Consider the following 461,373-nt stretch of genomic DNA (forward strand, 5'->3'; position numbering starts at 1 on the left):
AACAAGTTAGATTTCTTGCAAGTTTGAAGGGAATGTCTGCAAAGACAACAAGAATTGAACTACTCAAGTGGATGGAGAAGCTTGAGGTCAAGGGCAAAATTGATGATAAAATAAAAAGTTTATCTAAAGGGAATCAACAGAAAATACAATTAATATGTACTTTAATTCATCAGCCAATGTTAATTATCCTAGATGAACCCTTTAGTGGGTTGGATCCTGTTAATACGGATTTGTTAAAAGAAGTTATTTTGGCTGAAAAAAAACGAGGAGCAACAATTATCTTTTCTGACCATGATATGACAAATGTAGAGGAACTTTGTGACAAATTGGTAATGATTAGTGATGGTCAAGTTGTTTTGAACGGTGAAATTCAGGCATTACGCCTTAGTTTTGGAAGTACTAGGATTTTTGTGCAAACTGAGATGACACAAGAAGAGCTGCAAAGCTTGGCCCATGTGACTGCAGTTGAAAAGACCAAATATGGAACATACCGGCTAGACATAGAAGAAGAAAAATATGGTAAAGAGATCTTTGATGAGGTTACAGGGGGACATTACGTGAAAACTTTTGACCAACAACCACCAACATTAAATGAAATCTTTAAGATGAAGGCAGGTAAATAAGATGAAACAAATTTTATTAGTTCTTATGGAAACATATAGAAGACAAGTTAAGAGCTGGAGTTTCATTTTACTTGTTATCTCCCCTTTTATCTTTATTTTCATTTCGTTTGGTTTTGGATATTTGAGTAGTACACTTGGCGGAGATAGCAGTGATCAGATTGCAATTGTTTCAACCAATAAGGGATTAGCTAAACAATTAAGATATGACAAGGATGAAATGACGCTCAAATATCACTCGCAAAAGAGTGCACAGCAAGCCTTGAAGAAAGAAAAGATAAAGGGATATCTAGTGGCTGAGCAAAAAAACAGTCAATTAGTTGCCAAATATGTTGGAAAAACAAGACTTAGTACCACACAAAAAACACAGTTCCAGCAAGTATTGCAAGCAAATCAACAGAGTTTAAATGTACAAAAAGCACAGTTAACACAAGCACAGCTAAAGGCACTTGCAGTGCAACCAGTTTTGGAACAGCAAGTGTCGAAAAAAGGGGCATCTGATGAAACAATAAAGACAATTTCTTTCATGATTACTATTTTCCTGATGTATTTTATTTTGATCACTTATACAACTACAGTCGCACAAGATATTGCATCAGAAAAAGGTACGAAGATTATGGAAATGATATTTTCCAGCATGCCGGCTAAGAAGTACTTTTATGGAAAAATTCTTGGGACTTTTGGAGTAATTGCAACGCATCTTTTAATTTATTTGATTGGAGGCGGTGCAGTATACTTAATTTTACCAAAGTTAGAATTGTCAAAAGAAATATTTGCAGAATATAATACGACGATTGGAAAAGTTGCGGGTAATCTGTTATCAATTAATCTAATCTATATTTTGTTAGGAGTTGTCATTTTTACAATTCTTGCAGCTTTATGTGGGGCACTTGTTGTTCGCCCAGAAGATACGTCAAAGGCAGTTCAACCTGTAATTTATATTGTTTTAGTAGGCTTTATTGGTTCGCTGGTATTTGGTGAGAATGCAAACAATCTTATTGTAAAGATAGCGTCTTACGTTCCGTTTATTTCTTCGTTCTTTATGCCAATGCGCTTGATATATAGTGAGGTTAGTCCTGTCCAAGTTGGACTATCATTGCTGTTATTGATTGGAGCGACATTTGGTTTGGCAATGTATGTCGGTAGAATGTATGCAGGATTAATTTTACAGACTGATGATTTGGGAATCATAAATAGTTTCAAAAGAGCAAGTAAAATTAGATAATTATTAGGCTTATTGCCATAAAAAGCAGGACATACTTAAATGTCCTGTTTTTTTTCCGATTTAACAGTGTAACTAAAATCTTGGAGGATAGTACAAAATGACGAAGAAGAGAACAAAGAGTATTGGGCGCGTGTACGCCACTGTTTTAATTTTTGCTGCGATTACCCCTATCGTAATTATGTTGGTGAGTTCATATATTAATACATATGATTTGTTAATTGATAGGAATAATTCTAGTAAGATTGGTGCGGTTAGTACCGCTGTCAGTAATCGAAAGGAATTAAGGGAACAGGCTAGTGAGGCACTAGATGGAATTGCAAAGCAAGATGTTTTTAAAGAAAAGTTCAATTTGAAAGCTATTAAAAAAAGTATTAGAAATGCAGAAAATGGTAATAAGATAGTTGAAGATGCTATCTTCTCAAAGAAGAATGGTGATTTTGTAGCTAATAGCAATAAGTTAGTTAGTAATTTTGATCCGACAGTTCGTCCTTGGTTTAAGGGAGCTGTCTCAAAAGACGGGTCGACTTTTTTTTCCAAGCCTTTTTTAAGTGTTACTACAAACCAATATACAATAAGTGTATCCAAAGTCATAAAAAATAAATATGGACAAGCTGGAGTACTGTCCTTTAATGTTTCCTACAGTATTGTCCAGAGTGGCATAGAAAACCTGAAGATTGGGCGCACTGGAAATGTCATGTTAGTTTCAGATGATGGAATTGTAATTGCTTCAAAAAATAAAAAATTGATTGGTAAAAGTATTAAAAAGACTTCGCTATATAAAGCGGTTGTTGGCTCTTCCAAAACAAAGGGAAGTGTGATTCCTAAGGGATCATCTAAGGTACAAGCTGCTTATTTTGATAAGGGGGGGAGTAACCAAACTTTTGCTGTTGCACAGACAAAAGCAAACGAACTGAATTTAGAATTAGGATCTCTTGTAAGAAATTCAATCGTAATCTCACTGATTATGATTATTATAGTTATCGCTATATCAATCTTGACTACAAAGATACTTAAGCAGATTTTCGGGGTGTTAAAGGCTTACTTTGAAAAGGCTGGAAATGGAGAACTTGAATTAATAGAAGATAAGAAGTTAGATAATGCTAATTTATTTAGAACTACTAAAACTATGGTAAAAGCAGATGATTCTGGAAACGAGATTCAAGTATTGAGTGCGAGCTTTAATAAGATGGCTAAATCAATCTCTGAATTAGTTACAAAAATACAACATGAAGGAGATAATGTTGCTAAAAAATCAGATACATTGTTTACACTTGCTCAGCAAACGGATACGGCAACTGAAGAAGTAGCAAAAACAATTACAGGAATTGCAGAAGTAACAAGTGTTCAGGCACAGGAAACTGAAAAGAGTGTGGAACAAGTAAAAGACTTGTCTAAGGTTGTGCAAGAATTACGAGAGAATATAACCGAAATGACTAAAAAGTCAACGGAAGCATCTAACTTGAATGGCGAAAATATTCAAATTGCTGGTAATGTTGATAGCAATTGGAACCAAGAATTAGTAAGAATGGAAAAACTAAATAATTCAATGAATGAATTAAACAATAATGTTAAGAATATTAACAAAATAGTAAATGTAATTAATGGAATTTCGCAACAAACTAATTTATTGGCGCTAAATGCGTCCATTGAAGCTGCGAGTGCTGGTGAAGCTGGTAAAGGATTCTCTGTTGTTGCTAGTGAAATTAGGAAACTTTCAGAACAAACCAAAGAATCGACAAATGAAATTGAAAAGATAATCGAAATAATTACTGAGCAGTCTGCAGAAATGGCACAACAAACTAATGAATCATTATTGGGCGGAGAAAAACAATCTGCATTAATAAAAGAAGCAATTGATTCATCAACCGAAATCTTTAACAAAAATAAGGATGTTGCTAAAAAGATTAGTGATGTTGAAAATGCAAGTAAGAGTATCGAAAAGATTCAAACTCGTGTTTTATCTAATTTAGAAAGTGTGTCTGCTTCAACTGAAGAAAACGCTGCGGGAACTGAAGAAGTCTCAGCCAATTCAGAGGAAGTCCTGGCAACAATGGAAGAGTTTACAGGAAATGTTGCAGAGCTACGTAATATTTCAAAGAAGCTAAAAAAGGATTTGGCTGAGAAGTTTAAAGTAATCGAATAGAGTTTAATGAAGAAGGTTTGTCACAAAGTAATTATTTTGTGGCAAGCTTTTTTTATTTGACTAATAGGCTAGCCGGTGATATGGTTAGTTACATAAGTGATTAACCAATTAACAAGATGGGGGATATAAAAATGCAAGATACAATTATCGAGGTCAATAATCTGAGAAAAATATATGGAAAGAGAAATGAAAAACAATATGAAGCACTAAAATCAATTAATTTTAATGTGGAGAATGGTGAATTCGTTGGAATTATGGGGGCATCTGGTTCGGGAAAAACAACATTGTTAAATATGCTTGCCACTTTTGATAAACCAACTAGTGGCTCTGTCAGGATTAAGGGTGAGGAAGTAGCAAAATTAAAGGGGAATGCACTCGCTGATTTTCGTGCTAGTAAAATTGGCTTTATCTTCCAGGACTTTAATCTACTGGAAAATTTGACTGCTGCAGAGAACATTGGCTTACCACTGTCTTTGCAGGGAGTTTCGGCAAAAAAAATTGATTCTATTATAGTAAAAGTTGCTAGTGAACTTGGTATTTTTGAACTATTGAAAAAATATCCAAGTGAACTTTCTGGTGGGCAAAAGCAAAGAGTTGCTTGTGCACGTGCATTAGTTCATAATCCAGCAATTTTATTTGGTGATGAACCGACAGGGGCACTTGATTCGAAGTCTGCACGTGAATTATTAGAACTAATGTCAGAAGTTAATGAAAATATGGGAACTTCAATTTTAATGGTTACACATGATGCTTTTTCAGCAAGTTTTTGTAAGAAAATTATTTTTATCAAAGATGGCAGAATTGAACGCGAATTAGTTAGGACAGAAAATCAGAATCGAAGCAATTTTTATCAAGAAATTTTAGATCTTTTAGGAACATTTGAACAATAGAAAGGAGGGAAATTGATGTTACGGAAGTTAGCAATAAACGGCATTAAAAATCGCTGGAAGGATTATTTAGTGCTTTTTTCAGGATTAGTAATTTCAAGTTCTATTTTCTATTTGTTTGAGACGCTCTCGACAAATGAAAAATATCTGAAAGAAAATGGCGCATTAGTCAGTATGATAGGATATATTTTTACCTTTGGTTCGATTTTATTAATGTTAATTACGCTGGTATATATTAATTATGCAAATAATTTCTTGTTAAGTATGCGTCAAAGAGATTATGGCTTGTTCATGATGCTGGGGGCACGCAAAAGAAAAATCGGGCAACTGATTTGGATAGAAACAATGCTGGTCGGATTTTTATCAACTTTTGTTGGAGTTATTGTAGGAATTATATTGAGTACAGGCATGCAAAACATTGTTATTAAGTCTTTAGGATTGACTGCAAAGTACTATACGCCAATTTGGTGGAAGGCAATTGTTTGGACATTTATCCTTTATCTAGGTCTTTTCTTTTTGGCAGCAATTTACAATGCTTTCTTGATGACTAAAAAACCCGCACTCAAATTATTAAAGAGTCAACAAAAAGCCGCAAAGAAACAACTTTCTATCTGGATTCAGATTGTTCAAGCAATAATTGGAGTTACTTTGCTTGTGATTGGATATGGGGTAATTTTGAATGCTGTTAAGTATGGTAACAAAACGATTCCCATTAGTTTGTTTACAATTACTTTTGGAACATTTTTTGTCTTCAACTCAGTTGTGACAGTTGGAATTAACCTCTTACGTAAAACAACACTGGCAAAGAAAAAACTAAATGGTTTTACTTTAGGGCAACTTGAGTTTCGAGTACATGATTACACTAAAATTTTAACGTTGGTTACAATGCTTTTGGCACTGGCACTTGGTGCAATAACAACGGGGATTGGTTTTAACAATATTACGGATAAGACTTCACAGGCACAATCTGCTTATACATTAAGTTTATTTCAACCAACTTCAAAGCAGAAGAACTTAATCAAAAAATTAGATATTGAGCACCAATCGAATTATTCATATAAGGTTGCTGGAGATGCTGTTTATTTTGAAGAGGCAAAGTTTAAAAGTCAGCCTTTTCAAACTGTAAAGTTCAATAAGAAGAACTTTACGACAAGCTATACTAAGATAAATGTGAATGCACTCAAGAAAGACAGTTATCCTATTCAACACTTTACAGCAAGTATTCAACCTAACAAAAAGATTTTGTTTGTAGATGAGCAAAAATTTGCCGCACTTCAAGGTCAGACACAGACTGCATTATTTTTCAGAGCGAAAGATACGTATAGTGCGCAGAGCGTTCTGGCACAAATCTCAAATCTTGAATATGCAAAGAGTAAACAAAAGGATAGAACAAATGCAATTCAGGGAAATTATGATGCAAAAATTTATATCATAAAACCGCTGTATTCAGGATTGGAATTTATGGGGATTTTCCTTGGAATTGCTTTTCTTGCAATGCTTGCGAGTTGCTTAATGTTCAAGATCCTCTCGGGTGCGTTTACCGATGTTACGAGATATTCGATGCTAGCAAAATTAGGTGTACGTAAGTCTTTATTGCGCGGAGCAATTGCTAAAGAAATTGGAATATTGTTTGTTTTGCCCGCGATTGTGGGTGTTGTTCATGTTTTAATTGGCTTAAATCTATTTAAAGGAATATTAATTAATCCATATTATGGGATTTGGCTTCCATTTACGATATTTGCAGTGCTGTATCTGTTATACTACTTAATAGTATTCTTTATGTACCAGAAGATTGTACTAAAAAATAAAATTTGACAACTAACAAATAAAGTTAGAATCCTTGATTTTGTGTTTTATGGATGATGAGGTGAAAAAAGATGCATTTTAATTTTAACAGCACAGAACCAATCTATTTGCAGGTTGCAAGCCAAATTGAGGAAGCAATTTTTACTAGAAACTATGCTGAAGAAGAACAGATCCCATCAACTACGGAGATTTCGCGTGATTTTCATATTAATCCTGCAACAGTCTTGAAGGGGATTAACTTACTGGTAAGTGATGGCTTAGTTGAAAAAAAACGTGGAATTGGAATGTTTGTTGCTCAAGGTGCATATGAAAAACTCGTGAAAAAACGGCGAGAATTATTTTATCAAGATAAGGTTGTTCAAGTTGTCGCCGAGGCAAAAAGGTTACAGATATCAGAAGAAGAATTATTAGACTTAATCAAACGGGGGTTTTGATTGATATGGGAATTGAAGTTAAGAATATCCAAAAAAGTTTTAGTAAAAAGAAAATCTTATCCGATATTAGTTTTGAATTGGAACCTGGAAAGATATATGGTCTTCTAGGGCGAAATGGTGCCGGAAAAAGTACTTTGCTGAGCATTATGGCCAATCGAATATTCTCGGATTCTGGTGAAGTATTGTTGGATGGAAAAAGTGTCTTTGATTTTGATGAAGCATTAGGACAAATTTACTTGATGAGTGAACGTAATCTGTATCCTGAAGGAATAAAGATTGAGAAAATCTTTAAGTTGACTGAGCTTTTTTATGGTTCATTTGATTATGATTATGCTAATGAATTAGCTGATAAATTCGGGCTAGATTTAAAGCAAAAGTTTGGTAAATTATCAACTGGTTTTCGAAGTATCTTTAAGCTGATTATTGCGTTGTCAGTTCCAGCAAAATATGTTTTCTTAGATGAACCAATTTTAGGGTTGGATGCCAACCATCGTGAATTATTTTATCGTGAGTTACTTGATAATTATGTTAAAACGCAAAAAACCTTTGTGATTTCAACACACCTTATTGAAGAAATCGCAAATATGCTTGAACACGTCTTTATTATTTGTCATGGTGAGATTGTAATTGATGGTGATGTTGAAGATGTTTTAAAGAAAGCATATCTGATAGCTGGGCCCCAAAATGATGTTGATAAATATTGTCGCGGACTTAACATCATAGGTAAAGAAACTTTGGGAAGTATCCATGGAAACTACATCTATGGCAAGTTAGACGATGAACGGATTTTGCCAGATACAGTCTCTGTTGAACGGATGGATTTGCAGAAACTCTTTGTTAATCTTACAAATTTGGAGGAGGGGACTAAAAAATGATGACTAAAAAAGAAATTAGTGTTACCAATTACTTTTTTAAAAATACAGTTAAACAACTCGGCTATATATTGATTTGGATAGTCTTCGCATCTTTATTTTTTCCTTGGCTATTTAGTGGCTTTAATTTTAGCAGCTTGTCTGTAAAGAATGTTTTAACGGATACAAATTTGGGACCGACTCTCTCCATTTTAATTTCAGGAATTGCACTTTTTCCATATAACGATTTTAAATTATTAATTCAAAATGGAATATCACGTAAGACATTCTGGAAAGCAAGAGTTTTGTCTTTTTTGGCTGTTAGTATCCTAGGCCAACTCATTGGAATCATTTTCGCTCTTTTAAATCCGTATACGCAACATTCATGGCAGGAAAGTTCAATGTACATGCAAGTTTATGGCAAGTATTTTGGTAGCACTGCAATGAACTCTTTTATGGGATTATGTTTTATTCTACTTTCAACTTCAGTTGTTACGATTGGGGCAATCATGGTGGGCAGTATTTTTAGTTTATTTACTAAAAAAGCTAAAGTATATATTTTCATAGGACTTTTTGCGATGATCGTTGTCCTTATCAATTGGATTTCTGCGGCTGTACAAAATGATTACATGTTGCATGTTATTCAAGGGACTAATTCTTTTATTCATTTTATTATCGGGTACAGTGGAGCTAGTTCTCATGCAGGCGCATGGAATCCAACAATGCCATTTATTGTATCTATACTTACTGGTGTAATTTGTTTAATTGGAAGTTATGCTACCATGAAACTTTTTAAAATCAAGAATGAGTAGATATTGTTTTTAATCTGATCTTTTGAGTTATACTAAGAGTTAGATTTTAGATAACTTTAAAAGGTTGGTGTTTTACGGTGATTGAATCAGGGCAGACATATAGAAGAAGTGAAAAGAAAAGATATTCCAACGAACCGGGGCGAAGTGTGAGCAGATACTTAGCATTTTTCATCGCGATAGCATTAATGATGGTTGCTGGAACATATGCATTAAAAAATACAATATTGAATGTCAAAGTGGCCGTTGCTGAAGTTACTAAAACGGTTTATGTCAAACAAGCTACAAGCACTTTAAATAGTGTTGTGGCTGCTTTGGCGTCTCAAAATAATATTCCTACCTCATTAACGGCCAATCTAGTCACTAAGGAACAGGTGAAAACAGACTTAGCAACAGTTACACGTAATATTTACGCCGGAAAAAGTGAAATTATTGATAGTTCATTAATTAAGAAACAAATAGAGAAAAACTTGACTAAAAAAGCTACAAATGTGGGGATCGCTACTGATAATGTGGTGTATCAATCTGCACAAAATACATTTTTAAGTGGAATGAGTACCTATATTACTACCAAGATAAACGCAACGCCGGCAGCAAAATTGCCTAAAGTGATTGTTAATGTCAAGAAGACGACTAATTTAATCTTTATCATTGGAATTATTGCATTTGTTGTTTTGTCGCTGTTATTAATAATCCATGACCGAAGTATTTTTAGATTATCATACTACTGGGGAATTTCAGCTATCTGGGGCGGAATTGTATTGGCAGCAAGTGCTTTTTTGATTGGAAATTCAGAGATTCCAAATAAGGTTGCAAGTGCAGCAGATCAAGCCAGTGGGTTAATTGGTACACTACTACAAACCACATTTGAACAAATCCAAAGCTATGGATTAATATTGTTGGGAGTAGGTGTAGTACTCTTTGTTTTAGGTTTGCTAAGAAGGATAATGAGATAGGAATTTGAATTATGGAATATACATGGATAAATAGTGAAAGTGATCAAACCATCAAAAAGATTTTATTAGCTAATGGCATAAGCCAGCGCCTTTTGAGCCAAATTCGACGTGGCGAAGGTGATCTATTAGTTGGAGAGAAATATCGCAAATTGACAACGATGGTAGCTCATGGTCAGGCAGTAACACTAAGGCTACCAGATGAAAACAATGAAGAAATTGCAATCGCTCATGGAACTCTTACGATATTATACGAAGATTCGAATTGGTTAATTGTTGATAAAAAAGCGGGTATGACGACAGTCCCTGGACCGAGTAATCGAGAGACAACACTTGTTAATTATGTAAAAGGATACCTTTTTGATTCTGGTGCAACTGACTTAGTACCACATATTATTACTAGACTTGATCGTTTTACGAGTGGAATTGTTTTAATTGCTAAGAATAGGATTGCTCAAGGGATGATTGAAAAGGTTGAATATAAGAATTTCGAAAAATATTATTTAGCAGTCGTTGAGGGTGATCTGCCATCAGAGCATGCGCTTATTAATAAACCGATTGGGAAAAGAGACGCAAATATCCGTAGAGAAGTTATGGCCACAGGGCAATCAGCAGTTACGGAATATTGGGTAAAGAAACGATTAGGCAATAATTCATTAGTACTGGTTAAACTTCATACTGGAAGAACTCACCAGATTAGGGTGCATTTTAGTGAAATCGGATTTCCTTTGCTTGGGGATAAGTTGTATGACGGTAATATAGAAAAAATAGCAAGACAGGCGTTGCATGCATTTAAATTAAAATTTTTAGATCCTTTCACAAAAAAATATATTGAAGTTGAATGTGGTTTACCTGAAGATATGCAGTGTCTTTTAGAAAAATAGTTGAATCAAGCAAAAGGATAGTTATATTATTTTGGCAGAGCAATTTTTTTTTGCTATAATATAATGCGAGTGTACTAAATATTGAAGGTGCTAAAGGAGTGGAACTGTTTGACACCAAAAAAAGAAGACTATTTGAAAATCATTTTTGAATTGGGTGGAACACAAAAGAAAGTCTCAAACAAGCAGATTTCATTAAGCCTGAATGTTGCGGCTGGATCTGTCACCGAAATGGTGGCAAAGTTAGTTAAAGACGGCCTAGCTGTGCATACGCCTTATGCAGGAATTTCTTTAACCAAAGAAGGAATTAAAGTTGCAGAGGAACTAGTCAGAAGACATCGACTATGGGAGACTTTTCTTGTCTCTGCGTTAGGTTACAAATTGCAAGATGTTCATAGTGATGCCGAGGTTCTCGAACATATTGCAAGTGAAAACTTGATGGAACATTTGGATGAATTTCTAAATCATCCTACACACTGCCCACATGGTGGGGTAATTCCAAATAAAAATGGCGATTATCAAGAAGATGGTCATAATGTTTTAGCTGATGCAAAAGATGGCGAAGTGGTAAAAGTTGACCGTTTCATTGATAATCACGATTTATTAACTTACTTAGATGATATCGAATTGCAAATTGGCGATGAACTTAAAATAATAGGTCATTCTCCTTTTGAAGGGCCTATTAAAATTATGATTAAAGAAACAGGCCAAGAGATGAGTGTGAGTTTTAAAGCAGCACACTACATTTTTGTAAAATAGTAGGTGAAGAACACTATCTTTTTTTAGGATGCCATGGTATACTAAGGGTGTATTTTTGTATGGGTTACCGTGGTTAGAATGTTTCAAATAACTTTCCCCATTTGTGCCGATCAAGAATTACAACTATTATTAGATAGTGCCAGATAGGCACAAGGAGGAGTTTATTCATGGAACAAGGTACAGTAAAGTGGTTTAATGCAGACAAAGGTTTTGGTTTTATTACTCGCGAAGATGGTAGCGATGTATTCGTTCATTTTTCAGCTATCCAAGGCGACGGTTTCAAAACTTTAGATGAAGGCCAACATGTAACTTTCGACGTTGAAGAAAGCGACCGTGGACCACAAGCAGTTAACGTTACAAAAGACTAATTTAAAGTCAAAAAACGACCGAAGTGAGACAGCTGTCTCGCTTCGGCTTTTTTTATTAGGAGAGAGATGAAAAAATTAAAATTAAGATGGCTACTAGTAGGAAACTTGATTTCAAGTACTGGAACGAGTTTTATTTGGCCACTCACAACCGTATATATGCATGACTATTTAGGGAAATCATTAGCACTTGCAGGAACTGTCTTATTTATAGAGTCATTAATTATGATTGGCGGAAGTTATATTGGTGGTTATCTCTACGACCAAGGCAGTGGGCGAAAATGGATGTTACTCGCAATCGCAATTTCAATTACTGCACTGTTGTTATTGGTCTTTTTTAATAAATGGCCAGCATATCCAATATTATTAATCATTAACGGATTTGCCGGAGCAATTGCCAATACAATTATTAATGCTTTGGCAGCATCTATTAAGAACCACGAAGCGAGTTATGTATTTAACATGATGTATTTTATGGCGAACATAGGGGTTGTGTTAGGAACATTAATTGTAGGACTTGTTGTCAAATTAGATATTAGGTATATATTTGTGGTTACTTTTTTGTTATACGTAATCTTTTTTATAATTGCTTTGACAAAATATGTATTTGAAAATGTGCAGACAAAAAAGAATGAAACACATATAAAAAAAGAAATACTTCAAAAGACGACAAAAAGTAGTATTTTCATAATTAGTGGAATTTTACTAACATATTTAATGATTCAGATGGGTTATGCGCAGTGGCAGTCGAATCTTTCTGTTTATATGCAGTCGCTAGGAATAGGATTAAACAAATATAGCTATTTATGGACGATTAATGGAATTATCGTGGTAGTTGGTCAGCCAATTATTAGTTTTCTTGACAGGCGATATGGGATAAACAATGTTAAAAAAGTGTATGTAGGCTATGCACTGTTCGTAGTTGCTTTTGCATCTCTGATTTTTGCCAAAGACTACGAACATTTTATGATTTCAATGATAATAGTAACATTTGGTGAAGTAATTGCATTTCCAGTTATCCCAGCAATTGTAGCCAACTTGAGTAGTGATTCTGAAAGAGGTAAATACCAAGGCTTTGTCAGTATAGCGGCTTCTATGGGGCATGCGGTTGGACCTTTACTAGGAGGAGTGGTAGTTGAGCTTTTTTCATATGAACTATTATTTGAGATGATAGTTTTATTGGTATTAACTACTACAATTATTAGTTTAATAATTACGCGGTTTAATTTAAAAAAATAATTGCAATTATCAAAATACTGATGGATAATTTTTCAAAAAAGGTTGTGAGATTTATGACTAAAAACGATCTTATTATTGAAACGATTTTAATGGCAGGGAAGATTATGATTGAAAATGGAGCGGATATGGCTCGGGTGGATGACACGCTAACACGGATAGCGCGCAACGCTGGCATTAATAATCCTAAAATATTCGAAACGACAACTGGGATTTTAATGTCAATTCCAGAACAATCTTCTGCACAAGTTGAGCCTATTCAAAAAAGAACCATTGATTTGGAAAAAGTTTCCTTGGTCAATGAGAACTCGAGGGCTTTTCAAGATGGACAAATTTCATTGGAAGAATTTCGAAATAATTTGGTGAAGTTAAATATATCAACACCTTTTTTTTCTTTTTGGTTACAACTAATAGCTGCGGTGGTTGTAAGTGTGACTTTGATGATTATGTATGGGGGAGTCTGGCAGGATATAATTGCGACCGCTTTTGCAGGCGGATTGGGATATAGTTGTTATTATTTAATTAATAATCGACTTAAAATTAGATTTGTTAGTGAATTTTTAGCATCGTTTCTGATAGGTGTAATAGCAGTTTTCTTTGTACGGTTACAATGGGGGACGCAGATTGGAATGATTACAATTGGTGGTGTAATGCCATTAGTTCCAGGAGTACCAATTACTAACGCTGTCCGTGATGTTTTTGCGGGCCATTTTCTTAGCGGAATGGCACGTGCGATGGAAGCTCTTTTGAGTGCTTGTGCGATTGGTATGGGAATTGCATTTGTTTTTCGTTTTTTGTGAGAAGGTGCAAAATAATGATGATAGTACAGATAATTTGTAGTTATTTAGCAACAATTGGTTTTGGCATTATTGTTAATATTCCACATAGGGCACTTAATGCATGTGGTTGGGTAGGTGTCTTGGGGTGGATGACTTACTTGGTGGTTAAAACGGCTGATGGTGGGACGATGCTAGCAAATGCTTTAGCTGCTTTGGCAATTGGGCTTAGTTCGATCTTCATGGCTCGGAGGTTGAAAATGCCAATGATTTTGTTTAATATTCCAAGTCTTGTTCCCCTCGTTCCAGGAGGACAGGCGTACAAAGCGGTTCGTAGCTTTGCTGTTGGCAATGATTTGGCGGCAATTGGGAATCTGGTACAAGTTGCAATGATTGCAGGCGCAATTGCGATGGGTTTTTTCATTTCAGAGTTGGTAGCTAGAACATATTTTAGAATTACGATGAAACACTAAATAATAATCTACAGATGGCTGATTCAAAAGTTAAATTTTGATTTGGTCTTTTTTATTTTGTAAAGGAAGTTCATGATATTAACAAATTTAATAGAAGCTTTTATCGGAAAATATTCTAAAATTATTCATAACTTCCAACTAATATTAATGAGGTACAGAAGAATGACTTCTGAGGCAACCTATGAATAATAGATAAAAAATGGAGGAAGTTACAGGAATACTAATTATTTAATGGAACTTTAAACATGGAGGCGAAAGAATGAATTTTATCAAACGAGCTTTTCTCAACATTAAGGAGAAAAAAGGCAGATCAATATTACTTCTGTTAGTAATGTCAGCAATATTATTATTTGTGCTATCTGGAATCATTATTCAAAATGCCGCAAAGAGTGCAATCGCAACGGCAAAGGAAAGTTCAAATGCTACAGTTACCTTGACTGCTAATAGAGAGCAAGCGTTTAAGAATATTAGAAAGAGCAAGTCTAAGTCGACGACGTTGAGCTTGCCAAGCGTCAGCATTGCTACGGCTAAAAAAATAGCCAAATCTAGCTATGTTAAGAGTTACAATGTCACAAACAGTACGACTGTGAATGCCAAATCATTTACAGCGATAAAAACATCCTCAAGTAGTCAATCAGGACCATCAATGGGTGGAAATAATAAATCACAGAGTTCCAGCGGGGATATTACCCTTTCTGGTGTTTCAAGTACTTCAACAGTTTTATCAAGCAGCAGTGCTAAGTTAGTTTCTGGACGAGGATTAACAGTTAGTGATGCGAACACTAACAACGTCGTTATCGAAAAAGAGTTAGCTAAGGATAATAGTTTAAAGGTTGGTTCAACAATTAAGGTTAAAGATACAGATGACAAAGTTCGTACTTTGAAAGTTGTCGGAATATATAAGGCATCTAGTACTGCAAGTTCTGGTGGAATGGGACAATCTGATCCAGGGAACACAATTTATACATCTGCACAATATGTTAACAAAGTTAAGGGAACAACTGGAAAAGCTGAATCAGTAACATTTATCATGAATAATCCTGCAAAGGCAAGTGCATTCATCAAGCAAGCTAAAAAATTGATCAGTACAAGTAAGTTTTCTTTGACAACTGATGACAGCACATATCAGTCATTATTGACACCTTTGAACAATGTTAAATCATTTGCTAACAAGATTGTTTGGTTAGTAACCATTGCAGGTACAATTATTCTTGCATTGATTGTTATTTTGATGATTCGTGAGCGAAGATATGAAATCGGCGTTTTGCTTTCAATGGGTGAAAAAAGATGGAAGGTTATTTCTCAATTCTTTACTGAAATGTTTGTTGTATTAATTTTCTCAACAATTATTGCAGTAATTGGTGGCGGTTTTGTTGGGAATTACATGTCCAAGGAACTTGTTTCACAATCATCATCTACTACTACAAGCACGATGACTGTTAGCAGCGGTCAAAGCCAAGGTGGAGCACCAACTCAAGGTGGAATGCCAAATGGTGGTGGAGCTACACAACAAGGACAAAATACTGGAAGTCAGCAAAGTAGTTTGTCTAACTTAGAAGTATCAGTTGACCTAATGTCAATACTTGAATTATTCGGCTTTGGATTAGTGATTATCCTGATTGCTATTTTAGCTGGAACAGTTAATGTCTTGCGATTAGAGCCAAAGAAAATTTTGATATTATAAGGAGGCAGAATATGATTACAACTAAAAACCTAACATATTGGTATGACGATGTTAATGAAAAACTTTTTGAAGATATTAATTTACAATTTGATGCAGGTAACTTATATGCGATAATCGGAAAGAGTGGTTCCGGTAAAACGACCTTCTTGTCATTGATAGCAGGATTAGACACGCCAAAAAGCGGAACAATTGAATTTGAAGGCGAAACACTTAAGAAGATTGGGTTGATGAATTATCGGAAGAAATGTGTGTCAATGGTGTTTCAATCGTATAATTTGTTAACGTATATGTCGGCATTAGACAATCTACTGTGTGCAATGGCGATTACCGAGGCAAAACATGCTGGTGACAAGAAGTATGCTTTGGACTTGTTGGATAAGATTGGCATTGATGAGGATAATGCGAAACGAAAAGTGACAAAGTTATCAGGTGGTCAGCAACAAAGAGTCGCGATTGCTCGTACAATGTGTTGTGATTCGAAGTTCGTAGTAGCAGATGAACCAACAGGAAACCTCGATGAGAATAGTACAAATGATGTGTTGGACTTGTTCAAACAAATTGCGCATGAACAAAACAAATGTGTAGTTATAGTAACTCATGAATTTGATGTTGCCCAAAAATGTGACTCAATTATCGAGCTTCGTCAAAAGAAGTTTGAACAAGTTTAGAGTTTTCTTTATGAAACACGCTTATTTACAATAACAAAAGGACTGAATCAAAATTTATTTTGACTCGGTCCTTTTGTTTTGAGCTAAACATATGTTACAAGCAAGAATTTTGGTATCTGATTTCAAATTTTAGCGACTTGTGACACATTTTCTTTGGTAATGGTTTCTTATTTTTCAGTTGTATTTATACTACTTGAATTTAACAAAGTATTGCCGGTAGTTGCAGATTCAAGATTCAATGAAGAACGAATTAAATTTGTAATTCGCTGTTTTTCAGTTGCTGGAACTGACTCAAAGGAGATACCGGATATTAAGTCGGCTTCGCCTTGTAAGTGATCTGAGGTCATATTGCGTGTTGTCCCACGATACTTGAGGGCTAGTAGCAGCATATCGTTGAATGTAATATCTGTTTTTAGTTGTTTTTTAATTTCCTTGAAGAAACGTTCTGTCATAAGAGATTTTAATTTTGTTCCATTCTGGGCAACTTTTGTTAAGACTTGACGCTGCCTTTGTTGTCGGCCGTAATCTCCTAATGGGTCGGAGTGACGCATTCTGACATATGCAAGGGCAGTACTTCCATTCATCTTGGTTGTTTTGTTTTTAACGAATGAATGCCCACCATATGAAAATGTTAAAAGAGGTTTGACTGTGATACCGCCAACGGCATTAACCATGTTTTCAAGGCCACCCATGTTAATGGTTGCATAAAAATCAATTGGAATATTTAAGTAATTTTGTACAGTCTTAATGGTTGTGCCGGAACCACCATAATCGTATGCCGAATTTAATTTACTAGGATAGTACTTTTTATAACCAGTTACCGCAACAAGTGCATCTCTGGGAAGACTTACAATTGTCATTTTATTTTTTTGGGGATTCAATGTTAGCACAATCATCGTATCGGTTCGCCCCTTGAAGTTTCGTCCGACCGCTCCAGTATCTGTACCCATTAACAGAATAGAGATTGGTTTACCTGCTTTGAGTAAGCTTTGCGTATCACGAGCTTTTGTGATATTGCTGGAACTGTATATCTTGGTTGTCATTTTCTGTGCATCTCTATAAATATGTCCTAAATATAAAAAGAAGGTTCCGAGCAACACGACAATTACGAATATAAGTGCTGTGAAATATTTATGCTTTCGTGGCTTAGCAACCTGATTTTTTCTGTTTTTTATTTCTGAGCGCTTAAATTCTGGCTCTTTTACCACAATATTTCATCTCCTCTGATGAATTAACAGTTATAATTTTAACAGAAAATAGTAATTATGACTAATTAAGAAAACTATAAATAAGATATGTTAATGTTATAGAAATCTAGACAGATGTTAGAAGTAATTAATTGTTGATAAAATAAAGTGTAGTTTGTCGAATGTCCCTAGCTATTATGATGTATCTTTAATAAAATTAAAAAAATAAATACTGTATAATAATATTAGATGAAAAAATACGAAATAACTGAAATAGTTATCGTGTGCGTAAAAAAGGTAAGGTGACCAATTAATGAATTGTCAACGTTGTGGATTTAGTATTAAGGAAAGTGAGCAATATTGTGACCATTGTGGAATGAAACAGGAAATTTTTACAGAAGGATTTGAAGCTAAAAAATGTAAATTTTGTCAAAAGAATATCCCAGTCAATGCAAACTATTGTCAATACTGTGGAAAAGATCAAGCTTTTATTGATGTTGAAAGCTTTTCAGAAAAAGTAACAGTGGCTGAAAAAACCGATATGGATAACTTGGATGAAAGTAAGAAAAAGGAACTGTTACTGAATGAAAGTGCAAAGCCCGGAATTTTTACTTCTACAAAATTAATGCTTAAAGATATGTTTGTGCTGCAAAAAAGAATGGGACGAGCTGATTTTTGGTGGTCGATTGCAGGAATCTTTTTACTATCGCTGATCTTTGGTATGGTAATGGGGGAGACATTAGTGGTAGTAAATGGATTTAGTCCGTCATCTGTAGAGATAGTTGAGAGAATTGCGATAAGCATGTGGATGACTTTGGTTTATATTTCAATTACAACTGCTCAGATAAGGAGACTTCATGACTGTAGCTTACCGGGAATTTTGATACTTATAAAGTTCTTATTTGGATTTGGAGACTTTTTGTTATTTTTACTGCTCATTTTACCCCAATCAAAGCGTGATATGAGTTATACTTTTAACAAGAAGCAATAGATAAACTATATCCAGTATTGGGGAATTAGGGATGATTAAGGGAAAGCAAATATTATTGCGTCATGTTCAATTTAGTGATATCAATGATCTATATGAGTATAGTTCTCAAAAAGACGTTGCACGGTCCGCGGGATTTATTCAGAGTGGTAATTATCTGTCAGCTAAGGATTTCTATGCTGAATTAGATAATGAGTTGGCATGGGTAATAGCTCTTGAAAATGGTAAGGTTATCGGAAATGTTTGTTTATATGAACAAGAATTTGATGATGCAGAGCAAATTGAAAAACGGGTTGCTGTAGGCTATGCGCTCAATAATAAATATTGGAATAAGGGTTATATGTCTGAGGCGTTAAGAAGATTGATAGAATGGATCAAAAAAAATCATAAATCAATAGAGGTCATTGAAGGATATGTTTCCGTTCAAAATATTGCATCACAACGCGTATTGGAAAAAGCAGGATTTGTAGTTTCAGCAATTATGGAAATTCCTTACTTTGACGAACAACTTATGAAGAAAAAAGTAATAGCTTATGAAAAAAAATTAAGAGAGGAAGAAATTGAAGATGCAACTAACTAAAGGATTTGAGCAGGCAGCATGTATTATTGCGCTTTTAGCGACTCAAAAAAGAGATGTGCCATTATCGTCACAGATGATTCATGAGAGGATTAAAGGTTCCCAGACTTATTTGCAAAAGATAATGCGTAAGTTAGTAGTTGCTGGATTAATAACGTCTGTTTCAGGCAATAGCGGTGGCTTTTCTCTGGCAAAGGATCCAAAGGAAATAACTTTTCTTCAAATTATAAATGCAACAGAAGGAGACATAAAAACTTACCCCGATTTAGGTTTTCTTGACTTGGTGTTTAAAGATTTTTTACCAATCTCACATGAAGCAACACATGTAATTGGTGAACTTTTTCAAGAAGCTGATAAACGTTGGTGTGAGTATTTAAGTAAGAAGACTGTTCATGACATAATTCGTGAGACTTTTGGAAATCGTCAAGTTAAGTTAGTAGACTGGAATAATCCAGATGTTACAAAAAATCAAGAAATGACCGACTTGTTAAAGGATATTAAGTATTGAGAAAAAAACTATTGAGTGGCTTTTTTGCAAAGTTACCCCTTTAACAAAGCAAACTTTTTTTAATCTATTCAATTCTCTAATTACAAGTAATTGCTTACATAGATGATAATTATTTTGTTCACAAGAAAAAAACAAGCTAGTATTTAATAGTTCTCAATGCTATCATAATCCTTGAATTTACAAGCATCATTTATTGAATGATGCAGATGAGCTAGTCTGATTTGATTAAAAAGGAGTTTTGCTACAATGGAAGACAAGGAAAAATATTATGGAGCTGACGCATTGATCGATAGTCTTGCAAACCACGATGTTGAATATGTATTCGGTATCCCTGGTGCAAAAATTGATCGTGTATTTGAAAAATTGGAACATCCGACTAATCCCAAAGCACCTAAATTGATTTTGACACGTCATGAACAAAACGCTGCATTTATGGCCGCAGGTATTGGACGAATTACAGGTAAACCGGGTGTTGTTTTGACAACTTCGGGACCTGGTGCAAGTAATCTTGCAACTGGGCTTGTTACAGCGACCGCTGAAGGAGATCCAGTGTTGGCTATTTCTGGGCAGGTTCAAAGAACTGACTTGCTTCGTTTAACACATCAAAGTATGGATAATGCTGCTTTATTTGCACCAATCACAAAATATAGTGCTGAAGTACAAGATCCCGATAATATTTCAGAAGTTGTCGCCAATGCTTATCGTGAAGCAGAAGCTGGTAAGCAAGGAGCAGGTTTTGTTTCTGTACCGCAAGATGTTGTTGATGCTAAGGTAAATACAAAGGTAATCAAACCATTAATTGCACCAAAATTAGGGCCAGCAAGTCCGGTTGAATCGACATTATTGGCACAAAGAATTAAAGCTGCTCAAATGCCAGTATTACTTGTTGGGATGCGTGCATCTTCCCCTGAAGCAACAAAAGCTATTCGTGCATTAATTTCAGAGACTCATTTGCCAGTTGTTGAAACATTCCAAGGAGCCGGAATTATTCCGCGCGATATGGAGGACGACTTTTTTGGACGTGTTGGATTATTCCGTAATCAACCAGGAGATCAATTGCTTAAAAAGAGTGACTTAGTTATTGCAATTGGCTATGATCCTATTGAGTATGAACCAAGAAACTGGAATGCCACGGGAGATGCAAATATTGTTGTTATTGATACAATTGAATCTCAAATAGATAAGAACTTTCAGCCTGAGCGTGAATTAATTGGTAATATTGAGCAGACATTAGATTTCTTATTGCCATATATGAAGGGATATAAGGTTCCTGAGACGTCCCATGAATATCTCTCAGATTTACATGTCAAATTGGAGGAACGTGACGAAGCTCCTGCAGTTAAAGAAGATCAAATCTTAAATCACCCGTTGAGTGTTATTCGTGAAATGCAAAGTCACATAACTGATGATATGACGGTTACTGTTGATGTTGGAAGCTTCTATATCTGGATGGCTCGTCATTTTAGAAGTTATGCACCGCGTCATCTATTGTTCAGTAATGGGATGCAGACATTGGGTGTTGCTTTGCCATGGGCAATCGCAGCAGCGTTGGTTCGACCAAATGCACAAATTGTTTCCGTTTCTGGTGACGGTGGTTTTCTATTTTCTAGTCAGGACTTGGAAACAGCGGTTCGCCTTAATTTGAATATCGTACACATCATTTGGAATGATGGTAATTTCGACATGGTTAAATTCCAAGAGGAACTTAAGTATGGACAAGATGCCGGTGTTAAATTTGGTCCAGTTGATTTTGCTAAGTATGCTGAAAGTTTTGGTGCTACGGGAATGAAAGTTACCAAGGCAAGTGAACTTAAAGCGGTACTTGACAAGGCTTTTGCAACTAAAGGGCCTGTTGTTGTTGATATTCCAGTCGATTATAGTTTTAATCATGAACTGGGGACACAGATTTTGGAAGATCAGATTCATTAATTATAAGTTGGAAAGACAGGACTTATTTATAGGTGTTGTCTTTTACTTTAGACAGCGTATAATTGAGACATATCGAAAAGAGGTTGCAAATGATATTAGTAGCTGCTATGAAATGTTAAGGCATTGGTGACTTGCAGTGAAAGGAGATTTTGCCGAAATGACTAGTTGCTTTAACAACTAGTTGTTGGGATTCAGCTTAAGAGGCTGGGGACTGTCGTACAGATTTGTACGGAGAGCTATCGAGTATGACTTTTTATTAAATTATGGATTATAAAAGTCTTACTGCTGCTAGCGGTATGACTTTTTTATTTTATATTATTATCCACGTGTAAAAGGTTCGTTAACTGAAACACATGCTTGGTTGCCTCTTGAGAACTTAGGAGGAAGAATGGAAGCAAAAAGAGTTACAAGAAAAGTTAGTAGAACGCTAAAGACAAGGCATTTGTCAATGATTGCTCTTGGTGGAAGTATTGGAACAGGGTTATTTGTTGCAAGTGGTTCCGCAATTAGTACTGCAGGGCCTGGTGGTGCATTGGCAGCTTATATAGGAATAGGAATCATGGTCTATTTTTTGATGACTAGTCTAGGCGAGATGGCGACATATCTGCCGGTTACCGGATCTTTTGCGACTTATTCCAGTCGATTTGTCGATCCTGCTTTTGGGTTTGCAATGGGGTGGAATTATTGGTTCAACTGGGCAATCACTCTGGCGGTTGATGTTAGTACCGTTGCACTGGTAATGAAGTTTTGGTTTCCTCATGTACCAACATGGATATTTAGTATGGTAGCACTGATAATTATTTTTGCCATCAATGCCTTTTCGGTTTTGTCATTTGGTGAAGCTGAATACTGGATGTCACTAATTAAGGTAGTTACAGTCATTATTTTCTTAATAGTTGGTTTCCTGACAATCATTGGTATTATGGGAGGACATGCAGTAGGACTTGAGAATTTTGTTTATCACAAGGCACCATTTGTTGGTGGAGTTCCAACTTTACTGAGTGTTTTTGTAGTAGCAGGTTTTTCATTCCAAGGAACAGAGTTGATTGGAATTACAGCTGGTGAGTCTGCTACACCGGAAAAAAGTATTCCTAGAGCAATTAAACAAGTATTTTGGAGAATTTTGTTATTTTATATTCTGTCTATCTTTGTAATTGCTTGTTTAATTCCATATACAAGCTCTAACTTGTTAGGTTCAAGTGCAAGTGATATTGCAATTAGTCCGTTCACACTTGTTTTTAAAAGGGCAGGGTTAGCATCTGCTGCCAGTGTGATGAATGCAGTGATTTTAACTTCAGTAATTTCTGCCGCAAACTCAGGGATGTACGCTTCCACAAGAATGCTTTTTTCATTAGCACATCATGGAAATGCACCACGGATATTTAGCAGATTGAATACGAGAGGTGTTCCTTTTTATGCATTGTTAGGAACGACTGCGGTTGGATTATTGACCTTCTTTGCCAGTATATATGGTACTAGAATATACTCATTTTTATTAAGTGCCAGTGGACTGACTGGATTTATTGCTTGGCTTGGAATTGCAGTCTCACATTATCGTTTTAGAAAAGCATTTAAGGTACAGGGAAAATCATTGGATGATCTGAGATATCATGCAAAATGGTTCCCATTTGGTCCAATTCTCTCTTTCGTTTTGTGTGTATTGGTAATTATAGGGCAGGACTTGAAGTCGTTTGCTAACTGGGATTGGCAGGCGATAGGTGTTAGTTACATGAGTATTCCACTATTTTTAATTTTATTTTTCTACTATAAGTTCAAGTATCATACAAAAATGATCCCGTTGGAAAAAGTCGATTTGACACCCCATGATATTGCTAGTAAAAAAATAGATTAAGAGTTGCAATTTTATTGAAAAAATATTACTATTAATCATAGATGATATATCAGAAAACACTAGAGTACGCCTTAAGTAGACTTTCAGAGACATGATGGTTGGTGCGAATCATGAAGTCGAAATTCCAGCGTTCGTTATGTGGGCAGGTAATGCTGCACGGGAGACCGTTATTTTAGTTGAGTGCGATTTTATTAAAATCGAACTTGGGTGGTACCGCGAATGAAGTCTTTTCGTCCCAATTGAGGGATGAGAAGGCTTTTTTAATTTAGAAAAATTAGGAGGAATGTGGAGATGTTAGATATTAAGATGATCCGTCTTAATGAGGATGAAGTTAAGACAAGGTTGGCAACGCGTAATGTTAAACCTGAAACAATTGATGAGTTGCTTGAACAAGATAAAATTCGGCGTGAATTGGTTGTTAAAACAGAAACTCTGAAACAAAAAAGAAATGAAGCATCTCAAGCAATTGCACAAGCAAAGAGAAATAAGGAAGATGCAGCAAAAGCGATTGCTGAGATGAAAGAAGTCGGCAATGAGATTAAAAAACTTGATGAACAACTTAATGTTGTGAATGACAAGGTTCTTGATAAGGCAGCAAGATTGCCTAATTTACCTAATCCAACTATCCCCGTTGGTCCGGATGAGGAATCGAATGTAGAGATCAAAGTTGTTGGAACTCCTCGCAAATTCGCTTTCGAACCTAAGGCACATTGGGAGATAGGTGAGAAACTTGGAATTTTAGATTTCGAACGTGGTGCGAAGGTTTCAGGCAGTCGTTTTCTATATTACAAAGGCTGGGGTGCGCGCTTAGAGCGTGCTATCTATAACTTTATGTTAGATGAGCATTCTAAAGAAGGTTATACAGAAGTTTTACCACCCTATATGGTAAATGGTGCTTCAATGTTTGGCACAGGTCAATTTCCTAAGTTTAAAGAAGATGTTTTTCAAATTGAAGGGCAGGATTTAACTTTAATTCCTACGGCAGAGGTACCTTTAACAAATTATTATCGGGATGAAGTTATTCCAGATGAAGATTTACCAGTATATTTTACAGCTTTATCACCGTCTTTTAGATCGGAAGCTGGCAGTGCAGGTAGAGATACAAGAGGACTAATAAGATTACATCAATTTAACAAGGTAGAGATGGTTAAGTATTGTAAACAAGAGACATCTTATGACGAATTAGAGAAAATGACGCTAAATGCTGGCAATATCCTTGATAAGTTAGGACTTCCTTACCATGTTATTACGCTTTCAACCGGTGATATGGGCTTTTCTGCAGCTATGACTCACGATGTTGAAGTTTGGATGCCATCACAACATGTCTATCGTGAAATTTCAAGTTGTTCTAATTGCGAAGATTTTCAAGCACGAAGAGCACACATTCAGTATCGTGATCAAGATGGCAAATTGAAGTTTGTGCATACATTGAATGGTTCTGGTCTTGCTGTTGGAAGAACTGTAGCGGCAATTATTGAGAATTACCAAAACGAGGATGGAACGATTGCTGTTCCAGAAGTGCTTCAACCATATTTAAATGGATTAGAGATCATTGAATAAACAAACATTTAATCACAATAGTAATTAAATGAGAGGGTAACGCTTATCAACTAGGCGTTACTTTTTTTGTACAAATAAGGTGTATTATTTGACAATATAAATTATTAAGAACAAAAAATAAAAAAAGTTGTTGACGCAATAAAAAATAGTTGGTATGATATTCATTGTTGTCAAGGAGATTGATTGCTTTTTTCTTCTTGGAAGGACATACATAATGAGGTTGTTTTAATGAATTGTTGGTTTTGAAAATCCATGATAAAGTAAAAAAAATGTGTTGACAATTCAGCAGCTGATGTGTATAATAATTTCTTGTGTCATGTCTAAAAGTAGACCTTTGAAAACTGAACAAAGTTTCGACAAATCAAATGTGTAGGGTCTCTTGTTTAGTACAAGAGCAAACATTTGCGAAGTCAATTCGCTAGTAAATAAGTAATTAAAGAGTCACAAACTTTTAAAATGAGAGTTTGATCCTGGCTCAGGACGAACGCTGGCGGCGTGCCTAATACATGCAAGTCGAACGAAAAACTTTCACCGAATGCTTGCATTCACGAAAGTTTTGAGTGGCGAACGGGTGAGTAACACGTGGGTAACCTGCCCAGAAGAGGGGGATAACACTTGGAAACAGGTGCTAATACCGCATAATAACAAAAACCGCATGGTTTTTGTTTGAAAGATGGTTTTGCTATCACTTCTGGATGGACCCGCGGCGTATTAGCTAGTTGGTAAGGTAAAGGCTTACCAAGGCAATGATACGTAGCCGAACTGAGAGGTTGATCGGCCACATTGGGACTGAGACACGGCCCAAACTCCTACGGGAGGCAGCAGTAGGGAATCTTCCACAATGGACGAAAGTCTGATGGAGCAACGCCGCGTGAGTGAAGAAGGTTTTCGGATCGTAAAACTCTGTTGTTAGAGAAGAACGTGTGTGAGAGTAACTGCTCATGCAGTGACGGTATCTAACCAGAAAGCCACGGCTAACTACGTGCCAGCAGCCGCGGTAATACGTAGGTGGCAAGCGTTGTCCGGATTTATTGGGCGTAAAGGGAACGCAGGCGGTTTTTTAAGTCTGATGTGAAAGCCTTCGGCTTAACCGAAGTCATGCATTGGAAACTGAAAGACTTGAGTGCAGAAGAGGAGAGTGGAACTCCATGTGTAGCGGTGAAATGCGTAGATATATGGAAGAACACCAGTGGCGAAAGCGGCTCTCTGGTCTGTAACTGACGCTGAGGTTCGAAAGTGTGGGTAGCAAACAGGATTAGATACCCTGGTAGTCCACACCGTAAACGATGAATGCTAAGTGTTGGAGGGTTTCCGCCCTTCGGTGCTGCAGCTAACGCATTAAGCATTCCGCCTGGGGAGTACGACCGCAAGGTTGAAACTCAAAGGAATTGACGGGGGCCCGCACAAGCGGTGGAGCATGTGGTTTAATTCGAAGCAACGCGAAGAACCTTACCAGGTCTTGACATCTTCTGACAACCTAAGAGATTAGGTGTTCCCTTCGGGGACAGAATGACAGGTGGTGCATGGTTGTCGTCAGCTCGTGTCGTGAGATGTTGGGTTAAGTCCCGCAACGAGCGCAACCCTTATTACTAGTTGCCAGCATTTAGTTGGGCACTCTAGTGAGACTGCCGGTGACAAACCGGAGGAAGGTGGGGATGACGTCAAATCATCATGCCCCTTATGACCTGGGCTACACACGTGCTACAATGGACGGTACAACGAGTCGCGAAACCGCGAGGTTTAGCTAATCTCTTAAAGCCGTTCTCAGTTCGGATTGTAGGCTGCAACTCGCCTACATAAAGTCGGAATCGCTAGTAATCGCGGATCAGCATGCCGCGGTGAATACGTTCCCGGGCCTTGTACACACCGCCCGTCACACCATGAGAGTTTGTAACACCCAAAGCCGGTGAGGTAACCATTTATGGAGCCAGCCGTCTAAGGTGGGACAGATGATTGGGGTGAAGTCGTAACAAGGTAGCCGTAGGAGAACCTGCGGCTGGATCACCTCCTTTCTAAGGATATAACGGAAACCTACACACGATTGTTGAAACTTTGTTTAGTTTTGAGAGGCCTACTTCTCTATTTGAGGATGTTATGGGCCTATAGCTCAGCTGGTTTAGAGCGCACGCCTGATAAGCGTGAGGTCGATGGTTCAAGTCCATTTAGGCCCATCCTTTTTATATTTTTTATGGGGCCTTAGCTCAGCTGGGAGAGCGCCTGCTTTGCACGCAGGAGGTCATCGGTTCGATCCCGTTAGGCTCCATTGACAAGATAATTGTCAAATTTGTTCTTTGAAAACTAGATAATATTTTTCTAAAATAATTAACAAACCGAGAACACCGCGTTTTAAAGAGTTTAAAACAAGAAAAATCTTGAACGCTAAACTCATAACCGCTTTACCGTAGGTAAAGATAGGTTAAGTTATTAAGGGCGCATGGTGAATGCCTTGGCACTAGGAGCCGATGAAGGACGGGACTAACTCCGATATGCTCCGGGGAGCTGTAAGTAAGCTATGATCCGGAGATTTCCGAATGGGGAAACCCAATAGTTTTTATCGACTATTACTACTGGTTGAATACATAGACCAGTTAGAGGAAGACGCAGGGAACTGAAACATCTAAGTACCTGCAGGAAGAGAAAGAAAAATCGATTCCCTAAGTAGCGGCGAGCGAACGGGGAACAGCCCAAACCAAGAAGCTTGCTTTTTGGGGTTGTAGGACTGAATATTTGAGTTACCAAAGAATGTTATAATCGAATGATTTGGGAAGATCAGCGAAAAAAGGTGAAAGCCCTGTAGATGAAATGACATTCTCTCAATTCAGTATCCTGAGTACGGCGGAACACGTGAAATTCCGTCGGAATCCGGGAGGACCATCTCCCAAGGCTAAATACTCCCTAGTGACCGATAGTGAACCAGTACCGTGAGGGAAAGGTGAAAAGCACCCCGGAAGGGGAGTGAAATAGTTCCTGAAACCATGTGCCTACAAGTAGTTAGAGCCCGTTAATGGGTGATAGCGTGCCTTTTGTAGAATGAACCGGCGAGTTACGTTTGCATGCAAGGTTAAGTCGGAAATGACGGAGCCGTAGCGAAAGCGAGTCTGAATAGGGCGTATCAGTATGTAGACGTAGACCCGAAACCAAGTGACCTACCCATGTCCAGGTTGAAGGTGCGGTAAAACGCACTGGAGGACCGAACTCATGTATGTTGAAAAATGCTGAGATGAGGTGTGGGTAGCGGAGAAATTCCAAACGAACTTGGAGATAGCTGGTTCTCTCCGAAATAGCTTTAGGGCTAGCCTCGGAAAGAAAGGATCGTGGAGGTAGAGCACTGTTTGGACTAGGGGCCCATCTAGGGTTACTGAATTCAGATAAACTCCGAATGCCATCGATCTATATCCGGGAGTCAGACTGCGAGTGATAAGATCCGTAGTCGAAAGGGAAACAGCCCAGACCACCAATTAAGGTCCCTAAATATATGTTAAGTGGAAAAGGATGTGGAGTTGCATAGACAACTAGGATGTTGGCTCAGAAGCAGCCACCATTTAAAGAGTGCGTAATAGCTCACTAGTCGAGTGACCCTGCGCCGAAAATGTACCGGGGCTAAACATATTACCGAAATTGTGGATGCAACCGTAAGGTTGCGTGGTAGGAGAGCGTTCTAAGGGCGAAGAAGCTAGACCGGAAGGACTGGTGGAGCGCTTAGAAGTGAGAATGCCGGTATGAGTAGCGAAAGACAGGTGAGAATCCTGTCCACCGAATGACTAAGGTTTCCTGGGGAAGGCTCGTCCTCCCAGGGTTAGTCGGGACCTAAGCTGAGGCCGAGAGGCGTAGGCGATGGATAACAGGTAGAGATTCCTGTACTAGTTATTATTGTTTGAACGATGGAGGGACGCAGGAGGCTAAGTATGCACACTGATGGATATGTGTGTCCAAGCAACGAGTTTGTAAGTGAGTCAAATGCTTACTTATAAGGACGAGTTGTGATGGGAAGCGAAATTATAGTAGCGAAGATACTGATGTCACACTGCCGAGAAAAGCTTCTAGTTAGATAATAACTACCCGTACCGCAAACCGACACAGGTAGTCGAGGAGAGAATCCTAAGGTGAGCGAGAGAACTCTCGTTAAGGAACTCGGCAAAATGACCCCGTAACTTCGGGAGAAGGGGTGCTGAACGCAAGTTCAGCCGCAGTGAATAGGCCCAAACGACTGTTTATCAAAAACACAGGTTTCTGCAAAATCGTAAGATGACGTATAGGGGCTGACGCCTGCCCGGTGCTGGAAGGTTAAGAGGATGGGTTAGCTTCGGCGAAGCTCAGAATTGAAGCCCCAGTAAACGGCGGCCGTAACTATAACGGTCCTAAGGTAGCGAAATTCCTTGTCGGGTAAGTTCCGACCCGCACGAAAGGCGTAACGATTTGGGCACTGTCTCAACGAGAGACTCGGTGAAATTATATTACCCGTGAAGATGCGGGTTACCCGCGACAGGACGGAAAGACCCCATGGAGCTTTACTGTAGCTTGATATTGGGTGTTTGTACAACTTGTACAGGATAGGTAGGAGCCATAGAAATCGGGACGCTAGTCTCGATGGAGGCATTGGTGGGATACTACCCTCGTTGTATGAACACTCTAACCCTCACCAATAAACGTGGTGGGAGACAGTGTCAGGTGGGCAGTTTGACTGGGGCGGTCGCCTCCTAAAAGGTAACGGAGGCGCCCAAAGGTTCCCTCAGAATGGTTGGAAATCATTCGCAGAGTGTAAAGGCACAAGGGAGCTTGACTGCGAGACCTACAAGTCGAGCAGGGACGAAAGTCGGGCTTAGTGATCCGGTGGTTCCGCATGGAAGGGCCATCGCTCAACGGATAAAAGCTACCCTGGGGATAACAGGCTTATCTCCCCCAAGAGTCCACATCGACGGGGAGGTTTGGCACCTCGATGTCGGCTCATCGCATCCTGGGGCTGTAGTCGGTCCCAAGGGTTGGGCTGTTCGCCCATTAAAGCGGTACGCGAGCTGGGTTCAGAACGTCGTGAGACAGTTCGGTCCCTATCCGTCGCGGGCGTAGGAAATTTGAGAGGATCTGTCCTTAGTACGAGAGGACCGGGATGGACACACCGCTGGTGTACCAGTTGTTCCGCCAGGAGCATCGCTGGGTAGCTATGTGTGGATGAGATAAACGCTGAAAGCATCTAAGTGCGAAACTCACCTCGAGATAAGATTTCCCATTCCTTCGGGAAGTAAGACCCCTGAGAGAAGATCAGGTAGATAGGTTGGAAGTGGAAGTACAGTGATGTATGGAGCGGACCAAAACTAATCGGTCGAGGACTTAACCAAAGAAAGAAATGCGGACGGTAGTTGATTAAGGAAGAGAAATATTAGCTAGTTTTGAGAGAACAAAGTTTTCTCAAGTAAAAGAGTGCGGTGATGATGGCAAGAAGGATACACCTGTTCCCATGTCGAACACAGAAGTTAAGCTTCTTAGCGCCGATAGTAGTTGGGGGATCGCCCCCTGCGAGGATAGGTCGTTGCCGTGCAAATATGGAGGATTAGCTCAGTTGGGAGAGCGTCTGCCTTACAAGCAGAGGGTCACAGGTTCGAGCCCTGTATCCTCCATCTTGAGTCGTTAGCTCAGTCGGTAGAGCATCTGACTTTTAATCAGAGGGTCGACAGTTCGAGCCTGTCACGACTCATTTCTTTTTTATTTTTATATTTGCGGGTGTGGCGGAATTGGCAGACGCACTAGATTTAGGTTCTAGCGTCGAAAGACGTGGGGGTTCAAATCCCTTCACCCGCACCATTTTTGCCGACTTAGCTCAGTTGGTAGAGCATCTGATTTGTAATCAGAGGGTCGGGCGTTCGAATCGTCTAGTCGGCATTTATATTTTTTTGCGGAAGTAGTTCAGTGGTAGAACATCACCTTGCCAAGGTGGGGGTCGCGGGTTCGAATCCCGTCTTCCGCTTGTTTGTTTTTTGCCGGGGTGGCGGAACTGGCAGACGCACAGGACTTAAAATCCTGCGGTAAGTGATTACCGTACCGGTTCGATTCCGGTCCTCGGCATTAAGTTTTATTATTATGCACCCATAGCGCAATTGGATAGAGTGTCTGACTACGAATCAGAAGGTTGTAGGTTCGACTCCTACTGGGTGCATTAATCGGGAAGTAGCTCAGCTTGGTAGAGCACCTGGTTTGGGACCAGGGGGTCGCAGGTTCGAATCCTGTCTTCCCGATTTGAGAGTTGATTGACTTATTTCTTTGGATTTATTAATCGGGAAGTAGCTCAGTTTGGTAGAGCACTACGTTCGGGACGTAGGGGTCGCAAGTTCAAATCTTGTTTTCCCGATTTGAGAGCATGTATATGATGAAGTTATGGGATATTACCATAACTTTTTTTGTGTCTGCAATCTTTTTTAATATTTAGGTTGATAAAAAAGATTTTTGTGGTTTAATCTTTAACAAAGAATATAATATTTTGCCAGTATGTCATTAACTTTGCAATTGCAATTTTTTTCCGTATAATAAAAGTCAATATTAGTCAAATTAAAAAGGATGATTGCATGCAAAGCCAAAATATTTCAGATATTATTGAGAAATACTTAAAGAGTATTTTAGCTGATTCACAACAAGTTGAAATCAAGCGCTCCGAAATAGCTGATCTTTTCAACTGTGTACCATCACAGATTAATTATGTCATTAATACTAGATTCACCATTCAAAACGGATATGTTGTAAAAAGCAAACGTGGTGGAGGAGGCTACATCAGAATTGTCAAAGTCAATTTATTAGATGATTCAGACGTTATAGATGATTTGATTAGTATAGTAGGAGATGAAATTGATTTTAATAAGGCATTTCAGATCATTCAAAGTTTGTATCAGGAAGGAATGCTGACAAGAAGAGAATCTAACTTGATTATTTCTAGTATTGATAAGCGAACTCTTGCTTTTCAAAATAACCAAATCGAAAAGATAGTTAGGGCAAGAATCTTGATTAATATATTGAATCGTTTAAGATACGACGACTAGAAAGTGAGGGGTTACAATGGATAATTTATTTACACCAAGCGCGAAAAAGGTTTTAGTTTTGGCACAGGAACAGGCTAAATATTTTCGCCATCAAGCAATTGGAACTGAACATTTATTACTTGCTTTAACCCTCGAAGAACAAGGTATAGCAGCTAAAGTTTTAAAACAATTTATAATTACAGAAACAGATGTTAGAGAAGAAATCGAAAGAATTGCTGGATATGGCACACTGAAAAAAACTGACAGTGTTGGATATCTTCCATATTCACCCCGTGCAAAAGAAATATTGGCGTTAGCTGGAGATGAAGCTAAACGAACAAATGCACAAAAAATTGGGACTGAACATCTTTTACTTGCTTTGTTAAGAAATAATGATATTCTTTCTTCACGTATTTTACAGGCACTTAATGTTGACACTAGGAGAATGTACCAATCAATAGTGCATAAATTGGGCTTGAGTGAAGCTCAAATGAAAAAGTATGATAAAAAAACAACTAAGACAAATGGGACACCAACACTTAACTCATTAGCTAGGGATCTTACTGATTTAGCTCAAAATAAAAAAATAGATCCTGTAATTGGACGGGAAAAAGAAGTTAAACGTCTTATTCAGGTTTTGAGTAGAAGAACAAAGAATAATCCTGTTTTGCTAGGTGAACCAGGTGTTGGTAAGACAGCCGTAGCAGAAGGCCTTGCAGAAGCTATTATTGCGGGAAGTGTTCCTGATTCTTTGCAGAATAAGCGTGTAATGATGCTTGATATGGGTTCATTAGTAGCTGGAACCAAGTATCGTGGAGAATTTGAAGACCGTGTTAAGAAAATAATTGATGAGATATATGCTGATGGAAATGTCATTTTATTTATTGATGAGTTGCATACGTTAATTGGAGCTGGTGGTGCAGAAGGAGCAATTGATGCTTCAAATATTTTAAAACCAGCTTTGGCTAGAGGAGAAGTTCAAGTTGTTGGAGCAACTACGCTTGATGAATTCCAAAAATATATCGAATCTGATTCTGCGCTAGAACGACGGTTTGCTAAGGTATTAGTTGAAGAACCTTCGAGCGAGGATACAATTGCTATTCTTAAGGGCTTACGCTCTCGCTATGAGGATCATCATCAAGTCGAAATAACGGATGATGCAATTGAAAGTGCTGTACAATTAAGTGTTCGTTACATTGCAGACCGTTTCTTACCAGACAAGGCAATTGATTTAATGGACGAAGCAGCGGCACGTGTACGTATTGAAAATAGCAACGGAGTTAATAAGATTGCCGAAAAGAAGAATCAATTAAAAACATTGGCTGAGCAAAAAGTTGTAGCGTTAGGTTCAGGAGAATTTGAGGAAGTAGCTGAAATTCGAGTAAAAGAATTAAAAATTAAGAAACAAATTGATAGATTGATAAAAGCAAGTACTGATCACGCAAAATATACTCTGAGTGTAGAATCGGAAGATATTGCAAAGATTGTTTCTGAATGGACAGGTGTACCAGTCACGCAGATGCAAAAGAAGGAAACAAATCGCTTGATTGATCTTGAAAAGGTTCTGCACAAACGTGTTATTGGACAAGATGAAGCAGTCTCGGCAGTTTCTCGTGCTATTAGGCGTGCACGCAGTGGATTGAAAGATCCTAACCGTCCAATTGGTTCATTTATGTTTCTTGGCCCTACAGGTGTTGGGAAAACAGAACTTGCCAAGAGTCTTGCAGAAGTAATCTTTGGTTCAGAAGATTCAATGATTCGGATAGATATGAGTGAATATATGGAAAAATATGCAACTAGTCGGCTCATTGGGTCACCCCCAGGATATGTTGGTTATGAAGAGGGTGGACAGTTAACAGAAAAAGTGAGACAACATCCGTATTCAGTTATTCTTTTTGATGAAGTGGAAAAGGCCCACCCAGATGTCTTTAATATTTTGTTACAAGTTTTAGATGATGGATATTTGTCAGATTCAAAGGGAAGAAAAGTTGACTTCAAAAATACAATCATTATAATGACCTCTAATCTTGGAGCAACAGCACTCAGAGATGAAAAAGAAGTTGGATTTGGTAGTACTGATTCAGCTAGTGATTTTACTAAAATGTCAGCTAAAATTCATGAAGTCTTGAAAAAATCATTTAGACCAGAATTTCTTAATAGAGTTGATGAAACGATTGTTTTCCACTCACTTCAAAAAGAGGAATTGCACAAGATTGTTAAACTTATGGCGAATGAATTACTAAATCGTGTAAGGAAACAAAATGTTTCAATTAAAATTACACCTGCAGCTATTGATGTAATCACAAAGAATGGTTTTGATCCTGAGTATGGTGCAAGACCAATTAGAAGGGCTTTGCAAACCGAAGTTGAAGATAGATTGAGTGAACTATTGATTACTGGTCAAGTTAAAATCGGAAGCAAAGTAACAATTGGAGCAACTAAGGGTAAGATTAATATCGTTGTTACTGAAGATGAAAATAAAAAAGAACTGACAAAGCAGTAATACTGTATTTCAAAGAAAAAATTTTAGAAGTGACTGAGTCAAAGGTCAAATTTTCTCGACTGATGGCACATTCACATATGGAAGGGTCATAACAAATAGTTATTTTGTTGTGGCCCCTTTATTTTGAATTAAGATTAAAAAATTAATTCTTGACATAATATAATTATATTGGTATCATAAATAATTGCGAAACTGTGAAATGGGGAGACTGTGATCTATTGTCCATAGAATCCCTTTATAGAAGCAAAAATGGTGTTAATTCGTTAGACGATGTGACCTGTTTTTGGTTTTTTTTTGCCAAAAAAATGTTTTTCTAGTAATTTGTAACACAAATGTAATATTTCGTTGGCTGTCACAGAAAAATTTTGAGAGGTGAACAACTTGGCAGGACATATAGTAAAATACGGTAAACACCGTACACGTAGAAGTTATGCTCGAATTAAAGAAGTGCTGGACTTGCCTAACTTGATTGAGATTCAAAGCGACTCCTACAATTGGTTTTTGGATGAAGGTCTTCGTGAAATGTTTGAAGATATTATGCCAATCGAGGACTTTGCAGGTAACCTATCACTTGAATTTGTCGACTATCAGTTGCTTGAACCTAAGTATACTGTGGAAGAAGCAAGACAACATGATGCAAACTATTCAGCTCCACTTCATGTAACGCTTAACTTGATTAACCATGAAACTGGTGAAATTAAGGCACAAGATGTCTTCTTTGGTGATTTTCCATTAATGACTGAACAGGGGACATTTATTATTAATGGTGCTGAACGTGTAATTGTTTCTCAATTAGTGCGTTCACCAGGAGTTTACTATAATTCAGAACTAGATAAAAATGGGCGTGAGAATTATGGAACAACTGTAATTCCTAACCGTGGTGCATGGTTAGAATACGAAACAGATGCAAAAAATATTGCATATGTTCGAATTGATCGTACTCGTAAGATACCATTGACAGAATTGATTCGCGCTCTGGGCTACAGTTCAGATGACGAAATCATCCAAATTCTTGGTAACACAGATAGCTTGATGTTGACTCTTGAAAAGGATGTTCACAAAAATGCAGATGATTCACGTGTCGTTGAATCACTGAAAGACATTTATGAAAGACTACGTCCAGGAGAACCTAAAACTGCAGATAGTTCACGAAGTTTACTGACTGCACGTTTCTTTGATCCAAAACGTTATGATTTAGCTCCTGTTGGTCGTTATAAGATTAATAAAAAACTTGATTTGAAAACAAGATTACTTAATTTAACTCTTGCTGAAACTTTAGCAGATCCTGAAACTGGTGAAATTATTGTTAACAAGGATACGGTGTTAGACAAGCACGTTATGGAGAAGTTAACACCATATCTTGAAAAAAATGACTTTAAAACAGTTGTTTTCCATCCATCAGATGAAGGGGTTGTGACTGACCCTACGACACTTCAAATTATTAAAGTTTATTCTCCAAAGGATCCAGAAAAGATTGTCAATATGATTGGTAATGGCAACATTGATTTGAAGTATAAACATATTTTACCCGCAGATATCATTGCTTCTATGAATTATTTCTTCAATTTGCAAGAAGGAATCGGTTTTGTTGATGATATTGATCATTTGGGTAATCGTCGTATTCGTTCAGTTGGTGAGTTATTACAGAACCAATTTAGAATTGGACTTTCACGTATGGAACGTGTTGTTCGTGAAAGGATGTCAATTCAAGATATCTCAACTGTTACACCACAACAATTGATTAATATTCGCCCTGTAGTTGCTTCTATTAAAGAATTCTTTGGTAGTTCACAACTTTCACAATTTATGGACCAGACTAATCCGCTTGGTGAACTAACACATAAGCGTCGTCTATCAGCCTTAGGACCTGGTGGATTGACTCGTGATCGTGCAGGATATGAAGTTCGAGATGTTCATTATACTCATTATGGTCGGATGTGCCCGATTGAAACACCTGAAGGACCTAATATCGGTTTGATTAATAGTCTTTCTTCTTATGCACGAGTAAACCGTTATGGATTTATTGAAACACCGTATCGTCGCGTTTCATGGACCACACATATGGTTACAGATAAGATTGATTATTTAACTGCTGACGAAGAAGATAATTATGTTATTGCACAAGCAAACTCACCATTGAATGAAGATGGGTCATTTGTTGATAATGTCGTTATGGCTCGTAATAAGAGTGAGAACATCGAAATAACCGTTGACAAAGTCGATTATATGGATGTTTCGCCTAAACAAGTTGTTGCGGTCGCAACTGCATGTATTCCTTTCTTGGAAAATGATGATTCTAACCGTGCGTTGATGGGTGCTAATATGCAGCGTCAGGCTGTGCCATTACTTGATCCACATGCACCACTTGTTGGAACAGGGATTGAATATAAGACTGCACATGATTCAGGGGTAGCTTTAATTAGTAAGAGTGAAGGAACTGTCGAATATGTAGATGCACGCGAAATTCGTGTTCGTCGTGCTGATGGTTCACTTGATAAATATAAATTAATGAAATTCCGTCGTTCTAACGGTGGTAAGAACTATAATCAAAGACCGATTGTTCGTGTTGGAGACCATGTTGATTATGATGAAGTTCTAGCTGACGGTCCATCAATGGAAAGCGGTGAATTGGCATTAGGACAAAACCCATTGATTGCCTTTATGACTTGGGATGGTTATAACTTTGAAGATGCCATTGCTATTAACGAACGTTTAGTCAAGGAAGATGTGTATACTTCTATTCATATTGAAGAACACGAATCAGAAGCACGTGATACCAAGTTAGGGCCTGAAGAAATGACGCGCGAAATCCCTAATGTTGGTGAAGATACATTACGTGATCTGGATGAATTTGGAATTGTCCGTATTGGTGCTGAAGTTCATGATGGTGATATTTTAGTTGGTAAGGTTACTCCTAAGGGTGTGACAGAATTATCTGCTGAGGAACGCTTATTGCACGCAATCTTTGGAGAAAAAGCACGCGAAGTTCGTGATACTTCATTGCGTGTACCTCATGGTGGCGGCGGAATTGTACAAGATGTAAAAATCTTTACACGCGAAGCTGGGGATGAATTATCTCCAGGGGTCAACATGATGGTCCGTGTATATATTGCACAAAAACGTAAGATCCAAGTTGGTGACAAGATGGCCGGACGTCATGGAAACAAAGGAACGGTTTCGATTGTTATTCCTGAAGAGGATATGCCATTTATGCCAGACGGTACTCCAATTGATATTATGCTTAGCCCAATGGGTGTGCCATCGCGTATGAACATCGGACAGGTTCTTGATCTTCATCTTGGAATGGCCGCACGTAAACTTGGTATTCATGTTGCTTCACCTGTTTTTGATGGTGCTCGTGATAGTGATATCTGGGATGCATTAAAAGAAGCTGGCATGTCAACTGATGGTAAGACAGTTCTTTACGATGGCCGTACAGGTGATGCATTTGATAATCGTATTGCTGTAGGGGTTATGTATTATATGAAGCTTGCACATATGGTTGATGATAAGATTCATGCTCGTTCAATCGGGCCATACTCACTTGTTACGCAACAGCCTTTGGGTGGTAAAGCACAATTTGGTGGACAGCGTTTTGGTGAAATGGAAGTTTGGGCACTTGAAGCTTATGGTGCTGCATATACTCTGCAAGAAATACTGACATACAAATCTGATGATGTTGTTGGACGTGTTAAGACCTATGAAGCAATTGTCAAAGGCGAACCAATTCCAAAACCAGGTGTTCCTGAATCATTCCGCGTTCTTGTAAAAGAATTGCAATCATTAGGACTTGATATGAAGGTCTTAGATACAGCTAAAAATGAGATTGAATTACGTGATATGGATGATGAAGATGATGAGGTCGTAAATGTTGATGCTTTAAGTAAGGTAGCAAAAGAACAGGCTGAAAAGAAAGAACAAGAAGAGGAAGTCAATGCTGAAAAGGCTGAATCTAAAACTGAGAACTAATGTAATTAATCAGTCAGTTACTCTAAATCATCCAAATAAGAAAAGGAGGTCGATCTCTTGATCGATGTCAATAAATTCGATAGCATGCAGATTGGTTTGGCTTCTTCAGATAAGATCCGTAGCTGGTCTTATGGTGAGGTAAAGAAACCAGAAACAATCAACTATCGTACCCTTAAACCAGAAAAAGACGGTTTGTTTGACGAAAGAATTTTCGGGCCAACAAAAGATTGGGAATGTGCATGTGGTAAGTACAAGCGTATCCGCTATAAAGGAATAGTTTGTGATCGCTGTGGCGTTGAAGTTACGCGTTCTAAAGTTCGTCGTGAGCGTATGGGACATATTGAACTTGCCGCACCAGTCACACATATCTGGTATTTTAAAGGAATTCCTAGTCGTATGGGACTAGTTCTTGATATGAGTCCTCGTGCACTTGAAGAAGTCATTTATTTTGCTTCATATGTGGTTACAGAACCTGGAAATACACCACTTGAAAAGAAACAGCTTTTGACAGAACGTGAATTCCGTGAGAAACGTGAACAATATGGTCAAGAATTTAGAGCTGGAATGGGTGCAGAAGCAATTCGTACTTTGTTACAAGATGTTGAACTTGAAAAAGAATGTGCAGAATTAAAAGAAGAACTAAAGGAAGCAACTGGACAAAAGAGAACTCGTGCAGTTCGCCGTCTTGATATTCTTGAAGCGTTCTTACAATCAGGCAACGAACCTAGCTGGATGGTAATGGATGCAATTCCTGTTATCCCACCAGACCTTCGACCAATGGTACAACTTGAAGGTGGACGATTTGCTACCTCAGACTTGAACGATTTGTATCGTCGTGTAATTAATCGTAACAATCGTTTGAAGAGATTGCTTGATTTGAATGCACCAGGAATTATCGTTCAAAATGAAAAACGTATGTTACAAGAAGCAGTGGATGCTTTGATTGATAATGGTCGTCGTGGTCGTCCTGTAACTGGACCTGGTAATCGTCCTTTGAAATCATTGTCACATATGCTTAAAGGTAAGCAGGGACGTTTCCGTCAAAACCTACTTGGGAAACGTGTTGATTATTCCGGTCGTTCTGTTATTGATGTTGGACCTAAGTTGAAGATGAACCAAATGGGAATTCCTCATGAAATGGCACTTGAATTGTTTAAACCTTTCATGATGAAAGAACTTGTTCAACGTGAAATGGCTTCTAATATCAAGAATGCTAAGAGAAAGATTGATCGCCGAGATGAAGATATCTGGGATGTATTGGAAGAAGTTATTAAAGAACATCCTGTTCTTCTTAACCGAGCACCTACACTTCACCGTTTGGGTATCCAAGCCTTTGAACCTACATTAGTAAATGGTAAAGCTATGCGCTTGCATCCATTGGCTTGTGAAGCTTACAATGCTGATTTTGATGGAGATCAAATGGCTATTCATGTCCCATTATCTGCAGAAGCACAAGCAGAAGCACGTTTGCTGATGCTTGCTGCTCATCATATCTTGGCACCGAAAGATGGTAAACCAATTGTTACACCATCACAGGATATGGTTATCGGTAACTACTATATGACAGTTGAAGAAGCAGGCCGTGAAGGCGAAGGGATGATCTTCAAGGATGTCAATGAAGCACGTACTGCATATCTAAACAACTATGTTCATTTGCACACACGAATTGGTTTGCAGACAACATCGCTTGCTAAAATTGGTAAGCCATTCAGTGATTGGCAAAAAGAACGGATTATGGTTACAACTGTTGGTAAAGCAATCTTTAACGAGATTCTTCCACCAGAATTTCCATATCTAAATGAACCATCAGAAGAAAATCTTACAGGATTGACACCTGACAAATTCTTTATTGAACCAGGGGCAGATATTCATCAATATTTGGCTGATCATGAACTAGTGCTATCATTTAAGGCAGGGTTCTTAAGTGATATTGTTGCCGAAGTTTATAAGAAATTCAAGGTTACGGAGACATCTAAACTGCTTGATAGAATGAAGGATGTTGGGTATTATCAATCCACTAAATCTGGCTTGACAGTTGGGATCTCTGATGTTACTGATTTGAAGGAGAAACCAGCTATCATTGATGAAGCACATAAGGAAGTTGCAAATGTTGCAAAGCAATTCCGTCGAGGCTTGATTACTGAAGATGAACGTTATGAACGAGTTATTGCAATTTGGAATGATGCAAAAGATCAAATTCAAGAAAAACTTATTCAAAATATGAATCCTAAGAACCCAATTCAAATGATGTCAGATTCTGGTGCACGTGGTAACATCTCTAACTTTACACAGTTAGCTGGAATGCGTGGTTTAATGGCTGCTCCTAATGGTAAGACAATGGAATTGCCAATTATCGCGAACTTCCGTGAAGGCTTATCTGTTATGGAAATGTTTATTTCTACTCATGGGGCCCGTAAAGGTATGACTGATACGGCTCTTAAGACTGCTGACTCAGGTTATCTTACACGTCGTTTAGTGGATGTTGCACAAGATGTAATTATTCGCGAGAAAGACTGTGGAACTGATCGTGGACTTGATGTGACAGCAATTCGCGAAGGAAATGAACTGATTGAACCGTTATATGATCGTATTTTAGGTCGTTATACGATGAAAGAAGTTAAGAATCCAAAAACTGGTAAAGTTATTGTGCCAGCAAATGTAATGATGGTTGAAGACATTGCTGCTGAAATTATTAATGCTGGGGTTGAAAAGGTTACAATTCGCTCAGCATTTACATGTAATACTCGTCATGGTGTATGTGAACATTGTTATGGTCGCAATATGGCTACAGGTGATGAGGTTGAAGTTGGTGAAGCTGTCGGAACTGTCGCTGCTCAATCAATTGGTGAACCAGGTACTCAGCTTACGATGCGTACTTTCCATACTGGTGGTGTTGCTGGGGATGATATTACTCAAGGACTTCCTCGTGTTCAAGAAATTTTTGAAGCACGTAATCCTAAAGGTCGTGCTGAGATTACTGAAGTTACAGGTGTTATTGAGGCAATTGAAGAAAATCCTGCTGAACGTACGAAGGAAGTTACAGTTAAAGGTGAAACTGATACAAGAACCTATAGTCTGCCATTTACTTCAGTACTAAAAGTTGCTGAAGGAGATCAGATTCATCGTGGAGATGCACTGACTGTTGGTTCAATTGATCCTAAACAACTTATTCAGGTACGTGATGTATTATCAACTGAAAACTATATTCTAAGAGAAGTCCAAAAAGTTTATCGTATGCAAGGTGTAGAAATCTCCGATAAGCATATTGAAGTTATGTCTCGTCAGATGTTACGTAAAATCAGAGTGATGGATCCAGGTGATACGGAGCTCTTACCAGGTACATTGATGGATATCTTCGACTTTAAGGATCAAAACTATAAGACCTTGATTAAAGGTGGAATTCCTGCAACTGCAAGACCGGTCTTACTTGGAATCACGAAAGCATCACTTGAAACAAATAGTTTCTTGTCTGCTGCTTCATTCCAGGAAACAACACGTGTCTTAACAGATGCTGCAATTCGTGGTAAAAATGATCCACTTATTGGTTTGAAAGAAAATGTTATCATTGGTAAGATTATTCCTGCTGGTACAGGTATGCCTGATTATCGTGGAATCAAGCCTAAAGAAGTTGGAACTGTTTCTGAAAATGTCTATTCTATTTCTGATTTAGAGAAGAAAATGAAAGAAGAAGAGGCTGCTACACAAAGCACACCTTCTAATGACTAAATAAATCTGAAACGATAAAAAGAGTGGGATATAAGTCGAATAATTTGGACTTTTGGAACACATTTATATGAAACAAATAGAGAAGTTGGATCAAAAGATATCTTTTGACCCAACTTCTTTTTTGTAGTGACTAAGGTTATATTATATTGTTGTTTTTTATTATTATGTGAAAATGGGATATAAATCTGAATTTGCTGACAAAATTAAAAAACAGTGAAATTGTGTACTTACATTCAAAAATAAGAAGTTCAACATAGTGGATGAGCAACGGTGATAATAATTAGTCCGAGAGCTTGAAATGGTAAAAAGGGGATTTTTTTAAAATGTGTGACTAAGAAGAATAGCATACAAAAAATTGTTGCAATAAATAATAACCACAAGGTGTGTTGATAACCGATTACAAAATAAGAAGTAGTTGTGTAAATTACATCAGCCCAACCAAACATTTTCTTAATTGAAAAATAAATGAGGATAGCAAATAGTAAAGCAAATTGAAAAAAATAAGAGAATGAAAATTTTAAGATTATGATACTTACTATTAAGAATATGGAGAAACCAGAATATAAAAGTGTACTTGAGGCTGCATATAACTTATAATCTTGGAGCCCAAGACAAAGACTCCATAGAATGAAAGAAAATAAAATAAAAAAATAGGAATGAGGGTAAGTATAATAACAAAATACGGCAAGACTTCCACCTAATAATTCAATGAAAGTGCTTAAAGGGGGAATTCTTGAAGCACAAAAGAAACAACGTCCGCGCTGCAAAAGAAAACCAAGAATTGGAATTAATTGCCAGGCCTTTAGGTTATGGTGGCATTTTTCACAGAAAGAACGATGTTGTAATTGAGAGATGTTATTAACGTATCTCCAGCTGTAGCACACGATGAACGAACTTGAAGCTGAGCCAAATAAAAAAAGTAAAACATAATACATTCAAATTACCACCTTTTGTCCATTTCAAGATAATTACGCAATTAAAATAAAAATGGAAAATATTGAAAAAAGATTGACAGATGTCTAAATGGGATGTTATTATACTCAAGGTGCTTTATGTGGACAGTTTCTCTCGTTGTCGGGACATGCTGACTGTGTTACGTTAGCATACATCGTTTCATCTAGGTCTTTTTTATTTTTTTGCAAAATAATGAACCACCTGGATGTGTGTACTTAAAAAATGTAAATTTAGGAAGGAGGAAGCTTTAGATGCCAACAATTAATCAATTAATTCGTAAAGGTCGTAAATCTAAAGGTTCAAAATCTGATTCCCCAGCTTTAAACTTTGGGTATAACAGTTATAAGAAAGTTCAAACAAACAATCCTGCTCCTCAAAAACGTGGGGTTGCAACTCGTGTTGGTACAATGACACCTAAGAAGCCTAACTCAGCTTTACGTAAGTATGCTCGTGTTCGTTTGTCCAACTTGATTGAAGTTACAGCGTACATTCCAGGTATCGGTCATAACTTACAAGAACATAGTGTTGTTTTGATTCGTGGAGGTCGTGTAAAGGATCTTCCTGGTGTTCGTTACCATATCGTTCGTGGTGCTTTGGATACAGCCGGTGTCACTGACCGTAAGCAGAGTCGCTCGAAGTATGGTACTAAGAGACCTAAGAAATAATAATAGATCGGTTTAAGGAGGTTATTTAGATGCCAAGAAAAGGTGCTGTTACAAAACGCGAAGTGTTCCCAGATCCAATTTACAAATCTAAATTGGTTACTCGTTTGATTAACCGTTTGATGGTTGATGGCAAGCGTGGAACTGCTTCAAGAATTTTATACGAAGCTTTTGATTCAATTAAAGAAGAAACAGGTAATGAACCATTAGAAGTGTTTGAAGAAGCAATGAAGAACATCATGCCTGTACTTGAGGTTAAGGCTCGCCGTGTTGGTGGTTCTAACTATCAGGTTCCTATTGAAGTTCGTCCAGATCGTCGTACTACATTAGGTTTGAGATGGTTAGTTAACTATTCTCGCTTACGTGGTGAACATACAATGCCAGAACGTTTGGCAAAAGAAATTATTGATGCTGCCAATAATACTGGTGCATCTGTTAAAAAACGTGAAGATACACATAAAATGGCAGATGCAAACCGTGCATTTGCACATTATCGCTGGTAAATTTGGAAAATGGCTATTATATGATTTCCGTAATCCTATAGTAGTCATTTTTTTGAAATTGTTTAAAACGTTCATAATCTTAATTAGATTTGGAAGGAGAAATCTCTCAAATGGCTAACAAACGTGAATTTCCGTTAGAAAAAACACGTAATATCGGAATCGTTGCTCATATTGATGCTGGTAAAACGACAACGACAGAACGTATCTTGTATTACACTGGTAAAATCCATAAAATTGGTGAAACCCATGAAGGGGCATCACAAATGGATTGGATGGAACAAGAGCAAGAACGTGGGATTACAATTACATCTGCTGCTACAACTGCTCAATGGAAAGATCATCGGATCAATATCATTGATACCCCAGGACACGTTGATTTCACAGTTGAAGTTGAACGATCATTACGTGTTCTTGATGGTGCTGTAGTTGTTCTTGATGCACAATCAGGTGTTGAACCACAAACAGAAAATGTTTGGCGTCAAGCTACAACATATGCTGTTCCTAGAATTGTTTTTGCTAACAAAATGGATAAAATTGGCGCTAACTTTGACTACTCTGTAGGTACAATCAAAGATCGCCTTCAGGCAAATGCCGTAGCTATTCAGATGCCTATTGGTGCTGAAGATGCATTCCAAGGTGTTATCGATTTAATTGAAATGAAGGCCGACATCTACGACGAAGATGAGCTTGGTTCAAAATGGGATACAGTTGATATTCCTGATGATTACAAAGAAGAAGCACAGAATCGTAGAGATGCAATGATTGAAGCAATTGCTGATGTTGATGAAGGTGTTATGGAAAAATACCTTGAAGGTGAAGAAATTTCTGTTGAAGAATTGAAGGCTGCTATTCGTAAGGCAACATTGAACTTAGAATTATTCCCAGTATTAGCTGGTTCTGCTTTCAAAAATAAGGGTGTCCAAATGATGCTTGATGCAGTTAATGATTACTTACCTTCACCTTTGGATGTTAAACCATACAAGGCAACTGATCCTGATACAGATGAAGAAGTTGAATTAGTTGCAGGCGATGATAAACCATTTGCTGGTTTAGCATTTAAGATTGCAACAGACCCATTCGTTGGTCGTTTAACTTTCTTCCGTGTATATGCAGGAACACTTGAAGCTGGTTCTTATGTATTAAATGCTACTAAGGACAAACGCGAACGTGTTGGTCGCTTGTTGCAAATGCATTCAAATCATCGTAAGGAAATTGCTGAAGTATTCTCAGGTGATATTGCTGCTGCAATCGGTTTGAAAGATACAACAACAGGTGATTCTTTAACTGATATCAAACATCCATTAATTCTTGAATCAATGGAATTCCCTGATCCAGTTATCCAAGTTTCAATTGAACCAAATACAAAAGCTGACCAAGATAAGATGGATGTTGCTTTACAAAAACTTGCTGAAGAAGATCCAACTTTCAAAGCAGAAACTAACCCTGAAACTGGCGAAACATTAATTGCTGGGATGGGTGAACTTCATCTGGATATTATCGTTGATCGTATGAAACGTGAATTCAAGGTTGAAGCTAAAGTTGGTGCACCTCAAGTTGCTTATCGTGAAACATTTACAAAGCAAGTATCTGCACAAGGTAAATTTGTTCGCCAGTCTGGTGGTAAAGGTCAATATGGTGATGTTTGGGTTGAATTTACACCAAACGAAGAAGGTAAAGGCTTTGAATTTGAAAATGCTATCGTTGGTGGGGTTGTTCCTCGTGAGTATATTCCTTCAGTAGAACAAGGTCTACGTGAGTCAATGAAGAATGGTGTTCTTGCAGGATATCCATTGATTGATGTTAAGGCTAAGTTATATGATGGTAGTTATCATGATGTCGATTCTAGTGAAGCTGCATTTAAGGTTGCTGCATCATTGGCATTGCGCAATGCCTCAAAGAAGGCAGGTGCCGCAATTCTTGAACCAATCATGCGTGTTGAAATCGTTGCTCCTGAAGATTATTTAGGTGATGTTATGGGACACGTTAATGCTCGTCGTGGTCGTGTTGAAGGTATGGAAGCTCGTGGAAATGCACAAGTTGTTAAAGCTTTTGTTCCACTTGCAGAAATGTTTGGCTATGCTACAACGTTGCGTTCAGCAACACAGGGTCGTGGAACATTCACAATGACAATGGATCATTACGAACCAGTTCCAAAGACTATCCAAGAAGAAATTATTAAGAAAAATGGCGGTAGCGCCGAATAATTAAAAAAGACGGAAGCAAAGTTAACTTTGCTTCCGCTTTTTTTATACAGCAATTGTAGCTTAATTGGACAATTATGGTCAAAAGTGGATATTGTAGAGTTCAAGATAATTGAAGTTTAAATAATTGTAGCTCCAAGACTTTTTTTAAAATGTTCAAGTGCCCATTCATGTCCAACTTGATTAAAGCTGGCCACAGCTTTTTGAGGAATGATAATTTTAAAGTTCTTATTATATGCATCAATGGCTGTATGAAGTACACAGATATCAGTGCAGACACCGGTAAGGTAAAGTTCTTCAATATGGTGTGTACGTAAGAAATTTTCAAGATTTGTATTTACGAAAGAGGAGTATCTATTCTTGGCAAAAAAATAAACTTTATCATCATTTTGATGAAGATTAAACCAACTACCAACATTTCCAAAAAGCTCACGACCCCAAGTGTTTTCAAGGTTATGTGGAGGGAAAAGTTTAGTTTCAGGATGATAGGGATCATTTTCTTTATGCAAGTCTGTGGGAAAAATAACATAATCGTGATTAGTTAGAAAGTCAGTTGCTAATTTTGTGATTTCAGTGTCAATAGCTTGTCCAGAAGCACCACAGGTTAGTGAACCTTCATCAGCAACAAAATCATTTGTATAATCAATTATTAAGAGTGCTTTTTTCATTGGAATCGACTCCTTCTAGAAGTGTTTACAAAAAGAATAAGCATTTTTTTGAAAAAAAGCAAATTAAATTAAAAAAAGCCTTGCGTTGAAGATGCATCCAAGGTATTATAGAAAGGTACTTGTCCAAGGGATGAGTGCGCGCATTAAAAAGAAGTTTGAGCTGTGATGTTGAAGGTTGCGACACACCCGGGAGCTTTGCCATGGGGTGGTTGGGAATTTCGACGGAGCTAGTCTTGTTTTTAAAATAGACGAAGGAGGGAACACAATGGCAAAACAAAAAATTCGTATTCGTTTAAAGGCATACGAACATCGCATTTTAGATCAGTCTGCTGATAAGATTGTTGAAACAGCAAAGAGAACTGGTGCAGCAATCGCAGGTCCTATTCCATTACCAACGGAACGTACACTTTATACGGTTATCCGTTCACCACATAAGTATAAGGACTCACGTGAGCAATTTGAAATGCGCACACACAAGCGTTTGATTGATATTGTTAATCCAACACCAAAAACAGTTGATTCATTAATGAAATTGGATCTACCAAGTGGCGTTGATATTGAAATCAAATTATAATTCAGTAATTACTAAAGCAATAGTAAAATAAATTAATTGGAGGTGTACTCATGACCACTAAAGGAATCTTAGGGAAAAAAGTAGGGATGACACAAGTTTTCACTGATAATGGCGAATTAGTTCCTGTAACTGTCGTTGAAGTTGGTGCTAACGTAGTAATGCAAGTCAAGACTGTTGAAAATGATGGTTACGAAGCTGTTCAGTTAGGCTTTGATGATTTGCGTGAAGTGTTGTCAAATAAACCTGCTAAAGGTCATGCAGCAAAAGCAAAAACTGCTCCTAAGCGCTTCATTCGTGAAATTAAAGATGTTGAGCTTGGAGATTACAAAGTCGGAGATGAAGTTAAGGTAGATATCTTTGAAACAGGCGACATCGTTAATGTCACTGGTACATCAAAGGGCCATGGCTTCCAAGGAAACATCAAACGTTGGGGACAATCACGTGGACCTATGGCTCACGGTTCTCGTTACCATCGTCGTCCTGGTTCAATGGGTGCGGTTATCAACCGTGTATTCAAAGGTAAACTTCTTCCAGGTCGTATGGGTGGAGATCGCGTTACGATTAAGAATCTTGAAATTGTAAAAGCTGATGTAGAAAATAACGTACTTTTAATTAAAGGTAATGTGCCAGGTGCTAACAAGTCATTGGTTACTATCCTTGGTACAGTTAAAACAAAATAACTCGAGGAAGGGAGGACAATTAAATGCCAAAAGTTACATTATTCAAACAAGATGGTAGCAAAAATGGTGAAGTTGAGTTAAACGAAAGCATTTTTGGTATCGAACCAAATAATAATGTCGTCTTTGATGCGGTAATTATGCAACGCGCATCATTACGCCAAGGAACACATGCTGTTAAGAACAGAAGTGCAGTTTCTGGTGGTGGTAAGAAACCATGGCGTCAAAAGGGAACAGGTCGTGCTCGTCAGGGTTCTATCCGTTCACCACAATGGGTTGGTGGTGGAACAGTCTTCGGACCAACACCACGTTCATATAGCTACAAACTTCCAAAGAAGGTTCGCCGTTTAGCAATTAAGTCAGTACTTTCACAAAAAGTTGTGGATGAGAGTTTACTGATTGTTGACAAATTAAGTTTTGATCAACCAAAAACAAAGGCTTTCGCAGAAGTTTTGAATAGCTTAGATGTTAAGACAAAAGTTTTAGTAGTTCTTGAAGATGGCAATGACTTAGCTGCTCTTTCAGCTCGTAATTTACCAAATGTTACGGTCGTTGGTGCTAAAGGCGTTAATGTATTAGACGTCATTAACAGCGACAAGTTAGTCATGACTCAAGAAGCTCTTTCTCAAGTAGAGGAGGTTCTTGCATAAAATGGAAGCACGTAAAATTATCTTAAAACCAGTTATCACAGAAGCTTCAACTGAAGGATTAGATGCAAAGCGTTATACATTTGATGTTGACACTCGTGCAACTAAGATTGAAGTTAAAAAAGCTGTTGAAGAAATTTTTGACGTTAAGGTTGTTAAAGTTAACATCATGAACGTTAAAGGTAAATTAAAGCGTATGGGTCGTTATGCTGGCTACACAAAAAAGCGTAGAAAAGCAATCGTAACATTAAGCGCTGATTCAAAAGAAATCAAATTATTTGAAGAATAAAAATTTGTAATAGGAGGGAATACACGTGGGGATCAAAAAATTTAAACCAACCTCTAACGGACGTCGTAATATGACTGGTTCAGATTTTTCTGAAATTACAAAAACAACTCCAGAAAAATCATTGCTTGAATCACAAAGCAAGACAGCTGGCCGTAATAGTTATGGCCGTATTACTGTCCGTCATCGTGGTGGTGGTCACAAACGCCAATACCGTTTAATTGATTTTAAACGTATTAAAGATGATGTACCTGCAACAGTTAAGGCAATCGAATATGATCCAAACCGTTCAGCAAATATCGCATTACTTGTTTATGCTGATGGTATTAAGTCATACATCCTTGCTCCTAAAGGTCTTGAAGTAGGCCAAACTGTTCAATCAGGAAAGGAAGCAGATATCAAGGTAGGTAATACTTTGGCATTAGCAGATATTCCTGTTGGTACAGTTATTCATAATATCGAACTTAAGCCTGGAAAAGGTGGACAATTAGTTCGTTCAGCTGGAACATCAGCACAATTACTAGGTAAGGAAGGCAAATATGTTTTAGTTCGTTTGACTTCTGGTGAGGTTCGTATGATTCTTTCAACTTGCCGTGCAACAATTGGTGCAGTTGGTAATGAACAACATGAACTTATCAAAATCGGTAAAGCTGGTCGTTCACGTTGGGCTGGCAAACGTCCTACAGTTCGTGGATCTGTAATGAACCCTAACGATCATCCACACGGTGGTGGTGAAGGTAAAGCTCCTGTCGGTCGTCCAAGTCCTATGTCACCATGGGGTAAGAAAACGATGGGTTACAAGACACGTTCTAAGAAGGCACAATCTGACAAATTTATCGTGCGTAAACGTAACAAGTAGCCAAAGGGTTGCTTAAGGATTAGATGATCCGAAAGGAGGATTCACATTGAGTCGTAGTTTGAAAAAAGGACCATTTGCTGATGCTCATTTGATGAAGAAAATCGAAGCTCAAGCAGATCAAGAAAAGAAATCTGTAATAAAAACATGGTCACGTCGTTCAACAATTTTCCCAAGTTTCATTGGTTATACAATCGCTGTGTATGATGGTCGTAAGCATGTACCAGTTTATATTCAAGAAGATATGGTTGGCCATAAGTTGGGTGAATTTGTACCAACACGTACGTTCCGTGGTCATGGTAGTGGCGATAAAAAAACAGGTGTTAAGTAAGGGAGGGTAATAAAATGGCTGAACAAGTTACATCAGCAAAAGCAACTGCCAAAACAGTTCGAATCCCTGCACGTAAAGCACGTCTAGTGATCGATCTCATCCGTGGCAAAAGCGTAGCTGAAGCATTAGGGATTTTAAAGTTCACACCAAGAGCTGGCTCTCTAATCATCGAAAAAGTATTAAAATCAGCAATTGCAAATGCAGAAAATAATTTTGACTTGGATGTTGAAGATTTAATAGTAAGTGAAGCTTTTGTTAACGAAGGACCAACTTTAAAACGTTTCCGTCCTCGTGCAAAAGGTTCTGCTTCTCCAATCAACAAACGTACTAGTCATGTTACTGTAGTTGTATCTGTAAAATAAGGAGGGATAATGCGTGGGTCAAAAAGTAAATCCAACGGGATTACGTGTAGGAATCATTCGTGATTGGGATGCAAAATGGTATGCAGAAAAAGATTTTGCTGACAATTTACATGAAGATTTACACATCCGTGAATACATTCAAAAAAAATTAGCCGATGCATCTGTCTCTACCGTTGAAATTGAACGTGCTGCAAAGCGTGTTAATGTTTCAATCCATACTGCAAAACCAGGTATGGTTATCGGTAAAGGTGGAGCAGAAGTTGAAAAGCTTCGTAAAGAATTAAATGAATTAACAGGTAAGAGAGTTCATATCAATATTGTTGAAATCAAACGACCTGATTTAGATGCTTTATTAGTAGGCGAAAGCATTGCCGTTCAATTGGAGAACCGTGTTGCATTCCGTCGTGCTATGAAGCAAGGTATCCAACGTACAATGCGCTCAGGTGCTAAAGGAATTAAAGTTCAAGTTGCAGGCCGTCTTAATGGTGCTGATATGTCACGTGTTGAACATTTCTCAGAAGGAACTGTTCCTTTGCACACATTGCGTGCTGATATTGATTACGCATGGACAGAAGCACAAACAACTTATGGTAAGTTAGGAATTAAAGTATGGATTTACCGTGGGGAAGTTTTACCTGCTAAGAAAGATAATCGTAAAGGAGGGAAATAACCTATGTTAGTACCAAAACGTACAAAACATCGCCGCGAATTTCGTGGTAAGATGCGTGGCGAAGCAAAGGGTGGCAAGACTGTTGCTTTTGGAGAATATGGCTTACAAGCTGTTGATTCACATTGGATTACGAACCGCCAGATTGAGGCTGCTCGTGTTGCAATGACACGTTATATGAAACGTGGTGGGAAAGTTTGGATTAAAATTTTCCCTCATAAATCATATACTGCTAAAGCTATTGGTGTTCGTATGGGTTCTGGGAAAGGTGCTCCTGAAGGTTGGGTAGCTCCAGTAAAACGTGGCAAGATTCTTTTTGAAATTGCCGATGTTCCAGAAGAAGTTGCTCGTGAAGCATTGCGTTTAGCTTCCCACAAGCTCCCAGTGAAGACTAAGTTTGTAAAACGTGAGGAAGTAGGTGGCGAATCAAATGAAGGCTAAAGAAATTAATGAATTAACCACTGCTGAAATGCTCGATAAAGAAAAGCAATTCAAAGAGGAATTATTTAACTTGCGCTTCCAATTAGCTACCGGTCAATTGGAAAATACAGCTCGTTTAAAAGAAGTTCGTAAGACGATTGCACGTATCAAGACTGCATTACGTCAACAAGAATTAAACAAATAGAATACGAAGAGGAGGAAACTAAAGTATGACTGAAGCTCGTAACCAACGTAAAGTCTATCAAGGACGTGTTGTTTCGGACAAAATGGATAAGACAATTGCTGTTGTTATTGAAACTTATAAGAACCATAAAGTTTATAACAAACGTGTTAAGTACTCCAAAAAGTATAAGGCACATGATGAAAACAACGAAGCAAGAGTTGGAGACATTGTAAAGATTATGGAAACTCGTCCGTTGTCAGCAACAAAGAGATTCCGTTTAGTTGAGATCGTTGAAAAGGCAGTTATTATCTAGAGACTATTCTAGATTTAAATGTACTTTGATTCGTATTCTGATTCGTTAACGAAAGGAGGTCACATACCGTGATCCAACAAGAAAGTCGTTTAAAAGTTGCTGATAACTCTGGTGCACGTGAAATCCTTGTAATTAAGGTTTTAGGTGGCTCACGCGTTCGTACAGCAAATATTGGTGACACAATCGTTGCTACTGTTAAACAAGCAACACCAGGTGGCGTTGTCAAAAAAGGTGATGTTGTAAAAGCGGTTGTTGTTAGAACAAAGTTTGGTACACATCGTGCTGATGGTTCTTACATCAAATTTGATGAAAATGCAGCAGTTATTATTGGTGATGATAAATCACCAAAAGGTACACGTATCTTCGGGCCAGTTGCACGTGAATTACGTGATGGAAACTTCATGAAGATTGTTTCCTTAGCACCTGAAGTATTGTAATAAACCGATGTTGGCAAGGAGGTGCGAAATAAAATGTTCGTAAAAAAGAATGACAAAGTTAAGGTAATTGCCGGTAAAGATAAGGGAAAAGAAGGCGTCATTGAAAAAGTTTTTCCTAATAAAGACCGTGTGATTGTTAAAGGTGTAAATGTTATTAAGAAACACCAAAAGCCAAGTAACGCAAATCCTAATGGTGGAATTATTGAGGTTGAAGCACCCATTCATGTTTCCAACGTTATGTTGCTTGATCCATCAAACAATGAAACAACTCGTGTAGGTGTGAAAGTTGTTGATGGTAAAAAAGTTCGAGTTTCTAAAAAAACTGGTGAAACTTTAGATAAGTAGAATAGGAAAGGAGGATTACTTTCTTCATGGTTAATCGTTTAAAAGAAAAATATGATAAAGAAGTAGTTCCATCAATAATGGAAAAGTTTAGCTATACTTCAATCATGCAAGCTCCTAAAGTTGATAAAATCGTTATCAACATGGGTGTTGGTGATGCAGTTAGCAACGCTAAGAACTTGGATGAAGCTGTTGAGGAATTAACTTTAATTTCAGGTCAAAAACCTGTTATTACAAAGGCAAAAAAATCAATCGCTGGTTTCCGTTTACGTGAAGGTATGCCTATCGGAACTAAAGTTACATTACGTGGTGAACGTATGTATGATTTCTTAGACAAATTAGTATCTGTTTCATTACCTCGTGTTCGTGATTTTCATGGTGTTAGCAAACGTGCCTTTGATGGTCGTGGTAACTACACATTAGGTATCCGTGAACAGTTGATTTTCCCTGAAATTGATTTTGATGATGTTAACAAAGTTCGTGGTATGGATATTGTTATTGTTACAACTGCAAATTCAGACGAAGAATCTAAGGAATTATTGTCGCAATTAGGAATGCCATTCGCTAAATAAAGGGGGTTTCACATTGGCAAAAAAGTCGCAAATTGCAAAGAACAAACGCGAAGCTAAGTTCTCTACGCAAGAATATACACGCTGTGAACGTTGTGGTCGTCCACATTCAGTTTATCGTAAGTTTAAGTTATGCCGTGTTTGCCTAAGAGATCTTGCCCACAAAGGTCAAATTCCTGGGATGAAAAAGGCTAGCTGGTAATCCAATAAAGTAAAGGAGGGCAAATTTAATGGTCATGACTGATCCAATCGCAGACTTCTTGACACGTGTTCGCAATGCTAATATGGCAAAGCACGAATCTCTTGAAGTACCTGCTTCAAAAATTAAGCACGATATTGCAGAAATCCTCAAAAATGAAGGTTTCATTCGCAATGTTGAATATATTGATGATGACAAACAAGGAATTATCCGTGTATTCTTGAAATTCAGTAAAGATAACGAACGTGTTATTACTGGGATTAAACGTATTTCAAAACCTGGTTTACGTTCATATGTTAAAGCAGACGCTGTTCCTAAGGTTCTAAACGGCTTAGGAATCGCTATTCTCTCAACCTCAGAAGGGGTTATGACAGATAAAGACGCCCGTGCAAAGAATATTGGCGGCGAAGTATTAGCATACGTTTGGTAGAAATTTTCGAAAGTAAGGAGGTGTCACTACCGTGAGTCGTATTGGTTATAAAGAAGTTACTGTACCTGCCGGTATTGAGGTCAAGCATGATGGAAATATCGTGACTGTTAAAGGTCCTAAGGGTGAATTAACTCGTGAATTCTCTGACAAGATTTCAATGGAAATCGAAGGTAATGTTGTTAAGTTTGATCGTTCAAGCGACGATAGCAAGACAAAAGCATTACATGGGACAACAAGAGCTGTATTCCATAACATGGTATTAGGTGTTAGTGAAGGATTCAAGAAAGAATTAGAACTTCAAGGTGTTGGTTACCGTGCACAAATGAAAGGTAATACACTCGTACTGAATGTTGGTTATTCTCATCCAGTAGAGTTTGTTGCTGAAAATGGTATCAGCATTGAAGCACCTTCTGCAACTTCAATAATTGTTTCTGGTATTTCAAAAGAAGCTGTTGGAGATTTTGCTGCAAAAATTCGTTTGACACGTGCTCCAGAACCTTACAAGGGCAAGGGAATTCGTTATAAAGGTGAAATTGTTCGTCGTAAGGAAGGTAAGACTGGTAAGTAATTAGTCTAACTAAAGAAGATACAAATTAAATTAAGAGGTGAAAATTGTGATTTCAAAACCAGATAAAAATAAGACACGTCAAAAGCGTCATTTACGTGTCCGTGGTAAGATCTCTGGTACAGCTAAGTGCCCACGCTTAAATGTTTATCGTTCAAACAAAAACATCTACGCTCAAGTAATTGATGACGTAGCGGGTGTGACGCTAGTTAGTGCCTCTACATTAGATAGTGAAGTCAGTGGTAACTCTAAGACAGAACAAGCTACTTCAGTTGGTGAAGTTGTTGCAAAACGTTCTATTGAAAAGGGTATTAAAGAAGTTGTTTTTGACCGTGGTGGATACTTGTATCATGGACGTGTTGAAGCACTCGCAACTGCTGCTCGTGAAAATGGATTAGACTTTTAGGAAAGGGAGGGAAACTAATTTATGACTTTTATCGATCCTGCTCAATTAGACTTAGAAGATCGCGTTGTTGCGATTAACCGTATCACAAAAGTTGTTAAAGGTGGACGTCGCTTGCGTTTTGCTGCCTTAGTTATCGTTGGAGACCACAATGGCCATGTTGGCTTTGGTACAGGTAAGGCACAAGAAGTTCCTGATGCTATCCGTAAAGCTGTTGATGATGCTCGTAAGAACCTTATCACAGTTCCAATGGTTAACGATACGCTTCCTCATGAAGTTCTAGGTGAATATAGTGGTAGTCGTATTATGTTGAAACCAGCTACAGCCGGTTCAGGTGTTGCTGCTGGTGGTGCTGTCCGTGCCGTTATGGAATTGTCTGGCGTTGCTGATGTTACAAGTAAATCACTTGGCTCAAGTACACCAATCAATGTTGTTCGTGCAACAATGGATGGTTTAACAAAAATGAAGAGTGCTGAAGAAGTTGCCGCACTTCGCGGTGTCTCAGCTCAACACTTAGCAGAATAAAGGAGGCTCAATATTATGGCTAATTTAAAAGTTACTTTGGTTCGTAGTGTCATTGGGCGTCCTCAAAAACAACGCGATGTTGTTAAAGCACTTGGTTTAGGACGTATTAGTAGTTCAGTAGTACTTCCTGATAATGCTGCAACACGTGGTGCTGTTGCGAAAATCAACCATTTGGTTGAAGTTTCAATTGCTGAGTAATCGTTTATGACATGTTATAATTATTAATTAAGGAGGTGCCAACCTGATGGAATTGCATGAGTTAAAAGCAAGTGAAGGTTCACGTCACGTACGTAATCGTGTAGGTCGCGGAACTTCATCCGGAAATGGTAAGACAGCTGGACGTGGTCAGAAAGGCCAAAAAGCTCGTAGTAAAGTACGTTTGGGCTTTGAAGGTGGACAAATGCCATTGTTCCGTCGTATGCCAAAACGTGGTTTCCAAAATATCAATCGCAAGGAATTTGCAGTTGTTAATTTAGATACACTTAACAAATTCGATGATGGTACAGAAATTACACCAGTACTTTTAGTTGAGAATGGTGTTGTTAAAAAAGAATTGAACGGAATTAAAATTCTAGGTAATGGTGAGTTAACTAAGAAGTTAACTGTCAAAGCTAATAAATTCTCTGCTTCAGCTAAAGAAGCTATTGAAGCAGCTGGCGGTCAAGCCGAGGTGATTTAATGCTTAAAACAATGAAGAACGCCTTAGCTGTAAAAGAGATCCGTAACAAAATCTTATTTACATTAGGTGTCTTGATTGTATTTCGTTTAGGCACATATATCACAGTCCCTGGGATCAACGCTAAAGCTTTAAGTAGTGTTGCATCTTCAGGGTTAGTTAGTATCTTGAATACTTTTAGTGGTGGTGGTTTGACGAATTATTCCATCTTAGCAATGGGTGTCTCACCATATATCACTGCGCAGATTATTGTTCAACTACTTCAAATGGATATTGTTCCACGCTTTGTTGAGTGGAGTAAGCAAGGTGAAGTTGGTCGTAGGAAGCTTAATCAAGCTACAAGATATTTAACAATAGTGCTGGCGTTTGTACAGTCAATTGGAATTACAGCTGGGTTTAATGCACTGAGCAGTTTGAATTTAGTTGAAAATCCAGGCATTAAGACTTATGTAAGTATTGGAATCATTTTAACGGGTGGTTCACTGTTTACTACATGGCTTGGTGACATGATTACCGATAGAGGTTTCGGGAACGGAATTTCAATGATAATTATGGCTGGTATTATTGCAAGAATTCCAACTGGTATTCAACAGATTTACAATGATCAATTTGCTGATGCTTCATCTAGTGATTTGTGGAAGAGTATTTTATATGTTGTTGTATTGGTATTGGCTATTTTAATAATTGTTGCTTTTGTTACATATGTACAACAAGCCAGTTATAAAATCCCGATTCAGTATACTAGACGACTTGCAGGAGCAACTAATAGCTCATACCTCCCATTGAAAATCAATGTGGCAGGTGTTATTCCAGTTATTTTTGCGAGTTCCTTTATTGCAACGCCACAAACTATTTTGATGGCATTCACACAGAATTATTCTGAAGCTACATGGTATAAGGTAATGACTAATATCTTTAATATGCAGGCTACAGGTGGAATGATTCTTTATACTGTTTTGATTGTTGTATTTACTTTCTTCTATGCGTTCGTTCAGGTTAATCCTGAAAAATTATCGGAGAATTTGCAAAAACAAGGCAGTTATATTCCAAGTGTCTGGCCAGGTAAAGAAACTGAAAAATTTGTTTCACGCCTGTTAATGCGTTTAAGTTCAGTCGGTTCACTCTTCTTAGGACTTGTTGCTTTAATACCATTGATTGCCTCAAATGTTTGGGGATTAGATGAATCAATTGGTTTAGGTGGAACAAGTTTATTGATTGTTGTGGGGGTTGCACTTGAATCAATCAGACAATTAAAGGGTATGATGATGAAGCGTGAGTATGTTGGCTTCATCAGATAAGTTAGTGATGATGAGAGAAAGTTCGGCTTCGCTTTAGTGGAGCCAACTTTTTAATTTAAACCTAATTACACATTCTATGGAGGTTATTGAACAATGACAGGAATGAACTTAATGTTGATGGGCTTGCCTGGAGCAGGTAAGGGAACACAGGCTGAAAGGATTGTTGATGAATTCGATATTCCACATATTTCGACTGGTGACATTTTCCGTGCAGCTATTAAGAATAAAACACCAATGGGATTAAAAGCAAAGTCTTTTATTGATAAAGGTGAACTGGTTCCAGATGAAGTTACGAATGGCATCGTTAAGGAACGTTTAAGTGAAGCTGATACGGATAAGGGATTTTTACTTGATGGTTTTCCTAGAAATATGGCTCAAGCACAAGCTTTAGAAGAAATGGGAGTTGAACTATCAAAACCCCTAGTTGGAGTTATTAATATTCATGTTGACCCAGCTTCATTATTAGAACGATTAACTGGACGCTTTATCTGCCGTGATTGCGGAGCTACATATCACAAGATTTTCAATCCAACAAAGGTTGAGGGAACTTGTGACCGTTGTGGTGGACATAATTTTTATCAGCGAGAAGATGATAAGCCTGAAACTGTTAAAAATCGCTTAGATGTTAATATCAAGATGAATACACCGTTATTAGCTTTCTATGAAGAAAAAGGTTTATTGCATGAAGTTGATGGCAATCAGGAAATTGGAAAAGTGTTCAGTAATATCAAAGATATTTTAAAAGATTTAAAGTAGTAATGGTCGAAATAACTTGCATATAATCCTTTGAAATGATATACTGTTTCAGGTTTATCTTTTCAATAGGATTAGTCTGTCCATTTGGATGGATTAGCTTGCGTAAAGTAGTTACTCCTTGGTTTTAAGGAGTTACCGTTTTGCGTGTAAAGTTTTAAAACCATTTAAGGAGGTACTTTTGCGTGGCGAAAGATGATGTGATTGAAATTGAGGGTACAATCAAAGAAACGTTACCCAATGCGATGTTCAAGGTTGAACTCGAGAACGGACACGAGATATTAGCTCATGTATCAGGAAAAATCAGAATGCATTATATTCGCATTTTACCTGGTGATAAGGTAACTGTCGAAATGTCCCCTTACGATTTAACTAAGGGCCGCATTACCTATCGCTTTAAATAGATTGTACTTCAAATACATTTGGGAGGTATAATTCATGAAGGTAAGACCATCAGTAAAACCAATGTGCGAACACTGTAAAGTGATTAAGCGCAAGGGTCGTGTTATGGTGATTTGCTCAAATCCAAAACACAAACAACGTCAGGGATAATTAAAAATTAGGAGGTGTAATTGTTATGGCTCGTATTGCAGGTGTCGATTTACCACGTGACAAGCGTATCGTAATCGGATTAACTTACATTTATGGAATCGGTAATACTACAGCACAAAAAATCTTAGCAGAGGCAGAGGTGTCTGAGGATGTTCGTGTACGCGATTTAACTTCTGATCAAGAAGATAAGATTCGTGCTGTTGCTGATAAGTACAAAGTCGAAGGTGATCTTCGTCGTGAAGTCAGCTTAGATATCAAACGTTTATCAGAAATTGGATCATACCGAGGTCTGCGTCATCGTCGTCATTTACCAGTTCGTGGACAAAACACGAAGAATAACGCACGTACACGCAAAGGCCCAGCTACATCAATTGCTGGTAAAAAGAAATAATTAATTAAAGGAGGTTAGCTATTTCATGGCAGTTAAAAAAGGTTCACGTAAGCGTCGAGTAAAGAAAAATATTGAAGTCGGCGTAGCACATATTCACTCAACATTCAACAATACTCTTGTTATGATTACAGATGTTCACGGTAATGCTATTGCTTGGTCTTCTGCAGGCTCTCTTGGTTTCAGGGGTAGTCGTAAATCAACTCCATTTGCTGCTCAAATGGCTGCAGAAGCTGCAGCAAAGGGTTCAATGGAACATGGTATGAAGAGTGTCGAAGTTGCAGTTAAAGGCCCTGGTTCTGGTCGTGAAGCCGCTATTCGTGCTTTACAGACGACTGGTCTTGAGGTTACATCTATTCGCGATGTGACACCAGTTCCTCATAATGGATGTCGTCCTCCAAAACGCCGTCGTGTTTAATATGGTTTCGTATTCATTTTGAGGTAAATCTTCATAATGTTTTCGCCAGATTACACGTCGTGTTTTGAAAGGGGTAAAGATAAGAATGATTGAATTTGAAAAACCAAAAATTCATAAAATAGAAGAAAATCTTGATTATGGTAAATTTGTTATTGAACCGCTTGAACGTGGCTATGGTACTACTTTAGGTAATTCACTTCGTCGTATTTTGCTTTCATCACTTCCTGGTGCAGCAATTACTGATATTCAAATTGATGGTGTATTGCATGAATTCTCAACTATTAAGGGTGTTCTTGAAGATGTGACACAAATTATTTTGAATCTTAAGAAAGTTGCTTTGCGAGTTGATTCAGAAGAAAATCAAACATTGGAAATCAATGTTGCCGGTCCTCTTGAAGTAACTGCAGGTGATATTCAAGGAAGTAGTGATGTCGAGGTTCTTAATCCTGATCTGTATATCTGTACAGTTGCCGAAGGGGCATCATTCCATATTCGAATGACTGCTAACACTGGCCGTGGTTATGTTTCTGCTGATGATAACAAAGCCAGGGCTGATGATATGCCAATTGGTGTATTACCAATTGACTCAATTTATACCCCAATTGAACGTGTAAACTATCAAGTTGAGAAAGCACGTGTTGGTCAAAGAGATGATTTTGATAAGTTGACACTTGATGTTTGGACTAACGGTGCAGTTACTCCAAGTGAAGCAATCAGCTTATCTGCGAAAATTTTAACAGAGCATTTGACTTTATTTGTTGATCTTACTGATGAGGCAAAGAATGCTGAAATCATGGTAGAAAAAGAAGAAACACATAAAGAAAAAATGCTTGAGATGACGATTGAAGAGCTTGATTTATCAGTTCGTTCTTATAATTGCTTGAAACGTGCTGGAATCAACACAGTTCAAGAATTAACTAATAAGTCTGAAGCTGATATGATGAAGGTCCGCAATCTTGGACGTAAGTCATTAGAAGAAGTTAAGAATAAACTTGTTGACTTGGGTTTATCATTACGTCATGATGACTAATCTTTATTAAGGGAGGGAATACTTCATGGGTTACCGTAAATTAGGACGAACAAGTTCACATCGTAAAGCTATGTTGCGTAACTTGACGACTGACTTGCTCGTTAACGAAAAAATCATAACAACTGATGCACGTGCTAAAGAAGTGCGTAAATCAGCTGAAAAGATGATTTCATTAGGTAAGAAGGGCGACTTGGCTTCTCGTCGTCGTGCTGCAGCATTTTTGATGAATGTTGTTGCTGACGTTAAAGAAGACGGTGATAATGTTGTTGTTCAATCAGCATTACAAAAGCTTTTCTCAGAATTAGCACCACGTTTTGAAGAACGCAATGGTGGTTACACACGTATCCTCAAGATGGATGAACGTCGTGGAGATGCAGCAAAAATGGTTGTTCTTGAATTAGTTGACTAATTTGAAATAGCTATCATTTTGTCACTTTTATAACGATAACTGGGCGTTACGATGATGGGTAGTTCCTAGTCTAGTCCTAAGTACCTTAACTGGGAAACCTTCGTTATAAAAAGTGATTTTTTTGGTTCTAAAGCATTTTTATGCTTTGGAACCTTTTTTTTATTTGAGGCTGGGTGAAAAGTTAAATTTTGATTCAGTTCCTCTATTTATTCCGTATAAACGTGTTTCATAAGTCAAAATTCTCCGTCTAACTTCGAATTACTCATAGCAAAATACTCGCTATGTTCGTAATTTCAAGTTAGTACTCAAATTTTCTCGACTTTGTACTGCCTTAAAAAAGTTGGACATGTTTGTTTTAATTATTAGTTAGATACTGTTTACGATATTCGACTGGAGTTAATCCGTGACGCTTAAGTGAAATTCGCTGGTTATTATACCAAGCAACATAATGTTCCACTAATGTACTTAGTTCACTGAGCGAAGTAACCTTAATGCGCCTTAAACATTCACGTTTAAGCATACTGAAAAAGCTCTCAACTGGGGCATTGTCTAAACAATTTCCCTTACGAGACATGCTTTGAATGAAATGATGATGTCTTAGTTTAGCTTGATAATTGGTCATTTGATATTGCCATCCTTGATCAGAGTGTAGAATTGGTTTAGTTGTTGCGGGAATCTTTTTAATGACTGTCTCAAGGGTTTGATCGATTAAAACACGATTGGGTGTTGAACTAACTTTAGCGGCTAAAACTTCATTACTAGCCTCATCAATAACTGTCGAAATATAACCCCATTTTCCACACGTAAGTTTAAACTGACTGACGTCAGTATGCAAAACAGTATATGGTTTATGGGCCTTGAATTGTTGCTTGAGCAAGTTAGGTACCACCTGTCCAACATGACCATGATATGAGTTGTACCGCCCAGAATGTTTTGAAAAAAGAGTAACTTTCAGACCCATAGAAAACATAATTTTACGAACAGTTTCTAGACAAAGTTTAACATGATGCTGTTTTAAAACAAATCTCATGCGACGATAACCATAAGTTTGATGAGAGCGGGCAAATTCTTGCCGAATAATTTGTTTAACCTGACGATATTTATCAGGCCGGTTTAGACAAGCTAAATGATAGTAATACGTCGAACGCGCAAGTCCCGCAACTTTTAAGAGCGTAATAAAGGGATAATCACGCCGCAATTCGTTAATTGTTTTAACTTTTAGTGCTGTTTTTTGTTTCGAATTACGGCATCCAATTTTTTTAGATAAACATTCTCAATTTTAGTATAGGAAAGTTCCTGTTCTAAATGTCTGATTTGTTTTTGTTGTCTCTCTATTAACTGTTGTTCGGTCTTTTTCTTGGATGTTTCTTTCTTTTTCTTAACCATCTTGGGTCGTCCTATCTTAGATGAAATTACGGCTTTAATTCCAAATTGCCGCATTAATTTAAGCCAATTATAAACGACTGTGTGGCTGATATCAAAGTGGATGGCTGTTTTTTGAATACTGGTAGAATGGTTCAAGTAATAGGTAATAACCGCTACCTTGAAATCATTAGAATAGTGCCGGCGTTTAAGCTGTTTAAGTCCGGTAGGACCAAAAGCTTTATAACGCGACACCCAAATTACTAATGGAGTATCACTCGGCATCTTATATTTCAGACACAGTGTGTGGAGTGAATTTTCACCATTTAAATATTCTTTAACTACTTTCAACTTAAAGCTGTAGGTATAATTACGTGTCAAAAAAGCACCTCCAAAACTTGATTTACATGTCCAAGTTTTGTAAGGCACTTCATTTATGTCACACTCTCTTTTTTTAATTTAACATGTTTTTCTCTCTTGATTTTGTCTAATGATTCGAATGTTAATCAGCAATTAATTATTATAAGCCAACTCTTTTTTAATAAGCTGAGTATGGTATGATAAATGTTATAATATTCTAGCTGGGGAGTGTACAGAATAGTGAATATAGTTGAAATCAAGAAGCTTACTTTTAAGTATCCGCAACAAGAAGCATATAATTTCAATAATTTCGACTTGAAAATCAAAAAAGGTGAATGGCTCGCAATTATTGGACATAATGGTAGTGGTAAGAGCACATTAGTACGTTTGATAGATGGTTTACTTGCTCCTGAAAGTGGTGAAATTACAGTAAGCGGAATAAAACTTACTCCTGAGACAGTGTGGGATGTACGCAGCAAAATCGGTATGGTTTTCCAAAATCCTGACAATCAATTTGTAGGAGCTAATGTTGAAGATGATGTTGCTTTTGGATTAGAGAATGCTGCAATCCCACGTGATGAAATGTTAAAAAGGGTTAAAGAAGCGCTTAATCGTGTTGGAATGTGGAAGTTTGCAGATCATGAACCAGTTCGATTATCTGGTGGTCAGAAACAACGAGTTGCATTAGCGGGGATAATTGCCCTAAAACCTGAGATTGTGATTCTTGATGAAGCAACAAGTATGCTTGACCCAGAAGGAAGACGGGCAGTTTTGGAGATTATTCGTGAACTGAACCAGCATGAACACTTAACGGTTATTTCGATTACACATGATATTGATGAAGCTTCTAAGGCACAGCGTGTAGTTGTGTTGGATGATGGCAAGATTGTACAAGATGATGTTCCTGCTGAAATATTTGCACATGGGTCTAGGTTGATTAAATTGGGACTCGAGCCGCCTTTTTCTGAGAAATTAAAAAAAGAACTTGTAGAACAAGGAATTAAAGTACCTGATGAATACCTAACAAAAGAAGGAATGGTTGATTGGTTATGGCAATTATTTTCAAAGCAGTAAATTATACGTATCAACCCAATACGCCTTTTGAGCAACAGGCACTCAGTGATGTATCAGTTGAAATCCCGAGTGGTAGTTATACTGCTTTAATCGGACATACCGGTAGTGGGAAATCGACTTTTTTGCAACATTTGAATGGGTTGTTACGACCTACAAGTGGTGAAATTCAGATAGGTAAACAAGTGATTAATGCTGAAACCAAAAATAAACAGCTAGGTGAACTTCGTAAGCATGTTGGAGTTGTATTTCAATTTCCTGAAGCTCAGTTGTTTGAAGAGACTGTAATTAAAGATATAGCATTTGCACCAAAGAATTTTGGCAAAACTGAAGAAGAGGCAGAAGTAATTGCACGAAGAATGGCGCATCAAGTAGGGCTGGATGATGATTTATTAGTAAAGTCACCTTTTGAATTATCTGGTGGTCAAATGAGAAGAGTTGCAATCGCTGGTATTCTGGCAATGGAGCCCGAGGTCTTGGTATTAGATGAGCCTACCGCTGGATTGGATCCCAAAGGACGACTTGAAATGATGCGGATGTTTAAACGCTTGAAGGATGAACAAAACTTAACAGTGATTTTAGTTACTCATCAAATGGATGATGTTGCTAATTACGCTGATAATGTAATTGTTTTGGAAGAAGGAAAAATGATTGCTAATGGAACTCCTAGTGAAATTTTCTCGCAGCCAGATTGGTTAGTAGCACATCATCTTGCGCTACCCAAGGCTGGTGAATTTGCTTTAGAATTTGAGCAGAAAACCGGAATTAAATTTTCAACCTTGCCTTTGACAGAATTCTCTTTAGCACAAAAAATTGCGTCCTTGTTGCATGGGGGTGATGTGAATAATGGGTAAGATTTTGTTAGGAAGGTATGTCCCGGGTGATTCAGTTGTCCATCATATGGATTCTAGAGCAAAATTAATTCTGAGTTTCTTCTTTATCATTATTATTTTTCTAGCTAATAATTGGCAGTCATATGTTTTATTGTTTATTTTAACAATAGGAAGCATTATGGCAGCAAAGGTTAACTTTGGTTTTTTTATCAAAGGTGTTCGGCCGTTAATTTGGCTTATACTATTCACGGTTTTGTTGCAAGTCTTTTTTAGTAGTGGTGGAACTGTTTTTTGGAAATGGGGACCCTTTAATTTATCTTATTATGGCTTGGTTAATGGTGCGTATGTTTTTTGCAGATTTGTGTTAATTATTTTTATGTCAACACTACTAACATTAACGACTGCACCACTTGAAATTGCGGATGCACTTGAAAAATTAATGATGCCTTTGAAGAAAATCAAAGTTCCAGTTTATGAGATTTCTTTGATGCTATCAATTGCACTACGATTTGTCCCAACTTTGATGGATGAAACTGCCAAAATTATGAATGCTCAACGTTCACGTGGAGTGAATTTCGGTGAAGGAAGTATCATGCAACAAATCAAGTCAGTTATTCCATTACTTGTTCCGTTATTTGTTAGTTCATTCAATCGTGCTGAAGAGTTGGCAACAGCGATGGAAGCGCGTGGCTACCGCGGTGGTGAAGGAAGAACCAAGTATCGAGTTCATTATTGGCATACAGGTGATACTGTTGGGTGTGTTATTTTCGTGGCCGTCATGATTATTTTACTATTTGTGCGCCATTGGTGAGTATAAGTGAATGTGAGGAATTAGATGTCAAAAAGGTATATGATAACGTTGGCTTATGATGGAACAAACTTTGCAGGCTTTCAAAGCCAACCCAAGCAGCGAACAGTGCAAGATGTCTTAGAAAAAGCAGTTAATAAGATGAGTACAGCAAAAGAGTTTGTCCATGTTTTTGGTTCAGGGAGAACGGATGCAGGAGTCCATGCATATGGTCAGATAGTTCATTTTGATCTTGAAAATGATATTCCTGAGCAAGGAATTGTTAATGGATTAAATAGTATGTTACCGCTAGATATGCAAGTTGTAGCTGCAAAAATTGTCCCAAAAGAATTCCATGCACGCTTCACGGCACATGGAAAGCGCTACTTGTATCGCGTAAGTCGCGGACGATTTGTTGATCCATTCAAGCGGTTCTATACAGGACATTATAAGTACCCATTAAATATTGAATTAATTAAAGAAGCAATGCCAGACGTGATTGGAACGCATGATTACTCAAGTTTTGTGGCTTCAGGAAGTCAGACCAAGAGTCATGTGCGAACTATCTATGATGCAACTGTTATGGAAGACAAAGAAAATGATGAAGTAATTTTTGAGTTTTATGGCAACGGCTTTTTATATAATCAGGTGCGAATAATGGTAGCGGCCTTACTTGAAATCGGCAATGGTAAGCGGCCAGTTCATGATTTTTTGCGTTTATATGAGGTTAAAGATCGTAATGAATGTCGGGCAACTGCACCAGCAAGTGGGCTGTATTTAAAAAAGGTATATTATAACGTGGAAAATAATAAATAATTAACTGATTTTGATTGACTTTAGGCATGAAAAAAAGTATCATAATATTTGGTATTGTTTGCCCCACGGTAGGCCCCGGAAACTTATTTTGTGTCAAACAAGCATATACAAATGGAGGAAATAAACGTGCGTACAACATATATAGCAAAACCAGGCGAAATCGAACGTAAATGGTACGTAGTAGATGCAACCGATGTTCCTTTGGGACGTCTATCTTCAACTGTTGCTTCTATCTTACGTGGTAAAAATAAACCAGTATTTACACCAAATGTTGATACAGGTGACTTTGTTATTGTTATCAATGCAGAAAAGATTGCTTTAACAGGTCGTAAAGCAACAAGAAAAATTTATTATCATCATACAGACCATCCAGGTGGTTTGAAGAGCCGTACAGCTGGTGATTACCGTGAAAAAGATCCTGAGAAGTTAATTGCTTTATCCATCAAAGGAATGCTTCCAAAGGGTACACTTGGTAAAGCTCAAGCTAAGAAGTTACATGTTTATCGTGGTGCAGATCACAAGCATGAAGCTCAACAACCAGAAGTATTGGATATCACAAACTTAATCTAGGAGGAAACTTAATTGGCTCAAGTACAATATAAAGGCACTGGCCGTCGCAAGAATTCTGTTGCTCGTGTACGTTTAGTACCAGGTACAGGTAAGATTGTTATGAACGGCAAGCCTGCAGAAGAATATGTTCCATTTGCAAACTTACGCGAAGTTATGGTTCAACCATTTGACGTTACAGAAACAAAGGATTCATATGATGTTCTTGTTAACGTTGATGGTGGCGGCTTCTCTGGTCAAGCTGGTGCAACACGTCATGGTATTGCACGTGCATTGCTTGAAGTAGATCCTGATTTCCGTGGCGTCTTGAAACGTGCTGGTCTCTTGACTCGTGATGCACGTATGAAAGAACGTAAGAAACCAGGTCTTAAGAAAGCTCGTAAGGCTTCACAATTTTCAAAACGTTAATCGTTGGTATATCAATGATAAAAACACTTCTCTTTTTGGAGAGGTGTTTTTTTTATAAAAGGAGAGCTAAAAATGGAGCGCGTAAAAGAGTAAGCTACCGTGAAAAAATTTTGTGGACATATTTTCGTAAAATTAAGTACAATAACAATGAAAGTACTTTGTTTATTTTAACATTAAAAAGTAATGGATTATCCAAGGAAGTCTCGGATGAATTTTGAACAACTACTTTATGTTGAAGTTCTGGCGCAACATGATTCCATGCAAAAAGCTGCTGAGGTACTTCACATCAGCAAGTCAGGGTTAAGCCTCGCAATTAATCAATTTGAAAGAGAATTGGGTGTGCGTCTATTTGATAAATCATCAGCTGGAACTCAGTTAACACTTGAAGGAGGGCAGTTACTTTCCTCTATTTCAGATATTCTTAGTTTTAAAAATAATCTTGAAAATACAGCCGCTATTGTTGCTAATCCAAAAAGATATCAAAGGATTTCAATTCATTATATGAATACGATGTTAAAATCTTTTATAAATACTTTTATTGATAACTATGCAAGTAAATTCAAAAATGCGCAATTTGATATTAGCTGTCATGAATTTGAATCTATTGTCCGTTGTGTTCATAATCAAGAAATCGATGCGGGATTTATTGCTATTAATAACATTCAGGACGCAGCCATAAAGGGTCTGGTTTTTACGCCAGTCTGTGATAGCAAGTTAGTTTTATTATGTGCCCCAGATAATTTTTTGAATACTTTGGGTAGACCAATCACCTTAGAAAATTTAAAAAAGCAGCAATTTAGTATTTTCAATGATAAATTTCATGATGAAATTTTTGAAAAGTTACAATTTCAATGTGGCCCGTTATCCTTAATTTTAAGAATAGATGATGCATGGGCGATGAACAAAGCAATAATTAAATTAAACACAGTCTGTTTTGGCCGAATACTACAGGGTGATTTATCAAGCAATCCAAATTTTTCAAACTTAAAAACAATTGACATTGGTCATATCATTGATGATAACTTTAAACTGGGTTGGTTGACTAATCCCAATTATATGATATCTGAGAAAACACAGGAATTATTACAAGATATTACGACAGAAATTAAAAAAGATGCCCAATGAAAGGGCATCTTCTATAATCTATTTGGTCCCGTCATGAGTCACAACATCGTCCAGTTTAGTATTGGTAAGTGTCTTGAGATATTCTATCCCTGGCATAGCAAAATAGTCTGTGTTTGCAAGTAATTCAATCAAGCCAGGAGTTAAGTGAGATTTTTTAAAAGATTCTTCGTTAAACTCTAAGAAAATTTTGTCCGCCTGTCCAGTTTTAATTTTATAAGCAATTTGTGGATCAATTAAGCTTGGTCGACCTAAGCTTACAATATCTACATCATTTAAAGCATCTTCCATTTTTTCAACGGTATGAATACCACCAGCAATTAAAATAAGCGCGGGCTTTTTGACACCTTTTCCAAGTAATTGTGCGTAGTTTTTATCAGAGTCATTAGGAGTAGCTGTATAATCATTTGTCGAAAGATGCACATAATCGAATTCAAAATCCGTGGACAACTTATTAACCAATTGTTGAGATTCATGCCAAGTATAACCAATGTTGTCACCATGGACTTCTTCTGGACTAATTCGATAACCCACAATAAAGTCTTTTGGGGTATATTCTTCAACTACTCTGAAGACTTCTCGAGCAACCTCAATAGCAAAATTCATACGTTTTTCAAGATTGCCACCCCAAAAATCATTTCGAACATTTGAAAAACTGGAAAAGAACTCTTGAAGTAAATAATGATTTGCTCCATGAATTTCGACACCATCGAAACCACTATCAATGGCACGTTTGGTTGCGGTCCCAAAATCATGTACAATATCCCATACTTCCTCTTCAGTCAATTCATGTAATGGGTAATCAATCCAAGGAAAATCAATTTTTGAAGGTACCTCCACACGACCGCCAAGAGTAATTCGGTACTGTGCTTCACGACCTGAGTGAACTAACTAAAGAATTGCCTTATTTCCATCTTTTTTAAACCTTCAGCAATTTTTTTAAATCCTGGGACAAAGTTGTCATTATAAATTGCTAATTGTTCACGATTTGGGGCCCAAGAGCGTGAAGGACCACCATTTGGACTGACACTTGTATATTCAACGATAACCATACCTGCTGATTGTGAACGCATATTATAATAGTCAACTGTATCCTGCGTTATTTTTTCATCTAAACCGCTATTTGTTAGCATAGGTGATTGAGCAGTTCTAGTGGAGATTGTCGCACCATGACGAAAGGTTACTTTATCTGTTAAATTTCTCATTATAAAAATGCCTCCTTATTTTTTATAAATCAAGTATAACATTTCACAATCTTTTAGGCGTTTCGGAAATATGAATATAACGTTGAGTTTTACTGAACATAGATACATGCTAAACTATTACAAATATATAGGTCTAATTTTGGAGGCTTACCACCAAATTGTGTTTTACACCTTTCGATAACGTTTGAGCCCAATAATGTTTAGAAATGTAAAAATAACTAAGAAGATTAAGAGAATTAACCAGTCGGTGACAATAATGTTCACGCCTTGACCTTTGACCATTACAGCTGTTAGTGCATTACCAGCATAACTCAAGGGCAATAAATAACTAATGAACTTAACCCAATGAGCCATGGTATCTAGTGGGATAATCCCAGAGAAAAAGACTTGTGGCACGACAATAATTGGGATGAATTGCATCATCTGAAATTCGGAATTGGCGAATGTTGATACAAATAAGCCAATCACAAGCGCTACTAAAGCAATTAAAATATTCGTCAGCAATACTAAGAAGAGATTTCCGACAATTTCAACTTTTAGAATATAGATTGCAAATAAGACGATTAAAATGGTTTGTAAGATTCCAAAAAGACCGTACCCAGCGAGATATCCTAAGACTAGCTGACTGCGACGAATCGGAGTTGCTAAAAGACGATCGAGGGTACCAGATGTACGTTCTCTGATAAGAGCGACTCCTGAGATTAAAAAGACAAAGAAGAAGACAAAGAAGCCAATTAAAATTGGAAAGATTTTATCAAAGAATGTACTGCTTGAACTACCATAAAGATATGAGCTGCTTAATTTAAAATTTGGAGTAGCTTGTTTTTTAGGACTCTGGAGTGATAATATCTCTAAAGTTGCGGATAATTCTTTAACTTTAGAGACCAGCAATGCATTAGTAAGAAGACTCTTAATTTGTGAGCTTTTTGTAGGATCCTCATTCTCATATGTGACCGCAAGTTTATTATTCTTACGCGTAACAAAGGCATCAAGATCGTCAGCATTGATTTTTCTTGTATGATTGTGAGAATTTTGATAATGACGAATAGTAATTTTGGAATTAGGAAGTGCTTGAATAATTTTATTTGGAACATTGTCAGTAACACCGATCTTAATTTTTGCGTCATTATTCGAATTAAAAACCAAATTCATAAGTATCAAAATTAAGATGGGAGCCAATAACATTAATGCTAGGGTTCTTTTATCTCGCAATATTTCCTTAATTACTCTGATTAGAACTGCCTTGAATTGAATCATTTTGAATTCACCTCTGCTTTGAGGAAGACTTCTTCAATACTGGTAGCATTGAACTTCTTTTTTAGTTCAGTTGGTGTACCTAGTGCGAAGATCTCCCCATTAATAATTAATCCAACTACATCACATTTTTCAGCTTCATCCATTACGTGAGTTGTCACAATAATTGCTTTTTGAGCAATTGCTAAGGTGCGTAATTGCGCCCAAATATCGAGCCGCAAACTTGGATCAATCCCAACGGTTGGTTCATCTAAAATAATCAGATTCGGATTAGCTAGTAGTGCAATTGCTAAAGAAAGACGGCGCTTCATTCCACCAGAAAAATCCGCAACAATTTGATGCAACGAACTTGTAAGATTGACTAGTTCCATATTTTTGTTAATTGTTTTGTTTAGCGCCGGTCCTGTAATTCCCATCAGATTGCCAAAGAAAGTTAGATTTTCGAGTGCAGTCAAGTTCTCGTATAAAGCATCTGTTTGTCCCATGTAACCAATTTTTTCTAGGATTTGCCGATTGGGCATCTTTTTTTCAAAGATTGTAGCAGACCCAGCTTCGAGTTTTTCCATTCCCAATAAGCATTTTATAGTTGTTGTCTTACCAGAACCACTAGGTCCGATTAGGCCCATTATCTGTCCGGCATTAATTTTTATCGTAATATCATTCAATACTTTTTTTTGACCAAATCTTTTAGAAGCGTGACTGATTGACGCAATTGGATAATCAGAATTCGCCATGAATGATTCTCCTTTCTTTTTAATGTACATTGTGTTTATTATATTTATATCTGAAGTATAGGAGTTTCTACAGATTCTACAAGTGAAAAAATGTGATAATGGACAGATTGATAAAATTGGTTTTTATGTTGCAAGAGGTGGAATAAATATGAAGAAGGATTTGCGATATCAAAAGACAAAGATTGCGATTTTGAGAGCAATTGAAGTGTTGTTACAAAATAAAGACTTTGAAAAGATTTCGATTAAGGATATTTGTGAGACAGCACAAGTCAGCCGCAGTGCATTTTACCTGCATTATACAGATAAATATGATTTAGCTAAGCAGTGCCAACTCGAATTAGTTGAAACTGGAAATCGATTTATCAAAGAACGTGTTATTACAAAACGTGATAAGTTAATGTTGACGATGTTGAATCTTCTTTTGGGAGAAGGAAAGGTGATGGCATTATTAATTTCGAGTCATGGATCAAGCGAGATCCAAGAGAGTATTCGCGCTGTAATGCGGCAAAATATGCAAAAAAATATTTTACCGCTTACGAACATTAAATTTGCTAATTCGACTGAGGAACGGTACTTTCTTAGCTTTTTTAGCAATGCAATTTTTGGTGTAATTCAAGAATGGATTAATTCGGGACAAAAAGAATCACCAGAAGAAATCGTGGCGCTTGTTGATAAAAACTTTTCGTTTGAGTTTAAGTAAGGACAAGAGGTTTATTCCAAAATTAATGAAGTAGAAGGAGACTGTTAATGAACATTCATCTGACAGGTGACAGCTTGATGGCACGATATGAGGGCTGTACGCAGCCAATGATTAATGAAAAGCTTAAAGAACTAGATCGTGAACTTAGTATTACCAATACAGCACATCCAGGAGATAATACAGCAGATCTTCTTGCAAGAATAAAAATTGAGATTCTAACAGGTAAGAAAGCCGATAAGATTTTTATCTTGATTGGGACAAATGATCTAGCAATAAACAAGCAACTTACGATTGAACAATTCAAAGATAACCTAGTTGAGAGTATCAAGTTATTATGTACGGTGTACAAGTTGAATGAGATTTATTTCATCACACCACCACCTGTCGATGAACAAAAACAACGTTATCGAACGAATCAAATAGTTCAAGAATATACGCTAGTGATGAAGAAGGTAGTTAAAGAAGAGCATTGCAATGTTCTAGATTTGTATCAAGAATTCATAAATTATAGTCAATTGTCGGTCAATGAATTGTTACATGGGATGTTAGATGATGGGCTTCACTTTGGACAGGTAGGCTATCTGATATTGGCAAGAACAATTGCGGCGGTACTTTAAGAATTGCTAAGACGAAGCTAAGATGATATCATCTAAATAACTTATTAAACAGAAAAGAGGGGACTAATATTGCGCATCTAAATTTCTTGCTGAAGCTGCATTAAGACTAAACATAACGATTTGAATGTTTTGTGTGCAGATTTTCAAGAAAGTTTCAGAGATGTGCAATAGTGGTCTTTTTGTGTACACTTTTATTTTCTTGAAGATAGCTGAGTATTTAACTTGCATAGTTGCAAGCGAGAGGTAAAAGTATGACTAAAATAGAAATAAAGAACTTAGTTTTTGGATACGATTCACAAAATATATTGTTGTTTGATCATGCCAACTTAAATATTGATAATTCGTGGAAACTTGGGTTGATTGGTAGAAACGGACGTGGCAAGACAACACTGCTTAGATTACTGCAAGATCAATTGGAATATCGCGGGGAGATAATTAAACAGATAAATTTTGTCTACTTTCCGCAAAAAGTTACAGAACATAATCTGACTGTGATTGAAATGTTAAATAAACAAACTCAGTTTGAAGAGTGGCAAGTTAGAAAGGAACTTGCTTTACTAGATATTAGAGAGGATATTTTGAATTTGTCATTTGATGATCTTTCAGGTGGAGAGCAGACTAAGATATTGTTAGCATTATTATTTGCTGATAAAAATAATTTTCCGTTAATTGATGAACCAACTAATCATTTAGATATTACAGCACGAGAAATCGTGGCCAATTATCTTAGAACAAAAAAACAGGGATTTATTTTAATCAGTCATGATAGAGCATTTATTGATGCGGTAGTTGATCATGTATTGGCGATTGAGCGCAAGAAAATATTACTTTATCAGGGTAACTACCAATCATATGAGATGCAAAAAAAGTTAGCCGATGATTTACAGCAACAACAAAATGAAAAAGCTCAAAAAGAAGTTACACGATTAAAACAAACATATCGGGAGAAAGAAAAGTGGGCTAAAAGCAGGGAATCAGCGGGTAAAGGAAAAAATAAAAGAAAATTAAAAATTAGTTCACGACCAGATGATACGGTTGCAAAAAACCAGATGCGAAGAGCAAAAGCAATTGAAACAAGAATGGATAAAAAAGTGAAAGAAAAAGAGCAAGTAATTAAAAATATTGATTTTGTAGAGCAATTGAATATTAATTTTAAGAGTGATCATCATAATTCGCTAATTAAAGTCAACAAATTATCGTTGACGATTGGAAACCATAAATTATTCAAACCGATCAGTTTTGAGGTTAAAAAAAACGAACAAGTTGCAATTGCTGGTAAAAATGGTGTTGGTAAAACCTCTCTTATAAAAAGCCTGTTTGGCAAATCGAAAGTAAACTATACAGGGACAGGTGTGATTGCTAATAATATTTCAGTTAGCATTATCAGACAGAGTTTTGATGAACGAGGGACACTAACTGATTTTGCAGATAGAAATAAAATAGATTATCAGGAATTACTGAATATTTTACGCAAATTAGGCACAGAACGTGAAACATTTGTGAACCGTATTGAAGATATGAGTTTAGGACAAAAGAAAAGAATTGAAGTTGCAAGGGCTTTATTAATTCCTGCTACCCTCTATGTGTGGGATGAACCCCTCAATTACTTAGATGTCTATAACCGGCAACAGCTGGAACAACTAATAAGTGTTTATAGACCGACATTACTGCTTATTGAACATGATGAACATTTTCTCAGTAGTATCGGTGCTACGAGGATTGAATTGAGGGCAGAAGAGTAAAAAGAGAGTAAGATTTATTGGGCATATGTTCTATGTACTAGATTGTCAGCAGCATGGATAGAAATAATAATTCCACTACTATGCTTTACAAACTACCTCACCTGTGATATCTTTTTATTGCGGTAGTTAGTATTACATACTAGTGAGAAGGGAGTTCTCCACTTGAGCAAAACACAAATGCTAAAGGGTGTACTTGAAGGCTGTGTCCTACAAGTAATTTCAAAGGACGAGACCTACGGCTATCAGTTAGTCCAAAAACTGCGAATAGCTGGATTCAATGAAGTGATTGGTGGAACTATTTATCCTATTTTACAGAAATTGGAGAAAAAAAAGCTGATTATTGGTGTGATGAAACCTTCACCTGAAGGACCAAGCCGCAAGTATTTTAATATAACTCCGGCAGGTCAAGAAGAATTAGCAATTTTTATGCGTAGTTGGCAAGAAATTAACGAGAGTGTTACACGGATATTCAAATAGGGGGAAATCGGATGAGTGGTAAAGATAAGCGAGTTAAGGAAATCAGAAATAAGTTAAACGAGTTGGAGAAAGAATTAAAAGGTACAAATGCGACTTTTTTTGAAGATCTTAGAGGGTACTTAATTACGTCAAGTCTTTTTTATGAGGAACTTGATGTGACCGAACAAACTTATAATGTATGTGTCGATTTGATTGAAGCGCAAGAAAATGGTCAAACAGCCCAAGAATATTTTGGAAAAGATAGCCGCAAGTTAGCAGATAGTATGATTAAAAATTTCAAGCATGCGAGTTATAGAGAAGTTATTGAATTAATATTATTACCAGTTGGAATATATTGGGCAATAACATTTATTAGTAATTTTGCAACAAAAGGTGCATTAAAGATAAATATCCTTGAGTACCTCTTGATTGCGCTTCTTTCTGTTGGAATGATAGTAATTGTTTTTGAGGCAGTTCATAAATCAATTTACCTGAGTGAAAATAATCTGCTTAGAAAATCAAAAGTTATTCAATTTATTATTGGAACTATCTTTTTCAGTTGTATTATTGGAACATTTGTGGCAATCAGTGTATTTACACCACCAGTTTGGATAGTTAAGTTCCTATATCCTAGTGATGTAATCTTAATGTTAACGATTATCGCAATTTTTCTTGGTTGGATTATTATTGGCAAAAAGAGAGAACTATATTCTATTACGCCTTTTATCATATTGATGGCAGCAGTTGGCATAGCACAAAGAATTCCTGCGGTTTTAACAATTGTAGGTGCAAATAATATCAAGTTTTTAGCAGTTGGTGCTGCCATTATTGGTTTCTTAATCAATATTGTTTGGGGAAGAATATTGATTAAGAAAATGGCGCGCAAATAAGTTTAAGAATTTCAGAATATAAGTTTGACTTATGGCGCAAGTTTATACGAAATAAAAAAAGAGACTGGGAAAAAAGTTAAATTTTAACCCAATCTCGCTAATTATTCCGTGTAACCGCGTTCCATAAGCCAAAATTCTCCGTCTAACTTCGAATTACTCATAGCAAAGTACTCGCTATGTTCGTAATTTCGGGTTAGTACTCAAATTTTCCCGACTTATGTCACACTCCCTTTTGAAAATATGATGTGTAGCTAAGATTTATTGATAAAGTTCTTATAGTTACACAGTGCTGTATTTTTATTTATTTAGTTTTTCTTTAATTATTTTAGCAGAGTTATCTAACTGAGCTTTTTCTTCAATTGATAGTGTAATTGAATTGACTTCAACTATACCTTTTCGTCCAATAACAGCAGGATATCCAATATAATGATCATATTCTTCGAGATAAACAGAGGTGGGGCAAGCTAGGTGAGCATCTGAGAGGACAGCTTGAGTTAATTTAATTGCACAAGTGGCAATTGCATAACATGTATAATGTTTACCAGAGAAAACTAACCATCCACCCCGGCGTGCTTGTTGATCAAGTGAAGTTAAGTCAAGTCCTTTTTCTTCCGCAAGCTTAATAATAGGATGCCCTTTGACTTCAACAGTTGACCATGCGGTATATTGGGATTCTCCATGTTCGCCTAGAACATATCCACTAATATTTTTGGGATCTTCGTGAAGAGCTTGACCGACTGCCCGTTGCATTCTAGCAGTATCTAGAAAGGTACCTGTTCCGAAGACTTGGTTTTTGCTAAGCCCTGTTTGCTGTTGCAACAATGTTGTAATTACATCACAGGGATTGCTAATGTTGATGAGGACACCATTGAATCCAGAAGTTCTAAGATTTGCGGCAACTTCTTCAACAGCCTCTGCATTAAAGTTGAGTTCTCCAAAACGGTCACCATCCATTTTGATGGAATCAATGTTGCCAAATGCAGTAATAACAACATCAGCATTAGATAGTGAGTCATAATCTTGAGGAATAATTTTAGTAAATGTATCTAAGCGAGCAAGTGTGTCACGCAGATCATACTCTTCTGCTGTTGTTTTTTCATCATTAGTATCAATAATAACTAACTCATCGGCAATTCCTTTGGTAACCAAAGTATAGGCAATTGTTGCACCAACATGACCTAAACCAATTATTCCAATTTTGCGCATTTTGAATCCTCCATTATCAAAAATTTTGGTAAAACACTGTCATCAATTTAAATTTTAAATCAATGAATGTCAAGTAAAAAAAGATTTTAATCTTGACATAACCATCTTTTCAGATAGAATAACCTTGTAAACACTAAATTGAGTAACATAATGAAGAGTAGAGTATATGTATGGTCTTTTGAGAGAGCTCTCGGATGGTGCAAGGGAGTAAAGAAATACATAGAAAATGAACTTGGAATGGTGCTGGCGAATAACCAGTAACGGGTTTGTGTACGTTATTAGCACAATGCTAAATATATATTTAGCTATAGAGGTGTTATCTATGAAGATGGCATAAATCAAGGTGGTAACACGGTGACTCGTCCTTATAAAATATAAAGGGATGAGTCTTTTTTTATGGAAAATAATGCGAATTAGCAGAAAGTAGGATAACTATGAAGAAATTCAAAGTAAGTCTGTTACAGTTAGATGTAAAGTTTGGTGATCCAGAAGCTAATTACAGTAATGTTGAGAAGTATATCGAAGAAGCAGTGCAAGATAAGCCAGATGTGCTTGTGTTACCTGAAATGTGGAATACGGGATATGACTTGGAAAGATTAGAAACTATCGCAGACAAAGATGGACAAAGAACTAAGACTCTTCTCACACGACTAGCTAAACATTTTGCAGTAAATATTGTTGGTGGCTCTGTGGCAACAAAAGAGGATGGAAAGTTTTACAATACAAGTTATATTTTCGATCGTAAAGGACAGTTAATCAGCCAGTATCAAAAAGTTCATTTATTTGGTTTGATGAGCGAAGACGACTTTATTAGTGCTGGTTCAACCCTAAATCAATTCATAATAGATGGTATCAAAGCCGCTGGGGTAATCTGCTATGATATTCGTTTCCCTGAATGGGAGCGTAAGTTGATGTCAACTGGACAGCAAATCCTCTTTGTGAGTGCACAGTGGCCAACCAAACGAATTGAACAATGGAAGATGTTACTGTGCGCACGTGCAATTGAGAATCAATCATTTGTGGTGGCGGTTAACCGCGTTGGTAATGCCCCTAAGGATAGTTTTAATGGTCATTCTTTAGTGATTGATCCCTTAGGCAAGATTTTAGAAGAAGGGGCTACAGATGTAGAAGGAATTTTCACCTGCGAATTTGATTTAGATGATTTAAAAGCAGTACGTGGGAATATACCAGTCTTTGATGACCGCAGAACAGACTTATATTTTTGATGGAGAATAATTATTTAGAAGAAGGAGAAATGCATAATGTTTTTTGAAGAATCAGAGCTTTTGAAGAATTTACCAACACAATTTTTTGCAACACTTGTAGCCAAGGTCAATCAGAAAGTTGCTGCTGGAAATGATGTAATTAATCTTGGACAGGGGAATCCAGACCAACCAACATTTGACTATATTGTTAAAGAGATGCAGAAACAAGCAACACGACCAATCAATCATAAGTATTCTCAATTTAGAGGGCTGCATGAACTTAAGGTTGCTGCAGCTAAATTCTATAAGGAAAAATATGGAGTTATTTTAGATCCTGAAACAGAAGTTGCAATCTTAGGTGGATCAAAAATTGGATTAGTTGAGTTACCATGGGCATTGATGAATCCAGGTGAACTATTGTTGCTGCCAGATCCAGGTTATCCAGATTATCTATCAGGGGTAACCTTGGGAAAAGTGAACTATGAAACTTTTCCTCTAAAAAGTGAGAACAAGTTTTTGCCGAATTATCAAGATATTAATGAAGAAACTGCCAAAAAAGCGAAATTTATTTATTTGAATTATCCGAATAATCCAACAGGGGCAGTTGCAACCAAAGAATTCTATAAAAAAACAGTCGCTTTTGCACAAAAGTATAATGTAGGAGTCGTGAGTGATTTTGCATATGGTGCCCTAGGTTTTGATGGATATCACAATCCTAGTTTTTTAGAAGCTGAAGGAGCTAAAGAAGTTGGAATTGAAATGTATACATTTTCGAAGACTTTCAATATGGCGGGATGGAGAATTGCATTTGCAGTGGGCAACCCTTCAATGATAGAAGCAATTAACTTAATTCAAGATCATTTATTTGTCAGTGTCTTCCCAGCTATCCAGGAAACAGCAATAACGGCATTATTAGACCCACAAGAAGATATTGAAGTAAAGAAACTCGTCAGCAAATATGAAGAAAGACGCAATGCTTTTGTTAGTGCAGCCAAGAAAATTGGGTGGAATGCATTTATTCCAGGTGGGACTTTCTATACTTGGATGCCGGTACCAAAGGGCTATACAAGTGAAAGCTTTGCAGATCTTTTGTTAGAAAGGGCAAATGTAGCGGTAGCGCCAGGAAAAGGTTTTGGAGTTATGGGAGATGGATATGTACGAATCGGATTATTAGTTGAACCTGAGCGTTTGGTAGAAGCAGTAAAGCGTATTCAAAAGTTAAAACTTTTCTAAAGATGCTAAAGAAACTGTTCCAGTTTTGAGAGATTAATATTATTATTTGTATAAAATTAAGATAAAATGAACTACGAATTTGATGTTTTTATTTTATTTTGTTCATATTTTTTATATTGTATAACAGTTAATTCTCAGTGAATTGATTTACACCGTATTTTTTTGTTATGTTTAAATTAGTATTATTAAAAGGTATACCAATTTTTAAAAATTATAAGTTATAAGAAAAAATTTATTTTTTCAAACATTTTTAATAATATATATTGGTTAATATTAGTTCATTTTTTGAGTTCTTAGTAGTACAATAAACATGGTAGAAATTAATTTTTTTATGTAATAGTCAGTAAAAAAAGGTTGTTAGTGTTTTAAAAGCTTAATATATTATATTAAATAGGAATATTTCAGGCAGATAATTGGTCTTTTGTCTTAAAAAGAATATAATGGTAAGCAAGAATTTATATTAAGTTATGATTTTTGATGTCTTGACTTGACAGTAGGAATTAATTCTAGTATATTAAGTAAGTCTAAGTTCAATATAAATAAATTTAGCAAAAAACGGAGGAAGAATAGTGATAACTTTACAAAAATCTTTAACTAATTTAATGCAAGTATTACGGTTACACGAACATCGCCAAAACGATCCTGACTTTGAGAAATTAGGAGCAATTGATGTTTATTATCTTGAGGCAATTTATCAATTAAAAGAACCTACTATTGGTATGATTTCAAAATTGCTTGATCAATCGACACCTAACACTAACTATCATATTAAGAAGTTAATGCGACTTAATTTAATTGAGAAACGCCTAGATGATACAGATCGTCGTGTTACTCATTTGATGGTTACAGAAAAATACCTCAAGTTGCTTGAATCAGACAATGAATTCTGGCAGAGACTAGAGAATCGTTTGGAAGATGAAGTCGCACCAAAGGACTTGGCAATCTTTAAGCGCGTTTTGCGTCAAACAATTGAGATTGTATCTGATGAAAGCTTAGACGAATTTTAAATAGAATACAAAAAAGTTCTGGCAATTTTGTCAGAACTTTTTTTATATATTAATTTTCTGGGGAAGAATTTCTATTAGATGCTGCTGAAGTGGGGTAAGTGTGTGTGAATGGCGATATACAATTGAAAGAAGAAATTCTGGTTGATCTGTATCGGCAATATCCAAGACCTTAATGCCAGCTTCAGGGGGTAAGGCTAATTCTGTTAAGAAACTTATTCCCATATTTTCTTTAATCATTGCTTTTAGAATATGCACGTCATTTGAACGATGGATAATTTGTGGTCTAAATTGATTTGCATGGCACATCTTATTGAAAGCGATTGAGTGAATGAAACGATCATCTAGGATAATAAATTTTTCTTGTGCTAATTCTTTGAAGTTCACACTTTTTTGTTGTGCCAGAGGATGATTTTCACTAACTGCAATTTTAAAGTGTGTACGATCAAAAATTTTAGCATCAAGTTTGGCATCAACAATTGGCGTGATAGAACCGATTAAAGCTAAGTCAAGAGTTCCGTCAAGAATATAATTCAGCATTTCATTTGAGCCAGATTCGAAGATATCAAGTTTATCAATTAAACCTGCACGGAGTAATTCCGGGGCTACGTGTGGAAAATAATAAGTTCCAATGATAGGCGGTAAACCAAACATTACTTTTTCACTGGAAATCCTAGAGAGCTCTTTTTTCATAACATCCAGTTCATTTAATATTTGAGTAACATGCCGATCAAGTTGCTCACCACTTGGAGTTACAACTAACTGTTTGTGAGAACGGTCGCGAACAAATAACTTAACTTCAAGTTCGTTTTCTAGACGCTTGATAGCCATTGTAATTGTAGGTTGGCTTACGTTGAAAAAGGAAGCGACTTGAGAGAAGTTTTTGTATTTTACTAGTTCATGAAAATAATGAAACTCCTTAATATTCATTATAATTCCTCCTTTAAAGAAGCTAAATATTCTTCATATAAAAACATTTGATAGTACAATGCAACTTTGACTATAAATTAACACAAGTTTAACATATCGTGTGAGTTTAGCAATGCTTTTAGAGGTGAAAATAATGAGTATGTTAATTTATTTTTCAAATAAACGACTTTCCCTTTATAGGGATAATCAGATTATTCCGTAATTATACTGAATTTAACGGAACAGTTTTTCATGTAGTTTATTATTAATAATTTATGGGGGTAATAAGAAATGACAGTGTTTTTGACTTCAGTTTCTAGTGTGACAGTAATTGTCTTAATAATGGCTTTAGGATATATATTGAGGAGGACTGGATGGTTCTCGGATACATTTGGTAAGAATATTTCATCATTAATTACTAAAATTGCTTTGCCAGCTTCAATCTTCGTTGCTGTAATGAATAATTTAACACGAAGCAAATTATTCGGCTTATCAACAGGATTGATTTTCCCCGCAATTGCAGTAATATGTGGTTATATAATTGCGTGGGTAACAGTTAAGGTCTTAAAAATACCAGCAGGTCGCCGTGGTATTTTCATGAATGCTGTTGTTAATGCTAATACAATCTTTATTGGAATGCCATTGAATAATGCACTTTTTGGCCAAAAGGCAACGACTTATTTTTTAATTTATTATATTATTAATACCGTTTCTACTTGGGCTTTTGGTGTATTCTTGATTTCTAATGATGATCCAACTATTGACAAAAGTAAGAAGAAAGCACAAAAGATAAATTGGAAGAAACTTCTTCCAATGCCACTTGTTGGATTTATTGTTGCTGTTGTTTGGATGTTGATTGGTATTCCAGTTCCATCATTTGCTGAACAAACTTTGACATATGTTGGTTCACTTGTGACACCGTTATCACTGATTTATATCGGAATTGTACTTGCTGACGCTGGTTTAAGTAATATGAAACTTGACCGAGATACAGTCTTGGCTTTATTGGGTCGTTTTGTATTGTCACCAGTTGTTTTAATTATATTGATCAAACTTGGTGGATCAATGGGGTTGGGGATGCCAACTCTGATGAGCCAGACATTGATTGTGCAATCAGCAACGCCGATGCTTGCCGTGCTTCCTATTTTGGCGAACGAGGCGCATGGTGATGTGAAATATGCGACTAATGTTGTAACGATTAGTACGGTATTATTTATTGTGATTGTGCCAATTCTAATGGCAGTTATTCAATTTGTTTAATGAAAAACATATTTGATTAATCTGAATAAATAAAATTACAAAAATAAGAGGCTGGGTCATAAGTAAAAATTTGACTTAGCTTCTTTTTTGTCTAATTCAAATTTGAATTTAGTATTTAAAGTTTAATGAGTTATCTTGTGATTTTACCATATTAATTAACTGAATATTTTGTGAGTAAAATAAAGTTAGACTGTGTTATAATCGACCCTATATTAATACGAGTGGGGTTGGAGCATTTGAGTAATCATCAAAAAATACGAAGGCTGGTCTTTTTGTCTTTCTTTACAGCAATTATCATTGTCCAAAATTTGGTTCCCTTCTTAGGGTATTTACCAATCGGCCCGTTAGATCTAACTCTAATTCATATTACAGTTATTGTCGCAGCTTTTGTCCTTGGCCCAGTCGATGGGGCAATTATTGGGGGAATCTGGGGGATAATAACTTTTGTAAGGGCATTTATTTGGCCGACTAGTCCTTTGGCGACAATTGTGTTTATTAATCCTCTAATTGCGATATTGCCGCGTGTTATGATAGGTATAGTAGCTGGTGGAATATTTGCATTAGCACTTAAAAAATATAACAAACCATACAGAGTTTTACCGCTAGCTGCAATTTTAGGGGCATGCTGCAATACGCTCTTAGTATTGGGACAAATTTATTTATTTTACCAAGGAAAATCACAAATCCTGTATCATATTGATGCCAAGGCGTTATTGCCATATCTCTTGACGGTGGTGGGAACAAATGGAATTCCAGAAGCAATTCTTGCGGGAATAGTTGCACCTTTGATTAGTGTTCCATTAATAAAAAAATGGAATTTTCACGAATGAAATTGTTCAAAAATGAAAGGTTGAGTCTTTGTGCCTAGAAAAAAAAGTACAAGAACACGAATAGCCGGTAAAAGAAAAACTTCAAAAAGAAAATCAAAAGCTAAAAATAAATTTGGAATGTTTTACGTGAATGGTCATGTTCAGATTCTTAATGTTGCTGTGGCTTTATTGATTTTCGGAATCTTGAGTGTGCAAATTCTTGGATGGGCCGGTAGAGTTGGGAAACAAAACAATCAAGGTGCTCAGACAAGTCAGATAAGTGATGCAACAAAACGTAAGTTTATTACTACAATACTTCCGGTTGCACAAAAACAACAAAAACAATATAAAGTGCTAACTAGTATAACCTTAGCCCAGGCAGCCTTAGAGTCCGATTGGGGGCAGAGCCAATTAGCTGCGCAATATCATAATTTATTTGGGGTAAAGAGTAGTACAGCTAGTGCAAAAGCTTTAACAACAAAGGAATATGTGAACGGGCAATGGATTACGGTAACTGCAAATTTTGCTGTTTATGATAGTTGGACAGAGTCAATCGAGGCACATACAAGGTTGTTTGTGCAAGGAACAGCATGGGATAGTCAGCATTATCAATCAGTTTTGAATGCCAGTAATTATCAAGAGGCAGCACAGGCACTGCAAACAAAGGGATATGCTACTGATCCTGATTATGCTGCAAAATTAATTAGCTTAATTCAGACATACAAATTAAATAAGTATGATAACTTATCTGAGATAAACACGAACAAATAGTGTTGAAAAATGAGCTATCATATGGTAATCTTCAATAAGATATTGCTTATATAATGTCATAATATGGTTGGCAAGTTTCTACCTAGGGCCCAAAATCCTAGACTATAAGTAAAAAGGCTGCTATTTAGGAGGCTTCTTTTACTGTTTTTTGACCGTAGGAGAAGTTTTTTTATTTTGTAAAGGAGAGAAGAAAAGGTGAAGTTATTAGAGGATCGTATTCGTGAAGATGGACTAGTATTACCTGGAAATGTGCTCAAAGTAAATCAATTTTTAAATCATCAAATTGATCCTGACTTAATGTACAAGTTAGGGCAGGAATTTGTGAGATTATATCAGGGTGAAAAGATTACTAAGATAGTAACGATTGAAGCGTCAGGAATTGCCCCAGCAATAATGACTGGTTTAATTTTGCATGTTCCTGTTTTGTTTGCACGTAAACAAAAAAGCAGCACAATGAATACGGGACTTTATACTGCAGAAGTTTATTCATATACAAAAAAAGTGAAAAATACAGTCTCAGTGGACCAAAAATTTCTGAGTAAGGATGATCGTGTTTTAATTATTGACGATTTTTTGGCTAATGGACAAGCAGTGCAAGGATTGATAGATATCTGTAAAGCAGCACAAGCTGAATTAGTTGGTGTTGGGATTGCGATTGAGAAGTCTTTTCAAGATGGTGCAGGGCTAATTAAGGAACAAGGTATTCGGCTTGAATCACTTGCTCGAATCTCATCTTTTGCAGACAATCAGGTTCATTTTGTAGGAGATGAAGACAATGAATAGCGATGAATTCAAAGAAGTTTCGCATGGCAAGGCGGCTATCTTAGGTATCCAACATTTACTGGCAATGTATTCTGGTGCCGTAGCCGTCCCCTTGTTAATAGGTACGGCTTTGAATTTTAATAGTATCCAGATGACATATTTAGTTTCGATTGATATATTTATGTGTGGTTTGGCGACGTTGTTGCAATTATTAAGGAATCGTTACTTTGGAATTGGATTGCCTGTAGTTTTAGGATGTGCTATTCAAGCTGTTGAACCACTAAAAATGATTGGCAAGCAATTTTCAATTGGAACAATGTATGGTGCAATTATTGTAGCTGGAATTTTTGTGTTCTTAATTGGTGGGCAATTTGCCAGAATTAAGAAGTTTTTCCCGCCTGTAGTAACGGGAACATTGATTACTGTTATCGGATTGACTTTAGTACCAATTGCCGTTCAAAATATTGGTGGGGGTGATGCAACAGCCAAATCTTTTGGTAATTTACAAAGCCTCTTATTAGGAGCGATTACAATTGTGGTGATACTCTTGGTACAAGTTTGGGGAAAAGGATTCATTAGTTCAATTGCAATTTTGATTGGACTTGTGGTAGGCACAATTGCAGCGGCACTTATGGGACTCGTCTCAACTTCACCAATCACAGAAGCGACATGGTTCCATATTCCACAACCTTTTTATTTTGGTGCACCTCAATTTGAATGGTCCTCTTCGTTGACTATGATAATTATTGCCTTGGTTTCAATGGTTGAATCAACAGGTGTATTTTTTGCATTAGGCAGTGTCTTGGACAAACAAATTAAGTCAGATGATTTGAAAAGAGGATATCGAGCTGAAGGATTAGCCGTAATTCTGGGAGGAATATTCAATACTTTTCCTTATACAACTTTTTCACAAAATGTTGGCCTTTTGCAACTTTCAGGAATCAAAACAAAACGCCCAATCTACTGGTCAGCAGTTATTTTAATGATAATGGGGCTTTTGCCAAAAATTGGAGCGGTTGCGACAATTATTCCAACGCCTGTTTTGGGTGGGGCAATGTTGGTCATGTTTGCAATGATTAGCGTTCAAGGGATGCGAATGCTTCTTAAAGTTGACTTTTCAGATGAACGTAATATTTTAATTGTAGCCTTAGCCGTAGGAATGGGATTAGGGGTTTCTGTTTATCCCGGTATCTTCCAATTTTTACCAAAGACAGCTCAATTATTTTTGGGAAATGGAATTGTGGTTGCAAGTATAACGTCTGTTTTGTTAAATATTATTTTTAAGGGAAAAGACGGACTTGTTGAATAGTCAAAATAAGAACATGGAGTGCTGTTTTAAGTAAGAATTGTTGAAATAAGTTAAAAAAGGGTTGAGCCAAGTGAGAAATTTTGACTCAATCCTTTTATTTAGTACTCAAAGATTACCCAATTTTTGCTACACATACATATTTATAAAACTATTAAATTTTATTGCAACGTAATTATGGTAAAATATCAGTGAAAGAGCTATTAGGTACGTTTTTTAAAACGTCTAGGGTAATTATCCATATGGAAAGTAGTGATAAAATGGAAGAGAAGGCTTTGTTTCCAGGAAGTACAATTGGAATCATAGGAGAAAGTTCCAATGGAATTATGCTTGCGGAAGCAGCTAAAAAAATGGGATTTAAAGTCATTGCCTACAATAGTGATGAGGCTGCACCAACGATGCAAGAAGCAGATTTGGGAGTTGTTGGATCATTACATAGTAAGGCAAAGCTGCAAGATTTTGCGGAGCGCTGTGATCTTGTAACTTATGAGTCAGACAAGGTATCCTCAGATGTAATTGAAGCAATTGGACAATATACCAAAGTTCCTCAAGGAAGCGAACCATTAGAAATAACACAAGATCGCTTATTGGAACGTGCATTTTTAGAACAAATGAACATTAATATTGCACCTTATGCCACTATTGTAAGCTTGGATGATATTTATCAAGCAATTGGTTCTATCGGTTATCCATGCGTTTTAAAACCGATCCAAAAAGGATTTGGTAGAAAACGACAACAAGTGATCAATAGACAGTCGGATATTGCGAAATGCGCTGATATTATTGATTTGGGTACTTATGTATTGGAAGCATGGATTCCATATGAGAAAGAACTCTCAGTAATAATTGGAAAAGAATTCGATGGAAAGCTTAATTTCTTTCCAATTGTAGAAAATATTTATCGTGATCATCACTTGTTTCAGTCAATTACAAAAAGCCAACTTGAAGCGGATGTTCAAGCAGAAGTGCATAGAATAGCAACTGAAATTGCTACTCAACTTGACTATGTTGGTGTATTGGAGATTGCGTTCTTCTTAACTAAGAGTGGTTCACTTTATGTAAAGCGAATTGTTCCAGCACTCCATAAGGCAGGATTTGTTTTTGAGAAGGCAACTAATATTTCAATGTTCGAGTTACATCTGAGGGCTCTTTCACGGATGCCAATTCCGCAGGTAAGATTTGTCCAACCTACTGTGATGGTTGCGATTAAAAATGAAGACTTAGAACCATTGAGAACACAGTGGGTATTAAAAGATAATTGGTTTTATCGCTTTTATCGTTATCCTCAAACTAAGAGAATGGTTAATCCGGGATATCTGCTTGTTCTTGCAGAGACAACGACGGCAGCTATTCATCAAATTGAAGCAACGAATATTTGGAGTGATACAAGTACCGAAGGTGAAGAGCCAAATGAAACAGTGGATGAAGATACACAATGAAAGTAAAAGCAACGGTTTAACAGACTTTGATGAAGCTTTCAAAATTTGTTATTTATTTTCATGTCTTTCAACTTTAGAAAATATTCTTGGATTCTAACATGAATAAAATACTGCAGCGGGAAAAACTTTTCAATTTTTCGCTGTGGTATTTTGTTTTAGAAACAATGTGTAGCATGGTAAAGTATTTTTTAGCCTAAGAAGTATGAAAATCTATGTGATTGAAGTCTGATTCTTTTGTCTTTTTTTAAGAAGCATAATGTTTTTTTTGGTATAATAAAATATGATTGGATTCAAGAGAGGATTGAAAAAAGTGACGGTAGAAAGACTACTAAAAGGAATGAATGATAAGCAACAAGAGGCTGTCTTATGTACTGAGGGCCCACTATTGATTATTGCAGGAGCTGGGAGTGGGAAGACACGTGTTTTGACACATCGTGTAGCTTATCTGATTGAGGAAAAACAAGTCAATCCTTGGAATGTATTGGCAATTACATTTACGAATAAAGCTGCGGCAGAAATGCGGGAACGAATTGGTCATTTAATGAAGGAGGGTGCAAATGATGTGTGGGTTTCAACATTTCATGCACTCTGTGTAAGAATTTTACGACGTGATATTGATAAAATTGGATACAATCGAGCTTTTACAATTACGGGAACTAGTGAACAAAAGACACTTATCAAACATATATTAGCTGATTTAAATATTGATGTTAAAAAGTTTGATCCGCGCGCAATTTTAAGTGAGATTTCAAATGCAAAGAATGCTTTAAAAACACCTGCAGATTATCGGATGAATATTCAAGGACCATTCGAACAAGTTGTTGCGGATGTTTATCCAGAGTATCAAAGACAATTAGAAAATAATCAAGCAGTCGATTTTGATGATTTAATTATGCTGACACACCGGCTGTTTAAAGAAGTACCAGATGTACTTGAGTTTTATCAACGCAAGTTCCAATATATTCATGTTGATGAGTATCAGGATACTAATCAGGCTCAATATGAACTTGTTAGCTTATTGGCAAAAAAGAATCGTAATCTGTGTGTTGTGGGTGATGCAGATCAAAGTATTTATGGTTGGCGTGGAGCTAATATGGAAAACATTATGAATTTCGAGCAAGATTATCCAGATGCGACACTGGTGAAATTGGAACAAAACTACCGCTCTACAAAAACAATTTTACAAGCAGCAAATTCAGTAATTAAAAATAATACGAACCGTAAAGCCAAAGAATTATGGACACAAAATACCGAAGGAACAAAGATCAAGTATTATCGTGGACAAAATGCAAATGATGAGGCTTTTTATGTCGTGCGTAATATTCAAAAAATGATGCGTGAAAATGGTAATCAATACAATGACTTTGCAATTTTATATCGTACGAATGCACAGTCACGAACAATTGAAGAAACGTTCATAAAGGCTAATATTCCTTATAAGATTGTTGGAGCACATAAATTTTATGATCGCAAAGAAATTCGTGATGTTCTAGCATATATGCAGCTTGTGACCAATCCACAAGATTCATTGAGTTTTGAACGAATTGTTAATGAACCAAAGCGAGGAATTGGTGGAACAAGCCTTGAACGATTAAATGATTTTGCACAAAGTATGGGAATGAGTCTCTTAGATGCGGCAAGTAATGCAGTTTTGGCCAATATTTCAGGGAAAGCAAGCAATGCATTAGGAAACTTCGCCAATTTAATTAATGATTTACATGGATTACGGGACAAATTGAGTATTACAGAAATGACAGAACGTATTCTTGATAAGAGTGGCTATAAGAAAGTGTTAGAAGATTCTAAGACATTAGAAAATCAAAGCCGCCTGGAAAACTTGGAAGAATTCTTGTCTGTGACTAAACAATTTGATGATTCATGGGAACCTGAAGATGAAGATAGCGACCCATTTGTTGACTTTCTAGCAGACCTAGCATTAGTCTCAGATCAAGATAGTTTAGTTGAAGAAGCAAATGAGGTTACTTTGATGACACTACATGCGGCTAAAGGGTTGGAATTTCCAATTGTTTTCTTGATGGGAATGGAAGAAGGAATTTTCCCACTGTCACGTTCTATGATGGATGAAAATGAACTTGAAGAAGAACGCCGCCTTGCTTATGTTGGAATTACACGAGCAGAGAAGGAATTATTTTTGACAAACGCATTCTCAAGAATGCTATACGGCAGAAGACAGACTAACCCGGCCTCAAGATTTATCGAGGAAATCGACTCTGAATTGTTACAAGCAGAGAATCAACAAGTTGCAAATACAAGTATAAGACGCAATGATTCTAGAAAAGAGTATCCTTTTGGACAATCTAAGACTCACTACAAGATGCCAGCAGGAACTGTTGAACAACATAAAAGTACTGGTGCTGAAAAAGTTGGCTGGAGTGTTGGAGACAAAGTCTTACATAAGGCTTGGGGTGAAGGTACAGTTGTTAAACTCTCTGGAAGCGGGGAAAATATGGAACTTGATATTGCATTTACAGGAATGGGAATCAAACGTCTATTGGCGTCCTTTGCACCAATCAAAAAGAAATAGGTCTAATCAAGAGGAGGTCAGAAGATGATAGCTGATACTAAAAAACAGGCACAGAAAAAAATTAAGGAATTAGTTAAACAATTAAATGACTGGGCAAACCGCTATTATGTAGAAGATCAGCCAATTGTGGAAGACTATGTTTATGACAAAGCCTACCGTGAACTTATCGAATTGGAACGGGAATATCCGACATTTATTCTGGAAGATTCTCCCACACAAAGGGTCGGGGGGCAAGTTCTGAGCGGCTTTGAGAAGAAAGAACATGAAATTCCAATGCTCTCATTGGGGGATGTTTTTTCAAAACAAGAATTAGATCAATTTGATCAGCGATTGAGTAAAGCACTTGCTACGAAAGTCGATTACAGTTGTGAACTTAAAATTGATGGTTTGGCAATTTCACTTATTTATAAAGATGGAATTTTTGTACAAGGCTCAACTCGCGGTAATGGAATAATTGGCGAAGATATCACAGAAAACTTAAAGACAATTAGAGCAATTCCGCTGAGGTTGAATGAACCGGTTACGCTAGAAGTTCGGGGCGAGTGTTATATGCCGAAGAAAGCTTTCGTAGGTCTTAATAAAAAAAGAGAAGAACAGGGATTACCGATTTTTGCGAATCCGCGAAATGCCGCAGCAGGAAGTTTACGACAGCTAGACACTAAGGTAACGGCTGCAAGACAACTTAGTACTTTTATCTATTATTTGATGGAACCTGATAAATTTGACTTAAAGACCCAAACAGAGGTGCTTAAAAAACTACATGAGTGGGGATTCAAAGTCAATTTGGAATCTCAGCAATCAAGAAGTATGGAAGAAATTTTTAATTATATTGATAAATATCAAGCAAAAAGGGCAAGTCTTCCATATGAAATTGACGGAATTGTACTAAAAGCAGATGATTTAGCAACACATGCAATTGTTGGAAATACGGTCAAAGTTCCCCGTTGGGCGATTGCTTATAAGTTTCCTCCAGATGAACAAGAAACGGTTGTAAGAAAAATCGAATGGACAGTTGGCCGAACAGGGACGGTTACACCAACTGCAGTGATGGATCCAGTCCAACTTGCGGGAACAACAGTTGCAAGAGCCTCATTGCATAATCCAGACTACTTAAAAGAAAAAGATATCCATCTATTGGATACAGTAAAATTACACAAAGCTGGCGATATCATTCCCGAAGTTTCAGAAGTAGTATTGACCAAACGTCCTGTAGACTCAACGCCAATAGAAATTCCAACGAAGTGTCCAGTATGTAATGCAGAGTTAGTCCATCTTGACGGGGAAGTCGCTTTGCGTTGCATTAATCCAAAATGCCCTGCCTTAGTTAAGGAGAGTCTGGTTCACTTTGCGTCACGAAATGCAATGGATATTACGGGATTAGGTCCTAAAGTTGTTGAACAGTTATTTACAAAGCAACTAATTAGTGATGTTGCAGACTTGTATCGTCTAACTTTTGAAGATTTACTTAAATTAGACAACTTTAAAGACAAGTCTGCTAATAATTTGTTGACAGCGATTGCTAATAGTCGGCATAATTCTGTTGAGCGACTTCTTTTTGGATTAGGAATTCGACATATAGGTGCAAAAGTTGCAAAACTGTTGATGATACATTTTAAGTCTTTAATCAAATTAGTTGATGCAGACGAAGAAGAAATTGCACAATTAGATTCATTGGGACAGGTAATTGCGACAAGTATCGTTACTTATTTTGACAATGTTGAAGTCAAAAAATTGGTTGCAGAGTTAGCGGATGCTGGTGTTAATTTAGAATATAAAGGGCCTGATACAAAGATTAGTGTCAATGCAGATAATTACTTTAATGGTAAAAAAGTCGTTTTGACAGGAACATTAGATCAATTGAAGCGTTCAGAGGCAAAAGCATGGCTTGAAGCAAATGGTGCTGATGTTGTAGGCAGTGTATCCAAAAAAACAAATATCGTAATTGTCGGGCATGATGCTGGTAGTAAGTTGGCAAAGGCAGAAAGTCTTGGAATTGAAATAATGAGTGAGCAACAGTTTATTGAACAAATGGAGGCTGCAAAGTGAAAAAAGTAGGAGTCATATTAGGTGCCGCATTAAGTGTTGTACTACTTGCAGGATGTGCAAAATTGGATTCGGCCACGTCTACTGTAAAAAATGCTGCAAAGAGTGCGTCATCTTCATCAGGTTACCAAGTGACGGGAAAATCTGCAGATAGTGAATATCAAGGTGTTGTTGAAAATGGCAAGTATCTGACTAGTAAAGCACGAGGAGTAGGAATTTCACAAAATTCGGATAATTTATTGAATTTAAAGAGTTTTGAATCTGGATTGACACAAATCTCTAAGACCAAGTATTCAACCAGTAATTATGTTTTCCGTGAAGGTCAATTATTATCTTCAACAACTGTTGAGAATTGGTTGGGAAGAAAGTCCAAGAGTAATTCAACTGGATTAAATCCAGAAGATAATGGTCAAACGGATGCCGACAAACGTAATCCAATTTATATTCAACAGATTGAGGAACAAGACTATATGAAAGAAGTTGACGGAAAACTTCAACTTGCGGGAATTACTATTGGAATTGGAATGAATTCAAAAGACTACTACCAAAAAGAAGAGTATGGGGCAACTTATACTACAACCATTTCAAAGGAGAAGATGATTTCTGAGGGGCAACAAGCAGCCGCTAAGGTTTTGGAGCGCCTGCGCAAGACTAGTGGTGTGTCTGAAAATACGCCAATAATTATTGCAATGTTTCAACAGGCCACAAATGACAGCCTTGTTGGGGGGTCGTTCTATCAGTATACCTATGTAGCAAATGGGTCAACGATTAGTGATTGGAATAGCCTAAATTATAAGAGTTATGTCTTCCCTGAAACCTCAGTATCTTCAGTACCTAATGATAATGATGAAACTTCTTTTGAGAGTTTTAAGAAGCAAGTTCAGAATTTCTTTCCAAATCTTGCTGGAGTAACGGCACAGGCCGAATACAAGAATAAGACGCTTCAAGGGATGAATGTTAATATTACAACTCAATTTTATAGCTTAACTGAGATTACAAGTTTCACACAATATTTGGCGCAAGCTGCTAAGACATATCTTCCAAGTGGAATTCCGATTGATATAACGGTTAAGGGAACGGATGGGGCAGTTCAAAGTTTCCTTGCACGTAAGTCAGATGAAAGTAGTTTCTATACGCATGTTTTTGGAAGCTATTAAAAAAGGTAATTCTGTTGCGCATATCATTGTTTAGTTATGCTAAAATGATTACTGATGAAATAGGAAAAGAGGGAGTTTGAATGGCAATTAGTGCAAGTGAAGTAAAGCATGTTGCAGGTTTAGCAAAATTAGCTTTTACAGACGAAGAATTGCAGAAATTTACAGGTCAGATGGATGAGATTATCGGGATGGTCCAGCAACTCAAAGAAGTTGATACTGAAGGAATTCCTGTAACGACACATGTAACTGATGCGATAAGCGTAATGCGTGATGATATTGCAGTTAGCGGTACACCACGTGAAGAATTGATGAAGAATGTTCCTCAGCACCAAGATGGCTATATTAAGGTACCAGCAATCATTGATGAAAGTGAGGAAGCATAGTCCATGGATTACTTTAAGCACGATCTTGCAAGTTTGCATGAATTATTGGTTAACAAAGAATTAAGTGTGACTGATCTTACGCAACAGACTTTTGATAATATTGAAAAACGAGATCAAAAAATTGGTGCGTTCTTGAGTTTAAATAAAGAAGTCGCATTAAAACAAGCCGCACAACTTGATCAAGAAGGAGTTGCTGCAAATAATATTTTGGCAGGAATTCCGCTTGGAATTAAGGATAATATTGTAACGAAAGATTTAAAAACAACAGCTGCTAGCAAAATTCTTGAAAATTTTAATCCAATATATGATGCAACTGTAATGGAAAAATTAAACGCACTACAAACAATTACAGTAGGAAAAACAAATATGGATGAATTTGCAATGGGTGGTTCAACTGAGAGCTCAGCATTCAAGTTGACAAAGAATGCTTGGGACCAGAATAAGGTTCCTGGAGGTTCATCTGGTGGTTCAGCAGCTGCAGTTGCTTCTGGCGAAGTGATTGCTGCACTTGGCTCAGATACGGGAGGTTCAATTCGTCAACCAGCTGCTTATAACGGAATCGTTGGGGTAAAACCAACATATGGTCGGGTTTCAAGATATGGATTGATTGCTTTTGCTTCAAGTCTTGATCAAATTGGACCATTTACTAGGACTGTCAAAGACAATGCAATCTTGTTAAATGCAATTAGCGGTTTGGATTCACGTGACTCAACTAGTTCGAGCCATGCTATTCCAGACTTCACTTCTAAGTTGAATGGCGATATTAAAGGAATGAAAATTGCAGTTCCTAAAGAATACATGGGCGAAGGTGTTGCTGCAGAGATTCGAGAAGGAATTAAAAATGCGATTGCAGTCTTTGAAAAGTTGGGTGCAATTATTGATGAGGTAAGTCTGCCACATAGCAAGTATGGGGTACCTGTTTATTATATTATTGCTTCATCTGAAGCAAGCTCAAACCTGCAACGCTTCGATGGGATTCGTTATGGGCATCGCTCTTCTGATGTTAAGAACTTGGAAGATGTTTATGTGAAGTCTCGTTCTGAAGGCTTTGGTGATGAAGTTAAGCGTCGAATCATGCTTGGAACATTCTCCTTATCTGCTGGAACTTATGATGCATTCTTTAAAAAGGCAGCACAAGTACGGACCCTGATTTGTCAAGACTTTGCCAATGTATTTAATGACTATGATCTTGTTTTAGGGCCTACTTCTCCAACTACGGCATTTGGTATCGGTGAGGATATTAATGACCCAGTTACAATGTATATGAATGATATTTTAACAATTCCTGTAAACTTAGCGGGTCTTCCAGGAATGTCACTTCCTGCTGGTTTTGCGAATGGTCTTCCAATTGGAATGCAGTTGATTGCCAATCGCTTTGATGAAGAGACAATGTATCGAGCAGGTTATGCATTTGAACAAGCAACTGATTTTCATAAAGAGGTTCCAACGTTTGGGGGGCAAGATTAATGAATTTTGAAACAACGATAGGGCTAGAAGTCCATATTGAAATGAAAACAAAATCAAAGGCTTTCTCGCCCGCACCTGTTAAATATGGTGTAGAACAAAATACAAACACTAATGTTGTTGATTGGGGCTTCCCAGGTGTATTGCCTACTATCAATAAAGGTGCATTGGAATATGGAATGCGTGCAGCTTTAGCACTTAATTGTGAAATTACAAAAGATATTCATTTTGATCGAAAGAATTACTTCTACCCTGATAATCCTAAAGCATACCAAATTACACAAGCACAGACTCCAATTGGTCGTAATGGCTGGCTTGAAATTGAAGTAGATGGTAAAAAGAAAAAAATTGGAATTGAAGAAATGCATGTGGAAGAAGATGCAGGGAAGAATACACATAATCCAGACGGTTATTCGTATGTCGATTTGAATCGACAGGGAACACCATTAATTGAGATTGTGTCTAAACCAGATATAACTTCTGCTGATGAGGCATATGCCTACTTGGTTCGTTTGCGTCAAATTATTCAGTTTACCGGAATCTCTGATGTTAAGATGGAAGAAGGTTCCATGCGTGCAGATGTTAATGTATCGGTACGTCCAATCGGTTCTGACAAGTTTGGAACAAAGACAGAAATGAAAAACTTGAATTCATTTGAACATGTAAAAAAAGGTGCTCACTATGAATCAAAGAGGCAACAGAGAGTACTATTATCAGGTGGAAAAATTCAACAAGAAACACGTCGCTTTGATGAACCAACAGGCGAGACAATTTTAATGCGTGTCAAAGAAGGTGCGAGTGATTATCGTTACTTCCCAGAACCAGATATTCCACCAATCCATATTTCAGATGATTGGATTAAGGAAGTTCGTGAGTCAATCCCTGAAATGCCTGATAAGCGTCGTGAAAAATATGTTTCTTCATGGGGAATTCCAGAGTATGATGCAGGAGTTCTTACACAGACTAAGGAAATGTCTGACTTCTTTGAATCAACTGTTGCTGAAGGTGCAGATGCAAAGCTTGCGGCTAACTGGTTAATGGGTGAAGTTAATGCCTACATGAATGCTAATAAGTTGGAATTACTTGAGACTAAGTTAACACCAGAACACTTAGCAAGTATGATTAAGTTGATTGAAGATGGAACGATTTCATCTAAGATAGCTAAGAAGGTCTTCCAAGAGATCATTACAAATGGCAGTGAACCAAAGGCTTGGGTCGAGGCTAAGGGGCTTGTCCAGTTATCAGATCCAAAAGTTCTAGAACCATTGATCGCAACGGTTTTGGATAATAATGAAAAATCAATTGAAGATTTCAAAAACGGTAAGGGACGTGCAATTGGTTTCTTGGTTGGTCAAATCATGAAAGAAACTCATGGTAAAGCGAACCCTAAAGTTGTTAATAAGTTATTAATGGAAAGTTTGCAGAAAAGATAATGGCGTAAGGAACTGTTAACAACCTTTTTTGTGAAGATTTGAAGGAGAGGTAGCGATGAAAAAGCGTTGTCGGATTATTTACAATCCAACATCTGGGCGTGAGGCAATGCGTAATGATCTTGTTGAAATTCTTGATATTCTTGAGAATGCTGGATATGAGACAAGTGCGTATCGTACAACCGCTAAGCCAAATTCGGCACGCGATGAGGCAGAACGGGTAGCGCGAGCAGGATTTAACTTAATTGTTGCGGCTGGTGGGGATGGTACCATCAATGAAGTGGTTAATGGGATTGCACCATTGAAACACCGCCCAATGATGGGAGTTATTCCTGCAGGAACAACAAATGATTATGCAAGAGCATTGAAGATTCCACGTGAAGATCCGATAGCTGCTGCAAAGGTGATTGCTAAAGGCAAAACAGTCAGCATGGATATTGGTCAAGCTGACAAGAAGTATTTTGTAAATATCGCAGGTGGTGGATTGTTGACGGAATTGACTTATGGTGTTCCATCACAATATAAGTCACTCTTTGGTTATCTCGCTTACCTTGTTAAGGGTGCAGAAATCTTACCACGCATAAAACCAATTAATATGCATCTTGAATATGATGAAGGTGTCTTTGATGGTAAAGCGTCAATGTTTTTCTTGGCATTAACTAATTCAATTGGTGGATTTGAACAGATTGTTCCTGATGCATCACTTGATGATGGCAAATTTACATTGATTGTAGTTAAAACAAGTAATCTTGTTGAAATCTTACAGTTGATGACAATGGTTTTAAACGGTGGTCGGCATATTAAAGATCCACGTATTTTGTATGTTAAGACTTCTAAGGTGATTGCTAAACCAGTAGATGAGAAAATGATGATTAATATTGATGGTGAATATGGTGGAGATGCTCCAATGGTGTTCAAGGATTTAAAACAACATATCCAAATATTCGCTAATACGGACAAAATCCCAGATACTGCAATTACATCTTCCAAGACAACTGAAGAAATTATTGCAGAGCACTTTGTAGCAGAAGTCGAGGACCTCTCAGAAAAGGATCTTGATGGTGATGGTGTAATCGGAGTACCTAGTAAAAAATAGTTAGTAACATGTTGATAAGTTAAATAGCCGTTTGGTTTAGACAAATCAAACGGCTGTTTTGTGTGGATAAGGATTGCACTTATCAACAATTCAGTATAAAGTAAAACTATGATTCATAAAAAAGGAGAAATAAATGAGCAAACCACCAGTAACAAAAAATCAAAAATTAACGTTGACAATTAGCGATTTAACGTACCAAGGAATGGGTGTAGGAAAAGTTGATCACTATCCATTATTCATTGAAGATGCACTTCCTGATGAGGTTGTGGATATCACTGTGATGAAAGCAAGTAAGAACTATGGATTTGCAAAAGTTATCAACAGGCATAACGATAGTCCGCTTAGAACTGCAGGAATTAACAAAACTTATACACAGACAGGGATTGCACCACTGCAACATCTTAAATATGATGCTCAACTCAGCTTTAAGCGTAATCAAGTTGTGGAATTGTTAAAGAAGTCCCATTTGGAAGAAATTGAGGTCGCGCCAGTCTTGGGAATGGATGAACCAGTTCATTATCGTAATAAGGCTCAAGTGCCGGTCAGAATGGTTAAAAACCAACTTGAAACTGGTTTTTTTAAGAAGAATAGCCATAATTTTGTGCCAATGGAAGACTATCTTATTCAAGATGAACGAATTGATGAAGTTATCAAGAGTGTGCGAAACATTTTGCGTAAATATATGATTAGTGCGTATGATGAGAAGACACATAAAGGTGTAGTGCGGCACATTATTGTACGTCGTGGGTACTATTCACATGAAGTAATGGTAGTGTTAGTAACACGGGCGAAGAAAATTCCAGAATCAGATGAGATTGTGGATGAAATTCTAAAGGCTTGTCCAGATGTGCGTACGGTTGTGCAAAACGTCAATCAGGAAAAGACAAATGTTATTTTAGGAAAAACGGAAAAAATTCTTGCGGGAGACGGACGTATTACTGATAGTCTTAATGGCATTAACTTTGAGATTTCTGCACATTCATTCTATCAAGTTAACTCCATTCAGACAGAGAAAATCTATCAAAAAGTCGTTGAAGCAGCGGAATTAACCGGAAAAGAAACTGTGATTGATGCATATTGTGGAATTGGAACAATTTCTTTGAACCTTGCACAAAAAGCAGAGAAAGTCTATGGAGTTGAAATCGTTCCTGAAGCAATTGCGGATGCTAAGAAAAACGCAACTGTAAATGACATTAATAATACAACTTTTGAAGTTGGTACGGCAAGCGAATGGATGTCTAAATGGTCTGAAGATGGAATTAAGCCAGATGTTGTCGTCTTTGATCCACCACGTAAGGGGTTAGAACCAGAAGTTATCAACAGTACAGTGAAGTTATCCCCAGAAAAAATTGTTTATGTGAGTTGCAATCCAGCAACGTTGGTGCGTGATATCCAGTTATTCACAGAACAGGGTTATCAAGTAGTGAAACCAATTCAACCGGTGGATCAGTTCCCGATGACCACACACATCGAGTCAGTTACGGTTTTAAAACGGGTAGCTGGCAAGTAAAATGCAGTATGAAATGTTAGCGTGATATAAATCTTTAAAAATAAAATCGTTAATTTTAGCGAAGGAAATGAGCAACCATTCCTGATGGAACTTGTTTTCATTGCCAAAGGCGTTGACTTTTTTTATTAAGTCGGTTAACATAACCGTGATAGTATAATTAATTTTTAGTGAGGAAAACATTGATGAACATATTGAAATCAAAAACTCAATATATGTGTCTTTGTGGATTGTGTCTTAGACGATCCACCTTTTTGGCGTGATGTTTTTCTAGCTAAAAAATGGAACGGATGAGACGAAATCTTTTATTTTAAGATTTCGTTTTTTTTTGTACTTTTATATACAGTAGGAGGAAGTTTAGATGTGGGAAATTATTAGTAAAGCCTTACCTCAAATCTTGGAGGCAGGTTTTAAGTATACTGTGCCATTAACACTTATTTCTTTTTTTCTAGGGATAATATTGGCACTTGCTACAGCATTAATTAGGTTATCCAGAAGAAAAGGATTCTTTTTGATAATAAAGTTAGTTTTTAGATTTTATGTGTGGTTATTTCGTTCCACGCCATTATTAGTGCAATTATTTATTGTTTATTTTGGATTACCTTATCTAAAAATAAAAGGAATAGCTCCAGAAGGAATAAAATTAGATGCTTTTATTGCAGGAATAATAACCTTTTCACTTAATACAGGCGCATATGCTTCTGAAACAATCAGAGCTGCAATTAGTTCAGTGCCTAAAGGACAATGGGAGGCTGCATTCTCAATTGGAATGACGAGAAATCAAACATTGAAAAGAATTATATTACCGCAAGCACTGAGAGTATCTGTGCCACCATTAGCAAATAGTTTCATAGGTTTAGTTAAAGATACTTCTCTAGCTGCTTCGATTACTATTGTTGAGATGTTTGAGGTAAGTCAACAAATAGCAGCAGAAAATTATCAACCATTGTTAATGTATTCCTTGGTAGCCGCAGTTTATGCCATTTTCTGTACGATTCTTTCATGGGGACAAGGAAAACTTGAAGATAGGCTGGGTGTAAAAACTAGTAAGCCGAAAAAGGAGGTGGTAATTGATGAAGTTGAGAAAAATTAATAAATCATATGGTAATCACCTTGTTTTAAAGAATATTAACTTAGATTTTCCAGAGAAGAAAGTTACTGTTTTAGTAGGACCATCTGGTTCTGGAAAATCAACAATTTTGCGCTCATTGAATTTATTAGAAACACCAGAGAGTGGGGAATATTTGTTTGATGACTTGATAATAGACTTTACAAAGGGTGTTGATAAAAAAGAACTATCTTATGTACGACAGAAAACGGGAATGGTTTTTCAGAATTATAATTTATTTCCGCATTTTTCAGTTTTGGGAAACATAATTGAAGGACCAACTCAGGTATTGAAGATTGATAAAAAAGCTGCAATTGAAAATGCAAAAAAAATATTAAAGAAAATTGGCTTAGAGGCTAAAATTGATAATTATCCGGAAGAACTTTCTGGTGGACAGGCTCAAAGGGTAGCAATTGCACGTTCTTTAGCTATGAATCCTGAATATATCTTACTTGATGAACCTACTTCTGCATTAGATCCTGAGTTAGAGCTTGAAGTTTTACAGGTTCTTCTACAACTTGCAAAGGACGGACAATCAATGGTCATTGTTACACATAATATGTCTTTTGCACAACAAGTAGCTGACAAAATAGTCTTTGTAGAAGATGGAAATATTGTTTATGATGGTGCACCTGATCTTTTTTTCAAAGATAATAAAAATTTGAGGATAACGAAGTTCTTATCATCAATGGTACTAAGCTAAAACTAAATTAGGGAGATTTTTGACATGAGAAAACGAAACTTTATTTTAAAATTAGAATTATTGGTAGCATCAGTTGTGGTTGCTTTGGGGATTTTTACAGTTCTGCCTACGAAGACCAATGCATCCTCTTACAAAGATGATTTAATTACTAAAGATCAGTTAACAATTGGACTAGAAGGAACATATAAACCATATTCATATCGGTCAAATGGAAAATTAACGGGATTTGAAGTGGATTTGGGTAAGGCACTTGCAAAACAGCTTGGTGTGAAAGTAAAATTTGTACCAACAAAATGGGATTCATTGATTGCAGGAGTTGGTTCTTCAAAGTATGATGTGGTTTTAAATAATATAACCCAGACACCTGAACGAAAAAAAGTGTATATTTTCTCTAACCCTTATATCTATTCACGATATGCATTAATTTCTGCAAAAAATAATAAAATTAGCAGTTTGAAAGAAGTTAAGAATAAAAAGTTTGCAGAAGGTACTGGGACAAATAATGAAATTCTTGCTAAGAAATATAAAGCAAAAATTGTTTCTTCAGGAGATTTTGCAACGAGCTTGTCATTAATTCGTCAGGGAAGAGTTGCGGGAACAATTAACGCGGCAGAAGCATATTATGCATATGCTAAAACAAATAAAGTAAGTGATTTACATTTTAAAGATTTATCGAAACAAGTTAAACCAGTTGAGATTTCAGCACTTTTAAATAAGAAAAATAAAAAATTACAGGGACGTATTAATAAGGCACTAAAAACGCTTAGAAATGATGGGACTTTGAAAAAGCTCTCAAAGAAATACTTCGGTTCTGATATTACTAAACAGCCATAATTACAAATAAACATAGATACTAAAAAAACAAGCATTACGCCTTATTTAGGCCAGCTTGTTTTTTTATGTGCTTTAATAATTTTTTCGATTGGGAGTGATTGAATGATTGTTGCTATTATAATTAATGAACCACCAATAAGTGAAAATATACTCATGGGAGTGCCTAGCAAAACAACTGTTAAAATTGTCGCAACTAAGGGTTCGAAGGCACCTAACATCCCAGTAGTGCTTACAGGGATATAGCGAATGCTTGCAAGAAAGAGAAGGTAAGCACATAGCGTTCCCCCGATGATAATGTAGCCAATCAAGCACCATTCAAAAAATGCGAGAGTAGGCCATGATGTAAGCATAAAAACAGGTGAGAGGCAAATTCCACAAAATAACATTGAAACCCCGGTTAAAGGTATGGTCTGGTAATGTTTCATCAATTTGCTGGGAATTACGACTTCCATTGCAGTACAAAACGCTGCTAGTAGTCCCCAAATAAGTGCTTGTGGTGAAAGCGACAGGTGATCCAAGTGTCCATCAGTGACTAAAATAACTGTGCCTATAATTGCTACAAAAACAGAAATTAATTCTATTCGTTTTGGGAAAATTCGTTTTATCAATAACATATAGGCAATTATGAATAGTGGTGAAAGAAATTGAATGACAGTAGCCGTAGAAGCATTACTATATTGAACAGCAGTAAAATAAGTGAACTGTGAACCGCCAACACCAATAATTGAGAATGGCAATAATTCTGGCCAAGATCGTTTGTCATGTAAAAGAGTTGTTATTTCACCATGATATTTATTATGAGCCCATGCTACAAGTAATAATCCAGCACCTATTAAGCGCATAGCAACTAGCCAAGCCGATGTAATTGAAGTATGCTGATAGAGATATTGGACTGCTACACCAGACGTTCCCCAAAATGACGCTCCAGAAATAGCTAAGATGATACCGCGACGCTTATTCATAAATGAATCCTGATTTTATTATAAATTTTAGAGTAGCTGATTTGATAGATAGAAGTAAAAGGTTAAACATTTTTATTCCTCCAAATGATTTGTTGCTTAGTATATTCTATAATAAAGTCAAATGAATTTGAATATACTTTTAATTAATCTATGATTTGAATTGGTTATAATTTGATTAGCGAAAGGGTGAGGTAAAAAAATGATATACCAAGTTTCAGGGACAAATAAGATTAGTAAATTATTTAATGGTTGGAATGAAACGATTATTTGGTCTTGCCTTCAAGGTGTGATGGGGCATTTATATGCTGATTCAATTGAAAATCCACAGTCAGCAATGGCGATTTTAGGTGACTTCTGTTTTTTAGCGGGTGTTCCTAATCAAGAATTGGTTAGTTTTAAACCAGAATGGTGTATGCAGGATTTTATTATTATGTCAGCTTCATCAAATGAATGGTTCAAGGTAATTGAGGCGGTCTACGGTAAAAGATGTACGAAGGTCAGTCGCTACGCAATTAAAAAAGAGCCTAATATTTTTGACGAACGAAAATTACAGGTCTTTGCCGAAGATATACCTGATAAGATTAAATTGACAATGATCGATAAGCAAATGTTCAATTATTGTTTGCGAAATGATTGGAGTCGAGACTTTGTTTCATTATATAAAAACTATGAAGAATACGAGAAGCTTGGGATTGGAGTAGTTGCACTCAGTGATAATTTTCCTGTGGCTGGGGCGTCTTCATATAGCCGTTACAAAGATGGTATAGAGATTGAAATTGATACTAAAACTGAGTTTCGCAGACGTGGACTTGCAACTGCCAGTGCAGCTAAATTAATATTAGAATGCAAAAAGAAAAATTTGTATCCGAGTTGGGATGCGCATAATCCATGGTCAGTCGGATTAGCCGAGAAGTTAGGATATCATTTTGATAAAGAGTATCAAGTGTACGAAATTAGGGGATATTAGATAAAAGAGAACATCAAGGAAGGTGATTGCAATAAATGCGAACTTTATTCAACGAATTACACTGGATTGGAATAAAATTGCCGAAGATAGTTACACGAGAATGATATCTTCACTGCAAGGATTAGAACAACTAGATTTTAAACATGCAGTGACTTTTTTTGTGGGGGAAAATGGTAGTGGAAAATCAACACTCCTAGAGGCAATTGCAATTAGATATGGCTTTAATCCTGAAGGTGGAAGCCGCAATTATCAATTTTCAACATACGATACACATTCGGAACTTTTCAATGGAATTCGTGTGGCACATGGAGTCATTCATGCTGATTGGGGATATTTTTTACGTGCAGAAAGCTTCTATAATGTGGTTACCAAGGAATTAGAGTATTCTGATTTGAAACATCCGTCTGAAAAGTATCACGAGAAATCCCATGGGGAGAGCTTTTTAGCTCTTGCACAAAAGCAATTTAAGCCAAATGGTCTCTATATTTTGGATGAACCGGAGGCAGCATTATCACCCCAGAGACAATTAACGCTTCTAGCGGAAATTAGAAACTGTGTCGAGGCTGGATCACAATTTATTATTGTTTCGCATTCGCCGATTATTTTGGGATATCCTGATGCAGAAATATTTGTGTTTGATGATGGCAAAGTTCATAGTTGCTTGTATGAAGAAACTAAAAGTTATCAAATAACAGAGATGTTTATTAAAAATAGAGAACAAATTTTGAGAAATTTATTTGATTAGGTATTTTAGGAGGACAAGCGATGAAGAAGCAGGAAGATATAGAAAAGATGTTAGATTTGTTGAGTGTTGCATATGCGGATGAGCAAGTTAAGCAGCAAGCAGAAGCTGGTGAGATGATTTTAGCCCTCGCTAAAGAACTTGAAAAAACTGGGAATTGTGATTTAGTGGCTAGCAAACTTTCAAAAAATATTGTTTTGTATTATTGGCAACATCAAAAGGATTTTCCTAGTGCACTAATTACATTGCATAACCAGATAAAACAGCGGGCTGTCAAATATGACGCAACTGCACTTACAGCGATTATGCTGCCAATGTGGTTTTAATTATCGTTTACACTGTAGGTAGAGAATGACTTATAGGAACAAAATAAAGGGTTGGATCAAAAAATTATAATTTGATTCAACCCTTTTACTATATATTTTTTTAGTGATCAATCTTATTAAGACTTTTTACGCTTTGTCGTTGACTAATTGCGATATTTGTATAGGCATTATTTTGAGTGTTGTTAATCAGGTAAGTAGTACTCAAATATCCCATACGATAAAAATCTTGTGTAATGCTTGATAATTGTGGGCGAACTAGTTCGCAAAGGCTAGTCCCATCCGTAGTGAGAATTGACAGTTCAGCAGGAACGTTAATTTTTAAGCGGTTGCATTCGTTTAAAATCCCAATCCCAACTAAATCACTAGCTGCAATTACAGCAGTAATATCTTTTTTCAGATAATAATTTTGCAAGGCAGTAACACCAGATTCATAACTGTAATCACCAGTTTGTAGCCAATCGGATTTGAATACTATACCTGCTTCGCGAAGTGCTTTTTGGTAGCCTTTAAAACGTAATGCGCCAGTATGGGCACTATTTTCGATATTTAATCCCGCAATTCCAATATTTTTATGTCCTTGTGAAATTAAGTAGTTGGTAGCTTGATAACCGATTTCTTGATCGTCAGAAGCAATATAATTTAACATGGTATCTTTAAACGAAATTGAAATAAAGTAAAAAGGAATATTTGAAGATGTCAAAATTGCGAGATTTGACGGAAAAAGATCAACTGATAAAAGGAGTATTCCAAGGATAGGGCGTTCCAAAGCAGTTGACAAAGCAATTCTTTGTGAACGTTCATCACGGTCTCCAGCATATAGAATAATGACTCTTTTCTCAGCTTCATCGGCTTTTTTTTGGATACCATTGATTATTTGATCCGAGAAGTTTGTTTTAGTAGAGTTAACAATTACAGCTACAACATTGCTTTTTTGTGTAACTAGTTCAGTTGCAGCCATATTTTTTTTGTACCCAAGTTTTGCAGCAGTTTCATTTATAATTGCAGCAGTTTGCTGACTAAAAAATCCTGTTTTATCAGATAACACCCGTGAAACAGTTGCAACAGAAAAACCAGTTTCTTTAGCAATATCTTTAATAGTTACACTCATGAGAACTCTCCTAGTATTTTATATGTACTATTTTAGCGCAAAATCAAGATAAAAGATATCAATGCGAAATTATTAACACAAACGTTTTCTTTTTTTATAAATACCTATTGTAAACGTTTGCTCTAAGTATTATAATACTTTTTGAAAGCAGTTACATAATAAAAACAAAGGAGTGATAGTTATGGAGAGAAAAGTTACAGGTTCAGTTAAGCCAAATGTAAATGTAACCGATCACAAAAAAAGTAAAACGGTTATCACGAATTCACTTCCTAAATTGCCACTTAGTACAATTTTTGCAATGACATTCGGTTTTTTCGGTGTTAATATGGCATTTTCTTTACAGTCATCACAAATGGGACGAATTTTTCAGACAATCGGTGCAGACCCAACTAAATTAGGATTCTTTTTCATACTTCCACCTTTAGCTGGAATGATAGTACAGCCACTAGTTGGAAAGTACTCAGATCTAACGTGGTCAAACAAATATGGAAGAAGAATGCCATACTTAATATTAGGGGCACCAATTGCTGCGATAGTTATGGTGCTATTGCCAAATGCAGGTTCTTTTGGGTTTGGCTATGCCTCTATTGCAGCTTTGACTTTTGGAGCAATTGCAATTTTATTCATGGATTTATCTAGTAACGTTTGTATGCAACCGTTTAAGATGATTGTTGGAGATATGGTAAACGAGGATCAAAAGGATTTGGCTTGGTCCTGGCAGCAATCATTTAGTAATCTTGGTGGAGTTGTTGCGACAGTATTTCCATTCTTATTAACAATGTTTGGTGTTTCAAATATTGCAGAACAAGGAGTTGTTCCTTTATCTGTTAGACTTTCTTTTTACATTGGAGCTGTAATCTTATTGGCAACTTCGATATATACAGTTATGAAGGTTAAGGAATATGATCCCGCATCATATGCGGAGTATCATCATCTTGATCCTAATCATCACAAGGAGGCGCCTTCCTTGTGGACACTAATTAAGAAAGCTCCACGTGCATTTTGGGAAGTTTCGTTCGTACAGTTATTCGATTGGTTTGCATTTCAATATCTATGGACATATGCAACTGGTGCAATTGCAAAAAATGTTTGGAATACAGCAGATACGGCATCGGCGGGCTATCAAGCCGCAGGAAACTGGTATGGAATTTTAACATGTATTCAATCTGTAGCAGCGGTTATCTGGGGATTCTTAATTTTATCGAAGACGAATCCATTGAAAAGAAAGTTCTGGTTTAGAGTCGGTCTTGTGATGGGAGCAATTGGTTTTACTGGTGTTTTTATGATTCATGATAAGTATTTACTAATTTTACCATTTTGTTTAATTGGGATTTCATATCTTACAATGCAAACAGAGGCCTTTTCAATCTTCACTTCCGCGTTAGATGGTAAAAATGAAGGCGCTTATATGGGATTATTCAATTGCGGAATCTGTTTACCACAAATTATTGCATCAATTGCGAGTTTTGCAATTTTCCCATTAATCAATAAGTCGATGCCAGGTATGATCCTAGTGGCAGGAATTGCTATGTTATTAGGTGCAATAGCAGTTAGTGTCATCAAAGAGGATAAACCGCAAGAGAATATAGAATAAAATAAATAATAATTACTTGAAAGAGAGGAAAAATAAAATGAAGAAGAAATGGTGGCAAAAAGCAGTTGTATATCAAGTATATCCAAGGAGTTTTCAAGATAGTAATGATGATGGAATAGGTGATTTGGGTGGAGTTTTGAAACGACTTCCATATATTAAAAAATTAGGTGTTGATGTGATTTGGCTCAATCCGGTATATAAGTCACCAGATAAAGATAATGGATATGATATTAGTGATTATCGGTCAATTCAGCCAAAATTTGGAAATATGGAGATATTTGATAAATTATTGGCGGAGGCGCATCGACTGGGTTTAAGAATTGTAATGGACTTGGTGGTTAATCATACCTCTGATCAACACAAATGGTTTAAAGAAAGCCAAAAGAGTAAGGATAATCCATATCGAGATTTCTATATTTGGCGTGATGGCAAAGAAGGCAAGGTACCAAACAACTGGGGTTCATTCTTCGGTGGTTCTACATGGGAATATAATGAAGCTACCAAGCAATATTACTTGCACCTTTTTGCTAAGGGACAACCAGATTTGAATTGGGAAAATCCCGAGGTACGTGAACATGTCTGGGATTTAATGAAGTTTTGGCTCGATAAGGGGATTGATGGTTTTAGAATGGACGTCATTAACTTCTTGTCAAAACCAGCTGGTCTTCCAGATGCACCTAATCCTGAAAAAGCTGAATTTGGTAGCGTTGAACCAATGGTCGCGGATGGACCGAAACTCAATGAGTATTTGAGAGAAATGAACGACAAGGTACTCTCACATTATGATGTGATGAGTGTAGGTGAGATGCCTAGCTCAACTCCAGAAGATGCGATTGAATATACAGGTTTAGAAGCCAAAGAGCTAAATATGGTCTTTCAATTTGACCATGTCACTTTAACAATGAATGATGATCCAAGAATAGGTAAGTGGAACGATCAGCCAGTTAAATTAGTAGATTTGAAAAAGTCATTATCTAAGTGGCAAAAAGCCTTAGATGGCAAAGGCTGGAATAGTTTGTATTGGAACAATCATGATCGTGCACGGGTTGTTTCACGCTTTGGAAATGATTCTCCAAAATATCGAGTTAAATCAGCTGAGATGTTAGCGACAATTTTGCATATGCTTCAAGGAACACCATACGTGTACCAAGGTGAAGAATTAGGAATGACAAATGCTCATTTTGAGAATTTGGAAGACTACCAAGATATTGAGTCACTTGAGGCCTATCATCAACTGGTTGAACGTGAGCAGTTGGTTGATCATGATACAATGATGCGATATTTAGCAACAGAATCACGTGATAATGCAAGAACACCGATGCAATGGGATGATTCTGTAAATGCAGGTTTTACAAATGGCACACCTTGGATGCGATTAAATAAAAATTATCCTGAAATTAATGCAAAGAATGAACTGGAAGATCAGAATTCGATATTCTATTATTATCAGAAGTTAATTGAATTACGACACAATAGCGACTTAATTATTTATGGAAATTATGTTGAACTTGATCCAGAAGATGAAGAAGTATTTGCATACAAGCGAAATTATGAGGGGAAAACCTTGTTAGTTATCGGTAATTTCACTGATAAGAAGATTAAACGTAACTATAATATTCCAGAAGACAAGCGGATGGTAATTGGTAATTACAAAGATAGCTATAGCGAAAATGAATTAAGACCTTACGAAGTAAGAGTTTATGAGTATTAAAAGATTAAAAAATATATTTATATAATATTGCGAAAGTGGGAGCTGGGTCAAAAGTAAAATTTTGATTCAGTTCCTCTTTTTATTCCGTTTATGTCACACTCCCTATTTTGTGTTCATTTTTAACTGTGGGGTTACTTATATAGAAATTGTAACTTATAATAAGGTGATTAGTTGCATATATATTTTTCCTAGAGAAGAGGATGAAAATGAATGTGAAGGCGCTAAAAACTACTGTTGGAATTTGGTTATGTCTGATAGGAGTGTTTATAATAATCCATTTTGCATATTTATTTGCCGGAATAGATTCAGATAATCGTGTCGTTGTGGATGATGTATTATTAACAATATTGGTTTTATTTTTAAACAAGAAATATCTGAATCTTAAGTTGAATCATCAAGTAGACATTTCAGTTGGAGAAGTATTACGAGTTAATAGTTTACCAATTGTTATATACTTTTTTTATATTACAAGCTGGTTTGCAAAACTACCAAATACTAGTTTGTATCATATTGTAGATGCACTATTATTAGCCCTAGCAGTTGCAGTATTTGAGGAAACCTTTTTTCGAGGAATACTAATTAATAATATGCTACGGTATAGTGCACGCAGTTTTAGCGGCTATTTATCTGTAATTTTATGTAGCAGTATTTTATTTGGAGTAACACACATGGTTAATCTTTTTGGCCAGTCATTTTCTGCAACATTGTTACAAGCAATCAATGCTTTTTCAATTGGAGTAATGCTTGCTGCGATTTATCTGAGAACAGGTAGTTTAAAATGGACTATTCTATATCATTTTATGTTGGACTTCACAGGAATAGTTATTAATGAAGGTATAGTTATTGCAGCACCTACGCCACAGAGATGGTTTGGAGTTTTTGTGTTAGATATATTGTATATCTTTACAGGTATTTTCCTGGTAAGAAAGACACAACGAAAAAAGTTGGTTTTTTAATTAAATAAATTGATAAGTATGTATCTTGGTTAAGTATATTGGTAAAACGATATATTTTAGCAAGATACTTTTTTTAATTAGATTAAAAATATTTATCAATAATCAACTTGAAAAATAAATTATTTTAGACTAATACAAAAGAGTTACCAAACAAATGCAGAACTATTACAAATTAAATACTTATTCATAACATTAATTATATATACTACCTAGGGTGCTTATAAGAAAGCATAAAAAAGTTTTGGAGGCTATTTTCGATGAAAAAACGTAACAAATATTTGGTAACTTTAGCAGCACTTGTTGTAATGGGAACATTAAGTGCTTGTTCAAGTAATAGTGCAAGTTCTACTTCAGATAATTGGAACACAATTGTCAAGCAAGCAAAAAAAGAGGGAAAAGTTGTTTCTGTTGGGATGCCAGATACTTGGGCAAATTGGATAGGAACATGGAATGATATTAAATCGAAATTCGGAATCTCACATACAGATACAGATATGTCTAGTGCACAAGAATTGCAAAAATTTAAATCAGCAGGAAAGTCTTCTAGTGCACCTGATATAGGTGATATTGGGCTCAATGTTGCACCAACTGCAAAGAAAGAAAATTTAGTAACTGCCTATAAAACAAAATATTGGAAAGATATCCCATCATGGGCAAAAGACAAAGATGGATATTATGCGGCAGGATATACTGGATCAATTGTATTTATTACTGATACAAAAAATGTCGACTCTTCTGATGCACCAACTTCTTGGAAACAACTAGCATCAGGAAAATACAAGGTTTCTATTGGAGATGTCTCTACCGCAGCTCAGGCTCAGTATTCTGTTTTAGCAGCAGCCTTTGCAAATGGTGGTAGCGAAAAAAATATTAACCCAGGACTAAATTATTTTGCAAAACTGCAGAAACAGAATCGTTTATCAACTGTTGATACAACAATTGAAAACTTACAAAAAGGTGAAATTCAAGTTGCTGTAATGTGGGACTTTAATGCCTTAAATTATGCACACCAGATTAATTCTAAACGTTACAAGATTACTGTTCCTTCAGATGGAACCGTTGAAAGTGGATATACACAAATTATTAACAAAAATGCAGCTCATCCTTATGCCGCAAAACTCGCTAGAACTTATATCTTATCAGATGCGGGTCAGATTAATTTAGCTAAAGGTTATGCACGACCAATTCGTAAGAATGTGAAATTACCAGCAGCTGTGAAAGCAAAACTAATTCCTGAAAGTCAGTATAAAAAACAATATCATGTAAAGAACAACAATGTTTGGAATAAAGAAACATTGAAGTTAGGGCAAGAATGGAAGAATAAAGTCACAGGAGCAAATTAAAAAATGTCAACACGATTAAAAATATTTTTACCATTTGGTTTGCTTATATTCTTAGTTTTAGTAATACCTGTATGTGTGATGCTAATTTCTAGTTTACAGAGTATGAGCGGGGGATTTAGTTTAACTAATTACCAGCAAATTTTTTCCTCCCACTATTATCGTGGAGCCATTTACAACAGTATCAGTATTTCAATAGTAACATCACTAGTATCACTACTGGTAGCGATAATTGGAGCTTGGGCATTAACTAAAATATCTGTAAGCACAAAAAACATATTGATTACAGTATTCAATATGTCATCAAGTTTTGCAGGTGTCCCACTGGCATTTTCTTTAATAATTTTATTTGGAAATGCAGGCGTTTTTAAGGCAATTACTAGTACTCTTCATGTGCATGATACATTGAATATCTACTCTGTAACTGGGATGACTTTTGCTTATACATTTTTTGAGATTCCACTTGGAATTATGTTTTTCTTCCCAGTTCTTGATAGCTTAAGCAGGGAATGGTTTGAAGTGTCCAATGTTTTAGGAGCTTCAAAAATATTTTTTGTTCGTAAAGTGATCTTTCCAATCATACTTCCTAATATTGTAGAGATTTTTGTATTACTTTTTGCAAACGCAATGGGAACATATGAAACTGCGTATGCATTGATGGGGAATAACTTAGTTTCAATTCCGACGGTTATTGGAGCACTGATTAATGGCGAATTAGTTGCCAATGTTCCACTAGCATGTGCCTTTGCAACGCTCTTTACTGTTATTATGACAATAATAGTATGGTTAGGTAATAGAATTACAAATGTTAAAGGAAGGAGTGCTAGTTAAAATGGAAAAGCATACTGATAGGGTTATCGCTAAGATTGTCATTATACTTATTTCAATCCATTTAATTGCTCCAATTGTAGCAACCATTATGTACTCCTTTGCCAAATCGTGGGTAAACACCATTTTTCCAGATGGTTGGACCATTGAATGGTATCTGCAGCTTATTACTAATTCAGATTTTTTATCCGCTTTGATTAGATCCATAATTCTTGGAGTTATAACGACTATCATTGCAATGTGTTGTTTTTTACCAGTTGTATTTTATGCAAACGTATATGATGAAACTATTAAAGCGAAGCTGAGATTTATTACTGTCCTGCCATTTACAATTCCGGGGATTATCTTGGTTACTGGGTTAGTGAGAGTGTATGCAAATTTACCAATTCCACAAATGTTAGTTTTATTATTAGCAATTTCATTGTTGAGTTTACCTGTAACCTATCAAGCACTTGATAATGCGTTTATTGCACATGATTTTCGTGCAATGTTTTAACAACAGTTTACTTCTTCTTTTTAGCAATAATTTCGGTAATCATGATTACTGTTATAAAGCGTCAAGGCAGTAAAAAAGGAGAAGCAGTGGAGGATATCAAAAAATTATGAGTTCTATTTTCTTAGAGGTAAAAGACTTAGCTATTGATTTATCTGGTAATCAGGTAATCAAGAATATGAATTTTAAAATTCAAAAAAATACACTGACAACATTTCTTGGACCAAGTGGTAGTGGAAAAACAACGGTCCTTCGTGCAATTGCTGGATTGAATCAAAAAATATCTGGGCAAATTCTACTTGATGGCGAAGAAATTCAGAATTTAGCAGCTAATCAGAGAAATATTGGGATGATCTTTCAATCATATGCATTATTTCCTAATATGTCAGTCTTTGAAAATGTTGCTTATGGATTAAGGGTCAGAAAAGAAGCAGACACAGTAATCAAGAAAAAAGTTGATGCAATTCTTAAAACTGTTAATTTGCAAGATAAGGAACAAAGTTATCCTGAGAATCTTTCTGGTGGACAAAAACAGCGCGTAGCAATTGCTAGAGCAATGGTATTGGAGCCAAAAATTTTATTATTAGATGAGCCATTGAGTGCTTTAGATGCAAAAATTCGAATAGATCTTCGCAATCAGATCAGAGAATATCAGCAGCGGTTAGGTATTACCATGCTTTTTGTTACACATGATCAGGCTGAGGCTATGGCAATTTCCGATGAAATTATTGTGATGGATAATGGAAAAGTTCAACAAAAAGGGTCGCCATTAGAAATCTATACACATCCGCAGAATCTATTTATGGCTAAATTTATTGGTAATCATAATATACTTAGTGCTGAACAATTACGCGACTTGGGAGTTGAGGTTGCTGTAGATAATGAAAGTAGTTTCATTATTAGACCAGAGCTTTTTCAAGTTAACATGCCAAAAGAAAGCAATGATTATTTGGCTATTTCAGGAAAAATTAAAAGTGTTTCTATCTTGGGTGATCGTTTTGAATATAGATTTATTACAAAAGAAGGATTAGAGTTAAAAGCAGAATTTTTAAATCAACAACAAGCCTTTACGAAAGAAAAAGAAGTAGTGTTCTATGTAAAAAAAGGTGATATCAAAAAGGTAGGGATTTGAGATGTTGAACTTAGAGCAATTGAGAGAAATTCCGCGAGATATTTGGAGTGGGCACAATCATATGGAATTTTGTTCACATGGTAGTGGTGAAGATATTGAATTGTACATTCAAAAGGCAATTGCTGCAGGATTCAAGACTTATTCAATCACTGAACATTTCCCATTACCGCAAGCATTTTATGAAAATGCAGTTGGATCTGCACATTCGATATACACAGCAGCTATGAGAATTAATGAATTACCAAAGTATTTTACCAAAATGCAGAACATTAAGCTGAAATATCAAGACAAAATCAAAATATTAATCGGCTTTGAAATAGATTATATTTCTGAATTTCGGGAATGGACTCAAAAACAATTGATAAAATACGCTGATCAAATCGATGATGCAATTTTATCGGTACATTTTCTTCCAACTAAAGCAGGATTGAACGCAGTAGATGATAGTTTAATCGACTTCAAAAATGGAGTGTTAGCGGAGTATAAAACACCAGTTAATGTTGCTCAAGCATATTTAGCTACTGTGTTGGAAGCGGTCTTGTGGGATGCACAGTATAAACCCAAAAGATACGGGCACATTATGCTATACCGTAAGTGGAGAAACGAGTTTTCTTGCAATACGATTTGGGAGGATGAAGCAGTTCAGAATAAATTACACAGTATTCTAGATGTTATTGCGGATAAGAATGAATTTCTTGATTGTAATTTTTCTGGTCTTTTTAGAAGTACACAGACGGAAACTAGCCCGAATTATAATTGGATACAAGAAGCACAAAAAAGAAAAATTCCCTTAGTTTACGGGGCAGATGCTCATAAGGTTGCAAGTGTTTCTGCTGGATTTAACACATATTTGGAAAGTAAATATTATTTGTAGGAGGGATAACCATGAATTTGGAAATTACAGGTAATGGAAATTTTCGAATTTATCAATTGACAGATATTCATTTGGGTGAGTATCCTTTCAATGCAGCAAGCGATCATACTATGCAGCAGATTGACCAATTGTTAAACGAGAATGATTTTGACTTAGTTATGATTACAGGCGACCTGATTTGGGGCAAATCGGTTGATAATCCTGATAAAGTAATGCATGAATTGTATCAGATGCTTAACAAACATGATGTTCCTGTTGCGATAACTTATGGAAATCATGACAGCGAGGGATCATATTCAAGAGCAGAGTTACGAGAGTACGAACAGTTTCTTGTGCATAGGGCATCAAAGAAAAATAGTATGATTGTCAATGATCGTGAAAGCTATACTTTGGAAGTTTATCGAAACAACAAATTAAGTAATGTGCTATATGTGTGGGATAGCGGTGATTACTTAAAGGAAGAACCCGATAACTATGCTGCAATTGAACCAGAACAAATTGAATGGTTCTGGCAGCTACCCTATGAGAAGGGTAAGAATAAGCAAGACGTGGCATTCATGCATATTCCTCTCCCTGAATATAATTTAGTAGAGTCATTTCTAGAAGGACAAAAAAATGAAAAAGTTTGTTCATCACCATATAATTCAGGACTCTTTTATAGTTTAAAGAAAGCCAAAAATATAAAAGCATTGTTTGTAGGACATGACCATGATAATAATTTTGTTGCCGATTATGCAGGAATAAAGTTAGGCTATGGTAATGTAACGGGATATAATACCTATGGGTCATTAAGACGAGGTATTAGATTAATTGAGTTGACACCAACAGATATAAAAACGCAAGTTATTCCATTTGCAGAAAAGTAATATATGTAACGTGTATACTAAATTCAAACAGAGGTCTGAGTCAAAGTTTAGATTTTGATTCAGATCTTTTTTTCGTATAAATATGTTCCATAAGTTAAAATGCTCCAGCTAACTTTGAATTACTCATAGCAAATTTCTCGCTATGTTCGTAATTTCGAGATAGCATTCAAATTTTTTCGATTCATATCACATGGCTTTTATTGATATAAAGATATTTTTTAGCAATAAAGATTTTGAAGAACAACTTAGAATAGTTGTATAATAATATATAAAAATGAAAGGCTAGTATCAATATTTATTAACGAAAAAAATCGAATTAAGATAATAAAAGATGGAGGAATTAGGATTGTTTAGAAAAATCGGAATTGGTATTATTATTTTTATTGTAGGTCTTTTTTTGTACGTTAATTTGTCTAAAAAGACAACTATTACTGTTAATTTTGTAGATGAAAATGGAACAAAATTATTAGTGAACTCAGTAAAATATTATGGTGTTCCACACACATTATTGGGTAGTAAACAACTTGAAAAGAAGGTTCCAGGATATACACCAACCAAGTCTTTTATATTTTTTAATAATAAAAATCGAAAAATAACGCTGAAATTCAAATCGAAAAATTACAAAAAGGAGTTTAGTGATTTTAATAAAGCAAAGTATGTTGCGGCAACTTTTCAGCCAATGACAGTTACAGCCAAAAATGGATTTCAAAGTGATCCCTATAATACTGCACGAACTTATAATGGAAAAAAAACGGGAAAAGATAGCTTGCGGTTAATTTATTCAAATGATGGGGTTAAATGGAAAAAATTACACGTCAGTTATCCCCGATTGAATGTGCGCGACCCTAGTATCGTTAAGATCCATGGTTATTGGTACATTGTCTATACGAAAGGGTTAGTGAGAACTAAAGATTTTAAGCATTGGGAAAAAATAAAATGGCCACATTCTAAAATATTTGTTAATCATTTTGAATGGGCACCTGAATTTTTTAAAGATGCAAAAGGAAAATACCATATAATTATGGCTGGAAGATCAACAACTACAGGGAATTTCCAACTTTATGTATCTGATTTTAATAAAGAAAATGGTCATATTTTAAATAATTGGAAAAGTATAACTGGGACTAATTTGCCTAATAATATGATTGATGGAAATCTAACATATCATAATGGAAAATATGTTCTCTTTTATAAGAATGAGGATGTTGAAACGAATAAGTTAACGAGGGCCACTGCTGACAATTACTTGGGACCCTATAAATCAGAAACATTAAATGTGGATTTAAAGGGTTATGATGGATCTGAAGGGTTAGAAGCAATTCTTAGTGGCAACACTACGAGATTATACGTGGATACCTATAAGTTTAACAAAAGTGGTCAGACTATATATGACGGTGTTCATTATACGAAAGAAAATGGGCAGAAAAATACATGGACCAAATTGAGCCCGATAAAAGCTCCATTTATTGTGCGTCACTTTGGAATTTTAAGAACTAAGTAGCTGTATTTCAATTTTGTGTTTTAAGACGAAATTAAAGTTATGCAACAAGATAGCACACTGACTTGTTATTCATAAACTGGTTGATGTGCTATTTTTTTATTATATTTGTAAGATTTTACAAACATGTGCGTCTTATTAGGTAGGAGGTGAAGAAGTGACACAGTTGGAAGAGTTATACAACAAGTATTTTAAAGATGTCTATCATTTCATTTACAGTCTATCAAATGATAAAAATATTGCGGAAGATGTCACTGCTGAAACATTTTTAAAGGCATTGAAGGCCATTAAAAGTTTTAAGGGCAAGAGTGATATTAAGACTTGGCTATTTCAGATTGCTAAAAATTCATATTATTCTTATTTAAGAAAAAATAAAAATACCAAAAGTGATGCTTTAATGTCTGAAGCAAAAAGTGAACTTAGTCTAGAAAAAAATTTAGTATCAGCTGAAAAGGCAATGGAATTGCAAAAAATTATTCATAATTTACCAGAACCATATAAGGAAGTATTTTCTCTGCGAATTTTTGGAGAATTGAGCTTCAAACAAATTGGAAGTTTGTTTGGAAAAAATGATAATTGGGCATGTGTCACTTTTTATAGAGCAAAAGAAAAAATAAAAAAAGCAATGGAGGGTTAGAAATGAAAGTAACATGTAATGTCATAAGGGATCTAATTCCACTTTATGTAGAAAATATGTTAAGCGATGACTCAAGAAAGCTCATAGAGGAGCATCTCAAAAATTGTCCGGATTGCAATAGTTTTTTGAAAAATAATATAGAAGAAAGCTATACAACGGTTTCAAATACAGTTGAAGATGCACGACCGCTGGTAAAAATAAAAAAAAGACTTCAAAAGAGAAGATTACTTGCAATTATAATCTCGTTTTTAGTAACCGCTATATTTATGACTTTACTATTTTCGTATTTAACAGCCCCTGAATATTTGAAGAATAATCAAAAAAATGTGACAGTCCAAAAAATTGATAATAGTAAAATACTTTTGAAATTTGGCAGTAAGGTAAACGGATATGAAATTTTTCGGACTGGAGGAAATCAAAAATCTGGTTACATCTATAGTCTCACTGCATGGAGTACCATTTGGGATACCAAGATAAGGAAGCAAAAAGCAGGCAATGTAATTTTGAACGCAAAAGGAGAAAAGGTTAAGTCAATTTATTATTATCACGAAGATGGATCTGAGGATAAGTTAATTTATGGTAAAGAACTATATAAAGATGGAGAAAGTGTCACATTACCAAGACTCTTTTTAATGTACTACCTGTTGATTGCAATAATCCTCATAGTTATCGAAAGCATTTTATTGTTTGCTTTTCGCAAAAAAAGGCAATTATTTAGAAAAATATTATATATTTGGTTCCTACCGATTTGTTATGTTGTGGCAGACTTCATGATAAATGGATTATCACAATCTTCTTATTCAGCAGAGAAAAAATTTTTTGAAATCTTATTAATTATGATGATATTGTATCTTATTTTATTGGCAGTTATTGAGTTCTTTAAAGGACAAAAAGAAACTGTTAAATAAGGAATTTCGTTTACTCTCCAATAATCTCAAAACCGTATCCACGAATATGTTGTTTTAATAAGTCTAAGTAGTCTTTAGCGGTATCACTAAGTTCAATTTTTTTACTTTTAAGATATCCAAGGGTCATTCTATCCGGTACATCCAATGGAATTGCGACAATCTTTTCATCATTGAGCTCACTACTAATAATTCCAGAACTGATGGTGTAGCCATTGAGACCGACCATCAGATTAAAAATTGTCGCACGATCACTGATTTGAATCGCTTTTCTGTGTTGCAACGTGCTAAGAATCTCTTCTGAAAAATAAAATGAATTGGTATCACCTTGCTCATAAGAAAGGTACGTGTAATCTTCAAGGTCGGCAAGAGTAATTCTTTTTTTGTTAGTTAAAGGATTATCACGGCCAACAAAGACATGGGGATGAGCAATGAATAATGGAATGAATTCAAGATTTTTTTCAGAAATCAGCCGCATTAAGACGGTTCGGTTGAAATCATTCAGATAGATTACACCAAGTTCGCTTCTGAAAGTTTGAATATCATTTAGAACATTTTCAGTCTGTGTTTCGCGCAATGTAAAGTTATATTCATCTTTGCCAAGTTTTTTAACTAATTCAACAAAAGCGTGGACAACGAATGCATAGTGCTGACCAGAGACACTAAAAATTTGTTTACGAACAGCCTCCTTACCAAATCGTTCATTTAGCAAGTTGACTTGGTCTAGTACACTTCGTGAGTAGTTGATGAACTCGCGCCCTTCTGCAGTTAATGTGATACCAAGCTTACTACGGTAAAAAAGTTGGATTTTATATTCTTTTTCAAGTTCTTTCATTGCTTGAGAAAGAGAGGGCTGGCTAATGAAAAGTTGTTTAGCTGCTTCATTCATTGAACCTGTCTCAGCAATTTTTTCAAGATAATGTAATTGTTGGATTCTCATTGATTTTCTCCTCTAGTTATAGGTAATACCTATTATATCATTAAATGAAAAAGTATTATCTAATAACAGTTGCTTTTGTTAAACTATATTCAACGAAGAAAACGCAGGGGGAATAGAAAATGACAGTTGATAAGTTTCAGTTAGTTGGTTCATTACTACGAACACCAGAATTGCTTGAATATAAGAATAGGATTGAACATCGTGATGATATAAAGTATCCATTCTATAATGATTTACCAGGTTATAAAGAAACAGAGTCTAAGGCAATCAGCAAAATTATCCAGTCTCAGATTGAACATAACTTGAGTGTGATTACTGATGGAGAGTATTCTAAATCAATGTGGCATCTTGATTTTCTATGGGGATTCAAAGGAATTGAACGATATATTGCTGATCATGGGTATACGTTTAAGGATCATGATGATAGTACTTTTGAAACTCGTAAAGACATTGGTATCAAGATTACTGGACCTTTGTCAGGAAAAAATCATCATTTTATTGATATCTTCAAAGAAATCAAAGAACAAGCACAAGGAAGAACAGTCAAAACAACTGTATGGGGCGCAGCTCACGCAGTTACCGAATTAACAGTTTTTGATGGCCTTTTTGGAGAAGATCAAGTTTATAAAACAAAAGATGACTTAAAAGATGGTGTAATTAAAGCATACAAAGAATTTTTAGATGATTATCAAGCAGCCGGTGGAGAAATTGTTCAATTCGATGATTGTTTGTGGGAACTTTTTGCAGATGACAATGAAAGTAGCTTTTTTGCAGATGGGACACAAGGATTAGAAGACTTAGCTGATGAATTTGTTGCAATTAATAATGCAGTTGTTGATTATGGTCACAAGTTAGGCTTGAAAATCTGGACACATAATTGTCGTGGTAATTATGAGAGTCGTCATGCTGCAGGTGGTTCATATAATGCAATTGCTGAGAAATTCTTACGTGATCAACACTATGATCGTTTCTTCCTAGAATGGGACGATGATCGTGCAGGGGATATTTCGGCACTTGAAGTCTTGCGCAACAAACCAAATGTTGAAGTTGTTTTAGGGTTACTTTCAAGTAAAACTAATACATTGGATGATGAGAAACGTGTCTACCGTTTATTGGATAAGGCTAGCCAAATTATTCCAAAAGATCGATTATTTATTTCACATCAATGCGGTTTTGCATCATGTGACTCAGGTAATGAGTTGACGATTTCACAACAATGGGCCAAAATTACACAAGGTCAAGAAATTGCTAAGAACTTTTGGAGTACAGCAACAATCAACTAATATAGTGCAAAATAGGAACTCAACCATTTTTTGGGGGGAGCTCCTTTTTTTTGCTACAAATTAAGAGATGGTCTACAATTGACGAATAAATAGAAGAGTATGCATCAAAAGGGAGAGTTTAATGAAAATAATAATTATTGGAAATTGTGGGAGTGGTAAGTCCACCTTGTCTAAACAGATTGCGGCACAACTGAATTATCCATTATTACAACTTGATAATTTATGGCATCAAACAAATTACTCAACTGATGCGAAAGAATGGTTTATCCAAAAACAAATTAAATTTATGCAACAAGATAATTGGATTATAGATGGGAACTACCGCTCGACAATGAGTCTACGTCTTCAACAAGCAGATGTTATTATCTGGTTGAAGATCAGCAAGTTTAGAGCTATCTGGCGAATTATTAAACGTTCAATATTATTTAGGATAAATAAAAAAACACGACCGGAAATGCCAGAACAGTTTAAGGAGCATTTTGATCGGGAGTATTTGGAATTTTTGAAGTTTGTTTTTTCTTATGATGAGAAACAAATTTCCGAAGTAATTAAAGTTAACAGAACAGATCAAAGTAACTTAGTGATTGTTAGAAAAAAAGCAGATAAGAAAAAAATTGTGAATTTAATAGAAAACGAGTATCAAATTGTCTAATTATCATAAAAATGGAGAAAAAATGAAAAAATTATCTTGTGTTTTTTGCCAGTGGGAGCAGTTAACAATTATTTTAGAAAATGATTTGGCGGTTGGATTCAAGGATATCCGTCCCGTAAGTAAGGGACACCTTTTAATCATCCCTAAACGGCATCGAACAAACTATTTTGATTTAAGTGAAGAGGAATTATTGGCAATAAACGAATTAATACATAGTGGAAAAGAATTATTAGATAATCAATTTGCGCCTGATGGGTACAATATCGGTGTTAATGTTGGTACATATGGGGGTCAGACAGTGATGCACTGTCATTTTCATATAATACCAAGGTACATTGGAGATGATCCCCATCCTGCTGGGGGAATTAGAAAACTATTGCCAAAAGGACAAGAAAAAATATAATGTGCTTATCAGAATAGGAAAGGAGACTTAATTATGGGTAAATTTATTTTACAGCATGTTCCATTTGAAAAACCAGGTATTTTAGAGCAGCTAAATGCAAAAATCATTAAGATGTATGAAGGTGACCATTCTCTCCCAAAAGCAGCAGATGTTGAATTAATGATTGTTTTAGGAGGACCGATGGGTGTTAATGATAACTATGATTGGCTTATTGCGGAAAAAGAATTAATTGGAGAGGTTATTGCTTTACACAAACCAGTCTTAGGAATTTGTCTAGGTGCGCAATTAATTGCACAAGTATTGGGAGCAGATGTTTACCCAAATGAAAATGGTAAAGAAGTTGGTTTTAAAGAAATAAAAAGACAAGTGAATGCTTACTCTTTTTTACCAACAGAGTTAAAAGTTCTTCATTGGCATGGCGATACTTTTGATTTACCAGATAAGGCGATCAGATTATACAGTTCGGATGCTTGTTACAACCAAGCATTCATTTATCAGGAAAAAGTAATTGGATTACAGTTTCATATGGAGACTACGACAGCCACATTAAAAGGACTGGTTGAGGCTGATAGTGAGTACATTGATGGTAATGTTTTTGGTTATTCTGAGAAAGAAATCTTAAATGCTCAGATTCCAGCACAAAATGAACAAGTCTTGCTGAAGATGGTTGATTATATAATAAAATAAAAATGATTAGCATGAGTGTGTAACTTATGGAACATGTTTATTAGTGATAAATAGAGGTGCTTAATTAAAACGTGCCAACTTCGATGCAAAACAAAAAGGGTTAAATCAAAATGTTACGGTTGAATTAACCCTTTGATAAGTAGCTTAAAATAATTGACTAATTTGTAGTTGCAAAAATGGTTGAGTAACTCGAAGAACTACTTGAGCCAGAAGTGCTGTTCTCAGAGAATGCCTTATATGCAGGACTCATATTATATGTCTTACCATTATCATTAGAAGTAGCCAAACTTAAGCGATTTGTGGAGTCATCCGTATTATCATCAAGACTGGTTTCTGTTTGCCAGTTCTTTGTAATTTTTTTATTTGCGGGTGCCAAAAGAACGCTTAAATAATTGGGAGAACTTTTGGAGACGGAGTTGTGAACGTTAATTACTAGACTGCCATCAGGATGTAAAATAACTTGTTTAAAGTAATAAACTTGTGCTTGGCTTGAGTCACCAGCGACTAATGTTCCTTTTTTAAAATCTAAAGTATATGAATTAGCGTAACCTATATATTTACCAGAATATTTATTATAGCGTGAATAATTAGTAATGGTAGTTGATTGTTTGATACTGCTAGCTGTACTTGTTGAGACATGTGATTTGCTGCTCGAACTGCTTTGAGTGGTTGCTTGGCTTGAACTTGTAGAGTCCACAATATGATTGTTTGTAGACTGTTTTTGTGATTCTTTAACAATAAAGACCCCTATGGCAATGACAAGGATTCCAAGCATAACTTCAATGATAAGTGCGCGTTGGCGAATTGCCCTAACTCTTAGGTAATCCTCGCGCCATGCGGGATCATCACGCCGTTCTTTGTAGAATGCATATGTGTGTTGTGAGCGTGTACGCTTACTAGGATAAGTTTTAGGTTTCATAGTATCTGATATATTCTCCTTATGGAACAACGATTAGTTATTATGGCACCGTTAAAAGTGCATCTTTAACTTTTGTAGTAATTACTTAAGTGACTAGGTATGTATAATGTTATTCTAATATATAATGGTAGTCGTGAATAGAGATATGCAAAAATTTTAGTAATTAATAAGCTAAATATGCTTAATTAAATGAACTTTTAAGGATTTATAATGAATAATAAAAAAAGAAGGTTAGCAAAATGACTGATATTATATACATAGTTAAAGAATCAGATAAGAGAAAAGAAATAGAAATGTTTAATTACGTAATGGATCATAAGAAAAATTTAGGAAAGCGAAATAGTAATCGAAATTTATTTTTATATAGAGTTTCAAAAGATGGGATAATTAAGCCTGCAAATAGTAAGATTCAAAAAATGGTTGATTTGTTGGGAATTAATTCATTACCAATTGCTTTAACCATAAAACTGGGAAGTTTGTTCAATAATGACGAACTGGCAGCAATGTTTGATGGTGTCTCGTTTCAGCAGTTTGAAGAAAAATAGTTTAATTATCAGTTTGATTTAGCCAATCTAATTTTAAGAAGGTGATGGGATGAATATTGGCTTTTATACAAGTTCAACACCAATTACTGTTTTGTCACCTAAAAGATTTGAACGTGCTCAAAAATTCTTGAAAGAAAAAGGTGTTAAATTGATACCCGGCAGTCTTACGGGAAGGATAGACGGATATCGTTCTGGTAGTATTATTGAACGTGCACAAGAAATTAATGGACTGATTCATAATCCTGAAGTTGAGATTATCATGTCAACAATTGGAGGAACAAATACAAATGCTGTATTGCCATATATTGACTATGGCTACCTAGCAAAACATCCTAAGATTTTTGTTGGCTATTCAGATACAACAGCGTTATTGTTAGCGGTGACAACTAAGGTACCTCAGTGTCGAGTTTTGTATGGACCAGCACTTGTTTCTTCCTTTGGTGAGTGGGAACCGCTTGTTGGGGAAACATGGAATTATTTTACAGAAGTTGTTAATTTAGAAAATAATGCAAAAATTACGTTACAAGCACCTAATTATTGGACCGATGAAAAAATAAATTGGGAGAATTTTGAGCATGAAAAGGATATGACTCCCAATAAGTGGCATTATATAAAGGAGCCAGTTTTAGAAGGAAGAATTATTGGTGGCAATCTTAACACGATGTATGGTTTGATTGCCTCTGAATATTTTCCAAACTTCACTCAGAATGATATTTTATTGATTGAAGATTCCGAAAAAGATGCTTCAACAGTTGAAAAAAACTTTGTGATGCTTAAGTTAGCGGGGGTTTTTGATAATATTAAGGGAATTGTATTGGGTAAACACGCTCTTTTTGATGATGAGGGGAGTGGCAAAAAGCCAATCGATATTTTACAAGAAGTGTTGGGTAGTAAAAAATTACCAATTATTTATGATTACGATAGTTCACATACTGTTCCAATGATAACCACGCCATTGGGGACACATGTGAGAATCGATGCAGAAACAATGAGTGTGGAATTTATAAACTAATAAAACTAGCAATAAAGGAGAATGTTTATGACTGAAAAAATTTTTAAAACGGCAACCTATGGAAATAATCAACTAAAATTAATAATTGAAAAAAATTCATTGATACCCAAGACGGTAGATGTAAAAGCAAAAGTTGATCCAAAGACTGGTGAAGTTAAGTTCTTTGTTGATCCAAAAGATTTGTCAAAGATAACAAAATGAGCAAGTTGTACAAACTAAAAGGTAGTGTACCATAAGTCGGGAAAATTTGAGTACTAACTTGAAATTACGAACATAGCGAGTACTTTGATATGAGTAATTCGAAGTTAGACGGAGAATTTTGACTTATGAAACACGTTTATACGAAATAAATAGAGGAACTGAATCAATATTTTACTTTTGAAGTGCCCCATAATAGTTAGACAAAAATCTAATTATTATGGAGCGCTTTTTTATTTGTGCTCATTTAAGGTGGATATAACTCTGAGTATTGTTGCCAATCAGCCTTTCAATATAGTTGAATACTAATAATAACCAGCCAAATGAAAGCATGAAAGAAATAATTTCAAAGGCAGTTAAAGAAAAGTAGCCAATAATGCTGAAAAGAAATTCCGAGATGATCAGTAATATTCCCACTGCATAAGATAGCAGTATAAATTCTTTCGTTATTTCAGGTAGTAGCCAACGAATTCCGATAATCAAGATCAGCACAAAGTAAATCAGAAAAAGAGCCACATGATCATGCAACATGTGGAAAGAAGCATCGTTAGGAAAAACCCCAACTAAACCTAGATTAATTGCAACCATTGTTAATAAGATACGCAAAAGCCAAAGTTTCCATGTATGAGCATAAGTATCATGCAAACTTACAAATAAGTAGTCAATTAACGCTAACATCAAGAGTGCAGACAAGATAAGAGTTGCATTAAACTGCCATCCACTTGATGCTTGATTGGTTCCTAAAAAGCTGAGATTATGTTGCCACCAATAGCGTCTGTTATTGACCGCCATTGAGATGACGACTCCACTAATGATTACAAGTGTAAGGATTGTTGAGAGCATATTGCCATCAATTGTTAATGCAAAGTGAATCATAACAAGATTGATAAGAGTACAGAATACAAAAAGAATAATACTAGCTGTAAAGTTATCAAATACTGCCCCTTTAAATAAAACACCTAGTAACCACATTGCACTAACAAGGCAAAGAGCAAGGATTAGTGTGAAAGAAATAACGATAACTGGAAAATTTCGCCAGTACACATTTTTTGTAAATTCATTGTGCGGATTTTTCCGATCAATGATAAAGAAAAAAGTAAAAAGAATGGTACCAATAATTGCACCTAACATGATGATTGCAGTGGCCAATGAAGAGTTACCAGCCATTTTAATAGATTCTATATTTTGACTAATACAGTAAATATAAAAACCAATACTCGTAATTAGTGCAATAATAATTGGCCAGATAAAGGAATTTCTGACAGTATGTAATTGGTTATCTTGAAATTGGACAATTAGTTTATTATTGCGAATACTGAGTATGGCTTTATCATTGTCTTTGAGATCTAATTTCTCACTAATATCAGCAGGAATTAATAATTATAAATCTTTGTTCTTCATAGTGTCCTCCAATACATAAAGTACTGGAATATATTATACCAAATTTTTGAAGGAGACATATAAGATGAAAGTAATAAAAGAAATGTAGCATTTACTATTAAAAATTATTTATTTCTAGCTTTATTTTTACGAGAATCATGCAGAATTTTTAATGCACGTTTTCTGGTCTTGATGTTAGGGCTTTTAAGCATGCGGTAAGCTGTAGATAAATCAGTTTTAGTTGACATAAGTATCTCCTTTATTTTCTAACTTCAACGAAAAGTGCACGTTGTTTGAGGCGTGGTGAATACTTCATAAGTTTGAGAGCTTCAGGTGTATTCCGCTTATTCTTACTTGTCAGGTAGAGACGTTCCCGAGTTTCTTTACATTCTAAAATAATGTTTGTGCGCATGTTAATTCACTCATTGAATTTTAAATAGTAACTATTACTATTTGAAAGTAACATAACATTTTGGGGAAGTCAACAAGAATGGTTAGTGAATCAAAAAAGAACAAATTTCGTTATTTTAAAATGTGGTTTCTTGAAATTACATTTTAATATATTGACATTGGTGATTTTAAAGGATATAATCACCTTGTATTAGTAAGTATAGAAAGGTAAGGAAGATATGGGGAAAATAAAAAATATGATTAAAGTCGTTAGTGGTTCTCCACAATTTCGGATAAATGAAGTGCTAGATAACACTGCGCCCCTATATACTTATTATGGGCAGACAGAATTGGAAAGTGACTTAGTAAATTTACAAGTGGATACATCTGACAGTAAGCAAATACGTACTTTAGATAAGGTAAATATAGTTAATGAAGGCGATGTACTTTTTAGTTTAATATCAGGAAAAGCGACTATTGTTAGGGATATTCATCAGGGATATTTATTTACCCAAAATTATGTGAAGTTGATTTTAAATGATGAAATAGATGCAAAGTATCTTATTTATCTATTGAATGAAAATACAAGTATAAAGCGACAATTTAAAGTGGGATTGCAAGGATCAATGGTGTTGAAATATACAATTAGACAAGTAAGAGAGCTAGAGTTGCCCAAAATTGTTTCGATAGAAAAACAAAGAATTATTGGTGAAATTTATTTTAATCAATTACGATTGCAGGCATTAAAAAAGCGAGTAGTGGCATTAGAAAATACGATAGTGATAGAAAAATTAAGGGGGATTAATAACTGATGAATGAGGCGAAGTTTGAGACAGACTTGATTCAATACATTACAAGTGGAACAATTGATAAACCTAGTGGTGAAAACACAACACTTAAAGAAGAACCTGTAGATTACATAGTTAAAACAAAAAAATGGAAATATGAACCACAAATTAAAAATACTGAACAATTATGGCGTAATTTTAAACAAATTTTGGAGCAACATAATCAAAATACGTTAGAACATGAATTGAGTACTGTTGAATTTAATCAAGTTAAGAAAATTATTTCTGATATCCAAACACCATATGAAGCAGGTCAGTTTTTATATGGTTTAAATGGTGTATCACAAATTGAAATTGATTTGGATGATGGGCGTCATGTATTTTTAACTATATTTGACCAAAAACAAATTGGTGCAGGTGATACGGTTTATCAAGTAGTTAATCAAATTGAAAGACCTGCAGTGATTATTGGAAGACAAAAGCGACGGTTTGATACAACTCTTTTAATCAATGGATTACCAATTATTCAAATTGAGGAGAAGCGTGATACGCATGATGTGAACGAAGCGTTGAACCAAATGAATCAATATGCAGAGGAAAACCAGTATCGTGATATTTTCTCAACACTTCAGATTCGAGTTGCAATTACGCCGAATAATGTCAAGTATATGGCCAATACGACCCCAGATAAGTTCAACACAGACTTCGCATTTAATTGGCAGCGAAAAAGCGATAATAGTATTGTGCGTAATTGGAAGGAATTTGCAGATTCAATGCTTTCTATACCGATGGCTCATCAAATGGCGACCAATTACATGATTTTGGATGGAACTAAAAATAAGCAGATGCTTAAGGTTATGCGCCCATATCAAGTATATGCTACACAAAAAGTTATTGAGGGCTTGAAACATGTGGATTTTGAGCTTGGCATTAACAAAATTGGGTATATCTGGCACACAACAGGTTCAGGGAAAACAATTACTTCTTTTAAAACAGCCTGGCTTGCAAGCCGGATGCCAAAAATTGATAAAGTAGTCTTTGTAGTTGACCGAATTGCCTTAACTAATCAGACAAATGAGAATTACAAGGCATATGATCCGGATTCTACTGATAGTATTGATGGAAGTATTCAAAATACAAGTAATACAACTGATTTAAGTCGTAAACTGAAATCAAAAGATAATAGTATTATTGTAACTTCAGTTCAGAAGTTAGACACATTAGTTAAACGGCAATCGTTTAAAGCACCAAATAAGAATATTGTTTTTATTGTTGACGAAGCCCATCGTTCAACTGGAGGAGATTCATTCAAGAATATTCAAAAGTCTTTTAGGAAATCTGCTTGGGTTGGTTATACTGGAACACCAATGTTTGATGAAACGACGACAGGCTTGCGCACAGAAGATGTTTTTGGTCCTTTATTACATGCTTATACTATCCGAGAGGCGATTGCTGATCGTAATGTTTTAGGATTTAAAGTGGATTTTGAAACAACGATTAATGAGGAAGAAATGAAGGATAAATATCTACCAAATTTTTATCGTAATCGATACCCTAAATGGACAGAAGAAAAAATTCAAGAGAAGATTATCAATTTATCACCAGATGATATGGATGATGCCGTAGAACCAAGCTTTTATGATGAAAATCCAGATCATGTTCATGAAGTCGTTAAAGACATCTTTAAGAATTGGCGCAATCGCTCAGTTGAAGGTAAGTACAATGCCTTGCTGACAACACACGTTGGTGGAGGGAAGGCCAGTATTCCTATGGCAATAATGTACTTTGAAGAATTTCAACGAGTGAATGAACTTAATAGGACTGAAGGAAAACAAACCCTAAAAGTTGCAGTTACTTTTAGCCAAAATACATCCAATAGCAATAATATGCTTAAAACTAATAATGGACTTTTTGATGCTATAAGCAGTTATAACACCCAATTTGGTACAAACTTTGGGATGGATGATGTAACGGGATATACACAAGATGTTACTTCACGCCTAAATAAATCAGCTAGTGATGGTAATTTTCTTGACTTAGTCATTGTTGTTGACCAACTCTTGACGGGCTTTGATGCACCAGAGCTCAATACACTTTATGTTGATCGGACATTAAAAGGTGCAGGTCTGATTCAAGCATATTCACGTACAAACCGGATTGCTGATATGCAAGCAAAACCATGGGGACGGATTGTAAATTATCGTTGGCCAGCACAAAATGAAAGATTGATGAACCATGCATTAGCAATTTATGCTAATAAAGATTCAGCCATTTTATCTGATGAAGAACGAAATAAGCAAAATATAAAAGATGGGATCACAGCACCTGAGTTCAAGAATGTATTTTCAGATACGAAGGAAGTTGTTACAAACCTCTCACATCTGACAAGTGAATTTACACAGTTGCCACCTTCAGAGAAGAAAAAAGATACAATGCTTGGTTTGCTTCATGAATATAACAAAGGCATGGCTAAATTGAAACAATATAATTCTGAAGAAGTGGGTGGTGAGAATGAGGGATTTAACTACGATAATCCTGATGAGTTAATAGAGGCTTTAGGAATGACTTCTGAACAAGAAGTCATGCTGACAACTGTATTGACAAATGAGTTGAAATTGATTATTTCTAAGAATAAGAAGATTCCAATTTACCAGATTGAACTGCGGATGACACACATCAAGGACGTTAAAATCGATTATGATTACTTGACGGAATTGGTTGAAAGATTGTTGAACGAAGTACATGAAGGTAAGACAGAAGAAGCTAAGGAGACACAAAGAAAAATTAATCAATTTGCAAATGGTTTGGATGACCGAAATTACGCAACTAAGATTACTAATGCAGCAGTTGCAATTATCAAAGGTCACTTTCCTCCAAGTGACTCTGATTTTACCTATCCGGCTAAACTAAAAGATAGTGAAAGGGTTATTGAAGCTGCCAATAATGTCAGTCTGGATAGAACGCTGCTTGATTTTCGTGTGAAATGGGGAATTACGGAAATCATAACAAGTGTACAAATGCGTGAACTCTTTAGTCGTCATCGCTTTGGTTTACAGGACTTAGATGATACCGGACAAATTCGTGACATTATCGCAAAAGCAAGTGCTGAGTATAAAATGTTGGCGCATGACAAGGATATCCAAAAGTTTTCGAAGATTAAATATCGTAATGGGTTACGCGAGGCAATTTATGAGTTGGCTGATGAATTAACGGAAAGTTAAGCAACGGAATAAGTGGTCAACTGTGGTAAGGAGGGTAAATGTGGCGAGTAATATAATTTTTTATAATACGGAAGATGGGAAATCTAAAATTGAACTTCATCTGCAAGATGGAACGGTGTGGCTGTCACAATTGGAAATTGCCGAGTTATTCCAAACATCAAAACAAAATGTTAGCAAGCATATCAAGGCGATTTTTGAAGATGATGAGCTCGATGAAAAAGCAACTGTCAACTATAAGTTGACAGTTCAAAAAGAAGGAGATAGAGAAGTTTCAAGAGAAGTCTCTTTCTATAATCTTGATATGATTCTAGCAATAGGTTACCGAGTTCGTTCTGCTCGTGGTGCTCAGTTTAGAAGGTACGCATCAACTGTTTTGAAAGAGTATTTAATCACGGGGGCAGCGTTAAATACAGAAAAATTAATTGGTGATCTGACCTACTTTAAGAATTTACAAAAGCGGATTCGTGATATTCGCTCTAGTGAACGACTGTTTTATCAGCAAGTCTTGGATATTTTTGCTACCAGTGTCGATTATGATGGTTCAAGCAATCTTGCACGTGAATTTTTTCAAACTGTTCAAAATAAAATGCTGTATGCAATAACAGGACAAACAGCACCAGAACTTATTTTTACAAGATTAGATGCAAAGAAGGAAGACTTGGGACTAACTAGTTATAAAGCGAATTACCCAAGGAAGGCTGATTTGAAAATATCAAAAAACTATTTAGATGAAAAAGAATTGAACCGACTAAATCTAATAGTTTCAGGATATCTAGATACGGCGGAATATCAAGCAGAAATGCAAACAACTATGACAATGGCTGATTGGAAGGCTGAGCTCGATCGGTATCTGAACTATCAACGCGCTGATATTTTAGAAGGTAAAGGAACAATTAGTCGAAAGAATGCGAATATCAAAGTTGATAGGGAATATGAAAAATATCAAGAAAAGCATCATGAAATTGCAAGAGTGGATGAAGATTATTTCAAAGCCTTATCAAGCAATATGAAGCGCTTGAAAGGAGACAAAAATGAGTGAGAAAAAACAAATGGTTCCTAAGTTGAGGTTTCCAGGATTCACTGACGCTTGGGAACAGCGTAAGTTGGGGGATTTACTCAAAGAATTTAGTATCAAGTCTAAAATCGAAGATGAACATAAGGTCCTATCAAGTACAAACTCGGGAATGGAATTTCGTGAGGGACGTGTTTCAGGCACCTCTAATTTGGGATATAAGATCATAAAAAATGGAGATTTGGTTTTGTCTCCACAAAATCTATGGTTGGGTAATATCAACATTAATAACATAGGCAAAGGTCTAGTATCTCCTAGCTACAAAACATTTGAATTAATAAATATAGATAGCTCATTTATAAATCCACAATTACGTACGCAAAAAATGTTAGAAGAGTATAAGAACTCATCTACTCAAGGAGCGAGCGTTGTAAGACGTAATTTAGAAATAGATTCTTTCTATCAGATAAAAATATTCGTACCTACTATTTCGGAACAAGAAAAAATAGGCTCATTTTTCCAGCAGTTAGACAACACTATCGTTCTTCATCAGCGTAGGCTTACACATTTAAAAAAGTTAAAAAGTGGTCTACTTCAAAAAATATTTCCTAAAAATGGAGAAAAATTTCCAAAATTACGCTTTCCAGATTTTACTGACGTTTGGGAACAGCGTAAGTTGGGAGAAGTGGCTGAATTTTCAAAAGGAAACGGATACACAAAAGAAGATTTGACTGAAAATGGCAGCCCTATTATTCTTTATGGTCGTCTATATACCAAGTATAAAACAGTGATTAATGATGTAGATACTTTTGTAGTACCGAAAGATAGATCTGTAACTAGTAAAGGAAAGGAAGTTATTGTTCCTGCTTCCGGAGAAACCGCAGAGGATATTTCCAGAGCTTCTGTTGTTGGTAAATCAGGATTTATATTGGGTGGAGATCTAAATGTTATCAAGCCTGATGTATTAATTGATTCGTTATTTTTAGCATTAACTATTTCAAATGGCCCACAACAAAAGGAAATGGCTAAGAGAGCTCAAGGAAAATCCGTGGTTCATCTTCACAGTTCTGATTTGCAACAAATAAATTTATTATATCCAAAACTAAAAGAACAACGAAAAATTGGTGCCTTCTTTGAGCAACTTGAGGACGCTATTACCCTTCATCAGCGTAAAATAGACCATCTAAAACTACAGAAAAAGGCACTTTTACAACAAATGTTTGTTTAAATTAAGAAGATAGAAGGAGACATAAAAATGGCAGAGAACAATTTACAAACTATAACCGGCAAACTCTGGGCAATGGCGAATGAACTCCGGGGGAATATGGATGCTGCTGAATATAAGAACTACATTCTAGCATTCATGTTTTATCGTTATTTATCTGAATTCCAAGAGCATTATTTGGTTGAAAATAATGTTTTAGATATTTCAGAAGGAGAGTCAGTAAACAAAGTATATTTAAAAGAAGCAAACGGAGAAGATCTTAAAGAATATCTTGAAGATATTTCTTCAAGTCTTGGATATGCAATTGCACCACTAGATACATGGGAATCACTGATTAATAAGATTGATAATAGTATGGTTATTCCAAGTGATTACCAGACTATCTTTGATAATTTCAACAAAAATACTGAACTTAATAAAGAAGCCTCACAAGATTTTCGAGGAGTCTTCAATGACATAAATTTAGGTGATTCTCGCCTGGGCTCATCCACAAATGAACGTGCCAAGTCTTTGAATCGGATTGTAAAATTGGTTGATGACATTGATTATAAGGGTGAAGATGGGAAAGATATTTTGGGTGTTATTTATGAATATCTGATTGGACAATTTGCCGCTTCGGCGGGAAAGAAGGGCGGAGAGTTCTATACGCCGCATGAAGTATCTAAAATTCTTGCAAAGGTAGTAACTGACGATATTGAAGAGTCGGATAGAACATTTTCCGTCTATGATCCAACTTGTGGTTCAGGATCATTGCTTTTGACAGTTGGTAATGAATTACCAGGTGGAACCCATCCTGGAGCAATTAAGTATTATGGTCAGGAGAAGAATACGACAACTTATAACTTAGCACGAATGAATTTAATGATGCATGGAGTTTCTTTTAATAATATGGCACTTTCTAATGCCGATACACTTGAAAGTGATTGGCCAGATGGACTTGATGTTAAAGGAGTGGATCATCCGCGGTCTTTTGATGCGGTAGTTGCGAACCCCCCGTACTCAGCCCATTGGGATAATAGTGAAACAAAGTTAAGGGATCCACGTTTCAGTGATTATGGTAAACTTGCACCTAAGACGAAAGCAGACTATGCATTTGTTCTTCACAGCTTGTATCATCTAAATGAAGAAGGAACCATGGCGATTGTATTACCACATGGTGTGTTATTCCGTGGCGCTGCAGAAGGAGTAATTCGCAAAAACTTGATTGAACATAAGAGTGGAAATCGAATTTATGCTGTTATTGGGTTACCCGCAAACCTATTTTATGGTGTATCAATTCCAACGACTATTCTTGTGTTCAAGAAGAAACGTACTACAAAGGATATTTTATTTATTGACGCAAGTAATGAGTTTGAAAAAGGTAAGAATCAAAATAGATTGAGTAACGAAAACATTAATAAAATTGTAGAAACTTATCGAAATCGAGTAAATGTTGATAAGTATGCACACCTTGCCTCAATAGATGAAATTCGTGAGAACGAGTATAATTTGAATATTCCACGCTATGTAGATACTTTTGAAGAAGAAGAGCCAATTGACTTACAAGAGGTTAAGTCTTTGTTAGCTAAAGATAACCAAGAAATTGCAGAACTTGAAGCAAAAATTGCAGAGCAATTAAAAATTTTAGGAGTATAGCTCAATAAATTTAATTTGAAGTTAAAAAAAGAGACCAAGAAATGAAATTCTGGGTCTTTTTGCGTACGTTTGGGAACAGCGTAAGTTAGGGGAAGTTGGTAAAACACAATCTGGAATTGGTTTTCCAGATGCTGAACAAGGTGGAACAGAAGGTGTTCCATTTTACAAGGTATCGGATATGAACAAGCCTGGTAACGAGCATGAAATGGTTAACGCCAATAATTATGTCAATTACGAGCAGTTGTCACGCAAAAAATGGAAAATAATTGAGACGGTCCCAGCAGTCATGTTTGCGAAAGTTGGAGCAGCGATCATGCTCAATCGTAAACGTCTTGTGACAAGTCCATTCTTAATTGATAACAACACCATGGCGTATGTCTTTGATGGCTCTTGGAATATTGATTTCGGAAAGACTTTGTTTGAAACAATCAACTTACCTCGATATGCACAAGTTGGTGCTTTGCCTAGCTATAACGGTTCAGATATTGAATCTATCGAAGTAACTTTGCCGAACAAAGGTGAACAAGTCAAATTGGGAGCATTTTTCAAAAGCCTTGATGACACTATCACTCTTCATCAGCGTAGGTCATTCTCGTAAGGTAATAGTTAGCTACTTAAACTTGATAATGAACGCATGACTAGGTCAATGTCTTTGTTTTCAAGTTCAGAGATAATATGCAGGTAAGTTTTTTGAGTTGTTGTCATACTTGCGTGACCGAGACGACGGGCCACGCTGGCAATCGAAACTCCTGCAAACAGTAAAAGAGAGGCATGAGTGTGACGTAATCCATGAATTGAAATAATTGAAATTCCTGCATTTTTACAATGCTTTTCAAGTCGCTTGTTGGGAGTTGAGTTCCAAACTTTTCCATGGACAAAAATTGGCTTTTCTTCAGGTAGTCCTTTGATTAACTCAGTGAATTGAATAGCGGTTTGCCAATCAATTTGAATTTTTCGATTTGATGTCAGGTTTTTAGTTGGTAAAAAACCGGTGTTATTTTTATAGTCCCAAGTTTTATTGATGTTTAATGATTGATGTAAAAAGTCAAAATCACTGGGTGTTAATGCAAGTGCTTCGGAAAAGCGAATTCCAGTCTTAGCGATTAAGAGAATCATCCAATCCCAATCGAGTGTTGACCCAAGTGTTAAGTCTGCTAAAAGTTTATGAACTTCAAATTGATTTAAAAATTTTGTTTTTTTGTTGCGTGGAGTACGACCCTTGATAATTGCTTTACGCGTTGGATCATGTGTAAGCCAGCCCTCATCAACTGTGTCTAGTATTGCAGCTTTTAATTGATGGTGGAAATCCATTGTGGTTTGTCTTTCATGGAATTGTGCATAGTCATTAAGTAATTGTTGGTAGGATGTACGGGTGAGCTGACATATTTCAAGAGTCGGAATAAGTTTCATGAGCCAATGTTGTGTCATCATGTATTTTTGTAAGGTTACTTGGCGCACTGCTCCTTCTTTATAGATTTTAATCCAACGGGCATAATATTTATAAAAAAGTTCATGTTTTGTATTTTGATTATCTGCCATTTGATTATCTCCTCATTATTTATTGAGTATTTGAGAATGCCCTACGCTGATGAAGGGTGATAATATTATCAAATGGGTTTGAAACATGGTTTACTTTTTTTATGGAAACTTATAAAAATGATTCAAATATATTTTATTACAGTTTATAATTAACACAATAGTAAGTAATTTAATAAATTAGGGGAAAATTGTGAATGATAAAAAAGGTGGGTTTTTAAATCAATATATATTAAGCAACACAACAGGAATCTTATTTACCAACAAATTAGCTACGGGAATGATTAAGAGAATACCAGGTACTGTATTAATAAGTATTAATCAAAAAGTTGGCTTTCGCTTGGCAACCAAATTTGGTTCCAAAGGTCTCATTAATTTAGGCAAGATGGTCCCAGTTTTGGGTGCTGTTGTTGGAGGAGCCTTTGATACAACTTCTACCTTGGCAATTGCTTCATTGGCTAAGAAGACCTTTTTGGAAGATGGCGTAGCAATTGGGGATGGAACAGTAATTGATAAAAAAGTATTGGAAGTTGTTCCTGAAGAAAATAACTGAACATAAGTTGAAGAGAACTTTTAATAAGGCAAGCTATTTATCATTTAGAATCAAGCAAAATTTTAGATTGAAATGATAGTAAAAAAATACCAATCTCAAAAATTAGGCTTTTTAGTCTGATTTTTAGAATTGGTATTTTTTTGCTGTAATTATTAGAGTGCTATTTATTTAATATACGTATACTTATAATTCCACTGTGTTCCGGCAGTATTATGGATAATCCCCTCAACATCAGATTTCTGCAAGTAAGATGTAACTTGTTGATAAATAGGTGTTACTCCTTGATCGCCATTGAATATTTTAGCTGCAGCAACCAAGTCACTCCAACGTTTATTTGTATTATTAGCATCTTCGTTTTGTGCTTTCTCTATGAGTGCATCATATTGAGAACTTGAGTATCCACCATAATTATAAGAAGTTCCAGTTAACGGAATTTGAAGGAATGTGATTGGATCATTGAAATCACCACCCCAACCAGATAAGTACAGATCAAAATCTCCATCCTTGGCATTTTGCGAAGCATTATTGCTTGGTACACTGCGAATGTTTATTGATAGACCAGGTAAGACTTTAGCATATTGTGACTGTAGGTATTGAGAAACAACGCTACTGCTACTATCATCGTTTGAAGATAATAATGTTAGTTTTAGACTCTTAAGTCCAGTTTCTTGCAGACCTTTTTCCCAGTATTCTTTTGCTAGCTTTTCATTGTAAGTGACAGTGTTTTTAACTGTTTGTTGTTTAGCAAAATCTTCACCAGTTTTTGGATCCTTTGCTAACCCAGAAGCCACAAAACCAGTTGGAATGTAGGAACCATCCCCTAATACTTTCTTAGTAAGAACTTGACGATTAATTGCTAAAGACATTGCTAGACGAATATAACGATTATTTAATGCCTTGCGCTTATCAGTATCTTTATCATTGAAGTTATAAGCAAGATATGAGATGTAAGAATATGGATATGATTTAAACTGTGATGAATTTTTGTAATTTTTGACTTGTTGGTTAGACAAAGGTGTCAAATCCAATTTGCTTTGTTGATATAATTCATGACCAGTTGTTGGGTTTTCTACAACTGTATAGTTGATTTGATGTAGTTTGACTACGCTCTTATCCCAATAATGACTATTTTTTACGAATTTCCACTTATTGCCTGTTCCAGTCCATGACTTGATTGTGAAGGGACCAGAGTAAACCATATATTGTGAACGAGTCCCATATTTACTACCGTACTTTGCTACGACTTTTTGATTTTGTGGTCCAAATAATGGATATGCCATCAAGACTTTGAAATAAGAGATTGCTTTATCAAGTTTGATGACAACAGTTTGTTTGTCAGTGGCACTGATACCAATCTGATTAGCAGACTTTTTACCAGCGATAATGGCATTAGCGTTTTTGATACCGCTGAATAAATAAGAATATGGTGATTTCGTTTTAGGATTTATTGTTCTGCGCCATGAGTAAACAAAATCTTGTGCGGTTATGCGGTCACCATTGCTCCAATATGCTTTTCTAATTTTGAATGTCCAAGTTTTACCATCTTTGGAAACACTACTAGATTTAGCTAAACCTGCTGTTGTGGAGCCATTTTTCCCCAAGCGGTAAAAGCTTTCAAAAACATTACCAGTTTGGCCGTAACCTGTCGATTTCGAAATATCAATCGTACTTAATGGCGCAGTAGTGCTAAGGTTTAAAACCTGTTTTTGTGTACTGCTAGTCTGCTTTCCACATGCAGTAAGCAATAAAAATAAACTAGCAAAGATTGTTGTGACAGCAATTTTTCTTGAATTCATTGATCGTTCATCCCCAATTTTCTTAATAAGTACATTATTTGTAGCAATCTATTTAATTTTGCATGGCGGTACTTCCTCTAGAACTACCACGCCAGAAAACTAACCATGCACTAATCTTATGAAATCTAATTCTTGTCATAAAAGTTCCCCTTTTTACCATGATCCATTTATTTATAAATAAAAAAGTCCCCGCAACTTAATGCAGGGACGTCAAAACGTGGTACCACCCAAATTTACCACGGGTGTAATAATTCCGCAGCCTCACTAACACAATAAAGAAATATTATGTTACAGACGATATCGAGTCAAAACGTGCTAGCAGCTTGCACTTTTAGCGAAAACTCTGGATTCATCTTCATCGAATTTTAGATTCTGCTCTTTCACTATTAGCAGTCGCTGATTATCTAATCAACTCGATTACTCTTTCCTTCAACGTTCAATTATCATACTTTCTTTTTGATAGTATAAATGTTACTGAATTTTAAGTCAACTGTCAGTCCTAAAAAGCAGAAATTAAAATAATTACTATACATAATAGGTAAATAATTTATAATTTACTATTAATTCAATAATATTTTTAAAATAGACTATAATTAGTGAAAATACAGAATTAGATGGAGTTGGATGGTAAAATAAAGTAGCAAGATTTTTCATTGAAAAGTATTAAAAATAAAATCTTAAATTACAAGGAGATTTTTTTGAAGAAAGAACTGAGGAAGCTAATAGATTTACCTGAAGGCAATCTAAGTTTTAAGGATAAAACGGTTATGTATATGATGAACAATCTTGGCAATGTGGATCCGGAATTAAGAGATACATTGATTTATAGTTTGTTCGCAAGAGGTTTTGAAGAAAAGTCGTTCACAACAAAGCAACAACAAATGATTATCACTGGTTTTATAAATAATCTAGGATTGTTTACAGAAATTGGCAGAAAAAAGGATGATCGTGTCTTTTTGCGATCATTTAGTGCATTATTGGGTAGCATCCTACTGGACGCTGATGGAGAAACGCCGCTTTTTACCGATAAACAGCGAGAGCTTATTTTTAAAAGTGCAATTGATAATTTGAAAAAAGAAAGTGATTTTCGTGGATATGTTCCTGAAAAAGGATGGGCACATGCGATTGCCCATGGTAGCGATTTCTTAGGTTATTCAATCTCACACAAAAATTTTCATACAGCAGATATTAATTCTATTTTTGATGTAATGCGATGTATCATGAATAAGCTTACTGTGCCCTTTATTGATGAAGAAGAACAGCGGATTGCGTATGCCTTTTTTCAGGGGGTTTCATCAAAAAATATTAAAGAACAGGACTTAGTATCTTTCATTCAAAAATATGACAATGAGGTATGGGAAAAATATAGTGAAAGTAAAGATGAATTGTCAGCATTCTATCGTTTATCTACATGGTTTCATATTATGCAGAATTGGTATTTTATGTTTTTCGAATATCAGGATATTAAGGAAATTTTGTATTTGAGAATTAAAAAGTATTTAGAAAAGATGTTTAATTAAGAGCAATTCTTTACTAAAATAGCTTAGTTAATTAGTTTGAAAGGAACTGTAATTATGGATAAACGAAGTGTTAAAACGCAGACAAAGACTGAAAAAGCACTATTCGAATTAATGCAGCATGATAATTTTTCGGATATTTCAATCACTAATATTGCAAATCAGGCAGGAATATCAAGGATGGCATTTTATAGAAATTATAGCAGTAAAGAAGACATTCTAAATAAATTTATTCAAAAGGAATATGATCAGTTTATTAGTGATATTTCACAGCATAGCTTAGATAAATTAGAACAATTGTTAGAGGTTTATTTTGGCTATTTTAGAGATAATCCGCAGGTTTTATCAGCAATTGTGAACGCTGCAATTGAAGGATTAGCTTTAGAGAAACAAAGTAAGTATTTGAATGATTTCTTTAGACTTAAGATAAGAGATGAGCAACCTTCACAGTACGAAATAGCCTATTATTCTGGGGCAATTTTTTCAAGTTTATTGTATTGGCGAAAAACAGACTACAAGCGTCCAGCTAAGAAGTTTGCAGATCAATTAGCTAAGAAAATAAGGAAGGATCTGCAAGAAAAAAATGGGGAAACGATTATTTAAGTGATGGTTACTGTACTGCAACTAAGAAGGTCAAGTAGATAGATAAGCAAAGAGGAGTTGGTGCAAAAGTTGATTTTGTCCCAGCTCCTCTATTTGTGGATAAAGATATTTCGCAATTTAAAATTCAGCGTTAATTCCAACGATTGCCGATTGTACGTGACTTTTAAACGTATTCTTGCTTAGCTTAAAGACCTTCACCATTAGTTTTGGTCTCACGAATGTAAACAGGATCGTTAGCAGTTATTTTGGAATCATTAGTGGAACAGCAAGTATTTGATTTTTTACAGCAGTGCTCAGTTTTTAGAAGTTTATTACTACAAAAATGTCCAACAACAGCTCCAGAAACAAAAATTAAAGAAGCTACAATTAAATTATGTTTTTTCATTATTATTCCTCCTAAATTAGTTTTTCTTCCTTGAGAATTTCTTCTAAATATGTTCCTTGAATTTTTTTCAAGAAAGAATCGAGACCGACTTTTTCAATTTTATTCAACGGCAGTTCTTGAAGAGACTTTTGATCGTTTAAGTAATAAACAGAATCTAAAATTGTTCTGAGATCAAATGAAGAAGCGAATACTTCAGGGATTCCGCGATCCACATCAAGTAATTGATAGACTGCTTCCATTGCGGTTCTTACAGAATATTCAGTCGTGAAAACAGTATCTCTCGAAGTTTCAGCAAAATTACCAATGAAAGCAAGATTTTGTGAACCAGTAGGGACAACTAAGGGACGATCGCCCTCAGTTCTTGGCATAAAGTATGAGGTAATGTAAGGCATATTCACGGGAACTGAATTAGCAGACTTAGCGATACTATCAATTTGTTCTTCCGGAACACCAATATGGTATAAGAATTCTTTACAAATCTCTTCACCACTGCAGTCGGTAATTTTTTTGTGAACATAATTTCCAGGTTGATCAGAAAATAAGCCATACAGCCATACAATTAATTCATTTGATTTTTGTTGTTGAAAATGAGGTTGCCGACTGATAGAGATTCCTAAAAGCCAGTTTGAATCTTTGATTGAAACTGGACCGCTTGTTACAATTGAGCCACTGTGAGGATCTTTACCAGTAATTTTTTTAATATAGGGAATAATACGGTCATCAGTGAAAGTACAAGTAGCCGAAATTACCCAGTTCGCTTTAGGAATATTTTTATAGAATTTAGAAGGACGTCCAAATTCCGTGTCTTGATCCGCTAGTTTTTCCCAGAGATCCCAGCTTGCTCCAGCCTTGTGTTCTTGTGGAGCAGGATGAGTATTATCGCCATAAGTGGTACTTTCTGTAATTGAACCATTAGTAACGAACACTAAATCATCTGGACTAAGTGAGATACTCTCTTTTTCACCATCAACAGTTAAAACAAGTTCAGTAGCAGTCTTTTTACCATTAGAAAGGCTAACGATAATATTATCAACAGTTGTATTATATTGAAAATCAACGTTTTTATCTTTGAGGAACTTGATAAGAGGTTTGACTAAGGATTCATATTGATTGAATTTTGTGAATTTTAAAGCTGACATGTTTTGAAGAGTTCCTACATGATGAACAAAACGTAGTAAATAGCGACGCATTTCAATCGCACTAGCCCAAGGCTCAAAAGCAAACATTGTTGACCAATATAACCAGAAGTTTGATTTAAAGAATTCGCTACCAAAAACTTCATTGATTTTAACATCACCAAGTTGCTTTTCAGATGTTAGAACTAGTTTGGCAATTTCTGTAATTGCCTTACGTGAGAGGGTTAACTGTCCGTCAGTTGTAATTTGTTCACCCCGATTTTCAATGGCACGAGTTGTCGAATAACTAGGATCTTTTTTATTCAACCAGTAAAACTCATCAAGAACAGAAGTTTCTGGGTCATCTAAAGTAGGAATTGAACGAAATAAATCCCATAGTGTTTCAAAATGAGGTTCCATCTCCCGTCCACCACGAATGATATAGCCTCTTTGTTCATTCAAGATCCCATCCATACTTCCACCGGGTAATTCTAATTCTTCAAAGATATGAATGTTATTTCCTGGGACCTGTCCGTCACGAATCAAGAATGCAGCAGCAGCCAATCCAGCCAAACCAGAGCCGACAATATAAGCTGATTTATTTTCAGCATTTTCTGGCTTTTGAGGATGAGCAAAAGCTTCATAGTTACCATTACTGTAATACATGAAAATCCCTCCTTAAATAAAAACCTTCGTCAGTTTAGTTACAGATGTAACTAAACTGAGTATAGAACATGAATTATAATTTTTCAACGAAAAGACTGAGGTAAAAGGTTGTGGACAAGGCAAGTCATTTTGGGTGTACTAGCGTTAGTTCACTTTTATAAGTATGAAGAATAGATTTATTACAATATAATGAAACCGTATTCAAAAGGAGTCGATATTCAATGCCAGAAAAGAAGAATTTGGACGCAAAGGATCAAGAAATTTTGAGCCTGATTTTAAAACAAGTAACAATCCATTATCAGAATATATCTGAGAGTACTGGGTATTCTAGAAAAACAATTGCTAATCATTTAAATCACATTGAAGAATTTCTGGATGAATATAACGTCGAATTAATCAGAAAAAGGGGGAATGGCATACAAATAAAAGGTGATGTGAAGCAATTGGGGATGCTTAAGAAAATGTATTTTGAAGACGATGAAGTTACATTATCATTGTTGTCAAAATTGACATTTTCCAATCATCCATTGAAGATTCAAGAATTGGCTGATTCTTTTTTTGTAAGTCGAGCTCTAATTGAATCAAAAATTCAAAAGGTTAAACCGACACTTGATAGGTATGGAATTACAATTAAGACTCAAGGACATGAAGGTTTAATTGTTGATGGAACTTCCAAGCAAAAAAGAAAATTCGCGGCTGATTTATTATATAAGTTTTGGAATACACAAAGTGATGAAGTAATTGTCAATGAAGAAATACTGGCTAATATTATTGATAAGAATTTGTTAGAAAAAATAATCAAGATTACTGCAGACTTTATAACAAGTTCAAAATTGAATTTCACGGATTATGAAAAAGAGTCATTAATAATTCATCTTGCTATATCTTTATCTAGAATTAGTGAAAAAAGTGAATTCAAAAAGTTTAAGGCGACTGGGGTTCTTAATAAAGAAACGCTTTACTTAGTTAAAAAACTAGAAGAGGAATTCAAAATAAAAATTCCAGAAGCTGAGAAGAATTACTTGGATATCCATATTCGTTCAGTGAAAGCAGGAATGAATGAAGAAGTTGACACTAACTATAATTCTGAATTATCTGAATTTCTAGAGCAAAATATCGATGAATATGATACCAATCTTTTGAATGGATTAACGCTACATCTGACACCTGCAATTAAAAGAATTAATTTAGGGTTGAGTATTAGAAATCCCTTGAAAGACGAGATAAAACAAAATTTTGTTAGAGCTTACGAGGAGGCTCTAAAGTTAAGCAATCTAATTCACAGAAAATATACCGTTAGCTTTGATGATGATGAGGTTTCATATATTGCATTACATTTTCAGGCGTATTTTGAGAGAGAAAAGACAACTTTTAGTGTTTATCTTGTTTGTAGTTCAGGGCTAGGCACGGCACAATTGCTTAAACAACGGTTGTTACAAAATTTTTCGAATCAATTAGAAGTTTTAAGAGTGTTGTCAAATAATGAATATCAGAATTTGAGCACAGATGAAATAAGAAAAGCCGATTTAGTCATTGCAACCATTAATACGGTAGAACGAGATGTACCGCTGATTGTTGTAACACCGTTTTTAGATATTAGTGCGGTTGGAGAAATAAAAGCAAGTTTAAGAAAAGTAGCATATAGAAATAAAAAATTTGGAATGCGAAATTTAATCACATTAGACAACATTATTATAAAAAATGAACGTGTTACTTTTGAAGATGCTGTTACAGAGATAAGTAAAATTGCTGAGAAGAAAAAAATTTCAAATATAGGTTTAAAAAAGGCTATTTTAGAACGAGAAAAAATATCGTCGACTTTTTATGATGAAGTAGGTTTACCACATGCTACAAAGGAAAATGTTAAGCAATCAGCTGTTTTTGTTTTTATTTCTGAAAAGGGCATTTATAAAGGGTATGAAAAAGTAAATATTTTATTTTTCTTACTTTTGACAGATGATGCTAAACCTTTTATCAATGAATTTTATGAATCATTGAATGAGATAGTTATGAACAAAAAGAAAATCAAAAAAATTATTAAGGCTACGACAAAAGCGGAAGTTATACATGAATTGGAATCAAGAGAAAAAGAGGGTAGTGAGAATGAGTGATAATATAAGTGAATTTATTTCCGAGAAAAATATTGTTCTAGATCTAAATGCTTTAAATCAAATAGATGCGATTAAAAAACTGGCAATTCTTTTGAAGGAAAATGGATATATTGATGATGCTTTGGCATTTCAGAGCGATGTTCTAGAAAGGGAAAAAGCTTCAACAACAGGAATTGGTAATGAATTGGCCATTCCTCATGGTAAGAGTAAACATGTTATTAGAACGACAATGATGTTTGCCAGAAATGAAGAAGGAATTGAGTGGAATTCATTAGATGGTTCCAAAGTAAAGAATATTTTTTTAATGGCTGTTTCATCAGAAGATAAAGGTAATGAACATCTAAAAATGTTAGCAACGTTATCAGGTGAATTAATGGATGATGATTTTGTGGAAGCAATAAAGAAAGCCGATTCAAGAGAAAAAATATTAAAAATATTACAAAAAAGGGGAAATGAAAGATGAAAATAGTTGGAATAACAGCATGTATAGCAGGAATTGCACACACATATATGGCGGCAGCTAATTTAAAGAAGTTTGCTAAAAAAGAAAATTATGAAATTAAGATTGAGACACAAGGGGCAATGGGAATTGAGAATGAATTGACGCAAGCCGAAATTGATGAAGCAGATGTAGTTATTTTTGCGGTAGACACAACTGTACAAAATGAAGACAGATTTGTTGGGAAAAAGATTTTAGAAGTTGGGACTTCAAAGGTTGTTAAAGATGGGAAGTCAACTATAGAAGATGCTATTAAGTTAGCGAGAGGAGAATGAAGATGGGTGGATTTAAAGGAGAAATGAAAAAACTAGCAGCATATTTTCAAACTGGTGTTTCGTACATGATTCCATTAGTTACTGCTGCAGGTTTATTGACTTCAATTGCAGTTATTTTCGGTGGAAATGGTGTTTGGAATGAAACATCAACTATTTGGGGAAATATTAGATTACTTGGCCAAACCGGATTAACCTTTATCGTTCCAATGATTGCTGCATATATTGCTTTTGCAATTGCAGATCGTCCAGGATTGGCCCCAGCTTTCATAGTTGGATTGATTGCCTCAAAGATGGGAACGGGATTTTTAGGAGGGATGTTAGTAGGTATTTTAGTTGGCTATAGTGCTAAATGGTTGAAAAAAATTCCAATGCCAGCAAATTTACAGTCTGTAAAATCACTGATCATTATTCCATTTTTAGCAACTCTTATAATTGGTCTCTTGTTGATATATGTGATTGGTACGCCTATTCAGGGAATGACAACATTCTTAACTGCTTGGCTTAAGGGAATGAGTGGAGCAAATGCAGTATTAATGGCAGGAATTCTAGGTGCGATGATGGCTGTTGATATGGGTGGCCCTATCAACAAAATTGCTTATGCTTTTGGAATGGCTGCGTTCACTTCTGGAGGATATCAAGCAAGTACAGCAATGTTAATGGCGATTGGAATACCACCTCTTGGAATGTTTGTTGCTACATTATTGGGCGGCAAGAAACTTTATTCTGAGCAAGAAATTGAAAGTGGAAGATCTGCGCTAGTAATGGGAATTGTTGGTATTACAGAGGGAACAATTCCTTTTGCAGTTGCTGATCCTATTAGAGTTATTCCAAGTATCATTGTGGGAACTTCATTAGGATGTGCAATTAATGGCTTCTTTGGAACATATCAAAAGACTGCACTTTCAACAGTTATGGCAATTCCATTTTCTTCTAATTGGATACTTTATACTATCGCCATTTTGATTGGTGTTTTCACCGTTGCTATTTTGACCAATTTATTGAAAAAATTTACAAAAACAAATGCTGAAGTAGAAGAATAATAAGGAGGCAAGCAAGTGGTAAAAGCACATCTAGTAAATCATACCCACTGGGATAGAGAGTGGTATTTTACAGTAATGGATTCACAAGTTTTGGCGGATCAGGTTTTTACAGAGATACTTGAAGAACTTGAAACGCATCCAGAAGCCAATTTTTGTCTTGACGGCCAGACATCTATTCTTGATGAATATGTAAATACTCATCCTGAAAACTTAGATAGAATACGAGAATTGGTGAAAGATGAAAGATTGTTTGTAGGACCTTGGTATACTCAAACAGACGCTTTGATTCCTGATGCCGAATCTATTTTGCGAAATCTGTATATTGGTATAACTGAAGCTAATAAAAAATACGGAAAAGCAATGATGATCGGTTATTTGCCTGATACATTTGGATTTAATGCGCAAATGCCGATGTTATTAAATCAAGCTGGAATAGATAGTATTCTTTTCTGGAGAGGAACCAATTTTGATACGCAAGTCTCATCGCCTTATTTTAGATGGAATTCATTGGGGAATGATGAGGTAATCGCTGCTAACTTTCCTTTTGGTTACTTTACGGGCCAGATTGGATTAGATGCTAAAGAAAAAATGGATAGTTTTATCAGTGATAGGTATGACCCAAATATCAAATTTTTACACGAGCATGGTAATAATAATGACGTTTTGATGCCTTCAGGAATTGATCAGATGAATATTGTCCATAATATTGCAGAAACAGTAAAAAAGATTAATGCACAAAGTAGCTTTGAGACAAAAATCAGTACCTATCAAGAATTTGTAGATGTTTTGAGAACCAAAGATCTGCCAGGGTATAGCGGTGAGTTACGTCTACCGACATATTCAAGAATTCATAGAACAATTGGTTCAGTAAGACAATCAATAAAAAAACAAAATTTTAAAATCGAGCAAAAAATTTTAAAACGTGTCGAACCTTTGATGGTAATCGCTGAAAGTGCGGGAATTAAAGTTGGCAAAGGGATGCTAACTTTGTTATGGAAAAAATTGTTAGAGTCACAAGCACATGATTCACTGGGCGGAAGTGTCTCTGATAATGTTGCTGAAGATATTATGCATAGATTCAAAGAAGCAAATGAGTTAGCAGATGGAATTGAAAATCTAATCAAGAAGAAAATAGGAGATTCCTTGAAGTTAGGTGATAATGAGCTGCTTTTATTTAATACTACACCGCAGAGCTTTGATGGTTTTAAGAAAGTAAGTATTATGGCCCGTTCGAAAAATATTAAATTTGATAATGTTGAATATCAATCAGTGAAGGTCGAGAAACATTATCCTATGAGGAAACATGTTTTAAAAATGACAGAAAAGGGCAGAGAATATTTTGATGAACCTGAGTACTTTTCATTGATATGTAAGATTAAAGTACAGCTCAAGCCATTAGGTTATACAATCATAAAATTCCATGATGTACCTGCTAAAAGTGAAGAAGTTGCAAACAATACGGATAATTATATTGCAACGAATGATCTTAAATTTGAATTTACTAATGGAAAGATAAACTTTGTCAATGGCGATGAAGTTATCCTAGACTTTATTTCATTATTAGATTCTGGAAATGATGGAGATACGTATGATTATTCACCTATTCAAGGAGAAAAGGAAAGCGTCTTGCCTTTTACTGAATGCCGTGTAATACACGAAGATGAGGTGTTTGAAAAATTAATAGTTAGTGGTGAAGAATTTTTACCAGAGACACTTGAGAGCCGGTTAAGCGGAAAGAGGGACAAGAAATTTGCATATCAGCTCGTCATATCACTGAATAAGATTTCACAGGAATTTTCTTTTAAGGTAATTTTTAATAATAATATTGAATCACATCGCTTGCGTTTGCGAATAAATCCCAATAATGAAATTCTAGGGATTAAGGCAGGAATTCAGGGTGGAATAATAAATGTTACAAATAAAAAAGTTGATGAAGATTGGCAAGATAAATTTGATGAGAGACCTGTAAATATATATAATTTTGATAAGTTATTGAATGTTAACGGAAGAAATAATTCCTTTAGTTTCTTTCCAAAAGGATTAAAAGAATTTGAATTTGACAATAGATATCTATATCTAACTTTGTTAGCTACAACGGGGCAACTAGGTAAACCCAATCTGGCATGGAGGCCTGGAAGGGCATCGGGGGACACTACAAATGAAGGTCATATTATGATGCCTACTCCAATGGCACAGGAAAAAGGAAATTGGAAATTCACTATTGGAATGAAATTAAATAAAATAGATGCTGTGCACAGTTTACTGTCAAGAGAGATAAACGGAGCTTTTGATCAGAGTGTCAGTTATCAAAAACAGACATTAAATCTGTTTATAAATCGATTGGATAATAAGATTTGGCCAACAGAAGTTAGTTCACAGATTCCAAGAAGTCTATCACTGGTAGCAGTCGATCATGATGTAGTGGTATCGTCACTTTATCCATCAAGAGAGAACGAGAAGTATCTAATTAGAATTCTAAATGATTCAGATGAAATGTTAGATGTGGCAAATAAAATTAATAGTGAGATTGAGAGAGTTGATTTATTTGAAAATAAATTGAATCAGGGAACTAAGATAATGCCACATACATTTGCAACGTTCAAACTCAGAAATATGATTAATTTTTAAAGAGTATTAAAAATGGAGGCTATGTATGTTAGGCTAGTATTAATAAATAATACTAACAGGGGTATACAAACTTTGAAAAAAACAGGTACGATTAGTCATATTGAATTGTATGTGACAAATTTAAAAGAAACTCGAAAGTTTTGGGAATGGTTATTGGTAGATAAACTTAATTATCAACTTTTTCAGAAATGGGAAAAAGGAGTGAGTTATCGCTTTGAGGGAACCTATATTGTCTTTGTGCAGACAGACAAACTGGAACCAAAATATAATCGGGTTGCAGTGGGACTCAATCATTTAGCATTTTATGTTGAATCTTCCCAGATTGTTGACTTGATTCGCCAAGAAGTTCATGAACGAGGTTATCGTGAACTGTATGTAGATCGCTATCCTCATGCAAACGGAAATGATGTATATACATTGTTTTTTGAAGATCCAGATAGAATTAAAGTTGAGATTGTAAGTGATGAAAGAAGAAAATGAAATGCAAGACGAGAGAGTGGGTCATAAGTTAAGCAGCTTTGAGTACTAACTTAAGATTATGAAAAGCGGCTAATTTTACCAGAGGTAGAGGTTAGACATAAAATTTGACTTATGAAGGACATTTATTCGTAATAACAGAGAGGCTAGATCAAAAATTAATTTTGATTTAGTCTCTTTTATGTTGACAAATGTAAACTTAAACTATATTATATTGTTGAGGATTACAAACGTAAACATAAAAGAGGTGTTCTTAGTGAAAACAAGTGATGCAACAAAAATGAGTCCTGCAGAATGGGAACTTATGCGAATTATTTGGACCAAAAACGGCGCAGGTAGTTCTGAAGTAATTGAATTAATGCAACAAAAGCGTTCTTGGACCGAATCAACGATTAAGACATTATTAAGGCGACTCGTGAATAAAGAAATTCTAAAGACTGTAAAAGATGGGCGTAAGTTTATTTATTATCCAGTTATTGAAGAAAAAGTAGCGATGAATGAGAATGTTACTGAATTATTTGATCATTTATGTAATATGAAAAAAGGAAAAGTTATCATTGAGTTACTGACTAAGTTGGAATTAAGTCGCTCAGATATTGAAGAATTACAAAAAGTGTTAGAGGAAAAAAGTAAAACTGCTCCAGAAATGGTGGAGTGTGATTGTCTACCTGCAGGGATGAAGAATGAATGTTGTTAGATAGTGAAAAAGTACTGGGGGGATAAACGAATGAAGAATGGAGAGAAAAAAACTTCAATGATGGAAATGGATCATACAACAATGGAACATCATCATGATATGTCAAAAATGAACCACGAGATGAAGGATCATAGTATGGGGGCTGAACACATGCACCATATGGGTAACTTTAAGCGAAAGTTTTGGATTTCATTTGTAGTTTCCTTGCCAATCTTCGCACTCTCGTCATTTATGGGCATTGAGTTGCCTATTGATTTATCATTTCACGGTTCGGATTTGCTTGTTTTATTACTAGGAACTTTTCTATTTTTTTATGGTGGACAGCCGTTTTATACCGGAGCGTGGCAGGAAATAAAAGAAAAAAATCCAGCGATGATGACACTTATTACATTAGGAATTAGTGTAGCCTATCTTTATAGTCTGTATGCGTTTATTATGAATCATTTTATTAGTGGAATGCCACATATAATGGACTTTTTTTGGGAATTAGCAAGTCTAATTGTCATCATGTTGTTAGGACATTGGATTGAAATGAATGCGACAATGAATGCTGGAAGTGCGCTTGAGAAAATGGCGGCTTTATTACCAGGTGAAGCACATGTAATTGAAAATGGCGAGATGCACGATGTAATGTTAAGCGAGCTACAAGAAGGACAGCAAGTGAAAGTTCTAGCGGGAGAGAAAATACCAGCTGATGGCAAGGTCATTAGTGGTGCGAGTTCGGTAAATGAGTCGTTAGTAACTGGGGAGTCTAAGTCTGTCTCAAAGACAGAAAATGACAAAGTTATTGGTGGTTCGTTGAATGGAGATGGAACACTACTTGTTCTGGTTACTGGAACTGGAGAAAATGGTTATCTGGCGCAGGTTGGTAAACTTGTTAGACAAGCTCAGCAAGATAAATCAAAAGCTGAATCTATTGCTGATTGGGTATCTAAGTGGTTATTTTATGCAGCTTTGATAATTGGATTTGCAGCCTTTTTAATTTGGCTGAATCTAGTTGATATGAATACTGCTCTTAATCGAATGGTTGCTGTGTTAGTAATAGCTTGTCCACATGCACTTGGACTAGCTATCCCACTTGTTGTTTCGAGGAGTACTTCGTTAGCAGCAACACATGGATTACTGATCCGTAATCGAACAGCTTTAGAACAGGTGAAGCAATTAGATATGATCTTGATGGATAAGACTGGAACTTTGACTGAGGGTGTTTTTAAGGTAAATGAAGTTAAAAGCCTAAGAGCGAATTATTCAGATGAGGATGTTTTGAGTTTAATGGCACAACTTGAAGCAAATTCGAGTCATCCATTAGCTGCCGGTATTCTTGCAGAAGTGAAGAATAGAAAAGTAAAAATAAATTCTGCAACTGATGTTCAGACGGTCAAAGGTGTGGGACTCATTGGCAAAATTGATGACCACGAATATAGAATTGTAACTGCTAATTATTTGAAAAAAAATAATATTGATTTTGATGAAACACAGTTTACTGTTTTGGCTCAAAAAGGAAATTCCATTAGTTATTTGATGAAAGAAGATCAAGTTCTAGGCTTTGTTGCACAAGGAGATCAAATTAAGAAGGAATCAAAATTGTTTATTGCTGAGTTGCATAAACTAGGAATAAAGCCGGTTATGTTGACTGGAGATAATGACCTGGCTGCTCAAAAGGTAGCACAACAATTGGGGAAAATTAAAGTTAAATCGGAATTAAAACCAGAAGATAAAGAAAAGATTGTTAGACAGTATCAAAGTGAAGGACACCATGTGATGATGATTGGTGATGGGGTTAACGATGCTCCGAGTTTAGCGCGAGCCGACATTGGTGTGGCGATAGGTGCAGGAACAGATGTGGCAATTGATACCGCTGATGTAATTTTGGTTAAGAGTAATCCAAAAGATGTTTTGGAATTCCTATATCTTGCTAGAGCAACTAATCGCAAAATGATTGAAAATCTATGGTGGGGTGCAGGATATAATATTGTTGCACTTCCATTAGCTGCCGGTATTCTTGCAGGAATAGGATTTGTTTTGAGCCCAGCAATTGGAGCGATTGTGATGTCACTTTCAACGATTATCGTTGCTTTAAATGCAATGACATTGAAAATTGAGAGATAGGGGGGAACCTAGTGAAAAGAGAAGATTACGCAATCGATGGGATGGTGTGTGCTTCATGTTCACTGACAATTGAAAAGGCAGTTGGTAAGTTAGCGGGAGTTGCCGATGTTAGCGTGAATTTGACAACTGAAAAGATGAATGTGGCATACGATACGAGAGCGTTAGATGAACAGAAAATTATTTCAGCAGTCAGCGATGCAGGTTATGGTGCAAAACTACTTGCCGGAACTTTTTCTGAGATAGAACAGCAGACAGATAAAAAGACAAGACAATTGGACAAATTATGGCTACAATTTATTTACTCTGCTATCTTCACAATCCCACTTTTATATATTGCGATGGGATCAATGATAGGACTCTGGCTGCCAAGTTTTATACAGCCTGCTTCTAACCCCAAGGTTTTTGTAATGATTGAATTGTTGTTAGTATTGCCTGTAATTATTTTAAATCTTGACTATTTTAAAATCGGATTCAAAACCTTAATACGGGGACATCCAAACATGGATTCGCTTGTTGCACTTGGATCTGGAGCAGCATTAATTTATAGTTTCTTTGGCACAATTCAAGTTTTTATGGGTAATTATAGTTATTCTGACACACTTTACTATGAAGCGGCAGGTACTATTTTAACGTTAATTACACTGGGAAAATATTTTGAAACTGTTTCTAAGGGGAAAACTTCAACAGCAATAAAGAAGTTGTTAGATTTAACGCCTAAAACCGCAAATGTCATAATTAATGGTCAAGGAAAAGAAATTTCTTTAGCTGATGTAAAGCTTGAAAATATTGTTATTGTTCGTCCAGGACAAAAAATCCCAGTTGATGGACAAATTATTGAAGGAAATTCTACTGTTGATGAATCTTTATTAACTGGCGAAAGCATGCCCGTGACAAAGAAAATTGGAGACGATGTATTTGCGGGAAGCTTGAATCAAAGTGGAACATTCGAACTTAAGGTTACAAAGAACCAAAAAGAAACAGTCTTGGCTCAAATTATTAAATTAGTAGAAAATGCACAAGCTCAAAAAGCTCCGATTGCAAAAATCGCGGATAAGGTATCTGCAATTTTTGTCCCAGTTGTAATTACTCTAGCATTGTTAGCTGGGCTTGGTTGGTACTTTATTGGGGGTGAATCTTTTAGTTTTTCGTTGACGATTATGATTGCTGTGTTAGTAATTGCTTGTCCTTGTGCACTTGGGTTAGCGACACCAACTGCAATAATGGTTGGAACAGGAAAAGGGGCAGATAACGGGGTATTTTTTAAGAGTGGAACAGCCCTTGAATCACTTCAAAATGTTCAAACCATTGTGTTAGATAAGACGGGGACAATTACGACGGGAATTCCAAGTGTTACTGATATTGTGTCTTTTAATAACTTTACAAAACAGTCGGTATTGGAACTTGCTACAGCATTAGAGTACAATTCTGAACATCCTCTTGCAAAGGCAATTATGATGTATGCCAAGGAGTATAATGTGAATGCAATGAAAACTTCAAATTTTCAATTAGTGGAGGGAAAAGGCATTCAGGCTGTTGTGGATAGTAGTACTGCTAGTTTAGGAAATGAATCGTTGATGGAAGTAAATAAGATAAATATATTGCCACAGGTAAAGTTGCAGGTAGACAAATTAGCATTACAAGGGAAAACACCGTTACTACTAGCACTTGATACACGATTAGTCGGAATTATTGCGATTTCAGATCCCGTCAAGAATTCAAGTCGCGCTGCAATTTCTAAATTACAAGATGCAGGACTTGAAGTGATTATGATGACTGGAGATAACAAAAAAACTGCGGCAGCAATTGCTAAACAAGTTGGTATAAAAGTAGTTAAAAGTGAAGTCATGCCTGCGGATAAAGCTCAAAATATTCAGGCATTGCAAGCGTCTGGAAAACTAGTTAGCATGGTGGGAGATGGAATAAATGATGCTCCTGCATTAGCACAGGCTGATGTTGGAATTGCGATTGGTTCAGGAACAGATGTAGCAGTTGCGGCAGCCGATATTGTATTATTCAATAGCAATTTGTTGGATGTTGTGACTGCGTATAGGCTCAGTAGGGTAACTATTCGCAATATTAAGGAAAATCTCTTTTGGGCCTTTGCGTATAATATACTAGGTATTCCGGTTGCGATGGGAGGATTATTTTTATTTGGTGGTCCATTGCTTAATCCAATGATTGCGGGGGCTGCAATGAGTTTTAGTTCGGTTTCAGTTTTATTAAATGCATTGCGTCTTAGATCTTTTAAATCGTCTGAAGAAATGTAAAAACTAATAAGGAGTGAATATAATGGAAAAAACATATGATATTATAGGTATGAAGTGTGATGGGTGTGTTAAGAAGGTAAAGCGAGCCTTTACGGGAGTTGCAGGAGTAATGAAGGTTGACGTCAATCTTCATGATGGTAAGGCAGTTGTTGCTGGTAACTTCGATGAGCAAAGTTTGCAGTCTTCGTTAGCTGATACGCATTATAGTGTTAAACTATAAAAAACATATTTAAAGCTGATAATTATTGATGATCTAAAATAAAATTATAAGATTATTATTAAGAAACAGTATAAGGTTTTTCTAAAGGTCTGCATAAGTAAAAAAAGTAGGCCTTTTTTGTGTATAAATTTTGAGACAATTTAGTTTGGAAAAATAAATTGAATAATATTAATTATTTTTTGAATATTAAATCCAAATTAACTATTGAAATTTAATTTTAATGTAGTAGAATGAAAAACATCAATTACACAACTTGTTTATTTTAGAAGGAGGATTGTACTGATGACATTCAAAAAGATAGTAAGTAAGCAAATCAATATTATTAGCCTAGTCATTATTAGGATGCCGCAGTGCAATCCAGTGACATAGGCTTTTTCGTCACGATTCACATTGCGGCATGTAAAACTGCGATGTGGATAGTGAGGGGTAAATACAAACATTTTAAGAAAATGAAACCTTTCAATACTACACCGTAGTTTTATCATTGCTGATAAACTGGGGTGTTTTTTTGTGTGAGAAAGGGGAATTATCATGGTTAAAGATATACATAATTATGCAGAAAATCAGCTTAACGATTTTCTTGAGTATCTTGCAATTCCAAGTGTTTCTGCGGAGAACAAAGGAATTAAAGAAGCTAGTGATTGGTTAGTAAAAAAGTTTGAACAATTAGGAGCGAAGAAATCTGAAAAATGGGAAAAAAAGGGACAAAATCCATTTGTTTATGCAGAATTCGAGGGAAAGAGTTCAAAAACAGTTCTATTTTACAACCATTATGATGTGCAGCCCGCACAACCATTAAATGAATGGCAAACAGAGCCGTTTAAACCAACTTTTGTTGATGGAAAATTGGTTGCTAGAGGAGCAAGTGATGATAAAGGTGAACTTATGGCTCGCCTAGTAATGGTGAAGTGGTTTCAAGAAAACGGTGGTCTTCCTGTGAACTTGAAATTCTTTGTAGAAGGGGAAGAAGAGATTGGAAGCTTGCATGTTGATGAGGCAGTTAAAGAGCATGCAGAAGAATTAGAAGCCGACGCTTGTATTTGGGAAGGCGGTGGTAAAAACTCTGTTAATCGCTTTGAAGTTATTAGTGGAATGAAAGGAATTGTCAGTTTTGATATTGAAGCTGTTACTGCAGATGTTGATATGCATTCTTCGCTTGCGTGCTTTGCACCAAATGCAGCTTGGAGACTTGTCCAAGGATTAGCAACGTTAAAAGATAAAAATGGACGAGTTACTGTAGAGGGATTCTATGATGATGTTGACGAATTGACATCTGTAGAGAAAGCGGCAGTTGAACAGATGGATTTTGATGAGGAAAAAGTCAAAAGAACATTTGGGTTAAAGCGTGAATTTATAACAGATAAGCCAGCTTATGCTTTTGTAAATGAGCCAACGATGACAATAAATGGTCTCACTTCTGGTTACGAAGGAGAAGGAGTTAAGACAGTTCTTCCGAAGTATGCAAAAGCAAAATTAGATTGTCGTCTAGTACCCAAGCAAAATCCAGAGAAAATTGTAAGATTAGTCGAAGCGCATCTAAGAAAAAATGGTTTTGCAGATTTAAAAGTCACATTCAATCTTGGTGAAAATGCTTTTCGCTCAGATTCAAGTCATGCCTTTGTACAACTCGCCATGACTACTGCAAAGAAAGTTTATGGGGATGATCAAGTGAAATATGTGCCAAATGCTGCAGGTGGTGGACCAATTGAATGCTTTGGTAACGTGCTTAAACTGCCAATTGTATTAGTGGGAGTACATAATGCAGCCAGTGGAGCGCACGCACCGAATGAACATATTTTAGTTAGTGATTTTGTTCAGGGTGTCGAGTATCTTATAGAATTATTACAGAAATTTTAGGGGGATTTTAGTATGAAGTTAAGTAGAGTTTTGGCGTCAGGCGGATTAGCAGTTGTAGCAGGTCTTTTTTTACTAGGAACATCCAGTAGGAACGTTGATGCTGCGACTAAACAAGTTTTAAATTGGAGTGAACCGTCATCTCTTGAAACACTAGATCCGGATCAAGTTGATGATTCTGTTGGGGGAGAGATTCTTCGTAACAGTAATGAGGGACTTTATGTTTTGGATGGTAATAACAAGTTGAAGTTGGCAGGGGCATCGAATGTTACAGTATCTAAAGATGAAAAGACATATACCTTTACCTTAAGAAAAAATGCTAAATGGAGTAATGGTAAAGCAGTTGTTGCTGCGGATTATGTTTATGGTTGGCGCAGAATGGTAACGCCAGCAACGGCTGCACCAAACGCTTACCTTTTTGATGGTATCCAAAATGCTGAAGATATTATGAATAGTAAAAAATCACCTGATACATTGGGCGTTAAGGCTGTAGGAAAATACAAGTTAGTAGTGACATTAGATAAGACAATTCCATATTTCAAAAAATTACTTGTGATTGCAAGTTTTAATCCTTTAAACGAAAATGCAGTTAATAAATATGGGAAAAAATATGGAACCTCTTCAAAATACACATTGTATAATGGCCCCTTTGTTGTTAAGGGCTGGACAGGCACAAATGATAAGTGGAATCTACAGAAGAACAATTATTATTGGGACAAGAATCAAGTTAAGTTAGCAAAAATAAATTTCCAAGTAACAAAGAGTACAACCACGTCATATAATCTATATCAAAGTGGTAAATTAGATGAGACGCTTTTGAGTAGCGAACAAGCTCGTCAATTGAAAAACAATAAAGAGTTTAAGTCATTAGAACAAGCAAGAACGACGTATGTTGATTACAATACAACTAGGAAAGCCTTAAAAAATAAGAATATCCGCAAAGCATTGTCCTATGCTGTAAATCGTAAACAGCTTGTTAAAAAAGTTTTAGGTGATGGTTCTGTTGTATCAAAGAATTTTGTTCCAGAAGGGTTAACGAGTTATAAAGGAAAAGATTTTGCCAAAGATGCTCAAGTAAAAGAAGCATCAGAACATAGTAAAACACTAGCTAAGAAGTATTGGAAAAAGGGTTTAAAAGAACTGGGCGTTAAGAAACTGACATTAACATTTCTTAGTGACGATGATGATACGAGCAAGAATACAGGCGAATTTTTACAGAGCCAATATGAGACTACGTTGCCAGGGTTAACTGTCAATCTCTCAGATATGCCAAAGAAAAATAGAATAACTAAGATGATGAATCAAGACTTTGATCTTGTATTAACAGGTTGGGGTGCAGAATTTACTGACCCGTTGACATACTTAAACTTAATGACAAGTGATAATGTTTATAACTTCGGTAAATGGAATAATAGTGATTACGATAAGTATGTTTCAAGCGCTAAGAATGATAATGCAAGTGATGCAGCTGGCAGATGGAAAGCAATGACCAATGCTACGAACGTTCTTGACGAGGAACAACCACTTGCTTTATTATATCAACCAACGTCTGCACTTTTGTTAAAGTCAAATGTTAAGGGAGTTAAGTACAATTCAGTTGGTGGATTTGTCTGGAAGAATGCATATATAAAATAACTGAATTGAGATATGCTGGATTTTATATAGTATAAAAAGTAAATAAATCAATTTTCATAATTTTAGAAATTAATACAAATGTCTAGGGTTGATTTAGATAAAAGGATTGGCAAAGAACACTCCTTTTATCTAAGATTAGCCCTAGATTTTTTCTCAACTAACAAAATGGTAAAGATAAATACAACTATAAGATTATTGTGATAAGAGACAAAGATTGGACCAAAGGTTAAATCCTGGCCCATTTCGCTATCTATTTATGAATAAATGTAAACGTGTTTCATAAGCTAAGATTTTCTATTTTCTTTAGCATACTCAAAATTTACCAATCTAATTTTTAAAACAGAGTGATATTATTACTCTCAAGTCCAAGAAGAAATCTTTTTCGTTCCACTCCACCAGCGTAGCCACCAAGTGAACCATTAGCATTTATTACACGATGACAAGGAATGATGATTGCAATTTTATTTGCGCCATTGGCATTCCCAACCGCCTGAGATTTACCAGAACTACCAAGCAGTTCTGCAATTTTTTTGTAAGTAAGTAATTCACCGGAATGAGTGGTTTGTAAGATATCCCAGACCTGTTTTTGAAAGGGAGTACCATTAAGAAATAAAGGGATAGAAAAGGTCGTTATTTCTTTTTGAAAGTAAGCAGTAAGCTGCTTTTTTAAGGTGAGAAAGGTGCCGGTACTTTTTTCAACCAAGTCAGCTTTATACAATGCACGAACTTGCTGAATCCTCAATGAAAGTTTTTTTGAATCGGTGAATTGCAATAAATAGAGGTAACGATCATCACTAATGCTGATCATTTTACCAATGGGGGTATCTATGTAATTAACGAATAATTTCATGAATTTAAGCCCTCCTGAGAAAAAAATATTAGGGCAACGCAGTTATTCTAGATTGTAGAAACAGCGTTGTGTCCTAATGTTTAGGAATTAAAAATTATAACTAATCATCAACTTTTATGATTGGGTAGACATGGTTATCAGCTTCATCAAATAAACTTACAGGGTGTTTCTCGGTAGCATCAAGGCGTAACTGAAAACCATATTTGTCAAGAAAAGTTAATTCCTTGTCATTTAATTTTATTATTTTTCCAGGCAGTTTACGACCATCAATGAGTATGTTCAGGGTGGAACTAACCTCAAGTATGTGGCATTTTCCACTGAGATCGTCAGTAAATGACCATTTTCCCACATAGAAATTAGTCAAATAATTTGTGGCTGATTTCTTTTTAAATAAAGTGAGAGGGTTGAAACGGCTGCGCAGGTCGAATCCTGAAGTAGCATAGTGTTTGTGACTCATTGATAATTGCGCTCCTCTCATTAATCTAAAAATAGTTTTGATTGATTCAAGATATAATATAACATTTAAGTGCTAAATAGAGTAGTATTTAAACAGATTTTAACAACATTATATTCTTTTTGAAATAAGACTGTATTATATGAAAGATTTTGATAACAATTGAATTATAGTAAAGATTCTTTTGGTATAAAATGGCTAACTATTAATACTTGGATATACTCTATCTGCTTTTTTTGCTACAATAGCCTTAAGAAAGCGATTCATAAAGGAGGAGTATTCATGCTGAAGTTAGGTGTTATCGGTACAGGAGGGATTACAAAACAGTTCATTGAAGCGACACAAGAAAATGGTTCTTGGAAACTGACGAGTGTCTTTTCACGTTCTCTTGAAAAGGCAGAACAATTTGGACATGAGTTTTCAAAAAATGTTAGGGGATATCGAGATCTACACCAATTTTTTTCCGAAGGAGATTTTGATGTTGTTTATATTGCATCTCCCAATAGCTTACATTTTGAGCAAAGTAGACAGGCGATTTTAGCAGGAAAACATGTGATTGTTGAGAAGCCAGCTTGTTCAAATCCTTCTGAGATGAAAGTCTTACAAAGGTTGTTACGTAGATATAATAATGTTTATTACTTTGAAGCAGCAAGACATTTTCATGAGCCTAATTTTTTAAAGATCAAAGAAACAATTAAACAAATGGATGTTATCCAAGGTGCCACACTAACTTATATGAAGTATTCCTCAAAATATGACGATTTTCTTACAGGCAATGAACCGAATGTTTTTTCACTGAATTTTTCAGGTGGTGCATTACAAGACCTAGGAGTTTACCTTATATATGATGCTGTTAGTTGGTTTGGAATTCCCAACAGTGTAAGCTACAAAGCAACCAAATTGCGCAATGGAATTGATGGCAAAGGAGTTGCATTGTTGAATTATCAAGATTTTACTGTGACTTTGAATGTAGGTAAGACTGCCAATTCGTATTTGCCCAGTGAGGTTTACGGTCTTAAAGAAACGCTTGTCATGGATAACGCAGCAGATCTTACCGATATTCAACTAATTAATGGATCTGAAAAACAAAATTTGACACAAAAAAGTGCTGTGAATCCGATGACAGCTGAGGTTGCGGCTTTTACAAGTATTTTACAGAAGCCGTTATCACTGGATAATAAGCAAAAAATGGAAGATTGGTTAGCCGTTAGTGTACAAGTTAATCGAGTGATATATGACCTAAGATTAAGTGAAAAAATTGTTTTTAGGGCAGACAAAGAATTTAGATAGAGGGAAAAGTTGAAATATGCAATTACTAAAAAAATACAGCTTTTACCAGAGTCTGAGAAGAGGATAAAATGAATTCAATATTTGAAAATAATTTTAAAGAACACGGATTTACGAAACAAACACTGATTCAAGAACAGGTGTATGAACCGTTAAAAGAAGGAAAAAGTGTGTTAGGACTTGCACCAACAGGATCCGGTAAAACCTTGGCCTATTTATTACCTCTTTTTGAAAGAATTGATAAGGCACAAGGAGTCCAGTTGGTAATAGTTGCACCATCGCAGGAATTAGCTGCACAAATTACCGAAGTGGCACGACAATGGGCTAAACTAGTAGACTTAAAAGTCCTTTCATTAATTGGCGGTGCGAATGTAAAGCGGCAAATTGAGAAGTTGAAGAAGTCACCTGAAATTGTAATTGGAACACCAGGTAGAATGCTTGAATTAACTGAAAGTAAGAAGTTGAAGCTGCATAATGCTAAGGCGTTTGTTTTTGACGAAGCAGATGACTTATTAACCGAACAAACTTTAGTTGCATGTCGTTCATTATTGAGTCATGCTCCTGGAATTATTCAACTTGCCTTTTTCTCGGCCACTAAGTCGGATATGTTTGATAAATTACATCAATGGTTTGGAACTGAGGTTGAAGTTTTTGATGTTAGAGCAGATGATCAAACTCAAGGAAAAGTAGAACATTTCTTGGTAGAAACACCTGTTAGGAAACGAATTGATACTTTGCGTAAACTTTCAAACCTTGAAGGATTCAGTGCTCTCGTATTCTTCAAAAAAGTTACCGAAATTGAAAATGCGGCAGATAAACTCAACTACTTGGGTGTTAAAGTGGCAGTGTTGGAAGGACAACAGCGCCAGGTAGAACGTGAAAAAGCTTTACGCCAACTACGTAAAGGAGAGATTAGTCTCTTGTTAACGACAGATGTTGCAGCCCGTGGGCTTGACATTGAAGAACTTCCTGCAGTTATTAATTATGATTTACCGAAAGATAGCAATACTTACATTCACCGTGTTGGGCGAACAGGTAGAATGGGTGCAAGTGGAACTGTAATCAATCTGGGTAATGAACATGATTTGCGGAATTTTCGTCAATTAGTGCAATCTGAAAAATATGAATTGCACTTTGGAGCTGTTTATCGTGGAAGTTTGTTGCGGATAGAAGAATTACCAGAAGATGTGAAAGAAGGTCAACCGGCTAAATCACAAGTTGAGACTGTGCCCCGTAAGAAGAAAAAAATAGCAGCACCTGTTGTAACAGAGAAAAAAAGACATAAAAAAAGAAAGAGGGATCAATTGAATAAAGGAAAAAGACGTAAGAAAGAAGATTTATAAGAGTAGTGATAATGTTAGTGTGTGCTAACTAAAAGAGGTTATCCTCAACTAATTGTTAGTGCATAGTTACTAGTATAGTCGACTATTGACTTTAAGGGAGGATCTTCATATACTTATATAGTTGGTATTTTGCCTATATTGGTATGCGCTTGTAGCTCAGCAGGATAGAGCAACCGCCTCCTAAGCGGTAGGTCATCGGTTCGATTCCGATCAAGCGCATTTTTATAAAGAGTTTAAAATGGAAATAATGAATTAATGATAGTTTTAGGTTACTTAAAAGGTTAAGGAAAATTAATAAATATCATTTAATAGAGCTGTGTCAAAAGTTAAATTTCGTCCCAGCCTCGCCAATTATTTCGTGTAAATATGTTCCATAACTCAAGTCAATTGTTATGAGGTGTTGATATTCTCAGCACTTCTATTTTTTTACACTAATTACTATTTTTTTAATACATTTAATTTAAGGACTATACAAGTGCAATTAATTTTGGTAAGTTGGAATAGTTTTGAAAAAAGCATAAGTTTCATAAAGGAGAGTAAGTAATGACAAAAACAGTATACTTTGGAGCTGGTTGGTTTACTCCTGCACAAAAAAAGTCCTATAAAATAGCAATGGAATCTTTGAAAATTAATATAAGTGTTGATTTGGAGCATTCATATGTTCCATTAGAGCATCAATATAAAAATATTCGTGTAGATGAACATCCTGAATATCTTCATGATAAAGAATGGGCGATAGCAACATTCAACGGCGACATAGTGGGAATAAAAAGTTCAGATGTAGCATTATTTACATATCTCCCACTCCAAGAAGATATTGGTTGTGGGGTTGAATTAGGATATGCGAAGGCTATCAATAAATTTATTGTAGTTGCAATCCCAGATGAAGAGTGGGGTAAACCAATTAATCTTATGTCATTTGGTGCGGCCGATATTTTTATCAAGTTAAGTGATCTAAAAAAATATGATTTTACAAAACCATCATTTAATTATTATGAGGGTGCAGTTTATTGAATGTATTAAGTAATGGAAAATGTAACTAAAAAATAAATTCTATTAGCAATAAAAAATAAAAAACCCTACAATTGTTAGACAAAAAAGTTTAATAATTGTAGGGCTTTTTTTAGGATTAATTTATATTATAGTAAAATTTGTTTTTTAATTATATATTTTTGTGTGTAAAACCCAGAAAAGAGATATTGAGATTATTCAGCCCAATTACCATTTCTAAATACAGGAACACGGGTACCATCTGATCGAATACCATCAATATTCATATCAGGTGAGCCAACCATGAAATCAACATGAGTTTGGCTAATATTGAGATGTGCTTCTTTTAGCTCTGTGGTTGACATCTTGGTACCACCAATTACTGAAAACGGATAGGCTGATCCAAGAGCCAAATGGTTGCTTGCATTTTCATCAAAAAGCGTATTAAAAAAGGTTATTCCTGATTGTGAGATCGGGGAAGCATCTGGAACTAATGCAACTTCACCTAGGGAACGAGCACCTTCATCAGTTTCTAGCAAGTGCTGCAATGAATCTAAGCCATGTGCAGCTTCAGCATTGATAACCTGACCATCTTTGAATATTAGTTTAATTTTTTCAATTATTTTACCACCATAACTGAGAGGCTTTGTTGAGGATACATAGCCATTGATTCGAGTTGTATCAGCAGCACTAAAGACTTCTTCAGAAGGCATATTCGCCATAAACGAAATTCCTTGCGTATTAAGGCTGCTGGCACCTTCCCAGTGATGATTTTTTGGTAAACCAATTGTTAAATCTGTTATAGGAGAAAGGTAGTGCAAGGCAGTGAATTGTTGTTCATTTAACCAAGCTGCTTTGTTATGAAGATTATAGTCATGTTGTTGCCAAGCTTTAACGGGATCTTTTTGGTTTATCCGAGTTGTTTTAAAGATTTCTTCCCATAAGCGTTCAGTTGCAGCGGTATCTGAAAGATTAGGGAATACCGCTTTTGCCCATGCAGTATCAGCTGCTGCAACAACTGTCCAACTTAAATCATTATTTTGTGTTGCTTGTCTAACCCTTTGCAATTTTTCTCCCATTGCCTTTTGATATGCCGCAATTTTGTTGGAGTTAACGCCCGCATATGCACTTGGATCTTCTGAAATTACTGAAATTCGAGCAGCTTTGTTATCAACGATGTAATCTGCTTCAGCACCAAGATAGTTCGGGATATTGGTTAATCGGTTATCAGTTGTGTTCTCTAAGAATTCACGTTGAATAAAAGTATCGTTCCATTTGACTATGACTTCACTTGCACCAGCTTTGTATGCTTCTTTGACAAGTAAGTGGGCAAATTCTTGTTGATTAACTGAAATATACAAAACAGCAATTTGATTGATTTGTATATTTACACCAACTTTAATAATTAATTCTGCATATTTTTGAAGATTGTTTTTAAAGTTTTTTATTGTCATTTGCATGCTCCTTTTAATTGAATTAGCTTATGATATCATATCTTTGTAATAACGTTTGTCTAGAGTTACTCATTATAAGAAAAAATACTGATAGTTCCTATTAAGTTAAGCTAAACTACTTGAATTATTGTATCAGTAAGCTTTTGTTTGTAGTACAATTAAGGCATCGATAAGATAATATGAGGTGGATATTTTTTGAAAAAATTAAGAGTAATGACGGTTTTTGGAACTAGACCTGAGGCTATTAAGATGGCACCTGTGATATTAGAATTGAAAAAGCAAGAAAAGCAATTTGACGCCATAACTGTAGTGACGGCTCAACATCGTGAAATGTTGGATCAAGTAATGGCAATTTTTAATATTGTTCCAGATTATGATCTTGACATTATGAAGAAAAATCAAACATTAGGAGATATTACTGCTAATGTTTTGAAACTCTTGGATGGGGTATTAGAGAAGGAGAAGCCGGATATAGTTTTGGTGCACGGAGATACAACAACGACTTTTGCTGCAGGAATAGCAACTTTTTATCGGCAAATCCCATTAGGACATGTGGAAGCAGGTTTACGAACTTGGGATAAGTATTCTCCTTACCCAGAAGAAATGAACCGGCAGATGACTGATGTTTTAAGTGATTTGTATTTTGCTCCTACTAATCAAAGTAAAAATAATCTGCTTATGGAAAATCATAAAGACAAGCAAATATTTATAACTGGTAATACGGCGATTGATGCACTTAAAGAGACTGTGACAAATAATTATCAGCACCAAGTGTTGGATGACATAGACGAAAAAAACAAACTAATATTATTAACAATGCATCGCAGAGAAAATCTGGGGAAACCAATGGAACAGGTTTTTAAGGCTGTGCATAAGATTATTGAACAAAATCAAGATGTTGAGATAGTTTATCCAATGCATTTGAATCCGAAGGTTAGAGAAATTGCTAAACGTATTCTTGGAAACACTGCAAGAATACATTTAATTGAACCATTGAATGTCGTGGATTTTCATAATCTTTGTGCAAAAAGCTATTATATAATGACTGATTCAGGTGGTGTTCAAGAAGAGGCTCCAGCACTGCAAAAACCGGTACTAGTTTTGCGAGATACAACTGAAAGACCAGAGGGTGTTGAAGCTGGGACATTAAGGTTAGTTGGAACAAGTCAAGCTGAAGTTGAAAAAAATATGGATTTATTGTTGAATAACGAGAAAATTTATCAAGAAATGGCAAAGGCGAAAAATCCTTATGGTGATGGTCATGCAAGTGAACGAATTTTGAAGGCAATTAGCTATTACTTTGGGGAAGAGATTACACGACCAGCTGACTTTTAAGCAACAGTTGGATCTGTAGGGGGAGATATTATGGTAGAAAAGGTTGATCGCTTCGGATTTAAGAATGAAGAACAAGTATTTCATCGTTATTTTCCGGTGTACACAGTGGCTTTGCGTTATTATCCAGAGATATATTCTCTTCTTGAAAAAAGTCCAGATTTAGAGAATCCAAGAACCATTTCTTCGAATTTTAATATTATTTTTGCCATCATTAGATATCAATCAATGGTAAAAAATCTTGTTAACCTACAGGCCGTTAGTGAGATTGAGGAAGATGTTTCGCAAGAAGTTAATGAATTGCGTAAAGTAATTGATACACTTGATAAGCTTAAATATCAGATTGCGCATAATCCAGCTTCAGTGAAAAAAGCAATTTTAGTTAAAGACAAAATTTTAGATTTTAAGAATTTCAGTAAAAAAGAATAAAAATTAGTGCTGCTTTTCTATTGGAAAAGTGCGCACTAATTTTTTTATACAAACTGAGGAGAATGGATATGAATAAAGACGAAAAAATTAAAATATTGCGTGATCTGATAAAAATCAAGTCAGTGAACGGTAATGAGGCAAAAATAACAGATTATTTGGTAAAAATATTTGAAAACCAAAATATCAAAGTGCAGCCAGACTATTTTGATGAAAATAGTGCAAATTTTGTTGCGGAGATTGGTGAAGGAAAGGGGCCAGTACTCTGTTTTGAAGGTCATCAAGATACAGTAGCAATTGGCGATGAAAAACAATGGGAACATAATCCTTTTGAAGCTGAAGTAGTTGGTGATAATATTTATGGGCGAGGTGCGGCTGATATGAAGAGCGGCTTAGCTGCAGCGGTAATCGCACTGATTGAATTAAATGAAAAGGAAAGAATTCCTGGCAAAATAAAACTAATAGCAACCGCGGGTGAAGAGTTTGGTGCAAAGGGAGCATATCGGCTAGTTGAAAGCAATGTGTTGGATGAGGTCTCAGCAATGGTTGTTGGAGAACCTACTGCCGGACGGGTTGTTCATGCACACTCAGGATCATTAAATTACCGAATTAAAAGCTTTGGCAAAGCCGTTCATAGTTCAATTCCCGAAAGAGGGATCAATGCAATTACTGGATTAAATTATTTTATTAATGCTGAACAAAGAATTTTTGCAAATACCCCGCTTGATCCTGTTTTGGGAGAGTTTAAGCATAGCATTACTACAATTAAAGGGGGAAGCCAGGTCAATATAGTTCCCGATTATGCGGAATTATATGGTAATATTCGGCCAACCATGGTACTGGGTAACCAAAAGGTTAAAGAAATACTTACTAAAGTGATTAAAGAATTAAATGAAGAACATAAATTAAGGTTGGAACTTGAAATAGTTCATGATTTCTTCCCTATGAGTACACCAGCGGAGAGTATTTTTGTGAAGCAAGTGGTTAAAGCTGCAAGCGAAAATTTTGGCTCCAAAGCATCACTAGGAATTATTAATGGTGCGACAGATGCAAGTGTTTATGTAAAGAAATATTCAAAACTTCCGGTTGTTGTGCTAGGACCTGATACTTGGAAAATAGCACATCAGACAGATGAAATGACTAGTATTACAAGTTATATGAATACAATTGAAACATACAAAAAAATAGCCAGACTCTTTTTTGAATAAATATAATCTTTATTCAAGTATCAATCGTCAAAAATTATAATTCTAGTTATGATCAGTATCTAATTCGCAAAAGTGGGGTATGTTAGTATGAAATATAAATATGAGATAATATATCCTAAAGCCGAAGTAACTAAAGTAACACCAGTTGTTATGACACTGCATGGGATGGGAGCATCTTATCTTGATTTAAGACCATTGGTTTCGGTTTTTGGAAAAAATGTGATTGAGTTGCATTTACAAGGTGATCTGAATTATAGGGGTGGATATGCATACTTTACTCCTGAATTTGGGAAAAAAGCGGAGATAGACGTCATTGGCAATGTTGTAAAAAACATTCATGATCAGGTTCAGGAAATTTTGAAACAAAAAAAATTACAAAATAATCCGTTATTCAGCCTAGGCTTTAGCCAAGGGGCAATAATTAATACGGGATTAAGTATTTTTTATCCAAATTGGTTAGATGTAGTGGTGATACTTAGTGCAAGATTACCTGCATTCTATATTGAAGAGGCTGATAAAAACCTTGTAGGAAGAAAGATAAGTACGAAAATATTTATTTCTCAGGGACAAAAGGATACATTGTTTAAACCAAAAATTGGACGTGAAATTGCGACTTTCTTTAGACAATACGCAAGTAGTGTTGAATATCATGAATACCCTAGTGGACATACCGTAAACTGTAATACTCCACAGGATATAAATGATTGGGTTAATGAAGTTTACTTTGCAAAATAGAACTAGAACACGTTTATATGAAATAATTAGCACGGCGGGGTCAAAATTAACTTTTGGCACGGCCTTTTTATTTTGTAATTACTAGATATTAAATTTTAGGAAACTTTTTTATTAAGCTATTCTCATGGTATCATTAGGGTGAGTAGAATTTGATAGGGGTGTAATATATGAAAAAAGGTAAAATTATTGCAATTGTTGTTGCAGTTGCTCTTCTAGTAATAATTATTGTTAGTGGGGTATTTTTAACGATTAAAAGTCAAATACATAATACTGTTAAAGGTACGCAGACTACAGAATACATAACGCAAAAGGCACAGCAGGTGACAGCGTTGACATTGAGCGGACATATCAGTCCAAAGCAGGAACGTGATTTCACGGTTACTAGCAAAGAACTGTCTGAAATGAAAGTAAATGACGGACAACAAGTTACACAAGGGCAAGTGTTATACACTACCTATAATGAAGCGAACGCAACTGAATTAACTGAACTTAAAACAACGTTAGCTAAAGATCAACGTGATAAGAATCAAGCAACTCAGAAACTTCAGACGGCAAAAATAACTTTGAGTAAAATACAAAAAGATGATGATGGGTATAGCGATGCACAGGATGCAGTCACAAGTGCAACCAATGACTTGGATGATCTTAATGATAGTATTTCTAGTACACAAACAAAAATTAATCAACTCAGTGGCAAAGTTTCTCCTAGTATAACGGCGCCCTTTGCGGGTAATGTAACTGTAAACTATGATAATAATGGAAGTGCAAAAGTAACTGTCTCATCAACTGTGATGCAGGCAACGGCACAGGTTTCCGAATATGATTATAGTAAAGTAAAAGTGGGAGATAGTATTACAGTTAAGGCAGTTGCAACAAACAACAGTCAAAAGGCTGTAATTTCACTTGTATCACTTCACCCAGTAAGTACTAATAGTTCTGCCGGTTCAAAATATGATGTTTACGCAACAATTGAGGGATCAAATTTTATTGATGGTCAAACAATTAAAATAAGTATCCCACAGAATGGAATTGTTATTCCAAAATCAAGTCTGTTTAATGGCAAAGTCTTCGTAATTAAGAATAAAAAAGTTAGTGTTAAGAAAGTCGTTGGAACTACCAAAGATGGTAGTTTTGTAGTGACTTCTGGTTTAGACGCGGGTGAAAAAGTTGTGACTAATCCTGATAGTAAGCTCAAAGAGGGGGAGAAGTGGCCACAATGATATCGCTGAATAATATTAATAAATACTATAAACAAGGTAGTCAGCAAGTTCATATTCTCCATGATATCTCACTTGATATTGAACAGGGAGAGTTTGTTGGTATCATGGGGCAGTCAGGTTCTGGTAAATCGACTTTAATTAATATTATCGGCTTCTTAGATCGTGAATATCAAGGCAATTATATTTTTAAGGGAGAGAAGGTTAGTAATTATAGTAATAAAAAACTGACTGGCTTACGTAATAAAAATGTTGGTTTTGTTTTTCAAAATTTTAAGTTAATCAAAAATCTAACCGTTGCTGAAAATGTTGCACTGCCATTAATATATGCAGGGGTCAAGAAAAAAGAAATAACACGCAAGATTACTGAGGTACTTGAAAAGGTCGGACTTGCTGGCTATGAAAAAAGTATACCAGCACAGCTTTCTGGTGGGCAGCAGCAACGTGTTTCGATTGCACGCGCAATTATTGGTAATCCAACATTCCTGATAGCTGATGAACCAACAGGTGCACTAGATAGCAAAACATCCGAAGAAATAATGAATTTGTTCAAGGAACTGAATGTGGTTAATAACACAACCATTATTATTGTGACTCATGATCCAACTGTTGGTCAGCAGATGGATCGGTTATTGACCATTCTTGATGGACGTTTGACTTCTGATACGGGGGCAGATAATAATGAAGTATAGTGATTTACTCAAAGTAGCTTTTAAATCCTTGCTGGCTAATAAGAGACGCAGTTTTTTGACAATGATTGGAATTGTTATTGGAATTGCCTCTGTGATAACTATTATTGCATTGGGAAATGGAGTTAAACAAAAAATGATTTCGGAGTTTAAGACTAGTAGTTCAGGTGAACAAACTACCGAAATTACCTTTAATGGGAAAGAAAATTCTGATACAGGTTTTACGACGGCAGATATTAAACAAATTAAGCAGCACTTTCCCCGTCAATTGGCACAAGCAGATTTCAAAAAAGATACCAGTAATATTTCTGTAAGTGATGCTAACGTCGGTAATGCTAGCATGGCTGGAAGTTTAACACTCCTGAAAAAACCTATGCCAGCAGATAAGTTAAGATATGGTAAAAATCTTTCGCAAGCAGATCTTGACCTTAATCAGCATGTTATCTTGCTGAGCCAACAGTACGCAAAGAAGGTCTACAAGTATGCCGGTAATGCGATTGGAACAGCTGTTAATATCAACGGTGTGTCTTATCGGGTTAAAGGAGTGTTTAAATCATCAAGCTATAATAAGTATAGCGCAGATTTTCTTCTCTCAAATAAGACCTATTACGCGGGTGTAAAGTTGAGTGGAGCCAATACATTAAAATTAACAGTTTCAAAAGGCTATGGTGCATCCAGTGTTACTAAGAAAGTTGTTAAATATCTTAAGAAACATGGTGAAAATCGTCATGTGGGCAGCTATTCTTATTTTGATGAAGGAGCAATATTAAAATCAATCTCGACTGTAATGGATGTTTTAACTTACTTTATTAGTGCTATTGCAGGAATTTCATTATTCATTGCTGGGATTGGGGTTATGAATATGATGTATATCTCTGTTTCAGAAAGAACACAAGAAATTGGAATCAGATTAGCCGTTGGGGCAACACAGAAGAATATTTTATGGCAATTTTTGCTTGAATCCATAATGTTGACTGTCGGTGGAGGAATTACAGGCTTTATGATTGGTTGGATGTTATCATCGCTCATTTCTTTGTTGATTCCGTATCATATCCATGCGATTGTCACCTTTGGGAATTTTTTGCTGGCTTTTGGAGTGTCAACAGCAGTAGGAATAATTTTTGGAATGTTACCTGCAACACAAGCAGCTAAGAGAAACTTAATTGATATTTTGCGTTAGGGCCTGGAAATAATAGTTCACAAATTAATTACTTTAATGAGTATTCTATCAAAAATAAAGGAGCAGATTAAAATTCTAATCTAGCTTCTTTTTTTTGGGGATAGATTATGTTTTGTATGGCATCATATCCACGTTAGTTAGTAGTTTTTTACAATAATAAAAATGTGATGGTACCCATTAACTTGACAATCGATATGAATTTGAATTATTATTCCCATATAGTGACACGGTGTCACCGAAAAGGAGGATGTTAAGTGGTTTTAGATACGTTTGAGAATTTGAACATTGAAAAGAAAAAAAGAATATTTCAGGCAATGCTAAATGAATTTGAAAATTATCCGTTACATCAGGCACAAGTAGCAAGAATCATTGATGAGGTTAAAATTTCAAGAGGAAGTTTTTACAAATACTTTAATGATATTAAGGATGCGTATTGGTACGTATATCAGGTTGCAATGAAAGAAATTCATGAGCAAAGTGAGTCTGAAAGGCAACATAAGGTTTCGTATCAAGAAATTGTACGTAATTTTGTAGAGCAAACGACAAACAGTCAGTATTTTAAATTTATCAAAATGCATCTTTGCATGAATGAAACATTACTTAAAAATGAAGCTCAGCAAACTTTTGAAAAACAACCAGTAAATTTTAAAGAATGGTCTGTAATGGTTTTATCTCACGAAGTTATCAGGCAAGTAATGCTTAATCCAGTTAATAAAGAGAAACTGCTAGATTATTTTAATGAGGCTGTAAAAAAAATAGAGAAGGAGGACTAGAATATGTTTCTCGCATGGAAAGAAATGCGTTACGAGAAGTTGAGATATACGCTGATTATTGCAATGATTGTTTTAATAAGTTATTTAATATTCATTTTAACTAGTTTGGCGCAGGGATTGGCAAGGCAAAATACCGATGCTATTAAATCATGGGACATTCAAAGCGTTGTCTTAAATGACAATGCAAATACAAGTATGACGCAATCAATAATTACAAAGTCACAATTAGCCAGCATTAAAAATAATAAAAAAATGGCAATTGTAACTCAAGTTCCAGTTGTAGTTCGTGATGATGGGAATAGAAAGATTAGCGCACAATTTGTGGGTATAAATAATAAACAATTTATCATGAAAAATTTGAAAATTACAGATGGAAAAAAGCCAATAAAAGCTAACGAAATCGTGGTAGATAGCGCTTTGAAACAATCAGGCTATCAAATAGGTGACAAAATTAAGTTAAATTCAGGGAAAACTGACTATGTAATAAGTGGTTTTGTAAACAATGCAAAGCTTAATATTTCTCCGGTTATCTATGGGAGTAACAAGGTGGCTAAATTACTAAAAAATGCAGGAGTAACTTTTGCAGCAAGTGCTGTTGTTTCGCAAGATGGTAAGGTGAAATTCAGTAATAATAGTGGTTTAAAAAATTATACAGTGGAACAATTTATAAAAAAACTCCCAGGATATTCTGCACAGACAACTACTTTTGTTTTTATGATAGGTTTCTTAATGATAATTTCACTAGTAGTCGTAGCTGTCTTTCTTTACATTTTGACAATGCAAAAATTGGAAAACTATGCCGTGTTGCGGGCTCAAGGTGTTCCAGTAGGTATACTTGTACGTGCTACAATTTCACAATCATTATTGATTGTCATCAGCGGACTGATAATTGGAACAATCTTTACAGGAGTAACTGCCAGTTTTATACCTGCGGCAGTCCCAATGTATTTTAGTGTTCCACTATTGAGTACCGTTGCCGCTGGTTTGGTTGTGGTTGCATTGCTAGGCGTGATAATTCCGATAAGAATTGTAACACGAGTTGATCCAGTGACTGTGATTGGAGGGTAGATGATGGAAAGCATTATTCTAAAAGGTATTAATAAATATTTTGGTGAGAAGAAAAATAAGATTCAAGTTTTAAATAATATTAATTTTGCGGCACAAAAAGGTGAGCTATGTTTAGTGTTGGGACCTTCTGGATCTGGTAAAAGCACGTTTTTAACAATTGCAGGTGGAATACAGACGCCATCATCTGGAAATGTGAGTATTGATAATGTGAGTCTAGTTGGATTGAAAGAAAAACAAAAAGAAAAACTAAGGTTAGAAAAGATTGGATTCGTGTTACAAAATTATAGCTTGGTTCCGTATCTTAAGGTTGAAGAACAATTTGAGTTGGCAAAGCGTGTCAAAAAAACAGGTAACTTAAATGAATCAGACTTCGATGAGGTGATTAAGCAATTAGGAATTGGCGACTTGTTAAGTCAGTATCCACGTGAATTATCAGGTGGTCAAAGACAACGGGTCGCAATTGCACGTGCGCTCTATACAAATCCTGCAATAATTTTTGCGGATGAACCAACTGCAGCTCTGGATTCGCAAAGAGTTGTTGAAGTGGGAAGATTGTTCAGAGATTTAGCACACAAAAAGGATAAATCGATTATTATTGTGACACATGATTTGCGCCTAAAAGAATTTGCTGATCAAATTTATGAGATTATGGATGGAAATTTAAAACAAGTTTAGCTAAGATGAAAGTAACAAGATACCAATGAAGAATTTTGACTTGCGGTACATGTTTATACGAAATAAAAAAGAGAGACTAAACCAAAATTTGACTTAGCCTCTCTTTTTTATCTTACATTAATTTTTTATTTAATGACTGATCTTAATACCAGCCATTAGTTTGCCAATGTTTAACAGCATTTTGCCATGAACCATAACGGCTGATGACATAATTATTAGCAACTAGTTCTTGGTTAGCAGCAGAGTAATCACCGTTTAAATAAGAAATTGAAAGTTGGTATTTACCGTAATACTGACCATTTTGAGCTGTATAAGAGCCACCTGACTCACGAGCAGCAATCCAAGCACGTGCAGCATCTTCAGCAGATGATGAAGAACTTGTAGTAGTTGTAGCTGTTGTAGTAGTGCTTGAGCTAGCAACCGTTGTAGTGTTTGAAGAACTTACAGCAGGTGTACTTGTAGTGGTGTTACTACTTGCAGCAGGTGTACTTGAAGAAGTATTTGTGCTTGTAGTAGTAGCTGTTGCTGTGTTAGCTGTGCTACCTGTACTTGTTCCGCCAATGTTTAGGGTTTGACCGACAACAATTACGTTAGCATCTTGTAAACTGTTTTGTTGTTTAATAGCATCAATTGTAGTGTTGTATTCACTGGCTAATTCAGAAACAGTATCCCCAGCCTTAACTGTAACAGTATCAGCATTTGCTGCCACTGTACCAGCTGTCAACATACCTGTAACTGTTGCAGCTGACAATAAAATTTTCTTAATATCCATAGTTGTATATTCACTCCTGTTTTTTGTCTCGTAGCATTTGCTACACTTCTCGCGATTGATATTATCAAATCGCATCAACAGTGATTAGTATATATACTGAACATGACAGAGAAATAGCAGATCTGTTACTATAAGGATGCTTTTTGTAATATTTTATCATTATTGTAATATATCGTAATATAAAAAAAGCTTTTTTTGAATAAAAAACAATAACTAACACTAAAGCACTGGCATTTATGAGACATTTGAGTAAATGTGACAAAAACAGAGGAAAAAACTTCCAAAAAAAAGAATATTCTTGTAAAAAAAATAAAAAAAAGTTTTTTTTTTCTCAATATCTGCTTTTTTTCTGTTTTTGAGTGATTAAATTACAAATATTGCAGCTCTTTGAAACATTTTTAGAAAAGTTTGCGGATTTTGAAAAAAATAACTAGAATTATTATCATAATTATCGTAGCAATCGTAATGTTAACCCATGCAATTGAACCTTTAGCAAATGGTAGAGCAACATTCATACCATAAAAGCCTGTAATAATAGTCGGAATTGTTAGAACAAGTGACCAAACAGTTAGGAACCGCATAACGTCATTTAAATTATTGTTGAGCAAATTATTCGAGGTTGTAGATATGCGTTCGGTAACTTCTAATGCAATTTCAACTGTTTGTTCTGCTTGATGGACCTCAATGACAATATTATGCAATAGCTTTTTTTCTGTCTGCGATAATTTCCGTGAATTCTGGTTCTCGGTTATCTTTTCAAGAACCAAGAGATTTGTTTTAATACCACTGGCAAGATAAACAAGGCTACGTTCAACATTGGATAATTGAATTAGGTTCTGATTGCTTATTTTATGGAGATTACTTAAATAATAGTCACGTGTTTGGTTTAAAACGTCAATGGCATTTTGATAGTAAATAGAGATTTGGTAGAGAATCGTAAAAATCAAAGTTCTGATTGACGCGTCATAACATGTTGCTTTTGTAATAATTTTTTGAGCATCTATTTCTAAAGCTTTAGAGCGAAATGTAAAAACAGTATTTTTTTTTATTAAAAACGTAATTGGTTCCAAAACAAAGCTATTAACTGTGTCCTCTTTTTTTACTGGCAAATTATAAATTAGGATATTGATGTTTCCTTGTTGATCATAGCGAGCTCTTTCATGTTGGTCTGTTGCATATGCAATGTGTCGTGGATTGAGTTCATGATTTTCAATGAGAACATTTTTATCCGACTCATTAATGTCACAAACATCGAACCAGGTGAATGAATTTCTTTTTCCTTCTATTATATGTTTTATAATCATGGCAGTTACCTCTTAACTAGTTATTATGAAAAATCTTAGCATACTTTTTTTAATATGTACTTGATTTGGGCAAATTTTAAAGGAACGCTGAAAGAAAACGAGAAGTACGATATAATTAAAATAATAATGATGGAGGTGCTTTGATTGGGAAAGGTATTCTTGGTAAATGCAGGAAGTTCTTCAGTTAAGTGGAAATTATTTGAAGCAAGTGATGAGAGTGTTATTGCAAAGGGCCTTGTAGAACGAATAAATATGCCAGGCTCAGTGTTTGAAGTTAAATACGGTAGCGATAAATATGAGATTAAGATTAATAATTTATCTTACGAAAAAACTGCTGAGTTAATTTTTGAAAAGTTACAAGAACTTAAGATTATCAGTGATTTAGCTGAAATAGAGGCTGTTGGTCATCGGATTGTTGCTGGTGGTGAACAATTCAAGTCCGCAGTTGAGTTGACAGAGGATAATTTAAATAAGTTATCTAAAATGAAGGATTTTGCACCTTTACATAATCCGATGGAAATTAAATATGTGAAAATTATGCAGCACACACTACCAGAGATTCCACAATATGCGGTGTTTGATAGTCAATTTTTCACGGATTTACCTGAAAAAAATGCTATTTTTAGTATTCCATATAAATACACGAAAGAATTTGGAATTAGAAGATATGGTGAACACGGAATTAGCCATGAATATATTTCACATCGTGCAGCAGATTTACTGGATAAACCGCTTGAGTCGTTGAAAATGATAACACTTCATTTAGGCAGTGGGGCGTCTGTAGCAGCAGAAAAAGATGGAAAAGCGTTTGACACTTCAATGGGATTCACACCTTTGACAGGTCTGACCATGGGAACTCGTGCAGGAGATGTTGATCCTTCAATTATTCCATACTTAATGAAAAAGCTATCGTTAGATTTAGATGATATCTTGTTGATGCTGAACAAAGAATCTGGATTGTTAGGTGTCTCTGGATTATCTTCAGACATGCGGGATTTGTTGGCAAATTCTGAGCAAGAGCAGATAAAACTTGCTATTGATATTTTTATTAATCGAATAGTTAAGTATGTAGGAAGCTATTATGCTGAGTTAGGTGGCTTGGATGTACTAGTATTTGCTGGTGGAATTGGGGAAAACAATCGAGAATTACGGAAGATTATTGTTAAGAAACTCCAAGTGTTGGGATTGAAAATTAATCAAGAAGCTAATGAAGCCAATGCGGAAGGTGTAATATCAGCAAAAGATTCTGCTGCTAAAATAATGGTAGTTCCAACAAATGAAGAATTATCAATGGTTAGACAAATAACAGCCTTGCGAGATAAATAGAATTATATTTTAATCCTACTAAATAGATTTTAGAGAAGTATAGTTAGACAGAATCTAAGAATAAGCATTAAATTATAAATTGTTGGGAATAACGTGAACTTAGTTTTAAGTTAAAATTCATAATTATTTTTATGTGTTGCTATGGTATTGAAGAGATTGGGGAGCTGGGTCAAAAGTAAAATTTTGATTCAGTTCCTCTATTTATTCCGTATAAACGTGTTTTATAAGTCAAAATTGAGGATATATTCGTACCCGAAAATCTTGCCAGTTTTAATCCATAGAAACAAGCAATGAATTGAAGTATGTTATACTTTCAGATAGAGTGAACAAGCGTTCGTAAATGAGGTGAGCAAAAATGCGGTTCTTACATACAGCAGACTGGCATATTGGAAGAAAATTATACGGGTATAATTTAATAGAGGAACAAGAACACGATTTTAAGCAACTTACGAAAATTGCATTGGAGAAGAATGTTGATGCAATTGTAATTGCAGGTGATTTATATGATCGGGCTTTACCTAGTGAGGATTCAGTAAATCGTTTGAATAGAATGATTATGAAATTAAATTTAAGATTACAAAAACCAGTTTTGGCAATTAGTGGCAACCATGATTCAGCAGTTAGATTGAATACAGGTCGAGAATGGTTCAAAGCAACAAAATATTTTTTGAATACGAATCTCAAAGAAGCAATGATACCAATTGAATTTTCAGATACACAGTTTTTTTTATTACCATATTTCCAATTGTTTCAAGCTAGAAATTTTTTTGCAGATGAAACATTAACAGATTTAACTATTGCCATGCAAAAGATAATTAAAGGAATGAAAGAAAATTTTGTTTCAGGGAAAAAGCATGTACTAGTTGCACATTTCTTCGCAGCTGGTAGTATCAAAACCGACTCTGAAACGAAGATTGAAGTAGGAGGACTGAATGCTGTCCCGCTTGACTTGTTCAATGATTTTGATTATGTGGCTCTGGGCCATCTTCATGATGTTAATGCATTACATGCCGAAAGAATTCACTACAGCGGTTCTTTAGCAAAGCTTTCGGTATCAGAGGCAAAAACCAATAAGGGAGTATGGATTGTTGACACGGAACCTTTTCATACTGAATTTGTTACTATAAAACCGCTTAATGAAATTGTTTTGTTACAGGATACTTATGAGAACTTGACTTCACCCAAAGTATATACCAGGGTAGCTAATGAGGATTTTGTGGCGATTACTTTGCTAGATAAGGCAGTTATTCCTAATGTGATAAATAATTTACGGGAATTCTATCCTAAAATAATAAGTTTGAGTCGGAAAGATCAAATAGCGGAACTTCCAACGGATGAAGAAGCAGTACTTGAATTAGATCCAATGACATTGCTAGAAAATTTTTTCGAGGATATGACAGGAGAAAAAATGACAAAACAACAAAAAGAATGGGCAAATAATAGTCTTGAACGTGTGATTGATGGTGATGAAAAATGAAACCGATGCAAATAAAAATGACTAATTTTGGCCCTTATGCAAAACAAGAAATTGATTTTGTACGTTTTACCGAACAGCCTCTCTTTTTAATCAGTGGTAAGACTGGGAGTGGGAAAACAACAATTTTTGATGCGATGTGTTTTGCACTTTTTGGAAGTACTTCTGGTGATGATCGTGAGGCAGAGACAATGCGATCAGGTTTTGCAAAGGAATCTGAGTTGACCGAAGTTGAATTTGTTTTTGAACACCAAAATAAGATTTATCGTATTAAAAGACAACCTAAGCAAGTCATCGTCAAAAAAAGGGGAACAGGGACAAAAATTCAAAATATGACTGTATTGTTAAGCTATCAAAGCGATGATGGGGAGAATATCGAATTAAGTAAGGTAGGAGTTGTTAACAAGTTTATTCAAGAATTAATTCATCTTACTGCTGAGCAATTTACGCAGATAATTATGCTACCTCAAGGAAAATTTAGAAACTTTTTAGACTCAGATAGTAATGAAAAGGAAAAGCTGTTACGTGAATTATTTGCTACCAATTTATTTAAGGATTGGACAGATGAGATTCAAAAACAAGCAAAAAATACACATAGCCAGATTCAAGAAAAACAACAAGAAATTGATGCGTTAAAAAATCAAATTATGGAAATTGATACAGAGATTGATGTATCTAGCTGGTTAAAGGCTGCAAATGAAATAAATGGGATAAATAAGCGGGCTAGAAATACAGCTAAGTTAAAATTAACCGAAATTGAAGAGAAAATTATCGGAGAACAAAATAATTTATTGAAAAGTAAAATTTTATTGCGAGACTTTGAGACATTGGCTGATACTAAGAAAAAAATGATTGAATTTGAAAATGATAATTGGCTTGAAGAAAAAGAGAAATATTTGGCTGAGTTAAAGTGGTATCGCTCAAATGAACAATTAGTTGTGAAACTTGAAGAACAAGAATTAGCTTATACAGAAATACAAGCTAAAATTCAAAAAAATTTAACTGAGAAAAAAGAGGTAGAGGAAAAATTACAGAATAACGAAGAAAAAAATCAAATTTTAGGAATAAGGGAAAAAGAGAATGATCTGTTAATTGAAGAGGTAAGAAGATTAAATGATAAGAAAAATTATGTTAAGCAAGCAGAACAATTAGAAATCGAATTAACAGTTACTGAAAATCAAGAAGAAACATTTAAAAATCAAATAACTGAATTAGAGAAGATATTAATAGTAGGAAGAGAGGAAATTGAGAAACAACAAGAAATCATTAAATCTAATGAAGGAATATCTGAAAAAGAACTAAAATTCCACGAAATAAGAACTAACCTGACTAAGGCTGACGAAGTAATAGAACAAATAAAAAGAAGCACAGCTAGAATTAATAAATTAGAAGAGACTTTAGTAGAGCAAAGAAATAGTTTAGCTGAAAAAAATAGTCAAATCAAAATTGCAAAAAAAAAGCATGAAGATTTGGATAATGCACTAGCAAAAAAACAAATAATTATACTAAGCAGAAAGTTAAAAAAAGGAGAACCTTGTCCATTATGTGGTTCATTAGAACATCCACAAATAATGACATTAGATAAGAATCAAGTTGAGGTAACAGAAGATGATGTCAAAAAGGCAGCTAAAAAACAACAAGACTTGTCGCAAAGTAGTGGTGAGTTAGCAGGGAAAATTGATAGCAATGCAGAAAGAATTACTGAATTAAAGAAAAATGTTGATCAAGAACTAGAAAAATTGAGAAGTCTTTTGGATTTGCGAGAAGATAGTTTTGCAGAGATTCAGAAACTGGTTACTGAATTGAAGTTGAATTTAGATAAGGAGTTTCAAAACTTAGAAAACAGAAAACAGATTATTAAGGACACTCGAGCAGAAGTTGAACGATTAATGCATGAAAAACTAGAAGCCGAAGAAAAAATGGAATTACTGAGAAAAAAAGAACAAATGTTTAAACTTAATATTACGAAGACTGAAACAAAGTTGGCTACTATTCACGCTGAAATACCAGACAATATTTCTTCTATGAAACAGTTGGAGAAAATTATAGTAGATAAGCAGCAAAAAATTACAGCTTTTGAAACCGAAAAGCAAAAAATCTTTAGTGAAATGACTGAACTTAGTAATAACTTAACGATTCTTACTGAGCGACTTAAAGGCCTCAAGAATACGAGTGACTCCTTAGAAATCAAGTTACGGCAAGATACTGAAAAACTTACTAAAGTTATGCACAATCACGATAAAAACTTGACTTTCACTATGATGAAGACGGGAATTAAGGAAATAAAGAAGATTGAAATGGTTGAATCCAAAATTAAAGATTACCGAAATAAAATGTTTGAATTAAAAACGCAAATTACTGATTTAAAAATAAGAACAGAGGGAAAAGTTATTCCAGATATTGCAAAGTTAGATGCCTCTCTTTTACAATTAAAGAAAAATAAGGAAGAAGTTTTTGCAGAATACGAAAAAATTTCACAGAAGCATTCTGAACTATTAAAAGTGAGTCAGGCAGTTAATAAAAGATGGGACGAATATCAAGCAAAACTTAAATTAGATGCTCAGTGGAATGAACTGCTAGAAGTAATTGGTGGAAAGGGCAAGGTAAAATTAGGATTAGAACGATATGTATTACGTAGGTACTTGGAGCGGGTATTGCAAGTGGCTAACATTAAATTACTGAACTTGACAAACGAGAGATACCACTTTGAAATTGATAGAAATAATGGAACGTATGCTACAAATACTGGACTTGAGTTGAATATTTTTGATGCTGATTTAGGTAAATTTAGGAGTGTTAAAACACTTTCTGGTGGTGAAAGTTTCATTGCGGCTTTGTGTTTAGCACTCGCGATGGCAGAAGTTATTCAGAGTATTAACGGAGGAACACAGATTGATGCTTTATTTATTGATGAAGGTTTTGGAGCATTAGATGATGATTCTTTGCAAGTAGCTTTAGAAGCGCTTCAAACTTTAGAAGGAAAAAATCGTTTAATTGGGATAATTAGTCACGTAAGTGCTCTACGTGAACAATTACCAGCTCAGATTAGAATAGAATCTAAAAATGGTCGCAGTGTGGCACATTATATTTTTGATTTTGAAGAGATACCAGCTCATAGATAGACATTTTTTTATTGAAGGTATAATATTATTGTTGAGAATTATTATCATTTATAATTATTGAGGAGTGAACGTGATGGCAACGCAGGGACAAAATACTTTGCTAGTAGCTGCGAACAAGCTAAAAAACAACAAAATAAAAAATACGCCACAAAGACAGGTAATCCTGTCGTATTTAATGACATCACACGACCACCCATCGATTGAGATGATTTTCAAATATGTTAGAAAAAATGGTTTTAGTGTCAGTTTGGCAACAGTATATAATACTTTACAATTATTTGTGGATCATAATTTAATTATTGAGATTGCTGCGGATAGCGGGGGACATATGAGGTATGATTATTTCGAAATACCGCATTACCATGTTATTTGTGTCAATTGTAATAAGATTGTTGATGTTTTTGATGATTCGTATAAAAAGAACGAGAAAATTGCTACAGTTGAGACTGGCTATCAAGTTTTGAACAGTCAGTATGAGGTTTATGGAATTTGTCCAGAGTGTCAAAGGAAAATTAAAGAAAAAGAAGATAAAATATAATTGACACATTGATATGTCTAAGTTATACTTTGTCTATTAAAAAGCGATGAGATAGATAGTAGGAAGATAATCACTGTTTAAGAGACTTGATGGTATTGTGAATCAAGACAAATTATTCTTCCGAATTACACTATTGAGCTTAGCATAGACTCACCTCTTTAGCGGTGTAAGAGCTGGTCACATGTGTGACAACTTGGGTGGTAACGCGGAATTTATTTTCGTCCCTAATACTATTAATAGTATTGGGGACTTTTTTATTTTAGGAGGAAGAATAATGAACATTATTGATGAGTTAACATGGCGCGGAGCAATTAACCAAATGTCGGATGAAGAAGGATTAAGAAAAAAAGTAGAAGAAAAATCAATAGGTGTATATTGTGGTGTTGATCCAACTGGGGATAGTTTGCACATTGGACATCTTATACCTTTTATGATGCTTAAACGGTTTCAGACGGCTGGGCATCGAGCACATATCATAATTGGAGGTGGAACAGGATCAATAGGTGATCCTTCAGGAAGAAATTCTGAAAGAGTTCTGCAAACAATGGAGCAAGTTCATCATAATGAAGAAGCATTGACTGCTCAAATGAAGCACCTTTTTGGTAAAGATAATATAACTGTTGTGAACAACTATGACTGGTTATCAAAAATAGATTTACTGAGTTTCTTGCGGGATTATGGGAAATTATTTAGTATAAATACAATGTTGAATAAAGAAGTAGTTTCAAGTCGCCTAGAGAGTGGAATTTCTTTTACAGAATTTACATACCAGATCCTGCAATCAATTGATTTTCATCATTTATTAAAAGAAAATGACGTTGAACTTCAAATTGGCGGTGCGGATCAATGGGGAAATATTACTTCAGGAATTGACATGATTCATAAAATTGAGGGTTCTGAAACAGAAGCATTTGCATTAACAATTCCGCTGATGTTAAAAGCAGATGGAACTAAATTTGGTAAAACAGCAGGTGGTGCCGTTTGGCTTGATCCGGAGAAAACAACACCATACGAATTTTATCAATTTTGGTTGAACCAAGATGATCGGGATGTAATAAAATATCTGAAATACTTTACTTTTTTAGGAGAAGAAGAGATAAATGAATTGGCACAAAAAGTTGCCAACGAACCTGAAAAACGTGAGGCTCAAAGAAAATTGGCTGAAGAAGTGACAGCTTTTGTACATGGAGATGAAGCGGTAGTTCAGGCAGAACATATTTCTAGAGCATTATTTTCTGGCGATGTTAAGCTGTTAACGGCAGCTGAAATAAAACAAGGTTTTAAAAAAATGCCAACAGTTGAGATTAAAAGCGAAGTAATAAATATTATTGATTTGCTTGTTTCGACACAAATTGAAAAATCGAAACGACAGGCGCGCGAAGATGTTGCAAATGGAGCTATCTATATAAATGGTGAGAGAATTCAGGAACTTGATTATCAAATTAATCCTGCTGATTCATTTGAAGGAAAATTTGTAATTGTTCGTCGTGGGAAAAAGAAATATTTTCTTGCTGAAGTAAAATAAAAAAAGCTTTATTCTGAAAAAAATGTTAAATTCAGAATAAAGCTTTCTTTTTTTGTTGTATTTATTGAAAATTACGAATTATTTTTATTTATACATTGAAATAGTTAAGATATTCAAAAGAGAGTTTTTGAATTATTCTTTATCACTTTATTTTTTGTGAATTTTTTCTTGACGATTTGATTAGGTGAGCGTATAGTAATCAATGTTGTTGCAACAGATTCCTTTTTACTAAAAAAGAAAAAACGAATTAATTGTTGACAGCAATTGAAATGTCGTCTATAATGATATAGACAAACAAATAAATTATAATAATTAGTTTTATGAATTATTATGCATTTTGTTTGTAAGTAGACCTTTGAAAACTGAACAAAGTTTCGACAAATCAAATGTGTAGGGTCTCTTGTTTAGTACAAGAGCAAACATTTGCGAAGTCAATTCGCTAGTAAATAAGTAATTAAAGAGTCACAAACTTTTAAAATGAGAGTTTGATCCTGGCTCAGGACGAACGCTGGCGGCGTGCCTAATACATGCAAGTCGAACGCAAAACTTTCACCGAATGCTTGCATTCACGAAAGTTTTGAGTGGCGAACGGGTGAGTAACACGTGGGTAACCTGCCCAGAAGAGGGGGATAACACTTGGAAACAGGTGCTAATACCGCATAATAACAAAAACCGCATGGTTTTTGTTTGAAAGATGGTTTTGCTATCACTTCTGGATGGACCCGCGGCGTATTAGCTAGTTGGTAAGGTAAAGGCTTACCAAGGCAATGATACGTAGCCGAACTGAGAGGTTGATCGGCCACATTGGGACTGAGACACGGCCCAAACTCCTACGGGAGGCAGCAGTAGGGAATCTTCCACAATGGACGAAAGTCTGATGGAGCAACGCCGCGTGAGTGAAGAAGGTTTTCGGATCGTAAAACTCTGTTGTTAGAGAAGAACGTGTGTGAGAGTAACTGCTCATGCAGTGACGGTATCTAACCAGAAAGCCACGGCTAACTACGTGCCAGCAGCCGCGGTAATACGTAGGTGGCAAGCGTTGTCCGGATTTATTGGGCGTAAAGGGAACGCAGGCGGTTTTTTAAGTCTGATGTGAAAGCCTTCGGCTTAACCGAAGTCATGCATTGGAAACTGAAAGACTTGAGTGCAGAAGAGGAGAGTGGAACTCCATGTGTAGCGGTGAAATGCGTAGATATATGGAAGAACACCAGTGGCGAAAGCGGCTCTCTGGTCTGTAACTGACGCTGAGGTTCGAAAGTGTGGGTAGCAAACAGGATTAGATACCCTGGTAGTCCACACCGTAAACGATGAATGCTAAGTGTTGGAGGGTTTCCGCCCTTCGGTGCTGCAGCTAACGCATTAAGCATTCCGCCTGGGGAGTACGACCGCAAGGTTGAAACTCAAAGGAATTGACGGGGGCCCGCACAAGCGGTGGAGCATGTGGTTTAATTCGAAGCAACGCGAAGAACCTTACCAGGTCTTGACATCTTCTGACAACCTAAGAGATTAGGTGTTCCCTTCGGGGACAGAATGACAGGTGGTGCATGGTTGTCGTCAGCTCGTGTCGTGAGATGTTGGGTTAAGTCCCGCAACGAGCGCAACCCTTATTACTAGTTGCCAGCATTTAGTTGGGCACTCTAGTGAGACTGCCGGTGACAAACCGGAGGAAGGTGGGGATGACGTCAAATCATCATGCCCCTTATGACCTGGGCTACACACGTGCTACAATGGACGGTACAACGAGTCGCGAAACCGCGAGGTTTAGCTAATCTCTTAAAGCCGTTCTCAGTTCGGATTGTAGGCTGCAACTCGCCTACATGAAGTCGGAATCGCTAGTAATCGCGGATCAGCATGCCGCGGTGAATACGTTCCCGGGCCTTGTACACACCGCCCGTCACACCATGAGAGTTTGTAACACCCAAAGCCGGTGAGGTAACCATTTATGGAGCCAGCCGTCTAAGGTGGGACAGATGATTGGGGTGAAGTCGTAACAAGGTAGCCGTAGGAGAACCTGCGGCTGGATCACCTCCTTTCTAAGGATATAACGGAAACCTACACACGATTGTTGAAACTTTGTTTAGTTTTGAGAGGTCTACTCTCAATTTGTTCTTTGAAAACTAGATAATATTTTTCTAAAATAATTAACAAACCGAGAACACCACGTTTTAAAGAGTTTAAAACAAGAAAAATCTTGAACGCTAAACTCATAACCGCTTTACCGTAGGTAAAGATAGGTTAAGTTATTAAGGGCGCATGGTGAATGCCTTGGCACTAGGAGCCGATGAAGGACGGGACTAACTCCGATATGCTCCGGGGAGCTGTAAGTAAGCTATGATCCGGAGATTTCCGAATGGGGAAACCCAATAGTTTTTATCGACTATTACTACTGGTTGAATACATAGACCAGTTAGAGGAAGACGCAGGGAACTGAAACATCTAAGTACCTGCAGGAAGAGAAAGAAAAATCGATTCCCTAAGTAGCGGCGAGCGAACGGGGAACAGCCCAAACCAAGAAGCTTGCTTTTTGGGGTTGTAGGACTGAATATTTGAGTTACCAAAGAATGTTATAATCGAATGATTTGGGAAGATCAGCGAAAAAAGGTGAAAGCCCTGTAGATGAAATGACATTCTCTCAATTCAGTATCCTGAGTACGGCGGAACACGTGAAATTCCGTCGGAATCCGGGAGGACCATCTCCCAAGGCTAAATACTCCCTAGTGACCGATAGTGAACCAGTACCGTGAGGGAAAGGTGAAAAGCACCCCGGAAGGGGAGTGAAATAGTTCCTGAAACCATGTGCCTACAAGTAGTTAGAGCCCGTTAATGGGTGATAGCGTGCCTTTTGTAGAATGAACCGGCGAGTTACGTTTGCATGCAAGGTTAAGTCGGAAATGACGGAGCCGTAGCGAAAGCGAGTCTGAATAGGGCGTATCAGTATGTAGACGTAGACCCGAAACCAAGTGACCTACCCATGTCCAGGTTGAAGGTGCGGTAAAACGCACTGGAGGACCGAACTCATGTATGTTGAAAAATGCTGAGATGAGGTGTGGGTAGCGGAGAAATTCCAAACGAACTTGGAGATAGCTGGTTCTCTCCGAAATAGCTTTAGGGCTAGCCTCGGAAAGAAAGGATCGTGGAGGTAGAGCACTGTTTGGACTAGGGGCCCATCTAGGGTTACTGAATTCAGATAAACTCCGAATGCCATCGATCTATATCCGGGAGTCAGACTGCGAGTGATAAGATCCGTAGTCGAAAGGGAAACAGCCCAGACCACCAATTAAGGTCCCTAAATATATGTTAAGTGGAAAAGGATGTGGAGTTGCATAGACAACTAGGATGTTGGCTCAGAAGCAGCCACCATTTAAAGAGTGCGTAATAGCTCACTAGTCGAGTGACCCTGCGCCGAAAATGTACCGGGGCTAAACATATTACCGAAATTGTGGATGCAACCGTAAGGTTGCGTGGTAGGAGAGCGTTCTAAGGGCGAAGAAGCTAGACCGGAAGGACTGGTGGAGCGCTTAGAAGTGAGAATGCCGGTATGAGTAGCGAAAGACAGGTGAGAATCCTGTCCACCGAATGACTAAGGTTTCCTGGGGAAGGCTCGTCCTCCCAGGGTTAGTCGGGACCTAAGCTGAGGCCGAGAGGCGTAGGCGATGGATAACAGGTAGAGATTCCTGTACTAGTTATTATTGTTTGAACGATGGAGGGACGCAGGAGGCTAAGTATGCACACTGATGGATATGTGTGTCCAAGCAACGAGTTTGTAAGTGAGTCAAATGCTTACTTATAAGGACGAGTTGTGATGGGAAGCGAAATTATAGTAGCGAAGATACTGATGTCACACTGCCGAGAAAAGCTTCTAGTTAGATAATAACTACCCGTACCGCAAACCGACACAGGTAGTCGAGGAGAGAATCCTAAGGTGAGCGAGAGAACTCTCGTTAAGGAACTCGGCAAAATGACCCCGTAACTTCGGGAGAAGGGGTGCTGAACGCAAGTTCAGCCGCAGTGAATAGGCCCAAACGACTGTTTATCAAAAACACAGGTTTCTGCAAAATCGTAAGATGACGTATAGGGGCTGACGCCTGCCCGGTGCTGGAAGGTTAAGAGGATGGGTTAGCTTCGGCGAAGCTCAGAATTGAAGCCCCAGTAAACGGCGGCCGTAACTATAACGGTCCTAAGGTAGCGAAATTCCTTGTCGGGTAAGTTCCGACCCGCACGAAAGGCGTAACGATTTGGGCACTGTCTCAACGAGAGACTCGGTGAAATTATATTACCCGTGAAGATGCGGGTTACCCGCGACAGGACGGAAAGACCCCATGGAGCTTTACTGTAGCTTGATATTGGGTGTTTGTACAACTTGTACAGGATAGGTAGGAGCCATAGAAATCGGGACGCTAGTCTCGATGGAGGCATTGGTGGGATACTACCCTCGTTGTATGAACACTCTAACCCTCACCAATAAACGTGGTGGGAGACAGTGTCAGGTGGGCAGTTTGACTGGGGCGGTCGCCTCCTAAAAGGTAACGGAGGCGCCCAAAGGTTCCCTCAGAATGGTTGGAAATCATTCGCAGAGTGTAAAGGCACAAGGGAGCTTGACTGCGAGACCTACAAGTCGAGCAGGGACGAAAGTCGGGCTTAGTGATCCGGTGGTTCCGCATGGAAGGGCCATCGCTCAACGGATAAAAGCTACCCTGGGGATAACAGGCTTATCTCCCCCAAGAGTCCACATCGACGGGGAGGTTTGGCACCTCGATGTCGGCTCATCGCATCCTGGGGCTGTAGTCGGTCCCAAGGGTTGGGCTGTTCGCCCATTAAAGCGGTACGCGAGCTGGGTTCAGAACGTCGTGAGACAGTTCGGTCCCTATCCGTCGCGGGCGTAGGAAATTTGAGAGGATCTGTCCTTAGTACGAGAGGACCGGGATGGACACACCGCTGGTGTACCAGTTGTTCCGCCAGGAGCATCGCTGGGTAGCTATGTGTGGATGAGATAAACGCTGAAAGCATCTAAGTGCGAAACTTACCTCGAGATAAGATTTCCCATTCCTTCGGGAAGTAAGACCCCTGAGAGAAGATCAGGTAGATAGGTTGGAAGTGGAAGTACAGTGATGTATGGAGCGGACCAAAACTAATCGGTCGAGGACTTAACCAAAGAAAGAAATGCGGACGGTAGTTGATTAAGGAAGAGAAATATTAGCTAGTTTTGAGAGAACAAAGTTTTCTCAAGCAAAAGAGTGCGGTGATGATGGCAAGAAGGATACACCTGTTCCCATGTCGAACACAGAAGTTAAGCTTCTTAGCGCCGATAGTAGTTGGGGGATCGCCCCCTGCGAGGATAGGTCGTTGCCGTGCAAAGTAAAAAGAACTAGGTTGAAAGAATAATTTCAATCTAGTTCTTTTTACTTTGTGTAATTCAGAAATTAATGTGATCAAAATTACAAAAGTTCTTCGGTTAATTTATTTTTGCAACGGTTAACTGCACGATTAACCTTACTTTGAGATTCGTTAAGTAAAATTGCAATTATTTCGGGAGATTGATGTTTAAAATAGAGTAGTGAAAAAACATGGTATTCAAAGTCTGAAAGTAAGTATGGTAGCTGATTAATAGCTTCATTAATGATAATCGTATTTTCAGGTGAAATATGAGAAATTGCAGAGTTTGAATAATATTCACCTTGGGTTTCCAAAATATTTTCAAAGGATTCAGCAAAGCGATCTGCTTTACGTTTTGTAGCGCTTTCTTTACGCAAAATACTGCAAAAGCAATTTAGCAAACTTTGTTGATAAAATTTGCCGAATGTAATTTTTCCTTCGATATTGTAAGCTAAAACTGCTTGATAACAAACAATTCGTGCTTCCTGAAGTAAATCATCTATTTCATAAAACCTAAAATGATAACGGTTAATTGAGCTTAAAACAAGTGGACGATATTGGAAAAATAATTCTTGAAAATCTGCGTCACTATTAGCATTTCTAATATTTAGAATTTGTTGAATTATTTTGTCATTGCTTAAAGAATTTATCATTTATTAACGCCGCCATTCTTTTGATATATTTATTATTTAATAATATCAGGGTAAGCGTTAACAAAATGAGAAGTCCTTCTCAAAACAGAAAATAAATTTTCTAAAAAGTTAGCTATACAAATTTATGCAAAAAAAACTACATCTGATAATTAAACCAGTGTAGTCTTCTACGAATCTATAATATATAAGCCACTTACCGGATTTGAACCGGTGACCCCCACCTTACCATGGTGGTGCTCTACCTGCTGAGCTAAAGTGGCAACAAATACCAACTCAAATAGTATATTATATTGGGTTGATAAATGCAATACTCAAGTATATAAACGAGTAGGGAAATACAATATTAGGATGTTTATTAAAGTTACAACAGTATCAATAATCATTTTTGTTTAAATTTAATATTTTGTTCAATAGTAAAAAGTTCACTGGGAATAGCAGTTATTAAATTTGAAACATCTCCCGTACTAACCAAAACTAAATCATGCATTGCTCGTGAGCAAATTGTGTAAAGAATACCTCGAGTATCCTCAGAAAAACTATTTTGTGAAACCTCAAAAGCAATTACTGCATCAAATTCAAGCCCTTTTGCTAGGTAGATGGGTAAAAGGACTAATCCTGTTGGTAGGGAACGGTCACTATTGGTGATGAGCGTAGGAGCATCTTTAGATTTAAATGACCTTAACAATTTTTGACAAGTTTTAAAGTCTTTTGTAATGATAGCGACTGTCTCATTTTTATTTAGAAGTGCTTGTGTTTCTAATAAGAGTTTTGAGATAATGTCCGTTTCGTTATCATTGGTCAATACAAGTTTTGGCAGTGGACCTGAGCGTGTAAATGCTTGTATTTTTTCACCATCAGGCAGTAGAGCCTTCATGAATGAAGTGATTTCAAAAGTTGAACGATAGCTTTTATTTAGTTCAATCATTCTAGTTTTTTTAGGATTGATTGTTTGCTTAAGTGCTGTCATCAGGAATTGTGGTTCCTGAATTTCATGGAATAAGGCTTGTTCACTATCTCCCAGGAGAGTAAGGTGTGCAGTTGGAAAAGCTGTGTGTAAATAATATATCTGAGCAAGTGAATAATCTTGCATCTCATCTATAAAAAGATGTTGAATTGAATGATTCTGCCCCTCACCTGTTAGCTGGTCACGTAAGTATAAAGCAGGTGCACAGTCTTCAAGGCGAATGCGGTGATATTCTAATTCATTATTGAAATTTATGACGTCATCAGGCAATATCTTCCCCAAAAAATCGCTATATTGCCGATATATGTCTATGAAATAATTATTATAAATTGCTTCGTAGATAGGTTCAAATTTAGTACTGACAATTTTATTGCTAATGTAAGAAATCTCAGCTTCGATATCTTCAAAACGCCCACGTTTATAATCACCCAAAAGCGAATGATATTCTTCTTCTGTAAGAGCATCAATTTTTTTGAGAACCCAAGGAGCAGTCAACTCATCTTTGATTTTCCTCTTTAATTCTTTGATAAGTACATTTTTAAGCTCAAAATGACGTAAATGATGTGGTTGAGCTAACGGGAGTTTATCATACAATGATCTGATTTCAGAATTAGAAAAAATAACTTGATCAACGAGAATTAAATCATTAAAGAAGAGTTGAGAATTATCTAAGTTTTCCACGTATTCTTTGACTTTATGCATAAAAGTAGAATCTTCTTTAATAAGATTAGCACTGTTAATTGCGGAAGAGTCTTTTTGCTCGAATTTATCGAAAAGTGTTTCAACTGTTAAGCCTTCAAAGCGTTGTGCAAAGAATTCAGTAAGTGTTACTTGCCGCATATTTCGTTCACCCAAACTAGGAAGAACTTCAGAAATATAATGACTAAATAATAAGTTGGGTGAAAACAAAACAATTTGTTCTGCGTTTAAATCAGAACGGCTATGATATAAAAGAAATGCAATACGTTGTAAAATTGCTGAAGTTTTGCCACTGCCAGCAACCCCTTGAACAATTAACAGATCATGTGTTGTATCACGAATTATATCATTTTGTTCCTTTTGAATAGTGGCAACGATATTTTTCATGTACTCATCACTTTGGGCACCTAGCATTTCTTGTAGAAGTTCATCACCAACTGTTTCATTTGTGTCAAACATATTGGTAATTTTTCCATCTTTAATTCTAAATTGTCTCTTTTTTAAGAGTTGAGCCTCTTGTTTTCCCATTGGTGTTGTATAGCTAACAGTTCCGAGTGTACCGTTATAATAAATACTAGAAATGGGAGCTCGCCAATCATAGATTAAGAAGTTCCCTTGTTCGTCATTGAATGAAGAAGTTCCAATATAGAGAACCTCAGGAGAAGTTTCACCATTTTCATGGATATCTATCCGTCCAAAATATGGAGAATTTTTCAAGTTAGACAAAAGCTGAATTTGTCTCTTTAAAATTTTCTCGGTTTCCACATTTTTTGCGACCAATTGTTTTTGTTGTTGAACTTCAGCATTGGTTTCCATTTGATCATCAACTTCAAAAGTATTAATCTTAGCGTTTTGGACATAGTTTTTTTCGACTGATGATCGTTCAGTTCGTGCTTTGTAATATTCATGTTGAGCCTTTTGAAATGCATTTTTAATTTTATCAACGATTGTATTAACTCTTTCTTGTTCGGAATTTCTTTCTTTATCCAATAGAATCTCCTTTGTTGTTCTTTAGTAAGAAATAATGTTATCACAAAGTAGACAAGACAACAACGTAAGAAGCTTTGACTTTAGTAAAGACTTTGCGGTAAAATGAAATTGTTCGATGATCAGGTTAGTAGTTTGAAATTAACAGAGATGCATTGTAAGGCTGAAAAGTGCAAAATCAAACGAATTGGACTGAGAGAATATAAATTAATATTTTTTATTTAATGAGAGGCAGTCAATACTGCAAGATAGGTGGCACCGCGCTTAATTACGTCCTATTGCTATTTTTTTAGCAATGGGATTTTTTTATTTTGAAAGGGGTAAATTAACAATGAAAAAGACAATTTTAACTGGAGATCGACCAACAGGTAAACTGCATATTGGACACTACATTGGATCATTGAAGAATCGTGTTAAACTACAAAATACAGGAGACTATCAGACATTTATTATGATTGCGGATCAGCAGGCACTTACAGACAATGCTCGCGATCCGGAAAAAATACGCAAGTCATTAATTGAAGTAGCGCTTGATTACTTAGCTGTTGGCATTGATCCAGAAAAATCAACTATTTTTATTCAATCACAAATTCCTGCTTTAGCTGAACTAACAACCTACTACCTTAACTTAGTAACGGTTTCTCGTTTGGAACGTAACCCTACTGTAAAAGCAGAAATTCAACAGAAAAATTTTGAACGGTCTATTCCAGCTGGCTTCTTTGTTTATCCTGTAAGTCAAGCAGCTGATATTACCGCTTTTAAAGCTGATCTGGTACCAGTAGGCGATGATCAAGAACCGATGATTGAACAGGCACGTGAGATTGTTAGAAGCTTTAATACAATTTATGGCCAAGAGATCCTAGTTGAACCAGAAGGTGTTTTCCCTGAAAAAGGTGCAGGTAGATTACCTGGATTAGATGGTAATGCAAAGATGAGTAAGTCATTGAATAATTGTATCTATCTTTCAGATGATGCAGATACTCTAAAGAAGAAAGTTATGTCAATGTATACTGATCCTAATCATATTCATGTGGAGGATCCGGGTAAGATTGAAGGAAACATGGTATTCACATATTTAGATGTCTTTGATGAAGATAAGGAAAAGGTTGCACAATTGAAGCAGGAGTATCAAGCTGGCGGATTGGGAGATGTCAAGATAAAGCGTTACTTGAATGAAGTTCTTGAAGCAAAGTTAAAACCGATAAGAGAAAGACGTGCGGAATTTGCCAAAGATATCCCTGCTGTGTATGATATCTTAAAAGAAGGCAGTGCCCGTGCCAATGCGGTTGCAGAACAAACATTAAGTGAAGTTAGGGCAGCAATTGGTGTTAACTATTTCAAGTGATGCTGATGAATGAGAAATAAAGCTGGAGGGGATTTGATTGAAGAATTTAGTTGTTCTTGATTTTGGTTCTAATTCAGTTCGGTTATCAATTAATAAAATAAAAAATGATAGCGATCATAGATTTACTGAGGTGAAGAGGTTAAAGGAAACGACAAGGCTTGCTGAGGGAATGGGAAACATAGGTCAGAAGAAATTATCCGCGGGGGCTATTAAGAGAACCATTCAGGCAATTAAGTATTTTAAACGAATCTATCAAACCTATCCCGATTATCAGGTCCTATCAATTGCAACTGCAGCAGTTCGTGAAGCAAGCAATAGTCAAGAATTTATTGATGAAGTTTTAGCATTGACTGGTTCACGTATTCGTGTCCTGTCGGGAAGTGATGAGGCTTATTATGACTATTTAGGTGTTGTTTCAACCTTGCCGATTAGAGATTTCTTGCTTGTAGATATGGGCGGGGGTAGTGTGGAAATTGCTATTGTAAGTGAACGAGAGTTAGTGCAATCTGTTAGTCTGCCTTATGGTGCAGTGAGCTTAAGTGAGCAATTCTGTCAAAATGGTTCATTAACTGAAGAAAACCTGGAATCATTTAAGCAATTCAGCAGTAAACTATTTGATGGTTTAAGATGGTTAAATGAGGCAAAGGGTTTACCTGTTGTTTTATTAGGGGGATGTAATAGAACCGTCGCTCGAATTAAAAGAGCCCAGGAAGGATTTTTTAACTTAGATGCTATTCATGGTTATGAGTTGAAAATTGCTGATTTTAAGAAAATTTATTATGATTTGTTAGAATTCTCTACTAAGGAACGTCTGAACATCAAAGGAATGGAAGGATCACGTGCAGATATAATACTCGGTGGAATGACTCCCTTAGATGTATTGATTGAACGTTTGAATAGTAAAAAAATAATTTTTTCTGAGAGCGGGGTACGTGAAGGCCTGCTGTACGAGATGGTCAGTAAGAATAAAATATAATTCAATTTCACGTACATGCATTTTAGTTACTTCAGCTAAAGATAAGCTAGTGACTTATTTTGGACTAACTGATGAAAAGCATAAGATAGATGAGTAAGTAAAATAGGAGCTATTTCTAAGACTTAAATTAACTTCTTTATTGAATTTGTATAAAGGGGCTGTGCCATAAGTCCCTAAGTGAAAGAGCTTCACCAGAGAAAGTAATGATTTTTCGGCTCTTTGTCAACCGCTGTTGATGGGAAATTTTTAAAAGAAAATCAATTCATTTTCGAATTGGTTTTCTTTTTTTTATTCGAATCGTAAATTCAATTCTAATCCGGGTGTAAAAATGTGACCAGTTTCTATAGCCGTATGCCGTGCGTTTAATTTGTTTGATTTTGCGATTAACACCTTCTAGTGGGCCATTTGAATAGTTGCTTGCCATCATGTTTTTAATTAATGGTAGATATTTGCGATAGGTCTTTATTGTAGTTTCAAGCTGTGGGCTGACTTTGTCAGCTCGATTTAGTGTTTTAATGAACTTTAAATAATCACGCTTTCTTAAGGCATCAACTAGGGAATGCGCAACGAAGTAAGTGTGTTGGTAGGTTGAATCTAACTCAAGACCTTGCCAGACTAATTGTTCTTGGGTGAACCAGTTCTTTAAATGCGCAAACCATTGTGGTTTACGTTGATTTAAGCCAGAATAAGTTTTTAAAAATAAACGCCAGTGATGTTTGAGAACTCGATATTCTCGTGAATTTTGAGTGAATCGATGCATTAACTGTACGCGTGTCTGGTTCAGTGCTTGGAGTCCCATTTGAACTAGATGAAAGTTATCGGCGATAACTTTTGCTTCTGGAAAAATTATGTGAATTACGGATTGATACTGTGCATTGAAATCAATAACTACTTGTTTAACTTTCCTACGTTCAGCTAAGGAATAGTTACTTTCAAAGTGATTTTGGATACTTCGATTAAGGCGATTAGGTAAAACAGAAACTAGCCGATGTGTATCACCATCAATGGCAATAAAACTCATCTGATGACCAGTGGAGCGAAATTCATCAAAACACAACGTAGTTGGTAAGGTAAGCAAGGCGGTCTTAGTCTGAATCGCTAATGAATCAAGTACTCGATTAACTGCCACTGGTGAAACATTTAATTCCTCTGCAATATCAGTAATACTACGATCTTTAGTAAGCTGTAGAATAATCATCTGTTTGGTATCTTCTGAGATTTGACAGTGTGGTTTAACTAGCGACGTTTCAGCACTAAAAGTATGTTGCCCTCTTTTGCACAGATAACGTTGTTTAAGCAGTTTTAAGATAACTGGTCGTTCTTTGATAGGTGGCATCCTGACGTTGATCAAATTAGTTCCAAAACGGACTACTTGGGATTGGCCACAAAGTGGACAGCGCTTTATCGAATAAGTTAATTTGGCATGAATGACTTGTTTCTTGGGATCAGAATTGTCAATACTGATACATTTAATATTTGGGTCTTGGATTTGAAGTATATTTTCGATAGAATAGTCTTGGGACATGTTTTCTCACTTGCCTTTACTTTTACTTTGGTTGGTATGTGGTGGTGCATTTGGGAACTTGTCCTTTTATTGTACATGAAAATTGGGTGTTGATGGAAGTTCATCAACACCCAATATTTTAGAGCCGATTTTTCTGGTGAAGCTCTTTTGGTATAATTAAAAATAAAAAAGCACTGGTTGGAGCCAGTACTTTCAAAAACAATACCCCTATAGAAAGGATAATCAAAATGTACAATAATTATAACATAAATCAGACTGTACTTAGTATTAAAACTGACTGGGAGCCAAAAGAAAATCATCCTGCACGGATGATTAATCAAATAGTTGAAGACCTTAAAATTAATGATCCTTACATCTTTGGACGACCGCGTAAGTATGATCTGCGTGTACTTTTAAAATTAATTTTGTTTGCGTACACAAAAGGTATCTTTAGTAGTCGCCGTATTAATACCTTGGCAGAGGAGAATTTGGCAGCCCGTTGGCTGACACAAGAACAGGTTCCAGCCTACCGAACAATTTGTCGTTTTAGAATTTCAGATGAAGTTGAGAGCTTGATTAATCAATGTATTCTAAAACTAACCAAATATCTGAAACAAAACAATTTTATTGATGAAGTTACTTTTATTGACGGGACTAAAATTTTAGCTGATGCCAATAAATATAGTTTTGTTTGGCGTAAGAATACGATTCGTTTTGACAAGCTTAATCGCTCTGCGATTATAACCCTTCTGGAAGAATTAAATGACGCTAAGTTTAAGTGTCAGCTCCCAGCAGAGACAGATCTTACTTTAGAAATGCTTGATGAAATTACCTTGCGGTTAGAAAATGACTTGAAAGATTTGAATAAAAAGATTGAAAAAGAACATATCTCTCCAAACCCAGACAAGTCAAGGCGTCGAAAACTAAAATCTTTAAAACGAAAACTTAAGTTACGGCAAACTAAATTATTAGCTCATAAAATACAAACCAGAATTTATGGTAAAAGAAATAGTTATTCAAAAACAGATCATGATGCAACTTTCATGCGTGTTAAGGAAGATCCAATGCTCAACGGACAGCTAAAACCGGCTTATAATCTACAAATCGCCACAAGTAAACAATTTGTAACTGCCTTCGGCATTTTTCAAAATCCAGGAGATACCAAAACATTAATTCCTTTTTTACAGCAACAAAAAGCAGCTGGAACTTTAGGTAAGTATATTGTGGCTGATGCAGGATACGGTTCAGAATCAAATTATCGATATCTCGAAGATGAATTACCTGAACATACAGCGTTAATTCCATATGGGACAATGTTAAAAGAAAATAGTCGCAAATGGAAAAGTGATGACCGTAAGGTCATGAATTGGGCGTATCATCCTAAAGACGATTATTTTATTGATCTGCAGGGAGTTAGATTTAGTTTTTATGCTTACCGTAAGCGCAAAGATAAGTACGGATTTGTACGTGAATTTAAAGAGTATCAGGCAAACAAATACGATAACGATTTTAAAATTGATCACCGAGCATTCACTAAAAACGGAAATCCTCGTAAAATAAGTATTAATAGCGCATGGGAGTATTTCAAAGCTAAGGAACGCAAGTTGCTTTCAAATCACCAAACTGGTTCAATTTACGGACAACGTAAAATAGATGTTGAATCAGTTTTTGGTGGATTGAAGGCTTGTTTGGGTTTTAAAAAATTTTCGGTTAGAGGTCTTGAGAAGGTAAAAAGGGAAGCTGGAATTGCCTTGATGGCAATGAATATTAGAAAATTGGTGGCGAAAGGCACCAATTATAACTGTTTTATAAACCAAAAGAAGAGATTAGTGAAAATCAAAGAACGATTTTCACTAATCTCTTCTATTTTGAAGGACTTATGGCACAGCCCCTTTATATTAAAGTAGCTCTCGCTGAATAGAGGCTGTACCACAAGTTAACCTTTGTTTTTCTTATTTCAGATAAAAATATTCTGTAAACTAAAATTCTGTGCTAAACACCTTGTCTTCGTTATTGTTTTGTATAATCTTGTCCTAGAATGTTAAAGGATAGCTTTGCAAGAATTTGTGAGTTCTGGAGTGAAATCAAAGTTTTTTTAATGTTTGTATTTTTATTAAAATAGATGTAATAAGACTGAGCTGAAATGGGTGGATTAGTTTGATTTGTTTTTAGGTTTTCTAAGTAATCAATATTTTGGGATGCCAAATTGCTATAATCTAGTGTGCTTATAACTGCAGCCCTGGTCTTCTTAGATATAACAGAAGCAACTGCATTAGCAGCTGAGGGCTCATGTACGAGGCGAAGTTTAATATCAGAAAGAGTCAGACTTTCAGGATAATCAAGATTGCTAACAATCGCTATCTTTGCTGTTGTTACCGAAAGATTTGATAGCCCTTTATCTTTAAGCGATACCAGTTCATTAGGAATATAAAGGTATGCAAGTGAGTTCTTGAGTTCTTGATTATTCAACATTTTTTTATGTAGGCCAATAATTATAGAATATTTTTGCATGTCTTGTACTGTTGTTGTGGTAGATATTGTGTGAAATGTCACTCTTTTATTAAGCTTTTTTCCAATTGCAGTCCCCATTTTTTTGTTAAAGATTGATATTTTTTTGTTTTCACCAGAATTGGTAACAAGGGCAATCTTTAATTTTTCTTGAGTGTTAGGTTGGGTGATATGGAAATGAAATCCCCAAAAAAGTAAGAAGAGTAGACAGATAAAAAAGCTAATTATAATTGCAGAAATAGACATTTTTTTGTGCATAATAAAAAAGTTACTCCTTTGTGGTGTTGATAGATATTATTATATAATGAAAGAGTAGTTTTTGTGCAAAATATTAGGATAAAGGGAGATTGGGAATGCAAAATTATGGAAAATTTTATCAAAAGCCGTGGGAAGAACGAATAAATCTTATCAAGAAAAATGAAAAACTAACAGAAAAACAGATACAGATCTTGGAAACTGCTGCTCAAAATAAGACTCTAGGCAATACAATGATAGAAAATTACATAACGGATTATAGTTATCCTGAGGGAATTGCATTTCATTATTTAATAAACAACAAGGACTACATAGTGCCAATGGTCACAGAAGAACCCTCGGTGGTAGCAGCGAGTAGTCATGGAGCATCAATTATTGCAAAAGCAGGTGGCTTTTTTGCAAGTACCAGTGAGCGATTAATGATTGGACAAATTATTGTAGAAAATGTTGAAGATACAGAAAACTTAACTAAGAAAATCCAGAAGATAGGTAAGGAACTCTTGTTAGTAGCCGACCAAGCACATCCATCTCTTAAGCGGCGAGGTGGTGGGACACGATGGTTGAAAACACGAATACTTGCAGCAGATTTAGTGACAATTGATATTGCAATTGATGTCCAAGAGGCAATGGGAGCTAACATGATTAACACAATGTTAGAAGCCGTTGCGAAGAAATTAGAGGAGCTGTTAAATCAGCAAGTGCTAATGTCAATCTTATCGAATTATGCAACTGAGTGTGTCGCACGGGCAACTTGTGAGATCCCGGTTGAACTATTAGCTAAAAAGGGAATTTCAGGAGAAAATATTGCTAAAAAAATTTCTCAAGCCAGTCGCGTAGCACAATTAGATCCTTATAGGGCGGTAACTCACAATAAAGGGATCATGAATGGAGTAGATGCGGTTGTAATGGCAAGTGGAAATGATTGGCGAGCAATTGAGAGTGGAGCACATGCATACGCGGCTAGAAATGGGCAATACAGAGGATTAAGTACTTGGAAATTGAATAACAATTGTTTGATTGGGGAATTAGAATTACCCTTGCCTGTGGGCTTTGTAGGCGGTTCAATTGGTATTATACCCTTGGTTAAGGTAAATCAAGACTTATTGAAGATTACAAGTGCTCAAGAACTTGAATGCGTTATTGTTTCAGTAGGATTAGCACAGAACTTAGCCGCTTTATTAGCTTTAGTTTCAGAAGGAATTCAAAAAGGACATATGAGATTACAGCTCAAATCACTTGTGATTGCAGCCGGAGCTGATGCAATAGAAGAACAGACAGTAGTTGACAAAATGTTGCAGGCGGGTAAACGCGATCTTGAAAGTGCGAAAAAAATATTAAAAGAAATTCGAAAGAGGGATAAAAATGCAGGAAGTTAATTTGAATGAGCAGACAAAAGAATTGTTAAAAAAGGCGAGAATTGGATTTCCAAATGAAATCAAGATTATCTATAAGGATGAAAAAGCTGGCTTTATCAGACATGATCAAGCACAACAATATTTGAGTGGCGGAAAATTAATAATAGAAGTAGATGATGTCACTTGTCCAGATTACACGCTTACACACGAATTGTTGCATCTACTTGTTAGAATTAACAATATACCAGAGATTATTTTTAATTTGACTACTAAAAATCAGAACTTGGATAACAATTTTCTAGCAACAGGATTTGAATTGTACAATTCAATTTTACATTTTGACATATATAATATGCAGCAAGAGATGGGACTTTTCTCTGAAAAAATTCAGGAATTGTATTTAAAGGGGATTAGGGAGACACTGAAACCTGAATCAACGACTGGAATAGATGATGTGATGGTTTTAAGAATAGTACAGTTATTTGATGCACTCGTCTTTTTTGGAAAGGATAATCAAAAGATTGTGACTATCTTTGAGCAAGATTATCCACGTGCATATCATGCTGCAAAGAAATTATTTGAAGCAGCAACTAAAAAAGATTTAGTAGGAGTGCAGGGCATTCATCGTGCAGTAGTGCGGGTATTTACGCAATTTGATGAATGTCTAGATGAACTTGGGTTGATGGGGATGAATTTACGTGAATTTGTTACTTTGACACCCGTAATCAGCGAACGACAGTTAAAATTAGAAGTCCGTCAAGTTTTCAATCTTAAGAATTCGCAGATGTATGATGTTTACCAAGATAAGGCTGCATATATTGGCTTAGGAATATATAATGGGCAAAATTCGTTTGTAATTACTCCTCCAGCAACAAATTCAGATGAGTTTTTTAAAGATTTATATGGAATGAGAGTAGCAAACTTCTTTGATAAATTTGAAATTCCATATCTCAAACGTTAATTTTTAATTTTTTCAAATCGATATCATAAAATATGATATACTTGCAATAATTAACAATTAATTTAAATTGGAAAAATGAGGCATAAATACCGTAGGATTGTACGAAAGGACTTGAATTAATGGACACAAGGGAAAGTTTTTATATTACAACACCAATTTACTATCCATCAGGTAAGTTACATATTGGTAATTCTTATACAACAATTGCATGTGATGTGATGGCAAGATACAAGAGATTACAAGATTACGATGTGTTCTTCTTAACAGGAACTGATGAACATGGACTTAAAATAGAGCAAAAAGCTGAAGAACTTAAAGTTACACCTAAAGCATACGTTGATGAGATGGCTGCACAAATCAAAAAACTTTGGAAGTTACTTGAAATTTCAAATGATAAATTCATTCGAACAACCGATGATTATCATGAATTAGCAATTCAAAAGATTTTTATGAAATTATTGAAAAAAGGTGATATTTACTTAGGCGAGTACGTTGGGTGGTATTCAGTTTCTGATGAGGAATATTTTACTGAATCTCAATTAGCAGAAGTTTATCATGATGAAGCAGGAAATGTGATTGGTGGTAAGGCACCATCTGGGCATGAAGTTGAACTTGTCAAAGAAGCATGTTATTTTTTCAAGATGAGCAAATATGCTGAGCGTTTAGTAAATTATTATGATGAACATCCTGATTTTATTATTCCAGTTTCTCGTAAAAATGAAATGTTGAATAACTTTATCAAACCAGGGCTGGAAGATTTGGCAATTACGCGAACAACATTTAACTGGGGAGTAAAAGTGCCTAGTGATCCAGAACATGTTGTTTATGTTTGGATTGATGCATTGTGTAACTATATTACTGCACTTGGTTATGGAACTGATAATCAAGAGTTATTTAATAAATTTTGGCCAGCGGATATACATATGGTAGGTAAAGAAATAGTGCGTTTCCATACAATCTATTGGCCTATTATTTTGATGGCGCTTGACTTACCGTTACCAAAACATGTAATTGGTCACGGCTGGTTATTAATGAAAGATGGTAAGATGTCTAAGTCTAAGGGAAATGTTGTTTATCCAGAAATGTTAGTTGAACGATATGGCCTAGATGCACTACGCTATTATTTGATGCGTGCTGTACCGTTTGGTAATGATGGAGTGTTTACCCCAGAAGACTTTGTGAATAAAATCAATTTTGATTTGGCAAATGATCTAGGAAACTTATTGAATAGAACAGTTGCGATGATTAACAAATATGTGGATGGAAAGATACCTGATTTGAAATCTAATGTTACTTCTTTCGATGAGGACTTGGAAAAAGTTGCAGCACAAGCTATTACAAATTATCAAAAAGAAATGGATGAAGTTCATTTTTCAAATGCGCTTGCGGAAGCATGGGTACTGGTTAGTCGTACTAATAAGTATATCGATGAGACAGAGCCATGGAGCCTAGCAAAAGATCAGGCACGTAAGAATGAATTAGATAGTGTCTTAGCTCATTTGGCTGCTAGCTTGAGAGTCATCGCTATTTTATTACAACCAGTGCTAACACACGCTCCAAAAGAAATTTTTACTCAACTTGGATTAGCACATAGTAATATGGGAATCAAAGATATTTCTTATAATGATTTACCACGCGGTGCCCAAGTTGTTAAGAAGGCAACACCAATTTTTCCACGTTTAGAGGTTGAAGAAGAGGTTTCTTATATTCAATCTAAAATGACCAAGAATGAAAAGGCCAAAGGGAGAAAAGCAATGGCAGAAGCTGCGAAACAAAAGAATGAAGAGAGTGCTAATTCTGTAGAAGAGGCTGAACTAAATTTAACAAAAAAGGAAATCCGATTTGATAAATTTGACAAGGTTGAGCTCAAGTCAGCAGAAATTTTGGCGGTCTCGCATGTTGAAGGTGCAGACAAATTGCTTAAATTCAGTCTAGATGCGGGTGATAAAGCACCTAGACAAATTCTTTCGGGAATCGCTAAATGGTATCCAAACCCAGAGGAATTAGTGGGTAAGAAAGTTATAATTGTTGCTAACCTTCAACCACGCAAGATGCGTGGAGAGTTGAGTCAAGGAATGTTATTATCTGCCGAATACGGCGATAAAGTTGAACTTTTAACGGTTTCTGAAGCAATTCCTAATGGTTCATTAATTGGCTAGAAATGACAGTGAAGTCTTTTTCGCAATTTTTGTGAGAATGACTTCTTTTTGTTGATAAAGGAGAAAATATGGAGATCTTTGATTCACATACACATATAAATTCCCCACAGTTTGATAATGATATTCCAGATGTTATTGAAAGAGCTGCGGCGTTAGATGTTACTGCAATGGTAGTTGTAGGTTATGATAAAAACAGTACAGAAAAACTAAAAAAATTAGTTAGCACTTTCTCGCAAATTTATGGGGCTGTTGGATGCCATCCGGAAGACGCAGAAAAATTCGATAAGATGTATATTGAGCAAATTAAAGAAAGCCTAAGTATGGATAAAATTAACTTACTAGGTGAGATTGGACTTGATTATCATTGCACTGTTGATCATAAGTTGCAGCAAGACGTTTTTCGTGCACAGATACGCTTAGCTCATGAGTTAAGTGTTCCAGTTACGATCCATAATCGGGATGCCTTTGATGATGTTTACCACATTTTAAAGGAGGAAGATGTCACCTCAATTGGGGGGATTATGCACAGCTTTAATGGTGATGCAACTTGGGCTGAGAGATTTTTAGGACTAGGAATGAACCTCTCCTATAGTGGCGTTAGCACATTTAAAAATGCTACAGATGTTCGTGAGGCTTTTATGGTTACACCAATGGATCGAATTTTGGTGGAAACGGATGCTCCGTACTTAGCACCGGTTCCTTTTAGAGGAATGCAAAATGAACCGGGATATACAAGATATACTGTCGAATATTTGGCTCAACTAAGAGGAATTGAGCCAAGTTTGTTAGCAGAGCAAACTTATCAAAATACAATGGAGATTTTGGGTATAAAATGAAGAAAATACAAGAAGTTATAGTTGTCGAAGGTAAGGATGATACAAAACGAATTAAGTTGGCTGTCAACGCAGATACACTTGAAACACGGGGATCTGCAATTAGTGATGAAACAATTGAACAGATTGCAAAACTGCAAGAAACAAGAGGTGTAATTGTTTTTACTGATCCGGATTTTTCGGGTGAGAAGATTAGAAATATTATTACACGTGAAGTTCCAGGTGTTAAACATGCTTTTCTAAACAAAAAAGATGCAGTGCCTAGTGCCAAGGGAAGCTTGGGAGTTGAGCATGCATCTATTGAAGTGATTAAAGAAGCCTTAACTAATTTGTATACAGAAGTTCCTGATTCTGAACCATTAATCACAAGAGAGGATTTGTGGGACCTTGGATTAATGGCTGGACCAACTGCCAAAAAGAAAAGGGCTTTATTGGGAGAGACTTTAAAAATTGGATATACAAATGGCAAGCAGCTATATAATCGGCTTAATTTGTTTCAAATTACACCAGAACAGCTTAAGCATGCTCTGGACAAGATAAAGGAGGACTAAAATGAAGAATGAAAATCCTGAGATTGCCTCACCAGTCCGCACGCGTGCAATTATGGAAACCTATGGGCTTAACTTTAAGAAAAGTCTAGGTCAAAATTTCCTGACAGATATTAATATCTTGCATAAAATTGTTACTGCAGGGAATGTCTCAGAAAATGATGATGTGATTGAAGTCGGCCCTGGAATAGGAGCATTAACAGAACAACTAGCTAAGTCAGCACATAGAGTCTTAGCACTTGAAGTTGATGAACGATTGATACCAGTGCTAGCTGAGACACTAAATCCATATGATAATGTAACAGTCATTTTACAAGATATTTTAAAAGCAGATTTAAAGGAATTAATTAAGGATAACTTTGATGGAAAACATCCAATTAAAGTTGTTGCTAATTTGCCATATTATATTACCAGTCCGATTATTCTACATTTATTAGATACAAAAATTGATTTCTCAGCTATTGTAGTAATGATGCAAAAAGAAGTAGCAGATCGTTTAAGCGCACAACCTGGAACTAAAGACTATGGAGCACTAACAACAAGAATTCAGTATCAAATGGAATGCAAGACTGCTTTTATAGTTCCAAGGACGGTTTTTGTACCACAACCTAATGTTGATTCGGCAATTATTGTTTTAACCCCCCTAAAAGAGCGGCACCTAAAACCTTACTCCGAAGAACAGCTGTTTGATCTTGTTAAGGGATGCTTTGCACATCGACGTAAAAGTCTTTGGAATAACCTTCAAGGAATTTATGGGAAAGAGCCTGAGATAAAGGATAAAATGCAGCAAGTTTTAGCTGCTTTGCAAATTTCACCACAAATTAGAGCGGAGCGGCTCAGTATAGATGAATTTATTTTGCTTGCGAACAAATTATCTGAAGCTAAAATCATTGAAAAATAATGATTTTTTAATTGAAATCATTATATGTGTTGTGGTATAATTGCTTTTTTTGTGAAACTATGATATAATTTATTTCACAGGAGAGGTGAAGACAATGCCATTGACGCTAGCTACAATCAAAAGTAAGCTTGATAGTTGTATCGGAGAGAATTTAACTGTTGTTGCACAAACTGGTAGGAAAAAAACGGTAAGGCGACATGGAATATTACGTGAGACTTATCCAGCAGTCTTCGTAGTTGATCTAAATCAAGAAGAAAATGCTTTTGAAAGAGTTTCTTACAGTTATACGGACGTCCTCACAAAAAATATTGAACTTGATTTTAGTGAAGGAGTTTAATATATAACTTAAGTTTGGATTTAAGAATCAAGCCTGTGGATTATTTGCAAGGCTTTTTTTTATACAAAAAGTCTTTTCAAGATGTAATATTTTTAAGTATAATGGAATTAAAACATTTGGGTAGGTGACAAGATGGAGATAATTGAAAAGGCACCAGCCAAAATTAACTTATCTTTAGATACTCCATTTCGTAATCTTGATGGGAGTCCAGAATGGCGGATGGTTATGACTGCAGTGGATTTAGCAGATTATGTCAAGATTGAATCCGCTAATGATATAACAGGCATACAGGTAGAGACTGATGCAGGTTTCTTACCACAAGATCAACGAAACTTAGCATATCAAGCTGCTAAGAAGATGCAGCAATTGTTTGCGGGACATCAGGGCGTACGAATTAAGATAAAGAAAAATATCCCAGTTGCGGCTGGGATGGGTGGAGGTTCTGCAGATGCTGCAGCCGTTTTACGAGGCTTAAATAAGCTGTGGAAACTAAATTTAACAAGAACAAAGATGGCAAAGATAGGTTTAACAATTGACTCAGATGTTCCTTTCTGTGTATTCAGTGAAACGTCATTAGTAACCGGAAAAGGAGAGATAATAACGCCACTTGGAGAGTTGATGCCAATGTGGATTGTTATTGCTAAACCGCGTGCAAGTGTTTCAACGCCCACAATTTTGAAAAAAATATCATATTCAGAACTTTCTCATCAAAATGTTGATGAAGTTGTTGAGGCAATTAGAAAAAAAGATTCCCCAAGGCTATTTAAAGCCATGGGGAATACCTTAGAAGATCTAACTATGGCAGAACTCCCTGAAGTTGCAAAAATAAAGGCCAAGATGCTTGCTTTTGGCGCAGAAGCAGCGCAGATGACGGGAAGTGGGCCAACTGTTTTTGGTTTATGCTCAAAAAAATCAAGAGCACAACATGTTTATAATAGTCTCAGAGGATTCTGCGATGAAGTTTATTTAGTTCGTCCTTGTAATTGTAACTTAGCTTAGTAAGTAGTTTTTATTAGCTGTGAGAAGGTATAATCTGACATATTAGGCGTGATACGTAGCCTGTGAAGAGCGTAGAAGCCTTGGGAAGCAGAGGCCAAACCTGGAGTTGTAGTTAAGCCAAGTTTATAACCCGCCTGGGAAGCTAGTGAGGCCGTAGCATTGTTATAACGTCCAACAGGATAGCAAATCATATTTGTATTTTGCTTAAGATTGCTATCAAGCCAAGTTTTTGAATCAACTAGTTCTTGTTTTTGTTGCTCATCATTTAGGGTATTTAATTCTACGTGATGAACGGTATGACTTGCAATAGAGACAAGGCCGCTTTTTTTCATTGTTTCAAGATCGTGCAATGTGAGCATACCTTGATTTTGAGTGAAACTGGTGATCATATTGATTGTAATTTTTGTATGTAATTGTTTAATTACTGGATAAGCTGCAGTGTAATTATCGATGTAACCATCGTCTAAAGTCACCCACACAATTTTTTTTGATGGAACTTTGTTTGTTTTGAGGACAAGATAAGCTTCAGTTGGTGTGAGTGTGTAATAGTGATTTTGTTTTAACCACTTCATTTGATTCTCAAATTGTTCTGGTGGGACACAGAGTGAATTTCCTAGTTTATTTGAGATACTGTGATACATTAAAATAGGAATTTCCACTGGATTGGAAAGTGTTGTCCAATGTGCAGTGGGATTTGAATGTTTTACTTTCGTGTGCTTTACTTTCTTTTTTGTCGTAACCAAATGATTAGCGGTTACGGTTCTGCGACTTGAATCTCTTTTTTGAATCACGGATGCTGTGAGTACAGCAATTAACAAAATAGCAAGTGGTAATAATATAAAGTAAATCTTTTTTTTCATTTTAAATATTCCCCCAATTAATACTTCTTAATTATACATAGTTGTTTAACAAATTAAAATATTTAATAAGGACATAAAAAAAGAGGAGCTGAATCAAAAGTTAATTTTTGATTCAGCTTCTCTTTTTGTCACGAATGAATGTGTTCCGTATGTCAAAGTTCTTTAGCTAACTTCGAATTCTACTGACGTTGTACGGTTTCTTTATTGATGCGATTTATAAGGTGAGATTGAGTTTCTCTGCAGCAAGAGTAACCTGTTTTTTTACTTGTTCAAATCCAGTTCCTCCAAAGGAATTTCTGCGAGCAACAGCTTGTTTTGAGGTTAACTTGTCATAGATGTCTCGCTCAATTAATGGAGAAATTTGTTTGAGCTTTTCAAATGGAATTTCTTGCAAGGTTTTGTTAGTTTCAATTCCTTCTAAGACTAATTCACCAACAATTCCGTGTGCTTGTCGGAAGGGCATCCCTTTACTTGCTAGATAGTCTGCAAATTCTGTTGCATTTGAAAAGTCTCTTTCGGTTGCATGCAACATTTTATCTTGCCTAATCTTAAGTGTCTCAATCATTCCAGTGAAGATTTTAATGCTAGGAATAAGTGTCTTGACGGTATCAAAAACTCCTTCTTTATCCTCTTGCATATCCTTATTGTAAGCAAGAGGAAGACCTTTCATTGTTGTTAAAAGAGATTGAAGATGACCAAAAACACGTCCACTTTTTCCACGAATTAGTTCAGCCATATCAGGATTTTTTTTCTGGGGCATGATTGAACTTCCAGTGGAGTAACTGTCATCTAATTCTAAGTATCCAAACTCATAGCTGCACCAAAGAATAATTTCCTCACAAAATCTTGACAGGTGAACCATAAGAATTGAAGCATTACTTAAGAATTCTAAGACAAAGTCTCTATCAGAAACGGCATCTAATGAATTTGAGTAAAGTGTATCAAAATTCAAAAGATCAGTAGTATACGTACGATCAATTGGGAAAGTCGTTCCTGCCAGTGCAGCAGCTCCAAGTGGATTAATATCAGTATGCTTAATATTGAAATTAAAACGTTCAATATCACGCTGTAGCATCTCATAATAGGCCAATAAATAATGTGCATAAGAAATGGGCTGAGCATGTTGCAAATGTGTGTATCCTGGCATAATTGTTTCAATATTGGCAGATGCTTTTTTTACCAAGGCTACTTGTAGGTCATGGATAACAGCAATAACCTCAGGTAATCGATTTTTCAGATAAAGGTGTAAATCAGTAGCAACTTGATCGTTACGACTTCTTGCAGTGTGTAATTTACCAGCAACTGGGCCAATTTTTTTTGTTAAAATTGTTTCAATATTCATATGGATATCTTCTAGGGATGCCTTGAATTCAATTTTATTTTCATGTAAATCTGTTTGAATATCATGGAGACCAGCTATTATTTTAGCAGCATCTTCCACCGGAATAATACCAGTTTTTTGAAGCATTTGAGCATGTGCAATGGATCCTTCAAGATCCTCATGTGCCATTTCTTGGTCAAAGGTGATTGAAGCGCCAAATTCGTCTATCCAAGCAGCACTTTGATTTGAAAATCGTCCACCCCAAAGTTTACCGTTTGCCATAATTACTTAACCTCACTAGGAATTGATGGTGACTTAGTTTCTTCATTTTTTTGTTGAACTTGTGCGAACACTTGAGATGGTAGTCCCCATAATTTAATAAAACCAGCTGCAGCCTCTTGATCAAATTCATCAGCAGAAGTGTAAGTTGCAAGATTTTTATCGTAAAGAGAGTTTGGCGATTTACGTCCCATACAGATGACATTTCCTTTGAATAATTTAACCCGAACTGTTCCCGAAACATTTTTTTGTGATTCTTTCAAGAAAGAAGTTAGCGCAGGCATAATTGGTGAGAACCATAATCCATTATAGATAATTTCACTTAACTTTTGTTCAATAACTGGTTTGAAATGTGCAAGATCACGTTCTGAAGTCAAATCTTCTAAATCTTTGTGAGCTTTTAATAAAACCGTCGCAGCTGGGCATTCATAAACTTCACGAGATTTAATCCCCACAAGACGATTTTCTATATGGTCAATTCTTCCAATCCCATGTGCTCCAGCAAGCTTATCAAGATGCATGATTAATTCTGAGAGTGAATAGAATTTACCATCTAATTCAGTAGGAACACCATTTTCAAATGTAATCTCAATTGTGGTTGCAGCGTCTGGAGCATCTTCTATGGCAACAGTCCGATCGTAAGCATCTTCTGGTGCACTAGCCCAAGAATCTTCTAAAATCCCACATTCATTTGCTCTTCCCCATAAGTTTTCATCAATGGAGTAGGGACTTTTTTTATTAATTGGGACAGGAATATTATTTTCCTCAGCATACTGAATTTCTTCTTCACGAGACCAATGCCAATCTCTAATTGGATCTTCGATTTTCATTTCTGGTGCAAGCGCGTGAATTCCGACTTCAAAACGTACTTGATCATTGCCTTTTCCTGTACAACCATGAGCAATTGCAGTAGCGCCATATTCCTTAGCGACAGATACTAATTTTTTGACAATCAATGGACGAGAAAGAGCAGAAATTAATGGATACTTATTCTCATAATAAGTGTGACCCTGGAGGGCAATTAATGCATATTCTTGGGCAAATTCTTCTTTTGCATCAATTGTAATCGATTCAATTGCACCAACTTCAAATCCCTTTTGCTTAATTTTAACCAAATCTTTTCCTTCGCCAACATCAATACAGCAAGCGATGACATCATAACCTTTGTTTTTTAACCATGCAATTGCAACGGAAGTATCAAGACCACCTGAGTATGCTAAAACAACTTTTTCTTTATCCATTTTATAAGCCTCCTGAATGTTGATTATCTTTGATTGATTAAACTTTAGCACCAATATACTTAAAATGCAATAATATTTACTAAAAAACATGAAATAAAGCGTTTTATGAATATATATGCTTTAAAAACGAATATATTCATAAAATCAGTTGAGCATATTAATTTGAAAACTAAAATTCGAAAATAAAAATTAAAATAATATTTGAAAATAATGTAAAAATGGTTGACAGTTATTGATTAGTAAGCTATATTTTACTTATTCAATTTTAAGGAGATTATAATTATGTCGAATTCTAACAAATCCATACAATTGAATAGTTACTATTACTTTTATTTTTTTCACGAGTGTTTGTAACTGATTGATAAATCAGGTGCAGACACGTAGGTAGAGTGTCATGCACCTGTGAGGAAGATGAGAGTTATTTTGCTAGTAGTTTTAGCGAAGCCACACAGATGTCAATTAAAGAGTCTGTCTGGCCTGAAGTAAGAAAAAGATAATGCTGATGTATGAATCAAGCCTGCAGACTTATGAATTTAGGTCTGCAGGCTTTTAACGTTGTTTACAAATATATTGAAGATTGTCAAGGAAGGGATGTTTTAACATGGTATCACTTGTAAAAAATATGAAAAAAGAACTTGCATTATTGCAACCATCAGATATACGTTCATTTGACGAATTTGCCTCGAAAATTCCGGGGATAATCAAATTTACAATGGGGGAACCTGATTTTGCTACACCTGAACATATTAAGCAGGCGGCAATTAAAAGTATCGAAGCTAATCAAAGTCACTATGCGCCGTCTAACGGAATACCAGAACTATTAGAAGCTACATCAAAATTTCTTTCTTCGAAGTATGATCAACATTATGACCCTACAAGCGAAATTATTGTGACAAATGGCGCGACAGAAGCAATTTATACTGCACTTACATCTATTCTTAATCCTGGTGATAAGGTGATTATCCCGACACCAATTTTTCCACTATACATTGCAATTACAATCTTGAATCAAGCAACGCCAGTTTTTGTAAATACGTCAAAGACCGGTTTCAAATTAACACCCAAAGATTTAGAGGAAACTCTCAAGAAACAGGGAGACAAGGTTAAAGCTGTTGTATTAAATTATCCATCTAATCCAACTGGTGTTACATATACACAAGAGGAATTAGATGGATTAGCCGAGGTATTAAGAAATAAACCAATTTTTGCAATTTGTGATGAGATTTATAGTGAAATCAACTATAAAGGAAGTCATGCATCAATGGTGCATAGTTTGCGTGAACAAACGATTCTTTTAAATGGTGTCTCTAAGTCTCATGCAATGACCGGATGGAGAATAGGTGTTATGTGTGCGCCAAAAGAAATTACTGCTGAACTAGGTAAAGTACATCAGTTTACAATTACTACAACATCAACAATGACACAAAAAGCAGCGGCTGAGGCGTTTGCAAATGGTTTTGATGATGGCCCACTAATGAAAAAAGAGTATAAAAAACGTAGAGACTATCTTTTTGATAAGTTAACAACACTTGGATTTGAGTGTGCGCAACCTGATGGTGCCTTTTACCTCTTTGCTAAAATTCCAGATGGTCTAATTCAGGATGACAAGAAATTCATTTATGATTTAGCTGAAAAGGGAAAAGTAGCTGTTATCAGCGGGAGCAGCTTTGGACCTGGAGGTGAAGGTTATATTAGAATCAGTTATGCTGCAAGCATGGAAGACATTATAGAAGCAATGGAACGCTTGGCAGTGTATGTCAAGGAAAATAAGGAGGACTAAGTTTGAAAATTTTGATGATGAGTGTTAGAGACGATGAAGAAGCCGCTATTAAAAGTTGGTCAGAAAGAAACAATATTAAAGTTGATACCGTTGATTGGGAACTTCATCCAGACCGTGTCTCTGAACTAGGTGGTTATGATGGAATTGTTATTCAGCAACGAAGTAAAGTCGAGGGTGAAGTTTATCCAGCACTAAAAGCAGCTGGAATAAAACAAATTACGACAAGAACGGCTGGCTTTGATGTAATTGATCTTGAAGCCGCTAGGGAAAATGGTCTTACTGTTACCAATGTACCAGCCTATTCTCCACGGTCAGTAGCAGAATTAGCACTTGCGCATACGATGAGATTGATTCGTAAATTGGAAATTTTTGATGAAAGAGCCGCAAAACAAGATTTTAGATGGGCAGGATTACAGGCAGCTGAAATTCATTCACTTACAGTGGGAATTATAGGAGCAGGTAGAATTGGTGGAACGACAGCCAAAATATTTGATGCTTTGGGAGCAAAAGTAGTTGCGCATGATTTGGTTGAACGAGAAGAACTTAAGTCTTTCGTTACTTATATGAGTAAAGAAGAAGTTTTGCAAAAAGCAGATGTAATTTGTTTGCACGTTGATTTGAATCCTTCAACAATCAATTTAATAGGTAGAGATGAACTGGCGTTAATGAAACCAACAGCATATCTGGTAAATGAATGTCGCGGCCCCGTCGTGGACACAGATGCGTTAATAGAAGCACTCGAACAAAAGAAAATAGCTGGAGTGGCACTTGACACATTGACAGGTGAGGAGAAATTCTTTAATTTCAATCTGCAAAATAAGGAGTTGCCAAGTCAGCAGCTTGTTAGATTACGTGCAATGGAAAATGTAATTTTGACTCCGCATGTCGGCTTCTTTACAAATATTGCAGTCCAAAATATGGTAGATATTAGTCTAGACGATGTAGTAGCAATTCTTAATGGTGAGAAAAGTGAACACCAAGTATCTTAAAACAGAAGGTGAGTGAATAGAAAATGGAAGTGAAAATTTCTGGTAAAGAGTACACAATGAATATCTTAAATGGAATTAGTCTAGGGGTTGTCGTAGCCCTGATTCCATCTGCTTTAGTGGGACAATTAATGGCGGCTATTAAGGGATTTTTTCCATATGCAACTACCATTATTATGATGACAAGTTTTGCAATGAGTTTACTTCCAATTATTACAGGAGTATGTGTTTCACTGTATTTTAAACTCAACCCTATTCAGATTTCTGCGGTAGCAATTGCAGCGATGGTAGGTTCTGGCGCAATGCAGCCAGGTAAAGGAACATTCATTTTGGCGGGGACAGGAGATATTATTAACACGGGACTGACGATTGCACTTGCTGTTTGGATAGCGCTATTGATTGGTGATCGATTGAAAAATTTTACAATGCTATTATTACCATTGTTAGTGATTGTTATTGCTGGGGGAATTGGAATGTTTATTCTACCTTATGTAAAAATGATTGCAACGACAATTGGCTTAATTATTAGTAATATAACAAGTCTGCAACCGCTCCTTATGGGAACGTTAATGGGAATCTGTTTTGCAGTCTTAATTGTTTCACCAATTAGTTCTGTAGGAATTGCAACTGCAATCGGATTAGCAGGAATCGGTTCAGGATCAGCTAATTTAGGAATTACAGCTGGCAGCTTTATGCTGGCTGTTTATGGCAGTTCTGTGAATCCAATTGGTACAAGTTTTGCACATTTTATTGGCTCACCCAAAATTCAGATGGGAAATATGTTGAAAAAACCATTACTATTTTTACCGGTCTGTATTAATGCAGGGATTATGGGGCTCATTGGGGCAATTTTGCACATCGGAGGAAATTCGATGAGTGCAGGATTTGGATTCAGTGGCTTAATTGGACCAATGGCAGCATATGCGGGAATGGATAAAGGTATAATGAGTGTGATCATCTTAGTTATAATTTTTGTAATTCTACCAGTTTTACTAGCCTATGTTTCACGTCATATTTTTATTAATAAATTAGGATGGATTAAACCGGAAGATGTGTTGTTAGACATTAAGTAAATATTGAATTAGTAGAAATTATGTTATAAAAGAGTGAGGTGAGGTCAAAATTTAGCTTTTGGCCAACCTCTTTTTTATTTTTTTAAGCAATATATAATAAGTGGGTACAAATAAAATTTTTTTGTGGAGAATATCTCTCAAAATAGGTAAGAAGAAAAGATGACGAAAACCGAATGTTAGAAAATAATAAATAGCAACTAATTATTGTTCATATAATTAGTGAAATCTGATATTAAATGCGAACAATTTGAATAAGAATAATAAAAAAACTATTCAAATCACGTAAAATGCTTTATAATGTTGGATAGATTATTTTTAGAGTATTACTCTTTGTAAAGAAATGCAAAATAGGGGGAACCAAAAAGTGAAAACAAGAAGAAGTGATCGTTTGATTGATATGACTCGTTTTTTACTTGAACGACCACATACATTAATTTCTTTGACATATTTTGCCGAAAGGTACGAATCTGCAAAATCATCAATAAGTGAAGATTTAGCAATTGTAAAGCGAACATTTAAAAATCGCGGAATAGGTATTTTGGAAACAATTCCTGGTGCTGCTGGCGGTGCAAGGTTTATTCCATCAATCAGCGAAGAAGAATGCCGAGATTTTATCGAGTCTATGACAACTGAAATGTCAGAACAAGATCGTCTTTTACCTGGGGGTTATGTATATCTTTCTGATTTGTTAGGTAGGCCAGATGTTTTACGTCAAGTCGGTCGTGTAATTGCTAGACAATACCTTGACAAGCAAATTGATGCAGTTATGACTGTTGCAACCAAAGGTGTGCCAATTGCACAAAGTGTCTCAAGTTATTTGAACGTTCCATTTGTAATTTTAAGACGTGATTCTAAAATAACAGAGGGTTCAACAGTTTCCGTTAATTATGTGTCAGGATCCAGTGAACGAATTGAGAAAATGGAATTGTCTAAGCGAAGTTTGAAAAGAGGTTCTCATGTTTTAGTGGTTGATGATTTCATGAAGGGCGGCGGGACCGTCAATGGAATGAAGAGCATGATTGAGGAATTTGAATCTGAATTAGTCGGGATTACAGTATTTGCCGAGGCAACCTTTGAGGGGCATAGAATGATTGATGAATATACATCTTTATTGAAAGTTGATAAGGTAAATGCATTGGACAAAACAATTCATGTTAGTGCAGGTAACTATCTTGAGAAGGTTTTTGGTAACCAATAAAATAAGTTGTTTGCTATTTAGTAAGTAAGATGTAGTTCTGGTAGAAATTAGTGAAAACTTGTTTCTTCTAGAACTTTTTTTGTTACCAAAAATTTTAAATCGTATAGACATTAGTGATTTAGTGGATAAGAGTAGTTGCACGTATTATGTTATTTAGGTTATGATTATAGAGAAAATTAGGTTTAATTAGAGGAGATTTTAAGATGACTTCAAAGTTTGCAGTGATTCTTGCTGCGGGGCAAGGAACAAGAATGAAATCCAAGTTGTACAAGGTCTTACATCCAGTTTGTGGCAAAGCAATGGTTGAACATGTTTTAACGCAGGTTGAAGAAAATAAGATGGATGAGATTGTGACAATTATTGGTCATGGGGCAAAGGATGTAAAGAAAAAATTAGGCTCACGAACTGAGTATGCACTCCAAGCCGAACAGTTAGGAACGGGACATGCTGTATTACAAGCTGAAGAATTATTGAAAAACAAAGAAGGCGTTACATTAATTGTATGTGGGGACACTCCACTATTTACAGCACAAACATTTTCTGAATTATTTGAATATCATGAACAAAAAGGGGCTGTTGCCACTGTTTTGACTGCGGAGGCACCAAATCCATTTGGATATGGAAGAATTGTACGTAACGAGCTAGGAATTGTAGAAAAAATTGTTGAGCAAAAAGATGCTAATGAAAAAGAAACCGCAATTACAGAGATTAATACAGGAGTTTATTGTTTTGATAATCGACAATTATTTGAAGCATTGCATAAGATAAAGAATGATAATGTTCAAGGTGAATATTATTTGACAGATGTTATGGAAATCTTCAAAAATGCTGGTAAGGTTGTTGCAGCTTATAAGATGAAGAACTTTGATGAATCAATGGGGGTTAATGATCGTGTAGCTCTCGCTCAGGCAAATAAGGTAATGAGATTGCGTATTAATGAAGCACATATGAAAAATGGTGTGACACTAATTGATCCACTAACAACTTATATTGATGTTGATGTCGAGATTGGCAGAGATACTGTAATAGAACCCGGTGTTGTGTTGAAAGGAAAGACAGTAATCGGTGAGGATTGCTTTATTGGTGCACATTCTGAAATTCGTGATACAGTAATTGAAGATAATGTAACAGTAACGTCTTCATTATTGGAAGAGGCAGTTATGGCTGAGGGAAGCAACATTGGACCTTACAGTCACCTGAGGCCTGCCGCTAAAATTGGTAAGAATGTTCATATTGGTAATTTTGTTGAAGTTAAGAAAGCACAAATTGGTGAAAACACGAAGGTTGGACACCTAACTTATGTGGGCGACGCTACCTTAGGTAAAGATATAAATGTTGGTTGTGGAACAATTTTTGTGAATTATGATGGAGTTAATAAACATCATACAAATGTGGGCGATTATTCATTCATCGGAAGTGGCTCTAATCTAATTGCACCCCTTGAAATAGCCGATCATGCATATGTTGCTGCTGGCTCAACAATCACAGGTGATGTTGCGGCGCATGATATGGCAATTGCTCGTGGACGACAAGTCAATAAAAAGGGTTATTTTGATCGTTATCCGGTGGCAAATGCTGCAAAAAAAGCTGAGAATGAGAATGTATAAAATTAATTGATGATAAATCTCTCAATTAATCTTGATTTTAGTGCAAGAAATGAATAGTATTGTTATAGAGAAATAGAAAAATGGAGGCTATTATGTCTGAACAATATGCTGATCCAAAGCTTAAAATATTTGCTTTGAATTCTAACAAGCCATTGGCAGAAAAAATTGCTGCTGCTGTTGGTGTAACTTTAGGTAAAACATCTGTTGACCGTTTTAGTGACGGTGAGATTCGTATTAATATCGAAGAAAGTATCCGTGGAGATGAGGTTTTTATAATTCAATCGACTTCAGCTCCAGTCAATGATAACTTGATGGAATTATTAATCATGATTGATGCGCTCAAGCGAGCTAGTGCCTCGATGATTAATGTTGTAATTCCTTATTACGGTTATGCAAGACAAGATCGAAAAGCAAGACCACGTGAACCAATCACAGCCAAATTGGTTGCTGATATGTTAGTAAAAGCTGGAGCAACTCGTGTTGTTGCATTGGATTTGCATGCAGCTCAGATTCAAGGATTCTTTGATATTCCTGTAGATCATTTAATGGGAGCTCCATTGTTAGCTGATTATTTTTTGACCAAGGGTCTTGAAAAAGATGCTGTTGTTGTTTCACCAGATCATGGTGGTGTTTCAAGAGCACGTAAATTGGCAGAATTTTTGAAGGCACCAATCGCTATCATTGATAAGCGTCGCCCAAGAGCCAATGTTGCTGAAATCATGAACATTATTGGTTCAGTTGATGGTAAACGTTGTATTTTAATTGATGATATGATTGATACAGCAGGAACAATTACCTTAGCCGCACAAGCTTTAAAAGATGCTGGAGCAACTGAGGTATATGCATGTGCTACACATCCAGTACTTTCTGGACCGGCAATTGAACGTATTGAGAATTCACCAATTAAAAGATTAGTTGTTACTGATTCGATTAAATTACCTGAGGAAAAGCATATTGATAAACTAATTCAAGTTTCTGTTGGAGCCTTGATTGGGGATGCAATTACTCGCATTCATGAAAATAAATCAGTGAGTCCGTTATTTAAAAATCGATTCCATAATATTTAAAATTACTAATAAGAATAAATACTTTCATATATGAAAGTACGAAAAAAGCCAAATCAAGATTTCTTTGATTTGGCTTTTTATGATAAATGATAGTATCCAAAAGTTTTCGCGTCATGTTTTATAGAATACTATTTGGTAGCAAAGATATGGAAGAATTAAAATTCCTGATATGTTGCTGGATCTTGATTATTTGTCCGACCATCAGATTTATCAAGTGCCAATATTGAAGAAACTTCTTTTTCTGATAGTTCAAAATTAAAGAGGTCTAGATTCTCAAATTGTCGTTTCGAAGAACTGGACTTTGGAATGACACCCACACCTAGTTGGAGTTCCCAGCGTAAGATGATTTGTGCAATTGATTTGTTATGAGCTTCAGCAATTTTTTGAATTGTTTTATCTTGTAAGACAGTATTGGCGCGGCCAAGCGGACTCCAAGCTTGTGTAAAGATACCATGGTCTTTGTCAAATTGTCGTTGTTTAGCCTGAGACCAATAAGGGTGGAGTTCCACTTGATTAACAACAGGTAATACACCAGTTTCTTTTTCAAGTCTTTCCAAATGTTCAGGAAGAAAATTAGAAACACCGATTGAACGAATAAGCCCCATTTTTTGTGCTTTAATTAGGGCTTGCCAAGCTTCTACATAATGATCCTCGATTGGATTTGGCCAGTGTATTAGATAAAGATCAAAGTAGTCAAGATGCATTCTATATAAAGACTCCTGAATTGTTGCGATTGCTTCGTCAAATCTTTGATGCCGGCCAGGTAATTTAGATGTTATAAATAAATTTTCACGGCTCAAACTAGTTCTACGGATAACTTCTCCAACAGCACCTTCGTTTTCATAATTAACTGCTGAGTCAAGAGCACGATAACCGGTTGATAATGCCTGCATCATAGTGTTAACCCCAGCACCTCCAGTAAGCGTGTAGGTACCAAAACCAATTAATGGGATTTCATTCCCATCGTTTAATGTAATCTTTTCAGGTTGATTGGCAGATGGTTCAGGACCATTACTATCCTTTTTCTTAAAAAGTTCTGCTGAAAGGTATGCTTTACTAAAGTCATACTTACTTGAAATTATTTGTCCTTGATTGAATAAAACATTCTCACTCATTGGCTGACCTCCTCAATTTTATCATATTTTTATTGTAGCACTTACAAAGTATTTTGTAATAATTAAGGATTAAGCATAAAATTCATCTTTGATATCGCAATATGGAATGAAGGGTTTTACTGGTACTGGGTGGAAAGAACAATTTTTTTCCATCCAGATCATATCAAACCAAGTATCAAATTTGTACCCGACATCGTGGAAATGAGCAACTTTTTTAAATCCTTTTTTTTCGTGAAAGAGGATGCTGGTCAATGGAAGATGAGCATCTGCAGTTTTTGGAAAACTAATACATGCATTAATATTTAAAATATTTTGTGCAGCAGCTATTTTCTCAAGTTCTGCGTACAAGAGGGAACCTATTCCACGATGTTGGACATCATGAGATAGGTAAATAGAGATTTCTGCAGCCCAGATATATGCGGCTCGAGGATGAAATACGTTTAGATAGGCAAAACCAAGTATTTCCTGATCTGTATAAGCTACTAAATAAGGATATTTAAGGGAAATATTATGTATTCTTTTTTCAAACTCCTTAATAGTAGGTGTTGTATACTCAAATGTAATCGCAGTATGTTCAACATAGTATTGGTAGATATTTAAAAGTGCAGGCGCATCTGCATTTTTTACTAATCTAACTTTAATATCAGGAGTAATTATATTCATTTAATCACATTCTTTCTTTTTTGATTATTTTAAACGGATTGTTTGTAATAAACAAGAACAGTGCTAACTTCTTTGGAAAAGGGATTGAACTATTAGCGAGGATAAAGTAAGATACTCTGTGAGTGAGAATAAAATATATTTAGTGAGGTAATTACGTAAATAGTCATGGAAAAACAACCAGTTGTAAATGCTCATCAGCAAGAATTACCATTAATGATAGGGTATTTCATTTTTTCAATTATTTTAAATAGTTTCGGGAATGCACTAACTGTTTCACTGAACCTAGGAAGTGCTTTGTGGACAGCAGCTGCAGTTAACATTGCTCATACAACTCTAATTCCTCTGAGTTTCGTTCTTGTATTGGAAGGAATTTTTGCCATTATTATAAACTTAGTTCTAGTTGGAAAAATTTCGTTTAGTAGAATTATTGGATACTTACTTTTTATGTTCCCATTTGCATATCTTGTAGGAATTTTATCACGGGAGCTTATTTTGTTGGGAATTGGCAATTTACCACTAATTGTTAGAGTCGTTTTGGACTGTATTGGAATAATTTGTATTGCGACTGCAATTTCAATTTATCAGCGAGTAAACTTAATTTTGCATCCTTGTGATGATATGATGCAGATTGTCCGTTTTAAATTTTTTAGGGGAAATTCGGTTATTGCACAGTTAGCATCCTTCTTTATACCGATTACTGCTATTATTATCACAGTTATGAGTGAGAGACAGCTTTTTGCTGTTAATATTGGAACAGTATTTTCACTTTTGTTTCAGGGATATTTTGTTGGGTTAGCTGATCGAAAGGTATTGCCAACATTGAAACATCGAAAGTTGGATATTTAATTTGACAAGGGACTCTAGTTAAAGGGATTATATCAAAGAGAATATTTTTGATATAATCTTATTGGCGGAGTCTTTTTTTGTGATAACAGTCACGCATTTTTTGATAGAATTCACTTTTTCGTAAGTTATTAAATGCTTAAAATGACTTATAAATGCTTTTAAACGTTTACAAACGCTTACAGATATGTTATGATTACGAAGTAAATAAGATAAACTTAATTTTATAGTTGCTTGCATTTTTGGTATAGTCCAATTACAATGAATCTGTACCATAAAATGGAGGTAATTAAAATGAATATTATCGTTGTTAAAGATAGTTTGGCAGGCGGAAGAAAAGCAAGTGAACTTTTTTATAGTGCATATGCAAGTGGCGCAAGAGTGTTTGGACTAGCAACTGGCAGTACACCTGTAACAACTTATCAATATTTGGTTAAAAGTAAAATTGATTTTTCAAATTGTATATCCATTAATCTCGATGAATATGTAGGTTTAAAACCAACAAATGAGCAAAGCTATCGATACTATATGGAGAAGAACCTGTTTGAGTTTAAACCATTTAAGCAATCATATTTACCACAAGGAGATGCAGCAGATCCAGCAAAAGAAGTTGAACGATATGATAGGGTAATTGCTGATAATCCGATTGATTTACAATTATTGGGAATTGGTCGCAATGGACATATTGGATTCAATGAACCCGGATCAAGTTTTGATTTAACAACTCACAAAGTTGCTTTGACACCTTCAACGATTGAAGCAAATGCGCGCTTCTTTGAAGATGAAAAAGATGTTCCTAAATATGCATATTCTATGGGAATTGGATCAATAATGAAATCAAAAAGTATCATATTAGAGGCTTTTGGAGAAGATAAAGCCAATGCAATTTACGATATGGTAGAAGGGGATGTGACAGAGCAATGCCCAGCAAGCATCTTGCAAAAGCATCCAAATGTTACTGTTATTGTTGATGAGGCAGCCGCAACAAGATTGAAAAAATAAGTGATTAATGATATGGGCTATAAGCCAGTAGCTTGTGTTCAAATACTAAAGGGCAACACATTCTCCGACCCTAAAGTCAAAGAGCATAAGTATACTGCCTTATGGCCCATATTTGATTAGGTTACATGAACTTTATGCTAAAAAAGAGTATCCCAAAATTTTTTTTCTACAATCACTATTATTAGTGTGTGGAATTATAATTTTCGAGATACTTTTTTTTAGGTCAAACGTACTTTTGTAACTTCACCAGAATAAAGAATAGTCCCATCATGCAAAACAAGACGCCCTTTTTTGTCAATGTCATTAACGTAGCCAGTAATTTCTTTCATTCCTTGGGTAACGGTAACTTTTTTTCCAATGAGGTACGATTTTTCTTTATATTCAGCTATAAAATCACCAGATTGATAATTAGAGTATAGTTCAAAGAATTCATTCAGCAACTCTGCAATGAAAAAGTTACGAGATAAGTGAGCATTATCAACATATTGCTGCAAAGTTCCGATACGTGCTTGGATTTCGGGTGGAAAAATAGATAAATCAGATAGATAATTAATTCCGATACCAATAATTACCTGGTTGATAGAGCCACTTTCGATATCACTAACTGCTTCGGTTAATATTCCAACGACCTTTTTTTGATTTATTAATACATCATTCACCCATTTTATTTGAGGGGTAACCTCTAGATTTCTTTCAATTGTACGTGCCACAGCGAGAGCAGTTGCTGTTGTTAGTAAACCAGGATTCAACACTTCGGTTTGTGTTTTTAGCAAAATACTCATATAAATTCCAGTTTTACTTGGTGAAACAAAAGACCGTCCATAACGCCCATATCCACCAGTTTGTTGATCACTGATAATTATTAAGGGGTGTGAGTCAGTTTGGATTGAACTTAGTTCTTTTGCCCTAGTATTAGTGGAATTAATTGAATCATGAAGTTCAAAAGTAACGTTTTTAAGATTATCTACTAAATTCCTTTTGATAATAAATTCATTGAGTTTATTATCATCTTCATAATAATAACCAGAATGCATCTTACTCTTAATAGGGTATTCCAAATCTTGCAGATTTTTAACTATTTTCCAGACTGCTGTTCGTGAGATGCCAACTTCATTTGCAATTTTTTCACCAGATAAGTAGTTGGTTGAATCTGACAGGATCTTCAGAACTTTTTGTGTATTATTCATAAAGTGTACCGTCCTTGTTGTCTATTTAATATAATTATAAAGATTAAAGAGGGGGTTTTCAAATTGTCTTTTTTCTTTTAAGAAAATCAATTGCATCTTTCAAAAAAAAGATATGAATGGTATCTTTTATCCAAAGTAGTAAGAAAAGAGAGTACAAAATGAAAAAAAAATTTTTTTTTGAGTGCGTTATTTTGCTTTTGGGAGCGTTCTTTATTTTTGTAATATCCACACATGATGCGTTTTTGTACAAGCAGTCAATTTTACAAGTTACGCATGTTAAACAAGGAAAAACATTCAAATCCTCAGATGAATATGGAAATCATGATAAAAAGACTGATCAAACAGTTTATGGGGTACTTCTGAATGGTAAAAAAAAGGGAGCAAAGTTTAGTTTTCAAAATACATATGCAGCATCTGGGGGACTAAGCCAAAATTATCGTAAGGGGCAGCAGCTCTTTGTTACACTTAATCATGATAACGGAAAGTTTGAAGTGACTCCGACAAATTATAAACGGGATACCTATTTATTTATGATGTGTTGGATAATGGTTTGTTTGTTATTCATTGTAATGAAGATTGATGGTGTGCGAACAATCCTAAGTGTTCTAATTAATTTCATCTTGTTTTTGATAATTGTACAACTTGATGTTTCTTGGAATATTACAAACTTTTTTATAATTTTTGCGATTAGTGCAATTATTTTTACCGCAATTACACTAGCTATAATAATTGGAATTAATAGGCAATTTACAGTTACGTTTGCTGCAATTATCATTGGAACTGCAATTGCATTCCTTATTTCTACGGGGGTAATGTGGGTAACCAATGACAGTGGAATGCATTATGAGGCACTAGATTTTGCTACACAGCAACCGAAGCAATTATTTTTATCTGCAACATTAATTGGTTTATTAGGAACTGTTATGGATGCAGCAACAGATATTGTATCGACGTTATTTGAATTAAAACGTAGCCAGCCAGAAGTCTCTTTTCAGCAACTTTATCGCTCGGGAAGAGAAGTTGGCAAGGATATTATGGGGCCCTTGATTAATGTTTTGCTATTAATTTTTTTTGCTGAAACATTTACAATGGCTGTTCTATATTTTAGAACCAACAATACAATTGGCTATACTTTTTCTTGGACAATGTCGTTAGGATTAGTGCAAGCGGTGATTAGTGGAATAGGGATAGCATTGGTGATTCCGGCCGCAAGTTTTTTGGCTGCTTGGTCCTTAGAGAGGAGTAAGTCATGAATACGATAGTAATTTTGATAATTGTTTTGGCCCTTTTAATGGTTTTAAGTGGTGGAAAAAGAGGAGTCTCAGCTTTTTTTACATTAATTGTGAATTTTGGCTTGCTTTTTTTGACGGTTATTTTGATAGCGGGGGGATTTCCACCTATTTTTGTGATGATGTTTACGGGGATAACTATCCTTGCAATTATTATTTATGTGGGGAATAACAATGAGACCCAGACCAATACCGCTTTTATAGCAACGTTACTTGTTTTAGCAGTGATGCTGATTTTGATTGTTCCAATGAACTATTTAATGCAGATATACGGCTTTAGTAATGAACAATCAGAAGAAATTGAGGCTTTCAATGTTGCAATTGGTGTTAACTTTGCATCAATTGCAATTGCAACAACAATTTTAAGTACACTTGGAGCGATAGCCGAAGCAGCAATTGCGGTTGCAAGTGGAATGGAGGAAATAATTGAGCAAGGAGCGGCAAAAACAGTCCAGGAATTAAGAATAAGTGGTAGGAATATTGGATTGCAGATAATGGGGATGACATTTAATACACTATTCTTTGGTATGTTTGGAGGCAATTTAGCGTTATTTGTGTTAATCTCAAAATTAGATGCAAGTTTTGGCTATTATGCAAATTCCAAAATTTTTGCGAGTGAGACAATGTTGGTGATTTATGCTGCAATTTCAGTTGTGCTAGTTATATGGGTAACCATTGAGATAACGGTTTTTAAGACAAATAAAATGAATATTGCTAAGAAACCATAAACTAGTTGAGTACTAAATGATACTCGTCATGTTATAATTTCTGTAGGTAAAATAATATCAGTAGGGAGGCAGCCAATTATGAAAATGCGAATAAAAAAGGCCTTTTTGGGGGGAGCGCTCAGTGTGTTAGCAACTGTAGCGGTTGGATGCTCTACCAATCATAGTAGTAAGAATAGTAGTAGTAGTTCTTCGATGACAACCGAGCAGGTTAAATCACATTATACAATGGCACTAAAGTATCTTGACAAAGGAGCACCACAACAAGCATATACGGAATTAGGAAAGGTAGTTTCTCAGAATACTGGAAACAAAAAAGTTAAATCACTGTATAATAATCTTGGTGATTTATTGTCCGCTAAAAGAGCTGTAACTGAAAATAAATTAGCTAAAGCAGCAAAAAAATTGCAGCAGTTAGCTAAAGTTAAAGAACCAGCTAAACTAGTTAAACAGATTGCTGCAGTGCAAAAAGAGTATCAGGCTGTCAAACTTGCTAAACTTTATTATAACGAAACGGTAGCATACTATAATGCGGGGAAATATTCTGAAGCTGGCGGAAGTTATCAAACACTAATGGCATTATCTAGTAAATATCAGGCAGTGGCCTCTTATCAAGAAAAAGTAAAGAGTTACCAGCAGAAGATAGCGACTGCACAAAATCAAAGTGTTGCTTCACAAGCTAAAGCAACTAGTAAAACGACGACAATCAGCGGTTACACGAATGCACGAAGCTCAAAGATTGTTAGCTCAACTTATGCTAGCAAGACGGGAAGCTCAATCAGTAGTGCAACCAATAGTCAAGTTTCATCTGTAGTTGCTGAAGTGTCTGATGCACAAATTTTGACGAAGTTTCGTGAGGTAACAGGAATTCCACAAGAAGCAGGGGATCAATACTATGTTACGAAATTAGATGATGACACATATCAGATTGAGATTAGACATACTAGCCCAGATAATGTCAATGTCTCTAACCTAAAAGGAATGTATAAGTATAATTATACAACCGAAAAAGTACAAAAGGCTGATGAAATTACGGGTGAATACACAAATATTAATTAGATGGATGGAAGTAAATGGAGAGATTCAAAGGAAAATATTATTTTAAGAGCACTTTAGCTATTCAAATTATTGGGCTCTTGTTAGCAATTGTAGTCTTTATCGGCGTAGATAAAATATTAATTTCTAATATTTTGTTTATGGCAGGATTGGCTGCCATTTGTCTGACAATTATAGATGTTTTATTAGGGGCTCATTTATTGGCTGGTTGGTTCAAACACAAGAAAAAAGGCGAGACCGACGATGAATATCAGCAGGCTAAAATCAATATACGTGAAGTGGGTAGAGTTAAGAACCAACCAATTCGTGCTAGTAAATTTGGTAAAAGCACTCTGATCATAGGAATCACATACATCATATTATCTATTATAATTACCTTCTGAGTAAAAAAGAAACTGCATTGAAATTTGCGAAAAACGCATATATTTCATAGCTGGTTTCTTTTTTTTTCTTTTGCAAAAAAATAAAAAACTCTTGTTCCATAAGGTAATAGTACACTTTTATATGTGAGCATGGCATAAGTTGGGAAATTAACTCGAATTTAAAAAGATTGTGCTATGAATAATTTTAAATTAGACAGAGAATTTTGATCTCTGGAACAAAATCATTCGTGATAAATAGAGGGACTGAATCAAAACTTAATTCTTGAACCAGCCTTTTAACCTAGGAGAGAGTGTATTGAAGACGAGAAATATAAGAAATGAAGAGCATATTTTTGAACGATATTATAGTGAGTACACTATAAAGTTATGGCATTATCTTGAATTTTTTGACTTACTTGAAAATTGTCAAGATCCAGAAAATTTTAAAACAGTTTCTTCTACTTTAAATATTAAATTTGCACTGGTTAGGTATCAAAAAATTTTAAGTGATATTTCTTGCAGCGGATTAGTTACAGATAATCTGAAAAAGAAACAAAAAATCGAAGAACGAGTATTGTATCTTGAGAAAATAATTTCTGTATTAAAGATTTTTGAGAAAAAGATAAGTAAGAATCCAGATTTATGTAAACAAACAAAAATAAAAAGAACAAAAATTTTAAACATAGACAAATGTTATCTCTATAAAGTATAGATAATGGAGGAATAGTATTGATGGATTATGATTTTATTGCGGACTTCTTGGCTTTTTTAGCCATTTGTTCTGAAAATAAGCTGGAAGTTCGAGAATATCAAGTGATTGATTTCGCGACTTCAAAAGGAATTAGAATTCAGGAACTGGCAACTATAGAGTTATTACTTTTTACAGCAAAAATAACAACAAAGTGTCCTAGAAAAGTTGGCAGTAGTTTTGTAAACTTATGTCCAGGATCGCTAACTGAGGCGGGGTTAAAACTAGTAAAGCAACTGAGTGGGCAAGAAAATAAAAAATTTACAATATTATAATAAAAAAGAAGCGTGACCAAAATTTAACTTGGCCAGCTCCTTTTGTCGGTTATCAAAAAGTAATCCTCACAAAAAAATTTTTTATTTTAATAGTCAGTTTTTTTGTCAATTAACCATCCATTTTTTAAATGTCTTTGAAATTGTTCATAAATTGGTGCGAACAAATCAATTTCTCTTGAAGAGGTCAGCATTTCTCTAGGAAAGAAAAAACGTTCATCACCGGAGAACTCCCCAGTGATTGCAGCAACAAGCTTGCTTACTTTTGAAAGCTCAATTAAAGTACCATCATCTTGATATAACTCGATTTGTGTTATTTTCTTGCTTTGACTAGGTGCATAAACATCGTATGGTAAATCAAAGCTATCATTAGTTGCAGTATAGTAAGCTGCATTGTAACCAGCTGCTGAAACTAACTCGCACAATTTAGGAATTTGGTTGCTAGTAGTTGCAGAAAAGCGTGCAGACTTCAACGGCTTACGATTCAAGAAACGGCTAGCTAAATCGCTCAGTATTTTATCAGGACTCATAGACCATTGAATAAAGTAGGTATTTAAAACACCGTCATCAAGACGAATGTAGTCTTCAACTGAAAAATTATTTTCGAAAAAAGGTAACAACAGGTGAGGAGGGGTTTCTTCGGTTAATTGATTGTTTTCAAAAAGAAATTTTGCTCTTTGAAGTAACCGATTTAGAATTACTTCCATGGAACGTGATACAGGATGGAAATAAACTTGTTGATACATTTGAAAACGACTAACAATATAATCTTCAACAGCATGCATACCGCTGATATGGAAAGTAATACCATTTTTATAAGGACGCATGACCCGCAAGATTCTGCGCAAATCAAAAGTTCCATAATTAGTCCCCGTATAATAAGAATCCCTAAGCAGATAATCCATCCGATCAGCATCAATTTGACTTGAAATCATTTGAACGACCTGTGGGTTAGGATACGTTTTTTGGATTACACTGGCAACTTTTTCTGGAAAGTCGGGAGCAACTTCACGTAAAACCTTATTAACTTCTGTGGCAGGCGAGGTTAGGATTTCAACTGTTACATTTTCATGATTAGTTCCGAAAATATGTTCAAAGGTATGTGAGTAGGGACCGTGACCAATATCATGGAGTAACGCGGCACACAAAGCAACTAGACGTTCATCATCATTCCAAAGGCCATCGTCAGTACTTTGAGAAGGATAATTACGTTGAAAGTTATCACAGATTTGACGTGTAATTTCATATACACCAACTGAATGTGTAAACCGTGAATGCTCTGCGCCATGAAAGGTACTGCTGGCAGTTCCAAGCTGACGAATACGGCGTAAGCGCTGAAACTCACGGGTGTTAATAAGATCCAAAATCACTTGATGTTGAACATAAATATAGCTATGAATTGGGTCTCTCAAAACTTTTTCTCTTTTTAATTTCTTACTTGTATAAACAGTGATATCTAATCAACTCCTATATTGATATGCATAGATAAATCAATTATATTAATTATAACTTAATATAATATTTGTTGCATAGTGTACCGGGGAAATATATAGTGATTGGATTGAAGAAATGCTATAATACGATAACAAAAGGGATGGTTTTTTGAGTACTGGGACGGATATTTTAATAACTCTCCAAACTTTTACCAAGCAAGATGGTGAGATTAGTAAGTATGATCGAAAATTTGAAGGCCAATTATTTCAGATGGGAAATTCAATTTATCTTCGATATACTGAGGATGATGATAAACAAGAAAAGGCAGTTGTAACTTTTAAGATCAATAATAATGGTGGTATCCAATTGACAAGAAAGAGTAAGGAAATGCGGATGCAACTGTTTTTTGAAAATAACAAAAGAGTATCTGCTACTTATCGGACACCTTATGGTGAAATTCCGATTGAAACGGTTACGCCTTTGTTAAGTGTCAATATTAGTGATTTTCCATTGGTAGGCACAGTGAATATTGATTACTTTCTGTATAGTGGAGGAAACCTTTTAGGTGAGTACAAAATAAGATTGCAATTTAGTGTGTAAGAATGTATGATAATATTTAGACTGTAGAAGGGACGTGTACCGTTTGGAGCTAGAAAAATTCAAGGATGCTAACAAAAGTGAACTATCATTGATTGAAGTTGCACATGCGATTTTAAGTCAACGGGGGGATGTTACTCCTTTTGCCGATTTGGTGAATGCTGTACAAGAATATCTTGGCAAGAGCGATGAAGAAATCAGAGAAAGACTCTCACAGTTTTATACTGACTTAAATGTAGATGGTAGCTTTATTTCTTTGGGTGACAATCTTTGGGGCTTACGTTCATGGTATCCGTATGATTCTATTGACGAAGCAGTTGTTCATACTGAAGATGAAGAAACTGATGAGCCAAAGAGTAAGAAACGCAAGAAAGTTAATGCTTTCATGGCCGATGCAAGTGAAGACGACGATGTTATCGACTATAATGATGATGATCCAGAAGATGATGATTTAGACATTGATTATGCAAATGACGATGATAATGCTGAACTTAAAGAATACAGCAAAGATTTAAATGATATTGATGACGCAGACGAAGATGAAGAAGACCTACCAGATGGAATTGAAGGTCAATTAACTGAAATGTCAGATGATGATATCGAAGAAGATAACGAATTATAATTACTAGGTCTTGACTAGATAATTATTTTTGGGTACAATCTTTGTTGGGCACTTCATTCTTTTGTGTGGAGTCATTGGACGGTAGTTATACAAGCTCCCTATTCACCAGAATAGGGAGCTTGTTATTTTTATTTTTATATGTGTATTAATTATGTGTCTACCCTGAAAAAATATTCAAAGGAGAATTTTTAATGACCAAATATATTTTTGTGACAGGTGGCGTTGTGTCATCACTAGGAAAGGGAATTGTTGCTGCATCTCTTGGAAGACTTCTTAAAAACAGGGGACTTAAAGTTATGATTCAAAAATTTGATCCCTATATCAACGTTGATCCTGGAACTATGAGTCCTTACCAACATGGAGAGGTTTTTGTAACAGATGATGGTACTGAAACGGACTTGGATTTGGGACATTATGAGCGCTTTATTGATATTAATTTGAACAAATATTCAAATGTTACAACTGGTAAAATTTATTCAGAGGTTATCCGTAAGGAACGCAGGGGTGATTATCTGGGTGCAACTGTTCAGGTAATTCCGCATATTACTAATATGATTAAAGAAAAAGTAATGCGTGCTGGGACTACGACTAATGCCGATGTTGTAATTACAGAGGTCGGAGGAACAGTTGGCGATATTGAGTCACTTCCATTTTTAGAAGCCTTGCGACAAATGAAAGCAGAAGTTGGTAGTGAAAATGTAGTTTATATTCATACAACATTAGTTCCTTATCTTAGAGCTGCAGGTGAGATGAAAACTAAACCAACACAACATAGTGTTAAGGAACTTCGAGGATTAGGGATTCAACCGAATATTTTAGTTGTGAGAACTGAACAACATATTTCTGATAGTATGCGTAATAAAATTGCAAGCTTTTGTGATGTGGAACCGGAAGCTGTAATTGAGTCAATGGATGTTGAAACATTGTACGAAATTCCTTTGAATTTAAAAGCACAGCATATGGACGATTTTGTTTGCAAGTTGTTGCATATTGAATCGCCAGAATCAGATATGAGTGAATGGGAAGAATTAACTAATAGAGTTAAGCACCTTGAGAAGTCCGTAAAAATTGCTTTAGTGGGAAAATATGTGAAATTACCGGATGCTTATATTTCAGTTGCTGAGGCTTTAAAGCACGCAGGATATACCATAAATGCTGATATTGAAATTTCATTATTTGATTCAGAGAAATTGAATGCTGAAAATGTCGCAACTGAATTGGGATCATATGATGGAATTATTGTGCCTGGAGGATTTGGAGATCGTGGACTTGAAGGCATGATTGAATCAATTAAATATGCGCGTGAAAATAATGTTCCATTCCTAGGAATATGTTTGGGAATGCAAATGGCATGTATCGAATTTGCTCGTAATGTGGTTGGTCTTAGTGATGCAAATACGACAGAGGTTGATTCTAGGTGTGCTAACAAGATCATTGATTTGATGGCTGATCAAGAAGATGTTGAAGAAATGGGTGGCACACAAAGATTAGGTCTGTATCCATGCAAGCTAAAACAAGGTTCAGTCGCAGCAACTGCTTATAATAATCAAGAAGTTATTCAAGAACGTCATCGTCACCGTTATGAATTTAATAATGAGTATCGCAAGTCATTTACTGAAAATGGATTAACATTTGCAGGAACTTCACCTGATAATCGTTTAGTTGAAGTTATTGAGTTAAGTAAACATAAATTTTTTGTAGCTGCACAGTATCATCCTGAATTTCTTTCAAGACCACAAAGACCTGAAGGACTATTTCAAGCTTTCGTAGTTGCATGTTCTAAGTAAAGATTGAGAATTGATAATAAAAAAGCAAGAATTATTACAGATTTCTATGAAGTGAACCCACAAGTTTGGACAACTAAATTAAGCTGCTAACTGATTGGCAAGTTCTCGGTATTGTACCGGTGACTTGCCTTTTAGTTTGGTCCTGATTCTACGGTTATTATAAAATTCAATCCATTCAGTCATCGCTTGCGCGAGACTCTCTGAATTTTCGAAGTGTTCATCCATCATCTCTGCTTTCATGAGATGAAAAAATGATTCCATGGCGGCGTTATCTAAGCAGGTAGCCTTACGGGACATACTCTGAAAGGTATGATGAGTTTTAAGCGTTTTTTGCCACTGTTTATGTTGATACTGAAATCCTTGATCTGTGTGTACCGTTGTTCTATAAGGAAGCTCAGGTAATCCATCTAATGCTTCTTTTAGTGGTTTCAACGCAAATTCAAGAGTTGGGTGTGCACTAATGTTAAATGCCAAAATTTCACCCGAAAATAAATCCATGATGGGTTCTAAATAGATTCGCTCACTTTGACTCATCTGACCGTATCGAAATTCACTAACGTCGGCGACGAGTTTTTGATATGGTCGATCTGTCTTGAATCGACGGTGTAACTTATTTTTGGCTATTCTACCAACAGTTCCTTTGTATGAGTTATATTTGCGAGTTTGCTTATTAAAGGCCTGACATGTCCAGCCTTGCTCCTTCATAATTCGGAGGACGCGTTTATGATTAACTTTAAATCCCTGTTCATGCATAACTAACGTTATGCGACGGTAACCGTATTTTTGAGTATACTTGGCATCTGTTTGCCGAATTTCATCAATGGCTTGGATAACCTGGTCATTCTCATATTCTCGTCCCTGACTGTGCTTAGTGTAATAGTACGTGCTACGTGGTACCTTAACGGCTTTAAGGATAAAACTAATCGACGTTTTGAAGACCCGCCTCAGATCATCAATTAAGGTCACGGTTTCTCGTGAGCTGATTTTTCGTGATCTAAGGCATCGAGTTTTTTTAAAAATTCGTTCTCGATTCTTAACATCTTATTTTCTTGCTTGAGTTGCTTTAACTCATTTTTATCGTGGCGTGCTTGGATTTGTGCCGTTGTGGGTTTGGTCACTTTTTTATGTTTAGACATAGTCTTTGGATTTCCTCTCACTCTATTTAGTCCACTGAGCCCCTCTAAATCAAACTTTCTTTGCCATTGCCAGATAGTACTTGGTGAAGAGAGGTTGAAATGTAGTGCTGTTTCTGGAAGCGAAGCTTTGTGCTGTTGTTTCCAGTTTAATACTTCTATCTTGAATTCACTAGAGTATTCCAAATTCATAGATTTCGGTTTTAATCCTGCAATGCCAAAACGATTAAAGCGATGAACCCATAGGAGAATCGTTTCATTGTTGGCAATATGGTATTTTCTGGCCAATTGAATGGAACTAATACCCGTTAAATATTCTGTCACAATAGAAATCCGTAACTCTAAATTAAATTTAGTCATAGTAAACCCCCGAGATTGTTGTCCAATCTCGGGGGTTCACTTCACTATTTGGAATAATTTCTTGCCTTTTTTATTGTTTTAATAACTTTCAAAGCTATTTTTTTATGTTTGTAAAGTAACGAAAAATAAGCAAAGAAATCTTTTAAGAGAATTAATTATTTTTATCAACGAATATTTAAGAAGAAATTTCTTAATTTAAGCCTTTTTTAATTGAAACCTGACTGCCTATCTTGTAATATAAAAAGAGACACTTTTTGTGCCAAATGTTGGTGTACCAAAAAAGTAAGGAAACACCTAATTTGTATATTATATTGACTTGATAATCGAGTGGAGATTTTAAAAAAATGAAAAAAATGATTATTAGAGGAGGGCAAAAACTGTCAGGCAAGGTCACAATTGGCGGAGCAAAAAATAGTACAGTTGCCCTCATACCGGCTGCGATTTTAGCAGATACACCGGTTAAATTTGATTCAGTTCCAGATATTTTAGATGTTCATAACTTAATGTTAATCCTAGAATCAATGAATGTTAAATCAGTGTTTAACAAAGGCGAGTTAGAAATAGATCCTACACAAATAAAAAGCGTACCACTGCCAGGTGGAGCAATTAAAAGTTTAAGGGCCTCTTATTATTTTATGGGGGCACTCTTAGGAAAGTTTGGTGAGGCGGTTGTTGGTTTCCCAGGTGGAGATAATATAGGACCGAGGCCAATTGATCAGCATATTAAAGGATTTAAGGCACTTGGGGCACAAGTAATTGAAGAAAATGATGCCGTGAGAATTAAAACTGGAGAAAATGGATTACAAGGGACAAGAATTTTCTTCGATATTGTTTCTGTTGGAGCAACGATTAACGTTCTTTTAGCGGCTGTTAGAGCTAGTGGGACAACAATTATTGAAAATGCAGCTAAAGAACCTGAAATTGTTGATTTAGCAACTTTCTTAAACAATATGGGGGCTCAAATTCGTGGTGCAGGAACTGATGTCATCAGAATAAAGGGTGTGTCAAGTCTAAAAGCTACCAATACACATACTATTATTCCTGATAGAATTGAAGCAGGGACTTATTTGGCATTTGCTGCTGCAAATGGTGAGGGTGTGTTAGTAAAGAATGTTATTACTGAACATTTGGAACCATTTATTGCTAAGCTTGTTGAAATGGGCATCTACTTGGAGGTTAATGAGGACAGTATTTATGTGAAGGGTGGGGATAATTTAAACCCGGTCACGGTTAAAACATCACCTTTTCCAGGATTTGCCACAGACTTGCAACAACCAATAACACCTCTGTTGATGAGGGCAAATGGAGAAAGTAAGATTATTGATACATTGTATCCTGAGCGTATTAAGCACATTACTGAGATGCAAAAAATGGGTGCTGCAATCTCCAGTAGTGACGGTGTAATTACTGTCGGACATTCTGATAACTTACGTGGTGCAACTGTCAAAGCAAGTGAAATCAGAGCGGGAGTTTCGTTGTTAGGACTGGCATTAATGTCTAAGGGAGTAACAACGATTACACATGCCGATAATATTTTGCGTGGATATGAACGCATTATTGAGAAGTTAAGAAATTTGAACGTTGAAATTAAAATAGTGGATGATGAGTGTGAAAACCATTAAAGCAGTGATAGTTGAGGAGAAAAGACTACGAAAAATCTAACATTAGTTGATTTAAAAGATAAAAATCTAAAAGAAATTTACACATATGCTCGTGACTTTAAAATTCCCTATTACAGTCAAATGAATAAAAAAGAACTCTCATTAGCGATTATCAGAGCGCAAGCACAAGAACAGGGATTTTATTATATGTCGGGTGTTTTGGACATAACAACACAACAGGATGGATTTGGCTTTTTACGACCAATTAATTATGGTTCTTCACAAGAAGATATCTACATCTCGTCATCGCAGATTAGAAGATTTGGTTTACGTAATGGTGATTTGGTTGCAGGTAAAGTTCGTCAGCCAAAACCAAATGAACGTTATTATGGGATGATGCATGTTGATAGTGTCAATGGGAAACATCCTGAGGACGCAAAAGAAAGACCCCATTTCCCAGCGTTGACAGCCTTGTATCCAACAAAACAGTTGAAGCTAGAAACAACACAAACAGTTTTGTCTACAAGAATTCTAGATTTGTTTGCACCGATTGGTTTTGGGCAACGAGGTCTGATTGTTGCACCTCCCAAGGCTGGAAAAACGAGTTTATTGAAGGCGATTGCTAATGGAATTACGCAAAATTTTCCGAAAGCTAAGTTAATTGTATTGTTAATCGATGAAAGGCCAGAAGAAGTTACAGATCTCGAAAGAACAGTAGCAGGTGAGGTTGTTTATTCAACTTTTGATCAAAAACCAGAGAATCATGTTAGAGTTTCGGAACTTGTTTTAGAACGTGCGATGAGGTTAGTTGAAGATAAACAAGATGTTGTAATTTTACTAGATTCATTAACAAGATTGGCTAGAGCATATAATTTAGTTGTTCCTCCAAGTGGAAGAACACTCTCGGGTGGAATTGATCCAGCGGCTTTATTCAAACCTAAGAAATTTTTTGGGGCTGCTCGAAATATTGAAGAGGGCGGTAGTTTGACAATTTTGGCAACTTCACTTGTCGATACTGGTAGCCGGATGGATGATGTTATCTATGAAGAATTCAAGGGAACCGGTAATCAGGAAATTCAACTGGCGCGAGATTTGGCAGAACGACGCATCTTCCCTGCTGTTGATTTGAAAAAATCGGGAACTCGTAAGGAAGAATTATTACTTTCTGAGGAGAAGTTGAATTTTATGTGGAAACTGCGCAAGGACTTGAATGGTGATATTGCTAAGCAGACTGAGCGTGTTATTACAGCTTTGAAGAAAACAAAAGATAATGAGACTTTTATTAATGAGATCAATGTTAATTTACAAAAAAAGAAATAAAAAGATAATTGCTTATCTTTTTTATTCATGTTAGAATGTTTGTTGTTGTATAAAAGATTAACTCTGACACAGCAAATGGGTCAGGGCAAAGGAGAGTATAAAATGAGACCAGGAATTCATCCAGATTATCATAAAGTTGTTTTCTTAGATTCATCTACAGGATATAAGTTTATCTCAGGTTCAACTAAGAATTCAGCAGAAACGATTGAATGGGAAGATGGAAACACATATCCATTGATTCGTGTTGAAATTTCAAGTGATTCACATCCATTCTACACAGGACGTCAGAAGTTTACACAAGCAGATGGACGTGTGGATCGTTTCAACAAAAAATATGGTTTTGCAAACAAAGAAGACTAATTTTTTATTATGGAGTAGGCGAAAAGAGTGTTTTAATCTCGTTGGGGATTGTAACACTCTTTTTATATTGCTGTATTTGCTAATAAACTAAATTGGTTAGACTCGTTTTTTTAAATATAATAATTAGTTTTCCTGCAGTTAATGATTTAAAATATAAAAATAAATTCTCTTTGGGTAAAATACGAACATTATAATGCTATAACATTCGTATTTGCTTTTTTTTTACATTGTAGTATATTAATTAACGGGCTTTATATAAAATACGAATTTTAATGTTCGTGAAAAGGGGTAAGAGTTTTGAAAGAAAAAATCGAGTCTTATTTTCAAATTAATGAATTAGGATCGACTATCGTTCGTGAATTACTAGCCGGATTTACAACATTCATTTCAATGGCATACATACTTTTTGTTAATCCTAGTGTGCTTGGTGATGCGGGAATGGATAAAGGAGCTGTTTTTACAGCAACAGCTATTGCAAGTGCAATTGGTTGTATTTTAATGGGATTATACGCAAAATATCCAATTGCTACAGCACCAGCATTGGGAATTAATGCATTTTTCACTTATTCAGTTTGTATTGGAATGAAAGTGCCTTGGCAAACAGCTTTGGCTGGAGTTCTAATAGCTTCAATTATTTTTTTATTGATTACGATCTTTAAGTTACGAGAATTAATTATTGATGCGATTCCTGCTAATTTAAAATACGCAATTTCAGCTGGAATTGGACTATTTATTGCATTTATTGGTCTAGAAAATGGTGGGATTATTGTCGCAGATAAATCTACTTTGGTTGCTTTAGGCAGTTTTTCGGGAACAACTTGGTTAACTATTTTCGGGCTTGCAGTTAGTGCAATTTTATTAATACGTCGCGTTCCTGGAAATATCTTCATTGGAATGACTGCGACTGCAATTTTAGGTATAATTACAGGAATGATTAAATTGCCAGATTCTGTAATTTCTGCTGCTCCGAGCTTAAAACCGACTTTCCTAGTAGCTATACGACATATTACAGATATTAATTCAATTCAGTTAGTGGTTGTTGTGTTAACATTTTTGTTGGTTACTTTCTTCGATACGGCAGGTACCTTAGTGGGTTTAGCACAACAAGCCGGTTTTATGAAGGATAATAAGATGCCAAGAGTGGGTAAGGCGTTGTTATCTGATTCAACTGCAATGACAGCTGGGGCATTATTAGGTACATCCCCTGTGGGAGCCTATGTAGAATCATCAGCTGGAATTGCGGTTGGTGGTCGTTCAGGGTTAACAGCTGTAGTTACAGGAATTTTATTCATTTTTGGCATGTTTTTCTCACCACTTCTGAGTGTTGTTACAAACCAAGTAACTGCACCTGCTTTAATTATTGTTGGGGTGTTAATGGCTCAAAATATGAAAAAAGTCGAATGGGATAAAATGGAAATTGCAATTCCATCATTCTTAATTTTATTAGGAATGCCATTAACGTATAGTATTTCAGACGGATTGGCGCTTGGAGTGATTGCTTATCCTATTGCAATGATAGCTGCCAAAAGAGGAAAAGAAGTTCACCCAATTATGTACGCCTTGTTTTTTGTATTCTTGCTATTTTTCTGGATTTTGAATCATTAACAGGCAGTGTGATTTATGTAACATAGTTGGAGATAAATGGCGAGTCTAGGTTAAGATTTAACTTTTTACCTAACTCGTGTAGATAGAAGAATAGTTGACAAAAGGGATACCGTTTAATATCTAATTACGGTATCCCTTTTGTTTAATTTAGTTTATTTGAAAAATGATTTAAAAGACATAGTCTATCTTTCAAACTTCTTTGCATCAGCATCAAGACGTGCAAAACCAGAGCCTTCATTTTTTGCAGGATGCTTTGCGCGGTCCTCCAAAGCTTTGCGAGCCAATGCTTTTTTTTCTTCCTTACTCAACTTCTTTGACATTGTAATCGCCTCTTTTTTTTTGGAATCCACATATGGAATTTATTCCACAAATCTATTTTAGTTCAATCGAGGGCAAAATTCAAAAAAAGATATACTTATTAAGTAAACAGATCTTTTCTTTTCTTGTACGTACTATCCATGTAGAATGTATGTTAGTGAAATAAAAATATGAGGGAGCTGCAAAGTTATGATTGCCTTTTACAGAACTAATGATTTAACATCCAAAGTTTATCAAGATGCATTAGCAATTCGAAAGGAAGTATTTGTAGTAGAACAGGGAGTGCCAGAAGCATTAGAAATTGATGCTGAGGAATTAGCAATGCATTATGTTGGGTACGTAGACAACCAAGCTGTTGTCACTGCTAGAATAATTGAAGAAAATGGTGCATGGCACATTCAAAGAGTGGCTACTTTGAATAGTCAACGCCACAAAGGATATGCAAAAGAGCTGCTGAAGTGTATTGAAGAAATTGCAGTGGAAGACAAAGTCTCATACTTAACGTTAGGAGCCCAAGACCAAGCACAGGATTTTTATTCTAAATTAGGTTTTGAGGTTGTCGGAGTAGGCTTTTTGGATGCAGGAATCCCACATCATAAAATGAACAAAAAATTATAGTTGACTTTTTGTAAGAAAGGGGTAGACTTAGTCTTATGCGATGAGTCGAAGTAATCAGACGAATTTATTCGTTCCGCTGTGGCGGCTAGTGATTTTTTTCGAGAGGGACACAAATGCTGGCGGATTTCCAGCGTGTTTGTAGGTGTTCATTGTGGAATTGACCCTACTATCATTTTAATTAATGGTACCTTACCTGTAAGCCATAACAATAAAGTTATGGCTTACTTTTTTGCAAAAAAATAAAAAATTTTAAAAATGCTGAAATTTAAACCGCAAATGAAGAAAATTCTGATAAAGTCTAATAAATATTAGTAATTTGAAAATGAATTTTAATAATTTTCAAATTATAATGTAATCGGCTTTATAATGGGTAATAAATTTGCTATGATTAACTCAAGATAATTTATTGGGAGTTTTAGTTGCAACTAACAGATTGGAATAAATTATTGAAACCTACATTAATATTTTTTGTTTTTTAGAATAAAAAGTAGATGTTGTTTCAATAGTTGTCGTTGCTTAGACTTTGATTCACAATTTATAAACAGTGGAGGAATTTAAAATGGCTTGGATTATAGTTATCATCATTATTGCAGTGGTTGTTTTTGGATATATTGCTCTATATAATGGTTTGCAAACAGCGAAGGTTTATACAGAGGAGTCTTGGAGTCAAATTGATGTGCAACTTAAACGCAGGAATGATTTGATTCCAAATCTTGTTGAAACTACAAAGGGGTACGCCAAACATGAACGTGAAACTCTTGCAAAGGTTGTTGAGTTACGTAACCAAATGGTGCAATTGCCAAATGATGCACATGAGGAAAAAATGGAGTTGTCAAATCAACTTTCCGACTCTCTGAAATCAATTTTTGCATTGGCTGAAAGTTATCCTGATTTGAAGGCAAATCAGGAATTCGCAAAACTAATGGAAGAGTTGAGCAACACTGAGAACAAGATAGCATATTCTCGTCAGTTATTTAACTCTTCTGCAGCTTCGTTTAATCAGAAAATTATGACTTTTCCATCTAATTTTGTTGCAAAGGCACATGGCTTAACAAAAGTTAATTATTTGGAAGTTCCGTCTGAAGAAAAAGCTGCACCTAAGGTATCTTTTGAATAAAATTTTGTTGAAGGAGTTTTGAAGATGTTATTTCAGCAAATAGCACAGAATAAAAGGCGAACAATTTACGTTATGATCGCCTTTTTCTTATTAGTAATTCTTATTGGAGCAGCGATAGGTTATGTTTTCTTCAATAGTTCGTTGGCTGGTATTTTAATGGCTGCTGTTATTGGAATCTTTTACATGTTTTCAATGTTATCTCGTTCGACTGACATTGTGATGGGAATGAATAATGCTGTTGAGGTTAAACAAGAAAGCGACTTTCCAGAGCTTTGGCATATAATTGAAGACATGGCACTAGTAGGCAAGGTTCCTATGCCAAGGGTTTTTACCATTGATGATGAGAGCCCCAATGCATTTGCAACAGGCAGGGATCCGGAGCACTCCGCTGTAGCGGTTACCCAAGGGTTATTAACTAGGTTGAATAGAGAAGAGCTAGAAGGTGTGATTGCTCACGAGGTATCTCATATTCGTAATTATGATATCCGTTTGCAGACAACAGCACTAGCACTCGTATCTGTAATTTCGATTTTAGTAAATATTGGATATAACTCATTTTGGTGGGGCGGAGGTCGCAAAAGAGATAACGAGAGTAATGGCGGTTGGTTGATTCTTGTTTTGTCGATAGTAGTTTTGATAGTAGGACCCTTGGCTGCATCTTTGGCTCAAATGGCCTTGTCACGCAATCGAGAGTTTCTCGCTGATGCTTCTGGGGTTGAGTTAACGCGTAATCCTCAGGGCTTGATAAGTGCATTGGAGAAGATTTCAAATAGTGAGCCACTGAAATCTGCTGATCCAAGTAGTTCCTCACTTTATATATCTAATCCGTTCAAAGATAGTTCGTGGACACATTTATTTGATACTCATCCATCAACTGAAGAACGAATTAAACGATTGAAAAAAATGTAATAATTATTTTAAATAGAATAGAGGTTTGATGATGCGTAATAACCTTATATATGTGCACATCGAAAAGGTATCGCATTTAACATTAACGTATGGAATTTCAAATTTAGACTTTTTTAGGGGCGTAAAAGTTAAACCTAAGAATTTATTGTCATTAGGTAACGTAGACCCAAATCAAGAAATAGATATATATTCTGGATTTAATATGTACTTGGAAGAAGAGAGCGTGCAAAAGTTTCTTCTTCCAAATTCGAATCAAAATATTGACTGGATAGATTTTGATGAAGTTAATGATTTAGAATCACTAACCCCACACGAAGTTGCTGAATTGTTATACTTGGGACACGCGTATACACATCTTAAATCTCCATTTTATTATAAATTACAAAATAATTATGTATATTTGACTTTACCAAATGGTGCAAAAAAGGTATACTATCGTTATTTGCCACATTTTTATCAAATTCTTGCAACTTGTATAACCAATAAACTAGCTAGTACTTATCGTGAAAGAAAACCTTTTTTAAGATCACGGCATCGTTTTCAGTTACTTGATACTTCAATTATTAAGGAAATTGATTCCTTAATGGTGTTGGGAACGGTACTTGATTTTGGTGAAATTCAGATAAAAGGGCAAGAGCTAACAGTTCCTTTTTTCTTAGCACCAGATTCGGTATATCAACTAAAGTGGCATGAACCTACAATGTTGATTGAAAAATCTAAACTGGTCGGTGAATTAAAATATTATTTGAATTCGACAGAGTGGAAACTAAAAATTTTGGCACCAGAATTACTTGAGGATAGTTTAAATTTCTAACTATATTATCGTTGCATGAAATTCTTTAATACTAAGAAGACAGAATTATTTTGTTGGCAGAGTAGTGAAAGAGTACTCAAATGATGAGAGTATTAGAAACCAATAAATAAACACTGTCTTATTTTGTGTTTAGTTTAAGATATTTTATTTTTTGTGATACAATGGCATAGGACAATTTTAATGGAAGTACTGTATATTATTAACATAAAGTTGAAAATTAGCTTTTGTACAGTATGGCATGAAGGGAAGAAATTTACATGAAGATGCGATTAGCGGAAATTGCGAAAGCTCTACAAGTTGAACCGAAGGAGGAGTGGGAAGAGATTGTTGTTACTAGTGTCTCTTTTGATACTCGTTCGCTTGAACAAGGTGCACTATTTATACCGTTAGTCGCGGAACATGATGGGCATGATTATATTGAGAATGCAATCAAAAATGGGGCAGTTGCAACGTTGTGGCAAGAAGACCATGACGAGAATGCGGCATTAATCCCCAAATTGGTTGTCTCAAATAGTTTGCAGGCAATGCAGAAACTTGCACATTATTATCTTCAGAAGATAAATCCCAAAGTTGTTGCTATCACTGGGAGTAATGGTAAAACCACGACTAAGGATATGGTAGCTGCTATTCTTGGAAGACGGTTTAATGTACAAAAAACACATGATAATTTTAATAATTTTATTGGAGTTCCGATGACAGTCTTATCAATGGAACCGAATACTGAAGTTTTGGTTATCGAAATGGGAATGGACCATTTTGGTGAGTTAGATGAACTTAGCCATCTTGTTGAGCCTGACATTGCTGTTATTACTATGATTGGTGAAGCTCATATTGAGTTTTTTGGCACAAGAGACAAAATAGCTGATGCAAAAATGGAAATAACGCATGGATTAAAGGAAGACGGAGTACTCATTTATAATGGTGATGAACCCTTGCTTATTCAGAGAACAAAGGAGATAGCCCAAGAAACTAATACTTTTGGGACCTCGGATAATGTTAACTTACGTGCTCTGAATGTTGTAAGCAATGATGAAGAAACAAGTTTTAGGGTAGTACAGTGGGAAAACGAAAATTTCGTAATTCCAATGATTGGATCATATAACGTAATTAATGCTTTGGCGGCCCTGAGTGTAGGAAAGCTTTTCAGAATACCCGTTGAAGAGATGAAAAAAGCACTCAAGTCTTTTGAATTGACTAAAAATAGAACACAATGGTTGCAAGGAGCAAAAGGCGAACAGATTTTGAGTGATGTATATAATTCTAATCCGTCAGCTGCGAAGCTAGTTATAAAAGCTTTTTCTAATGCTTCAACAAAGGGAAAAAGAATGATAGTGATAGGCGATATGTTGCAGCTTGGAATCAGCTCAAAAGAGATGCATGAAAGCTTAGCTGAAGTTATTGATCCAGATAAAATTGATAGTGTGTATCTTTGTGGGGAAGAAGTAGAACCTTTAGCTACAAAATTAGTATCAAAATTTGATAAGGAACATCTTCATTTGTATAAAGCAACTGAAAAAATGGAACTGGTTGCGGATTTGCAAAGTGAAATTTCAGCTGACGACTCAGTGTTATTGAAGGGAAGTCATGGAATTCATCTGGAGAACGTATTAGAGAAGTTAGTGTAGAAGAATAGTTTTTAATAAAACAGGAGGAAATAATTTTTGAAATTTACAGAACTTGGTCTTTCAGAAAATATCTTAAAGGCAATAAACCGTAGTGGGTTTGAGGAAGCAACACCTATTCAGGCAGAAACAATTCCATTAGTTTTGAAGGGTGAGGATGTTATTGGACAAGCTCAAACTGGTACAGGGAAGACTGCCGCTTTTGGATTACCAATTTTAAATAAAATTGATACAAAGAAAAATGAAATACAAGCCGTAATTGTTTCACCTACGCGTGAATTGGCAATTCAAACACAAGAAGAGTTATATCGTTTAGGCCGCGATGAACGTGCTAAGGTACAAGTTGTATATGGTGGAGCAGATATTCGTCGACAGATTAATTCTTTAAAGAAGGCTCCACAAATTTTGGTTGGCACACCAGGACGCCTTTTGGATCATATTCGAAGAAGAACTGTTAAACTCGATTCTGTTAACGTAATGGTATTAGATGAAGCTGATGAAATGCTTGATATGGGATTCGTTGAGGATATTGAGAGTATTATTGAGGCTGTTCCAGAAAAAAGACAAACATTGTTATTTTCTGCAACGATGCCTCCAGCTATTCTGAAAATTGGCGAAAAGTTTATGCAAAAGCCAAGTGTTGTCAAAATTAAAGCAAAAGAACTAACAACTGATTTGGTAGATCAGTATTATGTTCGTTCACGTGACTTCGAGAAATTTGATGTAATGACAAGAATTCTTGATGTTCAAGCACCTGAACTTACAATTGTCTTTGGTAGAACTAAAAGACGTGTTGATGAACTCTCAAAAGGATTAGAAACTCGTGGGTATAATGCCAAGGGAATTCATGGGGATTTGTCACAACAGCGTCGTATGAGCATCTTGAAACAGTTTAAAGCAGGAAAATTAGATATTTTAGTTGCTACTGATGTGGCAGCACGTGGTCTTGATATCTCTGGTGTCACTCACGTGTATAATTATGATATTCCACAAGATCCAGAAAGTTATGTTCATCGTATTGGCCGTACAGGTCGTGCGGGACATCATGGCGTCTCGGTTACTTTTGTTACTCCAAATGAAATGGATTATTTACGCGTTATTGAGAAGTTGACAAAGAAGCGCATGAGTAATTTAAAGCCACCTACAGAACAAGAAGCATTCAATGGACAAATTACATCAGCAATTGATGACATTGATGATCTGATTAAGAAAACTGACACGCAGAAGTTTGAAAAACAAACAACTGAATTGTTAGCAAAATATGATACACAAGATCTTGTAGCAGCTTTGTTGAATGAAATGACGAAAGATGCTGCAAACGAGGTTCCTGTTAAAATAACACCTGAGCGCCCATTACCAAGGCACAAGAAGGGTTCTTCTAACCATTACGATCGTAACCGCCGAGGCAATAAGGGTGGTTATCAAAGAAGAGATAATAAATCAGGTAACCATAAGAGCAATAATGGACGTAAACCAAAAAAGGACCAAAATCGTGATAAGTTTAATCGCGACAACAAAAAAAAGAGAAAGTTTACTATCAGAACTAAAGAAGGCTAAATTATTCTGGGTATAATGGTGAATATTGACTGTGGCAATAATCGGCTCTTTGTCAACCGCTGTTGATGGGAAATTTTTAAAAGAAAATCAATTCATTTTCGAATTGGTTTTCTTTTTTTTATTCGAATCGTAAATTCAATTCTAATCCGGGTGTAAAAATGTGACCAGTTTCTATAGCCGTATGCCGTGCGTTTAATTTGTTTGATTTTGCGATTAACACCTTCTAGTGGGCCATTTGAATAGTTGCTTGCCATCATGTTTTTAATTAATGGTAGATATTTGCGATAGGTCTTTATTGTAGTTTCAAGCTGTGGGCTGACTTTGTCAGCTCGATTTAGTGTTTTAATGAACTTTAAATAATCACGCTTTCTTAAGGCATCAACTAGGGAATGCGCAACGAAGTAAGTGTGTTGGTAGGTTGAATCTAACTCAAGACCTTGCCAGACTAATTGTTCTTGGGTGAACCAGTTCTTTAAATGCGCAAACCATTGTGGTTTACGTTGATTTAAGCCAGAATAAGTTTTTAAAAATAAACGCCAGTGATGTTTGAGAACTCGATATTCTCGTGAATTTTGAGTGAATCGATGCATTAACTGTACGCGTGTCTGGTTCAGTGCTTGGAGTCCCATTTGAACTAGATGAAAGTTATCGGCGATAACTTTTGCTTCTGGAAAAATTATGTGAATTACGGATTGATACTGTGCATTGAAATCAATAACTACTTGTTTAACTTTCCTACGTTCAGCTAAGGAATAGTTACTTTCAAAGTGATTTTGGATACTTCGATTAAGGCGATTAGGTAAAACAGAAACTAGCCGATGTGTATCACCATCAATGGCAATAAAACTCATCTGATGACCAGTGGAGCGAAATTCATCAAAACACAACGTAGTTGGTAAGGTAAGCAAGGCGGTCTTAGTCTGAATCGCTAATGAATCAAGTACTCGATTAACTGCCACTGGTGAAACATTTAATTCCTCTGCAATATCAGTAATACTACGATCTTTAGTAAGCTGTAGAATAATCATCTGTTTGGTATCTTCTGAGATTTGACAGTGTGGTTTAACTAGCGACGTTTCAGCACTAAAAGTATGTTGCCCTCTTTTGCACAGATAACGTTGTTTAAGCAGTTTTAAGATAACTGGTCGTTCTTTGATAGGTGGCATCCTGACGTTGATCAAATTAGTTCCAAAACGGACTACTTGGGATTGGCCACAAAGTGGACAGCGCTTTATCGAATAAGTTAATTTGGCATGAATGACTTGTTTCTTGGGATCAGAATTGTCAATACTGATACATTTAATATTTGGGTCTTGGATTTGAAGTATATTTTCGATAGAATAGTCTTGGGACATGTTTTCTCACTTGCCTTTACTTTTACTTTGGTTGGTATGTGGTGGTGCATTTGGGAACTTGTCCTTTTATTGTACATGAAAATTGGGTGTTGATGGAAGTTCATCAACACCCAATATTTTAGAGCCCAATAATCTAATGTCACAGTTTTTTTACGTATTTGTAATTATTTTAAATTCAAGTATCCCATGAATAGTTTATAGTAGTAAAATAAAATGTGGTTATCGTGAATTTGAGTATAAACCTTCTTTTGTAAAGGCAATAGTTGTGATAAGATAATTGAAATAAAAGGTGAGAATTAATCAGGATAAATCAAAAAGGATGAGTGGTGTGATTCAAGGAATTGGAATAGACGTAACTGAGATTAAACGTATTCAAAAAGCCCAAGAACGCCATAGTAGTTTTGCTGTTAAAATTCTAACACCTGCAGAATTTGTATATTTTTCGAAGATGAGTGGGCATAGGAAAATGGAATACTTAGCTGGGCGTTTTTCCGCGAAGGAATCTTATAGTAAGGCCTATGGAACAGGAATAGGTAAAAAAGTAGGATTTCAGGAAATAGAAATTCTGAATGACGAAAAAAATGGAAGACCATTCATTACCAAACATCCACTAAAAAAAGGAAAAGCACATATATCAATTTCACATACTGATACATTGGTAATGACAGAGGTTATTTTAGAAAGTAATTAACTGTAAGGGAAGTTAGAAGAATGGTTGTAGGTATTCATCGAAAAACTTATGCCAAAATTGATCTGAATGCAATTAAGCATAATATAAAAGTTGAAAAGGCTCAAATGACAAATGAGCAAAATCTTTTTGCCGTTGTGAAGGCAAATGCATATGGACATGGGATTGTTGAAGTGGCCAAAGCGGCTCATGAAGTTGGAGTTGATGGCTATTGTGTCGCAATAATTGATGAGGCGCTAGCTTTACGTAAGGCGGGGCTTAACGAACTAATATTGGTTCTTGGAGTCAATTCATTTGAGTATGCATCCTTGATGGCAAAAAATAATATTTCGACAGCAGTTGGAGATATTGATTTTCTGAAGAAAGCCCAGGTTCTATTATGCGAACAGAAACAACGGCTGTCTGTTCATCTAGCGTTAGACACAGGTATGGGAAGAATTGGATTTAGGACACAAGAAGCGTTATGCGAAGCGGTCGATTTTATGAAACAGCATACTTCAGAATTTAATTTTGAAGGGATATTTACACATTTTTCAACTGCTGATTCAGGAAAAAAAGAAGCAGTTAATTATTATGAACAGCAGATTAATGGGTTTAATGAGCTTCTTTCTAGTATAGAAGAGCTACCTAAATATGTTCATGTGGCGAACTCAGCAGCATCAATCTGGCATAAAGAATGTGGTGGAAATACAATTCGGTTTGGAATTACAATGTATGGTTTAAATCCTTCTGGTGGTGAGTTAGATATTCCAACTGGTTTCCGCCCAGCACTTAGTCTTTTGAGTGAGGTTGTGGCCATTAAGAAAATCAAAAAGGGAAATTCAGTTGGCTATGGTAAGACTTATACAGCAAAAGAAGACGAGTGGATTGCAACTGTTCCAATTGGTTATGCAGACGGTTGGCTAAGAAGCATGCAAGGGTTTAAAATTCTTATTGCTGATAATTTTTGTGAAATTGTCGGTAGAGTATGTATGGATCAGATTATGGTTAGAGTTCCTAGCAAAGTTTTAATAGGGACAACAGTGACTTTGATAGGTAGGCAAGAACAAAAAGAGATTAAGGCACAAGATGTCGCAGATCAAGCAGGCACAATCCATTATGAGGTAATTTGTTTGATTTCAGAACGTGTTCCAAGAATTTATTAAGAATAAACTAAGTTTTTAATGTTACATTAATATGAAAATGTGGTATTATTAACTGATAAAATATAGCTGGGGGTCATAAAATGGCATATCGATTTGAAAGTATGACTGAAGAGTTAGGTAGTGATAATAATGAGAGAATTTCCGTTTATTGTGATTATTATTCCATTAATAGACGAGACTTGGAAGAAAATAATGTTGTTGCAGAATATGTAGAGGCACACCGCTATATTTTAGATGAATTGATTAGTGGATACAAGGAAATGGGACCGTTAAACAAGAAAATTTGTGACGAATTCATCGGATGTGATTGTGAAACGGAATACGAGAATAAAGATCGAGGGGTTATATGACAACTGACGAGGTTAAACGTGGTGATATTTTCTACGCAGACTTATCACCAGTGGTTGGCTCTGAACAAGGCGGAATGCGCCCAGTACTGATTGTCCAGAATAATATTGGTAATCGCTATAGTCCAACTGTTATTGTGGCTGCGATTACAGCAAAGATACAGAAACCTAAAATGCCGACACATGTAGGTCTGCTTGCTGCTGAAGTTGGAATTGAGAAAGATTCAGTGGTATTATTAGAGCAAATTAGAACAATTGACAAGCAACGACTAAAAGATAAGATAGCACATATTAGTGAACTAGAGATGAACGAGATTAATCAAGCATTAGATGTCAGTTTAGGACTGACGAATATACATAGCAAATAGTAAGTGGCAGTAGTTTATATAGCATAGCACTCACCAAAAATTAGTGAATGATACTAGTTAGTCTAAAAAGTGTAAAAACTAAAGGCTTGATCAGAATATAAGAAAGAGGCTAAATCAATTGCACCTTGATTTAGCCTCTTTCTTATATTCTTATTTAATTTAAATGCAGTAGCAAATCAAGCGTAATAAGCTATGCTTGTAAATCTTCTATCTCTGAAACTTTAAAGCTTTTTCTTTCAAGATTAGAGATTATTTTTTCTAGCTTTCCAGGGGTAACACCGGCAGGTAAAGTAAATAATGTCCTATGAACTAGTCCTTTATCCTCAACATCCAATGTGATACAACTTGCAATAGCGGTATACTTTGTAATGATTTTAGACATTTCAAGGAGATCACCACGTTCATCTGGAGAAATAACAGTTAGTACATAACTTCCAATATTGATATTCCAAGATTGAGAAAGCATGGTTAATAAGCTTGAATGTGTTAAAATACCATAAAAAAAGTTTTGTTCATCAAGAACAGCAATATAAGGTAAATCCTTGATTGAAAAGAAAATATTAAAAAATGCTGAGTCGAGTGTTACAAATTTTGTAGCATTTTTTAATAGATAAGTTACTGGTAGATTCATATCACCACCACGTGACTTATGACGATAAATGTGCATTTTGTAAATATTTCCGCGGAAAATTTGGCCTGTTTCATCTAAAATTGGGACACAACGATACCCAGAATTCTCCAAAATTTCTAATGCTTGTTCTAAAGTGACATCTTCACGGACGGTTGTTAAATCTTTTTTTGGGTGTACTAAAGACTTAAATAGCATACGATAATTCCTCCATTGATTAAAACCTTCTAATCTATATTATCATAAAATGATATTAAAAAGATGTTTTAAATGAAATTTTTACAATTTATTCAGAATTATAATATTAGTTGGGAATTATGATCAATTAGAAATAAAAGTTTAAAAATAACACAAAAAAATTGGGATTAAAATTAACATCTTAATCCCAATTTTATATATTCATAAAATATTATGCTTCGATTGTTTTAAGACCGTCTGTAAGAACTTTTTTAAGAGTTGTTGCTGAATCAGTCATCTTCTTGCTTTCTTCTTCACTAAGAGGAACTTCAAGAATTTGTGCAATACCAAGGCCATTGATAACGGCTGGTGTACCAATATAGATATCATTTAATCCGTATTGACCATCCATGTATGCTGAAACAGGAAGAACAGCATCTTCATCACGTAAGATAGCTTTAGAAATACGAGCTAAGGCAGTAGCAACACCGTAGAATGTTGCACCTTTCTTGCTGATGATCGTATAAGCTTTGTTACGAACATCATCTTCAATTTTAGCTAATTGTTCTGCAGTTACGCCATTGTTCTTAGCCCAATCTAGAACTGGAAGTCCACCAATTGTTGCTGCTGAGTAAGCTGCAAATTCAGAATCTCCATGTTCGCCCATGATATATGCATGGATTGAACGTGGATCATTAACATCAAATAATTCACCAAGAGCAACACGTAAACGTGAAGTATCAAGAGAAGTACCTGAACCAATAACTTTGTTCTTAGGAAATCCTGATAATTTCCAAGTAGCATATGTTAAGATATCAACTGGGTTAGCAGCAACAAGGAAAATACCATCAAAACCGGATTCAACGATTGGCTTAACGATACTTGAAAGAATACGCAAGTTCTTGTTAACCAAGTCTAAACGAGTTTCACCTGGTTTTTGAGGAGCACCAGCTGTGATAACAACTAAATCAGCATCTGCACAATCTGAATATTCAGCAGAATAGATTTTCTTTGGATATGACAATGCTGTTGCATCAGCCAAATCAAGAGCATCACCTTCTGTACGTTCTTTCACAACATCAACAATACCGAATTCTTCGGCAACTCCTTGAAGAGCCATTGCGTAAGCATAGCTAGAACCAACGGCGCCGTCTCCGACTAGAATAACTTTTTGATGATTTTTATTTTCTGACACTATAATGCATTCCCTTCATTAGTGAAATTATTAACGCAAACATAGTATATCACGTTTTTCTGAAAAATGTGAAGAGACTTTCAAACTTTTTTCAGAAGTACTTTATGAAATTATGGTATACTTTTAAGCGTAATAAATACTGAATTTAGCGGAACTGACCGAAGTTCCGGTTTTTTGCTGTTCTTGAAAAATTAAAATGATAATATTGAGAATGCTTACAAAAATATTTTCAAAAAGATTGATATGGAGTGTATTTATAATGAAATTAATAGTTGGATTAGGAAATGTAGGTAAAGAGTACGATGGTACAAGACATAATGTAGGTTTTATGGTTTTAGATGAATTGGCAAAAGAAGAGAATGTCTCATTTAATAAAATTAAAAATGAAGCAAGTTTAGCTGATTTTATGTTTAATGGAGAAAAGATAATTTTAGCGAAACCACTCACTTATATGAATGAGTCTGGAAGAAGTGTCCGACCTCTGCTTGATTTTTATAAAATTCCGGTTGAGAATCTCATTGTTATTCATGACGATATGGATTTACCAGTGGGACATTTGAGATTACGCCAAAAGGGGTCAGCCGGTGGGCATAATGGAATTAAAAGTTTAATTTCACATCTGGGCACACAGAAATTTAAACGCCTTAAAATAGGAATTGATCATCCTCAACGAATGAGTGTCGTAGATTGGGTTTTATCAAGATTTACTAAAGAACAACAAAATCAGCTAGATAACGGAATAAGACAGGCACTGGATGCGTTGAATAATTGGATTGAAACCGAAAATTTTATGGAAACAATGAATAAGTATAATCATAGGTAAATAATCACGGGGGATTTAAAAAAAGATGAAGTTACAAGAAATATTCACGGAGCTTCCAGAACTAAATACTTTTTTGAAGAATTTGGATGAAGGAAGAGGACAGAGAAACTTGTTGACAGGTCTGACAGCATCTGCAAAACCTTTATTTCTTGCAGAATTGGTACAAAGAAGAAAGAGAAACATACTTTTTGTGACTGATACCTTACACCATGCTCAACAACTGGAAAAAGAGTTGTTGGGTTATATAGAAAAAAATCAGGTTTTTTTGTTTGCAGTCGATGAAGCGATGGCTGCAGAAGTTGCAATTAGTTCACCTGAATATCGAGTTGAAAGAATTAAAGCACTGATGGCGTTACAAGAAAAGGGAACAGCAAAAATTGTGATTACTTCAACAAGAGGCTTGAAAAAAATTGTACCTTCGCCTAGTGTATGGAAAAAAGCACGAATTAATCTGACTGTGGGAAAGGATATTGATCAGGGACAATTAATTGATGATTTAGTTGAAATGGGATATCAACGAACTAAATTAATAGAGAAAATTGGAGACTTTGCAGTTAGAGGATCAATCATTGATATTTATCCAGCAAATGTTGTTAATCCCATTAGAGTAGATTTATTTGATACTGAGATCGATTCTTTGCGCAAATTTGATATGACTACGCAAAGAAGTACAGAGAATATAGAAAAAATAGAAATTTTGCCTGTAACAGATGTTCTAATGACGAAAAAACAAATAAATGATGCAGTGAAAAGCATAAATAATGCATTGAATAATGAAAAAAAGGTACTGAAAAATGAAGAAAGCTATGCAAAATTAGCAAATACTGTTGAAAATTTGCTGGGAAGAATTAAGAAACAGAAGCTTTTTTCAAGTGATGCTGTTTTCTTAGATAAGATAAGTGAAAAGAATCCGAATATCACAGAATATTTAGGGGAAGATGATTTACTTATCTTGGACGATTATCCACGAATTCTTGATACAGAGAAGATCCTTGAGGACGAGGATACAAATTGGAAATTAGCACAGGTTGGGATTGGGAAAATTTTTTCAGATGAATATTTGGGTGAGTCTGTTAGAAAAATTGTAAGAAAGTTTAAGCAGAAAAGTTTATTTTTATCGATTTTTGAAAAAGGAATGGGACAACTTTCTTTTAGTCAGAAACTTGACGTGAAAGTTCGAGGAATGCAAAACTTTTTTGGTCAGATGCCACTCCTTAAAGCAGAAATTGATAGGTGGACCAGTCAAAAACAGACAGTCATAATTGCAATCTCAGATAAGGATAGACTCGGAAAATTAGTGACAACTCTGGAAGATTTTGAGATAAAGGCTGTAATTACGACAGAAAATGAAATAAAAGCTGGACAAGTTCAACTGGTTCTAGCTAATTTGGCCACAGGTTTTGAACTTCCTCAAGAACGTCTTATTGTAATTACGGAAAATGAATTATTTAATAAATTACCTAAAAAAAGAATTTTCAAACGACAAACAATGGAAAATTCTGAGAGGTTAAAAAGCTATACAGAATTAAAAGAGGGAGACTATGTTGTCCACATCAACCATGGTATCGGTAAATACATTGGGATGAGAACAATGGAAGTAGAAAAAAAGCACCAAGATTACCTAACGATTGTGTATCGAGATGATGCAAAGTTATTTCTACCAGTCTCCCAAATTGATAGAATTCAAAAATATGTTTCAGGAGAGTCTAAGGTCCCCCATATCAATAAATTAGGAGGGACAGAGTGGAAAAAAACCAAAAATAGTGTTGCTTCAAAGATTGAAGATATTGCTGACGAATTAGTTGAATTATATGCTAAAAGAGAAATGGAACAAGGATTTGCTTTTTCAGCGGATAATGAATATCAAAAAGAATTTGAAGATGCTTTTCCGTATTCCGAGACACCTGATCAATTGCGCAGTAGTACAGAGATAAAAAAGGATATGGAAAGAAAAGTTCCGATGGATCGTTTATTGATCGGAGATGTTGGTTATGGGAAAACAGAAGTTGCTCTTAGAGCAGCTTTTAAAGCTGTCCAAGATCAAAAACAGGTTGCTTTTTTGGCGTCCACAACTGTCCTTGCACAACAACACTATGAAACAATGCTTAGTCGGTTTGCTGATTTTCCAGTTCAATGTGCTGTTTTATCAAGGTTTCAAACAAAAGAACAGGTAAAACAAACAGTCAATGACTTGGTACATGGAGTTGTTGATATAGTAGTCGGTACACATAGATTATTATCCAATGATGTTAAGTTTGCTGATTTGGGGTTATTGATAATTGATGAAGAACAACGCTTTGGTGTGAAACATAAAGAAAAGTTGAAACAACTGCGTTCGCAAGTTGATGTATTAACATTGACAGCAACTCCTATTCCAAGGACTTTGAATATGTCAATGTTAGGTGTGCGGGACCTATCGGTGATTGAAACTGCGCCGATGAATAGATACCCAATTCAAACTTATGTAATGGAACAAAATTATGGAACTGTAGCTGATGCCATTTCCCGGGAAATGGCTAGAGGTGGGCAAGCTTTTTATCTGCATAATCGAGTAGCTGATATTGAAAAGACTGTAGCCGAAATTAAGTCTTTCGTTCCAGAAGCACAGGTTGCTTATATTCATGGACAGATGACTGAACTGCAATTGGAGCGGATACTTGTTGACTTTATTGCGGGGGAATATGATGTATTAGTTACAACAACGATTATTGAAACGGGTGTTGATATTCCTAATGTTAATACTTTGATTGTAGAAGACGCTGATAGAATGGGTTTGTCACAACTCTACCAACTTCGAGGGCGAGTTGGGCGAAGTAATCGGGTCGCGTACGCATATTTTATGTACCAAGAAAATAAAGTACTTACCGAAGTCAGTGAAAAAAGATTAGAGGCAATTAAGGATTTTACTGAACTAGGTTCAGGTTTTAAAATTGCAATGCGTGATTTATCAATTAGAGGTGCTGGAAACCTCTTGGGCAAACAACAACATGGTTTTATAGATTCAGTAGGATATGATTTATATACGCAGATGTTGAAAGATGCAGTTGCTCGAAAAAGAGGTGTTATTGGGATTAAAAAAACAGATGCTGAGATTAAGATTAGTATTGAAGCGTATCTACCATCAACTTATATTGAGGATCAAAGACAAAAAATTGAGTTGTATAAACGAATCAGACAAATTGAAAATGAAAAAGAATTTATTGAGATTCAAGAAGATTTAATTGATCGATTTGGGGAATATCCTGGAGAGGTTGAAAATTTATTAAAACTGAGTTTAATGAAAATGTACGCTGATAGAGCACTTGTGGAATCAGTTAATTATGAAAATAAAAAAATTGTGGTCACGTTTAGTGATGAAGCATTTGAATATTACCAGGCTGCAGATTATTTAGAAGTTATTGCTAAGGTGAATTTGAAAGCTACTCTAAAAATGGAGCAGAAAAAAATGAAAATCACTATAGCATTGCAACCCACAGAGAAACTTGAAAAAAATATTGCGAATCTGACGGAACTATTCAAAAGATTAGGAGAAAAAGCAGACAAAGTTAAAAAGGTAAATGAACGTGAAAAACAAAACAGCTAATTTTGTACTCAAAGGGGCAACTACATTAACGGTAGCTGCCCTAATTGGAAAAATATTAAGTGCTATTTATCGTGTTCCTTTTCAAAATCTAGTTGGAAATAGAGGTTTCTATATATATCAGCAGATATACCCATTGTATGGAATTGCGATGACAATCGGTCTTTCTGGTTTACCCGTCTATATTTCTAAGATAATTGCAAAAGAAGAGACAGATACTAGGAAAAAAGAACAGGCAACAATTTTATTAGAGATACTATTTATATTTGGACTACTAGTTTTTGTAGTGCTTTATTTAGGAGCAACTAGAATTGCCGGTCTGATGGGAGACAGTAGACTGGATGAACTAATAAAAAGTGTTTCATGGTTGTATTTGCTTGTTCCATTGCTTTCTGTTGCAAGAGGGTATAATCAAGGAATGCAAGAGATGACGCCAACAGCTCTTTCACAATTGGTTGAGCAATTGGTTCGTATATGCGTAATTATTACTGTTGCTCTTTTGGGAATTTCTCATAAGTGGTCACTTTATCGAATTGGGAGTTCAGCTTTTTTGGGTTCTATAATTGGAGCAATCTGTGCTTTGGTCTTTTTTTTCAGCTTTTTCAAAGAAATTTTTAAATTCAAGTATCATAGAAATATGTCAGTGATACTTCAAGCGATGAAGGGCTTATTTTCAGAGGGATTGCTAATTTGTTTTTTCGCGGGAATTCTTGTTTTGCTACAACTAATTGATTCTTTTACTTTAAAAAAGGCACTACAAGCAGCTGGGTATTCAATGAAAAATGCTGAAAACCTAAAGGGAGTCTACGATCGTTCGCAAACTTTTCTCCAATTAGGCCTAGTTGTTTCGACAAGTTTTTCGACAAGTTTATTGCCGATGCTAATTAAAAATCGAATGGAACATGATAAATTGAAGTTTAAACAAAATATTCGATTGATTTATCGAATTTGTATATGGACATCAATGGCTGTGACTAGCGGATTAATAATTTTAATGCCTAGTCTTAACAAAGCTTTGTTTTCTTCGGAACAAGGTAGTATGGCGTTAAGTATTAGCATGCTGACAATCATTTTTACAGGTGTTATTTTATTAGATAATGCAATATTACAGAGTGCAAATAGTTATAAAAAAAATATTATTGTTCTAGTAGCAATAATAGCAATTAAATTTTTGACGAATTATCAATTTACATTGCATCTGGGAATTATTGGTGCGGCAGTCTCTAGTGTATTAAGTGTGGCAATCGGTACTTTCTTTTCAGGAAGGTCATTGAGAAAAATTGGGCTTAATCGTCAATTGGACCGAAAGTTTATAAAGAAAGTCATTTTGTTTTCCATTATAATGATTATAGTAGTTTCCTTGGTAATTAGTTTGACTAATCAATTTGGAAACTCACGCGTTTACAGCTTTATGCAATGTATTATTGGAGTTGTGATAGGAGCAGCTTCTTATGTTACAACAACTAGATGTGGTAATTTGTTTAGTGACAGGGAATGGAGAAGCATTCCTGGTGGAGAATATATATTGAAAATTTTCAAAAAAAGGATGGATAATTAATGAGACTAGATAAATTTTTAAAAGTTTCTCGTATTATAAAAAGAAGAACCGTGGCAAAAGAAATTGCAGATAAAGGAAGAATTACAATTGATGATAAAATAGCGAAATCATCAACTGATGTAGCAGTTGGAGACAAACTAACTATTTCTTTTGGCAATAAAACGTTGACTGTGAGAGTAATTTCTTTAAAAGAAACGGTAAAAAAAGACGAAGCAACAGAATTGTATGAAATTATTGCGGAAGATTTTAAAGAAAACTTCAAATAAGTAAATTAATAGACTTTGACGATTTAAAATTGCTATAATAATAGAGTGGTGACGCTAGGAAAGGGGTAGTTTTTGAGATGGCAACAGGTCAAAAAATAAGAACATTAAATAATTCTTTTTACCGTGCTAGTGAAGAAAAGCAAAGACAAACCGGCTATCAAAAACGAATTAGACGAGTCCATAAGAAACGTTTTATTACAATTATCCTAGCATTTTTTTTAGTAACCTTATTTTTTGGTTACCAAATTGTAAATACGAAATTATTAACGAGCAACTTGAATAAGCAGATAACTACATCACATAAGAAACTTGATAAAGTTAGAACGCAAAGAACAGATTTGAAGCAAGAAGTAAAACAGTTGAATGATAAAAATTATCTTGAGAAGATAATTAGGGAGAAATATTATTATTCAAAAGATGGGGAAACAATTTATAGTTTGCCAAATAATAGCTTAGGACAAAAATAATTTGATAGTCTTTAATCTATTGCATACCAGCTTTGGCGTGTTATACTAAGGTGTATATAGTTTAAGGAGGAGCAACATTTTTATGTCAATTGAAGTGGGAGCTAAGGTTACAGGCAAGGTTTCAGGGATAACGAATTTTGGTGCATTTGTTGATTTGGGCGATAAAAAGAACGGATTGGTCCATATCAGTGAAGTATCTGATGGGTATGTTAAAGACATTCATGATGTTTTGAGCATTGGTGATGAGGTTACAGTCAAAGTTTTATCGATTGCTGAAGATGGAAAGATTAGTCTCTCAATTAGAAAAGCAGTTGCAGTTGTCCCTCATCATGAGAAAGCACAAACGACACATACAACTCGAACAGATCGTGGCAATAACTATCATTCTGGTGGAACAGACGTGAAGACACATAATCATAGTGGACAACGTCAAGGTTATAAAAAAACAGAATATAAAAAAGTGAACGAAACCAAGAAGACAGATTTTGATTCATTGCTGTCAGGTTTTTTGAAAGATAGTGAAGTTCGTTTGACATCATTAAAAAGAAATACAGAAGGCAAGCGCGGTGGCCGTGGAGGCCGTCGTAGTTAAATCAAATAAATTCGATTGTTGTCGTAAGCAACAATCGTTTTTTTAGTGGGTTGGGTATATGAGAAATCTAAGACAAAGTTTTTTAGCAGATTTTGGAAAATATTGTTCTGATAAAAGGGTGCTAGTAGCTGTCTCAACAGGTGTGGATTCAATGGTTTTACTGAATTTATTAATTAGTTTGCCACCGAGAATTAGACCAATAATTGAAGTAGCCTACGTGGATCATAAGCTAAGATTAGAGAGTATAGAAGAAACAAAATACATCAAAGATTTTTGTGAAAACCAAAATCTCGAGCTTCATTGCTTGGAATGGAAAACTGAGGATCATCCGAAAACAGGAATTGAAGCGGCAGCAAGAAAAGTCCGTTATAATTTTTTTGCAGAAACCATGAAGAAAACAGGTATTAACACTTTATTGACAGCACACCATGCGGATGATCAGGCAGAGACATTTCTTATGAAGCTCATAAGAGGAGGCGATCTTCAGCAGCTGCAAGGAATTAGAATTGTCAGGCGATTCGCTGAAGGACGACTAATCAGACTTTTATTGAATTATTCAAAGACTGAAATCAGAGAGTATGCGCAAAAGAATAATCTTATTTATTTTGAAGATGTAACTAATAATTCTAATGATTATTTGCGAAATCGAATTAGACATTTGATTGTTCCTAAGATGAAGGCTGAAAATTCGAAATTTTTAGAGCATATTCAATCATATGAGCAGCAACTGTCTATATTATTACAGGCAACTGGAGAACAGGTTGATACTTATTTAGCAAATATGCAAGTGGGTGAGGATACTTTTTCAATTGATACATGGTCTTCTTTGAGTAAAAGTTGGCAATCTTTAGTTATAAAGAAACTTCTTGAAAGATACTCGAAAAAATTGGATGAGAAAACCTTAGAGCAGGTTGAGAATCTATTAAGCAATCGTAAAAAACCACAAGGATTTGTTGACCTTGGAACAAATGGATTTTTTATAAAAAAATATAATTTATTTTATTTTGCCAATAAATATCACGTTGAAGATGAAAAAACAATTAAGTATGAGTTAGAATTAAATAAATGGATAACTCTTAGTAAGGAAGAAAAAATAGGTGTTTTTTTCAACAGAAGACCCCCAATTTTGAAAACCGATCAAGTATTTTATTTTTCAAATCCAAAGTTATTACCTCTAATAGTTAGACATCGTAATCAAGGCGATCGGATTCATACTAAAGTTGGTACACAAAAGCTGAAAAAAATATTGATTAATGATAAAGTACCGCAAGAAGCCCGTGAAAAAGTATGGGTAATTACTACTGGAGAAAATCTAATTTTATGGGTGCCAAATGTTAGGAAATCAGATTTGTCAGAGAGTCAGGTAAATGATAAAATGCAATACATGATAATTTTTAGGAATAAAGTCTAGAAATGAGGTTGAATATGAACGAGGATATCAAAGAAGTTCTTTACAGTAAGCAACAAATAGAAGAAGTTTCTAAGAAAATTGGTGTACAATTGACTAATGATTATGCAGACAAAAAACCTTTAGTTATTTGTGTGCTAAAGGGTGCTGTTTTATTTATGGCAGATATCATTAGGAAAATTGATACATATGTTGAGATTGACTTTATGGATGTCTCAAGTTATGGGGAAGCAACTGTTTCTTCAGGAGAAGTTAAAATAATCAAGGATTTAGATGTACCGGTTGAAGGTAGAGACATCTTAATTGTTGAAGATATTATTGATACTGGAAAAACATTGCAATGCTTAGTCAACCTTTTGAAACATCGAAAAGCAGCATCGGTAAAAATTTGTACGTTGTTGGATAAACCTGAACGGAGAATGGAAGGTATTATACCAGATTATGTGGGTTTTCAGGTGCCCAATGAATTTGTGGTTGGATATGGACTTGATTACAAAGGGATGTACCGTAATCTTCCATATGTCGGTATTTTAAAATCAGAAGTTTATGAGAACAATTAATGGTCAATAATAGTCAAGTGTGTTATGATTTATGCGCTACCTGTTTGACCGTAGCAATCTGTGTAGTAAACGAGGAGGAAGCAGATGAACAATAACAAGAATGGACTTTTTAGGAATAGTCTATTTTATATTGTGATTTTCCTTGGGGTAATGGGAATGTTGTACTACTTTTTTGGTGGTAAAACCAGTTCTCAATCTCAACAAATCCAATCAAGCCAATTTATTAGTGAATTAAAGAAGGATAATGTTAAAGATTTTACAATGCAACCTTCTGGAAGTACTTATAAAATTACAGGGGACTATAAAAAAGCACGAAAAGTTAAGGAATCTACTGGGCTGGGAAGTTTTACTTCTGGGAGCAGCAAGATAACATCGTTTTCGACCAATGTGTTGACTAATGATGTCGCCGTTAAGCAAATTCAGCAATATGCTGAGAAAAATAATGTAAAGAATGGTGCAAAGGAAGAGGAATCTAGTAGCTTATGGTTACAGTTGCTTATTTACTTGTTGCCAGTGATATTCTTTGTGTTCTTCTTCTATATGATGATGGGTCAAGCAGGCCAAGGCGGCGGTAATGGACGTGTTATGAACTTTGGCAAGTCAAAGGCTAAACCTGTTGACAAAAAAGCGAATAAAGTTCGTTTTTCTGATGTCGCTGGTGCTGAAGAAGAAAAACAAGAACTTGTCGAAGTAGTTGAGTTCTTGAGGGATCCGCATAAATTCTTAGCATTGGGTGCTAGGATTCCATCAGGTGTTTTACTTGAAGGACCTCCCGGAACAGGTAAAACTTTGCTAGCAAAGGCTGTTGCCGGTGAGGCAGGAGTTCCTTTCTTCTCAATTTCGGGTTCTGATTTTGTGGAAATGTTTGTCGGTGTTGGGGCAAGCCGTGTTCGTGATTTATTTGAGAATGCTAAAAAGAATGCACCGTCAATTATCTTTATTGATGAAATTGATGCTGTTGGTCGTCAACGTGGTAATGGTATGGGTGGTGGCCATGATGAACGTGAGCAAACACTTAATCAATTACTTGTTGAGATGGATGGTTTTGAAGATGATGAGAGTGTTATTGTTATGGCTGCAACGAACCGTTCTGATGTTTTGGACCCTGCATTATTAAGACCAGGTCGTTTTGATCGTAAGATTTTAGTTGGTCGTCCAGACGTCAAGGGACGTGAAGCTATTTTGAAGGTACATGCGAAGAATAAACCGTTGGCAAATGATGTCGATCTGAAGATGGTTTCTAAGCAGACACCAGGGTTTGTTGGTGCTGATTTAGAGAACTTGCTCAACGAAGCTGCGCTTTTGGCTGCTCGTCGTGATAAAAAACAAATTGATGCTTCTGATATTGATGAAGCGGAAGACCGTGTCATTGCGGGACCTGCTAAGAGAGATCGTGTTATTAGCAAGAAAGAAAGAGACACTGTTGCATACCATGAAGCGGGTCATACTATTGTAGGTTTGATCCTTAATGAAGCACGAATTGTGCATAAAGTAACGATTGTTCCGCGTGGTCGTGCTGGCGGATATGCAATTATGCTTCCAAAAGAAGATCAAATGTTACTTTCAAAACATGATATGAAGGAGCAAATTGCTGGATTAATGGGTGGTCGTGCTGCTGAGGAAATTATTTATAATGAACAATCCTCTGGTGCATCAAATGACTTCCAGCAAGCCACACAACTCGCTAGAGCTATGGTTACTGAATATGGGATGAGTGAAAAACTTGGTCCAGTTCAATATGAAGGCCAAAGTAATATGTTTGCTGGTGGTGGAATGGCTGGTCAACCTAGTTACTCTGGACAAACAGCTAATCTGATTGATGATGAGGTTAAGGCCTTGTTAAATGAGGGAATGACTTCAGCTAAGCAAATTATTGAAGAACATCGTGAACAACATAAGATAATTGCTGAGGCTTTGCTTGAGTATGAAACACTTGATGAAAAACAAATTTTAAGCTTATTTGAAACAGGGAAAATGCCAGTGAAGCAAGACGAGGAATTCCCTAGTGAAAAAGCTGCAACATTTGAAGAATCAAAGGAAGCTCTAAAAAGAAAAGAAGAGGAAAAACAACGGGAAAACGAAAAGACAGTTGAAGAAGATTTAACTAAAACTGTGACATTTTATCCAAAAGATAAATCTTAATAGCAGTGTTTATTTTCCGTTGAAAAACAGATGATTTTATATTGAAATCATCTGTTTTTTATTGCTATTATGGAATTAACATATCACTTAGAGGAGAAAAAAGAATGGCTGATTATTTGATAAAAGTATTGGCATATAGCGGACAATTGAGAATTTATGCCGTGGATTCTACTGAAACTGTTAGAGAGGCACAGAAAATTCATGATACTTGGAGCGCTGCTACAGCTGCATTTGGGAGGGCAATTACTGCTACTAGTTTATTAAGTCAATCTTTGTTAAAGGATGACAATAAAATGACCGCAAAAATTATGGGCGATGGACCAACTGGTACAATTGTGGTTGATGGTACGGCAAAAGGCGAAATAAAAGGGTACTTGCACGAACCACATGTGCATCTACCACTAAATGATAGAAAGAAAATTGATGTCAAAGGTGCAGTCGGCAGTAATGGATTATTGGAAATTACGAAGGATCTTGGACTTAAAACACCTTTTACAGGACAAGTTCCAATCATTTCAGGAGAATTAGGTGAAGATTTTACTTACTATATGGCAAAATCAGAACAAATTCCGTCTTCAATTGGTGTTTCAGTATTTGTTAATAAGGATAATTCAGTTAAAACTGCTGGAGGATTCATGATACAGGTAATGCCAGGCGCTAGTGAAGAAGTTTTGAAAGAGATTGAACAAAAGATAGCAAAACTACCAGCAATTTCAGTAATGATGGCAGAAAATTATACTCCAGAAGATATGATTTATCGTATTTGTGGAAAAGAAAATGCACAAATTTTAAGTAAAATTAATATCAATTACAATTGTGATTGTTCTAAAGAACGTTTTGCCAAATCACTAGCAAGTATTTCACCGGCAGATCTAAGAATGATGATTGAAGAAGATCATGGAGCTGAAGCAATCTGTCAATTTTGTAAAAAGAGATATTTTTTTACAGAAGATGAGTTAAAAAAACTACTAAAAGATATTCAAAATTAAAAAATTAAAATATAATGGAATTAGATTTGCTTTTTATGTCGTAATTGGGCAATATATAAGGTGAGTAATTTTTTGGAGGGATAATTTTGGTTAAGGAACAAAATATGAATGATCAGCTGAAGGTTCGACGTGAAAAAATGGATGAGTTACGTGCGGAGGGAATTGATCCATTTGGTCATCGTTTTGAACGAACAGCAATGACTAAGGAATTGCACGATCAATATGATGTAAAAACAAAAGAAGAACTAGATAATTTGGGAATTGAGGCAACCGTTGCTGGAAGAATGATTGCAAAACGAGGAAAGGGAAAAGTTGGTTTTGCGGACATTCAAGACAAAGATGGACGCTTGCAGTTATATATCCGCAAAGATATTGTTGGTGAAGAGAAGTATCATATTTTTAAACGCTCGGATTTGGGAGATCATTTAGGTCTTACTGGAGAAATCATTAAGACTGACATGGGGGAATTGACACTAAAAGTTACGGATATCACCTTTCTGTCAAAGGCACTTCGCCCATTACCCGATAAGTTTCATGGTTTACAAAATGTGGAACAGATTTATCGACAGCGTTATTTAGATTTAATCTCAAATCGTGACAGCTTTGATCGCTTCATGAAGAGAAGTAAAATTGTAACAGCAGTTAGACGCTATCTTGACGATAATAACTTTACTGAAGTTGAGACCCCAGTCTTACACAATCAAGCAGGTGGCGCCGCAGCACGCCCCTTTAAAACACATCATAATGCATTAGATATCACACTTTATCTAAGAATTGCACTTGAATTGCATTTGAAGAGATTAATTGTTGGTGGAATGGAACGTGTTTATGAAATAGGACGAGTGTTTAGAAACGAAGGAATTGATACAAAACATAATCCTGAATTTACAATGTTAGAAACATATGCCGCTTATTTTGATTTCACAGATGTAATGGACGAAACAGAAGGAATATTTAAAGCTGCAGCGAAAGTAGTAACTGAAGATGGAACGGTTGAGTATCAGGGAGAAAAAGTGGATTTTAATAAGCCATTTAAGCGTGTTCATATGGTTGATGCAATAAAAGAAAAAACAGGTATTGATTTTTGGCAGGAAATGTCCATTGAGCAAGCTAGAAAAATCGCTGATGAAAAAGGTGTTCATTATGAAAAATATTGGAAAGTGGGCCATATTATTAATGAATTCTTTGAGACCTTCTGTGAGGATCAGATTGTAGATCCTACTTTTATCTATGGTCATCCGGTAGAGGTTTCGCCGTTAGCAAAAAAGAATGTAAAAGATGCTAGATTTACAGATCGTTTTGAAATGTTCATTCTCGGAAATGAATATGCAAATGCTTTTACAGAATTGAATGACCCAATAGACCAAAGAAATCGTTTTGAAGCGCAAGTTGAAGAACGTGAGGCTGGAAATGATGAGGCTGAGGGAATTGATGAAGACTATGTAGAAGCATTAGAATATGGAATGCCACCAACTGGAGGATTAGGGATAGGTATTGATCGTTTGGTAATGCTGATGACAGATGCGCCTTCTATTCGTGATGTATTGCTTTTCCCAACTTTACGGGTGGATGATAAGTAATTTACTATGAGTAATTCGAATTAGACGGATAATTTCGATCTACGTAACACGTTTAGCGGAATAAATAGAAAGGGGCTGTGCCATAAGTCCCTAAGTGAAAGAGCTTCACCAGAGAAAGTAATGATTTTTCTGGTGAAGCTCTTTTGGTATAATTAAAAATAAAAAAGCACTGGTTGGAGCCAGTACTTTCAAAAACAATACCCCTATAGAAAGGATAATCAAAATGTACAATAATTATAACATAAATCAGACTGTACTTAGTATTAAAACTGACTGGGAGCCAAAAGAAAATCATCCTGCACGGATGATTAATCAAATAGTTGAAGACCTTAAAATTAATGATCCTTACATCTTTGGACGACCGCGTAAGTATGATCTGCGTGTACTTTTAAAATTAATTTTGTTTGCGTACACAAAAGGTATCTTTAGTAGTCGCCGTATTAATACGTTGGCAGAAGAGAATTTGGCAGCCCGTTGGCTGACACAAGAACAGGTTCCAGCCTACCGAACAATTTGTCGTTTTAGAATTTCAGATGAAGTTGAGAGCTTGATTAATCAATGTATTCTAAAACTAACCAAATATCTGAAACAAAACAATTTTATTGATGAAGTTACTTTTATTGACGGGACTAAAATTTTAGCTGATGCCAATAAATATAGTTTTGTTTGGCGTAAGAATACGATTCGTTTTGACAAGCTTAATCGCTCTGCGATTATAACCCTTCTGGAAGAATTAAATGACGCTAAGTTTAAGTGTCAGCTCCCAGCAGAGACAGATCTTACTTTAGAAATGCTTGATGAAATTACCTTGCGGTTAGAAAATGACTTGAAAGATTTGAATAAAAAGATTGAAAAAGAACATATCTCTCCAAACCCAGACAAGTCAAGGCGTCGAAAACTAAAATCTTTAAAACGAAAACTTAAGTTACGGCAAACTAAATTATTAGCTCATAAAATACAAACCAGAATTTATGGTAAAAGAAATAGTTATTCAAAAACAGATCATGATGCAACTTTCATGCGTGTTAAGGAAGATCCAATGCTCAACGGACAGCTAAAACCGGCTTATAATCTACAAATCGCCACAAGTAAACAATTTGTAACTGCCTTCGGCATTTTTCAAAATCCAGGAGATACCAAAACATTAATTCCTTTTTTACAGCAACAAAAAGCAGCTGGAACTTTAGGTAAGTATATTGTGGCTGATGCAGGATACGGTTCAGAATCAAATTATCGATATCTCGAAGATGAATTACCTGAACATACAGCGTTAATTCCATATGGGACAATGTTAAAAGAAAATAGTCGCAAATGGAAAAGTGATGACCGTAAGGTCATGAATTGGGCGTATCATCCTAAAGACGATTATTTTATTGATCTGCAGGGAGTTAGATTTAGTTTTTATGCTTACCGTAAGCGCAAAGATAAGTACGGATTTGTACGTGAATTTAAAGAGTATCAGGCAAACAAATACGATAACGATTTTAAAATTGATCACCGAGCATTCACTAAAAACGGAAATCCTCGTAAAATAAGTATTAATAGCGCATGGGAGTATTTCAAAGCTAAGGAACGCAAGTTGCTTTCAAATCACCAAACTGGTTCAATTTACGGACAACGTAAAATAGATGTTGAATCAGTTTTTGGTGGATTGAAGGCTTGTTTGGGTTTTAAAAAATTTTCGGTTAGAGGTCTTGAGAAGGTAAAAAGGGAAGCTGGAATTGCCTTGATGGCAATGAATATTAGAAAATTGGTGGCGAAAGGCACCAATTATAACTGTTTTATAAACAAAAAGAAGAGATTAGTGAAAATCAAAGAACGATTTTCACTAATCTCTTCTATTTTGAAGGACTTATGGCACAGCCCCTTTCTATTTTATTTGAAAAAGCATTGACTAAGAGGTTAAAATGGTGTATATTATTTTTTGTTGCTTGTTTCAGAAATTATTTGGAACAACAAATTAAATAAAAAAAGTGTTTGACAGTTGTTGTTGAACATGGTATTATATAAAAGTTGCGTTAAGCGATTATGTAGACCTTTGAAAACTGAACAAAGTTTCGACAAATCAAATGTGTAGGGTCTCTTGTTTAGTACAAGAGCAAACATTTGCGAAGTCAATTCGCTAGTAAATAAGTAATTTAAAGAGTCACAAACTTTTAAAATGAGAGTTTGATCCTGGCTCAGGACGAACGCTGGCGGCGTGCCTAATACATGCAAGTCGAACGCAAAACTTTCACCGAATGCTTGCATTCACGAAAGTTTTGAGTGGCGAACGGGTGAGTAACACGTGGGTAACCTGCCCAGAAGAGGGGGATAACACTTGGAAACAGGTGCTAATACCGCATAATAACAAAAACCGCATGGTTTTTGTTTGAAAGATGGTTTTGCTATCACTTCTGGATGGACCCGCGGCGTATTAGCTAGTTGGTAAGGTAAAGGCTTACCAAGGCAATGATACGTAGCCGAACTGAGAGGTTGATCGGCCACATTGGGACTGAGACACGGCCCAAACTCCTACGGGAGGCAGCAGTAGGGAATCTTCCACAATGGACGAAAGTCTGATGGAGCAACGCCGCGTGAGTGAAGAAGGTTTTCGGATCGTAAAACTCTGTTGTTAGAGAAGAACGTGTGTGAGAGTAACTGCTCATGCAGTGACGGTATCTAACCAGAAAGCCACGGCTAACTACGTGCCAGCAGCCGCGGTAATACGTAGGTGGCAAGCGTTGTCCGGATTTATTGGGCGTAAAGGGAACGCAGGCGGTTTTTTAAGTCTGATGTGAAAGCCTTCGGCTTAACCGAAGTCATGCATTGGAAACTGAAAGACTTGAGTGCAGAAGAGGAGAGTGGAACTCCATGTGTAGCGGTGAAATGCGTAGATATATGGAAGAACACCAGTGGCGAAAGCGGCTCTCTGGTCTGTAACTGACGCTGAGGTTCGAAAGTGTGGGTAGCAAACAGGATTAGATACCCTGGTAGTCCACACCGTAAACGATGAATGCTAAGTGTTGGAGGGTTTCCGCCCTTCGGTGCTGCAGCTAACGCATTAAGCATTCCGCCTGGGGAGTACGACCGCAAGGTTGAAACTCAAAGGAATTGACGGGGGCCCGCACAAGCGGTGGAGCATGTGGTTTAATTCGAAGCAACGCGAAGAACCTTACCAGGTCTTGACATCTTCTGACAACCTAAGAGATTAGGTGTTCCCTTCGGGGACAGAATGACAGGTGGTGCATGGTTGTCGTCAGCTCGTGTCGTGAGATGTTGGGTTAAGTCCCGCAACGAGCGCAACCCTTATTACTAGTTGCCAGCATTTAGTTGGGCACTCTAGTGAGACTGCCGGTGACAAACCGGAGGAAGGTGGGGATGACGTCAAATCATCATGCCCCTTATGACCTGGGCTACACACGTGCTACAATGGACGGTACAACGAGTCGCGAAACCGCGAGGTTTAGCTAATCTCTTAAAGCCGTTCTCAGTTCGGATTGTAGGCTGCAACTCGCCTACATGAAGTCGGAATCGCTAGTAATCGCGGATCAGCATGCCGCGGTGAATACGTTCCCGGGCCTTGTACACACCGCCCGTCACACCATGAGAGTTTGTAACACCCAAAGCCGGTGAGGTAACCATTTATGGAGCCAGCCGTCTAAGGTGGGACAGATGATTGGGGTGAAGTCGTAACAAGGTAGCCGTAGGAGAACCTGCGGCTGGATCACCTCCTTTCTAAGGATATAACGGAAACCTACACACGATTGTTGAAACTTTGTTTAGTTTTGAGAGGTCTACTCTCAATTTGTTCTTTGAAAACTAGATAATATTTTTCTAAAATAATTAACAAACCGAGAACACCGCGTTTTAAAGAGTTTAAAACAAGAAAAATCTTGAACGCTAAACTCATAACCGCTTTACCGTAGGTAAAGATAGGTTAAGTTATTAAGGGCGCATGGTGAATGCCTTGGCACTAGGAGCCGATGAAGGACGGGACTAACTCCGATATGCTCCGGGGAGCTGTAAGTAAGCTATGATCCGGAGATTTCCGAATGGGGAAACCCAATAGTTTTTATCGACTATTACTACTGGTTGAATACATAGACCAGTTAGAGGAAGACGCAGGGAACTGAAACATCTAAGTACCTGCAGGAAGAGAAAGAAAAATCGATTCCCTAAGTAGCGGCGAGCGAACGGGGAACAGCCCAAACCAAGAAGCTTGCTTTTTGGGGTTGTAGGACTGAATATTTGAGTTACCAAAGGATGTCATAATCGAATGATTTGGGAAGATCAGCGAAAAAAGGTGAAAGCCCTGTAGATGAAATGACATTCTCTCAATTCAGTATCCTGAGTACGGCGGAACACGTGAAATTCCGTCGGAATCCGGGAGGACCATCTCCCAAGGCTAAATACTCCCTAGTGACCGATAGTGAACCAGTACCGTGAGGGAAAGGTGAAAAGCACCCCGGAAGGGGAGTGAAATAGTTCCTGAAACCATGTGCCTACAAGTAGTTAGAGCCCGTTAATGGGTGATAGCGTGCCTTTTGTAGAATGAACCGGCGAGTTACGTTTGCATGCAAGGTTAAGTCGGAAATGACGGAGCCGTAGCGAAAGCGAGTCTGAATAGGGCGTATCAGTATGTAGACGTAGACCCGAAACCAAGTGACCTACCCATGTCCAGGTTGAAGGTGCGGTAAAACGCACTGGAGGACCGAACTCATGTATGTTGAAAAATGCTGAGATGAGGTGTGGGTAGCGGAGAAATTCCAAACGAACTTGGAGATAGCTGGTTCTCTCCGAAATAGCTTTAGGGCTAGCCTCGGAAAGAAAGGATCGTGGAGGTAGAGCACTGTTTGGACTAGGGGCCCATCTAGGGTTACTGAATTCAGATAAACTCCGAATGCCATCGATCTATATCCGGGAGTCAGACTGCGAGTGATAAGATCCGTAGTCGAAAGGGAAACAGCCCAGACCACCAATTAAGGTCCCTAAATATATGTTAAGTGGAAAAGGATGTGGAGTTGCATAGACAACTAGGATGTTGGCTCAGAAGCAGCCACCATTTAAAGAGTGCGTAATAGCTCACTAGTCGAGTGACCCTGCGCCGAAAATGTACCGGGGCTAAACATATTACCGAAATTGTGGATGCAACCGTAAGGTTGCGTGGTAGGAGAGCGTTCTAAGGGCGAAGAAGCTAGACCGGAAGGACTGGTGGAGCGCTTAGAAGTGAGAATGCCGGTATGAGTAGCGAAAGACAGGTGAGAATCCTGTCCACCGAATGACTAAGGTTTCCTGGGGAAGGCTCGTCCTCCCAGGGTTAGTCGGGACCTAAGCTGAGGCCGAGAGGCGTAGGCGATGGATAACAGGTAGAGATTCCTGTACTAGTTATTATTGTTTGAACGATGGAGGGACGCAGGAGGCTAAGTATGCACACTGATGGATATGTGTGTCCAAGCAACGAGTTTGTAAGTGAGTCAAATGCTTACTTATAAGGACGAGTTGTGATGGGAAGCGAAATTATAGTAGCGAAGATACTGATGTCACACTGCCGAGAAAAGCTTCTAGTTAGATAATAACTACCCGTACCGCAAACCGACACAGGTAGTCGAGGAGAGAATCCTAAGGTGAGCGAGAGAACTCTCGTTAAGGAACTCGGCAAAATGACCCCGTAACTTCGGGAGAAGGGGTGCTGAACGCAAGTTCAGCCGCAGTGAATAGGCCCAAACGACTGTTTATCAAAAACACAGGTTTCTGCAAAATCGTAAGATGACGTATAGGGGCTGACGCCTGCCCGGTGCTGGAAGGTTAAGAGGATGGGTTAGCTTCGGCGAAGCTCAGAATTGAAGCCCCAGTAAACGGCGGCCGTAACTATAACGGTCCTAAGGTAGCGAAATTCCTTGTCGGGTAAGTTCCGACCCGCACGAAAGGCGTAACGATTTGGGCACTGTCTCAACGAGAGACTCGGTGAAATTATATTACCCGTGAAGATGCGGGTTACCCGCGACAGGACGGAAAGACCCCATGGAGCTTTACTGTAGCTTGATATTGGGTGTTTGTACAACTTGTACAGGATAGGTAGGAGCCATAGAAATCGGGACGCTAGTCTCGATGGAGGCATTGGTGGGATACTACCCTCGTTGTATGAACACTCTAACCCTCACCAATAAACGTGGTGGGAGACAGTGTCAGGTGGGCAGTTTGACTGGGGCGGTCGCCTCCTAAAAGGTAACGGAGGCGCCCAAAGGTTCCCTCAGAATGGTTGGAAATCATTCGCAGAGTGTAAAGGCACAAGGGAGCTTGACTGCGAGACCTACAAGTCGAGCAGGGACGAAAGTCGGGCTTAGTGATCCGGTGGTTCCGCATGGAAGGGCCATCGCTCAACGGATAAAAGCTACCCTGGGGATAACAGGCTTATCTCCCCCAAGAGTCCACATCGACGGGGAGGTTTGGCACCTCGATGTCGGCTCATCGCATCCTGGGGCTGTAGTCGGTCCCAAGGGTTGGGCTGTTCGCCCATTAAAGCGGTACGCGAGCTGGGTTCAGAACGTCGTGAGACAGTTCGGTCCCTATCCGTCGCGGGCGTAGGAAATTTGAGAGGATCTGTCCTTAGTACGAGAGGACCGGGATGGACACACCGCTGGTGTACCAGTTGTTCCGCCAGGAGCATCGCTGGGTAGCTATGTGTGGATGAGATAAACGCTGAAAGCATCTAAGTGCGAAACTCACCTCGAGATAAGATTTCCCATTCCTTCGGGAAGTAAGACCCCTGAGAGAAGATCAGGTAGATAGGTTGGAAGTGGAAGTACAGTGATGTATGGAGCGGACCAAAACTAATCGGTCGAGGACTTAACCAAAGAAAGAAATGCGGACGGTAGTTGATTAAGGAAGAGAAATATTAGCTAGTTTTGAGAGAACAAAGTTTTCTCAAGCAAAAGAGTGCGGTGATGATGGCAAGAAGGATACACCTGTTCCCATGTCGAACACAGAAGTTAAGCTTCTTAGCGCCGATAGTAGTTGGGGGATCGCCCCCTGCGAGGATAGGTCGTTGCCGTGCAGTTTACTCAGAATTTGTTGATAACCGGGTTAACTGATTATTTTCAGTTTCTGAGTTTTTTGGTAGCAAAATCGATTGTGTTTTGCTAAATGACCCGTTGGTCAAGTGGTTAAGACACCGCCCTTTCACGGCGGTAACATGGGTTCAAATCCCGTACGGGTCATCATAGAAATGCCGGCTTAGCTCAGCTGGTAGAGCATCGGTATCGTAAACCGAGGGTCACAGGTTCAAATCCTGCAGCCGGCATATATATTTTAAATATCCCTAGCCGTTTTAAATGGGACGTGTAACATAAGTTGATAAATTAAAGACTAATTCAATTGAAGTTATAGTATTTGGCTATAGATAGTTTAGAGTTAGCTGTGAATTTTGACTTATGGGACACATTTATATGGAATAATGAAAAGGCTAAGTCAAGTTAACTTTTGACCCAGCCTTTTTTTCTGTGAATCTTAATCTACTTTTTTAATTTTATGTGTAATAATATTTTTTAGTTATAAAAGACAATTAATAGTAAAAATTAGGAGGAATTTATTAATGGATAAAAAAGCGATGGACGTGACATTCTTGGGACATCCGCGGGGCTTATCCACACTCTTTTTCACAGAAATGTGGGAAAGATTTAGCTATTATGGTATGAGAGCAATCTTACTTTATTATATGTATTATGAGGTTAGTGCTGGAGGGCTTGGGTTCAGTAAACCACTTGCTTTATCTATAATGTCTATTTATGGCTCATTAGTGTACCTTTCTAGTGTTATAGGAGGATTTGTCAGTGACAGAATCTGGGGGAGTCGTAGAACAGTATTTGTGGGCGGTATTTTAATAATGTTAGGCCATATAGTGTTGGCCACTCCATTTGGAAAATTAGCACTTTTTATTTCAATTGCTTTAATTGTTATAGGAACTGGTCTTTTAAAACCAAATGTTTCAGAAATGGTCGGCGGTTTATATAAACAAGATGATCCAAGAAGGGATACAGGGTTTAATATTTTTGTTTTTGGTATTAATGCAGGTGCATTCATTGCTCCTATTGTTGTGGGATATTTAGGTCAAAAAGTTAATTTTCATTTAGGTTTCTCACTTGCTGCAATTGGAATGTTAATCGGTTTAATTCAATACTATTTTGATGGTAATAAATATTTATCAAAGGATAGTTTATATCCAAATGATCCGATTGATCCCAGTGAACTACAGGCGATTATTAAGAAAGTAATTCTTTTTGTTATTGTAATTGCTTTGATTTTAACTATTATGTCTTTATTTAATTTTCTAACAATTAGTAACATAATTCTGTTGATAACTGTTATTGCGGTATTGATTCCAATTTATTATTTTATAATAATGTTGAGTAGTAGAAAGATAACTAAAGTTGAAAAATCACGTGTATGGGCATATGTTCCATTGTTTATTGCTAGTATTTTGTTTTGGTCAATTGAGGAACAAGGTGCAGTGGTATTAGCAATATTTGCTAACGAACAAACACGCTTAGAAATCTGGGGTCACACTTTTCCATCTAGTTGGTTTCAAAGTATGAATCCGTTATTCATCATGATATATGCTCCAATCTTTGCAATAATTTGGACTGTTCTAGGGAAAAAACAACCTTCTTCCCCTGCAAAATTTTCTTATGGTCTTTTTTTTGCTGGAGTATCATTTCTTTGGATGATGTTCCCAGGAGCCCTATTTGGTACTGATACAAAAGTTGGACCGTTATGGTTGATAATGAGTTGGGCTTTGGTAATAGTTGGCGAAATGCTTGTCTCTCCGATTGGTCTCTCTGCAACAACCAAATTAGCTCCAAAGGCATTTGAGTCGCAAATGATGAGCATGTGGTTCATCAGTGATGCGGTTGCACAGGCTTTTAATTCACAACTAGTTAGATTTTATAATGCCCAAAATGAAATTGTTTATTTTGGAGTAGTTGGTGGTGTTACGATTCTCTTTGGCATTATATTATTGATCTTCTCTTCTAAAATAAAAAAATTGATGAGAGGTATTGAATAAAAATAAAAAAACACTTGCATAAAGTAGTGAAAGATAGTATTATTATTAGGTCGGATATGATGACAATGATGTTGTGGAAGGGTAGCGAAGTCTGGCTAAACGCGGCGGACTGTAAATCCGCTCCTTCGGGTTCGGTGGTTCGAATCCACTCCCTTCCACCATATTGGGCTATAGCCAAGCGGTAAGGCAACGGGTTTTGATCCCGTGACGCGCTGGTTCGAATCCAGCTAGCCCAATCAAGATAACTAGAAAGGACGAAATAATTTTGTTTCGTTCTTTTTTTGTCTGTTTTTATTTTGTCTCAACAAAGATAGAGCGAGAACGATTGACTTTTTAATTAAAAATGATACATTCAGTACATTGGTATATATCATTTTGGATAGTGGAGGTTGACAAATGAAAATTGGATTTATAGGTGTTGGGAATATGGCTAAGTCAATTATTGCGGGATGGTTGGCAAAAAAGACTTTTAGACCTGAGGATATTCTTGTACATAGTGCACATCGAAATAATTATGAAAAGTATGCAAAAGAAACGGGGGTTACTGCGTGTGACAGTAACACTGTTTTGGCTCAGGAAGCAGATATTATTTTATTGGCTGTAAAACCTTTCGTTTTAGCTAGCATAATTGATGAAATAAGTGATGTAATGAATGAAAATAAACTTATTATTTCGATGGCTAGTGGTGTTTCTTTAGCAGAAATAGAGTCACAGTTTAAAGATAAGAAAATTCCGATAATTAGAATTATGCCGAATGTAAATGTTGAAATCAATGAAGGAATGACAGCCTTTGTTAGAAATAGTTCTGTGACGGATATTGCTTATGAGCAGGCTAAAAGCTTATTTGATAGTTTGGGTCGAACATTGGAAATTCCGGAAAAGGATTTTAGTATTTTTGTGGCATTGGCAGGAAGTTCCCCCGCCTACATTTATTATTTTATAGATGCGATGGCTCGTTCTGGGGTTAAGTATGGTCTGACCAAGAAACAAGCAACAGAAATATCTGCACAGGCTGTTTTAGGAAGTGCACAAAAAGTTTTAGCAACAACAAAATCACCCATGGATATGGTTGATGATGTGTGCTCACCAGGAGGTACAACAATTGCAGGATTATTGGCGATGGAGGAAGCAGGTTTTATGACCGCAGTGGTCAAGGGGATAGATGCAACGGTTTTGAAGGATCAAGCGACTCATTGAAAAGGAGACGAAAAGATTATGACAAAGGTTTTGAAACATGCTGATATTTTTACTGGCATAGAAGAGATCAAGGATGGATATCTTCGTTTTTCTGACAAGATTGAAGCTATAGGCTCAATGGCACAATTTGTCGCTGAGGAAAACGACACGGAAGTAATTGATCTCGAGGGGAAAATAATTATTCCTGGTTTCATTGATGTTCATAGCCACGGTGGGTATAGTTTTGATGCGATGGATGGAAATCCTGCCCAAATAGATGAAATGGTAACAGACATGATTCACGAGGGTATTACGAGTTATTTTGCTACAACAATGACACAATCACATGAGAATATAGCTAAGGCTATGGTGGGCATTAGAGAAGCTGCTAGGACAAATCATGTGATTCAAGGCATCCATCTGGAAGGTCCGTTTATTTCACCTGTTTTCAAAGGTGCGCAGCCAGAAAAATATATTCAGGCACCAGATGTTGAATTATTTAACCATTGGAATGAGCTCTCAGGTCATTTAGTAAAATTAGTTACTTTTGCTCCTGAACATGAAACTTCAGCGCAGTTTGAAAACTATTGCTTGAAAAATGGAATTGTCCCATCAATCGGACATAGTAATGCTTTAAGGGAGCAACTTAAACATTCAAAAGCAAGTCACGTTACACACTTATATAACGCACAGCGTGAGTTTAAGCACCGCCAACCAGGTGTAACAGGGCATGCATTGCTTGAAGATAATATCTATTGTGAAATTATTGCTGATGGATTTCACGTTGTTCCAGATATGATCAAGTTGGCATATGAAATAAAGGGACCAAAACGTATGGAACTAGTTACTGATTCGATGAGAGCAAAAGGAATGCCAGAAGGAACATCTGAACTCGGAGGACAGAAGGTTATTGTCAAAGATCGACAAGCACGATTAGAATCTGGGAATTTAGCAGGTTCAGTATTGCAATTCCAAGAAGCATTCCGTAATATTATTGCGTATACTGGTTGTGGAATTAAAGACGCGGTCTTAATGTCATCTGTCAATCAAGCACGAGAATTTGGCTTGACTGCCAAAGGAACTCTTGAAGTTGGCAAAGATGCTGATTTGAATATTTTAACTGATAAATTAAATTTGGTAGAGACCTATAGTTATGGTAACTGCTACAAAAATTAAACATGAAAGAGGGAGTACTAATGGCATCACCTATTTATATTCAGATTCACAATGAAATTAAGCGTTCAATTGAGTCTGGGAGGTGGAGTGTAGGTGAGCGCATTCCCTCGGAACGTGAAATGGCTGTAACTTTTGGTGTTAGTCGAATGACATTACGACAAGCAGTGAAAACTCTAGTTGATGAGGGTATTCTTGAGAGACACGTTGGTTCAGGAACGTTTGTTGCTAGGCAAAAAGTTCAAGAGAAGATGTCATCAGGTGTAACTAGTTTTTCTGAATTAATGAGAGCACAAGGGAAAGCGCCCTCTAGTAAAACAATCTCTTATCATATTGCAACCCCATCTTTGAGTGAAATGGAGAAGTTAAACTTGATGGAAAAGGAACTGGTTCTTAGAATGGAGAGAATCAGATATGCTGATGAGATGCCCATCTGTTTTGAAATTGCTACAATCCCTGAAAAATTGATAAGGGAATATAGTAAAGAGGAAGTTACAAGCTCTTTATACCACGCACTCGAAGAGAGTGGTCATATAATTGGTCATGCACAGCAGACAGTTTCAGCAATGTTGGCTTCAGAACAAATCGCTGAGTATTTAGGAATTCGCAGAGGAGACGCGATTTTACGTTTACGTCAACTTACCAATTTGGAAGACGGGCAGCCATTTGAATATGTTAGAACTCAATATGTGGGGGAAAGATTCGAATTTTATTTAGAAAAATAAGATTAACATTTATATTCGAAGAATCTAAAAAGGAGGAGCTGGGTCAAAAGTAAAATTTTGATTCAGTTCCTCTATTTATTCCGTATAAACGTGTTTCATAAGTCAAAATTCTCCGTCTAACTTCGAATTACTCATAGCAAAGTATTCGCTATGTTCGTAATTTCGAGTTAGTACTCAAATTTTCCCGACTTTGTACTGCCTTAAAAAAGTTGGACATGTTTGTTTTAATTATTAGTTAGATACTGTTTACGATATTCGACTGGAGTTAATCCGTGACGCTTAAGTGAAATTCGCTGGTTATTATACCAAGCAACATAATGTTCCACTAATGTACTTAGTTCACTGAGCGAAGTAACCTTAATGCGCCTTAAACATTCACGTTTAAGCATACTGAAAAAGCTCTCAACTGGGGCATTGTCTAAACAATTTCCCTTACGAGACATGCTTTGAATGAAATGATGATGTCTTAGTTTAGCTTGATAATTGGTCATTTGATATTGCCATCCTTGATCAGAGTGTAGAATTGGTTTAGTTGTTGCGGGAATCTTTTTAATGACTGTCTCAAGGGTTTGATCGATTAAAACACGATTGGGTGTTGAACTAACTTTAGCGGCTAAAACTTCATTACTAGCCTCATCAATAACTGTCGAAATATAACCCCATTTTCCACACGTAAGTTTAAACTGACTGACGTCAGTATGCAAAACAGTATATGGTTTATGGGCCTTGAATTGTTGCTTGAGCAAGTTAGGTACCACCTGTCCAACATGACCATGATATGAGTTGTACCGACCAGAATGTTTTGAAAAAAGAGTAACTTTCAGACCCATAGAAAACATAATTTTACGAACAGTTTCTAGACAAAGTTTAACATGATGCTGTTTTAAAACAAATCTCATGCGACGATAACCATAAGTTTGATGAGAGCGGGCAAATTCTTGCCGAATAATTTGTTTAACCTGACGATATTTATCAGGCCGGTTTAGACAAGCTAAATGATAGTAATACGTCGAACGCGCAAGTCCCGCAACTTTTAAGAGCGTAATAAAGGGATAATCACGCCGCAATTCGTTAATTGTTTTAACTTTTAGTGCTATTTTTTGTTTCGAATTACGGCATCCAATTTTTTTAGATAAACATTCTCAATTTTAGTATAGGAAAGTTCCTGTTCTAAATGTCTGATTTGTTTTTGTTGTCTCTCTATTAACTGTTGTTCGGTCTTTTTCTTGGATGTTTCTTTCTTTTTCTTAACCATCTTGGGTCGTCCTATCTTAGATGAAATTACGGCTTTAATTCCAAATTGCCGCATTAATTTAAGCCAATTATAAACGACTGTGTGGCTGATATTAAAGTGGATGGCTGTTTTTTGAATACTGGTAGAATGGTTCAAGTAATATGTAATAACCGCTACCTTGAAATCATTAGAATAGTGCCGGCGTTTAAGCTGTTTAAGTCCGGTAGGACCAAAAGCTTTATAACGCGACACCCAAATTACTAATGGAGTATCACTCGGCATCTTATATTTCAGACACAGTGTGTGGAGTGAATTTTCACCATTTAAATATTCTTTAACTACTTTCAACTTAAAGCTGTAGGTATAATTACGTGTCAAAAAAGCACCTCCAAAACTTGATTTACATGTCCAAGTTTTGTAAGGCACTTCACTTATGTCACACTCCCTCTTTATCTTGTATAAACGTGTGACGTAATTCGGAATTTCTCAATTTTTGTTATTATTGTTGTATTTGAGAATTGTTAAATTAAGCTTTAAGTAACCCAAATTTTTTCAGATAAATCATGATTAAGTATTTGGGTAAAGCAAGCATTCGCCAGAACCTAGATGGTTCCTGAAATAAGCGATATAACCACTCAATATGATGTTTTTGCCAAAAAATTGGGGCACGTTTGACAGTTCCCGCTAGGACGTCAAAACTTCCACCAACACCCATCCAAATTGCAGGGGTAAGTTGTCGATACTTAGCAATGAAAAATTCTTGTTTGGGGAAACCTAATGCAACAAAAACGAAGTCGGGTTGACTGTCTTTGATTTCTGTTGCAATTTCTTGGTCATTTGTAAAATAACCATCATGGTATCCTGCAATTTTCAAAGTTGGATAATCATGATGAATTTTGTTAATTGTTTTTTTGATTGTTTCAGGTTTAGCACCTAAGAAATAAACACTTTTTTGTTCTTTGTTAGCAAATTTCAATAAAGAACCAAGTGTGTCAAAACCTGTTACTCTTTCGGGCAGAGGAGTTTTTAGGATTTTGGCTCCCTTAATAATTCCAATGCCATCAGCAGTTGTATAGTCAGCTAATTTGAGTACTGCTAGGTATTCTGGATGATCGCGGGCATACAAAACAATTTCAGGATTAGCTGTAATTACGAAACGGTTTGAATGATTTTGATTATCCAGTTTCAATTGTTCTAATAGTTCGTTATTTGTAATTTTGGTAAAATCGACACCCAAAACATTGACCTGTTCATATTTGTTTAACATAAAATACCTCTTTTTCAAAAAGACTAGCCATAGTATAACAGAAATGACGAGATTATGAAAAAGTGTTATTATAGTTCAATAGGCATTGCATAAATGGAAAGCGTTACAGCTTTTATTTTTTGTGTAAATGTGATTATAAATAAATAATATTACTCAGTTTAGCTGAGAAGAGGTAAAAAAATGGAAATGAATTATCCAGACGATAGTTATGCTCTACATACTGATGAATATCAAATCAATATGATTCAGACATATTGGCTGAAAGGAATTGATCAACGAAAAGCGGTTTTTGAACTTTATTTTAGAAAAATTCCTTTTCAAAATGGGTATGCTATTTTTGCTGGTTTAGAGCGTGTAATTGATTATCTTAATAAATTACATTTTACAAAAAGTGATCTTGAGTATCTGAGAGAATCTGGTAATTTTTCAGATGAATTTTTGAACTATTTAAAAAACTTCAAATTTTCAGCGACATTAAGAGCAGTAGTTGAAGGCGAAGTTGTTTTTAACAACGAGCCAATCTTACAAGTAGAGGGGCCCTTAGCTGATTGCCAACTTGTTGAAACGGCAATTTTAAATGTAATTAATTATCAGACACTGATTGCTACAAAGGCAGCTCGAGTGAGGTCAGTTGTTCATGAAGATGCTATTATGGAGTTTGGAACAAGAAGGGCTCAGGAGTTTGATGCAGCTATTTGGGGAACACGAGCTGCTTATATTGGAGGATTTGATGCAACCAGTAATGTGAGAGCAAGTAAAATCTTTGGAATTCCAGCTAGTGGTACGCATGCACATGCATTAGTGCAGGCTTATCGCGATGATTATGCAGCTTTTAAGGCATATGCTACTACGCACAAAGATTGTGTGTTTCTTGTTGATACCTATGATACTTTAAGAAGCGGTGTTCCTAATGCAATTAAGGTTGCAAAGGAATTGGGGAACAAAATAAATTTCTTGGGTGTCCGGATTGATTCTGGAGATATGGCATACATTTCAAAACGTGTCAGAGAACAGTTGGATGAGGCGGGATTTTCCAGTGCCAAAATATATGCTTCAAATGACCTTGATGAAAAAACAATTACAAACTTGAAGATGCAAGGGGCTAAGATTGATGTGTGGGGTGTAGGGACTAAGCTAATTACTGCATATGATCAACCTGCACTTGGAGCTGTTTACAAAATGGTAGCAATTGAAAATAGTGAAGGAATTCTAGAAGATACAATTAAATTGTCGAGTAACGCGGAAAAAGTCTCAACACCTGGGAAAAAACAGGTATGGCGTATTACTAAGAAGGCTGATGGCAAGTCTGAAGGAGATTATATTGCGTTATGGGATGAAAAACCTGCGGAAGAAAAGACTCTGTACATGTTTCATCCGCAGTATACCTATATTAATAAGAATATAACAGACTTTGATGCTCGCCCGCTTTTAAAAGATATTTTTGTGGAAGGAAAGCAAGTCTATCAAGTTCCCAGTCTGATTGAAATCAAAGAATATGCCCATGAACGGCTTGACAGTCTTTGGGAAGAATACAAGCGCGATCTTAATCCGCAAGATTACCCAGTTGATTTATCTGAGGCATGTTACAATAATAAAATGAAGATAATTAAAGAAATTCGTGAAAGTATCAATAAAAAAGCGTAAAATGATGATAGAAAACATCACATGTAATTATGTATGATACTCAAGGAGGACTTTTAGATGAGAGAGTTGCAAAGAAAGATTATCAGTGAATTATGTGTCAGTTCTGACTTTGATCCTAAAGATGAGATTCGAAAAAGTGTTGACTTTATGAAGGCATATTTAAAAAAACATGCATTCTTGAAGACTCTTGTATTAGGAATATCAGGAGGACAAGATTCAACTTTGACAGGAACATTGAGCCAGTTGGCAATTAAAGAATTGCGTGATGAAACGGGCAATAGTGAATATCAATTTATTGCTGTACGGTTACCTTATGGAAATCAGGCTGATGAACAAGATGCAATGGATGCTATCGCATTTATGAAGGCTGATAAGGTAGTGCGTGTTAACATCAAACCAGCGACAGATGCAATGGTTGAAAGCATTAAAGAAAATGGCTTGGAAGTCAGCGATTTTAACCGTGGGAATATCAAAGCTCGTGAACGTATGATTGCTCAATATGGAATTGCCTCAGCCAATAAGGGCGCTGTAGTTGGAACCGATCATGCAGCCGAAGCAGTTACAGGTTTTTATACAAAATTTGGAGATGGCGGGGCAGATATTACTCCTTTATGGCGTTTAGATAAGCGCCAAGGTAGGGCAATGCTTGAACTTCTTGGAGCTCCAGAGCACCTATACAAAAAGAAACCAACGGCAGATTTAGAAGATAATCGTCCTGCGTTACCAGATGAAGTAGCTTTAGGTGTAACCTATGAGGATATTGATAATTATTTAGAAGGACAAGATATCGATAGTGCTGCAGCTGAAAAAATTGAAGCATGGTATTTGAAGACCCAACATAAGCGTCATTCACCAATTACAGTGTATGATGAGTTTTGGAAATAAAAAATATTAGTGTGGCTAAACCATAATCTGAAATGAGCTATCAATTTGGAGGTTTAACTATGCTATTTTTTTTAAAGGAGAATGACAGTGAACAATTCAATATTAGATAAAATTGCAAAGCAGCTTAATCTGAAATATACACAAGTGCAAGCAACTGCAAAAATGTATGATGAAGGTGCAACAGTTCCCTTTATGGCACGATATCGAAAGGAAAAAACTGGCAATTTAGACGAAGTTAAAATTCGTGAAATTCTTGATAATAAGCTGCAATTAGAGAAGATCGAAAAAAGAAGAGTAGATGTTGAAAATGCAATTCAAAAACAAGAAAAGCTAACACCTCTTTTGAAGAAGAAAATTGAAGCGGCAGTTACTTTACAAGAAATAGAAGATTTGTATTTACCGTTTAAAAAGAAAAGAAGAACAAGGGCAATGATTGCCAAAGAAGCCGGAATCGAACCATTCGCTAGATGGCTGATGACGCCAGAAGCCAAAAATCCAAGGGAATACGCTACAAAATTTGTGAATCCGGCGCAAGATATTTTAGATGTAGAACAAGTTGTTGCGGGAGCCTGTGATATTCTTGCTGAAGAGATCAGTGAAAATGCGTTATATCGCACGAGAATTCGTCAAATTACCAAACAATTGGGTAAAATAATAACAAAAACCAAGAAAATAGAAGTAGATGAACAGCAAGTTTTCAAAAACTATTATGATTTTATAATACCTTACAAAAAGATTGCTAATCACCAAATTTTAGCAATTAATCGTGGTGAAAGATTGGGAATCATCAGTACAGTTATTCAAGTTGATGAAGATCAAATTTTAGACTATTTATCAGTTAGAATTGTTAAGAATAAAACAGCAGAAATCACTAAAATCTTGCGGGTGGCGATTGCTGACGGGTATAAAAGATTGATTAAACCAGCAATTGAAAGAGAACTACGGAATGAATTGACACAAAGAGCTAGTGAACATGCAATTGAAGTTTTTGGTAGCAACTTATATCATTTACTTATGCAGTCTCCTCTGAAAGGTAAATGTGTGTTAGGTTTTGATCCTGCTTATCGGACAGGTTGTAAATTAGCAGTGGTAGATGAAACTGGAAAATTTAAAAGTAAGGCGATTATTTACCCACATCAGAAAAAAAATGCGCAAAAAGATGATGATAACTGGAATAAAGCTCTTAAGCAATTTGTGGAAATTCTTGAAAATAATCGGGTAGATGTTGTTGCAATTGGTAATGGAACAGCAAGCCGTGAATCTGAGGCTTTTGTGGCTGAGGCAGTGAAGCAGACTGCGCGAACAGTCGTTTATGCTATTGTGAATGAGGCGGGTGCATCAGTTTATTCGGCCAGCAAAGTAGCGCGCGAAGAGTTTCCAGATTTCCATGTAGAAGAACGTTCTGCTGTAAGTATTGCTAGACGGTTACAAGACCCATTGGCAGAATTAGTAAAAATTGATCCACAAGCGATTGGCGTTGGTCAATATCAGCATGACTTACCTCAAAAGGAATTGGGAAGTAAGCTTGATGCAGTAATTGAAACTGCTGTTAATCAAGTCGGAATAGATTTGAATACTGCTAGTCCACAACTCTTACAAAACGTTTCAGGTCTGTCTAGTGCAACTGCAGCAAATATTGTAACTTATCGTAATGAGATAGGAACATTTAAGCAAAGAAACGAATTAAAAAAAGTACCTAGACTTGGTCCAAAGGCGTACGAGCAAGCTGCAGGTTTTTTGAGGATAGTTGAAGGCAAGAACTTCTTGGATAATACAGATATACATCCCGAGAGTTATCAGATAGCCAAAGCTCTTTTAGAAAAATTTAGGATTGCTTCTTCAGAGATTGGAAAAAGTAAGGCTACTGAAAAATTAAAAAATGTAAATATTCAACTTGTTGCTGTTGAACTTGGCGTAGGTGAAGAAACATTAACAGATATTATTGCAAGTTTGATCAAACCTGGTAGAGATATCAGATCTGATTTACCTCCAATTTTATTACGAAGTGATGTTTTGAAAATAGCTGATTTAAAGCCTGAGATGAAGCTCAAGGGCACAGTAAGAAATGTTATTGATTTTGGGGCTTTTGTTGACATTGGTGTAAAGCAAGATGGTTTAGTTCATTTATCACAGTTGAAAAGAGGATTCGTGAAAAATCCCAATGATGTTGTAGCAGTTGGAGATATTGTTGATGTTTGGGTTTTAAGTGTTGACGAACAGAGAAAGAGAATACAATTAACAATGATTTCTCCAGAGAAGAGTTGAGTTAACTTGAATAATAGGTCTTTACAGAAAATTGTTGAAAGAATCTCATTAGATTCATTTGGACAAAGCTTCGATTATAGTGCAACATTTAATAGTCGATTACGTACGACCGGTGGGAGGTATAATCTTAAGACGCACAATATTGATATAAATCCTAAGATGTTAAGTGAGCATGATGAGCTAACTTTGCAAGGTGTGATTAAGCATGAGTTATGTCACTATCATTTACACCTTAATAACATGGGGTATAGGCATAGAGATAGAGATTTTAAAAAGTTATTAGCGGAAGTGCAGGGTTTAAGGTATGCCCCTACAAATGAGTCTGTCCATGTCTATAGTTATGTTTGTACAAAATGTGACCAACTGTATGTTAGAAAACGCAGAATAGATTTGCGAAAATATGTCTGTTCGAAATGTCATAGTAGATTAAAATTGAAAAATAAATAGTGTAAAAATAAAAAAGACTTGCCCTTGAACAGAGTATTTGGTATAATTATTTCTGTTGTTGCGGGTATGGCGGAATTGGCAGACGCGTCAGACTAAGGATCTGGTGGGCGTTATAGCCCGTGATGGTTCGAATCCATTTACCCGCATCATATAGGGCCGTTCCAAAATTATATTTTGGTATGGCTTTTTTATTTATGTACAAGTAAGATATTAGTACTGCAGACTTGGATAAAGACATTGACAATTAATTGGATGATTCGATATAGGAGAATATATAAGATGCCTAGAGCCGTAAAAATAAAAGCCAGTGCACATTATGTGCCACAGCGTATAGTGACTAATGCTGAACTATCTAATTATATGGATACTTCGGATGAATGGATTCAAAAGCATACGGGAATAAAAACTCGACATTATGCTATTAATGAAAATACATCTGATCTTTGTGCAAATGTGGCTAAAAAGTTATTAGCTGAATCTGGAACAAAGGCCAGTGAAATTGACTTGATCATAGTGGCTACAATTAGTCCAGATTCAATCACACCTGCTACAGCATCGCTTGTTCAACAAAAGATTGATGCTGTAAAAGCATTTTCTTTTGATGTAAGTGTTGCCTGTGCGGGTTTTATTTTTGCATTAAGTACTGCAGAAAAATTTTTGCGACAAGGAAACTATAACAAAGCAATTGTGATTGCAGGTGAAGTGAATTCTAAAATGATGGATTTCTCTGATCGAACTTCTGCTGTTTTTTTTGGTGACGGTGCTGGAGGTGTGTTGTTGACAGCAAGTGATAATCCCGATGATGAGATGTTCATTGCTGAAAAATTGGAGACGAGTCCGGCTCCCAACGTGATTCACAGTGGGAGAATCGCACCATTAAAGGAGATTTCAAGTGACAGTTATCCCAAGATGGATGCTTTTTATCAAGATGGACGTGCAGTTTACGAATTTGTAACATCGATAGTTCCTGAGCACATAACTAATTTACTTGAGCAAAATGGTTATACAACTGCTGAATTAGAATTGGTTGTGACACATCAAGCAAATTTAAGATTAATCGAAAATATTGCACTTGGAATAAATGTACCATTAAATAAATTTGAAACAAATGTTGAGTTTTATGGAAATACTTCTTCAGCAGGAATAGCAATTGGACTGGATCGAGCACTAAAGCGTGGAGAAAGACCGCATGTTGCATTAATTTCAGGTTTTGGAGCAGGATTGTCATATGGCAGTATTCTTTTGGATTTATCGAGATTATAAAGATAGTTGATCTCGGATCAAATAAAAGAAGGGGCTGTGCCATAAGTCCTAAGTGAAAGAGCTTCACCAGAGAAAGTAATGATTTTTCTGGTGAAGCTCTTTTGGTATAATTAAAAATAAAAAAGCACCGGTTGCAGCCAGTACTTTCAAAAACAATACCCCTATAGAAAGGATAAACAAAATGTATAATAATTATAACATAAATCAGACTGTACTTAGTATCAAAACTGACTGGGAACCAAAAGAAAATCATCCTGCACGGATGATTAATCAAATAGTTGAAGACCTTAAAATTAAAGATCCCTACATCTTTGGACGTCCGCGTAAGTATGATCTGCGTGTACTTTTAAAATTAATTTTGTTTGCGTACACAAAAGGTATCTTCAGTAGTCGTCGTATTAATACCTTGGCAGAAGAGAATTTGGCAGCCCGCTGGCTGACGCAAGAACAAGTTCCAGCCTACCGAACAATTTGTCGTTTTAGAATTTCAGATGAAGTTGAGAACTTGATCAATCAATGCATTCAAAAACTAACCAAATATCTAAAGCAAAATAACTTTATTGATGAGGTTACTTTTATTGATGGAACTAAAATTTTGGCTGATGCCAATAAGTATAGTTTTGTTTGGCGTAAAAATACTGTTCGTTTTGACAAGCTTAATCGCTCTGCGATTATATCCCTTCTGGAAGAATTAAATGAAGCTAAATTTAAGTGTCAGCTCCCTGCAGAGACAGATCTTACTTTAGAAATGCTTGATGAAATTATCTTGCGGTTAGAAAATGACTTGAAAGATTTGAATAAAAAGATTGAAAAAGAACACATCTCTCCCAATCCAGACAAGTCAAGGCGTCGAAAACTAAAATCTTTAAAACGAAAACTTAAGTTACGGCAAGCTAAATTATTAGATCATAAAATGCAAACCAAAATTTATGGTAAAAGAAATAGTTATTCGAAAACAGATCATGATGCAACTTTCATGCGTATTAAGGAAGATCCAATGCTCAACGGACAGCTAAAACCGGCTTATAATCTACAAATCGCCACAAGTAAACAATTTGTAACTGCCTTTGGCATTTTTCAAAATCCAGGAGATACCAAAACATTAATTCCCTTTTTACAGCAACAGAAAGCAGCTGGAACTTTAGGTAAGTATATTGTGGCTGATGCAGGATACGGTTCAGAATCAAATTATCAATATCTTGAAGATGAACTACCTGAACATACGGCATTAATTCCATATGGTACGATGCTGAAAGAAAATAGTCGCAAATGGGAAAGTGACGACCGTAAGGTCATGAATTGGGCATATCATCCTAAAGACGATTATTTTATTGATCTGCAAGGAGTTAGATTTAGTTTTTATGCTTTCCGTAAGCGCAAAGACAAGTATGGGTTTATACGTGAATTTAAAGAGTATAAGGCAAACAAATACGATAACGATTTTCAGGTTGATAACCGAGCATTCACTAAAAGCGGAAAACCTCGTAAAATAAGTATTAATGGCACATGGGAATATTTCAAAGCTAAAGAACGCAAATTGCTTTCAAATCACCAAACTGGTTCAATTTACGGACGACGTAAAATAGACGTTGAATCAGTTTTTGGTGGATTGAAGGCTTGTTTAGGTTTTAGAAGATTTTCAGTTAGGGGGCTTGAAAAGGTAAAAAGGGAGGCTGGAATTGCCTTGATGGCAATGAATATTAGAAAATTGGTGGCGAAGAACACCAATTATAATTATTTTATAACACAAAAGAAGAGATTAGTGAAAATCAAAGAACGATTTTCACTAATCTCTTCTATTTTGAAGGACTTATGGCACAGCCCCTTCTTTTACTGTGGATAAACATTTTATAAATCAAAATTCCGTGTTCAGTTAGGAACTACATATGACAATGAACGCACCATGTGTGCAACTTTTGATTAGTAGCTAATTTTTTTACTTGACACATCATCCTACGCTTATTTTATGACTAGTAACCATAGCGGGAACGAGAGCTCGATGAGTAAGCGCCATAAGTAGAACTAGAACTTGACGAATAGGTACCATAGGTAGAACGAGAACTTGATGAAGTGGCACCATAAGTGGAACTTGAACCATAGGAACTATATATTTGACCAGCAAAAGTGGCTGTTGAAGGATTTAGTCCTAATTCGGAACGAATCTTATTGGAAATTTTTTGTTTTTCTTCTGCTGTGGCAACCTGATACGAAAGACCACCAATTGTTGCGTCTTCACCTTGGAGTACATATGATTTGATCGTTCCAGCTGCATCTTTATAATTAGTTTCAATTGTCATCATATCATTGAAAGTCAAGTCAGTTTGCATATTGTCTTTGACTGTATTTAATATTTTTTGAAAGTTAGATATAGATGTGATTGTTAGTAATTTGGAAACAATTGCTCCAATTACTTGTTTCTGGCGTTTTTGACGTCCGTAATCACCTTCTGGGTCAGTATAGCGCATCCTTGAGTACGCTAGTGCTTCATTACCGTTTAGAGTTACGGTTTTTCCCTTCGTAACATTAGCATAGCTATAGTGGAAGGTTAGAAGAGGATCAATTGAAACTCCACCGACTGCATTAACTAATTTTGATAACCCACCCATATTTACTAGTAAATAGAAGTCAATTGGAATATGAAGTGTGTTTTGCACAGTGGTAATTGCTGCAGAGGTTCCACCTATTGTATAAGCCGAGTTAATCTTATCGTAAGAATTAGACGAACCAGTAATTTTAACCTGAGTATCACGAGGAATACTTGTCAATGTTGCTCTTTTGGTTTTAGGATTAATTGTGGCTACAATTATTGTATCAGTACGGCCTTTATCAGTTCTTCCTAGGTCACCGGTATCAGTTCCTAAAAGTAAGATGGAGAAAGGTTTTTTCTTTTTCAAAACCTGAGAAACATTTCTCAGCTTTTTAACTTTTGTCTTTTGATATGTTTTATCAAGAGTTTGTTGGGCCGCCCCAAGGAGACCATGGGCATAAACTCCAGCCCCGTAAAATAAAATAAGTACTATAATAAGGCCAATTAAACTTAAAGTTCTACGTTTTTTATGAGGGGCTCTTTTGCGGTGATCGTGATTATTTTCTCTTCTCAGTGGAGACGATGCCGAAAAATCATTTTTATTATTGTTATCCATCATTAACTCCTTATCAACATTATTACAAGAATTATACTACTAAGAGTTATTAATTGAGTAGCATAACTTAAAATTAAATTTTTTTTAAACTATTTTCGATATTCAAAGAGAATAAGTTAATTAGAAAACGGAGAAAACTTTCTTATAAGTTGTGATATACTGATGAATGTTTACATAGGAAAGAATGAAGAAAGAGATGAGAATATGGAAGTTTTTGAGCACAGTATTTCTGGTGTGCTAGTAATATTAGTGATGATAGTATTAGGGTACATTTTGGCAGAACGCGGCTGGTTTGGCGAAAACTCAACTAAATTAATTGCTAGATTAGTGACGCAAATCGCATTACCATGTTATATGGTATCAACGATTACGATGAGGTTTAACGCCAATGACTTGTCTAAAATGTTGCCAGATTTGAGATTTCCAGTCATTTCAATGGTTATATTGATGGCACTCGCATTTGCAATTGTAAAGGTATTTAGGATCCGTAAAAGTCACGCGGGCCTTTTTTCATCAATGTTTTTTAATTCGAATACAGTTTTTGTGGGTTTGCCAATTAATCAGGCTCTTTTTGGTGATGATAGTATACCTTACGTATTAATCTATTATATGGCAAATACTACAATTTTTTGGACGTTGGGTACATACTTAATTCAACGAGATGGTGGATTAAAAACGCAATTAGATTGGAAAAAAACAGTAGGCAAAATTTTTTCTCCACCACTCATGGGATTTATCGTGGGTGTTATTTTGGTTTTATTAAAAGCAAAATTGCCACTATTTATAAAATCTGATTTGGATTATATTGGTAATTTAACTGTACCACTCTCAATGTTATTTATCGGAATCTCAGTCTCACATGCGGGGCTTAATCACCTTGCGCTGCACAAAGATAATCTATTGGTATTAATGGGACGTTTTTTGTGTGCACCTGCATTGATGTTCGTGCTTGTTATGCCAGCAGATATGCCCGTTTTGATGAAGCAGGTTTTTATTCTTCAATCGGCTATGCCAGTGATGACAAACGCACCAGTTGTCGCGAATTTGTATGGCGCAGATTCTGATTATGCTGCGGTGATGGTTACAGAAACAACGCTAATCTCACTTGCGGTTGTTCCGATTTTAATGTTAGTAACGCAAAGTATTTAAAAAGAAGGGTAATTGTGAAAAAAACAATAATTTATGTGTTAATATCAACTTTTATGTTCAGTTCAATGGAAATAGCATTGAAGGTTGCCGGTGCTACTTTTAATCCAATTCAATTAAATCTTATCCGCTTTTTTATAGGCGCACTGGTGTTACTGCCGTTTGCGAATAAAGCTCTGAACGCAGATCAAAGAAAATTGGGGAAGGATGATTGGTACTTATTTTTTCTCACAGGTTTTCTTTGTGTAATTGTCAGTATGTCACTTTTCCAATTGGCAGTTGTGGCAACCAAGGCTTCTACCGTTGCGGTTTTATTCAGTTGTAACCCTGTATTTGCTTTAATATTTGCATTTATTATTCTACGAGAACGTTTAGGAAGAGCAAACCTGATTGCTGTAGTGATATCTATTTTAGGATTGATTGTAATTATCGATCCACTTCATCTTACTAGACCAGTTGGAATTATTTTGGGTGTTTTAGCAGCGGTAACTTTTGGCTTTTATTCAATTGTTTCACGTTATGGATCTAAAAAAATGGGCTTAAATGGAATTGTAATGACCTGCTATACATTTATAGCAGGAACTATTGAATTATTCCTACTCTCATTAATCACGCATATACCAGTTATTGCTGATTATTTAGGGAGCGTTCCAAGTTTAAAAACCTTCAAAGATCTGCCGATTTTGCAAAATATAACAATTGGTTCTTTGCCAATGTTACTTTATCTAGGTGTTTGTGTCACAGGTGGTGGGTTTGCATTTTATTTTCTTGCAATGGAGAATTCAAATGTTTCAACCGCTTCGCTTGTATTTTTTATAAAACCTGGACTAGCTCCAATTTTGGCGGCAATCTTAATTGGGGAAAAGGTAACGGTTTTAACGATTATTGGAATTATGATTATCTTGTTAGGTTCAGTTGTAACCTTTGTAGGTAATCGTGTAAAGGAAGAAACGATAATTCCTAAGAATTAAATATCATTTATATATTTCAAAACTAGAAGGAAATTGTTACTTAAGGTGACACAGTTCCCTTCTTTTTTGTTGTGTAGAGTTAATTAAGTCCACTAAAAGAGTCGTTATATTGAGGTATAAGAATAAAAAAATTAAAAGTTATTAAAATATATGCATAAGAAGGACAGAATGCTTGTGATTGCTGTTTGTAACTTTTGAAATATTAATGTAACAAAAGTGACTATAAACGCTATTCTTGAGCTGATTTTGTAAATATAATGTAATGCTCATTATTGTTCAAGCGTGGTAGAATTATTCTTGTAGTTAAATCGTATAAAAAATTTAAAAAAATAGCATTTAATCAAATGTCAGAGGTGTATGTCAGTGGAACATAATTTAATTTCGAAAACTGTACTTGTAGTTGCTTCACTTGTAACAGTTGTTGGTTTAGGAACACATGCTTCAGCTTCAGATACTGCAACGCAAATTAGCGATGTTAATCAAAAAATTTCTGATACTCAAAAATTAGTAGATGATAGTCAGAAAAAACTTTCAAAGTTACAAGATCAGCAATATTCAGATTCAGTTGAGATTTCCTCATTGACAAAGAATATTAATGCTAGAAAATCGCATTTGGCTGAACAAGCACGTTCAGCTCAGCAAAATGATACAGGTAGCTTGATTGAATTCTTAACAGACTCAAAGAGCTTTAGTGATGCAATTGATCGTGTTGCAACTGTTGCAACCATGGTGCAAGCTAATAATCAAACTTTGCAAGATCAAAAAAATGATCAAGCAAAAGTTGCAGCTGATAAAAAGCAGGTTGATGAATCTGTCGCAGCTCAAAAAAAGACGAGTGAAAAATTACGAAATGATATGGCTGATTTGGCAGTTCAAAAGATTCAATTGAAAGTTAAAAAGGCTAACGAAGATGCTACAAAGAAACAAGCCGAAGAGGCTCTGGCAGCAGCTCAAAAAGCAGCAGCAGCAGTTAAGGCTGCTAAGAGCAACACAGAGGCTAACAATGCTTTAGCAACAGCTACAAAAGCTGTATCAACGGCTTCTACTGATAATAACAGTAATACAACCGCTACGAGCACTAATACGAATAACACTGCTTCAAATAATTCTGCAACTGTAACACAAACAGCATATACAACAACGAATTCTGCTACAACGACCTCAGCGTCCAATTCAAGTGTAGATACAAGTTCTGTTGTTGCAGCTGCAGTATCTCTGACAAAGTTGAATATTCCTTATGTTTGGGGCGGTCAATCTTTATCAGGAATGGATTGTTCAGGTTTGACAGCATATGTTTATGCTAAGTTCGGGGTATCGTTACCACATAATACAGTGTCTCAAGAAGGCTATGTTACATATGAATCTGTTTCGCAAGCACAACCAGGTGATTTATTATTCTGGGGTGGTAAAGGAAGCTCATACCATGTAGCAATTTATATTGGAAATGGACAGTACGTTCATGCACCAACAACAGGTCAAGTGGTACGTATCGGGACAATCTCAGGCTATACACCTTCGTTTGCAGGACGTTTGAAGTAATAAACTTTTTAATTAACTGACATTTGATTAATACAGAGGCTGGGTCAATATTTATTTTGACTTAGTCTTTTTGTTATATACAACTCATTCTTTGGTTTGAATTTTGAATAGTACCAACTAATTAGTCTTCCTACAAATAAACTATTCTATATTAAAAAAGTCTGATATGATAAAGACATTATGCAAGGCTGTCAGAGGAGAGAAAAACATGGTTAAATTAGTTTTACTAAGGCACGGACAAAGTACTGCAAATTTGGCAAATGAATATACTGGATGGTCTGATTCACCATTGACCTTGGAAGGAGAGCAACAGGCAATAAAGGCGGGTAACCTTCTAAATGAGGAGAGAATTATCTTTAGTGAATTGCACACATCTATTCTTACACGTGCAATTAAGACCGCAAATATTGTACTTGATTGTATTAATCAAAGTAACATTCAAATTGAAAAAACTTGGCGACTAAATGAAAGACATTATGGTGCTTTAAGAGGATTAAATAAGCAATGGACAAGGGAAGTTTATGGAAAAAAAGAAGTTGCATTGTGGCGGAGAAGTTTTACTACTGTTCCTCCAAGAATGGACAAACCTGATGAGGAGGATAGACGATATTACGCATATCCAAAGTCGATTTTACCGTTAGCTGAAAGTTTAAAGAATGCTTCTGACAGAATTATTCCATATTGGGTGGACAACATTGCTCCTAAGTTAATTCACCAAAAAAATCAAATTATTGTGGCTCATGGCAGCACATTAAGGGCATTAATCAAGTATATTGAAGAAATCAGTGATTCAGAAATAGATGGAGTTGAAGTGGAAAATGCAATTCCAATTGTTTATGAACTGGACAACAGATTAAAAGTTATTTCTAAAAGAGAACTACGATAATTTTTTTGAGGTACCTATAAGCTGATTAAGGAAAATTGAGATGCAATCAAAGAGTTAATGTGAAATTAGTATGTATTCCTAAGAGTACTTTTGAATATAAATAGAGGAGCTGAATCAAATTTCTGATTCAGCTCCTCATTGTTTACAATATTCTGTTTCAGTTAATCATGTTGCAAGTTAAGTTTTTAGTTAACCTAAGTCATAACTTTTAGATAGAAATTAATGATTTATGCTAAAGCACCCATTGGATCCCAAGGGGCAAGGACTTTTGGTTCTTCATTGAGAACTTCTTGTAATTCTTTGGAAAGAAATTTCTTATTGACTACAATCTGGTAGCAATATTCATCCATCCAGTCATTACTCATAACAAAAAATCCATTTGTACCGACTTTTTTGCCCCATGAATTTTCAACCTTCCATTTGGTTGGTTTATCATCAACAAGGTCAACACCAGTTAAAACCATGGCATGAGTCATAAGACTTTCACCATAGTCTAATCTTTCAGCCTTAGAAATACTCAAATCAATATCAAACAATTCATCCTTATGATATAGTTCAGTGTCCATGATTCCTTTTTGACGGTCAGAAGATTGACCCACATCACAACCAAACCATACACTTTCACCGCTTTGAAGTTGTTTTACAGCAACATTACGGAAAGTTTCCATATCAACATTCAAGTGACGAACCTGACGTCCGTCGACAACATTACCAAGCATTTCAACAGTGTACATGTGGTTGTAAGGTTTATCAGTTGTTGGTCCGTTAATGATTGAAACATAATCGTCTAAGTTCCAACCAACATACTTATTAAAGAAGTCAATAGGAGTAATGTTACGGTCGATATGGTAGTTCTTATCTGAGTCACGATATTCAAAGTCAAAATGAGCAGGTGGCTCACCAAAACTATAAGCAAGCATGCGATAAGCATCGTCGAGCATCTTTTCTTTAGTATCTTCAATTTCTTTTACTGGTACCTTTTCTGCAACTAATTTACGTAAGGTGACAGCATCTTTGCGTAATTTTAAGTTGAATGTGCTATTAAATTCGCGCGAAGCAGAAGAATTAAATGTTTCAGGCATGGCTGATTGAGGAACTATACCATATTTTTCAATGATAGCTACAATCATATCCCATTGACCACCATCTTGTTGAGGGGTTGTCATCAAAAAAGCAACCTTGCGATCTGATGTTGGTAAGTCAGCAGTTGCGATTACATTCTCATAGAAGTAATTAGCCTTTTCAAGTTTATCCCAGAAAAAGGTATAATTTTGTGAAAGTTCAAAGTCCTTAGGTACATTAAACTTATTCTTCATATCATGGCGCATTGTATTTAGTGCTGCAAACATCCAACAACGGCCAGATTGCTTCTGATTAGCAACATCTCCTGTATCCAAATCAATTGAAAAAACAGGTGTCATATTAACTTCAGAGCGGTAATCGGCTGAGGTTGTATAAATTCCGTTTTTGGTAACAGCACGTTCAAGTACTTTATGCTCTGGATGACTTTCAAGAGATTTTTTGAAATTTGATAATTGTTGATGCTCGATAGCTTTGCTCACTATTGTCACTCTCCTTAAAAAGATATAAGAACATTATATGATAAAAGAAGTAATGCGTAAACCTTACTATTAATTAGCGAGCTTCAAGAACTTTTGGACCACTAGGATAACCGACGATAACGGTATTGACAGTGTTTAGAAAGAGACCATGTTCAACTACACCAACTTGTGCTTTTAAATATTCAGCAAGCTTTAATGGATTCATAATTTGTTCTAAATGCAAATCAATTATATAATTATTGGAATCCGTACGCAGTTTTGTACCATCAGCAGCTAGTCTGAAAGTTGGATGAAGTCCTTTGGAGTCAAATTTTGCAAAAACTTTTTCACTACCATAGGGAATTACTTCAACTGGAAGAGGAAATTTACCCAAGTTATCCACTAACTTACTCTGATCGACAATCCAGATATTCTTTTTTGAGTTAGATGCTACTATTTTTTCGAATAAAAGTGCAGCACCACCACCCTTGATTCCCTGAAAGTCGCTACTAATTTCATCTGCTCCATCAATCGTAAGATCAATATGGTCAACTTCATCAACTGATTTCAAAGGGATTCCTAAAGAAGTTGCCTGTTTGGCTGTTTCTTCGGAAGTGACGACACCCGTAATAGATAACTTTTCTTTTTTTATTTTTTCGGCGAGCGCCTCTACCATATATTTAACTGTTGAACCAGTTCCTAAACCGACCGTCATATTATCAAAGACCCAATCAACTGCTTTTTTTCCAACGAGTGCCTTTAATTCATCTTGATTCACTATGTTCACCTCATTATTAATTTTCATCTTTCAATAGATATTGATATTCAAAATGATTTTCAAAAAACTTTTTAGTATAAGGGCAGATTGGAATAACTTTTTTTGAACTTTTATCAAGTCTTGCAAGAAAATCCTTAGTAATTTTGCCAGCTAGTCCTGTGCCACGAGCACTTTCATCGACCCAAGTATGTTCGACTAGGTATGTCTGGGAGTTGTCAAGTAATGAAAAACCAATATGTGCTACAGGTTTTTCATCAGTTTCTGAACGATAATAATCAAAGGAATTTTCTGTGAATTTAGTAATCATATTAACCACTCCTTTTTGTTTAATTATAGCATATAAGAAGGCACTGTATCTGTTTATTAATTGATGTTAGAATAGTAGAATAAATTATGGAAAGAGTGATATTTTGAAAAGAGGATTCAAGGTAGTAAAACGTTTTAATAAAGAGGAAATTAAATTACCAACGCGTGCTACAAAAAATGCGGCAGGGTACGATTTTTATGCAGCACAAGAATTTGTACTGCCATCAATATGGAAACTTAATTTTTTAAAAATTCTATGGAGTATCAGAAAAAATCAAGAAATTACAGATATTGACTATGAAAAAGCTAGTAAAGTACTTAAGCCTTTTTTAGTTCCAACAGGAATTAAGGCATATATGGGAACTGAGGAGTTTTTAATGCTCGCAAATCGCTCTAGTAATCCGTTAAAGCGAAATTTAATTTTACCAAATGGTGTGGGAATCATTGATGCTGATTATTATGGCAATGCTGATAATGACGGTGAGATTTTTTTGCAACTTCTGAATTTTGGCATCAAGGATGTGGTGATTAAGAAGAACGAACGAATTGGTCAAGGAATATTTATGCCTTTTTTAACGATTGACGTTGAAGAAGAGCCATTAAAGAAGCGAACTGGTGGCTTTGGATCATCAGGTAGGTAAAAAACTATAAAGAATGAGAGAAAGACTCTTAAAAAATTATAAACATGATATGATGAACTGAGTAAGCGAAAGAAGGCTGACAATTGGTCAAGATTAAAACACAGTATGTGTGTCAAGATTGTGGGTATTCTTCACCACGATATTTAGGACGCTGCCCCAATTGTGGCGCATGGAATACTTTGGTTGAAGAGGTTGAAAAACCAAATAAAACTAATAAAAAAACGAGAGTTAGCTTTAGTGGCAGTAGCCCCAAACCCCAATTGATTGATGAAGTAGATGTCCAAGATAATCCGCGAACAACAACTGCGTCAGTTGAACTTGATCGCGTTTTAGGTGGTGGAATTGTTCCTGGGTCCCTCATTTTAATAGGTGGTGATCCAGGAATCGGAAAGTCAACACTGCTACTTCAACTTTCGGGTCAGCTGGCCAAACAAGAATTGACTGTTTTGTATGTATCTGGTGAAGAAAGTGCAATGCAGATTAAATTGCGGGCCCAGCGCTTGGGCGTAAAGGGACAACAATTTTATTTGTATCCAGAAACTGATATGACAAGTATTCATCAGTACATTGACAAGTTAAAGCCTGATTTTGTGGTTATTGATTCAGTTCAAACTATGCAAGAACCTGAAATGTCTTCTGCAGTGGGAAGCGTTGCTCAAATCAGGGAAGTTACAGCTGAATTAATGCAGATTGCCAAGACTAATGGCATCACAATTTTTATAGTTGGACATGTGACAAAAGGTGGAGCAATTGCTGGCCCTAAAATATTAGAGCATATGGTTGATACGGTTTTATATTTTGAAGGTGATTTGCATCATGCCTATCGAATCCTTAGAGCTGTAAAAAACAGATTTGGTTCAACAAATGAAATTGGAATTTTTGAAATGAAAGAAGGGGGACTGTATGAAGTTGCAAACCCCTCTGAGATTTTCTTGGAGGAACGGCTTAATGGTGCGACTGGATCTGCAATTGTAGTCTCTTTGGAAGGAACGAGACCTATTTTGGTTGAAATTCAAGCACTTGTTACACCCACTGCATTTGGAAATGCTAAGCGAACGACAACTGGATTAGATCATAACCGAATTTCATTGATTATGGCTGTTCTTGAGAAACGCGCCGGCCTTCTTTTGCAGAACCAAGATGCATATTTGAAGGCTGCTGGTGGAGTGAAGTTAGATGAGCCTGCCATTGATCTGGCAATTGCAGTCAGTATTGTTTCGAGCTATCGTGATGCACAATCACAAGCGACTGACTGCTTTATTGGAGAACTTGGGCTAACTGGTGAAATCAGAAGGGTTAACAGAATTGAGCAAAGAGTAGCTGAGGCAGCTAAACTTGGATTTAAAAGAGTAATTTTACCTAAGAATAATTTGGCTGGATGGACTCCTCCAAGAGATATAAATGTTGTAGGTGTTTCAACTTTAAGTGAAGCATTGAAAGTAACTTTTAATTAATAAATTAGGAAGGAGAAAAAAATGAGAAAAATAATGATAAAAATTGTACTCGCTGTACTCGGAATTGGTGCAGGGTATACCTTCATGCCACCAGTTTGGTTATTGCTGGGTCTCTCAAATAATATCTGGGCCAATAACTTTGCTGTAAATATTTTAATTGGACTGGCAGTAATGCATATTGTATCACTATTTGTGACCGAACCATTGGAACGTCTAATAAAGAGATTAGAGAATAATTTGGCGCAACAAAATCCGTATGTAATAATTTCTACTAGCCTTTCGGTTGTAGTGGGATTAATGATTGCTGCATTGATATCAACACTGGTTTCGCGTTCACAGGTATTTTTATTGAATACTGTAATTCCAATCGTTTTAATGGTTATCTTTGGCTATTTGGGATATTTCGTAGGAAAGAACCATTTAGATTTCTTTAAAAAACTTATGAGCAGAAGATTGCGTGCAGAAAAAAAGGTGGAGAACGCTGAGGATGATACCGCGAGCGTTTTGGAGAGAAAAACCGGTGACAATTTTCATCGCTTAAAACTTTTGGATACAAATATCTTAATTGATGGTCGAATTTATGATTTAGTAAATACGGGGTTTATTGAAGGAACTTTAATTGTACCTAATTTTGTATTATATGAATTACAATACATTGCTGATTCTGCAGATAGTATTAAAAGAGTTCGAGGCAGACGTGGATTAGATATTCTTAATAAATTACGTGATGAAAAAAAAGTTCCCGTAGAAATGTATGAAGGTGATTTCGATGATATTCAAGAAGTCGACAGTAAACTAATTAAATTAGCGAAACTCTTGGATGCAGTAGTTGTCACAAATGATTATAATTTGAATAAGGTTAGCGAATTTCAAAATGTTGAGGTTCTAAATGTTAATGCATTGGCAAAAGCTTTAAAACCTAGAGTAGTACCTGGAGAAAAGATGACGGTAAGAGTCATTAAAAATGGTACAGAAAGACAACAAGGTGTTGCATATCTGGATGATGGAACAATGATTGTCGTTGAAGATGGGCGGTATTACTTGAACACATCAATTGAGGTAGTTGTGACAAGTGCATTACAGACAGATGCGGGGAGAATGATCTTTGCAAAACCCGTACATTCAACTAGAGGAATCAAAGAAAAAAATTAAAATAAGTAATTTTTATTTGGTTGGTTTATTTTTCTGCATATTCATTGTAAAATTGTGAATGTATCGATTGTTTTGACTATGAATATCTGGTCTAATTAATCAATTCAGAAAAAGAAAGAGGCGCTATAATTGGTAGATAAGAAGATTCGTGTGCGTTATGCTCCGAGTCCAACAGGGCATTTGCATATAGGTAATGCACGAACAGCATTATTTAATTATTTATTTGCAAGACATAATAATGGGACTATGGTTATCAGAATTGAAGATACTGATTCCAAGAGAAACATTGCAGATGGTGAGAGAAGTCAGTTAGAGAATTTAACCTGGCTGGGAATTGACTGGGATGAAGGACCTGATAAGCCAGGAAACTTTGGACCATATAGACAATCCGAAAGACAAGCAATTTATTTACCTTTGATTAAGCAATTATTAGATAAGGATCTTGCATATGAATCTTATATGACTGAAGACGAGTTAAATGCACAACGTGAAGAACAAAAGGCAAATGGTGAAGCACCACGTTATATTTATGAGTATGCTGGGATGTCTGATGAAGAAATCGCTAAAAAACAAGCAGAGGCGCGAGCAGCTGGATTAAAGCCAGTTGTAAGAATTAGGGTTCCAGAAGATAAAACCTATAAATTCAACGATATGGTTAAAGGCCAAATTAGTTTTGATTCGAATACAATTGGCGGAGACTTTGTTATTCAAAAACGTGATGGTGTACCTACATATAACTTTGCTGTTGTTGTGGATGACCACTTGATGGAAATCACACATGTTTTGCGTGGTGATGACCATATTGCCAATACACCAAAGCAATTGGTTGTATATGAAGCATTTGGCTGGGAACCACCAATATTTGGACATATGACACTGATCATTAATACTGAGACTGGTAAGAAGTTGAGTAAGCGTGACGAAAGCGTACTTCAATTCATTGAACAGTACCGTGCGTTAGGATACTTACCAGATGCAATGTTCAACTTTATCACATTGTTAGGCTGGTCTCCAGTGGGAGAAAAAGAAATTTTCAATCGTAAAGAACTTATTGGTATGTTTGATCCTAAACGATTGAGTCGCTCTCCAGCTTCGTTTGATGGCAAGAAATTGGAATGGATTAATAATCAATACGTTAAGAATGCTAAGGAAGATGGCGTGGTTGATTCTGCATTAAGACAGTTGATTAATGCAGGGAAGATTGAGAAAAATCCAGATCCTAAAACAATTGAATGGGCTCGTAAATTAATTAGCTTGTTTAAACAACAAATGTCTTATACAGGTGAAATTGTAAAATTATCAGAAATTTTCTTTGATGAACCACCAAAGTTAGATGAAGATGCATTAAAGGAACTTAGTGATGAAAGTGCAAAAACAGTACTAAACGAATTTGCAAAGAAAGTGGCTGAATTACCAATTTTTGATGCTACTGAGATTCAAAATACGATTTATTCAATTCAAAAAGAAACTGGAATTAGAGGTCGAAAACTCTACATGCCTATCAGAATTGGAACTACGCGTGAAACACATGGTCCGGAGCTTGCAGCTTCAATCGAATTGCTAGGTAAAGAAAAAGCATTGAAGCATCTTGAAAAAACTTTAGCTGAGATATAATCTGGCTTTGGTAGGTATGGTTTGAAGAAAGCTAATTAGAGAGCATGTTCATTTGTAAATTAGTGTTGGGGCTGGGTCAAATAAACTTTGACCCAGCTCTTTTCTTAACACATATAATCATGTGCAATTGTTCTTTGACTAATTTTAAATTACTAATAAGCAAAGCCGATGCGTTATTCATAATTTACGAGAGCAGCCAAGGTTTAAAGCACTGTTTTCAGACTTAATTTGGGGTGAACTACAAGAGTTTTGCGGAGTTTATATCACTTTGGTGCATAATCGTATATAATTAAGTATAAAAAAAGGAGAAGCTGTGGATGATTCAACTTTATAACACACTTACAAATAAAAAAGAAGTTTTCACCCCTCTTAGTGCGGGGAACATTACGATGTATGTATGTGGTCCAACTGTATACAACTATATCCATATTGGAAATGCGCGAAGTGCAATTGCTTTCGATACAATTCGTCGTTATTTTGAATATAGTGGATTTCGGGTTAATTATGTTTCAAATTTCACGGATGTTGATGACAAAATTATTGCTGCTAGCAAAGAACTTAAAATCACTCCACGTGAAGTTTCTGATAAATATATTAAGGCTTTTTATGAAGATACAGATGCACTCAATATTAAAAGAGCAACTTTGAATCCACGAGTTATGGATACAATGGATGACATTATTAAATTTGTTCAAGTATTAATTGATAATGGATATGCATATGAGTCTCAGGGGGATGTGTATTATCGAGCTCGTAAATTTACGAAATATGGGCAACTTTCTGGGCAATCTATTAATGAACTTGAGCAAGGTGCAAGTGAGCGACTTAATGGTGATGAAGTTCAAAAGAAGGAAGATCCTTTAGATTTTGCACTTTGGAAATCTGCAAAAAAAGGTGAAATTTTTTGGGAATCACCTTGGGGAGCTGGGCGACCAGGATGGCATATTGAGTGTTCAGTTATGGCAACAAAATTTTTAGGTGATACAATTGATATACATGCTGGCGGACAAGATTTAGAATTCCCACATCATGAAAATGAGATTGCGCAAAGCGAGGCCAAAACAGGTAAAAAATTTGCTAATTACTGGCTACATAATGGTTTTGTTACAATCGGTGAAGAAGAAGAAAAAATGAGTAAATCATTGGGAAATTTCATCACTGTTCATGATATTGTTAAAGAAATTAATCCGCAGGTTTTAAGATTCTTTATGGCAACGACTCAATATCGTCGTCCAATCAAATATAGTCAGACTAATTTGAAAGAGGCGGCTGCAAACTTAAAAAAATTACAAGGTGCATATGATAATGCTGCTTACCGCCTAAAAGATGCAGTAGAAGCACAAATTGGTGATGAAAGTAAAAAATATTTAGTGCAACAAAAAATTGACTTCAAGGCAGCAATGGATGATGACTTTAACGTTCAAAATGCAATTACGGTTGTCTACGATTTAGCCAAGAAGTTAAATATTTATAGCTCTGAAGATTATGTGCTAAAAAGCACTTTGCAGGAATTTATGGCGACATTAGTTGAGGAACTGAATATCTTTGGTGTCTTTTTAGATGCACATAAAGAAGCAGATGTTAATGAAAAAGAAATTGAAACGCTAATTGCGCAACGTAACGAAGCACGAAAGAATCACGATTTTGAAAAAAGTGATACAATTAGGGACTTGTTAAAGGAAAAAGGTATTATATTAGAAGATACAGCACAGGGAACAAGGTGGAAAAAAGATGAATGAGAAAAATAATTTCGAACAGGTAAATGGGATTGCACTAGCATATATGGGAGATGCAATTTATGAAGTATATATCCGTAAACATTTACTTGCTAAGGGACTGACGAAACCCAACCACCTTCATAAGACTGCCACTCACTATGTTTCGGCAAAGGCACAATCTTTTTTAATTGAAAAAATGTTGGAACAAAATATTTTAGACGAAACGGAATTAGAATATTTTAAGCGTGGAAGAAATGCTAAGAGCCATACCTCAGCAAAGAACACGGCAGTAATTACTTATCGTGTATCGACAGGTTTTGAAGCATTATTTGGTTACTTATTTCTAAGTAATCAAGAAGAAAGAGTTGCCAAGTTGGCTCAGTGGTGTATTGAAATGATTGAAAAGGAGAAAAAATAATTTGGACAATACAAATAAAGATACTGAGTTTGTTATTGGCCGGCATCCGGCAATTGAAACACTCAAAAGTAATCAGGACATCAATAAGGTTTTTATACAAGATGGACTGAAATCTGATGCTATCCGTGATGTTATTACAACAGCCCAGAAAAAGAAAATAATTGTCTCCAAGGTTCCCAAAAGTAAATTAGACTTGTTAGCCGATGGTCAAAACCATCAGGGGGTAATTGTTGCTGTTGCTGCATATAAGTATGCCGAAATTGATGATTTATTCGCAGCCGCTGCTAACAAGAAGGAAGATCCCTTTTTCTTAATTTTAGATGGAATCGAGGACCCTCATAATTTAGGGTCAATCATGCGAACGGCTGATGCTGCTGGGGTCCATGGAATCATTATTCCTAAAAGACGTGCTGTACAACTAACATCAACGGTAGCAAAGACATCGACAGGAGCAATTGAACATGTCCCCGTTGCACGCGTTACTAATTTGGTACAACTTGTTAAGGAACTTAAAAAGAAGAATGTTTGGATTTTTGGAACGGATATGAATGGCACTGATTTTCGCAAATGGAATGCAACTGGTGCAATTGCATTGGTTATAGGTAATGAAGGTAAAGGAATATCGCCTCTCTTGAAGAAAGAGTGTGATGAAATGTTAACAATCCCAATGGTTGGACACGTTCAAAGTCTAAATGCGAGTGTAGCCGCAAGCTTGTTAATATATCAAGGGTTTTCTTCACGGGGTAATTAAAATGAAGAAAAATATTCTAATCGTTGATGCTTATAATATGATTGGTAATTGGCCGCAATTAAATAAATTGAAATTATCAGGACACTTGGAAGAAGCACGGGATACCTTGCTGCATACCTTGTCTAATTATAAAAAGCAAAGAAACTACCATATAATTGTTGTTTTTGATGCAATGTATGTTCCTGGTTTGAGTAAAAGTTATCAGAAATATGGATTGGAAATTATCTGGACTGCAGAAGAGCAGACTGCTGATTCATACATTGAATCACTGGCAAAAGAGTTGCAGGATAGATTAACACAGGTGACAGTTGCAACAAGTGATCAAGCTGAGCAATGGACAATCTTTTCTCAAGGTGCTTTGCGCATACCCGCTTGGGAATTATATCAAGATATCTGTAGAGCTAAAAAAGATGTTAAAAAACAAGCAAAACGATACCAAGATGAGGCTGCAGTTAGGAGAGTTCCTTGGAATGAAGACCAATTAACGCGTTTAGCCGATTTACGTGATAGTATGTCTAAAGATAAAAACGATAATTGACAGAAAAAGGACTATCATGGTAGAGTTAGTCTGATAATTGATAGGAGAAACATTATGGCACAAAAGAAAATTGCTTTGGCTTGTTCGGTATGTGGTTCACGTAATTATATTATTGCCGCCAATCCAACTAGGCAGGAACGACTAGAAGTTAAGAAATTTTGTAAATATTGTAATAAACATACTTTGCATCGAGAAACACGGTAGGGAGGATTTTCAGTGAAATTTATTAAAAGTGTTTTTAAAACTATGAAGGACACTACATGGCCAACTAAGAAAGAGGCTGTTAGTGATACGGCAACAGTTATATCAACTGCCGTAATGTTTGCGGTCTTTTTTGCCATTGTTGATTTTCTTGTACAGTGGGCAGTAGGTCTTATTGCATAATAATTTTTAAAAGAGCTGCGAATAGTAGGTATTTTATAATTTTTTATGATATACTACCTTTTGTAGAGGAAACTTCGAATGTTCGAGGTTTTTTTATTTTGTGTTTTAATTAATTTAGGAGGATAATCTGATGCCAGAATCATTTGAAAAAAACTGGTATGTATTGCACACATACTCAGGATATGAGAATAAAGTAAGAACCAACTTAGAATCACGTGCACAATCAATGGGAATGGAAGACTACATTTTTAGAGTTGTAGTTCCAGAAGAAGAGGAAACGGAGACTACCAAGTCAGGTAAAGATAAGATTGAGACTAAAAAAACATTTCCAGGATATGTCCTAGTTGAAATGGTAATGACAGATCGCTCATGGTATGTCGCACGTAATACCCCCGGTGTGACGGGCTTTGTTGGATCTCATGGTGCGGGGAGCAAACCAGCACCATTACTTTCAGATGAAGTAGAGTTAATACTGCGCAGGTTAGGAATGAGTTCAAGACACCAAGACTTCGATGTTGAAGTCGGTGAATCAGTTACAATCATTGAGGGCGCATTCAAAGGCTTAGTTGGAAAAATAACTGAAGTTGATAAGGAAAAGATGAAGTTGCGTGTAAATATTGATATGTTCGGTCGAGAAACAGCAACTGAATTAAATTATGACCAAGTTGACAAATTAATTTAGACTAGTTAAAGAAAGTGATACGATGGGAAAGAAACTTAGAGAACCACTTGTTTTTATTCACGGCTATGCGGGTGGGTTTTGGTCTTTTTTTAGTATGCTGTATAAGTTAAAGAAAAGACAATTTGTTTCGAATCGAGTTATTATTACTGTCTCACGTAAGGGAATCATTAAATTCCATACAAATAAAATTCTGCAGAATTCTGGAATACAAATAATTTTCAAAGATGGAAAACTAAGCGTAGAGCAACAAGGAGCCTGGCTAGCAAAAATTTTTAGCAAATTGAAAGTAGTTTATGGGATAGATCAAATTAATATTGTTGCCCATTCTATGGGAGCAGTTAGCATTCTATACTTGTTGACGAATGTGGAAACTGTGAATTTACCAAAGATAAAGAAAATGGTAATGCTTGGGGCACCCTTTGCAGACATTGAACCTGGTATTGACTCTACAGAAGTTGAAAATATTCAATTATCTGCGCAAGGAATACCTTTGAAACAAACGAAAAGGTATAAACTGCTAAAAAAAGGTAGCAAGAATCTGGATGATGATATTGAGGTATTTAATATCATCGGTAATAGTGATTTCGGTTTTTCTGATGGAAAGGTGTCGATTTCTTCTGCGAGGTCTCTGAAATATATACTTGCGGATGTTGGACATTATCGTGAAAAAATAATAAGAAGTCGGAAAGCAACCCATCGTAAATTACATGAAAACGATACTGTTTTTAGGGAAGTTATCGATTTTTTATTAAATTAACTTGAATTGAATTAGGTAACATGATAATATGTAGTGGTATGTTTTGCATACAAGTGGGAGGCCAAATTAAGCTGGCCATCCGTACCACACACGGACTTTAAGGAGGTATGTACCGTGGCTAAAAAAGTAATTAATGTTGTTAAACTGCAAATTCCTGCTGGAAAAGCAACTCCAGCTCCACCAGTTGGACCTGCTTTAGGTCAAGCTGGTATCAATATCATGGGATTTACAAAGGAATTTAATGCACGTACAGCTGATCAAGCTGGTATGCTTATCCCTGTTGTAATCTCAGTATTCGAAGATCGTTCATTCGAATTTGTTACTAAGACACCACCAGCAGCAATTTTGTTAAAGAAGGCTGCCGGTGTTGAACATGGTTCTGGCGAGCCTAACACTAAAAAAGTTGCTACAGTTACAAAAGCACAAGTGAAAGAAATCGCTGAAACAAAAATGCAAGATCTAAACGCTGCAGACGTTGAAGCTGCAATGCGCATGATTGAAGGTACTGCACGAAGCATGGGCTTTGTTGTAGAAGACTAATTTTTCTACGGCCATGCTTCTCAGTCGGGCACTTTATGAAAGTAGATGTGCCAAGTGGGAGGTATATCCGTTACACCACATTTGCAAGGAGGAAAACACAAATGGCTAAAAAGAGTAAAAAATATATTGAAGCTTTAAAGCAAGTTGAAGATAATAAGGTTTATAGTGCTGCAGAAGCAATCGCTTTGGTAAAGAAGATTGATTTTGCAAACTTTGATGCAACAGTTGAAGTAGCTTATAACTTGAATCTTGATACAAAACAAGCTGACCAACAATTACGTGGTGCAGTTGTTTTACCAAATGGTACTGGTAAAGATCAAACAGTTATCGTTTTTGCTAAAGGCGATAAGGCTAAGGAAGCAAAGGCTGCTGGTGCAGATGTTGTCGGTGATGATGACTTGGTTCAACGTATTTCTGATGGATGGTTGGATTTTGACATCGCAATCGCAACACCTGATATGATGGCACAAGTAGGTCGTCTTGGTCGTGTCTTAGGACCTAAAGGCTTAATGCCTAACCCTAAAACAGGAACTGTTACAATGGACGTTACTAAAGCAGTTTCAGAATCTAAAGCTGGTAAGGTAACTTATCGTACAGATAAAGCTGGAAATGTTCATGTTCCTATTGGTAAGGCTTCATTTACTGAAGATGCACTTGTTGGTAACTTCAGTACAATTCAAGAAGTAATTGCAAAGGCACGTCCTGCTTCTGTTAGAGGACAGTATATCAAACATGTTTCATTTGCTTCAACATTTGGACCAAGCGTAACTGTTGATATTGCAAGTTTATAATTAATTTGTAAGTTAAGGTTGACTTTAGTCAGTTTATGCGATAAACTGATTAAGGTCAATTTTTTATAATGATTCTACCTAAGACTCAGGTGGCGAAAGCCTTAATACATTGCCTGCCGAGGAATTTAAGTGAAGCTATATTTTACTTTAAAATTTTCTCTATGTCTTGGTGGACATAGGGTTTTTTATTTTGAACCCTGACACAATGACTAGGAGGTGAATCAATTGAGTAAGGAAATTATCACTAAGAAGGCTGCTGCTGTTGCAGAGATTGTTGAAAAATTTAATGACGCTGTTTCGTGTGTGGTTGTCGATTATCGTGGTGTTACAGTTGAACAAGTAACTGAATTACGTAAGGAATTACGTGAAGCAGGCGTTGAGATGCGTGTCATTAAGAACACATATCTTAAACGTGCAGCTGATAAGGCTGGTTATGAAGGTTTAGATGATGTTTTTGCTGGTCCTACAGCTATCGCATTTTCTAAAGAAGATGTTGTTGCACCTGCTCGTATTCTTGCAAAATTTGCTAAGGATATCGATGCATTGAAAATCAAAGGTGGCATGATTGAAGGTAAGGTTGCATCTTTAGAAGAAATCAACGCACTTGCTACATTACCAAGTCGCGAAGGATTACTTTCAATGTTACTTTCAGTATTGCAAGCACCTGTGCGCAATGTTGCATACGCTGTTAAAGCAGTTGCCGAAAGCAAAGACGGCGACGCAGCTTAATTGTCAATTTTAAAAAAATAAATTAATTTAATGGAGGATATTAACAATGGCATTAGATACAGAAAAAATCATTGCTGATTTAAAAGAAGCTAGCATTCTTGAATTAAACGACTTAGTTAAAGCTATCGAAGAAGAATTTGGTGTTTCAGCAGCAGCTCCAGTTGCTGCTGCAGGTGCAGGTGCTGGTGAAGCTGCTGCAGAAAAAGATTCATTCGATGTTGAATTAACAGAATCTGGCGACCAAAAGATTAAAGCAATCAAGGTTGTTCGTGAAATTACAGGTCTTGGTTTGAAAGACGCTAAAGGTGTGGTTGATGGTGTTCCTTCAATCGTTAAAGAAGGCGTTTCTAAGGACGAAGCAGAAGAAATTAAGACTAAACTTGAAGCTGTTGGTGGCGTAGTTACTCTTAAGTAATTACAACTGCTAGAGAAGATTCACTCAGTACATGGGTGGATCTTTTTTTATTAAATTTATTAAATTTATTAAATTTATGATGTTAAAGGGGTAAATCGCGTGTAAATGTGTAATAATAATTAGAGGTTATTGAATTAGGAGTTGGGAAAATGAAAAATGGGATTTCGAAGATTATTTTTTTTCTCGAAAAACGATGGTCTTTAATTAAAGGATTGTTTGTTTTTTCAGTATTATGGTTTGTTGCCTTTGAAGTTGGGAGAATCTTTAAGGGAATTTCATGGGAGCAAGTTAAAATTAATTTAAGCTCGCAATCCTTTGGTAATATTGTTTTAATGATAATAGCAGGGTTCGTTGCTGTTTTACCGATGCTTGTATATGATTTTGTAATTGTGTCATTTCTTCCAGGACAATATTCATTACGTGAAATTTTGCGAAATGGTTGGATCACAAATACATTCACAAATATCGCTGGTTTTGGTGGTTTTTTAGGCGCTACATTGCGAGCAAATTTTTATGGAAAAAACGCTTCAAAAAAACAGGTAGTATTTGCTTTATCAAAAATTGCTTTGTTTTTACTATCTGGGTTGTCATTGTTTTGTATAGTTTCGTTAATTATGATTTTTGGTTTTGGGTATGATCATCGCTTTGATCAGTATAGTATCTGGTTAATCGGTGGAGCTTTATATTTTCCCGGTCTTATTATTTTTACAAGAATGACGGATTCGGATTTTTTCAAGGATCTTTCATGGAAAAAGGAACTAATATTAATATTAGGTTCAGTCTTTGAGTGGGGTTCAGCCGCGGGAATGTTTCTATTGATTGGTACCCTAATGGGGGTACAGGTTAATCTTGGCGAAGTTATGGTGTTATATTTCATTGCATCGATTATTGGAGTAATTTCACTAGTTCCTGGTGGTTTGGGTTCGTTTGATGTATTCATGCTGATTGGTTTGCTTAACTTAGGAGTTGTTAATGGCGAGGGTGTAGCATGGCTACTATTCTTCAGAATGTTCTATTATATATTGCCTTTTTTTGTTGGAATATTTCTCTTTGTTAGAGATGCTGGAAAACGGCTTAATCAATTTTTGGATGGAATACCAAAGTCAATTATTCAAAAGGTGGCTCATAGTCTCTTGACATTGTTCTTGTATGTATCTGGGGGATTAATATTACTTGAGTCAACGGTTCCAAATTTTGCTTTTGGTAATTCTGTATTCGTTAAATTATATCCATATACCTTTTTCTTTTTGAATCAATTATCAAGTGTTATTTTTGCCTTCTTGCTAATAGGGGTTGCTAGAGGTATTGAAGCAAAAATAAAGAAGGCATATTGGCCAACTATTTGTGTACTATTAATTGGAATTATAAATACTTTATGGCGAAGTTTTTCACTTGCTACAGCCATCTTTTTAATTTTTGTTACATTAGTAGTTGCTATTTCACGAAAAGAATTATATCGTGAGAATTTAACTTATTCGTTTAACAGGATAACAGCAGATGTTATAATATTTATCGTTGTTTTTGGTTTGTATGCCACAGTGGGAATTATGAATTCACCACAGCATCTTATGCGACATGAAGTGCCAATTGCATTACTTTTTCCATCAGAGAGGATTTGGTTTTCAGGCTTTCTCGGAATGGTCATTGCTGCAATTATATTAATTATCATTTTTAGGTACTTCACAGCTAATAAATCGCTGTTTTCAAATGTAACATTTCCAGAGGCAAAAATAAAAGAAGTTGTTGAAAAATATGGTGGGAATGAAACAAGCCATTTAGCATACTTAAAAGACAAACAATTTTATTTCTTTCAAAAAAACGAAGAGAATCAGTTGTTTTTCATGTATAAAAAAAAGGCTGATAAGATTATAGTAATGGGCGAACCAGTTGGTAATCGCGAATATCTGAGAGAGGCCGTCACAAAGTTAATGACTGATGCTGATGTACAAGGTTATCAGCTTGTCTTTTATGAAATAGGTAATGAACTAACATTATTACTGCATGATCTAGGTTTTGACTTCTTAAAAACGGGTGAAGAAGGTTTTGTTGAGTTATCATCTTTTACATTGGCTGGGAAAAAACAACGTGCCCAACGAGCATTGATGAATAAATTTGAGAGAGAGAATTATTCTTTTTCTTTTGAGATGCCACCTTTTTCAAAGAAAAAATTAGCAGAATTTAAAGAAATATCAGATGAATGGTTAGATGGTCAGGTTGAAAAAGGTTTTTCTCTAGGATTTTTTGATGAGTATTATCTTAATCAGGCACCTATTGCCGTAATACGTGATTCTGAGGGGAATGCTGTAGCATTTGCATCAATGATGCCTACTGGTGGTAAAAGAGTGCTATCAATTGATTTAATGCGTCATAAGAAAAATGCACCTTCTGGAATAATGGATAAGATCTTTATAAGTCTCTTTGAATATGGACGTGAAGAGCAATATGAGTATTTTAATTTAGGGATGGCACCCTTATCCAATGTTGGAAGATCTTCCTATAGTTTCATTGAAGAAAGGGCAGCTCATCTGATTTATGAATATGGATATCGAATATATGGATTTCAAGGATTACGTGCATATAAAGAAAAATATGTTACTGATTGGTATCCAAAATATACTGCTTATAGGCGCAGAAGTTCGGTTATGGTTACAATGGCAGAAGTGGCAAGTGTGGTAAATCAACCTCCAAAAGGAAGAAAGAGCCTTTTTGCGCGAGCAACTTTTTTTAATAAATAAATACTGCAGAAGTAGTTATGGCTCAATTCTTGTATAACTGCTAAAAAAGGTACTAAAATAGCTCTATCAGAAAGAAGATTGTTTTCTTCTCTTTGATAGAGCTATTTTATATATAATAAAATTTGAGCTGGTTATAATCCAATATTGTAATCTTCATCAGACATTGGTTCGACATCCCCTAAAAGATAGCCATTCCCAACCTGAGAAAAGAAATCATGGTTGGAAGTCGAAGTCGAAATTCCATTCATGACTACAGGATCAACATCGTCAACTGTATCAGGGAAGAGTGCATCAAACCCTAGATTCATTAATGCCTTGTTTGCATTGTATCTTAGAAAGGCTAGAACTTTTTCTGTCCAGCCAACAGCGTCATATAATTCATGAGTATATTTTTCTTCATTATCATACAAATCATATAGCAATTCGTAGACCCAAGATAATAATTTACTTTGTTGCTCTTCATCCAGTTCATTGAAACCAAGTTGGAATTTATAGCCAATGTATGTTCCGTGAACAGATTCATCGCGTAAAATCAACTTAATAATCTCACCAACATTAGCTAGTTTATTATGACCAAGCCAATAAAGAGGGGTATAGAATCCAGAATAAAAAAGAAATGTCTCAAGGAAAACTGATGCAACCTTCTTTTCCAATGGTGTACCTGTTTGATAAATGTTCGCAATCTTATTAGCTTTGTATTGCAGATACTTATTAGTGTGAGTCCAGTCGAATATGTCTTCAATTTCTCTAGGTGTATTCAAAGTAGAAAAGATAGAAGAATAGCTTTTTGCATGGACAGATTCCATAAATTGAATATTATTTAAAACAGCTCGTTCATGCTGAGTACGGATGTCTTTCATAAGAGAGTCCATACCATCTTGTGACTGAACAGTATCTAATAATGTTAAGCCTCCAAAAACATGCGCTACGACTTCTCTATTTGTATCATCAAATTTACGCCAATCAGGTAAGTCATTTGACAGCGGGATTCTTGTGTCCAACCAGAACTGTTCTGTTAATTTTTCCCAAGTGGCTTTGTCAATTTGATCTTCAAGTTTATTCCAATTAATTGCTCGATAGAAATCTTTCATTATTTATTTAGGCTCCTTAGCTATTAGATAACACAACTTTCACATTCATTTGCACCAACTTCATTTTGATCATCCGTAAATGTTCGAACATAATAAACAGATTTAATTCCCTTTGCGTGTGCGTAGTTACGTAAAATTGTCAAATCACGCGTGGTCATTTTATTTGTTTTTCCATTTTTCCATTCATACATACCTTCAGGAATTGTTGAGCGCATAAACAATGTCATACTCATACCTTGATCAATATGCTGCTGAGCAGCAGCGTACACATCAATAACTTTACGCATATCCGTGCCATATGCAGATTGGTAATATGGAATCGTATCATTTGAAAGATATGGAGCTGGATAATAAATCTTACCAATTTTGCGTTCTTGACGTTCTTCAATTCGATTAATGATTGGATGCAAGCTAGCCGTAGTGTCATTAATGTATGAGATTGAACCATTAGGAGCAACTGCAAGTCTATTCTGATGGTAAAGTCCATCTTTGATGACAGCATTTTTGAGCGCTTCCCAATCTTGTTTTGAAGGAACGAAGATATCTTTAAAGATTGCCTGAACTTTAGTGGTTTTTGGTTGGAAATCTTGTTCTAAATACTTATTGAAATACGAGCCATCAGCATAAGAACTCTTCTCGAAATCGTTGAATACAACGCCTCGTTCTTTTGCAATCTTATTTGAAGATTGCAAAGTCCAGTAGTTTAATAGCATAAAGTAAATATTTGTAAAATCAATTGATTCTTCAGAACCATAAAAAATATGATTTTTAGCAAAAAAAGCATGTAATCCCATTGCACCCAACCCAATGGTGTGTGACATTTTGTTACCATTTTGGATTGAAGGAACCACATCAATTTCTGAATGATCAGTAACATAAGTTAGTGCACGGACCATTGCATCGACAGAGTTTCCAAAGTCAGGTGATGCCATCAGATTAACAATATTAGTTGAACCTAAATTACAGCTAATATCTGTTCCAAGTTTATCAAAGTTCTGGGTATTATTGACGATTGAAGGTTTTTGAACTTGAAGAATCTCGGTGCAAAGGTTACTCATAATGATTTTGCCATTAATTGGATTGTTATGATTAGCAGTATCAATATTAATAATATAAGGATACCCAGATTCTTGCTGCAACTTACTGATTTCTGTCTCAAGATCACGTGCTAAGACCTTTTTCTTAGGAATGTTGGGATTGGCAACCAGATTATCATATTCTTTCGTAATATCAATGTATGAGAAGGGTTTACCATATTCACGTTCTACACCCCAAGGATCGAAAAGATACATTTCTTCATTGTTACGTGCCAATTCATAAAACTTATCAGGCACTACTAATCCCAAAGAAAGAGTCTTAACACGAATTTTCTCATCAGCATTTTCTTTCTTTGCAGACAAAAAGGCAACAACATCTGGATGGAAGATATTTAAGTAGACAACTCCAGCACCTTGACGTTGTCCTAATTGATTCGAGTAAGAAAAACTATCTTCAAGTAACTTCATAACGGGTACAACCCCGGAAGCAGCACCTTGAATATTTTTGATAGGGGCACCAGCACCACGCAAATTACTAAGGGTAATACCAACACCACCACCGATGCGTGATAACTGCAAAGCAGAATTTATCCCACGGCCGATAGAATTCATATCATCTGTAACTTGAATTAGGAAACAAGAAACGAGCTCACCACGTCGCTTACGTCCCGCATTTAAAAAAGAAGGAGTAGCTGGTTGGTAGCGTTGATGAACAATTTCATCGGCAAGCGTCAAAGCCAGCTGTTCATCACCGTCAGCGAAGAATAATGCATTTGCTGCAACGCGATCAATGAAGCTTTCAAGATATAATTCATTGTCATTTGTTTTAAGTGCATATTGTGCATAAAACTTATATGCAGCCATAAATGTTTTGAAAGTAAAGTTTTGTTCTACGAGAAAAGAATATAATTGCTTGATAAATTGAAAATTATATTTTTCAATGAATTCTTTTTCTAAGTAATCGTTTTCTATTAAGTAGTTAAAGCGTTCTTCCAATGAGGAAAACTTCATTGAGTTTGGTTCAATATTTTCTTTCAAGAAAGCAGCGAGTGCTTCTTTGTCTTTATTTAGAGGGATTTGACCGTTTACTGGAATATTAATTTCATTATTTAAATCATAATAAGTCACATTAGTGCTATCTAGTTGTTTTAATGTCAATTTCATTCACCACTTTCTTAAAATTTTCGACATCCTTAGGAGTACCGCTGAATTCAAATGAATATACTAAAGGTACTTGATAATCATGGGCGATATCTTTTGCGGTAAAAATAAAAAGCTCGGCAAAATTTCGATTTCCTGTGCCTGCAACTCCAAGCAGATTTTGCCGATTAACGCTATAATTTAGGAAATCTTCCACGAACTCTGTTATTTCTTTTTCATAGGTAGGAACCACAAGTATGTAAGGTTCATTTACCGCAAAGAAAGGATTTGTTGGTGTGATTTCAACATTCGAAAGATTTAGTTTACTTACGAATCTACGTGTTTGTCCGGTAACGCTAAAAAAAACAATTTTCATTGTACAGCCAAATTTCTTAAAAGATCAGGGCGAAAACCATTGATAATTGGATCATTGTTGTCTTCAATAACAGGAACAGAACGGAATCCCTTTTCCTTAAGGTAATCAATATATTGTGGCTCAGTATTTATATTGTGCTCCTCAAATGAAATATTGTGCTCACTTAAAAACTTTTTTGTCATTTTGCATTGAATGCAATTATTTTTTGTATAGATTGATAAACTCATAACTAGCACCTCGCATTAATTTGTTGTATGATTAGTATACATCATTTATCAGAATAATCAAGAAACAAATACTATATATTGTGTTTGTTTCTTTTATTAATATACGATATATAGTGATTCTATGGAATGCTAAAGCCTTAAGCTTAATAAGGTTAGGATATAAAAAATTGATAATTATTGAAAAGGCAGGAACAAATGGAAAATTATTATTACTCAAAAAACCCAGAAGTTGTTCATGAAGAAAAGAAATGGGATTTTGATATCTTAGGGAACAAAATTAATTTTGTGACAGACAATGGTGTTTTCTCAAAGACAACTGTTGATTACGGTTCAAGGGCGTTACTTGATAATGTAAAAATTGAGTCGATGCAAGAAGGCAGGGTTTTGGATCTTGGCTGTGGATATGGACCAATTGGTTTAGGAATAGCGAAGAAAAACTCAAAGTTAATTGTTGATATGGTAGATGTTAATGAATTGGCTCTTTCACTAGCAAAAAAGAATGCAGAATTAAATGAAATTGAAAATGTTAATATTTGGGAATCTAGTGTGTATAGTAAGATTGAGCGGACAGACTATAATTTGATTGTCTCTAATCCCCCAATTCGTGCAGGAAAGAAGATTGTTACACAAATTTTGGCTGAAGCAATTAATCATCTTAGTGTGGGTGGCAGACTAGTTATAGTAATCCAAAAAAAACAAGGGGCGCCGTCTGCGAAGAAAACAATGGAAGAGGCATTTAACAATTGTGAGGTAATTGCAAGAGACAAGGGTTATTTTATTTTAGAAAGTATCAAAGGTGTTTAAAGTTGGAGGTAGATTTTGATTTTAAGTGATCTTCAAAAAGAATTCTTTATGAAAGAGGCCATCTATGAAGCAAAGAAAGCAGCCACAGTTGGTGAAGTTCCAATTGGCTGTGTGATTGTGATGGGCGATAAGATTGTGGGACGAGGACACAATCTTAGAGAACATGCGCAAGATGCAACGATGCATGCTGAAATATTAGCAATTCAAGAAGCAAATGCTTTTTGTAAAAGTTGGCGTTTGCCTGAAGCTCAGCTATTTGTAACGTTGGAACCGTGTCCGATGTGCAGTGGGGCAATTCTTAATTCAAGAATTGAACGGGTTTATTATGGAGCAATGGACCCCAAGGCAGGAACGGTTGGTTCGTTAATGAATTTGTTGGACGATCATAGGTTTAACCATCAGGTGATTGTTGAAAAAGGATGCTTAGAAAATGAATGCGCACAGATGCTCAAGTCTTTTTTTAGGGATATCAGATTAAAAAAGAAGAAATCAAAACGAAAAGACTAGCATTTTTTCAGTAATTCATGTATCATAGAATATGCCGCAAGGCCTTGGGACAATGTTGTCCTTGTGAACCGTGTCAGGTCCGGAAGGAAGCAGCACTAAGCTCGGTTCGGCATGTGTCTCAAGTTAATATGACATTTATCTCCCGACTGCCTTGTGGTCGGGAGTTTTTTTAAATTGCAAAAGATAGGAGTGTTAGCATGGGATATCAGGCCCTATATCGTGTCTGGCGACCACAAAAATTTGTTGATTTAGTCGGTCAAAAGATGATAACTCAAACTTTACAAAATGCAATTATGACCAAGCAAACGAGTCATGCTTATCTTTTTACTGGGCCGCGCGGAACGGGTAAAACCTCAGCAGCAAAAATTTTTGCAAAGGTAATTAATTGTCATAATCAAAAAGATGGCGAACCTTGTAATGAATGTGCAACTTGTCAAGCAATTACTGAAGGACGATTGAATGATGTGATTGAAATTGATGCTGCATCTAATAATAGCGTGGATGAAATTCGTGACATTAGAGATAAAGTTAAGTATGCACCGACACAGGCTGACTACAAGGTATACATCATTGATGAAGTTCATATGCTTTCAACAGGCGCCTTTAATGCATTGCTGAAAACACTTGAAGAACCACCTAGTAATGTGGTCTTTATTCTGGCAACGACTGAACCACATAAAATCCCGGCGACAATAATATCGCGTACGCAAAGATTTGATTTTAAAAGAATTACTAATGATGATCTTATTGCGAGAATGCAATATATTTTGACAGAAAAAAAGTTTGAGTATGAGGAGCGAGCACTGCGAGTTGTTGCAAAAGCTTCGGCTGGTGGAATGAGAGATGCGTTAAGTATCTTAGATCAGGTGCTTTCTTTTGGCAATGATGTTGTAACACTAGAGAATGCATTATTAGTAACAGGAAGTGTGAAACATGAGCAGCTCAATCAATATCTTAAACTTATTTTTGCAGGTGATACTGCTGCTGCGTTGCAAACACTGCAAGAGGTAATGGCTGAAGGAAAAGATGCGAATCGTTTAGTAGAAGACGTTATTGATTATTGTAGAGACTTATTATTGTATCAAGCTTCGCCAAATATTGTTGAGCAAAATAGTTTATTGGACATCGATGAGAACTTTAAAACTTTAGCAGAGCAAACGGATATCAATTCATTATATAAAGCAATTGATATTTTGAATGAACAGCAGCAAAATATGCGATTCTCTACGCATGCAGATATCTATCTTGAAGTCTTGACTGTCAAATTAACACAATTAACAAAAAAAGTTGAAATCAATGCACCAACAGAATTGTCTAGTGCATCTCAAGAAGAAATCACAGAACTAAAAATGCAAGTAAAAGAATTAAAAAAAGTTGTTGATAATTTGCAGAAAAATCCAGAACAGCGAGTTGCTCCAGTCAAAGAAAAGAAAGTGCCTGTCAGAAAAAAGAACAGTACAGTAATTGATTTGAAAAAAGTATATCCGATACTTGCCGATGCAACTAGAAATGATTTGATAAAATTAAAGGATATCTGGCCAGATCTAATGAATATGTTATCTGTTACGCAACGTGCTATTATGAATGTTAGTAAGCCTGTAGCTGCTAGCGCAAAAGGTGTCATTGTAAGTTTTGATTATGATTTTTTGTTTGAAAAGGCAGATGGCAATACAGTACTTAAGGATAGTTTGACTCAAGGATTGGAACGACTAATCGGACAAGATTATAAAATGGTCTTTATGCCAAAGGAAAAATGGCCAGAAATTAGGAAAAAATATCTTACCGAACACCAAGACGTTTCTGAAAAGGATCAACAATCTGACAGCAAAGATAAAGAAGAAGTAGAAGATCCACAAATTACTGCTGCTAAGCAATTTTTTGGTGAAAATTTTAATCAAATAGTGAAAATAAAAGAAGACTAAGGAGAAGATTAATTATGATGCGTGGAATGGGAAATATGCAAGGTATGATGAAACAAATGCAAAAGATGCAAAAAAACATGAAGAAGGATCAAGAAGAACTTGAGAAGACAGAGTTTATAGGAAAATCGGCAGATGACTTAGTAGTTGTAACGTTTGATGGAAAAAAAGAAATGAAAGATATTCAAATCAAACCTGAGGCAGTCGATCCTGATGATATTGATATGCTACAAGATTTAGTAATAATGGCGGTCAATGATGGGATTACAAAGATTGAAAAGGAAACACAACAAAAAATGGGTAAATACGCACAAAATATTCCAGGATTTTAAAATACAACTTAGGCAGAGAGGAATGTTAATATGCAATATCCAGAACCAATTGCCAAATTGATTGATAGTTACTTAAAATTACCTGGAATTGGTGAGAAAACAGCAACGCGTTTAGCCTTTTTCACAATCGATATGCAAGAAGACGATGTCGCGGATTTTGCACAGTCGTTAGTTGCTGCAAAAAAAGATTTACATTATTGCAGCATTTGCGGAAATATAACCGAGAGTGATCCATGTATCATTTGTGCTGATAGACAACGGGATCAGACAAAGGTAATTGTTGTCGAACAGCCCAAAGATGTGATGTCGCTTGAAAGAATGCGTGAATATCATGGGCTATATCATGTCTTGCACGGTGTATTATCACCGATGGAAGGTAAAGGACCAGAAGATATTAATATTACGGGACTAGTTAAAAGGCTCCAAAAAAATACAGACTTGAAAGAGGTAATTATTGCAACTAATGCGACTCCAGAAGGTGAAGCAACTGCAATGTATATCTCAAGACTAATCAAGCCAGCACAAATAAAAGTTACAAGATTGGCCCATGGACTTGCAGTAGGCAGTGATATTGAATATGCAGATGAAATGACCTTATTTAAAGCTATTGAAGGACGCCAAGAAATTTGAGAGGATGATTGGGATTGTTTGGCAAGAAAAAGCAAAAGCTAAGAAAAGAATATGATGAGCACTTACTTGATACAATTGATCTAGCAGCTGCCCAATGGGAACATGCTAAACAGACTCAAAGAGCAGTTAGGGAAGAAGACAGTGAATTAATTGCTCAAACAATGCTTGAAGGTGCGAAGTATGCGTTTCTATATTTGGAAGCCCGCAGAAGAAAAGTTCATGGGCATGTCCAATCTTCGATAATTGAACATTAATTTGAGGTTAAGATTGTTAGACAGCTAAAGATTAGTAAAGTAAAATAGAACTAAGAGTAAGTTAGTGAGGTCAAATGCGTGAGTGGGAAATTTGTAACTTTTGAAGGCCCAGAAGGTTCCGGGAAAACCAGTGTCTTGAAGGGGATAGTTAGTTTATTAAGGAAATACAATAAGGAGTATCTATTAACGAGAGAACCGGGAGGTAACCGGATATCTGAAGCAATTCGCGATATTATTTTAGATACTGAATTGGTTGAGATGGATGCCCGAACGGAGGCATTGCTCTACGCGGCAGCGCGAAGACAGCATTTAATTGAGAGTGTTTTGCCGGCATTGAGACAAGAAAAGTTAGTTCTTTGTGATCGTTATGTAGATAGTTCAGTTGCTTATCAAGGAGCTGGGAGAGCCTTAGGTGAAGCAGAAGTCTTGCAAATGAATCTTTTTGCTACTGAGGGACTTACTCCAGATTTTACTTTTTATTTTGATTTATTGCCGGAGATAGGATTAAACCGCATTAAGGAACACAGACAAAATGAAATAAATAGACTTGATAAGGAGTCTTTGGATTTTCACAATAAAGTCCATGCTGCGTATCTAAAACTTGCACAGGATAATCCTGAACGAATTATTGTGATTGATGCTTCTCTTCCTCTAGAAGAAGTTATTGAACTCACAGTTAATCAAATGAAAATAAAATTACCAGATCTTTTTAAATAAGGGTTCAAAGATGGAGGGAAAAGAAAATGAAAATGATCATTGCGATTGTCCAAGATAAAGATAGTAATCGGTTAAGCAATTTGTTTATTGAATCTAATATTCGTGCAACGAAATTATCAACAACTGGTGGTTTTCTAAAATCAGGTAATACAACATTTATGATTGGGATTGAAGAAGAACGAATTGATGAGGTTCTAGAACTTATTCGTGAAACATCAAGAACACGAAAACAATTCATGACACCGCCGATTAATCTAGATGCTTCAATGGATTCCTCTGCCGCTTACCCAGTAGAGGTTCAAGTCGGGGGAGCAACAGTTTTTGTTTTACCAATTGATTCTTTCCAACAATTTTAGGTTTTTAAATTATGGACGAAATTAATGAAATTCAAAAGCAGCAACCAGTTTTAACGGATTACTTTGCTAATGTGATAATGCAAGAGCATCTAGCGCATGCATACTTGCTGACTGGCCCAAAAGGGATTGGCAAACGAACATTAGCGCTATGGGTTACCCAAGGAATCTTTTGTCAAAATAAGACTGCGGGTAGCCCTTGTTTGAATTGTGAAGAATGTCGAAGAATTGCAAGTGGCAATCATCCTGATGTTGTGCATGTTGCTCCTGATGGCTTATCAATCAAGGTTGAGCAGATTCGTTTCTTGAAGTCGGAATTTAGTAAGAGTGGGGTCGAAGGTAACCAAAAAGTTTTTATTATTGAGGACGCTGACAAAATGACAGTAAGTGCCGCTAATGGATTATTGAAGTTCTTAGAGGAGCCTAGTGGTAATGTAGTTGCCTTTTTGCTGACAGAATCAGTAAATCGAATTTTACCGACAATTGTATCACGATGTCAATTGTTTGAACTTGCGAAACCGACTAGTGCTCAGTTAACTGCGACGTTAAGAAAAACAGGAGTTACGGCAGATAAAGCAATCATTTTAGGAAACTTAGCTGATAGTTCGGATGAAGCAAAAAAAATAGCGACAAATGAAGATTTTGATAAGCTTGTTCAAAATGTGTGTGTGTGGTATTTACATGTTTTACAAGATGATGCAAGATGTTTTGTGGAAGTTCAGATGAATTTAATGCCACTTGTAAATAATAAAGATGATGAAGTTATTCTATTGAATTTAATAATCTTACTTGTTAAAAATTCAATATCTGTATATTATGGTGAAAAGGATAATATTTTTGTGAAATTTCAAGCGGACTTCACAGAATTAATAGAAAAATTGACAGCTGAAAAAGTTACGGAAGCTGTTGAATTAGTTCTAGCAACGAGAAAACGGTTAATGGTGAATGTCTCGTTCCAGAATGTTATTGAAGCATTGACGATTGATTTAAGTCAATGTTATCACTCATAGATGAAGGTGATTTTTTGAACAAGCGAGAATTATATGATGGATTCTCCGATTTGGGTGCAGAAGCTCAGAAGATGATTGAAAAAATCGAGCTCATAAAAGCAGAGATGACAAAAGTCATTGAAAAAAATGCAGAATTAGAGATTGAGAACCAGCATTTGCGAGCACATCTAAAAGAATTAGAAGAACAAAAGCAATCTGATGAACAAAGCGGATTGTCTAAATCACGCAAAAATTTAGAGATGTTATATGAAGAAGGATTCCATGTGTGCAACGTTGACAGCATGTATGGAACGAGAAGAATTAATGACGAACCATGTGTCTTTTGCCAAGATGTAATTTACGGGGAGAGACGACAATGACATTAGAAAAAATGAGCAGTTATCATCAGAAAAATCTTCAGGGGGTTCTTTATTTGGTGCCAACTCCAATTGGTAACCTGGGAGACATGACATACAGAGCTGTTGAGGTGCTTAAGCAAGTTGATTTGATTGCTGCGGAAGATACGCGCAATACTCAAAAATTATTGAATCATTTCGAGATAAAGACACCACAGATTAGTTTCCACGAACATAATACACAGGCGAGAATTCCTCAACTGATCAAGAAGTTAACCGAGGGAATTACAATCGCGCAAGTTAGTGATGCGGGAACTCCTTCAATTAGTGATCCTGGGCATGAATTGGTTGTAGCATGCATTGATGCAGGCATTCCAGTTACTCCATTGCCAGGAGCAAACGCGGGTATCAGTGCGCTGATTGCTTCAGGAATAGATCCACAACCCTTTACCTTCATTGGTTTTATTTCACGGCGAAAAAAAGAAAAAGAAGAACAGTTGAAGTCTCTGGCAAAAAAGAGAGATACATTAATTTTTTATGAGGCACCGCACCGTCTGAAGAAAACATTGGAATCCTTTCAGACTTTTTTTGGTGGTGCAAGAAAAATTGTTTTGTGCAGAGAGCTTACCAAGAGATATGAAGAATTCATTAGGGGCACGATTGCCGAGGCACTCGAGTGGGCTAAAGAAGATCAAGTTCGAGGAGAGTTCTGCATTATTATAGAAGGAAGTCTAAACGACTTAGAAGAGACAGTGGGAGAGACAGCGAGCGAAGTTCCATTAGAAGAACAAGTCTCTAACCTAATTAATGAAGAAAATTATCGACCAAATGATGCAATTAAGGAAATTGCAAAGAAAAATAATTTAAAAAAACAAGTAGTTTACAATACTTTTCATCATATTGATGTATAGGGAAAGATGGCGGTTTTTTGGGCGAGAATATTTTTAGTGAACCCCATAAGATTTTGTTTTATGAGACTGATCGTACTAGAAGGACAACAATCGGGATGCTAGTAAATATCTTGATGCTGACTTCACAAGATCAGAGCATTGAGTTGGGATTAACTGAAGAGAAGTTAAATGAAAAAGGATATGGCTGGGTAATAACACAACATATTCTGAAAATTGAAAGATTACCTGTATACGGTGAGAATATAAGGATATTTACGAGAGCGGATTCGTACAACCGATATTTTTGTTATCGTGATTTCTGGATTGAGGACGAAAAAGGAACGGTTATTGTGAAAATGCACAGTATCTTCGTTTTGATGGATCAGAAGAAAAGAAAGATTGCACGCTTACTACCAGAATTCATTGAGCCATATAAGAGTGAATATACTACTAAGATTGAGCGCGTACCTGACCCCAAGATTGATGAGACTAGCCAATTGATTTCAGAGAAAAACTATCGAGTACGGTTTATGGACATTGACTCAAATCAGCATGTTAATAATGTTCATTATTTTGATTGGATGATTGATGGGCTAGATGAGAATTTCTTATTAACACACACGCTTGTAGAAATGAATATTAAGTATAAGCGTGAGGTTCATTACGGTGAGATGGTTAATACCGAGACTAGGATGGCTGAAAATCAGTTGATAACTTATCATTTGGTTAAAGCGGGCGAAGAAGAAAGTTGCTATGCTTGCTGTACATGGGGAAAAAAGTAAAAATAAAAAAACTATAGGCTAGGTTAAAATTTAATGGCTCTTTGTCAACCGCTGTTGATGGGAAATTTTTAAAAGAAAATCAATTCATTTTCGAATTGGTTTTCTTTTTTTTATTCGAATCGTAAATTCAATTCTAATCCGGGTGTAAAAATGTGACCAGTTTCTATAGCCGTATGCCGTGCGTTTAATTTGTTTGATTTTGCGATTAACACCTTCTAGTGGGCCATTTGAATAGTTGCTTGCCATCATGTTTTTAATTAATGGTAGATATTTGCGATAGGTCTTTATTGTAGTTTCAAGCTGTGGGCTGACTTTGTCAGCTCGATTTAGTGTTTTAATGAACTTTAAATAATCACGCTTTCTTAAGGCATCAACTAGGGAATGCGCAACGAAGTAAGTGTGTTGGTAGGTTGAATCTAACTCAAGACCTTGCCAGACTAATTGTTCTTGGGTGAACCAGTTCTTTAAATGCGCAAACCATTGTGGTTTACGTTGATTTAAGCCAGAATAAGTTTTTAAAAATAAACGCCAGTGATGTTTGAGAACTCGATATTCTCGTGAATTTTGAGTGAATCGATGCATTAACTGTACGCGTGTCTGGTTCAGTGCTTGGAGTCCCATTTGAACTAGATGAAAGTTATCGGCGATAACTTTTGCTTCTGGAAAAATTATGTGAATTACGGATTGATACTGTGCATTGAAATCAATAACTACTTGTTTAACTTTCCTACGTTCAGCTAAGGAATAGTTACTTTCAAAGTGATTTTGGATACTTCGATTAAGGCGATTAGGTAAAACAGAAACTAGCCGATGTGTATCACCATCAATGGCAATAAAACTCATCTGATGACCAGTGGAGCGAAATTCATCAAAACACAACGTAGTTGGTAAGGTAAGCAAGGCGGTCTTAGTCTGAATCGCTAATGAATCAAGTACTCGATTAACTGCCACTGGTGAAACATTTAATTCCTCTGCAATATCAGTAATACTACGATCTTTAGTAAGCTGTAGAATAATCATCTGTTTGGTATCTTCTGAGATTTGACAGTGTGGTTTAACTAGCGACGTTTCAGCACTAAAAGTATGTTGCCCTCTTTTGCACAGATAACGTTGTTTAAGCAGTTTTAAGATAACTGGTCGTTCTTTGATAGGTGGCATCCTGACGTTGATCAAATTAGTTCCAAAACGGACTACTTGGGATTGGCCACAAAGTGGACAGCGCTTTATCGAATAAGTTAATTTGGCATGAATGACTTGTTTCTTGGGATCAGAATTGTCAATACTGATACATTTAATATTTGGGTCTTGGATTTGAAGTATATTTTCGATAGAATAGTCTTGGGACATGTTTTCTCACTTGCCTTTACTTTTACTTTGGTTGGTATGTGGTGGTGCATTTGGGAACTTGTCCTTTTATTGTACATGAAAATTGGGTGTTGATGGAAGTTCATCAACACCCAATATTTTAGAGCCAATTTAATTTTTGACCTAGCCTATTTATTTGCTATGAATAAATGTGATTTATAATCTGAAATTTTCCGGCTAACTTAAAATGACTATAGCAAGGTGCTTACAGTGTTTGGAATTTCGAGTTAGTACTCAAGGCTTCTTGAGATATGACATACACTTTTTATTAATCACTAATAAAAAAATAACATTTGTCACTTTATAATCAATATTAATAACCGATAAATATTAAAGGACTAGTAATTTAGTAACTGTACCTAAATAAAGCTGCAGGTAGAAGTTGAAATAAATAGGTGCAAAAAAATTAAAGCCATTATATAAGTGAAAGTAAGATAATTTTATGTAAAGCAAAGATGTTGTAACATTGTGCTTTTTTATAGAAGTACAGCAAGAAAATGATTAAATACGATGGGACGAGAAATGGGGAAAAAAAGTGAAAAAGAAAGTACTTATTAGTTTTATTGTCATGATGGGGTTGATCCTTACTGGATGCGGGAACAAGTTAAGCGGGGCATATACTGGTAAAATTACACTTCTCTTTGTTGAACAAAAAGATACAATGATTTTTGATGGCGACAAGGTCACAGAAAAGCAAAATGGCAAGGTTATTGATAAAGGTACATATAAAATCGATGGTGATGATCTCACAATCAAAATTAATGATTATCATCTGAGGGCTAAATTATCTGATAATCGCAATTCGTTTACCATTACGTCTGCCGATGGTATAGCTAACTTAGCTAAAGGTACAACATATACGAAAAAAGAATAAAGGTATCAGGAGATGTTATTAGTAATGAATAGCAGAAATAGTAGTAACCTGTCGACTAGAAGAAATAATTCACAGTTAACCTTAGGACAAAAACTACTGAAGCTAATTGGAATGATTGTTATCATGCTGTTTCTCACTACGGGTCTTGCTGCATGTGGTAGTAATCAAGCCAAGTCTCAGAAGGATAAAGCAAGCAGCGATAGTAGTGTGACAAGTCGTACGAAGAGTAGTAATGCATATCAAAACCTGACAAAGTCCAAGGCAAAACAAGTAAAAAAAGCGGATGATGCTGTTTCAAAATCCGTGCATGTTGCGATAGTGGTAAAAAAGAATAGTGATAAAAAAGTTAATAATCCTACTATAAGAGCGATAAAATCAATTAAAGAAATCAAAGGCACCGACAAGAACACAAAATTGATCCGTAAGAGCTACATGGCTATTGTTGGGGTTGTCAAAAGTCCAAGCTTAATCAATATGCAGACTGCCCGCTCATATATTGGACAAGTTAACGATTCACTACTAGCAAAAAAGATGAACAATAAATATAAGAAAAAAATGGCCAGAATAGTAGCTGCGAATACAAGCATGGATGAGAGCGAGGTACTCAATAAAACCAAACCTCTATCAAATAAAAAGTTGAAGGCAGCACAAGAAAAGGCAGAGCAAGAAAAATTAGCATCGTCTCAGAATACAAACCAAACTAATAGTCCACAAGCTAATAGCTCAACTGCATCATCAGCACAACCAACGACAGCACAAGAAATGAACTTTTCTCAAATTCAGCAAGGAGACTATGAAAGCTTATTAGGAACATGGCAAGAAGCTGCTGTTTCTGTTAATCGCCAAGATGGAACTGGAAGTCATTGGGATGTTCCTCAAGGAGATACACTGACAGTGTCTAAAGATAAACTTGTTAATGGTACTTTGTCATTACAGGGAAATATCTTGAATGATGGAACCAACAACAATGATGTAGTGTTTAGTCAGACGAATGGTTATCTAACTGCTGGCCTTGCAGATGAAAGTGTAGCGATAAATTATTCTATTTATTTCTATCCAAAAGGAATTTCAATGTCTGATTTTGATAAAAATATTCCAACGACAGTTGATAATTCAAAAAATCGAATAATTATTTGGACTAGTAATAATAGCTATACAGAAGTTTTTCAGAGTACAACTAACTGAAACTGATTACTAAGTGAAAATCCTATTAAAGGGAGTGGAAAAAATGCCCAACAAGGAATTTTGGGGGAGAACAAAATTAAGCAAACAAATTGCGTTCGTTATTACAGCAATGTTGATTACTATTGTTTTAACAGCATGTGGGAGCAATCAGACCAAGCAAGATAGTGGGCAAAGTACTGCAGCTAGTGTGAGCAGCAAAAATAACAATCCATATCAAAACTTATCTAAGTCAAAAGCTGAACAAGTGAAAAAAGCTGATGCAGCAGTAAAAAATGTCTTTAATGCTAATGATAAAGCTGAGCAAAAAGATGCCAAAACTGACCCCAATGTTGTTAATAGACGACCTGATAATTATGTTGCGCCTATCGTTAGTAAGGCCGAAGATAAAGCAGCAACGGCAATTGCTGAAATCAAAGGCAATGATACGAATACTAAAGATATTCGTAGAGCATATACAGATGTTGTTAATGTAGTAAAAGATAGTAGTTTAATTAATATGCAAACAGTTCGTTCGCATATAGCAGACTTAAAGAATTCAAAATTAGCAACTCATATGGAAAAAGAATATGAACAATCGATGGTTGTTTTAGTTGTTACTCATACAAATTATGCTGAGTCACAAGTGTTAGATATGACAAAACCATTATCGGAAAAGAAATTAAAAGTTGCACAAGCAAAAGCTGCGGTAGCTGCTGCAAGTTCATCATCGGCAAGTGCAGCTGAATCCTCAAATATGGCAAAAATGTCTTCTGAAGAAACACGATCATCATCCGCTTCCCAAGCAACTTCGGCAACACAAGCAACATCAACTACAAGAGCATCAACAAATACAAATACAACACAATCGACAACGAGTCACGCAACACAGGCATCAGCAACACCTGCAAGAAGTGCAGCAGCATCTTATCATGCGGCTGCAAGTTCAACTTATCATGCACCAGCAAAAAGTTCAACTCAAGCAAAGACACCAACAGCAAGTAGCTATCATAATAATACAGTTCCACAAACATCATCAGCATCAATTCAAAGTGGTAATATTACAGGTACAAATACGACAGCTGGACGTAGTATGGATGGTGGATGGTAAAAATAATAATAAAGCTAGTCATTATTTTTTAATAATAAAAAGTTACTTTGGAGGAAGAAAATGAATAAAGAAGAAACATTAAAGTATCTACAAGAAAAACAACAGCTTACAGTCGCAGTTCAAAATGCAAGGCATAACTTAGCTACTGCTAATGAACAACTTAACTTAGTAAATAGCCAGTTTAAAAAAAGACTATTAATAACGGTTATTGCAGGTGTTATTGTTCCTTTTATGACACTTAATAGTATGATTTTTTATGTACTTTGGTTAATAGGTTGGTGGACAGTATTTATTGGTTTATTTGTTATGAAATTTAGGCAAGGAAATGGACTTAAAATGCAAGTCCAGACAGCTAGGGAAAATCTAAATGTTGAGGAGAATAAGCAAGAGTATCTAGCCGGAGCCAATGATTTTCCTAATAAATTTTATTCTTACTGGACAATTGATCGTCTGATTAAACTTGTAAAAGATAATCGTGCCGTAACACTGCAAGATGCTTTTAACCTTGCAGAGAATCAAGATTTTCAAAATGATCAGCTTGCACTCCAACAAGAAAATCTGGCAGTTGCAAAGTCAACAAACACAATGGCTTCAATATCAGCTGCAGCAAATATTGGAACATTTCTCAATACTCGTAATAAATAGAAAAGGGGAGTGTGCAGAACGTTAAATTTCGACCCAACCACCTACTCATTTATTCCGTATAAACGTGTTCCGCAATTCAGATTTTCCTAAATGAAAAAAGGACTAAGTCAAATTTTTTGGCTAGTCCTTTTTTGTATGAATTATTTAATTTATTATTCAAGTTTCAATTTTAAAAGCAATATTAAAAAATTATGAAACAGCATCACCTAAAAAGTTAGTCAGTTCAGTAGTTGAAAGACCGGCACTGAGACCAACTAATAGCTTAATACGTGCTTTTTGACCATTTAAGCCATGGCAAAAAGTGACACCTAGATTGCTTAATTGGATTCCGCCACCATCATATGAGTACACTTCTTGGGCAATTCCGTTGAAGCATCGTGAAACTAAGACAATTGGAATTTTGCGAGCCAGCAACTTTTTTAGTGCAGGTAAAACATGAGGAGGTAGATTTCCAGCACCTAAGGCCTCAATTACAATTCCATTTGTTTCGTCGTTATCCATAAATTCCAACATCTCTGAATCCATTCCTGCATATGCCTTTACGAGATAGACATGATTTACAATATGGTCAATTGGATGATAATCATTCAGCAGCAGTTGTTCATAGAAGAAAACACGGTTTTTAGTAACTAAGCCAATTGGGCCAAATGTAGGGGTACGGAATGTTGCAACATTAGTAGTATGTGTCTTTGTGACGTAGCGGGCAGTGTGAATCTCATCATTCATCACAACCAGTACACCCTTATTTTTTGCTTCATCACTTGCTGCAGTTTGGATTGCGGTTTGGAAATTATGAAGACCATCAGAGCCAATTTCGTTTGCAGAGCGCATTGCACCTGTAATAACAACAGGGAAGTCATTGGGAACGGTTAAGTCAAGGAAATAAGCAGTTTCCTCAAGGGTATCTGTTCCGTGAGTAACAACAACACCATCAATATTTTCCGCCGCAGCCTTTAGTATTCTTTTTTGCAATAAAAGCATTTCAGCAGGCCCAATATGGGGGGAAGGTAGATTAAAGACGTCTTCTGTAATTAGATTTAATTTCCCAATAAATGGATTTTCAAAGGTATCTAAGGGATTAGCGCTACCAGGAGCAACACCGCCGTCTTCATTTTGCGACATTGCGATCGTACCGCCAGTATGTAATATGAGTATTGTTTTCATTGCTGGAGACCTCCTATAGGAATTAACTTTCTCATTATATACACTTAGTGAATTAAATGCTAGCTATAAAAAATAATTTAGTATAACTACTAGTAGACGTGTAAATCGCGCAGTGTATCTGTTAGAATTATGTTGAGAATTTCTATGGAGGCTACAAAATGCAAACTGATTTAGCAACAATTATAGTTATCGCCTCATGGCTTATTTTTATAGGCTTTGGAGGGCTATTAAGTATTAGTCTAAAGCATAATAAATTTAGATTATTGAATGGTATTTTAGGAAATACGACATTAAAGCTAAAACAAGTAAATTCTTCATACCCAATGCATTTATTAGAGAATATATCGCAATTTTGATGCAACATAGGCTATTTCATTTGTTGGCACTCTCGATTCTTCTATTATTAAATCTTGGATTAGCACTTTTGAATATTTGGCTTAAATAAAGAACTTATAAAAAATCTCCTAAAGTTTGATAAAGGCAGACTTTAGAAGGCTTTTTTGATTGATTATTAAATTACTTAATTGAAGTATTTTTTTGCTGAATTACAGGATGGGTTAAAAAGGCCGTTTCGTTATATTTCTCAATTATGAAATGCCCATTTTTTTCAACAATCTGTGACAAAGATAGGTTTGAAAGTCCACTAAGATAGCGATTATTCGTCAAGCCTTGAATACCTAATTGACTGATTGCACCATGTGAGACAACAAGAATAGTTTGATTATCATCCATTGCTTTGGCGAGTTTGTTAATTGTTTTACAGAATCTTGTTTGCGCATCCGAGAAAGATTCAATACCTAGTTGCTGGAGACGCGGATCATCGATTCTAGAAGATAACAAAGCAAATTCAGTGGGGTAGTCGTTGAGTAGTGTTTCCTTTTTTAGGCCTTCAAATGAACCAAAGGAAACCTCTAACAAGCCAGGATCAGTAACTACCTGTAATTGTGTACAAATATTTTTAGAGAGTAGCTTTGCTGTTGCATAGGCACGATTAAGCGGACTGGAGTAAACTGCTGAAAGATTGGCGAGTTTTAAATAAGCAGCGAGAGCCTTCAAATCAGCTTGGACTTCAGGAGTATCTATGAGCGGACTATCTCCGTGAGCTCCTTGCAGGCGTCCAGTTACATTCCATTGAGTTTTACCATGACGTACAAAAATAATTCTTTTATCCATTATTTTATTTTACCTACCGTATCGCCACGAAGTCCAGTTCGTAAAGTTTCTAAGGAAATTGCATCAGTGGACGCAATATTACCAAGATTAACTTGAGGACCAAATTTCAAGATTAAGTCAACTTGCTGTTTTTTTAGAGGGGCTTCAAATATGAGCTTACTAGTTCCAATTTCTGCTAAAATATCAAGCTCTTCGGAGATAATATTGCCACTTTCATCATAAATGCCAATATTTTTACCTGCTTCACGAGCCTCAATAATTACTAAGTTTGAACCTGAAGCAAGATCAGATTGAATTTGAGCTACACGTGTTTCAATACTAAGCTTGTGATCCAGTAATGGATTTTTTTTACCGGCTTCGGAAATAACAAAAAATCCTTTTTCACGAGCTAAAAAAATAACATTATCACGAATTTCTTTAGAGACAGAGGTTGAACCATCACTAACTTCAATTGCATTGAAACCCAAACGAGCTGTTTCTTGGAAGAATTGATCTAGTTTCTTTTCCTGAATTGCCACTTCTAGCAGAGTTCCACCTGGATAAGTTAGAATTTGACTATCATGATATATTTTATTTTTTTGGATTATTAAATCAGATTTGAAGGTAGCAGCTGTTCCCCAGCCAAACTTGATGAAATCAATATATGTGCCAGCACTTTGAGCTAAGTCTGTTGCAGCATTCAATCCTAATCCTTTATCCAAAATCATACTGAGTCTAGTTGATGGATTTTTTTTAGTATGTGGAACTTTATTTAAAAACTCGTAAGCGTACATGAATAAGACCACTTTTTAATTATTTAGCTGTTTAAAGTTAATGAAACTTATTTGCTGGACATTTCTTCTCAGGATGATGTCAGTAAAAGGGCCGCAACAAAACAATTGTTTTGCTACAGCCCCCAATAAAATATCTAATTAGTTCTTGTATGCTTCACCGGTAAGTTTCTCAATGGGTTTAAAGCAATCGCGGAAAGATTTCTCAATTAATTCGCCACTGTTGTTTTTCTCATAGAAGTATGCCAGTGTGAATTGTACAAAAGGAAGATAGAAGCAACCACCAATAATTCCTAAAATTGGTCCACCATAAATCATGATTGGTTCCCAGATGTAGAATCCAAAGTAGGTAACCACACTCCAGATAGCAATCCAAATAACTAATGGAATAGTTAAGCCAATCAAGACCAATAGGTATTTGAAACGTAAATTTTTGATGAAATGTTTACTAGCTTTTAGGGCATAGCGTTGTGATTGTCCCAAAAATTGTGGTTGGTTTTCACGGTAAAGGAAGATTGCTTGTGAATAGTCAATCCCCTTCCAAAGTATTACAACAAAGAATAGGAATTGCAGGATATACGTAACAAATGCTATTTTGCTAGTGAACATATTGATTATCATCAAAGGTAATAACCATAAGAACATAAATAATGACAAGTAACAAAATAAACGAAGTACTTGGTTTTTGTTTAACTGCTTAAACTTCTTGAAAACATTGGAGAAAGAAATTTTTGTAAGTTTAGTTCTGAGCGTATCTTGAACAACATATTGAATAGCAGTACGGACAAAAAAACAAAATACTGCAATTACGAAGAACAAGATAATGCTAACAATTATTTCTAAGAGATTAATGAATATCAGATAGCTTGACTGACCGTATAATAGCAGCGTGATACTTGTTGAAATAGACGAGACCCCAACTGCAAAAAGCTCGTAGTCTAGCATAAAAAGTACACTTGCCACAAAAATAAGTAAAACATACATAATACCAGCCCAAAGCCAGTTGTTTTTGAAAATTGACTTATTTTCTTGCAGGTAAGATTTTAACGAATTAGAAAGATTTTTTATCACAATATGTAACCTCATCTCATAAATATTATTGACTCATAAGATGATGTTAACACTAAATGAGGTATAAATGCATAAAGAAAGTAAATATTCGAAAAGATATTACATGAATTTCACAAAAAAAACGCTTTTCAAATTATTCAAAAATTTTGTAGCATAACATTATTAATTACATAGGTACAGTATGTTGTAAGTTAACTATGTGTAAGCATAATTTAAATTCGCAGAGTGATTTCAGAAAAAGTAAAGTTGCGTTTATCAATTAATAATTGGTTTTGAAAATTAGAAAAAGTTTTTTTGTGTATTCTGAGAAAAAGAATCACAATTAATTGAATAATTGTGATACACTGTTTTGGTACGCAAAGTACAAATTTCGGGGTAGAAAATAAAGCGTCAAGTGCTGGAAGGACGGAATGTGTCTTCTAGACGAAAGGTTAGCGCCTGCGGTTTTATTTTCGCATTCGCCGCATTTTTGTGGCAACTCCAAAGAGGAGATGTCTTATATGAATAGCAGTTTTGTTTCACGTTTGTCGGTGCGCAATATTGTGTTAATGGGCTTATTGATTGCTCTTAATATTGTTGTATCTAAGTTTTTGTCGTTTGGAATCTGGTCAGTAAGGATTAGTTTCACATTCGTCATCGTATTTTTTATGTCATATTGGTTTGGTCCTTTGTTAGGGGCAATCGGTGCGGCATGTGCAGATATTGTCGGAACTTTGATTTTTGGAGGTCTTGGAGGATATTTTGCAGGTTTCACAGTTTCTGCCTTTTTAGGAGCTTTAGTCTACGGTATTCTATTTTATAAGAAAGATATTACGCTGGTAAGAATTATCATTGCAGTATTGATTAATATTTTTCTAGTGGATGCATTGATGAATACCTATTGGATTTCTCTTTTATACCATGCGAATTTTTGGGCAATCTTCCCAATGAGGTTTATTAAGGAATTGTTAATGATTCCGGTACAGATTATTCTGTTGTATGCGATTGGAAAGAACAAGACGCTGGCAGGTTTGGTCAAACGAATTAATTGATTTGTGATAGTCAATAAATTTTAAAAATAGGATTGAGAAGCTGGTCAAAAGTAAAATTTTGATGCAGCTTTTTTAGTTATAGTGCGTACAGCTTGTTTATGTAGAAAAATAGTTTGTTTAAACATCTATAAATTAGATTTTATTAACTTGTTGCGGTATCAGTTTTTTAGATATATGTCTATATAAGAAGCAATTGATCATAGTCTAAGAATTGTTCTTAAAAAATTATTACAATGATTAAAAATTTAGCATACAAGCTTGTTTATACTATAATTGTGTTAGTATTATCCATGGAATTTAAAGATGAATTGAGGCGGTAAGTAAAATGAATATATTGGCAATTGATACCTCAAATCAACCTTTGAGTATTGCAATATTAAAAGATGAGGAACTGGTTGCAACAACCACAACAAACCAGTCAAAAAATCATAGTGTGACATTGATGCCACAGATTGCTAATTTATTGAGCAGTGTTGGGATGAAAGCAACGGACATTGATAGATTTGTAGTTGCAAAGGGACCGGGTTCATATACGGGCTTGCGTATAGGAGTTACGACTGCCAAGACCTTTGCATTTACTCTTGGAAAAGAACTTGTAGGTATTTCAAGTTTAGCAGTTTTAGCCGATGGTATTAATGTTGAAGAAACTATGATAGTTCCAATCTTCGATGCAAGACGTGACAATGTTTTTACGGGAGTATATAGCAAGGGTTCTAATGGACTTACGAATATAATTCCAGATCAACACATATCATTGGAAAATTTGCTTGAAAAAACAAAAAAATATCAGCGAATTATTTTTGTTGGAAGTGATAGTCACAAGCTTGAGAAACAGATTTTAGAAAAAATGGATGAACAGCAAGAGATAACTTTTTCAAGCATGGAGCGTGATTACCCACAAGCGTATCGCTTGGGATTGCTTGGTCTAAAGGGAAAACCAGCTGATATTCATAGTTTTGTACCGGATTACTTGAGATTAACACAGGCAGAGAGTCAATGGTTAGAAAATCATCAGGGGAGAGTAGATGAAGCACTTGTTGAGAAAATTTAACAAAATTTTGGATTATTGTTTTAATTATTTTGAAGATACTTCACTAACCTTCGATAATAAAAGAGTTGTAATCCATGATAATGAATATCTTTTATGCAGGGCCGTCGTTCCTGATGTAGCTGAAATGCTACATTTGCAAAAGATGGTTTATACTGATGACAATTCTTGGGATGCGGAAGTTTTTGAGAGTGAACTACGTAATGAGAAAAGTAAGTTGTACTTAATAATGCGACAAAACGACCAACTTGTGGCATTCATTGGTGCCTCATTCAATCAGAAAACCAGAGATGTTCATATCTCGAATGTTGCGGTACACCCAGATTTTCAAAGTCGAGGTCTAGGACAGTTTTTAATTGAAACAATGATTAATTGTGCAACGTTCAATGAATATGTATCACTTTCTCTTGAAACCCGGTTGAGCAACGTGCGTGCTCAAAAACTTTATAGTACAATTGGTTTTAAAAATATTGGTTTAAAGAAATCATATTATCAGTCTAATCATGAAGATGCTGTAGATATGCGATTATCAATAAAGAATGAGAAGGAAACAGTTAATGAGTAGTCAAAAAAGAGAGTTGATTTTAGCTTTTGAATCAAGTTGTGACGAAACGAGTGTTGCAGTTATTGAGAACGGAAATAAAATTTTGTCGAACATCGTTGCAACACAAATTAAAAGCCATAAAAGATTTGGAGGAGTTGTACCAGAAGTTGCCAGCAGACACCATATCGAACAGGTCACAATGTGTTTAGAGGATGCAATGGCAAAAGCAAATGTAACTTATGATGAACTCTCTGCAGTGGCAGTTACTTATGGTCCTGGGCTAGTTGGAGCATTACTTGTGGGTGTGGCTTGTGCTAAAGTAGTTGCATTTTCACATGATTTGCCTCTAATACCGGTTAACCATATGGCAGGACATATTTATGCTGCGAGATTTACAAATGAGATTAAATTTCCAGCAATGGCATTGCTTGTATCTGGTGGACATACTGAGTTAGTTTATCTTCCTAAAGAAAATGTGTATCAGATTATTGGTGAAACACGTGATGACGCGGCAGGTGAGGCTTACGATAAAATTGGTCGAGTTTTGGGGTTAACATATCCCGCTGGAAAACAGATTGATGAGATGGCTCATAGAGGTAGTGATACATTTTCATTTCCGCGGGCAATGTTCAAGGAAGATAACTTCGATTTTAGTTTCAGTGGACTTAAGAGTGCATTTATAAATAAAGTTCATCACGCTGATCAAGTTGGAGAAAAACTCAATGCTGATGATTTAGCAGCAAGCTTTCAACAAAGTGTAATTGATGTACTCTTGCACAGGACCGAGCATGCGCTTAATTCATTTTCAATTAAACAACTGATTTTAGCGGGCGGTGTTGCAGCTAATCAGGGACTTAGAGATGGCTTGGATCAATTATTAAGCAGGCATTCTGACGTCGAATTACTTAAAGCACCGTTAAAGTTATGCGGTGACAATGCTGCAATGATTGGCGCAGCCGGTTATGTTGCGTGGAAAAATGGTGAAGTCGCAGATTTGGCATTAAATGCAGATCCTAGTCTAGAGTTTGAATGGATTGAAAAATAGAGATAGGAATATAAGAAAAAGAGCTATTAAAATAAGAGATTACGAGTGAATGATTAAGGGCTAAATCAGAAATTAAATTTTGATTTAGCCTTTTTGCTTTTAAAAGTAGAATATTAAGTAATAGTTTTAGATAATCTACCAAGACAGCGTGATATAGGTCGGAAAAATTTGAGTTCTAATTCGAAGTTAGACGGAGAGTTTTGACTTATGGAACACGTTTATTTGTGATAATTAGGAGAACTGAATCAACATTTTTATTTTTATATCTTTATCTCAGTCGATTTTTTATGGTGCCAAGATTTTCCAAGCTTGCTATATTGCATTTTTAATGTAGGACATTGTTAAAATACAAATAAAAAAAGAAGTCAGGTCAAAGTCTAACTTTTGATCTGACATCTAATTCGCAATATAACATTAATCAAATTTTTCAAGTTCCATACTTTTTTCTTCCCAAGAATCCTCTAAGTCAGAGATTTTATCTTGGGTCTTTTTTAGTGATTCTTGTAATTCAGTGCTCTTTTGAAGATTAGAGTACACTTCAGGAAGTGTCATTTGATTTTGAATCTCTTCTTCTTTAGCATTAAGCTGTTCAAGTTGGTTCTCGATATCTTCAACTTCACGACGTAACTTTCTTTCTTGCCGCTGTTGTTCTTTAGTAAGTTGATAACTATTTTTTTCAGGTTGCTTGGACACTATTTCGCCAGTTTGCTTATTTTCTTCTTGTGCAAGCAAGAGTTGTTCTTCTTTTTTGTCGACATAGTAATCGTAATCACCTAAGTAAAGCTGACTGCCATTTTTGGATATTTCAAGGACACTGGTTGCGACTTTGTTGATGAAATAACGGTCATGTGAGATGAAGAGAACAGTTCCATTATAGTTCAAAAGTGCCTCTTCCAGTACTTCTTTACTATCAATGTCTAGGTGGTTAGTAGGTTCATCAAAAATTAGAAAATTGTCATGGTTAAATGCTAGTTTGGTCAGCAATAAGCGAGCTTTTTCACCACCTGAAAGATTGTGAACGACTTTCTTAACATCATCCCCAGAGAATAGAAAGCTTCCTAGAATAGATCTAATATCTTTTTCAGGAGTAGTAGGATGGTCGTCCCACAACTCGTTCAATACAGTCTTGTTAGCATGTAGATTCTTTAATTCTTGATCGTAGTATCCGGTATCAACATTTGTTCCAAATGAATATTCGCCACTGATTAGAGGAATTTTATTAAGGATACTTTTTAATAGGGTCGACTTACCAATACCATTACTACCTACAATTGCCATCATTTGATGCTTCCGCAGATCAATATTAATTGGACCTGATATTGGTTTATCATCATGACCAATGAAAGCATTGGCGACACTTAGGACAATATTGCCACTTTGTCTTTCTGCTGTAAATTGAAAATGTGGTTCTTGTTGACCATCTGTGGGTCGCTCTAGGCGATTGATTTTTTCAAGTTGTTTCCGGCGACTTTGTGCTCGTTTTGTTGTTGATGCACGTACAATATTGCGAGCAACGAAATCTTCAAGCTTTTCAATTTCTTCTTGTTGTTTTTCGTATTGCTTCATTTTTTGCTGGAAGCGTTTTGCTTTTTCTTGGATATAGAAGGAATAGTTTCCCTGATAATGATCAGTTCCACTAGATGTTAGCTCATAGACTTCCTTAGAGATTTTATCAAGAAAATAACGATCATGCGAGATAATTAAAAGGGCGCCAGAGTAAGATTGCAAGTAGCCTTCAAGCCAACTGAGGGTTTCAATGTCTAGATGGTTGGTAGGTTCATCAAGTATCAGTAAATCATTTTTTTCAAGTAATAGCTTTGCAAGAGCAAGTCGCGTTTTTTGACCGCCCGATAGAGTACCGATAATGGTAGAAAAGTCTTCTTCGTAGAATCTAAAGCCATGTAAAACAGCTCGAATTTCTGATTCATAACCATAACCGTTTGCTTCTTTGAAATTATGTGTTAATTGATCATAACTGCTAAGAAGTGTATCATACTTTGTTTGTGATTGAGTTAAGTGATCAAAAGTTGCAATTTCATTTTCTAGTTCATGCATTTTTATTTCCATTTTCTTTAAATCATTGAAAACAGTGAGCATTTCAGCATAGATGCTGTTTGAAGAATTCAAGCCATTATCCTGTGCCAAATATCCAATAGTCATATTTTTATTTTTAGTAATTTGTCCATTATCAGGTGATTGCAGACCAACAATCATTTTTATTAAAGTCGACTTGCCAACGCCATTGCGTCCAACAAGGGCAATTCTTGAATTTTCTTGAACATCAAGGTTAACTCTTTCAAAGAGAACATCGCTTCCAAATAACCTTTCAACATTTTGTACTTGAAGTAAAATCATAAAAAACACCTCTTGAATATTAAAATATGAATATTATATCATTTATAATTCTTGTGAAATTGAGCAAGTGAATGTGCATTCTATTGCAAGTGAATGTATTTTAGTGTAGCATGGATACGGTAAAATATAGGGTACAATATTATTGCTTGTGAAGATAGTTAAATGCGTAATTTCACAAGGAATGTGTTATACTACATAAAAAGACTGAATCATTTATTAGTGAAAGGAGCCAAAAAATGGTAACATCAAAAATTCCTCATGCGACAGCCAAAAGACTGCCAATTTATTATCGCTACTTACATTTTTTATCAGATGCAGGGAAGCAAAGAATTTCATCAACTGAACTTGCAGATGCCGTTAAGGTTGATTCTGCAACAATTAGGAGAGACTTCTCGTACTTCGGTGCGCTAGGAAAACGAGGATATGGCTATGATGTTGATAGTTTGCTCGCTTTCTTTAAAAAGACTTTGAACCAAGATCAATTAACCAATGTAGCTTTGATTGGTGTCGGTAATTTGGGACATGCCCTTTTAAATTATAACTTCCATCAGAGCAACAATGTACGTATTAGTGCAGCTTTTGATATTAACCAAGATATTACGGGAACGATTCAAAGTAGTGTGCCAGTTTATGATATGGCCGATATGAAAGAACAGTTAACTGTTCAACAAATCGAAATTGTAATTTTAACTGTTCCATCTAGCGTTGCTCAACAAGTTACAAATGAACTTGTTGAAGTTGGAATCAAAGGAATTCTTAATTTTACACCACTTAGAATTACAGTTCCTAACACCGTAAGAGTTCAAAATGTTGATTTAACAAATGAATTACAAACACTAATTTATTTTTTAAATAAGTTTGGTGATGAGGAAGAAAATCTACTAGACTAACATGAAAAAAAGCTTTGCCAAGGTTTTTGCTGATGAAGTGAACCCACAAGTTTGGACAACTAAATTAAGCTGCTAACTGATTGGCAAGTTCTCGGTATTGTACCGGTGACTTGCCTTTTAGTTTGGTCCTGATTCTACGGTTATTATAAAATTCAATCCATTCAGTCATCGCTTGCGCGAGACTCTCTGAATTTTCGAAGTGTTCATCCATCATCTCTGCTTTCATGAGATGAAAAAATGATTCCATGGCGGCGTTATCTAAGCAGGTAGCCTTACGGGACATACTCTGAAAGGTATGATGAGTTTTAAGCGTTTTTTGCCACTGTTTATGTTGATACTGAAATCCTTGATCTGTGTGTACCGTTGTTCTATAAGGAAGCTCAGGTAATCCATCTAATGCTTCTTTTAGTGGTTTCAACGCAAATTCAAGAGTTGGGTGTGCACTAATGTTAAATGCCAAAATTTCACCCGAAAATAAATCCATGATGGGTTCTAAATAGATTCGCTCACTTTGACTCATCTGACCGTATCGAAATTCACTAACGTCGGCGACGAGTTTTTGATATGGTCGATCTGTCTTGAATCGACGGTGTAACTTATTTTTGGCTATTCTACCAACAGTTCCTTTGTATGAGTTATATTTGCGAGTTTGCTTATTAAAGGCCTGACATGTCCAGCCTTGCTCCTTCATAATTCGGAGGACGCGTTTATGATTAACTTTAAATCCCTGTTCATGCATAACTAACGTTATGCGACGGTAACCGTATTTTTGAGTATACTTGGCATCTGTTTGCCGAATTTCATCAATGGCTTGGATAACCTGGTCATTCTCATATTCTCGTCCCTGACTGTGCTTAGTGTAATAGTACGTGCTACGTGGTACCTTAACGGCTTTAAGGATAAAACTAATCGACGTTTTGAAGACCCGCCTCAGATCATCAATTAAGGTCACGGTTTCTCGTGAGCTGATTTTTCGTGATCTAAGGCATCGAGTTTTTTTAAAAATTCGTTCTCGATTCTTAACATCTTATTTTCTTGCTTGAGTTGCTTTAACTCATTTTTATCGTGGCGTGCTTGGATTTGTGCCGTTGTGGGTTTGGTCACTTTTTTATGTTTAGACATAGTCTTTGGATTTCCTCTCACTCTATTTAGTCCACTGAGCCCCTCTAAATCAAACTTTCTTTGCCATTGCCAGATAGTACTTGGTGAAGAGAGGTTGAAATGTAGTGCTGTTTCTGGAAGCGAAGCTTTGTGCTGTTGTTTCCAGTTTAATACTTCTATCTTGAATTCACTAGAGTATTCCAAATTCATAGATTTCGGTTTTAATCCTGCAATGCCAAAACGATTAAAGCGATGAACCCATAGGAGAATCGTTTCATTGTTGGCAATATGGTATTTTCTGGCCAATTGAATGGAACTAATACCCGTTAAATATTCTGTCACAATAGAAATCCGTAACTCTAAATTAAATTTAGTCATAGTAAACCCCCGAGATTGTTGTCCAATCTCGGGGGTTCACTTCATGAGGTAGGCTTTTTTATTTTAATTGCAAAGCAACAATAAGAAGGTTCATGAGTATATGGGTAATTATCGGTGCTTTGATATCATGAGCCTTGTAGTATATGAAACTTAAAACTATTCCTAGACAAGCATAGGTTAAATAATGTCCGTCAGCATGGGCAATGCTGAAAAGAATACTGGAAATAAGGACAGCGCTTATAGGGTTAATGAAGGTTGCAATATTACCAAAAAAGACTTTCCGAAATATGAATTCTTCCATTACTGGCGCGGCGATTGTTACGTATATTAAATAATAAGGATAGTGAGAGACAATTGTCATTATCTGACTTGTATTTTCAGAAACCGCCGATTGATGTAGCAAATAAACTTCAGCAAACATGGAAACTTTCTGGATAATAAGAGCTAAGAAGGTTCCAACAACTCCTAACAATAGTATTGAAGTCATCGAGCTTGATTTTTCTTCAAGTCTATTTTTAAATGGCAGTTTATAATTAAGATAGAACATAAAAAATATTCCTGCGATTCCCAAGATAGTAGTTGCGATGAATAATAAAGAATTATTTTGGAATATTGCAAAAAGAATACTTGGAAATAACATAACAACAAGATATGTTACGAGTAACACTAGCGAATTTTTTCTAATATTCATGACTGACCCCATTCATTTTAATAATAAACCCAGTATAGCATACATTAATTAGCACTCTGATTGTTAGAGTGATAAAAAGCTTGCATTTTTAGGTTGAATTGATTATAGTAATAGTTGTGATTAGCACTTAGAACAGTAGAGTGCTAAAAACAAAACAATATTGGAGGGATATACAGTGCTTAAACCTTTAGGAGATCGTGTTATTTTGGAAGTTCAAAAAGATGAGGAACAAACTGTTGGCGGCATAGTAATTGCTAGCAATGCTCAAGAAAAGCCACAAACAGGAAAAGTGGTTGCTGTTGGTGCAGGCCGAGTTTTAGATAACGGTGAAAAGGTTGCTTTATCAGTTAAAGTCGGTGAAACGGTTTTGTTTGATAAATATGCTGGCACAGAAGTCAAATACGAAGAAAAAGGGTATTTGGTTGTTCATGAAAAAGATATTGTTGCAATTGTAGACTAAAATATTATTATATAAATCGACTATGAGGTGAATTATTGATGGCAAAAGAAATTAAATTTTCAGAAGATGCTCGTTCAAAAATGCTTGCAGGTGTTGACAAGTTAGCAGATACAGTTAAATCAACAATTGGACCAAAAGGAAGAAATGTTGTTTTAGAACAATCTTATGGCTCACCAACAATTACAAATGATGGTGTAACTATTGCAAAGGCAATCGAACTTGAAGATCATTTTGAAAATATGGGAGCAAAACTTGTTGCAGAAGTTGCTTCAAAAACAAATGATATTGCAGGTGATGGGACTACAACAGCTACAGTATTGACACAAGCAATTGTTACAGAAGGAATGAAAAATGTAACTGCCGGTGCAAACCCAGTTGGAATTCGTCGTGGGATTGAATTAGCAACAAAGGCTGCAGTTGATGAATTGCATGAAATGTCACACAAAGTAGAATCAAAGAGCGATATTGCTCAAGTTGCTGCAATTTCTTCAGCTAGTGAAGAGATTGGTAAGTTAATTGCAGATGCCATGGAAAAGGTTGGAAATGATGGTGTTATTACAATTGAAGAATCAAAGGGAATTGATACTTCACTGGATGTTGTAGAAGGAATGCAATTTGATCGTGGATATCTTTCACAATATATGGTAACTGATAATGATAAGATGGAAGCAGATTTAGATAATCCATATGTCTTGATTACTGATAAGAAGATTTCAAACATCCAAGAAGTTCTTAATCTCTTACAATCAATTGTAGAACAAGGTCGTCCTTTGTTAATCATTGCTGATGATGTTGATGGTGAAGCATTACCTACACTTGTTTTGAACAAGATTCGTGGAACATTCAACGTTGTTGCTGTCAAAGCTCCAGGATTTGGCGATCGTCGTAAAGAAATGTTACAAGATATTGCTACTTTAACTGGTGCAACAGTTATTACAGAAGATTTAGGGTTGCAATTGAAGGATACGACAGTTGATCAACTTGGTTCTGCAAGCAAGATTACTGTTACGAAGGAAAAGACTACTGTTGTTGAAGGCGCTGGTAACAAAGCAGAAATTGCAGAACGCGTAAACACAATCAAGAAACAAATTGCTGAAACAACTTCTGACTTTGATCGTGAAAAATTACAAGAACGTCTAGCTAAGTTGGCTGGTGGCGTAGCTGTGATTAAAGTAGGGGCTGCAACTGAAACAGAATTAAAGGAACGCAAGTACCGTATTGAAGATGCATTGAATGCTACAAGAGCTGCTGTTGAAGAAGGATTTGTTTCTGGTGGTGGTACAGCATTAGTTAATGTAATTGGTAAAGTTGCTAAATTAGAAGAAACTGGTGACGTTCAAACAGGTATCAATATTGTTAAACGTGCTTTGGAAGAACCAGTTCGTCAGATTGCTGCTAATGCAGGACTTGAAGGCTCAGTAATTGTTGAGAAGTTAAAGTCACAAGAAACAGGAATTGGTTACAACGCTGCTACAGACGAATGGGTTGATATGGTAGAAGCTGGGATTGTCGATCCAACTAAGGTAACACGTTCTGCATTACAAAATGCAGCAAGTGTATCTGCATTGTTGTTGACAACGGAAGCAGTTGTTGCTGAGGTACCAGCTCCTGAAGCACCTGCTGCTCCAGCTCCAGCACCAGGTATGGGCGGAATGATGTAATAAAGTTCTAGATTATAGAATTACAGAACGAGGGCAATGATCAAGTTGTCTTCGTTTTTTTATAGCAAATTTTAGTAATTATTAGAACTTTACAGAAGTGGAATTTAATTTTAAGGTGCAACTGAATGTAAAGTGTGATAAATTGTTTTAATAGGGAATTAGCAGACAGTAAAAAAATGCTATTTCATAGAATTTGATTATCTTATTCATCAAAGAGGGGAAATTAAATGTGGCGCTATTTAAAACGATTATTGATTGGAAAGCCTTTAAAAACAACGGATGAGGGTAATCAGCAGCTGACAAAGTTCAAAGCGTTAGCACTGTTGTCATCCGATGCCTTATCTTCAGTGGCTTATGGAACTGAGCAAATTACAGCAGTTCTAATAGTTTTATCAGCAGCAGCAACGTGGTACGCCCTACCTGCTGCTGGCATTGTTTTGGTTCTATTATTTGCAATAACGATGTCTTATAGACAAATTATTAATGCTTACCCATCTGGTGGTGGAGCATATATTGTTGCAACAAAAAACTGGGGAACACCTGTGGGGCTAGTTGCAGGCGGGTCTTTATTGGTTGATTATATGTTGACCGTTGCGGTTTCTGTAACTTCTGGGACCGAGGCGATCACATCTGCTATTCCATATTTACGAGAACATAGTATTGCAATTTCAATTATTATTGTTTTGTTTATTATGACCTTGAATTTACGTGGCATGCGGGAATCTGCCTCATTTCTAACGTTTCCTGTTTACTTGTTTATTACTATCTTAATTTCGATGCTTATATGGGGAATATTCAATATTGTTACAAATAATATTCAATATAATGCAGCTTCACCAATTGGAGGGACGGTTCCAGGGATGACCTTGATTCTGTTTCTCAAAGCATTTTCAGCCGGATCTTCTTCTTTGACTGGTGTGGAAGCTATTAGTAATGCAGTTCCAAACTTTAAAAAGCCTAAAAGAAGAAATGCAGCAAATACTCTGGCATTAATGGCTTTAATCTTGGGTGTGTTTTTTACTGGAGTAACATTCTTAAGCTACTATCTAGGTGTACTTCCTAATAATAAAGAAACTGTTTTGTCCCAAATAGGAATGGCTGTTTTCGGTAAGGGAATCTTTTATTATTTGTTACAGTTTTCAACGGCCATGATACTGGCAGTCGCTGCTAATACAGGTTTTTCTGCATTTCCAATCTTGGCTTATAATTTGGCTAAGGATAAGTTCATGCCACATATGTATATGGATAAAGGAGATCGTTTAGCATATTCAAACGGAATTATTTCACTTGCTGTTGGAGCAATTGTCTTAATTTTGATTTTCCATGGGCAAACTAACTTATTGATTCCTTTATATGCAGTTGGTGTTTTTGTTCCATTCACACTTTCTCAATCTGGAATGATTATTCATTGGTTCAGGGAGAAAGGGAAAAATTGGATTTTAAATTCACTTGTGAACTTACTAGGAGCAATTATTTCCTTTTTACTGGTAGTATTTTTATTCTTATTACATTTTCAAAACGTATGGCCATACTTAGTAATTATGCCGGTACTGCTATTTGCATTTCAAAAAATTCACAATCACTATATCATGGTTGCTTCTCAACTACGCTTAAGTGAGGAAGCATCACTTCATGATTATAATGGTTCAACGGTAATTGTTCTTGTAAGTTCGGTAACACATGTAACAACTGGGGCGATTAATTATGCACGATCAATTGGAGATTATGTAATTGCAATGCATGTCTCTTTTGATGAGAACCCTAAAAAAGAACATGAAACTGCGAAAGAATTTAAGGAATCATTTCCAGATGTACGTTTTGTTGATTTGCATTCTTCATATCGTTCAGTAGCAACCCCTGTTTTACGCTTTTGTGATGTTATCGCTAAAAACTCAGCAGAAAAAAATTATTCAATGACAGTACTAGTGCCACAGTTTGTTCCACGTAAACCATGGCAAAATATTTTACACAATCAGACAAGTTTAAGGTTACGTGCAGTTTTGAATTCGCGTGAGAACATTATTGTGTCCACATATAGTTATCATTTGAAAAAATAGGCATTATGTGCCCCTACAAAACCTATTAGAGTTTATGTTATAATAACCAAGACTGGTTATTATAACATAGTAGATAATTAAGCTCTTCTTTAATTTATTAAAGAAAAAGAAAGAGGACGGCGTATGTATATAGTTGTTACGTCTTTTTTGGCAACACTGGCATTTTCGTTTGTTTTGACACCAATTATTAGAAAATTGGCTTTCAAAATAGGCGCGGTTGATAATCCGAATGCTAGGCGTGTCAACAAAACACCAATGCCGACAATGGGGGGCCTTGCAATTTTTTTGGCCTTTAATATAACAAATATTTTCTTTTTAAGGAAAGAATATCCAAACAATCAATTTTGGCCACTCTTAGCGGCTGAGTGTGTAATCGTCTTGACGGGTGTAATTGATGATATTTTTGAACTTAAACCTAAACAGAAAATATTGGGGATAACAATTGCGGGGTTAATAATTTATTTTTTTGCAAATATCAGGATGACAACCTTAACACTTCCGTTCTTAGGTACACTTAACTTAGGAATTTTAAGTCTGCCTGTAACTTTAATATGGATTTTAGCTATTACTAATGCGGTCAACTTGATTGACGGATTAGATGGCCTTGCCACTGGGGTATCAGTAATTGCATTGTTTACGACAGGAATTACAGGATTCTTCTTCTTAACAGTTACAAGTACATACGTTTCTGTTTGGATTTTTATGTTGGTAGCGGCTTTGTTAGGCTTCTTACCATATAATTTTCATCCTGCTAAAATTTATCTTGGAGATACAGGTGCTCTTTTCATTGGTTTCATGATTTCGACTTTTTCCCTTTATGGGCTCAAAAATGCGACGTTTATTTCGATAATCATTCCAGTGATAATACTTGGTGTTCCGATTACGGATACTGTTTTTGCAATATTGCGACGTTTCTTGAACAAGAAGCCAATAGCACAGGCTGATAAGCATCATTTGCATCATAGATTAATGGAGATGGGCCTGTCTCATACTCAAACAGTTCTTGTAATATATGGGATAGCACTTATATTTTCAATGATTTCCCTACTTTATCCGATTTCTAACTTAGGGGGTTCTATCTTGTTGACTGTCGCAACCTTGTTTGGACTTGAGTTGTTTGTAGAGTCAATTGGTTTGGTTGGGCCGGAGAGAAGACCTGTATTGAATTGGATAGGAAAAGTGTTGAAGATAAAGGATCACAAGTTTTCATCTAAAAACAAAAAATAGTTAATAATTAACGCTTCACAAAAAGAGGAATCTTGGCAAAAATTTTGTCTGAGATTCCTCTTTTATTTGTCTTGCGGTATTTCAATGTATTTTGTACCACTTGGCTTAAAGATTCCTTTTCCATTTAATAAATCCCTTATTTTTGCTAAATTTGCGGACGTTTCAGTGAGATTGGTTAAAAGATAAAGTTGAATATTTTCCTGATAAGTAATTGATTCAATGACTAGTTGATTTTCTGCTGCAAAATTTTGGAGCCGTCCAAGTTGAGCATAGTCGATTGTTATTTTAGTAACGTTTTGTGGTTTTATTAAAACAATTGCATTATTCAAAGCCAAGGTTGTTACTTGACCATATGCCCGGATTAATCCGCCGGTTCCAAGTTTTATTCCACCAAAGTATCTTGTTACTACGGCAGTTGTATTGCGCACATTTTTTTTGAGAAGCACATCTAAAATAGGAACACCAGCTGTTCCTGAAGGTTCACCATTGTCACTTTGACGTTGAATATCATTTTTGCTGCCAATTAGATAAGCAAAGCAATGGTGCCTTGCTTTGGGGTGAAGACCTTTAATTTTTTCAATAAATATTTGTGCATCTTGTTCAGTAGTTGTTCGTGCAACATTGCAGACAAAAGTCGATTTTTTGACTGTCAATTCGGCAGAATTTTCTTTCGCAATAGTTAGATAACTTTCGATGTTAATCAACTCCTTAGCGTATTTATTGCATGTGAGGTGGTGAAATCATGCAAGCAAAAGAATTTTTTGGGAGATGGGTGGCACTCAGTAAAGCAGAACAGGTCGTGGTTGAAGAAGGAATGACATTAATAAAAAAAGACGCACTTGAAGTTCAAAAAAACTTGATAATCTGTAATAGATGTAAACAAAAATCTACAAAACAACGAGCATTGTTACCAAATCAGCGATATTATTGTCCTGCCTGCATATTACTTGGTCGCCTTACAACCCAACATGTATTATACACGATAAAGGAACCTAATTATTTTTTTAATATCTCAAATCCATTGACGTGGAAGGGAAAATTAACACAAAATCAATTAAGCTGTTCGAAAAAAATAGTTCAGGTTCAACAAAATAATCAAAATTATTTATTATGGGCAGTAACTGGGGCTGGAAAAACTGAAATTTTGTTTGCGGGTTTAGCGGACGCCTTTAAGAAAAATAAAAGAGTTTGTATTGCCTCGCCACGAGTTGACGTTTGTAATGAATTGTATCCAAGACTAAAAGAAGCATTTAAAAACATTACAATCATTCTTTTGCACGGTTATCAGACTGAAAAATACAAATATACTCAATTGGTAATTTGTACCACGCATCAATTATTACGATTTAGAGATGCATTTGATATGCTAATTGTTGATGAAGTGGATGCTTTCCCATTTAAAGATGATGTGATGTTGTTGAATGCAGTCAATTCAGCTAGAAAGCCGATAAGTTCGTTAATTATGTTAACGGCGACGCCAACTAGGTCTTTGATGAGGAAGGTTCGTAGAAAAAAATTAGCTGTGGGATACCTTCCTGCTAGATATCACGGATACGAGTTGCCTGTTCCAAGGATAATCATAAAAACGGATTGGGAAAAGAAGTTAAAAAAAGGGAAGATTTGTAACAGTCTCAAGAAAACGATAAATAAATGGATTAATAATGAGGAACCTTTTCTTATTTTTGTATCTCGAATTGATTCTTTAAATGATGTATATCTAGCAATTAGTAAATTTGTTGGTGACAGATGTAAAGGAGAAACTGTTTTTTCTGCTGATAAAAAGCGAATTGAAAAAGTTCAAAAAATGAGAAACGGGGTCTTCCAATATTTAGTAACTACGACTATTCTTGAACGCGGTGTGACTTTTCCTAGTTTGAATGTTTTGGTATTAGGTGCAGATGATGAATTGTTCACTAGTGCTTCTCTTATTCAAATTGCTGGAAGAGTGGGAAGAAGTGCGCAGAAACCTGATGGAAATGTAGTATTTTTGTGCAGTCAAAAGAACAGGAACATTGTTAATGCAAAAAAACAGATCATAGCACTTAATTTGAAGAAAGAAAGAATGACAGAATGAGCTGCTTAATGTGTCAAGGTAAGATTAGTGAATACTTTGATCTTTCATGGGTGCTTTCTTTCCAGCGAACGAAGAAGAAATATCTTTGTAATGATTGTCAAAGTAATTTTACTAAATTAAGTGATGCTCCGACTTGTCTTGGGTGTGGCAGAAAAATGAATGTAGAGGAGATTTGTAATGATTGCATAAAATGGAAGAAAGCATATGGTCAGTTATTAGAAAATGTTGCACTCTATGAATATAACGGAGTGATGAAGGAATATTTTGAAAGATTTAAGTTTATGGGAGACTTCTATTTTGCTAATGTCTTCAATGATGAATTGAAAGCATTTGTAAAAAAAGAATATAGTAAAGGTAAAGACTGGCTGTACGTGCCAATACCCCTTTCTGCACAAAGTTATCAGACTAGGATGTTCAACCAAGTTGAAGGGTTGTTTTCAGGCTTGGAGTTCGCGAAGTTACTCGCCGTTAAAAATGAAGAAAAAAAGCAACAATCAAAATTGAACAGGCAAGAGCGTATGAAGAGAAGTCAACCATTTATATTGAACAAAGGCAGTGAAGAAATCATTGAAGGAAGAAAAATTTTGCTACTTGACGATATCTATACAACCGGACGAACATTATACTATGCAGCAGAAATAATTAGGAGTGCAGGGGCAAAAGAAATAAAATCAATGACGCTTGCAAGATAGTAGTAATAATATTTGTTAATTATAACGTTTTCTTTTATAATATAGATAGTATATATTTACTTGTTAAGTTACTTAATAAGTAATGTTACTGAGTTGTGAAAGGAGAGGTTTGTTATGCTTAAGTACAATATTCGTGGTGAAAATATCGAAGTCACAGAGTCGATCAGAAGTTATGTTCAAAAGAAGTTGACTAAATTAGAAAAGTATTTTGAAGATACTTCTAACTCGACAGCTCATGTTAACTTAAAGGTTTATTCCGATAAGACAGCCAAGGTTGAGGTTACAATTCCTTTACCATACCTTGTGTTAAGAGCTGAGGAGACGTCACCTGACATGTATGCCAGTGTCGACTTAGTGACAGATAAGCTAGAACGTCAAATTCGCAAACATAAAACTAAAATTAATCGTAAATCACGCGAAAAGGGTTTTGAAACTGTTCAAGATAAGAATAACAGTGAAGAAAATGAGAAAGAATTTGATATTGTTCGATCCAAACATTTCTCATTAAAACCAATGGATAGTGAAGAAGCAGTTCTTCAGATGAATATGCTGGGTCATGATTTCTTTATCTATGAAGATGCAGAGACAGATGGAGTTAACATTGTTTACCGCAGAAAAGATGGTAGATATGGATTGATTGAGTCTACAGAAGGTTAATTAAAAAGACGGGCTTTTCTCTTTTAGAGACGGGCTCGTTTTTTATGAGAATTTAAAATCTACTGTAATTGTTTCAAATTAGTGTAATTGATGATAAAATACTGAGTGATATACTGTTTTTTAATAACAGAATAAATTTTTATATGGAGTTTTTTGGAAAGGAAATATGACATGGCAAATGTCCTAAGAAAATGGGTTGAGAGTGATAATAGAGAATTAAAACGCTTGGGAAAAATTGCTGATAAAGTTGAAGCATATGCTGACGACATGGCAGCCTTAAGCGATGAAGAATTACAAGCAAAGACACCAGAATTAAAGGCTAAATTTGCGGCAGGAACATCATTAGATGATTTACTGCCAGAAGCCTTTGCAGTTGTTCGTGAAGGTGCAAAAAGGGTTCTGGGTTTGTATCCATTTAGAGTTCAAATCTTTGGTGGAGTGGTTTTACATGAAGGTAACATTGCTGAAATGAAAACTGGTGAAGGTAAAACTTTAACAGCTACTATGCCGGTTTATTTAAATGCGCTTGCGGGGAAAGGTGTTCATGTTGTAACTGTTAACGAATATCTTTCGGCTCGTGATGCAAAAGAGATGGGCGAATTGTATTCTTGGCTTGGCCTTTCGGTTGGTTTGAACATCTCAAATTTATCACCAGATGAAAAGCGTAATGCCTATAAGTGTGATATTACATATTCCACTAATAGTGAATTAGGTTTTGATTATCTTCGTGATAATATGGTTGTTTATCGTGAAGATATGGTTCAAAGGCCACTTAACTTTGTAATAGTTGATGAAGTTGATTCGATTTTGATTGATGAGGCTAGAACGCCTTTGATTATTTCAGGTCAGGCTGAAAAATCAACAACTTTATACACTAGAACTGATCGCTTTGCTAAGACATTAACCGAAGAGGCGGACTTCAAGATTGATCTCGAATCAAAGACTGTTTCGTTGAATGAAGAAGGTATTAAAAAGGCCGAAAAGTATTTTGGTCTTGAAAACTTATACGATCCAGATAATACTGCATTAACACATCATTTAGACAATGCTTTGCGTGCAAACTTTATTATGTTGCGCGATAAAGATTATGTTGTTTCTGATGGTGAAGTCCTAATTGTTGACCAATTTACTGGGCGTATTATGGAAGGTCGTCGCTATTCAGATGGTCTTCATCAAGCAATTGAAGCTAAGGAACATGTTGAAATTCAACAAGAAACTAAAACAATGGCTAATATTACTTACCAGAATTTCTTTAGAATGTACAAAAAGATTGCAGGTATGACTGGTACTGCTAAGACTGAACAAGAGGAATTTCGTGAAATATATAATATGGAAGTTATTTCCATTCCTACAAATAAGCCAGTTTTACGTGAGGATCGTCCGGATTTATTGTATCCAACACTAAAGAGTAAGTTTACAGCCGTTATTGATGATATTAAAGAACGCCATGAGAAAGGACAGCCAATTCTTGTCGGGACTGTCGCAGTTGAAACTTCTGAGTTGTTATCAGAACTTCTGGATAGAGCAGGAATTGTACATGCAGTTTTGAATGCTAAAAATCATGCCAAGGAAGCTGAAATTATCATGAATGCAGGTCAGCAAGGTGCAGTGACAATTGCTACTAATATGGCTGGTCGTGGAACTGATATCAAATTAGGACCTGGTGTTCGAGAAGTTGGTGGATTGGCAGTTATTGGGACTGAGCGCCATGAATCTCGTCGTATTGATAATCAGTTGCGTGGTCGTTCTGGGCGTCAAGGAGATCCAGGCTTAACGCAATTCTATCTTTCATTAGAAGATGACTTGATGTTACGTTTTGGTTCTGAACGTGTAAAGGCAATTCTTGAACGTTTCAAAGTTGCGGACGAGAATGCTGTTATTCAAAGTAAAATGATTTCACGCCAAGTTGAATCCGCACAAAAACGTGTAGAAGGTAATAACTATGATACACGTAAACAGGTATTACAATACGATGATGTAATGCGAGAACAACGTGAAGTTATTTACGCACAAAGACAACAAGTCATTATGGAAGAAAAGTCAATTAAACCGATTATTTTGGCGATGATTAAGCGTACTGTTGAACATTTTGTACAGATGCATACGCAAGGTGAACAAAAAGATTGGAATTTACAGGCAATTCTTGATTTTGCAATTGGTGCAATGGTTAATGAAGAAAGTATTACAATTAAAGATTTGCAGGGTAAAAAGCCTGAAGAGATTGTAAATTATTTAATGGATTGTGCTAATGCTAATTATTCAATGAAGGAAAAACAACTGTATGATGCTTCGCAAATGCTGGAATTTGAGAAAGTAGTTGTTTTGCGGGTAGTTGATTCGAAATGGACAAATCATATTGATGAAATGGATCAATTACGTCAATCTATTGGGCTACGCGGTTATGGTCAGTTGAACCCACTAGTTGAATATCAAACTGATGGTTTCAGAATGTTTGAACAAATGATAGGGGACATTGAATATGATGTTACTCGCTTATTCTTAAAGGCTGAAATCAGGCAGGATATTAAGCGTTAATAATTTAGAGTGTGTTTTTAGGAGTCTTAACATCTTCGGTTTTGCTGAAATATGTTGAGACTCTTTGTTTAATAAATAAAAAGGAGTATACGGATGGAAATAAGTGATTATAAGCGTATTATTGAAAAAATGAATGAACAAGTCGCAGACTTTAGGGGGTCTCTTTGACTTAGATGCATTGGATATCAGTATCTCGGAGAATGAGGCGCAAATGGCTAATCCGAATTTCTGGAATAATCAAAATAAGGCCCAAAAACTAATTGAAGAAACAAATGAGTTAAAGGTTAAGCATGATAATTTTAAAGAATTGGCTGATGATCTTTCCGAACTTGAGGTTCTTCTAGAATTAGCTCAAATTGAACCGGATAAAGAGATAATTACTGAACTGGATGAAAAAATTGAAGTTGCACAGAAAAAAATGAATAGTTACCAGTTAACACTTTTATTGAGTGGTAAGTATGATAAGAGCAATGCAATCTTAGAAATACATCCAGGGGCAGGTGGAACTGAATCACAGGATTGGGGTTCGATGCTGCTGCGTATGTATGATCGATGGGCACAACAACACAATTTTTCAGTTGAGGTTTTAGATTATCAAGCTGGAGATGAGGCAGGAATCAAAAGTGTCTCATTAATGATTAAAGGAACAAATGCCTATGGGTATTTACGTAGTGAAAAAGGGGTTCACAGATTGGTGAGAATTTCACCTTTTGACGCGGCTGGAAGGCGTCATACTTCTTTTGCATCAATTAATGTGATGCCTGAACTTGGGGATGATGTTGAAGTTGAACTCAGACCAGAAGATATCAAGATGGAAGTATTTCGTGCCAGTGGAGCGGGTGGACAGCACATTAACAAAACTTCTTCGGCAGTGCGCTTAATTCACATTCCTACGGGAATTGTAGTCTCTAGTCAAGCGCAACGCTCGCAATTTCAAAACCGGGCAACTGCTGAGAGCATGTTGAAATCTAAATTATATCAATTAAAACTAGAGGAACAGGAAAAGAAAAAAGCTGAAATTCAAGGAGAACAACTTGAGATAGGCTGGGGCTCACAGATCAGGTCCTATGTTTTCCATCCTTATTCTTTGGTAAAAGATCATAGGACAAATTTTGAAACAGGAAATGCACAGAGTGTGATGGATGGAGACTTAGATGGATTTATAAATGCATTTTTACAGTATGAATTGCAGCTGAAGAATCCACAATAAACTAATTGAAATTAAAATGTAACGTTATTGAAATATTGCCTTTTGTATTAATGATATAATATTTGGGGTGTATCAAAATACGAGGAGGAAAATCCTTTTGATTGAATTTAAACATGTGTTTAAAAAATATCCAAACGATGTCTTAGCGGCAAATGATTTCAACGTTAAGATTCGACAAGGTGAATTTGTATATGTAATTGGTCCTAGTGGAGCTGGAAAGTCGACATTTATCAAGATGATGTATCGAGAAGAACGTCCAACCTCTGGTGAGATCAAAGTTAATGATTATGAATTGCAAAAGATTAAAAATAGTGAAATCCCGTTTTTAAGGCGTGAATTAGGGATTGTTTTCCAGGATTTTAAGTTACTACCGAAACTTACAATCTTTGAAAATATTGCTTATGCACTGCAAGTTATTGAAAAAGATTCAGAAACAGTTACAGCACGGGTAAATTATGTGTTGGATTTGGTTGGGCTAAAAGATAAAGTAAACGCATTTCCAAATGAGCTTTCTGGTGGTGAACAGCAAAGAATTTCTATCGCACGTGCTATTGCTAATAAACCTGAAGTTGTAATTGCTGATGAACCTACTGGTAATCTAGATCCAGATACTGCAGCTGGAATAATGGAAATCCTTGAGCGCATTAATGGTGAAGGAACAACTGTGGTAATGGCTACTCATAATAGTCAAATTGTCGATCAATACAAGCACCGTGTGTTGGAAATAGAAGGTGGAAAAATTGTTCGTGATCAGACCGAAGGAGGATTTTTCCAAGATGAAGATTAGTACGTTTAAAAGACATGTGGTTGAAAGTTTAAAGAGCTTAAAACGTAATGGTTGGATGTCTGTTGCTGCTCTTAGTGCGGTTACAGTAACCCTTCTTTTGGTTGGTATTTTGCTTTCAATCTTGATGAACGTCAATAAGGTTGCTTCTGATATTGAAAATGATGTTCAAGTTAGAGTTCTAATTAACCGAGGTACAACTAAGGAACAAGAAACAAAGCTCAAGCAAAAATTATCAAGTCTCGATTCTGTTAGCAAAATTAAATTTTCTAGTAAAGAACGAGAACTTAAAAACGTAATTGGCAGTTACGGAAAAGAGTTTAAACTTTTTGGTGGCGATGACAATCCCTTAAATGATGTTTTTGTTGTAAGTGCGAAGAAACCAGAGCAAACAGTCAAGATTGCAAAAGAAGCAAAAAAAATGAAGCATGTCTATGATGCAAAATATGGTGGAGCTTCCGCAAAAAAATTATTTAATATCGTTGATAATGTTCAAAAATGGGGAATTGCTATAAGTTTGTTATTGCTTTTTGTTGCTGTCTTCTTAATTTCCAACACGATTAGGATTACAATTCTTTCACGGAAAAATGAAATTGCAATTATGCGCTTAGTAGGGGCAACAAATGGCTTTATCAGGTGGCCATTTATTCTTGAAGGTGCTTGGACTGGATTAATTGGTGCAATTATTCCAATAATTATTGTTGATTTTGGGTATGTATGGCTTTATGGAATTATTTCGTCATCACTTGCTAGTACCGGATATAGTTTATTAACCCCAGGTGTCTTCTTATTCCAAATTGATACTTTGTTAATTGTAATTGGTATTGTAATTGGTGCAATTGGTTCTGGAATTTCAATGAGACGTTTCCTTAGAATTTAAGTGAATAACTTTGAAGAAAATTCAGGGTTAATAAGGAACTTTGACTTACGGAACACGTTTATACGAAATAAATAGAGAGGGTGAGTCAAAATTAAACTTTTGACCATCCTCTTTTTGTACTAATTAAAATATATTGCTATACTATAAGCTGTGGATATTAAGTAGCTTGGGAGGATGATTAAGATGGAGTTTTTGCTTTTTTTAGTGCTGCTTATTATAAATCCAGTTGTTTTATGTGGTTTACTGGTACTTTTTTTTAGCTATTTAAGAAGAATAAAAAATGAGCGAAAATATTTTAGAACGGCGATAAATAATGATTTTTTTGAGGGCCGCTACTATATTAAAAATGCACTTAAATTTGGTTTCTTGAATTCAATTATTACCATGTTGTTAGGAGTAGAACTGACAAAACAATGGATCTTTGTTTATATGGGGATTATGGCTGTTGGAATTATTTTATCGTTCTACGTAGACTTGAATTCTATCTTGTTATTAGTTTTTACTGGAGGCACTATAGGAATTGCTAGTTTGTCATTATTTGATGAAAAGATGGTTATTCCAGCGAGCTTACAGTCTTTTGCTGAAATTAAACCCGGTATCATTTTTTTAATTTTGACAGTTTTTTATTTGAACAAGTTATTCATGTTAAAGAGTTATAAACAAGATTTTTTTCAGCCTAAAATATATAATGGAAAACGTGGTAGGAGACTGATAAGATATTCTTTGAGGGACCAAACTGTTTTGCCATTAATTGTCCTTGTACCAGGAAATCTTATACACAGTCTTATTCCTGTTTGGCCGATTCTTAGTCTCGGAGGACAGTCGTTTACCTTATTTGTTTTGCCATTATGGATTTCTTGGACCCTAAAACTGTGGCGTAATTCGGTCGAAATGGAGTTACAAAAAGCCAAGGCAGATACACAACAGAAGCTGGTTATTACTATAATTGGTACCATATTAGGGTTATGGTTTCCAATCACTGGCATCTTTGTATTTATCATATTACTTTTGTTAGTTGGCTTGCGCTTTGTACAAAGGTATGCAAAGATGAAGCGAAAAGGAAAATGGTATGCTGAGACACATGATGGAATTAGAGTGGTTGCAGTTCGGCCTGAAACGCCTGCTGCGAAGATGAACCTAGAAATAGGTGACGTGATAATTATGTGTAATGGGATTCATGTTACTACAGAGTCAGAGTTCTATGAGGCTTTGCAAAAAAACTCAGCTTATTGTAAATTAAAAATAAGAACCTATGAAGGTCAGTTGAAATTGGCTGAAAGTGCAATTTTTGCAGATTCCCCTCATGAAATAGGGGTAGTATTGTTTCGTTAATTATTTGGAGGAAATGTAGTGAAAAAAATACTTGTAGTTGATGATGAAATGTCCATAGTGACACTATTGAAATATAATCTAGAGCAAGCTGGTTATGAGGTTGATACTGCACTTGACGGACAAACTGGTTTTGACAAAGGCCGTAATTTCGAATTCGATTTTATTTTGCTGGATTTGATGTTGCCAAAGATGGATGGCTTAGAAATCACAAAGAGACTGAGACAAGAAAAAGTGAAAACACCTATTATGATTTTAACGGCAAAAGGCGAAGAATATGACAAGGTCATTGGGCTTGAACTTGGAGCTGATGACTATCTAACTAAGCCATTTTCGCCAAGAGAGGTAATAGCGCGTATAAAAGCTATTGTTAGAAGAACAGATGAGGTTTCAACCAATAATCCAATTGCAAAGAATACTCCAGAAAACGAAAATGAGATAGAAGAGGTTTATCATTTTCCAGATTTTTCAGTCGATTTGGTAAATTATTCGGTCACGAAGAATGGAGAAAAAGTTAAATTAACACCTAAGGAATTTGAGTTGCTTGCATATTTTATTAAAAGAAAGCACCGTGTGTTAAGTCGCGACAAACTTTTAAATGGTGTTTGGGGATTTGATTACGTTGGTCAAACTAGGATGGTAGATATGCATGTTAGTCATTTGAGAGAAAAAATTGAGCGTGATTCAAAAAATCCATGTTATATAGAAACTGTCAGAGGATTCGGATATCGATTTGAAGGTGAAAGCGATTAAGGTAGCTAGAGCATTTATTATTGATTTTATAACAATAGTTGCAGTTATATATATATTGTTATCTCTTCTCACAACAGAGAATGGAACAAGTTTAAAAGAAATTCTAGGTGCTGGTGAAGGTGTCTTAATTATTATTTCTGCAGCTTTATTGGCAGGAACTGAGGTTGGTTTTAGATATATTAGGTATAGACGTGGAAAGCAAGAACTAGATTTACTCTCGCAGAAGCTAAATGATATTACTGAAGGTAAAAAGCCTGGTCATATTTTACTTGAGCCCAATGATCCATTATATGGAATTTCAAGAACAATTAATAGACTTGAGAATCGACAGCATGATTTTACTAAAGATTTTACGATCCAGCAAAGAGGGTACTTTTCCTTAATTGAGTACCTCACGATTGGTGTGATGATTCTTGATCAAGATAGAAAAATTTATATGAGTAATCATGCAATGAGTGATCTGATGGGTCGTGAGATGAATCTGCAGGGCCAAATTTATATCAATGAAATTAGAACATATGATTTAAGCCGCATGATTGAGGCTGCATTTTCTTCACAAGAAGATCAACATAGCGAAATTAGACTTGACTTGACTGGCAAAATTGTTGACGCTCATGTAGTTTATGTTCCTGTCAGCAAGCATCGTTTGTTGGTGATGGTATTGTTATATGATATTACTGAGCTAAAGGAAATTGAAAGAATGCAGTTGGACTTTGTAAGTAATGTCAGTCATGAGTTAAAGACACCGATTACGGCAATTACTGGTTTCAGTGAGACACTGTTACAAGGTGCAATGGAAGATAAGAAAGCTTTGGCTGAGTTTTTAGCAATCATTCATAAGGAAAGCCTAAAATTAACAGATTTAGTTGAGGATATTTTGTCTTTGGCAAGGATTGATGCTAATACAGAATTGAATTTGAAAGAAATAAATTTAAGAGAGTATCTAACCGAACTTTTAAAAACATTTAAACCACAATTGGAGAAAAAGAAAATTAAGGTTTTTTTAGAAATTACTGAGACAGCTGTGGTTAGCATGGATCAAAATAAGTTGAGACATGTTATTGATAATCTGATTCAGAATGCTATTAAATATAATAACTTTCAAGGGAAAGTCTGGGTTAGTGGAACTCTTACTGAGACTAGTTGGAGTATTAGCGTTAGAGATAACGGCTATGGAATTTCACAAGACAAGCAAGAGCGGATTTTTGAACGCTTTTACCGGATTGATACTTCGCGTTCGCGTGATAATGGAGGAACTGGATTAGGACTATCTGTTGTTAAGGAATATGTTGCAGCAATGAACGGAGAAATTTCGTTAGAGAGCCAAGTTGGTGTTGGTTCAAAATTTACGGTAAAGTTTCCGATAGGATTAAATGCACAGAAAAAAATTCTATAGGGTGATTAAGGCTGTCATTAATCCAGAGACTGTCACAAAATTATTTTTTTGTCGCAGCCTTTTTTTGTAGAATAAATTATTGGTAAGGATTGCGTATGTTTTGATAAAAGTATAGAATCTAACCTAATAATAATTAGAATATTTTCTCTGATAAGAATTATCAAGGAAAGGAGGGGCGGTATGCGTAAAACCTTTAATGATGAGTTAAAGAGATTGCATGTCAGATTTGCAGAATTGGGCATGATGGTCAATGAAGCAGTACTTCGTTCAACCAAGGCTTTTGTGAATCATGATAGAGAACTTGCAGAATCTGTGATTAAAAAAGATCTTGTAATAAATAATTGTGAGAATGATTTAGAAAAAATGACACTTGAGCTAATTGCATTATATCAACCTGTAACTGAAGACTTGAGGGATGTGATTACTATATTAAAGGCAAGTTCTGATATAGAGCGGATTGGCGATCATGCTGTGAGTATCAGCCAGGCTACCGTGAGTATGAAGGGCAGCCAAAGAATTGCTGAAATAGAGGTAGAGACTGCAAAAATGAGTGAGTATGTATGCCAAATGTTTCAGAGCGTGCTAGATGCGTATATGAAAAAAAGTGTAGAGAGAGCCCTAAAAATTGCAAGAGATGATTTATTTTTGGATGAAGAGCTTAGGAAAATCAGGAAGAGATGTGTTACGATAATGCAAGGGGATTCGGAGTTAGTTGTTAGTGGGTCCTACTATACTTCGGTTGCTACTTACTTGGAACGAATTGGTGATTACGTGACAAATGTTTGCGAATGGATTATTTTTCTCAAAAAAGGAGAGATAGTTGAATTAAATCCAAATGCTAGACAATATTAAAATTTATTTTTTATTAAATTTACGATCCTCTTTTTTACATAATTTGCTAAACATCTTGTGACACTGTAAAATTTTGTTAAAGGGTATGTTTATTTTTTCAGGAGGGAAGTAGCTATGAAATCTAATAAAAAAATGAAACGTTCAAATAATCGAATGATTTTTGGTGTATGTGGAGGAATAGCTGAATATTTCGGTATTAATTCATGGATTATCAGGGGAATTTTTATCATTCTAGCTGTTATTCCACATAGTACATTTTTGATTATAGGTATTTATTTAATGTGTACTGTCTTAATCCCGTCAGAGGAAAGCAGTTTGTTTTCAACGTTATTTAAAAAAACAACTCAAGAGTACACACAAGAAAAAAGGAAAAGTTCACGTAAGATTCTTAAGGATGTCCACGAAAAGGATATTCGCTAAATTAAAATTATGGAGGAATTATAGATGTCTTTTTGGCGCAGAGCCTTGGTTAATGCAGTAGTATTTGTTTCAGCAGCGGGTTTTTTCCCACAAGCATTTCATGTATCCAGCATTTGGATATCACTTTTGGCGGCGGTTATATTGGGGTTGCTTAACATGTTTGTGAAACCGATACTATTACTTTTTTCACTGCCAATTACTTTTATGACTCTGGGGCTGTTTTACTTTGTTATTAACGGATTTATGCTTGAACTGACTTCTTATTTAGTGGGCAGTTCGTTTGCATTTGCGAACTTTGGGGCTGCTTTTTTGTTAGCTTTGGTTCTTAGTCTAGTAAATATTGTAATAACGAATTATTTAAAACGTTAGAGAAAGCTTTTTGATTAGAAGGATTAAATTTTGGGAGGGCTTTTCAAGTGAGTGATATGGTAAGTGTTGAAAGTTTGGTCAGAGCGACAGGGATGAAGGTATTTTCAGGCGGTAAGTATCTAAGTACTAAAATGGTAACTACGAGTGATATCTCAAGACCAGGTCTTGAACTCACGGGGTATTTTGATTATTATCCAGCAGAACGAATTCAACTTTTTGGGATGACAGAAGTTTCATTTGCTAGAAAGATGGACAAGCAAAAACGTAGAGATATTATGGAACAATTGTGTGTAGAAGATGTTACACCTTGCTTTATTATCTCTCGTTATTTGCCTGTGCCAGAAGAATTGGATGAGGCTGCAAAAGCACATAATATACCAGTCTTACGTTCGAAACTACCAACAACACGTTTATCCTCTAAAGTTACAGATTTTTTAGAGACACAGTTAGCAGAGAGAAAATCATTACATGGTGTTTTAGTTGATATTTATGGCTTAGGTGTCCTAATTACAGGTGATTCTGGTGTTGGTAAGTCTGAAACTGCTTTGGATTTAATTAAGAGAGGACATCGCTTGATTGCTGACGATCGTGTGGATGTTTATCAAAAAGATGAGCAGACCATTATTGGTGAGGCTCCCAAAATCCTTAGACATTTATTAGAAATCCGTGGAATTGGAATTATTGATGTCATGAATCTCTTTGGTGCGGGCGCAGTTCGATCTGAGACAGATATTTCATTGATTGTTCATTTAGAAAATTGGGGACCAAATAAACAATTTGATCGTCTAGGAACAGGTGAGCAGAAACTAAAAGTCTTTGATGTCGATATTCCACAGATTTCAATACCAGTAAAGATTGGTCGTAACTTAGCAATTATAATTGAAGCAGCGGCAATGAATTATCGTGCAAAGACAATGGGTTATGATGCAACAAAGCTGTTTGAGAAAAATTTGAATAGTCTGATTCAAGAGAATTCAGATAAGTAAGGATGTGTCTTTTTTGTTTATTCCAGTTTTTGGGGCGTTAAATCCAGTTGCTTTTTCTCTAGGCTCACTTGAAGTTAGATGGTATGGGATTATTATTGCCAGTGCGGTAGTGATTGCAACATATCTTTCGGTGAGAGAAGGAAAAAGAAGGGGGATTGCTGAAGATAATATTTATGATTTAATTCTTTGGGGGTTACCCGTAGCAATAATCTGTGCACGAATTTACTATGTTATCTTTGAGTGGGGATATTATTCACAGAATTTAAATCAAGTCTATCGCATCTGGGATGGTGGAATTGCAATATATGGAGGCTTGATTGGTGCTGTAATAGTTTTGGTTACATTGTGCAAAAAAAGAGGTATTTCTCCATGGTTAATGCTTGATGTGGCTGCCCCCACTGTGATTATGTCACAAGGAATAGGGCGTTGGGGTAATTTTATGAATCAAGAGGCACATGGACGAGCAACAACCTTGTCTTTTTTGCAAGAACTACATTTACCAAGTTTTATAATCAGGCAGATGAATATTGCTGGGACATACTACCAACCAACTTTTTTATATGAATCCATTTGGGATTTAACAGGTTTTTTGCTGCTAATGTTATTACGGCATCAGAAACATCTGTTTAAGCGTGGAGAGGTCTTCTTTACTTATGTTATCTGGTATTCTTTTGGTAGATTCTTTATTGAAGGAATGCGCACAGACAGTTTAATGTTGGGCCCATTGAGAGTTTCACAATGGTTGTCAGTTATATTATTCTTTGGTGCTATAATTTGGTTAGCAATGCGCCGTTATTGGAGACCACTAGATTCATGGTATCTGGATGGCACAGATGAGACTTATCATAAATAGGAGTGGTTTTTTTGTGTAAAAAAGTTGCAGTCGTTGGAGCAGGTTCTTGGGGTAGTGTTCTTGCGAATATTTTAGTTATGAATGGAAAAGAAGTAAAAATTTGGTCGAGAAGACAAGCGCAAGTTGATGAACTCAATCAAGAACATACTAATAAGGCTTATCTCTCGAATGTTAGATTGTCAAAAAAATTGATCGCATCTAGCAATCTAGAGGAAGTTTTGCACGATGCCGAGTTGGTGTTGCTTGCAGTTCCAACAAAAGCCATGAGAGAAATTGCTCATAGAGTTGGTCTGTTAATTGAAGCCATGGACCTTCATCCAATTATTGTTCATGCTAGTAAGGGCTTGGAACTAGATACCCATAAACGTATTTCTGAAATTATCTCAGAAGAAATACCACAAGAATATGCTGCTGGGATTGTTGCTTTGTCTGGTCCTAGTCATGCTGAAGAAGTGGCACAACATGACTTGACATTGATTACTGCTGCATCATCCAATTTGGAAGCTGCAAAAAGTGTGCAGAGAATATTTATGAACAGTTATTTTCGTGTGTATACCAACCGTGATATTATTGGGGTAGAGCTTGGTGCTGCATTCAAGAATATTATTGCATTGGGAGCAGGGGCCTTGAATGGGCTCGGTTATGGTGATGATGCGAAAGCTGCTTTAATGACAAGAGGATTAGCTGAAATTGCTCGTTTAGGAATTGCTTTGGGTGCTGACCCTTTAACATTTATTGGTTTATCAGGTGTAGGAGATCTAATTGTTACTTGTACGAGTGTGCATTCAAGAAATTGGCGTGCTGGCAATCAGTTAGGTAAAGGAATGAAGGTCGAAGATGTTGTCAATAACATGGGAATGGTCATAGAAGGATTAACGACTGTTAAAGCAGCATATGAATTGGCAAAGGATCGGAAAATTGAAATGCCAATTACTGAAGCCATCTATCAGGTTGTTTATCAAGGAGAAGAAATTAAAACTGCGATTGCAGATTTGATGATGCGAGAGGGAAAATCTGAAGAAGAAACATTTTGATTGAATGCTTATTAAAAGTAAGCTATAATGTGAATACAATTTTGAGTGAGAGAAGGTAAAAAACTTTGACAAAAAAATATGATGTGGTTGTGATAGGTGCCGGTCCTGGAGGTATGACCGCAGCCTTATATGCTTCTCGGGCTAATTTGTCAGTATTAATGCTTGATCGTGGAATATACGGTGGACAAATGAACAACACAGCAGAAGTTGAGAATTATCCTGGTTTTAAGTCAATTTTGGGTCCAGATTTAGCCAAGGAAATGTATGAAAGTTCAACTCAATTTAATGCTGAATATGCTTATGGAACAGTTGAAAATGTTTCAGTTGCAACAGATGGACTGAAAATAATTAAAACAGATAGTGAAACATTCGAGACATATGCGTTAATAATAGCAACAGGTTCACAATATAAAAAACTGGGTGTTCCAGGAGAGCAAGAATATGGTGGACGTGGGGTTTCTTATTGCGCGGTTTGTGATGGTGCATTCTTCCGTGATCGTGATGTTGTAGTAGTTGGAGGAGGAGATTCTGCAATTGAGGAAAGCTCATATCTTTCACAGATGGTTAAAGAGGTTAATGTAGTTCATCGACGTAATGAATTACGTGCACAGAAAATTTTGCAGGATCGTGCCTTTGAGAATTCTAAGATAAAGTTTACATGGGATACAGTCTTAACAGGTATTGAAGGTGACGGCAAGAAAGTTACTGGAGTTAAGACATTAAATAAAAAAACTGGTGATGAAGCGGTTGTTTCTGTCGATGGGGTCTTTATCTACGTTGGTTTACTTCCAATGACAGAGCCCTTCGAAAATCTTGGAATAACAGATGAGCAAGGTTGGATTGTTACTAATGAGAAGATGGAAACAAAAATTCCTGGTGTATTTGCAATTGGTGATGTAAGGAAAAAGGAATTGCGTCAGATAACAACAGCTGTTGGTGATGGTGGAATTGCTGGACAAGGTGCGTATAGCTATCTAGAGACGTTAAAAGATTAGAATTCAAATAACGATTGTTAAGTTAATAATTATAGAAAAACTGTGGTAAATTTAGATAAGAAACCACAGTTTTTTTGTATTTAGATTGAATTTAGAGGTAAAATGATAAGTAGTTGTTAAAAAACGGGAAAAATAATTGAATTTTTTTGTCGTTTTTGGGAAAAAGTACTGTTAATATAGTATACTGTTTTTAGAAAAACAATGGGAGTGATTTTGTGAGTTGGAAAGAAACTTATCAAGCATGGATTAACTATCCTGAGTTAGACAAAGAGTTAGAAAAAGAACTTAAGAAAAATAAGGATAACGCTGAATTGCTTGAAGATGCATTTTACGCACCTCTAGAATTTGGTACTGCGGGAATGCGTGGAATAATCGGAGCAGGTATAAATAGAATGAATATCTATACCGTTCGTCAAGCTACTGAAGGACTTGCTTTGTTAATGGATACACTTGATGAAGCAACTAAGAAACGTGGAGTTGCGATAAGTTTTGATTCACGTCATCATTCAGAAGATTTTGCGCATGAAGCTGCACGTGTTTTAGGAGCACATGGAATTGCTAGTTTTGTTTTTGAAAGCTTACGTCCAACTCCAGAATTGTCATTCACAGTAAGACATTTAAACACCTATGCAGGAATTATGATTACAGCCAGCCATAATCCTAAGGAATACAATGGATATAAGATTTATGGTGAAGATGGTGGACAAATGCCACCAAAGGAATCAGATATGATTACAGAGTTTGTTCGTCAAGCAAAGGATTTGTTTGCGATTAAAGTGGCAGCTGAATCTGAGATTCTTGAAAACGGTTTAATGAAGATTATTGGTAGTGAAGTTGATAATGCTTATCTAGCAGAAGTGAAAAAGGTTACTATTAATCCTGAATTAGTTAAAGAAGAAGGAAAAACTCTTAAATTAATTTTTTCACCACTTCATGGAACAGGAGCAGTATTGGGTGAAAAGGCCTTGAAAGGAGCAGGTTTTTCAAACTTTACAATGGTTGCTGAACAAGCAACCCCAGATCCTGAATTTTCAACTGTCAAGAAACCTAATCCTGAGGATGCAGCGGCTTTTGATTTGGCTATTAAGCATGGTAAAAAAGAGGATGCTGATCTTTTAATTGCTGTTGATCCTGATGCAGACCGCTTAGGAGCAGCTGTTCGCCAACCATCAGGGGAGTATCAGCTGTTGACGGGTAATCAAATCGCTGCGATTATGCTTGATTATATCTTAACGGCACGGAAAAATGCAGGAACATTACCTGTAAATGCAGCTGCAGTTAAGTCTATTGTATCAAGTGAATTTGCAACAGCAATTGCTAAGAGTTATAACGTTGAGATGATTAATGTTTTGACAGGATTCAAGTTTATTGCAGAACAGATTAAACTTTTTGAAGAGACAAATAAGCATACGTTTATGTTTGGATTTGAAGAAAGTTATGGTTATTTAATTCGTCCATTTGTGAGAGATAAAGATGCAATTCAATCACTTGTAATGTTGGCTGAAGTTGCTGCTTATTATAAGAGTGAGGGCAAGAATCTTTATGATGGTTTGCAAGAACTCTTTACGAAATTTGGTTATTTTGCAGAAAAGACAGTCTCATTAACATTTGATGGTGTAGAGGGTGCAGATCAGATTAAGAGTTTGATGACTAAGTTTAGAGAAACTGCACCTGCTGATTTTGCAGGTGTTAAAGTTGCAACGATGGAAGATTTTGCTAACTCGAAAAAGACAACGGCTGCCGGTGATGTCGAAACAATTGATTTACCTAAGTCAAATGTCTTAAAGTACTTGTTGGAAGATGGATCGTGGATTGCTGTTAGACCATCAGGGACAGAACCAAAGATTAAGTTCTACATTGGAACACAGGGCACTACGCAAGAAAAATCAATACAAAAACGCCAGGCCTTTGAGAATGATATTAAGAAATTCATAGAAGAATAATTATTTAGTTTTAAACAAAAGGCTGCTGCAAAACAATTGTTTTGTTACAGCTTTTTGTTTTTTCAAACAAAAAAGCAGGTGATTATGTTGAAGAATGGTAATGTAAAAAGACGTGCTGGCGTGAGAGATGATGTATTAAATTCTGATTTGATAAGTGCAACAACTTTGGCTAAGAAATATAAGGTATCACGGCAAACAATTGTCGGAGACATTGCTTTACTCAGGGCAAAAGGTGAGCCGATCATTGCAACCGTCGGTGGTTATAAATATCAGAAAAAAGAGTCCCAGTATCATGGGTTACTGGTCTGTCAGCATACAAGTGAAGAAACGCGATTGGAGCTTGAAACGATAGTTAGTATGGGTGGAGAGATTGAAGATGTTATTGTGGATCATAAATTATATGGTCAACTAGTAGGAACACTTGGAATTTCGACATTACATGATGTTAATGATTTTATGAGTCGTGCTGAGAAAGGTGATCACCAACTGCTTTCAAGTCTGACAATGGGAATTCATTTACACAACGTCGCATGTAATAATGAAGAGCACTTTCTTGAAATTAAACAAAAGCTATCTGAATTAGGATTGCTTTATTTAGATTGAAACGGGGTGTCTTGACATCAAACTGAAAAAGAGTTATTTTTTAAATATTAACTCTGTAAGTGAAGACAAATGTAGTTAGAATAAGATAAGACAGTGAAATATAGCTAAATCTAAAGATTAATTAAATCATAAATGCAGTAAATTAATGTTATATTATGATTTGAAATTAAATAAATAGTTATTTGTGAAGCACAGTGAAATGCAGATTGAAGTCTAATAACTCTTGCTCTAATTCTGTTTGTCTTATCAAGTTGGGAGAAAAATGATGGAACAGCGAAATTTAACGTTGTTAATGGACTTATACGAATTAACAATGGCTAATGGTTTTTTTAAGGAAGCACCGGATAAGGTTGGATATTTTGATTTGTATTTCAGAAAGGTCCCAGATGAGGGGGGTCTTGTTATATATGCTGGACTTACACAAGTTATCAAATATTTACGAGAATTAAAATTTACGGATTCAGATATAAAATATTTAAAAACTCTCGGAATTTTTGCACCATCATTCTTAGAATACTTAAGTGTATTTGATTTTAAGTGTGATGTTTGGTCTGTAAAAGAAGGAACGCCAGTTTTTCCTAATGAACCATTAATAACAGTTAGAGGTCCACTTATCCAAACACAATTATTGGAAACAATGTTACTGAATATTATCAATCATGAGTCCTTAATTGCTACTAAGGCTCGTCGAATATGTATGGTTGCTAAAGGAAGACCGGTGATGGAATTTGGTTCTCGCCGTGCTCAAGGAGCTGATGCAGCCACTTTTGGAGCTCGTGCCGCTGTTATTGGGGGTTGTATTGGAACAGCAAACGTATTAAGTGCAAAGCTTTTTGGATTAACACCGCTAGGGACAATGGCACACAGTTGGATACAGTCGTTTGAGTCTGAAGAAGCCGCTTTTGAGGCATGGTATCGAATTTATCCAAATAATTGTCTATTATTGGTAGATACTTATGATGTATTGAGTTCTGGAGTACCACATGCAATTGAAATTTTTAAAAAGTTAAAAGACAAAGGGATCAATGATCACATTGGGATTAGAATTGATTCTGGAGATATTACTTTTTTGACAAAAGCTGCTAGGGAGATGTTGGATCGAGCAGGATTTGCGAATGCAACGATCACTGTTTCAAACGCGTTAGATGAAGATGTTATTCAAAATGTTTTAGAGGAAGGTGCTGCAATTGATAGTTTTGGAGTTGGAGAAAAGTTAATAACAGCTTCTTCAGATCCAGTACTAAGTGGTGTATATAAGTTAGTTGCTACACAAGTTGAAGGCAAGATTACACCGAAAATAAAATTGAGTAATACGATTGAAAAAACGACCATTCCTGGCTTTAAGAAACTTTATCGATTATATGATAGCAAGGGTAAAGCTGTAGGGGATTTAATGGGCCTGTTTGATGAAGTTAAGTTAAATGATGGTCATGTGTATAATTCAGATCCAAACAAGACACAGCAAAAAAAGAAAATTAGTAATTTTAAGTTGGAACCGTTGAGAAAAAAGATTTTTGACAATGGTAAGTTGATTTATCATGAGCCAACGACAAATGAAGTTAAGGATTTTTCAAAAACAATGATAAGAGCTTTACCAGAATCTTGTTTACGATTAAAAAATCCAGATTTATATAATGTTTTTTGGACAAAAACATTAAAAAATATGAGAACTGATATGATAGAAAAATATTCAGAAATGAATTCTTAAAAGTGTACGAAAGTATGTTCGGTGTGGTAGAATGAATGGGCGTGATGGTGGATAATGAAGACCACTATCTACGCCTTTTTCATTTATTAATTAGGGGGTAGGATGAATGATTGAACGACAAGACAATCATCAATTTGAACTAGTTTCTGCATATGAGCCCACAGGAGATCAGCCGAAAGCGATTGAAGAGCTTTCTTCGGGAATACTAGAAGGAGAAAAGGCCCAGATCCTTTTGGGAGCAACAGGAACAGGTAAAACATTCACAATATCGAATGTAATAAAAAATGTTAATAAACCTACCCTTGTTTTGGCACATAACAAGACATTAGCTGGGCAATTATATAGTGAATTCAAGGAGTTTTTTCCTAATAATGCTGTTGAATATTTCGTCAGTTATTATGATTACTATCAACCTGAAGCATATGTACCTTCAAGTGATACTTATATTGAAAAAGATTCAAGTATTAATGACGAAATTGATAAATTACGACATTCAGCAACTAGTTCTTTGTTAGAAAGAAATGATGTAATCGTTGTTGCGTCTGTTTCTTCTATTTTTGGATTAGGAGATCCCAATGAGTATCAAAAACACACACTATCTTTACGAGTAGGGCAAGAATTAGAACGTGATAGGTTATTACGACAATTAATTGATATCCAATTTGAAAGAAACGATATTGATTTTCAACGTGGCAGGTTTCGTGTTCACGGTGATATTGTAGAAATTTTTCCTGCTTCACGGGATGAGCGAGCACTGCGCATTGAGTTCTTTGGAGATGAGATTGATCGTATTCGCGAAGTTGATGCACTTACAGGCGAGATTGTTGCGGAAAGAGAACATGTCTCAATCTTCCCGGCTACTCACTTTATGACAAATGAAGATATTATGGAAAAGGCTATTGATGGAATTCAAGAAGAACTACAAATCCGTCTGGCTGAATTAAAAGATCAGAACAAATTATTAGAAGCACAGCGATTGGAACAAAGAACAACATACGATATTGAAATGTTGCGTGAGATGGGGTATTGCTCTGGAATTGAGAATTATTCGCGACACATGGATGGAAGAAAAACTGGTGAACCACCATATACTCTACTGGATTTCTTTCCAAAAGACTTTCTATTGGTAGTAGATGAATCACACGTTACAATGCCACAGGTTCGAGGAATGTATAATGGCGATCGTGCACGCAAACAGATGTTGGTTGATTATGGATTTAGACTACCTAGTGCAATTGATAATCGGCCGTTGACACTGCATGAATTTGAGCAACATGTAAATCAGATTGTTTATATGTCGGCCACACCAGGGCCTTACGAGCAAGAACAGACAAATAAAATAGTACAGCAAATCATCAGACCTACTGGACTGTTGGATCCTATAATTGAAGTCAGGCCAATTATGGGACAGATGGATGACCTGGTTGGTGAGATAAACAAGCGAATTGAACGTAATGAAAGGGTCTTTGTAACCACACTGACTAAAAAAATGGCCGAAGATTTATCGGATTATCTTAAGGAATTGCAAATTAAAGGTAAATACCTGCATTCAGATATTAAGACCTTGGAGCGGACAAAAATTGTTAGGGATTTGCGATTAGGCGTTTTTGATGTTTTGGTTGGTATTAATCTGTTAAGAGAAGGAATTGATGTTCCCGAAGTTTCACTAGTTGCGATACTTGATGCCGACAAAGAAGGCTTCTTGAGAAGCGAGCGTTCATTGGTTCAAACAATTGGACGTGCTGCACGAAATGAGAATGGCCGAGTTATCATGTATGCCGATAAGATTACAGATTCGATGCAAGCTGCGATTGATGAAACAAAAAGAAGGCGCACAATCCAACAGGAATATAATGAAGAACATCATATTACTCCGAGAACAATCAAGAAAAAGGTCCGTGATCTGATTTCCATTACTAAACCTGCAGAAGGTGGGAAGAAGAAACAATCATTTACGGAACTTGAGTTTTATGATATGGAAAAGGACGATCAAAAAGAGATGTTGCTTAAATTAGAAGAACAGATGAGAGCTGCGGCTAAGCAACTTGATTTTGAACAGGCAGCAACGTTGAGAGATACTATTATTGAATTGAAGGCGCGCATAAAATAGAAAAGAGGAAGATAGTTTGGCACAAAATAAGATTGTTATTCATGGTGCAAGAGCCCACAATCTGAAGAATATTAATGTAACGATTCCTAAGGATAAGCTAGTTGTAATCACAGGATTATCCGGCTCAGGGAAAAGTTCACTTGCATTTGATACATTGTACGCGGAAGGACAAAGACGATATGTTGAGAGTTTGTCTGCCTATGCACGTCAGTTTTTAGGACAAATGGATAAACCAGATGTTGACTCTATTGATGGTTTATCACCTGCAATTTCAATTGATCAAAAAACAACTTCAAAAAATCCGCGCTCAACGGTAGGAACTGTAACAGAAATTAATGATTATCTCCGTCTCTTATGGGCACGTGTAGGAACCCCTTATTGTCCAAATGATGGGCATGAGATTACAAGTCAATCTCCAGAACAGATGGTAGACAGAATATTATCCTTACCGGAGAGGACAAAAGTACAAATTTTATCACCAATTATTCGTGAAAAAAAAGGACAACATAAAAAAATTTTTGAGAAAATTAAGCGTGATGGTTTTGTCAGGGTCCGTGTTGATGGCGAAGTTTTAGATATTGGTGATGAATTTGATTTAGATAAAAACAAAAAACATACTATTGAGGTTGTTGTAGATCGTGTAGTCATCAAAGATGGAATCAGATCACGCTTATTTGATTCTTTTGAAGCGGCACTTCGTTTATCGGATGGCTATGCAAGTGCTGATATTGGTAGTGAAAAATTATTACAATTTTCTGAAAACTTTGCGTGTCCTTATTGTGGTTTTACGATTGGTGAATTAGAACCAAGATTATTTTCATTTAATGCTCCTTTTGGTGCTTGCCCAGAATGTGATGGACTGGGAATGAAACTTGAAGTGGACCTTGATTTAGTGATTCCTGATAGTTCCAAGACTCTTAGAGAAGGTGCAATTGAGCCTTGGAATCCAATAAGTTCACAATATTATCCAATGATGCTAGAACAAATGTGTCAGGCGTTTGACATTGCGATGGATGTGCCCTTTGATAAGTTACCTAAAAAAGATCAGGAAGTTGTGTTATATGGTGCAGGTGAAAAAACATTCCACTTTCATTACGAGAATGATTTCGGAGGAGTTAGGGATGTTGATGCTAAGTTTGAGGGTGTGATTCCAAATATTGAACGACGGTATCACGAAACAAACAGCGATTTTACCAGGGATGTCATGCGTAAGTATATGACAAGTTTAACCTGTCAGGCATGTCAAGGATATCGTTTGAATCGTAAGGCACTTGCCGTCCAAATTAACGGAAGACATATCGGACAAGTCTCTGAAGAAAATATTGAAGCTGCGTTGAAATTCTTTGAAAAGCTAGAGTTTAATGAGCAAGATACTGCAATTGCACAGCCGATTTTAAAGGAAATTAAGGATCGGTTAACTTTCTTAATTAATGTTGGTCTTGCATACTTAACACTTAGCCGTTCAGCTCGGACCCTTTCTGGGGGGGAAGCTCAACGAATTAGGTTAGCAACACAGATTGGTTCGAACTTATCTGGGGTATTGTATATTCTTGATGAACCTTCAATTGGACTACACCAAAGGGATAACGATCGCTTAATTGATTCCTTGAAGAAAATGAGAGATCTTGGAAATACTTTGATAGTTGTTGAACACGATGAAGATACAATGAGAGCTGCTGATTATTTAATTGATATTGGTCCAGGTGCAGGTAATGACGGGGGACAGGTAATGGCAGCAGGAACACCCAAACAAGTTGCTAGAACTACTAAGTCATTGACAGGTCAATATTTAGCAGGTAAAAAACATATTCCGATACCTGAGGAAAGACGTAATGGAAATGGGAAGAAAATTACAATAAAAGGTGCAAGTGAGAATAATTTAAAGAACATTGATGTCGATTTTCCTCTAGGTACATTTATTGCCGTTACAGGTGTGTCTGGTTCGGGCAAATCCACACTAGTTAATATGATCTTGAAGCGTGCTTTGGCACAAAAATTAAATAATAATTCTGAAAAACCTGGTAAATATAGAGAGATTCTCGGAGTTGAAGCACTTGAAAAAGTCATTAATATTGATCAAAGTCCGATTGGGAGAACTCCGCGTAGTAATCCTGCTACTTATACGAGTGTTTTTGACGATGTGCGTGATTTGTTTGCACAAACAAATGCTGCAAAAATGCATGGCTATAGCAAGGGTCGTTTCAGTTTTAACGTTAAGGGCGGTCGCTGTGAAGCATGTAAGGGTGACGGAATTATCAAAATTGAGATGAATTTTTTACCAGATGTATACGTTCCATGTGAAGTCTGTCATGGTGCGCGCTATAACTCTGAAACATTGGAAGTTGAATACAAGGGTAAAAATATTGCACAAGTATTAGATATGACAGTCGAGGAAGCATTAGAATTTTTTGGTGCAATCCCTAAAATTAAACGGAAGCTACAGACGATTGTTGATGTAGGACTCGGGTATGTTCAATTAGGACAGCCTGCAACAACATTATCTGGTGGTGAGGCACAAAGAATGAAGCTTGCATCGGAGCTGCATCGTAAGTCAGATGGGAAAACTTTCTATATTTTAGATGAACCGACCACTGGGTTGCATACGGATGATATTAAGAACCTATTGCGTGTTCTGGTGAGATTGGTTGATTCAGGAAATACTGTTTTAGTAATTGAGCATAATTTAGATGTTATAAAAACAGCAGACTATCTGATCGATCTTGGACCAGAAGGTGGCGAAGGTGGTGGAACAATTATTGGTACCGGTACACCAGAAGAACTTTCTAAAAATCCGGCAAGTTATACAGGCAAATATCTTAAAATTGTATTAGATAGGTTTAAAGATTAGTGGGTATTGCTTTTTGTTAGCAAAATGCTAGAGTTAAGAAGTAATCACAATTAGATTGGAGTGTTTAATGATGGCAGAAGTTGAAAGTTTTACGCTAGATCATACAGCTGTTAAAGCACCTTATGTGCGATTAATTACAGTTGAAGAAGGAAAAAAAGGTGACAAGATTTCAAATTATGATTTGCGATTGGTACAGCCAAATGAGAATGCTATTCCAACTGCGGGTCTGCATACGATTGAGCATATGCTAGCAGGATATTTACGTGACCGGATGGATGGTGTGATTGACTGTTCTCCATTTGGATGCCGGACAGGTTTTCATCTTATTGTTTGGGGTGAACAAGATACAACAGATGTTGCAAAAGCACTGAAAGGTTCACTGGAACAAATTGTCAATTCTACTTGGGATGATGTTCAAGGAACAGATATTACTAGTTGTGGAAATTACCGCGATCATTCACTTTTTTCTGCTAAGGAATGGTGCAAGAAGATTCTTGCGGAAGGAATTTCAGCAGACGCCTTTGAACGTAAGGTAGTTTAAAAAAATATTATTGAGAGGAGCTGGGTCAAAAGTTAAATTTTGATTTAGCTCCTTCTTGATATTTTCCAGCTAATCTGCGAATTACTCGTTGTAAACTAATGCAGACATAATCTTTACATTAATATTCGAATTTTATGACGTATAGTTAGCGTGGTTGTTCGGTAATGCTGGTAAAAAGTCGCTATGACATGCGTGGTATGTTATAATGGCGAAAGGTTAATTAATGGAGGTTTGAATAAAATGAAAGAGCCATTAAAACTTGTTGTAGTAACTGGGATGAGTGGTGCAGGAAAGACTGTAGCAGTGCAGAGTTTTGAAGATTTGGGATATTTTTGCATTGATAATATGCCGCCATCTTTATTACCTAAATTTTGGGAGCTAGTTCGTGAATCGGGTAAAATCAATAAGGTTGCACTTGTAATTGATTTGCGATCACGTGCATTTTATGACGAAATAATTGAACTAATAAGAAACTTAGGCAGTGATAATGTTATAGATACAAAGATTCTTTTTTTAGATGCCTCTGATGAAGAGTTAGTTGCGCGTTATAAAGAAACCAGACGTTCCCATCCGCTTGCCATGGAAGGTAGATTAATGGATGGAATCAATCTGGAAAGAGATTTATTGAAGGATATGCGGATGAAGGCTCAATTTGTGGTAGATACCAGTAAATTGACACCGAGACAGTTACGCGAGGAAATTTTTAGAAATTTTGAAACTAGCGCAGAGACAGCATTTCATATCGAGGTCATGTCATTTGGGTTCAAGTATGGAGTACCTATTGATGCAGATATCGTGATGGATGTGCGTTTTTTGCCAAATCCATATTACATTGATGATTTGAAAAAGAAGACAGGGCTTGATAAGGCTGTCTATGATTATGTAATGAATTCTGACAAAACCGAAGAATTTTATACACATTTTATTACACTACTTCAGACCATTATTCCTGGATATAAAGATGAAGGAAAAACAAGTCTGACAATCGCAATTGGATGTACAGGAGGGCAACATCGCTCGGTGGCTTTATCTAAGAGAATTGGTGAAGCCTTGAAGAAAGATTATCCTGTAAGAATTTCACATCGCGATATTGAACGACGGAAGGAGACAGTCAATCGCTCATGACGAAGCACTTATTAAGGAAACAGCGTCCAAATATTGTTGTTATTGGTGGTGGGACCGGGCTTCCAGTAATTTTAAAAGCTTTAAGAAGAAAAAATGCAGATATCACAGCGGTTGTAACTGTGGCGGATGATGGTGGTTCATCTGGAATAATCAGAGATTATATTAATGTAGTTCCACCTGGTGATATTCGTAATGTTTTGGTAGCACTATCCGATTTACCTGAAATTTATAAAAATATTTTTCAGTATAGATTTGATTCGAAGGACCAATTTTTTTCAGGTCATGCAATTGGAAATTTGATAATTGCTGCGCTATCAGAAATGAATGATAGTGGAATTTTTAATGCAGTTCAAGAACTAACCGCTATGATGAAAGTAGAGGGGCATGTATATCCAGCATCAAATTATCCATTAGTTTTAAATGCAAGATTTAAAGATGGTTCTGTGACATCTGGTGAATCAGAAATTTCGGCTGCAGGAAAAACAATTGATAAAGTTTGGGTTTCTAGATCAAATAATGAAGCTCCTGAGGCAGTTCCCGAAGTAATCGATGCCATAATGGATGCAGACCAAATCGTTTTGGGACCTGGTAGTTTATTTACCAGTATTTTACCAAATTTAATGATTTCAAATGTTGGTAAAGCTGTTTGTAAAACAAATGCAGAAGTAATATATATTTGTAATATCATGACACAAAAGGGTGAAACAGAACATTTTACAGATGCAGATCATGTGCGTGTTTTGCATCAACATTTAGGAATGAACTTTATTGATACTGTTCTTGTTAATACTGAACCTGTGCCAAATGATTATATGGATCAGCAAAAGTATGATGAATACTTGTATCAGGTTAAACATGACTTCAATGGGTTACGAAGTTTAGGATGCAGAGTTGTTTCCAATAATTTTTTGGAGCTTAGAAATCATGGTGTATTTCATAACGGTAGCCAAGTTGTAGATGAGTTACTTGGGTTAACAAGTCGACCACTATCATGGATGGATAGTGAATTGAATTAGAATATTTTAAGGGGGTGGTTGCATGTCTTATGCAAGTGATGTTAAGAAAGAATTGACAACGCTTGAGGTTCACTTTGGAAATGCAAAAGCTGAATTGATGGCACTCATTCGAATGAATGGTTCACTAAGTCTTGTAAACCATCATTTTGTGTTAAATATTCAGACTGAGAATCCAGCGATTGCGCGCAGGATATATCAGCTTCTAAAAAAGTTTTATGATGTTGAGAGTGAATTGTTAGTAAGACGAAAAATGAAATTAAAGAAAAATAATTTGTACATTGTTCGTTTGAAGACTGGTAGCGAACAAGTCTTGAAAGATCTTGACATACTTGATGGCTTTCAGTTAAAGACAGGTGTTCCACTTGACTTTTTAGAAGATGATGCAAAAATTAGATCATATTTAAGAGGGGCCTTTTTAGCAGCAGGTTCGGTTAATAACCCCGAAACAAGTCGATATCATTTAGAAATTTATTCCTTGTATGAGGAACAAAATGATGTGATTTGTGATTTAATAAATAAATATGGATTGAATGCACGAAAAACGGAAAGACGTAGTGGATATATTACTTATCTAAAAGAAGCAGAAAAAATTGCTGACTTTTTATCATTAATTGGTGCTACGAGTTCAATGCTTAAGTTTGAAGATATTAGAATTGTGCGTGATATGCGCAACTCAGTTAATCGAATTGTTAACTGCGAGAATGCGAATATGAATAAAGTTGCTGACGCAGCCAAGCATCAAATTGAAAATATTGAATTTATTGATAATAATTATGGAATTAATAAGTTACCACCTAAGATTCAAGATATTGCGCGTGCAAGGCTCACACATCCCGAAGTTAGTTTAAAAGAATTGGGTGATTTAGTTGAAAATGGACCAATTTCTAAATCGGGAGTTAATCACCGTTTACGGAAGATAAATGAATTAGCGGAGCAGTTAAGAAATGGTAATGAAATATTAAATTAGAGAAGCGTTAAACAAAAAAAGATGCTGAATCAAATTCAATTTTTGATTCAGCATCTTTTTTATTACATATAAAAGTATTCCATAATTCAAAATTCGGCTCTAAAATATTGGGTGTTGATGAACTTCCATCAACACCCAATTTTCATGTACAATAAAAGGACAAGTTCCCAAATGCACCACCACATACCAACCAAAGTAAAAGTAAAGGCAAGTGAGAAAACATGTCCCAAGACTATTCTATCGAAAATATACTTCAAATCCAAGACCCAAATATTAAATGTATCAGTATTGACAATTCTGATCCCAAGAAACAAGTCATTCATGCCAAATTAACTTATTCGATAAAGCGCTGTCCACTTTGTGGCCAATCCCAAGTAGTCCGTTTTGGAACTAATTTGATCAACGTCAGGATGCCACCTATCAAAGAACGACCAGTTATCTTAAAACTGCTTAAACAACGTTATCTGTGCAAAAGAGGGCAACATACTTTTAGTGCTGAAACGTCGCTAGTTAAACCACACTGTCAAATCTCAGAAGATACCAAACAGATGATTATTCTACAGCTTACTAAAGATCGTAGTATTACTGATATTGCAGAGGAATTAAATGTTTCACCAGTGGCAGTTAATCGAGTACTTGATTCATTAGCGATTCAGACTAAGACCGCCTTGCTTACCTTACCAACTACGTTGTGTTTTGATGAATTTCGCTCCACTGGTCATCAGATGAGTTTTATTGCCATTGATGGTGATACACATCGGCTAGTTTCTGTTTTACCTAATCGCCTTAATCGAAGTATCCAAAATCACTTTGAAAGTAACTATTCCTTAGCTGAACGTAGGAAAGTTAAACAAGTAGTTATTGATTTCAATGCACAGTATCAATCCGTAATTCACATAATTTTTCCAGAAGCAAAAGTTATCGCCGATAACTTTCATCTAGTTCAAATGGGACTCCAAGCACTGAACCAGACACGCGTACAGTTAATGCATCGATTCACTCAAAATTCACGAGAATATCGAGTTCTCAAACATCACTGGCGTTTATTTTTAAAAACTTATTCTGGCTTAAATCAACGTAAACCACAATGGTTTGCGCATTTAAAGAACTGGTTCACCCAAGAACAATTAGTCTGGCAAGGTCTTGAGTTAGATTCAACCTACCAACACACTTACTTCGTTGCGCATTCCCTAGTTGATGCCTTAAGAAAGCGTGATTATTTAAAGTTCATTAAAACACTAAATCGAGCTGACAAAGTCAGCCCACAGCTTGAAACTACAATAAAGACCTATCGCAAATATCTACCATTAATTAAAAACATGATGGCAAGCAACTATTCAAATGGCCCACTAGAAGGTGTTAATCGCAAAATCAAACAAATTAAACGCACGGCATACGGCTATAGAAACTGGTCACATTTTTACACCCGGATTAGAATTGAATTTACGATTCGAATAAAAAAAAGAAAACCAATTCGAAAATGAATTGATTTTCTTTTAAAAATTTCCCATCAACAGCGGTTGACAAAGAGCCCAAAATTCTTTGTCTAACTTTGAATTTTTTGACTTTATACTATTTAAGATTCTTTTTGTTTTCCATGATTCCATCAATTAAACCATAATCAACAGCTTGTTGAGCAGTCATGAAATTATCACGTTCAGTATCACGATTAATTGTCTTAATATCTTGACCAGAACCATCTGCCAAAATCTTGTTAATTAACTTACGTGTCTTCAAGATATGTTCAGCGGCAATATTAATATCAGTTGCCTGCCCTTGTGCACCACCAAGTGGTTGATGGATCATAATTTCTGAGTTAGGCAATGCAAAACGTTTGCCCTTTGTACCAGCAGTTGAAAGGACACTTGCCATAGAAGCAGCCATTCCCATAACGATAGTCTGAACGTCTGCTTTAACAAAGTTCATCGTATCATAAATCGCTAACCCGGCAGATACACTCCCACCTGGTGAATTGATATAAATATAAATATCTTTTTCTGAATCTTGCGCATCCAAGAATAGCAATTGTGCAATGATAGCGTTAGCCATATCATCATTAACTTCTCCAGAAAGCATAATAATACGATCTTTTAAAAGTCTGGAGTAAATATCATATGCACGTTCGCCTTGTGCTGATTGTTCAATAACAGTAGGTACTAAATTCATTGAACGACGACCCCCTCAAACTATAATTTAACATTCTAAGTGTAGCACTCAAATGTTTGTATTGCTAGTTTAACTTAATGGTCAATAAAGGTCAAATAAAAAAGACGGAGCCTAAATAATTATCGCTAATTTTTAAAATATCTTCAATATAATATGAATTATTGTCAAAAAATTGGAGCATACATAAAAAATGAAAAGTTGCTGTTTATTATGGATAATTCAGGAGTAGTTGAAAAATTTTGATTTATAGAAAGCAATTATTCAAAACAAAAAGAGGCTGTGCCAAAAAGTTGAATTTTGACCTAGCCTCGTTAATTATTCCGGATAAACATGTTCCATACGTCAAATTTTTCCAACCTATGTCACATTTTATTTTGTGTTTATTGAATTTATAATTGGTATTGCTATTACCTATATGAACAAGGAATTATTAGCAATTAATTGATACATGATAAATTAAATTAGTTCATAGAACCTAGACTAATTAAATTATGTACATGGTCAAATAGTTGTTTTGTAAGCGGTAAACACTTATAATCACTAGTAGATAAAATATGCGCCACGTGGGAGTCGAACCCACATTACAAGAACCGGAATCTTGCGTGCGATCCATTACACTAGCGGCGCAATTACTCATACTATTCTACAAGAAAGAATTCAAATTTACAAGTTGAAAAGATAGGTGAAACTTTATGCCCCACAAACAAAGTTATGGGTATGGACAAATTCAAAAACAAATTCAAAAATTTGCACTGACACAGCAGATGCAGCAGTCGATTCAAATACTGCGATATAGTACTGAAGATCTTGCGAAGTATTTAAAACAAAAACAGCTGGATAATCCTTTTATCTCTATTAAGGGGACAATGAGTTATACTGGTAAATCGACGGATATGTCAAATTTCAAAGTTGGTCAGTTTGATATGGTTACAGATAACAAGAGTCAATCGCTGTATGATTATCTGCTGTCACAGGTGCATTTAACGATGAGGAAAACAAATCTTAGGAGTTGGGTTATTTATTTAATTGGTCAACTTGATGAGAATGGTTACCTAAAAATTGATTTAAGGAAACTAATCAGAAAAACTGGCGTCGATTATATTACAATGATGGATGCCTTGACCTTATTGCAGCAACTCGATCCACCGGGTGTAGGGGCACGTTCCTTACAAGAATGTTTACTTTTGCAAATTCAAAATATTGAAGATGCCCCAATTGAGGCACAGTTAATTGTTGAAAACGAGTTTGTGAGTTTGGTTGAACAAAATTGGGAGAAAATTGCAGCTAATCTGGCTATAGATGGCAAACAGATTGAAAATGCGGTTGAATTTATTCAAAGATTGACACCGGCACCAGGAGCAGCTTTTGAACAAGAAAATATAGGATATGTTTACCCTGACTTAATAATAAAAAAAATTTCGGGAACAGCAGATTTTAGTATCAAAACGACCAAGAAGACAAAGCCACTAGTTGTCTTCAAAAAAGACTACTACGATAAGTTTTTAAGAGAAAATGAAGATGAAGTAAAAAAATTTTTGAAAGAAAAGCAAAGAGACTTTCAAGAACTTATCAGAGATATCGAATTGCGTGCAGAGACGATTGTGAGGGTGGCAGAAGTTATAATTGAGCGGCAACATGATTTTTTTGAGGATGGTAACGAGAAATTGAAGCCATTGCTATTAAGAGATGTTGCACAAAAATTGAATTTGCATGAATCTACTATTAGTCGAGCAGTTAATGGAAAATACTTACAGTGTGATTTTGGAGTGTATGAACTAAAATATTTCTTCAAGCGACCTGTGAACAGTATAGGACAAGATATTTCTGTTGATACAATCAAAGAACATATAAATGTAATTATAGCCGCTGAAAACCAGCAAAAACCTTTGTCAGACAGCAAAATAGCAACAAAATTGGAAAAAGTTGGAATAAGAATATCACGGCGGACCGTTGCAAAATATCGTGAAGAACTAAAAATAGGTAGCTCAACACAAAGAAAAAGAATTTAAATCTAAGGTTATCTTTTTTGAGAATCAAACAAAGGATTTTATTGTTCGCTACTTGGGACATATTTTTAGTTATTCGTGATTAAAATTCGGAATAACGCAATATTTAATTGAATTATTAAGGCATAAATGAGCTATTAACGACTATTATAAATAAGAACTTACTGACTTGCATTAGGCATGAAATATTGCTATAATGCAGTTGTTGATAAGGTATGAGAACAATTAAAGAGAAATTGTTGTTGTACTTTTGTTTTTTTACTTACTGGGTCGTTTAATGACACTATTGGACAATATTAGTCCCATTAGGAAGGTAACTATGATGCATCAGGAGTTTGAATGGATTGAAAAAATTGCTCCCGACATGGTTGAAACTATGGTGCAGCGGTTCCTGATCTTACGTTATATTTCTTGGATGGGACCGATTGGTAGGAGAGTTCTTTCGCAGGAGTTTGGGTTGACTGAACGAGTGCTTAGAACTGAGACTGATTTCTTGCGAGGACAAGCGCTGATTGCTTCGACTAGGTCTGGTATGATTATTACTGGAAAAGGTCAGGATGTTATTCAGGGCCTGAGAGAGTTGATGGATCAATTTGCAGACATACGGCATCAAGAAGTTGAACTTTCAAAAAGATTAGGTATTGAAAAATGCTTGATTGTAGCAGGTGATTCTGATAAGCAGCCAAGTGTTATAGAAGAGATGGGTAAACTAGTCGATGAATCCTTAGTTGATATCTTGCCAAGTGGAAGAAATGTGATTGCAGTTATGGGTGGAATTACTATGGCGGTGATTGCAAAGGCTCTCACGAAAAGAGTTGGAGAGAATCGTGATTTACTTTTTGTTCCTGCAAGAGGTGGCGTAGGCGAAGCAGTAGATATTCAAGCTAACACGGTTAGTTCGCAAATGGCAATACATACTGGCGGACAGCATCGTGCCTTGTATGTCCCTGAGCAGTTGAGTGAGGAAGCGTTTGAGCCTTTACTCAAAGAACCAGCAATTCAAAAAGTAATAGGGCTGATTCGCAATAGTGATGCTGTTATTCATAGTGTCGGTGATGCTATTCGAATGGCTGAGAGAAGAGATATGCCTACTTCTGTAATTGAGATGCTTAAAAAAAAGCATGCGGTTGGAGAGGCGTTCGGGTATTTCTTTGATGAATTAGGTAGTGTGGTGTATAAGATCCCAAGGGTTGGTTTACAATTAGAGGATCTCACCGATATGGAATGTGTGCTCGCAGTTGCTGGCGGTGCTTCAAAGGCGAAAGCAATTATTGCATACATGAAACATGCTCCTCAACAAACTTGTCTGATAACAGATGAGGGAGCAGCAAACTTGATTTTAAAAAAGTAGTGTTTAACCAACACACTTTTTAAAATAAATTTTTTATTTCCTAAAGGAGGAAATTTTAGTATGACTACTAAAGTAGGTATTAATGGTTTTGGCCGTATTGGCCGTTTGGCATTCCGCCGTATTGCTGAGACTTCAGAAAGCTTGGAAGTTGTTGCTATCAACGATTTGACATCTCCAGCTATGTTGGCACATTTATTGAAGTATGATACAGCTCATGGTCAATTCGATGCTGAAATCTCTGCTACAGACAATGCACTTGTTGTTAATGGCAAAGAAATTCCTGTATACGCAGAAGCAGACGCACGTAACATTCCTTGGGTTAAGAATGATGGTGTTGATTTAGTTCTTGAATCAACAGGTTTCTACACATCAGAAGAAAAGGCATCTGCACATATCGAAGCAGGCGCAAAACGTGTTCTTATCTCAGCACCAGCTGGTAAGATGAAGACAATCGTTTACAGTGTTAACGATGACACATTGACAAACGATGACAAGATTGTTTCTGCTGCTTCATGTACTACAAACTGTTTAGCTCCTTTAGCAAAAGCTATGAATGATGCTTTTGGTATTAAAGCTGGTACTATGACAACAATCCATGCTTACACAGCTACACAAAAATTACAAGATGGTCCAGATCGTGGTGGTAACGTTCGTAACGCTCGTGCTGCTGCTGCTAACACAATTCCTCATTCAACTGGTGCTGCTAAAGCTCTTGGCTTAGTTGTTCCTGAAGTGAACGGTAAGTTAGACGGACATGCACAACGTGTTCCAGTTATCACAGGTTCATTAACAGAATTAGTTACAACTCTTAACAAAGAAGTAACTGCTGACGAAGTTAATGCAGCTGTTAAGAAAGTTACAGAAGGTAACGAATCATTCGGTTATAATGGTGACGGAATCGTTTCATCAGATATCATCGGTACAACATTTGGTTCAGTATTTGACCCAACTCAAACACAAGTTGTTGGTTCAGGTGAAGGCCAAGTTGTTAAGACTGTTGCATGGTATGATAACGAATCTGGTTTTACAGCACAAATGATCCGTACTTTGGAAAAATTTGCTAGCATGCTTTAAGATTTAGCTGACGCTAAGTTTTTAAATGATTTAGTTCATTGAGGCGGGGGGAGGCATAACTCTCTTCGCTTTTTATTTTAAAAAAATGGAGGATTACAATTCATGGCTAAACTAACTGTTTCTGATTTAGATGTTACGGGTAAAAAAGTTTTAATTCGTGTAGACTTTAATGTTCCTATTAAAAATGGTGTTATTGGTAATGATAATCGTATCGTTGCTGCACTTCCAACAATTAAATATATTGTTGAAAATGGTGGTAAAGCTATTCTATTCTCACATCTTGGTCGTATCAAGACTGAAGAAGATAAGAAAGAATTGTCACTTCGTCCAGTTGCTGAAAAATTAGCTGATTTGGTTAAAAAACCAGTTACTTTTGTTCCAACAACTCGCGGTGCACAACTTGAAGAAGCAATTAACAAGATGAACAATGGTGACATTTTGTTAGTTGAAAATACACGTTTTGAAGACTTAGATGGTAAAAAAGAATCTAAGAATGATCCTGAATTAGGCAAGTACTGGGCATCACTCGGTGACTTGTTTGTAAACGATGCTTTTGGTACTGCTCATCGTTCACATGCTTCTAATGTAGGAATTGCAAGCAATATGGAAAAAGCTGCTGCAGGTTTCTTGCTTGAAAAAGAAATTAAATTCTTAGGTAATGCTGTTGATACTCCAGTTCATCCATTTGTTGCCATCTTAGGTGGAGCAAAGGTTTCAGATAAGATTGGTGTTATTGATCATCTTCTATCAAAAGCTGATAAGGTTATTATCGGTGGTGGTATGACTTATACATTTTATGCTGCTAAGGGTATGAGCATTGGTAACTCATTAGTTGAAGCTGATAAGATTGAACTTGCTAAAGAAATTATTGATAAAGCTGGAGACAAATTAGTATTACCAGTTGATTCAGTAGTTGCTGAAAAATTCGATAATGATGTTCCTAGCAAAGTTGTTGATGGCGATATTCCTGATGGTTACATGGCACTTGATATTGGACCTAAGTCAGTTGCTTTATTCAAGGATGTTCTTAAAGATGCTAAGACGGTTGTTTGGAATGGACCTATGGGTGTGTTCGAAATGAGTAATTATGCTGAAGGAACTCTTGAAGTTGGTAAGTTCTTAGGTACACTTAGTGATGCTACAACAATTGTTGGTGGTGGTGATTCAACAGCTGCTGTTCAACAATTAGGTGTTGCTGATCAATTGACACATATTTCAACAGGTGGTGGTGCTTCCCTTGAATATCTTGAAGGTAAGACACTTCCAGGGATTGCTGCTGTTTCAGATAAATAGTCTAAATATATAGACAAAATTGAAAGGATGATATAATTGCGTACTCCTATTATTGCAGGTAACTGGAAAATGAACATGAATCCAGAACAAACTGCTGAATTTGTTAAAGCTGTAAAAAATGACTTACCAGCTGCAAGTAAAGTTGAATCAGTTATTGCCGCACCAGCTGTTGATCTTCCAGCACTTTTGGAAGCTGCAAAAGGTTCAGAATTAAAAGTTGCTGCTGAAAATTGCTACTTTGAAGACGAAGGTGCATTCACTGGTGAAACTTCTCCAAAAGTTCTTAAGGAAATGGGCGTTGATTATGTAGTTATTGGTCATTCAGAACGTCGTGATTATTTCCATGAGACTGATGAAGATATCAATAAAAAAGCTCATGCAATCTTTAAAAATGGTCTTTTACCAATTATTTGTTGTGGTGAATCTCTTGAAACTCGTGAAGCTGGTAAAGCAGAAGAATGGGTTGAAGGACAAGTAACTGCTGCATTAAAAGATCTTTCTGCTGAACAAGTTGCAAGTTCTGTAATTGCATATGAACCAATTTGGGCTATTGGAACTGGTAAGACAGCTTCATCTGATCAAGCTGAAGAAATCTGTGCAGTTGTTCGTAAGACTGTTGCAAAGCTTTACAACGAAACAGTTGCTGATAAGGTACGTATTCAGTATGGTGGTTCTGTAAAGCCAGCAAACGTTAAGGAACTTATGAGCAAAGAAAATATTGATGGTGGACTTGTTGGCGGAGCGTCATTAGTTCCTGAATCATATCTTGCATTGGTTAACTTTAACAAATAATTGATGTTTTTTGCGGCTAACAATTGAAAGTCGTTGAAAAAACCTTTAAAATAGGTTTGGGCTAGAAACTCAAGCCAATCTAAAACTCAAAGGAGAGTATATTATGTCTAGTATTACAGAGATCTATGCACGCGAAGTCTTAGATTCACGTGGTAACCCAACAGTTGAAGCAGAAGTCTATACAGAAGCAGGTGCTTTTGGCCGTGGAATCGTTCCTTCAGGTGCATCTACTGGTGAACATGAAGCTGTTGAATTACGTGATGGTGACAAGTCGCGTTACATGGGTAAGGGTGTAGAAAAAGCTGTTGCTAATGTTAACGATATTATTGCAAAAGAAATTGTTGGTTATGAAGTTACAGACCAAGTTGCTATTGATAAGGCTATGATTGCTTTAGATGGCACACCTAACAAAGGTAAATTAGGCGCAAATGCTATTTTGGCTGTATCAATTGCTGCTGCACGTGCTGCTGCAGATGAATTACAAGTGCCTCTTTATAACTACTTAGGTGGTTTTAATGCACACGTTCTTCCAACACCAATGATGAATGTCATTAATGGTGGAGCTCATTCTGATAACAAGGTTGACTTCCAAGAATTTATGATTATGCCTGTTGGTGCAAAATCTGTTAAAGAAGCAATCCGTATGGGTTCAGAAACTTTCCATAACTTACAAAAGTTACTTGCTAAAGCTGGCAAGGTAACTTCTGTTGGTGATGAAGGTGGATTTGCTCCTGATTTTGAGAACAACGAAGAACCATTGAAGTTCTTGATCGAAGCTATTGAAGCTGCTGGTTACAAACCTGGTAGTGATGTTGCAATTGCAATTGATGTTGCTTCATCAGAACTTTGGGATGGCGAAACTGGCAAGTATAAGTTACGTTGGTCAACTGGTGAAGAATTCTCTACTGAAGAATTTATTAACTATCTTGAAGGCTTAGTTGACAAGTACCCAATCATTTCAATCGAAGATCCTATCGATGAAAACAATTGGGATGATTGGAAGACAATTACAAGCGAATTGGGCAAGAAAGTTCAACTTGTTGGTGATGACTTCTTTGTTACAAACACAGAATACTTGAAAAAGGGTATTAAGATGGGTGCTGCAAACTCAATCCTCATCAAAGTTAACCAAATTGGTACATTGACAGAAACTGTTGAAGCTATCGAAATGGCTAAAGAAGCTGGTTATACAGCTATTGTTTCTCATCGTTCAGGTGAAACTGAAGATACAACAATTTCTGATTTAGTTGTTGCTACAAATGCAGGTCAAATCAAGACTGGTTCAATGAGCCGTACAGATCGTATTGCTAAGTACAACCAATTGATGAGAATTGAAGACCAATTGAGTGAAAGTGTTGCTCAATATAAGGGTATTCAATCATTCTATAACTTGAGTGAACAAGCTCGTCAAGAGATTGAAGCAAAATAATTAATAACGTTATAATTTAAGTTAGCTAATTTTGAACTAGTAATGGTAAATTAGCATAAGGAATTTGAATATAATAACTAAATAATGTGGCTGTATTAAAAGATAACTTTTAATACAGCTTTTTTTATTTGGGAGTGTGACATAAATCAGAAAAATTTGAAGTTAGACGGATAATTTTAACTTATGGAACACGTTTATACAGAATAATTAGCGAGGCTGAGTCAAAATTTAACTTTTGGAACAGCCCTTTTTTTATTATTGGATAAACAATTTTTATGAATTAAGATAACCTATCTGACTATAAGCCTTTAAGTTGAATAATAAATAGCATCTTATACTTGTAATTTTGCCGATATTTAAATTTCCTTGATTTTAATTTTCTCTAAACGTATTAAAAAGTTGACTTTTGATTGATCTCATTATTTAATCTGTATAAGATAGTTGCCAAGTTGGTAATTTTTTATTGGCAAAAAAACTTGATTTATAAGTGATAAAACTGACTGGAAATAAAAGATTATTTATGCTACATTATAATAGATGTAGATTACCTATGGAGTAAGGGGGTATGAGCTTGTATAATTTAATTTTAACTATTTTGATGATTGTTTCTGTATTGATTATTATTGCTGTAATGATGCAACCTGCTAAGAATGATAATGCAGCTTCTGCTTTATCAGGTGGAGCAGCGGATTTATTTAGCAAGCAAAAACCTCGTGGATTTGAGGCATTTATGCAGAAGGTAACGGCCGTATTAGGAGTAATCTTCTTTATACTTTCATTGGCTTTGGTTTATATTTCATCGCATTGATAAAAAGTAAGATCTTCTGCTTAACTCTGTGCAGGGGGGTTTTACTTTTTTTTTGGATTAAGAATAGCTCGTAATAGATAATTAATTAAGTAAACGAGGAAATTAATGGAAAATAATATTATTAAAGAAAAGATACTAAGAAAATTAAGAGAATCACCAGATCGTGATTTTCAAGTTCAAGAGTTAGCTGAGGCTATTGCAATGACAACAGCAGTTCAGTTTAAATTTGTAGTGCAAGCATTAGCACAACTAGAGCATGATAAAGAAGTAACACTTAACCAAAATGGAGCATTTACAATTGCTAAGGATGATTCTCTTCCAAAGTTTGTTGGTGTTTTTCATGCAAATGATCGTGGCTTTGGTTTTGTAACAGTAGATGTCGACACACCTGATTTTTTTATTAACCCAACACAAACAATGGCGGCTTTGAATGGTGATGAAGTTGAAGTTATTGAGCTTAGAAAAGCTGATGAGAAAACTGGTAGAGGACCCGAGGGAAAAGTCGTTGGGATTGTTAAACATGCTATTGAGCAAGTCGTTGGTGAGTTTGTTATAGATAGTGAAGAGGAATATCCAGAAGGTATTATTGGGACAGTGAAATTAAAAGATCGTAAATTATCTCATTATACTTTTTTGGTTGAAGATCAGGGGTTAAACCCGGTTCCAGGCGAAGTAATTTTAGCGGATATCACTGCCTACCCTGATGCACACCTTCCAGGAATACTCAAAGGTATTGCGATAAAGGTAATTGGAAATGTCAATGATCCTGGAATTGATATTTTACAGGTTGTTTATCAACATGATATTCCAACCCATTTTCCAGAAGAAGTGATGGCAGAGGTTGAGCAGATTCCTGACCATGTAACTGATGAGGAACGTAAGGGTAGGGTGGATTTGACTGAGCAAGATTTGGTCACAATTGATAGCATTGAATCTAAGGACCTTGATGATGCGGTTACAGCATGGAAGTTAGATAATGGCAATTATCATTTAGGTGTGCATATTGCGGATGTCTCTCATTATGTAAGAGTTGGTACAGCGTTGAACGATGAAGCCTTCAGTCGAGGTACTTCAGTTTATTTGACAGATCGTGTGATTCCAATGTTGCCACATAAATTATCAAATGGAATTTGTTCGTTAAATCCCAAGGTTGAACGATTAGCAATGAGTTGTGAAATGGAGATTGATTCAGAAGGTAATGTATTGAATCATAAAATTTTCCCAAGTGTTATTAAAACAACGGAAAGAATGACTTATGTTGCGATTAATAAAATTCTTGAGTCGCGTGATGAAAAAACAATGGCACGATATGAGAATTTAGTTCCGATGTTTGAAACAATGAATGAACTCCATAAAATTTTGCTTAAAATGAGAAAAAGACGCGGAGCAATTGAATTTGAGGATACAGAGGCAAAGATTATTGTTGATGAAAAAGGGCATCCAGTTGATATTCAGTTGCGAGAGCGCGGAACTAGTGAAAGAATAGTTGAATCATTTATGCTTGCTGCTAATGAAACAGTTGCTGAACATTTCAACCATTTACGCGTTCCTTTTATTTATCGTATTCATGAAACTCCAAAAGCAGAAAAAATGCTATCATTTTTTGAAGCATTGTCTAGTTTAGGAATTGAAGCATCTGGTAGCAGTAATGATGTAAAACCTAAGATGTTACAAACAATTTTGAAGAAAGTAGCGGGTAAACCAGAGGAAGCAATGGTTTCAACGATGTTACTACGTTCAATGCAGCAAGCAAAATATTCTGACCAACCATTAGGACATTTTGGTCTTGGGGCACAAGATTACACACATTTCACATCTCCAATTAGAAGATATCCAGATCTTCTAGTTCATCGTTTAATTCGTTTTTATGAACAAAATGGGATTAATGATGAAACAAAGGAAGAATATAAGCAAGAAATCCCTGAAATAGCTCTCCATAGTTCACAAATGGAGCGGCGTGCAATTGATGCAGAACGTGATACTGATGCGATGAAGAAAGCTGAATATATGGCTGATCATGTCGGTGAAGAGTTTGATGCAGTTGTTAGTTCTGTAACAAAATTCGGGATGTTTGTTGGGCTACCTAATACGGTTGAAGGTCTTATTCACATTAGTGAAATGAAAGATGATTACTATGAGTACTTGGATAAACATATGGTTCTAGTTGGTCGTCATACCAAGAGAACTTACCGAATTGGACAACCAATAAGGGTCAAGTTAGTTAATGTTAATGTTGATCAAAAGGAAGTTGACTTCACTCTTTTAAATCCTGAAGATGCTCCTAAGACTGATTTGTTGGTCAAAGCTGGAGGAAATGATTCAAGGAGAGGCAATGGCGATAAAAAATATCAGGGAAATCGTAAGTATGATAGTAAAAAGGGTAATTCAAAAAACAGAGATAAGCAGCATGGTTATCGTCCCTTTAAAGATAAGTTAAAAAAGAGACACTGATAATTTTTTAGGAGGTGTTTATGATGGTAAAAAAGAAACATGAGAATCCTCCTTTGGCCCAAAACAAAAAAGCGAGCCATGATTATGCGATAATTGATACGGTTGAAGCTGGAATTGTTTTAACTGGAACAGAAATTAAATCAGTACGTGCACGTCGAATAAACCTTAAGGATGGTTTTGCACAAATTCGTAATAGTGAAGTCTGGCTGATGAATGTTCATATTTCGCCATATGAACAAGGAAATCAGTTTAATCACGATCCACTTAGAAATCGTAAATTATTACTTCATAAAAAACAAATTGCTGATTTAGGTAAGATGACTTCTGACAAGGGAATCACTTTAGTCCCACTAAAGGTTTATATTAAAAGTGGATTTGCTAAAGTTTTGCTTGGAGTAGGTAAAGGTAAACGTGACTATGACAAGAGGGAATCTATCAAACGTAAAGATCAAGAACGACAAATCCAGCGAACATTGAAAAACTATAGTTAGAAAATAAAATACGATGAATATTCAACAATGAATCAGCGAGAGGAGCTGGATCAAAAGTAAAATTTTGATTCAGTTCCTCTATTTATTCCGTATAAACGTGTTTTATAAGTCAAAATTCTTCGTCTAACTTCGAATTACTCATAGCAAATTACTCGCTATATTCGTAATTTCGAGTTAGTACTCAAATTTTCCCGACTTTGTACTGCCTTAAAAAAGTTGGACATGTTTGTTTTAATTATTAGTTAGATACTGTTTACGATATTCGACTGGAGTTAATCCGTGACGCTTAAGTGAAATTCGCTGGTTATTATACCAAGCAACATAATGTTCCACTAATGTACTTAGTTCACTGAGCGAAGTAACCTTAATGCGCCTTAAACATTCACGTTTAAGCATACTGAAAAAGCTCTCAACTGGGGCATTGTCTAAACAATTTCCCTTACGAGACATGCTTTGAATGAAATGATGATGTCTTAGTTTAGCTTGATAATTGGTCATTTGATATTGCCATCCTTGATCAGAGTGTAGAATTGGTTTAGTGGTTGCGGGAATTTTTTTAATGACTGTTTCAAGGGTTTGATCGATCAAAACACGATTGGGTGTTGAACTAACTTTAGCGGCTAAAACTTCATTACTAGCCTCATCAATAACTGTCGAAATATAACCCCATTTTCCACACGTAAGTTTAAACTGACTGACGTCAGTATGCAAAACAGTATATGGTTTATGGGCCTTGAATTGTTGCTTGAGCAAGTTAGGTACCACCTGTCCAACATGACCATGATATGAGTTGTACCGACCAGAATGTTTTGAAAAAAGAGTAACTTTCAGACCCATAGAAAACATAATTTTACGAACAGTTTCTAGACAAAGTTTAACATGATGCTGTTTTAAAACAAATCTCATGCGACGATAACCATAAGTTTGATGAGAGCGGGCAAATTCTTGCCGAATAATTTGTTTAACCTGACGATATTTATCAGGCCGGTTTAGACAAGCTAAATGATAGTAATACGTCGAACGCGCAAGTCCCGCAACTTTTAAGAGCGTAATAAAGGGATAATCACGCTGCAATTCGTTAATTGTTTTAACTTTTAGTGCTGTTTTTTGTTTCGAATTACGGCATCCAATTTTTTTAGATAAACATTCTCAATTTTAGTATAGGAAAGTTCCTGTTCTAAATGTCTGATTTGTTTTTGTTGTCTCTCTATTAACTGTTGTTCGGTCTTTTTCTTGGATGTTTCTTTCTTTTTCTTAACCATCTTGGGTCGTCCTATCTTAGATGAAATTACGGCTTTAATTCCAAATTGCCGCATTAATTTAAGCCAATTATAAACGACTGTGTGGCTGATATTAAAGTGGATGGCTGTTTTTTGAATACTGGTAGAATGGTTCAAGTAATATGTAATAACCGCTACCTTGAAATCATTAGAATAGTGCCGGCGTTTAAGCTGTTTAAGTCCGGTAGGACCAAAAGCTTTATAACGCGACACCCAAATTACTAATGGAGTATCACTCGGCATCTTATATTTCAGACACAGTGTGTGGAGTGAATTTTCACCATTTAAATATTCTTTAACTACTTTCAACTTAAAGCTGTAGGTATAATTACGTGTCAAAAAAGCACCTCCAAAACTTGATTTACATGTCCAAGTTTTGTAAGGCACTTCACTTATGTCACACTTCCTTATTTATTACAAATAAATGAGTTTTATAATTCAAAGCACTTCGACTAAATTTGAATTGCGTAGCAGAGCTCACGGTATGTTCGTAATTTCAAGTTAGTAATCAAGTCTTCCTGGCTTATAGTACAAGCTTCTTTTTATTTTTAGAAAAAATATTTTTCATACACATATATTGTATAAACTCATAACAAAAGTGTATTTTTTTATTACAATTCTTAAGAAAAAAGTAATAATGAAACAAATAAGTAATATTTTGTAAGATACCTGCAACCAATGGAATTAGCTGATTGCGTATAATATTCAGTGGTAAAGGGGTTAATTCTTATGAAAATAATTGGGGTCGTCACAAAATACATATTACTAATAGCATTTGTAATGACAACCATGACAAGTGGGGTTTCTGCAGATACTGTAAGTAGCTTACAAGGGCAGCAAAGTAGTGCCCAGAAAAAATTAGATACCAATAATGATCAATTATCTAAAAAGATTACGGCTGTTAATCAAGTGTACCAAGAGATACAACAGTTGAATGAAAAGAAAAAGGATACAGCCGCTAACATTACAGCTGTTAAGGAAAAACTCGAAGCTGCCAAGTCGGAAAAACAAAAGCGTGTTGCAGATGCTAAAGCTAGATTAAGAGAACTTCAATTAAGAGAAGGAACAAATGATACGCTTCAGGTTCTTGAAAATTCTAGTAATTTATCTCAATGGTTAGGTAATGTTATTGCATTAACTCGTTTACAAGCTGTTTACAATGATAGCTTAGCTGCTGTTAAACAGAGTGTTAATAAAATTTCAACCGATCGCAAGCAACTGGTAACATATCAAGCAAGTCTTGATAGTCAGGCGAAAGACTTAGCTTTGAAGAAGGATCAGATGAGTGCTTCGTTGAGTTCTCTAAAGCAGCTGGTGAAAAATAATCAAGCGGCAGTGGCAACTCTTGCTAATAAGGTTTCATGGGCAAAGGAAAGTGCAGCAAAAGAAGCAGCAGCACAGGCAAGTGCTAGTTCACTTGCTGTACAACAACAAGCACAAGCAGCAACAAGTAGTAGTTCAGCACAGTCATCAACAACAAGTTCTTCTGCAGCAGTATCTAGTCAAAGTTCCAGCTCTACAACGGCTAGTAGCAGTAGTTCTGCAAATTCTGCAATAACTACAACAGCGACCAATGTTGTATCAACAGGTAGTAGCTCAAAAACGCTTACTATGCAATCAACCGGATATTCGACTGCTCAGAGTGGTTTGAGCTCTTATAGTGCAACAGGAATTAATTTAAGTCAACACCCAAGTTGTATAGCGGTTGATCCCAGTGTCATCCCATTAGGAAGTATTGTCTGGGTTTCAGGTTATGGAGTTACAGTAGCCGGAGATACAGGTGGCGCAATAAAGGGAAACATTATTGATGTGCATTTTTCAACTGTTGCACAGGCGCAGAGTTGGGGAAGAAGATCAGTTACAGTTAAGATATTGAGTTAATCTAATAAATAACTTAAAAACTCTGCATTTTTAAATAGCTTAGAAATTGAAATTTAAACAAATTTTTGGTTAATTGATGCTGATAAATCTAAATATTAAAGTTCTAGTTACTTTGTGACCAGAGCTTTTTTAATTTGAAATTAAATAATCAATTTGAATTTGATGAGTAGAGTGAAGTATTTTTTTAAATTAAAATCCAATTAATAGTTGACCTTTTAATTAAAATAGTCTAAACTATATCTAATAAATGAAAGGAGTCCTTCATATGAGCATTCAATCAAATAATCGTGTAATTGAATTTGCCCTACTACTATGATGAAGGACTCTGACAATATGTCGAGTCCTATTTGTAGTTAGAATGGGGCTTGAGCGGCGAATGAACGTCCCATTCTTGATGAATGGGGCGTTTTTATTTACAAATATTTTTATAAATTAGGAGGATATAAGTATGAAACAAATACAATTTTTTGATACAACATTACGTGATGGCGAACAGACAATTGGTGTTAATTTTTCGATTGAGGATAAAATAAGAATAGCTAAACAATTAGTTAACTGGGGTGTAGATGTAATTGAAGCAGGTTTCCCTGTTGCATCAAAGAATGATTTTAAATCAGTTAGAAAAATTGGACAGGAAATAACAGGATGTAAGGTAACAGGACTGGCACGTTGTGTAAAAAAAGATATTGATGCAGTGAGTGCTGCCTTAGGAGACACTCCAAATGGTCAAATTCATGTGTTTATTGCAACGAGTCCTATCCATCGTGAAGCAAAGTTACATATGACCAAAGATGAAGTAATCGAAACAATTGAGAATTGTGTTAGTTATGCTCATCAAAAATTTGAGCATGTTGAATTTTCCCCAGAGGATGCAACTAGAACGGAATGGAATTTTTTGGTTAAAGCAATTCGCACAGCAATTTTTGCAGGAGCAGACGTGATTAATATTCCTGATACTACAGGCTACACTAATCCAGAAGAAATTAGTGAGTTATTTGATTATTTAAAAGACAATATTCCTGAATTTGATGAAGTAGTATTTTCGATACATTGTCATAATGACTTAGGAATGGCAACAGCCAATGCATTAGCCGCAATTCAACATGGCGCAACTAGGGTAGAAGGAACAATTAACGGTATAGGTGAACGTGCAGGGAATACAGCACTTGAAGAAATTGCAACGACATTAATGGTGCGGAAGGACTTTTATCAAGTTGAGACTAATATCTGTTTAACCAAGACTTTCGAAATAGCTAAAATGGTTAGTCAAAAATCAAAAATGCAGATTCCTAATAATAAACCTATTACAGGAACTAATGCATTTTCACATGAATCAGGAATTCATCAAGACGGCTTTTTGAAGAATCATGCAACGTATGAGATTTTAACTCCGCAAAGTGTGGGAGTTGCACATTCATCGATCCCTTTGGGAAAATTGTCGGGTTCACATGCAGTGATAGTAAAGTTAGAAGAGATGGGATATAAAATTGATAAAGAGACAACTAAGGATATTTTCATTAAATTCAAAGCGATTGCTGATAATCAGCCAATTGTTTCCGATGATGATTTAGTTCAGATAATGAACGAAATACAAGGAGTTGCAAGTAAAAAATAGGTATAAAAAAGGGGCTGTGCCATAAGTCCTAAGTGAAAGAGCTTCACCAGAGAAAGTAATGATTTTTCTGGTGAAGCTCTTTTGGTATAATTAAAAATAAAAAAGCACCGGTTGCAGCCAGTACTTTCAAAAACAATACCCCTATAGAAAGGATAAACAAAATGTATAATAATTATAACATAAATCAGACTGTACTTAGTATCAAAACTGACTGGGAACCAAAAGAAAATCATCCTGCACGGATGATTAATCAAATAGTTGAAGACCTTAAAATTAAAGATCCCTACATCTTTGGACGTCCGCGTAAGTATGATCTGCGTGTACTTTTAAAATTAATTTTGTTTGCGTACACAAAAGGTATCTTCAGTAGTCGTCGTATTAATACCTTGGCAGAAGAGAATTTGGCAGCCCGCTGGCTGACGCAAGAACAAGTTCCAGCCTACCGAACAATTTGTCGTTTTAGAATTTCAGATGAAGTTGAGAACTTGATCAATCAATGCATTCAAAAACTAACCAAATATCTAAAGCAAAATAACTTTATTGATGAGGTTACTTTTATTGATGGAACTAAAATTTTGGCTGATGCCAATAAGTATAGTTTTGTTTGGCGTAAAAATACTGTTCGTTTTGACAAGCTTAATCGCTCTGCGATTATATCCCTTCTGGAAGAATTAAATGAAGCTAAATTTAAGTGTCAGCTCCCTGCAGAGACAGATCTTACTTTAGAAATGCTTGATGAAATTATCTTGCGGTTAGAAAATGACTTGAAAGATTTGAATAAAAAGATTGAAAAAGAACACATCTCTCCCAATCCAGACAAGTCAAGGCGTCGAAAACTAAAATCTTTAAAACGAAAACTTAAGTTACGGCAAGCTAAATTATTAGATCATAAAATGCAAACCAAAATTTATGGTAAAAGAAATAGTTATTCGAAAACAGATCATGATGCAACTTTCATGCGTATTAAGGAAGATCCAATGCTCAACGGACAGCTAAAACCGGCTTATAATCTACAAATCGCCACAAGTAAACAATTTGTAACTGCCTTTGGCATTTTTCAAAATCCAGGAGATACCAAAACATTAATTCCCTTTTTACAGCAACAGAAAGCAGCTGGAACTTTAGGTAAGTATATTGTGGCTGATGCAGGATACGGTTCAGAATCAAATTATCAATATCTTGAAGATGAACTACCTGAACATACGGCATTAATTCCATATGGTACGATGCTGAAAGAAAATAGTCGCAAATGGGAAAGTGACGACCGTAAGGTCATGAATTGGGCATATCATCCTAAAGACGATTATTTTATTGATCTGCAAGGAGTTAGATTTAGTTTTTATGCTTTCCGTAAGCGCAAAGACAAGTATGGGTTTATACGTGAATTTAAAGAGTATAAGGCAAACAAATACGATAACGATTTTCAGGTTGATAACCGAGCATTCACTAAAAGCGGAAAACCTCGTAAAATAAGTATTAATGGCACATGGGAATATTTCAAAGCTAAAGAACGCAAATTGCTTTCAAATCACCAAACTGGTTCAATTTACGGACGACGTAAAATAGACGTTGAATCAGTTTTTGGTGGATTGAAGGCTTGTTTAGGTTTTAGAAGATTTTCAGTTAGGGGGCTTGAAAAGGTAAAAAGGGAGGCTGGAATTGCCTTGATGGCAATGAATATTAGAAAATTGGTGGCGAAGAACACCAATTATAATTATTTTATAACACAAAAGAAGAGATTAGTGAAAATCAAAGAACGATTTTCACTAATCTCTTCTATTTTGAAGGACTTATGGCACAGCCCCTTTTTTTACTTTACATAAGTTAGATAAGTAGTTATAGATTAATCAAATGTATTTTTTCATATACTTTTTTGCAAGTGATTATAGTTATGATCGCCTAATTTTGTTTGACCGACATTCTTAAAACCATAATTATGGTATAAAGCCTCTGCTCGTGGATTTTCCCAATCTACATTCAAACCAATCTTATTCTTATTTTGATTTGCCGCTAGATCATCAGTAGCCGTTAGTAGTTTACTCCCAATTCCATGCCCTTGATACTTAGGATTGACAGCAATTGAATTTAAATACCATTCATCTGGGTATGCCTCGGGATCAGAAAATATTACAATTGAGGGAGAGAGACCAGCATCTTGCAAGAAGGAGTGCATTAATTTGTTGATTTTCTTCTCATTTTCAAAGGGGTATCCATATAGGAATCCTACAACTTTATCATTTTCAACGGCAACGATCGTTTGAGCCCATTGTGATAAAAACTCTGGGGTTTCAAATGATTTTTGAAAGACAATATCCAATTTAGAACAATCTAATGTCCTGACAATCTCCAAATCCATCTCATCAATAATTATATTGAATAAAGAAACAATTGCCTTGGAATCTTGGTCTGTAGCTTTTCTAATTAACAATTTTGTTCTCCTTTTAAGTTTAATCATATTTAACCTGTAATTGGTAACGTGAATTTCGTTTTCTTTGGGACGAACTTGCAAAATAATCTAAAATTGCAACAATGGCTAAACAGAGCGGCTCATCATCTTTATTGTTGACAGTCAATTCTAAAAATTTACCAGAAGACAGCATCACCTCTTGTAATGACATTATCAATGTTTGCTTATGATAAATCTTATAAGTAAAATTAACGATATTGCCCACTACCATCCAATTTAGACCTTTTATGAGAATGAGATCCCTATTGCCAAAATTAATTCGTCGAAGGGAACCGACTTTTTCAGTATTAAGAAAAAGTTCAAATTTGGGGAATATTCCAAAGCCTCGCTGCTTGATTTGTGCTAATAGCTCGCCAGAGATTGCATATACTGATAAAACATCTTGATGCCTGCCCCAATTGCCAACAACAAGGTAGATTGCTTTTGAATTTTGATCTACGATTTTAGTTGCACCCTGGGTACTGAGACGATGTCGGTGGGCATACAAGTTACGCAATTTAATACCTCCTTTGAGTTCAAACCAACAAAATTATTTTTCTTTTAACACTTCTTCAATGGCTAAACCAACACCATCTTCAGTATTACTTTTAGTCAAACGCTTAGCAGTCTGCTTTACTTCAGTGATGGCGTTACCCATTGCATAACTAACACCTGCAACTTTCAACATCGACATATCATTATTGTTGTCACCAATAGCCATAACATTGTCCATAGGAATATTCATTAAATCAGCGAAAGCTTGAAGAGCCGCTCCCTTTTGTGCATTTACATGATTGATTTCAATATTAGAACTTGAGGATGAAGTAACTACAAGAGAGGCAAATTGTTTTAATTCTTCTCTGATAGGATTAAGTTTTTTGGGACCTTCGTTACTAAAGGTAACAAATTTATAAACCTTTATTGAGGGATCTTCGATTATTTTCAAATAATCATCAATATAATTAACATTCATCAGTTCAAAACGTGCAGCAGCCATAGAAACTGCTAATTTGTATGGTGTTTCTGGGCTGACTTTTGTTAATAACTCAGCAAAATTCTCAATTCGATTTGTCTTACTGTCTGAGTAAATTCCCGCAGAAGTAACAATTTCAAAATACAAACCTGTTTTCTTCAATAGATATAAAACATTGCTTGCAAGTGTGTCATTAATTGCAGCAGAACTTAGAAGGTTACCATTTTTATCAAATACTTGAGCACCATTTAAAGTAATCATTGGGCAATTAAATCCCGCTTCTTCGATAAGTGGCTTGATTTCTGTATACCCACGACCAGTCGAAACGACGAAATGGACACCTGCTTTTTGTGCAGCCTTAATGGCATCGGAATTTCTTTTTGAAATAACCATATGATCGTTTAGTAGAGTGCCATCCATATCAGAAGCAATAATTTGTATCATACTTTTTTCCTCCATTAACTTCAATTCGATTTTACACTCATTCTACCATGAATAACGATTTTTTTTTAGTGAGTTAGTTCTTCAGAAAATATAATCATTAAAAAACCAAGAAAAGTCATTATTTTTAAGAGTAAATATGATAAAATAAATGCGAGGTGTCGCAAATGAAAACGCTTATTAATAATGACTGGCAAGAAATTTTAGGACCCGAATTTGAAAAAGAATATTATTTGAATTTACATAGTTTTTTAAAAACAGAATATGCAAATCAAGAAATTCATCCAGATATGTATCATATTTTCCAAGCATTTGAATGGACTCCGTTTTCGAAAGTTAAGGTCTGTATATTAGGACAGGATCCATATCATGGACCTAAGCAGGCTCACGGTTGCAGTTTCTCAGTTCTACCTGGAGTCAAAGTTCCACCATCTCTTCAAAATATTTATAAGGAACTTGAAAGTGATTTGGGAATTAAACCGGTTGATCATGGATATCTTGAAAAATGGGCCAAACAAGGAGTCTTACTGTTGAATACAGTTTTGACTGTGAGAGATGGACAGGCTTTTTCTCATCAAGGTAAGGGATGGGAGTTATTAACTGATAAGGCTATTCGAAGTTTATCCGAAAGAAAACAACCGGTTGTTTTTATACTTTGGGGAAAAGCAGCACAAGATAAAATTCAGTTAATTGATCAGAAGAAGAATATTATTTTGGCTTCGGCTCATCCAAGTCCATTTTCTGCATATCGAGGTTTTTTTGGATCAAGGCCTTTTTCTAAAACCAATGCAGCACTTGTTGCTATGGGAGAAGATCCAATCGATTGGCAGTTACCAGAAAAAATAAATTAACAAAGTGGAGGGTTAATCATGGAATTATTTGAAAGTTTAGTCAAGAAAATCAAAGGTAAGAATAAAAAAATTGTTTTTCCTGAAGGAAATGATGTTAGGGTAGTCAAAGCAGCGGTTAGATTAGCTGAAGACAAATTAGTCAGTAGTTTAGTTTTGGGTACTGAAGATGATGTTAAACGTTTAGCTGGTATTAGCGAACTACCAGAAGGAATGTCGGTCATAGATGTGCCATCTTACCCAAAGGATAAGTTTGAAGAGATGGTGGCAGCTTTTGTTGATAGAAGAAAAGGAAAGAATACAGCAGAACAAGCAAGAAGTATGTTAAAAGATGTTAATTATTTTGGGACAATGCTTGTTTATCTTGGGGTTGCAGATGGACTTGTGTCGGGTGCTGTTCATCCAACCGGTGATACGGTTCGACCTGCCTTACAGATTATTAAGACAAAGCCAGGAACTACAAGAACAAGTGGTGCTTTTGTGATGACAAGAAATGATGAGAAATACTTATTTGCTGATTGTGCAATCAATATTAATCCAAGTGAACAGGAATTAGCAGAAATTGCAGTTGAAAGTATTCAAACTGCTAGACTCTTTGATATTGATCCCAAAGTTGCTTTATTGAGCTTTTCAACAAAAGGTTCAGCTAAATCTGATGAGGTAACAAAGGTAGCAAAAGCAACAGCCTTGGCAAAAGAGTTGGCACCAAATGAACAAATTGATGGTGAATTGCAATTTGATGCAGCATTTGTGGAATCTGTTGCGGCAAAGAAAGCACCAGACTCTAAAGTTGCAGGAAAAGCAAATGTATTTGTATTTCCAGAATTGCAGTCTGGAAATATTGGATACAAGATAGCTCAGCGTTTTGGTGGCTTTGAAGCAGTTGGTCCAATCTTACAAGGATTAAATAAGCCAATCTCTGATTTGTCACGTGGTGCGAATGAAGATGATGTATACAAGGTCGCAATTATTACTGCATTGCAAGCAACTTTATAAGAATATAAGAAGTGAGTAGAGGTAAATTCTTATGAAAATTAGTGTTAGATGCGCAGAAGAAACAATTAGATATGCTCAGCTTTTAAGCAGTCTGTTGACATCTGGAGATATTATTTTGCTAAATGGCGATTTAGGGGCAGGCAAAACAACTTTTACAAAAGGATTAGCTGCTGGGCTAGGAATTACTAAGAATGTGAAGAGCCCAACTTTTAATTTAGTTAAGGAATATCGTGATGGACAATTACCTTTGTTTCATATGGACTTATATCGTCTTGAAGGAGTTGGTGCGGGTGACTTAGGCCTTGAAGAATACTTTAACCAAAGTGGTGTAAGTGTGCTTGAATGGTCACAATTTGTTGCTGAAGACATTCCATCCGCTCACTTGGTAATTAACCTAGAAAAAGACGATGAACATGATGACTGGCGAAAAATTGAATTCGTTGCAAGTGGACAGCGCTATGAACAGTTGGTTAGCGAATTTGCTGAACTAATCAAATAAGGCTAAGATGTAATAATTTTTAAGTAGTTTCATCTAAAGATATATATATGAGTAATATGGGGCTAGGTCAAAAAATTTTGACTTGGCTCTTTTGTGTATTCTAGATAGATGCATTTCATAATTTTAAAATCTTCTTTTAACTTTGAATTGCTTACAGGAGAGGATTTGCTATATTTTAAGCTGATTGATTTATAGTAACAAGAATCACAAAGTTAAAAAACAATATGTAGTGTGCGTTCATTTCGATAACACTATTAGTTGTATTACATGTCCTATGAGGATACAATATATATATTGAATTAACCGTAGGGAGGAAAAATTTGTGAGTGTAGATGTAGAAGAAAAAAAGAACGTGAAAAAACCAACATATTTTATTAAGCGCGATGGTAGTAAGATGAGGTTTGCTTCCTACAAACTTGAAATAATATTTGACGAGATGGGTCTGCAGAAGCATAAAAAAACATTAATTAAAGAAATTTTAAAGGTGATTGGTAGGACAGATGAAGTTGATGCACATGAAGTTCATCGTGCAGTGATTAGTGCGCTCAATGAAGCTGGTTACCAAACCAAAGCTCTTGATTACATAAATGTTTATAAAAAAAATGAAGAGTATTGGCAAGATCAGACTAATCCTGCTAGTAGGTTGGAGAGACTACAAGTTAAAGATCCAGAATTAGTCCATGAAAATGCGAATAAGGATAGTAATGTTTTTAATACGCAGAGAGATTTAACTGCTGGTGCGGTTGGTAAGACACTGGGATTAAAGATGATGCCGATGCATATTGCAAAGGCACATTTACGTGGAGACATTCACTATCATGACTTAGATTATACCCCTTGGAGTCCAATGACTAACTGCTGTTTGATTGATTTTAAAGAAATGCTTACTAATGGGTTTAAAATTGGAAATGCAGAAGTTGAGAGCCCACATTCAATTCAAACAGCAACAGCTCAAATGGCTCAAATCATTGCTAATGTTGCTTCAAGTCAATACGGTGGCTGCTCAGCAAATCGAGTGGATGAATTATTAGCACCTTTTGCTAAAAGAAATTTTGAGAAGCATGTAGTTGATGCTAAGGATTACATTGATGATGAAGATAAGTTGCATGAATTTGCTAAGAAAAAGACTAAAAAAGATATTTACGATGCAATGCAGGGACTTGAATACGAAATAAATACATTATTCTCTTCGCAGGGCCAAACACCTTTTACAACGCTAGGATTTGGTTTAGGAACTTCTTGGATTGAGCGAGAGATTCAAAGGGCTATTTTACAGATTAGAATAAAAGGACTAGGGAGAGAGAAGAGAACTGCAATCTTTCCTAAACTTGTTTTTACTTTGAAGAGAGATTTGAATTTAAAACCTGAAGATCCTAATTATGATATTAAAGAATTAGCTGTAGAATGTGCGACTAAAAGAATGTATCCCGATATTTTGATGTATGACAAGATAAGGGAGCTAACGGGAAGTTTTAAAGTTCCAATGGGATGCCGTAGTTTCTTACAAGGTTGGAAAGATGAGAACGGAAAAGAAGTTAACTCTGGCAGAATGAACCTAGGAGTCGTAACACTCAATCTTCCAAGAATTGCAATTGAGTCTCGTGGTGATAAGGAATTATTTTGGAAGATTTTTAATGAAAAAATGGGAATTTGCAAAGAAGCACTTGTTTTTAAAGCGAAGAGAGTAGAGCAAGCAATTCCAGAAAATGCACCGATCCTTTATCAATATGGTGCATTTGGTAAGAGACTTAAGCCAGGTGAAAATGTTTCAACTCTTTTCAAAAATAGACGAGCAACGATTTCTCTTGGATATATAGGATTATATGAAGTTGGCACGGCATTTTATGGTCCTGATTGGGAAAAGAATAAGGAAGCACATGACTTTACAGTTGAGATTGTGAGACAATTGAAAAATAATTGTGTGGCATGGTCTGATGAATATGACTATCATTTCAGTGTGTATTCAACTCCAAGTGAATCATTGACTGACCGCTTTTGCGTACTTGATACGAAACGCTTTGGAAAAATTAAGGATATTACGGATAAGGAGTACTATACAAATAGTTTTCATTATGACGTAAGAAAACATCCATCTCCTTTTGAAAAGCTAACATTTGAGGAAGATTATCCGAAATATGCTTCTGGTGGGTTCATTCATTATTGTGAATATCCAAATTTAAGACAAAATCCTAAAGCATTGGAAGCAGTCTGGGATTGGGCATATGATAAGGTTGGTTATTTGGGGACCAATACACCAATTGATCATTGTTTTAAGTGTGGCTTTGAGGGTGAATTTAAACCTACTGCTAGAGGTTTTGAATGTCCTGACTGTGGTAATCATGATCCCAAAACATGTGATTGTGTAAAAAGAACTTGTGGGTATTTAGGAAATCCACTGCAGCGCCCGATGGTTCATGGCAGACATGCTGAAATTGCATCACGAGAGAAAAATCTTTTCGATGGGACGGGATACAATGGCTGAAAAAATAAAAAGGGAACGTCGACCTAAGAATCCTAAACCAAAAGAATGGTTAGCAAGTGATTTAAGTCAGGAATTTATTGCTGACTATAAGGCCTTTAATTTTGTTGATGGTGAAGGTGTACGTTGTAGTATATATGTGAGTGGCTGTAAGTTTGCGTGCCCAGGATGTTATAATAAAGTCGCCCAAAATTTTCATTATGGGACACGTTACACCCAAGAATTAGAAGATTTAATTATGACTGATATTGGAGCTGAATATTGTCAAGGATTGACTTTGTTAGGTGGAGAGCCCTTTGTAAATACTCAAGTTTGTTTAAAATTAGTTAAACGTCTTCGTAAGGAATATGGTAATACAAAGGATGTGTGGTCGTGGACAGGCTATACATGGGACGAGTTAATGCAAGAATCTGAGGATAAATTAGAGCTGCTATCGTTGATTGATATATTAGTTGACGGTCGTTTTGAACTTGCAAAAAAAGATTTAACACTACAATTTAGAGGTAGCTCTAATCAACGAATAATAGATGTACAAAAAAGTTTGAAAAGTAACAAAGTAGTTTTGTGGGATAAGTTACTGCGCTGATTTTTTAATGTAATTAATCCAGAATAGACGAAATGGATTGATTTAAGTAACATCTGAGAGTGAAAATAATAAAAGTGCTAGGACAAAAATTAAAATTTGTCTTGGCACTTTTATTGTTTTCGAATAAATGGAGAGTTGGGTCAAAATTTAACTTTTGATCCAACGCCTTTTTAAAATACTTATTTAGTAAGGAAAATATTATGCTTAAATTAAAAATAATCTTTTGGGTTAGCTGCTAGTGGTTGGTAATCATCCATTTCAGAATCTCGATAATCCCACCATTCTTCTGGATATCCAATAAAACCAGCTTTAATCATTGCATCATTCAAAATTTGATAATACTTTTCTTCATCAACATTTCGTTTGAAGTTACGGTGAGCCCGTTTTGAAAAGTCGTCAAAAGCACTCTGCATTTTAACCTCTTTTTTATTTGCATCGACTAGTGTTAAGTCAAAGGTTACTCCTTTTTGATGGCTAAAGTTGGGATTAGGTTCAGCCACAAAATGAGGATCAGGGTAAACTTCAAATAATTTTTTCTGTGCACTAACTGGTCGGTAAGCATCCCAAACCTTTATGAAATACCCTTTTTCTTTTACTAACTCACTTGCGATAGCTAACTTTTGTGCAGTTCCTGTACGTGCAATTGCAGTTGTGAAATCATAGACGACTTTGTTAGTGAAATTATCAGTTGTTGCATACTTTAAATCAACAATAATATCTGGGTCTAGTTTCTGAATATTTGTAAATCCCTGCTTAAATGAATTCATTTGATATCACACTTCCTTTTTAAATTTAAATGTTATGAAAAAAAAGAAAAATAGAGGTGAGCTATAAATCAATGTGCATTTTTTTGGAATAGAAACTGTTAGAGGAATCATAAGGAGTAGAAACGAAATTATGATTCGATAACCATTCTCTGTAATAAGAAATATTTGTCCAACAAGAGATAATCAGAAAATCAAAGTCATACTTGAGTGATTGACAAAGTATGAATGAACATGCTTTGTTAGGAAACTGCTGCAAGGAAGTTAAATGCATTTTTTGCTGTTTTTCATCTAAAGAAAAATGATTAAAGAAATAAGATTTCTCTTTAATTATATCAAGATTACCACTCAAAATAGAGTAATTTAAGTTAGATTTAAAAAATTTTTGTTCATTGTCGATTGTGATTAAAGCATGCTGCTGTGGATTTATTTCATCGGAGAATTGGAGAAATTTTTTTGTACTATTTTGTTTTTTAATATCTTCAACAACATAAGATGATCCGAAAGTTAAATGAAGTTTTTCCATGATAGGTCCTCCTTATAGGTAAAGTAAATATGTTATAATCAAGGCTAAAGAAAGGATGATTAGTAATGAAAGTTACGGTTTTAGGGATGTACGGGGGCTACCCATATGCAGGTAAGGGAACAAGCAGTTATTTGATTCAAACCGATGATTATAACTTGCTTTTAGATTGTGGCAGCGGAGCTTTGCTGAGCTTAGAGCAACATCTTGATCCACTAAAACTTGATGGGGTATTGCTCTCTCACTATCACAACGATCATATCGCGGATGTCGGTGTTTTACAATATTATTGGCAATTGAATAATGCAGATATCGCTGGAAAAATTTTACCAATTTACGGACATACCGAAGATGAGCAACATTTTACTGATCTTACATGGTCAGGTGCAACGACTGGAATTGCATATAATCCAGCTACTGAACTTGATTTGAAGTCATTAAAAATAACATTTCTAAAAACTAAACATCCTGTTATTGCTTATGCTATTAGAGTCGAAGAAACTAAGACAAAAAAGGTTCTCACTTATACAGCAGATACAGCAGAAATACCAGAGATGATACCTTTTGCCGAAAACTCTGATTTACTGATTACTGATACTAATTTTAGTGCGGCTAAAAAGGGAGAAAAGTGGCATATGACATCTGTTGAATCTGCAAATCTTGCGCTGAAGTCAGGGTCAAAAAAATTAATGCTCTCACATTTGCCACAAAAGATTGCAGCAAGTCAACTTGTTGAGGAGGCTGGGAAAATTATTGATGGAAAAATTGAAGTCTTTCCTGCTAAAGTTGGATTAGTGGTCAAAGTATAAAAACGATTCAAAAATTAATCATTTTAATTAAAAAATTAAAATGTAATTAGGACACTTGTTTACTATAATTCCCTGAAAAGCCCTAATAAATAATAAAACTAAACTTATCCCCACTTGTTTTTCTGAATATATTTATAATAATAATAATATTTATCTAATCGATAATAATTTGCCTATGAAAAAATTAAATATCAAAGGGCATCATATCTCTTGATGATAAGGTAACCTCACTAAAAAAATTGTTTTTGGGAATAATTTTAGAAAACTTTTTTTGAAATAAGGTATTAATTTTTTGATACAAGTGTTATAATAGCATTGTAAGCGATATTAATTTGTAAGTTGTTTTTCATGTAAAGGAGCGAAAGAATATGGTTACTTTATACACATCACCTAGTTGCACTTCTTGTCGTAAGGCACGCACATGGTTAAGGAAACACGACATTCCTTTTAAAGAACGAAATATTTTTTCTGAGCCATTGAACATCAATGAGATTAAACAAATTCTACAAATGACAGAGAATGGGACAGAAGAAATTATTTCTAAACGTTCAAAGGCTTATCAGAAGTTGAATATTGATTTGGATGAAATACCACTGAAACAGTTGTTTACTTTGATCCAGGAAAATCCTGGTCTTTTAAGAAGACCAATTATTCTTGACGAGAAACGTCTGCAAGTAGGGTACAATGAAGACGAAATTCGTAGATTCTTGCCTCGTGAGGTTCGTGCATTAGAATTAAGAAAAGCACAGGAACTTGCTGGTTTTTAAAATTTAATAAAGTTATTTAATTACTTAAGGATCTCAGCACAAGTTTATTGCTTTCGCTAAGGTCCTTTTGTACACTTATAGTATGTTTATATTATGTATTCTATTGTCGTATTTCGGAATCGAGATTTCTATATAAATTTTTTCCCACTAGTCCCATTTTTTTGTATAAAGTTCTTTACAATTCTGTTTTTTTAGTTATCATTAAGCGAGAGGATAATATCGGAAAGGTGGGTGATCTCGATGGAGATGGAGAAAATCAATGATAATACTATTAGGGTGTTACTTGAAACTGACGATTTAACCGAACGTGGAATTACGGTGCTTGATTTATTAGGTAATCGTAAAGAAATCGAGAGTTTCTTCTATAGTATTTTAGATGAAGTTGATATCGATAATGAGTTCCGTGAAAATGATGCTGTGACATTTCAGTTGTTGCCAAACAGAAATGGACTCGAGTTATTTATTAGTAAGGTAAATCCAAAAGATTTAGAAGACTATGACTATGATGATGATCAAGATGATTCAAAAGATGATGATGATGAAATCGAGAATGAAAAAAATTCAAAAGATGATGAGAAAAAAGAAAGAAATTTCACAGATGATGTTCGTTTCACTTTCTTAGAGCCTGATGGAAGTGAAGGCAGAGATATAACAGAAATGATACATGATGAATTGGTTAGAAACAGCGCTAAGGATAGAGAGCGGCAATATTTGGAAAATGATGGAGATGGAGTTTCTGAATATTTGAACAATAAAAATATAGAACGTAAGCATTACGTAATTGAATTTACCGATTTTGAAGATTTTATCAATTTGGCAAAACTTTTAAAGAGTGAAAGCCTAGCATCTAGCTTATATTTATTAGACGATAAATATTATTTGGATTTAATTTTCTTTGTAGATCAGATGAGTGACAGTCATATCAAAGATGTTTTATCCTTGGCTGTTGAATATGGTAAGCATATCAGTTTATCGCATGATATTTTAGAAGAACGTGGAAAAGGTATACTTGTATCTTCAGCTTTTGAATTAGCAAGATATTACTTTAAGTAAAATAAATTTTAATAGCAATAAGTGCCCCTAGTAGTTAGTGCGTATTTAACTACTAGGGGTGTTTTTTTGTTAAAAGCATTAGACGATGCAGGAAGATGGGTATGGGCTAACGATGCGGTAAGTATCGATAATTACTTTTGTCCAGTTTGTCATGCCAAGCTCATTATCCGAAGTGGAACACTGAAAAGAAACCATTTTGCACATCCAAAAAAAGAATGTAATAGCTTTTCTGAGGGCGAAACGCCAGAACATTTACAAGGAAAAGAAGCACTTGCAAGACTTTTTGAAAGTGCTGGATATAGGGTGGAGGTGGAGAGTTATTTTTCGAAGCTCAAACAAAGACCTGATATTGTAATTGAGAAGAATTTTCAAAAAGGTATAATTGAATTTCAATGCGCACCTTTGACAGTTTCAAAAATGAAGACCAGAAGTGCTGGATATAGGAATGAAAAATTAAATTTTTTGTGGATATTGGGACAGAAATATCTGTTAAAAAAGAAAATGACACAGCAAATTGCAAAGTTTCTCAAATGGAATAAATCACAAGGGTATTATCTGATTTATTATCTAGTGGTTAAACAAAGATTTAGAGTAATTTATAATATTCAACAAACTGATTATTTACCATTAAAATACAAAATAATTGAATTTAGCAATGTAACAGATCTAAAAAATTTTCTAACAATGAAGAAGAGGTTTGAATTTAATAAAATTTCCAAAAAAGAGCGAATAATCCAATTTAATTCATTAGAATTAGATATTTTAAGAAGTCAAGGAAAATTCAGGGATCTCCAACTTAGATGCTATTTGAGGAGACAAAAACTTACAGACTGTAAAGCATTATTATTTGCTAGCAAGTATTCACCGCCTATCTATTCTGCTATGGAACTGTATTGGAAAATTGACTTCATATATATTAAAACATTAGCTACAACTAGTGAAATGTCTTTGTATCGTCAAGCAATTTTGGAACATAGGAATTATTTATTTGCAGTACCTTTGCTGAATGTAAACGACTTAATTGATATACAAATAAAAGAAATGATTGGAATTATTAATAATTAAAATAGTTAATTGGTGATGAACCGCTCTCTTTGTGATAGTATTGCATTCCAGCTTTAACTATGTTTTGATTAATAAAGAAATATTGTTGGGAGGGAATGCAATGTCAAATGAGATTACAAAACTAAGAAACAGAAGCGAAGTACCTGAAGAGTTAAAATGGGATTTAACAAAGGTATATCAAAATGAAAATGAATTTACTGAAGATATTAACAAAATACAAGAAGAAATTAAAATAGTAGGTAAATTAAAAGGCACGCTTTTTGACAGCAGTACTGCTTTAAAAAAGATTTTGAAAACTTACTTTGCAGTTGAGAGAATGACAGTTAAAGCATATGTTTACGCTAGTATGTTGAGTGATCAGGATACAAATAATAAGAAAAATCAAGGATTATTCTCGCAAGTACAACAATTATATGCGAAAGTTGCTGCGGCTTTTGCTTGGTTTGAACCAGAACTTTTGACATTGGGACAAACAAAGTTGGATGAATATTATAGTGAAGATTCTGAATTAGTGGGATACAAGAAGTATATAGACGAAATTATGGCCAAGAAAGATCATCTATTATCTGAAAAAGAAGAAAAGCTTCTTGCAGGAGCATCCGATATCTTTGCAACTCCAGAAAATATTTTCGGGATATTGAATAATGCTGATCTTAAGTTTCCAACTGTAACGGATGAAAAGGGAAATCAGGTTGAGTTATCACACGGATTGTATGGAAAGTTATTGGAATCTGGGAATCGTGAAGTTCGAAAAAATGCATTTCAAGGATTATATAAAACGTATAAACAATTTGAAAATACTTTTGCAACTTCTCTTGCAGCACATGTGCATACACATAACTTTCAAGCAACTACCAGAAATTATCCAGATGCGATTTCAGCAGCACTAGGAGCTAATGATATTCCTGTTTCCGTTTATGATACGCTAGTTGAGCGTGTGAATAAACATCTGGATTTATTACACCGTTATGTAAAAATTCGAAAGAAATTATTGCAATTGAATTCGGTTCATATGTATGATTTGTATACACCAATTACAAAATTACCTGAAGAAGAATACACTTACCAAAATTCTAAGAAAATAGCTCTGGAATCATTAAGCGTATTTGGAGCAGATTATATTCAGATTGTAGAAGAAGCATTTAAGAGTCGCTGGATAGATGTTGTGGAGAATACTGGTAAACGTAGTGGAGCTTATTCTTCTGGAATGTTTGATACGCCACCATATATTTTACTTAACTGGCAGGATAATTTGGAGAGCCTTTTCACATTAGTGCATGAAATGGGCCACAGTATGCATTCATATTTAAGTAATCATAATCAACCATATCATTATAGTGATTATTCAATTTTTGTTGCAGAAATTGCATCGACAACTAATGAAAATATTTTGACACAATACTTACTTGATCATAGTGATGACTTGCAATTTAAGGCATATGTATTGAATCACTATTTAGATGGATTTAAAGGAACGGTGTATCGACAGACTCAATTTGCCGAGTTCGAGCGTTGGTTACATGATCAGGATAAAAAAGGATTACCTTTGACCTCACAAGAACTTAATAATAAATATGCTGATTTAAACAAGCATTATTATGGACCTGCAATTACTAATGATCCAGAGATTGCTTTAGAATGGTCAAGAATTCCTCATTTTTACTACAATTTCTATGTATATCAGTACGCAACTGGTTTTGCAGCAGCAAGTGCACTTGCAAGTAAGATCATAAAAGAAGGTCCAGATAGTTATCTTAGGTTTTTGAAATCAGGTAGCTCAGCACTTCCAATAGATGTTGTTAAAGAAGCTGGAGTTGACATGACGAAACCAGATTATTTAGATGATGCATTTGTGGTATTTGAACAGCGTCTAAATGAACTTGAAAATATTTTGGAGAAACTAAAACGATAATCTAAAAAGAAGCAATTTTAATTGTGAAAGATGATTGAATTGTTACATTAAGCTATGGAACACGTCTATACAAAATAAATAGAGAGGTTGAATCAAAAGATATCTTTTGATTCAACCTCTTCTTATTCCATTAAAATAAAACATTGCAATACAGTTTCTAAAGTGTATGGAGTGAAGTAATTGAGCCCTTATGGACTTTACTATTCTTGCACAACATTATTTCATCGTTTAATTTGCCTAAACACAATTCTTCAAGCATATCATAAGAAGAACAGTCTGTGAGAGAGACGCCAAAATCGATATTTGCAAGATTATATAAAACCATCGTTGAATGCATAGTAACGTTCATTTCAGCAGCCATCTGCTGATCTCTTTTAAATGATTCGATTGTAAATTTAGAATGACGATCACTTTCAAACATCTCACTATCAAGTCCGATGGATGTAATAATATCATGAACAACTTTGTTTGAATATTCTCTATTACTATTAAAAACCTCGTTTTGAAGGTTTAGAAGGAAACTACGGCCGTGTTTCTTACCTTGGAAAAGGGCAGCCTTGTAGTCAAGTGATGCTTGATAAATGTTGTTGAAAGTTTTGTTCCTTATATCAAGATTGTTTAGAGGCAAGTTATGCTCACTTAATACATTGGTAACGGTATTGAGATTTAAAAAAGGGATAAATCTAAAACGAATATCAGTATCAAGATTGTTTACAAGTTTTATGATATTTTTCTCTGATTGATAAGACTTTCTTCCAACCGGATTAATGAATAAATACATTTCTAACACAATTTTTCCCCCATATAAATATACGTAATCACTCTTATGATTATTGCTATCTATACTTTAACAAAAAAAAAAAATAATTCAATAATTGTGCTTGCTTTTAATTGAAAATAAGTAAGAATTTAGTCTTACTTACAATTATTACGTTTACTATGAAGATATGGTAAACTGGGAGAGATAATTTAATCTAGTTAGAGGGGATTATTTTGAAAGAAGATTGGACAGGTTTTTTATTACCTTATAAACAAACTACATCTGAGTTAAAGGCGAAATTTACAGCGTTGCGGGAGCAATTTAAATTGTCGCAGCAACATGTTCCAATCGAATTTGTAACTGCCCGAGTAAAGCCGGTAGATAGTATACTTGAAAAGATGCAGCGCCGTAATATTCTTGAAGCAAATTTAGAGAATGAAATGGAGGATATTGCGGGTGTCAGAATTATGTGCCAATTTGTTGATGATATTTATCAATTAGTAAAATTAATCAGAAAACGAAACGATTTGAGTGTTATTGAAGAAAGAGACTATATTGCAAATGAAAAAGAGAGTGGCTATCGTTCATATCATCTGATTATAAAATATCCAGTACAGTTATTAGATGGACAAAGAGATATCTTGGCTGAAATTCAAATCAGAACACTTGCAATGAATTTTTGGGCTACAATTGAACATTCTTTAAACTACAAATATAATGGGAAATTTCCAAATGAGTTGGAAGTCAGATTAAAAAGAGCAGCTGAAGCAGCTTTTCAACTAGACCAGGAAATGTCGGCAATCCGTGAAGAGATAAAGGATGCACAGCAAGAGTTTTCATATCGCAGAGGTAATGACACAAAAGAATAATGAGGTTTGTAAAATATTTTCTTTTATACTATACTCGTGCAATAATATGGAATAGTGATTAAATTAAGAACGAAATTAGAAGAGGTTGGCTATGAAAATCGCAATTTTTACAAATGATGGGCGTCAGTCATTAAAAGTAACTCAAAAACTGCAGAAAAAATTTGAGGATACGCATTTTGTTATGGATGAAAAAAATCCTGACATTGTTGTGACCATTGGTGGCGACGGGACCTTATTGGCAGCTTTTCATAAATATGAAAATATTTTAGGCACAGTGCGTTTTGTTGCGGTACATACTGGTCACTTAGGTTTTTATACAGACTGGCGTGATGATGAAATTGATGACTTAGTTATTAGCTTGCAATCAGATAATGGTCAATCGGTAAGTTATCCGCTATTAGATATCAGAGTTAAATATGAGGATGATCAAAGACCTGTCAACTTACTAGCGTTGAATGAAGCTACCTTGAAACGAAATAGTGCAACTATGGTAACTGATGTTTTTGTGGGTGGCGATTTATTTGAAAAATTCAGAGGTGATGGGCTTTGTATTTCTACGCCAACAGGATCAACTGCATATAATAAGTCGCTAGGGGGTGCCGTGATTCATCCTAACTTAAAGGTTCTACAGATGACTGAGATAAGTTCTATTAATAATAGGGTTTTTCGAACCTTAAGTTCACCTATGATAATTGCTCCCAATGATTGGGTAACATTAGTCCCTGCAAGTGAGTGTGACTATATCTTGACAGTTGATCAGGATAGTTTTCATGGTAGAAGAATTGAACAAATTAGGTTTAAAATCTCAAATAAGAGTATACAGTTTGCTAAATATCGTCATATGCAATTTTGGCAAAGAGTTCAAGATGCATTTATAGGGGCTGAGTATGCAAATTAGTTGGCTGTATGATGGAAATCAGCCAATAAGAGTAAAAACTTTTCTGAAGCAAAAAGGAGTATCGCGAAGATTATTGGCATCAATCCGTTTTGATGGTGGCAAATTACTCATAAATGGTAATGAAGGAAGAAAAATTGATAAAATGGTAAGTGGGGATTTATTAGTAATCTGTTTACCATCTGAAAAAATCAGTTCTTTTCTTGTGCCTTCGTTTGTACCAATCAGTATTTTGTATGAAGACCGAGACTATTTGATTGTCGATAAACCAGCAGGTGTGGCATCAATTCCTTCACAGTTACATAAGGAGGATTCACTGGTTGCACGGGTGTTAGGATACTATCAGATTAGGGGATATAAAGGAATTGGTCCGCACATTGCAACACGACTTGATCGTGACACTTCAGGAATTGTTTTGTTTGCCAAGCATCGATATGCACATGCAATGATTGATGAGCAACTTAAGCAACATCAAATTAAAAAATTTTATTATGCAATATTGCAAGGAAATCCAGCAACAAAACATTTACTAATAAATTTACCAATTGGTAGGATGCCGGGGTCACTTGTAAAAAGAACTGTATTGGAAAAAGGAAAATATGCGAGCACTGAGTATTGGAAGGTCTCTGAGTTTCAAAATTATGTTCTGTGTAAAATACAGTTACATACAGGAAGGACCCATCAAATTAGAGTTCATAGTGCTTTTCTAGGGATGCCTCTTGTAGGGGATACATTGTATGGTGGAAGTAATCGCTTTCCATTGCAAAGGCAGGCACTGCACTGTCAGCAAATTACTTTTTTTCATCCTTTTTTAAATAAAAAATTGACAATTACGAGTGAGATTACAAAAGACATGCAAAGGTTTATTAAAAATGAAGCTAACATCAAGGGGTGATTAATTCATGGGAGATAGAGAGAAAAGAGATTCATATCCAAAAGATCAAATTGTAGAGTTGCTTAATCAGCAACAGGCCACAAAATTTCGTGAGCAATTTTTAATGCTTCATGTGTATGAGCAGGCATTAATTTTTGTTGATTTAGATGAAAAACAACGTGCAAGGGCCTATCGTTACCTCACTCCCGCTGAGTTAGCTGATACCTTTAATGCAATTGAAGAAGAACCAGAAGATGTAGCAGAATATTTTAAAGAGATGTCTACTAAGTATGCAGCTGGAGTCATCTCTGAGATGTATACTGATAATGCGGTTGATATCTTAGCATATGTAGACAGTGTAAGTTTGAATAAGTATTTGAGATTGCTTCCACGCGAAGATGCAGCCGAAATCAAAGAGATGCTGCACTATGAGGATAAAACTGCCGGAGCAATCATGGCAACAGAGTTTGTCAAGATTATTGTCAATCAGACAGCGAGATCTGCACTGCATGTTTTAAAAAAAGCAGCAGTTGATGCAGAAACAATTTATTATTCATACGTAGTTGATGCTGATGATAAACTTATTGGAGTTGTTACATTAAGAGATCTATTAATCAGTGATGATGATTTGTTGATTGAAGAGATTATGAATGATCAGGTGATGTCTGTGAAGGTTGATGACGACCAAGAGGATGTTGCTAAAACGATCCGTGATTATAATTTTTTGGCGATTCCTGTGACAGATTATGATGAGAAAATGATTGGAATTATTACAGTTGATGATATTATCGATGTTATTGATGAAGAATCTGCTGAAGATTATTCAGGACTTGCTGGTGTTGATACAGAGGAAAGCTCAAACAATCCTTTTAAATCTGCTTCAAAAAGATTACCTTGGCTTGTAACGTTACTTTTCTTAGGAATGTCAACAGCAACACTAATTTCCCATTATGAACAATTGGTAAGTGAAGCGAGCATCTTAGCGGTGTTTATCTCATCTATCACTGGTACTGCGGGAAATGCAGGTACGCAAAGTTTGGCGGTTGCAGTTAGAAAACTTGCCTCTAAAGATGATGAAGAAGGTCTTGTTAGAACGATTATTACTGAATTGTTGACGGGTCTTATAATAGGTGTAACCACGGGATTAACAATTTTTATAATTGTTGGAATTTGGAAGAATAACTTTGTTTTAGGATTCGTAATTGGTTTAGCTATGATGTGCGCAATTGTTGTGGCGAACTTAGCTGGCAGCATTATTCCAATGGCAATGGATAAAATGGGTTTTGATCCAGCGGTTGCTTCTGGTCCATTTATTTCAACATTGAGTGATTTAACTTCTGTTTTAATTTATTTCAATATTGCAAGCCTTTTTTTGTCGTTCATTGTTGGAAAATGAATGATGTATCTTAAAATGACAGTAAATCAATGCTAATTTATAATATTTCCTCCTCTTAACTAGATCTGAAGAGTCTAGTTAAAAGGGAAAATTGTATCTTGATTTAAAATTAAAATGGGAAAAATGAAAATATATTTGGTATAGTTTATAAAAAACATTTATTGGAGACATAAGATAGTTTCCAATAAATGTTTTTTTAGTGAGCTATATCTTATTTTGAATCAATTACTAAATAATTTATAAACTTAATTGAAGCGAGTAAATGAAACACAAACACCTTCTGGAACAGGGATATCTTTTTGAAGTAGCGTAAGGGTACCATCTGTACTAGAACGTTCAAAAAGAGTAGCGTTGTCAGTATTTTGATTGGTAACGACCAAAAATTCTTCGGTAGCATCTAATGCAAAGTCACGCGGGAACTCACCTTCTGTTGCTGTATAGCCAGAATGACTGAGCGAGAAGTCAGAACCAACTTTGAATATGGCGATTGTGTTATGTCCACGATTGGAGACATAGACAAACTTACCATCAGAAGAGATACGAACTGCTGCAACTCCATTATTAGCCGTGTCAAAATTATCTGGAACAGTTGAAAGTGTTTGGAGTAATCCGAATTTACCTGTTTCACTATCATACGATAAGGTTGATATGTGGCTGCTGAGCTCGCCTACTAAATACGCAAATTTACCATTTGGGTGGAAAACAATATGACGCGGTGCAAAGCCAGGAGCTGTTACAAAGGTAGATAACAGGGTTAATTGTCCATCTGTGCTAATGTCATAGGTATGAACCTTGTCAGATCCCAAATCACAGACAACTAAGCGCTTATCCGGAGTCAAATCAGTAAAGTGGACTTTTGCTGTATCTTGTTCTGGCAATGGACCATGACCTGTTAATTTAACTTCATTTACAGTTGTTAATGTTCCAGCTGCATCAACTTTGTAGACCGTAATTGTACCTTTATGATAGTTTGCGGTAAATACTAGGCTACGTTCAATATCTGTTCCAACATAACATGGAGGGGCACCAGCAGCTGTTTGAGTGTTGACAAGTTGAGGGCTTGTTTTACCAGCAAAACTAGCAATGCCACCTAATTCATTTTCTTTAACAACAGTAAAAATTATTCCAGTAGAGGTGCTTTGCAGATAGGTAGGATTATCAATTTCAATAAATAGTTCTGGAGTGGATAACTTTTTTTTGTCTTCATGTAGAATTGCTTCATAGATTCCTTTAGAAGTCTTTTTAGTGTAAGTACCGAATAGAATTTTTTGAGTCAATGTATGTCCTCCTTTGATATACTTCTTATAATTTATAAGTATATCATATCTTATAAAAACGGTAACAATTACTTAGTATAGTTCGACTACAATGTGATACAATAGCAAATAGAGACAAACACTTAGTGGAGAAGGGGTCAGTAGTATGTTAGAGGCAAAAGTTGTTGAAATTGGACCAGAAGCTATTTCAAAGGACGATCCATTAATGATTCTTTTTGACGAAACCGCATCAGTTCAACTAAGACGTGTATCCGTAGTACAACATTTTATAGACTTAAGCAGTAAAAAAAGAAATCTTAAGAATTTAAAAAAAATAAGTATTGATAATCAAGTTTATGAAATAAAACATATTGGAGAATTGGTTCAAAGTAATATGGAAATGATTGGGCATGCTACTTTGTTTTTTGAACCAGTCCCTGAAGAACCACAACATAGTGGAATATATCTGGAACCATATAAGTTACCAGATGTTTCAGTTGGAAGTGTCATTAAGTACTATTAATTTTGATTAGTTTATATAGAGCTAAAAAGAGCTAGGTTAAATTATGTGGCAATCTCCTAAAAAGTTATTAATATAACTTCGGGAGTACTACAAAATAACCTAGCTTTTTTATTATATTTTAGAACAAAATTTATTATATTATTTAGATATTATCTCCATTGAAAATTGAATTCTTGACAATCACATAATCTACTTTTCGCAACGAATTCAATTCTCGGCCACCTGCGTAAGAGATTGATGACTGCAAATCTTCACGCATTTCACGCAACGTGTCTGCAATAGGTCCGCGATAAGGAACAAGCACTTTTTTTCCTTCAACGTTCTTGTATTGCCCTTTTTGGTATTGTGATGCAGAACCAAAATAAGTTTTAAATTTCTCACCATCTTGTTCAATGATTTCACCAGGACTCTCTTGATGTCCAGCAAATAATGATCCAATCATACACATGGAGGCCCCAAAGCGAATTGACTTTGCAATGTCGCCATTATGACGAATGCCACCATCAGCAATAATTGGTTTGCTTGCGGCCTTTGCACAGAGGCGCACTGCAGCTAGCTGCCAACCACCAGTACCAAAGCCAGTTTTAAGCTTTGTGATACAGACCTTACCAGGACCGATTCCGACTTTTGTTGCATCAGCACCAGCATTTTCAAGTTCGCGAACACCTTCAGGGGTACCAACGTTACCAGCGATTACAAAAGTTCCTGGAAGTTTCCTCTTAATATATTTAATCATTTCAATAACTGTATCAGAATGACCATGAGCAACATCAATAGTGATATATTCTGGAACAGCTCTAAGTGCAGTTAGTTCATCTATTAATTTGTATTCATTTGATTTTACACCAACTGAAATTGATGCAAAGAGCCCTTTAGAGTGCATCATCTGCACAAATCCAGTTCTTTCATTTTCTTCAAAACGATGCATAATATAAAAATAACCATTTTGTGCCAACCAAATAGCAAGTGGTTCATCAATAATTGTTTGCATATTTGCAGGGACCACGGGAATCTTGAAAGTCATTGGACCAAACTTGACGGTAGTGTCGATTTCGGATCGACTCTTAACGATACACTTATTTGGAACTAATTGAATATCTTCATAATCGAATACAGACATTTTTAAAACCTCTCATTCTTTATTGAACACATAATTCGGTGATTATGTTTATCAAAACGACAAACACATTGTAAGTTACAGCATTATGTGATAAAAGTCAAATTAAAAACAAATAAAGCACAATAAACATTCGTGTTTTGTTCTAACAAATGACTAAATTCTTGGTACGGGTTATAATTAATACGATAAATTATACTGAGGAGAGTAAAAAATGGCGAAAAAAGAGAAAATAAAAAAAACAAATGATGAAAGAATTCTTGATCAGCACCACGTAACATATGAAGAAGTTTCTTTTAATTGGTTAGAAAAGGGTGCGGATGCATTGAGTGAAGCTGAGTCGGTTGGTGTATCAGCAAAAAGCATTCTGAAAACAATTGTTTTAAAGGGAAGCGATGATGAAAATGATTATCTTGTTGTTTGTCTCCCATTGGAGTTTGAAATTGACTTGAAGTTAATTGCCAACCAATTGAATAAGAAACAGGTTCATCTTGCTGATAATAAGAAGTTGATCAATATTACAGGATATGTTCACGGAGCTAACACGCCAATTGGTATAAATATACGTAAGGGATTTCCTATTTATTTTGATGAGCGTATCAAAGAATATGATGAAATATCTGTTTCAGCTGGAAAGATTGGTCGTTCAGTTCGCCTAAAGCAAAAAGATTTAGTTGAACTTGTTGCAGGTAAGTATCTGCAAGTCCAATAGTAGGGGAAGCTAAAATTGAAAAAAATTGAAAAAAAATTAAATTTTGTTATACAAAACATAGATATGTTTAGTTGTCCTGTTTGTGGAACTCGTTTTATAGATACTAAAGCTTACAGCGTGATTTGTGAAGATGGGCATAATTTTGATTTTTCAAAAAAGGGTACATTGTATCTCTTAACACATCAGATAAAGAGTGATTACGATGATGATCGTATGTGGGATTCACGAGCGAGAATTCAAGCCGCAGGTTTTTTTGAGCCGATTGCAGAAAGGATAACTTCAATTATCGGTGTTGAAGAAAATCTGCGAATACTGGATGTAGGCTGTGGAGAGGGTTCAACTTTATCCTACATTGAAGAAAAAAGAAAAGGCATGCAAGATGCGATGATTGGTTTTGATATCTCAAAAAGGGCAATCAATTTAGCAGCCAAAAAGGAAACGGATGCTTTTTATTGTATAGCTGATCTTGCACAACTTCCCTTTAGAAATGATGTATTTGATATTATCATTGATATGTTTTCACCCTCATCATATAACGAGTTTAATCGAGTGCTTGCAAAAGGTGGTTCGTTAATCAAAATTATTCCAAATAGTGATTATTTACTTGAATTAAGGCATCTTCTTTATGATTCAGATAACAGGAATTATTCATATAGTAATCATGATGTATTAGAGTTATTCAAGGAAAATTATCCTACTGCAAGGATTGAACAACTTAAGTATTCTTTTCAATTAACACCAGAATTATTTGAAGATCTTGTTTATATGACCCCTCTTCATTGGGGGGCTGATTCTATGAAACTTGGACAAGCTCTAAGTACTGGATTAGACGAAGTAACTATTGATGTTTCGGTTTTAATTGTTTAAAGTTAATAAAAGTTAATTTTTTTGTAAGAAAACCTTGAAAACTTAATAAGGGCATGGTAATATAATTGCAAGAAATCGGTTTTTAGTGATTATCGACTTACTCGTTAGTCATTACATAATTGTACTTCATTTAACGTAGCTGTTCGCCGTGCCCACACCGAACAGTTACGCTTTTTTTATTGTAAACTTTTTGAATGGAGAGTTATCTGAAATGACAAATCATATTGTTTTATTTGAACCATTGATGCCTGCAAACACAGGAAATATTGCACGTACATGTGCTGGAACGAACACAGAATTACATTTAATTGAACCTCTTGGTTTTTCAACGGATGATAAATACCTTAAGCGAGCTGGGCTTGACTATTGGGATAAAGTTAAGATTACTTATCACAAAAATCTTCCAGCTTTCATGAATTCACTGGGGAAAAATGATGAACTATATTTAGTTTCAAAATTTGCTACTAGGTCATATGTACAAGCAGATTACTCTGATAAAACCAAGAATCACTATCTTTTACTAGGAAAAGAAACAACCGGTTTACCTGAACCTTTTATGCGTGCGAATATGGAAAAATGTATTCGAATTCCACAAAATGATAAAAATATTAGGGCACTGAATCTATCCAATAGTGCGGCAATCGTGATCTTTGAAGTTTTAAGACAACAAAATTTTCCTGAACTAGAACAAACACATTTTTATGAGAACGATAAATTAAAATAGGCAATATCTGAAAAACGTTTATGATAGAGTTGAAACAGATGTATATCGAGGTGAAAAAGATGGCACAAAGAAAAAGAAAACCAAGTGTCAAGGCTAAGAAAAAAGAGTCCAATAGAATTTGCGGAGGCTTTTTTATTTTCTTTGGTGTGTTTGGAATTTTTAAATTGGGTTTTTTAGGAATATTGTGTCTGAATTTTTTTCGCATTTTTCTAGGGGATGTTGCAGTTATTGGGTTGTCGGCACTCGTGTTATTAGGAGCCTATCTCTTGATTACGGGGACAGAACCTAAATTAAGAAAGAATTGGATTTTAGGAGTAAGCGGTCTTATATTATCTTTGCTGTTAGTGTTACACGCAATGTTGTTTGGCAAATTGGATTTGCATTCCCACTTTATTAATATCACTTGGCAATACTTGCAAAGTGATTTAGTGGCGGGGGATATTGGTTCGAGTGTTGGTGGCGGAATGCTGGGTGCTTTTCTTTATACGCCAGCCTATTTTTTACTTTCACAGATTGGAACCTATATATTTAGTGCAATTTTTGCAGTGTTTAGCATGTGTGTATGTTTTAAAGTATCCTTTGCAAAAGTTTTGCAGATTATTGGAATTGGAATTAATTATTTCATAAAAGGTTGTAGTATCGTGTTGAGTAGATTATTTGAAACTATTAAAAGCTGCTATAACAAGATAAAACAGCGTAGTAAGGTGACACACGAGCAAAAAATTGTAAAAGAACAAAGGAAACTTGCTAAACAAAAACAAAAGATTATCGAAGAAAATACTGATCAGGAACAAGAAAAAGTCCAAGAGCAAGTTAATGAAACCGAGTTTATCAAGACAAACAGTTGGAACACAGAAAAAAAAGAGAGCACTAGTGCTGCTAAATCTGCTGATAGCGGAGATACGCTTGTTACTGAAAATTCTGTGAATCTAGATTATGAGTTACCGAGTACAGCGTTATTGCAAGAAGTGGCGGCTGAAGATCAAAGTGACGAGTATAAAAAGATTGAGTATAATACCAAAGTTCTTAAAGAGACATTCAAAAGCTTTGGAGTTAATGTTGAAATTAGAAAGGCAATTTTGGGGCCTTCTGTCACTAAATATGAATTGCATCCAGCAATTGGTGTAAAGGTTAGTAAAATTGTTGGACTCACAGATGACTTGGCACTAGCCTTGGCAGCTAAAGATATTAGAATTGAAGCACCAATTCCTGGCAAGTCACTGATTGGAATTGAAGTGCCAAATCAGAAGGTATCAACTGTTTCGTTTAGAAGTATTGTTGAGGAACAAAAACGGCAACCTTCTAAATTGCTTGAAGTTCCATTAGGTCGTGATATTGCGGGAAATCTTGTTACAGCAGATTTAGGAAAGATGCCACATTTGTTGATTGCTGGTTCTACAGGGAGCGGTAAATCAGTTGCAATTAATGGAATTATTACAAGTTTGTTGATGAATTGCCCACCACACTTAGTTAAATTGATGCTGGTTGATCCCAAAAAGGTTGAATTAGGGGTCTATAATGGAATCCCACATCTACTGACACCTGTTGTAACAAATCCTAAAAAAGCTGCAAAAGCTTTAAATAAGTTAGTTGAGGAAATGGAACGTCGTTATGAACTCTTTGCAAACACGGGCCAAAGAAACATTTCCGGATATAATAAGATGGTTGAACGACAAAATAAAGATATGAAAACAGCTGAGCAATTACTTCCTTATATTGTAATTGTGGTTGATGAATTGTCAGATTTGATGATGGTTGCTTCAAATGAAGTTGAAGATGCAATTATTAGATTAGCACAAATGGCACGAGCTGCTGGAATTCATATGATTTTGGCAACACAACGTCCCTCTGTTGATGTTATTACTGGTTTGATAAAAGCAAATGTTCCTTCAAGAATGGCATTTGCTGTCTCAAGTGGAACCGATTCTCGAACAATCATTGATTCAAATGGAGCGGAAAAATTATTAGGTAGAGGAGATATGCTCTTTCTTCCAATGGGACTTAATAAACCGATCAGGGTTCAAGGGGCATTTATTTCAGACCAAGATGTTACAAATGTAGTCAACTTTGTAAAAGAACAACAACCTGCAGAGTATGATGAATCATTAATTATTTCAGACGAAGAAACACAACAAAATCAAACTGAAGATGCAGAAGATGAATTGTTTGATGGAGCGGTAAAGTTAATTGCAAGAGAACAATCATGCAGTATATCAATGCTTCAACGCAGATTTAGAATTGGCTATAATCGTGCGGCTAGACTTGTAGACGAATTAGAGGCTCACGGGATGATAGGACCATCTGAAGGAAGTAAACCGCGTAAAGTATTTGTTCCAAGAGATGATGATGGATCTTCACAAGAATAAGAGGACAGTAAGGAAAAATTAAGATAGTTTGGAAATTAGGAGCTGGTCAAAAAGTAATTTTGGCGTAGCTCCTTATTTATTCTGAATATAAGCAGTTTGCAAGTCAAAAAGCTCTGTCTATCTTTTAATCTCTTATGGAAAAGGACTTGCCATGTTCAAGATTTAGAACTAGTAAGCAATTTTACTGAGTTTGATTTATGTAATATTTTGTTTTATCAGTTTAAAAAATGAATATATTTTGAAAGTCAGATTGTTTTTTGTCTTTTTTTCGCTTATTATTAATGCTATGAATATTTAGGGGGAATAATAAGTGCGCATAAGCTTAAAATCAGGGGTTAGTTTGTCGTTAGTCTCAACCAAACAGTTTAAAACAACTAGAATAGCGGTAGACTTGATAGCTCCGCTGAAATCTGAAGCACTGACAAAACGGCTGCTATTGGCTAGTATTTTAGAAAATAGTAGTCAGAAATACCCTAATCAAAAAATATTATCGGAAGAACTTGCGCGTATGTATGGTGCGGGGTTTGGTGTTTCCACAGAGCGAAAAGGAAATATTCATGCGTTGAGTTTTAATTTTGAATGCGTCAATGAACATTTTTTAAATACTACTGATGGGTTATTAGAGCAGGGTATTAATTTTTTGAAAGAAATTATTTTTGAACCGTTGCTGGATGGTAAGCGCTTTGACCCAAAGACTTTTGAGAGACAAAAGGAAGTATTAGCAGACTATATTAATTCTGTAAGGGATGATAGACAGTTATTTGCTTCACTTGAATTGAATAATTTATTTTTTGAAGATACTGTGCAAGCACTTCCCTCCTTTGGTGATATTGAAAGCTTAGATAAAATTACCAATGAGGAACTTTATGAGTACTATATTGAATGTCTTAAGAGTAATCAAGTCGAGATAATTATTTCGGGTGACATTACAAAAGAGCAAGCAAAAGAATTAGCTGCAAATCTTAACTTTACTGCTAGACAACCAGAAAAATTATCAGTATTTTATGCACATCCCTCACAAAGCCAAGTTGTTAAAGAAAGAATTCATCATCTTGAAATCAGTCAGGCTAAGTTAAATCTTGGTTACTCATTACCAGTGTATTTTCAAGAGAATAAATATTATTCTGCCTTGGTTTTTAATGATTTATTCGGTGGACAACCGCTCTCAAAGTTATTTGTCAATGTCCGTGAAAGATCAAGTTTAGCATACTATGCAAGCAGTTCGTATGATAGTTTTCGAGGATTCTTGTCAGTTAAGACCGGAATTGAAGCTGAAAATAAGAAACAAGTCCTGCAGATTATTGAGCAACAATTATCAGAATTAAGAGCGGGTGACATCACAAAAAAAGAAATTGAAACCGCAAAAAGATCTTTAATAAATAGTTATTTAAGTCAGCTGGATCATCAAGGAGTGTTACTTAGTCGAGCATTGTTTAATGGTTTATTGAATAAAGATCTTCAAGAAAAAGAGTGGATTGAAAAAATAAAGAACGTAACACTTACAGACGTTGCTGAAATTGCCAAGATGGTACATTTAGAAGCAATCATTTTTTTAGATGGAGAAGTAAAGAATGAAAATAATTGATTATCCTAATTTTGAGGAAAAAGTCTACCAAAAAATACTAACTAATGGTTTAACTGTTAACTTGGTTCCAAAAGTGGGATTTCATAAGATATATGCAAGTTTTACTGTAGATTATGGTTCAGTAGACTCTGCATTTATGACGCTGAATGATCGTAAAGTTAAAAATAATCCTGAGGGAGTTGCTCATTTTTTAGAACATAAGTTATTTGAGAAAGCAAACTATGATGCTTTTGAATTATTTGGTCAGTTAGGTGCTGATTCGAATGCATTTACCTCATATACAAAAACAAGTTATCTTTTTTCAACAGTTGAAAATGGTAAGAAGTGTATTGAGACACTCCTTGATTTTGTCCAATCTCCGTATTTTACAACAGAATCGGTTGAGAAGGAGAAGGGAATAATTGCACAAGAAATCAAGATGTATAATGATGACTATAATTGGCGATTGTACAGTGGAATAGTTGAAAATTTGTATCCCAATAGTCCATTAAGCAAAGATATTGCAGGGACAGTTGAGTCAATCCAAAGAATTTCCGCAAAGGACTTGTATGACTGTTATCATGCTTTTTATCAGCCAAGCAACATGGTTTTATTTGTTGTGGGCGCGATTGATCCAGTTGAAACAATTAATTGGATTGAGGAAAATCAAAAACAAAAGGAATTTCCTGTGGTATCACAAATAATTCACAGTAAATCAATGATTAATGATAAATATGATATTATTCCTTATCGGATGCTTGAAGTTACTACAAGTCGAGCTAAAGTTGCAGTAGGTATTCGAGGAAACGTAGAGTTACCTGCTGGAAAAACCGGTTTGAAATATAAAATTGCTTTAAATCTAGGAATGTACTTATTAATGGGTGAATCGTCTGAAAAATACAATGAATTGTATGATGAAGGGCTAATTGATGATAGTTTTGATTATGATATTTCAGTTGGACGGGGATATCATTTCTGTGTCATAAGTGGTGAAACAAGCCATGCAGAGGAACTTACTAAGAGGATCATTGATCTTTTAAAAACTGCCAATAATCTAATCAATAGTCAGACAGCAGAATTCTTGTTAGCAAAGAAAGAATTTATTGGAAGACAAATCCAATCAATGAATTCACTTGAGGGAATTGCAAACAGATATGAAGGGAACTTATTTGCTGGTGCAATGAGTTTTGATGCGGTTGAAATTTTAGAAAAAATTGAATTAAAAGATGTACTAAAAGCAATGAATGAATTTATTGAACCTGATAATGTGAGTGTATATCAAGTTTTACCGAAAGAGGATGTTAATTGATGAAATGGGCACTGGTAGTAGGTGCGTCTGGAGATATTGGTGAGAAAATTGTGCTTGATTTAGCTAAGGCAGGTTGGTCATTATATTTGCATGCAAATACTGGAGGTAAACGAGTTAGCAAGTTAATTGATTTATTTCGTGTCGAATATCCCAAACAGGACTTTTTACAAATCTCGACAGACTTTAATGACTTAAAGCAAGTTGAGAATATTGCTAGTCAGTTATTTACACTGGATGCATTGATTTTTGCGCAAGGTACCACAAGCTATGGATTATTTAGCCAAAGTACATATGCGAATACTGCTAAAATCATGCAGATGCAGGTTCTTAGCCCGTTGCGCTTAATTCAATTATTAGAAAGTAAACTTGCTAAGAATGGTTATGGAAGAATTATTTTCTTGGGATCTGTGTATGGCGGATCAGGAAGTGCAATGGAAGTGGCATATAGTACAGCAAAAGGTGCATTATCAGCTTTTACAAATGCTTATAGCAAAGAAGTTGCCTCTCTTGGAATTACTGTTAACGTTATTGCGCCAGGTGCAGTTGATACGAAAATGAATTCAGCTTTTTCTGACAGCCAAAAATCAGCAATTGACAATCAAATTCCAATGGGAAGATTTGCTGTTCCATCTGAGATTAGTTATTGGATCAGTACTGTTTTAGATGAAAAAGCTGGATATCTTACAGGACAAACAATATATGTAACAGGTGGTTGGTTGAAATAAACAATTCTTAATTAATATATTTAGCTGTCTATGATATACTTGATATAGAATAGTTAAATTACGGATATAAGTTAATATTGGAGAGTTAAAAATGGTTGAAATTGGAAAAAGTTTACAGGCTGCAAGAATTGAAAAAGGATATACTTTAGATGATTTGCAACAAATCACAAAAATTCAAAAAAGATACTTGATAGCAATTGAGGATGAACGCTTCGATGCATTGCCAGGGGATTTTTACGTTAAAGCATTTATTAAGCAATATGCAGAGTGTGTTGATGTTGATCCGGAAGAATTTTTAAGTGCATTTGAAAGTCAAAAAAACACAACTGGTGATGCGGTTCAAGAAACGGTAAAAACACGGAGTGAAGTTACTCGTGAAAATATTCAGAAATCAAATAAAGTTAGTCATTTTTTAGGCTATCTCCCAACTATCATTGTTGTTGCGGTAGTGGTAGTGATACTTGGATCTATCTATTACGTTGCATGGAGTAATAGACAAAAAGATGCACAAACTCAACAAATTGAGAGCAGTTCAAATGTTTCGGTTTCTTCGCAACAAGATGCTAAGTCAAGTTCAACTTCAGCGACTTCAAGCAAAAGTAAGAAGTCATCTTCTGAAAGTTCACAAAAGTCATCATCTTCTAAGAGCTCAAAGAAAAAAGCTTCAAAGAAATCTAGTAGCTCAAAGTCAAAAAAGAGCAGTAAGTCAAAAATTAGTTTAGCTTCAAGCAGTGGTTCTAAGTTTGTATATACAATGACTAATGCAGCAAGTACAAATGTTGTTAAAGTTGCAATCGATGGCAGCAAAGCCTGGACTGCAGTTTCTGCGAATGGATCTCAGCAATGGCAAGGAACTTTAAGCAGTGGAGAGAGTCATGAGGTTAGTTTACCAAGCGGAACAACGGTAATTACGATTAACTTAGGAAATTCTGGGGCTACAACGTTGACGGTTAATGGTAAGAAGTTTAATTATAAAAAAGATAACAGTTCTTTAACTGTTAGGACACTTACAATTAATTTAGAGAACTAGAATTTAAAAAGAATTGAGAGGCTTATTTTCGAATGAATTTACCAAACAAACTTACGGTTATGCGTATTATTCTAATTCCAATTTTTATGTTAATCTTGTTATTACCACTTAGCTGGGGAAATATTTCTCTTGGAGGTACAGTAGTTCCCATAACACAGATTTTAGGTGCGATAATTTTTGCTGTTGCTTCACTTACAGATTTTGCCGATGGACAAATTGCTCGTAAACAACATTTAGTAACGAATTTTGGCAAATTTGCTGATCCCTTGGCTGATAAAATGCTTGTGATGACGGCTTTTATTATTTTGGTTTCAATTGGTAAGGTTCCGGCATGGGTAGCAGCAATAATTGTTTGTCGCGAACTCGCAGTTACAGGTTTACGTTTGATTGTTGTTGAGAATGATGGCAAGGTGATTGCAGCAGCAATGCCTGGGAAGATTAAAACGATGACACAAATGTTATCAATTATTTTTCTTTTTTTAAATAACATATTTTTTGCTACTGTCGGTATTCCGATAGGGGAAATTTTGTTATATATTTGTCTATTCTTCACCGTATATTCAGGAATTGAATATTTTGTAAACAGTAAAGAAATATTTGCTGATTCATTTGATAAATAATCAGGCACAACTAATCTTGTATTATTGAATATAAAGATTAGTTTTTTTTAGTTTTGCGTATATATAATTTAGTGGGAGGCATTTAATAATGCATGCAGAAATAATTGCAGTAGGTACAGAAATTCTTTTAGGTCAGATTGTTAATACTAATGCTACCTTTGTTGCAAAAAGATTGGCAGACATGGGAATAGATGTTTATTTTGAGTCCGTAGTTGGTGACAATGAAGAGCGTCTTTTGAGTGAAATTAAGAGAGCTGATTCCAGAAGTGATCTTATAATCCTTATAGGGGGACTTGGACCAACAAAAGATGACTTGACAAAGCAGACAGTTGCAAAATTTTTAGGAAAAATCCTTGTTGAAGATGCAGTGGCAATGGAAAAGATTAATCGTTATTATGCTGAGACAGGAAAAGTGATGACTGAAAACAACAAAATTCAGGCACTTTATATTCAAGATTCTATTGCTCTAAAAAATGAAACTGGATTTGCAGTTGGAAATTATTTTAAAAATGAAAATGGTACAGATTTCTTATTATTACCAGGACCTCCTAGTGAAATGAAACCAATGTTTAGTCATCAAGCACAACCGCGATTGCAGGAAACTTATTTTAATGATCATCGCTTATTTTCTAGGGTACTCCGCTTTTTTGGAATAGGTGAGTCAATGTTGGTTACTAAATTAGCTGATTTGATAGACGAGCAAACTAATCCAACAATTGCTCCTTATGCAAAAACTAGCGAAGTTACTCTAAGAATCACAGCAAGTAGTAAAACAGAAACTGAAGCTATAAAAATGTTGAATAAAATGGAGAATGAAATAAATAGCCGTGTTGGCGAATTTATGTATGGCTATGGCGACGATAATAGCTTAGTTGCAGTAGTAGTTGATCAGCTGAAAAGTAAAGGTTTAACCATTTCAGCCGCAGAAAGTCTCACTGCGGGTAAGTTCCAATCAACATTGGGAAGTGTTCCAGGTGTGTCTAGCGTCTTTTATGGTGGAGTGGTTACTTATTCAAATCAGGCTAAAGAACAATTATTAGGTGTTTCTCATGAGACATTAAAAAATGAGGGAGCTGTTAGTGAACAAACAGCAAAAGAAATGGCAAATTCAGTGAGAGAGAAGCTAGGAACTGATGTTGGAATTTCCTTTACCGGAGTTGCAGGACCCGCAGAGTTGGAAGGGCAACCTGTTGGAACCGTTTGGATCGGTTTAGCGATAAAGGGACAAAAGACAATTGCAAAACTTTATCATTTCTCAAGTAATCGTTATTTTATAAGAGAAAGGGCAGCTTTAGCAGGGTTAGATTATATAAGACGTTCGCTTTAGAATCGAACTTTTGTTCGTTTTTTCCTTGCTTTTTTTTGGATTAATCTGTATTATAAGACTGTTAAGATTTGTTTATACGGGATTATTAGGAGGAATAAATTTGGCTGATGAACGACAGGCGGCACTTGATGCTGCATTGAAAAAGATAGAGAAAAACTTTGGTAAAGGTTCAATAATGCGTATGGGTGAAAAGGCCGACACGCAAATTTCAACAGTTTCAAGTGGTTCACTTGCGCTTGATGAAGCACTTGGTGTCGGCGGATATCCTCGAGGGAGAATCGTTGAGGTGTATGGGCCAGAGAGTTCAGGTAAGACAACAGTCGCATTACATGCTGTTGCTGAGGTTCAAAGTAATGGTGGTGTTGCAGCTTATATTGATGCCGAGAATGCATTAGACCCAGCTTATGCAACGAAATTAGGGGTTAACATTGATGATTTACTCCTTTCTCAACCAGATACAGGTGAGCAAGGATTAGAAATTGCAGATGCACTTGTTTCTTCCGGAGCAATTGATATTGTAGTGATTGATTCTGTTGCTGCATTGGTCCCTCGTGCCGAAATTGAAGGTGAAATGGGTGATGCACATGTTGGTCTACAAGCAAGATTGATGTCGCAAGCTCTACGTAAACTATCTGGAACTATTAATAAAACAAAAACCATTGCTATTTTTATTAATCAAATACGTGAAAAAGTTGGAGTTATGTTTGGTAACCCTGAAACAACACCAGGTGGACGTGCCCTTAAGTTTTATTCAACTGTGCGTTTAGAAGTTAGAAGAGCTGAGCAGATAAAAGATGGAACTGACATTATAGGTAACAGAGTAAAAATAAAAGTTGTAAAAAATAAAGTTGCCCCTCCATTTAAGCGGGCAGAAGTTGACATCATGTATGGCGAAGGAATTTCAAAAACAGGTGAGCTTGTTGACATGGCAGTTGAAAAGGATATTGTTAAGAAAAGTGGTTCTTGGTATTCGTATGGTGAAGATCGAATAGGACAAGGTAGAGAAAATGCCAAACAATACTTAGCAGATAATCCAGAAACAATGCACGAAATCATGTTGAAAGTAAGACAAGCTTATGGAATTGCAGATGAGAGTGAAGTCGCTGAAGTTTCGACAGATTTACCTTTGGATGAATTAGATAAATAATAAACTAAAAATAAGTATCATAAGAAGAGAAGCTAATGAATTATTCAGTTTTGGATGAATAAAGTGTTAGTTCTCTTTTTTGCGTAGTTATATGCAAAGCAATAGTCATTATATTAAATAAATATATATTCTTATTTAATATAATGGAATATAATTTATATAAAGGGGGAGTAATATGGAAAGCCAAGGGATTTTACAGCGAGATAATTTTGGTTTAGTACTTTGCGAGCTAAAGAAAAAAGAATTATTTTCTTTAGTTGAAGAAGCGAGGTTACTTCCAATTGTGCAAAAAGCGGTTGTATTACAATATAAACGCGGTGAGAGATTGTTATTTAATAGTAATAATGATCAAAAAGTCTTTTTATTAACTCAAGGAATAGTCAACATAGATGTATATAGTTGTAATGGCGAGGCAGTAGGATCATTTTTTCTGGGGAAAAATGAATTTTTACCGTTTTCCATGATTTTAAAAAGTACTTTAAAGAATTTTAATATGTGTGCCTGTACGGATATAACGATTGTAGCGATGACAAAAACTACTTTTGAGAAATTAATTTACAATGATACTACGATAGAGCAATTTTTGGATGGTCAAAAAAGTAATATTATTGCTAATTTTTTGAAATGTAATATGATAAATTCATACGTTCAACCACAGATGAGAGTCAGTTTAATGCTACATCATATGAGTGAAAAATTTGGTACAGTAGATGAATCTTTTGAGTACATGATTCCTAAATGGTTAACGCAGTCGATACTTGCCAGACTTGCAGGAACTACAAGGGAAACTGTTGGAAAAACATATAGAATGTTGCGAAATGAAGGATCATTAGTTGGAACGGAGAGACTTACTCGTTCTTTTTCTCAGAAGTATAAAGAATATTTATAATTTTGTTTAAGATTCGAAGACCTACTCTTTTTTTGCTATAATGAAGGCAAAATGAATTTATGAGGTTGATTAATATGAAAAAAGAAGTTAGACAAGCTAAAATTGAACAATTAATCACGCAAAATGACATCGGAACTCAAGAGGAACTAATGGAAGTTCTGGCTCATGAGGGAATCAAGGCGACACAAGCAACGATTTCGAGAGATATAAGAGAAATGAGAATTATCAAAGAACCAAATGGAAATGGACGTATTCGTTATACTATTTTCAAGGGAAGTTCCCCTTCCGAAGAGGAAAAAATGTATACCACAATTTCAGAGTCGGTGATAGATGTTACACGAGTACAAACTATGAATGTTGTACATACTTTGCCTAGAACAGCTAATGTTTTGTCTGCAATTATTGATGATTTAGAAAAAAAAGAAGTAGTCGGAACAATTGCTGGATATGATACTATTTTGGTCATTAGTAAAAACGATGAAGATGCTAAAAGTATGAATGATTTGTTTAATAAATATTTAAAAATTGGAAGATCATAAAAAGTGGATCAATTTTTAATTATTTTTAACACTTGTGTTTCAAAAATGAGCATTATTTGCAAGTATGATAAAATTATGAAAATACTTGTAAAAGGATTGGATTAAAACAATGGGAAATGATTCTTTTTTTAAAAATTTGTTGAGTAAAATAAGGTATTTTTCCAACAAATTGGGCAAATGGTTAATGAAGGAAATACGAAGATATCAGTTAATTCGCTGGTTAATTATAGTTTGTCTAACATTATTTTTAATAATGAGTATTTACTTGGTTTTTATTGCTAAAACTGCAAATGTGGGTAACTTGAAAGATGAATTACAACAAACAACGGAAATATATGATTATTCTGGAAATAAAGCTGGTTATTTATATTCCCAAAAAGGTACATGGAAAAATATAGATAACATTTCTCCAAACATAACTAATGCCGTTTTATCAACTGAAGATCGAAATTTTTATCATGAATATGGGTTTTCATTTAAAGGAATTGGGCGTGCAGCATTATTGCTGTTGAAAAATAAGATATTAGGTAGAAACTATATTAGTGGTGGCGGGAGTACACTTACACAACAATTAGTAAAAAATGCTTTTTTGTCACAAGAACAAACTTTTTCTCGTAAAGCAAAAGAGATTTTTATTTCAATGCAAGTCGAGAATGAGTACAGCAAAAAAGAAATTTTAGAAATGTACTTAAATAGTGCATATTTTGGAAATGGCGTTTGGGGTGTGCAAGATGCTGCTGAGAAGTATTTTGGTGTGTCAGCGCAAGACGTTACTGTTGCACAGGCTGCTACTTTGGCAGGAATGCTTACCAATCCAACAAAGTATAATCCAATTGACCATTTAACAAATGCAACTTCTCGTCGAAATGTTGTTCTTGGATTGATGGCCGAGAATAGTAAAATTACACAGGAACAGGCAAACCAGTATAAAAAAACTGCAATGACAGTGCATGACAATTATGAATATGAATCTGGTTATAAATATCCATACTATTTCGATGCGGTTATCAATGAAGCAATTAGTAAATATGGGTTGAGTGAAACTGAGATTATGAATGGTGGATATAAGATATACACGTCATTGAATCAAACATATCAAACGAAAATGCAAAATAGTTTTGCTAACTCAACTCTTTTTCCATATAATGCTAGCGATGGGACTAAGGCACAAGGTGCTTCAATTGCGATTAACCCGAATAATGGAGGAGTACTGGCTCTTGTTGGTGGGAGAGAAGGATCTCACGTTTTTCGTGGATACAATAGGGCAACACAGCTTATTCGTTCACCTGGATCTACAATCAAACCCATTGCAGTATATGCTCCAGCATTAGAAGCTGGATATCACTATGATTCAATTTTAAAAGATAAGTTACGTTCTTATGGGACTAATAAGTATACACCACATAATATAGATAATGATTATGAGGGGAATATTATGATGTACACAGCTCTTGCTGAAAGTAAGAATGCTGCGACAGTTTGGTTATTAAATAAGATAGGTGTTCAAAACGGATATAATATGGTAAAGAAATTTGGTTTGGATGTCTCAAAGAGTGATGATAATTTAAGTATTGCTTTAGGAGGATTAACGAAAGGCGTGTCACCTTATCAAATGGCCGAAGCATATACAGCATTTGCTAATGGTGGTGTAAAAAGTTCACCGTATTTAATTACTAAGATAGTAGATGCTTCTGGTAAAACGATAGTGAATAATAAGGTATCTTCAAAACGTTTAATTAGCAAGAAAAATGCGAATGAAATGACCAGTATGATGATTGATGTTTTTAATGATGGAACTGGAGTTAATGCTAAACCTTATGGTTATACAATTGCTGGTAAAACAGGAACTACTAAAGCGGATTCTGGAACTGCTACAAGTGATAAAGATCATTGGTATATTGGATATACTCCAGATATTGTTGTGGCAACATGGGTCGGTTTTGATTCATCAAAATATAGTCTTGATAATGAGGGAATTCGGGGTGGATCGGCATTATTTAAGAATGAGATGGAAAATATACTTCCTAATACTGCGAAAACATCATTTACGGTTAAGAGTGCAGCTAAGAGGCTTGCAAACTCCAAGAACAGCAGCTCAGCTAATAGTATCTTGAATGGGCTTAAAGACGCAGGGGAAAGCGTTTCCAAATCTGCTAATAGTCTAAAAGAAAAAGCAAGTGGGTTATTTAGTGAAGGAAAAGAAAAAATTCAACAGTGGTTTGGAAATTAACTTGTTAAAATATGGAGTTCTTGGGAACTAAAATGGTACAATTAGCTTGGTTATTATATAGAGGAGGCAATGGCGATGATTAATATATATGATTCGGCAAATCAGTTAGAACAAGATCTAAGAAATACCCCAGAATATAAGGATTTAAAAGTAGCATATGAGGCAGTTAAAGCCGACGAGAGTGCTTATCAACAATTTAAAGAATTCCAAAAAGCACAAATAGATTTTCAAGGTAAACAAGTTCAGGGAAATGTTGAAGAATCAGATCTTAATAATATTAAAGCATTGGGAGAACAGGTTGAAAAAATTGAAGTAATCATGAATTTGATGAACAAGGAAAGAACATTAGCGCAACTAATTGATGAAATCAATCAAATCATGTTTAAACCAGTGAGTGAATTATATCAAAGCTGAAGATTCTTCAAAAATTTTTGCTGGCTTTGCTAAATATGATCTATATGTAATCAAAAAGAGAGCTAGGACAAAATGTAATTTTTGACCCAGCTCCTTTTTACTTGTTTGAGATAAGAGGTAATTAATATGAAGTTTATTCATTGTGCTGATTTGCATCTTGGAAGTTCTTTTGAAGGATTAAGTGGAATTAGTAAATCACAATTGAAAATTATAATAAATGCTGGAATAAATGCACTTACAAAAGTAGTTGAAGTAGCTATTGCTGAAAATGTTGATTTCATTTTACTTGCAGGTGATGTCTTTGATGGTCATCAGATTAATCTAACTTTGCAATTTAAACTTAAAAATTTGTTTGAAAAATTACAAAAGCATGATATTTTTGTGTTTATGGCATTTGGAAATCATGATTTTCAGAATTTGGACAAGGTTAATTTTTATTTCCCGGAAAATGTTTATATTTTTCCTAATCAAGTAATAACAAAAAAAATAATAACGAAAAATACAAATGAAGAAGTTGCTGTAACTGGATTTAGCTATGGGGAACGATGGGTAGAGAGTAAAATAGAAAATTATCCTCGACATCTTGATGTAAAATGGCATCTTGGAATGTTGCATGGGGCTGTATTGGAGGATGATAGATTACAAAACTATGCACCATTTAGATTGAGTGAGTTACTCAGTAAAGATTATGATTACTGGGCTTTAGGACATATCCATAATCGGCAAATGCTTAATAAGAAACCACCAATTATCTACGCTGGTTCACTTCAAGGGAGAAATAATAAAGAAGTTGGCTTAAAGGGCTTTTATATGATTAGAGAAATAGATGGACAGCTTTCTCCAGAATTTAGACCAATTGATGAACTTGAATGGATTAACATAGACAAGAAACCTTCAACAGGACAATCTTATGAGGATATAGAAAAAGAACTAATCTATGACATTGAGCATAAAATGAACAGTAATAACCAATTAACAGTAGTCAGTGTTAATCTGAAGGTAGAGGGAGAAAATACAGAATTATTGAAAAATATTCAAAATGACTATCTTTTGCGTACTTTAAGAAGGAACATAACTCAAAAGGCTTTTATTAGAAAAATAAATTATGATATAAGTACAGTGACTGAGTCTAATAAGCTGGATCAAGAAATTTTGAGTCAAGTTAAAAATGATGTTTTCAATAGAAAAACAATTGATAATTTACTAGGGAAGTTAAGAGAGCTTGAATTTATTGATGATCATTTTAATGATGAGGAGACAAACAAAGCAATTTTTGAAAAAGCAAAGTTAAATTTGATTGAGGATGTTGAAAGTTATGAAGATTTTAGAAGCTAATATTTATGGATATGGTCACTTTGTTGACAGCCATTTTGATATTTCAAGAGATTTTCAAATCATTACAGGTGAAAATGAATCTGGAAAATCTACATTCAAGTCGTTCATTAGCTCAATTTTATTTGGATTTCCAACTAAACGTGAAAAAAGTGAGAATTATGCACCTAAAAAAGGTAGTATTTATGGTGGTAATTTATTAATTACGCAACGTGGTCATAAATATGTAATTGAACGCATTAATAGCGATAAGGGTAGTAATTTATCTATTATGGATAAGCAAACAGGCGAGAAAGTTCCAGAAAGTTTATTAAAAAAATGGTTATCAGGAATTGACAAGCAATTGTTCAATGAAATTTATGCTGTAAATCAATCTAGTTTGCACGCAGTGTTAGATCTAAAACCTGATGAACTTGAAAAAAATTTTTATAGCATTGCAACTAGTGGAAGTCAGGAGATTTTTGAGACACAAAAAAAGTTTATGAAAGTAGCTGGAGAACTTTATAAACCTAATGGAAGAGTACCTGAAATTAATGTAATGCTCAAAGAGTATGATGAACAGCAAAAGCAAACACAACATTTGATTAATAAGTTAGATGAGTCAAAAGACCTTGATAAGAAAATTAGTGAATTGCAAGAACAAAATGCAACAATTTTACAAGAGAAAAAACAATACGAACAGGACTTTTTAGAGTTGCAACAGTTAAGTTCATCATGGGATGTATACCAAGATGTACTTCTTACTTCTCGAAAGGTTACAGATCCTGTGTCAAAAATTACGATAGAGACATTTGAAAGAGTACAGTTTCAGCATAATAAGATAAGTGCACTTGAAGAGAATCTCAGCAGCATAGAAAAACAAATAGAAAATATAAAATTACAATTAAAAGAAAAAGATTTCATAGAATTGAATTTCTATTTACAAAACAAAGAGGATTTTGATAACCTATTTGATTCACTGAATTCTTCAAAAAATCTAACTAGACATGAGACCGTTAATTCTGAAAGATTAAGCAGAAGAAATAAAAATTTAAGAAACAACAAAGTGAGTTTGATATTTCTTGGTATATTTGTCTTATCCTTATTAATGTTAATTTTTGTTTCTAATGTGCCATTTAAAATTAGTGGAATAATAGGTATAATTATTGGTGTTTATGGTTTCAATAAGGAATTAAAAAAGGATTCAAGTGTTGAATCTCAGCCAATTTCCGAGCAAAATAAGTTTGATTTTTGTAGAGAAAAATTAAAACTGACCAATGATTACTCAGAAAATTTGGAGAAAATATTTAATTTTCAACGTCAATTTAAAGAACAACAAAATTTTAAGAATGAGTTTGAAACAAGGAAAACTTTCCTGAATCAAGAGCGAACTGCTAAACTATCTAAATTAAGGGAAGAGCAAATTATATTTGACACTCAGTTAGAAGAGGTTGAATACGATAATTTTGACAGTTTTAGGAGCATGTATTTCCAACAACAAAATCAAATTGAAGTGGAAAGCAAATTGCAAGGGTTGAAATCACAACTCTCAAGGAATGTTATTAATAATTTAAAAAGGTTTTCGAGTAAAAGAGAAATTGAAGAAGAAAAAAATCTAATAAGCAATAAGATTAATTTGAAAAGAATTGATAGTGAGGACAAGACTGCGCAACTAATTAGTTACAAAATGCAATTAGAAAAGATTGGTAATTCAAATGAGATAGCTATTTTGCAACAAGAAGCGGCTAATCAAAGAGCACGGATTAACACAAAAATAGAAGACTGGTTATCTTTGGTGCTTTCTACTAAATGGCTGGATGAGTATTTAAGTAAATTATCAAAGGATAGATTGCCGCAAATTATCGAACTTTCAACTCGTTTTTTTGAGAAATTAACAAGAGGTCACTTTATTAGTATCGTGTTAGAAAAAACTCAATTTTTGTTTCTGACTAAAGATAATCAAGAATTTAAGGTAAATGAGCTATCAAGAGCGACGGCAGAACAATTGTATTTATCATTGAGATTAGCATTTGTAGTTACTTTTAATAAAAAAATAGGTTTACCCATTATAATAGATGATGGCTTTGTGAATTTCGATAAAAAGCGTAAGATTCAAATTATTGATTTATTACTAGAAATTAGTAGTGAGACACAAATATTATGTTTTACGGTCGATATTTCTGTAATGTGTGATAAAGTAAGTTACGAAGAAATCTTAGTTATTTAGAAGATTAAAAGGGAGGATTAAATTTGAGTCAAAACAAGATATATGACTATGCAGTAGATGAAAATATGGAATTATTCATGTTAATAAAATCTGCGGATGTTAGAATTGCAAAAAATGGTAATAAGTTTATTGCTTTTATGTTTACTGATAGTTCCGGTGAAATAAGTGCAAAATTTTGGGATGCATCTGAAGATGATATTGCTTCTTTTGTTCCAGGTAAAATTGTTTTTGTTAAGGGGAAAAGGGAAGTTTATCAAGGAAATCCGCAAGTTAAGATATTTAAAATGCGTTTGGCAACAGAACAGGAACCAAATAATGTCAATACTTTTGTAAAAAAAGCTCCGGTTTCTGTGGATGAAATGGAAGATGAATTTAACGCCGCACTTTTTGAGATTACCAATGCTAATTGGAATCGTGTAGTAAGATATCTTTTATCGGAATATCACGATCAATTTTTCAGTTATCCTGCAGCTAAAAAAAATCATCATGCATTTGCTGGAGGTCTTGCCTTCCATACGTTATCGATGTTGAGGTTAGCACATGCAATTGTAAAGGAGTATGAGGACATTAACGCACCATTACTGTATGCAGGAGCAATTTTACATGATCTAGGTAAGGTAATTGAATTATCAGGGCCGGTCGCAACACAGTATACTTTAGCTGGTAATTTAATAGGTCATATTGTACTTATTGATGAACAGATCGTTAAAGCTGCCGATAAGTTGAAGATTGATTTTGAGAATGAAGACATGATTCTACTTCGCCACATGATTTTATCACATCATGGTCTACTAGAATATGGTTCACCAGTCCAACCTCATCTTTTAGAAGCTGAAGTCTTACATCAAATTGATCAACTAGATGCCTCTATTCAAATGTTAAGGGGAACACTTGGACATACTGAACCTGGAACATTTTCTGAAAGAATTTTTGGAATGGATGGTAGAAATTTTTATCGTCCTACTGGAAGTAAAGATTAATTATAGAATTAGCCCGATAGAATAAAAAATTTTCATTTTATTTGTATGTAGTATTTCTCAACAGTTAGATTTTCGATCTTACTGTTGAGAAATACTACATTTTTAATAAGGGGTACTTTTTAATAAATGAAATTTAAATGCAGTACTTAAAATTGCAATAATATAATAGACAGAAAGAACTATAAATGTGAATTACATTGAATAACTTGAAGACATTTACTGGAAATTAAAAAAGCAAATGAACATTATAATCAAGTTCATTTGCTTTGATGAGCCGAGCAACACAATAATGATAGAGAAATAAGCTAACTTTCTCTTCTTATTATAAATATAGACTTTTTTGCAAAATAAAAAGCTTCAAAAGATAATGCACAAACGTTGCACATATAACTCTTGAAACTCTTTAAAAGGGTGTTCTTATATGCCCTCGGCAGGAGTCGAACCTGTACTTGGAAACCCAAACAGCGACCTGAACGCTGCGCGTCTGCCAATTCCGCCACGAGGGCAAATAACAATACCCGCATATTATACAACAAATTAATATTAAATAAAAGGATAAAAAAACGAAACACTTGCATACTAGTTGATTAACATTTAAAATTAAGTAAAGGAAAGCGCAAACAATTTTATCTTGAAAATTAAGATTACTTAATGAAATAGCTAGTTAAAGTAAAATTTTGGGATAAAATGTTACAATAAGCAGAGATGTTAGGGGTGATCTCAATGGAACAAAAATATCGTAGTATTCTGGTTCCGGTTGATGGTTCGAAGAATGCGGAGAAAGCCTTGAAAAAGGCAATTGAAGTCGCAAAAAGGAATAACGGAAGAGTTGAAATTCTGAACGTTATTGATACGAAACAATTTACAAATAATTTTGGTGGGCTTGTTAGTATGTCAGGAGATATTATTTATTCTACTTTTGAAGCAGTTCAGCAATATCTTGGAAAGTTAAAGGAAAATATTGCAAAAGAAGATGGATTTACTAATGTGGGCGTTCATGCAAGATTTGGTTCTCCTAAGGTAGTTATTGCTCGTGACTTTATAGAGGATTATCCAATTGATTTAATTATTCTGGGGAAAACAGGAATGTCTGCAGTTGGACGAATATTTGTAGGAGCCGTCACGGATGGCGTTGTGAGGACCGCAAAATGTGATGTGCTTGTTGTAAGCTGAAAGTGAGGTAATAAAATGTCGACATTAGAAATAATTGCTTTATTCAGTTTAATATTGTTAATGGGTTATAATATCAGATTAGGTTTAATGGTGAAGAAGTTACGTGACAAATTAAGTAAGGGTAAAGAGATTGAACTTACAGAGTCCACTAACAAAGAAATTATTGATGCAATAAAGACAAGAAAAAAATGGACAATTTTGAGTCAATGTTTATTTTGGATATCAATTGTTATGATGTTATATGGATCAATGGGATTGTTAATATATTTTCTAGATTTATATACTATTGCAGTGATTTATATAAATCTTGTAAATCGAAAAGTCTTTACTGAACTTATAAAATTGTAATTAAGGGTAATTAGGGAAGATAAAGCTGGGGTAGTTTTCTTAACCTTGGCTTTTTTACTGGAACAAATTATATATAAGATACATTTAAAGACAAGTTTTAAGAAGCATAAGATGAATTGAGGAATAATCAATGGGAAATTTTACAAAATATAGTAAGATCTTAATTAATAGTTTGGCATCATTTTTAATTTTATTAGCATTAGCACAATTAATTATTCCAACTAGTTGGAAATTGTTAGTGGATTATTATTTAATCAGTAATTTTTTATTACTAAATCCTTTCAATATGATGGGGGTCGAAGTAAAAGAAGATACTAAGATTATTACTGATTCTATGAGTAGAACAAAAAAAACGGTTGAAGAACCCGAAACTGTTGTAGAGTCAGAAACAACGGACCAAATGTTGAAAAGATCTAAGAGAAAAACATCTCAGGAAAATGATACAAGAGATATTTTATTGAACTTTTTTTTAAGTTTTACGAAGCACTGTTTTTTGTTAATTGCAGCGCCCATAATTTTTATGCAAAGAATGTTGCTAGGTAATTAAGAAAATATGTTTGTTAATAAAATTAAGACGGAGGAGCTTTATTCTTGCTTTTATTAAGAAATGATGAGTTTTTTACAGGTTAAAATTAGTCTGACGGTTGACTTCTCTAATATTCTTGATATAATTTTATTATTTATTAATTTATTGGAGGAGTTTTAATGGGAAAGTTTTTAAAAAGGTTGCTTTTGAAAGAAGATCCAAATGTTTATCAAGTTAAGGATGCACATTTATCTCAAGTGCTGACTGTCAAAGACTTTTTAGCATTAGGAGTTGGAACAATTGTTTCAACGTCTATATTTACTCTTCCTGGAGTAGTTGCTGCTACACATGCTGGGCCAGCTGTTGTTATTTCATTCTTGTTAGCGGCTGTTGTTGCTGGACTTGTAGCATTTGCTTATGCTGAAATGTCTTCTGTCATGCCCTTTGCCGGGTCGGCATATTCATGGATAAATGTTATTTTTGGTGAATTTTTTGCATGGATTGCTGGTTGGGCTCTCTTGGCAGAATATTTTATTGCAGTTGCTTTTGTTGCATCTGGAATATCGGCTAATTTTCGTGGATTAGTAGAACCACTTGGAGTTAATTTTCCAAAACAACTTGCGAATGCCTTTGGTACTGAGGGTGGAGTTATTGATTTGGTTGCTATGATTGTAGTTTTGTTAGTTGCTATTTTATTATCAAGGGGCATTTCAGGAGTAGCACGAGTTGAGAATCTTTTGGTTGTTCTTAAAGTATTAGCAATTATTTTATTTGTAATCGTTGGAATGACTGCTTTACATAAAGCTAATTATTTTCCTTTTATTCCTAAGTATCATCAAAATGCGGATGGTTCTGCTTTTGGTGGATGGCAAGGTATTTACGCAGGAATATCGGCAATTTTTCTTTCATATATTGGATTTGATTCGATTGCAGCTAATTCAGCTGAAGCAAAGGATCCTCAAAAAACAATGCCACGTGGAATTTTGGGTTCGTTGTTAATAGCCGTTGTATTGTTTGTTGTTGTATCTTTAGTAATTGTAGGAATGTTCAAGTATACTAATTACGCAAACAATGCTGAACCAATTGGCTGGGCTCTTCGCCAGAGTGGTCATCCGATTGTAGCAACGGTTGTGCAAACAATTGCGGTGGTTGGAATGTTCACAGCATTGATTGGAATGATGTTAGCAGGTTCACGTTTACTGTATTCATTTGGTAGGGATGGGATGCTTCCCAAATGGTTAGGAAAATTAAATAAAGATAAACTACCAAATAATGCTACACTTACACTTTCAACAATCGGAATTGTGATTGGTGCATTGTTCCCCTTTGCATTCTTGGCACAATTGATTTCCGCTGGAACATTGATTGCTTTTATGTTTGTTTCCATTGGAATTTATGCATTAAGATCACGTGAAGGCAAGGATTTACCAAAACCAGGTTTTAAAATGCCATTCTACCCAGTTTTACCAGCACTTGCTTTTCTTGGTGCTTTTGTAGTTTTTTGGGGACTAGGAAATGATGCTAAGATGTATGCTATACTATGGTTCTTTATTGGATTAATAATTTATTTTGCATATGGCATCAAGCATTCATATTTAGGAAAGAAAAACAAAGAAAATTAGAAAGTATAATAAGAAAAAGTATGATATAAGTCGGGAAATTTGAGTACTAGCTTGAAATTACGAATATTGCGAGTAATTTGAAGTTGGGCAGAGAATTTTGACTTATGGAACAAATAGAGGGAGTAATTCAAAGCAAACTTTGAATTACTCCCTCTATTTACCATGGATATTAAATTATTCTACAAAGAAGGTAAGTGATGACCACTTCTTTTGCCAGTTCTTATTGGTAACTCGTGTTTTAAATTGCTTTAGTAGCATCTTATCTGACTGAAAACGAGGTGTTGGGTGTATTTCAAAATTAAAAAGATGTTCCAAGGAGAATGGAGCAATGATAGCAGGTTCGGAATCATTTAGATTCACTGCAATGCTGTTGCAGGTCTCCGGTACCTTTTTCAAAGCTGACTCAATGTTTTTCCCGAATGGTTGCAATGATTTTGCATCATTTAAGCATACATTTTCAATATTCCACAAATATTTGGAATATTTTTGTGAAAAAATTGCTTTTCTTGTCAAGAATTGTTCATATGATTCACCGGCGTCAGCATAAAGAACATCAATATTTTCTAGAACTAGATTGGTCTTTTTTGATGATAAATTATTCCAAACGATTGTCCGAATTGTACCACTGCAAACATATGCAGTACTCAGGTGCTCCTTTTTTAAAATTTTAAAAATTTCAGTAAGCTCTGCATTATTAACTAATATCTCAAGTAATTCTTTTTTATAGTTCATTAACATCCTCCGTAAAAATTGCTAAAGTTAATTGTAATGTTTTTTTGAAGAGAATGAAAGCCAATATTTTTGAATAATTATTAAATCGTCAACAGTACTAGTGAAAATCAGTTAAAAATTTGGTATATTAATATTTGAAAGCGTTTCAAATATAGTGAGGGGGAATTTTTATGTCAAAAATAATTGCAATTAATGCAGGAAGTTCAAGTTTAAAATTCAAACTATTTGAAATGAGTACAGAACAAGTATTAGCACAAGGTCTCTTCGATAGAATTGGATTAGCAGAAGGTGAAATAAAAATTAAATATGGTGTTGGTGAGAAGTTTGAAACAAGGGAAGAAATAAAAAATCATTCTTATGCGGTCAAACGTTTATTGGAACTGTTACTTGATTTGGAAATTATTCATGAATTCTCTGAAATAAAAGGGGTAGGACACCGCGTAGTTGCTGGTGGAGAATATTTTAAACGATCAGTTGCTATTGACAGTAAAGTTATCAAGAAGATAAATTCTTTGGCAGAATATGCACCAATTCATAACCCTGCAAACTTGATGGGGATAAAAGCTTTTAAGAAAATTCTTCCAACTGCAGCTGCAGTTGCAGTTTTTGATACATCATTCCATCAAACAATGCCAAAAGAAAATTATATTTTTAGTGTGCCATACGAATGGTATCAAAAGTATGGTGTAAGAAGGTATGGGGCACATGGAACTAGTCATCGCTATGTTGCAGATGTTGCGGCTAAAATCTTAAATCGTCCATTAGAGAAACTCAAATTAATCAGTTGTCATTTGGGTGCAGGAGCATCAATTTGTGCCATCAAGAATGGTAAGTCTTTTGATACTTCAATGGGATTTACTCCATTGACAGGGATTACTATGGCTACACGTTCTGGAGATGCAGATGTTGCGATGTTATCGTTCATGATGCAAAAATTAGATATGCATTCCATGCCTGAAGCAATTTATGATTTGAATAAGAAATCTGGATTATTGGGAATTTCAGGAGTGTCTTCTGATATGCGTGATGTTATGGCAAAAAGTAGTACAAATCCACGTGCTAAGCTTGCTGTCGATATTTTTGTTAAGGATATTGTGAAATATATAGGTTCATATACTGCCGAAATGGGTGGGGTCGATGGAATAATATTTACAGCCGGAATTGGAGAAAACTCTGCAGAAATTAGAAGCGAGGTTTTGAAAAAATTGTCCTATATGGGAATAATGGTTGATGAAGAGAGTAATGCAGTAAGAGGAGAGAATATTGTGATTTCTACTGAAGACTCAAAAGTCAAGGCACTTGTGATTCCAACCAATGAAGAATTAATGATTGCGCGCGATGTTGCTAAGATAATGACAAAAAAGAATGTAAAAAGTGCTAAATTGGTATAGCTAATTTATCCAAAAAAAATAAATTTGTAACGAAATCGTAACATAAAACTGTTCACAAATATGACAAAAAGTGTTAGATTATTCAAGTCGATAAAACAACTAATTTGGGAGGACTTTTGTCATGGGTAACAAGCTTGATATTTTACACGATTATCAAGAAACAGTTGATAAAATTGCTGAACTTGACGAAGTTTGTACGAGGATTGGCAGCTCAAAGCGGGGACGCCATTTATTAAATGCTTACGATGAAAAGAAACGTAATGTTGAAGAAGAACGTGAACAACTTGAAATCATTTTAGAAGCAATGAATGCTGCAGAAGATTAAAAAAGTAAGCAAAAATAAAATAGAGTTAAATTAGAAAATCTGGTAACAGGTTTTCTTTTTTATACTATTAAAAGGCGAAAAAGATTTTTGTTTTTAAGATAGTTAAGGCTTTATTTTAGAATAATACGTATAAACATAAAGAAATCAACGATAAAGTTCGATTTTTGCTTTGACAATTTGTATATCCTTTGCTAAGCTAGGGTTGTATTATAGGAGGGATAACGGTGAGCAATGAAATCAGTATTATAATGGGTAGCTCCTCCGATTGGGAAACCATGAAAGAAGCTGCTAGTATAATAGAACAATTTGGGATTAGTTTTGATAAACGGGTTATTTCAGCACATAGAATGCCACAAGAAATGTTTGATTTTGCAAAAAATGCTGTAGATAATGGAACTAAAGTGATAATTGCTGGAGCGGGTGGTGCAGCACATCTTCCTGGGATGGTTGCGGCAAATACGATTTTACCAGTGATTGGTGTCCCTGTTCAAAGCCATGCTCTTAATGGGCTTGATTCGTTGTTGTCCATAGTACAAATGCCTGCTGGAATACCAGTAGCGACAACTGCAATTGGAGTTGCAGGTGCAAAGAATGCAGCTTTATTGGCATTACAGATACTTGGTATTACTGATTCGAAGATTGCGCAAAAGCTTATGGAATATCGTAAACAGTTGCATGATAAAGCAATGGAGAGTGGTGAGAAACTTGTCTAAGATGATTGCACAAGGACAAACAATCGGAATTATTGGTGGTGGGCAGTTGGGGCAGATGTTGGCATTTTCCGCTAAGTCTGCGGGATTTCGTGTATTAATTTTAGATCCCAATCCCGACTGCTCTGCAGGACAGGTTTCTGATGATCAAATTGTTGCTGAGTACGAGAATATTTCTGCAATTGAAGAACTAGCGGCACGTTCCGATGTTTTGACATATGAATTTGAAAATGTTGATTTAGAAGCATTAGAAGATGTTACAAAGGTGGTTTCTGTCCCGCAAGGAACAAAGTTATTGGCAATTACTAAGGATAGATTAAATGAGAAAAACTTTTTAGCTGATAATGAGTTAAAGGTTACGCCTTTTGCAGCAATTAATTCTCTTACAGATTTGAAAACTGAAATTAAGAAGTTTGGATATCCAGCAGTTCTAAAAACATGTCAGGGTGGCTATGATGGAAAAGCTCAACTGGTATTGCGTAATGCAACAGATATTGCCAATGCTCCAGAGTTGATTAAGCAAGGACAATGCATCTTAGAGGATTGGGTTGCATTTTCTAAAGAAATTTCAGTGATGGTTGCGAGAAATGTCGATGGAGAGGTTTCATTCTTCCCTGTGAGCGAGAATATTCATCGAAATCAAATTTTACATGAGAGCATTGTGCCAGCAAGAATCTCGGATGCTTTACAAGAAAAAGCACAGGCAATGGCTGAAAAAATTGCAATCAAAATTAATCTATGTGGTATCCTTGGTGTAGAGATGTTTGTTGGTGAAGATGGTGAACTTTATGTAAATGAACTTGCACCACGTCCACATAACTCAGGGCATTATTCGATTGAGGCATGCAATTTTTCACAGTTTGATATGCATAACCGAGCAATTTGTAATTGGCCGATGCCCAAAATAGAATTACTGAAGCCAGTTGTCATGGTTAATATTCTGGGACAGCATGTTGATGGTGCTGCAAAATTGGTTGCTGAGAAACCTCAGTGGAATTTCCATGACTATGGTAAAGGCAATGTTCGTAATGATAGGAAGATGGGACATATTACAATCTTGACGGATAATATCGAAGAAACGCTTTCTGAAATTAAAAAAACAAAAGTATGGGATTAAAGGAGCAAACTAATGATTTCAAGATATTCACGACCAGAAATGGCAGCAATTTGGGAAGATCAAAAAAAATATGAATGTTGGCTTGAAGTGGAAATTGCAGCTGACGAGGCATGGTCAAAGCTTGGACATATTCCTGCTGAAGATGTTAAGAAAATTCGTGAGAATGCTAAGTTTGATGTTAATAGAATTTTAGAAATTGAAGAGACGACACATCACGACGTAATCGCTTTTACTCGTTGTGTATCAGAATCACTTGGTGAAGAAAAAAAATGGGTTCATTACGGTCTAACTAGCACAGATGTCGTAGATACAGCTTATGGTTACCAATTAAAACAAGTTAATGAATTATTACGAAAAGACTTAGCTCATTTCAAGGATATTGTTGCTAATCAAGCCAAGAAGTATAAAGACACTGTTATGATGGGGAGAACTCATGGAGTACATGCTGAACCGACTACTTTTGGGCTAAAATTAGCAAGGTGGTATTCAGAAGTAAAGCGTGATATTGAACGCTTTGAACATGCTGCTAAGGGTGTTGAAGCGGGAAAAATAAGTGGGGCAGTAGGAACATTTGCCAATATTGACCCATTTGTAGAAAAATATGTTTGTGAAAAACTTGGTATTCGACCTCAAGAAATTTCAAGTCAGGTTTTACCACGTGATTTGCATGCTGAGTATCTTGCAGCTTTAGCTTTAATTGCAACAAGTTTAGAAAAATTCGCGACTGAGATTCGTGGTTTACAAAAATCTGAGACACGAGAAGTTGAAGAGCATTTTGCAAAGGGTCAAAAGGGCTCTTCTGCAATGCCACATAAGCGAAACCCAATTGGTTCAGAGAATATCTGTGGATTAGCTCGTGTTGTTCGAGGTCACATGGTAACAGCTTTTGAGGATGTTACATTGTGGCATGAGCGAGATATTTCACATTCTTCAGCCGAAAGAATTATTTTACCGGATACTACTATTTTGGTTGATTATATGTTGAATCGCTTCGGTAAAATTTTGGAGAATTTGACTGTTTTTCCAGAGAACATGTTGCGTAACATGGATAGAACTTTTGGCTTGATTTACAGTGGTAGAGTCTTGCTTAAGTTAATTGATACTGGTATGAGTAGAGAAGATGCATATGATCTAATTCAACCCAAAACAGCCGAATCATGGGATAAGCAAGTCCAATTTCGGCCACTGCTTGAGCAAGATGATCGAATTACTAGTCGTCTTTCAAAAGAAGAATTAGATGATGCGTTTGATTATCATTGGCATTTACGCCATGTCACTGAAATCTTTGAACGTGTTGGACTAAGTTAGGTGTAAATAAAAGGGTAATCAAGATAAGTAGCATGGTATAAGAGTTAGAAACATCATAATAAATATACGAAAAATTATGAAATATGTGTATTAAAGAGTGAATGATTTTCTTTAAAAAAGAGGAGTATCCCATAATAAGTCAGAACGAAAACTATGACTTATTGAATAGGTTTATACAGGATAAATAGGTTGGGTCAAAATTTAACTTTTGGCTTGACCTATTTTTTTAGTTTTTTTTGGTGCGTTTCTTGTGTTCAAATAAAAGACGGTAAATTTTATATGGTATGCGACCTATTGTTCGGAATAATTAAATAGATAAAGCATATTATATGCCTTATTTTGTCACATTTGTAATAAGGCAAACTAAATATTGAGTTATAGAAATTAAAGTTCGTCTTTTACATATTGACTATTTGTTTTTTTATTGTTAATCTTTAAGTGAAATAGTGATCATTTATCGCAGTAGGTATTCTTAATATTCGTCTATAGTTGAAAGGAATGAATTTGAAAGATGGAAAAATTGATTTATGCAGGAAAAGCCAAACAAATGTGGACAACTGAGGATGATGAAATTCTAAAAGTAGTTTATATGGATCAGGCAACTGCATTGAATGGTAAGAAGAAAGACCAAATTTCGGGTAAAGGAATTTTGAATAACCATATATCTTCCTTGATTTTCGAATATCTTACACAACAAGGAATTGAGAATCATTATATTAAAAGAATTTCTGATACAGAAGAACTTGTAAAGAAAGTAACCATTTTACCACTTGAAATGGTTACGAGAAATGTAGCAGCCGGACATTTTACAACTCGTTTTGGGGTTGAAGAAGGTAAAATATTCACAACACCTGTAGAGGAAACATATTTTAAAAGCGATGAATTAGATGATCCATTTATGAACAATTCTCAGATTTTTGCATTGAAAATAGCAACAAAAAGTGAGATTGAAAAGATGTGGGAAATTTCACGAAGAGTTAATCAATTATTGACAGAATTATTTAAAAAAATGAATTTGCGTTTAATCGACTTCAAATTAGAATTTGGCAGATTGAAAAATGGTGAAATCGTTTTGGCAGATGAATTTTCGCCAGATAATTGTCGCCTTTGGGATATCGATAGTAATGCACATATGGATAAAGATGTATACCGACGCGATATTGGGGATTTGACGGATGTGTATAAAGAAGTATTGAAACGACTTCAAAAAGTTCTTACGGAGGATATGTAATTATGGTGAATGTGCGAATTTTTGTGACTTACAAGCAATCAGTTTTCAATCCCCAAGGGGAAACAATTACAGATGCGATTCATAGTTTAGGTTTTTCAATGGTAAAGAAAGTAAATGTTGGTAAATTCTTTGATTTACAGCTAGAGCCTAGTGATAAATCAGTAGAAGAGATTGTTAGCCAAGTTTCAGAACAACTCTTGGTTAACTTTAATTTAGAAACTTATCGTTATGAAGTAATGGAGGAAGCATGATGAAGATTGCTGTTGTGGTTTTTCCTGGTTCAAATTGTGATATCGATCTTTTTGAAGCACTTCACACAGTCTGTGGCGCTGATGCAGAGTATGTATCTTATAAAAAAGATAACTTGAAAGGCTTTGACGCAGTCATGTTACCTGGAGGATTTTCATATGGCGATTACTTAAGGTGTGGTGCAATTGCTCGCTTTAGTAATATTATGCCTGCAATTATTGAATTTGCAGCACAGGGAAAGCCAGTCTTTGGAACTTGTAATGGCTTCCAAATTTTAACGGAAGCTGGACTTTTGCCAGGTGCCTTGAAACAAAATGATAGCTTAAAGTTTGTTTGCAAAACAGTTAATTTAATTGTTGAAAACAATCAAACTATCTTTACAACACAATACAAAGAAAAAGAAAAAATTGCTTTACCAATTGCGCATGCAGATGGTAGTTACTATGCCGATGAAGAAACTTTGGCAGAACTTGAAGAAAATCAGCAAGTTGTCTTTCGTTATGCTGAAGAAAATCCGAATGGAAGTTTGAATAATATTGCTGGTATCACCAATAAGAACGGTAATGTTTTGGGAATGATGCCACATCCTGAAAGAGCTGTTGAAGCAATGTTGGGTAACCAAGATGGATTGCGTTTATTTAAATCATTGCTTGAAAATGGGAAGGTCGCTACTGAGGAGGCTGTACGCTAATGGTTGTGAAAGTCGAAATGAGCCCGGTGGAAATAAAGAAAAATAAACCTTATCTGGAGTGGGGATTAACCGAAAAAGAATATGATTTCATTTCTAAAAATTTGTTAGGACGTTTGCCTAACTATACTGAAACTGGTCTTTTCTCAGTTATGTGGAGTGAACATTGTTCCTATAAAAAGTCAAAACCTGTCTTACGGGAATTTCCTAATAAAAATGAACGCGTACTGCAAGGCCCTGGAGAAGGTGCTGGAATTGTTGATATCGGTGATGAGCAAGCTGTTGTATTTAAGGCAGAGAGTCACAACCATCCATCTGCAGTTGAGCCTTATGAAGGTGCTGCAACAGGTGTTGGAGGAATAATTCGTGATATTTTCAGTATGGGAGCAAGACCTATTGCGATGCTTGACTCATTACACTTTGGCGAGATTGATAATGCACATACAAGATATTTAATTAATGAAGTAGTTGCTGGAATTGGTGGCTATGGCAACTGTATGGGAATTCCAACAGTTGGTGGTGAAATGACCTTTGATGAATGTTATACAGGTAATCCCTTAGTAAATGCAATGTGTGTTGGAATTATGGATCAAAAAGATATGCAAAAAGGACAGGCAAAAGGAATTGGCAATGCGGTTATGTATGTGGGTGCTAAGACGGGACGTGATGGAATTCACGGTGCCACATTTGCATCTGCAGATTTTGCAGATGACAGGGAAACACAGCGTTCAGCTGTACAAGTCGGAGATCCTTTTATGGAAAAACTCTTGATGGAGGCCTGTTTAGAATTAACTACTCAACATAAGGAATGGTTGGTTGGTATTCAAGATATGGGCGCAGCAGGGATTGTTTCTTCAAGTTGTGAAATGGCATCCAAAGCGGGCAGTGGGATGGAGCTAATATTAGATAATGTTCCACAAAGAGAAACTGAGATGTCAGCATATGAAATTATGTTAAGTGAATCGCAGGAAAGAATGTTACTGTGTGTTCGTGCGGGATTTGAAGAAAATATTAAGTCTTTGTTCAAGGAATATGGATTAGAGGCAGTTGTAATTGGACGTGTTACGGAAGGAAATGACTACGTTTTAAGGCATCATGGCGAGATTGTTACCAATATTCCTGTTTCAAGTTTAACGGATGATGTTTTAGAGGAACCTAGTGAGGAAAGAAAACCAGAAAGAATTGCACAAGCTGAGAGTGTGTCTAATTGGGTTCCAAAATTAACAGATGTCAAACAAATATTAAAACAACTATTAGCACAATCTACAATTGCTTCAAAAGAAATCTTTACGCAAACATATGATTCACAAGTTAGAACTAATACTGTTGTGGGCCCTGGTAGTGACGCAGCTGTTTTGCGTATCAGAGGAACAAAGAAAGGATTGGCAATGACTGCCGATGGCAATGGTCGCTTTGTATACCTCAATCCATTTGTCGGTGGACAAATTGCAGTTTTGGAATCTGCTGCCAATTTAATTGCAAGTGGAGCACTTCCGCTTGCAATGACTGATTGTTTGAATTATGGAGATCCTACCGATCCTGAAATTTATTGGGAGCTTCATCAATCAGTGCTTGGAATGTCAGAAACTTGTCGTGTACTAAATACTCCTGTAATTTCGGGGAATGTATCGTTGTACAATGAAAATAATGGTGAGGCAATTTATCCTACTCCAATGGTTGGAATGGTCGGTTTAGTCAAGAATATTAATAAATATCTGACCAATACTTTTAAGAATAGTGGAGCCAAGGTATTCCTAGTTGGTGAAACGCATGCTGATTTTGCAGGATCCGAGATTCAAAAAATGTTGAACGGCAAGATTTCGGGGACATTGCGATCTATTGATACCGAATTTGAGAGTAAGAAATTTTTAAAATTATTGCAAGCAATTGAAACAGGGCTAGTAGATAGTGCTCACGATTTGAGTGAAGGTGGATTGGCTGTTGGATTGGTGGAAAGTACTTTTTCAAGTAATTTGGGATTAGAAATTGAAGTAAAAACAATGGCGGCACAAGATTTGTTTAGTGAAACTCCAGGCAGATTTGTGGTGAGTGTGAATCCAAAGAATGTTGAAAAGTTTATTGAAATAATGGGAAATGATTGTATGGAAATTGGTGAGACAACCGCGGATCAGAAGGTACACTTGAAGTGTCAGAATACAGATTTTGAGATTCAAGTTGCGGAAGCTCAGAAAATTTGGGAGGAAGCAATACCATGCCTTATGAAATCAAAGGATTAAATGAAGAATGTGGTGTCTTTGGTGTTTTTGGAACACCTGAGGCAAGTCATCTGACATATTTTGGATTGCATAGTTTGCAACATCGTGGACAAGAAGGTGCTGGAATTGTTGTGAGCAATGGAGAAAAATTACAACAATTTAGAAATCGAGGACTATTGGCCGAAGTTTTTGCAAATAAGGAAAATTTGGATAATTTAGTAGGTGATGCTGCAATTGGTCATGTAAGGTATGGGACAAGCGGTAATAATATACTCGCTAATGTGCAACCATTTTTATTTCATTTTGGCGATGGCGATGTTGCACTGGCTCATAATGGTAATCTGACGAATGCTGAGACAATCAAGCATGATCTTGAAAAAGAAGGAGCAATTTTTCAATCCACTTCAGATACAGAAATCTTAATCCATCTGATTCGACAGAAGAAACATATGAATTTCATTGATGCACTCAAAGCAAGTTTGAACCAAATTCATGGAGGTTTTGCCTTTTTATTATTGCGTAATGATAGCTTAATTGCGGCCCTGGATCCAAATGGTTTTAGACCATTATCAATTGGACAACTTGCAAATGGCTCATATGTTGTTGCTAGTGAAACTTGCGCTATGGACATGGTAGGAGCAAAAATAGTACGTGATGTTCAGCCTGGTGAATTGATAATCATTGATAAAGAGGGTTTGCATATTGATCGATATACCAATGAGACTCAGCTGGCAATTTGTTCAATGGAATATATTTATTTCTCACGTCCAGATTCAATTCTTCATGGTGTGACAGTTCATAATGCGCGTAAGAAAATGGGAAGGCTGCTTGCTAAACAATCCCCGCTAGATGTCGATATGGTGGTTGGTGTACCGAATTCTTCTTTATCAGCTGCAAGTGGATATGCTGAAGAGAGTGGATTACCTTATGAAATGGGACTGATTAAAAATCAGTATATTGCAAGAACTTTCATTCAACCGACGCAAGAACTTCGTGAGCGTGGAGTTAAGATGAAGTTATCTGCTGTTCGTGGGGTTGTTGAGGGTAAGAAAGTTGCAATTATTGATGATTCAATTGTTCGTGGAACAACAAGCAAACAGATTGTTAAGTTGTTGAAGGATGCTGGTGCTAAAGAAGTTCATATGCGGATTGCTTCTCCTCCTTTGCGTTTTCCATGTTTTTATGGAATTGATATTTCAACTCGGTCTGAACTTATGGCAGCTAATTATTCTGTTGCTGAAATGTGTAGGGAAATTGGAGCGGATTCACTTGAGTTTTTGACGATTCCAAACTTAATTAAAGCAATTAGTGTTCCTGATGCAAAGGATGCTCCAAATGGAGGATTGTGTGTTGCTTACTTTGATGGCAAATACCCAACTCCTTTATATGATTATGAAAAAGGATACTTGAAATCGCTGAAACATCAGCACGAATTGGAGGTTGGTGTGAGATGAGTAGATACCAAGAAGCCGGTGTGGATGTAAATGCAGGATATGAGCTTGTGGCTAGGATCAAAGAAGAGGTAGCGAGCACTAAACAGCCTGGGGTTCTTGGAGGACTTGGAAGTTTTGGTGGATTATTTGATTTGGGAGAGTTAAATATCAAACATCCAGTCTTGGTATCAGGTACTGATGGTGTTGGAACGAAATTATTGATTGCACAAAAGGCTGATAAACATGAAACAATTGGAATTGATTGTGTTGCAATGTGCGTTAATGATATCGTTGCACAAGGAGCAAAACCGCTATTTTTTCTAGATTATATTGCAACTGGGCATAATGATCCCCAAAAAATGGCTGCAATTGTCAAAGGAGTTGCAGCCGGTTGTCGACAAGCAAAAGTTGCATTGATTGGTGGTGAAACAGCCGAAATGCCAGATATGTATTCATCTGATGAGTATGATTTGGCCGGTTATGCAACTGGTGTAGTTGAAAAGAATCAATTATTGACAAATGAAAAACCTCAAGCAGGAGATGTTCTGATAGGCTTGCCATCAAGTGGATTACATTCAAACGGGTTTTCTTTAGTAAGACAAATTCTTTTCAAGGATAATGAGTTAAGACTCTCAGACAAACCGAAAATACTAAATGGAAGCACAATTGGTCAAACTTTACTTGAGCCCACTAGAATATATGTTAAGTCTTTGTTACCATTATTAGATGCAAGAATTATTGCTGGAATTAGTCATATAACTGGTGGAGGTTTAATTGAAAACTTACCACGAATGTTTAGTGACAAATTGCAGGCTCAAATTAAATTGCATTCTTGGCCAGTACTCTCCATTTTTGATTACTTAAAAAAGCAAGGTAACTTGTCTAATGCGGATTGTTTTGAAGCATTTAATATGGGCTTAGGAATGGTTATTGCAGTTTCACCCACTAATTTAAATCGGGTAAAGGATATTTTAAGATCTGAAAAAGAAACATTCTACATTGTAGGTAAATTGGCTAATAGACCAGTTGATTCTGAAAAAATTAGTTTTAAGTGAGGCAATTGATATGAGAGTTGCAATTTTTGCATCAGGTAATGGATCGAATTTCGAAATATTTGCAGATTTATTTGAGAAAAAAGAGCTTCAGGGTGAATTAGCATTATTGTTTTGTGATCATCCAGATGCTTTAGTGGTTGAACGAGCAAAAAAACACCGAGTTGCAGTCGAGACTTTTACTGTTAAAGCAGTTGGTGGGAAAAGAATCTATGAAGAAAAAATTGCAGAAATACTTAAACAATATAAGATTGATTTCATAATTCTTGCAGGTTATCTAAGGGTTATAGGTGCCCCAATTCTTGATAATTATGAGGGGAGAATTGTTAATCTTCATCCAGCATATCTGCCAGAGTATCCTGGGCTTCATTCAATTGAGAGGGCTTTTGATGATCAGAAGAAGCAAACAGGTGTGACAGTTCATTATATTGACTCAGGACTGGACTCTGGGCCGATTATTGCACAAAAGAGAGTTCCGATTTTTGAAGATGACACGATTGAGTCTTTGGAAGCACGAATTCATGCATGTGAACATAAATTATATCCAGAAGTTGTAAAATCGATATTAAATGAATTAATTGAAAAAGGAGAATAACTAAAAATGAAGCGAGCTTTGATGAGTGTTTCTGACAAAACAGGATTGGTGTCTTTTGCACAAAAACTAATTGAAAAAAATTTTGAAATTGTTTCGACTGGTGGGACAAAAAAAGTATTGGAAGATGCTGGTATAGA

The 461,373-nt window shown here is 35.6% G+C and carries 429 protein-coding genes, 20 tRNA genes, 9 rRNA genes, 1 other RNA gene, 3 riboswitches and 3 other annotated features (2 of these 465 only partly in view); of the genes, 379 read left to right on the forward strand and 80 right to left on the reverse strand.

The window, feature by feature from the left end:
* From G6O70_RS03920 to G6O70_RS04000, 17 genes are all read left to right on the forward strand, one after another.
* A protein-coding gene (locus G6O70_RS03920) for an ABC transporter ATP-binding protein (RefSeq protein WP_057869441.1) crosses the window boundary here: on the forward strand, window positions 1–623 show its 3' portion. It extends 265 nt beyond the left edge of the window; the window shows 623 of its 888 coding nt (coding positions 266–888); the start codon falls outside the window, past its left edge; the stop codon is at window positions 621–623.
* Window position 624: 1 nt separating this feature from the next.
* Window positions 625–1,845 carry an ABC transporter permease gene (locus tag G6O70_RS03925; RefSeq protein WP_057869440.1) on the forward strand — a complete coding sequence of 407 codons (1,221 nt, stop codon included), beginning with the start codon at window positions 625–627 and terminating at the stop codon, window positions 1,843–1,845.
* Window positions 1,846–1,942: 97 nt separating this feature from the next.
* Window positions 1,943–3,988 carry a methyl-accepting chemotaxis protein gene (locus G6O70_RS03930; protein WP_057869439.1) on the forward strand — a complete coding sequence of 682 codons (2,046 nt, stop codon included), beginning with the start codon at window positions 1,943–1,945 and terminating at the stop codon, window positions 3,986–3,988.
* Window positions 3,989–4,119: 131 nt separating this feature from the next.
* Window positions 4,120–4,878, forward strand: a complete 759-nt coding sequence (locus G6O70_RS03935) for an ABC transporter ATP-binding protein (RefSeq protein WP_057869438.1) — start codon at window positions 4,120–4,122, stop codon at window positions 4,876–4,878.
* A 15-nt stretch (window positions 4,879–4,893) separates the two neighbouring features.
* A complete protein-coding gene (locus G6O70_RS03940) occupies window positions 4,894–6,690 on the forward strand; it encodes an ABC transporter permease (RefSeq protein WP_057869437.1) in 1,797 nt (598 codons plus the stop codon).
* Between the two features lie 62 nt (window positions 6,691–6,752).
* Window positions 6,753–7,115 carry a GntR family transcriptional regulator gene (locus tag G6O70_RS03945; protein ID WP_057869436.1) on the forward strand — a complete coding sequence of 121 codons (363 nt, stop codon included), beginning with the start codon at window positions 6,753–6,755 and terminating at the stop codon, window positions 7,113–7,115.
* Between the two features lie 5 nt (window positions 7,116–7,120).
* Window positions 7,121–7,990, forward strand: coding sequence for an ATP-binding cassette domain-containing protein (locus G6O70_RS03950; RefSeq protein ID WP_057869435.1), 870 nt, complete (start codon window positions 7,121–7,123; stop codon window positions 7,988–7,990).
* A complete protein-coding gene (locus G6O70_RS03955) occupies window positions 7,987–8,778 on the forward strand; it encodes a hypothetical protein (RefSeq protein WP_057869434.1) in 792 nt (263 codons plus the stop codon). Before G6O70_RS03950 ends, G6O70_RS03955 begins: the two co-directional genes overlap by 4 nt.
* Before the next feature lie 77 nt (window positions 8,779–8,855).
* Complete coding sequence (locus G6O70_RS03960) at window positions 8,856–9,731, forward strand: hypothetical protein (protein ID WP_057869433.1); 876 nt, start codon at window positions 8,856–8,858, stop codon at window positions 9,729–9,731.
* 11 nt (window positions 9,732–9,742) lie between these two features.
* A complete protein-coding gene (locus tag G6O70_RS03965; protein WP_057869432.1) occupies window positions 9,743–10,612 on the forward strand; it encodes an RluA family pseudouridine synthase in 870 nt (289 codons plus the stop codon).
* 108 nt (window positions 10,613–10,720) lie between these two features.
* A complete protein-coding gene (locus G6O70_RS03970; RefSeq protein WP_057869431.1) occupies window positions 10,721–11,368 on the forward strand; it encodes a metal-dependent transcriptional regulator in 648 nt (215 codons plus the stop codon).
* A 167-nt stretch (window positions 11,369–11,535) separates the two neighbouring features.
* Window positions 11,536–11,736, forward strand: coding sequence for a cold-shock protein (locus tag G6O70_RS03975; protein ID WP_003689193.1), 201 nt, complete (start codon window positions 11,536–11,538; stop codon window positions 11,734–11,736).
* A gap of 66 nt (window positions 11,737–11,802) precedes the next feature.
* Complete coding sequence (locus tag G6O70_RS03980; RefSeq protein WP_057869430.1) at window positions 11,803–12,972, forward strand: MDR family MFS transporter; 1,170 nt, start codon at window positions 11,803–11,805, stop codon at window positions 12,970–12,972.
* Window positions 12,973–13,025: 53 nt separating this feature from the next.
* Window positions 13,026–13,769, forward strand: coding sequence for a threonine/serine exporter family protein (locus tag G6O70_RS03985; protein WP_057869429.1), 744 nt, complete (start codon window positions 13,026–13,028; stop codon window positions 13,767–13,769).
* A gap of 14 nt (window positions 13,770–13,783) precedes the next feature.
* Window positions 13,784–14,218, forward strand: coding sequence for a threonine/serine exporter family protein (locus G6O70_RS03990; RefSeq protein WP_057869428.1), 435 nt, complete (start codon window positions 13,784–13,786; stop codon window positions 14,216–14,218).
* Window positions 14,219–14,477: 259 nt separating this feature from the next.
* The gene (locus tag G6O70_RS03995; protein ID WP_057869427.1) at window positions 14,478–15,902 is read left to right on the forward strand and encodes an ABC transporter permease; all 1,425 of its coding nucleotides are present in this window, start codon (window positions 14,478–14,480) and stop codon (window positions 15,900–15,902) included.
* An 11-nt stretch (window positions 15,903–15,913) separates the two neighbouring features.
* Window positions 15,914–16,570, forward strand: coding sequence for an ABC transporter ATP-binding protein (locus G6O70_RS04000; RefSeq protein WP_057869426.1), 657 nt, complete (start codon window positions 15,914–15,916; stop codon window positions 16,568–16,570).
* Window positions 16,571–16,737: 167 nt separating this feature from the next.
* Here the strand turns inward: G6O70_RS04000 and G6O70_RS04005 are convergent, their stop codons facing one another.
* Window positions 16,738–17,778, reverse strand: a complete 1,041-nt coding sequence (locus G6O70_RS04005) for an LCP family glycopolymer transferase (RefSeq protein ID WP_057869425.1) — start codon at window positions 17,776–17,778, stop codon at window positions 16,738–16,740.
* A gap of 292 nt (window positions 17,779–18,070) precedes the next feature.
* Here G6O70_RS04005 and G6O70_RS04010 point away from each other — a divergent pair, with 292 nt between their 5' ends.
* The 24 genes from G6O70_RS04010 (at window position 18,071) to rpoC (ending at window position 42,370) form a co-directional block, all read left to right on the forward strand.
* Window positions 18,071–18,748: a zinc-ribbon domain-containing protein gene (locus tag G6O70_RS04010; protein WP_057869424.1), complete on the forward strand. Its 678-nt coding sequence runs from the start codon at window positions 18,071–18,073 to the stop codon at window positions 18,746–18,748.
* A 31-nt stretch (window positions 18,749–18,779) separates the two neighbouring features.
* The gene (locus tag G6O70_RS04015; protein ID WP_057869423.1) at window positions 18,780–19,325 is read left to right on the forward strand and encodes a GNAT family N-acetyltransferase; all 546 of its coding nucleotides are present in this window, start codon (window positions 18,780–18,782) and stop codon (window positions 19,323–19,325) included.
* On the forward strand, window positions 19,312–19,830 hold the full coding sequence (locus G6O70_RS04020) for an Rrf2 family transcriptional regulator (protein ID WP_057869422.1): 519 nt from the start codon (window positions 19,312–19,314) through the stop codon (window positions 19,828–19,830). The genes G6O70_RS04015 and G6O70_RS04020 overlap by 14 nt, the downstream gene beginning before the upstream one ends.
* A gap of 246 nt (window positions 19,831–20,076) precedes the next feature.
* Window positions 20,077–21,759: an acetolactate synthase AlsS gene (alsS, locus tag G6O70_RS04025; RefSeq protein ID WP_057869421.1), complete on the forward strand. Its 1,683-nt coding sequence runs from the start codon at window positions 20,077–20,079 to the stop codon at window positions 21,757–21,759.
* A 69-nt stretch (window positions 21,760–21,828) separates the two neighbouring features.
* A riboswitch (Lysine riboswitch) is annotated at window positions 21,829–22,006 on the forward strand.
* Window positions 22,007–22,147: 141 nt separating this feature from the next.
* Window positions 22,148–23,611 carry an amino acid permease gene (locus G6O70_RS04030; protein ID WP_057869420.1) on the forward strand — a complete coding sequence of 488 codons (1,464 nt, stop codon included), beginning with the start codon at window positions 22,148–22,150 and terminating at the stop codon, window positions 23,609–23,611.
* A 291-nt stretch (window positions 23,612–23,902) separates the two neighbouring features.
* The gene (serS, locus tag G6O70_RS04035) at window positions 23,903–25,171 is read left to right on the forward strand and encodes a serine--tRNA ligase (RefSeq protein WP_057869419.1); all 1,269 of its coding nucleotides are present in this window, start codon (window positions 23,903–23,905) and stop codon (window positions 25,169–25,171) included.
* Window positions 25,172–25,623: 452 nt separating this feature from the next.
* Window positions 25,624–27,183, forward strand: a 16S ribosomal RNA gene (locus G6O70_RS04040).
* Window positions 27,184–27,267: 84 nt separating this feature from the next.
* Window positions 27,268–27,342, forward strand: a tRNA-Ile gene (locus G6O70_RS04045).
* 19 nt (window positions 27,343–27,361) lie between these two features.
* Window positions 27,362–27,434, forward strand: a tRNA-Ala gene (locus G6O70_RS04050).
* Window positions 27,435–27,585: 151 nt separating this feature from the next.
* Window positions 27,586–30,504, forward strand: a 23S ribosomal RNA gene (locus tag G6O70_RS04055).
* Window positions 30,505–30,587: 83 nt separating this feature from the next.
* Window positions 30,588–30,704, forward strand: a 5S ribosomal RNA gene (rrf, locus tag G6O70_RS04060).
* The 16S, 23S and 5S rRNA genes sit together here with 11 tRNA genes alongside, the layout of an rRNA operon.
* A gap of 6 nt (window positions 30,705–30,710) precedes the next feature.
* Window positions 30,711–30,783: transfer RNA gene (locus G6O70_RS04065), tRNA-Val, on the forward strand.
* Window positions 30,784–30,787: 4 nt separating this feature from the next.
* Window positions 30,788–30,860: transfer RNA gene (locus tag G6O70_RS04070), tRNA-Lys, on the forward strand.
* Window positions 30,861–30,882: 22 nt separating this feature from the next.
* Window positions 30,883–30,967, forward strand: a tRNA-Leu gene (locus tag G6O70_RS04075).
* Window positions 30,968–30,972: 5 nt separating this feature from the next.
* A tRNA-Thr gene (locus tag G6O70_RS04080) sits at window positions 30,973–31,045 on the forward strand.
* Window positions 31,046–31,058: 13 nt separating this feature from the next.
* Window positions 31,059–31,130 (forward strand) — tRNA-Gly (locus tag G6O70_RS04085).
* A 12-nt stretch (window positions 31,131–31,142) separates the two neighbouring features.
* Window positions 31,143–31,228, forward strand: a tRNA-Leu gene (locus tag G6O70_RS04090).
* Between the two features lie 17 nt (window positions 31,229–31,245).
* Window positions 31,246–31,319, forward strand: a tRNA-Arg gene (locus tag G6O70_RS04095).
* Between the two features lie 5 nt (window positions 31,320–31,324).
* Window positions 31,325–31,398, forward strand: a tRNA-Pro gene (locus G6O70_RS04100).
* Between the two features lie 39 nt (window positions 31,399–31,437).
* Window positions 31,438–31,511 (forward strand) — tRNA-Pro (locus tag G6O70_RS04105).
* 214 nt (window positions 31,512–31,725) lie between these two features.
* Window positions 31,726–32,193 (forward strand): CtsR family transcriptional regulator, encoded by a 468-nt coding sequence (locus tag G6O70_RS04110; RefSeq protein ID WP_057869805.1) that lies wholly within the window; start codon window positions 31,726–31,728, stop codon window positions 32,191–32,193.
* A 16-nt stretch (window positions 32,194–32,209) separates the two neighbouring features.
* Window positions 32,210–34,675, forward strand: a complete 2,466-nt coding sequence (locus tag G6O70_RS04115; protein WP_057869806.1) for an ATP-dependent Clp protease ATP-binding subunit — start codon at window positions 32,210–32,212, stop codon at window positions 34,673–34,675.
* A 372-nt stretch (window positions 34,676–35,047) separates the two neighbouring features.
* Window positions 35,048–38,644, forward strand: coding sequence for a DNA-directed RNA polymerase subunit beta (gene rpoB / locus G6O70_RS04120; protein ID WP_157047962.1), 3,597 nt, complete (start codon window positions 35,048–35,050; stop codon window positions 38,642–38,644).
* A 57-nt stretch (window positions 38,645–38,701) separates the two neighbouring features.
* The gene (gene rpoC, locus G6O70_RS04125; protein WP_057869808.1) at window positions 38,702–42,370 is read left to right on the forward strand and encodes a DNA-directed RNA polymerase subunit beta'; all 3,669 of its coding nucleotides are present in this window, start codon (window positions 38,702–38,704) and stop codon (window positions 42,368–42,370) included.
* A gap of 248 nt (window positions 42,371–42,618) precedes the next feature.
* Here the strand turns inward: rpoC and G6O70_RS04130 are convergent, their stop codons facing one another.
* A complete protein-coding gene (locus G6O70_RS04130) occupies window positions 42,619–43,305 on the reverse strand; it encodes a prepilin peptidase (RefSeq protein WP_083481926.1) in 687 nt (228 codons plus the stop codon).
* Window positions 43,306–43,575: 270 nt separating this feature from the next.
* Between G6O70_RS04130 and rpsL the strand changes: the two genes are divergently transcribed.
* The 3 genes from rpsL to fusA all read left to right on the forward strand — a co-directional run bounded on the left by rpsL (window position 43,576) and on the right by fusA (window position 46,693).
* The gene (rpsL, locus tag G6O70_RS04135) at window positions 43,576–43,989 is read left to right on the forward strand and encodes a 30S ribosomal protein S12 (RefSeq protein ID WP_003689453.1); all 414 of its coding nucleotides are present in this window, start codon (window positions 43,576–43,578) and stop codon (window positions 43,987–43,989) included.
* Between the two features lie 29 nt (window positions 43,990–44,018).
* On the forward strand, window positions 44,019–44,489 hold the full coding sequence (gene rpsG, locus G6O70_RS04140) for a 30S ribosomal protein S7 (protein ID WP_003689451.1): 471 nt from the start codon (window positions 44,019–44,021) through the stop codon (window positions 44,487–44,489).
* A 110-nt stretch (window positions 44,490–44,599) separates the two neighbouring features.
* A complete protein-coding gene (fusA, locus tag G6O70_RS04145) occupies window positions 44,600–46,693 on the forward strand; it encodes an elongation factor G (RefSeq protein WP_057869809.1) in 2,094 nt (697 codons plus the stop codon).
* 116 nt (window positions 46,694–46,809) lie between these two features.
* Here fusA and G6O70_RS04150 read toward each other — a convergent pair whose 3' ends face one another.
* Entirely contained in the window at window positions 46,810–47,358 is a 549-nt protein-coding gene (locus tag G6O70_RS04150) for a cysteine hydrolase family protein (RefSeq protein WP_057869810.1), read from the reverse strand.
* Window positions 47,359–47,623: 265 nt separating this feature from the next.
* Here G6O70_RS04150 and rpsJ point away from each other — a divergent pair, with 265 nt between their 5' ends.
* The 29 genes from rpsJ (at window position 47,624) to rplQ (ending at window position 61,669) form a co-directional block, all read left to right on the forward strand.
* Window positions 47,624–47,932: a 30S ribosomal protein S10 gene (gene rpsJ, locus G6O70_RS04155; RefSeq protein ID WP_054756437.1), complete on the forward strand. Its 309-nt coding sequence runs from the start codon at window positions 47,624–47,626 to the stop codon at window positions 47,930–47,932.
* Between the two features lie 50 nt (window positions 47,933–47,982).
* Window positions 47,983–48,612, forward strand: a complete 630-nt coding sequence (gene rplC / locus G6O70_RS04160; RefSeq protein WP_057869811.1) for a 50S ribosomal protein L3 — start codon at window positions 47,983–47,985, stop codon at window positions 48,610–48,612.
* A gap of 23 nt (window positions 48,613–48,635) precedes the next feature.
* A complete protein-coding gene (rplD, locus tag G6O70_RS04165; protein WP_057869812.1) occupies window positions 48,636–49,259 on the forward strand; it encodes a 50S ribosomal protein L4 in 624 nt (207 codons plus the stop codon).
* A 1-nt stretch (window position 49,260) separates the two neighbouring features.
* Complete coding sequence (rplW, locus tag G6O70_RS04170; protein ID WP_057869813.1) at window positions 49,261–49,545, forward strand: 50S ribosomal protein L23; 285 nt, start codon at window positions 49,261–49,263, stop codon at window positions 49,543–49,545.
* Window positions 49,546–49,570: 25 nt separating this feature from the next.
* A complete protein-coding gene (gene rplB / locus G6O70_RS04175) occupies window positions 49,571–50,401 on the forward strand; it encodes a 50S ribosomal protein L2 (protein ID WP_057869814.1) in 831 nt (276 codons plus the stop codon).
* A gap of 46 nt (window positions 50,402–50,447) precedes the next feature.
* On the forward strand, window positions 50,448–50,729 hold the full coding sequence (rpsS, locus tag G6O70_RS04180; protein WP_057869815.1) for a 30S ribosomal protein S19: 282 nt from the start codon (window positions 50,448–50,450) through the stop codon (window positions 50,727–50,729).
* A 14-nt stretch (window positions 50,730–50,743) separates the two neighbouring features.
* Entirely contained in the window at window positions 50,744–51,091 is a 348-nt protein-coding gene (gene rplV, locus G6O70_RS04185) for a 50S ribosomal protein L22 (protein ID WP_003689433.1), read from the forward strand.
* Between the two features lie 13 nt (window positions 51,092–51,104).
* Window positions 51,105–51,761, forward strand: coding sequence for a 30S ribosomal protein S3 (gene rpsC, locus G6O70_RS04190; protein ID WP_057869816.1), 657 nt, complete (start codon window positions 51,105–51,107; stop codon window positions 51,759–51,761).
* A gap of 3 nt (window positions 51,762–51,764) precedes the next feature.
* Entirely contained in the window at window positions 51,765–52,199 is a 435-nt protein-coding gene (rplP, locus tag G6O70_RS04195) for a 50S ribosomal protein L16 (protein ID WP_057869817.1), read from the forward strand.
* Window positions 52,189–52,383, forward strand: a complete 195-nt coding sequence (gene rpmC / locus G6O70_RS04200; protein ID WP_003689426.1) for a 50S ribosomal protein L29 — start codon at window positions 52,189–52,191, stop codon at window positions 52,381–52,383. The genes rplP and rpmC overlap by 11 nt, the downstream gene beginning before the upstream one ends.
* 25 nt (window positions 52,384–52,408) lie before the next feature.
* Complete coding sequence (rpsQ, locus tag G6O70_RS04205; RefSeq protein ID WP_057869818.1) at window positions 52,409–52,675, forward strand: 30S ribosomal protein S17; 267 nt, start codon at window positions 52,409–52,411, stop codon at window positions 52,673–52,675.
* A 68-nt stretch (window positions 52,676–52,743) separates the two neighbouring features.
* Window positions 52,744–53,112 carry a 50S ribosomal protein L14 gene (gene rplN, locus G6O70_RS04210; RefSeq protein WP_057829642.1) on the forward strand — a complete coding sequence of 123 codons (369 nt, stop codon included), beginning with the start codon at window positions 52,744–52,746 and terminating at the stop codon, window positions 53,110–53,112.
* A gap of 33 nt (window positions 53,113–53,145) precedes the next feature.
* The gene (gene rplX, locus G6O70_RS04215) at window positions 53,146–53,457 is read left to right on the forward strand and encodes a 50S ribosomal protein L24 (RefSeq protein ID WP_057869819.1); all 312 of its coding nucleotides are present in this window, start codon (window positions 53,146–53,148) and stop codon (window positions 53,455–53,457) included.
* 26 nt (window positions 53,458–53,483) lie between these two features.
* Window positions 53,484–54,026, forward strand: a complete 543-nt coding sequence (gene rplE / locus G6O70_RS04220) for a 50S ribosomal protein L5 (protein WP_057869820.1) — start codon at window positions 53,484–53,486, stop codon at window positions 54,024–54,026.
* Between the two features lie 13 nt (window positions 54,027–54,039).
* Complete coding sequence (locus tag G6O70_RS04225) at window positions 54,040–54,225, forward strand: type Z 30S ribosomal protein S14 (RefSeq protein ID WP_003689416.1); 186 nt, start codon at window positions 54,040–54,042, stop codon at window positions 54,223–54,225.
* 28 nt (window positions 54,226–54,253) lie between these two features.
* The gene (gene rpsH, locus G6O70_RS04230) at window positions 54,254–54,652 is read left to right on the forward strand and encodes a 30S ribosomal protein S8 (protein WP_057869821.1); all 399 of its coding nucleotides are present in this window, start codon (window positions 54,254–54,256) and stop codon (window positions 54,650–54,652) included.
* Window positions 54,653–54,683: 31 nt separating this feature from the next.
* Window positions 54,684–55,220 carry a 50S ribosomal protein L6 gene (gene rplF / locus G6O70_RS04235; protein WP_057869822.1) on the forward strand — a complete coding sequence of 179 codons (537 nt, stop codon included), beginning with the start codon at window positions 54,684–54,686 and terminating at the stop codon, window positions 55,218–55,220.
* Between the two features lie 46 nt (window positions 55,221–55,266).
* Window positions 55,267–55,623: a 50S ribosomal protein L18 gene (gene rplR / locus G6O70_RS04240; protein ID WP_083481928.1), complete on the forward strand. Its 357-nt coding sequence runs from the start codon at window positions 55,267–55,269 to the stop codon at window positions 55,621–55,623.
* Window positions 55,624–55,644: 21 nt separating this feature from the next.
* Window positions 55,645–56,145, forward strand: a complete 501-nt coding sequence (rpsE, locus tag G6O70_RS04245; protein WP_057869824.1) for a 30S ribosomal protein S5 — start codon at window positions 55,645–55,647, stop codon at window positions 56,143–56,145.
* Between the two features lie 15 nt (window positions 56,146–56,160).
* On the forward strand, window positions 56,161–56,343 hold the full coding sequence (rpmD, locus tag G6O70_RS04250) for a 50S ribosomal protein L30 (RefSeq protein WP_057869825.1): 183 nt from the start codon (window positions 56,161–56,163) through the stop codon (window positions 56,341–56,343).
* 46 nt (window positions 56,344–56,389) lie between these two features.
* Window positions 56,390–56,824: a 50S ribosomal protein L15 gene (rplO, locus tag G6O70_RS04255; protein WP_057869826.1), complete on the forward strand. Its 435-nt coding sequence runs from the start codon at window positions 56,390–56,392 to the stop codon at window positions 56,822–56,824.
* Window positions 56,824–58,119, forward strand: coding sequence for a preprotein translocase subunit SecY (secY, locus tag G6O70_RS04260; RefSeq protein ID WP_057869827.1), 1,296 nt, complete (start codon window positions 56,824–56,826; stop codon window positions 58,117–58,119). The genes rplO and secY overlap by 1 nt, the downstream gene beginning before the upstream one ends.
* Before the next feature lie 102 nt (window positions 58,120–58,221).
* On the forward strand, window positions 58,222–58,875 hold the full coding sequence (locus G6O70_RS04265; protein WP_057869832.1) for an adenylate kinase: 654 nt from the start codon (window positions 58,222–58,224) through the stop codon (window positions 58,873–58,875).
* A 182-nt stretch (window positions 58,876–59,057) separates the two neighbouring features.
* Window positions 59,058–59,276: a translation initiation factor IF-1 gene (infA, locus tag G6O70_RS04270; RefSeq protein WP_003689399.1), complete on the forward strand. Its 219-nt coding sequence runs from the start codon at window positions 59,058–59,060 to the stop codon at window positions 59,274–59,276.
* 34 nt (window positions 59,277–59,310) lie between these two features.
* Window positions 59,311–59,424 carry a 50S ribosomal protein L36 gene (gene rpmJ / locus G6O70_RS04275; protein ID WP_003689393.1) on the forward strand — a complete coding sequence of 38 codons (114 nt, stop codon included), beginning with the start codon at window positions 59,311–59,313 and terminating at the stop codon, window positions 59,422–59,424.
* Between the two features lie 25 nt (window positions 59,425–59,449).
* Window positions 59,450–59,815 (forward strand): 30S ribosomal protein S13, encoded by a 366-nt coding sequence (rpsM, locus tag G6O70_RS04280; protein ID WP_057869828.1) that lies wholly within the window; start codon window positions 59,450–59,452, stop codon window positions 59,813–59,815.
* 25 nt (window positions 59,816–59,840) lie between these two features.
* Entirely contained in the window at window positions 59,841–60,230 is a 390-nt protein-coding gene (gene rpsK / locus G6O70_RS04285) for a 30S ribosomal protein S11 (protein ID WP_057869829.1), read from the forward strand.
* An 85-nt stretch (window positions 60,231–60,315) separates the two neighbouring features.
* Window positions 60,316–61,260: a DNA-directed RNA polymerase subunit alpha gene (locus G6O70_RS04290; RefSeq protein ID WP_057869830.1), complete on the forward strand. Its 945-nt coding sequence runs from the start codon at window positions 60,316–60,318 to the stop codon at window positions 61,258–61,260.
* Between the two features lie 25 nt (window positions 61,261–61,285).
* On the forward strand, window positions 61,286–61,669 hold the full coding sequence (rplQ, locus tag G6O70_RS04295; protein WP_057869831.1) for a 50S ribosomal protein L17: 384 nt from the start codon (window positions 61,286–61,288) through the stop codon (window positions 61,667–61,669).
* Window positions 61,670–62,024: 355 nt separating this feature from the next.
* Here the strand turns inward: rplQ and G6O70_RS04300 are convergent, their stop codons facing one another.
* Window positions 62,025–62,867: an IS3 family transposase gene (locus G6O70_RS04300; RefSeq protein WP_219934266.1), complete on the reverse strand. Its 843-nt coding sequence runs from the start codon at window positions 62,865–62,867 to the stop codon at window positions 62,025–62,027.
* 20 nt (window positions 62,868–62,887) lie between these two features.
* A complete protein-coding gene (locus tag G6O70_RS04305) occupies window positions 62,888–63,412 on the reverse strand; it encodes a helix-turn-helix domain-containing protein (protein ID WP_219934265.1) in 525 nt (174 codons plus the stop codon).
* A 216-nt stretch (window positions 63,413–63,628) separates the two neighbouring features.
* On the opposite strand from G6O70_RS04305, the gene G6O70_RS04310 reads away from it, so the two are divergent.
* The 7 genes from G6O70_RS04310 to G6O70_RS04340 all read left to right on the forward strand — a co-directional run bounded on the left by G6O70_RS04310 (window position 63,629) and on the right by G6O70_RS04340 (window position 68,998).
* Window positions 63,629–64,465 carry an energy-coupling factor ABC transporter ATP-binding protein gene (locus G6O70_RS04310; RefSeq protein WP_057868695.1) on the forward strand — a complete coding sequence of 279 codons (837 nt, stop codon included), beginning with the start codon at window positions 63,629–63,631 and terminating at the stop codon, window positions 64,463–64,465.
* On the forward strand, window positions 64,441–65,316 hold the full coding sequence (locus G6O70_RS04315) for an energy-coupling factor ABC transporter ATP-binding protein (protein WP_057868694.1): 876 nt from the start codon (window positions 64,441–64,443) through the stop codon (window positions 65,314–65,316). Before G6O70_RS04310 ends, G6O70_RS04315 begins: the two co-directional genes overlap by 25 nt.
* Entirely contained in the window at window positions 65,309–66,106 is a 798-nt protein-coding gene (locus G6O70_RS04320; RefSeq protein ID WP_057868683.1) for an energy-coupling factor transporter transmembrane component T family protein, read from the forward strand. Before G6O70_RS04315 ends, G6O70_RS04320 begins: the two co-directional genes overlap by 8 nt.
* Before the next feature lie 24 nt (window positions 66,107–66,130).
* On the forward strand, window positions 66,131–66,898 hold the full coding sequence (truA, locus tag G6O70_RS04325) for a tRNA pseudouridine(38-40) synthase TruA (protein WP_057868682.1): 768 nt from the start codon (window positions 66,131–66,133) through the stop codon (window positions 66,896–66,898).
* A 126-nt stretch (window positions 66,899–67,024) separates the two neighbouring features.
* The gene (rplM, locus tag G6O70_RS04330) at window positions 67,025–67,468 is read left to right on the forward strand and encodes a 50S ribosomal protein L13 (RefSeq protein ID WP_057868681.1); all 444 of its coding nucleotides are present in this window, start codon (window positions 67,025–67,027) and stop codon (window positions 67,466–67,468) included.
* 12 nt (window positions 67,469–67,480) lie between these two features.
* Window positions 67,481–67,873 carry a 30S ribosomal protein S9 gene (gene rpsI / locus G6O70_RS04335; RefSeq protein ID WP_003689359.1) on the forward strand — a complete coding sequence of 131 codons (393 nt, stop codon included), beginning with the start codon at window positions 67,481–67,483 and terminating at the stop codon, window positions 67,871–67,873.
* A gap of 207 nt (window positions 67,874–68,080) precedes the next feature.
* The gene (locus G6O70_RS04340) at window positions 68,081–68,998 is read left to right on the forward strand and encodes a LysR family transcriptional regulator (protein WP_057868680.1); all 918 of its coding nucleotides are present in this window, start codon (window positions 68,081–68,083) and stop codon (window positions 68,996–68,998) included.
* A gap of 18 nt (window positions 68,999–69,016) precedes the next feature.
* Here the strand turns inward: G6O70_RS04340 and G6O70_RS04345 are convergent, their stop codons facing one another.
* The 4 genes from G6O70_RS04345 to G6O70_RS04360 all read right to left on the reverse strand — a co-directional run bounded on the left by G6O70_RS04345 (window position 69,017) and on the right by G6O70_RS04360 (window position 72,188).
* Entirely contained in the window at window positions 69,017–69,835 is an 819-nt protein-coding gene (locus G6O70_RS04345; protein ID WP_057868679.1) for an oxidoreductase, read from the reverse strand.
* 47 nt (window positions 69,836–69,882) lie between these two features.
* Window positions 69,883–70,200 (reverse strand): oxidoreductase, encoded by a 318-nt coding sequence (locus tag G6O70_RS04350; RefSeq protein WP_258236157.1) that lies wholly within the window; start codon window positions 70,198–70,200, stop codon window positions 69,883–69,885.
* Window positions 70,201–70,365: 165 nt separating this feature from the next.
* Entirely contained in the window at window positions 70,366–71,457 is a 1,092-nt protein-coding gene (locus G6O70_RS04355) for an ABC transporter permease (RefSeq protein ID WP_057868678.1), read from the reverse strand.
* Complete coding sequence (locus G6O70_RS04360; RefSeq protein WP_057868677.1) at window positions 71,454–72,188, reverse strand: ABC transporter ATP-binding protein; 735 nt, start codon at window positions 72,186–72,188, stop codon at window positions 71,454–71,456. Before G6O70_RS04360 ends, G6O70_RS04355 begins: the two co-directional genes overlap by 4 nt.
* 82 nt (window positions 72,189–72,270) lie before the next feature.
* On the opposite strand from G6O70_RS04360, the gene G6O70_RS04365 reads away from it, so the two are divergent.
* From G6O70_RS04365 to G6O70_RS04385, 5 genes are all read left to right on the forward strand, one after another.
* Complete coding sequence (locus G6O70_RS04365; RefSeq protein ID WP_233419099.1) at window positions 72,271–72,888, forward strand: TetR/AcrR family transcriptional regulator; 618 nt, start codon at window positions 72,271–72,273, stop codon at window positions 72,886–72,888.
* A gap of 47 nt (window positions 72,889–72,935) precedes the next feature.
* A complete protein-coding gene (locus tag G6O70_RS04370; RefSeq protein WP_057868676.1) occupies window positions 72,936–73,505 on the forward strand; it encodes a GDSL-type esterase/lipase family protein in 570 nt (189 codons plus the stop codon).
* A 251-nt stretch (window positions 73,506–73,756) separates the two neighbouring features.
* Window positions 73,757–75,247, forward strand: coding sequence for a ribosomal protection-like ABC-F family protein (gene abc-f / locus G6O70_RS04375; RefSeq protein ID WP_057868675.1), 1,491 nt, complete (start codon window positions 73,757–73,759; stop codon window positions 75,245–75,247).
* 162 nt (window positions 75,248–75,409) lie between these two features.
* Window positions 75,410–75,724, forward strand: a complete 315-nt coding sequence (locus G6O70_RS04380) for a PadR family transcriptional regulator (protein ID WP_057868674.1) — start codon at window positions 75,410–75,412, stop codon at window positions 75,722–75,724.
* A gap of 11 nt (window positions 75,725–75,735) precedes the next feature.
* The gene (locus tag G6O70_RS04385) at window positions 75,736–76,593 is read left to right on the forward strand and encodes a DUF1129 domain-containing protein (protein WP_057868673.1); all 858 of its coding nucleotides are present in this window, start codon (window positions 75,736–75,738) and stop codon (window positions 76,591–76,593) included.
* Window positions 76,594–76,890: 297 nt separating this feature from the next.
* On the opposite strand, the gene G6O70_RS04390 is transcribed toward G6O70_RS04385, so the two are convergent.
* Window positions 76,891–77,799 (reverse strand): L-lactate dehydrogenase, encoded by a 909-nt coding sequence (locus G6O70_RS04390; protein WP_057868672.1) that lies wholly within the window; start codon window positions 77,797–77,799, stop codon window positions 76,891–76,893.
* A gap of 141 nt (window positions 77,800–77,940) precedes the next feature.
* Window positions 77,941–78,169, forward strand: a binding site (T-box leader).
* A 64-nt stretch (window positions 78,170–78,233) separates the two neighbouring features.
* On the opposite strand from G6O70_RS04390, the gene G6O70_RS04395 reads away from it, so the two are divergent.
* From G6O70_RS04395 to G6O70_RS04405, 3 genes are all read left to right on the forward strand, one after another.
* Entirely contained in the window at window positions 78,234–79,025 is a 792-nt protein-coding gene (locus G6O70_RS04395) for a carbon-nitrogen family hydrolase (RefSeq protein WP_057868671.1), read from the forward strand.
* Window positions 79,026–79,061: 36 nt separating this feature from the next.
* Window positions 79,062–80,237, forward strand: a complete 1,176-nt coding sequence (locus tag G6O70_RS04400; RefSeq protein ID WP_057868670.1) for a pyridoxal phosphate-dependent aminotransferase — start codon at window positions 79,062–79,064, stop codon at window positions 80,235–80,237.
* Window positions 80,238–80,806: 569 nt separating this feature from the next.
* Window positions 80,807–81,244 (forward strand): MarR family winged helix-turn-helix transcriptional regulator, encoded by a 438-nt coding sequence (locus tag G6O70_RS04405; protein ID WP_057868669.1) that lies wholly within the window; start codon window positions 80,807–80,809, stop codon window positions 81,242–81,244.
* A 42-nt stretch (window positions 81,245–81,286) separates the two neighbouring features.
* Here G6O70_RS04405 and G6O70_RS04410 read toward each other — a convergent pair whose 3' ends face one another.
* Window positions 81,287–82,171, reverse strand: a complete 885-nt coding sequence (locus G6O70_RS04410; RefSeq protein ID WP_057868668.1) for a LysR family transcriptional regulator — start codon at window positions 82,169–82,171, stop codon at window positions 81,287–81,289.
* Between the two features lie 270 nt (window positions 82,172–82,441).
* On the opposite strand from G6O70_RS04410, the gene G6O70_RS04415 reads away from it, so the two are divergent.
* The 17 genes from G6O70_RS04415 to G6O70_RS04495 all read left to right on the forward strand — a co-directional run bounded on the left by G6O70_RS04415 (window position 82,442) and on the right by G6O70_RS04495 (window position 102,767).
* Complete coding sequence (locus G6O70_RS04415; RefSeq protein ID WP_057868667.1) at window positions 82,442–83,410, forward strand: AEC family transporter; 969 nt, start codon at window positions 82,442–82,444, stop codon at window positions 83,408–83,410.
* 236 nt (window positions 83,411–83,646) lie between these two features.
* Window positions 83,647–84,240, forward strand: a complete 594-nt coding sequence (locus tag G6O70_RS04420; RefSeq protein ID WP_057868666.1) for an ECF transporter S component — start codon at window positions 83,647–83,649, stop codon at window positions 84,238–84,240.
* 30 nt (window positions 84,241–84,270) lie between these two features.
* Window positions 84,271–84,990 carry a glycoside hydrolase family 73 protein gene (locus G6O70_RS04425; RefSeq protein WP_233419098.1) on the forward strand — a complete coding sequence of 240 codons (720 nt, stop codon included), beginning with the start codon at window positions 84,271–84,273 and terminating at the stop codon, window positions 84,988–84,990.
* A 26-nt stretch (window positions 84,991–85,016) separates the two neighbouring features.
* A riboswitch (purine riboswitch) is annotated at window positions 85,017–85,115 on the forward strand.
* 70 nt (window positions 85,116–85,185) lie between these two features.
* Window positions 85,186–85,773 carry a xanthine phosphoribosyltransferase gene (locus tag G6O70_RS04430; RefSeq protein WP_057868665.1) on the forward strand — a complete coding sequence of 196 codons (588 nt, stop codon included), beginning with the start codon at window positions 85,186–85,188 and terminating at the stop codon, window positions 85,771–85,773.
* Window positions 85,766–87,061, forward strand: a complete 1,296-nt coding sequence (locus G6O70_RS04435; protein WP_057868664.1) for a nucleobase:cation symporter-2 family protein — start codon at window positions 85,766–85,768, stop codon at window positions 87,059–87,061. The genes G6O70_RS04430 and G6O70_RS04435 overlap by 8 nt, the downstream gene beginning before the upstream one ends.
* A 257-nt stretch (window positions 87,062–87,318) precedes the next feature.
* Complete coding sequence (locus tag G6O70_RS04440; protein ID WP_057868691.1) at window positions 87,319–88,497, forward strand: 5-(carboxyamino)imidazole ribonucleotide synthase; 1,179 nt, start codon at window positions 87,319–87,321, stop codon at window positions 88,495–88,497.
* A 310-nt stretch (window positions 88,498–88,807) separates the two neighbouring features.
* Window positions 88,808–91,042, forward strand: coding sequence for a DNA helicase PcrA (gene pcrA / locus G6O70_RS04445; RefSeq protein WP_057868690.1), 2,235 nt, complete (start codon window positions 88,808–88,810; stop codon window positions 91,040–91,042).
* Window positions 91,043–91,066: 24 nt separating this feature from the next.
* The gene (ligA, locus tag G6O70_RS04450; RefSeq protein WP_057868663.1) at window positions 91,067–93,088 is read left to right on the forward strand and encodes an NAD-dependent DNA ligase LigA; all 2,022 of its coding nucleotides are present in this window, start codon (window positions 91,067–91,069) and stop codon (window positions 93,086–93,088) included.
* Window positions 93,085–94,242 carry a CamS family sex pheromone protein gene (locus G6O70_RS04455; protein ID WP_057868662.1) on the forward strand — a complete coding sequence of 386 codons (1,158 nt, stop codon included), beginning with the start codon at window positions 93,085–93,087 and terminating at the stop codon, window positions 94,240–94,242. Before ligA ends, G6O70_RS04455 begins: the two co-directional genes overlap by 4 nt.
* 80 nt (window positions 94,243–94,322) lie before the next feature.
* A complete protein-coding gene (gatC, locus tag G6O70_RS04460; RefSeq protein ID WP_057868661.1) occupies window positions 94,323–94,625 on the forward strand; it encodes an Asp-tRNA(Asn)/Glu-tRNA(Gln) amidotransferase subunit GatC in 303 nt (100 codons plus the stop codon).
* 3 nt (window positions 94,626–94,628) lie between these two features.
* Window positions 94,629–96,092: an Asp-tRNA(Asn)/Glu-tRNA(Gln) amidotransferase subunit GatA gene (gene gatA, locus G6O70_RS04465; RefSeq protein ID WP_057868660.1), complete on the forward strand. Its 1,464-nt coding sequence runs from the start codon at window positions 94,629–94,631 to the stop codon at window positions 96,090–96,092.
* Window positions 96,092–97,522: an Asp-tRNA(Asn)/Glu-tRNA(Gln) amidotransferase subunit GatB gene (gatB, locus tag G6O70_RS04470; protein ID WP_057868659.1), complete on the forward strand. Its 1,431-nt coding sequence runs from the start codon at window positions 96,092–96,094 to the stop codon at window positions 97,520–97,522. Before gatA ends, gatB begins: the two co-directional genes overlap by 1 nt.
* A gap of 55 nt (window positions 97,523–97,577) precedes the next feature.
* A complete protein-coding gene (locus G6O70_RS04475) occupies window positions 97,578–98,615 on the forward strand; it encodes a diacylglycerol kinase (RefSeq protein WP_057868658.1) in 1,038 nt (345 codons plus the stop codon).
* Window positions 98,616–98,748: 133 nt separating this feature from the next.
* Window positions 98,749–100,125 carry a 23S rRNA (uracil(1939)-C(5))-methyltransferase RlmD gene (gene rlmD, locus G6O70_RS04480; protein WP_057868657.1) on the forward strand — a complete coding sequence of 459 codons (1,377 nt, stop codon included), beginning with the start codon at window positions 98,749–98,751 and terminating at the stop codon, window positions 100,123–100,125.
* A gap of 358 nt (window positions 100,126–100,483) precedes the next feature.
* Window positions 100,484–101,215 carry an amino acid ABC transporter permease gene (locus tag G6O70_RS04485; RefSeq protein WP_057868656.1) on the forward strand — a complete coding sequence of 244 codons (732 nt, stop codon included), beginning with the start codon at window positions 100,484–100,486 and terminating at the stop codon, window positions 101,213–101,215.
* The gene (locus tag G6O70_RS04490; protein ID WP_057868655.1) at window positions 101,196–101,933 is read left to right on the forward strand and encodes an amino acid ABC transporter ATP-binding protein; all 738 of its coding nucleotides are present in this window, start codon (window positions 101,196–101,198) and stop codon (window positions 101,931–101,933) included. The genes G6O70_RS04485 and G6O70_RS04490 overlap by 20 nt, the downstream gene beginning before the upstream one ends.
* Window positions 101,934–101,957: 24 nt before the next feature.
* Entirely contained in the window at window positions 101,958–102,767 is an 810-nt protein-coding gene (locus tag G6O70_RS04495) for a transporter substrate-binding domain-containing protein (protein ID WP_057868654.1), read from the forward strand.
* Between the two features lie 41 nt (window positions 102,768–102,808).
* Here G6O70_RS04495 and G6O70_RS04500 read toward each other — a convergent pair whose 3' ends face one another.
* On the reverse strand, window positions 102,809–103,729 hold the full coding sequence (locus G6O70_RS04500) for a DMT family transporter (RefSeq protein WP_057868653.1): 921 nt from the start codon (window positions 103,727–103,729) through the stop codon (window positions 102,809–102,811).
* A gap of 199 nt (window positions 103,730–103,928) precedes the next feature.
* Between G6O70_RS04500 and G6O70_RS04505 the strand changes: the two genes are divergently transcribed.
* Genes G6O70_RS04505 through G6O70_RS04515 form a run of 3 tightly spaced genes read left to right on the forward strand, consistent with a single transcriptional unit; the run spans window position 103,929 to window position 105,764 of the window.
* Window positions 103,929–104,696, forward strand: coding sequence for a GNAT family N-acetyltransferase (locus G6O70_RS04505; protein WP_057868652.1), 768 nt, complete (start codon window positions 103,929–103,931; stop codon window positions 104,694–104,696).
* Window positions 104,697–104,718: 22 nt separating this feature from the next.
* The gene (locus G6O70_RS04510; RefSeq protein WP_083481850.1) at window positions 104,719–105,441 is read left to right on the forward strand and encodes an AAA family ATPase; all 723 of its coding nucleotides are present in this window, start codon (window positions 104,719–104,721) and stop codon (window positions 105,439–105,441) included.
* A gap of 20 nt (window positions 105,442–105,461) precedes the next feature.
* The gene (locus G6O70_RS04515; protein WP_057868651.1) at window positions 105,462–105,764 is read left to right on the forward strand and encodes a bacteriocin immunity protein; all 303 of its coding nucleotides are present in this window, start codon (window positions 105,462–105,464) and stop codon (window positions 105,762–105,764) included.
* 100 nt (window positions 105,765–105,864) lie between these two features.
* Here G6O70_RS04515 and G6O70_RS04520 read toward each other — a convergent pair whose 3' ends face one another.
* Entirely contained in the window at window positions 105,865–106,872 is a 1,008-nt protein-coding gene (locus G6O70_RS04520) for a LacI family DNA-binding transcriptional regulator (RefSeq protein ID WP_057868650.1), read from the reverse strand.
* 298 nt (window positions 106,873–107,170) lie between these two features.
* On the opposite strand from G6O70_RS04520, the gene G6O70_RS04525 reads away from it, so the two are divergent.
* From G6O70_RS04525 to G6O70_RS04580, 12 genes are all read left to right on the forward strand, one after another.
* Entirely contained in the window at window positions 107,171–108,466 is a 1,296-nt protein-coding gene (locus tag G6O70_RS04525) for an SLC45 family MFS transporter (protein WP_373566417.1), read from the forward strand.
* Between the two features lie 37 nt (window positions 108,467–108,503).
* Window positions 108,504–110,177, forward strand: coding sequence for a glycoside hydrolase family 13 protein (locus G6O70_RS04530; RefSeq protein ID WP_057868648.1), 1,674 nt, complete (start codon window positions 108,504–108,506; stop codon window positions 110,175–110,177).
* A 206-nt stretch (window positions 110,178–110,383) separates the two neighbouring features.
* Window positions 110,384–111,133, forward strand: a complete 750-nt coding sequence (locus G6O70_RS04535) for a CPBP family intramembrane glutamic endopeptidase (protein WP_057868647.1) — start codon at window positions 110,384–110,386, stop codon at window positions 111,131–111,133.
* Window positions 111,134–111,390: 257 nt separating this feature from the next.
* Complete coding sequence (locus tag G6O70_RS04540) at window positions 111,391–112,476, forward strand: ABC transporter substrate-binding protein (RefSeq protein WP_057868646.1); 1,086 nt, start codon at window positions 111,391–111,393, stop codon at window positions 112,474–112,476.
* Between the two features lie 3 nt (window positions 112,477–112,479).
* A complete protein-coding gene (locus tag G6O70_RS04545) occupies window positions 112,480–113,304 on the forward strand; it encodes an ABC transporter permease (protein ID WP_057868645.1) in 825 nt (274 codons plus the stop codon).
* A gap of 1 nt (window position 113,305) precedes the next feature.
* A complete protein-coding gene (locus G6O70_RS04550; protein WP_233419097.1) occupies window positions 113,306–113,797 on the forward strand; it encodes an ABC transporter permease in 492 nt (163 codons plus the stop codon).
* A 106-nt stretch (window positions 113,798–113,903) separates the two neighbouring features.
* Complete coding sequence (locus G6O70_RS04555; RefSeq protein WP_057868644.1) at window positions 113,904–114,926, forward strand: ABC transporter ATP-binding protein; 1,023 nt, start codon at window positions 113,904–113,906, stop codon at window positions 114,924–114,926.
* 1 nt (window position 114,927) lies between these two features.
* Window positions 114,928–115,800: a histidinol-phosphatase HisJ gene (hisJ, locus tag G6O70_RS04560; protein ID WP_057868643.1), complete on the forward strand. Its 873-nt coding sequence runs from the start codon at window positions 114,928–114,930 to the stop codon at window positions 115,798–115,800.
* 11 nt (window positions 115,801–115,811) lie between these two features.
* Window positions 115,812–116,666, forward strand: a complete 855-nt coding sequence (locus G6O70_RS04565; RefSeq protein WP_057868642.1) for a metallophosphoesterase family protein — start codon at window positions 115,812–115,814, stop codon at window positions 116,664–116,666.
* A gap of 346 nt (window positions 116,667–117,012) precedes the next feature.
* Window positions 117,013–118,167: a glycoside hydrolase family protein gene (locus tag G6O70_RS04570; protein WP_057868641.1), complete on the forward strand. Its 1,155-nt coding sequence runs from the start codon at window positions 117,013–117,015 to the stop codon at window positions 118,165–118,167.
* 154 nt (window positions 118,168–118,321) lie between these two features.
* A complete protein-coding gene (locus tag G6O70_RS04575; protein WP_057868640.1) occupies window positions 118,322–118,801 on the forward strand; it encodes an RNA polymerase sigma factor in 480 nt (159 codons plus the stop codon).
* Window positions 118,802–118,803: 2 nt separating this feature from the next.
* On the forward strand, window positions 118,804–119,709 hold the full coding sequence (locus tag G6O70_RS04580; protein WP_057868639.1) for a zf-HC2 domain-containing protein: 906 nt from the start codon (window positions 118,804–118,806) through the stop codon (window positions 119,707–119,709).
* A gap of 10 nt (window positions 119,710–119,719) precedes the next feature.
* Here G6O70_RS04580 and G6O70_RS04585 read toward each other — a convergent pair whose 3' ends face one another.
* Window positions 119,720–120,646 (reverse strand): LysR family transcriptional regulator, encoded by a 927-nt coding sequence (locus tag G6O70_RS04585; RefSeq protein WP_057868638.1) that lies wholly within the window; start codon window positions 120,644–120,646, stop codon window positions 119,720–119,722.
* A gap of 119 nt (window positions 120,647–120,765) precedes the next feature.
* Between G6O70_RS04585 and G6O70_RS04590 the strand changes: the two genes are divergently transcribed.
* From G6O70_RS04590 to G6O70_RS04605, 4 genes are all read left to right on the forward strand, one after another.
* Complete coding sequence (locus tag G6O70_RS04590) at window positions 120,766–121,929, forward strand: cobalamin-independent methionine synthase II family protein (RefSeq protein WP_057868637.1); 1,164 nt, start codon at window positions 120,766–120,768, stop codon at window positions 121,927–121,929.
* 121 nt (window positions 121,930–122,050) lie between these two features.
* Window positions 122,051–122,581: a P-loop NTPase family protein gene (locus G6O70_RS04595; RefSeq protein ID WP_057868636.1), complete on the forward strand. Its 531-nt coding sequence runs from the start codon at window positions 122,051–122,053 to the stop codon at window positions 122,579–122,581.
* Between the two features lie 22 nt (window positions 122,582–122,603).
* The gene (locus G6O70_RS04600) at window positions 122,604–122,984 is read left to right on the forward strand and encodes an HIT family protein (RefSeq protein ID WP_057868688.1); all 381 of its coding nucleotides are present in this window, start codon (window positions 122,604–122,606) and stop codon (window positions 122,982–122,984) included.
* A gap of 33 nt (window positions 122,985–123,017) precedes the next feature.
* The gene (locus tag G6O70_RS04605) at window positions 123,018–123,671 is read left to right on the forward strand and encodes a type 1 glutamine amidotransferase (RefSeq protein ID WP_057868635.1); all 654 of its coding nucleotides are present in this window, start codon (window positions 123,018–123,020) and stop codon (window positions 123,669–123,671) included.
* Between the two features lie 157 nt (window positions 123,672–123,828).
* Here G6O70_RS04605 and G6O70_RS04610 read toward each other — a convergent pair whose 3' ends face one another.
* Window positions 123,829–124,590: a hypothetical protein gene (locus G6O70_RS04610; RefSeq protein WP_057868634.1), complete on the reverse strand. Its 762-nt coding sequence runs from the start codon at window positions 124,588–124,590 to the stop codon at window positions 123,829–123,831.
* A 239-nt stretch (window positions 124,591–124,829) separates the two neighbouring features.
* Between G6O70_RS04610 and G6O70_RS04615 the strand changes: the two genes are divergently transcribed.
* The 3 genes from G6O70_RS04615 to G6O70_RS04625 are packed head-to-tail and all read left to right on the forward strand — an operon-like array spanning window position 124,830 to window position 126,348.
* Window positions 124,830–125,135, forward strand: a complete 306-nt coding sequence (locus tag G6O70_RS04615) for a hypothetical protein (protein ID WP_233419096.1) — start codon at window positions 124,830–124,832, stop codon at window positions 125,133–125,135.
* A 49-nt stretch (window positions 125,136–125,184) separates the two neighbouring features.
* Window positions 125,185–126,147, forward strand: coding sequence for a S66 family peptidase (locus G6O70_RS04620; RefSeq protein WP_057868633.1), 963 nt, complete (start codon window positions 125,185–125,187; stop codon window positions 126,145–126,147).
* A 27-nt stretch (window positions 126,148–126,174) separates the two neighbouring features.
* A complete protein-coding gene (locus G6O70_RS04625; RefSeq protein ID WP_164478082.1) occupies window positions 126,175–126,348 on the forward strand; it encodes a hypothetical protein in 174 nt (57 codons plus the stop codon).
* Window positions 126,349–126,588: 240 nt separating this feature from the next.
* On the opposite strand, the gene G6O70_RS04630 is transcribed toward G6O70_RS04625, so the two are convergent.
* The 3 genes from G6O70_RS04630 to rpmG (G6O70_RS04640) all read right to left on the reverse strand — a co-directional run bounded on the left by G6O70_RS04630 (window position 126,589) and on the right by rpmG (G6O70_RS04640) (window position 128,137).
* A complete protein-coding gene (locus tag G6O70_RS04630; protein WP_233419095.1) occupies window positions 126,589–127,512 on the reverse strand; it encodes a DUF998 domain-containing protein in 924 nt (307 codons plus the stop codon).
* Window positions 127,513–127,850: 338 nt separating this feature from the next.
* Window positions 127,851–127,973: a putative metal homeostasis protein gene (locus tag G6O70_RS04635; RefSeq protein ID WP_162255350.1), complete on the reverse strand. Its 123-nt coding sequence runs from the start codon at window positions 127,971–127,973 to the stop codon at window positions 127,851–127,853.
* Window positions 127,974–127,984: 11 nt separating this feature from the next.
* Complete coding sequence (gene rpmG / locus G6O70_RS04640; RefSeq protein ID WP_083481848.1) at window positions 127,985–128,137, reverse strand: 50S ribosomal protein L33; 153 nt, start codon at window positions 128,135–128,137, stop codon at window positions 127,985–127,987.
* A gap of 217 nt (window positions 128,138–128,354) precedes the next feature.
* On the opposite strand from rpmG (G6O70_RS04640), the gene G6O70_RS04645 reads away from it, so the two are divergent.
* Genes G6O70_RS04645 through G6O70_RS04670 form a run of 6 tightly spaced genes read left to right on the forward strand, consistent with a single transcriptional unit; the run spans window position 128,355 to window position 136,594 of the window.
* Window positions 128,355–128,927 carry a restriction endonuclease subunit S domain-containing protein gene (locus G6O70_RS04645; protein ID WP_057868632.1) on the forward strand — a complete coding sequence of 191 codons (573 nt, stop codon included), beginning with the start codon at window positions 128,355–128,357 and terminating at the stop codon, window positions 128,925–128,927.
* Entirely contained in the window at window positions 128,927–132,124 is a 3,198-nt protein-coding gene (locus G6O70_RS04650; protein WP_057868631.1) for a type I restriction endonuclease subunit R, read from the forward strand. The genes G6O70_RS04645 and G6O70_RS04650 overlap by 1 nt, the downstream gene beginning before the upstream one ends.
* Window positions 132,125–132,164: 40 nt before the next feature.
* Window positions 132,165–133,163: a RhuM family protein gene (gene rhuM / locus G6O70_RS04655; protein ID WP_057868630.1), complete on the forward strand. Its 999-nt coding sequence runs from the start codon at window positions 132,165–132,167 to the stop codon at window positions 133,161–133,163.
* A complete protein-coding gene (locus G6O70_RS04660; RefSeq protein WP_057868629.1) occupies window positions 133,156–134,364 on the forward strand; it encodes a restriction endonuclease subunit S in 1,209 nt (402 codons plus the stop codon). Before rhuM ends, G6O70_RS04660 begins: the two co-directional genes overlap by 8 nt.
* A 27-nt stretch (window positions 134,365–134,391) precedes the next feature.
* A complete protein-coding gene (locus G6O70_RS04665; protein WP_057868628.1) occupies window positions 134,392–135,996 on the forward strand; it encodes a type I restriction-modification system subunit M in 1,605 nt (534 codons plus the stop codon).
* 49 nt (window positions 135,997–136,045) lie between these two features.
* On the forward strand, window positions 136,046–136,594 hold the full coding sequence (locus tag G6O70_RS04670) for a restriction endonuclease subunit S (RefSeq protein ID WP_258236161.1): 549 nt from the start codon (window positions 136,046–136,048) through the stop codon (window positions 136,592–136,594).
* 8 nt (window positions 136,595–136,602) lie between these two features.
* Here the strand turns inward: G6O70_RS04670 and G6O70_RS04675 are convergent, their stop codons facing one another.
* The gene (locus G6O70_RS04675; RefSeq protein ID WP_057868626.1) at window positions 136,603–137,535 is read right to left on the reverse strand and encodes a site-specific integrase; all 933 of its coding nucleotides are present in this window, start codon (window positions 137,533–137,535) and stop codon (window positions 136,603–136,605) included.
* Between the two features lie 190 nt (window positions 137,536–137,725).
* Between G6O70_RS04675 and G6O70_RS04680 the strand changes: the two genes are divergently transcribed.
* Complete coding sequence (locus tag G6O70_RS04680) at window positions 137,726–138,085, forward strand: hypothetical protein (RefSeq protein WP_057868625.1); 360 nt, start codon at window positions 137,726–137,728, stop codon at window positions 138,083–138,085.
* 164 nt (window positions 138,086–138,249) lie between these two features.
* On the opposite strand, the gene G6O70_RS04685 is transcribed toward G6O70_RS04680, so the two are convergent.
* A complete protein-coding gene (locus G6O70_RS04685) occupies window positions 138,250–139,881 on the reverse strand; it encodes a peptide ABC transporter substrate-binding protein (RefSeq protein WP_057868624.1) in 1,632 nt (543 codons plus the stop codon).
* A gap of 698 nt (window positions 139,882–140,579) precedes the next feature.
* Here G6O70_RS04685 and G6O70_RS04690 point away from each other — a divergent pair.
* Window positions 140,580–141,401, forward strand: coding sequence for a DUF2785 domain-containing protein (locus tag G6O70_RS04690; RefSeq protein WP_057868623.1), 822 nt, complete (start codon window positions 140,580–140,582; stop codon window positions 141,399–141,401).
* Window positions 141,402–141,455: 54 nt separating this feature from the next.
* Window positions 141,456–142,001, forward strand: a complete 546-nt coding sequence (locus G6O70_RS04695; protein ID WP_057868622.1) for a TetR/AcrR family transcriptional regulator — start codon at window positions 141,456–141,458, stop codon at window positions 141,999–142,001.
* Window positions 142,002–142,185: 184 nt separating this feature from the next.
* Here G6O70_RS04695 and G6O70_RS04700 read toward each other — a convergent pair whose 3' ends face one another.
* Both G6O70_RS04700 and G6O70_RS04705 read right to left on the reverse strand, forming a co-directional pair.
* Window positions 142,186–142,386, reverse strand: a complete 201-nt coding sequence (locus tag G6O70_RS04700; RefSeq protein WP_057868621.1) for a hypothetical protein — start codon at window positions 142,384–142,386, stop codon at window positions 142,186–142,188.
* A gap of 11 nt (window positions 142,387–142,397) precedes the next feature.
* Window positions 142,398–144,167: an oleate hydratase gene (locus G6O70_RS04705; protein ID WP_057868620.1), complete on the reverse strand. Its 1,770-nt coding sequence runs from the start codon at window positions 144,165–144,167 to the stop codon at window positions 142,398–142,400.
* 221 nt (window positions 144,168–144,388) lie between these two features.
* Between G6O70_RS04705 and G6O70_RS04710 the strand changes: the two genes are divergently transcribed.
* From G6O70_RS04710 to G6O70_RS04765, 12 genes are all read left to right on the forward strand, one after another.
* The gene (locus G6O70_RS04710) at window positions 144,389–146,278 is read left to right on the forward strand and encodes a BglG family transcription antiterminator (protein ID WP_233419094.1); all 1,890 of its coding nucleotides are present in this window, start codon (window positions 144,389–144,391) and stop codon (window positions 146,276–146,278) included.
* Entirely contained in the window at window positions 146,271–146,741 is a 471-nt protein-coding gene (locus G6O70_RS04715; RefSeq protein ID WP_057868619.1) for a PTS sugar transporter subunit IIA, read from the forward strand. Before G6O70_RS04710 ends, G6O70_RS04715 begins: the two co-directional genes overlap by 8 nt.
* Window positions 146,738–147,052, forward strand: coding sequence for a PTS fructose transporter subunit IIB (locus G6O70_RS04720; RefSeq protein ID WP_057868618.1), 315 nt, complete (start codon window positions 146,738–146,740; stop codon window positions 147,050–147,052). The genes G6O70_RS04715 and G6O70_RS04720 overlap by 4 nt, the downstream gene beginning before the upstream one ends.
* A 2-nt stretch (window positions 147,053–147,054) precedes the next feature.
* Window positions 147,055–148,092 (forward strand): PTS fructose transporter subunit IIC, encoded by a 1,038-nt coding sequence (locus tag G6O70_RS04725; protein WP_057868617.1) that lies wholly within the window; start codon window positions 147,055–147,057, stop codon window positions 148,090–148,092.
* A gap of 15 nt (window positions 148,093–148,107) precedes the next feature.
* The gene (locus tag G6O70_RS04730) at window positions 148,108–150,720 is read left to right on the forward strand and encodes a glycoside hydrolase family 38 N-terminal domain-containing protein (RefSeq protein ID WP_057868616.1); all 2,613 of its coding nucleotides are present in this window, start codon (window positions 148,108–148,110) and stop codon (window positions 150,718–150,720) included.
* A gap of 72 nt (window positions 150,721–150,792) precedes the next feature.
* On the forward strand, window positions 150,793–151,200 hold the full coding sequence (locus G6O70_RS04735; protein ID WP_057868615.1) for a VOC family protein: 408 nt from the start codon (window positions 150,793–150,795) through the stop codon (window positions 151,198–151,200).
* Window positions 151,201–151,453: 253 nt separating this feature from the next.
* Window positions 151,454–151,894, forward strand: a complete 441-nt coding sequence (locus G6O70_RS04740) for a CopY/TcrY family copper transport repressor (RefSeq protein WP_157047927.1) — start codon at window positions 151,454–151,456, stop codon at window positions 151,892–151,894.
* A gap of 30 nt (window positions 151,895–151,924) precedes the next feature.
* The gene (locus tag G6O70_RS04745; protein ID WP_187327464.1) at window positions 151,925–154,003 is read left to right on the forward strand and encodes a heavy metal translocating P-type ATPase; all 2,079 of its coding nucleotides are present in this window, start codon (window positions 151,925–151,927) and stop codon (window positions 154,001–154,003) included.
* Window positions 154,004–154,014: 11 nt separating this feature from the next.
* The gene (locus G6O70_RS04750) at window positions 154,015–156,270 is read left to right on the forward strand and encodes a heavy metal translocating P-type ATPase (protein ID WP_057868614.1); all 2,256 of its coding nucleotides are present in this window, start codon (window positions 154,015–154,017) and stop codon (window positions 156,268–156,270) included.
* A gap of 22 nt (window positions 156,271–156,292) precedes the next feature.
* Entirely contained in the window at window positions 156,293–156,490 is a 198-nt protein-coding gene (locus tag G6O70_RS04755; protein WP_057868613.1) for a heavy-metal-associated domain-containing protein, read from the forward strand.
* A gap of 531 nt (window positions 156,491–157,021) precedes the next feature.
* The gene (locus G6O70_RS04760; protein WP_057868612.1) at window positions 157,022–158,347 is read left to right on the forward strand and encodes a M20/M25/M40 family metallo-hydrolase; all 1,326 of its coding nucleotides are present in this window, start codon (window positions 157,022–157,024) and stop codon (window positions 158,345–158,347) included.
* Between the two features lie 12 nt (window positions 158,348–158,359).
* Window positions 158,360–159,979 (forward strand): peptide ABC transporter substrate-binding protein, encoded by a 1,620-nt coding sequence (locus G6O70_RS04765; protein WP_057868611.1) that lies wholly within the window; start codon window positions 158,360–158,362, stop codon window positions 159,977–159,979.
* A gap of 334 nt (window positions 159,980–160,313) precedes the next feature.
* Here G6O70_RS04765 and G6O70_RS04770 read toward each other — a convergent pair whose 3' ends face one another.
* Together G6O70_RS04770 and G6O70_RS04775 are read right to left on the reverse strand one after the other, a co-directional pair.
* Entirely contained in the window at window positions 160,314–160,829 is a 516-nt protein-coding gene (locus tag G6O70_RS04770; RefSeq protein ID WP_057868610.1) for a methylated-DNA--[protein]-cysteine S-methyltransferase, read from the reverse strand.
* A gap of 100 nt (window positions 160,830–160,929) precedes the next feature.
* Window positions 160,930–161,286, reverse strand: a complete 357-nt coding sequence (locus G6O70_RS04775; protein WP_057868609.1) for a DUF4828 domain-containing protein — start codon at window positions 161,284–161,286, stop codon at window positions 160,930–160,932.
* A 279-nt stretch (window positions 161,287–161,565) separates the two neighbouring features.
* Between G6O70_RS04775 and G6O70_RS04780 the strand changes: the two genes are divergently transcribed.
* The 4 genes from G6O70_RS04780 (at window position 161,566) to G6O70_RS04795 (ending at window position 164,927) form a co-directional block, all read left to right on the forward strand.
* Entirely contained in the window at window positions 161,566–162,573 is a 1,008-nt protein-coding gene (locus G6O70_RS04780; RefSeq protein ID WP_057868608.1) for a Gfo/Idh/MocA family protein, read from the forward strand.
* A 68-nt stretch (window positions 162,574–162,641) separates the two neighbouring features.
* Complete coding sequence (locus tag G6O70_RS04785; RefSeq protein ID WP_057868607.1) at window positions 162,642–163,913, forward strand: DEAD/DEAH box helicase; 1,272 nt, start codon at window positions 162,642–162,644, stop codon at window positions 163,911–163,913.
* 145 nt (window positions 163,914–164,058) lie between these two features.
* Window positions 164,059–164,132 (forward strand) — tRNA-Arg (locus G6O70_RS04790).
* Between the two features lie 324 nt (window positions 164,133–164,456).
* Window positions 164,457–164,927, forward strand: coding sequence for a nucleoside 2-deoxyribosyltransferase (locus tag G6O70_RS04795; protein ID WP_057868606.1), 471 nt, complete (start codon window positions 164,457–164,459; stop codon window positions 164,925–164,927).
* Between the two features lie 191 nt (window positions 164,928–165,118).
* Here the strand turns inward: G6O70_RS04795 and G6O70_RS04800 are convergent, their stop codons facing one another.
* The gene (locus G6O70_RS04800; RefSeq protein ID WP_057868605.1) at window positions 165,119–166,357 is read right to left on the reverse strand and encodes an aminopeptidase; all 1,239 of its coding nucleotides are present in this window, start codon (window positions 166,355–166,357) and stop codon (window positions 165,119–165,121) included.
* A 195-nt stretch (window positions 166,358–166,552) separates the two neighbouring features.
* Here G6O70_RS04800 and wecB point away from each other — a divergent pair, with 195 nt between their 5' ends.
* The 10 genes from wecB (at window position 166,553) to G6O70_RS04850 (ending at window position 175,660) form a co-directional block, all read left to right on the forward strand.
* The gene (gene wecB / locus G6O70_RS04805) at window positions 166,553–167,692 is read left to right on the forward strand and encodes a non-hydrolyzing UDP-N-acetylglucosamine 2-epimerase (RefSeq protein ID WP_057868604.1); all 1,140 of its coding nucleotides are present in this window, start codon (window positions 166,553–166,555) and stop codon (window positions 167,690–167,692) included.
* Window positions 167,693–167,722: 30 nt separating this feature from the next.
* Window positions 167,723–168,118 carry a hypothetical protein gene (locus G6O70_RS04810; RefSeq protein WP_057868603.1) on the forward strand — a complete coding sequence of 132 codons (396 nt, stop codon included), beginning with the start codon at window positions 167,723–167,725 and terminating at the stop codon, window positions 168,116–168,118.
* Window positions 168,119–168,186: 68 nt separating this feature from the next.
* On the forward strand, window positions 168,187–169,323 hold the full coding sequence (locus tag G6O70_RS04815) for an ArgE/DapE family deacylase (RefSeq protein ID WP_057868602.1): 1,137 nt from the start codon (window positions 168,187–168,189) through the stop codon (window positions 169,321–169,323).
* 87 nt (window positions 169,324–169,410) lie between these two features.
* Window positions 169,411–170,058 carry an alpha/beta hydrolase gene (locus tag G6O70_RS04820; protein ID WP_057868601.1) on the forward strand — a complete coding sequence of 216 codons (648 nt, stop codon included), beginning with the start codon at window positions 169,411–169,413 and terminating at the stop codon, window positions 170,056–170,058.
* A 167-nt stretch (window positions 170,059–170,225) separates the two neighbouring features.
* Entirely contained in the window at window positions 170,226–171,278 is a 1,053-nt protein-coding gene (locus G6O70_RS04825) for an efflux RND transporter periplasmic adaptor subunit (RefSeq protein WP_057868600.1), read from the forward strand.
* Window positions 171,275–171,967, forward strand: coding sequence for an ABC transporter ATP-binding protein (locus tag G6O70_RS04830; protein WP_057868599.1), 693 nt, complete (start codon window positions 171,275–171,277; stop codon window positions 171,965–171,967). Before G6O70_RS04825 ends, G6O70_RS04830 begins: the two co-directional genes overlap by 4 nt.
* A complete protein-coding gene (locus G6O70_RS04835; protein ID WP_057868598.1) occupies window positions 171,957–173,144 on the forward strand; it encodes an ABC transporter permease in 1,188 nt (395 codons plus the stop codon). Before G6O70_RS04830 ends, G6O70_RS04835 begins: the two co-directional genes overlap by 11 nt.
* A gap of 254 nt (window positions 173,145–173,398) precedes the next feature.
* On the forward strand, window positions 173,399–173,917 hold the full coding sequence (locus tag G6O70_RS04840) for a TetR/AcrR family transcriptional regulator (RefSeq protein WP_057868597.1): 519 nt from the start codon (window positions 173,399–173,401) through the stop codon (window positions 173,915–173,917).
* 3 nt (window positions 173,918–173,920) lie between these two features.
* Entirely contained in the window at window positions 173,921–174,985 is a 1,065-nt protein-coding gene (locus G6O70_RS04845; RefSeq protein WP_057868596.1) for an ABC transporter permease, read from the forward strand.
* A gap of 3 nt (window positions 174,986–174,988) precedes the next feature.
* Window positions 174,989–175,660, forward strand: a complete 672-nt coding sequence (locus G6O70_RS04850; protein WP_057868595.1) for an ABC transporter ATP-binding protein — start codon at window positions 174,989–174,991, stop codon at window positions 175,658–175,660.
* Between the two features lie 142 nt (window positions 175,661–175,802).
* On the opposite strand, the gene apf is transcribed toward G6O70_RS04850, so the two are convergent.
* Together apf and G6O70_RS04860 are read right to left on the reverse strand one after the other, a co-directional pair.
* The gene (gene apf / locus G6O70_RS04855; RefSeq protein ID WP_057868594.1) at window positions 175,803–176,432 is read right to left on the reverse strand and encodes an aggregation-promoting factor; all 630 of its coding nucleotides are present in this window, start codon (window positions 176,430–176,432) and stop codon (window positions 175,803–175,805) included.
* Between the two features lie 398 nt (window positions 176,433–176,830).
* Complete coding sequence (locus G6O70_RS04860) at window positions 176,831–177,736, reverse strand: magnesium transporter CorA family protein (RefSeq protein WP_057868593.1); 906 nt, start codon at window positions 177,734–177,736, stop codon at window positions 176,831–176,833.
* A 144-nt stretch (window positions 177,737–177,880) separates the two neighbouring features.
* Between G6O70_RS04860 and G6O70_RS04865 the strand changes: the two genes are divergently transcribed.
* The 8 genes from G6O70_RS04865 (at window position 177,881) to rrf (G6O70_RS04900) (ending at window position 191,073) form a co-directional block, all read left to right on the forward strand.
* Window positions 177,881–179,062, forward strand: a complete 1,182-nt coding sequence (locus G6O70_RS04865) for an acetate/propionate family kinase (protein WP_057868592.1) — start codon at window positions 177,881–177,883, stop codon at window positions 179,060–179,062.
* 355 nt (window positions 179,063–179,417) lie between these two features.
* A complete protein-coding gene (locus tag G6O70_RS04870; RefSeq protein WP_057868591.1) occupies window positions 179,418–180,539 on the forward strand; it encodes an exonuclease SbcCD subunit D in 1,122 nt (373 codons plus the stop codon).
* Entirely contained in the window at window positions 180,536–183,658 is a 3,123-nt protein-coding gene (locus G6O70_RS04875; protein ID WP_057868590.1) for an AAA family ATPase, read from the forward strand. The genes G6O70_RS04870 and G6O70_RS04875 overlap by 4 nt, the downstream gene beginning before the upstream one ends.
* A gap of 73 nt (window positions 183,659–183,731) precedes the next feature.
* Window positions 183,732–184,196, forward strand: a complete 465-nt coding sequence (locus G6O70_RS04880) for a Fur family transcriptional regulator (protein WP_057868589.1) — start codon at window positions 183,732–183,734, stop codon at window positions 184,194–184,196.
* 37 nt (window positions 184,197–184,233) lie between these two features.
* Window positions 184,234–184,425 (forward strand) — a binding site (T-box leader).
* 45 nt (window positions 184,426–184,470) lie between these two features.
* Window positions 184,471–185,721: a tyrosine--tRNA ligase gene (tyrS, locus tag G6O70_RS04885; RefSeq protein WP_057868588.1), complete on the forward strand. Its 1,251-nt coding sequence runs from the start codon at window positions 184,471–184,473 to the stop codon at window positions 185,719–185,721.
* A gap of 473 nt (window positions 185,722–186,194) precedes the next feature.
* Window positions 186,195–187,754, forward strand: a 16S ribosomal RNA gene (locus G6O70_RS04890).
* Window positions 187,755–187,954: 200 nt separating this feature from the next.
* Window positions 187,955–190,873 (forward strand): 23S ribosomal RNA (locus G6O70_RS04895).
* Between the two features lie 83 nt (window positions 190,874–190,956).
* Window positions 190,957–191,073, forward strand: a 5S ribosomal RNA gene (gene rrf / locus G6O70_RS04900).
* An 83-nt stretch (window positions 191,074–191,156) separates the two neighbouring features.
* Here rrf (G6O70_RS04900) and G6O70_RS04905 read toward each other — a convergent pair.
* The 3 genes from G6O70_RS04905 to helD all read right to left on the reverse strand — a co-directional run bounded on the left by G6O70_RS04905 (window position 191,157) and on the right by helD (window position 194,400).
* Window positions 191,157–191,747, reverse strand: a complete 591-nt coding sequence (locus G6O70_RS04905) for a sigma-70 family RNA polymerase sigma factor (protein WP_057870422.1) — start codon at window positions 191,745–191,747, stop codon at window positions 191,157–191,159.
* A gap of 187 nt (window positions 191,748–191,934) precedes the next feature.
* Window positions 191,935–192,007 (reverse strand) — tRNA-Thr (locus G6O70_RS04910).
* A 119-nt stretch (window positions 192,008–192,126) separates the two neighbouring features.
* Window positions 192,127–194,400, reverse strand: a complete 2,274-nt coding sequence (gene helD / locus G6O70_RS04915; RefSeq protein ID WP_057870423.1) for an RNA polymerase recycling motor HelD — start codon at window positions 194,398–194,400, stop codon at window positions 192,127–192,129.
* Between the two features lie 328 nt (window positions 194,401–194,728).
* On the opposite strand from helD, the gene trpS reads away from it, so the two are divergent.
* Both trpS and G6O70_RS04925 read left to right on the forward strand, forming a co-directional pair.
* The gene (gene trpS / locus G6O70_RS04920) at window positions 194,729–195,742 is read left to right on the forward strand and encodes a tryptophan--tRNA ligase (RefSeq protein WP_057870424.1); all 1,014 of its coding nucleotides are present in this window, start codon (window positions 194,729–194,731) and stop codon (window positions 195,740–195,742) included.
* A 37-nt stretch (window positions 195,743–195,779) separates the two neighbouring features.
* On the forward strand, window positions 195,780–196,718 hold the full coding sequence (locus tag G6O70_RS04925) for a Ppx/GppA phosphatase family protein (protein WP_057870425.1): 939 nt from the start codon (window positions 195,780–195,782) through the stop codon (window positions 196,716–196,718).
* A 262-nt stretch (window positions 196,719–196,980) separates the two neighbouring features.
* On the opposite strand, the gene G6O70_RS04930 is transcribed toward G6O70_RS04925, so the two are convergent.
* Window positions 196,981–198,243: an ISL3 family transposase gene (locus tag G6O70_RS04930; RefSeq protein WP_219934280.1), complete on the reverse strand. Its 1,263-nt coding sequence runs from the start codon at window positions 198,241–198,243 to the stop codon at window positions 196,981–196,983.
* Between the two features lie 227 nt (window positions 198,244–198,470).
* Between G6O70_RS04930 and G6O70_RS04935 the strand changes: the two genes are divergently transcribed.
* Complete coding sequence (locus G6O70_RS04935; RefSeq protein ID WP_219934302.1) at window positions 198,471–200,129, forward strand: IS1182 family transposase; 1,659 nt, start codon at window positions 198,471–198,473, stop codon at window positions 200,127–200,129.
* Window positions 200,130–200,232: 103 nt separating this feature from the next.
* Here G6O70_RS04935 and G6O70_RS04940 read toward each other — a convergent pair whose 3' ends face one another.
* Complete coding sequence (locus G6O70_RS04940; protein ID WP_057869740.1) at window positions 200,233–200,988, reverse strand: hypothetical protein; 756 nt, start codon at window positions 200,986–200,988, stop codon at window positions 200,233–200,235.
* 95 nt (window positions 200,989–201,083) lie between these two features.
* Between G6O70_RS04940 and G6O70_RS04945 the strand changes: the two genes are divergently transcribed.
* The 8 genes from G6O70_RS04945 (at window position 201,084) to ispE (ending at window position 209,078) form a co-directional block, all read left to right on the forward strand.
* Window positions 201,084–202,361, forward strand: a complete 1,278-nt coding sequence (locus G6O70_RS04945; protein ID WP_057869741.1) for a hydroxymethylglutaryl-CoA reductase, degradative — start codon at window positions 201,084–201,086, stop codon at window positions 202,359–202,361.
* Window positions 202,348–203,301, forward strand: a complete 954-nt coding sequence (locus G6O70_RS04950) for a hypothetical protein (protein WP_057869742.1) — start codon at window positions 202,348–202,350, stop codon at window positions 203,299–203,301. The genes G6O70_RS04945 and G6O70_RS04950 overlap by 14 nt, the downstream gene beginning before the upstream one ends.
* A gap of 119 nt (window positions 203,302–203,420) precedes the next feature.
* Window positions 203,421–205,460 (forward strand): methionine--tRNA ligase, encoded by a 2,040-nt coding sequence (gene metG, locus G6O70_RS04955; RefSeq protein WP_057869743.1) that lies wholly within the window; start codon window positions 203,421–203,423, stop codon window positions 205,458–205,460.
* Between the two features lie 68 nt (window positions 205,461–205,528).
* Window positions 205,529–206,296 (forward strand): TatD family hydrolase, encoded by a 768-nt coding sequence (locus G6O70_RS04960; RefSeq protein ID WP_057869744.1) that lies wholly within the window; start codon window positions 205,529–205,531, stop codon window positions 206,294–206,296.
* A complete protein-coding gene (gene rnmV / locus G6O70_RS04965; protein WP_057869745.1) occupies window positions 206,293–206,844 on the forward strand; it encodes a ribonuclease M5 in 552 nt (183 codons plus the stop codon). The genes G6O70_RS04960 and rnmV overlap by 4 nt, the downstream gene beginning before the upstream one ends.
* 1 nt (window position 206,845) lies before the next feature.
* Entirely contained in the window at window positions 206,846–207,742 is an 897-nt protein-coding gene (gene rsmA / locus G6O70_RS04970) for a 16S rRNA (adenine(1518)-N(6)/adenine(1519)-N(6))-dimethyltransferase RsmA (protein WP_057869746.1), read from the forward strand.
* Between the two features lie 94 nt (window positions 207,743–207,836).
* Window positions 207,837–208,079, forward strand: coding sequence for a Veg family protein (locus G6O70_RS04975; protein ID WP_003687218.1), 243 nt, complete (start codon window positions 207,837–207,839; stop codon window positions 208,077–208,079).
* A 132-nt stretch (window positions 208,080–208,211) separates the two neighbouring features.
* Window positions 208,212–209,078 (forward strand): 4-(cytidine 5'-diphospho)-2-C-methyl-D-erythritol kinase, encoded by an 867-nt coding sequence (gene ispE / locus G6O70_RS04980; protein WP_057869747.1) that lies wholly within the window; start codon window positions 208,212–208,214, stop codon window positions 209,076–209,078.
* Here ispE and G6O70_RS04985 read toward each other — a convergent pair.
* From G6O70_RS04985 to G6O70_RS04995, 3 genes are all read right to left on the reverse strand, one after another.
* Window positions 209,075–209,938: a polysaccharide deacetylase family protein gene (locus G6O70_RS04985; RefSeq protein WP_141052791.1), complete on the reverse strand. Its 864-nt coding sequence runs from the start codon at window positions 209,936–209,938 to the stop codon at window positions 209,075–209,077. The two genes, ispE and G6O70_RS04985, sit on opposite strands and share 4 nt — an antisense overlap.
* A gap of 214 nt (window positions 209,939–210,152) precedes the next feature.
* On the reverse strand, window positions 210,153–211,541 hold the full coding sequence (gene argH / locus G6O70_RS04990) for an argininosuccinate lyase (RefSeq protein WP_057869748.1): 1,389 nt from the start codon (window positions 211,539–211,541) through the stop codon (window positions 210,153–210,155).
* Window positions 211,542–211,543: 2 nt separating this feature from the next.
* Window positions 211,544–212,779, reverse strand: coding sequence for an argininosuccinate synthase (locus G6O70_RS04995; RefSeq protein WP_057869749.1), 1,236 nt, complete (start codon window positions 212,777–212,779; stop codon window positions 211,544–211,546).
* Window positions 212,780–213,380: 601 nt separating this feature from the next.
* Between G6O70_RS04995 and G6O70_RS05000 the strand changes: the two genes are divergently transcribed.
* The 6 genes from G6O70_RS05000 to G6O70_RS05025 all read left to right on the forward strand — a co-directional run bounded on the left by G6O70_RS05000 (window position 213,381) and on the right by G6O70_RS05025 (window position 220,490).
* Entirely contained in the window at window positions 213,381–214,559 is a 1,179-nt protein-coding gene (locus G6O70_RS05000; protein WP_057869750.1) for an aminotransferase class I/II-fold pyridoxal phosphate-dependent enzyme, read from the forward strand.
* 2 nt (window positions 214,560–214,561) lie between these two features.
* The gene (locus G6O70_RS05005; RefSeq protein WP_057869751.1) at window positions 214,562–215,548 is read left to right on the forward strand and encodes a D-2-hydroxyacid dehydrogenase; all 987 of its coding nucleotides are present in this window, start codon (window positions 214,562–214,564) and stop codon (window positions 215,546–215,548) included.
* A gap of 23 nt (window positions 215,549–215,571) precedes the next feature.
* Complete coding sequence (locus G6O70_RS05010) at window positions 215,572–216,618, forward strand: PTS sugar transporter subunit IIC (RefSeq protein ID WP_057869752.1); 1,047 nt, start codon at window positions 215,572–215,574, stop codon at window positions 216,616–216,618.
* A gap of 364 nt (window positions 216,619–216,982) precedes the next feature.
* Window positions 216,983–217,816, forward strand: a complete 834-nt coding sequence (gene purR, locus G6O70_RS05015; RefSeq protein WP_057869753.1) for a pur operon repressor — start codon at window positions 216,983–216,985, stop codon at window positions 217,814–217,816.
* Window positions 217,817–218,019: 203 nt separating this feature from the next.
* Window positions 218,020–219,423: a bifunctional UDP-N-acetylglucosamine diphosphorylase/glucosamine-1-phosphate N-acetyltransferase GlmU gene (gene glmU, locus G6O70_RS05020; protein ID WP_057869754.1), complete on the forward strand. Its 1,404-nt coding sequence runs from the start codon at window positions 218,020–218,022 to the stop codon at window positions 219,421–219,423.
* 92 nt (window positions 219,424–219,515) lie between these two features.
* Window positions 219,516–220,490, forward strand: coding sequence for a ribose-phosphate diphosphokinase (locus tag G6O70_RS05025; RefSeq protein WP_057869755.1), 975 nt, complete (start codon window positions 219,516–219,518; stop codon window positions 220,488–220,490).
* Between the two features lie 155 nt (window positions 220,491–220,645).
* Here the strand turns inward: G6O70_RS05025 and G6O70_RS05030 are convergent, their stop codons facing one another.
* The gene (locus G6O70_RS05030) at window positions 220,646–221,605 is read right to left on the reverse strand and encodes an aldo/keto reductase (protein ID WP_057869756.1); all 960 of its coding nucleotides are present in this window, start codon (window positions 221,603–221,605) and stop codon (window positions 220,646–220,648) included.
* Window positions 221,606–221,674: 69 nt separating this feature from the next.
* A complete protein-coding gene (locus G6O70_RS05035; RefSeq protein WP_057869757.1) occupies window positions 221,675–222,268 on the reverse strand; it encodes a GNAT family N-acetyltransferase in 594 nt (197 codons plus the stop codon).
* Between the two features lie 165 nt (window positions 222,269–222,433).
* Between G6O70_RS05035 and G6O70_RS05040 the strand changes: the two genes are divergently transcribed.
* Both G6O70_RS05040 and G6O70_RS05045 read left to right on the forward strand, forming a co-directional pair.
* Window positions 222,434–223,114 (forward strand): hypothetical protein, encoded by a 681-nt coding sequence (locus G6O70_RS05040; RefSeq protein WP_057869758.1) that lies wholly within the window; start codon window positions 222,434–222,436, stop codon window positions 223,112–223,114.
* Between the two features lie 291 nt (window positions 223,115–223,405).
* A complete protein-coding gene (locus tag G6O70_RS05045; RefSeq protein ID WP_057869759.1) occupies window positions 223,406–224,113 on the forward strand; it encodes a glucosamine-6-phosphate deaminase in 708 nt (235 codons plus the stop codon).
* Window positions 224,114–224,331: 218 nt separating this feature from the next.
* Here G6O70_RS05045 and G6O70_RS05050 read toward each other — a convergent pair whose 3' ends face one another.
* Window positions 224,332–225,300, reverse strand: coding sequence for a biotin--[acetyl-CoA-carboxylase] ligase (locus tag G6O70_RS05050; RefSeq protein WP_057869760.1), 969 nt, complete (start codon window positions 225,298–225,300; stop codon window positions 224,332–224,334).
* Window positions 225,301–225,458: 158 nt separating this feature from the next.
* Between G6O70_RS05050 and G6O70_RS05055 the strand changes: the two genes are divergently transcribed.
* The 6 genes from G6O70_RS05055 to G6O70_RS05080 all read left to right on the forward strand — a co-directional run bounded on the left by G6O70_RS05055 (window position 225,459) and on the right by G6O70_RS05080 (window position 229,755).
* Window positions 225,459–226,553 (forward strand): YibE/F family protein, encoded by a 1,095-nt coding sequence (locus tag G6O70_RS05055; RefSeq protein ID WP_057869761.1) that lies wholly within the window; start codon window positions 225,459–225,461, stop codon window positions 226,551–226,553.
* The gene (locus G6O70_RS05060; RefSeq protein ID WP_057869762.1) at window positions 226,550–227,317 is read left to right on the forward strand and encodes a YibE/F family protein; all 768 of its coding nucleotides are present in this window, start codon (window positions 226,550–226,552) and stop codon (window positions 227,315–227,317) included. The genes G6O70_RS05055 and G6O70_RS05060 overlap by 4 nt, the downstream gene beginning before the upstream one ends.
* Before the next feature lie 78 nt (window positions 227,318–227,395).
* Window positions 227,396–228,373: a tetratricopeptide repeat protein gene (locus tag G6O70_RS05065; protein ID WP_057869763.1), complete on the forward strand. Its 978-nt coding sequence runs from the start codon at window positions 227,396–227,398 to the stop codon at window positions 228,371–228,373.
* Between the two features lie 14 nt (window positions 228,374–228,387).
* A complete protein-coding gene (locus tag G6O70_RS05070) occupies window positions 228,388–228,753 on the forward strand; it encodes a DUF3899 domain-containing protein (protein ID WP_057869764.1) in 366 nt (121 codons plus the stop codon).
* A gap of 295 nt (window positions 228,754–229,048) precedes the next feature.
* Window positions 229,049–229,444 (forward strand): hypothetical protein, encoded by a 396-nt coding sequence (locus tag G6O70_RS05075; RefSeq protein ID WP_057869765.1) that lies wholly within the window; start codon window positions 229,049–229,051, stop codon window positions 229,442–229,444.
* A 20-nt stretch (window positions 229,445–229,464) separates the two neighbouring features.
* Complete coding sequence (locus G6O70_RS05080; RefSeq protein WP_057869766.1) at window positions 229,465–229,755, forward strand: hypothetical protein; 291 nt, start codon at window positions 229,465–229,467, stop codon at window positions 229,753–229,755.
* 86 nt (window positions 229,756–229,841) lie between these two features.
* Here G6O70_RS05080 and G6O70_RS05085 read toward each other — a convergent pair whose 3' ends face one another.
* On the reverse strand, window positions 229,842–231,206 hold the full coding sequence (locus tag G6O70_RS05085) for an HD domain-containing protein (RefSeq protein ID WP_187327478.1): 1,365 nt from the start codon (window positions 231,204–231,206) through the stop codon (window positions 229,842–229,844).
* A gap of 148 nt (window positions 231,207–231,354) precedes the next feature.
* Here G6O70_RS05085 and G6O70_RS05090 point away from each other — a divergent pair, with 148 nt between their 5' ends.
* From G6O70_RS05090 to G6O70_RS05100, 3 genes are all read left to right on the forward strand, one after another.
* Window positions 231,355–231,786, forward strand: coding sequence for a YwiB family protein (locus tag G6O70_RS05090; RefSeq protein ID WP_057869768.1), 432 nt, complete (start codon window positions 231,355–231,357; stop codon window positions 231,784–231,786).
* 43 nt (window positions 231,787–231,829) lie between these two features.
* Window positions 231,830–232,405, forward strand: coding sequence for a DNA-directed RNA polymerase subunit delta (rpoE, locus tag G6O70_RS05095; RefSeq protein ID WP_057869769.1), 576 nt, complete (start codon window positions 231,830–231,832; stop codon window positions 232,403–232,405).
* A 191-nt stretch (window positions 232,406–232,596) separates the two neighbouring features.
* Window positions 232,597–234,192, forward strand: coding sequence for a CTP synthase (locus G6O70_RS05100; RefSeq protein ID WP_057869770.1), 1,596 nt, complete (start codon window positions 232,597–232,599; stop codon window positions 234,190–234,192).
* A 78-nt stretch (window positions 234,193–234,270) separates the two neighbouring features.
* On the opposite strand, the gene G6O70_RS12180 is transcribed toward G6O70_RS05100, so the two are convergent.
* Both G6O70_RS12180 and G6O70_RS12185 read right to left on the reverse strand, forming a co-directional pair.
* Window positions 234,271–235,212, reverse strand: coding sequence for an IS3 family transposase (locus tag G6O70_RS12180; RefSeq protein ID WP_309137219.1), 942 nt, complete (start codon window positions 235,210–235,212; stop codon window positions 234,271–234,273).
* Window positions 235,155–235,685, reverse strand: coding sequence for a helix-turn-helix domain-containing protein (locus G6O70_RS12185; protein ID WP_057870480.1), 531 nt, complete (start codon window positions 235,683–235,685; stop codon window positions 235,155–235,157). Before G6O70_RS12185 ends, G6O70_RS12180 begins: the two co-directional genes overlap by 58 nt.
* Before the next feature lie 344 nt (window positions 235,686–236,029).
* Here G6O70_RS12185 and G6O70_RS05110 point away from each other — a divergent pair, with 344 nt between their 5' ends.
* From G6O70_RS05110 to G6O70_RS05125, 4 genes are all read left to right on the forward strand, one after another.
* Window positions 236,030–237,307: a UDP-N-acetylglucosamine 1-carboxyvinyltransferase gene (locus G6O70_RS05110; protein WP_057870238.1), complete on the forward strand. Its 1,278-nt coding sequence runs from the start codon at window positions 236,030–236,032 to the stop codon at window positions 237,305–237,307.
* 75 nt (window positions 237,308–237,382) lie between these two features.
* Window positions 237,383–238,606 (forward strand): transcription termination factor Rho, encoded by a 1,224-nt coding sequence (rho, locus tag G6O70_RS05115; RefSeq protein WP_057870237.1) that lies wholly within the window; start codon window positions 237,383–237,385, stop codon window positions 238,604–238,606.
* A gap of 102 nt (window positions 238,607–238,708) precedes the next feature.
* On the forward strand, window positions 238,709–238,966 hold the full coding sequence (locus G6O70_RS05120; protein WP_003687273.1) for a type B 50S ribosomal protein L31: 258 nt from the start codon (window positions 238,709–238,711) through the stop codon (window positions 238,964–238,966).
* Between the two features lie 297 nt (window positions 238,967–239,263).
* Window positions 239,264–240,571, forward strand: coding sequence for an NCS2 family permease (locus G6O70_RS05125; protein ID WP_057870236.1), 1,308 nt, complete (start codon window positions 239,264–239,266; stop codon window positions 240,569–240,571).
* 182 nt (window positions 240,572–240,753) lie between these two features.
* On the opposite strand, the gene G6O70_RS05130 is transcribed toward G6O70_RS05125, so the two are convergent.
* Window positions 240,754–240,891 (reverse strand): hypothetical protein, encoded by a 138-nt coding sequence (locus G6O70_RS05130; RefSeq protein ID WP_164478091.1) that lies wholly within the window; start codon window positions 240,889–240,891, stop codon window positions 240,754–240,756.
* A 187-nt stretch (window positions 240,892–241,078) separates the two neighbouring features.
* Between G6O70_RS05130 and G6O70_RS05135 the strand changes: the two genes are divergently transcribed.
* The 6 genes from G6O70_RS05135 to G6O70_RS05160 all read left to right on the forward strand — a co-directional run bounded on the left by G6O70_RS05135 (window position 241,079) and on the right by G6O70_RS05160 (window position 247,526).
* Window positions 241,079–241,507 (forward strand): GNAT family N-acetyltransferase, encoded by a 429-nt coding sequence (locus tag G6O70_RS05135; protein ID WP_057870235.1) that lies wholly within the window; start codon window positions 241,079–241,081, stop codon window positions 241,505–241,507.
* A gap of 559 nt (window positions 241,508–242,066) precedes the next feature.
* Window positions 242,067–242,624 (forward strand): LemA family protein, encoded by a 558-nt coding sequence (locus tag G6O70_RS05140; RefSeq protein ID WP_057870234.1) that lies wholly within the window; start codon window positions 242,067–242,069, stop codon window positions 242,622–242,624.
* A 24-nt stretch (window positions 242,625–242,648) separates the two neighbouring features.
* Window positions 242,649–243,533: a zinc metalloprotease HtpX gene (htpX, locus tag G6O70_RS05145; RefSeq protein WP_057870233.1), complete on the forward strand. Its 885-nt coding sequence runs from the start codon at window positions 242,649–242,651 to the stop codon at window positions 243,531–243,533.
* 28 nt (window positions 243,534–243,561) lie between these two features.
* Window positions 243,562–244,347 carry a hypothetical protein gene (locus G6O70_RS05150; RefSeq protein ID WP_258236158.1) on the forward strand — a complete coding sequence of 262 codons (786 nt, stop codon included), beginning with the start codon at window positions 243,562–243,564 and terminating at the stop codon, window positions 244,345–244,347.
* Window positions 244,348–244,604: 257 nt separating this feature from the next.
* The gene (locus G6O70_RS05155) at window positions 244,605–245,972 is read left to right on the forward strand and encodes a UDP-N-acetylmuramoyl-tripeptide--D-alanyl-D-alanine ligase (protein WP_057870231.1); all 1,368 of its coding nucleotides are present in this window, start codon (window positions 244,605–244,607) and stop codon (window positions 245,970–245,972) included.
* A 36-nt stretch (window positions 245,973–246,008) separates the two neighbouring features.
* Window positions 246,009–247,526 (forward strand): DEAD/DEAH box helicase, encoded by a 1,518-nt coding sequence (locus tag G6O70_RS05160; RefSeq protein ID WP_057870230.1) that lies wholly within the window; start codon window positions 246,009–246,011, stop codon window positions 247,524–247,526.
* Window positions 247,527–247,618: 92 nt separating this feature from the next.
* On the opposite strand, the gene G6O70_RS05165 is transcribed toward G6O70_RS05160, so the two are convergent.
* The gene (locus tag G6O70_RS05165; protein ID WP_219934280.1) at window positions 247,619–248,881 is read right to left on the reverse strand and encodes an ISL3 family transposase; all 1,263 of its coding nucleotides are present in this window, start codon (window positions 248,879–248,881) and stop codon (window positions 247,619–247,621) included.
* Window positions 248,882–249,209: 328 nt separating this feature from the next.
* On the opposite strand from G6O70_RS05165, the gene acpS reads away from it, so the two are divergent.
* From acpS to G6O70_RS05185, 4 genes are all read left to right on the forward strand, one after another.
* On the forward strand, window positions 249,210–249,572 hold the full coding sequence (gene acpS / locus G6O70_RS05170; protein WP_057870064.1) for a holo-ACP synthase: 363 nt from the start codon (window positions 249,210–249,212) through the stop codon (window positions 249,570–249,572).
* Window positions 249,573–249,592: 20 nt separating this feature from the next.
* Window positions 249,593–250,714 (forward strand): alanine racemase, encoded by a 1,122-nt coding sequence (gene alr / locus G6O70_RS05175; protein ID WP_057870049.1) that lies wholly within the window; start codon window positions 249,593–249,595, stop codon window positions 250,712–250,714.
* 80 nt (window positions 250,715–250,794) lie between these two features.
* Complete coding sequence (locus G6O70_RS05180; protein ID WP_057870050.1) at window positions 250,795–251,064, forward strand: hypothetical protein; 270 nt, start codon at window positions 250,795–250,797, stop codon at window positions 251,062–251,064.
* The gene (locus tag G6O70_RS05185; protein ID WP_057870051.1) at window positions 251,061–251,429 is read left to right on the forward strand and encodes a type II toxin-antitoxin system PemK/MazF family toxin; all 369 of its coding nucleotides are present in this window, start codon (window positions 251,061–251,063) and stop codon (window positions 251,427–251,429) included. Before G6O70_RS05180 ends, G6O70_RS05185 begins: the two co-directional genes overlap by 4 nt.
* 190 nt (window positions 251,430–251,619) lie before the next feature.
* On the opposite strand, the gene cbpA is transcribed toward G6O70_RS05185, so the two are convergent.
* The gene (gene cbpA / locus G6O70_RS05190; protein WP_057870052.1) at window positions 251,620–252,255 is read right to left on the reverse strand and encodes a cyclic di-AMP binding protein CbpA; all 636 of its coding nucleotides are present in this window, start codon (window positions 252,253–252,255) and stop codon (window positions 251,620–251,622) included.
* Window positions 252,256–252,466: 211 nt separating this feature from the next.
* A complete protein-coding gene (locus G6O70_RS05195) occupies window positions 252,467–253,429 on the reverse strand; it encodes an L-lactate dehydrogenase (protein WP_057870053.1) in 963 nt (320 codons plus the stop codon).
* A 259-nt stretch (window positions 253,430–253,688) separates the two neighbouring features.
* Between G6O70_RS05195 and pth the strand changes: the two genes are divergently transcribed.
* The 23 genes from pth to G6O70_RS05310 all read left to right on the forward strand — a co-directional run bounded on the left by pth (window position 253,689) and on the right by G6O70_RS05310 (window position 279,511).
* Window positions 253,689–254,252: an aminoacyl-tRNA hydrolase gene (gene pth / locus G6O70_RS05200; RefSeq protein ID WP_057870054.1), complete on the forward strand. Its 564-nt coding sequence runs from the start codon at window positions 253,689–253,691 to the stop codon at window positions 254,250–254,252.
* 25 nt (window positions 254,253–254,277) lie between these two features.
* Window positions 254,278–257,835, forward strand: a complete 3,558-nt coding sequence (mfd, locus tag G6O70_RS05205) for a transcription-repair coupling factor (protein ID WP_057870055.1) — start codon at window positions 254,278–254,280, stop codon at window positions 257,833–257,835.
* Window positions 257,810–259,390, forward strand: coding sequence for a putative polysaccharide biosynthesis protein (locus G6O70_RS05210; protein ID WP_373566414.1), 1,581 nt, complete (start codon window positions 257,810–257,812; stop codon window positions 259,388–259,390). The genes mfd and G6O70_RS05210 overlap by 26 nt, the downstream gene beginning before the upstream one ends.
* The gene (locus G6O70_RS05215) at window positions 259,390–259,656 is read left to right on the forward strand and encodes an RNA-binding S4 domain-containing protein (protein WP_057870057.1); all 267 of its coding nucleotides are present in this window, start codon (window positions 259,390–259,392) and stop codon (window positions 259,654–259,656) included. The genes G6O70_RS05210 and G6O70_RS05215 overlap by 1 nt, the downstream gene beginning before the upstream one ends.
* A gap of 77 nt (window positions 259,657–259,733) precedes the next feature.
* Window positions 259,734–260,123, forward strand: coding sequence for an FtsB family cell division protein (locus tag G6O70_RS05220; protein ID WP_057870058.1), 390 nt, complete (start codon window positions 259,734–259,736; stop codon window positions 260,121–260,123).
* Between the two features lie 82 nt (window positions 260,124–260,205).
* Window positions 260,206–260,715 carry a S1 domain-containing RNA-binding protein gene (locus G6O70_RS05225; RefSeq protein WP_057870059.1) on the forward strand — a complete coding sequence of 170 codons (510 nt, stop codon included), beginning with the start codon at window positions 260,206–260,208 and terminating at the stop codon, window positions 260,713–260,715.
* Between the two features lie 58 nt (window positions 260,716–260,773).
* A complete protein-coding gene (tilS, locus tag G6O70_RS05230) occupies window positions 260,774–262,126 on the forward strand; it encodes a tRNA lysidine(34) synthetase TilS (RefSeq protein ID WP_057870060.1) in 1,353 nt (450 codons plus the stop codon).
* A gap of 14 nt (window positions 262,127–262,140) precedes the next feature.
* Window positions 262,141–262,683: a hypoxanthine phosphoribosyltransferase gene (gene hpt, locus G6O70_RS05235; protein WP_057870061.1), complete on the forward strand. Its 543-nt coding sequence runs from the start codon at window positions 262,141–262,143 to the stop codon at window positions 262,681–262,683.
* Between the two features lie 84 nt (window positions 262,684–262,767).
* On the forward strand, window positions 262,768–264,825 hold the full coding sequence (gene ftsH, locus G6O70_RS05240; protein ID WP_057870062.1) for an ATP-dependent zinc metalloprotease FtsH: 2,058 nt from the start codon (window positions 262,768–262,770) through the stop codon (window positions 264,823–264,825).
* Between the two features lie 104 nt (window positions 264,826–264,929).
* A complete protein-coding gene (gene hslO / locus G6O70_RS05245) occupies window positions 264,930–265,814 on the forward strand; it encodes an Hsp33 family molecular chaperone HslO (RefSeq protein WP_057870063.1) in 885 nt (294 codons plus the stop codon).
* Between the two features lie 104 nt (window positions 265,815–265,918).
* The gene (gene lysS, locus G6O70_RS05250; RefSeq protein WP_057870065.1) at window positions 265,919–267,394 is read left to right on the forward strand and encodes a lysine--tRNA ligase; all 1,476 of its coding nucleotides are present in this window, start codon (window positions 265,919–265,921) and stop codon (window positions 267,392–267,394) included.
* 223 nt (window positions 267,395–267,617) lie between these two features.
* A complete protein-coding gene (locus G6O70_RS05255; RefSeq protein WP_219934303.1) occupies window positions 267,618–269,288 on the forward strand; it encodes an IS1182 family transposase in 1,671 nt (556 codons plus the stop codon).
* A 263-nt stretch (window positions 269,289–269,551) separates the two neighbouring features.
* Window positions 269,552–271,111, forward strand: a 16S ribosomal RNA gene (locus G6O70_RS05260).
* Between the two features lie 200 nt (window positions 271,112–271,311).
* Window positions 271,312–274,230: ribosomal RNA gene (locus G6O70_RS05265) — 23S ribosomal RNA — on the forward strand.
* 83 nt (window positions 274,231–274,313) lie between these two features.
* Window positions 274,314–274,430 (forward strand): 5S ribosomal RNA (gene rrf / locus G6O70_RS05270).
* 91 nt (window positions 274,431–274,521) lie between these two features.
* Window positions 274,522–274,593, forward strand: a tRNA-Glu gene (locus G6O70_RS05275).
* Between the two features lie 10 nt (window positions 274,594–274,603).
* A tRNA-Thr gene (locus tag G6O70_RS05280) sits at window positions 274,604–274,676 on the forward strand.
* A gap of 306 nt (window positions 274,677–274,982) precedes the next feature.
* Window positions 274,983–276,437, forward strand: a complete 1,455-nt coding sequence (locus tag G6O70_RS05285) for a peptide MFS transporter (RefSeq protein WP_373566418.1) — start codon at window positions 274,983–274,985, stop codon at window positions 276,435–276,437.
* A gap of 75 nt (window positions 276,438–276,512) precedes the next feature.
* Window positions 276,513–276,598 (forward strand) — tRNA-Tyr (locus G6O70_RS05290).
* A 3-nt stretch (window positions 276,599–276,601) separates the two neighbouring features.
* A tRNA-Gln gene (locus tag G6O70_RS05295) sits at window positions 276,602–276,673 on the forward strand.
* A gap of 160 nt (window positions 276,674–276,833) precedes the next feature.
* Window positions 276,834–277,634, forward strand: coding sequence for a pyrroline-5-carboxylate reductase (proC, locus tag G6O70_RS05300; RefSeq protein WP_057870435.1), 801 nt, complete (start codon window positions 276,834–276,836; stop codon window positions 277,632–277,634).
* Window positions 277,635–277,652: 18 nt separating this feature from the next.
* Complete coding sequence (nagA, locus tag G6O70_RS05305; RefSeq protein ID WP_057870434.1) at window positions 277,653–278,789, forward strand: N-acetylglucosamine-6-phosphate deacetylase; 1,137 nt, start codon at window positions 277,653–277,655, stop codon at window positions 278,787–278,789.
* A gap of 20 nt (window positions 278,790–278,809) precedes the next feature.
* Window positions 278,810–279,511 (forward strand): GntR family transcriptional regulator, encoded by a 702-nt coding sequence (locus G6O70_RS05310; RefSeq protein WP_057870433.1) that lies wholly within the window; start codon window positions 278,810–278,812, stop codon window positions 279,509–279,511.
* A 224-nt stretch (window positions 279,512–279,735) separates the two neighbouring features.
* Here G6O70_RS05310 and G6O70_RS05315 read toward each other — a convergent pair whose 3' ends face one another.
* The 3 genes from G6O70_RS05315 to G6O70_RS05325 form a co-directional block, all read right to left on the reverse strand.
* Window positions 279,736–280,578 carry an IS3 family transposase gene (locus G6O70_RS05315; protein ID WP_219934266.1) on the reverse strand — a complete coding sequence of 281 codons (843 nt, stop codon included), beginning with the start codon at window positions 280,576–280,578 and terminating at the stop codon, window positions 279,736–279,738.
* Window positions 280,579–280,604: 26 nt separating this feature from the next.
* A complete protein-coding gene (locus tag G6O70_RS05320; protein ID WP_219934304.1) occupies window positions 280,605–281,123 on the reverse strand; it encodes a helix-turn-helix domain-containing protein in 519 nt (172 codons plus the stop codon).
* A gap of 148 nt (window positions 281,124–281,271) precedes the next feature.
* Entirely contained in the window at window positions 281,272–282,012 is a 741-nt protein-coding gene (locus G6O70_RS05325; protein ID WP_057870374.1) for a WecB/TagA/CpsF family glycosyltransferase, read from the reverse strand.
* Window positions 282,013–282,192: 180 nt separating this feature from the next.
* Between G6O70_RS05325 and G6O70_RS05330 the strand changes: the two genes are divergently transcribed.
* The 7 genes from G6O70_RS05330 (at window position 282,193) to G6O70_RS05360 (ending at window position 290,359) form a co-directional block, all read left to right on the forward strand.
* Window positions 282,193–283,656: a nicotinate phosphoribosyltransferase gene (locus G6O70_RS05330; protein ID WP_057870375.1), complete on the forward strand. Its 1,464-nt coding sequence runs from the start codon at window positions 282,193–282,195 to the stop codon at window positions 283,654–283,656.
* A 57-nt stretch (window positions 283,657–283,713) separates the two neighbouring features.
* Window positions 283,714–284,541, forward strand: coding sequence for an ammonia-dependent NAD(+) synthetase (gene nadE / locus G6O70_RS05335; protein ID WP_057870376.1), 828 nt, complete (start codon window positions 283,714–283,716; stop codon window positions 284,539–284,541).
* Between the two features lie 87 nt (window positions 284,542–284,628).
* Window positions 284,629–286,806 (forward strand): Tex family protein, encoded by a 2,178-nt coding sequence (locus G6O70_RS05340; RefSeq protein ID WP_057870377.1) that lies wholly within the window; start codon window positions 284,629–284,631, stop codon window positions 286,804–286,806.
* 6 nt (window positions 286,807–286,812) lie between these two features.
* Entirely contained in the window at window positions 286,813–287,253 is a 441-nt protein-coding gene (locus G6O70_RS05345) for a SprT family protein (RefSeq protein WP_057870378.1), read from the forward strand.
* 60 nt (window positions 287,254–287,313) lie between these two features.
* A tRNA-Leu gene (locus tag G6O70_RS05350) sits at window positions 287,314–287,399 on the forward strand.
* Window positions 287,400–287,532: 133 nt separating this feature from the next.
* The gene (locus G6O70_RS05355; RefSeq protein ID WP_057870379.1) at window positions 287,533–288,516 is read left to right on the forward strand and encodes a beta-ketoacyl-ACP synthase III; all 984 of its coding nucleotides are present in this window, start codon (window positions 287,533–287,535) and stop codon (window positions 288,514–288,516) included.
* A 181-nt stretch (window positions 288,517–288,697) separates the two neighbouring features.
* Window positions 288,698–290,359 carry an IS1182 family transposase gene (locus tag G6O70_RS05360; protein ID WP_219934305.1) on the forward strand — a complete coding sequence of 554 codons (1,662 nt, stop codon included), beginning with the start codon at window positions 288,698–288,700 and terminating at the stop codon, window positions 290,357–290,359.
* Between the two features lie 127 nt (window positions 290,360–290,486).
* On the opposite strand, the gene G6O70_RS05365 is transcribed toward G6O70_RS05360, so the two are convergent.
* On the reverse strand, window positions 290,487–291,659 hold the full coding sequence (locus G6O70_RS05365; protein ID WP_057869673.1) for an LCP family protein: 1,173 nt from the start codon (window positions 291,657–291,659) through the stop codon (window positions 290,487–290,489).
* A gap of 204 nt (window positions 291,660–291,863) precedes the next feature.
* On the opposite strand from G6O70_RS05365, the gene G6O70_RS05370 reads away from it, so the two are divergent.
* From G6O70_RS05370 to G6O70_RS05385, 4 genes are all read left to right on the forward strand, one after another.
* Entirely contained in the window at window positions 291,864–292,808 is a 945-nt protein-coding gene (locus G6O70_RS05370; RefSeq protein ID WP_057869674.1) for an AEC family transporter, read from the forward strand.
* A gap of 14 nt (window positions 292,809–292,822) precedes the next feature.
* A complete protein-coding gene (locus tag G6O70_RS05375; RefSeq protein WP_057869675.1) occupies window positions 292,823–293,776 on the forward strand; it encodes a DMT family transporter in 954 nt (317 codons plus the stop codon).
* Window positions 293,777–294,133: 357 nt separating this feature from the next.
* Window positions 294,134–295,315 (forward strand): C40 family peptidase, encoded by a 1,182-nt coding sequence (locus tag G6O70_RS05380; RefSeq protein WP_233419155.1) that lies wholly within the window; start codon window positions 294,134–294,136, stop codon window positions 295,313–295,315.
* Window positions 295,316–295,523: 208 nt separating this feature from the next.
* The gene (locus tag G6O70_RS05385; protein WP_057869677.1) at window positions 295,524–296,201 is read left to right on the forward strand and encodes a 2,3-bisphosphoglycerate-dependent phosphoglycerate mutase; all 678 of its coding nucleotides are present in this window, start codon (window positions 295,524–295,526) and stop codon (window positions 296,199–296,201) included.
* Between the two features lie 227 nt (window positions 296,202–296,428).
* Here G6O70_RS05385 and G6O70_RS05390 read toward each other — a convergent pair whose 3' ends face one another.
* The 3 genes from G6O70_RS05390 to G6O70_RS05400 all read right to left on the reverse strand — a co-directional run bounded on the left by G6O70_RS05390 (window position 296,429) and on the right by G6O70_RS05400 (window position 298,827).
* A complete protein-coding gene (locus G6O70_RS05390; protein ID WP_057869678.1) occupies window positions 296,429–297,763 on the reverse strand; it encodes a C1 family peptidase in 1,335 nt (444 codons plus the stop codon).
* A 73-nt stretch (window positions 297,764–297,836) separates the two neighbouring features.
* Window positions 297,837–298,520, reverse strand: coding sequence for a ribose-5-phosphate isomerase RpiA (gene rpiA / locus G6O70_RS05395; RefSeq protein WP_057869679.1), 684 nt, complete (start codon window positions 298,518–298,520; stop codon window positions 297,837–297,839).
* Window positions 298,521–298,536: 16 nt separating this feature from the next.
* On the reverse strand, window positions 298,537–298,827 hold the full coding sequence (locus G6O70_RS05400; protein WP_057869680.1) for a GNAT family N-acetyltransferase: 291 nt from the start codon (window positions 298,825–298,827) through the stop codon (window positions 298,537–298,539).
* Between the two features lie 103 nt (window positions 298,828–298,930).
* Between G6O70_RS05400 and G6O70_RS05405 the strand changes: the two genes are divergently transcribed.
* The 17 genes from G6O70_RS05405 to mprF all read left to right on the forward strand — a co-directional run bounded on the left by G6O70_RS05405 (window position 298,931) and on the right by mprF (window position 314,145).
* Window positions 298,931–299,467 carry a dCTP deaminase/dUTPase family protein gene (locus G6O70_RS05405; protein WP_057869681.1) on the forward strand — a complete coding sequence of 179 codons (537 nt, stop codon included), beginning with the start codon at window positions 298,931–298,933 and terminating at the stop codon, window positions 299,465–299,467.
* A gap of 83 nt (window positions 299,468–299,550) precedes the next feature.
* Window positions 299,551–300,921, forward strand: coding sequence for a DNA repair protein RadA (radA, locus tag G6O70_RS05410; protein ID WP_057869682.1), 1,371 nt, complete (start codon window positions 299,551–299,553; stop codon window positions 300,919–300,921).
* Window positions 300,922–300,942: 21 nt separating this feature from the next.
* Window positions 300,943–302,073: a PIN/TRAM domain-containing protein gene (locus tag G6O70_RS05415; protein ID WP_057869683.1), complete on the forward strand. Its 1,131-nt coding sequence runs from the start codon at window positions 300,943–300,945 to the stop codon at window positions 302,071–302,073.
* Between the two features lie 129 nt (window positions 302,074–302,202).
* Window positions 302,203–303,687, forward strand: coding sequence for a glutamate--tRNA ligase (gene gltX, locus G6O70_RS05420; RefSeq protein WP_057869684.1), 1,485 nt, complete (start codon window positions 302,203–302,205; stop codon window positions 303,685–303,687).
* A gap of 317 nt (window positions 303,688–304,004) precedes the next feature.
* A complete protein-coding gene (cysS, locus tag G6O70_RS05425; RefSeq protein ID WP_057869685.1) occupies window positions 304,005–305,426 on the forward strand; it encodes a cysteine--tRNA ligase in 1,422 nt (473 codons plus the stop codon).
* Window positions 305,419–305,823, forward strand: a complete 405-nt coding sequence (locus G6O70_RS05430) for a Mini-ribonuclease 3 (RefSeq protein WP_057869686.1) — start codon at window positions 305,419–305,421, stop codon at window positions 305,821–305,823. Before cysS ends, G6O70_RS05430 begins: the two co-directional genes overlap by 8 nt.
* A 1-nt stretch (window position 305,824) precedes the next feature.
* Window positions 305,825–306,574, forward strand: a complete 750-nt coding sequence (rlmB, locus tag G6O70_RS05435) for a 23S rRNA (guanosine(2251)-2'-O)-methyltransferase RlmB (RefSeq protein ID WP_057869687.1) — start codon at window positions 305,825–305,827, stop codon at window positions 306,572–306,574.
* A gap of 1 nt (window position 306,575) precedes the next feature.
* Entirely contained in the window at window positions 306,576–307,112 is a 537-nt protein-coding gene (locus G6O70_RS05440) for an NYN domain-containing protein (protein WP_057869688.1), read from the forward strand.
* A gap of 54 nt (window positions 307,113–307,166) precedes the next feature.
* Window positions 307,167–307,316, forward strand: a complete 150-nt coding sequence (rpmG, locus tag G6O70_RS05445) for a 50S ribosomal protein L33 (protein WP_057829582.1) — start codon at window positions 307,167–307,169, stop codon at window positions 307,314–307,316.
* A gap of 12 nt (window positions 307,317–307,328) precedes the next feature.
* Complete coding sequence (secE, locus tag G6O70_RS05450) at window positions 307,329–307,496, forward strand: preprotein translocase subunit SecE (RefSeq protein ID WP_057869689.1); 168 nt, start codon at window positions 307,329–307,331, stop codon at window positions 307,494–307,496.
* A gap of 130 nt (window positions 307,497–307,626) precedes the next feature.
* A complete protein-coding gene (nusG, locus tag G6O70_RS05455) occupies window positions 307,627–308,178 on the forward strand; it encodes a transcription termination/antitermination protein NusG (protein WP_057869690.1) in 552 nt (183 codons plus the stop codon).
* A gap of 22 nt (window positions 308,179–308,200) precedes the next feature.
* Window positions 308,201–308,935, forward strand: a complete 735-nt coding sequence (locus tag G6O70_RS05460; protein WP_057869691.1) for an alpha/beta hydrolase — start codon at window positions 308,201–308,203, stop codon at window positions 308,933–308,935.
* Between the two features lie 114 nt (window positions 308,936–309,049).
* Window positions 309,050–309,475, forward strand: a complete 426-nt coding sequence (gene rplK, locus G6O70_RS05465; RefSeq protein ID WP_057829578.1) for a 50S ribosomal protein L11 — start codon at window positions 309,050–309,052, stop codon at window positions 309,473–309,475.
* A 101-nt stretch (window positions 309,476–309,576) separates the two neighbouring features.
* A complete protein-coding gene (gene rplA / locus G6O70_RS05470; protein ID WP_057869692.1) occupies window positions 309,577–310,266 on the forward strand; it encodes a 50S ribosomal protein L1 in 690 nt (229 codons plus the stop codon).
* Between the two features lie 59 nt (window positions 310,267–310,325).
* Window positions 310,326–310,463, forward strand: a sequence feature (ribosomal protein L10 leader region).
* A gap of 28 nt (window positions 310,464–310,491) precedes the next feature.
* Complete coding sequence (gene rplJ / locus G6O70_RS05475; RefSeq protein WP_057869693.1) at window positions 310,492–310,995, forward strand: 50S ribosomal protein L10; 504 nt, start codon at window positions 310,492–310,494, stop codon at window positions 310,993–310,995.
* Between the two features lie 46 nt (window positions 310,996–311,041).
* Complete coding sequence (gene rplL / locus G6O70_RS05480) at window positions 311,042–311,410, forward strand: 50S ribosomal protein L7/L12 (RefSeq protein ID WP_057869694.1); 369 nt, start codon at window positions 311,042–311,044, stop codon at window positions 311,408–311,410.
* A gap of 149 nt (window positions 311,411–311,559) precedes the next feature.
* Window positions 311,560–314,145 carry a bifunctional lysylphosphatidylglycerol flippase/synthetase MprF gene (gene mprF / locus G6O70_RS05485; RefSeq protein ID WP_057869695.1) on the forward strand — a complete coding sequence of 862 codons (2,586 nt, stop codon included), beginning with the start codon at window positions 311,560–311,562 and terminating at the stop codon, window positions 314,143–314,145.
* A 131-nt stretch (window positions 314,146–314,276) separates the two neighbouring features.
* Here the strand turns inward: mprF and nrdF are convergent, their stop codons facing one another.
* Genes nrdF through nrdH form a run of 4 tightly spaced genes read right to left on the reverse strand, consistent with a single transcriptional unit; the run spans window position 314,277 to window position 318,016 of the window.
* Window positions 314,277–315,236: a class 1b ribonucleoside-diphosphate reductase subunit beta gene (gene nrdF, locus G6O70_RS05490; protein ID WP_057869696.1), complete on the reverse strand. Its 960-nt coding sequence runs from the start codon at window positions 315,234–315,236 to the stop codon at window positions 314,277–314,279.
* Between the two features lie 23 nt (window positions 315,237–315,259).
* Window positions 315,260–317,437, reverse strand: a complete 2,178-nt coding sequence (nrdE, locus tag G6O70_RS05495; RefSeq protein WP_373566415.1) for a class 1b ribonucleoside-diphosphate reductase subunit alpha — start codon at window positions 317,435–317,437, stop codon at window positions 315,260–315,262.
* Window positions 317,409–317,789 (reverse strand): class Ib ribonucleoside-diphosphate reductase assembly flavoprotein NrdI, encoded by a 381-nt coding sequence (gene nrdI / locus G6O70_RS05500; RefSeq protein WP_057869697.1) that lies wholly within the window; start codon window positions 317,787–317,789, stop codon window positions 317,409–317,411. Before nrdI ends, nrdE begins: the two co-directional genes overlap by 29 nt.
* The gene (gene nrdH / locus G6O70_RS05505; protein ID WP_057869698.1) at window positions 317,786–318,016 is read right to left on the reverse strand and encodes a glutaredoxin-like protein NrdH; all 231 of its coding nucleotides are present in this window, start codon (window positions 318,014–318,016) and stop codon (window positions 317,786–317,788) included. Before nrdH ends, nrdI begins: the two co-directional genes overlap by 4 nt.
* A gap of 195 nt (window positions 318,017–318,211) precedes the next feature.
* On the opposite strand from nrdH, the gene G6O70_RS05510 reads away from it, so the two are divergent.
* The 13 genes from G6O70_RS05510 to G6O70_RS05570 all read left to right on the forward strand — a co-directional run bounded on the left by G6O70_RS05510 (window position 318,212) and on the right by G6O70_RS05570 (window position 326,549).
* A complete protein-coding gene (locus tag G6O70_RS05510) occupies window positions 318,212–318,820 on the forward strand; it encodes a class I SAM-dependent methyltransferase (RefSeq protein WP_057869699.1) in 609 nt (202 codons plus the stop codon).
* 15 nt (window positions 318,821–318,835) lie between these two features.
* Window positions 318,836–319,327 carry a tRNA adenosine(34) deaminase TadA gene (tadA, locus tag G6O70_RS05515; RefSeq protein ID WP_219934306.1) on the forward strand — a complete coding sequence of 164 codons (492 nt, stop codon included), beginning with the start codon at window positions 318,836–318,838 and terminating at the stop codon, window positions 319,325–319,327.
* A 41-nt stretch (window positions 319,328–319,368) separates the two neighbouring features.
* An RNA gene (gene ffs, locus G6O70_RS05520) (signal recognition particle sRNA small type) lies at window positions 319,369–319,455 on the forward strand.
* Between the two features lie 69 nt (window positions 319,456–319,524).
* On the forward strand, window positions 319,525–321,249 hold the full coding sequence (gene dnaX, locus G6O70_RS05525; protein WP_057869700.1) for a DNA polymerase III subunit gamma/tau: 1,725 nt from the start codon (window positions 319,525–319,527) through the stop codon (window positions 321,247–321,249).
* 14 nt (window positions 321,250–321,263) lie between these two features.
* Window positions 321,264–321,578 (forward strand): YbaB/EbfC family nucleoid-associated protein, encoded by a 315-nt coding sequence (locus G6O70_RS05530; RefSeq protein ID WP_141052842.1) that lies wholly within the window; start codon window positions 321,264–321,266, stop codon window positions 321,576–321,578.
* Window positions 321,579–321,608: 30 nt separating this feature from the next.
* Window positions 321,609–322,208 (forward strand): recombination mediator RecR, encoded by a 600-nt coding sequence (gene recR, locus G6O70_RS05535; RefSeq protein WP_057869701.1) that lies wholly within the window; start codon window positions 321,609–321,611, stop codon window positions 322,206–322,208.
* A 14-nt stretch (window positions 322,209–322,222) separates the two neighbouring features.
* Entirely contained in the window at window positions 322,223–322,462 is a 240-nt protein-coding gene (locus tag G6O70_RS05540) for a YaaL family protein (protein ID WP_057869711.1), read from the forward strand.
* A 78-nt stretch (window positions 322,463–322,540) separates the two neighbouring features.
* Window positions 322,541–323,179 (forward strand): dTMP kinase, encoded by a 639-nt coding sequence (gene tmk / locus G6O70_RS05545; RefSeq protein ID WP_057869702.1) that lies wholly within the window; start codon window positions 322,541–322,543, stop codon window positions 323,177–323,179.
* Between the two features lie 26 nt (window positions 323,180–323,205).
* Entirely contained in the window at window positions 323,206–323,535 is a 330-nt protein-coding gene (locus G6O70_RS05550) for a cyclic-di-AMP receptor (RefSeq protein WP_057869703.1), read from the forward strand.
* Between the two features lie 11 nt (window positions 323,536–323,546).
* Window positions 323,547–324,542, forward strand: a complete 996-nt coding sequence (gene holB, locus G6O70_RS05555) for a DNA polymerase III subunit delta' (protein WP_057869704.1) — start codon at window positions 323,547–323,549, stop codon at window positions 324,540–324,542.
* A gap of 14 nt (window positions 324,543–324,556) precedes the next feature.
* Window positions 324,557–324,901, forward strand: a complete 345-nt coding sequence (locus G6O70_RS05560; RefSeq protein WP_057869705.1) for a DNA replication initiation control protein YabA — start codon at window positions 324,557–324,559, stop codon at window positions 324,899–324,901.
* On the forward strand, window positions 324,898–325,788 hold the full coding sequence (gene rsmI / locus G6O70_RS05565; RefSeq protein ID WP_057869706.1) for a 16S rRNA (cytidine(1402)-2'-O)-methyltransferase: 891 nt from the start codon (window positions 324,898–324,900) through the stop codon (window positions 325,786–325,788). Before G6O70_RS05560 ends, rsmI begins: the two co-directional genes overlap by 4 nt.
* A gap of 17 nt (window positions 325,789–325,805) precedes the next feature.
* On the forward strand, window positions 325,806–326,549 hold the full coding sequence (locus tag G6O70_RS05570; RefSeq protein ID WP_057869707.1) for an acyl-[acyl-carrier-protein] thioesterase: 744 nt from the start codon (window positions 325,806–325,808) through the stop codon (window positions 326,547–326,549).
* 84 nt (window positions 326,550–326,633) lie between these two features.
* Here the strand turns inward: G6O70_RS05570 and G6O70_RS05575 are convergent, their stop codons facing one another.
* On the reverse strand, window positions 326,634–327,896 hold the full coding sequence (locus tag G6O70_RS05575) for an ISL3 family transposase (protein WP_219934280.1): 1,263 nt from the start codon (window positions 327,894–327,896) through the stop codon (window positions 326,634–326,636).
* Window positions 327,897–328,449: 553 nt separating this feature from the next.
* Between G6O70_RS05575 and G6O70_RS05580 the strand changes: the two genes are divergently transcribed.
* From G6O70_RS05580 to G6O70_RS05595, 4 genes are read left to right on the forward strand one after another with little or no spacing between them, the layout of a single operon-like run.
* Window positions 328,450–328,788: a hypothetical protein gene (locus G6O70_RS05580; protein ID WP_057870477.1), complete on the forward strand. Its 339-nt coding sequence runs from the start codon at window positions 328,450–328,452 to the stop codon at window positions 328,786–328,788.
* A gap of 24 nt (window positions 328,789–328,812) precedes the next feature.
* The gene (locus G6O70_RS05585) at window positions 328,813–329,973 is read left to right on the forward strand and encodes a DUF6287 domain-containing protein (protein WP_057870476.1); all 1,161 of its coding nucleotides are present in this window, start codon (window positions 328,813–328,815) and stop codon (window positions 329,971–329,973) included.
* A 43-nt stretch (window positions 329,974–330,016) separates the two neighbouring features.
* A complete protein-coding gene (locus G6O70_RS05590; protein ID WP_219934307.1) occupies window positions 330,017–331,060 on the forward strand; it encodes a hypothetical protein in 1,044 nt (347 codons plus the stop codon).
* Between the two features lie 60 nt (window positions 331,061–331,120).
* Window positions 331,121–331,705 carry a hypothetical protein gene (locus G6O70_RS05595; protein ID WP_057870258.1) on the forward strand — a complete coding sequence of 195 codons (585 nt, stop codon included), beginning with the start codon at window positions 331,121–331,123 and terminating at the stop codon, window positions 331,703–331,705.
* A gap of 189 nt (window positions 331,706–331,894) precedes the next feature.
* On the opposite strand, the gene G6O70_RS05600 is transcribed toward G6O70_RS05595, so the two are convergent.
* Window positions 331,895–332,869, reverse strand: coding sequence for an asparaginase (locus tag G6O70_RS05600; protein ID WP_057870257.1), 975 nt, complete (start codon window positions 332,867–332,869; stop codon window positions 331,895–331,897).
* Between the two features lie 158 nt (window positions 332,870–333,027).
* Between G6O70_RS05600 and G6O70_RS05605 the strand changes: the two genes are divergently transcribed.
* On the forward strand, window positions 333,028–333,225 hold the full coding sequence (locus G6O70_RS05605) for a hypothetical protein (protein WP_057870256.1): 198 nt from the start codon (window positions 333,028–333,030) through the stop codon (window positions 333,223–333,225).
* A 160-nt stretch (window positions 333,226–333,385) separates the two neighbouring features.
* Here G6O70_RS05605 and G6O70_RS05610 read toward each other — a convergent pair whose 3' ends face one another.
* The 3 genes from G6O70_RS05610 to G6O70_RS05620 all read right to left on the reverse strand — a co-directional run bounded on the left by G6O70_RS05610 (window position 333,386) and on the right by G6O70_RS05620 (window position 335,883).
* Entirely contained in the window at window positions 333,386–334,042 is a 657-nt protein-coding gene (locus G6O70_RS05610; RefSeq protein ID WP_057870255.1) for a histidine phosphatase family protein, read from the reverse strand.
* Window positions 334,042–334,815 (reverse strand): phosphosulfolactate synthase, encoded by a 774-nt coding sequence (gene comA / locus G6O70_RS05615; protein ID WP_057870254.1) that lies wholly within the window; start codon window positions 334,813–334,815, stop codon window positions 334,042–334,044. The genes G6O70_RS05610 and comA overlap by 1 nt, the downstream gene beginning before the upstream one ends.
* Before the next feature lie 138 nt (window positions 334,816–334,953).
* On the reverse strand, window positions 334,954–335,883 hold the full coding sequence (locus G6O70_RS05620; protein ID WP_057870253.1) for a hypothetical protein: 930 nt from the start codon (window positions 335,881–335,883) through the stop codon (window positions 334,954–334,956).
* A gap of 369 nt (window positions 335,884–336,252) precedes the next feature.
* Window positions 336,253–336,349: riboswitch (THF riboswitch) on the forward strand.
* 34 nt (window positions 336,350–336,383) lie between these two features.
* On the opposite strand from G6O70_RS05620, the gene G6O70_RS05625 reads away from it, so the two are divergent.
* The 4 genes from G6O70_RS05625 to tsaD all read left to right on the forward strand — a co-directional run bounded on the left by G6O70_RS05625 (window position 336,384) and on the right by tsaD (window position 339,551).
* Entirely contained in the window at window positions 336,384–336,914 is a 531-nt protein-coding gene (locus tag G6O70_RS05625; protein WP_057870252.1) for a folate family ECF transporter S component, read from the forward strand.
* A 325-nt stretch (window positions 336,915–337,239) separates the two neighbouring features.
* Entirely contained in the window at window positions 337,240–337,965 is a 726-nt protein-coding gene (gene tsaB, locus G6O70_RS05630) for a tRNA (adenosine(37)-N6)-threonylcarbamoyltransferase complex dimerization subunit type 1 TsaB (RefSeq protein ID WP_057870251.1), read from the forward strand.
* Window positions 337,940–338,527 carry a ribosomal protein S18-alanine N-acetyltransferase gene (rimI, locus tag G6O70_RS05635; protein ID WP_057870250.1) on the forward strand — a complete coding sequence of 196 codons (588 nt, stop codon included), beginning with the start codon at window positions 337,940–337,942 and terminating at the stop codon, window positions 338,525–338,527. Before tsaB ends, rimI begins: the two co-directional genes overlap by 26 nt.
* A complete protein-coding gene (gene tsaD, locus G6O70_RS05640) occupies window positions 338,520–339,551 on the forward strand; it encodes a tRNA (adenosine(37)-N6)-threonylcarbamoyltransferase complex transferase subunit TsaD (RefSeq protein WP_057870249.1) in 1,032 nt (343 codons plus the stop codon). Before rimI ends, tsaD begins: the two co-directional genes overlap by 8 nt.
* Window positions 339,552–339,965: 414 nt before the next feature.
* Here the strand turns inward: tsaD and abc-f (G6O70_RS05645) are convergent, their stop codons facing one another.
* On the reverse strand, window positions 339,966–341,906 hold the full coding sequence (abc-f, locus tag G6O70_RS05645) for a ribosomal protection-like ABC-F family protein (RefSeq protein WP_057870248.1): 1,941 nt from the start codon (window positions 341,904–341,906) through the stop codon (window positions 339,966–339,968).
* A gap of 236 nt (window positions 341,907–342,142) precedes the next feature.
* Between abc-f (G6O70_RS05645) and G6O70_RS05650 the strand changes: the two genes are divergently transcribed.
* Window positions 342,143–342,796, forward strand: a complete 654-nt coding sequence (locus G6O70_RS05650) for a redox-sensing transcriptional repressor Rex (protein WP_057870247.1) — start codon at window positions 342,143–342,145, stop codon at window positions 342,794–342,796.
* A 64-nt stretch (window positions 342,797–342,860) separates the two neighbouring features.
* Here G6O70_RS05650 and G6O70_RS12190 read toward each other — a convergent pair whose 3' ends face one another.
* Genes G6O70_RS12190 through G6O70_RS05660 form a run of 3 tightly spaced genes read right to left on the reverse strand, consistent with a single transcriptional unit; the run spans window position 342,861 to window position 344,966 of the window.
* Window positions 342,861–343,802: an IS3 family transposase gene (locus tag G6O70_RS12190; RefSeq protein WP_309137219.1), complete on the reverse strand. Its 942-nt coding sequence runs from the start codon at window positions 343,800–343,802 to the stop codon at window positions 342,861–342,863.
* Window positions 343,745–344,275 carry a helix-turn-helix domain-containing protein gene (locus G6O70_RS12195; protein WP_057870480.1) on the reverse strand — a complete coding sequence of 177 codons (531 nt, stop codon included), beginning with the start codon at window positions 344,273–344,275 and terminating at the stop codon, window positions 343,745–343,747. The genes G6O70_RS12190 and G6O70_RS12195 overlap by 58 nt, the downstream gene beginning before the upstream one ends.
* 58 nt (window positions 344,276–344,333) lie before the next feature.
* Window positions 344,334–344,966, reverse strand: coding sequence for a CPBP family intramembrane glutamic endopeptidase (locus G6O70_RS05660; protein ID WP_057869615.1), 633 nt, complete (start codon window positions 344,964–344,966; stop codon window positions 344,334–344,336).
* A 175-nt stretch (window positions 344,967–345,141) separates the two neighbouring features.
* Between G6O70_RS05660 and groES the strand changes: the two genes are divergently transcribed.
* From groES to G6O70_RS05680, 4 genes are all read left to right on the forward strand, one after another.
* Window positions 345,142–345,426 carry a co-chaperone GroES gene (gene groES / locus G6O70_RS05665; protein WP_057869616.1) on the forward strand — a complete coding sequence of 95 codons (285 nt, stop codon included), beginning with the start codon at window positions 345,142–345,144 and terminating at the stop codon, window positions 345,424–345,426.
* A 38-nt stretch (window positions 345,427–345,464) separates the two neighbouring features.
* Complete coding sequence (gene groL / locus G6O70_RS05670; protein ID WP_057869617.1) at window positions 345,465–347,087, forward strand: chaperonin GroEL; 1,623 nt, start codon at window positions 345,465–345,467, stop codon at window positions 347,085–347,087.
* Window positions 347,088–347,314: 227 nt separating this feature from the next.
* The gene (locus tag G6O70_RS05675; RefSeq protein ID WP_057869618.1) at window positions 347,315–349,144 is read left to right on the forward strand and encodes an APC family permease; all 1,830 of its coding nucleotides are present in this window, start codon (window positions 347,315–347,317) and stop codon (window positions 349,142–349,144) included.
* Between the two features lie 123 nt (window positions 349,145–349,267).
* Window positions 349,268–350,371, forward strand: coding sequence for a glycosyltransferase family 4 protein (locus G6O70_RS05680; protein ID WP_057869619.1), 1,104 nt, complete (start codon window positions 349,268–349,270; stop codon window positions 350,369–350,371).
* 62 nt (window positions 350,372–350,433) lie between these two features.
* Here G6O70_RS05680 and G6O70_RS05685 read toward each other — a convergent pair whose 3' ends face one another.
* A complete protein-coding gene (locus G6O70_RS05685) occupies window positions 350,434–351,075 on the reverse strand; it encodes a YigZ family protein (protein ID WP_157047957.1) in 642 nt (213 codons plus the stop codon).
* Window positions 351,076–351,113: 38 nt separating this feature from the next.
* Here G6O70_RS05685 and G6O70_RS05690 point away from each other — a divergent pair, with 38 nt between their 5' ends.
* From G6O70_RS05690 to G6O70_RS05820, 27 genes are all read left to right on the forward strand, one after another.
* Window positions 351,114–352,445, forward strand: a complete 1,332-nt coding sequence (locus tag G6O70_RS05690) for an ATP-dependent helicase ComFA (protein ID WP_057869620.1) — start codon at window positions 351,114–351,116, stop codon at window positions 352,443–352,445.
* 8 nt (window positions 352,446–352,453) lie between these two features.
* Window positions 352,454–353,137, forward strand: a complete 684-nt coding sequence (locus G6O70_RS05695; protein ID WP_258236159.1) for a ComF family protein — start codon at window positions 352,454–352,456, stop codon at window positions 353,135–353,137.
* Between the two features lie 114 nt (window positions 353,138–353,251).
* On the forward strand, window positions 353,252–353,794 hold the full coding sequence (hpf, locus tag G6O70_RS05700; protein ID WP_057869622.1) for a ribosome hibernation-promoting factor, HPF/YfiA family: 543 nt from the start codon (window positions 353,252–353,254) through the stop codon (window positions 353,792–353,794).
* Between the two features lie 171 nt (window positions 353,795–353,965).
* Window positions 353,966–356,329, forward strand: a complete 2,364-nt coding sequence (gene secA / locus G6O70_RS05705; RefSeq protein ID WP_057869623.1) for a preprotein translocase subunit SecA — start codon at window positions 353,966–353,968, stop codon at window positions 356,327–356,329.
* Between the two features lie 93 nt (window positions 356,330–356,422).
* Window positions 356,423–357,539, forward strand: a protein-coding gene (gene prfB / locus G6O70_RS05710; protein WP_157047958.1) for a peptide chain release factor 2 whose coding sequence is annotated in 2 segments (ribosomal slippage) — window positions 356,423–356,494 and window positions 356,496–357,539 — 1,116 coding nt in all. Because the reading frame shifts where the segments join, the coding sequence is not laid out codon by codon here.
* Between the two features lie 97 nt (window positions 357,540–357,636).
* On the forward strand, window positions 357,637–358,326 hold the full coding sequence (gene ftsE / locus G6O70_RS05715; RefSeq protein WP_057869624.1) for a cell division ATP-binding protein FtsE: 690 nt from the start codon (window positions 357,637–357,639) through the stop codon (window positions 358,324–358,326).
* The gene (gene ftsX / locus G6O70_RS05720) at window positions 358,316–359,203 is read left to right on the forward strand and encodes a permease-like cell division protein FtsX (protein ID WP_057869625.1); all 888 of its coding nucleotides are present in this window, start codon (window positions 358,316–358,318) and stop codon (window positions 359,201–359,203) included. Before ftsE ends, ftsX begins: the two co-directional genes overlap by 11 nt.
* 183 nt (window positions 359,204–359,386) lie before the next feature.
* Window positions 359,387–360,535 (forward strand): PDZ domain-containing protein, encoded by a 1,149-nt coding sequence (locus tag G6O70_RS05725; RefSeq protein WP_057869626.1) that lies wholly within the window; start codon window positions 359,387–359,389, stop codon window positions 360,533–360,535.
* Between the two features lie 18 nt (window positions 360,536–360,553).
* Window positions 360,554–361,285 carry a response regulator transcription factor gene (locus G6O70_RS05730; RefSeq protein WP_057869627.1) on the forward strand — a complete coding sequence of 244 codons (732 nt, stop codon included), beginning with the start codon at window positions 360,554–360,556 and terminating at the stop codon, window positions 361,283–361,285.
* A complete protein-coding gene (pnpS, locus tag G6O70_RS05735) occupies window positions 361,272–362,681 on the forward strand; it encodes a two-component system histidine kinase PnpS (protein WP_233419151.1) in 1,410 nt (469 codons plus the stop codon). The genes G6O70_RS05730 and pnpS overlap by 14 nt, the downstream gene beginning before the upstream one ends.
* A gap of 180 nt (window positions 362,682–362,861) precedes the next feature.
* Complete coding sequence (phoU, locus tag G6O70_RS05740) at window positions 362,862–363,533, forward strand: phosphate signaling complex protein PhoU (RefSeq protein WP_057869629.1); 672 nt, start codon at window positions 362,862–362,864, stop codon at window positions 363,531–363,533.
* 114 nt (window positions 363,534–363,647) lie between these two features.
* Window positions 363,648–363,953: a PspC domain-containing protein gene (locus G6O70_RS05745; protein ID WP_057869630.1), complete on the forward strand. Its 306-nt coding sequence runs from the start codon at window positions 363,648–363,650 to the stop codon at window positions 363,951–363,953.
* A 24-nt stretch (window positions 363,954–363,977) separates the two neighbouring features.
* Window positions 363,978–364,322, forward strand: coding sequence for a phage holin family protein (locus tag G6O70_RS05750; RefSeq protein WP_057869631.1), 345 nt, complete (start codon window positions 363,978–363,980; stop codon window positions 364,320–364,322).
* 47 nt (window positions 364,323–364,369) lie between these two features.
* On the forward strand, window positions 364,370–365,308 hold the full coding sequence (gene hprK, locus G6O70_RS05755; protein WP_057869632.1) for an HPr(Ser) kinase/phosphatase: 939 nt from the start codon (window positions 364,370–364,372) through the stop codon (window positions 365,306–365,308).
* A gap of 19 nt (window positions 365,309–365,327) precedes the next feature.
* The gene (lgt, locus tag G6O70_RS05760; RefSeq protein ID WP_057869646.1) at window positions 365,328–366,161 is read left to right on the forward strand and encodes a prolipoprotein diacylglyceryl transferase; all 834 of its coding nucleotides are present in this window, start codon (window positions 365,328–365,330) and stop codon (window positions 366,159–366,161) included.
* Window positions 366,162–366,172: 11 nt separating this feature from the next.
* On the forward strand, window positions 366,173–367,195 hold the full coding sequence (locus G6O70_RS05765) for an NAD(P)H-dependent glycerol-3-phosphate dehydrogenase (protein WP_057869633.1): 1,023 nt from the start codon (window positions 366,173–366,175) through the stop codon (window positions 367,193–367,195).
* 65 nt (window positions 367,196–367,260) lie between these two features.
* The gene (trxB, locus tag G6O70_RS05770; protein WP_057869634.1) at window positions 367,261–368,190 is read left to right on the forward strand and encodes a thioredoxin-disulfide reductase; all 930 of its coding nucleotides are present in this window, start codon (window positions 367,261–367,263) and stop codon (window positions 368,188–368,190) included.
* A 215-nt stretch (window positions 368,191–368,405) separates the two neighbouring features.
* A complete protein-coding gene (locus G6O70_RS05775) occupies window positions 368,406–370,133 on the forward strand; it encodes a phospho-sugar mutase (protein ID WP_057869635.1) in 1,728 nt (575 codons plus the stop codon).
* Window positions 370,134–370,217: 84 nt separating this feature from the next.
* Window positions 370,218–370,736 carry a transcription repressor NadR gene (locus G6O70_RS05780; protein ID WP_057869636.1) on the forward strand — a complete coding sequence of 173 codons (519 nt, stop codon included), beginning with the start codon at window positions 370,218–370,220 and terminating at the stop codon, window positions 370,734–370,736.
* A gap of 265 nt (window positions 370,737–371,001) precedes the next feature.
* Window positions 371,002–372,444: a nicotinate phosphoribosyltransferase gene (locus G6O70_RS05785; RefSeq protein ID WP_057869637.1), complete on the forward strand. Its 1,443-nt coding sequence runs from the start codon at window positions 371,002–371,004 to the stop codon at window positions 372,442–372,444.
* 106 nt (window positions 372,445–372,550) lie between these two features.
* The gene (uvrB, locus tag G6O70_RS05790; RefSeq protein WP_057869638.1) at window positions 372,551–374,554 is read left to right on the forward strand and encodes an excinuclease ABC subunit UvrB; all 2,004 of its coding nucleotides are present in this window, start codon (window positions 372,551–372,553) and stop codon (window positions 374,552–374,554) included.
* Between the two features lie 16 nt (window positions 374,555–374,570).
* A complete protein-coding gene (gene uvrA, locus G6O70_RS05795) occupies window positions 374,571–377,402 on the forward strand; it encodes an excinuclease ABC subunit UvrA (protein ID WP_057869639.1) in 2,832 nt (943 codons plus the stop codon).
* A gap of 70 nt (window positions 377,403–377,472) precedes the next feature.
* On the forward strand, window positions 377,473–377,943 hold the full coding sequence (locus G6O70_RS05800) for an S-ribosylhomocysteine lyase (RefSeq protein ID WP_057869640.1): 471 nt from the start codon (window positions 377,473–377,475) through the stop codon (window positions 377,941–377,943).
* A gap of 240 nt (window positions 377,944–378,183) precedes the next feature.
* The gene (gene rapZ, locus G6O70_RS05805; protein WP_057869641.1) at window positions 378,184–379,068 is read left to right on the forward strand and encodes an RNase adapter RapZ; all 885 of its coding nucleotides are present in this window, start codon (window positions 378,184–378,186) and stop codon (window positions 379,066–379,068) included.
* Window positions 379,065–380,084: a gluconeogenesis factor YvcK family protein gene (locus tag G6O70_RS05810; protein WP_057869642.1), complete on the forward strand. Its 1,020-nt coding sequence runs from the start codon at window positions 379,065–379,067 to the stop codon at window positions 380,082–380,084. The genes rapZ and G6O70_RS05810 overlap by 4 nt, the downstream gene beginning before the upstream one ends.
* Before the next feature lie 22 nt (window positions 380,085–380,106).
* A complete protein-coding gene (gene whiA / locus G6O70_RS05815) occupies window positions 380,107–381,051 on the forward strand; it encodes a DNA-binding protein WhiA (RefSeq protein ID WP_057869643.1) in 945 nt (314 codons plus the stop codon).
* 221 nt (window positions 381,052–381,272) lie between these two features.
* Window positions 381,273–382,535 (forward strand): ISL3 family transposase, encoded by a 1,263-nt coding sequence (locus tag G6O70_RS05820; protein ID WP_219934280.1) that lies wholly within the window; start codon window positions 381,273–381,275, stop codon window positions 382,533–382,535.
* A gap of 88 nt (window positions 382,536–382,623) precedes the next feature.
* Here G6O70_RS05820 and clpP read toward each other — a convergent pair whose 3' ends face one another.
* Both clpP and G6O70_RS05830 read right to left on the reverse strand, forming a co-directional pair.
* Window positions 382,624–383,217: an ATP-dependent Clp endopeptidase proteolytic subunit ClpP gene (gene clpP / locus G6O70_RS05825; protein ID WP_057870228.1), complete on the reverse strand. Its 594-nt coding sequence runs from the start codon at window positions 383,215–383,217 to the stop codon at window positions 382,624–382,626.
* Window positions 383,218–383,772: 555 nt separating this feature from the next.
* Window positions 383,773–383,844, reverse strand: a tRNA-Arg gene (locus G6O70_RS05830).
* A 65-nt stretch (window positions 383,845–383,909) separates the two neighbouring features.
* Here G6O70_RS05830 and rpoN point away from each other — a divergent pair.
* From rpoN to smpB, 9 genes are all read left to right on the forward strand, one after another.
* On the forward strand, window positions 383,910–385,226 hold the full coding sequence (gene rpoN, locus G6O70_RS05835) for an RNA polymerase factor sigma-54 (RefSeq protein ID WP_057870227.1): 1,317 nt from the start codon (window positions 383,910–383,912) through the stop codon (window positions 385,224–385,226).
* A gap of 319 nt (window positions 385,227–385,545) precedes the next feature.
* Window positions 385,546–386,574 carry a sugar-binding transcriptional regulator gene (locus G6O70_RS05840; RefSeq protein ID WP_057870229.1) on the forward strand — a complete coding sequence of 343 codons (1,029 nt, stop codon included), beginning with the start codon at window positions 385,546–385,548 and terminating at the stop codon, window positions 386,572–386,574.
* Window positions 386,575–386,634: 60 nt separating this feature from the next.
* Window positions 386,635–387,648, forward strand: a complete 1,014-nt coding sequence (gap, locus tag G6O70_RS05845) for a type I glyceraldehyde-3-phosphate dehydrogenase (protein WP_057870226.1) — start codon at window positions 386,635–386,637, stop codon at window positions 387,646–387,648.
* A 102-nt stretch (window positions 387,649–387,750) separates the two neighbouring features.
* Window positions 387,751–388,941 (forward strand): phosphoglycerate kinase, encoded by a 1,191-nt coding sequence (locus G6O70_RS05850; protein ID WP_057870225.1) that lies wholly within the window; start codon window positions 387,751–387,753, stop codon window positions 388,939–388,941.
* Window positions 388,942–388,977: 36 nt separating this feature from the next.
* Entirely contained in the window at window positions 388,978–389,733 is a 756-nt protein-coding gene (gene tpiA / locus G6O70_RS05855) for a triose-phosphate isomerase (protein ID WP_057870224.1), read from the forward strand.
* Between the two features lie 103 nt (window positions 389,734–389,836).
* On the forward strand, window positions 389,837–391,162 hold the full coding sequence (gene eno / locus G6O70_RS05860; RefSeq protein ID WP_057870223.1) for a phosphopyruvate hydratase: 1,326 nt from the start codon (window positions 389,837–389,839) through the stop codon (window positions 391,160–391,162).
* 571 nt (window positions 391,163–391,733) lie between these two features.
* Window positions 391,734–391,970, forward strand: a complete 237-nt coding sequence (gene secG, locus G6O70_RS05865; RefSeq protein WP_003688101.1) for a preprotein translocase subunit SecG — start codon at window positions 391,734–391,736, stop codon at window positions 391,968–391,970.
* A 105-nt stretch (window positions 391,971–392,075) separates the two neighbouring features.
* A complete protein-coding gene (rnr, locus tag G6O70_RS05870) occupies window positions 392,076–394,421 on the forward strand; it encodes a ribonuclease R (RefSeq protein ID WP_057870222.1) in 2,346 nt (781 codons plus the stop codon).
* 23 nt (window positions 394,422–394,444) lie between these two features.
* Window positions 394,445–394,912, forward strand: coding sequence for an SsrA-binding protein SmpB (gene smpB, locus G6O70_RS05875; protein WP_057870221.1), 468 nt, complete (start codon window positions 394,445–394,447; stop codon window positions 394,910–394,912).
* Between the two features lie 231 nt (window positions 394,913–395,143).
* Here the strand turns inward: smpB and G6O70_RS05880 are convergent, their stop codons facing one another.
* A complete protein-coding gene (locus tag G6O70_RS05880) occupies window positions 395,144–395,986 on the reverse strand; it encodes an IS3 family transposase (protein ID WP_219934308.1) in 843 nt (280 codons plus the stop codon).
* A 20-nt stretch (window positions 395,987–396,006) separates the two neighbouring features.
* The gene (locus G6O70_RS05885; RefSeq protein WP_219934272.1) at window positions 396,007–396,531 is read right to left on the reverse strand and encodes a helix-turn-helix domain-containing protein; all 525 of its coding nucleotides are present in this window, start codon (window positions 396,529–396,531) and stop codon (window positions 396,007–396,009) included.
* Window positions 396,532–396,921: 390 nt separating this feature from the next.
* Between G6O70_RS05885 and G6O70_RS05890 the strand changes: the two genes are divergently transcribed.
* The 3 genes from G6O70_RS05890 to G6O70_RS05900 all read left to right on the forward strand — a co-directional run bounded on the left by G6O70_RS05890 (window position 396,922) and on the right by G6O70_RS05900 (window position 401,511).
* Window positions 396,922–398,073, forward strand: coding sequence for a 3D domain-containing protein (locus G6O70_RS05890; RefSeq protein WP_057870473.1), 1,152 nt, complete (start codon window positions 396,922–396,924; stop codon window positions 398,071–398,073).
* A gap of 448 nt (window positions 398,074–398,521) precedes the next feature.
* Window positions 398,522–399,688, forward strand: a complete 1,167-nt coding sequence (locus tag G6O70_RS05895; RefSeq protein ID WP_057870474.1) for a 2-isopropylmalate synthase — start codon at window positions 398,522–398,524, stop codon at window positions 399,686–399,688.
* Window positions 399,689–399,849: 161 nt separating this feature from the next.
* On the forward strand, window positions 399,850–401,511 hold the full coding sequence (locus G6O70_RS05900) for an IS1182 family transposase (RefSeq protein WP_219934309.1): 1,662 nt from the start codon (window positions 399,850–399,852) through the stop codon (window positions 401,509–401,511).
* 38 nt (window positions 401,512–401,549) lie between these two features.
* On the opposite strand, the gene G6O70_RS05905 is transcribed toward G6O70_RS05900, so the two are convergent.
* From G6O70_RS05905 to G6O70_RS05915, 3 genes are read right to left on the reverse strand one after another with little or no spacing between them, the layout of a single operon-like run.
* The gene (locus G6O70_RS05905) at window positions 401,550–402,116 is read right to left on the reverse strand and encodes a GNAT family N-acetyltransferase (RefSeq protein ID WP_057868842.1); all 567 of its coding nucleotides are present in this window, start codon (window positions 402,114–402,116) and stop codon (window positions 401,550–401,552) included.
* A 19-nt stretch (window positions 402,117–402,135) separates the two neighbouring features.
* On the reverse strand, window positions 402,136–402,651 hold the full coding sequence (locus tag G6O70_RS05910; RefSeq protein ID WP_181387772.1) for an LURP-one-related/scramblase family protein: 516 nt from the start codon (window positions 402,649–402,651) through the stop codon (window positions 402,136–402,138).
* A gap of 33 nt (window positions 402,652–402,684) precedes the next feature.
* Window positions 402,685–403,551: a Cof-type HAD-IIB family hydrolase gene (locus G6O70_RS05915; protein ID WP_057868844.1), complete on the reverse strand. Its 867-nt coding sequence runs from the start codon at window positions 403,549–403,551 to the stop codon at window positions 402,685–402,687.
* A 164-nt stretch (window positions 403,552–403,715) separates the two neighbouring features.
* Between G6O70_RS05915 and G6O70_RS05920 the strand changes: the two genes are divergently transcribed.
* From G6O70_RS05920 to nrdG, 5 genes are all read left to right on the forward strand, one after another.
* Window positions 403,716–404,399: a uracil-DNA glycosylase gene (locus G6O70_RS05920; protein WP_057868845.1), complete on the forward strand. Its 684-nt coding sequence runs from the start codon at window positions 403,716–403,718 to the stop codon at window positions 404,397–404,399.
* Between the two features lie 18 nt (window positions 404,400–404,417).
* Window positions 404,418–405,392: a phosphate acetyltransferase gene (gene pta / locus G6O70_RS05925; protein ID WP_057868846.1), complete on the forward strand. Its 975-nt coding sequence runs from the start codon at window positions 404,418–404,420 to the stop codon at window positions 405,390–405,392.
* 31 nt (window positions 405,393–405,423) lie between these two features.
* On the forward strand, window positions 405,424–405,891 hold the full coding sequence (gene tsaE / locus G6O70_RS05930) for a tRNA (adenosine(37)-N6)-threonylcarbamoyltransferase complex ATPase subunit type 1 TsaE (protein WP_057868847.1): 468 nt from the start codon (window positions 405,424–405,426) through the stop codon (window positions 405,889–405,891).
* 322 nt (window positions 405,892–406,213) lie between these two features.
* On the forward strand, window positions 406,214–408,373 hold the full coding sequence (gene nrdD / locus G6O70_RS05935) for an anaerobic ribonucleoside-triphosphate reductase (protein WP_057868848.1): 2,160 nt from the start codon (window positions 406,214–406,216) through the stop codon (window positions 408,371–408,373).
* Window positions 408,366–408,956 carry an anaerobic ribonucleoside-triphosphate reductase activating protein gene (nrdG, locus tag G6O70_RS05940; RefSeq protein WP_057868849.1) on the forward strand — a complete coding sequence of 197 codons (591 nt, stop codon included), beginning with the start codon at window positions 408,366–408,368 and terminating at the stop codon, window positions 408,954–408,956. Before nrdD ends, nrdG begins: the two co-directional genes overlap by 8 nt.
* A gap of 209 nt (window positions 408,957–409,165) precedes the next feature.
* Here nrdG and G6O70_RS05945 read toward each other — a convergent pair whose 3' ends face one another.
* Together G6O70_RS05945 and G6O70_RS05950 are read right to left on the reverse strand one after the other, a co-directional pair.
* Entirely contained in the window at window positions 409,166–409,723 is a 558-nt protein-coding gene (locus G6O70_RS05945; protein WP_057868850.1) for a M15 family metallopeptidase, read from the reverse strand.
* Between the two features lie 61 nt (window positions 409,724–409,784).
* On the reverse strand, window positions 409,785–410,246 hold the full coding sequence (locus G6O70_RS05950; RefSeq protein ID WP_057868851.1) for a hypothetical protein: 462 nt from the start codon (window positions 410,244–410,246) through the stop codon (window positions 409,785–409,787).
* A gap of 65 nt (window positions 410,247–410,311) precedes the next feature.
* Here G6O70_RS05950 and G6O70_RS05955 point away from each other — a divergent pair, with 65 nt between their 5' ends.
* The 5 genes from G6O70_RS05955 (at window position 410,312) to pepF (ending at window position 415,849) form a co-directional block, all read left to right on the forward strand.
* Window positions 410,312–411,052 (forward strand): MBL fold metallo-hydrolase, encoded by a 741-nt coding sequence (locus tag G6O70_RS05955; RefSeq protein ID WP_057868852.1) that lies wholly within the window; start codon window positions 410,312–410,314, stop codon window positions 411,050–411,052.
* Window positions 411,053–411,420: 368 nt separating this feature from the next.
* Window positions 411,421–411,819, forward strand: a complete 399-nt coding sequence (gene spxA / locus G6O70_RS05960) for a transcriptional regulator SpxA (protein ID WP_057868853.1) — start codon at window positions 411,421–411,423, stop codon at window positions 411,817–411,819.
* 240 nt (window positions 411,820–412,059) lie between these two features.
* The gene (locus G6O70_RS05965) at window positions 412,060–412,872 is read left to right on the forward strand and encodes an adaptor protein MecA (RefSeq protein ID WP_057868854.1); all 813 of its coding nucleotides are present in this window, start codon (window positions 412,060–412,062) and stop codon (window positions 412,870–412,872) included.
* A gap of 66 nt (window positions 412,873–412,938) precedes the next feature.
* Window positions 412,939–413,937 carry a competence protein CoiA gene (locus G6O70_RS05970; RefSeq protein ID WP_057868855.1) on the forward strand — a complete coding sequence of 333 codons (999 nt, stop codon included), beginning with the start codon at window positions 412,939–412,941 and terminating at the stop codon, window positions 413,935–413,937.
* Between the two features lie 100 nt (window positions 413,938–414,037).
* On the forward strand, window positions 414,038–415,849 hold the full coding sequence (pepF, locus tag G6O70_RS05975; protein WP_057868856.1) for an oligoendopeptidase F: 1,812 nt from the start codon (window positions 414,038–414,040) through the stop codon (window positions 415,847–415,849).
* 157 nt (window positions 415,850–416,006) lie between these two features.
* Here the strand turns inward: pepF and G6O70_RS05980 are convergent, their stop codons facing one another.
* The gene (locus G6O70_RS05980) at window positions 416,007–416,630 is read right to left on the reverse strand and encodes a DsbA family protein (RefSeq protein WP_223389263.1); all 624 of its coding nucleotides are present in this window, start codon (window positions 416,628–416,630) and stop codon (window positions 416,007–416,009) included.
* A gap of 212 nt (window positions 416,631–416,842) precedes the next feature.
* Here G6O70_RS05980 and G6O70_RS05985 point away from each other — a divergent pair, with 212 nt between their 5' ends.
* The 4 genes from G6O70_RS05985 to mgtE all read left to right on the forward strand — a co-directional run bounded on the left by G6O70_RS05985 (window position 416,843) and on the right by mgtE (window position 420,643).
* Entirely contained in the window at window positions 416,843–417,478 is a 636-nt protein-coding gene (locus tag G6O70_RS05985; RefSeq protein WP_057868858.1) for a GTP diphosphokinase, read from the forward strand.
* A 91-nt stretch (window positions 417,479–417,569) separates the two neighbouring features.
* Window positions 417,570–418,376 carry an NAD kinase gene (locus G6O70_RS05990; protein ID WP_057868859.1) on the forward strand — a complete coding sequence of 269 codons (807 nt, stop codon included), beginning with the start codon at window positions 417,570–417,572 and terminating at the stop codon, window positions 418,374–418,376.
* Entirely contained in the window at window positions 418,366–419,268 is a 903-nt protein-coding gene (locus G6O70_RS05995; protein ID WP_057868860.1) for an RluA family pseudouridine synthase, read from the forward strand. The genes G6O70_RS05990 and G6O70_RS05995 overlap by 11 nt, the downstream gene beginning before the upstream one ends.
* 7 nt (window positions 419,269–419,275) lie before the next feature.
* Complete coding sequence (gene mgtE / locus G6O70_RS06000) at window positions 419,276–420,643, forward strand: magnesium transporter (RefSeq protein ID WP_057868861.1); 1,368 nt, start codon at window positions 419,276–419,278, stop codon at window positions 420,641–420,643.
* A 245-nt stretch (window positions 420,644–420,888) separates the two neighbouring features.
* Here the strand turns inward: mgtE and G6O70_RS06005 are convergent, their stop codons facing one another.
* The gene (locus tag G6O70_RS06005; RefSeq protein WP_057868862.1) at window positions 420,889–421,920 is read right to left on the reverse strand and encodes a lactonase family protein; all 1,032 of its coding nucleotides are present in this window, start codon (window positions 421,918–421,920) and stop codon (window positions 420,889–420,891) included.
* A gap of 145 nt (window positions 421,921–422,065) precedes the next feature.
* Between G6O70_RS06005 and G6O70_RS06010 the strand changes: the two genes are divergently transcribed.
* Window positions 422,066–422,422: a PTS glucitol/sorbitol transporter subunit IIA gene (locus tag G6O70_RS06010; protein WP_057868863.1), complete on the forward strand. Its 357-nt coding sequence runs from the start codon at window positions 422,066–422,068 to the stop codon at window positions 422,420–422,422.
* Window positions 422,423–422,564: 142 nt separating this feature from the next.
* Here G6O70_RS06010 and G6O70_RS06015 read toward each other — a convergent pair whose 3' ends face one another.
* Window positions 422,565–423,542 (reverse strand): GMP reductase, encoded by a 978-nt coding sequence (locus G6O70_RS06015; RefSeq protein ID WP_057868864.1) that lies wholly within the window; start codon window positions 423,540–423,542, stop codon window positions 422,565–422,567.
* A gap of 211 nt (window positions 423,543–423,753) precedes the next feature.
* Here G6O70_RS06015 and G6O70_RS06020 point away from each other — a divergent pair, with 211 nt between their 5' ends.
* From G6O70_RS06020 to G6O70_RS06105, 18 genes are all read left to right on the forward strand, one after another.
* Window positions 423,754–424,251 (forward strand): aminoacyl-tRNA deacylase, encoded by a 498-nt coding sequence (locus tag G6O70_RS06020; RefSeq protein ID WP_057868865.1) that lies wholly within the window; start codon window positions 423,754–423,756, stop codon window positions 424,249–424,251.
* A 15-nt stretch (window positions 424,252–424,266) separates the two neighbouring features.
* Complete coding sequence (locus tag G6O70_RS06025; RefSeq protein WP_057868866.1) at window positions 424,267–425,118, forward strand: methyltransferase domain-containing protein; 852 nt, start codon at window positions 424,267–424,269, stop codon at window positions 425,116–425,118.
* A gap of 211 nt (window positions 425,119–425,329) precedes the next feature.
* Window positions 425,330–425,842, forward strand: a complete 513-nt coding sequence (locus G6O70_RS06030; protein ID WP_057868867.1) for a tRNA (cytidine(34)-2'-O)-methyltransferase — start codon at window positions 425,330–425,332, stop codon at window positions 425,840–425,842.
* Between the two features lie 59 nt (window positions 425,843–425,901).
* Window positions 425,902–428,208 (forward strand): DNA translocase FtsK, encoded by a 2,307-nt coding sequence (locus G6O70_RS06035; RefSeq protein WP_057868868.1) that lies wholly within the window; start codon window positions 425,902–425,904, stop codon window positions 428,206–428,208.
* Between the two features lie 310 nt (window positions 428,209–428,518).
* Window positions 428,519–429,793 (forward strand): EF-P 5-aminopentanol modification-associated protein YfmF, encoded by a 1,275-nt coding sequence (gene yfmF / locus G6O70_RS06040; RefSeq protein ID WP_057868869.1) that lies wholly within the window; start codon window positions 428,519–428,521, stop codon window positions 429,791–429,793.
* On the forward strand, window positions 429,780–431,081 hold the full coding sequence (yfmH, locus tag G6O70_RS06045) for an EF-P 5-aminopentanol modification-associated protein YfmH (RefSeq protein ID WP_057868870.1): 1,302 nt from the start codon (window positions 429,780–429,782) through the stop codon (window positions 431,079–431,081). Before yfmF ends, yfmH begins: the two co-directional genes overlap by 14 nt.
* Window positions 431,081–431,806 carry an elongation factor P 5-aminopentanone reductase gene (gene ymfI, locus G6O70_RS06050; RefSeq protein ID WP_057868871.1) on the forward strand — a complete coding sequence of 242 codons (726 nt, stop codon included), beginning with the start codon at window positions 431,081–431,083 and terminating at the stop codon, window positions 431,804–431,806. The genes yfmH and ymfI overlap by 1 nt, the downstream gene beginning before the upstream one ends.
* A 91-nt stretch (window positions 431,807–431,897) precedes the next feature.
* Entirely contained in the window at window positions 431,898–432,836 is a 939-nt protein-coding gene (locus G6O70_RS06055; protein ID WP_057868872.1) for a helix-turn-helix domain-containing protein, read from the forward strand.
* A 32-nt stretch (window positions 432,837–432,868) separates the two neighbouring features.
* Entirely contained in the window at window positions 432,869–433,456 is a 588-nt protein-coding gene (gene pgsA / locus G6O70_RS06060) for a CDP-diacylglycerol--glycerol-3-phosphate 3-phosphatidyltransferase (RefSeq protein ID WP_057868873.1), read from the forward strand.
* A gap of 88 nt (window positions 433,457–433,544) precedes the next feature.
* The gene (locus tag G6O70_RS06065; protein WP_057868874.1) at window positions 433,545–434,783 is read left to right on the forward strand and encodes a competence/damage-inducible protein A; all 1,239 of its coding nucleotides are present in this window, start codon (window positions 433,545–433,547) and stop codon (window positions 434,781–434,783) included.
* Window positions 434,784–434,883: 100 nt separating this feature from the next.
* The gene (recA, locus tag G6O70_RS06070; protein ID WP_057868875.1) at window positions 434,884–435,930 is read left to right on the forward strand and encodes a recombinase RecA; all 1,047 of its coding nucleotides are present in this window, start codon (window positions 434,884–434,886) and stop codon (window positions 435,928–435,930) included.
* A 175-nt stretch (window positions 435,931–436,105) separates the two neighbouring features.
* Window positions 436,106–436,819, forward strand: coding sequence for a Crp/Fnr family transcriptional regulator (locus G6O70_RS06075; RefSeq protein WP_057868876.1), 714 nt, complete (start codon window positions 436,106–436,108; stop codon window positions 436,817–436,819).
* Between the two features lie 74 nt (window positions 436,820–436,893).
* A complete protein-coding gene (argR, locus tag G6O70_RS06080; protein ID WP_057868877.1) occupies window positions 436,894–437,358 on the forward strand; it encodes an arginine repressor in 465 nt (154 codons plus the stop codon).
* A 109-nt stretch (window positions 437,359–437,467) separates the two neighbouring features.
* Window positions 437,468–439,588, forward strand: a complete 2,121-nt coding sequence (locus G6O70_RS06085) for a PBP1A family penicillin-binding protein (RefSeq protein WP_057868878.1) — start codon at window positions 437,468–437,470, stop codon at window positions 439,586–439,588.
* Between the two features lie 75 nt (window positions 439,589–439,663).
* Window positions 439,664–440,002 carry a YlbF family regulator gene (locus G6O70_RS06090; protein WP_057868879.1) on the forward strand — a complete coding sequence of 113 codons (339 nt, stop codon included), beginning with the start codon at window positions 439,664–439,666 and terminating at the stop codon, window positions 440,000–440,002.
* Between the two features lie 126 nt (window positions 440,003–440,128).
* Entirely contained in the window at window positions 440,129–441,337 is a 1,209-nt protein-coding gene (locus tag G6O70_RS06095; protein WP_057868880.1) for a metallophosphoesterase family protein, read from the forward strand.
* On the forward strand, window positions 441,318–443,540 hold the full coding sequence (locus tag G6O70_RS06100; protein ID WP_057868881.1) for an AAA family ATPase: 2,223 nt from the start codon (window positions 441,318–441,320) through the stop codon (window positions 443,538–443,540). Before G6O70_RS06095 ends, G6O70_RS06100 begins: the two co-directional genes overlap by 20 nt.
* A gap of 23 nt (window positions 443,541–443,563) precedes the next feature.
* Window positions 443,564–444,520: a 3'-5' exoribonuclease YhaM family protein gene (locus G6O70_RS06105; protein WP_057868882.1), complete on the forward strand. Its 957-nt coding sequence runs from the start codon at window positions 443,564–443,566 to the stop codon at window positions 444,518–444,520.
* A gap of 422 nt (window positions 444,521–444,942) precedes the next feature.
* On the opposite strand, the gene G6O70_RS06110 is transcribed toward G6O70_RS06105, so the two are convergent.
* A tRNA-Leu gene (locus G6O70_RS06110) sits at window positions 444,943–445,026 on the reverse strand.
* A gap of 217 nt (window positions 445,027–445,243) precedes the next feature.
* Between G6O70_RS06110 and G6O70_RS06115 the strand changes: the two genes are divergently transcribed.
* The 4 genes from G6O70_RS06115 (at window position 445,244) to G6O70_RS06130 (ending at window position 448,189) form a co-directional block, all read left to right on the forward strand.
* On the forward strand, window positions 445,244–445,693 hold the full coding sequence (locus tag G6O70_RS06115) for a universal stress protein (RefSeq protein WP_057868883.1): 450 nt from the start codon (window positions 445,244–445,246) through the stop codon (window positions 445,691–445,693).
* A 15-nt stretch (window positions 445,694–445,708) separates the two neighbouring features.
* Window positions 445,709–446,041, forward strand: a complete 333-nt coding sequence (locus G6O70_RS06120; protein ID WP_057868884.1) for a hypothetical protein — start codon at window positions 445,709–445,711, stop codon at window positions 446,039–446,041.
* 130 nt (window positions 446,042–446,171) lie between these two features.
* The gene (locus G6O70_RS06125) at window positions 446,172–446,588 is read left to right on the forward strand and encodes a hypothetical protein (RefSeq protein WP_057868885.1); all 417 of its coding nucleotides are present in this window, start codon (window positions 446,172–446,174) and stop codon (window positions 446,586–446,588) included.
* A gap of 158 nt (window positions 446,589–446,746) precedes the next feature.
* Window positions 446,747–448,189, forward strand: a complete 1,443-nt coding sequence (locus G6O70_RS06130) for an APC family permease (RefSeq protein WP_057868886.1) — start codon at window positions 446,747–446,749, stop codon at window positions 448,187–448,189.
* Between the two features lie 174 nt (window positions 448,190–448,363).
* On the opposite strand, the gene G6O70_RS06135 is transcribed toward G6O70_RS06130, so the two are convergent.
* Window positions 448,364–448,921, reverse strand: coding sequence for a nucleotidyltransferase family protein (locus tag G6O70_RS06135; protein WP_057868887.1), 558 nt, complete (start codon window positions 448,919–448,921; stop codon window positions 448,364–448,366).
* A 170-nt stretch (window positions 448,922–449,091) separates the two neighbouring features.
* Here G6O70_RS06135 and G6O70_RS06140 point away from each other — a divergent pair, with 170 nt between their 5' ends.
* The 13 genes from G6O70_RS06140 to purH form a co-directional block, all read left to right on the forward strand.
* Window positions 449,092–450,312 carry an acetate/propionate family kinase gene (locus tag G6O70_RS06140; protein ID WP_057868888.1) on the forward strand — a complete coding sequence of 407 codons (1,221 nt, stop codon included), beginning with the start codon at window positions 449,092–449,094 and terminating at the stop codon, window positions 450,310–450,312.
* A 121-nt stretch (window positions 450,313–450,433) separates the two neighbouring features.
* Window positions 450,434–450,637 carry a hypothetical protein gene (locus G6O70_RS06145; protein WP_057868889.1) on the forward strand — a complete coding sequence of 68 codons (204 nt, stop codon included), beginning with the start codon at window positions 450,434–450,436 and terminating at the stop codon, window positions 450,635–450,637.
* 248 nt (window positions 450,638–450,885) lie between these two features.
* Entirely contained in the window at window positions 450,886–451,350 is a 465-nt protein-coding gene (gene purE, locus G6O70_RS06150; RefSeq protein ID WP_057868957.1) for a 5-(carboxyamino)imidazole ribonucleotide mutase, read from the forward strand.
* The gene (gene purK, locus G6O70_RS06155; protein ID WP_233419112.1) at window positions 451,313–452,464 is read left to right on the forward strand and encodes a 5-(carboxyamino)imidazole ribonucleotide synthase; all 1,152 of its coding nucleotides are present in this window, start codon (window positions 451,313–451,315) and stop codon (window positions 452,462–452,464) included. The genes purE and purK overlap by 38 nt, the downstream gene beginning before the upstream one ends.
* Before the next feature lie 12 nt (window positions 452,465–452,476).
* Window positions 452,477–453,772 (forward strand): adenylosuccinate lyase, encoded by a 1,296-nt coding sequence (gene purB, locus G6O70_RS06160; RefSeq protein WP_057868891.1) that lies wholly within the window; start codon window positions 452,477–452,479, stop codon window positions 453,770–453,772.
* A gap of 511 nt (window positions 453,773–454,283) precedes the next feature.
* The gene (gene purC / locus G6O70_RS06165; RefSeq protein ID WP_057868892.1) at window positions 454,284–455,003 is read left to right on the forward strand and encodes a phosphoribosylaminoimidazolesuccinocarboxamide synthase; all 720 of its coding nucleotides are present in this window, start codon (window positions 454,284–454,286) and stop codon (window positions 455,001–455,003) included.
* Between the two features lie 2 nt (window positions 455,004–455,005).
* Window positions 455,006–455,254, forward strand: a complete 249-nt coding sequence (purS, locus tag G6O70_RS06170) for a phosphoribosylformylglycinamidine synthase subunit PurS (RefSeq protein WP_057868893.1) — start codon at window positions 455,006–455,008, stop codon at window positions 455,252–455,254.
* Entirely contained in the window at window positions 455,254–455,943 is a 690-nt protein-coding gene (purQ, locus tag G6O70_RS06175) for a phosphoribosylformylglycinamidine synthase subunit PurQ (protein WP_057868894.1), read from the forward strand. The genes purS and purQ overlap by 1 nt, the downstream gene beginning before the upstream one ends.
* Window positions 455,944–455,948: 5 nt before the next feature.
* Window positions 455,949–458,177, forward strand: a complete 2,229-nt coding sequence (purL, locus tag G6O70_RS06180; RefSeq protein ID WP_057868958.1) for a phosphoribosylformylglycinamidine synthase subunit PurL — start codon at window positions 455,949–455,951, stop codon at window positions 458,175–458,177.
* Window positions 458,153–459,610, forward strand: a complete 1,458-nt coding sequence (gene purF, locus G6O70_RS06185; RefSeq protein ID WP_057868895.1) for an amidophosphoribosyltransferase — start codon at window positions 458,153–458,155, stop codon at window positions 459,608–459,610. The genes purL and purF overlap by 25 nt, the downstream gene beginning before the upstream one ends.
* Window positions 459,607–460,644, forward strand: coding sequence for a phosphoribosylformylglycinamidine cyclo-ligase (purM, locus tag G6O70_RS06190; protein ID WP_057868896.1), 1,038 nt, complete (start codon window positions 459,607–459,609; stop codon window positions 460,642–460,644). The genes purF and purM overlap by 4 nt, the downstream gene beginning before the upstream one ends.
* 10 nt (window positions 460,645–460,654) lie before the next feature.
* The gene (gene purN / locus G6O70_RS06195) at window positions 460,655–461,236 is read left to right on the forward strand and encodes a phosphoribosylglycinamide formyltransferase (RefSeq protein WP_057868959.1); all 582 of its coding nucleotides are present in this window, start codon (window positions 460,655–460,657) and stop codon (window positions 461,234–461,236) included.
* A 6-nt stretch (window positions 461,237–461,242) separates the two neighbouring features.
* Window positions 461,243–461,373, forward strand: the 5' end (the start) of a protein-coding gene (gene purH / locus G6O70_RS06200) for a bifunctional phosphoribosylaminoimidazolecarboxamide formyltransferase/IMP cyclohydrolase (RefSeq protein ID WP_057868897.1). 1,408 nt of this gene lie beyond the right edge of the window; 131 of the gene's 1,539 nt are visible here — the first part of the coding sequence; the start codon lies at window positions 461,243–461,245; its stop codon lies off the right edge, out of view.

Source organism: Liquorilactobacillus hordei DSM 19519 (assembly GCF_019443985.1).
GTDB classification, from domain to species: domain Bacteria; phylum Bacillota; class Bacilli; order Lactobacillales; family Lactobacillaceae; genus Liquorilactobacillus; species Liquorilactobacillus hordei.

What these genes read in the sequence shown, in the direction of transcription:
- G6O70_RS03925 (WP_057869440.1), top strand. Translation starts at nt 625, where the DNA reads ATGAAACAAATTTTATTAGTTCTTATGGAAACATATAGAAGACAAGTT.
- G6O70_RS03930 (WP_057869439.1), top strand. Translation starts at nt 1,943, where the DNA reads ATGACGAAGAAGAGAACAAAGAGTATTGGGCGCGTGTACGCCACTGTT.
- G6O70_RS03935 (WP_057869438.1), top strand. Translation starts at nt 4,120, where the DNA reads ATGCAAGATACAATTATCGAGGTCAATAATCTGAGAAAAATATATGGA.
- G6O70_RS03940 (WP_057869437.1), top strand. Translation starts at nt 4,894, where the DNA reads ATGTTACGGAAGTTAGCAATAAACGGCATTAAAAATCGCTGGAAGGAT.
- G6O70_RS03945 (WP_057869436.1), top strand. Translation starts at nt 6,753, where the DNA reads ATGCATTTTAATTTTAACAGCACAGAACCAATCTATTTGCAGGTTGCA.
- G6O70_RS03950 (WP_057869435.1), top strand. Translation starts at nt 7,121, where the DNA reads ATGGGAATTGAAGTTAAGAATATCCAAAAAAGTTTTAGTAAAAAGAAA.
- G6O70_RS03955 (WP_057869434.1), top strand. Translation starts at nt 7,987, where the DNA reads ATGATGACTAAAAAAGAAATTAGTGTTACCAATTACTTTTTTAAAAAT.
- G6O70_RS03965 (WP_057869432.1), top strand. Translation starts at nt 9,743, where the DNA reads ATGGAATATACATGGATAAATAGTGAAAGTGATCAAACCATCAAAAAG.
- G6O70_RS03975 (WP_003689193.1), top strand. Translation starts at nt 11,536, where the DNA reads ATGGAACAAGGTACAGTAAAGTGGTTTAATGCAGACAAAGGTTTTGGT.
- G6O70_RS03980 (WP_057869430.1), top strand. Translation starts at nt 11,803, where the DNA reads ATGAAAAAATTAAAATTAAGATGGCTACTAGTAGGAAACTTGATTTCA.
- G6O70_RS03985 (WP_057869429.1), top strand. Translation starts at nt 13,026, where the DNA reads ATGACTAAAAACGATCTTATTATTGAAACGATTTTAATGGCAGGGAAG.
- G6O70_RS03990 (WP_057869428.1), top strand. Translation starts at nt 13,784, where the DNA reads ATGATGATAGTACAGATAATTTGTAGTTATTTAGCAACAATTGGTTTT.
- G6O70_RS03995 (WP_057869427.1), top strand. Translation starts at nt 14,478, where the DNA reads ATGAATTTTATCAAACGAGCTTTTCTCAACATTAAGGAGAAAAAAGGC.
- G6O70_RS04000 (WP_057869426.1), top strand. Translation starts at nt 15,914, where the DNA reads ATGATTACAACTAAAAACCTAACATATTGGTATGACGATGTTAATGAA.
- G6O70_RS04010 (WP_057869424.1), top strand. Translation starts at nt 18,071, where the DNA reads ATGAATTGTCAACGTTGTGGATTTAGTATTAAGGAAAGTGAGCAATAT.
- G6O70_RS04015 (WP_057869423.1), top strand. Translation starts at nt 18,780, where the DNA reads ATGATTAAGGGAAAGCAAATATTATTGCGTCATGTTCAATTTAGTGAT.
- G6O70_RS04020 (WP_057869422.1), top strand. Translation starts at nt 19,312, where the DNA reads ATGCAACTAACTAAAGGATTTGAGCAGGCAGCATGTATTATTGCGCTT.
- alsS (WP_057869421.1), top strand. Translation starts at nt 20,077, where the DNA reads ATGGAAGACAAGGAAAAATATTATGGAGCTGACGCATTGATCGATAGT.
- G6O70_RS04030 (WP_057869420.1), top strand. Translation starts at nt 22,148, where the DNA reads ATGGAAGCAAAAAGAGTTACAAGAAAAGTTAGTAGAACGCTAAAGACA.
- serS (WP_057869419.1), top strand. Translation starts at nt 23,903, where the DNA reads ATGTTAGATATTAAGATGATCCGTCTTAATGAGGATGAAGTTAAGACA.
- G6O70_RS04110 (WP_057869805.1), top strand. Translation starts at nt 31,726, where the DNA reads ATGCAAAGCCAAAATATTTCAGATATTATTGAGAAATACTTAAAGAGT.
- G6O70_RS04115 (WP_057869806.1), top strand. Translation starts at nt 32,210, where the DNA reads ATGGATAATTTATTTACACCAAGCGCGAAAAAGGTTTTAGTTTTGGCA.
- G6O70_RS04130 (WP_083481926.1), bottom strand. Translation starts at nt 43,305, where the DNA reads ATGTATTATGTTTTACTTTTTTTATTTGGCTCAGCTTCAAGTTCGTTC.
- rpsL (WP_003689453.1), top strand. Translation starts at nt 43,576, where the DNA reads ATGCCAACAATTAATCAATTAATTCGTAAAGGTCGTAAATCTAAAGGT.
- rpsG (WP_003689451.1), top strand. Translation starts at nt 44,019, where the DNA reads ATGCCAAGAAAAGGTGCTGTTACAAAACGCGAAGTGTTCCCAGATCCA.
- fusA (WP_057869809.1), top strand. Translation starts at nt 44,600, where the DNA reads ATGGCTAACAAACGTGAATTTCCGTTAGAAAAAACACGTAATATCGGA.
- G6O70_RS04150 (WP_057869810.1), bottom strand. Translation starts at nt 47,358, where the DNA reads ATGAAAAAAGCACTCTTAATAATTGATTATACAAATGATTTTGTTGCT.
- rpsJ (WP_054756437.1), top strand. Translation starts at nt 47,624, where the DNA reads ATGGCAAAACAAAAAATTCGTATTCGTTTAAAGGCATACGAACATCGC.
- rplC (WP_057869811.1), top strand. Translation starts at nt 47,983, where the DNA reads ATGACCACTAAAGGAATCTTAGGGAAAAAAGTAGGGATGACACAAGTT.
- rplD (WP_057869812.1), top strand. Translation starts at nt 48,636, where the DNA reads ATGCCAAAAGTTACATTATTCAAACAAGATGGTAGCAAAAATGGTGAA.
- rplW (WP_057869813.1), top strand. Translation starts at nt 49,261, where the DNA reads ATGGAAGCACGTAAAATTATCTTAAAACCAGTTATCACAGAAGCTTCA.
- rplV (WP_003689433.1), top strand. Translation starts at nt 50,744, where the DNA reads ATGGCTGAACAAGTTACATCAGCAAAAGCAACTGCCAAAACAGTTCGA.
- rplP (WP_057869817.1), top strand. Translation starts at nt 51,765, where the DNA reads ATGTTAGTACCAAAACGTACAAAACATCGCCGCGAATTTCGTGGTAAG.
- rpmC (WP_003689426.1), top strand. Translation starts at nt 52,189, where the DNA reads ATGAAGGCTAAAGAAATTAATGAATTAACCACTGCTGAAATGCTCGAT.
- rpsQ (WP_057869818.1), top strand. Translation starts at nt 52,409, where the DNA reads ATGACTGAAGCTCGTAACCAACGTAAAGTCTATCAAGGACGTGTTGTT.
- rplX (WP_057869819.1), top strand. Translation starts at nt 53,146, where the DNA reads ATGTTCGTAAAAAAGAATGACAAAGTTAAGGTAATTGCCGGTAAAGAT.
- rplE (WP_057869820.1), top strand. Translation starts at nt 53,484, where the DNA reads ATGGTTAATCGTTTAAAAGAAAAATATGATAAAGAAGTAGTTCCATCA.
- rpsH (WP_057869821.1), top strand. Translation starts at nt 54,254, where the DNA reads ATGGTCATGACTGATCCAATCGCAGACTTCTTGACACGTGTTCGCAAT.
- rpsE (WP_057869824.1), top strand. Translation starts at nt 55,645, where the DNA reads ATGACTTTTATCGATCCTGCTCAATTAGACTTAGAAGATCGCGTTGTT.
- rpmD (WP_057869825.1), top strand. Translation starts at nt 56,161, where the DNA reads ATGGCTAATTTAAAAGTTACTTTGGTTCGTAGTGTCATTGGGCGTCCT.
- rplO (WP_057869826.1), top strand. Translation starts at nt 56,390, where the DNA reads ATGGAATTGCATGAGTTAAAAGCAAGTGAAGGTTCACGTCACGTACGT.
- secY (WP_057869827.1), top strand. Translation starts at nt 56,824, where the DNA reads ATGCTTAAAACAATGAAGAACGCCTTAGCTGTAAAAGAGATCCGTAAC.
- G6O70_RS04265 (WP_057869832.1), top strand. Translation starts at nt 58,222, where the DNA reads ATGAACTTAATGTTGATGGGCTTGCCTGGAGCAGGTAAGGGAACACAG.
- rpmJ (WP_003689393.1), top strand. Translation starts at nt 59,311, where the DNA reads ATGAAGGTAAGACCATCAGTAAAACCAATGTGCGAACACTGTAAAGTG.
- rpsM (WP_057869828.1), top strand. Translation starts at nt 59,450, where the DNA reads ATGGCTCGTATTGCAGGTGTCGATTTACCACGTGACAAGCGTATCGTA.
- rpsK (WP_057869829.1), top strand. Translation starts at nt 59,841, where the DNA reads ATGGCAGTTAAAAAAGGTTCACGTAAGCGTCGAGTAAAGAAAAATATT.
- G6O70_RS04290 (WP_057869830.1), top strand. Translation starts at nt 60,316, where the DNA reads ATGATTGAATTTGAAAAACCAAAAATTCATAAAATAGAAGAAAATCTT.
- rplQ (WP_057869831.1), top strand. Translation starts at nt 61,286, where the DNA reads ATGGGTTACCGTAAATTAGGACGAACAAGTTCACATCGTAAAGCTATG.
- G6O70_RS04315 (WP_057868694.1), top strand. Translation starts at nt 64,441, where the DNA reads ATGGCAATTATTTTCAAAGCAGTAAATTATACGTATCAACCCAATACG.
- G6O70_RS04320 (WP_057868683.1), top strand. Translation starts at nt 65,309, where the DNA reads ATGGGTAAGATTTTGTTAGGAAGGTATGTCCCGGGTGATTCAGTTGTC.
- truA (WP_057868682.1), top strand. Translation starts at nt 66,131, where the DNA reads ATGTCAAAAAGGTATATGATAACGTTGGCTTATGATGGAACAAACTTT.
- G6O70_RS04340 (WP_057868680.1), top strand. Translation starts at nt 68,081, where the DNA reads ATGAATTTTGAACAACTACTTTATGTTGAAGTTCTGGCGCAACATGAT.
- G6O70_RS04350 (WP_258236157.1), bottom strand. Translation starts at nt 70,200, where the DNA reads ATGAGAAATTTAACAGATAAAGTAACCTTTCGTCATGGTGCGACAATC.
- G6O70_RS04355 (WP_057868678.1), bottom strand. Translation starts at nt 71,457, where the DNA reads ATGATTCAATTCAAGGCAGTTCTAATCAGAGTAATTAAGGAAATATTG.
- G6O70_RS04360 (WP_057868677.1), bottom strand. Translation starts at nt 72,188, where the DNA reads ATGGCGAATTCTGATTATCCAATTGCGTCAATCAGTCACGCTTCTAAA.
- G6O70_RS04370 (WP_057868676.1), top strand. Translation starts at nt 72,936, where the DNA reads ATGAACATTCATCTGACAGGTGACAGCTTGATGGCACGATATGAGGGC.
- abc-f (WP_057868675.1), top strand. Translation starts at nt 73,757, where the DNA reads ATGACTAAAATAGAAATAAAGAACTTAGTTTTTGGATACGATTCACAA.
- G6O70_RS04385 (WP_057868673.1), top strand. Translation starts at nt 75,736, where the DNA reads ATGAGTGGTAAAGATAAGCGAGTTAAGGAAATCAGAAATAAGTTAAAC.
- G6O70_RS04390 (WP_057868672.1), bottom strand. Translation starts at nt 77,799, where the DNA reads ATGCGCAAAATTGGAATAATTGGTTTAGGTCATGTTGGTGCAACAATT.
- G6O70_RS04395 (WP_057868671.1), top strand. Translation starts at nt 78,234, where the DNA reads ATGAAGAAATTCAAAGTAAGTCTGTTACAGTTAGATGTAAAGTTTGGT.
- G6O70_RS04400 (WP_057868670.1), top strand. Translation starts at nt 79,062, where the DNA reads ATGTTTTTTGAAGAATCAGAGCTTTTGAAGAATTTACCAACACAATTT.
- G6O70_RS04410 (WP_057868668.1), bottom strand. Translation starts at nt 82,171, where the DNA reads ATGAATATTAAGGAGTTTCATTATTTTCATGAACTAGTAAAATACAAA.
- G6O70_RS04415 (WP_057868667.1), top strand. Translation starts at nt 82,442, where the DNA reads ATGACAGTGTTTTTGACTTCAGTTTCTAGTGTGACAGTAATTGTCTTA.
- G6O70_RS04435 (WP_057868664.1), top strand. Translation starts at nt 85,766, where the DNA reads ATGAATAGCGATGAATTCAAAGAAGTTTCGCATGGCAAGGCGGCTATC.
- G6O70_RS04440 (WP_057868691.1), top strand. Translation starts at nt 87,319, where the DNA reads ATGGAAGAGAAGGCTTTGTTTCCAGGAAGTACAATTGGAATCATAGGA.
- ligA (WP_057868663.1), top strand. Translation starts at nt 91,067, where the DNA reads ATGATAGCTGATACTAAAAAACAGGCACAGAAAAAAATTAAGGAATTA.
- gatC (WP_057868661.1), top strand. Translation starts at nt 94,323, where the DNA reads ATGGCAATTAGTGCAAGTGAAGTAAAGCATGTTGCAGGTTTAGCAAAA.
- gatA (WP_057868660.1), top strand. Translation starts at nt 94,629, where the DNA reads ATGGATTACTTTAAGCACGATCTTGCAAGTTTGCATGAATTATTGGTT.
- gatB (WP_057868659.1), top strand. Translation starts at nt 96,092, where the DNA reads ATGAATTTTGAAACAACGATAGGGCTAGAAGTCCATATTGAAATGAAA.
- G6O70_RS04475 (WP_057868658.1), top strand. Translation starts at nt 97,578, where the DNA reads ATGAAAAAGCGTTGTCGGATTATTTACAATCCAACATCTGGGCGTGAG.
- rlmD (WP_057868657.1), top strand. Translation starts at nt 98,749, where the DNA reads ATGAGCAAACCACCAGTAACAAAAAATCAAAAATTAACGTTGACAATT.
- G6O70_RS04485 (WP_057868656.1), top strand. Translation starts at nt 100,484, where the DNA reads ATGTGGGAAATTATTAGTAAAGCCTTACCTCAAATCTTGGAGGCAGGT.
- G6O70_RS04490 (WP_057868655.1), top strand. Translation starts at nt 101,196, where the DNA reads ATGAAGTTGAGAAAAATTAATAAATCATATGGTAATCACCTTGTTTTA.
- G6O70_RS04495 (WP_057868654.1), top strand. Translation starts at nt 101,958, where the DNA reads ATGAGAAAACGAAACTTTATTTTAAAATTAGAATTATTGGTAGCATCA.
- G6O70_RS04500 (WP_057868653.1), bottom strand. Translation starts at nt 103,729, where the DNA reads ATGAATAAGCGTCGCGGTATCATCTTAGCTATTTCTGGAGCGTCATTT.
- G6O70_RS04505 (WP_057868652.1), top strand. Translation starts at nt 103,929, where the DNA reads ATGATATACCAAGTTTCAGGGACAAATAAGATTAGTAAATTATTTAAT.
- G6O70_RS04515 (WP_057868651.1), top strand. Translation starts at nt 105,462, where the DNA reads ATGAAGAAGCAGGAAGATATAGAAAAGATGTTAGATTTGTTGAGTGTT.
- G6O70_RS04520 (WP_057868650.1), bottom strand. Translation starts at nt 106,872, where the DNA reads ATGAGTGTAACTATTAAAGATATTGCTAAAGAAACTGGTTTTTCTGTT.
- G6O70_RS04525 (WP_373566417.1), top strand. Translation starts at nt 107,171, where the DNA reads ATGACATTCGGTTTTTTCGGTGTTAATATGGCATTTTCTTTACAGTCA.
- G6O70_RS04530 (WP_057868648.1), top strand. Translation starts at nt 108,504, where the DNA reads ATGAAGAAGAAATGGTGGCAAAAAGCAGTTGTATATCAAGTATATCCA.
- G6O70_RS04535 (WP_057868647.1), top strand. Translation starts at nt 110,384, where the DNA reads ATGAATGTGAAGGCGCTAAAAACTACTGTTGGAATTTGGTTATGTCTG.
- G6O70_RS04540 (WP_057868646.1), top strand. Translation starts at nt 111,391, where the DNA reads ATGAAAAAACGTAACAAATATTTGGTAACTTTAGCAGCACTTGTTGTA.
- G6O70_RS04545 (WP_057868645.1), top strand. Translation starts at nt 112,480, where the DNA reads ATGTCAACACGATTAAAAATATTTTTACCATTTGGTTTGCTTATATTC.
- G6O70_RS04550 (WP_233419097.1), top strand. Translation starts at nt 113,306, where the DNA reads ATGGAAAAGCATACTGATAGGGTTATCGCTAAGATTGTCATTATACTT.
- G6O70_RS04555 (WP_057868644.1), top strand. Translation starts at nt 113,904, where the DNA reads ATGAGTTCTATTTTCTTAGAGGTAAAAGACTTAGCTATTGATTTATCT.
- hisJ (WP_057868643.1), top strand. Translation starts at nt 114,928, where the DNA reads ATGTTGAACTTAGAGCAATTGAGAGAAATTCCGCGAGATATTTGGAGT.
- G6O70_RS04565 (WP_057868642.1), top strand. Translation starts at nt 115,812, where the DNA reads ATGAATTTGGAAATTACAGGTAATGGAAATTTTCGAATTTATCAATTG.
- G6O70_RS04580 (WP_057868639.1), top strand. Translation starts at nt 118,804, where the DNA reads ATGAAAGTAACATGTAATGTCATAAGGGATCTAATTCCACTTTATGTA.
- G6O70_RS04585 (WP_057868638.1), bottom strand. Translation starts at nt 120,646, where the DNA reads ATGAGAATCCAACAATTACATTATCTTGAAAAAATTGCTGAGACAGGT.
- G6O70_RS04590 (WP_057868637.1), top strand. Translation starts at nt 120,766, where the DNA reads ATGACAGTTGATAAGTTTCAGTTAGTTGGTTCATTACTACGAACACCA.
- G6O70_RS04595 (WP_057868636.1), top strand. Translation starts at nt 122,051, where the DNA reads ATGAAAATAATAATTATTGGAAATTGTGGGAGTGGTAAGTCCACCTTG.
- G6O70_RS04600 (WP_057868688.1), top strand. Translation starts at nt 122,604, where the DNA reads ATGAAAAAATTATCTTGTGTTTTTTGCCAGTGGGAGCAGTTAACAATT.
- G6O70_RS04605 (WP_057868635.1), top strand. Translation starts at nt 123,018, where the DNA reads ATGGGTAAATTTATTTTACAGCATGTTCCATTTGAAAAACCAGGTATT.
- G6O70_RS04610 (WP_057868634.1), bottom strand. Translation starts at nt 124,590, where the DNA reads ATGAAACCTAAAACTTATCCTAGTAAGCGTACACGCTCACAACACACA.
- G6O70_RS04615 (WP_233419096.1), top strand. Translation starts at nt 124,830, where the DNA reads ATGACTGATATTATATACATAGTTAAAGAATCAGATAAGAGAAAAGAA.
- G6O70_RS04620 (WP_057868633.1), top strand. Translation starts at nt 125,185, where the DNA reads ATGAATATTGGCTTTTATACAAGTTCAACACCAATTACTGTTTTGTCA.
- G6O70_RS04625 (WP_164478082.1), top strand. Translation starts at nt 126,175, where the DNA reads ATGACTGAAAAAATTTTTAAAACGGCAACCTATGGAAATAATCAACTA.
- G6O70_RS04630 (WP_233419095.1), bottom strand. Translation starts at nt 127,512, where the DNA reads ATGGCTGGTAACTCTTCATTGGCCACTGCAATCATCATGTTAGGTGCA.
- G6O70_RS04635 (WP_162255350.1), bottom strand. Translation starts at nt 127,973, where the DNA reads ATGTCAACTAAAACTGATTTATCTACAGCTTACCGCATGCTTAAAAGC.
- rpmG (WP_083481848.1), bottom strand. Translation starts at nt 128,137, where the DNA reads ATGCGCACAAACATTATTTTAGAATGTAAAGAAACTCGGGAACGTCTC.
- G6O70_RS04645 (WP_057868632.1), top strand. Translation starts at nt 128,355, where the DNA reads ATGGGGAAAATAAAAAATATGATTAAAGTCGTTAGTGGTTCTCCACAA.
- G6O70_RS04650 (WP_057868631.1), top strand. Translation starts at nt 128,927, where the DNA reads ATGAATGAGGCGAAGTTTGAGACAGACTTGATTCAATACATTACAAGT.
- G6O70_RS04660 (WP_057868629.1), top strand. Translation starts at nt 133,156, where the DNA reads ATGAGTGAGAAAAAACAAATGGTTCCTAAGTTGAGGTTTCCAGGATTC.
- G6O70_RS04665 (WP_057868628.1), top strand. Translation starts at nt 134,392, where the DNA reads ATGGCAGAGAACAATTTACAAACTATAACCGGCAAACTCTGGGCAATG.
- G6O70_RS04675 (WP_057868626.1), bottom strand. Translation starts at nt 137,535, where the DNA reads ATGGCAGATAATCAAAATACAAAACATGAACTTTTTTATAAATATTAT.
- G6O70_RS04685 (WP_057868624.1), bottom strand. Translation starts at nt 139,881, where the DNA reads ATGAATTCAAGAAAAATTGCTGTCACAACAATCTTTGCTAGTTTATTT.
- G6O70_RS04695 (WP_057868622.1), top strand. Translation starts at nt 141,456, where the DNA reads ATGGATAAACGAAGTGTTAAAACGCAGACAAAGACTGAAAAAGCACTA.
- G6O70_RS04700 (WP_057868621.1), bottom strand. Translation starts at nt 142,386, where the DNA reads ATGAAAAAACATAATTTAATTGTAGCTTCTTTAATTTTTGTTTCTGGA.
- G6O70_RS04705 (WP_057868620.1), bottom strand. Translation starts at nt 144,167, where the DNA reads ATGTATTACAGTAATGGTAACTATGAAGCTTTTGCTCATCCTCAAAAG.
- G6O70_RS04710 (WP_233419094.1), top strand. Translation starts at nt 144,389, where the DNA reads ATGCCAGAAAAGAAGAATTTGGACGCAAAGGATCAAGAAATTTTGAGC.
- G6O70_RS04715 (WP_057868619.1), top strand. Translation starts at nt 146,271, where the DNA reads ATGAGTGATAATATAAGTGAATTTATTTCCGAGAAAAATATTGTTCTA.
- G6O70_RS04720 (WP_057868618.1), top strand. Translation starts at nt 146,738, where the DNA reads ATGAAAATAGTTGGAATAACAGCATGTATAGCAGGAATTGCACACACA.
- G6O70_RS04725 (WP_057868617.1), top strand. Translation starts at nt 147,055, where the DNA reads ATGGGTGGATTTAAAGGAGAAATGAAAAAACTAGCAGCATATTTTCAA.
- G6O70_RS04745 (WP_187327464.1), top strand. Translation starts at nt 151,925, where the DNA reads ATGAAGAATGGAGAGAAAAAAACTTCAATGATGGAAATGGATCATACA.
- G6O70_RS04755 (WP_057868613.1), top strand. Translation starts at nt 156,293, where the DNA reads ATGGAAAAAACATATGATATTATAGGTATGAAGTGTGATGGGTGTGTT.
- G6O70_RS04760 (WP_057868612.1), top strand. Translation starts at nt 157,022, where the DNA reads ATGGTTAAAGATATACATAATTATGCAGAAAATCAGCTTAACGATTTT.
- G6O70_RS04765 (WP_057868611.1), top strand. Translation starts at nt 158,360, where the DNA reads ATGAAGTTAAGTAGAGTTTTGGCGTCAGGCGGATTAGCAGTTGTAGCA.
- G6O70_RS04770 (WP_057868610.1), bottom strand. Translation starts at nt 160,829, where the DNA reads ATGAAATTATTCGTTAATTACATAGATACCCCCATTGGTAAAATGATC.
- G6O70_RS04775 (WP_057868609.1), bottom strand. Translation starts at nt 161,286, where the DNA reads ATGAGTCACAAACACTATGCTACTTCAGGATTCGACCTGCGCAGCCGT.
- G6O70_RS04780 (WP_057868608.1), top strand. Translation starts at nt 161,566, where the DNA reads ATGCTGAAGTTAGGTGTTATCGGTACAGGAGGGATTACAAAACAGTTC.
- G6O70_RS04785 (WP_057868607.1), top strand. Translation starts at nt 162,642, where the DNA reads ATGAATTCAATATTTGAAAATAATTTTAAAGAACACGGATTTACGAAA.
- G6O70_RS04795 (WP_057868606.1), top strand. Translation starts at nt 164,457, where the DNA reads ATGACAAAAACAGTATACTTTGGAGCTGGTTGGTTTACTCCTGCACAA.
- G6O70_RS04800 (WP_057868605.1), bottom strand. Translation starts at nt 166,357, where the DNA reads ATGACAATAAAAAACTTTAAAAACAATCTTCAAAAATATGCAGAATTA.
- G6O70_RS04810 (WP_057868603.1), top strand. Translation starts at nt 167,723, where the DNA reads ATGGTAGAAAAGGTTGATCGCTTCGGATTTAAGAATGAAGAACAAGTA.
- G6O70_RS04815 (WP_057868602.1), top strand. Translation starts at nt 168,187, where the DNA reads ATGAATAAAGACGAAAAAATTAAAATATTGCGTGATCTGATAAAAATC.
- G6O70_RS04820 (WP_057868601.1), top strand. Translation starts at nt 169,411, where the DNA reads ATGAAATATAAATATGAGATAATATATCCTAAAGCCGAAGTAACTAAA.
- G6O70_RS04825 (WP_057868600.1), top strand. Translation starts at nt 170,226, where the DNA reads ATGAAAAAAGGTAAAATTATTGCAATTGTTGTTGCAGTTGCTCTTCTA.
- G6O70_RS04830 (WP_057868599.1), top strand. Translation starts at nt 171,275, where the DNA reads ATGATATCGCTGAATAATATTAATAAATACTATAAACAAGGTAGTCAG.
- G6O70_RS04835 (WP_057868598.1), top strand. Translation starts at nt 171,957, where the DNA reads ATGAAGTATAGTGATTTACTCAAAGTAGCTTTTAAATCCTTGCTGGCT.
- G6O70_RS04845 (WP_057868596.1), top strand. Translation starts at nt 173,921, where the DNA reads ATGTTTCTCGCATGGAAAGAAATGCGTTACGAGAAGTTGAGATATACG.
- G6O70_RS04850 (WP_057868595.1), top strand. Translation starts at nt 174,989, where the DNA reads ATGGAAAGCATTATTCTAAAAGGTATTAATAAATATTTTGGTGAGAAG.
- apf (WP_057868594.1), bottom strand. Translation starts at nt 176,432, where the DNA reads ATGGATATTAAGAAAATTTTATTGTCAGCTGCAACAGTTACAGGTATG.
- G6O70_RS04860 (WP_057868593.1), bottom strand. Translation starts at nt 177,736, where the DNA reads ATGATTATAAAACATATAATAGAAGGAAAAAGAAATTCATTCACCTGG.
- G6O70_RS04870 (WP_057868591.1), top strand. Translation starts at nt 179,418, where the DNA reads ATGCGGTTCTTACATACAGCAGACTGGCATATTGGAAGAAAATTATAC.
- G6O70_RS04875 (WP_057868590.1), top strand. Translation starts at nt 180,536, where the DNA reads ATGAAACCGATGCAAATAAAAATGACTAATTTTGGCCCTTATGCAAAA.
- G6O70_RS04880 (WP_057868589.1), top strand. Translation starts at nt 183,732, where the DNA reads ATGGCAACGCAGGGACAAAATACTTTGCTAGTAGCTGCGAACAAGCTA.
- tyrS (WP_057868588.1), top strand. Translation starts at nt 184,471, where the DNA reads ATGAACATTATTGATGAGTTAACATGGCGCGGAGCAATTAACCAAATG.
- G6O70_RS04905 (WP_057870422.1), bottom strand. Translation starts at nt 191,747, where the DNA reads ATGATAAATTCTTTAAGCAATGACAAAATAATTCAACAAATTCTAAAT.
- trpS (WP_057870424.1), top strand. Translation starts at nt 194,729, where the DNA reads ATGAAAAAGACAATTTTAACTGGAGATCGACCAACAGGTAAACTGCAT.
- G6O70_RS04930 (WP_219934280.1), bottom strand. Translation starts at nt 198,243, where the DNA reads ATGTCCCAAGACTATTCTATCGAAAATATACTTCAAATCCAAGACCCA.
- G6O70_RS04935 (WP_219934302.1), top strand. Translation starts at nt 198,471, where the DNA reads ATGTACAATAATTATAACATAAATCAGACTGTACTTAGTATTAAAACT.
- G6O70_RS04940 (WP_057869740.1), bottom strand. Translation starts at nt 200,988, where the DNA reads ATGCACAAAAAAATGTCTATTTCTGCAATTATAATTAGCTTTTTTATC.
- G6O70_RS04945 (WP_057869741.1), top strand. Translation starts at nt 201,084, where the DNA reads ATGCAAAATTATGGAAAATTTTATCAAAAGCCGTGGGAAGAACGAATA.
- G6O70_RS04950 (WP_057869742.1), top strand. Translation starts at nt 202,348, where the DNA reads ATGCAGGAAGTTAATTTGAATGAGCAGACAAAAGAATTGTTAAAAAAG.
- metG (WP_057869743.1), top strand. Translation starts at nt 203,421, where the DNA reads ATGGACACAAGGGAAAGTTTTTATATTACAACACCAATTTACTATCCA.
- G6O70_RS04960 (WP_057869744.1), top strand. Translation starts at nt 205,529, where the DNA reads ATGGAGATCTTTGATTCACATACACATATAAATTCCCCACAGTTTGAT.
- rnmV (WP_057869745.1), top strand. Translation starts at nt 206,293, where the DNA reads ATGAAGAAAATACAAGAAGTTATAGTTGTCGAAGGTAAGGATGATACA.
- rsmA (WP_057869746.1), top strand. Translation starts at nt 206,846, where the DNA reads ATGAAGAATGAAAATCCTGAGATTGCCTCACCAGTCCGCACGCGTGCA.
- G6O70_RS04975 (WP_003687218.1), top strand. Translation starts at nt 207,837, where the DNA reads ATGCCATTGACGCTAGCTACAATCAAAAGTAAGCTTGATAGTTGTATC.
- ispE (WP_057869747.1), top strand. Translation starts at nt 208,212, where the DNA reads ATGGAGATAATTGAAAAGGCACCAGCCAAAATTAACTTATCTTTAGAT.
- G6O70_RS04985 (WP_141052791.1), bottom strand. Translation starts at nt 209,938, where the DNA reads ATGAAAAAAAAGATTTACTTTATATTATTACCACTTGCTATTTTGTTA.
- argH (WP_057869748.1), bottom strand. Translation starts at nt 211,541, where the DNA reads ATGGCAAACGGTAAACTTTGGGGTGGACGATTTTCAAATCAAAGTGCT.
- G6O70_RS04995 (WP_057869749.1), bottom strand. Translation starts at nt 212,779, where the DNA reads ATGGATAAAGAAAAAGTTGTTTTAGCATACTCAGGTGGTCTTGATACT.
- G6O70_RS05000 (WP_057869750.1), top strand. Translation starts at nt 213,381, where the DNA reads ATGGTATCACTTGTAAAAAATATGAAAAAAGAACTTGCATTATTGCAA.
- G6O70_RS05010 (WP_057869752.1), top strand. Translation starts at nt 215,572, where the DNA reads ATGGAAGTGAAAATTTCTGGTAAAGAGTACACAATGAATATCTTAAAT.
- glmU (WP_057869754.1), top strand. Translation starts at nt 218,020, where the DNA reads ATGACTTCAAAGTTTGCAGTGATTCTTGCTGCGGGGCAAGGAACAAGA.
- G6O70_RS05025 (WP_057869755.1), top strand. Translation starts at nt 219,516, where the DNA reads ATGTCTGAACAATATGCTGATCCAAAGCTTAAAATATTTGCTTTGAAT.
- G6O70_RS05030 (WP_057869756.1), bottom strand. Translation starts at nt 221,605, where the DNA reads ATGAGTGAGAATGTTTTATTCAATCAAGGACAAATAATTTCAAGTAAG.
- G6O70_RS05035 (WP_057869757.1), bottom strand. Translation starts at nt 222,268, where the DNA reads ATGAATATAATTACTCCTGATATTAAAGTTAGATTAGTAAAAAATGCA.
- G6O70_RS05040 (WP_057869758.1), top strand. Translation starts at nt 222,434, where the DNA reads ATGGAAAAACAACCAGTTGTAAATGCTCATCAGCAAGAATTACCATTA.
- G6O70_RS05045 (WP_057869759.1), top strand. Translation starts at nt 223,406, where the DNA reads ATGAATATTATCGTTGTTAAAGATAGTTTGGCAGGCGGAAGAAAAGCA.
- G6O70_RS05050 (WP_057869760.1), bottom strand. Translation starts at nt 225,300, where the DNA reads ATGAATAATACACAAAAAGTTCTGAAGATCCTGTCAGATTCAACCAAC.
- G6O70_RS05055 (WP_057869761.1), top strand. Translation starts at nt 225,459, where the DNA reads ATGAAAAAAAAATTTTTTTTTGAGTGCGTTATTTTGCTTTTGGGAGCG.
- G6O70_RS05060 (WP_057869762.1), top strand. Translation starts at nt 226,550, where the DNA reads ATGAATACGATAGTAATTTTGATAATTGTTTTGGCCCTTTTAATGGTT.
- G6O70_RS05065 (WP_057869763.1), top strand. Translation starts at nt 227,396, where the DNA reads ATGAAAATGCGAATAAAAAAGGCCTTTTTGGGGGGAGCGCTCAGTGTG.
- G6O70_RS05070 (WP_057869764.1), top strand. Translation starts at nt 228,388, where the DNA reads ATGGAGAGATTCAAAGGAAAATATTATTTTAAGAGCACTTTAGCTATT.
- G6O70_RS05080 (WP_057869766.1), top strand. Translation starts at nt 229,465, where the DNA reads ATGGATTATGATTTTATTGCGGACTTCTTGGCTTTTTTAGCCATTTGT.
- G6O70_RS05100 (WP_057869770.1), top strand. Translation starts at nt 232,597, where the DNA reads ATGACCAAATATATTTTTGTGACAGGTGGCGTTGTGTCATCACTAGGA.
- G6O70_RS12185 (WP_057870480.1), bottom strand. Translation starts at nt 235,685, where the DNA reads ATGACTAAATTTAATTTAGAGTTACGGATTTCTATTGTGACAGAATAT.
- G6O70_RS05110 (WP_057870238.1), top strand. Translation starts at nt 236,030, where the DNA reads ATGAAAAAAATGATTATTAGAGGAGGGCAAAAACTGTCAGGCAAGGTC.
- G6O70_RS05120 (WP_003687273.1), top strand. Translation starts at nt 238,709, where the DNA reads ATGAGACCAGGAATTCATCCAGATTATCATAAAGTTGTTTTCTTAGAT.
- G6O70_RS05130 (WP_164478091.1), bottom strand. Translation starts at nt 240,891, where the DNA reads ATGTCAAAGAAGTTGAGTAAGGAAGAAAAAAAAGCATTGGCTCGCAAA.
- G6O70_RS05135 (WP_057870235.1), top strand. Translation starts at nt 241,079, where the DNA reads ATGATTGCCTTTTACAGAACTAATGATTTAACATCCAAAGTTTATCAA.
- G6O70_RS05140 (WP_057870234.1), top strand. Translation starts at nt 242,067, where the DNA reads ATGGCTTGGATTATAGTTATCATCATTATTGCAGTGGTTGTTTTTGGA.
- htpX (WP_057870233.1), top strand. Translation starts at nt 242,649, where the DNA reads ATGTTATTTCAGCAAATAGCACAGAATAAAAGGCGAACAATTTACGTT.
- G6O70_RS05150 (WP_258236158.1), top strand. Translation starts at nt 243,562, where the DNA reads ATGATGCGTAATAACCTTATATATGTGCACATCGAAAAGGTATCGCAT.
- G6O70_RS05155 (WP_057870231.1), top strand. Translation starts at nt 244,605, where the DNA reads ATGAAGATGCGATTAGCGGAAATTGCGAAAGCTCTACAAGTTGAACCG.
- G6O70_RS05165 (WP_219934280.1), bottom strand. Translation starts at nt 248,881, where the DNA reads ATGTCCCAAGACTATTCTATCGAAAATATACTTCAAATCCAAGACCCA.
- alr (WP_057870049.1), top strand. Translation starts at nt 249,593, where the DNA reads ATGGTTGTAGGTATTCATCGAAAAACTTATGCCAAAATTGATCTGAAT.
- G6O70_RS05180 (WP_057870050.1), top strand. Translation starts at nt 250,795, where the DNA reads ATGGCATATCGATTTGAAAGTATGACTGAAGAGTTAGGTAGTGATAAT.
- G6O70_RS05185 (WP_057870051.1), top strand. Translation starts at nt 251,061, where the DNA reads ATGACAACTGACGAGGTTAAACGTGGTGATATTTTCTACGCAGACTTA.
- cbpA (WP_057870052.1), bottom strand. Translation starts at nt 252,255, where the DNA reads ATGCTATTTAAGTCTTTAGTACACCCAAAAAAAGATTTAACAACCGTC.
- pth (WP_057870054.1), top strand. Translation starts at nt 253,689, where the DNA reads ATGAAATTAATAGTTGGATTAGGAAATGTAGGTAAAGAGTACGATGGT.
- mfd (WP_057870055.1), top strand. Translation starts at nt 254,278, where the DNA reads ATGAAGTTACAAGAAATATTCACGGAGCTTCCAGAACTAAATACTTTT.
- G6O70_RS05210 (WP_373566414.1), top strand. Translation starts at nt 257,810, where the DNA reads ATGAACGTGAAAAACAAAACAGCTAATTTTGTACTCAAAGGGGCAACT.
- G6O70_RS05215 (WP_057870057.1), top strand. Translation starts at nt 259,390, where the DNA reads ATGAGACTAGATAAATTTTTAAAAGTTTCTCGTATTATAAAAAGAAGA.
- G6O70_RS05220 (WP_057870058.1), top strand. Translation starts at nt 259,734, where the DNA reads ATGGCAACAGGTCAAAAAATAAGAACATTAAATAATTCTTTTTACCGT.
- G6O70_RS05225 (WP_057870059.1), top strand. Translation starts at nt 260,206, where the DNA reads ATGTCAATTGAAGTGGGAGCTAAGGTTACAGGCAAGGTTTCAGGGATA.
- tilS (WP_057870060.1), top strand. Translation starts at nt 260,774, where the DNA reads ATGAGAAATCTAAGACAAAGTTTTTTAGCAGATTTTGGAAAATATTGT.
- hpt (WP_057870061.1), top strand. Translation starts at nt 262,141, where the DNA reads ATGAACGAGGATATCAAAGAAGTTCTTTACAGTAAGCAACAAATAGAA.
- ftsH (WP_057870062.1), top strand. Translation starts at nt 262,768, where the DNA reads ATGAACAATAACAAGAATGGACTTTTTAGGAATAGTCTATTTTATATT.
- hslO (WP_057870063.1), top strand. Translation starts at nt 264,930, where the DNA reads ATGGCTGATTATTTGATAAAAGTATTGGCATATAGCGGACAATTGAGA.
- lysS (WP_057870065.1), top strand. Translation starts at nt 265,919, where the DNA reads ATGAATGATCAGCTGAAGGTTCGACGTGAAAAAATGGATGAGTTACGT.
- G6O70_RS05255 (WP_219934303.1), top strand. Translation starts at nt 267,618, where the DNA reads ATGTACAATAATTATAACATAAATCAGACTGTACTTAGTATTAAAACT.
- G6O70_RS05285 (WP_373566418.1), top strand. Translation starts at nt 274,983, where the DNA reads ATGGACGTGACATTCTTGGGACATCCGCGGGGCTTATCCACACTCTTT.
- proC (WP_057870435.1), top strand. Translation starts at nt 276,834, where the DNA reads ATGAAAATTGGATTTATAGGTGTTGGGAATATGGCTAAGTCAATTATT.
- nagA (WP_057870434.1), top strand. Translation starts at nt 277,653, where the DNA reads ATGACAAAGGTTTTGAAACATGCTGATATTTTTACTGGCATAGAAGAG.
- G6O70_RS05310 (WP_057870433.1), top strand. Translation starts at nt 278,810, where the DNA reads ATGGCATCACCTATTTATATTCAGATTCACAATGAAATTAAGCGTTCA.
- G6O70_RS05325 (WP_057870374.1), bottom strand. Translation starts at nt 282,012, where the DNA reads ATGTTAAACAAATATGAACAGGTCAATGTTTTGGGTGTCGATTTTACC.
- G6O70_RS05330 (WP_057870375.1), top strand. Translation starts at nt 282,193, where the DNA reads ATGGAAATGAATTATCCAGACGATAGTTATGCTCTACATACTGATGAA.
- nadE (WP_057870376.1), top strand. Translation starts at nt 283,714, where the DNA reads ATGAGAGAGTTGCAAAGAAAGATTATCAGTGAATTATGTGTCAGTTCT.
- G6O70_RS05355 (WP_057870379.1), top strand. Translation starts at nt 287,533, where the DNA reads ATGCCTAGAGCCGTAAAAATAAAAGCCAGTGCACATTATGTGCCACAG.
- G6O70_RS05360 (WP_219934305.1), top strand. Translation starts at nt 288,698, where the DNA reads ATGTATAATAATTATAACATAAATCAGACTGTACTTAGTATCAAAACT.
- G6O70_RS05365 (WP_057869673.1), bottom strand. Translation starts at nt 291,659, where the DNA reads ATGGATAACAATAATAAAAATGATTTTTCGGCATCGTCTCCACTGAGA.
- G6O70_RS05370 (WP_057869674.1), top strand. Translation starts at nt 291,864, where the DNA reads ATGGAAGTTTTTGAGCACAGTATTTCTGGTGTGCTAGTAATATTAGTG.
- G6O70_RS05380 (WP_233419155.1), top strand. Translation starts at nt 294,134, where the DNA reads ATGTCAGTGGAACATAATTTAATTTCGAAAACTGTACTTGTAGTTGCT.
- G6O70_RS05385 (WP_057869677.1), top strand. Translation starts at nt 295,524, where the DNA reads ATGGTTAAATTAGTTTTACTAAGGCACGGACAAAGTACTGCAAATTTG.
- G6O70_RS05400 (WP_057869680.1), bottom strand. Translation starts at nt 298,827, where the DNA reads ATGATTACTAAATTCACAGAAAATTCCTTTGATTATTATCGTTCAGAA.
- G6O70_RS05415 (WP_057869683.1), top strand. Translation starts at nt 300,943, where the DNA reads ATGAGAAAAATAATGATAAAAATTGTACTCGCTGTACTCGGAATTGGT.
- cysS (WP_057869685.1), top strand. Translation starts at nt 304,005, where the DNA reads ATGATTCAACTTTATAACACACTTACAAATAAAAAAGAAGTTTTCACC.
- G6O70_RS05430 (WP_057869686.1), top strand. Translation starts at nt 305,419, where the DNA reads ATGAATGAGAAAAATAATTTCGAACAGGTAAATGGGATTGCACTAGCA.
- G6O70_RS05440 (WP_057869688.1), top strand. Translation starts at nt 306,576, where the DNA reads ATGAAGAAAAATATTCTAATCGTTGATGCTTATAATATGATTGGTAAT.
- rpmG (WP_057829582.1), top strand. Translation starts at nt 307,167, where the DNA reads ATGGCACAAAAGAAAATTGCTTTGGCTTGTTCGGTATGTGGTTCACGT.
- nusG (WP_057869690.1), top strand. Translation starts at nt 307,627, where the DNA reads ATGCCAGAATCATTTGAAAAAAACTGGTATGTATTGCACACATACTCA.
- G6O70_RS05460 (WP_057869691.1), top strand. Translation starts at nt 308,201, where the DNA reads ATGGGAAAGAAACTTAGAGAACCACTTGTTTTTATTCACGGCTATGCG.
- rplA (WP_057869692.1), top strand. Translation starts at nt 309,577, where the DNA reads ATGGCTAAAAAGAGTAAAAAATATATTGAAGCTTTAAAGCAAGTTGAA.
- rplL (WP_057869694.1), top strand. Translation starts at nt 311,042, where the DNA reads ATGGCATTAGATACAGAAAAAATCATTGCTGATTTAAAAGAAGCTAGC.
- mprF (WP_057869695.1), top strand. Translation starts at nt 311,560, where the DNA reads ATGAAAAATGGGATTTCGAAGATTATTTTTTTTCTCGAAAAACGATGG.
- nrdF (WP_057869696.1), bottom strand. Translation starts at nt 315,236, where the DNA reads ATGAAAGATTTCTATCGAGCAATTAATTGGAATAAACTTGAAGATCAA.
- nrdE (WP_373566415.1), bottom strand. Translation starts at nt 317,437, where the DNA reads ATGAAATTGACATTAAAACAACTAGATAGCACTAATGTGACTTATTAT.
- nrdI (WP_057869697.1), bottom strand. Translation starts at nt 317,789, where the DNA reads ATGAAAATTGTTTTTTTTAGCGTTACCGGACAAACACGTAGATTCGTA.
- nrdH (WP_057869698.1), bottom strand. Translation starts at nt 318,016, where the DNA reads ATGAGTTTATCAATCTATACAAAAAATAATTGCATTCAATGCAAAATG.
- G6O70_RS05510 (WP_057869699.1), top strand. Translation starts at nt 318,212, where the DNA reads ATGGAAAATTATTATTACTCAAAAAACCCAGAAGTTGTTCATGAAGAA.
- dnaX (WP_057869700.1), top strand. Translation starts at nt 319,525, where the DNA reads ATGGGATATCAGGCCCTATATCGTGTCTGGCGACCACAAAAATTTGTT.
- G6O70_RS05530 (WP_141052842.1), top strand. Translation starts at nt 321,264, where the DNA reads ATGATGCGTGGAATGGGAAATATGCAAGGTATGATGAAACAAATGCAA.
- recR (WP_057869701.1), top strand. Translation starts at nt 321,609, where the DNA reads ATGCAATATCCAGAACCAATTGCCAAATTGATTGATAGTTACTTAAAA.
- G6O70_RS05550 (WP_057869703.1), top strand. Translation starts at nt 323,206, where the DNA reads ATGAAAATGATCATTGCGATTGTCCAAGATAAAGATAGTAATCGGTTA.
- holB (WP_057869704.1), top strand. Translation starts at nt 323,547, where the DNA reads ATGGACGAAATTAATGAAATTCAAAAGCAGCAACCAGTTTTAACGGAT.
- rsmI (WP_057869706.1), top strand. Translation starts at nt 324,898, where the DNA reads ATGACATTAGAAAAAATGAGCAGTTATCATCAGAAAAATCTTCAGGGG.
- G6O70_RS05575 (WP_219934280.1), bottom strand. Translation starts at nt 327,896, where the DNA reads ATGTCCCAAGACTATTCTATCGAAAATATACTTCAAATCCAAGACCCA.
- G6O70_RS05585 (WP_057870476.1), top strand. Translation starts at nt 328,813, where the DNA reads ATGAATAGCAGAAATAGTAGTAACCTGTCGACTAGAAGAAATAATTCA.
- G6O70_RS05590 (WP_219934307.1), top strand. Translation starts at nt 330,017, where the DNA reads ATGCCCAACAAGGAATTTTGGGGGAGAACAAAATTAAGCAAACAAATT.
- G6O70_RS05595 (WP_057870258.1), top strand. Translation starts at nt 331,121, where the DNA reads ATGAATAAAGAAGAAACATTAAAGTATCTACAAGAAAAACAACAGCTT.
- G6O70_RS05600 (WP_057870257.1), bottom strand. Translation starts at nt 332,869, where the DNA reads ATGAAAACAATACTCATATTACATACTGGCGGTACGATCGCAATGTCG.
- G6O70_RS05605 (WP_057870256.1), top strand. Translation starts at nt 333,028, where the DNA reads ATGCAAACTGATTTAGCAACAATTATAGTTATCGCCTCATGGCTTATT.
- G6O70_RS05610 (WP_057870255.1), bottom strand. Translation starts at nt 334,042, where the DNA reads ATGGATAAAAGAATTATTTTTGTACGTCATGGTAAAACTCAATGGAAT.
- comA (WP_057870254.1), bottom strand. Translation starts at nt 334,815, where the DNA reads ATGTACGCTTACGAGTTTTTAAATAAAGTTCCACATACTAAAAAAAAT.
- G6O70_RS05625 (WP_057870252.1), top strand. Translation starts at nt 336,384, where the DNA reads ATGAATAGCAGTTTTGTTTCACGTTTGTCGGTGCGCAATATTGTGTTA.
- tsaB (WP_057870251.1), top strand. Translation starts at nt 337,240, where the DNA reads ATGAATATATTGGCAATTGATACCTCAAATCAACCTTTGAGTATTGCA.
- rimI (WP_057870250.1), top strand. Translation starts at nt 337,940, where the DNA reads ATGAAGCACTTGTTGAGAAAATTTAACAAAATTTTGGATTATTGTTTT.
- tsaD (WP_057870249.1), top strand. Translation starts at nt 338,520, where the DNA reads ATGAGTAGTCAAAAAAGAGAGTTGATTTTAGCTTTTGAATCAAGTTGT.
- abc-f (WP_057870248.1), bottom strand. Translation starts at nt 341,906, where the DNA reads ATGATTTTACTTCAAGTACAAAATGTTGAAAGGTTATTTGGAAGCGAT.
- G6O70_RS05650 (WP_057870247.1), top strand. Translation starts at nt 342,143, where the DNA reads ATGGTAACATCAAAAATTCCTCATGCGACAGCCAAAAGACTGCCAATT.
- G6O70_RS12195 (WP_057870480.1), bottom strand. Translation starts at nt 344,275, where the DNA reads ATGACTAAATTTAATTTAGAGTTACGGATTTCTATTGTGACAGAATAT.
- G6O70_RS05660 (WP_057869615.1), bottom strand. Translation starts at nt 344,966, where the DNA reads ATGAATATTAGAAAAAATTCGCTAGTGTTACTCGTAACATATCTTGTT.
- groL (WP_057869617.1), top strand. Translation starts at nt 345,465, where the DNA reads ATGGCAAAAGAAATTAAATTTTCAGAAGATGCTCGTTCAAAAATGCTT.
- G6O70_RS05675 (WP_057869618.1), top strand. Translation starts at nt 347,315, where the DNA reads ATGTGGCGCTATTTAAAACGATTATTGATTGGAAAGCCTTTAAAAACA.
- G6O70_RS05680 (WP_057869619.1), top strand. Translation starts at nt 349,268, where the DNA reads ATGTATATAGTTGTTACGTCTTTTTTGGCAACACTGGCATTTTCGTTT.
- G6O70_RS05690 (WP_057869620.1), top strand. Translation starts at nt 351,114, where the DNA reads ATGCAAGCAAAAGAATTTTTTGGGAGATGGGTGGCACTCAGTAAAGCA.
- G6O70_RS05695 (WP_258236159.1), top strand. Translation starts at nt 352,454, where the DNA reads ATGTGTCAAGGTAAGATTAGTGAATACTTTGATCTTTCATGGGTGCTT.
- hpf (WP_057869622.1), top strand. Translation starts at nt 353,252, where the DNA reads ATGCTTAAGTACAATATTCGTGGTGAAAATATCGAAGTCACAGAGTCG.
- secA (WP_057869623.1), top strand. Translation starts at nt 353,966, where the DNA reads ATGGCAAATGTCCTAAGAAAATGGGTTGAGAGTGATAATAGAGAATTA.
- ftsX (WP_057869625.1), top strand. Translation starts at nt 358,316, where the DNA reads ATGAAGATTAGTACGTTTAAAAGACATGTGGTTGAAAGTTTAAAGAGC.
- G6O70_RS05725 (WP_057869626.1), top strand. Translation starts at nt 359,387, where the DNA reads ATGGAGTTTTTGCTTTTTTTAGTGCTGCTTATTATAAATCCAGTTGTT.
- phoU (WP_057869629.1), top strand. Translation starts at nt 362,862, where the DNA reads ATGCGTAAAACCTTTAATGATGAGTTAAAGAGATTGCATGTCAGATTT.
- G6O70_RS05745 (WP_057869630.1), top strand. Translation starts at nt 363,648, where the DNA reads ATGAAATCTAATAAAAAAATGAAACGTTCAAATAATCGAATGATTTTT.
- G6O70_RS05750 (WP_057869631.1), top strand. Translation starts at nt 363,978, where the DNA reads ATGTCTTTTTGGCGCAGAGCCTTGGTTAATGCAGTAGTATTTGTTTCA.
- G6O70_RS05780 (WP_057869636.1), top strand. Translation starts at nt 370,218, where the DNA reads ATGTTGAAGAATGGTAATGTAAAAAGACGTGCTGGCGTGAGAGATGAT.
- G6O70_RS05785 (WP_057869637.1), top strand. Translation starts at nt 371,002, where the DNA reads ATGGAACAGCGAAATTTAACGTTGTTAATGGACTTATACGAATTAACA.
- uvrB (WP_057869638.1), top strand. Translation starts at nt 372,551, where the DNA reads ATGATTGAACGACAAGACAATCATCAATTTGAACTAGTTTCTGCATAT.
- G6O70_RS05800 (WP_057869640.1), top strand. Translation starts at nt 377,473, where the DNA reads ATGGCAGAAGTTGAAAGTTTTACGCTAGATCATACAGCTGTTAAAGCA.
- rapZ (WP_057869641.1), top strand. Translation starts at nt 378,184, where the DNA reads ATGAAAGAGCCATTAAAACTTGTTGTAGTAACTGGGATGAGTGGTGCA.
- G6O70_RS05810 (WP_057869642.1), top strand. Translation starts at nt 379,065, where the DNA reads ATGACGAAGCACTTATTAAGGAAACAGCGTCCAAATATTGTTGTTATT.
- whiA (WP_057869643.1), top strand. Translation starts at nt 380,107, where the DNA reads ATGTCTTATGCAAGTGATGTTAAGAAAGAATTGACAACGCTTGAGGTT.
- G6O70_RS05820 (WP_219934280.1), top strand. Translation starts at nt 381,273, where the DNA reads ATGTCCCAAGACTATTCTATCGAAAATATACTTCAAATCCAAGACCCA.
- clpP (WP_057870228.1), bottom strand. Translation starts at nt 383,217, where the DNA reads ATGAATTTAGTACCTACTGTTATTGAACAATCAGCACAAGGCGAACGT.
- rpoN (WP_057870227.1), top strand. Translation starts at nt 383,910, where the DNA reads ATGCCCCACAAACAAAGTTATGGGTATGGACAAATTCAAAAACAAATT.
- G6O70_RS05840 (WP_057870229.1), top strand. Translation starts at nt 385,546, where the DNA reads ATGCATCAGGAGTTTGAATGGATTGAAAAAATTGCTCCCGACATGGTT.
- gap (WP_057870226.1), top strand. Translation starts at nt 386,635, where the DNA reads ATGACTACTAAAGTAGGTATTAATGGTTTTGGCCGTATTGGCCGTTTG.
- G6O70_RS05850 (WP_057870225.1), top strand. Translation starts at nt 387,751, where the DNA reads ATGGCTAAACTAACTGTTTCTGATTTAGATGTTACGGGTAAAAAAGTT.
- eno (WP_057870223.1), top strand. Translation starts at nt 389,837, where the DNA reads ATGTCTAGTATTACAGAGATCTATGCACGCGAAGTCTTAGATTCACGT.
- rnr (WP_057870222.1), top strand. Translation starts at nt 392,076, where the DNA reads ATGGAAAATAATATTATTAAAGAAAAGATACTAAGAAAATTAAGAGAA.
- smpB (WP_057870221.1), top strand. Translation starts at nt 394,445, where the DNA reads ATGGTAAAAAAGAAACATGAGAATCCTCCTTTGGCCCAAAACAAAAAA.
- G6O70_RS05890 (WP_057870473.1), top strand. Translation starts at nt 396,922, where the DNA reads ATGAAAATAATTGGGGTCGTCACAAAATACATATTACTAATAGCATTT.
- G6O70_RS05895 (WP_057870474.1), top strand. Translation starts at nt 398,522, where the DNA reads ATGAAACAAATACAATTTTTTGATACAACATTACGTGATGGCGAACAG.
- G6O70_RS05900 (WP_219934309.1), top strand. Translation starts at nt 399,850, where the DNA reads ATGTATAATAATTATAACATAAATCAGACTGTACTTAGTATCAAAACT.
- G6O70_RS05915 (WP_057868844.1), bottom strand. Translation starts at nt 403,551, where the DNA reads ATGATACAAATTATTGCTTCTGATATGGATGGCACTCTACTAAACGAT.
- G6O70_RS05920 (WP_057868845.1), top strand. Translation starts at nt 403,716, where the DNA reads ATGAAAACGCTTATTAATAATGACTGGCAAGAAATTTTAGGACCCGAA.
- pta (WP_057868846.1), top strand. Translation starts at nt 404,418, where the DNA reads ATGGAATTATTTGAAAGTTTAGTCAAGAAAATCAAAGGTAAGAATAAA.
- tsaE (WP_057868847.1), top strand. Translation starts at nt 405,424, where the DNA reads ATGAAAATTAGTGTTAGATGCGCAGAAGAAACAATTAGATATGCTCAG.
- nrdG (WP_057868849.1), top strand. Translation starts at nt 408,366, where the DNA reads ATGGCTGAAAAAATAAAAAGGGAACGTCGACCTAAGAATCCTAAACCA.
- G6O70_RS05945 (WP_057868850.1), bottom strand. Translation starts at nt 409,723, where the DNA reads ATGAATTCATTTAAGCAGGGATTTACAAATATTCAGAAACTAGACCCA.
- G6O70_RS05950 (WP_057868851.1), bottom strand. Translation starts at nt 410,246, where the DNA reads ATGGAAAAACTTCATTTAACTTTCGGATCATCTTATGTTGTTGAAGAT.
- G6O70_RS05955 (WP_057868852.1), top strand. Translation starts at nt 410,312, where the DNA reads ATGAAAGTTACGGTTTTAGGGATGTACGGGGGCTACCCATATGCAGGT.
- spxA (WP_057868853.1), top strand. Translation starts at nt 411,421, where the DNA reads ATGGTTACTTTATACACATCACCTAGTTGCACTTCTTGTCGTAAGGCA.
- G6O70_RS05965 (WP_057868854.1), top strand. Translation starts at nt 412,060, where the DNA reads ATGGAGATGGAGAAAATCAATGATAATACTATTAGGGTGTTACTTGAA.
- pepF (WP_057868856.1), top strand. Translation starts at nt 414,038, where the DNA reads ATGTCAAATGAGATTACAAAACTAAGAAACAGAAGCGAAGTACCTGAA.
- G6O70_RS05980 (WP_223389263.1), bottom strand. Translation starts at nt 416,630, where the DNA reads ATGTATTTATTCATTAATCCGGTTGGAAGAAAGTCTTATCAATCAGAG.
- G6O70_RS05990 (WP_057868859.1), top strand. Translation starts at nt 417,570, where the DNA reads ATGAAAATCGCAATTTTTACAAATGATGGGCGTCAGTCATTAAAAGTA.
- G6O70_RS05995 (WP_057868860.1), top strand. Translation starts at nt 418,366, where the DNA reads ATGCAAATTAGTTGGCTGTATGATGGAAATCAGCCAATAAGAGTAAAA.
- mgtE (WP_057868861.1), top strand. Translation starts at nt 419,276, where the DNA reads ATGGGAGATAGAGAGAAAAGAGATTCATATCCAAAAGATCAAATTGTA.
- G6O70_RS06010 (WP_057868863.1), top strand. Translation starts at nt 422,066, where the DNA reads ATGTTAGAGGCAAAAGTTGTTGAAATTGGACCAGAAGCTATTTCAAAG.
- G6O70_RS06015 (WP_057868864.1), bottom strand. Translation starts at nt 423,542, where the DNA reads ATGTCTGTATTCGATTATGAAGATATTCAATTAGTTCCAAATAAGTGT.
- G6O70_RS06020 (WP_057868865.1), top strand. Translation starts at nt 423,754, where the DNA reads ATGGCGAAAAAAGAGAAAATAAAAAAAACAAATGATGAAAGAATTCTT.
- G6O70_RS06030 (WP_057868867.1), top strand. Translation starts at nt 425,330, where the DNA reads ATGACAAATCATATTGTTTTATTTGAACCATTGATGCCTGCAAACACA.
- G6O70_RS06035 (WP_057868868.1), top strand. Translation starts at nt 425,902, where the DNA reads ATGGCACAAAGAAAAAGAAAACCAAGTGTCAAGGCTAAGAAAAAAGAG.
- yfmH (WP_057868870.1), top strand. Translation starts at nt 429,780, where the DNA reads ATGAAAATAATTGATTATCCTAATTTTGAGGAAAAAGTCTACCAAAAA.
- ymfI (WP_057868871.1), top strand. Translation starts at nt 431,081, where the DNA reads ATGAAATGGGCACTGGTAGTAGGTGCGTCTGGAGATATTGGTGAGAAA.
- G6O70_RS06055 (WP_057868872.1), top strand. Translation starts at nt 431,898, where the DNA reads ATGGTTGAAATTGGAAAAAGTTTACAGGCTGCAAGAATTGAAAAAGGA.
- pgsA (WP_057868873.1), top strand. Translation starts at nt 432,869, where the DNA reads ATGAATTTACCAAACAAACTTACGGTTATGCGTATTATTCTAATTCCA.
- G6O70_RS06065 (WP_057868874.1), top strand. Translation starts at nt 433,545, where the DNA reads ATGCATGCAGAAATAATTGCAGTAGGTACAGAAATTCTTTTAGGTCAG.
- G6O70_RS06075 (WP_057868876.1), top strand. Translation starts at nt 436,106, where the DNA reads ATGGAAAGCCAAGGGATTTTACAGCGAGATAATTTTGGTTTAGTACTT.
- argR (WP_057868877.1), top strand. Translation starts at nt 436,894, where the DNA reads ATGAAAAAAGAAGTTAGACAAGCTAAAATTGAACAATTAATCACGCAA.
- G6O70_RS06085 (WP_057868878.1), top strand. Translation starts at nt 437,468, where the DNA reads ATGGGAAATGATTCTTTTTTTAAAAATTTGTTGAGTAAAATAAGGTAT.
- G6O70_RS06090 (WP_057868879.1), top strand. Translation starts at nt 439,664, where the DNA reads ATGATTAATATATATGATTCGGCAAATCAGTTAGAACAAGATCTAAGA.
- G6O70_RS06095 (WP_057868880.1), top strand. Translation starts at nt 440,129, where the DNA reads ATGAAGTTTATTCATTGTGCTGATTTGCATCTTGGAAGTTCTTTTGAA.
- G6O70_RS06100 (WP_057868881.1), top strand. Translation starts at nt 441,318, where the DNA reads ATGAAGATTTTAGAAGCTAATATTTATGGATATGGTCACTTTGTTGAC.
- G6O70_RS06115 (WP_057868883.1), top strand. Translation starts at nt 445,244, where the DNA reads ATGGAACAAAAATATCGTAGTATTCTGGTTCCGGTTGATGGTTCGAAG.
- G6O70_RS06120 (WP_057868884.1), top strand. Translation starts at nt 445,709, where the DNA reads ATGTCGACATTAGAAATAATTGCTTTATTCAGTTTAATATTGTTAATG.
- G6O70_RS06125 (WP_057868885.1), top strand. Translation starts at nt 446,172, where the DNA reads ATGGGAAATTTTACAAAATATAGTAAGATCTTAATTAATAGTTTGGCA.
- G6O70_RS06130 (WP_057868886.1), top strand. Translation starts at nt 446,747, where the DNA reads ATGGGAAAGTTTTTAAAAAGGTTGCTTTTGAAAGAAGATCCAAATGTT.
- G6O70_RS06135 (WP_057868887.1), bottom strand. Translation starts at nt 448,921, where the DNA reads ATGAACTATAAAAAAGAATTACTTGAGATATTAGTTAATAATGCAGAG.
- G6O70_RS06140 (WP_057868888.1), top strand. Translation starts at nt 449,092, where the DNA reads ATGTCAAAAATAATTGCAATTAATGCAGGAAGTTCAAGTTTAAAATTC.
- G6O70_RS06145 (WP_057868889.1), top strand. Translation starts at nt 450,434, where the DNA reads ATGGGTAACAAGCTTGATATTTTACACGATTATCAAGAAACAGTTGAT.
- purE (WP_057868957.1), top strand. Translation starts at nt 450,886, where the DNA reads ATGGGTAGCTCCTCCGATTGGGAAACCATGAAAGAAGCTGCTAGTATA.
- purK (WP_233419112.1), top strand. Translation starts at nt 451,313, where the DNA reads ATGATAAAGCAATGGAGAGTGGTGAGAAACTTGTCTAAGATGATTGCA.
- purB (WP_057868891.1), top strand. Translation starts at nt 452,477, where the DNA reads ATGATTTCAAGATATTCACGACCAGAAATGGCAGCAATTTGGGAAGAT.
- purC (WP_057868892.1), top strand. Translation starts at nt 454,284, where the DNA reads ATGGAAAAATTGATTTATGCAGGAAAAGCCAAACAAATGTGGACAACT.
- purS (WP_057868893.1), top strand. Translation starts at nt 455,006, where the DNA reads ATGGTGAATGTGCGAATTTTTGTGACTTACAAGCAATCAGTTTTCAAT.
- purQ (WP_057868894.1), top strand. Translation starts at nt 455,254, where the DNA reads ATGAAGATTGCTGTTGTGGTTTTTCCTGGTTCAAATTGTGATATCGAT.
- purF (WP_057868895.1), top strand. Translation starts at nt 458,153, where the DNA reads ATGCCTTATGAAATCAAAGGATTAAATGAAGAATGTGGTGTCTTTGGT.
- purM (WP_057868896.1), top strand. Translation starts at nt 459,607, where the DNA reads ATGAGTAGATACCAAGAAGCCGGTGTGGATGTAAATGCAGGATATGAG.
- purN (WP_057868959.1), top strand. Translation starts at nt 460,655, where the DNA reads ATGAGAGTTGCAATTTTTGCATCAGGTAATGGATCGAATTTCGAAATA.